General features: G+C 71.0%; 285 protein-coding genes, 1 tRNA gene, 3 pseudogenes and 1 riboswitch. Of the genes and pseudogenes, 108 read left to right on the top strand and 181 right to left on the bottom strand.

Annotation, left to right across the window (positions count from 1 at the left end; genetic code table 11):
• Positions 1 to 155 precede the first annotated feature (155 nt).
• The 4 genes from ACFRKB_RS01440 to ACFRKB_RS01425 form a co-directional block, all read right to left on the bottom strand.
• Positions 156 to 695 carry an RICIN domain-containing protein gene (locus ACFRKB_RS01440; RefSeq protein ID WP_383102287.1) on the bottom strand — a complete coding sequence of 180 codons (540 nt, stop codon included), beginning with the start codon at positions 693 to 695 and terminating at the stop codon, positions 156 to 158.
• Positions 696 to 841: 146 nt separating this feature from the next.
• Positions 842 to 1,810, bottom strand: a complete 969-nt coding sequence (locus ACFRKB_RS01435) for a pyridoxal-phosphate dependent enzyme (protein ID WP_383102285.1) — start codon at positions 1,808 to 1,810, stop codon at positions 842 to 844.
• Between the two features lie 102 nt (positions 1,811 to 1,912).
• Positions 1,913 to 3,055 (bottom strand): DSD1 family PLP-dependent enzyme, encoded by a 1,143-nt coding sequence (locus ACFRKB_RS01430; protein WP_383102558.1) that lies wholly within the window; start codon positions 3,053 to 3,055, stop codon positions 1,913 to 1,915.
• Positions 3,056 to 3,129: 74 nt separating this feature from the next.
• Complete coding sequence (locus ACFRKB_RS01425; RefSeq protein WP_383102283.1) at positions 3,130 to 3,825, bottom strand: helix-turn-helix transcriptional regulator; 696 nt, start codon at positions 3,823 to 3,825, stop codon at positions 3,130 to 3,132.
• 206 nt (positions 3,826 to 4,031) lie between these two features.
• Between ACFRKB_RS01425 and ACFRKB_RS01420 the strand changes: the two genes are divergently transcribed.
• The gene (locus ACFRKB_RS01420; RefSeq protein WP_383102281.1) at positions 4,032 to 5,165 is read left to right on the top strand and encodes a PP2C family protein-serine/threonine phosphatase; all 1,134 of its coding nucleotides are present in this window, start codon (positions 4,032 to 4,034) and stop codon (positions 5,163 to 5,165) included.
• Between the two features lie 15 nt (positions 5,166 to 5,180).
• On the opposite strand, the gene ACFRKB_RS01415 is transcribed toward ACFRKB_RS01420, so the two are convergent.
• Positions 5,181 to 6,428: an MFS transporter gene (locus ACFRKB_RS01415; protein ID WP_383102279.1), complete on the bottom strand. Its 1,248-nt coding sequence runs from the start codon at positions 6,426 to 6,428 to the stop codon at positions 5,181 to 5,183.
• A gap of 89 nt (positions 6,429 to 6,517) precedes the next feature.
• Here ACFRKB_RS01415 and ACFRKB_RS01410 point away from each other — a divergent pair, with 89 nt between their 5' ends.
• Positions 6,518 to 7,276: a DeoR/GlpR family DNA-binding transcription regulator gene (locus ACFRKB_RS01410; protein WP_383102277.1), complete on the top strand. Its 759-nt coding sequence runs from the start codon at positions 6,518 to 6,520 to the stop codon at positions 7,274 to 7,276.
• A 64-nt stretch (positions 7,277 to 7,340) separates the two neighbouring features.
• Here the strand turns inward: ACFRKB_RS01410 and ACFRKB_RS01405 are convergent, their stop codons facing one another.
• Positions 7,341 to 8,243, bottom strand: a complete 903-nt coding sequence (locus ACFRKB_RS01405) for a serine hydrolase (RefSeq protein ID WP_383102275.1) — start codon at positions 8,241 to 8,243, stop codon at positions 7,341 to 7,343.
• Positions 8,240 to 9,169 carry a LysR family transcriptional regulator gene (locus ACFRKB_RS01400; RefSeq protein WP_383102273.1) on the bottom strand — a complete coding sequence of 310 codons (930 nt, stop codon included), beginning with the start codon at positions 9,167 to 9,169 and terminating at the stop codon, positions 8,240 to 8,242. Before ACFRKB_RS01400 ends, ACFRKB_RS01405 begins: the two co-directional genes overlap by 4 nt.
• Before the next feature lie 149 nt (positions 9,170 to 9,318).
• On the opposite strand from ACFRKB_RS01400, the gene bla reads away from it, so the two are divergent.
• The 5 genes from bla to ACFRKB_RS01375 all read left to right on the top strand — a co-directional run bounded on the left by bla (position 9,319) and on the right by ACFRKB_RS01375 (position 15,160).
• On the top strand, positions 9,319 to 10,263 hold the full coding sequence (gene bla / locus ACFRKB_RS01395) for a class A beta-lactamase (RefSeq protein ID WP_383102271.1): 945 nt from the start codon (positions 9,319 to 9,321) through the stop codon (positions 10,261 to 10,263).
• Positions 10,264 to 10,390: 127 nt separating this feature from the next.
• The gene (locus ACFRKB_RS01390; RefSeq protein WP_383102269.1) at positions 10,391 to 11,050 is read left to right on the top strand and encodes a hypothetical protein; all 660 of its coding nucleotides are present in this window, start codon (positions 10,391 to 10,393) and stop codon (positions 11,048 to 11,050) included.
• Entirely contained in the window at positions 11,047 to 11,709 is a 663-nt protein-coding gene (locus ACFRKB_RS01385; RefSeq protein ID WP_383102557.1) for an ABC transporter ATP-binding protein, read from the top strand. The genes ACFRKB_RS01390 and ACFRKB_RS01385 overlap by 4 nt, the downstream gene beginning before the upstream one ends.
• On the top strand, positions 11,706 to 12,521 hold the full coding sequence (locus ACFRKB_RS01380) for an ABC transporter ATP-binding protein (RefSeq protein ID WP_383102267.1): 816 nt from the start codon (positions 11,706 to 11,708) through the stop codon (positions 12,519 to 12,521). Before ACFRKB_RS01385 ends, ACFRKB_RS01380 begins: the two co-directional genes overlap by 4 nt.
• Positions 12,518 to 15,160 (top strand): FtsX-like permease family protein, encoded by a 2,643-nt coding sequence (locus ACFRKB_RS01375; protein ID WP_383102265.1) that lies wholly within the window; start codon positions 12,518 to 12,520, stop codon positions 15,158 to 15,160. Before ACFRKB_RS01380 ends, ACFRKB_RS01375 begins: the two co-directional genes overlap by 4 nt.
• Positions 15,161 to 15,410: 250 nt before the next feature.
• Here the strand turns inward: ACFRKB_RS01375 and ACFRKB_RS01370 are convergent, their stop codons facing one another.
• Both ACFRKB_RS01370 and ACFRKB_RS01365 read right to left on the bottom strand, forming a co-directional pair.
• Positions 15,411 to 16,712 (bottom strand): sensor histidine kinase, encoded by a 1,302-nt coding sequence (locus ACFRKB_RS01370; RefSeq protein ID WP_383102263.1) that lies wholly within the window; start codon positions 16,710 to 16,712, stop codon positions 15,411 to 15,413.
• Between the two features lie 39 nt (positions 16,713 to 16,751).
• On the bottom strand, positions 16,752 to 17,450 hold the full coding sequence (locus ACFRKB_RS01365) for a response regulator transcription factor (RefSeq protein WP_383102262.1): 699 nt from the start codon (positions 17,448 to 17,450) through the stop codon (positions 16,752 to 16,754).
• 154 nt (positions 17,451 to 17,604) lie between these two features.
• Between ACFRKB_RS01365 and ACFRKB_RS01360 the strand changes: the two genes are divergently transcribed.
• The gene (locus ACFRKB_RS01360; protein ID WP_383102260.1) at positions 17,605 to 18,282 is read left to right on the top strand and encodes a response regulator transcription factor; all 678 of its coding nucleotides are present in this window, start codon (positions 17,605 to 17,607) and stop codon (positions 18,280 to 18,282) included.
• Between the two features lie 19 nt (positions 18,283 to 18,301).
• Entirely contained in the window at positions 18,302 to 19,783 is a 1,482-nt protein-coding gene (locus ACFRKB_RS01355) for an ATP-binding protein (protein WP_383102258.1), read from the top strand.
• On the opposite strand, the gene ACFRKB_RS01350 is transcribed toward ACFRKB_RS01355, so the two are convergent.
• Positions 19,758 to 20,618: a COG4705 family protein gene (locus ACFRKB_RS01350; protein WP_383102257.1), complete on the bottom strand. Its 861-nt coding sequence runs from the start codon at positions 20,616 to 20,618 to the stop codon at positions 19,758 to 19,760. The two genes, ACFRKB_RS01355 and ACFRKB_RS01350, sit on opposite strands and share 26 nt — an antisense overlap.
• 168 nt (positions 20,619 to 20,786) lie before the next feature.
• On the opposite strand from ACFRKB_RS01350, the gene ACFRKB_RS01345 reads away from it, so the two are divergent.
• Positions 20,787 to 21,830 carry a zinc-dependent alcohol dehydrogenase family protein gene (locus tag ACFRKB_RS01345; RefSeq protein ID WP_383102255.1) on the top strand — a complete coding sequence of 348 codons (1,044 nt, stop codon included), beginning with the start codon at positions 20,787 to 20,789 and terminating at the stop codon, positions 21,828 to 21,830.
• 44 nt (positions 21,831 to 21,874) lie between these two features.
• On the opposite strand, the gene ACFRKB_RS01340 is transcribed toward ACFRKB_RS01345, so the two are convergent.
• From ACFRKB_RS01340 to ACFRKB_RS01330, 3 genes are read right to left on the bottom strand one after another with little or no spacing between them, the layout of a single operon-like run.
• Positions 21,875 to 24,283 carry a glycoside hydrolase family 65 protein gene (locus tag ACFRKB_RS01340; RefSeq protein WP_383102253.1) on the bottom strand — a complete coding sequence of 803 codons (2,409 nt, stop codon included), beginning with the start codon at positions 24,281 to 24,283 and terminating at the stop codon, positions 21,875 to 21,877.
• Positions 24,280 to 25,143: an HAD family hydrolase gene (locus ACFRKB_RS01335; RefSeq protein WP_383102251.1), complete on the bottom strand. Its 864-nt coding sequence runs from the start codon at positions 25,141 to 25,143 to the stop codon at positions 24,280 to 24,282. Before ACFRKB_RS01335 ends, ACFRKB_RS01340 begins: the two co-directional genes overlap by 4 nt.
• 34 nt (positions 25,144 to 25,177) lie before the next feature.
• On the bottom strand, positions 25,178 to 26,053 hold the full coding sequence (locus tag ACFRKB_RS01330; RefSeq protein WP_383102250.1) for an oxidoreductase: 876 nt from the start codon (positions 26,051 to 26,053) through the stop codon (positions 25,178 to 25,180).
• A gap of 199 nt (positions 26,054 to 26,252) precedes the next feature.
• Between ACFRKB_RS01330 and ACFRKB_RS01325 the strand changes: the two genes are divergently transcribed.
• Entirely contained in the window at positions 26,253 to 27,059 is an 807-nt protein-coding gene (locus ACFRKB_RS01325; RefSeq protein WP_383102248.1) for an ATP nucleotide 3'-pyrophosphokinase, read from the top strand.
• Positions 27,060 to 27,098: 39 nt separating this feature from the next.
• Here ACFRKB_RS01325 and ACFRKB_RS01320 read toward each other — a convergent pair whose 3' ends face one another.
• Positions 27,099 to 27,554 carry a DNA-binding protein gene (locus ACFRKB_RS01320; RefSeq protein ID WP_383102246.1) on the bottom strand — a complete coding sequence of 152 codons (456 nt, stop codon included), beginning with the start codon at positions 27,552 to 27,554 and terminating at the stop codon, positions 27,099 to 27,101.
• Positions 27,555 to 27,728: 174 nt separating this feature from the next.
• Here ACFRKB_RS01320 and ACFRKB_RS01315 point away from each other — a divergent pair, with 174 nt between their 5' ends.
• Entirely contained in the window at positions 27,729 to 28,469 is a 741-nt protein-coding gene (locus ACFRKB_RS01315) for an SDR family oxidoreductase (protein ID WP_383102244.1), read from the top strand.
• A 91-nt stretch (positions 28,470 to 28,560) separates the two neighbouring features.
• Here ACFRKB_RS01315 and ACFRKB_RS01310 read toward each other — a convergent pair whose 3' ends face one another.
• Positions 28,561 to 29,010, bottom strand: a complete 450-nt coding sequence (locus ACFRKB_RS01310) for an ArsR/SmtB family transcription factor (RefSeq protein WP_383102242.1) — start codon at positions 29,008 to 29,010, stop codon at positions 28,561 to 28,563.
• Between the two features lie 66 nt (positions 29,011 to 29,076).
• Positions 29,077 to 29,586: a hypothetical protein gene (locus tag ACFRKB_RS01305; RefSeq protein WP_383102240.1), complete on the bottom strand. Its 510-nt coding sequence runs from the start codon at positions 29,584 to 29,586 to the stop codon at positions 29,077 to 29,079.
• A 304-nt stretch (positions 29,587 to 29,890) separates the two neighbouring features.
• Between ACFRKB_RS01305 and ACFRKB_RS01300 the strand changes: the two genes are divergently transcribed.
• Complete coding sequence (locus tag ACFRKB_RS01300; protein WP_383102238.1) at positions 29,891 to 31,522, top strand: translation initiation factor 2; 1,632 nt, start codon at positions 29,891 to 29,893, stop codon at positions 31,520 to 31,522.
• Here the strand turns inward: ACFRKB_RS01300 and ACFRKB_RS01295 are convergent.
• The gene (locus ACFRKB_RS01295; RefSeq protein ID WP_383102236.1) at positions 31,519 to 33,588 is read right to left on the bottom strand and encodes a hypothetical protein; all 2,070 of its coding nucleotides are present in this window, start codon (positions 33,586 to 33,588) and stop codon (positions 31,519 to 31,521) included. The genes ACFRKB_RS01300 and ACFRKB_RS01295 overlap by 4 nt on opposite strands.
• Positions 33,589 to 33,719: 131 nt before the next feature.
• Between ACFRKB_RS01295 and ACFRKB_RS01290 the strand changes: the two genes are divergently transcribed.
• A complete protein-coding gene (locus ACFRKB_RS01290; RefSeq protein ID WP_383102234.1) occupies positions 33,720 to 34,985 on the top strand; it encodes an APC family permease in 1,266 nt (421 codons plus the stop codon).
• Between the two features lie 172 nt (positions 34,986 to 35,157).
• The gene (locus ACFRKB_RS01285) at positions 35,158 to 35,832 is read left to right on the top strand and encodes a CBS domain-containing protein (protein WP_383102232.1); all 675 of its coding nucleotides are present in this window, start codon (positions 35,158 to 35,160) and stop codon (positions 35,830 to 35,832) included.
• Positions 35,833 to 35,891: 59 nt separating this feature from the next.
• Here the strand turns inward: ACFRKB_RS01285 and ACFRKB_RS01280 are convergent, their stop codons facing one another.
• The 3 genes from ACFRKB_RS01280 to ACFRKB_RS01270 all read right to left on the bottom strand — a co-directional run bounded on the left by ACFRKB_RS01280 (position 35,892) and on the right by ACFRKB_RS01270 (position 38,574).
• Positions 35,892 to 36,644 (bottom strand): FAD:protein FMN transferase, encoded by a 753-nt coding sequence (locus ACFRKB_RS01280; RefSeq protein ID WP_383102555.1) that lies wholly within the window; start codon positions 36,642 to 36,644, stop codon positions 35,892 to 35,894.
• Between the two features lie 107 nt (positions 36,645 to 36,751).
• Complete coding sequence (locus tag ACFRKB_RS01275; protein WP_383102230.1) at positions 36,752 to 37,201, bottom strand: FMN-binding protein; 450 nt, start codon at positions 37,199 to 37,201, stop codon at positions 36,752 to 36,754.
• An 11-nt stretch (positions 37,202 to 37,212) separates the two neighbouring features.
• Positions 37,213 to 38,574: a ferredoxin reductase family protein gene (locus tag ACFRKB_RS01270; protein ID WP_383102228.1), complete on the bottom strand. Its 1,362-nt coding sequence runs from the start codon at positions 38,572 to 38,574 to the stop codon at positions 37,213 to 37,215.
• Positions 38,575 to 38,729: 155 nt separating this feature from the next.
• Between ACFRKB_RS01270 and ACFRKB_RS01265 the strand changes: the two genes are divergently transcribed.
• The 3 genes from ACFRKB_RS01265 (at position 38,730) to ACFRKB_RS01255 (ending at position 41,912) form a co-directional block, all read left to right on the top strand.
• The gene (locus ACFRKB_RS01265; protein ID WP_383102226.1) at positions 38,730 to 39,473 is read left to right on the top strand and encodes a response regulator transcription factor; all 744 of its coding nucleotides are present in this window, start codon (positions 38,730 to 38,732) and stop codon (positions 39,471 to 39,473) included.
• On the top strand, positions 39,473 to 40,975 hold the full coding sequence (locus tag ACFRKB_RS01260) for a sensor histidine kinase (RefSeq protein WP_383102224.1): 1,503 nt from the start codon (positions 39,473 to 39,475) through the stop codon (positions 40,973 to 40,975). Before ACFRKB_RS01265 ends, ACFRKB_RS01260 begins: the two co-directional genes overlap by 1 nt.
• A 220-nt stretch (positions 40,976 to 41,195) precedes the next feature.
• Complete coding sequence (locus ACFRKB_RS01255; protein WP_383102223.1) at positions 41,196 to 41,912, top strand: response regulator; 717 nt, start codon at positions 41,196 to 41,198, stop codon at positions 41,910 to 41,912.
• A gap of 19 nt (positions 41,913 to 41,931) precedes the next feature.
• Here the strand turns inward: ACFRKB_RS01255 and ACFRKB_RS01250 are convergent, their stop codons facing one another.
• The 4 genes from ACFRKB_RS01250 to ACFRKB_RS01235 all read right to left on the bottom strand — a co-directional run bounded on the left by ACFRKB_RS01250 (position 41,932) and on the right by ACFRKB_RS01235 (position 46,617).
• Complete coding sequence (locus ACFRKB_RS01250; RefSeq protein ID WP_383102221.1) at positions 41,932 to 43,668, bottom strand: sensor histidine kinase; 1,737 nt, start codon at positions 43,666 to 43,668, stop codon at positions 41,932 to 41,934.
• Between the two features lie 84 nt (positions 43,669 to 43,752).
• On the bottom strand, positions 43,753 to 44,508 hold the full coding sequence (locus ACFRKB_RS01245; RefSeq protein ID WP_383102219.1) for a helix-turn-helix domain-containing protein: 756 nt from the start codon (positions 44,506 to 44,508) through the stop codon (positions 43,753 to 43,755).
• A gap of 76 nt (positions 44,509 to 44,584) precedes the next feature.
• Complete coding sequence (locus ACFRKB_RS01240) at positions 44,585 to 45,208, bottom strand: Rv1733c family protein (protein WP_383102217.1); 624 nt, start codon at positions 45,206 to 45,208, stop codon at positions 44,585 to 44,587.
• A 26-nt stretch (positions 45,209 to 45,234) separates the two neighbouring features.
• Complete coding sequence (locus tag ACFRKB_RS01235; protein WP_383102216.1) at positions 45,235 to 46,617, bottom strand: alpha/beta family hydrolase; 1,383 nt, start codon at positions 46,615 to 46,617, stop codon at positions 45,235 to 45,237.
• Positions 46,618 to 46,878: 261 nt separating this feature from the next.
• Between ACFRKB_RS01235 and ligD the strand changes: the two genes are divergently transcribed.
• Positions 46,879 to 47,886 (top strand): non-homologous end-joining DNA ligase, encoded by a 1,008-nt coding sequence (gene ligD / locus ACFRKB_RS01230; RefSeq protein ID WP_383102214.1) that lies wholly within the window; start codon positions 46,879 to 46,881, stop codon positions 47,884 to 47,886.
• A 79-nt stretch (positions 47,887 to 47,965) separates the two neighbouring features.
• Here the strand turns inward: ligD and ACFRKB_RS01225 are convergent, their stop codons facing one another.
• The 9 genes from ACFRKB_RS01225 to ACFRKB_RS01185 all read right to left on the bottom strand — a co-directional run bounded on the left by ACFRKB_RS01225 (position 47,966) and on the right by ACFRKB_RS01185 (position 56,499).
• Positions 47,966 to 49,420 (bottom strand): MFS transporter, encoded by a 1,455-nt coding sequence (locus tag ACFRKB_RS01225; protein WP_383102213.1) that lies wholly within the window; start codon positions 49,418 to 49,420, stop codon positions 47,966 to 47,968.
• A gap of 116 nt (positions 49,421 to 49,536) precedes the next feature.
• On the bottom strand, positions 49,537 to 50,544 hold the full coding sequence (locus ACFRKB_RS01220) for a phosphotransferase family protein (RefSeq protein ID WP_383102211.1): 1,008 nt from the start codon (positions 50,542 to 50,544) through the stop codon (positions 49,537 to 49,539).
• A gap of 61 nt (positions 50,545 to 50,605) precedes the next feature.
• On the bottom strand, positions 50,606 to 51,751 hold the full coding sequence (locus ACFRKB_RS01215) for a YVTN family beta-propeller repeat protein (RefSeq protein ID WP_383102210.1): 1,146 nt from the start codon (positions 51,749 to 51,751) through the stop codon (positions 50,606 to 50,608).
• Positions 51,752 to 51,791: 40 nt separating this feature from the next.
• Positions 51,792 to 53,099, bottom strand: coding sequence for a Dyp-type peroxidase (locus tag ACFRKB_RS01210; RefSeq protein ID WP_383102208.1), 1,308 nt, complete (start codon positions 53,097 to 53,099; stop codon positions 51,792 to 51,794).
• A gap of 286 nt (positions 53,100 to 53,385) precedes the next feature.
• A complete protein-coding gene (locus ACFRKB_RS01205; protein WP_383102206.1) occupies positions 53,386 to 53,556 on the bottom strand; it encodes a hypothetical protein in 171 nt (56 codons plus the stop codon).
• An 11-nt stretch (positions 53,557 to 53,567) separates the two neighbouring features.
• Complete coding sequence (locus tag ACFRKB_RS01200; RefSeq protein ID WP_383102204.1) at positions 53,568 to 54,386, bottom strand: methyltransferase domain-containing protein; 819 nt, start codon at positions 54,384 to 54,386, stop codon at positions 53,568 to 53,570.
• Positions 54,387 to 54,431: 45 nt separating this feature from the next.
• Positions 54,432 to 55,445, bottom strand: coding sequence for an MASE1 domain-containing protein (locus tag ACFRKB_RS01195; RefSeq protein WP_383102202.1), 1,014 nt, complete (start codon positions 55,443 to 55,445; stop codon positions 54,432 to 54,434).
• A gap of 75 nt (positions 55,446 to 55,520) precedes the next feature.
• Positions 55,521 to 55,940, bottom strand: coding sequence for a hypothetical protein (locus tag ACFRKB_RS01190; protein ID WP_383102200.1), 420 nt, complete (start codon positions 55,938 to 55,940; stop codon positions 55,521 to 55,523).
• A 31-nt stretch (positions 55,941 to 55,971) separates the two neighbouring features.
• Complete coding sequence (locus ACFRKB_RS01185; protein ID WP_383102198.1) at positions 55,972 to 56,499, bottom strand: ATP-binding protein; 528 nt, start codon at positions 56,497 to 56,499, stop codon at positions 55,972 to 55,974.
• A 208-nt stretch (positions 56,500 to 56,707) separates the two neighbouring features.
• Between ACFRKB_RS01185 and ACFRKB_RS01180 the strand changes: the two genes are divergently transcribed.
• The 3 genes from ACFRKB_RS01180 to ACFRKB_RS01170 all read left to right on the top strand — a co-directional run bounded on the left by ACFRKB_RS01180 (position 56,708) and on the right by ACFRKB_RS01170 (position 59,962).
• On the top strand, positions 56,708 to 57,556 hold the full coding sequence (locus ACFRKB_RS01180) for a helix-turn-helix domain-containing protein (protein ID WP_383102196.1): 849 nt from the start codon (positions 56,708 to 56,710) through the stop codon (positions 57,554 to 57,556).
• Between the two features lie 113 nt (positions 57,557 to 57,669).
• Complete coding sequence (locus ACFRKB_RS01175) at positions 57,670 to 58,461, top strand: SAM-dependent methyltransferase (protein ID WP_383102194.1); 792 nt, start codon at positions 57,670 to 57,672, stop codon at positions 58,459 to 58,461.
• A 64-nt stretch (positions 58,462 to 58,525) separates the two neighbouring features.
• Positions 58,526 to 59,962, top strand: a complete 1,437-nt coding sequence (locus ACFRKB_RS01170) for a helix-turn-helix domain-containing protein (protein ID WP_383102192.1) — start codon at positions 58,526 to 58,528, stop codon at positions 59,960 to 59,962.
• Between the two features lie 52 nt (positions 59,963 to 60,014).
• Here ACFRKB_RS01170 and ACFRKB_RS01165 read toward each other — a convergent pair whose 3' ends face one another.
• From ACFRKB_RS01165 to ACFRKB_RS01140, 6 genes and pseudogenes are all read right to left on the bottom strand, one after another.
• Positions 60,015 to 62,117 (bottom strand): tetratricopeptide repeat protein, encoded by a 2,103-nt coding sequence (locus tag ACFRKB_RS01165; protein ID WP_383102191.1) that lies wholly within the window; start codon positions 62,115 to 62,117, stop codon positions 60,015 to 60,017.
• A complete protein-coding gene (locus ACFRKB_RS01160; protein WP_383102189.1) occupies positions 62,114 to 62,518 on the bottom strand; it encodes a hypothetical protein in 405 nt (134 codons plus the stop codon). Before ACFRKB_RS01160 ends, ACFRKB_RS01165 begins: the two co-directional genes overlap by 4 nt.
• Before the next feature lie 142 nt (positions 62,519 to 62,660).
• Complete coding sequence (locus ACFRKB_RS01155) at positions 62,661 to 63,821, bottom strand: TDT family transporter (protein ID WP_383102187.1); 1,161 nt, start codon at positions 63,819 to 63,821, stop codon at positions 62,661 to 62,663.
• Positions 63,822 to 63,889: 68 nt separating this feature from the next.
• On the bottom strand, positions 63,890 to 65,638 hold the full coding sequence (locus tag ACFRKB_RS01150; RefSeq protein WP_383102185.1) for an enoyl-CoA hydratase-related protein: 1,749 nt from the start codon (positions 65,636 to 65,638) through the stop codon (positions 63,890 to 63,892).
• Between the two features lie 141 nt (positions 65,639 to 65,779).
• Positions 65,780 to 65,941, bottom strand: a pseudogene (locus ACFRKB_RS01145) (DUF488 family protein); the annotation flags it as partial.
• Positions 65,942 to 65,953: 12 nt separating this feature from the next.
• Complete coding sequence (locus ACFRKB_RS01140) at positions 65,954 to 66,646, bottom strand: SDR family oxidoreductase (RefSeq protein ID WP_383102183.1); 693 nt, start codon at positions 66,644 to 66,646, stop codon at positions 65,954 to 65,956.
• A 400-nt stretch (positions 66,647 to 67,046) separates the two neighbouring features.
• Here ACFRKB_RS01140 and ACFRKB_RS01135 point away from each other — a divergent pair, with 400 nt between their 5' ends.
• Positions 67,047 to 67,562, top strand: a complete 516-nt coding sequence (locus tag ACFRKB_RS01135; protein WP_383102181.1) for a GNAT family N-acetyltransferase — start codon at positions 67,047 to 67,049, stop codon at positions 67,560 to 67,562.
• Here ACFRKB_RS01135 and ACFRKB_RS01130 read toward each other — a convergent pair.
• The 4 genes from ACFRKB_RS01130 to ACFRKB_RS01115 all read right to left on the bottom strand — a co-directional run bounded on the left by ACFRKB_RS01130 (position 67,538) and on the right by ACFRKB_RS01115 (position 71,735).
• Positions 67,538 to 68,356, bottom strand: a complete 819-nt coding sequence (locus tag ACFRKB_RS01130; protein ID WP_383102179.1) for an ABC transporter permease — start codon at positions 68,354 to 68,356, stop codon at positions 67,538 to 67,540. The two genes, ACFRKB_RS01135 and ACFRKB_RS01130, sit on opposite strands and share 25 nt — an antisense overlap.
• 1 nt (position 68,357) lies before the next feature.
• The gene (locus ACFRKB_RS01125) at positions 68,358 to 68,984 is read right to left on the bottom strand and encodes an ABC transporter ATP-binding protein (protein WP_383102177.1); all 627 of its coding nucleotides are present in this window, start codon (positions 68,982 to 68,984) and stop codon (positions 68,358 to 68,360) included.
• A 97-nt stretch (positions 68,985 to 69,081) separates the two neighbouring features.
• Positions 69,082 to 71,268, bottom strand: a complete 2,187-nt coding sequence (locus ACFRKB_RS01120; RefSeq protein ID WP_383102175.1) for a polyprenyl synthetase family protein — start codon at positions 71,266 to 71,268, stop codon at positions 69,082 to 69,084.
• Between the two features lie 290 nt (positions 71,269 to 71,558).
• Positions 71,559 to 71,735, bottom strand: coding sequence for a hypothetical protein (locus tag ACFRKB_RS01115; protein ID WP_383102173.1), 177 nt, complete (start codon positions 71,733 to 71,735; stop codon positions 71,559 to 71,561).
• Between the two features lie 150 nt (positions 71,736 to 71,885).
• Here ACFRKB_RS01115 and ACFRKB_RS01110 point away from each other — a divergent pair, with 150 nt between their 5' ends.
• From ACFRKB_RS01110 to ACFRKB_RS01085, 6 genes and pseudogenes are all read left to right on the top strand, one after another.
• Positions 71,886 to 73,661, top strand: a complete 1,776-nt coding sequence (locus ACFRKB_RS01110) for an MOSC domain-containing protein (protein WP_383102171.1) — start codon at positions 71,886 to 71,888, stop codon at positions 73,659 to 73,661.
• Between the two features lie 26 nt (positions 73,662 to 73,687).
• Positions 73,688 to 74,557: an alpha/beta fold hydrolase gene (locus ACFRKB_RS01105; protein ID WP_383102169.1), complete on the top strand. Its 870-nt coding sequence runs from the start codon at positions 73,688 to 73,690 to the stop codon at positions 74,555 to 74,557.
• Positions 74,558 to 74,693: 136 nt separating this feature from the next.
• A riboswitch (Fluoride riboswitch) is annotated at positions 74,694 to 74,759 on the top strand.
• 138 nt (positions 74,760 to 74,897) lie between these two features.
• Positions 74,898 to 75,272 carry an inorganic diphosphatase gene (locus ACFRKB_RS01100; RefSeq protein ID WP_383102167.1) on the top strand — a complete coding sequence of 125 codons (375 nt, stop codon included), beginning with the start codon at positions 74,898 to 74,900 and terminating at the stop codon, positions 75,270 to 75,272.
• 29 nt (positions 75,273 to 75,301) lie between these two features.
• Positions 75,302 to 75,829, top strand: a complete 528-nt coding sequence (locus tag ACFRKB_RS01095; RefSeq protein WP_383102166.1) for a SixA phosphatase family protein — start codon at positions 75,302 to 75,304, stop codon at positions 75,827 to 75,829.
• Positions 75,830 to 75,986: 157 nt separating this feature from the next.
• A pseudogene (locus ACFRKB_RS01090) lies at positions 75,987 to 76,521 on the top strand (DUF4232 domain-containing protein).
• Between the two features lie 228 nt (positions 76,522 to 76,749).
• A complete protein-coding gene (locus ACFRKB_RS01085) occupies positions 76,750 to 78,258 on the top strand; it encodes an FAD-binding oxidoreductase (protein ID WP_383102164.1) in 1,509 nt (502 codons plus the stop codon).
• Positions 78,259 to 78,646: 388 nt separating this feature from the next.
• Here ACFRKB_RS01085 and ACFRKB_RS01080 read toward each other — a convergent pair whose 3' ends face one another.
• The 6 genes from ACFRKB_RS01080 to ACFRKB_RS01055 all read right to left on the bottom strand — a co-directional run bounded on the left by ACFRKB_RS01080 (position 78,647) and on the right by ACFRKB_RS01055 (position 88,430).
• On the bottom strand, positions 78,647 to 79,852 hold the full coding sequence (locus ACFRKB_RS01080) for a response regulator (RefSeq protein WP_383102162.1): 1,206 nt from the start codon (positions 79,850 to 79,852) through the stop codon (positions 78,647 to 78,649).
• The gene (locus tag ACFRKB_RS01075; protein ID WP_383102160.1) at positions 79,849 to 82,830 is read right to left on the bottom strand and encodes an ATP-binding protein; all 2,982 of its coding nucleotides are present in this window, start codon (positions 82,828 to 82,830) and stop codon (positions 79,849 to 79,851) included. Before ACFRKB_RS01075 ends, ACFRKB_RS01080 begins: the two co-directional genes overlap by 4 nt.
• Before the next feature lie 407 nt (positions 82,831 to 83,237).
• Positions 83,238 to 83,849 carry a hypothetical protein gene (locus ACFRKB_RS01070; protein ID WP_383102158.1) on the bottom strand — a complete coding sequence of 204 codons (612 nt, stop codon included), beginning with the start codon at positions 83,847 to 83,849 and terminating at the stop codon, positions 83,238 to 83,240.
• A 27-nt stretch (positions 83,850 to 83,876) separates the two neighbouring features.
• On the bottom strand, positions 83,877 to 84,680 hold the full coding sequence (locus tag ACFRKB_RS01065; protein WP_383102156.1) for a restriction endonuclease: 804 nt from the start codon (positions 84,678 to 84,680) through the stop codon (positions 83,877 to 83,879).
• A gap of 643 nt (positions 84,681 to 85,323) precedes the next feature.
• A complete protein-coding gene (locus tag ACFRKB_RS01060) occupies positions 85,324 to 86,724 on the bottom strand; it encodes an AbiJ-related protein (protein WP_383102154.1) in 1,401 nt (466 codons plus the stop codon).
• Positions 86,725 to 87,017: 293 nt separating this feature from the next.
• Entirely contained in the window at positions 87,018 to 88,430 is a 1,413-nt protein-coding gene (locus ACFRKB_RS01055; protein WP_383102151.1) for a helix-turn-helix domain-containing protein, read from the bottom strand.
• A 202-nt stretch (positions 88,431 to 88,632) separates the two neighbouring features.
• Here ACFRKB_RS01055 and ACFRKB_RS01050 point away from each other — a divergent pair, with 202 nt between their 5' ends.
• The 6 genes from ACFRKB_RS01050 (at position 88,633) to ACFRKB_RS01025 (ending at position 94,019) form a co-directional block, all read left to right on the top strand.
• A complete protein-coding gene (locus ACFRKB_RS01050; RefSeq protein WP_383102149.1) occupies positions 88,633 to 89,802 on the top strand; it encodes a glycosyltransferase in 1,170 nt (389 codons plus the stop codon).
• Positions 89,799 to 90,506, top strand: a complete 708-nt coding sequence (locus ACFRKB_RS01045) for a hypothetical protein (protein ID WP_383102147.1) — start codon at positions 89,799 to 89,801, stop codon at positions 90,504 to 90,506. Before ACFRKB_RS01050 ends, ACFRKB_RS01045 begins: the two co-directional genes overlap by 4 nt.
• On the top strand, positions 90,503 to 91,756 hold the full coding sequence (locus ACFRKB_RS01040) for a hypothetical protein (RefSeq protein ID WP_383102146.1): 1,254 nt from the start codon (positions 90,503 to 90,505) through the stop codon (positions 91,754 to 91,756). The genes ACFRKB_RS01045 and ACFRKB_RS01040 overlap by 4 nt, the downstream gene beginning before the upstream one ends.
• Positions 91,750 to 92,619, top strand: a complete 870-nt coding sequence (locus tag ACFRKB_RS01035) for a glycosyltransferase family 2 protein (RefSeq protein ID WP_383102144.1) — start codon at positions 91,750 to 91,752, stop codon at positions 92,617 to 92,619. Before ACFRKB_RS01040 ends, ACFRKB_RS01035 begins: the two co-directional genes overlap by 7 nt.
• A gap of 40 nt (positions 92,620 to 92,659) precedes the next feature.
• Complete coding sequence (locus ACFRKB_RS01030; RefSeq protein WP_383102142.1) at positions 92,660 to 93,202, top strand: P-loop nucleotide/nucleoside kinase family protein; 543 nt, start codon at positions 92,660 to 92,662, stop codon at positions 93,200 to 93,202.
• A 289-nt stretch (positions 93,203 to 93,491) separates the two neighbouring features.
• A complete protein-coding gene (locus tag ACFRKB_RS01025) occupies positions 93,492 to 94,019 on the top strand; it encodes a hypothetical protein (RefSeq protein WP_383102141.1) in 528 nt (175 codons plus the stop codon).
• A gap of 203 nt (positions 94,020 to 94,222) precedes the next feature.
• Here ACFRKB_RS01025 and ACFRKB_RS01020 read toward each other — a convergent pair whose 3' ends face one another.
• Complete coding sequence (locus ACFRKB_RS01020; RefSeq protein ID WP_383102139.1) at positions 94,223 to 94,543, bottom strand: helix-turn-helix domain-containing protein; 321 nt, start codon at positions 94,541 to 94,543, stop codon at positions 94,223 to 94,225.
• 116 nt (positions 94,544 to 94,659) lie between these two features.
• Between ACFRKB_RS01020 and ACFRKB_RS01015 the strand changes: the two genes are divergently transcribed.
• Both ACFRKB_RS01015 and ACFRKB_RS01010 read left to right on the top strand, forming a co-directional pair.
• Positions 94,660 to 95,634, top strand: coding sequence for a hypothetical protein (locus ACFRKB_RS01015; protein WP_383102137.1), 975 nt, complete (start codon positions 94,660 to 94,662; stop codon positions 95,632 to 95,634).
• A complete protein-coding gene (locus ACFRKB_RS01010; RefSeq protein WP_383102135.1) occupies positions 95,631 to 97,412 on the top strand; it encodes a hypothetical protein in 1,782 nt (593 codons plus the stop codon). The genes ACFRKB_RS01015 and ACFRKB_RS01010 overlap by 4 nt, the downstream gene beginning before the upstream one ends.
• Before the next feature lie 267 nt (positions 97,413 to 97,679).
• Here the strand turns inward: ACFRKB_RS01010 and ACFRKB_RS01005 are convergent.
• The 4 genes from ACFRKB_RS01005 to sucC all read right to left on the bottom strand — a co-directional run bounded on the left by ACFRKB_RS01005 (position 97,680) and on the right by sucC (position 101,707).
• Positions 97,680 to 97,764 (bottom strand) — tRNA-Leu (locus ACFRKB_RS01005).
• A 232-nt stretch (positions 97,765 to 97,996) separates the two neighbouring features.
• A complete protein-coding gene (locus ACFRKB_RS01000) occupies positions 97,997 to 99,553 on the bottom strand; it encodes an aldehyde dehydrogenase family protein (RefSeq protein WP_383102133.1) in 1,557 nt (518 codons plus the stop codon).
• Positions 99,554 to 99,645: 92 nt separating this feature from the next.
• On the bottom strand, positions 99,646 to 100,548 hold the full coding sequence (gene sucD, locus ACFRKB_RS00995; RefSeq protein WP_383102131.1) for a succinate--CoA ligase subunit alpha: 903 nt from the start codon (positions 100,546 to 100,548) through the stop codon (positions 99,646 to 99,648).
• 25 nt (positions 100,549 to 100,573) lie between these two features.
• Positions 100,574 to 101,707 (bottom strand): ADP-forming succinate--CoA ligase subunit beta, encoded by a 1,134-nt coding sequence (gene sucC, locus ACFRKB_RS00990; protein ID WP_383102130.1) that lies wholly within the window; start codon positions 101,705 to 101,707, stop codon positions 100,574 to 100,576.
• A gap of 151 nt (positions 101,708 to 101,858) precedes the next feature.
• On the opposite strand from sucC, the gene frc reads away from it, so the two are divergent.
• The 4 genes from frc (at position 101,859) to ACFRKB_RS00970 (ending at position 108,285) form a co-directional block, all read left to right on the top strand.
• A complete protein-coding gene (frc, locus tag ACFRKB_RS00985) occupies positions 101,859 to 103,115 on the top strand; it encodes a formyl-CoA transferase (RefSeq protein WP_383102128.1) in 1,257 nt (418 codons plus the stop codon).
• Between the two features lie 2 nt (positions 103,116 to 103,117).
• On the top strand, positions 103,118 to 105,256 hold the full coding sequence (locus tag ACFRKB_RS00980; protein ID WP_383102127.1) for an acetate--CoA ligase family protein: 2,139 nt from the start codon (positions 103,118 to 103,120) through the stop codon (positions 105,254 to 105,256).
• Positions 105,257 to 105,496: 240 nt separating this feature from the next.
• Positions 105,497 to 106,885 carry an OFA family MFS transporter gene (locus ACFRKB_RS00975; protein WP_383102126.1) on the top strand — a complete coding sequence of 463 codons (1,389 nt, stop codon included), beginning with the start codon at positions 105,497 to 105,499 and terminating at the stop codon, positions 106,883 to 106,885.
• The gene (locus tag ACFRKB_RS00970) at positions 106,885 to 108,285 is read left to right on the top strand and encodes an OFA family MFS transporter (protein WP_383102124.1); all 1,401 of its coding nucleotides are present in this window, start codon (positions 106,885 to 106,887) and stop codon (positions 108,283 to 108,285) included. The genes ACFRKB_RS00975 and ACFRKB_RS00970 overlap by 1 nt, the downstream gene beginning before the upstream one ends.
• A 91-nt stretch (positions 108,286 to 108,376) precedes the next feature.
• On the opposite strand, the gene ACFRKB_RS00965 is transcribed toward ACFRKB_RS00970, so the two are convergent.
• From ACFRKB_RS00965 to ACFRKB_RS00880, 19 genes are all read right to left on the bottom strand, one after another.
• Positions 108,377 to 109,426, bottom strand: coding sequence for a sugar phosphate isomerase/epimerase family protein (locus ACFRKB_RS00965; protein ID WP_383102123.1), 1,050 nt, complete (start codon positions 109,424 to 109,426; stop codon positions 108,377 to 108,379).
• A gap of 16 nt (positions 109,427 to 109,442) precedes the next feature.
• Positions 109,443 to 110,843, bottom strand: a complete 1,401-nt coding sequence (locus tag ACFRKB_RS00960; RefSeq protein WP_383102121.1) for a nucleotide pyrophosphatase/phosphodiesterase family protein — start codon at positions 110,841 to 110,843, stop codon at positions 109,443 to 109,445.
• Positions 110,840 to 112,009 carry a metabolite traffic protein EboE gene (gene eboE / locus ACFRKB_RS00955; protein ID WP_383102120.1) on the bottom strand — a complete coding sequence of 390 codons (1,170 nt, stop codon included), beginning with the start codon at positions 112,007 to 112,009 and terminating at the stop codon, positions 110,840 to 110,842. The genes ACFRKB_RS00960 and eboE overlap by 4 nt, the downstream gene beginning before the upstream one ends.
• Before the next feature lie 4 nt (positions 112,010 to 112,013).
• Positions 112,014 to 112,862: a TatD family hydrolase gene (locus ACFRKB_RS00950; RefSeq protein ID WP_383102119.1), complete on the bottom strand. Its 849-nt coding sequence runs from the start codon at positions 112,860 to 112,862 to the stop codon at positions 112,014 to 112,016.
• Positions 112,862 to 113,461: an EboA domain-containing protein gene (locus ACFRKB_RS00945; RefSeq protein WP_383102117.1), complete on the bottom strand. Its 600-nt coding sequence runs from the start codon at positions 113,459 to 113,461 to the stop codon at positions 112,862 to 112,864. The genes ACFRKB_RS00950 and ACFRKB_RS00945 overlap by 1 nt, the downstream gene beginning before the upstream one ends.
• Positions 113,461 to 114,303 (bottom strand): sugar phosphate isomerase/epimerase family protein, encoded by an 843-nt coding sequence (locus ACFRKB_RS00940; protein ID WP_383102115.1) that lies wholly within the window; start codon positions 114,301 to 114,303, stop codon positions 113,461 to 113,463. Before ACFRKB_RS00940 ends, ACFRKB_RS00945 begins: the two co-directional genes overlap by 1 nt.
• Complete coding sequence (locus ACFRKB_RS00935; RefSeq protein WP_383102553.1) at positions 114,300 to 115,550, bottom strand: UbiA family prenyltransferase; 1,251 nt, start codon at positions 115,548 to 115,550, stop codon at positions 114,300 to 114,302. Before ACFRKB_RS00935 ends, ACFRKB_RS00940 begins: the two co-directional genes overlap by 4 nt.
• Before the next feature lie 14 nt (positions 115,551 to 115,564).
• Positions 115,565 to 116,716, bottom strand: a complete 1,152-nt coding sequence (locus ACFRKB_RS00930) for an inositol-3-phosphate synthase (protein ID WP_383102113.1) — start codon at positions 116,714 to 116,716, stop codon at positions 115,565 to 115,567.
• Positions 116,717 to 116,839: 123 nt separating this feature from the next.
• Entirely contained in the window at positions 116,840 to 120,520 is a 3,681-nt protein-coding gene (locus tag ACFRKB_RS00925) for a ThuA domain-containing protein (protein WP_383102112.1), read from the bottom strand.
• Between the two features lie 365 nt (positions 120,521 to 120,885).
• Positions 120,886 to 121,890, bottom strand: coding sequence for a sugar phosphate isomerase/epimerase family protein (locus ACFRKB_RS00920; protein WP_365972047.1), 1,005 nt, complete (start codon positions 121,888 to 121,890; stop codon positions 120,886 to 120,888).
• A gap of 26 nt (positions 121,891 to 121,916) precedes the next feature.
• Positions 121,917 to 123,128, bottom strand: coding sequence for a Gfo/Idh/MocA family protein (locus ACFRKB_RS00915; RefSeq protein ID WP_383102110.1), 1,212 nt, complete (start codon positions 123,126 to 123,128; stop codon positions 121,917 to 121,919).
• A 50-nt stretch (positions 123,129 to 123,178) separates the two neighbouring features.
• Positions 123,179 to 124,216, bottom strand: a complete 1,038-nt coding sequence (locus ACFRKB_RS00910) for a substrate-binding domain-containing protein (protein ID WP_383102109.1) — start codon at positions 124,214 to 124,216, stop codon at positions 123,179 to 123,181.
• A 57-nt stretch (positions 124,217 to 124,273) separates the two neighbouring features.
• Entirely contained in the window at positions 124,274 to 125,350 is a 1,077-nt protein-coding gene (locus ACFRKB_RS00905) for an ABC transporter permease (RefSeq protein WP_383102107.1), read from the bottom strand.
• Positions 125,347 to 126,891: a sugar ABC transporter ATP-binding protein gene (locus ACFRKB_RS00900; protein WP_383102105.1), complete on the bottom strand. Its 1,545-nt coding sequence runs from the start codon at positions 126,889 to 126,891 to the stop codon at positions 125,347 to 125,349. The genes ACFRKB_RS00905 and ACFRKB_RS00900 overlap by 4 nt, the downstream gene beginning before the upstream one ends.
• 337 nt (positions 126,892 to 127,228) lie before the next feature.
• Positions 127,229 to 128,410 (bottom strand): ROK family transcriptional regulator, encoded by a 1,182-nt coding sequence (locus ACFRKB_RS00895; RefSeq protein WP_365741202.1) that lies wholly within the window; start codon positions 128,408 to 128,410, stop codon positions 127,229 to 127,231.
• A 207-nt stretch (positions 128,411 to 128,617) separates the two neighbouring features.
• Positions 128,618 to 129,295, bottom strand: coding sequence for a GntR family transcriptional regulator (locus ACFRKB_RS00890; protein ID WP_030350461.1), 678 nt, complete (start codon positions 129,293 to 129,295; stop codon positions 128,618 to 128,620).
• A gap of 115 nt (positions 129,296 to 129,410) precedes the next feature.
• A complete protein-coding gene (locus ACFRKB_RS00885; RefSeq protein WP_383102103.1) occupies positions 129,411 to 130,358 on the bottom strand; it encodes a beta-ketoacyl-ACP synthase III in 948 nt (315 codons plus the stop codon).
• Positions 130,359 to 130,471: 113 nt separating this feature from the next.
• A complete protein-coding gene (locus tag ACFRKB_RS38920) occupies positions 130,472 to 130,618 on the bottom strand; it encodes an MFS transporter small subunit (protein WP_463291719.1) in 147 nt (48 codons plus the stop codon).
• Positions 130,581 to 131,960, bottom strand: coding sequence for an OFA family MFS transporter (locus ACFRKB_RS00880; RefSeq protein ID WP_383102101.1), 1,380 nt, complete (start codon positions 131,958 to 131,960; stop codon positions 130,581 to 130,583). Before ACFRKB_RS00880 ends, ACFRKB_RS38920 begins: the two co-directional genes overlap by 38 nt.
• Before the next feature lie 207 nt (positions 131,961 to 132,167).
• Between ACFRKB_RS00880 and ACFRKB_RS00875 the strand changes: the two genes are divergently transcribed.
• The 5 genes from ACFRKB_RS00875 to fdhD all read left to right on the top strand — a co-directional run bounded on the left by ACFRKB_RS00875 (position 132,168) and on the right by fdhD (position 138,885).
• Positions 132,168 to 133,145, top strand: coding sequence for a 2-dehydropantoate 2-reductase (locus tag ACFRKB_RS00875; protein ID WP_030350464.1), 978 nt, complete (start codon positions 132,168 to 132,170; stop codon positions 133,143 to 133,145).
• Positions 133,146 to 133,315: 170 nt separating this feature from the next.
• On the top strand, positions 133,316 to 135,241 hold the full coding sequence (locus ACFRKB_RS00870) for a molybdopterin oxidoreductase family protein (RefSeq protein WP_383102099.1): 1,926 nt from the start codon (positions 133,316 to 133,318) through the stop codon (positions 135,239 to 135,241).
• Positions 135,242 to 135,247: 6 nt separating this feature from the next.
• The gene (locus tag ACFRKB_RS00865) at positions 135,248 to 137,137 is read left to right on the top strand and encodes an NAD(P)H-dependent oxidoreductase subunit E (protein ID WP_383102098.1); all 1,890 of its coding nucleotides are present in this window, start codon (positions 135,248 to 135,250) and stop codon (positions 137,135 to 137,137) included.
• A complete protein-coding gene (locus ACFRKB_RS00860; protein ID WP_365972057.1) occupies positions 137,134 to 137,991 on the top strand; it encodes a 2Fe-2S iron-sulfur cluster-binding protein in 858 nt (285 codons plus the stop codon). The genes ACFRKB_RS00865 and ACFRKB_RS00860 overlap by 4 nt, the downstream gene beginning before the upstream one ends.
• A gap of 54 nt (positions 137,992 to 138,045) precedes the next feature.
• The gene (gene fdhD, locus ACFRKB_RS00855; protein ID WP_383102096.1) at positions 138,046 to 138,885 is read left to right on the top strand and encodes a formate dehydrogenase accessory sulfurtransferase FdhD; all 840 of its coding nucleotides are present in this window, start codon (positions 138,046 to 138,048) and stop codon (positions 138,883 to 138,885) included.
• Between the two features lie 84 nt (positions 138,886 to 138,969).
• Here the strand turns inward: fdhD and ACFRKB_RS00850 are convergent, their stop codons facing one another.
• Positions 138,970 to 140,037, bottom strand: coding sequence for a bile acid:sodium symporter family protein (locus tag ACFRKB_RS00850; RefSeq protein WP_383102094.1), 1,068 nt, complete (start codon positions 140,035 to 140,037; stop codon positions 138,970 to 138,972).
• Positions 140,038 to 140,182: 145 nt separating this feature from the next.
• Here ACFRKB_RS00850 and ACFRKB_RS00845 point away from each other — a divergent pair, with 145 nt between their 5' ends.
• From ACFRKB_RS00845 to ACFRKB_RS00835, 3 genes are all read left to right on the top strand, one after another.
• On the top strand, positions 140,183 to 141,064 hold the full coding sequence (locus ACFRKB_RS00845) for a LysR substrate-binding domain-containing protein (RefSeq protein ID WP_383102092.1): 882 nt from the start codon (positions 140,183 to 140,185) through the stop codon (positions 141,062 to 141,064).
• A gap of 325 nt (positions 141,065 to 141,389) precedes the next feature.
• The gene (locus ACFRKB_RS00840; protein ID WP_383102090.1) at positions 141,390 to 143,213 is read left to right on the top strand and encodes an AMP-dependent synthetase/ligase; all 1,824 of its coding nucleotides are present in this window, start codon (positions 141,390 to 141,392) and stop codon (positions 143,211 to 143,213) included.
• Between the two features lie 93 nt (positions 143,214 to 143,306).
• The gene (locus ACFRKB_RS00835; RefSeq protein ID WP_383102088.1) at positions 143,307 to 144,137 is read left to right on the top strand and encodes an aldo/keto reductase; all 831 of its coding nucleotides are present in this window, start codon (positions 143,307 to 143,309) and stop codon (positions 144,135 to 144,137) included.
• Positions 144,138 to 144,217: 80 nt separating this feature from the next.
• On the opposite strand, the gene ACFRKB_RS00830 is transcribed toward ACFRKB_RS00835, so the two are convergent.
• Positions 144,218 to 145,168 carry an AraC family transcriptional regulator gene (locus ACFRKB_RS00830; protein ID WP_383102086.1) on the bottom strand — a complete coding sequence of 317 codons (951 nt, stop codon included), beginning with the start codon at positions 145,166 to 145,168 and terminating at the stop codon, positions 144,218 to 144,220.
• Positions 145,169 to 145,202: 34 nt separating this feature from the next.
• Positions 145,203 to 145,508 (bottom strand): 4a-hydroxytetrahydrobiopterin dehydratase, encoded by a 306-nt coding sequence (locus ACFRKB_RS00825; RefSeq protein ID WP_383102085.1) that lies wholly within the window; start codon positions 145,506 to 145,508, stop codon positions 145,203 to 145,205.
• Between the two features lie 143 nt (positions 145,509 to 145,651).
• Between ACFRKB_RS00825 and ACFRKB_RS00820 the strand changes: the two genes are divergently transcribed.
• Positions 145,652 to 146,524: a helix-turn-helix domain-containing protein gene (locus ACFRKB_RS00820; protein WP_383102551.1), complete on the top strand. Its 873-nt coding sequence runs from the start codon at positions 145,652 to 145,654 to the stop codon at positions 146,522 to 146,524.
• A 107-nt stretch (positions 146,525 to 146,631) separates the two neighbouring features.
• The gene (locus tag ACFRKB_RS00815) at positions 146,632 to 147,780 is read left to right on the top strand and encodes a serine hydrolase domain-containing protein (protein WP_383102084.1); all 1,149 of its coding nucleotides are present in this window, start codon (positions 146,632 to 146,634) and stop codon (positions 147,778 to 147,780) included.
• A 46-nt stretch (positions 147,781 to 147,826) separates the two neighbouring features.
• Here ACFRKB_RS00815 and ACFRKB_RS00810 read toward each other — a convergent pair whose 3' ends face one another.
• Positions 147,827 to 149,155: a hypothetical protein gene (locus tag ACFRKB_RS00810; RefSeq protein ID WP_383102549.1), complete on the bottom strand. Its 1,329-nt coding sequence runs from the start codon at positions 149,153 to 149,155 to the stop codon at positions 147,827 to 147,829.
• Between the two features lie 343 nt (positions 149,156 to 149,498).
• Here ACFRKB_RS00810 and ACFRKB_RS00805 point away from each other — a divergent pair, with 343 nt between their 5' ends.
• The 3 genes from ACFRKB_RS00805 to ACFRKB_RS00795 are packed head-to-tail and all read left to right on the top strand — an operon-like array spanning position 149,499 to position 151,639.
• Positions 149,499 to 150,776: a molybdopterin-dependent oxidoreductase gene (locus tag ACFRKB_RS00805; RefSeq protein ID WP_383102083.1), complete on the top strand. Its 1,278-nt coding sequence runs from the start codon at positions 149,499 to 149,501 to the stop codon at positions 150,774 to 150,776.
• Positions 150,764 to 151,342 carry a hypothetical protein gene (locus ACFRKB_RS00800; RefSeq protein ID WP_383102082.1) on the top strand — a complete coding sequence of 193 codons (579 nt, stop codon included), beginning with the start codon at positions 150,764 to 150,766 and terminating at the stop codon, positions 151,340 to 151,342. Before ACFRKB_RS00805 ends, ACFRKB_RS00800 begins: the two co-directional genes overlap by 13 nt.
• A 45-nt stretch (positions 151,343 to 151,387) precedes the next feature.
• Positions 151,388 to 151,639 (top strand): hypothetical protein, encoded by a 252-nt coding sequence (locus ACFRKB_RS00795; protein WP_383102080.1) that lies wholly within the window; start codon positions 151,388 to 151,390, stop codon positions 151,637 to 151,639.
• A 98-nt stretch (positions 151,640 to 151,737) separates the two neighbouring features.
• On the opposite strand, the gene ACFRKB_RS00790 is transcribed toward ACFRKB_RS00795, so the two are convergent.
• The 5 genes from ACFRKB_RS00790 to ACFRKB_RS00770 form a co-directional block, all read right to left on the bottom strand.
• A complete protein-coding gene (locus ACFRKB_RS00790) occupies positions 151,738 to 154,794 on the bottom strand; it encodes an alpha-mannosidase (protein WP_383102078.1) in 3,057 nt (1,018 codons plus the stop codon).
• A 159-nt stretch (positions 154,795 to 154,953) separates the two neighbouring features.
• Entirely contained in the window at positions 154,954 to 156,297 is a 1,344-nt protein-coding gene (locus tag ACFRKB_RS00785) for a glycoside hydrolase 5 family protein (protein WP_383102076.1), read from the bottom strand.
• A 76-nt stretch (positions 156,298 to 156,373) separates the two neighbouring features.
• Positions 156,374 to 157,234, bottom strand: a complete 861-nt coding sequence (locus tag ACFRKB_RS00780; protein ID WP_383102074.1) for a carbohydrate ABC transporter permease — start codon at positions 157,232 to 157,234, stop codon at positions 156,374 to 156,376.
• Positions 157,231 to 158,211: a carbohydrate ABC transporter permease gene (locus ACFRKB_RS00775; protein ID WP_383102072.1), complete on the bottom strand. Its 981-nt coding sequence runs from the start codon at positions 158,209 to 158,211 to the stop codon at positions 157,231 to 157,233. Before ACFRKB_RS00775 ends, ACFRKB_RS00780 begins: the two co-directional genes overlap by 4 nt.
• A 17-nt stretch (positions 158,212 to 158,228) precedes the next feature.
• On the bottom strand, positions 158,229 to 159,521 hold the full coding sequence (locus tag ACFRKB_RS00770; protein WP_383102071.1) for an ABC transporter substrate-binding protein: 1,293 nt from the start codon (positions 159,519 to 159,521) through the stop codon (positions 158,229 to 158,231).
• A gap of 392 nt (positions 159,522 to 159,913) precedes the next feature.
• On the opposite strand from ACFRKB_RS00770, the gene ACFRKB_RS00765 reads away from it, so the two are divergent.
• The 5 genes from ACFRKB_RS00765 to ACFRKB_RS00745 all read left to right on the top strand — a co-directional run bounded on the left by ACFRKB_RS00765 (position 159,914) and on the right by ACFRKB_RS00745 (position 165,430).
• A complete protein-coding gene (locus ACFRKB_RS00765; RefSeq protein WP_383102547.1) occupies positions 159,914 to 160,930 on the top strand; it encodes a LacI family DNA-binding transcriptional regulator in 1,017 nt (338 codons plus the stop codon).
• A 65-nt stretch (positions 160,931 to 160,995) separates the two neighbouring features.
• Positions 160,996 to 161,742, top strand: a complete 747-nt coding sequence (locus tag ACFRKB_RS00760; protein ID WP_383102069.1) for a FadR/GntR family transcriptional regulator — start codon at positions 160,996 to 160,998, stop codon at positions 161,740 to 161,742.
• Entirely contained in the window at positions 161,739 to 162,512 is a 774-nt protein-coding gene (locus tag ACFRKB_RS00755) for a creatininase family protein (RefSeq protein ID WP_383102067.1), read from the top strand. Before ACFRKB_RS00760 ends, ACFRKB_RS00755 begins: the two co-directional genes overlap by 4 nt.
• 276 nt (positions 162,513 to 162,788) lie before the next feature.
• Entirely contained in the window at positions 162,789 to 163,775 is a 987-nt protein-coding gene (locus ACFRKB_RS00750; protein WP_383102065.1) for a CE1 family esterase, read from the top strand.
• A gap of 47 nt (positions 163,776 to 163,822) precedes the next feature.
• Positions 163,823 to 165,430, top strand: coding sequence for an AbgT family transporter (locus tag ACFRKB_RS00745; RefSeq protein WP_383102063.1), 1,608 nt, complete (start codon positions 163,823 to 163,825; stop codon positions 165,428 to 165,430).
• A gap of 96 nt (positions 165,431 to 165,526) precedes the next feature.
• On the opposite strand, the gene ACFRKB_RS00740 is transcribed toward ACFRKB_RS00745, so the two are convergent.
• Positions 165,527 to 165,727: a hypothetical protein gene (locus ACFRKB_RS00740; protein WP_383102545.1), complete on the bottom strand. Its 201-nt coding sequence runs from the start codon at positions 165,725 to 165,727 to the stop codon at positions 165,527 to 165,529.
• Between the two features lie 215 nt (positions 165,728 to 165,942).
• Here ACFRKB_RS00740 and ACFRKB_RS00735 point away from each other — a divergent pair, with 215 nt between their 5' ends.
• Entirely contained in the window at positions 165,943 to 167,277 is a 1,335-nt protein-coding gene (locus ACFRKB_RS00735) for a sulfite oxidase (RefSeq protein ID WP_383102544.1), read from the top strand.
• Positions 167,278 to 167,350: 73 nt separating this feature from the next.
• On the opposite strand, the gene ACFRKB_RS00730 is transcribed toward ACFRKB_RS00735, so the two are convergent.
• The 4 genes from ACFRKB_RS00730 to ACFRKB_RS00715 all read right to left on the bottom strand — a co-directional run bounded on the left by ACFRKB_RS00730 (position 167,351) and on the right by ACFRKB_RS00715 (position 170,933).
• Positions 167,351 to 167,593 carry a hypothetical protein gene (locus ACFRKB_RS00730; protein ID WP_383102061.1) on the bottom strand — a complete coding sequence of 81 codons (243 nt, stop codon included), beginning with the start codon at positions 167,591 to 167,593 and terminating at the stop codon, positions 167,351 to 167,353.
• Positions 167,594 to 167,690: 97 nt separating this feature from the next.
• Positions 167,691 to 168,071 (bottom strand): hypothetical protein, encoded by a 381-nt coding sequence (locus ACFRKB_RS00725; protein WP_383102059.1) that lies wholly within the window; start codon positions 168,069 to 168,071, stop codon positions 167,691 to 167,693.
• 91 nt (positions 168,072 to 168,162) lie between these two features.
• A complete protein-coding gene (locus tag ACFRKB_RS00720) occupies positions 168,163 to 170,379 on the bottom strand; it encodes a phage holin family protein (RefSeq protein ID WP_383102058.1) in 2,217 nt (738 codons plus the stop codon).
• A gap of 149 nt (positions 170,380 to 170,528) precedes the next feature.
• Positions 170,529 to 170,933: a hypothetical protein gene (locus tag ACFRKB_RS00715; RefSeq protein WP_383102056.1), complete on the bottom strand. Its 405-nt coding sequence runs from the start codon at positions 170,931 to 170,933 to the stop codon at positions 170,529 to 170,531.
• Positions 170,934 to 171,136: 203 nt separating this feature from the next.
• Here ACFRKB_RS00715 and ACFRKB_RS00710 point away from each other — a divergent pair, with 203 nt between their 5' ends.
• Positions 171,137 to 171,928, top strand: coding sequence for an MBL fold metallo-hydrolase (locus ACFRKB_RS00710; protein ID WP_383102054.1), 792 nt, complete (start codon positions 171,137 to 171,139; stop codon positions 171,926 to 171,928).
• A gap of 11 nt (positions 171,929 to 171,939) precedes the next feature.
• Complete coding sequence (locus ACFRKB_RS00705; protein WP_383102053.1) at positions 171,940 to 172,584, top strand: DedA family protein; 645 nt, start codon at positions 171,940 to 171,942, stop codon at positions 172,582 to 172,584.
• Positions 172,585 to 172,723: 139 nt separating this feature from the next.
• On the opposite strand, the gene ACFRKB_RS00700 is transcribed toward ACFRKB_RS00705, so the two are convergent.
• Positions 172,724 to 173,941 (bottom strand): aminotransferase class I/II-fold pyridoxal phosphate-dependent enzyme, encoded by a 1,218-nt coding sequence (locus tag ACFRKB_RS00700; RefSeq protein ID WP_383102051.1) that lies wholly within the window; start codon positions 173,939 to 173,941, stop codon positions 172,724 to 172,726.
• Between the two features lie 217 nt (positions 173,942 to 174,158).
• Between ACFRKB_RS00700 and ACFRKB_RS00695 the strand changes: the two genes are divergently transcribed.
• From ACFRKB_RS00695 to ACFRKB_RS00680, 4 genes are all read left to right on the top strand, one after another.
• On the top strand, positions 174,159 to 175,667 hold the full coding sequence (locus ACFRKB_RS00695) for a bifunctional phosphatase PAP2/diacylglycerol kinase family protein (RefSeq protein WP_383102049.1): 1,509 nt from the start codon (positions 174,159 to 174,161) through the stop codon (positions 175,665 to 175,667).
• Positions 175,668 to 175,779: 112 nt separating this feature from the next.
• Complete coding sequence (locus ACFRKB_RS00690) at positions 175,780 to 176,346, top strand: GNAT family N-acetyltransferase (RefSeq protein ID WP_383102047.1); 567 nt, start codon at positions 175,780 to 175,782, stop codon at positions 176,344 to 176,346.
• Between the two features lie 119 nt (positions 176,347 to 176,465).
• On the top strand, positions 176,466 to 177,275 hold the full coding sequence (locus ACFRKB_RS00685) for a methyltransferase domain-containing protein (protein ID WP_383102045.1): 810 nt from the start codon (positions 176,466 to 176,468) through the stop codon (positions 177,273 to 177,275).
• A gap of 109 nt (positions 177,276 to 177,384) precedes the next feature.
• Positions 177,385 to 177,747, top strand: coding sequence for a VOC family protein (locus ACFRKB_RS00680; RefSeq protein ID WP_383102043.1), 363 nt, complete (start codon positions 177,385 to 177,387; stop codon positions 177,745 to 177,747).
• Between the two features lie 39 nt (positions 177,748 to 177,786).
• Here the strand turns inward: ACFRKB_RS00680 and ACFRKB_RS00675 are convergent, their stop codons facing one another.
• The gene (locus ACFRKB_RS00675) at positions 177,787 to 178,713 is read right to left on the bottom strand and encodes an arginase family protein (RefSeq protein WP_383102042.1); all 927 of its coding nucleotides are present in this window, start codon (positions 178,711 to 178,713) and stop codon (positions 177,787 to 177,789) included.
• An 80-nt stretch (positions 178,714 to 178,793) separates the two neighbouring features.
• Between ACFRKB_RS00675 and ACFRKB_RS00670 the strand changes: the two genes are divergently transcribed.
• On the top strand, positions 178,794 to 179,129 hold the full coding sequence (locus tag ACFRKB_RS00670; RefSeq protein ID WP_383102040.1) for a DUF6204 family protein: 336 nt from the start codon (positions 178,794 to 178,796) through the stop codon (positions 179,127 to 179,129).
• A gap of 30 nt (positions 179,130 to 179,159) precedes the next feature.
• Here ACFRKB_RS00670 and ACFRKB_RS00665 read toward each other — a convergent pair whose 3' ends face one another.
• Positions 179,160 to 179,723, bottom strand: coding sequence for a GNAT family N-acetyltransferase (locus ACFRKB_RS00665; protein ID WP_383102038.1), 564 nt, complete (start codon positions 179,721 to 179,723; stop codon positions 179,160 to 179,162).
• Positions 179,724 to 179,865: 142 nt separating this feature from the next.
• Between ACFRKB_RS00665 and ACFRKB_RS00660 the strand changes: the two genes are divergently transcribed.
• Positions 179,866 to 181,698, top strand: a complete 1,833-nt coding sequence (locus tag ACFRKB_RS00660) for an acyl-CoA dehydrogenase family protein (RefSeq protein WP_383102543.1) — start codon at positions 179,866 to 179,868, stop codon at positions 181,696 to 181,698.
• Between the two features lie 51 nt (positions 181,699 to 181,749).
• Here ACFRKB_RS00660 and ACFRKB_RS00655 read toward each other — a convergent pair whose 3' ends face one another.
• From ACFRKB_RS00655 to ACFRKB_RS00615, 9 genes are all read right to left on the bottom strand, one after another.
• Complete coding sequence (locus tag ACFRKB_RS00655) at positions 181,750 to 182,682, bottom strand: S66 peptidase family protein (RefSeq protein ID WP_383102036.1); 933 nt, start codon at positions 182,680 to 182,682, stop codon at positions 181,750 to 181,752.
• Positions 182,679 to 184,691 (bottom strand): S9 family peptidase, encoded by a 2,013-nt coding sequence (locus tag ACFRKB_RS00650; RefSeq protein WP_383102035.1) that lies wholly within the window; start codon positions 184,689 to 184,691, stop codon positions 182,679 to 182,681. Before ACFRKB_RS00650 ends, ACFRKB_RS00655 begins: the two co-directional genes overlap by 4 nt.
• An 11-nt stretch (positions 184,692 to 184,702) precedes the next feature.
• The gene (locus ACFRKB_RS00645) at positions 184,703 to 186,052 is read right to left on the bottom strand and encodes a M20/M25/M40 family metallo-hydrolase (RefSeq protein ID WP_383102034.1); all 1,350 of its coding nucleotides are present in this window, start codon (positions 186,050 to 186,052) and stop codon (positions 184,703 to 184,705) included.
• Positions 186,045 to 186,878: a M55 family metallopeptidase gene (locus ACFRKB_RS00640; protein ID WP_383102033.1), complete on the bottom strand. Its 834-nt coding sequence runs from the start codon at positions 186,876 to 186,878 to the stop codon at positions 186,045 to 186,047. The genes ACFRKB_RS00645 and ACFRKB_RS00640 overlap by 8 nt, the downstream gene beginning before the upstream one ends.
• Positions 186,879 to 186,922: 44 nt before the next feature.
• Entirely contained in the window at positions 186,923 to 188,956 is a 2,034-nt protein-coding gene (locus tag ACFRKB_RS00635; protein WP_383102031.1) for a GTP-binding protein, read from the bottom strand.
• 157 nt (positions 188,957 to 189,113) lie between these two features.
• On the bottom strand, positions 189,114 to 189,833 hold the full coding sequence (locus tag ACFRKB_RS00630) for a class I SAM-dependent methyltransferase (protein ID WP_383102029.1): 720 nt from the start codon (positions 189,831 to 189,833) through the stop codon (positions 189,114 to 189,116).
• A gap of 95 nt (positions 189,834 to 189,928) precedes the next feature.
• Positions 189,929 to 192,388, bottom strand: a complete 2,460-nt coding sequence (locus tag ACFRKB_RS00625; protein ID WP_383102027.1) for an ATP-binding SpoIIE family protein phosphatase — start codon at positions 192,386 to 192,388, stop codon at positions 189,929 to 189,931.
• Positions 192,389 to 192,523: 135 nt separating this feature from the next.
• Positions 192,524 to 195,010, bottom strand: a complete 2,487-nt coding sequence (locus ACFRKB_RS00620) for an MFS transporter (protein WP_383102025.1) — start codon at positions 195,008 to 195,010, stop codon at positions 192,524 to 192,526.
• A gap of 274 nt (positions 195,011 to 195,284) precedes the next feature.
• Complete coding sequence (locus tag ACFRKB_RS00615; RefSeq protein ID WP_326609846.1) at positions 195,285 to 195,740, bottom strand: SRPBCC family protein; 456 nt, start codon at positions 195,738 to 195,740, stop codon at positions 195,285 to 195,287.
• 137 nt (positions 195,741 to 195,877) lie between these two features.
• Here ACFRKB_RS00615 and ACFRKB_RS00610 point away from each other — a divergent pair, with 137 nt between their 5' ends.
• Together ACFRKB_RS00610 and ACFRKB_RS00605 are read left to right on the top strand one after the other, a co-directional pair.
• Positions 195,878 to 196,972 carry an Rv2578c family radical SAM protein gene (locus ACFRKB_RS00610; RefSeq protein WP_383102024.1) on the top strand — a complete coding sequence of 365 codons (1,095 nt, stop codon included), beginning with the start codon at positions 195,878 to 195,880 and terminating at the stop codon, positions 196,970 to 196,972.
• Positions 196,973 to 197,031: 59 nt separating this feature from the next.
• Entirely contained in the window at positions 197,032 to 197,433 is a 402-nt protein-coding gene (locus tag ACFRKB_RS00605; RefSeq protein WP_383102023.1) for a RidA family protein, read from the top strand.
• 48 nt (positions 197,434 to 197,481) lie between these two features.
• Here ACFRKB_RS00605 and ACFRKB_RS00600 read toward each other — a convergent pair whose 3' ends face one another.
• Positions 197,482 to 198,048 carry an adenylosuccinate lyase gene (locus tag ACFRKB_RS00600; protein ID WP_383102022.1) on the bottom strand — a complete coding sequence of 189 codons (567 nt, stop codon included), beginning with the start codon at positions 198,046 to 198,048 and terminating at the stop codon, positions 197,482 to 197,484.
• Between the two features lie 412 nt (positions 198,049 to 198,460).
• Between ACFRKB_RS00600 and ACFRKB_RS00595 the strand changes: the two genes are divergently transcribed.
• The 9 genes from ACFRKB_RS00595 to pssA all read left to right on the top strand — a co-directional run bounded on the left by ACFRKB_RS00595 (position 198,461) and on the right by pssA (position 209,418).
• A complete protein-coding gene (locus ACFRKB_RS00595) occupies positions 198,461 to 200,242 on the top strand; it encodes a 3-hydroxyacyl-CoA dehydrogenase family protein (protein ID WP_383102020.1) in 1,782 nt (593 codons plus the stop codon).
• Between the two features lie 61 nt (positions 200,243 to 200,303).
• Entirely contained in the window at positions 200,304 to 201,116 is an 813-nt protein-coding gene (locus ACFRKB_RS00590) for a TetR family transcriptional regulator (protein WP_383102019.1), read from the top strand.
• A 464-nt stretch (positions 201,117 to 201,580) separates the two neighbouring features.
• A complete protein-coding gene (gene ccrA, locus ACFRKB_RS00585; RefSeq protein WP_383102017.1) occupies positions 201,581 to 202,954 on the top strand; it encodes a crotonyl-CoA carboxylase/reductase in 1,374 nt (457 codons plus the stop codon).
• A gap of 28 nt (positions 202,955 to 202,982) precedes the next feature.
• A complete protein-coding gene (locus ACFRKB_RS00580; RefSeq protein WP_383102015.1) occupies positions 202,983 to 205,019 on the top strand; it encodes a protein meaA in 2,037 nt (678 codons plus the stop codon).
• On the top strand, positions 205,016 to 206,017 hold the full coding sequence (locus ACFRKB_RS00575; protein WP_365972109.1) for an HpcH/HpaI aldolase/citrate lyase family protein: 1,002 nt from the start codon (positions 205,016 to 205,018) through the stop codon (positions 206,015 to 206,017). Before ACFRKB_RS00580 ends, ACFRKB_RS00575 begins: the two co-directional genes overlap by 4 nt.
• A gap of 2 nt (positions 206,018 to 206,019) precedes the next feature.
• Complete coding sequence (locus ACFRKB_RS00570; protein WP_383102014.1) at positions 206,020 to 206,526, top strand: MaoC family dehydratase; 507 nt, start codon at positions 206,020 to 206,022, stop codon at positions 206,524 to 206,526.
• A 7-nt stretch (positions 206,527 to 206,533) separates the two neighbouring features.
• Positions 206,534 to 207,739, top strand: coding sequence for an acyl-CoA dehydrogenase family protein (locus ACFRKB_RS00565; protein WP_383102012.1), 1,206 nt, complete (start codon positions 206,534 to 206,536; stop codon positions 207,737 to 207,739).
• Positions 207,740 to 207,923: 184 nt separating this feature from the next.
• On the top strand, positions 207,924 to 208,571 hold the full coding sequence (locus tag ACFRKB_RS00560; RefSeq protein ID WP_030350527.1) for a phosphatidylserine decarboxylase: 648 nt from the start codon (positions 207,924 to 207,926) through the stop codon (positions 208,569 to 208,571).
• Positions 208,564 to 209,418, top strand: a complete 855-nt coding sequence (gene pssA, locus ACFRKB_RS00555; RefSeq protein ID WP_030350528.1) for a CDP-diacylglycerol--serine O-phosphatidyltransferase — start codon at positions 208,564 to 208,566, stop codon at positions 209,416 to 209,418. The genes ACFRKB_RS00560 and pssA overlap by 8 nt, the downstream gene beginning before the upstream one ends.
• Positions 209,419 to 209,691: 273 nt before the next feature.
• Here the strand turns inward: pssA and ACFRKB_RS00550 are convergent, their stop codons facing one another.
• The 3 genes from ACFRKB_RS00550 to ACFRKB_RS00540 are packed head-to-tail and all read right to left on the bottom strand — an operon-like array spanning position 209,692 to position 211,255.
• On the bottom strand, positions 209,692 to 209,820 hold the full coding sequence (locus tag ACFRKB_RS00550) for a hypothetical protein (RefSeq protein WP_383102010.1): 129 nt from the start codon (positions 209,818 to 209,820) through the stop codon (positions 209,692 to 209,694).
• Positions 209,817 to 210,059: a hypothetical protein gene (locus tag ACFRKB_RS00545; RefSeq protein ID WP_383102008.1), complete on the bottom strand. Its 243-nt coding sequence runs from the start codon at positions 210,057 to 210,059 to the stop codon at positions 209,817 to 209,819. The genes ACFRKB_RS00550 and ACFRKB_RS00545 overlap by 4 nt, the downstream gene beginning before the upstream one ends.
• 38 nt (positions 210,060 to 210,097) lie before the next feature.
• A complete protein-coding gene (locus tag ACFRKB_RS00540; protein WP_383102006.1) occupies positions 210,098 to 211,255 on the bottom strand; it encodes a glycerate kinase in 1,158 nt (385 codons plus the stop codon).
• 192 nt (positions 211,256 to 211,447) lie between these two features.
• On the opposite strand from ACFRKB_RS00540, the gene ACFRKB_RS00535 reads away from it, so the two are divergent.
• The 3 genes from ACFRKB_RS00535 (at position 211,448) to ACFRKB_RS00525 (ending at position 214,155) form a co-directional block, all read left to right on the top strand.
• Positions 211,448 to 211,951 carry an NUDIX domain-containing protein gene (locus tag ACFRKB_RS00535; protein WP_383102005.1) on the top strand — a complete coding sequence of 168 codons (504 nt, stop codon included), beginning with the start codon at positions 211,448 to 211,450 and terminating at the stop codon, positions 211,949 to 211,951.
• Positions 211,952 to 212,097: 146 nt separating this feature from the next.
• Entirely contained in the window at positions 212,098 to 213,321 is a 1,224-nt protein-coding gene (locus ACFRKB_RS00530) for a hypothetical protein (RefSeq protein WP_383102003.1), read from the top strand.
• 111 nt (positions 213,322 to 213,432) lie between these two features.
• A complete protein-coding gene (locus tag ACFRKB_RS00525; RefSeq protein ID WP_383102001.1) occupies positions 213,433 to 214,155 on the top strand; it encodes an SIR2 family NAD-dependent protein deacylase in 723 nt (240 codons plus the stop codon).
• A gap of 109 nt (positions 214,156 to 214,264) precedes the next feature.
• Here ACFRKB_RS00525 and ACFRKB_RS00520 read toward each other — a convergent pair whose 3' ends face one another.
• The 4 genes from ACFRKB_RS00520 to ACFRKB_RS00505 all read right to left on the bottom strand — a co-directional run bounded on the left by ACFRKB_RS00520 (position 214,265) and on the right by ACFRKB_RS00505 (position 218,413).
• Complete coding sequence (locus ACFRKB_RS00520) at positions 214,265 to 214,789, bottom strand: methylated-DNA--[protein]-cysteine S-methyltransferase (protein WP_383101999.1); 525 nt, start codon at positions 214,787 to 214,789, stop codon at positions 214,265 to 214,267.
• A gap of 11 nt (positions 214,790 to 214,800) precedes the next feature.
• On the bottom strand, positions 214,801 to 216,297 hold the full coding sequence (locus ACFRKB_RS00515) for an AlkA N-terminal domain-containing protein (protein ID WP_383101997.1): 1,497 nt from the start codon (positions 216,295 to 216,297) through the stop codon (positions 214,801 to 214,803).
• Positions 216,298 to 216,362: 65 nt separating this feature from the next.
• Positions 216,363 to 216,935: an O-acetyl-ADP-ribose deacetylase gene (locus ACFRKB_RS00510; protein WP_383101996.1), complete on the bottom strand. Its 573-nt coding sequence runs from the start codon at positions 216,933 to 216,935 to the stop codon at positions 216,363 to 216,365.
• 59 nt (positions 216,936 to 216,994) lie between these two features.
• Entirely contained in the window at positions 216,995 to 218,413 is a 1,419-nt protein-coding gene (locus ACFRKB_RS00505) for a phytoene desaturase family protein (RefSeq protein ID WP_383101995.1), read from the bottom strand.
• An 86-nt stretch (positions 218,414 to 218,499) separates the two neighbouring features.
• Here ACFRKB_RS00505 and ACFRKB_RS00500 point away from each other — a divergent pair, with 86 nt between their 5' ends.
• Positions 218,500 to 219,384, top strand: coding sequence for a nucleotidyltransferase domain-containing protein (locus ACFRKB_RS00500; protein ID WP_383101993.1), 885 nt, complete (start codon positions 218,500 to 218,502; stop codon positions 219,382 to 219,384).
• A gap of 130 nt (positions 219,385 to 219,514) precedes the next feature.
• Here the strand turns inward: ACFRKB_RS00500 and ACFRKB_RS00495 are convergent, their stop codons facing one another.
• The gene (locus ACFRKB_RS00495) at positions 219,515 to 220,375 is read right to left on the bottom strand and encodes an inositol monophosphatase family protein (protein ID WP_383101992.1); all 861 of its coding nucleotides are present in this window, start codon (positions 220,373 to 220,375) and stop codon (positions 219,515 to 219,517) included.
• Between the two features lie 146 nt (positions 220,376 to 220,521).
• Positions 220,522 to 222,336, bottom strand: a complete 1,815-nt coding sequence (locus ACFRKB_RS00490; protein WP_383101991.1) for a gamma-glutamyltransferase family protein — start codon at positions 222,334 to 222,336, stop codon at positions 220,522 to 220,524.
• A gap of 141 nt (positions 222,337 to 222,477) precedes the next feature.
• Here ACFRKB_RS00490 and ACFRKB_RS00485 point away from each other — a divergent pair, with 141 nt between their 5' ends.
• Positions 222,478 to 222,888: a cytidine deaminase family protein gene (locus ACFRKB_RS00485; protein WP_383101989.1), complete on the top strand. Its 411-nt coding sequence runs from the start codon at positions 222,478 to 222,480 to the stop codon at positions 222,886 to 222,888.
• A gap of 173 nt (positions 222,889 to 223,061) precedes the next feature.
• Here ACFRKB_RS00485 and ACFRKB_RS00480 read toward each other — a convergent pair whose 3' ends face one another.
• Entirely contained in the window at positions 223,062 to 242,447 is a 19,386-nt protein-coding gene (locus tag ACFRKB_RS00480; protein ID WP_383101988.1) for a type I polyketide synthase, read from the bottom strand.
• 236 nt (positions 242,448 to 242,683) lie between these two features.
• The gene (locus ACFRKB_RS00475) at positions 242,684 to 243,460 is read right to left on the bottom strand and encodes an AfsR/SARP family transcriptional regulator (RefSeq protein ID WP_365977794.1); all 777 of its coding nucleotides are present in this window, start codon (positions 243,458 to 243,460) and stop codon (positions 242,684 to 242,686) included.
• Positions 243,461 to 243,993: 533 nt separating this feature from the next.
• On the opposite strand from ACFRKB_RS00475, the gene ACFRKB_RS00470 reads away from it, so the two are divergent.
• The gene (locus tag ACFRKB_RS00470) at positions 243,994 to 246,825 is read left to right on the top strand and encodes a helix-turn-helix transcriptional regulator (protein ID WP_383101987.1); all 2,832 of its coding nucleotides are present in this window, start codon (positions 243,994 to 243,996) and stop codon (positions 246,823 to 246,825) included.
• A 169-nt stretch (positions 246,826 to 246,994) separates the two neighbouring features.
• On the opposite strand, the gene ACFRKB_RS00465 is transcribed toward ACFRKB_RS00470, so the two are convergent.
• The 8 genes from ACFRKB_RS00465 to ACFRKB_RS00430 form a co-directional block, all read right to left on the bottom strand.
• Positions 246,995 to 248,512, bottom strand: coding sequence for an FAD-dependent monooxygenase (locus tag ACFRKB_RS00465; protein WP_383101986.1), 1,518 nt, complete (start codon positions 248,510 to 248,512; stop codon positions 246,995 to 246,997).
• A complete protein-coding gene (locus ACFRKB_RS00460; protein WP_383102542.1) occupies positions 248,509 to 251,787 on the bottom strand; it encodes a type I polyketide synthase in 3,279 nt (1,092 codons plus the stop codon). The genes ACFRKB_RS00465 and ACFRKB_RS00460 overlap by 4 nt, the downstream gene beginning before the upstream one ends.
• 68 nt (positions 251,788 to 251,855) lie before the next feature.
• On the bottom strand, positions 251,856 to 262,991 hold the full coding sequence (locus tag ACFRKB_RS00455) for a type I polyketide synthase (RefSeq protein WP_383101984.1): 11,136 nt from the start codon (positions 262,989 to 262,991) through the stop codon (positions 251,856 to 251,858).
• 65 nt (positions 262,992 to 263,056) lie between these two features.
• Entirely contained in the window at positions 263,057 to 274,000 is a 10,944-nt protein-coding gene (locus tag ACFRKB_RS00450; protein ID WP_463291720.1) for a type I polyketide synthase, read from the bottom strand.
• A gap of 118 nt (positions 274,001 to 274,118) precedes the next feature.
• Complete coding sequence (locus tag ACFRKB_RS00445) at positions 274,119 to 275,624, bottom strand: FAD-dependent monooxygenase (protein WP_383101981.1); 1,506 nt, start codon at positions 275,622 to 275,624, stop codon at positions 274,119 to 274,121.
• 75 nt (positions 275,625 to 275,699) lie between these two features.
• A complete protein-coding gene (locus tag ACFRKB_RS00440) occupies positions 275,700 to 276,935 on the bottom strand; it encodes a cytochrome P450 (protein WP_383101980.1) in 1,236 nt (411 codons plus the stop codon).
• Between the two features lie 81 nt (positions 276,936 to 277,016).
• Positions 277,017 to 278,201, bottom strand: coding sequence for an acyltransferase family protein (locus ACFRKB_RS00435; RefSeq protein ID WP_383101979.1), 1,185 nt, complete (start codon positions 278,199 to 278,201; stop codon positions 277,017 to 277,019).
• 118 nt (positions 278,202 to 278,319) lie between these two features.
• Positions 278,320 to 279,813: an MFS transporter gene (locus tag ACFRKB_RS00430; RefSeq protein WP_383101977.1), complete on the bottom strand. Its 1,494-nt coding sequence runs from the start codon at positions 279,811 to 279,813 to the stop codon at positions 278,320 to 278,322.
• 228 nt (positions 279,814 to 280,041) lie between these two features.
• On the opposite strand from ACFRKB_RS00430, the gene ACFRKB_RS00425 reads away from it, so the two are divergent.
• Positions 280,042 to 280,641, top strand: coding sequence for a TetR/AcrR family transcriptional regulator (locus ACFRKB_RS00425; protein ID WP_383101976.1), 600 nt, complete (start codon positions 280,042 to 280,044; stop codon positions 280,639 to 280,641).
• A 108-nt stretch (positions 280,642 to 280,749) separates the two neighbouring features.
• Here ACFRKB_RS00425 and ACFRKB_RS00420 read toward each other — a convergent pair whose 3' ends face one another.
• The 15 genes from ACFRKB_RS00420 to ACFRKB_RS00350 form a co-directional block, all read right to left on the bottom strand.
• Positions 280,750 to 281,799 (bottom strand): LLM class flavin-dependent oxidoreductase, encoded by a 1,050-nt coding sequence (locus tag ACFRKB_RS00420; RefSeq protein ID WP_383101974.1) that lies wholly within the window; start codon positions 281,797 to 281,799, stop codon positions 280,750 to 280,752.
• Positions 281,800 to 281,984: 185 nt separating this feature from the next.
• Complete coding sequence (locus ACFRKB_RS00415; RefSeq protein WP_383101973.1) at positions 281,985 to 282,458, bottom strand: nuclear transport factor 2 family protein; 474 nt, start codon at positions 282,456 to 282,458, stop codon at positions 281,985 to 281,987.
• A 115-nt stretch (positions 282,459 to 282,573) separates the two neighbouring features.
• The gene (locus ACFRKB_RS00410) at positions 282,574 to 282,870 is read right to left on the bottom strand and encodes a DUF6059 family protein (protein ID WP_383101971.1); all 297 of its coding nucleotides are present in this window, start codon (positions 282,868 to 282,870) and stop codon (positions 282,574 to 282,576) included.
• A gap of 9 nt (positions 282,871 to 282,879) precedes the next feature.
• The gene (locus ACFRKB_RS00405) at positions 282,880 to 284,766 is read right to left on the bottom strand and encodes an ABC transporter ATP-binding protein (protein WP_383101970.1); all 1,887 of its coding nucleotides are present in this window, start codon (positions 284,764 to 284,766) and stop codon (positions 282,880 to 282,882) included.
• Positions 284,759 to 285,616 carry an ABC transporter permease gene (locus ACFRKB_RS00400; RefSeq protein WP_383101969.1) on the bottom strand — a complete coding sequence of 286 codons (858 nt, stop codon included), beginning with the start codon at positions 285,614 to 285,616 and terminating at the stop codon, positions 284,759 to 284,761. Before ACFRKB_RS00400 ends, ACFRKB_RS00405 begins: the two co-directional genes overlap by 8 nt.
• Entirely contained in the window at positions 285,613 to 286,548 is a 936-nt protein-coding gene (locus tag ACFRKB_RS00395) for an ABC transporter permease (protein ID WP_383101967.1), read from the bottom strand. Before ACFRKB_RS00395 ends, ACFRKB_RS00400 begins: the two co-directional genes overlap by 4 nt.
• Positions 286,549 to 286,580: 32 nt before the next feature.
• Positions 286,581 to 288,224, bottom strand: coding sequence for an ABC transporter substrate-binding protein (locus tag ACFRKB_RS00390; protein WP_383101966.1), 1,644 nt, complete (start codon positions 288,222 to 288,224; stop codon positions 286,581 to 286,583).
• Between the two features lie 44 nt (positions 288,225 to 288,268).
• On the bottom strand, positions 288,269 to 288,487 hold the full coding sequence (locus ACFRKB_RS00385; protein ID WP_365977102.1) for a DUF5988 family protein: 219 nt from the start codon (positions 288,485 to 288,487) through the stop codon (positions 288,269 to 288,271).
• 166 nt (positions 288,488 to 288,653) lie between these two features.
• A complete protein-coding gene (locus ACFRKB_RS00380) occupies positions 288,654 to 289,187 on the bottom strand; it encodes a flavin reductase family protein (RefSeq protein ID WP_383101965.1) in 534 nt (177 codons plus the stop codon).
• Positions 289,188 to 289,323: 136 nt separating this feature from the next.
• Positions 289,324 to 290,136: a thioesterase II family protein gene (locus tag ACFRKB_RS00375; RefSeq protein ID WP_383101964.1), complete on the bottom strand. Its 813-nt coding sequence runs from the start codon at positions 290,134 to 290,136 to the stop codon at positions 289,324 to 289,326.
• Positions 290,133 to 291,227: an alpha/beta hydrolase gene (locus tag ACFRKB_RS00370; protein WP_383101963.1), complete on the bottom strand. Its 1,095-nt coding sequence runs from the start codon at positions 291,225 to 291,227 to the stop codon at positions 290,133 to 290,135. Before ACFRKB_RS00370 ends, ACFRKB_RS00375 begins: the two co-directional genes overlap by 4 nt.
• Positions 291,224 to 292,024 (bottom strand): 2-oxo acid dehydrogenase subunit E2, encoded by an 801-nt coding sequence (locus ACFRKB_RS00365; protein ID WP_383101961.1) that lies wholly within the window; start codon positions 292,022 to 292,024, stop codon positions 291,224 to 291,226. Before ACFRKB_RS00365 ends, ACFRKB_RS00370 begins: the two co-directional genes overlap by 4 nt.
• Positions 292,021 to 292,248, bottom strand: a complete 228-nt coding sequence (locus ACFRKB_RS00360) for an acyl carrier protein (RefSeq protein ID WP_383101960.1) — start codon at positions 292,246 to 292,248, stop codon at positions 292,021 to 292,023. The genes ACFRKB_RS00365 and ACFRKB_RS00360 overlap by 4 nt, the downstream gene beginning before the upstream one ends.
• Positions 292,245 to 294,188, bottom strand: coding sequence for an HAD-IIIC family phosphatase (locus ACFRKB_RS00355; protein WP_383101959.1), 1,944 nt, complete (start codon positions 294,186 to 294,188; stop codon positions 292,245 to 292,247). Before ACFRKB_RS00355 ends, ACFRKB_RS00360 begins: the two co-directional genes overlap by 4 nt.
• 2 nt (positions 294,189 to 294,190) lie before the next feature.
• Positions 294,191 to 295,225: a 3-oxoacyl-ACP synthase III family protein gene (locus tag ACFRKB_RS00350; RefSeq protein ID WP_383101957.1), complete on the bottom strand. Its 1,035-nt coding sequence runs from the start codon at positions 295,223 to 295,225 to the stop codon at positions 294,191 to 294,193.
• Between the two features lie 204 nt (positions 295,226 to 295,429).
• Between ACFRKB_RS00350 and ACFRKB_RS00345 the strand changes: the two genes are divergently transcribed.
• Together ACFRKB_RS00345 and ACFRKB_RS00340 are read left to right on the top strand one after the other, a co-directional pair.
• Complete coding sequence (locus tag ACFRKB_RS00345; protein WP_383101956.1) at positions 295,430 to 296,485, top strand: lipoyl protein ligase domain-containing protein; 1,056 nt, start codon at positions 295,430 to 295,432, stop codon at positions 296,483 to 296,485.
• A 42-nt stretch (positions 296,486 to 296,527) separates the two neighbouring features.
• A complete protein-coding gene (locus ACFRKB_RS00340; protein ID WP_383101955.1) occupies positions 296,528 to 297,355 on the top strand; it encodes a M55 family metallopeptidase in 828 nt (275 codons plus the stop codon).
• Between the two features lie 13 nt (positions 297,356 to 297,368).
• Here ACFRKB_RS00340 and ACFRKB_RS00335 read toward each other — a convergent pair whose 3' ends face one another.
• From ACFRKB_RS00335 to ACFRKB_RS00300, 8 genes are all read right to left on the bottom strand, one after another.
• A complete protein-coding gene (locus ACFRKB_RS00335) occupies positions 297,369 to 298,913 on the bottom strand; it encodes an NCS1 family nucleobase:cation symporter-1 (protein ID WP_383101954.1) in 1,545 nt (514 codons plus the stop codon).
• Positions 298,914 to 299,039: 126 nt separating this feature from the next.
• Positions 299,040 to 300,041, bottom strand: a complete 1,002-nt coding sequence (locus tag ACFRKB_RS00330; RefSeq protein ID WP_383101953.1) for a TIGR03842 family LLM class F420-dependent oxidoreductase — start codon at positions 300,039 to 300,041, stop codon at positions 299,040 to 299,042.
• A gap of 20 nt (positions 300,042 to 300,061) precedes the next feature.
• The gene (hydA, locus tag ACFRKB_RS00325; RefSeq protein WP_383101951.1) at positions 300,062 to 301,468 is read right to left on the bottom strand and encodes a dihydropyrimidinase; all 1,407 of its coding nucleotides are present in this window, start codon (positions 301,466 to 301,468) and stop codon (positions 300,062 to 300,064) included.
• A gap of 54 nt (positions 301,469 to 301,522) precedes the next feature.
• Positions 301,523 to 302,815, bottom strand: coding sequence for an aspartate aminotransferase family protein (locus ACFRKB_RS00320; RefSeq protein ID WP_383101950.1), 1,293 nt, complete (start codon positions 302,813 to 302,815; stop codon positions 301,523 to 301,525).
• Positions 302,815 to 303,657: a nitrilase-related carbon-nitrogen hydrolase gene (locus tag ACFRKB_RS00315; protein ID WP_383101948.1), complete on the bottom strand. Its 843-nt coding sequence runs from the start codon at positions 303,655 to 303,657 to the stop codon at positions 302,815 to 302,817. Before ACFRKB_RS00315 ends, ACFRKB_RS00320 begins: the two co-directional genes overlap by 1 nt.
• A 250-nt stretch (positions 303,658 to 303,907) precedes the next feature.
• Entirely contained in the window at positions 303,908 to 305,314 is a 1,407-nt protein-coding gene (locus ACFRKB_RS00310; RefSeq protein ID WP_383101947.1) for a hypothetical protein, read from the bottom strand.
• A 192-nt stretch (positions 305,315 to 305,506) separates the two neighbouring features.
• Complete coding sequence (locus ACFRKB_RS00305; protein WP_383101946.1) at positions 305,507 to 305,893, bottom strand: PPOX class F420-dependent oxidoreductase; 387 nt, start codon at positions 305,891 to 305,893, stop codon at positions 305,507 to 305,509.
• A 118-nt stretch (positions 305,894 to 306,011) separates the two neighbouring features.
• Positions 306,012 to 306,263: a helix-turn-helix domain-containing protein gene (locus tag ACFRKB_RS00300; RefSeq protein WP_383101944.1), complete on the bottom strand. Its 252-nt coding sequence runs from the start codon at positions 306,261 to 306,263 to the stop codon at positions 306,012 to 306,014.
• Between the two features lie 64 nt (positions 306,264 to 306,327).
• Here ACFRKB_RS00300 and map point away from each other — a divergent pair, with 64 nt between their 5' ends.
• From map to ACFRKB_RS00285, 3 genes are all read left to right on the top strand, one after another.
• A complete protein-coding gene (gene map, locus ACFRKB_RS00295) occupies positions 306,328 to 307,095 on the top strand; it encodes a type I methionyl aminopeptidase (RefSeq protein WP_383101942.1) in 768 nt (255 codons plus the stop codon).
• A 573-nt stretch (positions 307,096 to 307,668) separates the two neighbouring features.
• Complete coding sequence (locus ACFRKB_RS00290; RefSeq protein ID WP_383101941.1) at positions 307,669 to 308,640, top strand: protein NO VEIN domain-containing protein; 972 nt, start codon at positions 307,669 to 307,671, stop codon at positions 308,638 to 308,640.
• Positions 308,641 to 308,685: 45 nt separating this feature from the next.
• Positions 308,686 to 310,557 carry a DUF2075 domain-containing protein gene (locus tag ACFRKB_RS00285; protein ID WP_383101939.1) on the top strand — a complete coding sequence of 624 codons (1,872 nt, stop codon included), beginning with the start codon at positions 308,686 to 308,688 and terminating at the stop codon, positions 310,555 to 310,557.
• A 166-nt stretch (positions 310,558 to 310,723) separates the two neighbouring features.
• On the opposite strand, the gene ggt is transcribed toward ACFRKB_RS00285, so the two are convergent.
• Positions 310,724 to 312,544, bottom strand: coding sequence for a gamma-glutamyltransferase (ggt, locus tag ACFRKB_RS00280; protein ID WP_383101938.1), 1,821 nt, complete (start codon positions 312,542 to 312,544; stop codon positions 310,724 to 310,726).
• Positions 312,545 to 312,649: 105 nt separating this feature from the next.
• Here ggt and ACFRKB_RS00275 point away from each other — a divergent pair, with 105 nt between their 5' ends.
• Complete coding sequence (locus ACFRKB_RS00275; protein ID WP_383101936.1) at positions 312,650 to 313,372, top strand: hypothetical protein; 723 nt, start codon at positions 312,650 to 312,652, stop codon at positions 313,370 to 313,372.
• A gap of 191 nt (positions 313,373 to 313,563) precedes the next feature.
• Here ACFRKB_RS00275 and ACFRKB_RS00270 read toward each other — a convergent pair whose 3' ends face one another.
• From ACFRKB_RS00270 to pcaDC, 8 genes are all read right to left on the bottom strand, one after another.
• Entirely contained in the window at positions 313,564 to 314,475 is a 912-nt protein-coding gene (locus ACFRKB_RS00270; protein WP_383101935.1) for an amino acid ABC transporter permease, read from the bottom strand.
• Positions 314,472 to 315,116, bottom strand: a complete 645-nt coding sequence (locus tag ACFRKB_RS00265; protein WP_383101933.1) for an amino acid ABC transporter permease — start codon at positions 315,114 to 315,116, stop codon at positions 314,472 to 314,474. Before ACFRKB_RS00265 ends, ACFRKB_RS00270 begins: the two co-directional genes overlap by 4 nt.
• 10 nt (positions 315,117 to 315,126) lie before the next feature.
• Entirely contained in the window at positions 315,127 to 316,065 is a 939-nt protein-coding gene (locus ACFRKB_RS00260) for a glutamate ABC transporter substrate-binding protein (RefSeq protein WP_383101932.1), read from the bottom strand.
• Positions 316,066 to 316,078: 13 nt separating this feature from the next.
• On the bottom strand, positions 316,079 to 316,822 hold the full coding sequence (locus ACFRKB_RS00255) for an amino acid ABC transporter ATP-binding protein (RefSeq protein ID WP_365977128.1): 744 nt from the start codon (positions 316,820 to 316,822) through the stop codon (positions 316,079 to 316,081).
• A gap of 123 nt (positions 316,823 to 316,945) precedes the next feature.
• On the bottom strand, positions 316,946 to 317,386 hold the full coding sequence (locus tag ACFRKB_RS00250) for a DUF6278 family protein (RefSeq protein WP_383101930.1): 441 nt from the start codon (positions 317,384 to 317,386) through the stop codon (positions 316,946 to 316,948).
• 66 nt (positions 317,387 to 317,452) lie between these two features.
• Positions 317,453 to 318,232 carry an exodeoxyribonuclease III gene (locus ACFRKB_RS00245; RefSeq protein ID WP_383101928.1) on the bottom strand — a complete coding sequence of 260 codons (780 nt, stop codon included), beginning with the start codon at positions 318,230 to 318,232 and terminating at the stop codon, positions 317,453 to 317,455.
• A gap of 45 nt (positions 318,233 to 318,277) precedes the next feature.
• A complete protein-coding gene (locus ACFRKB_RS00240) occupies positions 318,278 to 318,910 on the bottom strand; it encodes an MBL fold metallo-hydrolase (protein WP_383101926.1) in 633 nt (210 codons plus the stop codon).
• A 57-nt stretch (positions 318,911 to 318,967) separates the two neighbouring features.
• Positions 318,968 to 320,260, bottom strand: coding sequence for a bifunctional 3-oxoadipate enol-lactonase/4-carboxymuconolactone decarboxylase PcaDC (gene pcaDC, locus ACFRKB_RS00235; RefSeq protein ID WP_383101924.1), 1,293 nt, complete (start codon positions 320,258 to 320,260; stop codon positions 318,968 to 318,970).
• 167 nt (positions 320,261 to 320,427) lie between these two features.
• Here pcaDC and ACFRKB_RS00230 point away from each other — a divergent pair, with 167 nt between their 5' ends.
• Entirely contained in the window at positions 320,428 to 321,705 is a 1,278-nt protein-coding gene (locus ACFRKB_RS00230; RefSeq protein ID WP_383101922.1) for an alpha-L-fucosidase, read from the top strand.
• Positions 321,706 to 321,733: 28 nt separating this feature from the next.
• Here ACFRKB_RS00230 and ACFRKB_RS00225 read toward each other — a convergent pair whose 3' ends face one another.
• From ACFRKB_RS00225 to ACFRKB_RS00195, 7 genes are all read right to left on the bottom strand, one after another.
• Positions 321,734 to 322,531, bottom strand: a complete 798-nt coding sequence (locus ACFRKB_RS00225; RefSeq protein WP_383101921.1) for an AraC family transcriptional regulator — start codon at positions 322,529 to 322,531, stop codon at positions 321,734 to 321,736.
• 64 nt (positions 322,532 to 322,595) lie between these two features.
• On the bottom strand, positions 322,596 to 323,174 hold the full coding sequence (locus tag ACFRKB_RS00220; protein ID WP_383101919.1) for a hypothetical protein: 579 nt from the start codon (positions 323,172 to 323,174) through the stop codon (positions 322,596 to 322,598).
• On the bottom strand, positions 323,171 to 324,346 hold the full coding sequence (locus ACFRKB_RS00215; protein WP_383101917.1) for an ROK family glucokinase: 1,176 nt from the start codon (positions 324,344 to 324,346) through the stop codon (positions 323,171 to 323,173). Before ACFRKB_RS00215 ends, ACFRKB_RS00220 begins: the two co-directional genes overlap by 4 nt.
• A gap of 231 nt (positions 324,347 to 324,577) precedes the next feature.
• Positions 324,578 to 325,465 (bottom strand): ATP-binding cassette domain-containing protein, encoded by an 888-nt coding sequence (locus ACFRKB_RS00210; protein ID WP_383101915.1) that lies wholly within the window; start codon positions 325,463 to 325,465, stop codon positions 324,578 to 324,580.
• Positions 325,462 to 326,529, bottom strand: coding sequence for an ABC transporter permease (locus tag ACFRKB_RS00205; protein ID WP_383101913.1), 1,068 nt, complete (start codon positions 326,527 to 326,529; stop codon positions 325,462 to 325,464). The genes ACFRKB_RS00210 and ACFRKB_RS00205 overlap by 4 nt, the downstream gene beginning before the upstream one ends.
• Entirely contained in the window at positions 326,526 to 327,542 is a 1,017-nt protein-coding gene (locus ACFRKB_RS00200; RefSeq protein WP_383101911.1) for a sugar ABC transporter substrate-binding protein, read from the bottom strand. The genes ACFRKB_RS00205 and ACFRKB_RS00200 overlap by 4 nt, the downstream gene beginning before the upstream one ends.
• A 310-nt stretch (positions 327,543 to 327,852) precedes the next feature.
• Positions 327,853 to 328,656 carry a GntR family transcriptional regulator gene (locus ACFRKB_RS00195; RefSeq protein ID WP_383101910.1) on the bottom strand — a complete coding sequence of 268 codons (804 nt, stop codon included), beginning with the start codon at positions 328,654 to 328,656 and terminating at the stop codon, positions 327,853 to 327,855.
• Positions 328,657 to 328,757: 101 nt separating this feature from the next.
• On the opposite strand from ACFRKB_RS00195, the gene ACFRKB_RS00190 reads away from it, so the two are divergent.
• The gene (locus tag ACFRKB_RS00190) at positions 328,758 to 329,768 is read left to right on the top strand and encodes a Gfo/Idh/MocA family protein (RefSeq protein WP_383101908.1); all 1,011 of its coding nucleotides are present in this window, start codon (positions 328,758 to 328,760) and stop codon (positions 329,766 to 329,768) included.
• Positions 329,769 to 329,787: 19 nt separating this feature from the next.
• Here the strand turns inward: ACFRKB_RS00190 and ACFRKB_RS00185 are convergent, their stop codons facing one another.
• The 5 genes from ACFRKB_RS00185 to allB all read right to left on the bottom strand — a co-directional run bounded on the left by ACFRKB_RS00185 (position 329,788) and on the right by allB (position 336,290).
• Entirely contained in the window at positions 329,788 to 330,981 is a 1,194-nt protein-coding gene (locus tag ACFRKB_RS00185) for a cytochrome P450 family protein (RefSeq protein WP_383101906.1), read from the bottom strand.
• A gap of 4 nt (positions 330,982 to 330,985) precedes the next feature.
• Positions 330,986 to 331,675, bottom strand: coding sequence for a response regulator transcription factor (locus tag ACFRKB_RS00180; protein WP_383101904.1), 690 nt, complete (start codon positions 331,673 to 331,675; stop codon positions 330,986 to 330,988).
• Complete coding sequence (locus tag ACFRKB_RS00175; protein ID WP_383101902.1) at positions 331,672 to 332,895, bottom strand: sensor histidine kinase; 1,224 nt, start codon at positions 332,893 to 332,895, stop codon at positions 331,672 to 331,674. Before ACFRKB_RS00175 ends, ACFRKB_RS00180 begins: the two co-directional genes overlap by 4 nt.
• A gap of 936 nt (positions 332,896 to 333,831) precedes the next feature.
• Complete coding sequence (alc, locus tag ACFRKB_RS00170) at positions 333,832 to 334,956, bottom strand: allantoicase (protein ID WP_383102541.1); 1,125 nt, start codon at positions 334,954 to 334,956, stop codon at positions 333,832 to 333,834.
• Positions 334,953 to 336,290: an allantoinase AllB gene (allB, locus tag ACFRKB_RS00165; protein ID WP_383101900.1), complete on the bottom strand. Its 1,338-nt coding sequence runs from the start codon at positions 336,288 to 336,290 to the stop codon at positions 334,953 to 334,955. Before allB ends, alc begins: the two co-directional genes overlap by 4 nt.
• 271 nt (positions 336,291 to 336,561) lie before the next feature.
• On the opposite strand from allB, the gene ACFRKB_RS00160 reads away from it, so the two are divergent.
• On the top strand, positions 336,562 to 337,374 hold the full coding sequence (locus ACFRKB_RS00160; RefSeq protein ID WP_383101898.1) for an IclR family transcriptional regulator: 813 nt from the start codon (positions 336,562 to 336,564) through the stop codon (positions 337,372 to 337,374).
• Between the two features lie 14 nt (positions 337,375 to 337,388).
• Here the strand turns inward: ACFRKB_RS00160 and ACFRKB_RS00155 are convergent, their stop codons facing one another.
• On the bottom strand, positions 337,389 to 337,706 hold the full coding sequence (locus ACFRKB_RS00155; RefSeq protein ID WP_383101896.1) for a DUF5955 family protein: 318 nt from the start codon (positions 337,704 to 337,706) through the stop codon (positions 337,389 to 337,391).
• 187 nt (positions 337,707 to 337,893) lie between these two features.
• Here ACFRKB_RS00155 and ACFRKB_RS00150 point away from each other — a divergent pair, with 187 nt between their 5' ends.
• Together ACFRKB_RS00150 and aceB are read left to right on the top strand one after the other, a co-directional pair.
• Positions 337,894 to 338,514 carry a nucleotidyltransferase family protein gene (locus ACFRKB_RS00150; RefSeq protein ID WP_383101894.1) on the top strand — a complete coding sequence of 207 codons (621 nt, stop codon included), beginning with the start codon at positions 337,894 to 337,896 and terminating at the stop codon, positions 338,512 to 338,514.
• Between the two features lie 212 nt (positions 338,515 to 338,726).
• Positions 338,727 to 340,358 (top strand): malate synthase A, encoded by a 1,632-nt coding sequence (gene aceB / locus ACFRKB_RS00145; protein WP_383101893.1) that lies wholly within the window; start codon positions 338,727 to 338,729, stop codon positions 340,356 to 340,358.
• A 111-nt stretch (positions 340,359 to 340,469) separates the two neighbouring features.
• On the opposite strand, the gene ACFRKB_RS00140 is transcribed toward aceB, so the two are convergent.
• The 6 genes from ACFRKB_RS00140 to ACFRKB_RS00115 form a co-directional block, all read right to left on the bottom strand.
• Positions 340,470 to 341,300, bottom strand: coding sequence for an ABC transporter ATP-binding protein (locus ACFRKB_RS00140; RefSeq protein WP_383101891.1), 831 nt, complete (start codon positions 341,298 to 341,300; stop codon positions 340,470 to 340,472).
• Complete coding sequence (locus ACFRKB_RS00135) at positions 341,297 to 342,127, bottom strand: ATP-binding cassette domain-containing protein (RefSeq protein ID WP_383101890.1); 831 nt, start codon at positions 342,125 to 342,127, stop codon at positions 341,297 to 341,299. The genes ACFRKB_RS00140 and ACFRKB_RS00135 overlap by 4 nt, the downstream gene beginning before the upstream one ends.
• Positions 342,124 to 343,038, bottom strand: coding sequence for an ABC transporter permease (locus ACFRKB_RS00130; RefSeq protein WP_383101889.1), 915 nt, complete (start codon positions 343,036 to 343,038; stop codon positions 342,124 to 342,126). Before ACFRKB_RS00130 ends, ACFRKB_RS00135 begins: the two co-directional genes overlap by 4 nt.
• Positions 343,035 to 344,000: an ABC transporter permease gene (locus ACFRKB_RS00125; protein ID WP_326609916.1), complete on the bottom strand. Its 966-nt coding sequence runs from the start codon at positions 343,998 to 344,000 to the stop codon at positions 343,035 to 343,037. Before ACFRKB_RS00125 ends, ACFRKB_RS00130 begins: the two co-directional genes overlap by 4 nt.
• Before the next feature lie 176 nt (positions 344,001 to 344,176).
• Positions 344,177 to 345,694: an ABC transporter substrate-binding protein gene (locus ACFRKB_RS00120; protein WP_383101887.1), complete on the bottom strand. Its 1,518-nt coding sequence runs from the start codon at positions 345,692 to 345,694 to the stop codon at positions 344,177 to 344,179.
• Positions 345,695 to 345,772: 78 nt separating this feature from the next.
• A complete protein-coding gene (locus ACFRKB_RS00115) occupies positions 345,773 to 346,495 on the bottom strand; it encodes a DUF1684 domain-containing protein (protein ID WP_383101885.1) in 723 nt (240 codons plus the stop codon).
• A gap of 236 nt (positions 346,496 to 346,731) precedes the next feature.
• On the opposite strand from ACFRKB_RS00115, the gene ACFRKB_RS00110 reads away from it, so the two are divergent.
• Positions 346,732 to 347,352, top strand: a complete 621-nt coding sequence (locus ACFRKB_RS00110) for a TIGR03086 family metal-binding protein (protein WP_383101884.1) — start codon at positions 346,732 to 346,734, stop codon at positions 347,350 to 347,352.
• Between the two features lie 68 nt (positions 347,353 to 347,420).
• On the opposite strand, the gene ACFRKB_RS00105 is transcribed toward ACFRKB_RS00110, so the two are convergent.
• The gene (locus ACFRKB_RS00105) at positions 347,421 to 349,550 is read right to left on the bottom strand and encodes a hypothetical protein (RefSeq protein WP_383101883.1); all 2,130 of its coding nucleotides are present in this window, start codon (positions 349,548 to 349,550) and stop codon (positions 347,421 to 347,423) included.
• Between the two features lie 249 nt (positions 349,551 to 349,799).
• Between ACFRKB_RS00105 and ACFRKB_RS00100 the strand changes: the two genes are divergently transcribed.
• Positions 349,800 to 350,588: a chitosanase gene (locus tag ACFRKB_RS00100; RefSeq protein ID WP_383102539.1), complete on the top strand. Its 789-nt coding sequence runs from the start codon at positions 349,800 to 349,802 to the stop codon at positions 350,586 to 350,588.
• 72 nt (positions 350,589 to 350,660) lie between these two features.
• On the opposite strand, the gene ACFRKB_RS00095 is transcribed toward ACFRKB_RS00100, so the two are convergent.
• The 7 genes and pseudogenes from ACFRKB_RS00095 to ACFRKB_RS00065 all read right to left on the bottom strand — a co-directional run.
• Positions 350,661 to 352,070, bottom strand: coding sequence for a nucleobase:cation symporter-2 family protein (locus tag ACFRKB_RS00095; protein WP_383102537.1), 1,410 nt, complete (start codon positions 352,068 to 352,070; stop codon positions 350,661 to 350,663).
• Positions 352,071 to 352,348: 278 nt separating this feature from the next.
• A complete protein-coding gene (locus ACFRKB_RS00090; protein WP_383101881.1) occupies positions 352,349 to 353,725 on the bottom strand; it encodes an 8-oxoguanine deaminase in 1,377 nt (458 codons plus the stop codon).
• Positions 353,726 to 353,760: 35 nt separating this feature from the next.
• Positions 353,761 to 354,708 (bottom strand): factor-independent urate hydroxylase, encoded by a 948-nt coding sequence (pucL, locus tag ACFRKB_RS00085; protein WP_383101880.1) that lies wholly within the window; start codon positions 354,706 to 354,708, stop codon positions 353,761 to 353,763.
• A 5-nt stretch (positions 354,709 to 354,713) separates the two neighbouring features.
• A complete protein-coding gene (locus ACFRKB_RS00080) occupies positions 354,714 to 355,142 on the bottom strand; it encodes a hydroxyisourate hydrolase (RefSeq protein WP_383101879.1) in 429 nt (142 codons plus the stop codon).
• Positions 355,139 to 355,654 (bottom strand): 2-oxo-4-hydroxy-4-carboxy-5-ureidoimidazoline decarboxylase, encoded by a 516-nt coding sequence (gene uraD / locus ACFRKB_RS00075; RefSeq protein ID WP_383101877.1) that lies wholly within the window; start codon positions 355,652 to 355,654, stop codon positions 355,139 to 355,141. The genes ACFRKB_RS00080 and uraD overlap by 4 nt, the downstream gene beginning before the upstream one ends.
• 130 nt (positions 355,655 to 355,784) lie before the next feature.
• Positions 355,785 to 356,174 carry a helix-turn-helix domain-containing protein gene (locus tag ACFRKB_RS00070; protein WP_383011179.1) on the bottom strand — a complete coding sequence of 130 codons (390 nt, stop codon included), beginning with the start codon at positions 356,172 to 356,174 and terminating at the stop codon, positions 355,785 to 355,787.
• 83 nt (positions 356,175 to 356,257) lie between these two features.
• Positions 356,258 to 356,500: pseudogene (locus tag ACFRKB_RS00065) on the bottom strand (YkoF family thiamine-binding protein); the annotation flags it as partial.
• Between the two features lie 292 nt (positions 356,501 to 356,792).
• Between ACFRKB_RS00065 and ACFRKB_RS00060 the strand changes: the two are divergent.
• The 3 genes from ACFRKB_RS00060 to ACFRKB_RS00050 all read left to right on the top strand — a co-directional run bounded on the left by ACFRKB_RS00060 (position 356,793) and on the right by ACFRKB_RS00050 (position 359,884).
• A complete protein-coding gene (locus ACFRKB_RS00060) occupies positions 356,793 to 357,920 on the top strand; it encodes a PP2C family protein-serine/threonine phosphatase (RefSeq protein ID WP_383101876.1) in 1,128 nt (375 codons plus the stop codon).
• A gap of 127 nt (positions 357,921 to 358,047) precedes the next feature.
• Positions 358,048 to 358,896 carry a TIM barrel protein gene (locus ACFRKB_RS00055; protein WP_383101875.1) on the top strand — a complete coding sequence of 283 codons (849 nt, stop codon included), beginning with the start codon at positions 358,048 to 358,050 and terminating at the stop codon, positions 358,894 to 358,896.
• A gap of 97 nt (positions 358,897 to 358,993) precedes the next feature.
• Positions 358,994 to 359,884 (top strand): 2-hydroxy-3-oxopropionate reductase, encoded by an 891-nt coding sequence (locus ACFRKB_RS00050; protein ID WP_383101873.1) that lies wholly within the window; start codon positions 358,994 to 358,996, stop codon positions 359,882 to 359,884.
• A gap of 423 nt (positions 359,885 to 360,307) precedes the next feature.
• On the opposite strand, the gene gcl is transcribed toward ACFRKB_RS00050, so the two are convergent.
• A complete protein-coding gene (gene gcl, locus ACFRKB_RS00045; RefSeq protein WP_383101872.1) occupies positions 360,308 to 362,077 on the bottom strand; it encodes a glyoxylate carboligase in 1,770 nt (589 codons plus the stop codon).
• Positions 362,078 to 362,274: 197 nt separating this feature from the next.
• On the opposite strand from gcl, the gene ACFRKB_RS00040 reads away from it, so the two are divergent.
• Positions 362,275 to 363,111 carry a hypothetical protein gene (locus ACFRKB_RS00040; protein WP_383101870.1) on the top strand — a complete coding sequence of 279 codons (837 nt, stop codon included), beginning with the start codon at positions 362,275 to 362,277 and terminating at the stop codon, positions 363,109 to 363,111.
• Positions 363,112 to 363,148: 37 nt separating this feature from the next.
• On the opposite strand, the gene ACFRKB_RS00035 is transcribed toward ACFRKB_RS00040, so the two are convergent.
• Complete coding sequence (locus ACFRKB_RS00035) at positions 363,149 to 364,786, bottom strand: AMP-binding protein (protein WP_383101868.1); 1,638 nt, start codon at positions 364,784 to 364,786, stop codon at positions 363,149 to 363,151.
• Positions 364,783 to 366,513 carry an AMP-binding protein gene (locus tag ACFRKB_RS00030; protein WP_383101866.1) on the bottom strand — a complete coding sequence of 577 codons (1,731 nt, stop codon included), beginning with the start codon at positions 366,511 to 366,513 and terminating at the stop codon, positions 364,783 to 364,785. The genes ACFRKB_RS00035 and ACFRKB_RS00030 overlap by 4 nt, the downstream gene beginning before the upstream one ends.
• 106 nt (positions 366,514 to 366,619) lie before the next feature.
• Here ACFRKB_RS00030 and ACFRKB_RS00025 point away from each other — a divergent pair, with 106 nt between their 5' ends.
• The 5 genes from ACFRKB_RS00025 (at position 366,620) to ACFRKB_RS00005 (ending at position 370,742) form a co-directional block, all read left to right on the top strand.
• Positions 366,620 to 367,474, top strand: coding sequence for a helix-turn-helix transcriptional regulator (locus ACFRKB_RS00025; protein ID WP_383101864.1), 855 nt, complete (start codon positions 366,620 to 366,622; stop codon positions 367,472 to 367,474).
• A 156-nt stretch (positions 367,475 to 367,630) separates the two neighbouring features.
• Positions 367,631 to 368,275, top strand: coding sequence for a LysE family translocator (locus tag ACFRKB_RS00020; protein ID WP_383101861.1), 645 nt, complete (start codon positions 367,631 to 367,633; stop codon positions 368,273 to 368,275).
• 117 nt (positions 368,276 to 368,392) lie between these two features.
• The gene (locus ACFRKB_RS00015) at positions 368,393 to 368,833 is read left to right on the top strand and encodes an SAV_915 family protein (protein ID WP_383101859.1); all 441 of its coding nucleotides are present in this window, start codon (positions 368,393 to 368,395) and stop codon (positions 368,831 to 368,833) included.
• Complete coding sequence (gene lysA, locus ACFRKB_RS00010) at positions 368,830 to 370,161, top strand: diaminopimelate decarboxylase (protein WP_383101858.1); 1,332 nt, start codon at positions 368,830 to 368,832, stop codon at positions 370,159 to 370,161. The genes ACFRKB_RS00015 and lysA overlap by 4 nt, the downstream gene beginning before the upstream one ends.
• Before the next feature lie 68 nt (positions 370,162 to 370,229).
• The gene (locus tag ACFRKB_RS00005) at positions 370,230 to 370,742 is read left to right on the top strand and encodes an FBP domain-containing protein (RefSeq protein WP_383101856.1); all 513 of its coding nucleotides are present in this window, start codon (positions 370,230 to 370,232) and stop codon (positions 370,740 to 370,742) included.
• Positions 370,743 to 370,808 lie beyond the last annotated feature (66 nt).

Raw genomic sequence — 370,808 nt, 5'->3', positions numbered from 1 at the left:
GGCCGCGGGGGGTGGGCGGGGCCGCCCCGGGGGCCCGCCGGGGTCGCCCCGGCCCGGGCGGTGCGGTTTGCCCCGCCGGGTGTTGTGGGGGCCGGGGTAGGGGCCGCGGGGGGGGCGGGCGCCCCTCCTGGATGGCTGTCAGTCCTGGATGACTGTCAGTGTTCCCAGACGGGCAGCCAGATGTCGTTGGCGGCGCCGACGCAGGTGTACTGGATCAGGGCGTGCCCCTTGCCGACACCGCCCTTGACGTTCAGACACTTCTGGCTGGACTTGACGACCAGCTCGTAGCCGATGCCCTTGCGTACGAACTTCCACAGCTCGTTGGCGCTATTGCCGCAGGGCCACTGGATGACCTCGGCGCCATTGGCGTTCCCACCGCCCTTGACGTTCAGGCACTTTCCGCTTTCCCGCGAGGCGAACTGGTAGTAGCCACCCCCCTTGGCCGTGGCCTCCCAGCGCTCGTTCGCGGCGCCGGACCAGGGCCACTGGATGACCGGCGTACCGTTCGCGCTGCCGCCGCCCTTGACGTTGGCGACCTGGCCGGGATCGGAGGCCAGGCGCAGGCTGAGCTGCCGCACGGTGACCGCTCTGTCCGTATCGGGCTGCGCCGAAGCGGTGGGCGTCATCGACGCGACAAGCATCGTTCCCGCGAGGGCGGTGGCCGCGACTGCCCAGTTCCGCTTGTTTACCGACATTGCTTCTCCTGACACGATTCGGGCCGGACTGTCCGGCACGGGAGGAGACTGCCGGATGCCGTCGCCGCGGCAGAGGGGCGGCAACGTCAAACCACCTCTTCGGGTGCCGGGTGTGGGCCGGACGGGTGAATTGACCGTGTTGGGTGTCAGCCGTTGATGATGTCGGTGAATCGCCGGGTGTCGATGTTTCCGCCGGAGGCGATGACCCCGATCCGCCGGGGGCGGTGGCCGATGTGTCCGGCGAGGAGTGCGGCCAGGGCGGTCGCGCCGCTGGGTTCGAGGACGATTTTGAGTCGTTCGAAGGCGAAGCGCATGGCGTCGCGGATCTCGTCGTCGCCGACGAGAGCGATGCCGTCCAGGAACCGCTGGTTGACGGCGAAGGTGAGCCGGCCGGGGGTGGCCAGTGCCTGTCCGTCGGCGAGGGTCCGGGGGACGGGGACGGTGACGCGTTCGCCGGCTTCCAGGGAGCGTTTGGTGTCGTCGCCGCCGACGGGTTCGACACCGACGGTGTGGATGCGAGGGTGCAGGGTCTTGGCGGTAATGGCGCTGCCGGCCATCAGGCCCCCGCCCCCGACGGGTGCGATGAGCATGTCCAGTTCCCCGGTCTCCTCGCAGAGTTCGAGGGCCGCGGTGCCCTGGCCCGCGATGACGTGCGGGTGGTCGTAGGGAGGGATGAGGGCGAGGCCGCGTTCGGCGGCGAGTGCCTCGCCGAGCGCGGTGCGGTCCTGGGTGTAGCGGTCGTAGGTGACGATGTCCGCGCCGTATCCGGCGGTGGCCGCCCTCTTCGACTCGGGGGCGTCCTCGGGCATCAGGATGACGGCGCTGGTGCCCAGTTCCCGGGCGGCCAGTGCGGCGGCCTGGGCGTGGTTGCCGGAGGAGTAGGCGGCGATGCCTCTGGCCAGCTGCGCGGGGGACAGTTGCGCGGCGGCGTTGTAGGCGCCGCGCAACTTGAACGCGCCGACGCGCTGGAAGTTCTCGCACTTGATGAACACCTCCGCGCCGACGCGGGCGTTGAGGGTGCGGGAGGTCAGCACGGGGGTGCGGTGGGCGATGCCGTCGAGGCGTACGGCGGCTTCGCGGACGTCGTCGAAGGTCACGGGCAAGGTGGCGGTCATGGCGGTTTCCTCGCGTCGGTCGGGGATGAGCGGGCGCGTCGGGCGGCGGCGGTGAGGGCGGCGGCGGTGAGGGCGGCGCTGTTGCCGCGGGTCACCGGCGGCTCACCAGCCGGTGACGCGTGCCCAGTTGGCCTGGATGGCGGGCGCGGATCGCGTGGGCCGGGCGCTGTCGATGATGTGGTAGCCGCGGTGCTGGGCGGCGGTGGCGCACGCGTGGTTGGGCAGGATGCGCAGCCGGGTGCCGAGGGGCAGGTCGGGCAGTGGGGCGCCGTCGCGGGCGGTGAGGGTGCCGTGCTCCTGGCTCGCCGCGCTCATGACCAGGTTCGGGACCGGGTTTCCCGCCAGGTCGAGGACGAGGCCGTAGCCCTGGTCCTGGGTCTGGACGGCGGTGCCGCGGTCCCGGGACATGGCCATCCATCCGCCGTCGGTGATGATCCAGCCGTACTCGGGGCGGTGGCCGATGACGGTCACCACCACCGACAGGGCGAGGTCCTCCACGCGGCAGACGCCCAGACCCGCCATGACCAGGTCGAAGAAGACGTAATTTCCGGCCCGCAGTTCGGTGACACCGGTGAGGTCCTCGGCCGCGTGGGCGGTCGGCGTGGAGCCGACGCTGACCGTGCCGACGGGCAGCCCGGCGGCGCGCAGCCGCTCCGCCGCCGCGACCGCGGTGGCGCGTTCGTTCTCGGCCGCCAGCCGCTGGTCCTCGCGGGTGTGGGCGAAGTAGGACTCGCCCGCGTGGGTCAGGACGCCGTCGAGGCATCCGGCCCCGTGCAGGACGCGGCCGATGCCGACGAGTCCGGGGGCGTCGGCCCCGATGCCGCCGCGGTGGCCGTCGCAGTCGATCTCGATCTGCGCGGGGATGGCGAGGCCGGCCTCGCGGGCGGCGTCGGCGACGAAGGCGGCCTGTTCGCGGCTGTCGAGCAGGACGCGCAGGGTGACGCCACGGCGCAGGAGGGCGATGACGCGCGGCAGTTTGCGCGGGTCGATGCCGACGGCGTAGGTGAGGTCCGTGTAGCCGCCGTCGGCGAACGCCTCGGCTTCGGCGAGGGTGGAGACGGTGACGGGACACGGGGCGCCGCCGTGCATGAGGGCGGCGACCTCAAGGCTCTTGGCCGTTTTGATGTGCGGGCGCAGGGTGACGCCGAGACGGTCGGCCCGCTCGGCCAGTCGTTCGATGTTGCGCAGGGCCTTGTGCACGTCGACGGCGGCGAAGGGGGTGTCGGGGTCGGCCAGCGTCGTCACGGTGGTGACCGAGGCGGTGCCGCCCGTGAGGGGGCGGTCGTCCCCCGTGGTGATCTCGCTGGTGGTCATCGGTCTCACTTCGTGTAGGCGTAGACGCTGGCTCGGGAGATGCCGAGGAGGTCGGCGATGGTCTGAGCGGCGTTGCGGGTGTCGAAGTAGCCGTCCTCGCTCAGGCGCCGCACCAGTTCCCTCTTCGCTTCGCGGGGCAGGGCCCGCGGCGTCGTGGAGCGCTCGGCGGCGGCTGTCTCGATGACCTCGCGCAGTTCCCGGCGGCTTCGGTCGCGCAGTGACTCGAGCTGGACGTCCCGGCTTTCGGGGTCGGTCGCGACCAGGTTCGAGAGCGTCAGCGTGAGGGGCGAGAGCGTCGAGATGTCCAGGTTCAGACAGAGGGCGGCGATGTACTGCCCGGCGGCGTTCTTGATCCCGATCGAGGTGCTCTTGGCGGGGCGTCCGTCGGGGAACCGGTTGGCGTAGTTCTGGATGACTCCGGGGTAGTGCGGGTCCCTGATACGGGCGAGGCCCAGCTCTGTGGCGGACTCCCCCACCTGGCGTCCCGACAGGTTGTTCCCGATGAAGCGGATGGCGTGGTCCGGATCGCGCAGGTCGTGCAGCACGACCTCGCAGATGCCGGGGAACATACGGCCCAGTGCCTGGGCGATCTTCTCGGCCTCGGCCAGGAGGTGCTCGTCCTCCGGCGCGCCGGACGCCGCCGGCCCGGGCACCCGCCCGTCCTGGTGCCACGTGTCATTCCGGCCGCTCGTTTGGCTCATGCCGTCCGCGGTCATCGCCCGTCCCCGTTCCGAGAAGTGCCTTGATTGTCTGTCCAGCTCTGCACAGACAATCTATCCACCTTTGGAGTTTCCGTCCAGATCCTGTCCGGCGACTGACCCGCTCACACGTGTGCTCCTCGCCGCTCGCGCGCCCGGGGGCGCGGGCCGAAGGTGGGACGAGAGCCCGACGGTGAAGGGAGCGCGGTGTGGCCACCAGGGCCGACGAGCCGGTGGATCCGGACCACCCCCGGGCACGCCGGCCGTCGACCGGAGCCGTACTCCTGTGGGTCGTGGGGCTGACCGCGCTGATTCTCGTGCTCGGCCTGCTGACCGGCACCGGCGTACGCCTGATCGGTCTGGTCGTCTTCCTCCCCGCGTTCGCCGCCGCCTTCACCACTGTCCGGCAGACCGTGTTCACCGCGTGCTGGTCCGCCGCCGTCGTGGCTCTGTCCCTCCTCTACCGTCCCGCGCCGAACCGGAGCGACGACATCGTCGCGCTGACGCTCACCGTGATCTTCGGCACGCTGAGCGTGCTCGGCTGCCGGTACCGGATCCGGCACGAGAACGAGATGCTGCGGCTGCGGTCAACCGCCACCGCCATGCAGCGGAGCATCCTCCGGCCGCTTCCGCTGCTCACCGACCAGGTGCTGATGGACGGTGTGTACGAGCCGCTCCAGGAGGACAAACTCGTCGGCGGCGACATCTACGACCTGGCGGCCTCGCCCTATGGCACCCGCGTGCTGATCGGTGACGTCCAGGGCAAGGGGCTGCCCGCCATAGGCACGGCCTTCGCCGTGATCGGCGCGTTCCGCGAGGCGGCGTACCGCGAGAGCACGCTCGCCGGTCTCGTGGACGTCCTGGAGGAGGCCGTCGTACGGCACAACGCCATCGCCGCCGAGGCCGATGAGCCGGAACGGTTCGTCACCGCGCTGGTCCTCTGTATCGATGACAGCCCGACGGTGCAGGCCATCAGCTGCGGCCACCCCCGGCCGTATCTCGTCGGACCCGGCGCGACCGTCTCCGTGCTCCTCGAAGAGGCCGATCTGCCGCTCGGCCTGGGCTCGTTGACGCCGACACCCCGCACCGTGGGCCGGTTCGACTTCCCCTTCGGCACCACGCTGCTGCTCTGCACGGACGGTCTGACCGAGGCGCGCGCGCCCGACGGCACGTTCTTCCCGCTGGAGAAGCGTCTCGCCGAGGAGTCGGGGCTGCCCCCGACCCGGCTCGCGCGCTCCCTCCACACGGATTCCCGCGCCTTCTCCGCCGGGCACCAGCAGGACGACATAGCCGTGCTCGCGCTGCGCCGCGCCCCCGCCGCGGGTGGGGCTCCGGCCGTGTGAAGGCGCCCGGCGCCGTCAGGCCGGCTGGTTGCCCACCCGCTCGTGCACGGGGCCGGCCGAGGCGACCGTCCCCGCGGATTCCGTACGCAGGATCCGGGCCGCGCACGCGGCGATCACGCAGAAGGCCACGGGCAGGAAGAAGGTGAGGTTCAGCGGGAGGAAGTGGGTCATGGGCCCGATGATCGCGGGCCCGGCGAGCATGCCGAGGTAGCCGAGACCGGCGACGCGGGAGACATTGACCCCGGCGCTCTCCTGGTCCGCGTGGCCCGCGGCGCTGAAGAGCTGGGGTACGGAGCCGGACAGCCCGATGCCGAAGACCGTCCAGCCGGCCAGGGCGAGGGGAATCCAGGGGGAGAGCGCGACGGTCGTCAGCCCGAGCGCCGCCAGGGACGTGCCGTAACGGACGATCGCGACCGGGCCGAAGCGCGCGGCCACCCGGTCGGTGAGCAGCCGTCCGATCGTCATGGCGGTGGAGAACGCGCCGTAGGCGAGGGCGGCGGTGGCGGCGGGCGCGTCGAGGACTTCCCGCAGACCGAGCACGCTCCAGTCGTTGGCGACGCCCTCACAGAGCATCAGCATGAAGGCGAGCACGGCCAGCGCCCAGATACGCGAGGGCGTCTTCCCGCGCGGAGCCTTCTGGCCCGCCGGGGCCGTCCGCTGCCCGGCGCCGGTCTCCTCGGACGTGGCCTCCGGGGCAGCCGCGGGCTCGGGCCGCAGCAGGGCGGGGGTGAAGAGTACGGCGACGGCCAGCCCGAAGACGCTCACCGAGGTGAGGGTCAGCGGCGCGCTCCAGTCCCAGCTGAGGGTCCGGGCGCCGACCAGCGCGGCCAGCACCCCGCCGACCGAGAAGAAGGCGTGGAAGGCCGACATGACGGGCCGTCGGTAGCCGCGTTCGACCTGGACGGCATGGGTGTTCATGCTGACGTCCAGACAGCCGTTGCCGAAGCCGAACACCAGCAGGGCCACGGCCAGCGTCCATGCCTCGGTGGCGAGTCCTGGCAGGATCAGCGCGGCGCTGCACAGCGCCGCGCTCGCGGGCACCACCTTGCGCGCGCCGAGGCGGTCGGTGAGCGGCCCGACCAGCTGCATTCCGGCGAACGCGCCGCCGCCGAGCAGCAGCAGGAGCCAGCCGAGCACGGCATGGCTGATCCCCGCGCGGTGCTCCACCGTCGGGATGTGGACGACCCACATGCCCATCACGAACCCGTTGAGGGTGAAGAAGCCGAAGGTGGCGATCCGGGCGGCGCGCAGTGATCTTTCCATGCGTGATCTCTCCATGCGAGCGAACATAGCAAACACAAATCGCGTTCGAAAGATTGCCCAACGATCGTCGAACGTGTTCAATGTGCGGTATGGCGAGCACAGAGCGACTGAGGCGGATCACCGATGCCGTGCGCGAGGCGGGGCAGCTGAGCGTGACCGAACTGGCGGAGCTCACCGGAGCGTCGGAGATGACCATCCGCCGCGACCTGGAGGCCCTGGGCGCCCAGGGGGTGCTGGAGCGCTACCGCGGCGGCGCCAGAAGCCTGCTGCTGCGCGGCGAGGAGCCGCCCTTCGCGCTCCGGGCGCGGGAGGAGACGGAGACGAAGCGGCGCATCGCCGCCGCGGTCGCCGGACTGATCGCCGACGGGGAGTCGGTGCTCGTCGACAGCGGCACGACCTGTCTGGAGGTCGCCCGCGCCCTGGAGCACCGCAGGCTGACGGTCATGCCGCTCTCGCTGCACGCCGCGAACGCGCTGACCGGCGCCCCCCAGCTGAAACTGCTGCTGCCGGGCGGTGAACCGCGTCCGGGCGAGCTGGCGTTGACCGGCCCGCTGACCGAGGCGTCACTCGCCGCGCTGCGCTTCGACACCGCCGTCATCGGCTGCTGCGGGCTCACCTCCAAGGACGGTCTGACCGCGTACGACCTGGCCGACGCCGCGGTCAAGCGCGCCGCGATCGCCTCGGCCCGCCGGGTGATCGCCGTGGCGGAGGCCGCCAAGTTCTCCCGTACGGCGCTCGCCTTCGTCGCTCCGGTCTCCGCGCTCGACGCCGTCGTGACGGACGAGGGGGCGCCGGAGGAGGAGACCGGCGCGCTGGCCGCGGCCGGTGTGGTCGTACAGACGGTTTGACTGCCCGGGTACGGCATGAGCGCCCGGTGGTGAGGGCCCGCCGCCGGATCCCGGCCCGGCTCGCCTACAACTGCCTGAGGTGGTCGCGCAGGGTGCGGGCGACGTGCGCCATGAGGGCGTCGGCGCCGGGCTGCGTACTGGCCGGGACCAGAGACTCGGTGAGGGCGGCGACGGCGAAGGCCTGACCGTCGGAGTGCTCGACGACCCCGATCTCGTGGCGGAGGTTGAGCAGGGTACCGGTCTTGGAGGACCAGGTGGTGGCGTCGGAGCTGAAGTCCGGGGTCAGCCGGTGCCGTAGCACGTTGTGGGCCATGAGATCCCGCACCCGCCCGGCCACTTCGGGGTGGATCGCCGAGGGGGTCCACAGGGCCTGGAGCAGTTCGACATAGGCGCGTGCGCTGCCGGTGTTGGCGCGGGTGGTGTCGAGCTGCGGCACCCGGTGTCCCCGGCCGCCGGTGCCGGCGTCGATGGCGAGGGCGTGGGCGAGATGGGCCTCGGTCGCGTCGAAGCGTTCCGCGGGGGTGTCGGACAGTTCGAGCATGCCGTGCCGGACGCTGAGGCCGCGGAGGCCGAGTTCGTGCAGGATGTCGGCGACCCGGGCGGGCGGGGTGAGGCCGAACAGCGCGTCGGCGGCCGTTCCGTCACTCACGCAGGTGCTCAGATACAGCAGGTCGTCGATCGCGATCCGGGTGGGGTGGCGGAATCGGCTCAGCCCGGTGGGGCCGGGTGTGGTGATCCGTCCGGGCTGTACGTCGAGCATCGTCGCCCCGTCGAGCTCGCCCCGCCGGATGCGCTCCGCCGTCGCCAGCGCGAGCGGGACCTTGACCAGGGAAGCGGCGGGCAGTTGTGTGTCCGGGTCGATGCCCAGCTCTTCTCCCGTACGCAGATCCCGCACGAGCAGGCAGCCGTGCAGGCCGCCGTCGCGCAGCTGCCCGCGCATGTCGCTGAGCAGTGCCTCGGTGTTCATGCCGCCGCCCCTCCGGAGGTGCCCGCCCGGGTGTCCGCGCCGAGGAGCCTGGCGAGGGCGTCGCCCAGGCGCGCTTCGATGTGCTGTGGATTGCCGTCCGCGGCGGCGGCGAGCGCGAACCCCCGGCTGAGGGTGATCTCCCCGATGGGCCGCCAGTTCAGGGCGAGTTCCCCGGCCTGCGCCGGGGAGCACAGCAACAGGTCGCGGGTGCAGAGGACTTCCGCCGTCGCGGTCGTCAGATCGGCCGCGGCGACGAGCTGGGCGGGCCGCAGACCCACCGCGTCGCGCAGCCGCGTCAACGGGTCACGGATGTGCGGCACATCGTCCTCCGGCTGGATCCAGATACGGCGGGCCGGTCCCGGAGAGGCCCGTCCCAGCCGCAGCGTCTCGACGTACAGGCGCTTGATGCCGGGATCCTGGGCACCGGCGAGCCCGAGCGGTACGGACCACGTCGCCTCGTCGGCGGGCACCGCGAGCACGGCGGCACGCACCTGCTGGGCATGGATGAGCTCCCTGCGCTCCCCCGGCGCGGCCACGCGGAGATCGAGCGTGACACCCTGCCCCCGCGCCTCGGCGACAAGGCGGGCGAGACCGGCCGTGGAGCAGATGCCGGGCACCGCGAGCCGCCAGGGTTTGCGTTTGACGGCCGCTGCCTCGTTCAGCAGTACCTCGGCGCTCTGAACGAGCTGTCTGGCCGCCGGGAGCATGTCCCGGCCGAACGGGGTCAGGACGGCCCGCCGCGATGTGCGCTCGAACAGCTGCTCACCGAAGCGTTCCTCCAGGGCGGCGACGCGACGGCTGGCCACCGACTGCGACATCCGGGCAGCGGACGCGCCGTCGGTGAAACTCCCGTGCTCACTGACGCTGACAAACGCGCGACACGCTCCGACCAGATCCACAGCCGACACTCTATGCCGGATCGGCATGGAACCGCGCATGAGCGTATTGGACCGCATGGCAGCCGGGAGGTGAGGGTGGTCCCGGCACTGATGACCACCACCACGTACCGGGATGGGGCCGTGTCACTCCATCCCCTATGCGCCCCGCGCCCGGGGCGCCCCCGGAGGTTTGGACCATGCACCACAGCCGTGCCCGGCGCGCCGTTCTCGGTGCGCTCGCCACGCTCTTCCTCGTCCCGCTCGTGGCCTGCGGCCAAGGCGATTCCGCCGCCTCGTCGTTGCCGTCCGCCGCGTTGTCCGCGTCGGCCACGACGGCACAGCCCAGTCCGGCCGCGAAGCCCTTCGCCGGCGAGTTGCGTGAACTTGAGCGCACCTTCGACGCGCGCCTGGGTGTGTACGCCATCGACACCGGCACCGGGCGCGAGGTCGCGTACAACGACGGCGAGCGGTTCCCCTACGCCTCCACCTTCAAGGCGCTGGCCGCCGGCGCCGTGCTGCGGAAGAACTCCATGGCCGGGATGGACCGGGTGATCAGGTACACCAAGGACGATCTGGTCGCCCACTCCCCCGTGACCGAGAAGAACGTCGCGACGGGCATGACCCTGAAGGAGCTGTGTGACGCCACCGTCCGCTTCAGTGACAACACCGCGGCGAACCTGCTGTTCGACGAACTCGGCGGGCCCAAGGGACTCGAAGCCGTACTGAGGGGAATCGGCGACGACATCACCCGGATGGACCGCCGGGAGCCGGAGCTGAGCCGATGGGTCCCGGGCGAGAAGCGGGACACGAGCACGCCGCGGGCGCTGACCGAGGATCTGCGCGCGTTCGTTCTCGGAGACGTCCTCGGCAAGGCCGAACGCGGCCAGCTCACGCAGTGGCTGAAGACCAACACCACCGGGGACGCGCTCATCAGGGCCGGGGTGCCCAAGGGCTGGGTGGTCGGCGACAAGACCGGTACCGGCAGTTACCACGGCGCCCGCAACGACATCGCCGTGGTGTGGCCCCCCGACAGCGCCCCCATCGTCATGGCGATCATGTCGAACCGCCCTGCCAAGGACGCCCAGCACGACGACAAACTGATCGCGGAAGCGGCCTCCGTGGTCACCGGCGCGCTGTCGTAGAACGCGGCCCGGACGTTAACCGCGCGCTAACCGGCTGAGGGGCGGGCGCTGGGCGCGGCGTTTCTAGCGTCGGGGAGGAGACGGCATTCCGGCCGGCTCGTTCCGATCCCTGCGCAGAGGTGTCACCATGCGTCGTACCTTGTCCGCCGCGCTGACCGGTCTCGTGGTCCTGACCGGAGCCGTGGCGTGTTCCTCCTCCGGCTCCGGTTCTGGTTCCGGAGCCGGGGCCGGTTCCGGTTCTGGTTCCGGAGCCGGGGCCGGTTCCGGTTCTGGTTCGTCATCCTCCTCGTCGGCGGCGGCCCCGGCGCCCGAGTCGAATCCGGCGGGCGACATCCCCGACAACCAGGTGTATGTGGCCTGGTCGCCGCCCGGCGGCGGGTTCTCCGTGAAGGTGCCCGAGGGCTGGGCGCGCCAGGCCGCCGGGCCGGCCACGGTCTTCAGCGACAAGTTCAACAGCGTCCGCGTCGAGCCGTCGCCGGCCGCCCAGGCGCCGACCGACCGGTCCGTGCGCTCGGTCGACCTCCCCGCCGTGGAACGGTCCGCGAAGAACGTGCGGGTGGGCAAGGTCAGCACGGTGAAGCGGCAGGGCGGCGACGCCGTACTGGCCACGTACCGCGCGGACTCGGCCCCCGACGGAGTGACCGGCAAGAGCGTTCAGCAGGACGTGGAGCGGTATGCCTTCTGGAAGAACGGCACCCAGGTCGTACTGACCCTGTCCGGCGCCGTGGGCGCGGACAACGTGGACCCCTGGCGCACCGTCACGGACTCTTTCCGGTGGACGCGATGACCGCCTCGCTCAGCGCGGACTCCCTGTACCGGTTCTTCCGGGCGGGCGAGGAGGAGACGTTCGCGCTCCAGGGCGTCGGACTGGAGGTGGCGAAGGGCGAGATCGTCGCGGTGACCGGGCCTTCCGGCTCGGGCAAGACGACGCTGCTGAGCTGTCTGGCGGGGCTGGACGAGCCGGACGGCGGCATGGTGCGCGTCGCCGGCCGTCCGCTGTCGCACCAGCGGGAACACCTGCGCGGCCGGCTCCGGGCACAGCACATCGGAGTGCTGTTCCAGTCCGGCAATCTGCTGGACCATCTCACCGTCGCCGACAATGTGCGGCTCGTCCAGCGGCTCGCGCACGTACCGGACCGTGGCCGGGGACAGGACCTGCTGCGGCAGATGGGGATCGACGGGCGTGCGGGCGCGCTGCCGCGGCAGTTGTCCGGCGGGGAGGCCGCGCGCGCCGGTCTGGCCGTGGCTCTGGCCAATGATCCGGCCGTCGTTCTCGCGGACGAGCCCACCGGAGAGGTCGACGCGGAGACCGAGCGGCGGATTCTCACGCTGCTGCGCGAACGCGCCGCCACGGGGACAGCCATGGTGGTCGTCACCCACTCGCGGGAGGTGGCCGCCGTCGCCGACCGGGTGCTGCGGCTGCGGGACGGACGGTGGGTGTCATGACCGCGAACGGGACAGGGGCGGTGACGCCCGGCGGAGAGCCGCTGGTCGTCTGCACGGACGCGGCGCGTACGTACGGCAAGGGCGCCGGCGCGGTGGTCGCCGTGCACGGCGCGAGTTGCGCGGTCGCCGCGGGTGCCGGAATCGCCGTGGTCGGTCCCTCCGGCTCGGGCAAGTCGACGCTGCTGCATCTGATGGCGGGTCTGGACCGCCCGACCGCCGGCCGGGTCGGGCACCCCGGGCTGCCCGAGGGCTCACTCCCCCGGCATATCGGTGTCGTCTTCCAGGGCCCGAGTCTGCTGCCGCCGCTCACAGCGGTGGAGAACGTCGCACTGCCGCTGCGCATCGACGGTGTGGCGGAGGCCGAGGCGGACGCGCGCGCCGTCGCGGCGTTGGCGGAGCTGGGGCTCGAAGCGCTGGCGTCGAAACTGCCGGACGAACTGTCGGCGGGCCAGGCCCAACGCGTCGCGGTGGCCCGGGTGCTGGCCCGCCGGCCCCGGCTGATCCTCGCGGACGAGCCGACCGGGCAGCTGGACCGGGAGAGCGCCGGGCACGTGATGGGGGTGCTGCTCACAGCCGCCGCCATGCTCGGCGCGGCCATGGTGGTCAGCACACACGACCCGCGGGTGGCCGACGCGCTGCCCACCCGCTGGTCCATGGCCGACGGGCGCCTGGTGCTGCCCGACGGCACGGCCGGGGACGACCGGGCCGAGGCAGCACGGGCCGGGAGTCGCCGAGCGGGGAAACGCCAGGCCGGAGAACGCCCGGCCGGGGAACGTCAGGCCGGGGAACGTCAGGAGCGTGAGGCGCGATGATCGGAATGTGGCTCTCCGGGCTGCTGCGGGTACGCGGCGGCCGGCTCCTCGCCACCGCGTCGGGCGTCATGGTGGCCGTCGCGCTGCTGTCCCTCCTCGGCGGTTTCCTCTCCCAGACCCGTGCCACCATGACCTCCCAGTCGGTACGGACGGTGTCCGTGGACTGGCAGGTGCAGGTGGCGGACGGCGCCGATCCGGACGCGGTGCTGTCCACCGTGCGCGCACTTGACGGTACGAAGGCCGCGCTGCCGGTCGGCTACGCGGGCACGAGCGGCCTCGAAGCACGGACGGGTGGCACGCTCCAGACCACCGGTCCCGGGTCCGTGCTCGGTCTGCCCGACGGCTACGCCCGTACCTTCCCCGGCGAGATCCGCGTCCTCGCGGGACACGGCCGAGGCGTGCTGCTCGCCCAGCAGACCGCCGCCAATCTGCACGCGGCTCCCGGCGACACCATCGCGGTCGGGCGGGCCGGGCTGCCCGCCGTACGACTGCGGGTGGACGGTGTCGTGGAACTCCCGCTCGCCGACTCCCTGTTCCAGAAGGTGGGCGCTCCGCCGCAGTCCCAGCCGTCGGCCCCGCCGGACAACATCGTGCTGCTCCCCCAGCGGACCTGGCACACCGTCTTCGATCCGCTCGCGGCCTCCCGGCCCGACCTGGTACGGACTCAGATCCATACCCTGCGCGGCCACGGTCTGCCGCCCGATCCGGCCGCCGCGTACACCAGGGCGACCGGCAGCGCGCACCACGCGGAGGTACGGCTCGCCGGGGCCGGGCTGGTCGGTGACAATCTGGGTGCCGTCCTGGACGCCGCCCGCGCCGACGCCCTGTACGCGCAGCTGCTCTTCCTCTTCCTCGGCGTACCGGGGTCGGTGCTGGCCGCGGCCCTGACCTGGGCGGTCGCCCAGGCGGGCGCGGGCAGGCGGCGCAAGGAGCAGGCGCTGCTGCGGACCAGGGGCGCGACCGTACGGCAGCTCGTCGGGCTCGCGGCGGTGGAGGCCGTCGTCGTCGCCGTGGCGGGGACGGCGGGCGGGCTGGCACTGGCCGCGCTGGTGGGCCGCGTGGCGTTCCACACCGCCGGGGTGCCCCTGTCGTGGGCCCTCGCGGCGTCGGCCGTGGGGTTCGGGGTGGCGGGCGCGACCGTACTGCTGCCCGCGCGCTATGACGCCCGGCGCGCGACCGTCGCGTCCGGACGTACGGCGGTCGCGCGCCGCCCGGCGCCGCACCCCGCGTGGTGGGCGCTGGCCGCCGTCCTCCTGGCCGGCTCGCTGGCGGTCTTCCGCGCGACGAGCACGACCGCGTACGCCCTGGTCCTCGCTCCCGAGGGCACCGCGTCCCTCTCCGTGGACTACTGGGCCTTCGCGGGACCGGCCCTGCTGTGGGCGGCCGGCGCGGTACTGGCCTGGCTGCTGGCCGATCTGCTGCTGCGGCGCGGAAGGCCGCTGCTCCAGTGGCTGTTCCGGCCCGCGGCGGGGGCGCTGGCGGGGACGGTCGCGGCCGGTGTCTCACGGCAGCGCGGCGCCGTGCTGCGCTCCGTCGTCCTGCTGGCCCTGGCCTGCGCGTTCGCCGCGTCGACCGCCGTGTTCAACTCCACCTATCGCCAACAGGCCGAGGTGGACGCCGTGTTGACCAATGGCGCCGATGTCACGGTCACCACCTCGACGAGCGGCGCCACGGGGACGGCGGACGCGGCGAAGCTGGCCGGGGTGCCCGGCGTACGGCATGTGGAACCGGTCCAGCACCGGTTCGCGTACGTCGGCGCCGATCTCCAGGACCTGTACGGGGTCCGGCCGAAGAGCATCGTGCCGGCCGGGCGCCTGCAGGACGCCTACTTCTCCGGAGGCACCGCGAGCGGCTTGATGGACCGGCTCGCGCGGCGGCCCGACGCGCTGCTGGTGAGCGCGGAGACCGCGCACGATTTCCAGCTCCATCCCGGGGATCAGGTCCGGCTGCGGCTGACGGACGCGCGAACGGGCGGGCTCCGGACGATCTCCTTCCATTTCGCCGGTGTCGTCAAGGAGTTCCCGACCGCGCCCAAGGACAGCTTCCTGGTCGCCAACTCCTCGTACATCGCCCGTACGACGGGCAGCGCGGCCGTCGGAACGCTGCTGGTCGACACGGGCGGCACGGCCCAGCGGTCCGTCGCGGCGCGGGCCAGGACCCTGCTCGGCCCGACCGCGCGCGTCACGGATCTGCCGTCGTCGCGTACGGTCATCGGCTCCAGCCTGACGGCCGTCGATCTCGCCGGGCTGACCCGGGTCGAGCTGGGCTTCGCGCTGGTGATCGCGGCGGCGGCGGGCGGACTGGTCCTGGCGCTCGGGCTGGCCGAGCGGCGGCGCACGCTGGCGCTGGCGTCGGTGCTGGGGGCCAGGGGCCGTCAGCTGTCGGGGTTCGTCTGGAGTGAGGCGGCCCTGGTCGCCGTGGCGGGCGGCGCCTGTGGCGCGGTCCTGGGGTGGTCGCTGTCGCACATGCTGGTGAAGGTGCTCTCCGGGGTCTTCGATCCACCGCCGTCGCATGTCGCCGTTCCCTGGGCGTATCTGCTGGCGACGGCCGGTGTCACGGTGGCCGCGCTGGCGGCGGCGGCCTGGGCGGCCGCACGTCACGCGCGGCGCCCTCCGCTCACCGAGCTACGGGAGTTGTGAGGGCTAGACGAGTAAGTCCGAAGTCCCGTCTGCCCGGGAACGCCTGGCACGCACGCTCGCCGCGTTGCCGACATGCCCTAGTAGCTCCGCTACGAGGACATCCCGGCGCCTTGCGATCGCACGCACCAGACGCCCCCGGGCCCGCCCTCCGGGCGGACGACGCCACTTCGGACTTACTCGTCTAGTGCCCCGGGGGCCGCGGGCGGCGACGCGCCGTCCGCGGCCCCCGGCCATGCCGTCCCCTCAGGGCTCACGCGCCATCGCCCGGAAGCGCGGCGATCAGCCAGGTGAAGCGGGGGTGCGGGCGCGGGCGGGAGACGAAGAGTCTGCCGCCCTCCGCCTCGGCCAGCGAACGGGCGAGCGCGAGGCCGATGCCATGGCCCGTGGCGTCCTCCGGGCGGCGCTCGAAGAGCGGCCGGTCGTCGGCGATCCCCGGTCCCTCGTCCTCCACATCGAGGGCGAGCACACCGCCCGTGTCCCGGACGCGTACGGTCACGGTCCCCCGGCCGTGGCCGCACGCGTTGGCCAGCAGGACGTCCAGGATCTGCCGGGCCGCGCGGCCCGACCCGGCGCCCTCGGGCAGATCGTCCTCCGCCAGGACCCGCAGCCGCCGGCCCTGTGCGGCCAGCTCGCCGTGCCAGCGGCGCGCGACATGGCCGAGGAGCGGCGCGAGGTCCAGGGTGGCCCGCTCGGGGGCGTCACGCGCCAGGACGAGCAGATCGGCCAGGGTCGTCTCCATCGATCCGAGCCGCTCCAGCGCGGAGGTCATCGCCTCGCGCGGGTCGCCGCTGGCACCCGCCGCCAACGACGTCTCGAGGTCGAGACGTACCCCCGTCAGCGCCGTGCGCAGCTGGTGCGACACATCGGCGCTGAAGGACCGCTCCCGCTGGAGGAGTTGGTCGACCCGTCCCGCCGTGCGGGCCAGCGCGCTCGCGACCGCGTCGGTCTCCGGTATCCCGGACGGCGCGGCCCGCGCCCCCAGATCTCCGCCCTCCATCCGGCGCGCCGTACCGGCCAGCGCCTCCAGCGGACGCGCCAGGCGTCTGCTGGAGCGGAGCGCGAGAACGACTCCCGTACCGACCGCGAGACCGGCGAGCGCCAGCATGCCGCTCCAGGTCAGGGCGGTCCTGCGGAGCGGCTGCGAGGCGGGCGCGCTGACCCGGACCGTGGCCCGTACGCGCTCCGCGCCTCCTACGGGGACCGCCACCACCAGGCTGTCGTTCACGCGCCGCGAGGAGGCCCGGCCGCGTGCGGCCTCGCGCACCGGCCCGTCGCCCGCCCGGGGACCGTCGCCGAGGACGCGCCGCGCCCCCGGGTCGTAGACCGCGATCCGCGTGCCGCGCTCGGTGCGAGGCAGCTCGACCGGGTCGGAACCAGGCGGCTGTACGGGCCGCGCGGGCAGGCTCACCGCGATCTGCTCGCCGAGCTGCTGCAACTCGCGCACCTCGTCCTGCTGGTAGAGCCGCGGCACCACGATGCCCAGCGGTACGGCGAACAGCAGCACCGCGCACACCACCGCCAGCACGGTCGCTCTCAGGATGCGACGCCGCACGGCCGGCTCCTTCCCGCTACGGCGGGCCGTCCCGGACCGTCACGGACCGACCGGGGGACCGGGTGGTTCGAGCCGGTAGCCGAACTGCCGCAGTGTCGTGATCCGTACGAGGCCGCCCAGCTTCCGGCGCAGCGCGGCGACATGCACGTCGAGGGTCTTCGTGGGGCCGAACCAGTTCTCGTCCCATACATCGCTCATCAGCTCCTCGCGGCTCACCGCCTGCCCCGCGCCGAGCGCGAGGCGTACCAGCAGGTCGAACTCCCGTGGCCTGAGCGGCACTTCGCCCTGTGCGGCGGTGGTACAGCGCCGGGCCGGCCGGTCGATCACCAGCGGCCCCAGCCCGATCCGCGCCGGCCCCTCGTGTCCGCCGGGCGCGGCGCGGCGCAGATGGGCCGACACGCGCGCCTGGAGTTCGGCGAGCCGGAACGGCTTGGTGAGGTAGTCGTCGGCGCCGCACTCCAGGGCCTGGATGACGTCCATCTCTGCGGTACGGGCGGTCAGCACGACGAGGACGGCGTCCGGCACGCGCTCGCGCAGCCGACGACAGAGTGCGAATCCGTCGATGTCGGGCAGACCGAGATCGATGAGGAGCAGTTCGGCGGGCCGCCGCGCGACGCTCTCCAGCGCGGATCCGCCGTCGCGGCACCACCGGGTGTCATGGCCCAGTACGCGCAGCGTGCCGATCAGCCCGGTACCGATGGCCGGGTCGTCCTCGACGACCACGATGCGTGCCGCCATGCCACCCACCGCCTCGTGTCCGGGGGTGCCCCGTGCGCCCGGCCACGATGGTGGACCCGCGAACCTGAACGCCACCTGAACGCGTGGCCCGGGGCCGGAGCTGTGCCGAGGCCGGCCTACGCCCGCCCGTCGGCGTCCGCGTAATACTGGCCGGGTGACCACTCACCGTGTCCTGATCGTCGAGGACGACCACGGCCTGCGCGATGTACTCGCCCGAGGTCTGCGCGACGAGGACTTCGAGGTCGTGACCGCGGCCGACGGCGCCGGCGCGCTGCGCGGCGTCGATGCCCGGGTGGACGCCGTGGTGCTGGACATCGGTCTGCCCGACTCCGACGGCCGCGATGTCTGCCAGGCCATGCGCGCCGCCGGAATCACCGCGCCGGTGGTGTTCCTGACCGCGCGCGACCAGCTCACCGACCGGCTGTCCGGGTTCTCCTCCGGCGGGGACGACTATCTCGCCAAGCCCTTTCACCTGGCCGAACTGGCGGCGCGGATCCGTGCGGCCCTGCGCCGGGCCGGACGGGACCCGTCGATCGACACGGGCGGGCTGCGGCTGGATCCGGTACGGCACGAGCTGAGCGCGGGCGACGCCGCCGTGTCCCTGACACCGACCGAGTTCCGGCTGCTGGCCTGTCTGATGGCCGCTCCCGGCACGGCGGTGCGCCGCCGGACCCTGCTCCGGGCCGGCTGGCCGGAGGGCGCCCAGGTCAGCGAGAACACCCTCGACCAGTATCTGACCCGGCTGCGGCGCAAGCTGCGCGAGACCGGTGCCTCGCACGGCATCAGCACCGTACGGGGCATCGGCTACCGCTTCACGGAGAGCACCGCATGAGAAGGCCCGGCGGACGCGGATGAGCGTACGGACGACCGCGCGGCGACTGCGCGCATTCCTGCGGGGTTTCCTGCGGGGTTTCCTGCGGGGATCCCCGCAGGGTTTCCGGCGTGGATTCGCACGTGGGTTTCTGTCGCCCCCCACCCTGCGGGGCCGCCTCGCCCTGGTCGCCCTGATCACCAGCGCGCTGTGGGTCGCCGTCCTGACCGCCGCGTTCAACCTGGCCCTGAACGGCAGACTGCACGCGCAGGCGGACGATGTCCTGCGGACCCGGGCCGAGGCGGTCGCCGCCACGATCGAGCCCCGGCCCGACGGCCGTTTCGTCATCCACGAACCGTCGGAGGACCAGGCCCTCGACGCCGGGGTGTGGATCTATCAGGGGCATCGCGCGATCGAGAAGCCGCCCGGCGCACCGGCGGCCCTGCGACAGCGCGCCGACGGGCTGGCCGGACAGGCCGGCACGTTCGCCGAGGTCGGCGACCCGAGCGACGCCCGGCTGTTCGCCCTGCCGGTCAAGGACGCCGACGGCCACAAGCAGGTGGGCACGGTCGTCACCTCCGTCGGCCTCGATCCGTACCGCAGTACGGCGGACTCGGCCCTGACGGCGTCGGTGGTGCTCGCGGTGCTGCTGCTGGGCACGGTCTATCTGCTGACGCGGCTGGCCGTACGCCGGGCGCTGCGGCCCGTGGGCCGGATGAGCGCGCAGGCCGCCCTGTGGAGCGAGGAGGGCACGGCCCAGCGCTTCGGCACCGAGGGCCGCCCGGCGGAGCTCGCCTCGTTCGCCGCCAGTCTCGACGAGCTGCTCGACCGGCTCGCGGCTGTCCTGCGCCATGAGCAGCAGCAGAGCGCCGAGCTGTCCCATGAGCTGCGCACCCCGCTGGCGCGGATCACGGCGGAGACGGAGTGGCTGGTCAAACGCCCGCGTGACGCCGGGGAGCAGCGCGTCTCGCACGAGGCGATCGCGAGCGCCGCGGCCACCATGCGGCAGATCTGCGAAAGCCTGCTCTCCGAGGCCCGCACCCGGGGCTCGGAGGTCCCGGGCCGCTGCCGGCCGCTCGATCTCGCGCGGGCGCTCGCGGAGCGTACGGCCACGGATCACCCGGGCTCGCCGCCGGTGGGGGTCCATGGCGCCCCCGCGACGGCCGGCGTCTCGGAGGCCGTCGCGGAGCGCATCCTGATGCCGCTCCTGGACAACGCCCGGCGCTATGCCGTGCGCTCCGTCGTGATCGAGTGCGCGGCGGTGCCGGGGGCGGTCGAGGTGCGTGTCGTCGACGACGGACCGGGGGTGCCGGAGACGTTCGTACCCTCGCTCTTCGAACCGGGCCGCCGCGCCGCCCCCGGCGACGGACACGACGGCGCCGGTCTGGGCCTGGCGCTCGCCCGCCGGCTGGCCCGCGCCGCGGGCGGCGACATCACGCTGGACACCGCCGGGGCCGAGGCCGGCTCCACGCCCGGAACCGGCCCCGGAGCGGGGTTTACCGTACGTCTTCCGGCAGGCTGAACCGGTCGCGTGCGTGCTCCCCGGAACCGCCGCCGCCCGTTCCGCCGCCGAGCGGCGTCACATCCCTCTTGCTCCGGGTGAGATACACGACCAGCCCGAGGATGACGGCGAGGAAGAGCAGGCTCGTACCGACCGTGCCGAGACCCAGCCCGCCGTCCGCGCGCGCCTGGGAGAGATAGTCGCCGAGCGAGGCGCCGAGCGGCCGGGTGAGGACGTACGCGATCCAGAACGACCAGACGGCGTGGAAGTCGAGCGTGAAGCGGGCGAAGGCCACCGCGGCGATCAGCACCGCGAACAGGACGGCGGACACCCAGTAGCCCAGACCGAGACGCTCGGCCGCGAGATCGCCCGCCGAGGTGCCGAGCGCGAAGGTGAAGAGGATCGCCAGCCAGTAGAAGGCTTCCCTCCGCCGGGTGTGGATGGTGTGGATGGACAGCGACCGCTCGCTCGCGTACCAGGCGACGAACGTCACGGCCAGCGCCAGGGCGAACATCCAGGTGGTCGTCTCCAGCGGGACGCCGAGATTGTCGGTGAGGTTGTCGCTGACCAGCGTGCCGACGACGCTGATCAGGACGACGGACAGCCAGTACAGGGACGGCACGTAGGCGCGCGCCCGGAACTGGAAGAAGAGCGCGACGGCCAGCAGCGCCCCCATCACATACGAGGTGTTGGTCAGGCCCAGGCCCAGATTGGCGTTGAGCAGGTCGGCCGCGGTCTCGCCCACGGTGGTGCAGAGGATCTTGATGACCCAGAAGTACAGGGTGACCTCGGGGACTTTGTTCCACATCCCGCGGCTTCGCGGCGCCGCTCCCGCCGCGTGCGTGTTGGTTGTCATGCCCGGGAGGCTGGCAGTCCGTACCTGAACGCTTCCTGACCACTTCCCGCCTCGATTCCGGCGGACGTCCCCGCGGCGATTCCGGCGCATGCCCCCGGAGCGATTCCGGCGCACGCCCCCGGGCGGTGCCCGCTTGCCGCGGGTCGGCGCCCGACGCAGGCTGGGGTTATGGCTGTTCCCGCGTCCGCCGCGCCCGCCACGGAGACCTACGACGGCTGGGCCGTCGAGACCCCGGGACCGATCAGCACGGGACGACCGCTGGTCCGGGTCAGCCGCCGCGTGCCCGTCCCCGGCCCCGGCGAACTGCTGCTGCGGGTGGAGGCGTGCGGAGTCTGCCGTACGGATCTGCATCTGACCGAGGGCGATCTCACCCCGCACCGCCCGGCGAGCATCCCGGGCCACGAGATCGTCGGCCGGGTCACCGCCGCCGGTACGGGCGTGACGCGGTTCCGTACCGGCGACCGGGCCGGCGGGGCCTGGCTGCGCGGCACCTGCGGGACCTGCCGCTACTGCCTGGCGGGGAAGGAGAATCTCTGCCCCCGCTCCCGCTACACGGGCTGGGACGCGGACGGCGGCTTCGCCGAACTGGCCCTTGTCCCCGAGGCGTTCGCCTACCCGCTGCCGGAGAACCAGGACCCCGCGCTGCTCGCGCCGCTCCTGTGCGCGGGGATCATCGGCTACCGCTCCCTGCGCCGGAGCGCGCTGCCGCGCGGCGGGCGCCTGGGGATCTACGGTTTCGGCGCCTCCGCCCATCTGGCCGCGCAGGTGGCGCTGGCCGAGGGCGCCACGGTCCATGTGCTGACCCGGTCGGTGCGGGCACGTGAACTCGCCATGGAACTGGGCGCCTCCTCGGCCGCCGACGACCACGACCGGCCGCCGGAGCCGCTGGACTCGGCGATCCTGTTCGCTCCGGTGGGTGATCTGGTGCCGGTGGCGCTGGAGGCCCTGGACCGGTCGGGCACGCTCTCGATCGCCGGAATCCATCTCTCCGACATTCCCGTGCTGAACTACCAGCGCCATCTCTTCCAGGAACGGAATCTGCGCAGCGTCACCTCCAACACCCGCCAGGACGGCTACGACTTCCTCGACCTGGCCGAGCGCATCGGCATCCGCGTCACCGTCAGCCGCTATCCGCTGAGCCAGGCCGACCGGGCGCTCGCCGACCTCGCCGCCGACCGGGTGAACGGCGCCGCGGTGCTCGTACCCGACTGACGCGCACCGCCGTCACACCGTCGTCGCACCGCTGCCGCACCGGCTCACACACCGGGCAGTTCGAGCCGGCGTGTGGTGCCCGGGGGGATGACGGACTCGACGCCGCCGAGCACCACACGTACCGGACCGTCGGTCCCGTCCGGTACGGCGATCCGTACCCGCTCGGCGCGGATGCGCAGATCCACGTCCCAGTGGCTGCGGTAGCGGATGCCGACCCCGAACTTCGACAGCTGGGGCAGCGGCGCCGGATCCAGCCACAGCGCGTTGTCCCGCGTCTCCAGACCGGTCAGCCCGCGCTGTACGAAGTCCAGGGTGCCCGCCATCGCGCCGAGGTGGATGCCCTCCGCCGTGGTGCCGCCCTGGACGTCGGCCACGTCCCCGGCGAGCGCCTCCTCGGCGAAGGCCCACGCGTCCTCACGGCGGACCCGGGCCAGCACCCAGGCGTGGACGAGGGAGCTGAGCGTGGACCCGTGGCTGGTGCGGGCGAGGTAGTAGTCGACGGTGGCCCGCCAGGAGTCGTCGTCGAGCCGGTGGCCGAGCTGCCGGAAGAGCCCGGCGAGTTCGCGGGGCGAGAAGAGATAGCCGAGCATCAGCACATCGGCCTGTTTGGACGCCTGGTAGCGGTTGGCGGTGTCGCCCTCCGCCTCCAGGATCCGGTCCAGCCGCCGGATGTCGCCGTACCGCTTCCGGTACCCGTCCCAGTCGAGTTCGGCGAGGTCCCCGTATCCGGCGAACTGGCTGATGATCCCCGCGTGGTACGGCACATGGAGCCGGTGGGCGATGTCGTCCCAGCCGTCCTGTTCCGACGGCGCGAGCCGGATACGGTCGAAGAGCTGGTGGCGGTGCGAGAGGGGCAGGGTCCGGCAGAGTTCGAGGGCCCGGCTCAGCACCCACGCGGCGGTGACGTTCGTATAGGCGTTGTCGTCCAGTCCCGGGACCGTGGCGTCCGGGTAGCCGTCGTGGTACTCGTCGGGACCGACGACACCGCGGATGCGGTACCGCTCGAGCGCCGGGTCCCAGACCGCGCTGCTCGCCCAGAACCGCGCGATCTGGAGCAGCGTCTCGGCGCCGTCGGTGTGCAGGAACTCCGTGTCGCCGCTGGCCTGGCAGTACTGCCAGACGTTGTACGCGACCGCCGAGCCGACATGGTGCTGCAGCCGGGAGTGGTCGGGCAGCCAGCGGCCGGAGCGCGGGTTGAGATGCAGTTCCTGGGTCTCCTCGCGTCCGTCGCTGCCGCTCTGCCAGGGGTACATCGCGCCCCGCCGGCCCACGCTCCGCGCCGCGTGGATGGCCGCGGGCAGCCGCCGGTGACGGTAACCGAGCAGGGAGCGGGAGACCTCCGGGAAGTGCAGGTTGAGAAAGGGCAGGACGAACAGCTCGTCCCAGAAGACATGGCCGCGGTACGCCTCGCCGTGCAGCCCTCTGGCCGGTACGCCGGCGTCCAGCCCCGCCGTGTGCGGGGAGAGCGTCTGGAGTACGTGGAAGAGGTGCAGCCGCAGGATCCGGCCCGCCTCACCGGGCACGTCCAGCGCCGCCTCCCGCCAGATGCGCTCCCAGGCGCGCTGGTGCGAGGCCAGCAGCCGGGGGAAGTCGGCGGCCCGCCGCACCTCCTGGACGGCGGTGCTCCGCGGGCCGCTGATCGCCGGGTCGCGGGACGTGTACAGCGCGACCGTCTTGTCGACGGCCACCGTCTCGTCGCGCCCGACGGGGATCGTGAGGCTCTGGACGGCCTGTCCGGCGGTGAGCCGCGCACGGGGCGCGAGGGCACGGTGGTCGGTGACGCGGGTACGCGCGGCCAGCGCGATCCGGATGTCGGAGTTGACGGTGCGGCACCGCAGCCACACCACGGTGTCGTCGCGCTCGGCGCCGGTGCGCAGATGGGTCAGATGCCGGTTGGCGAGATCGGCGTACCGCTCCACTCCCGCGTTGCGCACATCGCCGTCGAGACCGGACTCCACCTCCACCGTCCCGGCCCAGCCCTCGGCGGTGAACGAGGTGCGCTGCGCGGCGAGATGCGGCTCGCCCATGTGCACCAGCCGGCACTGCTCCACGCGCAGCCGCCGCCCGGCCTCGTCCTCGTACACCGACCAGCGGGTCAGGGTGCCGTGCCGCAGGTCCAGGCTCTGCCGGTGGGTGAGGAGATGGGGGCCGTCGGGTGAGAGCCACGGTCCCGGTGCGGCTCCTTCGGGGCGTGCGCGGTAGCGCAGCGGAAGCCAGTTGGGCAGATTGACCATGTCCTCGTTCTCGACCTGGCGGCCCCCCACGGTGGAGATCAGCCGGTTGTAGCAGCCGGCCGCGTAGGTGCCGGGGTAGTGCGCCGGTCCCTCGGACGTCTCCGACGCGGCGCCACGGGTGCCGAAGTAGCCGTTGCCGAGCGTGCAGAGCGCCTCGCGCAGCCGCTCCGCCTCGGGGTCGTACCCCTCGTAGGTCCAGGTCCAGGCGCGTGTGGTCACCCGCTTCTCCTGTCCACGCTTCTCCCGGTCGCGCTTCCGCCGTTCACGTCTCCACTGTTCACGTCTCCGCTGCTCACGTCTCCGCTGTTCACGCTGGTGCGGCCGTCTTCTGTGACCAGCAGTTCTCCGGGGTCGGCGACGACCACATCGGCGCCGTGCTCGCGCAGTTCGGCCGCGCTCGTCGGGCCGGCCGTCCGGTCGACGCCGATCACCGGGCCGAACCCGCCGCGCCGGCCGGCCTCGACACCGGGCAGCGCGTCTTCCACGACGGCCGTGTCCCGGGGCGGGAACCCGAGACGGCGCGCGGCCTCCAGGAAGAGCGCCGGGTCGGGCTTGCCCGGCAGCCGCAGCCGGCGCGCCTCATTGCCGTCCACCACGGTCCGCAGCAGACCGAGCACACCGGCCACCGTCAGCAGCTCGGTCGCGTGCCGGGACGCCGAGACGGCGGCGCACGGCACGTGCTCGGCGGCCAGCACGTGGAGCAGGCGTACGGTCCCCGGCCAGACGTCGACGCCGTGCTCGCGCACGTGCTCGTCGAACAACTGCCCCTTGCGTGCCGCGACGGCCCGGACCGTGGCCGTCCCCGGCCCGTCCCCGGGATCGCCGAGCGGCAGATCGAGTCCGCGCGCGTTCAGGAACGCCACCACCCCGTCCTCGCGGGACTTGCCGTCGACATAGCGGCGGAAGTCTTCGACGGCGTCGAAGGGCGGCCGCATGCCCGCGGCGGACAGACACGCGTCGAACGCGCCCTTCCAGGCCGCGGCGTGCACTCCGGCGGAGTCGATGATGACCCCGTCGGTGTCGAGGACCACGGCGCGTACGGAGCGCAGACACGGCGCCAGAACCGGTGCGGCGGTCATGGCCCGGTCCGTTCGCGCATGGTCGGTACTTGCCCTATCCGTTCGTGCCCGGTCCGTTCGTGCCCGGTCCGTTCGTGACGTCGTCGTGGTCCGTACTCGTGGCCACCTTCCGCCACGTCTCCAACTCGTCCAGGGCGAAGCGGAGTTTCTCCTCCACCCGCGCCACGCTGTCCGCGCCCAGCTGGATGCGCAGCGGGGCCCGTTCACTGCCGCCGAGGTCGACGATGACGCGGGCGGCCTTGGCCGGGTCGCCGGGCTGGGCGTGGTTGCGGTCCACCGCGCCGGTGCGGGTGCCGCCCGCGGTGGCGGCGTAGTCGTGGATCACGTTCGGCTCGGTGTGAAGGCTGGAGCCGTCGAGGAAGTCCGTACGGAACAGGCCCGGTTCGACCACGGTCACCGTGATGCCGAGCGGCGCGACCTCGGCCGCCAGCGCCTCGGACAGACCCTCGACGGCGAACTTCGTGGAGGCGTAGACCCCCCAGCCCGCCGAGGCGGTGAAGCCGCCGACCGAGCTGATGTTGACGATGTGCCCCGACCGGCGCTCGCGCATCCCGGGCAGCACCGCGCGCAGCACATTGAGTGTGCCGAACACATTGGTGTCGTACACCGCCCTGGCCGCCGCGTCCGAGACCTCCTCGACCGCGCCGAGCAGTCCGCGGCCGGCGTTGTTGACCACCACGTCGATACCGCCGAACCGCTCCGTCGCCGCGGCGACCGCCGCGTGGGCCTGGCCCTCGTCGGTGACGTCCAGGGGAAGCGCGAGCAGGGCGTCGCCCGCGTCCGGGAAGCGGGCCTCCACGGTCCGCGGATCACGCGCGGTGGCCACGACGTCGTACCCGGACGCCAGGGCGGTACGGACGATCTCCGCGCCGAATCCGCGCGAGGCACCGGTGATCATCCAGACGCTCATGGCTGTGGCTCCTTATCCGCGACCGGGGCCCGGCGGCCGGCGGCCATCGACAAATGGAGCGTATGAGGCGCCGGAACAGCCGACAACCGGACGCCTCCGGCCGAGCGGGCGGCCGTGACCTGTCGGGCCGCGCGGGGGTTGAACCGGGCCCCGGTGACCGCAGGTCACCCTCATGCGCCGAACAGGTGGATCCATCCCGATGACCATGATGCGCAGGGCCGCCGCGGCGGCCCTCGGTACGGCACTCGCCGCCGCCCTGAACCTCACCGCCGCCCATGCGGTGACTCCGGCGGACGGCGGCACGGCGGTCAAGAACGCCCCGCTCGCCGCCCCTGTCCCCGTACCCGTTCCCGCCCCCGCTCCGGCACCGGCTCCGGCACCCGGGCTCGATGAGGGCTGGCAGGGTGACGGGCTGAGCCTGAGCCCGGCGGAGAACAACGCCGTCGAGGAGTTCCTGAGCAAGGCCCGCAGGACCGAGGCGGTCATCAGCCCCCGGCTGCGGAACATCGCCCGGCTCAGCAACGCCGAACTGGCCGGCTTCGACCAGCGGCTGAAGTCCCCCGACTCCCTCAAGCGGAAGGTGGCCACGAGCCTGGTCGACCACCCCGGCCAGAACATCGACCAGGCGCTCGCGGGTATCGGTGACTCCCTGCGCTACACCTTCCAGTGGCCCACGGACCGGTACACCGACGGCGTCACCCTCGCCGCCAGGTTCGTCTCCGCCTGGCAGGGGCCGGCGGTGCGGTGGAAGAACACCTGGGGCAGCAAGACCGGCTACAAGGGCATCAATACCAACTGGGACGAGTCGTCCACCCCGCACCGGTTCGAGATCCAGTTCCACACCCCGGAGAGCCGGGACGCCGCCCTGTCCACCCACCGGCTCTACGAGGAGCAGCGGCTGCCCAGCACCTCCCCGGAGCGGGCCCGTGAACTCCAGCGGCGGATGGACGAGATCTTCGGCGCCGTCCCCGTACCCGCCGGGGCGGCCCAACTCACCGCGCCCTGAGGCATTGAGGTCTTGATGACCTGATGCCTTGACGCGGGGCTAAGCCTCCTCCGCCCCGTCAGGGTCGGCAGCGGTGCGATCGGCCAGCCGTTCGTACCGCTGCCTCGCCGCCTGCGGAGTGCCGAGGCCGAGACCGAAGGCGATCTCCTGCCATGTCATCTCGCGGCCCCGGGCCATCTTGAGGAGCCCGGCCTCCAGTTCGTCCATCTCACCGCGCGCCAGTGGGATGAGGCTCAGAGCGGCGGTGATGTCGGCGTGATCCACCGCCGGCTCGCCCTCGCCGGGCTGCGCCGCGCCACTGAGCAGGAACGACACCAGCCTGATGGCCTCGTGCGGCGCGATGACGGAGGGATGGACCTGTCGGCGGCGCTGCTCGTCGGTGGCCGCGTGCCGCTCGGCGATACGGAACAGGGACGCGTGGACGCGGTGCGCGCGCGCCTGCTCCGGATGCGGGGGTGTGAAGGGGTCGGTGGGCCGACCGGACGTCGATGACATACGACCAGGATCGGGGACACACAAGTCGATGTCAATGGATCGTTGTGAACAATCCGTTCAACACCCCGGATGTGTTCGTGCGGTGAGGCTGAGATACGACTTACTGCCGGGCCGGTGAATCCCACGGAAGCACTGCGGCTCCCGGCGTATCCGTCGCTCAGCAGGAGGCAGCTCGTGTCACGTCCGGTAACCATCGTCACGGGCGGCAGCCGGGGTATCGGCGCCGCGACATGCGTCCGGCTGGCGGCCGACGGGCATGATCTGGCCCTTGGGTACGTCAGCAACGACGCGGCGGCCGAGGAGACGGCGGCGGCCGTCCGCGCGGCGGGGGCGCGCTGTGTCACCGTACGGGTCGACACCGCCGAAGAGGCGGACGTGGAGCGGCTGTTCGACACCGTCGCGAGCGAACTCGGGCCGGTGACAGGGCTGGTCAACAACGCCGGTGTGACGGGCCCGCTCACCAGACTCACCGACGCGAGGACCGCCGACCTGCGGCGGGTGATCGAGGTGAACCTGCTGGGCTATCTGCTCTGCTGCCGCCGCGCCGCCCGGGACATGGCGGCGCGCGGCTCCGGCGCCATCGTCAATGTCTCCTCGGCGGCGGCCACGCTCGGCGCCCCCGGCGAATATGTCCACTACGCGGCGACCAAGGCGGCCACCGACGCCCTGACCGTCGGTCTGTCCAAGGAGCTGGGCCCCGACGGCATCAGGGTCAACGCGGTCGCGCCCGGCGTCATCAACACGGAGATGCACGCCGCCATGGGGGATCCCGACCGTCCGGCGAAGGCCGCCGCCACGATCCCGCTCGGCAGGCCCGGGGAGCCCCACGAGATCGCCGCGGCCGTCGCCTGGCTCCTGTCGGACGACGCCTCGTACACGACGGGGACGGTGCTGAGAGTCTCCGGGGGCCGGTAACTTGCCCCGGCGGGTACCGCCACGGCCTCTTCCTGACCCGACTCGGGCTGTCAGCCCGTCTTCCTGTCCAGCCGGATCGCGTAGATGTCCGTCAGCTCTCGGCAGAGGCAGAGGCGGAGGCGGACGCGGACCGGGCCGGAGCCGCGGCGGTCGCCGGTTCGGCCTTCTGTGGGGCGCCGTCGGCGAGGGCGAGGTCGCGCAGCCCGAGGCGCAGGTGCTCGACGTGGAACAGCGCCTGGTCGAGGAGTTCGGCGACGTGGTGGTCGTACAGGGCGTAGATGATGGAGCGCCCCCGGCGCTCGCCGGTGACCAGGCCGAGATTGCGCAGCAGGCGGAGCTGGTGGGAGCAGGCGGACTGCTCCATCCCGACCGCTTCGGCCAGCTCGCCGACCGCGCAGGGGCCTTCCTGGAGACGGGCGAGGATATACAGCCGCGAGGGGGTCGCCAGCGCCTGGAGGGTGGAGGCGACGTCGGCGGGGCCCGCGGCGTCGAGGCGCTCGCGAGTGCTGGCGTCGTTCCTGCTCTCTGTCCCATGGCCCATGCGGGCCAGTCTACCGACGACGGGCTGTCGACGACCGGCGCGGAGACGCCGGCCCGGGTGGCGGGCCTACGGGGTGGCACCGGACGGCGGGGCGGCGGCGCGGGCGCGCGGGAGCTGTCCGCTCGGCGGGCTCAGCGTCCCCCGCGCGGCGTCGATGAACTCGGACCGCGCCTGGTCGAGGTCATCGGGCGACGGACTGCCGCGCAGGCTGTCGACCAGCCGCCGCGCCGCTCCGGAGACCTCCTCCGGCCCCTCCAAGAGGACGGCGACGAAAGCCCGTTGCAGGGCGGGACCGTCGCCGGGCTGACCGTGGCCGGTCCGCCGGGACAGACTGACCACCTCCGCGCATTCGAGGAACCGCACATACGTCTGGCGGCGCAGGTCGAGCACCCGTACCGCCCGCTGCTCTTCGAGCGTCGCCCGTACGGTGTCCAGCACCGCGTCCGCCTGCCGGTCCCCGGCGTGCCGTGCGGCCTCCGCCTGTCTGCCGCCCGCGGTGCGGGTGAACCACCCGGTGATGAGGCTTCCGACGAGGGCCGAGCCCGCCGCGATCAATGCGATTCCCCACTCACTCATGGGGCCGCATTCTCCCGCACCGGCTCCACTGGCGCCGCAGCCGGTCCGCGTGCCGGCGGGTACGATCGCCGCATGCCGCCGGACGCCCCTGACCAACCTCGTTCATCTGCGGAAACGGCCCGCGCGGCGGTAACTCCCGCTCTAGAATTGGATAATCCATGCGACGGGCGACGGGCGACGGGCGACGGGCGACGGGCGACGGGCGACGGGCGACGGGCGACGGGCGACGGGCGACGGGCGACGGGCGACGGGCGACGTACTCTTCGCCGTCCGGTCGGCGAACGCCCTGCACCGGCTCCTCGACGTGCTCCCCGTCTTCGCCGGTGACGACCGGATCCGCCGGCTCTTCACCCTCGTCCCCGGCTCCGATTTCGATGTGGACGCCCTGGCCGCCATCGAGCGGGTCCACGCGCGCACGATCCCGTGGGACGAGGCGTGCCGGCGCTCGTTCGATCTGATCCTCGCCGCCAGCCCGAAGGGCGATCTCGGCCTGCTGCGCGGTGACCGCGTGCTGCTCCCGCACGGAGCGGGGTTCAACAAGACCATCCGCGGCGAGGGCTCGGGCGACTCCGCCTCCGGTCTCGATCCGGCCTATGTCCTGCCGGGCGGCCGGCCCGTGTCCACGCTCTACGCGCTGGCCCACCCCAGCCAGGTCGCACGTCTGGCCGCTGTCAGCCCGTCGGCCGCACGGCAGAGCGCGGTGGTCGGTGACCCCACGCTGGAACGGTTGCTCGCGTCCCGCTCCCACCGCGATCAGTATCGCGCGGCCCTGGGAACCGGCGGGCGCGAGCTGATCGTCCTCACCTCCACCTGGGGCCCCGAATCGCTGCTCGCACGGCGCCCGGCGCTGCCCGCGGAGCTCGCCGTCCGGCTGCCCCACGACCGCTACCAGCTCGCCCTGATCGTGCATCCCAACGAGCGCAGCCGGACCGGCGTCCTCGATCTCGCGGAACGTCTCGCTCCCGCCCTGGACGCCGGTCTGGTTCTCGCCGGTCCGTACGAGGAGTGGGCCGCGGTGCTCGTCGCCGCCGACGCGGTCGTCACCGATCACGGCTCGACGGCTCTGTACGCGGCGGCCCTGGACCGTACGGTGATCGCCGCCTACGACGGGGGCGACGAACTGATCCCCGGCAGCCCGATGGCCGAACTGCTCGCCCACAGCGTGCGGTTGGAGCGATCGGACCGCCCGGAAAGCTCACTCGAAGCCGCGATCGAGACCGCACTCGACGCGCACCGCCCCGGCGTCACCCGCGCGTTCGCGGATGCCGCCTTCGCCGAGCGGGGCCACGCGCTGGAGCGGCTGCGCGAGGAGGTCTACGGGCTGCTCGGACTCGACCCTCTGGCCGACCCGGCGACCGCCCGTGTCCTTCCGCCGCCCGCCCCGTCCGCCCGCGTACCGGCGGCCTTCGCGGTACGCGTCCACATCGGCGGCGCCGAAGTACGGGTCGAGCGGTATCCCGCCCACAGCGACGCGCCCGCGCACCACCTCGCCGCGGAACACGGCACCGCGAGTGAGCGGCACGCGCAGAGTGCGGGGCTGCTCTACCGCCGGGCCGAACGGTCCACGGCCTCCCCGCAGCGGTCCATCGCCTCCCCGCACCGCGAGGTCCGGACGGCGGCCGGATGGACGGCCGGCATTCTGGACAGCTACCCGGGGTGCCGCACCGCCGCCGTCGTCCTGTCACCGTCGCTCTGTGTGCTGCGCACCCGTTCCGGGGCATTGCTCACGGTCCGTGTCTCCCCCTGCCGGGAGACCGATCGGATCGTGGAGGCCGATCCGGCTGCCGTACTCAGCGCCGTCCACGCGTGGCTGGGCGCGCGTCCCGGACAGTCCGTCGCCGCCACCGCCGACGCCATCACCTGCCGCACCGGGCAGTGGCGCTTCCCGGTCCGGCTCTCCCCCGCCACTCCGGACGAGGCCGAACTCACGCTCTAGGCAAGGCCGTTCCGTACCCGGATGACGCGCGCGTCCTCGCGGTGTCGCCGCGCCTCGGCCGTATGTCCCTCCTCCTCGGCCAGCACCGCGAGCGCGTCCAGAATCCGCGCCTCTTCGTGGTCGGCGCCGCGCTCCCGCGCGCTGTCCAGCGCCGCGACGTACAGCTCGTGTGCCGCACTCCCCCGGCCGAGACGGTGGAGCACACCCCCCAGCGCGAATCCGGTCCGCGCGGTCAGGCGTTCGCGCCCCAGCCGGCGCGCCTCCGTATGCGCCTCTTCCAACAGCCCGGCGGCCCGCTCCAGTTGACCGAGTTCGGCGACGGCCTCCCCCAGCCGGTAGGTCTGGAGCATGGCGCCGTACTCATTGCCGATCCCCCGGTGGACCTCGCGCGATGTCTCGAAATCGGCCGCCGCCGCTGCCCAGTCACCGCGCGCCGACCGCAGCATGCCCTGGAACTCGAGCACTGACGCGCCCAGTTTGCGGTACCGGTCGGACTCGCCCAGGGACCGTGACGCGCCGAGCGCCTGTGCGAGCTCACGCTCCGCCTCCGCGAACTCCCCCTGTTTCCACAGCGGACGTGCCAGTTGACAGCGCATCCGCACGATCAACGGAATGTGTCCCGCCCGTTGCGCCGCGGCCAGTGCGGTACGGAAAGCCTCGATGCCGTCGGTGTCGTGCGGGTGATCGAGGTAGTGGGTCCACAGGGGTTCGCCGAAGGCCGCGGCCTCGGTGTCGCACCCGTGCGCGTAGGCGAGATCCACGGAAGCGTAGAGCGCATGGCGCTCGCTCTCCAGCCAGCGAAACGCCCGTTCCTTCCGGGCCGCCGCGTTGGCTGTTACGTCCCCGCCGACCTCACCGTCCCCGCCGTCCCCGCCGTCCTCGAACGGGACATCAGGGGCGCCGGGGAGGGGATCGACCAGGTCCGCGAAGGTCATGCGCGTACCCGCCGCGTACCAATCGGCGCGCTGCGCCTGGCGCAGATACCAGCGCACGATGCGCGGCTGCCACGCTGACCGCTCTTCCTCGGTGCCGTCGCCTGCCTGGCGTCCCGCGTGGGCGCGCAGCAGTTCGGGCAGACGTTTACGGTCGTCCCCGGTGCCTGACACATCCCTGGTGTCGAGTAAGCCGGCCGACTCCAGCTCCTCCAGCGCCCGGTCGGCGGCGTCCCGTCCCCGGCCCAGGATCGCCGTGGCCGCCTCGGGGGTGAAGGACGTCCCGGGGATGCCCGGCAGCATCCGGTAGAGCAGTGCCGCCTCGGGGCCGAGCCCGCGATAGGCCGCGTCCCACAGCACTTCCACCATGGGGATCCCCTTCCCGTGCAGCTCGGCGGTGAGCTCGTCGATCAGCCGCGGCAGGGGAGTGCGCCGGTGCCTGCGGATCCACCGGCCGGCGACATGGAGGGCCGCGGGCAGACCGCAGCAGAGGCCGACCAGTCTGTCGGCGGCCTCCGGCTCGGCGGCCAGCCGCGCGTCCCCGGCGATGCTCCGCAGCAGCGCCAGGGCATCGGGCGGATCCAGTGGAGGCAGGGCGAGATCGATCGCCGCCGCGTCCTCAAGGTCGTACAGCGGCCCCTGACTTGTGGCGATCACCACGCTGTCGCCGGACGCGGGGAGCAGCGGTACGACCTCGGCCGCGGAGCGCGCGTTGTCGACGACGATGACAAGGCTCGTGCCGTCCGTCTTCGTCCAGTACTGCTTGCACCGGGCCTTGAACGACGGCTTCAGCCACTCCGGTTCCACCCCGAGTGAACCGAGCAGATCCCCGAGAGCGTCCCCGACCTCCACCACGCCGCCGCGCCGGAGATCATCGAGATCGACATAGAGAACGCCGTCGGGGTGGCGGGACCGCAGCGTACGGGCCAGCTGGAACGCCAGCTCCGTCTTCCCCGTACCGCCCAGCGCGCTCAGCGCGAACAGCAGCGGGCGGGACTCCCCGGCCCGCTCCCGCTCTCCCTCGCGCCCGCCGTCCCGCTCGCCGTCGCGCTCCGCGACAGCCGTGGCGGCCAGGGCCTGTTCGCGCTGCCGACCGATGAAGTACGGCACCGGCGGGGGGATCTGATACGTCATGGTCCATGTCTACCAGCCGCCTCGACCCCGCCACGGCCCGATCGCGAACACCCGGGCGGATATCGTGCGTGCGCCGACAACCGGTGGAGGAACCGTTGTCCGGCCAGGGGATCAGCGTCAAGGAGCGAGCGATGGGTACGTCGGCGGGGCCCGCAGGAGCGGGCGGGCTGAAGCGGCATCTGGGCGTGTTCGACGCCGTGGTGATCGGGCTCGGGGCGATGATCGGCGCGGGGATCTTCGCCGCGCTCGCGCCGGCCGCGTCGGCGGCCGGGTCCGGGCTGCTGCTGGGCCTGGCGGTGGCCGCGGTGGTGGCGTACTGCAACGCCACCTCATCCGCGCGGCTGGCCGCCCGCTATCCGCGGTCCGGCGGCACGTACGTCTACGGCCGCGAGCGCCTCGGTGACTTCTGGGGCTATCTGGCCGGCTGGGGCTTCGTGGTCGGCAAGACCGCCTCCTGCGCGGCGATGGCGCTGACGGTGGGCGCGTACGTCTGGCCCGGCCGGGCGCACGCGGTGGCGGTGGCGGCCGTGGTGGCCCTGACGGCGGTGAACTACGCGGGCGTACGGAAGTCCGCGTGGCTGACGCGGGGCATCGTCGCGGTCGTGCTGGCGGTCCTGGCCGCCGTGGTCACGGCCTGTCTGACCGGTGGCACGGCCGCGTCGGCGCGGCTGGACATCGGGGCGGACACCACCTTCGGCGGGGTGCTGCGGGCGGCGGGGCTGCTGTTCTTCGCGTTCGCGGGCTACGCGCGGATCGCCACCCTCGGCGAGGAGGTACGCGACCCGGCCCGGACGATCCCCCGCGCGATCCCGCTCGCCCTGGGCATCACGCTGGCCGTCTACGCGGGCGTCGCCGTCGCGGTCCTTTCGGTGCTCGGCCCCGACGGCCTGGCCGGGGCCACCGCGCCGCTGGACGCGGCGGTCCGGGCCGCCGGGGTTCCGGGGCTGGTGCCGGTGGTACGGGCCGGGGCCGCGGTGGCGGCGCTCGGCTCGCTGCTCGCGCTGATCCTCGGTGTCTCCCGTACCACGCTGGCCATGGCCCGGGACCGGCATCTGCCGTACGCCCTGGCCGCCGTCCACCCGCGCTTCCACGTGCCGCACCGCGCCGAACTCGCGATCGGCGCGGTGGTCGCCGTCCTGGCGGCGACCGTCGATGTGCGCGGCGCGATCGGGTTCTCGTCCTTCGGCGTGCTGGCCTACTACGCCATCGCCAATGCCTCCGCCTGGACGCTGACCCCGGCCGAGGGCCGCCCCGCCAGGATCGTGCCTGTCCTGGGCATGGCCGGCTGCCTGGCCCTCGCCTTCGCCCTGCCGGCGGCCTCGGTCCTCTGGGGAGCGGCGGTGCTGGCGCTCGGCGCCGCCGCGTACGGCCTGCGCGGGGCCGCCGCCCGAGGCTGAGACCGGGGCTGAGACCGGTGGCTCACGCGGGCGGGCTCCGGGCCGGGGCGGGCTCCGGGCCGCTCGGACGGGAGTCAGGGCCGGTCAGCCCCTGTGGCGTCGCCTCCGGCGGGCTCACGCTTGGACGTGAGGAAACACCACGCGCCCGGAGCGCGGGAGGGAGCGGAGGGACATGCACGAGACGCCGCACACCGTGAGCGAGGTGATGACGCGCCCCGTCGTCGCCGTGAGCCCGCGGGCCGGTTTCAAGGAGATCGTCGCGACCATGGCGCGGTGGAAAGTGAGCGCCGTGCCCGTGCTGGCGGGCGACGGCCGCGTGGTCGGGGTGGTCTCGGAAGCCGATCTGCTGCCCAAGGAGGAGTTCCGGGACGCGGACCCGAGCCGGCTGGAGCAGCAGCGCCGTCTCGACGATCTGCGCAAGGCCGGGGCGCTGACCGCCGAGGAGCTGATGAGCGTCCCTGCGGTCACGGTCCGGGAGGACGCCTCTCTGGCCCGTGCGGCGCGGACCATGGTCCGGGGGCGGCTGAAGCGGCTGCCGGTGGTCGACGGCGAGGGCATGCTGCGGGGCATCGTCAGCCGGTGTGACCTGCTGAAGGTGTTCCTGCGGTCCGACGAGGATCTCGCTCAGGAGGTACGTACGGAGGTGGTCGACCGCCTGTTCCTGGTGGCCGGCGAGGATGTGCGGGTCAGCGTGGCCGACGGCGTCGTCACGCTCAGGGGCCGGGTCGGCGACACCGCGCTGGTGCCGGTGGCGGCCAGGATGGTGCGGGCCGTCGAGGGGGTCGTCGACGTCGAATGCGAGCTGGTGGGGCCGGGTGCCCCGGCGACGGCATCGCCCCAGGCGTGAGCCGCGCTCCGAACCGCGGAAGACATTGCAGAGGTACAGCCTGTGCCCGGCGGCTGCCTTCAGGGCCCGGACACCTCCGCCGGCGTACCCGGCGGTGTTTCGCCCGGGAACCCGCTGGTGCGCCACGACCCGCCGTCCGGTGTCACCGCGAACCCTTCGTAGCCGTCGAGGGATTCCAGCCAGTCCCGTGCCGCCTCCCCCATGGCGAAGGCCGCGGTCGCGTACGCGTCGGTCATGGTGAGCCGCTTGCCGACCACCGTGATGGACGCCGGGCCGTGCGCCGGTGTGCCGTGGTGGGGGTTGAGGATATGGGCTCCGCGTTCCGTCTCGCCCGACGTGGCGATGGCCAGGTCGCGGCCGGTGACGACCGTACAGAGCTCGCCGGGACGCAGGGGGTCCGAGATCCCGATGCGCCACGGGGCGCCCGGCGCCGCCTCGCCCCCGAGTTGCAGGTCCCCGCCGCCGTTGACACAGGTGTTGCGGGCGCCCGCCTCGCGCAGGATCCGCGAGGCGCGCTCGACGGACCACCCCTTGACCAGCCCGGACGGATCGAGGACGCCGCCCGCGAGATGGCTGAACCAGCCGCCGGTGTGCCGTACGGCCCGCTTGCAGAGGTTGAGGACCTCGCGTACCTCAGGGGAGCACTCCTCGAATGCGATCTCGCCGCGCGAGAGACGGCAGATGATGCTCTCGGGCCGGTACGTGGAGTACACCTCGTCGACGTGGTGCAGCCAGCGCACCGCCTCGCGCAGCGCGGCCTCGATGGCGGGTGTGCGCGGGTCGCGTATGTCGAACGAGAAGACGGTGCCCATCGCGTGCTCGACATGGCGCCAGGCGCCATGCCCCGGCCGCGTACCCCTGCCCGTACCCGTACCCGTCCTCGTACCCGTACCTGGTTCCCTGCCCGTGTCGGACACCATCAGACACCGGCCTTGTCGAGCGCGCTCTGCAGGGACTGGATATAGCCCTGGCTGGTGTAACTGGCGCCCGAGACCGCGTCGATGTGCGCGCTGTGGGCACTGAGCGCCTCTTGCGTCAGCCGTGGCACGGCGTAGGCGGTGATCTGCTGGTCACGGCCGGATCCGGACGGCACCTGGAGGACCTTGACCGCCGTGAGCCTCCCGTTCTGGACGGTCGCGGCGACCTGCACCGTCCCGTACTGGGTGTCGACGGGGTCACCGGTGTACGTGCCGCTGACCGGTTGCCCGCCGCTCGCCGGGGGCGCGGACGGTGTCGGCGGCGGGACCGTCCCGGCAGGCGGCGTGCCGCCCCCGAGCGCGGAGGTCGCGGCGGTGTGGTGCGGCTTGAGCGCGAGCAGCACGACGACCAGGGAGCAGGTCGACGCCGCGGTCAGGACGGCTCGTCGCACGGGTGGTCTCCTCAGAACTCGAATGACTCGTGATGGATATGCCGGCGCGGCACCCCGGCGCCCCGCAGGGCGCGGGTGGCGGCCTCGGTCATGCCGGGCGGGCCGCACAGATACACCTCGTGCGCGGCCAGTCCGGGCACCAGCTGACTCAGCGCGCGGGCCGTCAGCGGCGAGGAGTACGCGGCCGGTTCGTCGACGACGTAGTGCACGACGGCGCCGCGGGCCGCCGCTATCGCGTCGAGTTCGGCGCGCAGGGCGAGGTCCTCGGGGCGGCGGGCCCGGTAGATGAGCGTCACCTCGCCGGGAAGCGTCTCGAACAGCGCTCTCAGCGGTGTGATCCCGACACCGCCCGCCAGCAGCAGCACCTTCCGCGACGCGCTCCGGTCCGCGGTGAAGGAACCGTACGGCCCCTCGGCCCACACCCGCGTCCCCGGCCGCAGCCGGGCCAGCGCCGCGCTGTGCCCGCCGGCCTCCTTCACGGTGATCCGCAGCCGGCGGGCGAGCGGCGGCGCGGAGAGTGAGTACGGGTTGGCGGTCCACCACAGGCCCGGTGCCAGGAAGCGCCAGCGGAAGAACTGCCCCGGCCGCGCGCCGAGTTCGTCCAGGTGCTCGCCGGTGAGATGGACGGATACGATGCCGGGCGCCTCGTACCGGAGGCCGGCGACGCGCAGCCGGTGGCGCAGCGCCCGCCGTACCGGGACCAGGAAGCGGTACCAGCCGATGAGCGCGGCGACTCCCGCGTACAGCGTGTACCAGGCCGCCTGGGCCGGCCGGTTGGCGACGAAGTCGGCGCCGTTGCTGAGCTGGTGGAAGAAGGCGAGGAAGACGGCCAGGTATGTGGCGAAGTGCAGGTAGTGCCAGGTCTCGTAGCGCATCCTGCGCCGCGCGGCCCGTGCCGAGACGATCGCGGTGCCCACCAGCAGCAGGAAGGCGACGGTGGCCTTGAGCATGTCCGGGTAGGCGCGCAGGAGTGTGGTCGTCTGGTCCACCACGCCGGTGTGCGCGGTGAGGGAGTAGCCCCAGATGATCAGCAGGGTGTGGGCGAGCACCAGCGAGATGGTGTACCGGCCGCCCATCGCGTGCCAGCGCGCGAGCCGGTCGCTGCCGATGCTGTGGTCGAGAAACGGTGTCCGCGCCATCAGGGCGACCAGCACGGCGCAGGCGTACCCCGCCAGGAGTCCGGTGATCCGGGCCGCGCCGGTCAGCCACTCGCCCGTGCCCACGACGGACGGCGTATCGCTCCACCACAGGGCGAGGACACCGGCGGCACCTGCCCAGATCGCTCCCAGCGTCACCGCGGGGACGGCCGAGCGCGGCCGCCGCGGCAGCAGCGCGCGGTCCGTGGTGCGGCGCGCGTGGGTCGCGCTGGTCATGGGAGCTTCCTTCCGCCTGGTGACTCATGGCCGCCCAGCCTGGCAACCCAACCTCTGAGGATCTTCTGAGCGCCGTCGCTCCGGGCGTATTCAGAGGAAACTCAGAGCGAGCCCTGAACCACACGCCCCGGGTCGCGGGGGATGCTGTAGGGACCATGGACAATCACAGCCCCCCGGGCCCCCCGCCCCGTCTGTACGGCAGTGACGGCGCTCCGGTGCGGGTCCTCGTCGTCGATGACGAGCCGGATCTCACCGAGGTCCTCTCCGGCGTGCTGTCGGCCGAGGGCTGGGAGGTGCGCACCGCGTCCGACGGCGCGTCGGCCGTCGCCACCGCCCGCTCGTTCCGTCCGCACGCCGTCGTCCTGGACTGGATGCTGCCCGACATGGACGGTCTGGGGGTGCTGCACGGGCTGCGCGGGGAGCTGGAACACGTGTGTGTGCTGTTTCTGACCGCGCGCGACTCCGTCGAGGACCGGATCGCCGGGATCACCGCGGGCGGCGACGACTATGTGACCAAGCCGTTCAGCCTGGAGGAGCTGCTGGCCCGGCTGCGCGGGCTGCTGCGGCGGGCCGGCATGGCGCGCGAGACGAACGGTGACCGGCTGCTGGTCGTGGGAGACCTGGTGATGGACGAGGAGGCCAGGGAGGTCACCCGTGGCGGTGATCTCGTCGAGCTGTCGCGCACGGAGTTCGAACTGCTCAGGTTCCTGATGCGCAACCCCCGCCGGGTGCTGTCGAAGGCGCAGATCCTGGACCGGGTCTGGTCCTACGACTTCGGTGGCCGCGCGCATGTCGTGGAGCTGTACATCAGCTATCTGCGGAAGAAGATCGACACGGGGCGTCCCGGGATGATCCACACCGTGCGCGGCGTGGGCTACGTACTCAAGCCGGAGTCCTGATGGCGGTCGCGCCGCGTGGTCTTTCGCCGCGCTCCCTGTGGCCACGCACGCTGCGCGGCCAGCTGACCGCCGGGCTCGTCGTGCTCCTCGCCCTCGCCTGCCTGGCGGTGGGCGTCACCACGGCCGTCGCGCTCGAAGGCTTTCTCGTCCGCCGTATCGACCAGCAGCTTTCCGCCTCCGAGGGGAAGTTCGCGGCCAGCCTGGAACACGAGGCCACTCCGGACGGCGACAACCGCCCCGACACCCGTGGCCAGTCGAAGGGCACATTCGGAGCCCGGCTGCTGCGGGGTACGACCACCCAGGCGGCCGTCGTCACGAAAGAGGGCGACTCGCAGGTACGGCTCTCGGCGGAGGACCGGCGGGAGCTCGCCGCGCTGCCGGTCGACGGGAAGGGGCATACGCTCCGGCTGTCCGCGCTGGGGGCCTACCGGCTGGCGGCCGTCAAGGGCGACGACGGCGATGTGCTGGTCACCGGGCTGCCGCTGCGCCCCGTCGAGGAGACCGTGCACCGGCTGGAGTGGGTGGAGTCGGCGGTCTTCGGCGTGGCCCTGATCGGCACCGGGATCCTGGCCGCGTTGTGGGTGCGGCTGTCGCTGGGCCCGCTGCGCAGGGTGACGAGTACCGCGGCGAACGTGGCCGAGCGTCCTCTCGCCAGTGGCGAGGTCGCCATGCCGGACCCGGTACCGGTCACGGACCCGCGTACGGAGGTGGGCCAGGTCGGGACCGCGCTCAACCGCTTGCTCGGCCATGTCGGCAACGCCCTGGAGCGACGGCAGGCCAGTGAGGAACGTCTGCGCCACTTCGCCGCGGACGCCAGCCATGAACTGCGTACGCCCGTGGCCAACATCCGGGGGCACGCGGAGCTCGCGCTCCGGCACAAGGGCCCCGTACCGGGCGAGGTCAGGCGGGCGCTGGACCGTATCCAGTCCGAGTCGGAGCGTATGAGCCGCCTGGTGGACGATCTGCTTCTGCTCGCCCGTATCGACGCGGGCCGCGCCCTGGAACGCGGGCCCGTGGACCTCACGCGGCTGGTGCTCGACGCCACGGACGACGCGCGGGCCGCCGGGCCCGGCCACCGGTGGCTGCTCGATCTGCCGGAGGAGGCCGTGACCATGACGGGCGACGAGCACCGTCTGCACCAGGCCGTCGGCAATCTCCTCGCCAACGCCCGCTCGCACACTCCGGTCGGTACGCGGGTCACCGTACGGCTGACGGCCGGCGAGGACGGCATCCGGCTGAGCGTGGCGGACGACGGTCCCGGCATCCCCGAGGAGCTCCAGCCCGAGATCTTCGGCCGTTTCGTACGCGCGGACATCAGCCGCTCGCGCGCGGCGGGCAACACGGGGCTGGGGCTCGCCATCGTGTACGCGGTGGTCGCCGCGCACGGCGGCACGGTCGGCGTGGAGAGCGCACCCGGGCGCACCGTGTTCACGATGACGCTCCCCGCGTCGCTCCGCGAAGAGGACCGCGATCCGGAAGGCCGACATCCGGAAAGCACATGATCCGGAAGGCCGTGACGCCGGCGCCCGACGGTCGAGCGCGATGCCCGGACTCACGCGTCCAGGGCCGGCCGGGGTCCGGGCTGTGGCGCTCCGGGGGACCTGGACGGCCCATGCGCGGGCCCCGTTCGGCCCTGGTACGCCCACCGGAGCCCGCGCCACGATGGGGAAGTGGCGCCACGATGAAGGGGACGCGGGCCCCACGACGGCGCGGAGGACTGGCATGGACGAGGCACGGGACTTCTCGGCGCGGAAGCCGATCCGGGTGTTCCTGCTGGACGATCACGAGGTCGTGCGGCGCGGGGTGCAGGATCTGCTCGACGCGGAGCCGGACATCGAGGTGGTCGGCGACGCGGCCTCGATCGACCACGCCCTGGCCAGGGGCCCGGCGCTCCGGCCGGATGTCGCCGTTCTCGACGTACGCCTGCCGGACGGTGACGGGATCAGGGTCTGCCGGGAGCTTCGGTCGCGGATGCCCGGTCTGGCCTGTCTGATGCTCACGTCGTTCGATGACGACGACGCGCTGCTCGACGCGATCATGGCCGGGGCGGCGGGCTATGTGCTGAAGGAGATCAAGGGGTCGGATCTGGTGGACGCCGTACGTACGGTCGCCTCGGGCCGGTCCATGCTCGACCCGGCCACGACGACCCGGCTGATGAGCAGTCTGCGCGGTGAGGACGCGGAGGAGGAGCGGCGGGAGCCCGACGCGCTGTCCGGGCTGTCCCCTCGCGAGCGCGAGATCCTGGGGCTGATCGGCGAAGGGCTGACCAACCGGCAGATCGGCGAGCGGCTCTATCTCTCCGAGAAGACGGTCAAGAACCATATCTCGCGGCTGCTGGCCAAGCTCGGTGTCGAACGGCGTATTCAGGCGGCCGTCCTCGCCACTCAGGCGGCCCCGCACTCCGCAGGTCCGGGCCACGGCCACGGCCCGGCCACATGAGCCGCTGACCGCCGCCCGCTCAGCAGGGGGCGACCGGCACGGTCCACACGAGGCGCGTACCGCCGCGACCGCGCGTACCACCACGACCAGTGGCTTCGACCGTCATCCGGCCGCCCAGGGACTCCGCTCTCCCGGCGAGGTTGTCCAGGCCGCTTCGGGGGCTGTCCGGCGCGATACCGACCCCGTTGTCCGAGACGGTCAGGGTCAGCCGGTGATCGCGGACGACGAGGGACACCTCCGCGCCCGTGGCACGCGCGTGACGTGCGACATTGCTCAGCGCCTCGCCCAGGACGGCGACGACGTGGTCGGCGACCGCTGACGGCACATCCGTGTCGATGAGCCCTTCCATGCGCAGCGACGGCGTGAAGCGGAGGGAGCGTACGGCCTCTTCGACCGCCACGGTGGCGCGGACCCGCAGCCCCTGCCGGGTACGTCCCGTGTCATGGGCACGCAGGCCGAAGATCGTCGAGCGGATGATCTTGATGGTCTCGTCGAGATCGTCCACGGCACGCAGCAGCCGCTCGCGCGCCGCCGGGTGGTCCACGAACCGCAGCGTGCTCTGCAGGGTCATGCCGGTGGCGAAGAGCCGCTGGATGGCCAGATCGTGAAGGTCACGGGCGATCCGGTCGCGGTCCTCCAGCAGGGTCAGCTGCTCGGCGGAGCGCCGTCGCCCGGCGAGTTCCATGGCGAGCGCGGCCTGTCCGGCGAAGGCCAGCAGCGGTGCCGTCTCGGCCTCGGTGAACGGGACCTTCCCGCGGAGCCGGGCCAGCAGCAGTACGCCGCGCACATCGTCGCGGGCGACCATCGGCACCGCGACGGCGGGCCCCAGACCGCCCCACCCGGCAGGGCCCTCGGTGCTCCTCGGATCGGTCTCGACGTCCAGGCTGATCAGCGGCTTTCCCGCGTGCAGGGCGGCTCCGACGAACGAGCCCTTCCGTGGCAGCACCAGACCGTTGTGCGCCTCGGCGTCGACCCCGGTGGCGAACGCGATCCGCAGTACGTCCTCGCCCTCCTCGGGCAGCGCCAGCGCTCCCAGGTCGACGGCGAGGATCCGGCGCGCGTGGTCGACGACCAGGGGAAGCACCTGCGTCTCGTCCGCCCCGGAGAGCAGGCCCGCGACGATCTCCGCGTTGGCCTCCAGCCAGTGCTGCCGGTCCCGGGCCTTCTCGTACAGCCGCGCGTTCTCGATGGCCACCCCGGCGGCCACGGCGAGGGTGGACAGGACGGTCTCGTCCTCGTCGTCGAAGTCCTTGCCGCCCCTCTTCTCGGTGAGATAGAGGTTGCCGAACACGGTGTCCCGCACCCTGATCGGCACGCCGAGGAACGAGTGCATGGGCGGATGGCTGGGCGGAAACCCGTACGACTCGGGATGGTCCGAGATCTCGGAGAGCCGCAGGGAATCGGGGTGACGGATCAGCTCGCCCAGGATTCCATGGCCCTCGGGCAGCCGGCCGATGGCGTCCATCTCGTCCGGGGTGAGGCCGACGGGCAGGAAGCGGGAGAGCGTCATGCCCTCGCCGATGACGCCGAGCGCGCCGTACTCCGCGTCCACGAGGACCACCGCGGCCTCCACGATGTGCCGCAGCACCTGGGACAGATCCAGCTCGCGCCCGACCGAGAGCACGGCTTCGAGCAGGCTCTGCATCGATCGCGGCGTCCCCTGCCGGACAGCGTCCAGCTGCGCCTGCAACTCCTCCGGGAGGACGTCCAGCCGTCTCGGGGCACCCTCGGCCCATCTGTTCCCGTCGTCGCCCACGGTCCCTCCGTCGCGGCCGGGCTTCGGACCGCTGACCAGTGACCAGCCGCACTTCCCACCGTAAGGGCTCCGGGGAAGGATGGCTCAGACGGAGGGCCGGTGGCCGTGGTGCACCTCGATCCGGCGCCCGGTGACCTGCGTGGGTGTGATGACGATCCACAGGCCGCGGTCGCCGCCGGCCCAGGCGGTGGTGTGGGCCAGTTCCTCCAGCCGCATCACCCGGTCGGAGGAGGTCACCGACTGTGCCGCGCCGACGACGAGAACGCTCCAGCCCTGGCTGAACGCCTCGTCGATATGGTCCACCTCGAAGGCGACCTCATGGCCCGCGGCCGCGGCAGGCTCGGCGTCCGGAGCGGTCCTGTACGCCACCAGCTCACCGTCGACCGTGTAGTTCACGGGAAAGATCGCGGGCTCGCCGCCCCGCGTCACGGCCACTCTCCCCACCCCGTGGGTGGACAGCAGCGTCCGGGACTCCTCGGAGCTGAGCGTGATCAGCTCGGGCCGGTATCCGGCCGCGCCGATTCCGGGCGGGAGATCCGTCGTGGCGCCCGTCAGCTCAGGGACGGTGGTCTCCAGCGCGTCGGCGAGGCGCAGCAGGAAGCCGATTCCCGGCGCCGCGGGGTGCTCCTCCAGATACTGGATGTAACCGGGTGCCGAGCCCGCCCGTACGGCCACGTCCTCGCGTGTGAGCCCCAGTTCCTGCCGCCGTGCCAGGACCCGTCGGCCCAGGTCCGCGCGGTGCGGGGCCGGGTTCCCGGGGCGGAAACCGTCGTCCGGCGCCCTGCCCGCCGTGGCGTCCGTCGTCGCGTCCGTCGTCCTGCCGGTGGTCCTGTCCGTCATGGTGGCTCTCCCGCGGGTCGGTGGTGTTCCTCGTACGCCCCGGCCTCCGGCACCGGGGGCTGCGCGCGCCTGCGTCTCAACGGTCGCTCCTGTGCGACCACTTGGGTTCCACCTGGGCCCATTCCTTGTCCCACTGGGCGTCGAGCCGGCGGTCGAGCGAGCGGTGGAACCCCACCCGCGCGCCGGTCACCAGGACGGCCGTCGTGCTCGCGGCCACGATCCCGGCGGTCACTCCGGTGATGAGGCCCACGGTCGAGTTCTCCGGGGGCAGGGTGATCCGGTCCGACCGGTCCACCCAGATACGGATGGACGATCCCTTCTTCTGGCCCTCGATGACGACGGTCCTGCCGGTGTGTGTCCCGCTCGCGTCGGTCCAGGTGACCGGCGCGCTGCCCACCGCGCCGCCCGGGACTGCGCCCGGTACGAGATGGCTCGCGTTCGCCGTCAGATGGGCCGTGACCTGGTGCTTCCCCACGTTCCGGGAGTGAGTGATCCCCTGGTAATGGTCATAGGTAAAGCTGCCGGCCGCCCATCCCGCGAGCGGCAGGCCGATGATCAGTACGACGATCAGGAGCACGTTGACGAAGACCCGCAGCCGGTCGGCCGGCCTGCGCAGCGGATTGTCCTTCCCGGCGGCTCGCCGATGTCCCGGCCGGTGCTTCCGGTGGTTCCTGGGGTCCCGTGGATCCGGCGTCCGCATGGTCCGGCCTCCTGAACTCGACGGGCTCAATGCCGCGCACGCTGCGCGCTCGGGGACAGATGTTCCGTGAGCCATTCACGGGCCAGATCCGCCACGGCTTCGAGAGCGCCCGGCTCCTCGAAGAGATGGGTCGCCCCGGGCACCACGTCGAGACGCTGCTCGCAGTGCATACGCTCGGCCGCCAGCCGGTTCAGGTCGAGCACCTGCGTATCGGCGCCGCCCACGATGAGGAGAGTGGGTGCCCGTACGTCGGCGAGCGCGTCGCCGGCCAGGTCGGGACGGCCGCCGCGGCAGACCACGGCCTTGATGTCCGCGTGCGGCTCGGCGGCGGACAGGAGCGCGGCCGCCGCGCCCGTGCTGGCCCCGAAGTAGCAGACCGGCAGGGCGTGTTCGGCCCCCAGCCATGCGGTGACCAGGGTGAGCCGCCGGGCCAGCAGGGGGATGTCGAAGACATTGGCCCTGTCGCGTTCCTCCTCGGGGGTGAGCAGGTCGAACAGCAGGGTGCCGAGGCCCGCCCGGTTGAGCCGCGCGGCCACCGACCGGTTGCGGGGGCTGTGCCGGCTGCTGCCACTGCCGTGGGCGAAGACCACCACGCCCGGCGCGCCGTCCGGCAGGGTCAGATTTCCGGGCAGCCCGCGGCCGTCGATGGTCATCTCGACCTCACGCTCGACGACCGGTCCGGCAACCGGGCCGACGGGCTGGGCGTCATCCGCGCCGCCGCCGGGGCCGCCGGCCTCCGTACCCTCCGTGGCGCTTCTCGTGGCGCCCCCGGAGGTGGCCAGGCGGTCATGGAGCAGCTCGACGACCTCGGCGTCGGTGGTCTGGGAGAAGTCCGTGTACCACTGGCCGACGGAACCGAAGTAGTCCGGCGAGTACAGGCACACCACCTCGTCTGCCTCCCCGCTCAGTTCCGCCACCGCTCCGGGCGGAGCCACGGGTACGGCGAGCACCACCCGGGCCGCACCGCGTGCCCGCGCCACCTCGCAGGCGGCGGCAGCGGTCGATCCGGTGGCGATGCCGTCGTCGACGATCACCACCGTCCGCCCGGTGAGGGCGGTGGGCGGTCGATCCGCCCGGTAGGCGCGAAGGCGCCCTTCCAGCGCGTTCCGCTCGGTCAGCTCCACCGCGGCGCGCTCACGCGGCCCGAGCCGGGCGGCCCGCACCACATCGTCGTTCAGGATGCGTACCCCGCCCTCGCCGATGGCGCCGAACCCGAGCTCGGGCCTGGAGGGCACTCCGAGCTTGCGGACGGCGATGACATCGAGCGGCGCGTCGAGCACCCGCGCGACCTGGTACGCCACGGGGATCCCGCCACGCGGCAGCCCCAGCACCAGAGGGTCGTCGAGGTCCAGCCGCGCCACTTCCCCGGCGAGCTGTATCCCGGCGGTCGTTCGGTCGGCGAAACGCATGCCCGCCTCCTCTCCCGAAGCCCGCTTCCACCGCACCACGCGGACCATCCGCCCCGACAGGGGCCAAGAGACCCATGCCAGTGCCGTCCGGCCCTATCCCTTGGTACGGGTGGTACGGGCTGGTACGGGCGAACCCCGGTACGGGCGCCTCGCGGCCCCCGGGGCCGGGAGGCGCGGTTGCCGACGGGGAACCGCTCACCGATGCTCGGACTCAGGGGCCCGCGCGTCGTACAGGGCCGGGCCCGGAGGAGGCGAGCGGTGATGACCGGTCTCCTGGAGACGCTGCCGGCCGCCGAACGCCGACGGCTGACCGACGCGCGTCCGGGCGTCGAGCTGGCGTCCCGGCCGATGCTGGCCACCCTGAGCGACCGCCGTGAGTTCGACGACGCGTGGATCTTCGAGCGCAAGCTCGACGGGGTCCGGGTGCTCGCGGTGCGGGACGCGCGCGGCGTACGGCTGCTGTCGCGCAACGGCGTACGGCTGAACAGCACCTACCCGGAGATCCTGGACGCCCTCGCCGCGCAGGATTGCGCCGACTTCACCGTGGACGGCGAGATCGTCGCCTTCGCGGACGGCCGTACCGACTTCGCCCTGCTCCAGAAGCGGATGGGGATCTCCGACGCCCGCCGGGCCCGCGCCACCGGCGTCGCCGTCACCTACTGTCTCTTCGACCTCCTGCGGCTCGACGGCGCCGATGTCACCGCGCTCCCCCTGCGCTCACGTAAATCCCTGCTCCGCAGGGCCCTGGTCCACCGGCCCCCGCTGCGGTTCATCTCCCACCGCAACCACGGCGGCCAGGAGTTGCTGGACGAGGCGTGCGCCCGGGGCTGGGAGGGGCTGATCGCCAAACGGGCCGCCGGCCGCTACCAGCCCCGCCGGTCCCCCGACTGGCTGAAGCTCAAGTGCCTGCGCGCGCAGGAGTTCGTCATCGGCGGCTTCACGGAACCGTCCGGCTCGCGCATCGGCTTCGGAGCGCTGCTCCTCGGGTACTACGAGGGCGGCCGGCTGCGCTACGTGGGCAAGGCCGGTACGGGGTACGACCAGCGAACCCTGCGGGATCTGCGCCACCGGCTCGACGAACTGGCCCTGGAACACTCGCCGTTCGCCACCCCGGTCCGTGAGCGCGCCCCGCACTGGGCGCGCCCCCGGCTCGTCGCCGAGATCGAGTTCACGGAATGGACGCGGGACGGGATGCTGCGCCACCCCCGGTTCCGCGGACTGCGCGACGACAAGGATCCGGCCGAGGTGGTACGGGAGCGGGCCGCGTGACCGGCGACGCCCCCACGCGCGCCCCCGCCCCGCCGCTCGTTCCCAGCCCGACTCGCCTCGCCCGGCCCCGCCTCGCCGGTCATCTCGCCGTCGACAGGGGCGTCGCGATGTCCTCCAGCGACCGGCGCTCGGCCCGTACCGCGAGGAACGCCGCCACCAGCCCCGCCGCGCACATGAGTGCGGCGCCGATCCGGAAGGCGAGCGCCGTGTCCCCGACCACCCCGGAGGCCGTGAGGTCCGCGAAGACCAGCGGGCCGCTGATGCCGCCCGCCGCCGTACCGAGCGCGTAGAAGAACGCGATCGCCATGGCGCGGGTCTCCATCGGGAAGATCTCGGAGACCGTGAGATACGCGCTGCTCGCGCCCGCCGACGCGAAGAACAGCACCACGCACCAGCACGCGGTGAGTGTGGTGGCCGTCAGTGAGCCGCGGTCGAAGAGCCAGGCGGTGACGAAGAGCAGCACGCCCGACAGCAGATAGGTGCCGGAGATCATGATTCGACGGCCGACCGTGTCGAAGAGCCTGCCGAGCAGCAGCGGGCCGACGAAGTTCCCGGCGGCGATGACCGCGAAGTAGTAGCCCGTGTGTCCGGTGCCGACGCCGAAGAACGTCGTCAGGATGGTGCCGAACCCGAACGTGATCGCGTTGTAGAGGAACGCCTGCCCGATGAAGAGCGACAGGCTCAGCACCGCCCGCCTGGGGTACCGGCGGAAGACCGTCCTGGCGATGAGGCCGAAGCCGATGCTCTTGCGCTCATGGATCGTGATCTCACCGGCCGGCGGAGGGAGCTTCCCGTGTTTCTCCGCCTCGATGCTCCGTTCGACGGAATCGACCAGCTTCTCCGCCTCCTCGCCGTACCCGTGGATGAGCTGCCAGCGGGGGCTCTCCGGTACGTGCCGTCGTACGAGGAGGATGACCAGGCCGAGGACGAAGCCGAGCGCGAAGGCGAGGCGCCACCCCAGGTCCTCGGGGAGGAGTTCGGTGTTCAGCAACAGGATGGACAGCAGCGAACCGCCCACGGCGCCCAGCCAGTAGCTGCCGTTGATGATCAGGTCGACACGTCCCCGGTACGCGGACGGGATCAGCTCGTCGATGGCCGAGTTGATGGCCGCGTACTCACCGCCGATGCCGAATCCGGTGAGGAAGCGGAAGAGGAAGAACCACCAGGCGTCGAAGGACAGCGCGGTCATCGCGGTGGCGCCGAGATAGACCGCGAGGGTCACCATGAACAGCCTCTTGCGGCCGTAACGGTCGGTGAGCCGGCCGAAGAACAGCGCGCCCGTGCACGCCCCCGCCACGTACAGAGCGGCGGCGACGCCCGTGACCTGAGCCGATGTGATCGCCAGACCGCTGCCCGGCTCGGACAGACGCCCGGCGATATTGCCGACGATCGTGACTTCGAGACCGTCGAGGATCCAGACCGTACCCAGGCCGATCACGATCATCCAGTGCCAGCGCGACCAGGGCAGCCGGTCGAGCCGTGCCGGCACGGCCGTGGTGAGGGTGCCCGGCTCCGATGCGGCGGGCGGCGTCATCGATTCCCTCCTGCCGTCGCGTACGTCGCACTGAACCACTATCCGACGGCTGTCCCCGCCACGCCGGTTGTCTCCGCGCCGGTTCTCTCCGCGCCGGTTCTCCACACACCGGTTCTCTACCGCTCTACGCGCCGGGCCTGTCCGCGCCGGTTCCCTCCGCGTGCGGACAGCCAGCGCAGGGACGCCAGTCCGAGCCCGGTCATCATGCCCTCCAGCCTCGGGTCCCCCGTGGAGTCCATGGAGCAGGCCGCGGCCAGGAGGAACCCCGCCTGCGCCGAGATGAGCACGTCGACCGCCTCGGGGTCGACACCGGCCAGCAACGGATGGCGCGCCGCGTACGGTTCCGGATCGATCCCGGAGAGCGCCACGCTGCCGAGCAGCATCACCACATCGGCGTGCGCAGGCCCGACCCAGGCGTGCGGCCAGTCCACGACGACGACACGGTCATCGGTGAGCAGGATGTTGAACGGGTACAGGTCTCCGTGCGTGAGGGTGTCTCCGGCGGTCGCCTCACCGAGCCGTGCCTCCAGCGACAGATGCAGGTCCAGTTCGCGGGCGGCCCGGGGCGCGATCGCGGTCAGTTTCGCCAGCGCGCGGGGATGGTTCGTCAGTCGCTCCCAGCCGCCCAGCCGTGGCGCCGGGAGGGCCACCGGGAGACGGGGCGCCGGGGTGAGCCGTTCGGCCAGATCGGTGAGGGCGTCGAGGACCCGTTCCAGTTCGCTCTCGCGCCACGGCTGCGCGGGAAGCGTTCCGTCGATGTCCTCGTAGACGAGCGCCACCCAGTCGCCGTCGTCGTAGGTGCCCAGCAGCCGGGGCACGGGCACCCCGGGCGGCAGCGCGGCGGCCACCGCGCCCTCCCGGCGGTGGAACGCGCCCACGGCGGTCGCGGCGACCGTGTCGACGGCCTTGGCGAACGCCCTGCGGCCGTCGGACAGTTCCAGCCGGACCGCGAGGCCGTCGGAGAAACCGCCCTGCTGGCCGGTGGCCTCGGTCACCGTGCCCTGGAGTACGTTCTCGATCCCGGCCTTCACCGGTCGGGGCAGGCTCTCCCAGGGAACGCGCCGGCTGCCGGTATGAGCGGGAAGAGGCACGGGCGTACCCCAGGAATCGTGGTTGGCTGGCATGGACTGAGCTTACGGGGGCGGCCGGACGCGTCGGTGCGCTTGCGGCCGGGCCCGGCCGCCGCTACCGGCCGCCCCTCCGGGTCAGGGAGACCGGTCCGCCCTCGGGCCCGGCGCCCGTCGCGGAGCCGGACGAGGCCACCGCCACGCCGTACGGGCTGTTGCCGAGCGCCAGGGTGGCCGTGACCTTGAGGGTCTGGGGGTCGATCACCGTGAGCGTGCCCGCTCCCTGGTCCGTGACATAGACCGCGTGCGAGGTGACCGCGATGTTGAACGGGTCCGTGCCCGGCGGGCCCACGTTGACGGTCCCCGCGACACGGTGGCTGCCGGTGTCGATGACTTTGACGTTGCCCGGACCGAGGACGGCGACGTACGCCTTCTTTCCGTCCGGTGCGAGCGTCACACCGAAGACTCCCTCGCCGACCGGCACGGTGGCCGTGACCTTGCCGGTACGGGTCGAGATGACCGAGACACGGGCGGTCGTCTCGTTGGCGACATAGACGGACTCACCGTCCGGGGTGACGGCGACACTCACGGGTGAGCGGCCCGCCGGGAGGGTCCCTACGACCCGGTGGGTACGGGTGTCGATACGCGAGACGTCGGCGGAACCGGAGTTGGCGACATAGGCCGTCCCGCCGTCGTGGCTGACGGCCACGGCCACCGGGGAGACACCGACCGGGACGGTCGCGGTCACCCGGTTGGTCCGGGTGTCCAGTACGGAGACGTTGTTCGAGCCGCCGTTGGTGACGTAGAGGGTGGAGCCGTCCGGGCTCAGCGCGACCCCGGTGGGCTTCTTCCCGACGGGGACGGTCGCGACGATCTTCCTGGTCCGGGTGTCGAGCGCCGAGACCGTGGCCGATTCACTGCCGGCGATATAGGCGCGCTTGCCGTCCGGGGTGACGGCGATGCCTTCGGGGCCGGTCCCGGCGGGCACGGTCGCCACGACCTTGTGGGTGCTGACATCGATCACCGAGACGGTGTTGTCGAGTTGGTTGGTCACATACACGTGGTGCCCGGCGCCCGGTTGTCCGGTGGCGGAGACCGCCGCGGCCGGGCCGCCCCCCGACGTTCCGGCCGCCGGGGAACAGGACATCAACAGGAGCGCCGTGCCCGCGCCCAGGACCGGCCGGAGCATCCTCGTGTACGGCGGGCCGATGTACGTCCGGCCGACGCCGACGGGATGGGCTCGGGTGTGGCGGGCGGAACGCATGGCGCCTCCAGGGGTCAGTTCGTGGGCCGGAGTCCGGGGCTCAGGCGAGCAGTTCGCGGGCGTAGTAGTCCTTGTCGTCCCGCACACCGGGGACGGCGAAGAAGTAACCCCCGCCTCGCGGGCTGATGTAGGGCACCAGCGCCTCACCCTCCAGGCGGGTCTGCATGGCGATATAGGTGTTGAGTTCACGTTGGAAGCAGCAGAAGGCGTGTCCCAGATCGAGCCCGCCGCGGACGTCCGGGCTGCGGTCGTAGTCGTAACTGCGCCGCAGAATGGTGCTGGTGGCCGCGGTCTGCGGAGTCTGGGGATTGGCGAGCCGGACATGGCTGTTCAGTGGTGTGATCAGGCCCTGCGGGTCGTTGGTGTAGATGGGATCGAAGAGGTCCGAGGCTTGGGGGTCCTGGGCGTACATGGGGGCGCCGCTGACCTTGCGGCGGCCGAAGATCCGCTCCTGTTCGGCGACGGGCACCCGCTGCCACTTCTCGATACGGAAGTGGACGATGCGCACCACCTGATAGGTGCCGCCCGCGGCCCACGCCGGCTCGTCGGTGCGCGGCTGCACCCAGACCTCCTGGTTCAGCTGCGCGGCGTTGGTGACGTCCGGGTTGGAGATCCCGTCCTTGAAGCCGAACCAGTCACGCGGGACGCCTACGGGGCGCGGCGGATTGCGCGTGCCGTTGATACGCCAACGCGGTGTCATCGCGCCGCTGGTGTGGGCCAGGAGGTCGAGCAGCGCGTGCACCGTGGTGTCGCGGTTGGTGGCGCACACCTGGAGCAGCAGATCGCCCTGGGAGATGGCGGGATCGAGGTCGTCGTGGGCGAACGGCGTCATGGTGACCAGCTGTACGGGCTTGCGCGCGGCCAGTCCGAAGCGGTCGTCGAAGAAGCTCGCACCGAGGGCCAGGGTGACGGTGAGATCGCCCGGTACGACCTCGGGCCCCAGGATGCCGGTGTCGGACGGCGGTGAATCCGGCGATGTCTTCGGCGGTGTGCCGCCCTGGGTGAGGAAGCGGGCCCGCGTGGTGAGCGTACGGAACAGATCGGTGAGCGCCTTACGGCCGGACGCGGTCACGTCGAACGACACGAAGACCGCGTCCCGTTGCGGGAGGGTGGCGATACCGGCCTGGTGCTCGCCGTGGAACGCAATCGGCTTGGCGCGCTCCGCCGCCCTCCCGGCGCCGGACTCGGCTCCCTGGGCCGTGGCACCGTCCAGCAGGCCGACACCCGCCGCTCCGGAGAGGCCGGCCACGACGGTGGTCCGCAGGAAGGAGCGCCGCGCGAAGAACCCCACCGGACACTCCTCGCCGGACGAGGCGCTGTCCGGGCCGGGCGGTGTGTTGTCGGTCATGCGCTTCCCTTCTGGAACGGGACACTGACCGCACACACTGACCGCGCGCTGGCAGCACACCGAACACAACACACAGCACACCGATGACCAAGTGTCGGATATGCCCGTTTTCGGTTTATCCTCTGCGCCGAAATTACCCGACCGTCCGCTCCCCCGCCATTGAGCAGTGTGTCGTGGGCGGTTGGGTGTTGGGTGGTTCTGCCGTACCCAGGTTCAATCCGACCTGGCGCCGTCCTCCGGACCGTCCTAGAACTGGACCATGACCAACAGCACCGTCCACAACGCTTCACCGCGTGCTCCCGCCTCCCGCCTCGCGGGACGTACCGCGATCGTCGCGGGGCAGCGGAGTGATCGTCACCATCGGCTCCTGGACGGCCCAGGTCGGCAGCCCCTTCGCGGCGATGTACACCGCAATGAAGGCCACCGACTCGCCTCCGACGATGCCGCGATGGTGCATGGCATCACGCTCTACGTCGACGGCGGAATCTCCGCCACCCGGCTCGACTGAGCGCGGCCACGTCGGCAGACCACACTGATCAGAGTGAAGGACGCGAAGAACGGCCCCTCGGAGAGGCCGGCGAACCAGCGGTGGCCGCGCGTCGCGTCGATGTGGCCTTCCTTGATCGCCCGCTGCGTATTGCGGCCCAGCCCCAGAGTGTGATCGGCGTCCTGGAAGTCACGGAAGACCGGGGTCGTGGCGAGCACGGTCTCCACGGTGAATCCCGCTCGCACGGCGAGGCGGGCGAGGCCGCGGCCGATCGTGGCGTTCCGGACCGCCCGCGAGGTGGTGTAGCGCGTGAAGGCGCGGCTTGTGGCGAGATCCTCCGCGTCGACGATCAGGGTGTCCCAGTCGGGTTCGACCAGACCGATCAGAGCGCCCGGCCTGGTGGCGAGACGGAGCTGGGCGAGGACTTCGGCGGGCTCGGCGACATGCATCAGGACCCGGTCGATCTTGGCCCGGTCCACTGTGCCCGGTTCGACGGGGAGGGCGTGGACGTCACCCTCGCGGATCTCGACGGCGGGGAGTGCGTCCGTACGCAGCCGGGCCTCGGCCAGCATGGCCGGGTCACGGTCCACGCCGATGACCGCCCCACTCGGGCCGACGCGTTCCGCCAGCGCCGGCAGGTCGGTGCCCGGACCGCATCCCACGTCCAGCGCGGTCTGGCCCGGCTGTACGTCCAGCAGATCGATCAGCTCCCGCTTGTACGCACGGCCCGCGTCGTCGGCCGCGGTCCGCAGCATGTAGGCAGCCTGGTCAGGTCGGGACACACCAAGAGTCGTGGACATGGGAGGAGTCAAACACTCCGGGCCTGCGCATGGGGGCCGATCGGGTCATCCGCTCTCCTCCTCTCCCTCCAGTGCCTCCACTCCCTCCAGTGGTCTGAATCTCGCCATCTCCGCCGGCGCCAGCCGCTCCACCACCTCCGCCAGCGCCTCGCACGCCTGCTCGATCTTCAGCCGGATGTTCTTCTGTTCGGTGACGACCGCCGACACCAGCAGCGAGGTCAGCGCCACGGACCCGTTGAGCACCTGAAGGCTGATCAGCCGCTCCGTGAGGCTGTGGTGGGCGAAGGCGCCATCGCTCTTGGACGCCTCCAGGATCGCCATGACGGAGACGAACAGCGCGTACGGCGCGCTCCCGGCGAGCTGGAAGCGCAGCGCCGACCAGATCAGTACCGGAAAGAACAGGAAGATCAAGGTGAGGGACATCTGAATGGCCAGCGGGGTGATGATGACGGCGGCCACCACCACGGCCGTCCCCTCCGCCCAGCGGTCGGTCGGCAGGGGACGCCGGATACGGCAGACGAGGAGCAGGAAGGGCGTGACCAGCAGCACCCCTATGGCGTCGCCCGCCCACCACGCCAGCCAGGTCGGCCAGAAGCCCACCGGGAGCCTGCCGTTGAGCACCAGCATGCCCGTACCCATCGTCGCGCTGATCAGCATCCCGGCCAGGGCGCCCAGGAACACCAGTGCCACCCCGTCCCGCAGCCGGTCCAGCTCGATACGGAAGCCCACCCGCCGCAGCAGCCAGTAGGAGCAGAGCGGTGCGAGGGTGCAGCCCGCCAGCACCCCGGGCGAGACGGCGGTCAACGGGTCGAGCGTCACGAGATGGAAGAGGGCGCCCAGCGTGATCCCCGGCCAGATCCCGGCACCCATCAGGAACAGGCAGGTCACGGCGATGCCGGTGGACGGCCAGAGCGGTGAGACGTCCGCGCCCTGGACCCGCACCACGCCCTCCATGGTGCCGATGCGCGCGCCCACGTAATAGGCGACAGCGACGCCGAGAATCCGGAGAAAAGCCACGGACAGACCCCGGATCTTCTCGCTGCGCGCCACAACAGCCATCAGACAATGCCCGTCGCCCGCTCCGGCCAAGACACGCACCGTCGGGACGCAGACGTCACCCTCGTCGGGTCAGCCCTATTCGAAGATCTGCTCGTCCTCGTAGACGAGGCTGTCCGAGTCGGCGCAGGTCGCCACCGTGGCGGCGGATACCACGCGCAGGCCCATCTGCTCGGCGCGCTCGCCCAGTTCGGCGCCGCCGCAGTCCGCGAGCACCAGCGTGAACGCCTGCCTCTCGTCCATGATGTACGGCTCTCCGTAGCCCAGTCCCGCCGCGGCCTCGGGATCGCTCCGCGCGATCTGCCACGCGCGGTGCATCAGCAGTCCGGGGTCCTCGATCACGAACCGGCGGGTCTCGGCGACGGTGATGGCCGACCGGCCCGCGCCGGAAGCGAGGGTACGGACAGGGCGGCAGGCGGCGCGGGCCGGGTCGACGGCGTGGGCGGGGCCGGGGAGACTCGCGCCGGCGCCGGATACCGAGCGGGACAGAGCGGACATGGGTGGCTCCTGTCGGGGGCAGTCGAGGGGGTCAGCGGTCGCCCCCGGTGAGGGTGGCCCAGGACCGGGCGCGGTACGGGCAGGGGAGAGCGGTGGTCCGCCCGTGGTCGGCCGCCAGCGCGGCGATGACGTCGAGGCCCCTGCCGTACTCACCGGCCAGGTCGTGCGGACGGCTGCTCGCGGCCGGCCCGCCGTCGTCCACGGCGAGATGTACGGTGCCGTCCGGACGCCGTTCCAGATGAACGCGGATGGGGCCACAGGCGTGCAGTACGGCGTTGGTGACCAGTTCCGACATGACCAGCAGGACGTCATCGACGATCTCGTCGCCGGCCGGATGCGACCAGTCGGCGAGCGCGGCGCCGGCCCACTGGCGGGCCTGCCGGCAGGAGTGATCACTGCGGTCGAGGGGCAGCGAGGCCCGACGGATCTCGTTCCGCGCGGACTTCTCGTTCCGCCAGGACTTCTCGTCCTGTGAGGACTTCTCGTCCCGCGTGGGCTGATGGGCGACACACGCGGTCCGGTGGGCGGAGACGCCGTCGAGAAGCCGGAGACGGCTCATGCGGGCACCGCGAGCACCGCGGGCACCAAGCCCGCCCCGGGCTTCGATCGGTCCTTTCCCGGAGGATGCGACTGGGGCAGATATGGACATACTCCTCACTGTCGGAGCACAGTGCTCGATATGCAATGTGCGGAGTGTGCACGGTGAGCAAGGTGCGCACGGTGTCGTACACCCGCGAGGCCCGGAGCACCCGGAGAGGGGGCAGATCATGCGACCGAGGTCCGGCCCCACGGTGCAGCACGCGGTCCTGGCCGCCCGGCTCCTGGCGCTGCGCGTGGGTGCCGGTCTGTCGCTGACCCAGGCGGCGGCCGCGCTGGGCGCGCACCGGACGACGGTCATGAGAATCGAACGGGCCGAGACGGCGCTCGACGCGGGCCAGGTCCGGACGCTGCTGGAGCGCTACGGGGCCGGCCAGGAGGAGATCAGGCGGTTCCTCGGCGAACTGGCCACCGCCAATCTGCCGGGCTGGTGGCATCCGTGGCGGGACGTGATGGACCCATGGGCCCTGGACCTGATGAACGTGGAATCCGCGGCCCGCATGGTCCGTGTCTGGCACCCGGCGCTGGTGCCCCCGCTGCTGCGTACGCCCGCGTACGCCCTGGCGGTCGAGGACGCGCTCGGCACGGACCGCTCACCGGCCGACCGTGCCAGGCGCGTCGAGTTGCTGACCGAGCGCCGGGCGCGGCTGACGGCGCGGGGGGCGCGGATCTGGTCGCTGATGACGGAGGCGGCGCTGCGTACGCGCGTGGGCGACGGGAGCGTCATGGAGGAGCAACTCGCCGCGCTGCGTGAGGCCGCCGCCCGCCCGGACGTCATCCTTCAGGTCGCACGGCTGACCGATCCACCGCATCCGCTGACCGGCGTGGCCGAGCTGACCCTGTACCGGGTGGATGTGCCCGAGATTCCCGACCATGTGGTCCGGGAGAGCCCTGTCGGACCGGCCGATGTGTGGAGCGACACCAGGACGGTGACGGCGTACCGGACGCTCATCGACCAGGCGTGCGCCGCCGCCCCGCATCCGTCGGCACCGCTTCCGTATCCCGTGCCCCTTACCTGACCTGAAACGACCTGTTACCCGAACCGAACCGGCCTGCCCGACCTGACCGGCCTGACCGGCCTGACCGACCTGAACCGACCACCTGTTCTGACCAGTGACCGAAGGGATCCACCGTGCCGGATGAGACTCCGCGTCGTATCGACACCTCCGTTCCGCACTCCGCGCGCATCTGGAACTACTGGCTGGGCGGCAAGGATCATTTCGCGGCCGACCAGGAGGCCGGGGACGCCTACCGCGAGGTCTTTCCCCTGATCGAGGCGTTCGCGCGGGAGTCGCGCGGCTTCCTGCGACGCTCCGTCACCTATCTCGCGGCGGAGGCGGGGATGACACAGTTCCTCGATCTCGGCGCCGGGCTGCCGACCGTGAACAACACGCACGAGGTCGCGCAGCGCATCGCCCCCGGCGCGCGCGTCGTGTACGTGGACCACGACCCGCTGGTCCTGCTGCATGTGCACGCGCTGCTGACCTCCACCGCCGAGGGCGCCACCGCCTATATCGAGGCGGACATGCGGGACACGGACGCGGTGCTCGACGGCGCGGCGGAGACCCTTGACATGTCGCGGCCGGTCGCGCTGGTCATCTCGGACGTGCTCGGCCACATCGTCGATTTCGACGAGGCCCTCGCCCTGGTGAAGCGGCTCGTGGACCGGCTGCCGTCCGGCAGCTATCTGGCCCTGAGCCACGCGGCGGCGGCGGACGAGGGACACGCGGCGGCGCAGGAGACGTACAACGCGTCCGGGGCCGTCCCGTACATCCTCCGCACGCCCGAGCAGATCGCGAGGTTCTTCGACGGGCTGGAGCTGGTCGAACCGGGGGTGGTGTCCTGGCCGCACTGGCACCCCGACGCCACCACCACCTCGGCCGCCGAGCGGGGCGGCTGGGGAGGCGTCGCCCGTATCCCCTGATCACGGCGCCCCGCCCCTCCCCCGTCGGCATGCGCGCCGCCGGCATCTCGCCGAAGCTGTACGGATGGACAACGACGGGCTGGTGGCGCGCCGGCTGATCGAGGCGGCGGCGCGCTCGGGCGCCTCGCTGATCGCGGAGACCGCCGCCGCCGTCTCCGGATGGGCGGTCCTGGTGGACCCGAACACGGGCCCCGTCTACAGCTCACCGGACCGCGCGGCCGGGTGGGGAACCAGCGCGGCGGCGCGGGCCGACGGTACGGCGGCACGGTCCGGTGACGCCGGTGGCGGCTCCGATACGACGGTCCGCCAGGTGGTGGGAGCGACGCTCGTCGTCCACGCGGGCCCGGAGGTCTCCGCCCGCCGGGTCGAGTTGGTGACCCGTACCACGGCCGGGCTGCTGGAAGTACGTGCCCGCCGCGCCGAAGAGCTCACGAGCGCGGAGATGCGGCTGCACGCCGTGGTGACGCGCCTCCTGTTGCGGGGGCAGACCGGGCTCGCGGCGGAGGTCCTCGGTGGTCCGGCCTCACACGCCACCGTCTACCGGCTCTCCGGCGGGACGGATCCGCAGGCCGCGTACCAGGCGGTGTGGCGCGCGCTGCTGCCCACCGGTGCCCGGCAGGACACCCCCACGCTCATCACCCTCCTGGACGGTGAACTGATCGTCGTCGCCCTCCATGACGCCGCCCGGGACGACGGACGGATCCTGCGGCTGATCGCCCGCTCGGCGGAGCGGCACGGGCTGCTCGGCGGGGTGGCGGATCCCGCGCCGCTCGACATGCTGGCCGCGGCCTTCACCGAGGCCGGGCAGGCACGCGCCGGGGCGGCGGTGGGCCACCGGCTGGTCCCCGCGGCCGGGCTCGGCGACCGTGCGCTGCTGCGGATCATCCCGCCCGACCGGCTCGCCGCGTGGGCGTCGTCCCTGCTGGGCCCGCTCAGCCCGCCCCAGCGCCAGGCGCTGGAGGGATGGCTGCGCACCGGATCCGTCGGGGCCACGGCCGGGATGCTGGGGATCTCCCGCGGCACCGCGCGCTCACGGCTGCGGACGGCGGGCGAGCGGCTGGGAGGTCTGGACACACCCCTCGCCCTGGCGCGGCTCTCCCTCGCACTGCGCGCCCCGGCCACCGGGCCGACGGAGTCCGCCACGTCCGCCGACACGGGCCCCTCCGCCGCCCTCCCCACGGAACTCGTGGACACCGGGGAGGCGCGCCGTTGGGCCGCCGGACTGACCGAACCACTCGACACACCACAGCGGATCGCCCTGCGGGTCTGGCTCAACCACCTCGGCAGCGTCGCTCCGGCCGCCGAGGAACTCGGCCTGCACCGTACGACGCTCCGGCGGTGGCTGGAGGAGATCGGCCGGCTCCTGGACGTCGACCTGTCGTCCGCCACCGTACGCGCCGACCTCTGTCTGGCGCTGGAAACCCTCGCCGGTCCGGGCGACTCGCCCGGCGCGCTGCCACGCCGGGGAGGCCGTACGTACCAGCGGTCCTGGCCGCTGTGAGGACGGCCGAACTCCCGCCCCCGGCAACGCCGTCGCTCTCCGGCCGGGAGTGTCAGTCCGCCTCCGGGCCGGAACGCGCCCGCCGGGCTTCCTGGGCCCCCGTGAGCAACTGGCGGGCGAGTTCGGTGTGGGGATGGCCGGGTCCGAACACGCGCTCCCGCTCGGCGAGAACGCGCTCGTGGAGTGCCGTGGCGCGGTCGGACTCGCCCGCCAGTTGCAGGGCGTAGGCGAGGTTGCTGCGGGCGGTGAGGGTTTCCGGATGCGTGGGGCCGAGGACCCGTTCGTGATCGGTCAACGCCTGTTCGTGCAGCTCGACGGCCCGCGCCAGTTCACCGGCCGACCGATATGAACTGGCCAGGTTCGCCCGTGCGTTGAGGGTGTGCGGGTGGTCGGGGCCGAGCGTGCGCTCGTAGTCGGCGAGGTTGCGCCGGTGCAGCTCAAGTGCCTCGCGTACGTCACCCGTCAGGGCGTACAGATAGGCGAGGTTGCCACGGGCCACCAGGGTGTCCGGGTGGTCCGGGCCCAGGACGCGCTCGCAGTCGGCGAGGTTGCGCAGATGCAGGGGTACGGCCCGCTCCAGGTCACCGGCGGCGCGAAGGGCGCTGGCGAGAAAACTGCGGGCGGCGAAGGTGACGGGATCGTCGGGGCCCCTGAGATCGGCGAAGGCGGTCACGGCTCGCTGGGCGTAGCCGACGGCCTGGTCGGGGTGGCCCTCGCGCTGGAGGAAGAGCGATGCCTGGAGACAGATGGCGGCCGTGTCCTCGGTGTCCCGCTCGGGGCTGACCAGGCCGGTCAACGCGTGGATGTGCGGCAGCACGTGCCGCCAGCGGGCCCAGCCGTCGACGTTGGACAGCGGGTCCTCGGGGAGGGACCGCCGCAACAGCTGCTCGGCCTGCTGTTGAGCGCGGTTGATCGCGTCGGCCGCGCGGTGGGGATCGGCCGGGTCCGGGGTGCGAGTGACGGCCCGCACCAGGCGGTGGATCGTGAACGTCCGCCGGGTGAGCGTGATCATGCTGTACGTGTGCAGCAGCGCGAGGGCTTCGTCGACCATGAGGGGGTCCGCGTGCAGAGCGAGGGCCAGATCCCGCGGTACCGGTTCGGAGGAGAACCACGCGAAGGTACGCAGGATCTCGCCCGCGAGGGGTGCCTCCGCGGTGATGGCGCCCAGGGAGAGCTGCCACATGCGGGCGATCGTACGGTGGTTGTCGCTCTCCCCCGCCGCTCCCGGGGGCGCGGCAGCGGCGAACATCCGGGCGGGGTAACGGCGTAGACGTTCGAGATACGCGTCCGGGGCGAGAGCGGTGTACTGGATGTAGGCGGCGGCCTGCTCCATGGCCAGTGGCAGGTGGCCCAGTTCGGCGGCGATCCGCTCCAGGACGGACGCGGAGGACGCACCCGAGCGTTCGGTGTCCCCGATCTCCCCGATCCCCTCGTCTTCCTCGATGTCGTCCGCCTCGGTGTCGCCCGCCTCGATAATGCGTGTGAGCATGTCCACGGCGGCCTCGGAAGGCAGCGTGCGCAGAGCCCGTGGCTTCGCCAGCCGGTGCCAGCCGGTCGAACGGCGGCTGGTGATCAGATGCCGGCCGGTGGTGAGCGGGCCGATGACGGGCTCCAGGTCGCCGGGCGACTCGGCGTTGTCGAAGACCAGCAGCCAGCCCTCGTGTGTCTGGAGCCAGCCGAGCGCCCAGGCCGCGCTCTCGGCGCTGTTGGCCGTGGTGAGGTGCGCGTAGGGGTTGAGCCGCGCGGCGAGATCGGCGAGCGCGTGGGTGATGCTGCTGGGTGACTCCGCCGGGATCCACCAGATGGGGTTGTAGTGGGAACGGTGGTGATGGGCGAAGTGGAGGGCGAGCGTGCTCTTTCCCATACCGCCCAGGCCGTGCACGACGGACGGGGTCATCGGGGGCCCGTCGCTCATCGCCGCGGAGAGTCCGGCCAGGTCCGCCCGGCGACCGACGAAGACAGGGCTGCGGGGCGCGGGGAGGTTGGTCAGTCCCCCGGCCGCCGCCACCTCGGCGGGCGCCGTGAAAGCCTCCGCGGGCAGATGCACCGTACGACTGTCGATCGTGGCGCCGTCGCCGGTGCTGATGATGCCGTAGTTGGTGCCGGCCGCTGCCGCGCGGGCCCCGGAGGCCGCGACACCGGGCGTCTCGGTCATCGCTGGATGTCAGCCCCGCCGCCCGTGCTGATGATTCCGGAGTTGTGCTGCACCGCCACGGCCCCCGTACCGGAGGCGGTGAAGGACACACCGGCAGCGGGGAGGAGGCGCGCGATCTCCGTGGCAAGGGCGGGATCATCGAGCAGAGCACGCTTGATGTGCGCGCGCAGCAGAGCCTGGAAGTCCTCGTCGTCCGGGACTTGGGCCAGATCGGAGACCGCGCCCTCGATGGCCTCGCGGCTCTCCTCACGGCTCCACAGACGCTGCGCGATCCGGCGTCCCAGCGACACCGTCGCGTCGGCGGCCGTGTCGGTTGTTCTGGTCAGCACGGCCGTACCGTAGGCGGCAACCGCCGCCGTGATGTAGGGCGTTACCTCGGTGGCCACTGCCAGAGCATCCACGGCGCTCCCCCTCGTGCATCGTCGATCACTCCGGTCATAGTACGGAAGCGACCCGCCCCCAACCAGGCGGAATCGCTTCCGTCCAGGTCCGGGGGCCGCCCGCCCGGTCCGGGGGCCGCCCGCTCGTCTCGTCCGGGTCCATTCACCCGGTACGGACGGCCTCCGGCCCACGCGCCCCGGCCCCCGCCGGCAGCGCACCGCTGAGCACCCCGCGCAGCGTGCCCGCCCACACGACCGCCCACACCAGGACGAGCAGGACGAACAAGCCCGCCGCCAGCCACTGGAAGACCGTCAGACCGGTGTGGCGCGCCAGCCCTTCCGTGGCCGTGACGCACGTACCGATCGGGAAGGTGAAGGCCCACCACGTCATCGAGAACGGCATCCCGTGCCGCAGTGCCCGTACGACCAGGGCCGTCGACAGCGCCAGCCACAACAGCGCGAACCCCATCACCGGCACGCCGTACACCACGGCGAAGGCACGCAGCGCGTGCGCGTACGAGCCGTCGACCGCCGTGGGCGCGACATCGGCGAGTTGACCGACCGCCGTGGTCGACTGGCCCAGCGGGCCGAGCACGATGAAGACCGTCGGTGTCAGCGTCGACGGCAGCAGATTGTGCAGCATCAGCCGGCCGAAGATCAGCGGCAGCAGGGTGAGCGTGGCGAACAGGCTCAGCCCGAACATCGCGTAGCACCCGAACAGCAACACCTCCCTGGCCTGCCCCGCGGGCAGATGCGGCACCAGCGCCGGGCCGACGGCCGAGGCGACCATGAGCGGAATGACCGTCAGCACCCAGGCCGGTGACGCGTCCGCCGGCCCCAACCGGTGCTGTACGAGCATCAGATACAGGATCGACACGGTCACCACGAACCCGATCAGCGTCCCCGTACCGAACAGCACCGCGTCCACGATCACGGCGCTCCGCTCGCCCACCACATCGCGCCCCACCGCGAGAGTCGCACCGCCGACGGACAGCAGCGCCATCGGAAGACACCCGTAGAACGGCGCCACGGCCGGGTCGAGGAGATGGGCACGCGCCTGGTCACGGTGGCGGACCAGGTGCGCGGCACGCGCGGTGACCACCACGGCGAGCATCACCGCCGAGAGCGCCCACACCACCGTGCAGCCCGCCCGCAGCCCAGGTATGCGCTGCGGAAGGGCGGCCCCCGCGCTCGCCACGATCGCCGTCCCCATGACCGCCGCGTACCAGTTCGGGCCCAGCTGCCGCAGGCGGGGCGAGCGGCCGGAGACAACGGGTGGGGCGCTTACCAAGCGGCGTTCGGCGGGGCGAGTGAGGCTGTCCATCCCTCCACTCTGGATGCTGTATACAATCTTCAACAGTCCCTTTGTCTCTATCGGTTGATAACGCGCGTCTATGAACGGAGCGTCGCCGCTCCCGGCAGGGCGCCGAACTGCTCGGGGTTGGCGGTCGGCCGCGACTTGCGTACGAAGGCCCGGCGCAGCGCGTGGTACGGCGCCTCCGGGTCGAAGAAGATGTCGCGCATCCGGGCGAGTTCCGCCTCGCGGTAGGCGGACAGCGGCGTGAGGGACCGGTCGTTCGCCGGCCGGGTCCGCCACTGGGCTGTCGGCGACCGCGCCACCCCGGCCGCCACCCCGGCCGCCATCTGAGCCGCCAGCGTCCGTACCCGTCCGGCGAAGTCCTGGGGCCCGCAGGGGACGATCCGGTCCACCAGCCCCAGCGTCCGCGCGGTTGTCGCGCTCACCGGCAGCGCGTCCTGGGTCAGCCGTCGGGCGGCGTCCTCCCCCACCCTGCGCGGCAGCGTGTACGTCCAGTACTCCGAGCCGTACAGGCCCATCAGCCGGTAGTGCGGGTTGAGCACCACGCCCGAGCGGCACCACACCTCGCCGGCGGCCAGCGCCAGCATCACGCCCCCGGCCGCGGCGTTGCCGCCGAGCGCCGCGACGGTGATCCGGTCCGTGGTCGTCAGGACCGCCTCGACCAGGTCGTCCATCGCCTGGATATTGGCCCAGGATTCCTCGGCCGGGTCGGGAGCGGCCTCGATCACATGGAGGTGGATGCCGTTCGAGAAGAACTCCCGGCCGCCGCCGAGCACCAGCACCGAGGTGGGGCGCGCACAGGCGGCGCGGTAGGCGGCGAGCAGGCGCCGGCAGTGGTCGGTGCTCATCGCGCCACCGGGAAAGGCGAAGTCGAGCACGCCGACCGACCCGTCCTCGCGGTAGCGGATGCCCGTCCAGGAGCCCCCGTCCACCGCCGTGCCACCCTCCGGCAGATCCGGCATACCCGTCAGCTCTGGCAGTTCCGGTAGTTCCGGCAGCAGCGCGCCGAGGGCGAGTACGGCGGGGAGCTTGATGCCGGCCTGCCCTCCGGGGCGCTTACGGGCGCGCAGTTCGGAAATCCACACCGCGCCGTCGGCGGTCGCCCGGCAGACGGCCCCGGCGCGGGTGGCGAGCAGCTCGCCGGGGCGTCCGCGCAGCCGGTACTCGGGGGTGCCGCCATGCAGGAACCACTCGGCGCCGCGGAGTTCGTCGGCGACCCCGGGCTGCGAGTCGGCGGCGCGCAACGCCCGCAGCACCGCTGCCGTACCGTCCCGTCGCCAGTCGATGCGCCGCAGGCTCTGCCCGAAGTACGGCCGTGTGCGCCCGGCGGCCGGGAGATCCGCCTGTCGCCGCGGTACGTAGTCGCCGCGAGCGACCCGGTCGACCGCGAGCAGCACGGCCTCCAGCGCGGCGTCGGAGATCTCGCCCCGGTAGAGGCCGCTCTTGGTGACGCCCGCGGGCACCGCGCAGGGCACGGTGGCCCAGACATCGCCGCCGTCCATCACCGCGTCGGCCTGGAGGACGGTCACACCCCACCGGCGCGCGCCTTCGTGGAGGGCCCAGTCCAGCGAGGAGGGTCCGCGGTCGCCGACCGGCCCCGGGTGGACGATGAGACAGGTGTGCGCGGACCACACATCGACAGGGATCGCGCTCGTCAGCATGGGAGCCAGGATCAGTTCGGGCGCGTGCCGTCGCACGGCCTCCCGTAACGCGTCGTCATCCAGGGCCAGTTGGACGCCGACCAGGTGGCCGCGGTCGCGCAGTTCGACGAAGACCCGCTGGGTCAGGCTGTTGAACGCGCTTGAGACAAGCAGGATCCGCACGGTTGCCTCCCGTCCGCCCGGCGCACGGGGACGCGACGGGCCGGACCGTCAGCGATCATCGCGCCGCGTCGGCCGGCCGAGTCAGACGCGCGGCCGGAAGCCACCCGATCGGCGCAACTCCGACGTACGGCCGATGTCCGGACCGGCGTAACCGCGGAACGAGGCGTTGCGCCAAATGGTGTCGGGCGAGTCGGGCCGTACGGGTCGGAAACCGCCGAGCGGGCGATCCCAGCGGTAGGCGATTCCGGCGGCGGGCAGCCACCGCTGAAGGCATTCGCGGCGGGCGTCGGGGTTGTGGCGGCTCCGCCGCCGGTGTCACCAGGGCAGAGAGCCCTTCACGTCGAAGTAGCCACCGGTCGGGCCGTCGGGGCCCAGTTGCGCCATACGGACGATGATCTCGGCGCCCTCCTCGACGGTCTGCGTGCCACGGTGCGCGTTCAGGTCCGTCGCGGTGTAACCGGGCTCCACCGCGTTGATCCGCATCTCCGGGAGCGCCTTCGCGTACTGCACGGTGACCATGTTGAGCGCGGCCTTCGACGCCGGGTAGGCGACCCCCGGGTACGCGTACGTCGGCGTGCCCACCGCGGAGACCAGGGTCTTCGAGGCCAGGCCGCTGCTGACGTTCACCACGACCGGCGCGGCCGACCGCCGCAGCAGCGGCAGGAACGCGTGGGTGACACGCACCACGCCGAAGACGTTCGTGTCGAACAGCGGCCGGAGCATGTCCGCGGTCACCTCCACGGCGCCGACCGCGTTCCCCTCGATGCCGGCGTTGTTGACCAGTACGTCCAGTCCGCCGTCTGCCTCGATGGTGCGCGCCGCGGCGGCGACGGACGCGTCGTCGGTGACATCGATGACGACCATCCGCGCGCCCAGTTGCCCGGCGGCGCGGCGCCCTCGCTCCGGGTCCCGGCTGCCCACGTAGACGGTGTGGCCCGCCGCGACGAGCCGACGGGCGGTCTCGAATCCGAGACCCTTGTTCGCTCCGGTGATCAGTGTGGTTGTCATGACTCCAGGTTCCGGCCGGACGGTGTGGTCGGCCAGTGGTCCTGTCCTCCGCCGACATGCGTATCCGGCAGGTCCGGGTTTCGCTGGAGGTGCTGTCCGGCCGCGTACATCCAACAGCCACCCCCGTGTCCGGGGCCGGACAGCTCGACTCATCGCACGCACGGGATGCGACAGCGCGTCATAACGGTCAGACTGACGGCACGGGAGACGACGGTCCAATGAGGCAGCCGACTGCCCTCACTGGACCGTCCCCCGTCCAGTCGACGACGCGCACAACGGGCCCGTGAGCGGGCGCCCCCGGCCCGTGCGCACTGTCGGATGTTCCGGGCAGCGTGGTACGTTCCCTCGCTCGCGAGGCGATCCTCCACGAACCCACCATGGAACGGACCTTCATCCCGTCATGCGTACCGACCATCACTGGATCACGCGCGCCGAGACCGGCGCGGACATCCCCACCATCCGTGACATCAGCCTCGCGGCCTTCGAGACGCCGCTGGAGGCCGATCTCATCGACGCCCTGCGCGCCGACCCCTCCTGGATCGACGGCCTGTCCCTCGTCAGCACCGACGAGGACGGCGAGGTCATCGGCCACGCGCTGCTGACCCGCTGCCACATCGACGACACCCCGGCCCTGTGCCTGGGCCCCGTGGCCGTACGGCCCGAGAGCCAGGGGACCGGCGCCGGCTCGGCCGCCATCCGCGCCGCCCTCAAGGCGGCCAAGGACATGGGCGAGTACTACGTCACCGTCCTCGGACACCCCACCTACTACCCGCGGTTCGGCTTCACCCGTGCCTCCACGCACCACATCGGCCTGACCATCGATGTCCCGGAGGAGGCCCTGATGGCGATGACCCTGGACGAGACCCACCCGCTGCCGGGCGGCACCGTCCACTACGCGGCGCCCTTCGGGATCTGACGGCCCGATGGTGACCGTGGCAGGAGCGGAAAGTGGTATCTGCGGTCACGGGTGCGCAGCCGGAAGGTGATGCCCGCGACGGTGACGGTGGCGAGGAACCAGAGCGGGCCCAGGAGCAGGTGGAGGGCGGGGGTGGTGTGGAGGAAACCGGCGGTGACACCGGACTGCATCGTGCCGTACGAGGGCAGGAAGCGGACGATGCCGTTGTCGGAGGCGGGGTTGGCCACGGGATTCTGCAGACCCATGTCGATGATGCTGAGCATGATGATCAGGAACATGCCCTCCAGCTCGCCGCGCAGCAGTGCGCCGAGCATGACGCCGATGCCACCGAAGGCCAGCGCCGCGCCGAAGAGGGCCAGCCACAGCAGCGCGGGCCGGGCGGGCACCCAGTAACAGCAGATGATGGCGGTGGCGTAGGCGCAGATGAGCGCCGCCGCGATGATCAGTGAGGTGAGTTTCGCGGCGAGGAGGTGGCCGCGGGGATAGCCGGCCATGGCCAGTCGCTCGTCGAACTCGGCGGAGCGGTAGGTGACGATGAACATCATGAAGCCGACGATCAGTGTGACGGCGTTGATGGCACCGGAGATCTTGGTGACATCGTTTCCGTCCACCGTGATGTTCCGGTCGGACGCGCGCAGGAAGAACGTCACATCGGCGTCGTTGATCACCAGGTAGACCAGGGTGATCCAGATGGGGACGAAGAACACGACGAGCACCAACGCCAGTCGGTTCCGCAGATGTTCGAGGAGCGCGTAGCCGGTGGCGGTCGAGTAGCGGGTCCAGGCACGTCGCATATCAGTCCGCCGTCCGCACGCCGGCCGCCAGGAGCCCGTCGTCCAGTCGCCACAGCTGGTCGAAGCGGGCGGCGTCGAAGGCGATATGGGAGATGACGAGGACGGAGCGCCCCTGATCGCGCAGGGCGGCGGCCAGGTCCCAGAAACGTTCGTAGGTGTCCCAGTCGAAGCCTTGATAGGGCTCGTCCAGCAGGAGCAGGGGCGGGTCGTGCATGAGGGCGAGGGTGAGATTGAGTTTCTGCCGGGTGCCACCGCTGAGGGTGGCGACGCGGTGGCGGCGGTACGCGGCGAAGTTCAGGATGTCCAGCAGCTCATGCGCTCGTTCCAGGTCCTGCAGTCCGTACGCCACCTGGAAGAACCGCAGATGCTGGTCGACGGTGAAAGCGGGGTTGAGCACGGTGTGCTGGGGACAGTAGCCCAGACTGCCGGGAAAGCTGACGGTCCCGCGATCGGGGGTGAGCCGGCCGGCGAGGATACGCAGCAGAGTGCTCTTGCCGGAGCCGTTCTCACCCACGACGCCGACCAAACACCCTGGCGGGACGTCGAGTTCGACGCCGCGCAGGACATGGTGGTCGCCATAGGACTTGTGCACATCGCCGACATGCAGCGTGGGGGCGGAGGAAGGCATTTTCGGTCACGGTTCCTGAGCGTGGGGGTGTCGGTGTGGATCGGACGCGCGGGGGATGGGACGCGTGGCGGGATGGGACGCGGCGATGCGGGCGGGGTCATTCGCGTTCGCGGCGGGCCGCGTAGGCGCCCAGAGCACCGAACATGACGGAGTGGTACGTGCAGGGCACCACTTCCCGGAGCGGCTTCCACGCCCGGTCGACCACCTGGCGCGCCTCGTCCACGCACGCCTGGACCGCACCGTACTCCTCCAGCATCCGTGCGATCTCGACCACCGTCCCGCTGTCGGCCGAACCATCGCGCACGGCGTGCCACACCTCGCGCATGCGTGAGCCGGGCAGCAGTCCCACGGCGTGGGCCAGTGGCATGGTGACCTTGCCGGCGCGCAGATCCTCGGCGGTGTGCTTGGTCACCACACGCCCGCCGGAGGCGGCGGGGGCGGTGACGCCTCGCAGGTCCATCACATCGTCGCTGATCTGGTACGCCAGGCCGATCGCCTCGCAGTAGTCGCCCAGGGCGCCGATCTGTTCCTCGGTGGCTCGTGCGATCAGCGCGCCCATCTGTCCCAGGCCGCGTACGGGTACCCCTGTCTTGAGCCGGTGCGCGGTACGGACGCGGCGCAGTACCGGTGCGGGGTCCCCCGTCGCGACGGCGGTGTCCATGGCGGCGCGGTGGCCGGCGATGTCGATGCCCTGGCCCGCGTGTCCGGCCCGCAGGACCCGCAAGTAGACCTGGTAGACGCGCAGTCGGAGCCGGTCGTCGTCGGGCAGGATCTCCCGCAGGACCCGGTCGAAGACGAAGTAGGCGGCGGTTCCGGCGTTGATGGCCGCCGCCTCGCCGAACACCGCGTGGGCGGCGGGCCGGCCTCGCCGCACCGGGGACCTGTCCTCCACGTCGTCGATGATCAGGTTTCCGGTGTGAAGGACTTCCGTAGCGCCCAGCAGCGGCCGGTAGGGCTCGCTGCTGACCCCGAACAGCTCGATGGCCGCGGCCGCGACGTAGGCACGCCAGCTCTTCCCCAGGCCCGCCGCCGCGTGGCGCAGCGGACGTACCAGCGAGGAGTGCAGGTCGGCGGCGACCAGTTCGTCCAGCCGCTCGGGGCAGTCCTCGGATCCCGCCACCCCGAGCAGTTCTGCGCGCCGGGGCTCGCCGGGGTAGAGGCGGTCGAGTTCCTGGCGGGTGATGTCGCGGGTACGGGTGATGTACCGCTCGAAGTCACCGATCCGGTTGGATGTGAACACCTCCACGATCCCGTGGCCGTTCACCGCGCGCCCGCCCATGGTGCCCTCGACGCTCACATGGGCCTCCAGGATCCCCGTGGTGAAGATCAGCGACCGGATCTCCTGCTCGGGGAACCACGCCCGCACCCGCAGGCAGGCGTCGTGCTCGGGGATCAGCAGGTCGTACACGGTGTCGTAGGTGTTCAGGGTGGCGAGCGACGTCCAGGGCCGCCCGCCGCACAGTTCGAACGCGGCCTCGACGCGTCCACCCTCCGGCGGGCACAGCACCGCGCCGTCTCCGGCCGCGGTGGCCTGCCCGGTGGTGATGTCGGTCCGCGTCATGGAAATGGTGGCGATGTCCCACCCGTTGTCGAGCCGCAGCCCGCAATAGGTCCAGCCGAGATCGGTGGCGTCCTGGGCTTCCGTGGGGCGGTACCACGCGTCCCCGAGGGCGTGCTCGTACCAGCCCTGCCCACTGACGGTGGTGGTGAGCGCGCCCTGGCGGTATGTCCCCACGACGTCCAGACGCGGGACGATGAAGGAGTACAGCCCTCCGAGCTTCGCACCGCCGGCGGACTGTTGTGCGGCCGGCTTCAGTGCCGACATTCGCAGGGAGAATCCGCTGTGTTCGCCGTCGGCCTCGACGGCATACGTGCCGTCCGCGTCCTTGCGCAGCGTGCCGACGCCTCCGAAGTCGAGGTCGAGTCCGTGCTCGCCGACGCGCACGGGTCGTGGCAACAGCCGGTCGGGGCCGGGCAGTTGGCGTGCCAGCGCCTCGCTCCACGCCGCGCGTACCCGCGGATCCATGAAATCATCCGAAAGAGTGAGCAGTTGACCCAGCTCTCTCGATGTGTCGTCCAGCCAGATCTCGCCGTCGTGGGTGCGCGTCGTCGCGTCACTGCGGAACCAGAAGAGCGAATGAGACCTCAGCACGCCGCCGTCCGCGTTCGGCGCCTGATGGCGCATGAACTGGAAGGAGAGCCCGAACTCCCGCTGTCCATCGTGCAGTTGGGAGTGGAACCACCACCACTCCGTACCGCTGCCGGCGTGCGGCAGGTCATGCACGGCAAGGTCGGGCACCTCGCCTTGGAGCGGCCAGTCTTCGTGCCACCGTAACCCCGATGTGCCCCGCAAGATCATTACCCCCTCGACCACGCCTGCTGCGTTAGTCCTATATGCAGACGCGGAGCGTAGCACCGCGATGGCATACGGTGATGACCCGACGAGCGGCCTCGCACTGGCCGGCAGCCCCGGCCGACCTACCGCCCGCCCGCGAGCGCACCCCACCAGGGGCCGCGGCGACATCGCCGCGACCAAAGGCGGACGGGCCGCACAAGCCAGGCGGGCCGGGCGGGCTATTCCTCGCGTTCCAGCTCGGCCCGAGCGCGTTCGGCGTCGAGGTCCTCCTGCGCGGCACGGTAGATGTCACCCGCCAGCTTGCGGGCGGCCTGGGGGTCGTCCGCCGAGGAGACCTTCCGGATCCGGTCGGCCCATTCGTCCACGTTACGAGGGATTTCGGAATTCTTACTCACATAATCTTTGTACCTTTTATGGGGTTTCCCTGCCTCTCGTGGCGGGGTACGGACCCGGTCAGAGGGTCGGCGCGGAGGCCCGGGACGGCTCCGGGGCCGCGTCAGGCGACCAGCTTCACCGTGCGGCGGCGCCCGCACCGGGAGGATGAGATGGCGACCCTGCTGTCGGTCAACGTGGGACTGCCGAAGGACGTGCCCTGGCAGGGCAGGACGGTACACACCGGAGCGTGGAAGTATCCCGTCGACGGCCCCCGGATGGTGCGCCGCCTCAACATCGAAGGAGACGGCCAGGGCGACCTCCAGGGCCACGGCGGGGAGCAGCGGGCCGTCCTCGTCTACCAGTCGCAGTCCTACGCGTACTGGCGCGAGGTTCTGAAGCGTGACGATCTCGACTTCGGCCAGTTCGGCGAGAACTTCACCGTCGACGGGCTGTCGGACGACGAGGTGTGTATCGGCGACCGGTACGTGATCGGCGAAGCCGAATTCGAGGTCACCCAGCCGCGCGTCACCTGTTACCGGGTCGGCATGCGGCTGAACGAACCGCGCATGGCCTCCCTGCTGGTCGCCCACCACCGGCCCGGCTTCTACCTCCGCGTCATCACCGAGGGCCGGGTCAGGGCAGGAGACCGGATCACCCGGACCCGCACCGGCACGGGGTCGCTCAGCGTCGCCGACACCGACGCTCTTCTTTATCTCCCGGGGGCCGATCCGGCCAAGCTGCGGGCCGCCTTGAACATCGACGCGCTCAGCCCCGGATGGCAGCAGTCCTTCCGGGACATGAGCCGCCGGCTCGATCAGCCGCCCGGCCCCGCGCCCGCCGCGCCGGGGTGGAAGGGCTTCAGGCGACTGCGCGTGAGCCAGGTCGTCCACGAGACCCCGGTGGTGTCGTCGTTCTACCTGCGGCCCGCGGACTCCGAGCCGCTGCCCGCCGCCACGCCCGGCCAGTACCTGAGCGTACGGATCCCCGGAGACGGCCGGCCCGGCCTGGTGCGTTCGTACTCACTGTCCGCTGCCCCCAGCGCGGCCGAGTACCGGATCAGTGTCAAACGCGAGGACCACGGCGAGGTCAGCACCTACCTCCACACTCATCTGCACCAAGGCGACGTCATCGAAGCGGCAGCTCCGCGCGGGGTGTTCGTGCTGGCCGAGGACCGTACGCCCGTAGCACTGCTCTCGGCGGGCATCGGTGTCACCCCCGTTCTGGCGATGCTGCACCAACTGGCCCGCGAGCACAGCTCCCGCGCGGTGTGGTGGGTGCACACCGCGCGCGATCCCGGGCAGCACGCCTTCGCGGAGGAAGCCCGGCAGTCGCTCGCGCGGCTGGCCCACGCCCACGCGTTCGTCTACTACACAGCGCCGGACCACACAGTCCCGGACCACACCGCACCGGACCACACCGCACCGGTTCCCGGGGCCAACGGCGGGCCGTGTGTCAGCCACGGACGTATGACCGGCGAAGACATCCGGAAGCTCGGCATTCCCGCCGACGCACACGCCTACCTGTGCGGCCCGGCGGGCTTCATGTCGGACATGACATCCGCTCTCCGGCTGGCGGGGCTGAGCGGCGCGAACATCCACACCGAAGTCTTCGGGGCGCTGGCGGCCATCAACCCCGGCATCACATCGCCGGGCACCGGACGCCCCCACCAGCCGCCCGGCTCCCAGGGCACGGGGCCCTCCGTCACCTTCGCCCGCAGCGGGGTGTCCACCCGCTGGTCGGACCAGTACGCCACGCTGCTGGAGCTGGCGGAGGCATGCGACATCCCCACCCGCTGGTCCTGCCGTACCGGGGTGTGCCACACCTGCACCACACCTCTGCTCGCGGGCCGGGTGCGGTACACCACACCGCCCCTGGAGGATCCCGCCTCGGGTGAAGCGCTGCCGTGCTGCAGCGTCCCCACCACCGACGTCCTTCTCGACTCGTAACCGTCAAAGCGATCACGGAGGTTGGCATGAGCAGCGTTGTGCATCACCGCACCGCCACCGTCAACGGAAGGGATGTCTTCTACCGGGAAGCCGGGGACGCGCGGTCACCGGCGCTCGTGCTGCTGCACGGCTTCCCGACAAGCTCCCACATGTTCCGCAACCTGATTCCGGCTCTCGCCGACACCCACCACGTCATCGCACCCGACATGATCGGATTCGGGCAGTCGGCCATGCCTGCGGTCGACGAGTTCGACTACACCTTCGACACCCTGACCGACGTGACCGCGGGCCTGCTGGAGCGGCTCGGTGTCGACCGGTTCGCGGTGTACGTGCACGACTACGGAGCACCCATCGCCTGGCGGCTCGCCATGCGCTCTCCGCGGCGCGTCACCGCGATCATCACGCAGAACGGCAATGCCTACACCGAGGGATTCGTCAAGACGTTCTGGGACGGGCTGTTCGCCTACGCCGAGAACCCGACACCCGCGAACGAAGCCCCTCTCCGCGGAGCCCTGACCCTCGAACTGACCCGCTGGCAGTACCTGAACGGAGTCGCGGATCCGAGCCTCGTCAGCCCGGACACCTGGACCATCGACCAGTCGCTCCTCGACCGCGCGGGCAACGACGCCATCCAGCTCGCGCTGTTCCGCGACTATCCGGCCAATGTCGCTCAATACCCCCAACTCCAGCAGTACTTCCGCGACAGCCAGGTGCCACTGCTGGCCGTGTGGGGGGCCAACGACGAGATCTTCGGCCCCGACGGAGCCCACGCCTTCCAGCGCGACCTGCCGGACGCGGAGATCCATCTCCTGGAGTCCGGGCACTTCGCCCTGGAGAGCCACCTGGAGGAGATCACCGGCTACATCCGCGCCTTCCTCGCCCGCGTCACGTCCTGACACCTGACACGTTCGGCGGGTTCGGCCAAGCGGCCGGGGTGCGGCACATCCCCGGCCTGTTCGGCGTGGGTGACACCTGACAGGCCCGGGGCCAGCGGGGCGCCGGTTGTCGTCCACCTGGGGGTGCGGGACACTGGAAGGGCCCGGCGATGGGGCTCGCCGTAACCGCACCGAGTGGGGTGCTGATGGCCTCTACCTGATGTAGCCGTCCGGCATCACGGGAGGTAGAGCGATGCCTCGTATTACCGTCACAGTCGAATCGACCACGGGGTCCGCGATCGGGAGCCGGGGTACGGCACATGCTCTGCCCGAGCCGCCGGGGCGTCTCGGTGGCTGGCCTGTGGGCAAGGGCACTGTCCCGGACACGCTCGGTGCGGACGGCCGGCCCGTCGAGGCCCTGGTCCTGATGCAGGAGCCGGCCCTGCCCGGGGACGAGGTCGCGGCGCGGCCGGTGGCCCTGCTCCAGCTCAGCGAGGCGGATCGGGACCGGGACGAGCTGGTGTGCGTAGCCGAAGCCGAGCCCTTCGCCGACCTGGTGGACGTCCCGGACCTCGGGCGCCGGCACGCCGGCCCCAGCGCCTGGGCGGGAGTGCTGGCCCGGTTGTCGCACGGCTCCGCCCCCCGGGTGACCGGCTACGGGAGGCGCGCGGAGGCAGACCGGCTGGTTGAGCGGGCGCGACACAGCTATCTGCAGCTCACCGGATATCTGGAATGAGCCGTGCGGTGGGTGGTGAGGAGGTGCAGATGCCGAACTCCGCCCCTGCCCGGCTGATCGTCCTGCGTCACGCCAAGTCCGCCTGGCCGGACGTGCCCGATCACGAGCGTCCCCTCGCGGCCCGGGGCCGCCGGGACGCCCCGGCGGCCGGCCGGTGGCTGCGCGCGGCGGGGTACCTGCCCGACCTCGTCATCTGCTCCACCGCCCGCCGTACGCGCGAGACTTGGGCGCTGGTCGCGCCGGAACTCGACGCCTGGCCCATGGTCTTCTACGACCCGCGTGTGTACGGGGCGAGCGCGGCCGATCTGCTCGGGGTGCTGCGCGACGTCCCCGAGGGGCAGCGGACCGTGCTGCTGATCGGCCACCAGCCCGGGGTACAGGACGTCGTACTGTCGCTGGCCGGGCACGGGGACGACGAGGCGATGGCTCGGGCGCGGGGGAAGTTCTCGACGTCCGCCGTCGCGGTCTTGACTCTGCCGGGCGGCTGGGCCGAACTCGCGCCGGACACCACGGCCCTCACCGACTTCGCCGTTCCCCGCGGTCTCGCCGAGCATTGAGCACCCCGCGGGCCGATCCCGGGGGCGCGCGAGCGGCTGCCTCCGGGGCGCCGACGGTGCGGGTCGCGGAGGCCATGACAGCGGCTGGGGTCAAGATCCGCCGGGTAACGGGTCTGTCCCAGCGGCCGGCACCCCGATCGACACTGAGGAAGAAACGATGCGCGTTCGCAAGCTGACCTTCGCCGCCCTGGCCGTTGTCGCGAGTCTCCCGCTCACGGCCTGCAACGAGGAGGACCTCACGGGACAGGGCGACCCGTCCACCGCGTCTTCCTCGGCCGACGGGTCGAATCAGGGCGGTACGGATCAGGGCGGCGATTCGGCTCAGGGTGGTACGGAGGACTCCGCCGGGAAGAGCTCCGGCGGGCAGGGCACGGTCGCCGGGGGCGGCTCCGACGCGAACGGCAAGATCGCCAAGTGCCGCACCGACGATCTGGACATCACGGCGACGGACAGCACCATCGACGGCGACACCGAAGGACGGCGAGTCGACGTTCTTCGGCGTCACCTACCCGATCAACGAGTCGGGCGGCTCCGGCGTCCGCGTCACGGCGCTCGTGGTGACCCCGCCGGACGAGACGAAGTCGTTCTCGATCGCGTGGCCGAGTTCCGCGACGCTGCCCGTCTCGGACGGGTCGGGCTCCACGGTGAAGGTCGGTCCGACCGGTGGCGCAGGCCAGGGCGGTCAGAGCTGACCGCACGGCGCTGCTGGTGGCGGGCGATGACTCCGGCAGGCCGGGGCGCCGGCCGGTGCTGCCGACCGGCCCCCTGGGCTCTCCGCCGCGAGCGGGATGTTGCGTACTCAAGTCCGGCTTCATGTGTGTCGGGACAGCCCTCGACAGCCATTCTTGCTACCGTCCGCTTCGCATAAATCGCCCATAAGGAGCGATTCGACTCAGGTGGCAGCCGAGAGGACACGGACCATGAACGACTTTTCCCGTCGCAGAATGCTCAAGGCGACGGCGGCCGTCGGCGCCGGCGCTGTTGTCGTCTCCGGCGTCGAACCCGCCGAAGTCTCGGCCGCGAGCGCCGTAAAGGCCGGGGCTGAGGGCGTCAAAGATGAGGGTGCGACGTGTGCGCCGGCGAAGCTGACCGGGCGTATCGTCCGCCCGAACGACCCGAACTACCCGGACGCCAGCCAGGGCTGGGACGAGCTGTTCGTGCACTATCCGCTGGTCATCGTCTTCGCCCGGAACACCGAGGACGTCGTCAACGCCCTCACGTGGGCGCGGCAGCACAACGTCGCGCTGCGGGTGCGCAGTGGCCGCCACAGTCTCGAGGGCTGGTCGAATGTCGACAACGGCATCGTGATCGACATCAGTGAGCTGAAGTCGGCGCACATCAACGCCCAGGCGCGTACGGCCACTGTGGGCGCCGGACTGAACCAGCTGGAAGCGGTAACGACGCTCGCGAAGCAGAACTTCGCGGTGACGACAGGCACGGAGGGCAGCGTGGGCCTCGCCGGTGCCACCCTCGGCGGCGGCCTGGGCTTCCTCACCCGCTACCTCGGCATGGCCTGCGACAGCCTGATCTGCGCCGAGGTCGTCGTACCGGAGGGCGCCGAGTGCGCCAAGGTGATCAAGGCGGATCTGGACCACAACTCCGACCTGCTGTGGGCGCTTCGCGGCGCGGGCAACGGTAACTACGGGATCGTCACCTCACTCACCTACAAGGTGGCCCCTCTCAAGAGCGTCACCTATCTGACGGCGACGTGGAACGGGCTCGGAGACCTGCACAGGGTGTTCGACGCCTGGCAGCACACGGCCCCGGTCACCGACGACCGCCTGGGCACCCAGCTGGAGGTCCACCGGAACCAGATCCTGCTGTTCGCGGTCCTGGCGGAGGGAACGCCCGCGGAGGCGGAGAAGCTGCTGGCGCCGATCCTCTCGATCGGCCGTCCCGAGGTCACCACGCAGGTCGGCAACTGGGGCGATGTGTACTCGGGTTTCCAGGTCCCGACGGAGGACGAGCCGGCGAACTGGAAGTTCTTCTCCCAGTTCACGAAGAAGCCGTTCCCGGACGAGGCGATCAGAGTGATCGCCTCGTTCATGCGGGACGCGCCGACGGACGAGAGCAACTTCTTCGCCCAGGCGTTCGGCGGTGCGGTCAGGAAGGCTCCGCGTGGCGGCACGTCGTTCCCGCACCGTGACGCGCTGTTCTACTCCGAGCCGGGCGCGGGCTGGGGCAAGCGCGGTGTGCCAGGCAGCGGCGATGAACTGACCACGCAGGCCCAGGCGTGGATCGCGGAGTTCAGCCAGGCGCTGCGGCCTTACGTGGACGGTGCTTACGTCAACGTCCCCAACATCGGCATGCAGGAGTGGGAAACCGCCTACTGGGACGGCAACTTCGACCGCCTGCGCCAGATCAAGCAGAAGTACGATCCGCGCAACGTCTTCCAGTACGAGCAGAGCGTCCCGCCGGCCTCCTGCTGAACGGCAACGCCGAAGCCCCCTCCCGGACGGTGAGGGGGCTTCGTCGCCTACCGCGGCCTCGGCGTACAGGACACCTACAGCCCCGGAAAACACCAGGTCCGGATAGGGGCGAACCCCTATCCGGACCTGGTCACTGCTGCCACATCACCCCGTGGGGCGATGGTTCGTGGGTTGTTGACACAACTCGCTGGCCTGTATCGATGAGCTGGCTCGCGAGGGGGCTGCACAGGCTAAGACCCCGGGCCGGCACAGGCGTTTGTCTGATTCGGGCGAGGCCGTTGATCCTGGCGGACACATGGCACTTGCCCCCATCCTTGAGGACATCGTCCTTGGGAAGGATGACCTGACAGCGGATTTTGAGCTGCTGCTTACGGCAGGATGAGCACGTTCATTTGAACCACGGTGCTAGCGCCTGCCACGTACCGCCGGGATGTCCAGCCGTTGTTGTGTCTTCGGCGTCGTCGGCCTTGGCGTACTTCAACGGGGTGGTGGAGTCGGGGCCGCTCTTCGTGCGCTGCAGGCCGTCGAACTGTAGGCAGCGCGACGTTCCGGACCGGTGCGTTGCCTGTGCGACAAGCCAGGGGGAGAGGCGGAGGGGCGGGGCATGGCCGGTGAGGAGCAGCATTCGGCCGGTCACTTGGGGGTGATCGGTGCGAACGGTGGCGGGGCTTGGTTTTCCGGCTCCGGTGAAGGTAACGACGTCGAGGGTGTAGGCCGAGCCGTCATAGGTCATGGAGGTGGGCACGGCCAGTGTGGCGCGCCAGGATGACGCGGCGCGGTGGGCGAAGCGGCGGAGCAGGAGGTCCAGGCTGTCGCGGTGAGCGGGGGTGGCCGTGGCCCTGCCGTGGGCGATGTCGTTGCGGAGTTTGATGAAGTCTTGCACCGGCTGTCGGTCGGCGCGGTCGGGCATGAGCCAGGAGAGAATCTCAGTGAAGGGCGTACAGCATCCTGGGATTTGAGCGAGGGCGGTGCACAGGGTGAACCATGTGCCCATGCTGGGCTGTGCGAGGCGTTCTGGGCCGATGCCTTGGAGGGGTGCCGGAGCGGGGTTGCTCAGGCCGAGCGCGGCTGCGAAACGGAGTACGGCTTCCAGCGTGTGGAGACCTTCGGTGACCTGTTTGTCTGGGTCGGTGGTTCGCGCGTATCGGGCTAAGCGGAACGCGAGGGGGGTGGGCAGGTGCGTGCTGGCGAGTTCCAGCGACTGTTCCAGCCTGTCGCGCAGGATATGAGTGCACCGGCCGAGGAGTTCCTCGCCGGCGGCGTCCTTGTCGATCCAGTCTGCTGATCCCAGCCGCAGGGCTTCGATGACCTGCTGCTTCGATCCTTCGCCGGAGAGCACCAGGGTGGGGATGCGCCATCCGTCGAGGCTGAGGCGGCGCAGGAGCCACAGGCCGCCCCATTCCTCGGGGGGCATCTTCATATCCACGATGATGAGGTCGAAGGGGCGGGTGGCGATCTCTGCCAGGGCGGTGTGGCCGTCGGGGACGAAGCGTAGTTGTGCTCCCGCTTTGCGAAGCGGGCTGCAAAGAGTTCGGGCGACGTCGGTCTGGTCGTCCGCCACGAGGATGCGTGCCCCGGTCACCTGGTCGGTCACAGGTCCTCCGTTGTTGTGGTGGGGGCGATCGGCAGTGTGATGAGCCAGGCGGTGCCGGTGCCCGAGGGTGCCGGGACGGTCGTGAGTTCGCCGTCGGCGCGGTTCAGGAGTGATTGGACGCCCAGCAGACCGAGGCCGTTGCCGCCGGGTTTGGTACTGCGCACGCGGTCGCCGGCTTCCAGGGCCGCGATGACTTCGGGTGGCAGGCCCGGGCCGTCATCGGTGATCTCGATGACGGCTTCGTCGTCATCGGCGGTCCATTCGAGGGTGATCGATCCGCCGTCACGGAGTGCCTCGATAGCGTTGCCGACGAGGTTGTTCAGGACGGCGGTGAGTCCGCCTTCATCCAGGGCGACGCGGACGCTGCGGGGTGCGTCGGGTATGGACAGGGAGATTGAGCCGGGGAGCCGGGTGAGTACGCCGGAGGCGTAGTGGCGCAGGAAGGATCCGATGTCCACGCTCTCGGTGCCGGTGGGCCCCAGCAGAGAGGTGGTGGAGCGGAGACGGGCGGTCAGGGCGTGGGCCTGGTCCAGGTGGCGGCTGGCGGCGAGCTGCTGCTGGAGGCGTGCGGTGCGGGTGTCGGCCGGGGAGGAGTCGGCCAGCCTGGCGGCCACGAGCTGGTTCTTGAGATCGTGCAGCAGGTCGGCCACTGCGGCCTGGTAGGGCCGGGCCGCAGGCTGCAGTGCGGCTCGTGCCGCACGAGTGATGGGTCCTGCCGAGGTGGGGTCCGCTGTGGTGAGGATGGTGGCGTCGATGCCGCGCTCGTTCAACGTCAGCATGGCCGTCCTGCTCACGCTCGACCACAGGGTGCACATCCGCTTGCCGGCGGCCGGGTCGAGCGGAGCGCCTGGCAGGAAGCGCAGGCGCAACGGGCTTGAGCTAAGGACCTCGACCGATGCCGACGTGTCGGGGGCGAGGACGGCAGAGGCTCCGGCGTCCAGGATGGCCCGTTCCCTGCCGGACAACCGCACGCTGGGCAGGAGGCGCGGGACGAGGAGTCTGCCGCGGTGCAGGAGGCGCCAGTCGTCTGCGAGTTCACGCAGGTCGACGCCGAGGTCGTCGCTCCCCAGGCATCGGCAGAGGTCCGCCAGTTGTACGAGGCGCTGGAGCTGGTCGGCGGTCAGCGCATCGGGTGTATGCAGCCTTTCCAAGATGTCCAGGACGGCAGCCAGTTCCGGCTCGATGGCCTCCTGTGGGCCGGCGGCGAGGTCGCTCGCCGCGCGGAAGGCGTGCTCGAAGTGGCTGATACTGGGCCGGAAGTCAACAGTGCCGCTGATGAGTTCATCGGCCCCCTGGGCCCATGACAGGAGGTCTGCGGGGGAAGCCGCCCAGTGCAGGCCGAACAACCGTGCGTCCACCCAGCGCCGCACCGGTACACGGTGTACGGCCAGCACCGCGGCCTGATGGCACAGGAGAAACCGGCCCACCGACCGGGCGGGCCGGTCTTCGCTCCCGAGATCGTGTGCGGGGCGGCACGCTGCGAGCTGGTCGAGAACGGTCAGCACCGCCTGGGATGCCTGGTGCTTGGCCTTCGGTCTGGCGCCGATCCACGAGCCCTCGATATGTGTCTCGGTACCCAGCTCCGTGCTGCTCAAGGTGGCGGTGGCGTGCTGCTCTATCGCATGACCGGGGCCCGACATGCGGTAGGTGAAACCGATCTGCAGTTTCATGGCGGAGGCCGCCTGTTGCAGCAGTGTGGTCGGGTCCTGCTCCCGTGGAATTTCCGGGGCTACCATCCGCCACACGGGCTCCCACTGGCTTGGCCACGTGGGACGCAGTGAATCCGGGAATCCTCTGGCCACGAAGATGGCACCGATCACGGCCTGGAAGGTGTTGGCGCCCGTCTCAGCCGGGATACCCAGCGAGGCCTGGCCCGCGCCCAGCAGCAGACCCGCCTCCAGGCCGGTGTGCCGGAACGCGCCGTCGTGGACCTCGTTCGGCAGGGTCAGTAAGGACAGTTCCTCGGGAGGGTCGGGCAGCACGCGGCGCACGCTGTCGAGGGTATGTTCGTAGTTCAGCACCTGAGAACCGATGAATCCCAGGACCTGGTTGTCCTGCTGGCGGCAGGCAGCCAGCATCTCCCGGTGCTCGTACGCCCATGAGGAATGGATCAGAGCCTGGGACAGCAGCGGGCGAGCCTCGGGTGTCAGCGAGAACAGCTCCTGCAGGTGTCGAACTACCCTTGCGTGGGACTGCTGTCCTGGGATCTGTGCAGGCACAGGTCGTGGGGCAGTGGCGTTGCGGGTGCCGACGGCCTCCGGCACATACCGTCGGAGGAAGTCCAGCGCGGCCTGCCGTGACGCGCGCTTCTTGCTGGGTCCTGCACCGGTGCCGCGGCGCCCGCGGCTGTCAGTGACGACAGCGCGGAATGTCAACGCGTGTTCAGGACCTTCGCGTTGGTACTCGTAGACGGCCGAGCCGTTGTTGAGGCTTCTCTGGAGTCTTTCCTGGAGTTCCGTCTTGGGATCCGCGATGCTCCCGCCCTCATCAGCGGCAGCGATCATGCGGTCCACCAACGCTGCGGCGGCAGTTTTCTCGCCGGCGAGGCAAAGCAGCCCGACAACCTGATAGCACAGTTCAGCGGCTGACCGGGCCGGAAGCGGGCCACCTGTGAGGCTGCCCCCGACCGCACACGACTGGCCTATCCACTCCTGCCGCGTCGACCAGGACTGCACGACAGGCGGAACCAGACCGACCCCCTTGCTTAACGAGCCCGCCGTCTGCACCCCACCGCGCCGGAAGATCTCGACCGTCGCCTGCTTCCTCAGATAGTCCATGCCGAGCCGCTGGAGCACGTTCAGGAGGCTGCGGGTAACCCCGGGGAACAGGTCGCGGTGCTCATGGAGGTACGAACTGTGGGTCAGCGCCACTCGCAGCGCTCTGCGGAGTTCGGGCGCGGGCTCCGGCAACCCCAGCCTGCGCAACGTGTCAACCGCAACGTCGATTTCGCGCGATCCGACCGTCTTGGGGTGTGCCAACACCCCTAAGCTCTGCTGGTCTGTTGACTGAACCGAGCCGTCCGTATCTGTCCCCACGCGATGAAGCCCCCTCTGCCCACATCGTCACGTCGCCACAAGGGACTGTAGCCGTGCTGGCCCGGCCACCCCCAGAGATCATCATGCCCGGGTGCGGCGTTCTCGACCCGCTGTCGCTGTCTCTGTGCCATGAACTCGACGAGGATGGTCAAAAGGCCGTCAGAAGGGTTGCGTTGGCTGCCGTCTTGAGGTTGAGGAGTGCGGCCCGGGTGTCAGGTGAGTGCGCCGACGCGGTGGGCGAAGGACCGTACGCCGGGCAGGGTGCGGTCGTGGCGCATGAGTTCGGCCGTCAAGGTGTGCACGGCGGTGCGGCGGATTCCTGGGGGGTGCGAAGGGCCCATCCCCTGAGACTACGAAGTCGGCAGCCGTCCGCACAGCGGCGGGATCACGTCGGTCTCCAGGGCAGCGGTTACGAGGCGCACCATGCCCTGGGGGACCTTCGACCCGAACGGCCTGCCCTTCCGGCGCTTCATGAGGGAGATGCCGAAGACCTGGATCGTGCCGCGCAGCAGGCCGGTTGGCACCGGATGGCCGAGACGCTGCGCGACTCCGGCTTGAAGATCGGCCAGCTCCCTCGCCTCCGGCAGGACCTCGGCGATCGTATCGACGATCAGGTCATATCTGGTCATGATCAGATCGACCTGCCTAGGGTGGACCTCCAGCGATATTCCGTACTCGTCGCTACGCTCCGTCACCGTGAACCTGTCCATCTCCAGGGCCTCGCGCAGCCGGTCGCGCGGCTCCGGGTCGTCCATGGCGTAGACCACGACCAGGCCGGACCATTTCTCCGTCCGCAGACAGAACTCGCTTAGGCGCAGCTGCTCTACGAAGTGGCTGACCCTTGCGAGGACCCCGTTGAGGTCCCCGATGTTCACCGGATCGAGTGACCCGTCGCCGCGGAACGTGTGCCGGGGATAGCGGGAAGGGGCCTTCAAGTAGTCGATGAGCTCCTTGCCATCCATGCCAACCTCCAGTGGTCAAAGTGCGGTTCATCGTGCGCGGCCGGGCAGACGCCGGGGCCGCCGGACATTGCCCAGCACCTCCCACAGCGGGCGCCGCTCGTCGGCCCACTCTCGGAGCGCATGCCGGTCCACCAACCGGATCCCGTACCGCGCGCCCCACGCCACGGCGGGCTTGCTGAATCGACCATTGGTAACGATCACCGCGAACCGGGCACCGTGAACCGGCTCGGCGGTGCCATTGACCTGCTGCAGCACCTCGACGCCCGTGGCCTTACCCGTCCAGCCGTCGCGCCGATGCTTGCACTGGACGGCCCAGATCCGCCCATCGGAGTCCACTCCGCGTACATCGCACGCATCGTCCCCGCCACGCCCAACACGCTCAGCGGTGAACCCGTCTCGCCGCATCAGGTCGCGAACAATGGACTCGAACTCCCGGTGATCCACCGAATCCAGCCGCGACAGCGGCATGCGCAGGCCGCGCGAGCGTCGCTCTTCCCACCTCCGGCGTCGCTCGACCGCCGCCCCGCATACGACCGCAAGCATCAGCACGGCCTGTGGCACGACGGCGTAGATGCCCCAGTGGTCGTTCATCCATGCCCCGAGCCACACGACGAACCCGATGAACCCGCCAGCCCCGGCAACCAGCCCGATCGGCAGCGCGGCGAGTTTCGCCTTCTCAGCTGCTGGCCGCCGTCCGACGCCGTCCACGTTCCACAGCGGACGCTCGGGCAGTCCCAGCGACTCCCAGAGGTATTCGAGGTCGTCCCATAACGCGAAGGGGGTGTCCTCAGACGGTTCTCCCTCACCGGCTGATGCGAGATCTCCAACCATGCTGCCTCCCCTAAGACTTACTGCCTGGACAGCCCAGTGCACCACGCGGCACTGACACCTCGCCATGGCCTTCCTCGACCCCGGGAGGGGGCGAGGTTCGTCGACGCGGCTACCAGGCAACGGCTGAAGTCCGCAGCTCTCGGTGAGCTCCAGGTCGATGCCCTCCGGTCAGGAGCCTCCGGCTCCAGTCCGCGCTGCTCAGCCACATCGGAGGTATCCCACAACTCACGCGGCGCGTCCTGGAGATGGGACACCTCGGGTGAGTCCGTGAATACGCCATCAGCTCGAAGACGCTGTCGGGGCACAGGACGCACCGCAACCAGATCCTCGGCCCTTCCCTCCGCGGACCCGGTCCTCCTGCCTGAGGCATGGCTCCACTGGGACCACAGAACCGTTCAGCAGTACGGCCCCGAGGCATTGCTGCGCTCCCGCATGGGCTTTCTCACTCGTGCGCCCGGCAACTGCTTCTGCACCCACCTTTCGCGGGAACGCCAGCTCCTTCGCTCGGCGTACGGCGGTTCGAGCAAGCTCCGATACACGAGAAGATCACCGGTCGGGGACTCACCGCCCCTGCCTGCCTGAAAGCAGCCGGTCAACGTACGTCGGACGACGGAGACCTCCGCGAGCTCCTGCTTCGGCGGTGTCAACTGCTGTTCACCCTGAAGCGGCGAAACAGATCCGGCAGGAACTGCTGCAGCAGGGTCCGGGCGTCATCGATCAGCTTGAGTTCATCGTGGCCGAAGCGGAATACCTCGTACTCCCGCAGCTTGAGATCTCGGTCGGCGGCGACCATTGCCGCGTACTTGGCGGTATCAGGGGTACGGCCGCGGTCGCGGGTGAAGTGCTGTGATCCGTCGACCTCCAGAACGACCCTCTGTCCGTGGGGCAGCAGCAGGAGGAAGTCCATGCGGGAGCGCAACAACGCCCCAGGGCCACGCTGCTGAACGGTTTTGTGGTCCCAGTGAAGCCATACCTCGGGCAGCAGGGCCGGCACCTCGACTGAGGGAGCGAGGATCTCGTGGTAGGCGAGGAAGAGATTCCTCTGGCCGTCCGAGTTCTCCGGGAGGCTCTTCAGGAGTCGTTGGTACAGATCCTTCCTGGCCTCGATCTCGCTGTCGAACCTGCGGGTGTCCTGCCACCAGGCGTGCAGATCACGCCAGCGCAGGCCGTCGGTGGGGATCTCCCGGTCGTAGACGAGGATGTCGTCGGGGTCGCTTGCCACGATCTCGATGTCGTTGTCGACCGAGGACAGGAACCGGATGTCCGGCTTGGTGCGGGTGGCGAAGATGATGTTCTTCGGGCGCCGGTTGCCGTGCAGTCGCGTCGGCACCAGGGTGAACAGCGGGTAGCCGCCGTCATCGCCGGTCTGCCGCAACTCGACGCCGACAGGGCGGAGATGGATGTTGATCGTGCCGGCCGTCAGTCTCTGGAGGTCCTCATCGAGGAGGACATCCGCCGTTACGAGACCTTCCAGGAAGCGGGCGAACCGGGCGTCGCCGGCTTCGAACGCCCCGAGTTTGTCGAAGAGATCCTCCGCCGACCAGTCCCCCGGGTTTCGGAAGACGTGCCGTTCGACGAGGTCGCCCAGCGTCACCTGGCGCATGCCATTCAGCAGATCACCGAGCGACGGCTCCGGCCCCTCGGTGATCCAGAAGCGGCCGAGGAGCCGCATGAAGCGGTCACGGTGCTGAGTCAGCTCGGGCAGGTCAAGGGCGCGCGCCAGCTCACGGCGGGACTTCTTGGGTATCTCCGGCGGTGCGTCCCGCGCCCACAGTAGATCCTCGATCCGATGGCGTGTCGACGGACTCACCGGGAGGTCTTCGCGCTGAAGGACGCGTCGGGTGACCTGCGGCAGCTCAGCCTCGGGCACCTGCCCGACGCTCTCCTCGATGCGTGTGCGCTTGCTTCCGGCCTCCTCAGGAACCGTCGGCATGCCCAACTGCTCGAAGGCCGGGCCCAGCTCGCGGTGCGTCAGGCCGCCGAGACCCGCGACGACCTCGCCGACCAGTGTGCGCAGCGCCGAACCACCCCTGCTGTCCGCCATGGGCAGATGGTCCCAGAAACCGGGGAATTTCGGCAGAGGAACCGGAAACAGGGGTTGGAGGCGAATCCGGCCGACGCCGGGCATCGCACCACATCCGACAGGACTTCACCTCCGTGAAGGCAGAGCGGACCAAGGTCTCCCCGCACTGTGGGCCCGGACGCTGCCACAGCGGCTGTCCCACGCCGAGGGGCTATTCCACTGCGACCAGGCAGGGCGCCCCGGCGGCCTGCGCCTTCGTGAACCCGCGGCTCCGGGCGGTCGGCCTGCGGTCCGCATGCCCGGGGGGGCGAAGGTCAGGTGAGTGCGCCGACACGGTGGGCGAAGGACCGTACGCCGGGCAGGGTGCGGTCATGACGCATGAGAGAGGCCGTCATCGACTTGACGGCGCCGCGGCGGACTTCCTGCGGGGCGGCTTCTTCGGCGGCGAGAAGGGCCCGGTAGCAGTTGCCGGGCTTGTTCCACTGGTCGAAGGAGCGGGCGACGTCGATCCAGTACCGGGCCCGGCGCTCCGCCGTCGGCAACTGGACCGTGTTCACCTGGCGAGCGTGGTCGATCGCCGTTCCGGCGTCGCCGAGGAGGTGACTGATGCTGATCTGGTGCAGCAGCACCTGGGAGGGGCCGAAGAACGCTGTCCCGGCCGGCGACTGGTCCGCACCCAGCCGCTTCGCGGTGGCCTCCGCTTCGGCGATCAGGGTGTGGGCGGTGTGCCGGTCGCCCTGTTTGGCGGCGGTGTATGCGGCGGTCGCGTACAGGTTCCCCTGCACGGACAGGCGCTGGGGCTCGGGAGTGGTGCGGTCGGCGGCCAAGTGCTGCGCTGCGGTGACGGCGACGTCGGTGGCGCGGGCGTAGTGGCCCTGGCGGCGCCAGGAGCTGGACACCATGCGGTGGGCTTCGGCGACGGTGAGAGCGCCGGCCCCTGCGAGGGCGGCGGTCAGGGCGCGGTCGGCGGTGACGGCGGCCAGTCCGTCCTCGCCGAGTTTGATGCACAGCCGGGTCGCGATGCTGTAGAGCTCGGCGACCGCCGTCGCCGACTGCCCCTGACCGTCGACGTGTTCACGGCCGAGTGCCTGGGCGAGGGCGATACGGGAGGGCAGGGCGCGGGCGAGGGTGTCGTAGCGGCAGGTCCCGAAGTCCCGGCGGGAGGCGTCCACCGCGGCGGTGACCGAGGCCCGCGTGGGTTCGCCGACGGGTGTGCCGCCGCGGTGCAGGAGGAGGTCCTCAAGCCCGGTCAGCGTCGGCCGGGCCCCCGCAGAGGCGGCGGATGCTCCGCCGAGGACGGTTCCGGTCGCGGTGCCCGCAATGCCTGCCAGGAGGTTGCGCCGTCGCACCGGGTCCTCACCCTCTCCCTGATCGCCGAACACGTCTCGTACGTCTCGTCCGGCCACCCTAGTCCCACCCGTGCCTGGCCGGGGCACGCCACCAAGAGCGGGCGGGGCCGTGTGTCGGGGCGCGAGACCGAGGAGTTGGGGCGGGATGTTCAGGACCTCGGCGATTCGCGTCAGGAGGACCATGTCGCGCATGGGCTGCTTGCCGCGTTCCATGCGGGAGATGGACGCGGCGGTGTAACCGGTGGCGGTACCGAGCTGGGTCTGGGTGAGGTCGGCGGCGCGGCGGGCCAGGCGCACGATGGCCCCCGGGTTGCCGGCCGCTATGGCGTCACGCATCTCGGGGGTCGTCCAGATGGGGTGGGTGTCGTGTAGGGCCACGGCCCGCTGCCTTCCGCCGGTCCTGCGGAGAATTGTCGCGCCAACACCGTTCACAGTACGGGTTCTTGCACACCGCTTACACCCCGCGCAAACCGCGTACACGCCCCGTCGCTGCCCCTGACCACACGAAGCCGGTGCCGGTTGTCTGCCTCACCAGGCGCCCCGAATCCCGGGGCCGCCGCACACGGGAGGCAGGGACATCATGCGCGTGCTGTATCTGCTCAACATCTCCAACCCCGACCGGCTGTCGGCCGACTCCGGATGGATCTTCGCCGACCTCCTCGCCCCGGCGCTCGCCGACGCTGGCGTGGAGGTGACGGTCGCCGCCCCGGCCCCGGCCGGTGACACCCGCACCGGCTTCCACCGCACACCGGTGCCGGGCACCAAGTACCAGGCCCGGTTCTCCAACGACGTGGGTGAGCTGGTGTCGATGATCCGGGCCGCGCGGCCGGATGTGGTGGTGGCCAACCAGGTCGAGGAGGCGCCTGCGGTCCGCGCGGCTCTGCTGGAAGCAGGCTCCGGCGCGCTGCTGGCCGGGTACTGCCACTACCTGCCCTTCTCCCTCACCGGCGACGGACAGGTACTGCTGGATCCGGCCCTGGACGATGCGGGACTGGGACGCAGTGTGCTGCTGGCGTTCGCCGCAGGCTTGTCGGGCTGTGACCGGGTGATGGTCCACTCTGCCACCGCCGCGTCCTGGGTATCGGCCGCCGCCACCCAGGTGGGCGTCGATCTCACCGGGCGGATGCGGGTGGTGCCCCCGCCGCGCGACGGCCGCCTCGTCCGTAACCCGGCCACCACCATCGGGGCGGATCGGGATCGGGCGGGTGGGGAGGCGATCGGGGTCTACAACCACCGGCTCTACGCGCACTACGGCACGGAGGAGTTCGTGGACCTGGCCAGGGAACTGACCGCCTCCGGTGTGGTGCGGGTGCGGGTGATGGACCTCTTCGGTACCCGGCGGGCCGAGCGCACGGGTCTGGACGACAGTCCGGAGCGGATGCGCAACGTGCTGGCCGCGCTGCCGCATGTGCAGGTGGTGTCCGACCGGGGTGACCGGATCCGCTACCGGGATCTGCTGGCCGGCGCCCGCTTCGGTATCGCCCCGTTCCGGCCGGGCTGCCCGTGGTCGATGAGCGTGGTCGACTGCCAGGGCATGGGCCTGCCGGTGATCGCCCCGCGCATGGGCTGGCTCGCCGAACACATCGATCCCGCCCTGTGCTTCACCACGGCGGCCGAAGCCGTCGCCCTGGCCGAACGGCTCGCCACCGACGACGCCTTCCACGCCGAGCACGCCCAGCGCGCCTACGCCTCCACCACCGGCCTCACCCCGGCGGCCGTGGCGGCCCGCTACCTGGAGGCGATCGTATGAGCGGCGGTTTCGACGCGGTCTTCCTCTCCTACGACGAGCCCTTCGCCCACCGGCTCCACACCCGCCTGGAACGGGCGCTCGGTGGTCCGGTGAAGCGTCTGCACGGCGTGCGGGGGATGCGGCGCGCGTACCGGTTGTGCGCGGAGGTGGTGGACGGGGAGCAGTTCTTTATCGCGGACGGGGACTTCGATGTCCACCCCGCATTCGACCTGGCCGCTGTCAGGCCACTGGGTGAGGGGGTGTCGATGCGGGTGTGGAAGGCGGTCAACCCCGTCACCGGCCGCGCCTACGGGTACGGCGGGCTGAAGCTGGTCCGGCGCACCGCGCTGCGGCAGATCGGCCAGGCGGTCGATGTGCTGGCCGCCCTGCCCGGCCGGACCGAGTTCGCGAAGGAGACGGCGGGGGTGACGCGGTTCAACCAGAGCCCGTTCCACGCCTGGAGGGCCGCCTTCCGCGAGTGCGCGATGCTCACCCGCGGCAGCGAATACGGCATGAGCGCCGCGCACACCGCCGAACAGATCCGCGCCTGGACGGCCAGCCGCGACGGCGAGTACGCACCCTATGCCGCCTCCGGCGCCCGCCACGGCATCACCTTCGCCCGCCAAGCAGCCACCACCCCACGGGAGTTCGAGAGGCTGAACGACCCGCTCTGGCTGCGCGCGCGGTTCACCGCCGTCCACGGCACCGGGGAAGGATCCGCATGAGCGGCGCCCAAGGCTCTGCGGGTTCTCTGGTGCTGATCGAACCGTATGCGTACCGACTGGGCGGGCATCATCAGCGCACCCTCCTCGCCCTCGCTCAGGCCCGCCCGGGCACCCTCGTGATCGCCCCGAACGGCATCGCCCGGCAGACGGCCGCCGGGCTACGCGAAGCCGCAGCACAGGTTGTCACTGGTGCGACGGGTTACCGTGCGGGTCTTCTGCTGCGGGTCTCCGGCCTACTGGCTCGGCTCTCCTGGGCCGGGCAGCGGATGTTCCGTTCCGGCCGCTGGCCTCGTGCTGTGCGCCGGATCCCGCACCAGATCAACCTCGTCGCACGGTGTCTGGTGGAGGCGGCCGCTCTGCGGACCGCCCGGCTCCAGGGCACGGGTGCGGGGGCGGTGGTGATCCTGACGGCGAGCGAAGCCCTGCACGGCGTTGCCGCCGTCCTGGGCCGGCTGGCACATCTGCGGTTCGTCCACGAGGTGGTGACCACCGAGGACGCACCGCTGCGTGTGCTGGGAAGGCTCGCCCGCCGCGGTGAGAAGCGGGTGATCGCCCTGTGTCCGACCGCCGCGGTCCACGACCAGGTCATCCAGCGTTGCCCCGGCATGGCATCGCAGATTCGGGCGTTCGCGGTCGACGACGGTCTGCGTCTGACCCCGGGCGAACGGGAGGGCGGCCGGGCCGCGTTCGCCATTCCCGCGGCGGAGGCGGCGGTGTGTCTGGTCGGCGGCTGGTGGCCGCACAAGGACATCACCGTCGTCGACCAGGCGCTGGCCCGGCTGCGGGAGCCGCTGCATCTGATCGTCACCGGCCATCCACTGGATGACAGCGTCCTCGCCCGCTGGCGGGCCCTGCCGAACGTGCGGCTCCACACCGAGCCCGGACCGCTCAGCGAGCCGATACTGCGCCTGGTCTACGCCGCCGCGGACGCGGCTCTGGTCGCCCGGCACCCCGGTGTAGGGAAGGAGTCCGGGCTCGTGATGGACGCGGCCCGCTACAGGGTGCCGCTGATCGTCTCCGACCATGATCCGGATCTCAGCGCACGGCTGCGGGACCAGCCCTGGGCCCGCACCTTCACCGCAGGAGACGCCATCTCTCTCGCCAGGGTTCTGGAAGACCTGGTGCGGTGTCCCTTCGACCTGCCGGGCCCCGGCGCGCCGAAGGTACTGGACATGTGGAGTGCCGCCGAGCAGGTCACCTTCCTGGCCCACACCACACGCGGCCTGCATTCGAAGGAGGCGGGATGCTGACGCCAACACTGATCGCCGTGGTCGGGCCCGTCGAGCCGGCGTTGCTCACAGCGTGGATCGGGCACTACCGGTGGCTGGGCGTCGAACGGTTCCTTCTCGCCTTCCACTTCCCCGAGCACGTCCCCGACCAACTGCGGCACGAACTGCAAGGCGTGTGCCGTCAGGCGGGCGTCATGCCCGCCGGGACCAGCAGCGGACCGTGGCACGAGCACACCAACGCCCGGATCCGTGACGCGCTGCGCCACCAGGCCGGGGACGGCTGGCATCTGTTCGCCGACGCGGACGAGTTCCAGCAGTACCCCGCGCCGCTGCGCGAAGTCGTCGCCCAGGCCGACCGCGGCCACCATCCGGTGGTGGGCGGCCTGCTCCTGGACCGCGTCTCGGCGAGCGGGCGCCTGACCGGCTGGAACCCGCGCGGCGGCCTGGATCTCGCCTATCCCCTCGGCGGGCACCTCACGCACCGTCTCCTGCATGGCGACCCGCGCAAGATCGTCCTCGCCCGCCACGACATCCCCCTCTCCTCCGGGAACCACCGTGCGCCCGGCCACCGGCCCGACCCGGACCGTCTGTGCGCGGTCCACCACTTCAAATGGCGTGCGGGGATCCTGGACGATCTGCGGCGCCGGGTCCATCACTTCTCCACCGGCCTGTGGCGGGAACAGAGCCCGGCCGTAAGGGAAGAGGCCGGGCGGCTGCTCGCCCATGCCGGACGGCACGGCGGCTCGGTGAACGTGTCGGACCCGCGTTTCGCGTTCCGCCGGGTCAGCCTGGACCGGATGCCCCACAGCTGGCCCGCCGAAGCCCGTGCCATCCACACGGCCTGGCGTCCTCACACCATGGGCGGCCGGCAAGAGCGACAATGACCGAGCCCGCCGACCGCCCCTTCGGGAAGGACTGAAGACCGTGCCACCCCTCGCGGTTCTCCTCGCCGGCCTCACCGGATCCGGGAAGACCACCCTCGCCCGGGCCCTGGCCGCACGCGGCTTCACCCGGCTGTCCGTGGACGAAGAAGTCCACCGCCTGCACGGCCGCTACGGCGTCGATTACCCCGAGGACACCTACTTCGCCCGCGAACGCCCCGCCCTGGCCACCGTCCGCGCCCAGTTCACCGCGGAACTGGAAGCCGGGCATGACGTGGTCCTGGACCACGGCCTGTGGCAGCGCACGGACCGCGACGCCTGGAAGGAGGCCGCCCGCACCGCGGGCGGCCTCCCCGTCCTGGTCCATCTCCCCGCCGGCCGCGAGGAGTTGCTGCGCCGCCTCAGCGAACGCAACCTGCGGGCCGACGCCAACGCCCTCGCCGTCACACCCCAGGCCCTGGACGACTTCCTCGCCCGCTTCGAGGCCCCGACCGCGGACGAGAACGCCCTCGCGTACCCCGGCGATGTCGAGAAACTGTCCGTGCTGCTGGAACAGGCACGGCACTCAGGCCACCCGCAGAAGTAGAAGGGCACGGCCCGCCGCCAAACCACCTCACCCGCCGCCTGCCGGGGGCCCAACCGTGAGGCGCGGACCGGCAGCCGGGGAACAGCAGTCGAATTCTCCCGTTCGGCGGTAACATCTGCCCATTGACAGGGCAGGGATGCGGCCCGGCCTGATTAACCCGGGTGGGTGATCATTCCCGGGTGCATTGGATGAATGCACCCCCGGGCCTCTAGGGTCTGCCTTTGTGGCTTCACTGAATTCCTGGGCCGATGCCCTGCAGCACCATTCTCCGGGACAACTCCTCATTCTCATGCGCGAGAAGATGGATGAGGCGAACGAGACCGTGAGTGCTCTCGCGCACATCATTGCCACGCTGGAAGGCATCGTGGCCAGCAACGCACTGTGGGAGAAGGTGGCCGTTCCCGAGCCCCGTGCCGCAGGGGAGCAGGAGTCCGGCGCACGAGCCTCAGCGGCGCCGGGCGAAACCTCCACCGGTGAGGCGGAAGACCTGGCCTCCCACGCCGAGGACAGCCTCGGCGCCCGGCAGCAGGCTGGACAGGCTGCCGCCCCGCAACCCGGCAAGCACGGCCGTAGGGAGCACCCCCCATGGCGGGTCCAGATCCTCACCGCCCTGGCGGCCGACCCGTCACGATGGTGGCCCGCCCAGGAACTCAGCGAGGCCGTCGGGGTGACCCATCACCGCCGGCTCCGCGGCATCCTCAGCGAAATGGTCCGCGAGGGCTACCTGGAGCGGCACAAGGAATCCGCGGGAACTCCCGCGTCCTACCGTCCGGCACCCCAACCCGCACCACAGGAGGAGACCGTCATGAGCGGGTAGCCCCTTAAGCCGGCACCTCCGGGATTGCCGCCCGGAGGTGCCGTCAAATCCACGACATCTCTCCTGAATCCACAATTCTTCGGATCACGTCGCGTGCTGGGGAGCTTAACAGCCCCGCAGACACGCAATTCCAGCATGCCGTGATCCGTCACCCGATCGTGTGCTCCTTTTCCGGAGTGTGGGGCGGTTGAAGGCAGTTGCTGTCATTCCCCAGTGTACTTTTTGCCGTGCTCGCGGCCCGGCCACAGATCCACCCCGAGTTCGGTTTCCAGACGTGCCACCGCGCCGAAGTCGGGCAACACCCGGCCTTTCAGGGTGCGTTCGACGGTGCGGCGGCTGACCCCGGTGATCCGCTCGACCGCGAACGGGTTCAGACCCCTCTCGCCGATCACCGTACGAAGACGGCGGGCGAACGCCTGCGCGTACACGGCGCTGACCGGCGCGTCCTCACGCAACCGGCCATCAGGCCACACTCCGTCGGCGAGGTAGCTGGCAGGGGCGTCGTCTCCATGGCTGCGCGGCACGACCCCACGGTAGCGGGAGGTTCCCGGCACACCGCTTTCTCGAATGTCTGTACGAATCACGTTCCCGCCTGGGAGACTGGTCTTGTAAGACCAGTCTTGTCCGGGGGGAGTCTGCTGTGCCGCGTGAGCTGGTCATGGGTGGTGCCGTCGTGACCGACGTGCCGACCGCCGTCGCCCTCTACGCCCCGAAGCAGGTGCCGCCCGCCACTTGGACGCTGATCGCGCCGTTCGTTCGCGCGTGCGTCACGGGCTCGCAGCCGGTGTCACCCTGGGCAGCGGTCCAAAGGATGTCCACGGTCACCCGGTTCTGCGACTGGGCACTGGATGAGTATCTGCCGCTGGACCGTGAAGTCCTCTTCACCCCCGACACCGTCGAGCGCTACGCGCTGACCGGCATGGGCGATCTCCAGGAATCCTCGCGGCGTACGCAGCGCTCACAGCTCTCCACCATCGGCCGGGTCATCACCCGCCGCGCCCCGTGGCCGCCGCGGAAGGCATCCCTGGCCCGCAACCGCCTCGCCATCCCTTACACGCCCGGGCAGGTCGCCGGATACCTCCAAGCCGCCGGACAGCAGTCCACCCCGCTGCGCACGAGGATCGCGTTCGGTCTCCTCACCGGCGGGCTCGGCGCCGGGCTGATGCCCGGCGAGCACCTGATCATCACCGGCCGGGCCGTCACCCGCACCGGCGACGGCACCACCGTGCTGACCGTCACCGGCGGGACCAAGCCGCGCCCCATCCCGGTTCTGGCCGCGTACGCGCCCCTGATGCGCACCCTCGCCGGACGGCACCCCGACGAGCCGCTGATCGGCGTATCCAACGACGCCGGCAAGAACCGCCTCAGCCAGCTGCTCTCGAACGTCGAGATCCCCCGCCCGCTGCCGCCGCTGAACGCCTCCTCATTGCGCACCACCTGGCTGGTCACCCTCCTCGCCGCCGGTGTGCCGCTGCCGGAAGTCCTCGCCGCGGCCGGACTGGCCAGCACCGGCACCCTGATCGACCTCCTTCCGCACCTGCCCCGCCTGCCCGAGGCCGACGCGCACCGCGCCATCGCCCAAGCGCTCACCGCGCCACCGAGGGCGGCCGGGTGAGCAAGGGCGGGGTGGGCGAAGCGGCCCGTGCCCTTCTCCCGCTGCACCTGACCAAGCTCGCCCGGCGCCTGTCCCGGGAACAGGCCCTGCGCCGCGCGGAGCTGCTGATCGAGCGCAGCGGCCTGTTCCCCGCGGTCGAGGCCGTTCTCCACCACCAGGTCGGCAAACCGAGGGAGTTCACCGCCCGTGCGCTGCTGACCGGTCTGGCCGTGCACGCGCTGCTGCTGGAGGAGATGCACCTCACCCGGGTCCTCGACACGCTGGCCGAGCTGCCCCTCGCCGCCCGCCGCAAGCTCGGCCTCACCAGCAGGGCCTCCTACCGGATGCTCTGGCACGCCTACACCCTCCTCATCCGCGCCCTGGACACCGACACCCTCATCACCCCGCACAACCACCCCAGCCAACAAGCCCGTTCGCCCGGTCTCAACGAGCGGGTGCCGCCGTGTCCGGACGGCTGCCCATACGAGCCCATCAGTCTGAGCGAGTTCGTGGGGCGGCTGCTGGACGCCTCCCTTCCCGGGGGCTTCCCGCTCACCGGGGTGATCGCGATCGACTCCACCGACTACGAGACATGGGCGCGGCGCCGCGCCTGGTCCCCCGAGCCCGACATCGCACCGGACCATGTGCCGGTACCGGTGCCGGCCGAAGACACACCGCTGCCGAGACGCAAGCGCCCACCGAACGAGCCCGGCTGGCCGTGCACCGGCGCCGACGGCCGACTCATGCACACCGTCGACCCCGATTCCCGCGAGGGCTACCGCTCCGGCACCAACGCCTCACCCGGCAACGTCTTCTGCGGCTTCGATCTCCACCTCGCAGTCAACGCCCGTACCCTCGGCGCCCGCGCACCCGAGGTGCCGTTCGTGTTCACCGCCATGCACCTCGCCGCAGCCGGATCCCACAAAGGCGACGCCGGCATCACGCTGATCGATCAGCACCTCGCCCGCCACCCGCACACCAGCGAGGTCATCGCCGACCGCGGCTACTCCTACTGCACCCCCGCCCAATGGGCCCATCCCGTCCGCGCCCGCGGCCTGGAGCCGGTCATCGACCTCCACCCGAAGCAGCGCGGCATCCACCCCGGGCCCCTGGCCGGGACGGTCATCATCGACGGCACCCTGTTCACCGACGCCCTCCCGCACCCGCTGCGGGACCTGCCCGGCTTCCCCATCGGCATGCGCAGCGCGGAGAAGGCCAAGCTCCGTACATGCTACGACCAGCGCGCCGCCTACGCGTTCACTCCGCACAGCCGCCCCGACACCGACGGCTACCAGCGCTTCAAAGGCCCCGCCCTCGCCGGACACCTCCGCTGCCCCAACCACCCCGCCTCCCTGCGCCTCCCGCACACCCGCCCCACCAGCACCTGCCGCCCCGGCACCCCATGCGCGTGCGGGAAGACGGTCACCCTGAGCCCGGACGTCATGGCCTGGACCCGCCAGCGCACCATCTGGGGCACCACCGCCTGGGCCGCCGACTACGGACGCCGCGCCGCAGCCGAATCAGGCAACGCCGAGATCAAGACCCACCGCCTCCACATGGACCGCGGCTTCACCCGCGTCTTCGGCACCACCAAAAACAGCGTCCTCATCGCCTTCGCCCTCGCCGGCCTCAACCACACCCTCCTGCGCGCCTGGCACACCAAACGCCAACTCCCCGACCCCTGGGCCACGTTCACAGGCGAAGAGACGATCGAGCCGGCCGCACCCGGACCGCGCACACGCGCCCGCCGCCGCGCAACCAGCCTCACCGCACTCATCGACGGCGCCCCACCCGGCTGAAGCTCCCCAACCGGACACCACCTCCACCCGCACCCCAAGCCGGCTCCGCCCTGCCTCCGCACATACGGACCGGGCACCAGCGGCTCGAGGCAAACCGACCATTCGGCCAACGTCAGTGAAATGAACAGGTAGAAGGTGGCCGTCGGGGCTCGTCAGCTCACCTCTGCCAAACAAGACCCCGAACGCCAAAAAGAACTCCCAGCCCGGACGAGTCCGCACTGGGAGTTCTGTGAAGCCAACCAGGGCACTTCTGTGAAATACCCTTCGTGTCCGAGGGGGGACTTGAACCCCCACGCCCGATAAAGGGCACTAGCACCTCAAGCTAGCGCGTCTGCCATTCCGCCACCCGGACGAGTGGTCGAACCGCGGTGTGCACCCGCGGCGACAGAGACAACGATACCAGGGGTACGAGGTGCCTCTCACCCGTATATCCGGTGGTCAGGGGTCCGTGGCCGGTCGCCTGCGAGGGTCCGGGGCCCATGGACGAGGTGCCTGATACGGAACGTCGCGCGCCCGGCACAGACCGTGCCGGGCGCTCCCCGAGGGTGGCGGGGAGCGCCCGGCGGTGGAAGGGGATGGAGGGGCTAGGGCATCAGGTGGTAGTCCGGGAAGTTGCCCGGCGGGCGCTCTCCCGGGGGGCCGTCCGTCACGGCTCGTACGAGCAGTTCACCGCCGACGAACGCGCCGCGCCAGGAGTGGCCGAAGCCGCCGAAGAGCTCGTCGCGGTCCCCGCGCGACCGGGGTTTGCCGTGGCCGGTCTTGAAGGCGCGGATCTGGGGGGAGAGCCGGGCGTACGTGTCCGGGTCGTCGGTGGAGAGGGTCGCGACGAGGGCGCCGTTCGAGGCGTTCATCGCGGCCAGCAGTTCCGCCTCCGTATCGACCAGGACGATCGTGTCGACCGGGCCGAAGGGTTCCGCGTGGTGCAGCGGGGAGGACGGGGGCGGGTTGAGCAGGGTGACGGGCGGGAGGTAGGCGCTGGTGTCCTGGCCGGGCAGGAACCGCCCCTCTTCCCGCGCTCCCTGGTACAGCGGGACAGCGCCACGGCTGATCGCCTCGGATACCTGGTCGTTCAGTTCCTTGGCCTTGGCCGCGTTGATGAGCGGCCCGAAGTCCAGTTCCGGCAGCGGGTCGCCGGGGTGCTCGACCGCGAGGGGGTGACCCAGGCGGATGGAGCGTACGGCGGGGAGATAGGCGGCCAGGAAGTCCGCGAAGAGCGAGCGCTGGACCACGAAGCGTGGGTAGGCCGTGCAGCGCTGCTTGCCGTAGTCGAAGAGTTTCGGGATGACCGCGGTCAGTGAGGGCCAGTCGCTGAAGTTCCAGATGCCCCAGGTGTTCAGGCCCTCCTGTTCGAGGATATGCCGTTTGCCCAGGTCAGCGACTGCCGTGGCGATTCTGGCGCCGGTGTCGCGGCCTCCGACGAAGGAGACGCAGCCGATCTCGGGCGCGCGCACGAGCGCCTCGGAGAGTTCGCCGCCGCTGCCGCTGACCAGGGTGAGGGGGATGCCCTCACGGACGGCGAGCGCGCAGGCCAGGGTCAGACAGGCCACTCCCCCGTCGGTCGGCGCCTTGGCGATCACCGCGTTGCCGGCCAGTGCCTGCACCAGCATCGCGTGGATCAGGACGGACATCGGATAGTTCCAGCTGGCGATGTTGGAGACGGGGCCCGTCAGCGGGGTCCGGTCCGCCAGCATCGGTTCGACACCGTCCACGTACCAGCGCACGCCGTCGATCGCACGGTCGACGTCGGCCTGGGCGAGCCGCCACGGCTTGCCGATCTCCCAGACGAGGAGGAGGGCGAGCAGTTCACGGTGTTCGGTGAGCGCGTCGAGCGTGGCCGCGACGCGGGCCTTGCGCTCGGGCAGTGGGACATCGCGCCAGGCGCGGTGTGCGTCCAGGCAGGCGCGCACCGCCTGCTGGGCGGTCGCGGAGTCCAGCCGGGGCGGACCGGCGATGGGGCTCCCGTCGACCGGGCTGGTGGCGGGCACCGCGCGGCCGTCGGACTGCCAGGAGGCGGCCCAGAGGTTACGTACACGGTCGTCCTGGAACGCCTCGGGCGCCACGGCGAGGCAGCGGTCCCAGGCGTCCGACCAGGCTGTGCCCGGCTTGAGTATCAGTTGGGGAGTTGTGAGGGTGGGTGCCATTGAGGGTCTCCGCTCTAGAGGGGCGGGAGTTGCATGGCTCGGCTCTCGTCCGTAGTGAATCGTGAACCGGATGGGGGAGGCACACACTCCCTTCAATTATGAGTGACGTCACCTGACGCCGCGAGGCGGTCGAGTACCAGCCGCGCGGTCTCCGAGGGGGTTGAGCCGACCCGCACGCCGACCGCCTCCAGGGCTTTCTTCTTGGCCTCCGCGGTGCCGGAGGAACCGGAGACGATCGCGCCGGCATGCCCCATCGTCTTGCCTTCGGGCGCGGTGAATCCGGCGATGTAGCCGATGACCGGCTTGGTGACACGCTCGGCTATGTAGGCCGCCGCGCGTTCCTCCGCGTCGCCGCCGATCTCCCCGATGAGAACGATCAGTTCGGTGTCCGGGTCGTTCTCGAAGGCGGCGAGGCAGTCGATATGGGTGGTGCCCACGACGGGATCGCCGCCGATGCCGACGGCCGAGGAGAAGCCCGTCTCCCGCAGCTCGTACATGAGTTGGTAGGTCAGGGTGCCGGACTTGGAGACGAGTCCTATCCGGCCGGGCTTGGCGGCGATGTCCGCCGGGATGATGCCGGCGTTGGACTGCCCGGGGCTGATCAGTCCGGGACAGTTGGGGCCGACGATCCGGGTGCCCCGCCCTCTGGCGTACGCCTGGAAGGCGACGGCGTCATGGACGGGGATGCCCTCGGTGATCACGACGGCGAGCCCGATCCCCGCGTCCACGGCCTCGATGACCGCGGCCTTGGCGAACGGTGGTGGTACGAAGACGACGGTGACGTCCGCGCCCGTCGCCGCCATGCCCTCGCTCACCGAGCCGAAGACGGGGACGGCTCGCTCGTCGAAGTCGACGGTACGGCCCGCCTTGCGCGGGTTGACGCCGCCGACGACGTCGGTCCCGGCGGCGAGCATCCGCCGGGTGTGTTTCATGCCCTCGGCGCCGGTCATGCCCTGGACGAGGACCTTGCTCTCCTTGGTGAGGAAGATCGCCATGGTCTGTCGCTCCCCTTGTCCGACGTCATCCGACGTTCGCGAGTACGGCGGCCTGCCTGGCCGCGCCGTCCATGGTGGTGACCTGTTCCACGAGTGGATGCGCGCGGTCCGCGAGGATCGTGCGGCCACGTGCCGCGTTGTTGCCGTCGAGGCGCACGACGAGAGGTTTGGTCAGCCGCACCGACTCCAGGGCCTGGACGATGCCCTCCGCGACGGCGTCGCAGGCCGTGATGCCGCCGAAGACGTTCACGAACACGGACTTGACCGCCGGGTCGGAGAGGATGACGGTCAGTCCGTCCGCCATCACCTGGGCGGAGGCCCCTCCCCCGATGTCGAGGAAGTTGGCGGGGCGGGCACCGCAGCCGGCGACCACGTCGAGAGTGGACATGACGAGGCCCGCGCCGTTGCCGATGATGCCGACCTCGCCGTCGAGCTTGACGTAGTTGAGCTTCTTGGCCGCCGCGGCCGCTTCCAGCGGGTCGCCGTGCTCCTCGCTCTCACGGTCGCCCCAACGCGCTTGTCGGAAGCGCGCGTTGTCGTCAAGAGTGATTTTGCCGTCGAGGGCGAGAATCAGCCCTTCTTCGGTACGGACCAATGGGTTGACTTCGACCAGAAGGGCGTCCTCCCGGACCACCACCTGCCAGAGCGCCTGGAGTACGGGGACGGTCTCGGGCGGCAGTTGGGCGGCCTCGGCGATCTGCGCCGCCTTCGCTTCCGTGACCCCTTCCGCGGGGTCGACGGGGACGCGCGCCACCGCCTCCGGGCGGCTCGCCGCGATCTCCTCGATCTCCATGCCGCCCTCGACGGAGGCGATCGCGAGGAAGGTTCCCGCGGCCCGGTCGAGAACGTAGGAGACATAGAACTCCGATTCGATATCCACTGGTTGAGCGAGCATCACCTTCCTGACGGTGTGGCCCTTGATATCCATGCCGAGAATCTGACGTGCTGTCAGTTCGGCTGCCGCCGGGTCGACCGCGAGCTTCACCCCGCCCGCCTTGCCCCGGCCTCCGGTCTTCACCTGTGCCTTGACGACCACCCGGCCACCGAGCCGGTCGGCGGCGAACCGGGCCTCCCGCGCCAGCTCCACCACCTCGGCCTCGGGCACCGCGATGCCATGGTCCGCGAACAGTTCCCTCGCTTGGTGCTCGTACAGATCCATGCCGGCTCCCTTTTTGACGAAAGTGCCGCACGCCCCCTGGACACCATCCACTGGATGCGGGATAACAAGCTTCATACAGTATTCGTCGACTGTATGCAATGTACCGCGAGGGCGACAGCCCTCCCCCATGCGAAGGGACAGGGGCCTCCTCATGCCTGAGAACTCCCAGACGACCGCGTCCGCCAAGGCGCTGTCCGGCGTACGGGTACTGGACATGACACACGTTCAGTCCGGCCCCTCCGCGACCCAGTTGCTCGGCTGGCTCGGCGCGGACGTGCTGAAGCTGGAGGCTCCGGCCGGCGACATCACCCGTAAGCAGCTGCGCGACATCCCCGATGTCGACTCGCTGTACTTCACGATGCTCAACTGCAACAAGCGGTCCATCACCCTCAACACCAAGACCGAGCGCGGCAAGGAGATCCTCACCGAGCTGATCCGCCGCTCCGATGTCATGGTCGAGAACTTCGGCCCCGGCGCCGTGGACCGGATGGGGTTCACCTGGGAGCGCATCCAGGAGATCAACCCGCGGATCGTCTACGCCTCCATCAAGGGCTTCGGCGAGGGCCCGTACACCAACTTCAAGGCGTACGAGGTCGTCGCGCAGGCCATGGGCGGATCGATGTCCACCACCGGCTTCGAGGACGGGCCCCCGCTCGCCACCGGCGCGCAGATCGGCGACTCCGGCACCGGCGTCCACGCCGTCGCCGGCATACTCGCCGCGCTCTTCCAGCGCGAGCACACCGGCCGCGGCCAGCGGGTCAATGTCGCGATGCAGCACGCCGTGCTCAACCTCTGCCGGGTCAAGCTCCGTGACCAGCAGCGGCTGGCGCACGGGCCGCTCGCCGAATACCCCAACGAGGACTTCGGCGACGACGTGCCGCGCAGCGGCAACGCGAGCGGCGGCGGACAGCCCGGCTGGGCCGTCAGATGCGCGCCGGGCGGCCCCAACGACTATGTGTATGTGATCATCCAGCCGGTCGGCTGGCGGCCCGTCACCGAGCTGATGGGCCGGCCCGAGCTGGCGGACGACCCCGAGTGGTCGACCCCGGAGGCCCGGCTGCCCAAGCTCGGCAAGATGTTCCAGCTCATCGAGGAGTGGACGAGCACACTGCCCAAGTGGGAGGTGCTGGAGAAGCTCAACGCCCGCAACATCCCGTGCGGCCCGATCCTCTCCACCAAGGAGATCATCGAGGACGCCTCCCTGGCGGCCAACGAGATGGTCGTCGAGGTCCCGCACCCTCAGCGCGGCTCGTTCACCACGGTCGGCAACCCGCTGAAACTCTCCGACTCTCCGGTTGACGTGGTCACCTCACCCCTGCTCGGTGAGCACAACGCGGAGGTCTACGTCGGCGAACTCGGTCTCGACGACGAGGAACTGCGACTGCTCAAAACGAACGGAGTCATCTAGCGGTGGACACCAACGAGGAGTATCAGAAGGCCGTACGCGCCGTCCTGGACGCCGCGCTGGCCGAGGGACGTACGGCCCTGACCGCGCCCGAGGGCAAGACCATCACCGACGCGTACGCCATCCCCACCCCGGCGGAGGGTCTCGCCGAGTGCGCCGACGAGGCCGTGGCCCTCGCCGACCGGATCGGTTTCCCGGTCGCGCTGAAGATCGTCTCGCCGCAGATCACGCACAAGACGGAGGCCGGCGGCGTACGGACCGGTCTGCGCTCGACCGCGGAGGTGCGCGGGGCGTTCACCGGGATCGTCTCCAACGCGCGGGCGTACGACCCGCAGGCGCGGATCCTCGGCGTACAGGTGCAGCAGATGGTGCCGTCCGGCACCGAGGTGCTCGTCGGCACGGTCACCGACCCGACGTTCGGCCCGATCGTGGCGTTCGGTCTCGGCGGCGTCCTGGTCGAGGTCCTCAAGGACGTCACGTTCCGGCTCGCGCCGGCGTCCAGGGACGACGCGCTGTCGATGCTCGACGGGATCCGCGCGGCGGAGATCCTGCGCGGGGTGCGCGGCGGCGCGGCCGTCGACCGGGACGCGCTCGCCGATCTGGTGGTCAAGGTGTCGCGGCTCGCGGCCGACTTCCCGGAGATCGCCGAGGTCGACCTCAATCCGGTGTTCGCCTCGGCGAGCGGGGTGATGGCCGCGGACGTGCGGATCCTGCTCGCCACGGAGCGGCCGGCCAGGCGTCGTACGTACACCCGCGAGGAGATCCTCGTCTCGATGCGGCGGCTGATGAAGCCGGCCTCGGTGGTGGTGATCGGGGCCTCCGGCGAGCCGGGCAAGATCGGCAACTCGGTCATGCGGAACCTGATCGACGGGGGCTTTCCGGGAGAGATCCATCCGGTGAACCCCAAGGCCGGTGACATACTCGGCCGTAAGGCGTACAAGAGCGTGATGGACGTTCCGGGCCAGCCCGATGTGGCGGTCTTCGCGATTCCCGCGGCCCTCGTCCCCGCAGCGCTCGAAGAGGCCGGCCGCCGGGGCATCCCGAACGCCGTCCTGATCCCCTCCGGCTTCGCCGAGACCGGCGAACACGCGCTCCAGGCGCGGATCGTGGCGATCGGCGAGGAGTACGGCGTACGGCTGCTGGGACCGAACATCTACGGTTACTACTCCACCTGGCAGGACCTCTGCGCCACCTTCTGCACCCCGTACGACGTCCGCGGCGGTGTGGCGCTGACCTCGCAGTCCGGCGGCATCGGGATGGCGATCCTCGGCTTCGCCAGAAGCACCGGGACGGGTGTCTCGGCGATCGTCGGCCTCGGCAACAAGGCGGACCTCGACGAGGACGATCTGCTGACCTGGTTCGGCGAGGACCCGAACACCGAGTGTGTCGCCATGCATCTGGAGGACCTGAAGGACGGCCGGGCCTTTGTGGCGGCGGCGCGCGCGACCGTACCGAAGAAGCCGGTCGTGGTCCTCAAGGCCGGGCGTACGGCGGCCGGTGCCAGGGCGGCGGGCTCGCACACCGGCGCGCTCGCCGGTGACGACGCCGTGTACGACGATGTGCTGCGGCAGGCGGGCGTCATCCGGGCGCCGGGCCTCAACGAGATGCTGGAGTACGCGCGGGCGCTGCCCGTGCTCCCCGCTCCGCGGGGCGACAACGTCGTCATCATCACGGGGGCGGGCGGCTCGGGCGTGCTGCTCTCCGACGCCGTCGTCGACAACGGCATGTCGCTGATGGAGATGCCGCCGGACCTGGACAAGGCGTTCCGCGCGTTCATCCCGCCCTTCGGCGCGGCGGGCAATCCGGTGGACATCACCGGGGGCGAGCCACCCGCCACGTACGAGGCGGCGATCAGGCTCGGCCTGGAGGACCCGCGGATCCACGCGCTGGTGCTGGGCTACTGGCACACGATCGTCACCCCGCCGATGGCCTTCGCGGAACTGACGGCCCGGGTCGTCGCGGAGTTCCGGGCGAAGGGCATACAGAAGCCGGTGGTGGCGTCCCTCGCGGGTGACACCGAGGTCGAGGAGGCGTGTCAGTACCTCTTCGAGCGCGGGGTGGTGGCCTATCCGTACACCACCGAGAAGCCGGTCGCGGCGCTCGGCGCGAAGTACACCTGGGCACGGGCGGCGGGGCTGCTGTGACCCACTCACCTGACTTCCACCGGCCGGTCCGGGGGCTGTGCCCCGGAAGCGACCCGGCCGTGTGGACACGAGCGGCGGGGCTGCTGACCGCCACTCGGCGAAAGTTAATGACGCACCGTCAGAAAGATGCGGCCTTAACCCCGTTGGGAGGATGTCGATGACCTGACCAAGTCGGGTGGCACGAAAGTTCGGACAGGGGGCGCTGGCCAGTTCTTTCGATGCAAGGGGTGTCTACACCGCATGACTACCACTCAGCTCTCCAGCACCGTCCCCTTCAAGGAGGTGACGGATGGCAACGGCCGTGTGTACCGGATCGGCGAGACCGACCGGGACATCATGGGCCGTCCCCGCTGGACGATGGTGCTCTTCCCGTGGATCGGGATGATGGGCATCAGTTCGTCGGAGTACGCGTTCACCTCGGCGGAGGACACTCTGCACGAGGCCCATCTATGGAGCAGCGGGCACATATTCTGGCTGATGGGCGTCTGGATATTCTTCCAGGCGGCCGTGGCCTTCCCCGCTGGGCAGCTCCGTGAGAGCGGCAAGCTGCCCGCCCGGTACGCCATGATGCTCGGCGCGCTGGGTACTCTCCTCGGCTATCTCTCACTGGCCTACGCGCCACATGTGATCGTGGCGTACATCGGCTTCGGCATGTTCAGCGGCATCGGCGCCGGTCTGGTCTATGCCACCTGTGTGAACATGGTCGGCAAGTGGTATCCGGAGCGCAAGGGAGGCAAGACCGGCCTCGTCAACGGCGGTTTCGCCTATGGCTCCGTGCCCTTCGTCTTCCTCTTCACCTCGTACATGGACCTGAGCAACTACCAGACGGTGCTGGTGATCGTCGGTGTCATCTGCTGTGCCGTGGTCGCGGTCTCCGGCTGGTTCTTCAAGGACCCGCCGAAGTACTGGTGGCCCACCGGTGCCGACCCGCTGAAGGCGTCGGACGACCCGAGGATCCGGCGCGCGCTGGAGAAGAACCCGCCGGCGGTGAAGCAGTACACACCGAAGGAAGCGGCACGCACACCCGTGCTGTGGATGATGTGGTTCTGTCTGCTCTGCACGGCCGGCATCAATATCTTCGGAATCGCGTTCCAGGTGCCCTTCGGCAAGGACATGGGGTTCGCGGGCGGGATCGTGGCCACCGCGATGTCGCTCAAGGCGATCGTGAACGGTACGGGACGCGGTGTCATCGGCTGGATCTCCGACCGGTACGGACGCCGTAACACCCTGATCTTCGTCTGTCTGGTCCTGGGCAGCGCGCAGTTCGGTGTGCTCGTCTCCGGATCCATGGGCAGCATGCCGTTCTTCCTCTTCTGCTCGATGGTCTCCGGCTTCGGCGGCGGCGCGATCTTCCCGCTGTTCGCGGCGATGACGGCGGACTACTTCGGAGAGAACAACAACGCTTCCAACTACGGAATGGTCTACAGCTCCAAGCTCATATCCGGCCTGGTCGGCTCCGGTATGGGAGCCGTCGTGGTGGCCGCCTGGGATTACGAGGGCGCGTTCATCATCGCCGGAAGCATCGGACTCGCCTCGGCCGTACTGGCGCTGTTCCTCAAGGCGCCGGGACGGCCGGACAGGAAGAAAATCGAACCAAACCCGAACCCGATTGGCCGTGAAATCGCTTAATGTCAGCAGAACCTCTTTCCGGTAGGTCCGCGTCGGCTTCGGCCGGCGCGGGCTACCGCGAAATCACAGACGAACGTGGCCGTATCTACCGCATCGGCGAGACCGACCGGCAGATACTGGGTCACTCCCGAAAGTTCATGGTGTATCTGCCATGGGCCGCCATGATGGCCATCAGCGTCTTCGAGTACGCCTTCGGATCAGCCGAAAGCGTCCTCTCGGCCGCGCATGGCTGGTCCCAGAGCAACACCTTCTGGATCCTCAGTATCTGGGTGTTCTTCCAGGCGGGTGTCGCTTTCCCGGCAGGGTGGCTGCGGGAGAAGGGGATTCTGACGGCTCGCGCCGCCACTTTGATCGGCGCCGCTCTCTCCTTCGTGGGGTTCCTCTCCATCTCGCACTTCAACAACGTGTCGGCCGCGGTCCTCGGATTCGGTCTGCTCGGAGGAGTCGGCGCCGGTCTCGTCTACGCCACCTGTATCAATATGGTGGGCAAGTGGTTCCCGGAACGCCGTGGTGGAAAGACGGGATTCGTCAACGGCGGATTCGCCTATGGCGCGGTGCCGTTCATCTTCATCTTCAACTACGCGTTCGACATCGGTAACTACCGGACGGTGCTGGACCTGATCGGGGTCTATGTCCTGGTGATCGTCGCCGTCTGCGCCCTGTTCTTCAGGGATCCCCCGCAGAACTGGTGGCCGGCGGATGTCGACCCGCTGAAGACCGCGGCGACCGGCAAGAGCGCCACGGCCCTGGCCAAGAACCCCCCGGCGGCCAGGCAGTACCGGCCCATGGAGGCCATCAGGACGGGCATGCTCCCGCTGATCTGGGTGCTGCTGGTGATCACCGCCGGTGTGTCCATCTTCGGCATCTCCTTCCAGGTACCGTTCGCCAAGGACGTCGGGTTCGGACCACTCGTCGCCGCCTCGTCGGCCGGTGTGCTGTCCGTCGTCAACGGTGTCGGCAGAGGAGTCGTCGGCTGGCTGTCGGACCTCTGGGGCCGCAAGGTCACACTGATCTTCGTGATCACGGTGCTGGGGCTGGCGCAGTTCGGCGTCCTGTGGGCGGGCAACACGAGGAACGAGATCCTGTTCCTGGTGTTCGCCTTCATCTCCGGCTTCGGCGGCGGGGCGTTCTTCCCGCTGTTCGCGGCGCTCACGCCGGACTACTTCGGGGAGAACTACAACGCCACCAACTACGGTCTCGCCTACAGCGGCAAGCTGATCAGCGGGCTGTTCGGAGGCGGGCTCGGGGCGATGGCGGTCAACTCCTGGGGCTACGACGGGGCGTACATCCTCGCCGGTGGACTCTCCCTCGTAGCGGCGGCCATGGCCATGCTGCTGCGCAATCCCGGGCAGTCGCGGGACACGAGCGCACCCCCCGTTCCACAACCGGCCGGCGGCTGACCGGTCACAGCCAGGAGGCCCGCCCCGCGGCTCGGTCCGAGCCGCGGGGCGGGCCTCCGCTGTGTGCGCCGTACGTTGTGTTCCGTACGGGCTACCGGCGTTCGCGCAGCGAGTGCAGATGCGCGGAGGACTTCTCGGCGAAGAGGATCGAGTCCACCGGCTGGTCGTGCTCCACCTGCCAGTGGTGGTCACGCCGGCCGCCGTGGGTCTTGTTCACCGCCGATATGAAGCGCCTGTAGTCGATGTCACCGTCACCGACGTCCACCATGCGGTAGCCGTCACGGGCGGCGATGTCCTCGACGCCGTCCTTCACATGGAAGAGCGGGTAACGGTGGGGCTGCTTGAGCACATAGCGCAGCGGGTCGAAGGGCGCGGGCTTGCCCTCCGGGGTCTTGCTGAAGCGGAACTGCCCCGCGAACGCCCAGTAGATGTCCATCTCCAGATAGACCAGGCTGGGGTCGGTCTCGGCCAGCAGGACATCGTAGAGCCGGACGTTCGGCTGGTCGGTGGCGAAGGAGAACTCCTCCGCGTGGTTGTGCTGGTAGAACTTCATGCCGCGCCGCTTGGCCGCGGCGCCATACGCGTTGAAGTCCGCGGCGGCCCGCTTCCAGGCGTCCACGGTCGATCCGTAACGGAACGGGCCCGAGGCCGTGCCGATGTGGTCCAGGCCCAGTTCCTGGGCGTCGTCCAGGACCTTGGTGAGGTTCTGGGCGAAGCTGTAGGCGTTGGGGTTGTTGTTGTCGTAGTAATTGACATGGCTGCCGATGCCCTTGAGACCGTGGTCCCTGGCCAGCCGCTTGAGCTGGGGCAGCGTGATCGGGCCCGCGGACCCCTGGGTGTATCCGGCGAACTCGACCTCGTCGTAGCCGAAGCGCTCCAGCTCCTCGAAGACCTTGGCGAAGCCGATCGTGGAGACCTTGTCACGCAGTGAGTAGAGCTGGATGCCGAGCCGGCCGGGGGGCAGGACGGGCTGGCCGTGTCCATGGCCGTGGCCGTTCCCGTTCCCCGTGCCCTGGGCGGCGGCGGGGGTCGCCGAGGCGCCGAGGACGGCGGCGGCGGTCGCGCCCGCGGCGACGCCGAGCATATTGCGTCTGCTCAGCTTCTGCGCGAGCTCTGGGTCGGCTGACTTCTTGCGGCTCATTGCGGAACTCCTTCTTTCAGTGCAGTCCGGCAAGCTGGAGGAGCAGGGATTTGACGTCGGTGGCCGCGACCCGGTCACCGACGGCGCGGGGGGTGGAGCACAGGATGAGCGGACCTTCGTCGTCGCTCCGCGGCAGCCGGCCGTGGCTGCCGCGGATGGGCGAGGCGTCCAGCGGGACGACCGCGAGGCGGTAGCGCATGCCGAGCTTCTTGCGGGCGATCGCCTTGGCCGCCTTGAGGCGTACGTACGGATCGAGGGGGTCCATGAACAGCTCGACGGGGTCATAGCCCGGTTTGCGGTGGATCTCGACCAGCTGGGCGAAGTCGGGGGCCCGGTCGTCGTCGAGCCAGTAGTAGTACGTGAACCACGCGTCGGGCTCGGCGACGGCCACCAGCTCACCCGAGCGGGGGTGGTCCAGACCGTGTGCCTTCTTGCCCTCGTCGTCCAGGAGTTCGTCGATCCCGGGGAGATCTTTCAGTGCCTCGCGCGTGGCGTCAAGGTCCTCGGGGCGGCGGACGTAGACATGGGCGAGCTGGTGGTCCGAGACGGCGAAGGCACGGGAGGCCATCGGGTCGAGATACTCCATGCCGTCCTGGGTGTGCACCTCAAGCAGTCCGGCCCTGCGCAGCGCCCGGTTGATGTCGACGGGCCGCGAGACGCGGGTGATGCCGTACTCGGAGAGCGCGACGACCGTACGGCCCTCCGACCTGGCGTCGTCCAGCAGCGGGGCCATGGCGGCGTCGAGCTCGGTGGCCGCCCGGTGCGAGCGCGGGTCGTCGGGGCCGTAGCGCTGGAGGTCGTAGTCGAGATGCGGCAGATAGCAGAGCGCCAGATCGGGCCGCCGGGTACGGACGATATGGCGGGTGGCGTCCACGATCCACTGCGAGGAGACGAGGTCGGCGCCGGGACCCCAGAAGTGGAAGAGGGGGAACGTGCCGAGTTTCTCGGTGAGTTCGTCGTGCAGCGCGGGCGGACGGGTGTAACAGTCGGGTTCCTTGCGGCCGTCCGCGTAGTAGACGGGGCGTGGGGTGACCGTGTAGTCGGTGTCCGCGCCCATCGCGTACCACCAGCAGATGTTGGCGACCGTATAGCCGGGGTGCGCGCGGCGGGCGGCGTCCCAGAGCTTGTCGCCGGAGACGAGGCCGTTGTGCTGGCGCCACAGCAGCACATCGCCGAGCTCCCGGAAATACCAGCCGTTGCCGACGATGCCGTGCTCGGCGGGGAGCGTACCGGTGAGGAAGGTGGACTGCGCGCTACAGGTGACGGCGGGCAGCACCGTGGAGAGCGGGGCCTGCGAACCGGACGCCGCCAGCTTCCGCAGATTCGGCATATGGGCGAGCAGCTGGGGTGTGAGCCCGACGACATCGAGCACCAGCAGCGGGGTAGGCGCCGGGGTCCCGGCCGGGGTCTCGGTCATGGCAGCTCCTTCAGCCCGAGGTCGGTCAACAGGTCGCGCGCCAGGGCGAGTTCGGCGGCGATCCCGTCGGCGAGCTGGCCGCGCGAGCGGGGGCGCAGCTCCGGCGGGAGCGCCTGCCAGGTGTAGGTCTCGACCTCCAGATGGCGGGTGCGCGGGTGCGGTCCGCCGACGAGCCGGGCCAGGGTGTCCCGGAGCACCGGGAGGGTGGAGGTGAGCGGCGGGGCGGGCGGCGCGTGCAGCGGGACATGGAAGTGCGAGCGCCAGGGGGCTCCGTCGGGCAGCACATCGCCGGCCAGCGCCTCGTCCAGATCGTCCGTGCCACGCAGCCCGGCAGCGGTGCGGGTACGGGTCTGGTGCAGGAAGCGGGGCTCGGCGAAGGAGGCGAGCGCGTCCCGTACCTCCGGCAGATGCGGGTGCTCGGCGTGCAGGGCGGCGGAGAGCTGGGCCTTGGGGATGGAGATGTGCGCGGCCTCCAGGGCACCGAGCGCGCCGGCCGGGTCCTCGAAGGAGGTGGCGAGATGGCAGGTGTCGATACAGATGCCGATCCGCTCACTGGCGATGTCGGTGAGCGGGCCGATCGCGTCGGCGGTGGTCTCGACGGTGCAGCCGGGCTCCGGTTCCAGCGCGATCCTGATGGACTTGCCGGTCAGCTCCTCCAGTGCGTCCAGCCGCTCGGCGAGCGAGGACAGCGCCTGGTGCGCGGTGCGGGCCGCGGCGGTGTCCCAGGGGGTGCGCCAGGCGAGCGGGAGGGTGGAGACGGAGCCCTCGGTGACATCGTCGGGCAGCAGCGCGGCCAGCAGCCGGGCCAGATCGCTGGTGTGGGCGAGCCGTTCGGGGTCGGTCCAGTCCGGCTTGTAGACACGGTACTTGACCTCTTCGGCGCCGAAGCCCTCGTACGGGAAGCCGTTGAGCGTGACGACCTCCAGACCGCGCCGGTCCAGCTCCGCGCGCAGCCCGCGCAGTACCGCCGGGTCGTTGATCAGGGCCTGGGCGGCGTCCTTGGCGAGCCAGAGGCCGATGCCGAGGCGGTCCCGGCCGAGGCGTCTGCGTACCGGCTCGCAGTGGTCGCGCAGTTGGGCCAGTACGCCGTCGAGGTTCTCGGCGGGGTGGACGTTGGTGCAGTACGAGAGGTGGACGGTGGAGCCGTCGGGGTGGCGGAAGCGCATGGACTCACTCCCCTCCGCGCAGAACGGAGTTGCCCTCGTGCAGGGCCTCCGGCGTGGGGACGTCCAGCTGGAGCCGGCCGCTGAGCCCGTAGAAGGCGACCGGGTTGCGCCACAGGACCTGATCGACGTCGTCCGCGCTGAACCCGGCGGCGAGCATCGCGTCACCGACCTTGCGGGTCTTGAGCGGGTCGCTGTTGCCCCAGTCCGCCGCCGAGTTGACGAGGACCTTCTCGGTGCCGTGCTCCTTGAGGACGGCGACCATCCGGTCCTCGTCCATCTTGGTGTCCGGATAGATCGAGAAGCCGAGCCAGCTTCCGCTCCGTGCCGCGTCCTTGACCGTCGTCTCGTTGAGGTGGTCGAGCAGCACCCGGTCCGGGGCGAGCGCGGACTCCCGTACGACGTCGATGGTGCGGCGCAGCCCGGACAGCTTGTCGCGGTGCGGGGTGTGCACGAGCGCGGGCAGCCCGTGGTCGGCGGCGAGTTGCAGCTGCGCCGCCAGGGCGGTGTCCTCGGCCGGGGTCATCGAGTCGTAACCGATCTCGCCGACGGCGACGACACCGTCCTTGACCAGATAGCGCGGCAGTTCACCGAGGACGGGGGTGCAGCGCGGGTCGTTCGCCTCCTTGGGGTTGAGGGCGAGCGTGCAGTGGTGGGCGATGCCGTACTGGGCGGCGCGGAACGGCTCCCAGCCGAGGAGCGCGTCGAAGTAGTCGAAGAAGCTCTCGGGTGAGGTGCGGGGCTGGCCGAGCCAGAAGGACGGCTCGACCAGGGCGCGGACGCCGGAGTCGTACATCGCCCGGTAGTCGTCCGTGGTGCGGGAGGTCATATGGATGTGGGGGTCGAAGATGCGCATCAGGACTCCTCGCCGGTCAGGGTCAACGCACGGTGCAGGTCGGCGGGTACGGGACGGCCGGCGGCGGTGCGCTCTGCCGCGAAGTCGGCGAGCATCCTGGCCAGTTCGGTGTCTCCGTGGGCACGCCTCTCCAGGCCGTCGACGGCGTCGACCGGCACACCGGTGAAGAGGCACTTGAGGACGGCGTGCCGCCAGGCGTGGGGGTCGAGATGGGCGGCGGCGTACGGACCGACGGCGGCGGCGACCAGCCGGGTGTCGTTGGTCCGCAGGGCGTCCTCGACCAGCGGCAGCGCGCCCGGTCCCGTGACGCGGTGGGGCAGGGCGAGCAGGACGGCGCGCCGCTCGGCGGCGGTGCCCCGCTGGTAGAGCCGGGTCAGGGTGGCGAGCCCGGCGCCGGCCTGCTGGAGCAGGAGGGTACGTACGGCGTCGGCGTGCTCCTGGCCGCAGTGCCGGCCGACGGCGGCGAACCGCAACTCCCATGGGGAGGCGGCAACGTTGTCGTCGTCATGGGCGGCGGTGGCCTCGGCGAGGGCGTCGTCGAGCCAGGCTCCGGCGGGCGCGTCGAGTCCGCGGAGCAGTTCCTCGCGGGTCGGGGTCATCACGACACCCCCTGGGCGCGGAGGAAGTCCAGTGAGGTACGGGCCAGTTCGGGCCCGGCGTGCGAGTGGCGGGGCAGCTCCACGACGGTCAGGCCCTCGTACCCGGTCGCGGCCAGTGCGGCGAGCACGGGCGGGAAGTCGATCTCGCCGTCCCCGAACGGGAGGTGTTCATGGACACCGCGCCGCATGTCCTCGATCTGCACATGTCGCAGCCAGGGAGCGGCGTCCCGGACGCAGTCGGCGGGCGACTCGGGCTCCAGGCACTGGCAGTGGCCGATGTCGAGGGTGAGCCCGAGCTGATCCGGGTCGCCGAGGAGATGTCTGAGCCGGTGGAAGCCGGCGATGTCCGAGACCAGATGGCCGGGCTCGGGCTCGACGGCGAGGGGGATGTCGGCGGCCTCCGCCGCGTCGAGGACCGGGCCCATCGACTCTTCGAGCCGCTTCCAGGCGGTGTCGGTGTCCGTGAGTCCCGGGACGATGCCGCTGAAGCAGTGGACGGCGTGCGCCCCGAGGTCGGCGGCGACCCGAACGGCCTTGACCAGCAGCCGGGTTCGGGCGGCGCGGTCGTCGGGGTCCGGGTCGAGCAGCGTGGGTCCGTGTTTGCGGCGCGGGTCGAGTACGTAACGGGCACCGGTCTCGACGGTGACTCCGAGGCCCAGTTCCGCCAGCCGCCGGGCGACCCGCTGGGTACGGGCGGTGAGATCGGCGGCCATGGGGTCGAGATGCATATGGTCGAGGGTGAGCCCGACGCCGTCGTAGCCGAGATCGGCGAGCAGCCCGAGAGCGTCGTCGAGGCGCAGATCGGTGAGCCCGTTGGTGCCGTAACCGAATCGCAGACTCATGTGGGGCTCACTTTCCGTGCGAACGTACGGGCCAGCGGTACGAGCCCCATGACACCGAGCGCGACCCCGACGGCGCCGCCGCGCGCGGCCAGCGCGGCCTGGAGCGGGATCATCGCCCGGATACCACCACCGACGGCGCGCTGGGTGAGCGGCGGCGACGGATTGAGGGCGGCGTGCAGCAGGGGCCGCCCGGCGGTCCCCGCGTAGACGAGAGCGAGCGCCCCGGCGAGGGCGGGGCCGGCCTGTTGGGCTGTCCGCCGCCCCCCGCCGGTGGCACGACGCGGGGCGTCGCTCACACCACCGCGCGACACGCCCCCGGCCGCGGCTCCCAGCACGCCGGTGGCCACGAGCGCGGCGAGCGGCGCGGCCGTCGAACCGCCCTGCGCCTCGCGGCGCGAGACGGTGGTGACGGCGACGGTATGCGCGCCGAGGAGCGTGGCCGAGGGCAGCGCGGCACGCAGACCGGCCCAGGGGCCGGTACCGCGCACGGCGCCCTTGCCCGCGGCCGGCGAGTATCCGCCGGTGCGGGGCGACGCGGGCAGGCGACCGCCAGGCGTCGCCGACGACGGGGTGTACGCGGGCCCCCGGCCCGGCCCCGTCGCACGGCCGCCCGTACCGGGAGACGTGCGCCCCGTGACGCCGTCGGCGGAGCCCAGAGGCACGGGATTCGCGGCATGGGGCTTCGGCAGCCCGGGGGTACGCGGCGTCCCGGACGCGGCGCGATCGCCCGCGCCAAGGGTCGGCGAACGCCCCTCCGTACGAGGCGACGTGTGCCCGGCGGCACCGCGGCCCCCGCCGTCGCTGCCGCCCGCCGTCGCCGTCGCGCCCAGCAGCAGGTCCAGCGCCCTGGCCGCGCCCATCGCCGCCGGGCCCGCCGCCGTGTGTTTCAGGCGGAGGTCGTACGACCAGACGGTGGCCGCCAGGGCCGTGCCCACCGCCAGGGCCGGCCGGCCCGCGCGGGCCGCGAGGGCGAGGCCGGCGGCCGTCAGGGCGCCCGCCGCCGCGAGGGCGGCAGGCGGGGAGATCCGGCCCGACGGGATCGGACGGTGCGGGCGGTCGATCGCGTCCTCCTCACGGTCCGCCCAGTCGTTGAGCGCCATGCCCGCCTCGTACAGGCAGAGCGAGGCGCCCACGGCGAGCGCGGTCCTGCGGTTGGGGCGCACACCGAGGGCCGCGGCCCCGGCCAGCGCGTCGCCGGGGACCGTGAACAGGGCCGAGACACGGAGCAGTTCGGCCCAGGCCCGCATCCGTCCGCGCAGGCTCACCTGGTCTCCTTCAGCCGCTCGGCGAAGGCGAGCAACTCGTCGAACTGTTCGGCGAGCGCGGCGGGGCCGCCGTCCGGATCCTTGAAGTAGAAGCCGAGTCCGGGCAGGGGCCCGCTCAGCCCGGCCTCGTGCGCGCGGGCCACCAGCCGGGCCAGGTCGAGTACGAGCGGCGCGGCCAGCGCCGAGTCGCACCCCTGCCAGATGGTCTGGAGGATCATCCGCGAGCCGAGGAAACCGTCGAACGCGATGTGGTCCCAGGCGGTCTTCCAGTCGCCGAGCGCCGGGACGTCGTCGATATGCACCTCGCCCTCGGGGGCCGTGCCGAGGGTGTCGGCCAGTACGCGTTCCTTGCCCGCGTTCTTGGCCGCCGCCGCGGCCGGGTCGGCCAGCGCCGCTCCGTCCCCGCCGCCCAGCAGGTTCGTGCCGGACCAGGCCCGTACGGTCAGGGCGCGCTGGACGAACATGGGGGCGAGCACGGAACGGAGCAGCGTCTGGCCTGTCTTGCCGTCGCGGCCGGCGTGGGGAAGTCCGCCGGCCTCGGCGGCCGCCGTGAGGGCTTCGGTGCGCAGCCCGGTGGAGGGCGTGAAGTTGACGTACGAGCAGCCGGCCCGGATCGCGGCCGCCGCGTAGAGCGAGCTGGCGGGGAGCCGTGGATCGTCCGGTGCGGGCTGGGGTTCGGTGGAGGAGACATTGACGACGACGGTGCGGGCGACGCCGGTGCGGCGCGCGAAGTCCCCGAGGTCGTCGGCGAACGAGGCGATGAGCTCCTCGTCGCTCCTGGTGTCGCCCGGCTGCGGGCCGCCGGCCCGTATCTCCCGGTCGGCGGCGGTCAGTTCGGCGTGGATCGCGGCGGGCAGTCCGTGCGGCAGCACACCCGCCGCGGTCAGCGCCTCGGCGCGTTTGGGCAGCGGACAGCTCGCCGTGTCGTGTCCGCCGAAGACGAGCGAGGAGAGTGCGGGGAGGCCCGTGTCCGCGAAGGGCGGGGTCTCGGTGACCATGCCCGTCGCGGGATGGAGCCCGGCGGTGACCGCCGCGCATCCCGCGACGGCCGTCGTCGCGACGGAGCCGCGCGCTCCGACGAACCAGACTCCGGTGCGTCCTGCAGTCGATTCCGTACGGGTCGTCGTCGCGGAACTGGTCGTCGTCACGGGGCTGCCTCCCTGCCGGTGGTGTGGTGGTTGGTGGACGGCGGGCGGGGGGTACGGCGCCTCCCCGCCCGCCGCCGGCTGACGGGCCGCCCCGTCCCAGAGGCCTCGGGCTACGAGAGGTCTCTAGGCGGAGGGCAGCTCCTTGAGCTGGATGTCCCGGAAGGACACCTGGTCGTCGGCCCCGTGGTTCTGGAGGCCGATGTAGCCGTTCTTGAGACTGCGCTCCGGATCGGTGTTGGTGAAGTCGTTGATCTTCACGCCGTTGAGGAAGATCTGCAGACGCTCACCCTGGACCTTGATCTCGTAGTTGTTCCACTGGCCCGGGGGTCGCAGGACCTGGTCCCTGGCCTTGATGTCGGCCGACTTGAAGCCGTAGACGGCTCCGGTGGTGCGGTCGGCCGCGTCCGTGGCGTCGATCTGGATCTCGTACCCCTTGTTGACCGCGGACCACGGGTCGTCGGAGGCCGGGAAGCCCACGAAGACACCGGAGTTGTCGTCCCCGTCCATCTTCCAGTCCAGCTTCAGGGAGTAGGACTTCAGCTCCTTGGCCTGGTACCACAGCAGACCCATGCCGCCCTCGGTGCGCAGTTCGCCGTCCACGACGTTGAACTTGCCCGGTCCGGCCTGCTTCCAGCCCTCCAGCGTCTTGCCGTTGAAGAGATCCCGGTAGCCGGTCTTCGGCTTGCAGTCCGCCGTCACCTGGCCGGCCGCGTACCGCAGTCCGCCGAGCAGGTGCTGCTTGAAGGCGTCGTCCGCGTACGACTCCTTGGTGTGGCCGCCGCCGGTGTAGAAGGAACGGCCGCCCTCGTACGTCTGGCACCAGGCGATCGGGTGATCGCCCTTCATGTTGCCGCCCTGGTAGGTGGTCTCGTCCAGGGTGGCGAGGACGCGGGCCTGATCCCGGGGGTTGGTGCGGTAGTTGTACCACTCGTCGGTGCGCTGCCACTCGTCGCCCAGGTGGGCGGTCGACGGGTGGTCGTGGTCCTCGACACGTACGGTGGCCGGCTGGATCTGCGGGTGGGAGTCGAAGTAGGCCCCCACCAGGCCGCCGTAGAAGCCCCAGTCGTACTCGGTGTCGGCCGCGGCGTGCACGCCCATGTAGCCGCCGCCGGTGGCGACATAGTTCTCGAACGCCTTCTGCTGGTCGGCGTTGAGGACGTCACCGGTGGTGGAGAGGAAGACCACCGCGTCGTAGCGGGCCAGGTTGTTGGTGGTGAACTGGCCGGCCTCCTCGGTGGCGTCGACGGTGATCCCGGTGGTCTTGCCCAGCTCCTTGAGCGCGGCGATGCCCGCGGGGATCGAGTCGTGGCGGAAGCCGCCGGTCTTGGAGAAGACCAGGACCCGCTTCTCGGTCCTGCCGGGCACGGCCGTGGAGAGCTGGAAGTCGTCCAGGTCGAACAGCGCTCCGGCGCCGCCCTTGAAGACCAGGAACAGTTCGGTGGTCTGCTTCGGTACGGAACGCAGCGGTACGTCGATGTCCTGGAAGGTCTCCCAGCCGCCGGTGACCGGGATCGGCGCGGAGCCGAGCAGGTTGCCGTTGGCCGAGCCCGTACGTACCTCCAGGAATCCGCCGGCGCCGCCGGAGGAGATCCGGGCGGTGAGCGTCTTGGACCCGGTCAGGTTGTACGGCTTGAAGGAGATCCAGTCGCCGTTGTCGATGTCGCCGACGGTCTTGCCGCCGTTGGCCGGTGCCTTGTCGTAGATCTTGATGCCGGAGGAGTCGCTGAAGTGCTCGGCCTGCCGGTGGCGCGGCTGGAGCTGCGCCTGGGCGTGCGTGGTGAGCGCCGCCTGGCCGCCGCCTCCGCCGTCGGTGTACTCGGCGTCGATCACACCGAAGATATTGGCGTTGGGGTCGTGCTCGGTGTCGGCGGGCGCGGTGATGGTGCCCTCACAGCCGTTGGCCGAGGTGATCGGGTGGCCATGGCTGTCGTGGCCGAGGATATAGCGGACGGTGATCTTGGAGCAGTCGATCGTCCCGTCCTCCGGGTCGGTGACCTTCACCTTGAAGGGGATGGTGTCCCCGAAGTTGAAGAGGTGCCCGTCGTTGGGGAGTTCGAGCGTCACCTTGGGCGCGGTGTTGCCGACGACGATCCGTACGGACGCGGTCGCGGTGCGCTCGGTCGGGTCGGTGACGGTGAGCCGCGCGGTGTACGTGCCGTTCTTCTTGTACGTGTACGAGGGGTTGGTCTCGGTCGAGGTGCCGCCGTCGCCGAAGTCCCACGCGTAGGTGAGGGCGTCGCCGTCGGGGTCCTGGGTGCCCGCGGAGGAGAAGGAGACCTTCAGCGGGGACTTGCCGGACGTCTTGGTGGCGGCGGCCTCGGCGATCGGTGACTTGCCGTCGGTGGAGTTCTCGATGCGGTAGAGCGCGGAGTGCTCGTCACCGCCGAACCAGGACAGGCCGTAGTCGAGTACGTAGAGCGCGCCGTCGGGGCCGAACTCCATGTCCATGGGCTGGGTGCCGGACCACGGGAACGGGTTGATCTTGTTGACGGTGCCGTCCTCGCCCTGCTCGATCCGCTTGATCCACTGGCGGCCGAACTCACCGGCGAAGAAGTCCCCGTCGTACTCCTCGGGGAACTTGACCGGGGAGTCGAGCTCGGCGTCGTAGCGGTAGACCGGTCCCGCCATCGGGGACTCGGAGCCGCTGCCGAACTCGGGCACGCTGCCGCCGTCGTACGGGATCCAGGCCGGCTGGGCCGGCGGGAGGTCCGTCAGACCCGTGTTGTGCGGCGAGGTGTTCTTGGGAGCGTCGCAGTCGAAGGCCGCGCCGGACGCCTTGGTGGCGAAGTCGTAGTCGATGAACGGGTCGTTGTCACCCGTGCAGTACGGCCAGCCGAAGTTGCCCGCCTCGGTGACCCGGGCGAATTCGACCGTACCGGACGGACCGCGGGTCGGGGACGCGGCGCCGGCGTCGGGGCCGTAGTCACCGACGTAGACGATGCCCGTCTTCTTGTCGACGGAGATACGGAAGGGGTTGCGGAACCCCATGGCGTAGATCTCGGGCCGGGTCTTCTCGGTGCCCGGGGCGAAGAGGTTGCCCTCGGGGATGGTGTACGAGCCGTCCTCGGCGACCTTGATACGCAGCACCTTGCCGCGCAGGTCATTGGTGTTGCCGGAGGAACGCTGGGCGTCGAACGCCGGGTTGCGGTCGGGCCGCTCGTCGATCGGCGTGTAGCCGTCGGAGGCGAACGGGTTGGTGTCGTCGCCGGTCGACAGATACAGGTTGCCGTCGCCGTCGAAGGCGATGTCGCCGCCCACGTGGCAGCAGAGACCGCGCGAGGCGGTGACGTCGAGGACCTTCTTCTCGCTCGCCTTGTCGAGCGTGCCGTCCTCGTTCAGGGTGAAGCGCGAGAGCCGGTTGATGCCGTCGAAGGGGGCGAAGTCGGCGGCCGTGCCGTTCTCCGGGGCGTCGCCCGCGGGGGTGTCCAGCTTGGGCGCGTAATAGAGGTAGATGGCCCGGTTCTCGGCGAAGTTCGGGTCGACGCCGACGCCCTGGAGACCCTCCTCGTCATGGCTGTAGACATCCAGCGTGCCGGAGACCATGGTGTCGCCGCCGGCGTCGGTGATGCGCAGCGTGCCGTCACGCGAGGTGTGCAGCACCCGCCGGTCGGGCAGCACGGCGAGCGACATGGGCTCGCCGACCGCGTCGGCGCCCTTCGCGAGGGTCACCTGCTGAAAGCTCTCCTCCGCGGCCGGATGGTCCGGGTGGGCGGCGGCGGGTACGGCGCTGAGGCTCGACCCTGCGAGCAGAGCGCCCGTCAGAAGTGCGAGGAAGGTTCTGGCTCGGGGGCGTTTTCTGTGCACGAAAGTCCTCCACAATGGGCTGTTCGTACGTGCGGGTTGCCAAGGGAGCGCGGAGGAGCGCTCTCACCTCCCGGGGGCGGTGCTCGTCCCGCACCGGATCCCCGGGAGAGGTGGCTGCGTCCCCGACGTGCGCCGTCACATCGGAGACCACCTGTGTCCTGTACTTATGCGGTGTACCTATGTCCTGTACATCTCAGTGGACCGTAGCTGTGTTCGTCCGGGACCGAAAGACCTTGCGCAGAGGAGAAGTTGCCTTTTTCCTCGCTCAGGACAAAGCTCTTTCCGGGCAGGCCGGACCGCCCGGCGGCGCTTTCCGCCACCGGGCTGTCCGTCCTCCCCCCGGAGCCCGATCCGGGGAAAGGCCGCTACTCGCCGCCGCCGAAGGCCGCGTCGAAGGACGCGGTCGGCGGGTCGAAGTCGAAGCGCTTCAGGTCCGCGAGGGCCTCGGGGGCGCCGGCCAGCCGGTCCATGCCCGCGTCCTCCCACTCGACCGAGATGGGGCCCTCGTACTGGATCGACCGCAGCATCCGGAAGACGTCCTCCCACGGGACATCGCCATGGCCCGCCGAGACGAAGTCCCAGCCGCGCCGCGGATCGCCCCAGGGCAGATGCGAGCCGAGCCGGCCATTGCGGCCGTCGAGGCGCTTACGGGCCTCCTTGCAGTCGACGTGGTAGATCCGGTCCCGGAAGTCATAGAGGAAGTTGACCGGGTCCAGGTCCTGCCAGACGAAGTGGCTCGGGTCGAAGTTCAGCCCGAAGGCGGGCCGGTGGCCGACCGCCTCCAGCGCCTGGTGCGTGGTCCAGTAGTCGTACGCGATCTCGCCGGGGTGCACCTCGTGGGCGTAGCGCACGCCCTCGGCGTCGAAGACGTCGAGGATCGGGTTCCAGCGCTCCGCGAAGTCCTCGTACCCCCGCTCGATCATGCCGGGCGGCACCGGCGGGAACATCGCCAGCAGATGCCAGATGGACGAGCCGGTGAAGCCGATGACCGTATTGACCCCGAAGGCCGCGGCGGCCCGCGCGGTGTCCTTGATCTCGGCGGCGGCGCGCTGCCTGACGCCCTCGGGGTCGCCGTCGCCGAAGATCCGGGACGGCAGGATGCCCTGGTGGCGTTCGTCGATGATGCTGTCGCAGACGGCCTGGCTCACCAGGTGGTTGGAGATGGCCCAGCACTTGAGCCCGTACTTGTCGAGCAGCTGGTGGCGGCCGTCCAGATAGCCCGGATCCGCGAGTGCTTTGTCGACTTCGAAGTGATCTCCCCAGCAGGCGAGTTCCAGCCCGTCGTAACCGAAGTCACGGGCGAGCCGGCACACCTCCTCCAGCGGCAGATCGGCCCACTGGCCGGTGAACAGTGTGAACGGACGTGGCATTCGGACCTCCTCCTCGATGTGATGTCCTAAGGCTGCGGCACGGGCGTGTACACGGCGTTCTTCGCCGCGCTGTCCTCCACCGCGGCGAGCACCCGCTGCACCTGGAGTCCGTCCGCGAAGGACGGCACCGGATCGGTCCCGGCGGCGACCGCCTCGACCAGATCACGGGCCTGGTGGACGAAGGTGTGCTCGTAGCCGAGCGCGTGGCCGGGCGGCCACCACGCCTCCAGATAGGGATGCTCCTGCTCCGTGACCAGGATCCGGCGGAAGCCGGAGGAGGGAGCGGGTTCGGTGTGGTCGTGGAACGACAGCTCGTTGAGGCGCTCCAGATCGAAGGCGAGCGAGCCGCGCTCCCCGTTGATCTCCAGCTGGAGCGCGTTCTTGCGCCCCGAGGCCATCCGGGTGGCCTCGAAGGAGGCCAGCGCGCCCGAGGCGAGCCGTCCGGTGAACAGCGCCGCGTCGTCCACCGTCACCGGGCCCGTCTCGCTGCCCGCCGTCCCCGAGAGACCGGCGCTCGCCCCGCTGAGTACGGGCCGTTCCTTGACGAAGGTCTCCGCGAGCGCCGAGACGCCGACCAGCCGCTCCCCCGTCAGGAACTGCGCCAGGTCGACGATGTGCGCTCCCAGGTCGCCGAGCGCCCCTGACCCGGCGCGCTCGCGCTTGAGCCGCCAGGTGAGCGGGGCCGCCGGATCGGCCAGCCAGTCCTGGAGATAGGTGACCCGGACATGGCGCAGGGTGCCGAGCCTGCCCTCCGCGATCAGCTGCCGGGCGTACGAGATGGCGGGCACCCTGCGGTAGTTGAAGCCGACCATGGCCAGCTGACCGCGCGACCTGGCGTCTGCCGCGGCCCTGACCATGGCCTCGGCCTCGGCCACCGAGTTGGCGAGGGGCTTCTCGCACAGGACGTGTTTGCCCGCCTCCAGCGCGGCGATGGCGATCTCAGCGTGGCTGTCCCCGGGGGTGCAGATATCCACCACCTGCACGTCGTCGCGCGCGATGAGCCGCCGCCAGTCGGTCTCCGCCGCGGCCCAGCCGTGTCTGTCCGCCGCCGCGCGGACCGCGTCCGCGTCACGGCCGCAGACCGCGGCGAGCACGGGGCGCATCGGCAGGTCGAAGACGTGTCCCGCCGTGCGCCACCCCTGTGAGTGCGCGGCGCCCATGAACGCGTATCCGACCATGCCGATGCCGAGTGTCGGTGGTGCACCGGCTTCCTTCTCCGACGCTTCCCTGGGGGTCATACGGAGTACTCCTCATCTCTCGCTGGTGGGGGCGGCCGTGCCAGGACCGGTCAGCTGAAGCCCTGAGGCAGGTAGTCGTCGACGTTCGTCTTGTCGACCACGGCCGAGAACAGCGTGACCTGCGCCGGGATCTCCAGCCCGGACAAACCGCTGACGCCCTTGCTCTGTCCGAGGGCGCGGGCCAGGTCGATGGCGGACGCGGCCATGATCGGCGGGTAGAGAACGGTGGCCTTGAGCACCCCGTTGTCCGCCTTGATCGCGTCCATCGCGGCCTTGGCGCCGGCCCCGCCGACCATCAGGAAGCCGTCGCGGCCCGCCTGGTCGATGGCGCGCAGGGCGCCCACGCCCTGGTCGTCGTCGTGGTTCCAGAGGGCGTCGAAGCTGGACTGCGCCTGGAGCAGCTGGGCCATCTTGGCCTGGCCGGACTCGACGGTGAAGTCGGCGGCCTGGCGCGCGACCTTCTTGATGTTCGGGTAGTTCTTGAGGGCGTCGTCGAAGCCCTTGGTGCGCTGCTGGGTCAGCTCCAGGCTGTCGGGCCCGGACAGCTCGATGACCTTCGCGTCGGGCTTGTCCTTGAGCTTCTCGCCGATGTAGTTGCCGGCGTTGAGGCCCATGCCGTAGTTGTCGCCGCCGATCCAGCAGCGGTACGCCTGCGGGGAGGCGAAGATCCGGTCCAGGTTGATGACCGGGATCCCGGCGCGCATGGCCTTCAGCCCGACCTGGGTGAGCGCCTTGCCGTCAGCCGGCAGGATGACCAGGACATCGACCTTCTTGTTGATGAGGGTCTCGACCTGGCCGATCTGGGCGGCGGTGTCGTTGGAGCCCTCGGTGATGTCCAGCGTCACGTCGGAGTAGGTCTCCGCCCGCGACTTGGCGTTCTCGTTGATGGCGTTGAGCCAGCCGTGGTCGGCCTGGGGGCCGGCGAAGCCGATGGTGACGGGCTTGCCCGGCTTGTCGGCGGAGGCGGCCTGTTCGTTGGCCGCGGGCTCCTTCTTCGGCGGCTCGTTGCTGGTGCAGGCGGTGAGGAAAGCACCCGCGCCGATGGCTGCGGTGCCGAAGAGCATTCCTCTGCGGCTGGTTTCTGGCATGACGGTTCAACCCTTCAGATAGGGCGGTACGACAGGAAGCGGGTGCGAGACCGGAAGTCAGGACTCGCCGTTGCGCACGGTGCGGCGCTGGACCAGTACGGCGGCGACGATGATCGCGCCCTTGGCGATCTGCTGGACGTCGCTCTGCAGGTTGTTGAGGGCGAAGATGTTGGTGATCGTGGTGAAGACCAGAACACCGAGTACGGAGCCGACGATCGTGCCGCGGCCGCCGCTGAGGAGGGTGCCGCCGATGATCGCCGCGGCGATGGCGTCCAGCTCGTACAGATTCCCGTTGGTGTTCTGTCCCGAGCCGGCCAGGATGATCAGCAGGAACGCCGCGATACCGCAGCAGAGTCCGGAGAGCAGATACAGGTAGAGCCGCTGCCTGCGTACGTCGATACCGGCGAGCCGCGCGGCTTCCGCGTTGCCGCCGACGGCGACGGTGCGCCGGCCGAAGGTCGTACGGTTGAGGATCAGCCAGCCGATGACCGTGACGGCCGCGAAGACCAGCACGAGCGGCGGGATGCCCAGGATGTACGAGTCACGGACCCCGAGATCGAGGACCGAGTCGACGGTGACGATCTGGGTCTTGCCGTCGGTGATCTGGAGGGCCAGACCACGGGCGGAGGCGAGCATCGCGAGGGTGGCGATGAACGGCACCATCCCGCCGTAGGCGATCAGCAGTCCATTGACCAGTCCGCAGGCCAGGCCCACGATCACCGCGGTGAAGAGGATGCCGGCGAAGCCGTATTCCTGGGTGGCCAGGGTGGTCGCCCAGACCGACGCCAGCGCCACTATCGCGCCGACCGACAGATCGATCCCGCCGCTGGTGATCACGAACGTCATACCGACGGTGACGACACCGATGACGGACGCCTGGGTGAGCACCAGCTGGAGGTTGTTGGTGTCCAGGAACTGGTCGGGCTTGGTGATACCGCCGACGATGACCAGTGCGGCGAGCACCCCGAGCAGGGAGAGGTTACGGACATCGAGACGCAGCCCGAGGGCGCGCCAACCGCCCTTCTCCTCTGCGGACTTGGCGGACGTGCGGGTCGTGGCGTGCGGCGTGGGCGGCTCGGGCGTGGCCGCCGCGTCGGGCCCGCCCTGCTGCGCCTCGGAGGCAGGCTGTTTCATGACGTCGGGCTCCCTTCCATCACAAGGTCGAGTACACGGTGCTCGTCGAGCTCCTGGGCGGGCGCCCGGTGGACGACCTGGCCCTCGCGGAGCACCAGCACCCGGTCGGCGAGGCCCAGGACTTCGGGGACCTCGCTGGAGACGAGCAGTACGGCGAGGCCCTCATCGGCCAGCCGGCGGATCACGGCGTACAGCTCGGCGCGGGCGCCGACATCGACTCCGCGCGTCGGCTCGTCGAGCAGCAGCACCCGGCAGCCGCGCAGCAGCCAGCGGGCGAGGACCGCCTTCTGCTGGTTGCCGCCGGAGAGGGTGCGGATGCGGGCGTCCGGGTTGTCGGGACGCAGGGAGAGTTCCCTGGTGGCCGCCCTCGCCGCGGTCCGCTCCGCCGCGTGGTCGAGCCAGCCGCCCCGGGAGAAGCGGGACAGCGAGGACACCGACACATTGCGGGTGACGGATTCGAGCATCAGCAGGCCCTGGGCCTTGCGCTCCTCGGGGGCGAGGCCGAGCCCCGCGCGGACGGCGGCGCGTACGCTGCCGGGCCGCAGCGGGGTGCCGTCGACGAGGACCCGGCCCGCGGTGGCCTTGCGCGCCCCGTAGATCGTCTCCAGGATCTCGGAGCGTCCCGAGCCGACGAGCCCCGCGAGTCCGACGATCTCGCCGGGCCGCAGTTCGAGGTCGACGGGGGCGAACTCGCCTTCCCTGGCCAGCCCTTCGACCTTCAGTACGGGCTCGGGCCGCGCCGCTCCCGCCGTGGCCGGCGCGGGCCGCTCGGGGAAGACGTACTCGACGTTGCGGCCGGTCATCAGCGCGACGACCTCGCGGGTCGGCGTCTCCTTCGCGGGCAGGGCGACGGCCACGGTCCGGCCGTCCTTGATGACGGTGACCCGGTCGCCGATGCGCCGGATCTCCTCCAGCCGGTGGGAGATGTAGATGACGGCCACGCCGTCGGCGGTGAGGGTGGCGACGATACGGAAGAGGTTGTCGACCTCGTCGGGGTCGAGGGCCGCGGACGGCTCGTCCATCACGATGAGCCGTACGTCGTGCGAGAGGGCGCGGGCCATCGACACGATCTGCTGCTGGGCGGCGGAGAGCGAGCCGACGGTCCGGTGCGCCTGGATCTCGGGGTGGCCGAGCCGCTTGAGCAGCGCGGTCGCGCGGGTCCTCGCCTCCCGGCCCCTGACCACGAATCCCGCGGTGGTGGGCTCGTGGCCGAGGAAGATGTTCTCGGCGACCGTCAGCCCCTCGACCAGGTCGAGTTCCTGGTAAATGGTCGCGATACCGAGCCGCATGGCGGCGATGGGCGATTTCAGTGTGACGGCCTCGCCGCGCCAGGTGATCACACCGCCGTCGGGCTGGTGTGCCCCTGCGAGCACCTTGATGAGGGTGGACTTGCCGGCGCCGTTCTGGCCGAGCAGGCAGTGGACCTCGCCCGCCTCGACCTCCAGGTCCACACCGTCGAGGGCGCGGACACCGGGGAACAGCTTGGTGATGCCGGACATGGTGAGCAGAAGTTCTTCGGGTGGTGCGGGTGTGGGTGCCATGGCGTATCCCCTCGGCGGATGCGGCCGTAGAGCGGGCAGGGCGGAACCAGGTGCGGCGGAGCGGTGCTGGTACGTGGTACGGATACGGCTCGTGCGGCTGACGCGGCTCGTGCGTACTGCTGTGATGACGGGTGGTGCGGCTCGTGCGATGCGCGGTGTGACGGTGTGCGGTGTGCGTGGTGCGGTGTAACAGTGTGCGTGTGACAGTGCGTGATGTGACGGTGTGCGAGGTGCGAGGTGCGGTGTGCGTGGTGCGGTGTGACGGTGTGCTGTTGTCGCGGATGGAGCGGTGGTGTCGCGTTGGTGTCCGGTGGTGCGCTGCCGGCCCGGACGGGCGTCAGGCCGGCGAGAACAGGTGGTCGCTGATGAGCCGGGCCGCGCCGGTGACTCCGGCGGTCGGGCCCAACTCTCCCAGGACTATGGGGAGATTGCCGGTGGCCAGCGGCAGGGACTGCCGGTAGACCTGGGTACGTACGCTGGCCAGCAGCGTGTGACCGAGTCCGGTCACCCCGCCGCCGATCACCACGAGGCCCGGGTTAAAGAAGCTGACGAGCCCGGCGATGACCTGGCCGACGCGGTTGCCGCCGGCCCGGATGAGATCGAGTGCGGCGGGGTCACCGGCGGCAGCGGCGGCGGCGACGTCCACGGCGGAGAGCCGGTCCGCGGCCTCCAGCCGGGCGGCCAGCTCGGGCGAGCGGCCGGAGCGCGCGGCTTCCTCGGCGTCCCGGGCGAGGGCGGCGCCGCTGAAGTAGGCCTCCAGACAACCCTTGTTGCCGCAGGCGCAGGCGCGGCCGTCCGACTCGACCTGGATATGGCCGATGTCGCCGGCGCTGCCGGTCGTACCGCGGTAGACCTCACCGCCGACGACGATCCCGCAGCCGATACCGGTACCGATCTTGACGCAGAGGAAGTCACCGACCGAGCGTGCGACGCCCGCGTGCTGCTCCCCCATCGCCATCAGGTTCACATCGTTGTCGACCATGACCGGACAGCCGAGTTCCTGGCTCAGCGCCTCCCGTACGGGGAAGCCGTCCCAGCCCGGCATGATCGGCGGCGCGACCGGGACGCCCTCGGGGAAACGGACGGGTCCCGGTACGCCGATCCCGGCGCCGTCGAACTCGTCGGCGAGCCCGGAGACCTTGAGCTTCGCCGCCATGACGAGCACCTGCTCGAAGACGGCGACGGGGCCCTCGCGGACGTCCATGGGGTGGTTGAGATGTCCCAGCACCTCCAGCTCCGCGTTGGTCACCGCGACATCGATGGAGGTGGCGCCTATATCGACACCGAGGAAGCGCAGCGCGGGCGCCAGCCGGATGTTGTGGGAGCGCCGGCCGCCGCGCGAGGCGGCGAGTCCGTCGGCGACCACCAGGCCGGTCTCCAGCAGCCGGTCCACCTCGACGGCGAGCTTGGAGCGCGAGAGATCGACCTGGTCACCCAGTTGCGCACGGGAGTTGGGACCACCGTCGCGCAACAGCCTGAGCAGTCGCGCCTGATGCGCGTTCGCGGGTCGTGCGGTCATACGTCTCACGCGCCCCTCCCCGCCTTCTCGGCCTATGCGTCGGGCTTTCGAGGGAACGTAGCAGCGCTTGCCCGCAGGGGGAAGAAGTTGAGCGTGAATCAGTCCCAACTTTCTCCACACCGAGGACAAAGCCGTTTCGAGGCGTCGTTTTCGCGGCCCTTCGCACCTGCTTTTCGCTTGAGCGGGGAATGCCCGGAAAGAGGAGGTTCAGGACTCCTGGCGGTGGTGGTACGTGTTGCGCGTGTGCTCCGTGTGCGCCTTCATCACTTCCGTCGCGCGCCGTTCGTCGCGCGTAGAAATCGCGGCGATGAGTTCACGGTGCTCGATCCAGGACTGCTTGCCGCGCTGCCGGGCGACCGGCGTGTAGTACCAGCGCACCCGGCGGTCCACCTGCGCGGCCAGCTCGGCCAGTACGACATTGCCCGCCAGCTCCATGACCTTGGCATGGAAGGCGGCATTGGTGGCGACGGTCAGATCCCTGTCGTCGTCGGCCACGGACTGCTCACCCTTGGCGCACAGTGCCTCCAGCTCGGCGATCCCCGCCGCGCCGGAGTTGGCCGCGGCCAGCCGGGCGGCCTCCGCCTCCAGGAGCGTACGGACCGACAGCAGCTGGTCCGCCTCGTCCTCCGTCGGCTCATGGACGAAGGCGCCCTGCGCCGGGCGCAGATCGACCCAGCCCTCGGTGTTGAGGCGCTGGAGGGCCTCACGCACCGGCTGCCTGGACACCCCCAGATGACGCGCGAGTTCGCTCTCGACGAGGTGCTGACCGGGCTGGAGCGCCCGGGTCGTGATCAGTTCGAGCAGAGCCTCGTACACACGTTCACGCAGTGGTCCCGGTCGTTCGAGTTTAGGCACGGCACCTTGCGCCAACTTCGCGGACAACATCGTGTCCCCCTCCTGGCCGGCAGTGTCATTGACTGTAGCGATGGACCGATGTCACCAGGGGTGATGAACATCAAGACATTGGCTATCGTCTACAGTCTACCGAGAACAGCGGGATTCATGGGCAACGGATGACCTGACCCGCGTAGGAGAGGTTCCCCCCGAAGCCGAAGAGCAGCGCCGGCGCACCCGACGGAATCTCTCCGCGGTCCACGAGTTTGGACAGCGCCATCGGAATGGACGCCGCGGACGTATTACCGGAATCCACCACATCACGGGCGATGACCGCGTTGACCGCGCCGATCTTCTGGGCAACGGGCTCGATGATCCGCAGATTCGCCTGGTGCAGCACGACCGCGGCCAGTTCCTCGGGGGTGACACCCGCCCGTTCACAGACCTTGCGGGCGATCGGCGGCAGCTGGGTGGTCGCCCAGCGGTAGACGGACTGCCCCTCCTGGGCGAAGACCGGCGGACTGCCCTCGATCCGTACCGCGTGGCCCATCTCCGGCACCGAGCCCCAGAGCACCGGACCGATCCCCGGCTCCTCGTCGGCGCCGGCCGCCACGACGACCGCCGCGCCCGCGCCGTCCCCGACCAGTACGCAGGTCGAGCGATCGGTCCAGTCGGTGATCGCGGTCATCTTGTCCGCCCCGATCACCAGGACACGGGACGCGGAGCCCGCCCGTACGGCGTGGTCGGCGGTGGCGAGGGCGTGGGTGAAGCCCGCGCAGACGACATTGAGGTCCATGACGGCGGGCGAGCCCATGGAGAGCCGGGCGGCGACCCTGGCCGCGGTGTTCGGGGAGCGGTCGATCGCGGTGGAGGTGGCGACCAGCACCAGATCGATGTCCGCCGGGGTGAGCCCGGCGGACGCCAGGGCCTTGGCGCCCGCGTGCGCCGCCAGCTCGTCCACCGGCTCGTCGGGCCCCGCCATATGACGGGTTTTGATCCCCACCCGGCTGCTGATCCACGCGTCATTGGTGTCGACCATGGCCGCCAGGTCGTGATTGGTGAGCACCTTGGCGGGCTGGTAGTGCCCGAGCGCGGCGATACGAGTGCCGGTCATGCCCGGGACCCCCTCTGGTTCGACGTCAGGAGTGCTCCAGTCTTGTCAGCGACTCACCGGTAGGGGTGCAGGTGAACCAACAGGATTCAGCCGCGCCGCTTGGAGACTCCATATCATCCGGTGAAAAGCTGGGCCGCCTTCAGTACCAGCTCGTACACACCGTACGCGAGGGGGATCCCGACCCAAAGCCAGGCGAAAATGATCAGACCGGTACGCCGGGACTCAGCCGGTGCGGTGCTGTTCGCTGGTGACGCGGTCATCGGCGGCCTCCCTGGGGGCGGGGACGTGGTGGCGGGGGTGGACGGGCCTGACGAGTTCATTGGCGACGAAGCCGATGACCAGCAGCCCGATCATGATGGTGAACGAGAGACCGTACAGTCCCGAGCCGCTCCGGCCCGCCTCTTCCTGGCTGTCCGCGACCCAGTTGACGATCAGCGGGCCGAGCACACCGGCGGTGGACCAGGCGGTGAGCAGCCGGCCGTGGATGGCACCCACCTGGTAGGTGCCGAAGAGATCCTTGAGATAGGCGGGGACCGTGGCGAAGCCGCCTCCGTAGAAGGAGAGGATCACCAGCGCGCAGAGGACGAACAGCGGCTTGGAGGAGTCGCCGAACTGTGAGATCAGCAGATACATCAGCGCACCGACGCCGAGATAGACGCGGTACATGTTCTTGCGGCCGATCAGGTCCGAGGTGGAGGACCAGCCGATCCGGCCCGCCATGTTGGCGGCGGAGAGCAGCGCCACGAAGCCGGCCGCGGCCGAGACGCTGACGGGCGCGTCGGTCTCCGCGAAGAAGTCGGTGATCATCGGGGCGGCCTTCTCCAGGATCCCGATCCCCGCGGTGACATTCATGCACAGGACGACCCACAGGCACCAGAACTGCGGCGTGCGCACGGCGGACTTGGCGGACACCTGCGCGGTGGAGATCAGCGCGCCCGCCGCCGGCTTCGCGGCACCGGAGGCCGGCCCCGGCCCGTCGTCCCCGCCCTGCCGGTAGCCGGCCGGGGGTACGCGGACGAGCAGGACCCCGAGGGTCATGAACGCCGCGTACACCAGCCCGTGCACCAGGAAGGCGAGCGCGATCCCCTCACTCCCCGTGCCGAACGAGTCCAGCATCTGCGCGGACCACGGCGAGGCGATGAGCGCGCCGCCGCCGAAGCCCATGATGGCGATGCCGGTGGCCATGCCGGGCCGGTCGGGGAACCACTTGATCAGGGTGGAGACGGGCGAGATGTAGCCGATGCCCAGGCCGATACCGCCGACGAAGCCATAGCCGAAGACGATCAGCCAGTACTGCTCGGTGGCGGCGCCGAGAGCGGCGAGCAGGAACCCCGAGGAGAAACAGCAGAGGGCGACCGTCATCGCCCAGCGTGGGCCCTTGCGTTCGACGAGGGTGCCGCCGAAGGCCGCGGACAGGCCGAGCATGACGATGCCCAGCTGGAAGGGGAGGGCGCTGGCGGTGCCGGAGAGACCGAGTGCCGATTCGAGCGGCGGTTTGAACACGCTCCAGGCATAGGCCTGGCCGATCGACAGATGCACCGACAGCGCGGCGGGGGGCACCAGCCAGCGGCTCCAGCCGGCGGGCGCGAGTGGTGGCGTCATGGTCGCGACTCTAAGAAGCGATCAACCGGCTTGGGAAGATCCTTAGCCGAGTTTGCCGACTGCATACCTTTCCGGAGCCTTGCCGACCAGAACTCCATACTGTAGACAATATATTGCCAATACGGAGCGTGATCAACAGCATCACGAACAGAAAGCGGAGTGTGACCCTTCCCTCGGTCTCCCTCAAACCGAATGGAGAGCCCCACAGTGAAAGTCGCAGTTGTCGGCGCCGGAGCGATCGGCGCCTACGTCGGAGCCGCTCTCGACCGAGCGGGCGCCGACGTCCATCTCATCGCCCGCGGACCGCACTTGGCGGCCATGCGGGAGCACGGAGTCCGGGTGCTCAGCCCGCGCGGTGATTTCACCGCCCGGGTGCACGCCACCGACCGGCCGGAGGACATCGGTCCGGTCGACTATGTCTTCCTCGGGCTGAAGGCCAACTCCTACGCGGCGTGCGGGCCGCTGGTGACGCCTCTGCTCAAGGACAGCACGGCGGTCATCGCCGCCCAGAACGGCATTCCCTGGTGGTACTTCCACGGCCACGGCGGTCCGTACGACGGCCGGCGGGTCGAGAGCGTCGACCCGGGCGGCTCGGTCAGCGCCGTACTCCCACCCGAACGTGCGATCGGGTGTGTGGTGTACGCGGCGACGGAGCTGGAGGGACCGGGCGTCGTCCGGCATCTCGAAGGCACCCGGTTCTCGATCGGCGAACCCGACCGCTCCATCTCCCCGCGGTGTCTGGAATTCAGCGATGCCATGCGGACCGGCGGTCTCAAATGCCCTGTCGAGGCCGAGTTGCGCGAGGACATCTGGATCAAGCTCCTCGGCAATATCTCGTTCAATCCGATCAGCGCGCTCACCCGGGCCACCATGCGGGAGATGTGCCTGCACCGCTCCACCCGCGAGGTCATCGAACTGATGATGTCGGAGGCCCTGCGGGTCGCCGAGGCGCTGGGCTGCCGTCCCGACATATCCGTGGAACGGCGGCTGGCGGGGGCGGAACGGGTCGGTGACCACCGGACCTCCACGCTCCAGGACCTGGAGAAGGGCAAACCCCTGGAACTGGACGTCCTGCTCGCCGCTGTCGTGGAACTCGCCGCGATCAGCGATGTCCCGGTGCCGACGCTCCGCACGGTGGACGCGATCTCGGACCTGCTGGCCCGCGGGGTGACCGCGGCCGCCTGACCACCCGTCACCGATTCCCGGAGAGGCGGGTACGCGCCGGACAGCGGCGGGTACGCGCCGGAGAGAAGCGGGTACGCGTCAAATCCCCGTACCGGGGGTTCCCTCGCGTACCCGCTACCGGGATACTGTATGCAATGGGCGCGGCCATCACTCCCAAAGGAGAGCGCAGCGTGAAGAACCGAGACCGCACGCCGAAAACGTACGCCCGCATCACCCACCCCCTGGTGCGGGACGAGAAGGGCGGCCCCTTCCGCAGGGCGACCTGGGACGAGGCGCTGGACCGCGCGGCCGAGGGCCTGCGCGCCGCACGCGGTGCGTTCGGGATGTTCTCCTGCGCCCGTGCCACCAATGAAATGAACTATGTGGCCCAGAAGTTCGCCCGTGTGGTGATGGGCACCAACAACGTGGACTCCTGCAACAGGACCTGTCACGCGCCGAGTGTGGCCGGGCTCTCCGCCGTCTTCGGATCCGGCGGCGGCACCTCCTCGTACGGGGAGGTGGACCACACGGATCTGATCGTGATGTGGGGCTCCAACGCCCGCTTCGCCCATCCGATCTTCTTCCAGCATGTGCTGCGGGGCATCAGGAACGGCGCGCGGATGTACGCCGTCGACCCCCGCCGTACCTCCACCGCCGAATGGGCCGAGAGCTGGCTCGGACTGAACGTCGGTACGGACATCCCGCTGGCCCACGCGGTGGGCCGCGAGATCATCCACGCGGGCCTGCACAACCGCTCGTTCATCGAGCGCGCCACCACCGGGTTCGAGGAGTACGCCGCCGAGGTCGAGCCATGGACGCTCACGGTGGCCGAGCAGGTGACCGGTGTACCGGCCGAGGCGATCCGTGAGCTGGCACACGCCTACGCCCGCGCCGAACGGGCCCAGTTGTGCTGGACGCTGGGCATCACCGAGCACCACAACGGCACCGACAACGTACGGGCGCTGATCAATCTCTCCCTGCTCACCGGGCATGTCGGCCGGTACGGCTCGGGTGTGCAGCCGCTGCGCGGCCAGAACAATGTGCAGGGCGGCGGCGACATGGGCGCCATCCCCAACCGGCTGCCCGGCTTCCAGGACATCCTGGAGCCCGATGTCCGGCGGAAGTTCGAGACCGCGTGGGACACCGTCATCCAGCCGCACTACGGGCTGAACCTGACGGACATGTTCGAGGCGATGGAGACCGGCGGGCTCAGGGCCGTCTACTGCATCGGCGAGAACCCCGCCCAGTCCGAGGCCGACAGCGAGCAGGCCGTGGAACGGATGAAGCGGCTCGACTGTCTCGTGGTGCAGGACATCTTCCTCACCAAGACCGCCGAACTCGCCGATGTGGTGCTGCCCGCCACCGCCGCCTGGGCCGAGACGGACGGCACCACCACCAACAGCGAGCGCCGGGTGCAGCGGGTGCGCAAGGCCGTCGAGCCGCCGGGCGAGGCGCGCGAGGACATCGACATCATCTGCGAGCTGGCCGGCCGGCTCGGGCACGCCTGGAAGTACGCGGACGCGGAGTCGGTGTGGAACGAGCTGCGTTCGGTCTCCCCCGACCACTACGGCATGACCTATGAGCGGCTGGCGGAGCACCAGGGCATCCAGTGGCCGTGCCCGGACACGGAGCGGCTCGAACCGACCTATCTGCACGGCAGGCTGTGGGAGGCGGACCCGGCCAAGCGCGGCCGGCTCGCGCCGTTCGGCATCGTCAAGCACGACCCCCCGGTCGATCTGACGGATGATCAGTATCCGATCAGGCTCACCACGGGCCGCCGGCTCGACTCGTACAACACCGGCGTGCAGAGCGGGAGTTTCGCCTCTCCGCTGCGGCGCGGCGAGTACGTCGAGCTGTGCCCGGAGGACGCCGAGCGGTACGGGGTGTCGGTGGGCGAGGAGGTCCGCGTCTCGTCGCGGCGCGGCACCGTACAGGCACCGGTCTGGGTCGACCCGGGGCTCCGTCCCGGACTGGCCTTCATGACCATGCACTTCCCCGACGAGGTGGACACCAACCAGCTGACCATCGAGGCCAATTGCCCGATCGCGGGCACCGCCGAGTTCAAGGCGTCGGCGATCCGGATCGAGAAGCTGCCCGCAGCGGCGTCAAGGAGCTGAGACCCAGTGGATCTGCACTTCGGTGACAGCAAGCCGACCGACGAGGAACGGGCGGCGGTCGACGCGCTGCTCGGCCCGCCGGCCTCGGCCTGGGAAGGCGCGGACGACCGTACGGACACGGATCTGCGCTGGGCACGGGGCGGTCGCGAGGCGCGGGCGCGACGAGACCTGCTGTTGCCGGGGCTGCACGCGGTCAACGACCGCGTCGGCTGGATCAGCGAGGGCGCGCTGGACTACCTCTGCCGACGGCTCACGGTGCCGCCGGCGGAGGCGTACGGCGTCGCCACGTTCTACGCGATGTTCGCGGTCAGGCCCCGCCCCGCGAAGGTGCTGCACGTCTGCACCGACCTGGCCTGCGCCGCCCATGGCTCCCAGGCGCTCTGCGCGAGCCTGGAAGAGCGGCTGGGCGCGGCGGGCGCGCCGGTGGCCGGCGCCGTCTGGCAGCCGAGCCCCTGTCTCGGCCTCTGCGAACGGGCCCCGGCGGCGCTGCTCATCCAGGCGGGCGCGGCGCGGGACGCCGAGGAGACGGAGCCGCCGTCCCGGCCGTACGCCACGGCCGTCATCGCCCCCGCCACCGCCGAGGCGCTCGTCCTGGCCACGGCCGCGCCCGAGGAGGCGCCCGCCGAGCCCGGCGCGGCGATGGCCGTACCGCAGGCCGGGCAGCCGGGGCTGACACTGCTCGGCCGCGTCGGCGTCGTCGACCCGTACAGCCTCGACGACTACCGGGCGCACGGCGGCTACGCGGCGCTGCGCCGGGCCTTCGACCTCGGGGCCGCCGGTGTCATCAGGGAGGTCACCGACGCCGGTCTGGTCGGCCGCGGCGGCGCGGCCTTCCCCACCGGCCGCAAGTGGCAGGCCACCGCCTCGCAGCCGGCCCACCCGCACTATGTGGTCTGCAACGCCGACGAGTCGGAGCCCGGCACCTTCAAGGACCGCGTGGTCATGGAGGGCGATCCGTACTCCCTGATCGAGTCGATGACCATCGCCGGGTACGCGGTCGGCGCGCACCACGGCTATCTCTATCTGCGCGGTGAGTATCCACGCGCGCTGCGCCTCCTCCAGAACGCGATCGACCGGGCGCGCGCCCGCGGACTGCTCGGGGACGACATCCTCGGCCAGGGCTACGCCTTCGACATCGAGATCCGGCGCGGTGCGGGCGCGTACATCTGCGGCGAGGAGACCGCGCTGTTCAACTCCATCGAGGGCTACCGGGGCGAGCCGCGCTCCAAGCCGCCCTTCCCGGTGGAGCAGGGCCTGTTCGGCAAGCCCACCGCCGAGAACAACGTCGAGACCCTGATCAATGTGCTGCCGATCCTGACCGGCGGCGCCCAGGCGTACGCGGCGATCGGCACGGAGCGGTCCACCGGGCCCAAGCTGTTCTGTGTCTCCGGCAATGTGTCACGGCCCGGTATCTACGAACTGCCCTTCGGCGCCACGCTCGGCGAGCTGCTCGATCTGGCGGGCACACCGGGCGAGGTGCGGGCGATCCTGCTCGGCGGCGCCGCGGGCGGGTTCGTACGGCCCGACGAGCGGGACATCCCGCTGACCTTCGAGGGGACCAGGGCGGCCGGCACCACACTCGGATCCGGGGTGGTGCTGGTGATGGACGACACCGTACAACTGCCGCGGATGCTGCTCCGTATCGCCGAGTTCTTCCGCGACGAGTCGTGCGGGCAGTGTGTGCCCTGCCGGGTCGGCACGGTACGGCAGGAGGAGGCCCTGCACCGGATCCTGGACCGTACGGGCGCCGAGGCCGCGGGGGACATCGCGCTGCTGCGCGAGGTCGGCCGGGCCATGAAGGACGCCTCGATCTGCGGTCTGGGACAGACCGCGTGGAGCGCCGTCGAGTCCGCCATCGACCGTCTGGACGTCTTCGAGTCAAGGGGTGCCAAGTGACCGCGATACCGCTTCAGCCGCCGCGCCGGCTGGTCGAGTTCACACTGGACGGCCAGGAGACGCGGGTACCGGAGGGGTCCACGCTCCTGGACGCCTGCCGTGCGGCCGGCAAGGACATCCCGACGCTCTGCGAGGGCGACACACTCACCCCGAAGAACGCGTGCCGGGTGTGTGTCGTCGAGGTCGAGGGCGCCCGTACGCTGGCGCCCGCCTGCTCGCGCCGGGCGGAGGCGGGCATGGACGTCCGTACGGACACCGAGCGCGCCCGGCACAGCCGGAAGATCGTCCTCGAACTCCTCGCCTCGTCGACCGATCTCTCGACCACCCCGAGAGCCGCCGAGTGGATCAAGGAGTACGACGCGAAGCCCGCGCGCTTCGGTCCCGACGCGGCCCGGCTGAACGAAGAGCCGAAGATCGACAACGATCTGTACGTCCGCGATTACGACAAGTGCATCCAGTGCTACAAGTGCGTCGACGCGTGCGGTGAGCAGTGGCAGAACTCCTTCGCGATCTCCGTCGCGGGCCGCGGTTTCGACGCCCGTATCTCCACCGAGCACGACACACCGCTGACCGATTCGGCCTGTGTCTACTGCGGCAACTGCATCGAGGTCTGCCCGACCGGGGCACTCAGCTTCAAGTCGGAGTTCGACATGCGGGAGGCCGGTACCTGGAACGAGTCGGCCCAGACGGAGACCACCACGATCTGCGCCTACTGCGGCGTCGGCTGCAATCTGACACTGCACGTGCAGGACAATGAGATCGTGAAGGTGACCTCGCCGCACGACAATCCGGTGACGCATGGAAACCTCTGCATCAAGGGACGGTTCGGCTACCAGCACGTACAACAGCGCTGACAGCGGCACCGACAGCGGCATTGCCGGCAGCACCGACGAGTAGGACTGGATCACATGGGACGGGTCACCGAGCGCCGCCGCACCATCCGTATCCGGGACGGAGCCATCTCGACCCGCCCCGACACCCTGGTGGCGGAAGAGCCACTGGAAATCCGGCTGAACGGCAAACCGCTCGCCATCACCATGCGCACGCCGGGCGACGACTTCGCGCTCGCGGCGGGCTTCCTCGTCAGCGAAGGCGTGCTGGCGGCCGGGGCCGACGTCCAGTCCATCGCGTACTGCGCGGGAGCGAAGGACGACGGCTCGAACACGTACAACGTCGTCGATGTACGGCTGGCGCCGGGGGTGCCCGTGCCGGACATCACGCTGGAGCGCAACGTCTACACGACCTCGTCGTGCGGACTGTGCGGCAAGGCCAGCCTGGACGCCGTACGGACCACGGCCCGGTTCCCGATCAACGACACTCCCCCGGTCCGTATCGAGCCCGCGCTGCTCTCCGGCCTCCCCGACCGGCTGCGGGCGGCACAACGGGTCTTCGACCGGACCGGGGGCCTCCACGCGGCCGCGCTGTTCTCCGAGGACGGCGAGATGCTCGACATCCGGGAGGACGTCGGCCGGCACAACGCGGTCGACAAGCTCGTCGGCCGGGCACTGCGGCAGGACCTGCTGCCGCTGTCCCGGGCGATCCTGCTCGTCTCCGGCCGCGCGTCCTTCGAACTGGCGCAGAAAGCCGTGATGGCGGGCATTCCTGTGCTGGCGGCGGTGTCGGCGCCTTCGTCGCTCGCCGTCGATCTCGCCGCGGAGACCGGGCTGACGCTGGTCGGCTTCCTCCGCGGCACCTCCATGAACGTGTACGCGGGGGACGAGAGGATCGCCCTGCATACCGGGGTCTGACCACCCCCGCTGCACGGAACAGGGCCCGGCCGGCGGGGAGCGCCCCCTGCGTCGGCCGGGCTCCTTCCTTCTTCGAGCTTCGGCTCACTCGCCGGCGGGCGTGGAGACGGGCGTACGGATCGAGGCGGGGCGGTCAACGGTGGTGCGGGCGTACGGGATGTCCGGCGGCCGGGGATCCTTCGCGCGGCGCTTCGCGATGACCGCGCACACCATCAACTGCATCTGGTGGAACAGCATCAGCGGCAGCACGGCCAGGCTCGCCTGCGCGCCGAACAGCACGCTCGCCATGGGCAGCCCCGCCGCCAGGCTCTTCTTCGAACCGGCGAACTGGATCGCGATCCGGTCCGCGCGGCCGAAGCCGAGGCGCTTGCCGCCGTACCAGCTCAGCGAGAGCATCGCGGCGAGCAGCACCGCCTCGACACCCAGCAGCACCGCCAGCCTCGCGGGGGTCACCTGGTGCCAGATGCCCGCGGCCATGCCCTGGCTGAACGCCGTGTAGACGACCAGCAGGACCGAGCCGCGGTCGACCAGGCCGAGCAGTTTGCGGTGGCGCGTGAGGAAGCCGACGATCCAGCGGCGCAGCAACTGGCCCGCGAGGAACGGCAGCAGCAGTTGCGCGACGATCTTGAACAGCGAGTCGGCGGAGAAGCCGGCCGTCCCGCCGCCGATCAGCAGCGCCGCGAGCAGGGGTGTGATCACGATGCCGACGAGGCTGGAGAACGATCCCGCGCAGATCGCGGCGGCCACATTGCCGCGCGCGATGGAGGTGAAGGCGATGGACGACTGGACCGTGGACGGCACCAGACAGAGGAAGAGCAGTCCGCTGTAGAGCTGGGGAGTCAGGACGAACGGTACGAGCCCCTTCGCGGCCAGCCCCAGCAGCGGGAAGAGCAGGAACGTACAGGCGAGGACGGTCAGATGGAGCCGCCAGTGCTTCAGCCCGTCGACCATCTCCCGGGTGGAGAGCCGCGCTCCGTAGAGGAAGAACAGCAGCGCCACCGCCCCCGTCGAGGCCCCGCCCGCGACATCGGCGGCCGTGCCGGAGGCCGGCAGCAGCGCGGCGAGGGCGACGGTTCCGATGAGCGCCAGGATGTAGGGGTCGACAGGAAGCCAGGACGGGATCCGGATGCGCGGGGGAAGACGGCGGTTCATGTGCTCCACTACTGGCTGTCGGTGCGGTGTCCGGCTGTCGGTACAGCGCGTGCCTCCCCATGCTCCCCCCGTTCTCCATGATCGGGAATCCCGCATACCACTCTGACTGTCATCGTGCTTCGCGATAACGCTCTAACCTGGTGGTATGTACGACCCACGACAGCTGCGCACCTTCCTGGCCGTGGCCCAGACCCTGAGTTTCACGCAGGCCGCGCACCGGCTCGGACTGCGCCAGTCCACGGTGAGCCAGCACATCCGCCGTCTTGAGGAGGCGACGGGGCGGCTCCTGTTCACCCGGGACACCCACAGCGTGGAGCTGACCGAGGACGGCGAGGCCATGCTCGGCTTCGCCCGGACCATCCTGGCGGCCCATGACCGGGCGGCGGCCTACTTCACCGGGACCCGGCTGCGCGGCCGGCTCAGATTCGGCGCCTCGGAGGACTTCGTCCTCACCCGGCTCCCCGAGATTCTGGAGACGTTCCGGCTCGACCATCCCGAGGTCGATCTGGAGCTGACTGTGGAGCTCTCCGGCATCCTGCACGAACAGCTGGCCGACGGCCGGCTCGATCTGGTGCTGGCCAAACGCCGCACGGGCGACCGCCATGGCGAGCTGGTCTGGCAGTCCACCCTGGCCTGGATCGGGGCGCCGCAGCTGCGCCTCGACCCGGAGCGTCCCGTCCCGCTGATCGCCTTTCCGCCGCCCGCGCTCACCCGCGCCCGCGCGCTGGAGGTGCTGGAGGCGCACGACCGGCGCTGGCGTATCGCGTGTACGAGCGCCAGCCTGAGCGGACTGATCGCGGCGGCCCGTGCGGGGCTCGGCGTCATGGCGCACACCCGGGGGCTGATACCGCCGGGCCTGGTGCCGGTGCCGGCGAAGGCGGGGCTGCCGGACCTGGGCGGGGTGGACTTCGTCCTGCTGCACGGCCGGCGCCGGGGCCGCCCGGAGGCCCAGGAGGCCGCGGACGCGCTGGCGGCGGCGATCCTGGCGGGCGGCGACCGGCTGCACCGCCCGGCGGCGGACACCTGAGAGCGCACCGCTGAGAGCGCACGGCTGAAAGCACACGGCTCAGCGCGGCCGGCTCAGCGCGGCAACTGACGGGGCACAGGTACGGACCAAAGGTCTTGGCCCGGTAGAGCGTGCGTGACAGCGGCGTACGGATTCGGTGGAGATTCCCCCGCCCGCCACTCGCCCGATGGCCGGATGTGCGTCATGAGCCCCGGAACACGGGCTCGAATCGGGCGCTGACCTGTGGTGATACGGCTTCGTGCCGGTTCCGTGGACGCTCTCCCCCCGGAGCGGCCGTTGGGGTACCGTCACCCGCGCTGTGCGGAGCGCCACAAGGAGCAAGTCATTGCGCGAGTTCACCGTCCCCCCTCTGCCGGCCGCCCCCCACGTGGGTGGGCTCGCGGACGCCGTGTTCGATCATGCCGTCGACGATCCGCGACGAGTCGCGCTCGGCCGCAAGGACGAACAGGGCCTGTGGTGGGACATGACCTCGGCCGCGTTCCGTGACGAGGTGCTGGCGCTGGCCAAGGGGCTGCTCGCGCACGGCGTACGGTTCGGCGACCGGGTCGCGATCATGTCCCGTACCCGCTACGAGTGGACACTCTTCGACTTCGCGCTCTGGGCGGTCGGCGCGCAGTCCGTGCCGGTCTATCCCACGTCCTCGGCCGAGCAGGTCTACTGGATGCTGTACGACGCCGAGGTCTCGGCCTGCATGGTCGAGCACGAGGACCACGCCATGACTATCGGTTCGGTCATCGACCGGCTGCCCCGGCTGAAACGGCTCTGGCAGCTGGACGCCGACGCGGTGGGCGAACTGTTCGCCGCGGGCGCCGGCATCGACGACGAGGTGGTGCACCGGCACCGCAGGGCGGTGACACCGGACTCCGTGGCCACGGTGATCTACACCTCGGGCACCACGGGACGCCCCAAGGGATGTGTGATCACCCACGCCTGCTTCATGTTCGAGGCGGACACGGTCCTCAACCGCTGGGAGCCGGTCTTCCGTTCCAAGGCCGGTGAGGAACCGTCGACCCTGCTCTTCCTGCCGCTCGCGCATGTCTTCGGGCGGATGATCGAGATCGCGGCGATCCGCGGCCGGGTGAAGCTGGGCCATCAGCCCGTCCTCCAGGCGAGCGCGCTGCTGCCGGATCTCGTGGCGTTCCGGCCGTCGTTCATCCTGGCCGTGCCGTACATCTTCGAGAAGGTCTTCCACGCGGCGCGCCGCAAGGCGGAGAGGGACGGCAGGGCCGGGCCCTTCGACAAGGCCGTGGAGGTGGCGGTGCGGTACGCGGAGGCGCTGGAGCACCGCGCCTTCGGCCTCGGCCCCGGGCCGTCCGCGACGCTGCGGGTACAGCACCAGTTCTTCGAGAAGGCCGTCTACAGCAAGGTCCGTGACGCGATGGGCGGCCGGGTACGGCACGCCATGTCGGGAGGTTCGGCGATGGACCGGCGGCTCGGGCTGTTCTTCGCGGGCGCGGGCGTCACCGTCTACGAGGGGTACGGGCTCACCGAGTCCTGCGCGGCGGCCACCGCCAACCCGCCGGAACGCACCCGCTACGGCACGGTCGGCCAGCCGATCCCCGGCACCTCGGTGCATATCGCCGCGGACGGCGAGGTGTGGCTGAGCGGCGGCCAGATCTTCTCCGGCTATCTCAACGACCCCAAGTCCACCGACGCGGTTCTGCACGACGGCTGGCTGGCCACCGGCGATCTCGGGGCGCTGGACGAGGACGGCTATCTGACCATCACCGGACGGAAGAAGGAAATTCTGGTCACCTCGGGCGGCAAGAGCGTCTCGCCCGGCGGCCTGGAGGACCGGGTACGGGCCCATCCGCTGGTGTCCCAGTGCATCGTGGTCGGCAACGACCGGCCGTATATCGCCGCGCTGGTGACGGTGGACCGGGAGGCCGTCGACCACTGGCTGTCCCTTCAGGGGCGGCCACCGCTCAAACCCACCGATCTGGTGCGGGACAAGGATCTGGAGATGGAGGTCCGGCGTGCCGTGGTGGCCGCGAACACCGCGGTGTCCCAGGCCGAGTCGATCCGTACGTTCCGGATCCTCGCGCATCCGTTCAGCGAGGAACTGGGGCTGCTGACACCGTCACTGAAGCTGAAGCGCAAGGCGATCGAGGCCGCCTACGCGGTCGAGGTGGACGCGCTCTACCGTTGAGGCGCCACTTTCGACCACGACCGCGGGAATCCGCCCGCCGCCGTGACCGTTGTATTCCGGAGCAGCAACCGACGACGTTAGGATCGACCGCTCGTGAGCAAGGTCCCCACCCTCACTCTCAACAACGGCATCGAGATGCCCCAGCTCGGCTTCGGCGTCTGGCAGGTCCCGGACGACGAGGCGACACGGGCCGTCGGCACCGCCCTGGAGGCCGGCTACCGCAGCATCGACACCGCCGCCCTCTACCGCAACGAAGAGGGCACGGGCAGGGCCATCGCGGCCTCCGGGATCGCCCGTGAGGAACTGTTCGTCACCACCAAGCTGTTGAACGGCGACCAGGGCTACGACACGGCGCTGCGTGCCTTCGACACCTCGCTGGGGAAGCTCGGCCTGGAGTATGTCGACCTCTATCTGATCCACTGGCCGATGCCGGCCCGCGACACCTATGTCGACAGCTACAAGGCGTTCGAGAAGATTCTGAGCGAGGGCCGCGCCAAGGCCATCGGCGTCTCGAACTTCCTTCCCGAGCACCTGGAGCGGCTGATGGGCGAGACCTCCGTGGTCCCCGCCGTCAACCAGATCGAGCTGCACCCGCAGCTCCAGCAGTCGGCGTCCCGGGCCTTCCACGCGGAGCACTCCATCGTCACCGAGGCATGGTCGCCGCTCGGCCAGGGCAAGGGGCTGCTCGACGTCCCGACGGTGGTCGCCATCGCGCGCAAGCACGACAGGACCCCGGCGCAGGTGGTGCTCCGCTGGCATCTCCAGCTGGGGAACGTGGTGATCCCCAAGTCCGTGACGCCGTCCCGGATCCAGGAGAACATCGACGTCTTCGGCTTCGAGCTGGACGCCGACGATCTGGCGGCGTTCGCCGCGCTGGACGAGGGCAGGCGCCTCGGTCCCGACCCGGCGCAGCTCAACGGCTGACCCCGAACACCTTGGCGCCGTCGGCCGGTTACGGCCGGCGGCGCTGTCGTCCCGGCCGCGCTACGAGCCGATTGGCAGTGCTAGGAGCCGACCGGCAGCGCGCCCGACCGGTACTCCTGCGGGCTGACGCCGCGTACCCGCTTGAAGGCCGCGCTCAGCGCGAACGAACCGCTGTAGCCGACCTTTCTGGCCACCGACTCGACCGTCGCGTCCGAACCGCGCAGCAGATCCCCGGCCAGCGCGAGCCGCCAGCCGGTGAGATACGCCATCGGAGGCTCCCCGACCAGCTCGGTGAAGCGGCGGGCGAGCCCGGCCCGTGAGACACCGCACGCGGTGGCGAGGGAGGCGACCGTCCAGGGCCGGGCCGGTTCGTTCTGAAGCAGCCGCAGGGCGTTGCCGACCGCCGGATCGGCCATGGCGCGGTACCACCCGGGGGCCTCCGCGCCCGGCCGGGCGAACCACGCTCTGAGCACGGCGATCAGCATCAGATCCAGCACCCGGTCGAGCACCACGCTCTGACCCGGCTCGTCCCGGGAGATCTCGTCGTCGAGCACGGGCATCAGCGGGCAGTTCCAGACATCGGCCGGCAGATACAGCAGCGGCGGCAGCGCGTCCAGCAGCCGTCGGCTGACCTCGCCGTCCATCTGGTACGTACCGATGAGGACGGTCGTCCCGCCGTCCGGGGCGTTGCCCCAGGTCCGTACGCCCAGGTGCATGGACTGGGCGAGCGGCTCGCCCTCCAGGGTGCGGCAGACGCCGCCGGGGCCGATCAGCGCGCGCGGTGCGGTGCCGGGACTGTCGGCCGTGAGATACGGCTCGGGGCCGCGGGCGATCGCCACATCCCCGGGGCGCAGCAGCACCGGGTCACCGCCGCCGTCCGGGACGATCCACGCCTCACCGCGGGTGACACACATCAGACAGAGCGGGGCCCGGTCCTCGATCCGGACGGACCACGGCGGCTCCATCACCATGCGCAGCAGAAAGGCCCCGCGCGCCCGCGGTCCGTCGAGGAGTCCCGCCAGTACGTCCATGGTCACCAGCGTAAATGGCCCCTCGGTGACACCCTCAGGCGGCGCCGTGCGCGGGGGCGAACGCCTCGACGCGCCGGGCCAGTTCGAAGTCCCGGACGGTGAGGGCGCCGCCCGCGTCATGCGTACTCACCGCGAGGGAGACGGTGTGGTAACCCAGGGTCAGCGCGGAGTGGTGGTTCAACTCCTCCTGCGTCTGGGCGATATGGACGACCATGGCGGTCGCGGCGAAGTGCGTGCCCAGCCGGTAGGTACGGCTCAGCAGACCGTTCTCCACGGACCAGCCGGGAAGCTCCCGCAGCCGGTCCTCGATCTCGTTCTGCGACAGCGGTTCGGTGGCCATGGCCTGGGCTCCTTACGGGAACGGGCAGCGACGCGGCCGACGATACGTCGTCTCTCCGCGCCGTCGGGGCCGCCGTGCCGCGCGCACCCCGTACGCCCCTCCCCTGACCGGTGCATTACGGTCCTCGTATGGCAGCTCACGGTATGACGGCTCCACTCGCGTCGGCCGGCTCGACGGCGGCGCGTGCCGCCGAGCCGGCCGTCGGTCCCCTGCTGCGCGACTGGCGCAAGCGGCGCCGGGTCAGCCAGCTGGAGCTGGCGATCCGGGCGGATTCGTCCGCCCGGCACATCAGTTTCATCGAGACGGGCCGGGCGCGCCCCAGCGAGGAGATGGTGCTGCGGCTCGCCGAGCGGCTCGACGTTCCCGTACGGGAACGCAACACCCTGCTGCTGGCGGCGGGTTACGCGCCCCTGTTCACCGAGACGGCGCTGGACGACCCGGCCATGGACGCCGTACGCGAGGGCCTGGAGCAGCTGCTCCGCGGGTACGAGCCGTATCCGGCGGTCGTCGTGGACGCGGCGTACACGGTGGTGGCCGCCAACCGGGGCATCGCCATGCTGATGGAGGGGCTGCCCGCGAAGCTCCTCGCGCCACCGCTCAACGCGATGCGGCTCACCCTCCATCCGGAGGGGCTTGCTCCGCGCATCCGCAATCTGCGGGAGTGGCGCGGGCATCTGCTCGACCAGATGGAGCGCCAGCTCGCGCTGGACCGCTCCCCGGCGCTGCGCGCGGTGTACGAGGAGGTCGCGGCGTATCCGCTGCCGGAGTCCGGGGCGGAGGAGAAGGGGGCGGGCGAGGACAGGGCGGGCGACGGGACGGAAACGCTCCGTTCCGTCGCGCGGCCGAGCTTCGCACTGCCGATGGTCATCGAGCACGACGGGCGGGTGCTCTCCTTCCTGTCGTCCATCTCCACCTTCAACACCCCGATGGACGTGACCGTCGCGGAGCTGGCCATCGAGACGTTCCTCCCGGCGGATCCGGCGACGGTCGCCTATCTGACCTCGCTCGCTCCGTAACCCGTCGCGCCACGTCGGAGCCGTGTCGGAGCCGTGCGTACCGGTTCGATGAGTTCGGGTGGCGGCGGGAGTCTTTCCTCTGACCGCACACTCGGGAAGGTGGACCGATGACCACGCTGCACAGCACCCTGGAGAAATACGTCGGCAACGGCTCGATGCCGGGAGCCGTGGCCCTGGTGGCCCACGACGACCGGGTCGAGGTGGCGGCCGTCGGCTTCACCGATATCGAGCGCACGTCCCCGATGGCCAGGGACTCGATCTTCCGCATCGCCTCGATGACCAAGCCCGTCACCGCCGCCGCGGTCATGATGCTGGTCGATGACGGTCTGATCGCGCTGGACGACCCGGTGGCGCCCTGGCTCCCGGAGCTGGCGGCGCCGATGGTCGTCCGTACACCGGCCAGTCCGGCCGATGACGTGGTCCCGGCCTCCCGGGCGATCACGCTGGCCGATCTGCTCACCTTCCGCGCCGGGTACGGGTTCCCGGCCGACTTCTCGCTGCCCGCGGTCGGGCCGCTGTTCAGCGAGTTGGGCCAGGGTTCACCGCTGCCGCGGCGGGTGGCGGCGCCCGACGCGTGGATGGCGGCGCTGGCCCGTATCCCGATGCTGCACCAGCCCGGCGACGCCTGGCTGTACAACACCTGCTCCGACATCCTGGGCGTGCTGATCGCCCGGATCGCGGACCGTCCGCTGCCCGAGTTCCTGGCGGAGCGGCTGTTCGAGCCGCTCTCCATGACGGACACGGGATTCGAGGTACCGGCCGGCAAGCTCGACCGGTTCACCAGCTATTACGGGACCGGTCCGACGGGCGGTCCCGAGCTGATCGACGCACCCGGCGGCGAGTGGAGCGGCCCTCCGGCGTTCCCGTCCGGTGGCGGCGGGCTGGTCTCGACCGCCGACGACTGGTACGCCTTCGCCCGGATGCTGCTCGCCGAGGGGACGGCCGGCGGCCACCGGCTGCTGTCGCCCGCGTCGGTCCGGCGGATGACCACCGACCAGCTGACCCCGTCCCAGCGCGAGGCGAGTCCGCTGTTCCTGGAGGGTCAGGGATGGGGTTTCGGCGGCTCGGTCGATGTCGCGGAGATCAATCCCTGGAATGTGCGGGGACGGTACGGCTGGGTCGGCGGTACGGGCACGGCGGGGTATCTCGTCCCGTCCACCGGGATGGTCTCGATCCTGCTCAGCCAGCTGGCGATGACCGGCCCGACCCCGCCCCCGCTGATGCGGGACTTCTGGCGGTACGCGGCCGGCGCCTGAGCCCCCGCCGCCGCGCCGGACGGGGCCCGCGCGGCGGTCACCCGTGTCACCAGACCGTCAGCAGCAGATGGTTGACGAGAAGAGCCAGGCCGGCCTGGGCCGCGAGCCAGCCCCGGTGGTCACGGGCGGGGAGCAGCGCGGCGGCGGCCGGCAGCCAGAGCGTGAACGGCAGCCAGATGCGCTCCGTCTCGGCCTTGCTCATCCCCGACAGATCCGCGACCAGCAGCGCCAGGAGTACGGCGGCCATCAGCAGGGCGACGGTCCGGCCGGGGCTCCTGACGCCTCGGGCCCCTCGGACGGCGGCCCCTCGGACGGCGGCCGGCAGGCGCCGGATCCCGGCGACGGCCGCGAGTCCCGCCGCGATCACCACGCCGGCTCCGTTGGCCCATACCCAGTAGCCGTACGGGCGCTCCCTGGCCACGCCCTGGTAGTAGCGCTCCACCAGCAGTCCGTACGCCTCCCACCACCGGAACCCGGCCAGCAGGAACGCCACCGCGACCGCCGCGAACCCCAGGACCGCGCATCCCGCGAGCGGCAGCGGCCGTGCCCGGCGGGCCAGGACGAGCACCGCCACGGCCGGGACGACCAGCAGCGTCAGCCCGTACGACAGATGGACCGTCACCCCGAACAGCAGACCGGAGGCGAGCGCCACCGCCCGGGGCGCGCGGACGGTACGGGTGGCCGCGAGCGCCAGCAGGGCGAGCGCCCAGGCGGCGACGGCCGCGAAGTAGCCGTCGGCGGAGGCGCCGACCCAGACGGCGCCCGGGGCCAGGACGAGGAAGGGAGCCGCCGCGCGAGCCGCGCTCCCGGCGCCCAGCGCGCGCAGGGTGACGAGGACGGCGGCGGCCGTCGAGGCACCGGTGATCACACAGAACGCGCCGGCCCACCCGCCGCCGTCGAGCCCGATCCGGTCGAGTCCGACGAAGGTCAGGACGGCGCCCGGCGGATGGCCCGCGATATGGGTCGGCCAGTTGTCCGGCGGGCCGATCAGGATGTGCCGGGTGAAGTCGCGCAGGGTGGCGGGGATGTCGTCGAACCGGTCGACACCGCTCAGATACTCGTGCGGCGTGGTCAGCCGGCCGGCCACGCCGCGCTGCCAGCCGTCCACCAGCGCCAGCGACCAGGTCCAGGCCAGCGCGGCGGCCCAGCTCGCCCAGATCAGCCCGCGCCAGGACAGCCGGGCGGCGAGGGACGGTCCGTACGCGATCACCGCGACGGCGGTCAGCAGCGCCGGGAGCGTGCCGGGACCGATGTGCGGCATCCACTGGGCCAGCAGGGGCGGCCAGTTGACGTGGAGGGTCCCGTCGTAGTGCTCGATCAGGGTGCCGGCCACGGCGGCGACGGCGAAGAGCAGCGCGCCCGCGCCGGCCGCCATCAGGTCGAGTCGGCGGCCGGACTCCTCCGCGAGCGCTTGGGCGGGCGCGGCTCCTGGAGCCTCCGGGGTGGCCTGGGTTGCCGGGACGGCCGAGGTTGCCGGGACGGCCGAGCTTTCTGTGGTGGCCGGGGTTTCGGAGCCCGCGCCGGGGCGGGGTAGCAGGGTCACGCCGTCACGTTAGGCGCGCGGTCCCCCGTACCGGGGCGAGCGACAGGCCGCGTCACCGAACCGTCAGATCTCCCGCCGCCGGATCCCCCGCCGTCCGAGGGGTGATGACCGACGTCAGCGTTTGGTCATGAGTCGAAACCGCTTCCGGCGCCTTCCGCGCCCTACGGTCGCCGGTATGAAAGTCCCCGCCCGCCTCGCCCCGCCGTGGCGCAGCCCGCTGCGCGGTCCCTGGCTGACCTCCGTCTTCGCCGTGGTGCTGCTGACCGGCATCCCCGTCCTCTTTCTGACGGGGCTGGTGTCCTATGCCGCGTACAACCCCGATCTGTCCCCGGTCAATGACAAGACGCCGCACAAGGGGCTGCTCGGCTTCTATCTCTTCGCCTGGCCGACCGACCCCTACTGGCTCTACCGCGTCACGCAGGGCGTGCATGTGACGCTCGGGATCGTGCTCGTACCGGTGCTGCTCGCGAAGCTGTGGTCGGTCGCGCCGAAGCTGTTCGTGATGCCGCCGGTGCGCTCGCCCGGCCACGCCCTGGACCGGCTGTCGCTGCTGCTCCTCGTCGGGGGCGGGCTGTTCGAGTTCGCGACCGGCGTGCTCAACGTCCAGTTGGAGTACATCTTCCCGGGCTCCTTCTATCCGCTGCACTTCTACGGGGCGTGGGTGTTCCTCGGGGCGTTCCTCGCCCATGCCGCCCTGCGGCTGCCGCGTACGGTGCGGGCGCTGCGCGGCCGGGATCTCCGCGCCGAGCTGCGGACTCCGGTGGCGCGGACCGTACCCGAGCCGCTGGACGAGACCGGTCTGGTCTCCCGCGATCCGGCGCCGCCCACCCTCTCGCGGCGCGGCGCGCTCGGGATGGTGGGGCTCGGCTCGCTGGCGCTGCTCGTGGTGACGGCCGGTCAGAGCATCGGCGGCTCGCTGCGCGGTACGGCGCTGCTCGCCCCGCACGGCCGCGAACCCGGCTCCGGTCCGAACGGCTTCCAGATCAACAAGGGGGTGGCGGCGGTGGGGATCCGGGCGCGGGACATCGGTCCCGGCTGGCGGCTGACCGTACGGGGCGGCGGCCGGGAGACCGTACTGACCCGGGCCGAGCTGGAACGGCTGCCCCAGCACGTCTCCGCGCTGCCGATCGCCTGTGTGGAGGGCTGGTCCACCTCCGACCAGCGCTGGGAGGGGGTCCGGCTGACCGATCTCGCCGCCCTGGTGGGGCTGGGGGACGCGCCGCCGAGCGTGTACGTGGAGTCGGTGCAGTCGCACGGCTCCTTCCGCGAGGTGGCGCTGCGGGACAATCAGGTACGCGATCCGCGCTCGCTGCTCGCCCTCCGGGTCAACGGCGCCGAGCTGTCGGCGGATCACGGCTATCCGGCGCGGATCATGGTGCCGGGGGCGCCGGGTGTGATGAACACCAAGTGGGTCGGCCGGCTGAGTTTCGGGGAGTCGTCATGGCCCGTATGAGATGGCCTCGGCCGGACTGGCGGGAGCTGCGCCGCCGGCTGGGCGTGCGTCGGCGCTTCCGCCGGCTGTACGGGGAGTCGCCGGTCCAACTCCTCGTGCTGCTGGCCTCGTTCGCGCTCTGCGGATACGCCGGGATCCGGCTGCTGGCGGGCGACTGGCCGCTGATCCTGCTCTGGTTCGTGGGGCTGGCGATCCTCCACGATCTCGTGCTGGTGCCGCTGTACACGCTGGGCGACCGGACGATCGGGGCCGCCCTGGCGCGGCGTCGGCGGGCGGTGCCGCGTGCGGGCGTCAACTACGTACGTGTTCCGGCCTTTCTCTCGTCGCTGTTGCTGCTGGTGTACTGGCCGCTGGTGCTGCGGACCCCGGAGCCGTACGAGCCGGCCACGCGGCTCGATATCGATGTCTTCCTGGGCCGTTGGCTGCTGATCAGCGCCGCGCTGTTCGCGCTGTCCGCGTGCTGGCTGCTGGTCCGGAACTGGCCGGATCTGTGGTCCCGCCGCCCGAGGGCGCCATGGCGGCGGCCGTGGACGGGCCGCGCTTCGGGCCGGTTGTCAGACCCATGACCCAGACTTGAGGGTCCGACAGATCCATCGAGAGGAACCCCCGGGATGACCACCACCACGTCCCTCACGTCGAGCACGTCGGACGCGTGCACCGCGGCGCGGGCCTATCTGCGCCTCCTGGCGGCCGTACGCGCCGTACTGGACGACCCGTTGCAGGCGTCCCTGGCGGCGCCGCTGCTCGCCGCCCCGATCGCCGAGGCGGACGAGGCGCTCAACGCGGCGGGCCTGGCGGGCAACGAACGGGAGTTCCTCCATCTGGTGGCCGCGCAGGCACTGGACCGGCGGCCCCACACATGACGGCGGACGGCGGACGCCCTGTCTGTCCCGGGCGCCCGCCGTGTGTGCCGGACAGGGCCTGGACGAGCAAGTCCGGGCCCCTGTCGGTCAGTCGTGCCTCAGCCGCGCGTCAGCCGCAGTGTGACGAGCTCGAACGGGCGCAGCGCCAGCTGGACCGCTCCGTCGGCCACCTCCGGCGGCTCCACATCCGCCAGCGGGCGCTCCAGCAGATCGGTCACGGCCAGTCCGGTGGTCTCGAAGCCGACGCCGACCCGTACCTTGGCCCGTCCGCCGGTCGACTCGTAGAGCCGTACGACCAGGTCACCGCTCTCGTCGTCGGCGAGCTTGACGGCGCTGACGACGACGGCGTCGTTGTCGACGCTCACCAGCGGGGCCACCTCGGCGTCTCCCGGAATCCGGCGCTCCGGCAGGTTCACGCGGTAGCCCTCGCGGACCGCGTCACCGATCGACGCACCGGGCGCCAGGGCGTGCCGGAAGCGGTGGACGCCCTGGTCGGTCTCGGGGTCGGGGAAGCGCGGGGCGCGCAGCAGCGAGACCCGGACGGTCGTGGTCGTACCGGCGTCCGAGGCGCGGACCGTACGGGTCACGTCATGTCCGTACGTCGAGTCGTTGACCAGCGCGACGCCCCACCCCGGCTCCTCCAGGTGCACGAAGCGGTGGTTGCACGCCTCGAACTTGGCCGCCTCCCAGCTGGTGTTGGTGTGGGTGGCCCGGTAGACATGGCCGAACTGGGTCTCCGACGCGTACCGCTCGGCGTGGACGTCCAGCGGGAAGGCCGCCTTCAGGAACTTCTCGGTCTCGTGCCAGTCGACCTCGGTGTCGATGTCGAGCCGCTTGACCCCGGGGGCGAGCGTCAGCAGCTGGGTGACCTTCGAGGAGCCGAAGCCGCGTGCGACGCGGACTCCGACCGCGCCGGCCGGCAGCGCCTCGGCCTGGGCGTCGCCGTCCTCGACCGGGGTGAGCGCGTCGAGGTCCGTCAGATCGGTGACGGTGTTCCGGTAGAACTCGTCCACGTCCCACGCGTCCCACTGGTTCGGGAAGTCGGGGTGGATCTGGAGGAGGTTGGCCGCCTCGCCGGGGGCGACGGTCTCGCGCTCCGCGCTGATGTCGTAGACGGAGACGACCAGACCGCGGCCGTCGATCTCCACTTCGAGCAGCCCGTTGCTGAGGACATAGCCGCCGCCCTCGCGCGTCGACAGCTGCGCGCTGCCGCTCCCGCCGACCGGTCCCGCCGCGCCCGCGCGGACGCCACCGCGCGCGTGCGGCGCGGAGTTGAAGAGCAGGGTCGTCCCGCCGGACGCGTCCCCGGCGAGCGCGCGCTGCGCCGTGTCCACGATCGCGTTCAGCTCGGCCGCGACGGCCGCGTAGGTCTTCTCCGCCTCGCGGTGCACCCAGGCGATCGACGAGCCGGGCAGGATGTCATGGAACTGGTGCAGCAGCACGGTCTTCCAGATCCGGTCCAGCCGCTCGTACGGGTACGGCGCGCCGGTGCGTACGGCGGCGGTCGCGGCCCACAGCTCGGCCTCCCGCAGCAGATGCTCGCTGCGCCGGTTGCCCTGCTTGGTCCTGGCCTGGCTGGTGAGGGTGGCGCGGTGCAGCTCCAGATACAGCTCGCCCACCCAGACCGGCGGATTCGGATACTCCGCCTCGGCCTTGGCGAAGAACTCACCGGGCGTCTCCCACTCGACCGTCGCGGAGCCTTCGAGACCGCGCAGCCGGGCCGCCTTGGCGATCATCTCGCGGGTCGTGCCGCCGCCTCCGTCGCCCCAGCCGGTCGGCGCGAGGGAGCGCCTGGCGACGCCCTTCTCCTTGAAGTTCCTGGCGGCGTGGGCGATCTGCTCGCCCGTCATCGAGCAGTTGTAGGTGTCGACGGGCGGGAAGTGCGTGAAGACGCGGGTGCCGTCGATGCCCTCCCAGCGGAAGGTGTGGTGCGGGAACTTGTTGACCGCGGACCAGCTGATCTTCTGGGTCAGCAGCCACTTGGACCCGGCGGCCTTGATGATCTGCGGCAGCCCCGCCGCGAAGCCGAAGGTGTCCGGCAGCCACGCCTCCTCGTTCTCGATGCCGAACTCGTCGAGGAAGAAGCGCTTGCCGTGGACGAACTGCCGGGCCATCGCCTCGGAGCCGGGCATATTGGTGTCGGACTCCACCCACATACCGCCGGCCGGTACGAACCGGCCGTCGGCCACGGCCCGCTTGACCTTGGCGTAGACCTCGGGCCGGTGCTCCTTGATCCAGGCGAACTGCTGCGCCTGCGACATCGCGAAGACGAACTCGGGCTCGTCCTCCAGCAGCGCGGTCATATTGGCGGTCGTACGGGCGACCTTGCGTACCGTCTCGCGCAGCGGCCACAGCCAGGCGGAGTCGATATGGGCGTGGCCGACCGCGCTGATGCGGTGGACCGTCGGCGGCGCGGGGGTCGCCAGGACCTCGGCGAGCCGTTCCCTGGCCGCCGCCGCGGTGCCGTTCACGTCCTGGAGGTCGACCGCGTCGAGCGCGCGGCTGATCGCGCGCAGGATCTCCCAGCGGCGGGCGCCGTCGACGGGCAGCTCGGCCATCAGCTCACCCAGCACCTCCAGGTCCTGGATCAGCTGCCAGACGGTCTCGTCGAAGACCGCGAGATCCATCCGGGCCAGGGTGTACTGCGGCTCGCTGCCCGCGGTCTCCTTGTCACCGAGCCGGGTCGGCAGGAAGGGGTGGTAGTCGAGGATCACCGGGTTGGAGGCGGCCTCGACATGGAGGAGCACCTCTTCACCGCCCGCGACGGGCGCGCCGATCCGTACCCACTGGTTGCGCGGGTTGAGGCCCTTCACCGGGGTGCCGTCGGGCCGGTAGACCAGGCCCTCGCACTGGAAGCCGGGCATGTTCTCGTCGAAGCCGAGGTCGAGGATCGCCTCGACCGTACGGCCCGCCCAGTTCTCGGGGACGGTCCCGGAGACCCGGAACCAGCTGGTGCCCCAGGGCGCGCCCCACCGGTCGCCGGCCTTGACCGGCTCGGCCGGGCCGGCCAGGCCCTCTTCGACGGGTACGGGTTCGCCCGGCGCGTTCCAGACAGCGACGTCCAGCGGTATCGATTCGGGGTATACGGCGGGCCGGATGCGCTCGTCGAGGACGCGCTTGAGACGGGCCTCCACCAGGCTGCGGTCGTCGTGCATGAGGGGCTGCTCCTGAGGTGCGTGTGGGTGCGGGTTACCGGGAAGATCAGGGACGTCACGTACACGGGATACGAGTGGGCGGGATACGGGCCGGCGGGATGCCGGTCGGCGGGAGACGGGTCATGGGGCAGGTACTACCCGCTTCCCCGGTCACCGGACTCATCGGACCTGGTCCGGGTGGACGACCTCGGTGATCCGGCGGGCCGCCAGATGCTCCCTGTCCTCGGCGCGGCTCGCGAGGACGGCGGTGGGGCGGACGCCCGCCTCGGTGAGCCGCGCGAAGGCCTCGAAGAACGCCCCGCCGGGACGGCAGGTGCTCCGGGCGGACGCCCGCCCACTGTCCGGCTCACCGCCCCGCCCACCGCCCCGCTCGCCGTCCCGCTCGCCGTCCCGCTCGCCGTCCCCCACCGGACAGTCCGCGGTCTCGTCGTCCCCGATGTCGACCACGAGCGCGGTGGTGCGGGGCGCCGGGCGGTACGTTCTGCCGCGCCACTCCTCGACGATCCGGGCGATGGACCGCCCGGCCGGCTTGACCTTCCGGTCGTTGGTCAACAGGCCGAGGCTGTACTCCAGTTCGGGGAAGTCGGCGAGCGAGCGCGACACATCGTGCGAGCACCACCAGGTGATGCCCCAGACATCGGGGCAGTCCAGCGCGTTGGCCACGGTCGCCTCGGTGAACGCGGCGGCGTGCCCGGCCGGGATCAGCGGCGCCGGGGCGCCGACCTCCTGGAGCCAGACCGGCCGGTGCGGATCCAGTGCCCACGCCTTGGACAGCTCGATCAGATAGGCGGCGTGGTGCTCGGTGGCGGTGCCGGTACGGCCGTGCCGCTGGGCTGTGCCGTTGAAGACCCAGGAGTGTACGGCCGTGACGGCGCCGATCCTGGCCGCGTGCGCGGGGGTGAAGGCGTGCTGGTCCTGGTACCAGGCGGCGTCGTACTCGGCGTGCAGATGGAGCTTGCCGGGCGCCCCCTCCTCGCACGCGTCCAGCAGCCGCCGGAGCCAGTCGGCGGCCTGCGCGGGGGTGATGGGGTCGGGATCGGGGTGCGGCGGCCCGGAGAACTGGTTGATCTCGTTGCCGATGGTCATGCCGATGAAGTTGGGGCGGTCGGCGAGGGCGGCGGCGAGCGTACGGAGATATTCCGCCTGCCCCGCGACGACATCGTTGTCAGTGAAGATGTTCCGCCGGTGCCAGGTCTGGGTCCAGGCGGGCAGGAAGTCGAAGCTCGACAAGTGGCCCTGGAGTCCGTCGACATTGACGTCCAGACCGCGTTCGGCCGCGGCGTCGGCGAGCTGGACGAGCTGTTCGACGGCGCGGGGCCTGATCAGCGTGCGGTTGGGCTGGAAGAGCGGCCAGAGCGGGAAGACCCGGATATGGTCCAGGCCGAGTCCCGCGATCGAGTCCAGGTCGGCGCGTACCTCGTCGAGATCGAAGTCCAGCCAGTGGTGGAACCAGCCCTGGCTGGGCGTGTAGTTGGCGCCGAAGCGCGGCGCGGGAGTACTCATACTGGCAACGTTGTCCCGGTTCTGTGGTGCGTCGGACAGCGGTCGGGTGTACGGGATCCACGGCGAGGGCCGGTGGTCAGCCCTTCACGGCGCCTTCGCCGACGCCCCGGAAGAAGTAACGCTGGAGACAGGCGAAGAGCACGATGAGCGGCACGACAGCGATGACCGTACCCGCCGCGACCAGCCGTGGATCCTGGGCGAAGGTGCCGTGCAGATAGTTCAGCCCGATCGTCAGGGTGAAGTTCTCCGGGTCGCTGAGGACGATCAGCGGCCAGAGGAAGTCGTCCCAGGCGCCCATGAAGGCGAAGATCGCCACCACCGCGAGGGTGCCCTTCACCGACGGCAGCGCGATCCGCAGGAATCGCTGCCAGGTGTTGGCCCCGTCGACGAAGGCCGCTTCCTCCACCTCCTGCGGCAGGTTGAGGAAGGCATTGCGCATCAGCAGGACGTTCATCGCGCCGATGGATCCGGGCAGCAGCACCCCGAGCAGGGTGTTGTTCAGACCGAGATCACGCATGGTGGTGAACTGGGCGATGATGATGCCCTCGACGGGCACGAGCATGGCGAGGATGAACGCGAGGGTCGCGGCACGGCGGCCCCGGTAGCGCATCCGGGCCAGCGCGTAACCGGCCAGCGCGGCGCCGGCGCAGTTGGTGATCACATTGGCGGAGGCGACCTTCAGGGAGTTGAACGCGTAGTCCCAGACGGGGATGATCTCGGCGACCCGGCCGAAGTTGTCCAGCGTCGGCTCGCTCGGGAGGAACTTCGGCGGGGAACTGTAGATGTCCTCGTGCATGCCCTTGAGCGCGGTGGACAGCTGCCACACGAACGGCCCGATCAGCACGAGCAGCATCATGAGCAGCAGGACGTAGCGCAGCGCGAGCTGCCAGGGCGCGATGCGCCGGCCGTCGGCGTCGATGGTCTTCGGGAAGCTCACGCGTCCTCCTTGCGGTCGGCGCGGAGCACCAGCAGCATCAGGGCGACCGTGACGACGAAGACCACCACGGAGATGGCGGAGGCGTAGCCGACCCGGCCGCTCAACCCGGTCCCGACGCGCTGGACGAGCATCACCAGCGTGGTGTCCTCGCCGGCGGGGCCGCCGCTGGGCCCGGCCATCAGATAGACCTCGGAGAACACCTTGAAGGCGGCGACCGAGGACAGCGCCCCGACGAGGACCATGGTGGAACGGACCGCCGGTACGGTGACGGTGACGAAGCGGCGGATGGCGCCCGCCCCGTCCACGGCGGCGGCCTCGTGCAGCTCGCGCGGTACGTTGGCCAGCGCGGCCAGATAAATGATCATGTAGTAGCCGAGGCCCTTCCAGACCGTGACGGCCATCGCGCTGAACAGCAGCAGCCACTGGTCGCTGAGGAAGCCGATCCTGCCGACGCCCACCGCCTCCAGCACCGCGTTGACCAGCCCCCGGTCGTCCAGCATCCACACCCAGATCAGCCCGACCACCACGATCGAGGCGACCACGGGGGTGTAGAAGGCGGAGCGGAAGAAGGTGATGCCGGGGATGTTGCGCTGCACGAGCAGGGCGAGCAGCAGGGGCAGGATGATCAGGGCCGGGACGACCCCGACGACGTACAGCGCGCTGTTGCGCAGGCCGATCCAGAACATCTCGTCATGGATCAGTTCCCGGAAGTTGGCCAGCCCCACGAACTCGCCGGGGACCAGGGTCCGCCGGTCGGTGAAGGAGTTGACCAGCGTGCTGAGGAACGGATAGAGGCTGAAGGCGCCGACGATCAGCAGTCCCGGCGCGGCGAACAGCCAGGGGCTGAAAGGCAGTTGGCGTCTGATACGGGTCGCGGGGCCGCGGCGGGGCCCACGGCCGGAGCCGGAGCTCCGGTGCGTGGGCCCCACCGCGGCGGCGTCCGGGGGGAGCGCCCGGGGGGCGGTGGTGCTCTTCATGGTGCGGGGCTCGGCTCTCAGCTCTGCTTGAGCAGGGTGTCGCAGGCCTCGACCGCGCGGTCGAGCGCCTCCTGGGGGCTCTGCTTGCCCTGGAGCGCCTTGGCGACCTGGTTGCGCAGCTCGGTCTTCATCTGCTCGCTGAACAGGACGGGCGTGTAATTGACGGCCGTCTTCAGGGACTTGGCGGCGGCGACGCGTACGCGCGTCTCGTCGGTGCCGTCCTCCTTGGTGAAGTACGGGTCGTCCAGGGAGCCCTTGGTGCTCGGGAAGATCGCGACCTGCTGGGCGAACGACATCTGGCGGGTCGCGTCGGTCACGAAGTGGGCGAACGCCACGGCGGCGGGCTTCTCCTTGGTCCTCGCGTTCACCATGACGCCCATGACGTACATGTTGACCTTGCCGGTGCTGGTGACCTGGTCGGTGATCCCGATGTTCTTGTAGAGCGTCGGGGCCTTGGTCTTGAAGTTCTCCAGGTCCAGCGCGCTGCCCGGGTTCATGGCCACGGACTCGGTGAGGAACTTGGTACCGGAGGACTCGGGCGTGGCGGTGAGTGCCTGCGGGTCGAGCGCCTTCTTGTCGAACAACTCCTTGTAGCGGGTGAGCATTTCCACCCCCTTGGCGTCGTTGAAGGCGAAGCCGGTGCCTTCCTTGTTCATCAGCTGGACGCCGTAGCGGCCGAAGTCCTCGATGGTGGGCACCTGCGCGAGCGTGGCGATCTCGCCGTCGCTCTGCTCGGCCAGCTTCAGCCCCTGGTCGAAGACCTCGTCATAGGTCGTCGGCGGCTTCTCGGGGTCGAGTCCGGCCTCCTCGAAGAGCCGCTTGTTGTAGAACATCGGGCCGGTGTTGAGGTACCAGGGGAAGCCGTACGTGCCGTCCATGCCCGGGATCTGGTGGCTCTGCCACGCGCCCGGCAGATACTCGTCGCGGAACGACGCCGCCGTCTCGTCCTGGTCGAGGTCGAGTGCGAGCCCGGCCTTCGCCAGCGGGGCCACCAGGTCGGGCGAGACATTGACGACGTCCGGCAGTGTGCCCCCGGCGGCGTCGGCGCTCAGCTTGTCGGCATAACCCTCGGCCGGCCGGTCGACCCACTTCACCTCGGTGTCGGGGTACTTCTTCTCGAAGTCCTTGATGACTCCGTTGAAGTAGTCCTTGAAGTTGGCCTGGAGGTTCCAGGTCTGGAAAGTGATCTTGCCCTTGACCGGGCCCGAGGCGTCGGAGGACTCGTCGCCGGAACCTCCACTGCAGGCGCTGAGTGGCAGAACGGTGGCGAGAACAGCGGCGACAGCGACTGCTCTTCGGGAGATGCGCACGGAGAACGGCTCCTTTGCTCGGACCAGGCGTGCGTACGGCCAGCCGGAGCCGTACGCCACGGCTGCATATGTCCAGCAGACCTTGCAATGCGTTCGGGTGAAAGTCAACACATTCGTGCGACAAAGGACCATCGCCCTGGTATCACAGCAGGTCAGAGCTGCTCTTTTGCCTTCCTTGCGGTATGACACTAATGCGCTTTAGGATGCTCGGACTCAAGCGCATTAGTACGGGGTCCACATGGCTCGTCCGGTACGGCCGGAAGGCCCTGCGATGCCCCCGTTGCGGAGAACGGCACCGGGGACGCGAGAAAAGAGGCACACGGGTGGCAGCGAACCCGCCGTCGGACAAGGGCACGCCCACGGCCAGACGTACTCCCCCGCGCCGTCCGACCATGAAGGACATCGCCAAGCGCGCCGGGGTCTCGGAGAGCGCGGTCTCCTTCGCGCTCAATGACCGCCCCGGGGTCTCCGAGGTGACCCGCGACCGGGTGCGCCGGGTCGCCGAACAGCTGGGCTGGCGGCCCAGCACCGCCGCCCGCGCGCTGTCGGGCGAGGGCTCGGCGACGGTCGGCCTGGTGCTGGCCCGTCCGGCGGCGACCCTCGGGGTCGACTCGTTCTTCCTCCAGCTGATCTCCGGCATCCAGGAGATCCTGTCAGAACGTCAACTCGGCCTGCTTTTCCAGGTGGTGGAGGATGTGCACGCCGAGTGCGCGGTCTACCGGCGCTGGTGGGCGGAGCACCGCGTCGACGGCGTACTGGTCGTGGACCCCAGGACCGACGACCCCCGCCCCGACCTCCTGGACGAACTGGGGCTTCCCGGTGTCGTCATCGGCGCGCTGCCCGCCGGCGATACGGGCCGCCACCCCGGCCTGTCGCAGGTACGGGCCGACGACGCGGGCGCGATGGCCGCCATCGTGGGCCGGCTCCACGAGTTGGGGCACCGCCGCATCGTCCATATCGCGGGGCTGCCCTCGCTCGCCCACACGGAGCGGCGTATCCGCTCGCTGCGGATCGAGGCCGACCGGCGCGGACTGCCCGAGGCCCGCTCGCTGACCACGGACTACTCCGACACCCAGGGCGCGGCGGTGACCCGCCGGGTGCTGGAGGAGGACCGCCCGCCGACCGCCCTGATCTACGACAACGATGTGATGGCCGCGGCCGGGGCGGCCGTGACGACGGGGCTCGGCCTCTCCGTGCCCGGCGATGTCTCGGTCATCTCCTGGGAGGACTCGGCCCTGTGCCGGCTGGTGCGCCCGTGGCTCACCGCGCTCTCCCGTGACTCGGTCGCCTTCGGCCGGATCGCCGCGACGGAGCTGGCCGCGCTGCTGGACGGCGGCGCGGCCCGCACCGTACAAGTGCCGCTGCCCCGGCTGATCGAGCGGGAGAGCCTGGCTCAGGCGCGGGCGTAACGCGTCGGAAATACATCGCCGCACGACCATTGACACCCGAAGAGATCAAGTGATCTATTCACTTCATGAGTCGCAGTGAACTGTCACTGTCCGAGCATCTGGCGGACAGCATCGTCGAGATCATCCGTACCGAACGGCTGGTCCCCGGGGACGCGTTGGCGTCCTCGCGTGACCTCGCCCGCCGGTTCGACGTCACCACGCCCACGGTCCGCGAGGCCCTGCGCAGGCTTGAGGCCACCGGTGTGGTGGAGTTCCGGCACGGCTCGGGGACGTATGTGGGACCGGGAAGTGAGCGACGGCTGCTGGCCAATCCCCATCTGCCGCGCGGCAGCCGGGAGTCGGTGCTCGAACTCGTCGAGGCGCGGCTGGTGCTGGAACCGGCCGTGGCCGCCGCCGCGGCGCGTACCCGCGTACCGGAAGCGGTGGAACGGTTGCGGACGGCGGCGGCCAACGCGCTGCATCCGCCGCGTGAGTCGCTGCGGGCGTCGGTGCACTTCCATGTGGTGCTGGCCGCCGCGAGCGGCAACGCGCTGCTGCGCGAGACCGTCGAGGCGCTGCTCCAGGTCAGGGCCCGGGAGCAGGTCGAGATCCGGCACCGCTACAACGACCGCGCCCGGGACCACGCGGAGCATGTGGAGATCTTCGAGGCGGTACGGGACGGGGACGCGGACGCGGCCGAGCGGCTGACCCGGGAACACCTGGGCTTCATCCGCGAGGCGGTCCTCGCCGCCGACTTCCCGGACACCGACACGACGACGGCGACGGCGCCTGCGCGGGACGGCGCCGGAGCGGATCCGGAGATCCGCCGGTGAACGCCGCGCCGCCCCTGCGGCTCGCCGAGATGACCACCGAGGAGGCGGCCACCGCCGTCACGGCCGCTCCCGTGGTGATCGTCCCGGCCGGCGCCTTCGAACAGCACGGTCCCGCGATGCCCCTGGCCACGGACACGATCCGGGCCGAGGGCGTGGCCGAACGCGTGGCCGCCGCGCTGTCCGGCCGCGCGGTGATCGGCCCCTCGCTGCCGGTCGGGGTCTCCCCGCACCATCTCGCCTTCGCCGGTACGGTCACGCTCACCACCACCACACTGGCCGCGGTGGTCCGTGAGTACGTGGAGAGCCTGTACCGGCACGGCTGGCGGAAGATACTCGTCATCACCGGCCACGGCGGCAACAACGCCACACTCTCCACCGTGGCGCAGGATCTGCTCACCACCCACCCCGATCTCCAGTTCGCCTGGACCCCCGTCACCCCGCTCGCGGCCGAGGTCGTGTCCGGGATGGGGGTCAGCGAGGTGCACGGTCACAGCGGCGAGGCCGAGACCGCGCAGCTGCTCCATCTCGCACCCGGACTGGTGCACACCGACCGGCTCACCGCCGGTACGACCTCCATCGCCCAACTCGACCCGCTCTCCCGGCTCTCGCGCCATGGCGCACACCCCGCGCTCGTGGTGCGTTACGACCGGCTCAGCCCCAATGGCATCCTCGGTGACCCGCGCCGGGCGACCGCCGAGGACGGACAGGCGGTCGTCGACGCCGTTGTGGTCCGTGTGGTCGCCTTCGTCAAGGAGTGGCTGGACGCCTGAACCGGGCGCCCACGCCCGCCACTTCCCCGCAGACGGCACCGCGCCGCCCGCGCCCCCGCATGGGCGCGCGTGGTGCCGCAGGCAGCACCTGCCCGCACCGCCGGGTCCGTATCTCTCCCCTCGCGCACCACCCCGCGCGCGTGAGCGTTCCTCGTCAGCCCTCATGCGGCCCGTATCGCGCGCGTCCGAGCCGCGATCCCCGCCCCGCCTCCCGGGGCACCCCTGCCGAAATCCAGTCAGCCGTCCGCCCCAGGCGTCCGGCAGAAGGAGCCTGCCATGAACTCCCTCCAACGGATGGCGACCGCCGCCGTGGGACTCGTCCTGTGCCTCGCGGCGACCGGAGCGACCACCGGGACCGCGACCGCCGGGACCGCGACATCCGCTCCCGTACCGCAGGGCGCCTCGAAGGCCGCGTGCCGGCTGCCCGCCCCGCAACCGCCGGGCACCAGCGCCCCGCACACGATCAGCAGCGGCGGCCGGGACCGTACGTATCAGCTCCATCTCCCGGCCGGCTACACCGGGAAGCGTGACTGGCCGGTGATCCTCGCCTTCCATGGCCGGGGCAACACCGGTGCCGGGACCGAGGAGTTCTCCAAGCTCTCCACCCTGCCGGCCGTCGTCGTCTACCCCGACGGGGTCATCGGCACCGGTGACGGGGACCGCCAGGCGTGGCAGGGCGCTCCGTACGCGGCGGCCGGGGTGGACGACGTCCGGTTCACCGAAGACCTCCTGGACCGGCTGGAGTCCACCCTCTGCGTGGACGAGCGGCGGGTGTACGCCACCGGGAAGTCCAACGGGGCGGGGTTCGTCTCCACCCTGCTCGCCTGCCGCATGGCGGACCGGATCGCCGCCATCGCGCCCGTGGCCGCCGCGCTCTATCCCACCGGTGAGCCGTGCGAGCCGTCCCGCCCGGTGCCCGTCATCGATTTCCACGGCACCGGCGATGTCACCATCCCGTACGCCGGGGACGCCGACCGCGGACTCCCCGCCCTCCAGGACTGGTTGGCGGAGTGGGCCGAGCGGAACGGCTGCGCCTCCCGCGCCCGTGACCGGGTGACCGAGCCCGACATCACCGTCTCCCGCTGGCGGGGCTGCGACCGAGGGGCCGAGGTACGGCATGTCGCGGTCACCGACGGCGGACACACCTGGCCCGGCGCCGACAGCTACAGCGGGGGCGGCTACACCACGCAGACCATCGAGGCGCACGAGGTCATGTGGCAGTTCCTGCGCCCGTTCCGCACCCCCGCGTCCCCCCGTCACTGAGACCCACCCCCGGCCGCCCGCAGGAACCGAGCAAGGAGTCCGCTCCCATGACCACGCCGCCACCCGCACCACCCGGCAGACCCTCCCCACCACCCGACGGATCCGGGTCCGGGTCCGTGACCCTGTCCGCCGACGACGGGACCCGGCTCCCGCGCGTCGTCCGTGCGATGGCCGTCATCGAGCGGGCGGGCAACGCGCTGCCCCACCCGTTCTGGCTGTTCTGGATCCTCTCCGCGCTGCTCGCGGTCATCAGCGCGATACTGGCCGCCGCCGATGTCTCCGTCGTCTCCCCGAGCGACCACAAGACCGTCGCCGTGCGGAATCTGCTCAGCGGTGACGGGCTCGCCATGGCCGTCTCGACGATGATCGAGAACTTCGCCACCTTCCCGCCGATGGCCACCATCGTCGTGGTGATCATGGGTGTCGCGGTGGCCGAGCGCACCGGCTTCCTCGCGGCGCTGATGCGGGTCGGCGTCTCGCGGGTACCGGCCTCGTGGGTGGTGTTCGCCGTCGCCTTCGCCGGCACCGTCTCCCATGTCGCCTCGGCGGCCGCGTACATCATCCTCGTACCGCTGGGCGGGCTGGCGTTCCGGGCCGTGGGGCGCTCCCCGATCCTCGGTGTCGTCGTCGCGTACACCTCCATCGCCTCGGGGTACGACGCGAGCCCGGTCCCCACGCCCAACGACGCCATCTTCGCCGGGATCACCACCGCGGCGGCGCGGATCGTGGGCGGCGACGACGCGTATGTGTCGCCGCTGAGCAACTGGTTCTTCAATATCGCCTCGTCGCTGCTGCTGGCCCTGGTCATCACGCTGGTGACGAAGTTCGTTCTGAGCAAGCGGCCGGATCTCGACGCGGATCCCGACGCCGATCTGGAGGACCTCGGCACGCTCACCCTCAGCGCGCGGGAACGCTCGGCGCTGCGCGCGGCCGTACTCGCCCTGCTGGCGGCGCTCGTGGTGCTCGTCGCGGTCATGGTCCCCCCGTCGTCCCCGCTGCGCGGTGCGGGCGGCAGCATCGTGGAGTCGCCGTTCCTGGACGGCATCGCGGCGGTCGTCGCGCTGGTCTTCGGGCTGGTGGGCATCGTGTACGGATACCGCTCGGGCTCCGTCACGTCGGCCGCTGACATACCGAAGCTGATGGGCCGGGGCATCATGCAGATGGCGCCGGTGCTGGTGCTGTTCTTCGCGATCGCCCAGTTCCTGGCGTACTTCGACTGGACGCATATCGGTGATGTGCTCGCGGTCCGGGCGGCGGAGGCACTGGAGCAGAGCGGGATGCCGATCGTCCTGGTGTTCCTGCTGATCCTCGTCCTGCTGACGCTGGTCAATGTCATGGTGACCAGCGGGTCGGCGATGTGGGCGATGTGCGCGCCCGTGCTGGTGCCGATGCTGATGCTGGTGAGCGTGCCCGCCGAGACGACCCAGGCGCTGTTCCGGATCGCCGACTCGGGGTCGACCGCGATCACTCCGATGAGTCCGTACTTCGTGATGGCGCTGGGCTTCCTCCAGCGCTACCGGAAGAGTGCCGGGATCGGCACGCTGGCCTCGTACACCCTGCCGCTGGCCCTGACGATGACGCTCGCGTGGACCGCGCTGTTCCTCGTCTGGTGGGCGGTGGGGATTCCGCTCGGCCCGGGGGCTCCGGTGCGCTGAGCCGGCAGCCGGAAGGAGGGGAGGGCTCCCGCGGCCCTCCCCTCCCCTCTGTCCCGCTGTCCCTCCGTGCGACCGTCAACGCGGCCACGCTGTGGGTCAGTCCCAGGCGTAGCCGTCCCCGAACAGGAGCGTGTGCTCCAGGACATCCTCCATCGGGTCGTCGATCTGGCCGGTGTTGATCAGCGTGAACCTCGACCCGTTGTGCGAGTCGCGGTGTGTCTCGTCCGCGCTCGCCACGCCGGCCGGCAGCCCCGTCACCACGGCCGTCGCCGCGATCCCGACCGCCCACCGGGAGATGGTCCTTGTCGTACCGTTCACCGTTGGCTCCTCACCCTCGTGTCCCTCGAACAGCGGTACTTTCCACCCCGTTCATCTGTTGAGCGGGTCAAAAGGTCACGCAGATCATCGGAGAATCTCCGGGCCCCGTAGCGCGGGGTTATTTCGACGGTATGAAATACCCCGCCCGGCGGTTGACCGGGCAATCGAGCCGCTGCGACTCTCCCGGCATGTCCGTGGCTCCCCTTCCTCCGACCGAATCCGCCGAATCAGCCGAATCTGCTGAATCTGCTGAATCCGTGTACGACCGGATCCGGCTGCGCCAGTGGCGGCGCGGCCAGGCACGCTCCGCCGGGGTCCAACGCCGTGATCTGCTGCGGCTGTTCGCGACGGCCGCCGCCGCCGGACCGCTCGCCGCAGCGACGCCGGGCATCGCGCGGGCCGCCGCACCGGCGCCCGCGAGCCCCGCGGCACCGGCCGCCCCCGCCGCGGCCCCCGGCATTGTGAAGCCGCTGCCGTCCGAGGTGTTCACCATCCGTGGCACCAACGCCGAGACCAACTTCGCGGCGCTGCGCACCACCGGCCCGCACACCCCCGCCGGCCACTTCTTCGTCCGCAACCACACCGTCACCCCCCGGATCGACGCCGCCGCCTGGAGATTGACGATCTGGGGCAGCGGACTGCGCGGCGGCCCCGTGGACTTCGGTTACGACGAGCTGCGCGCGCTCCCGTCCGTGACCCGTACCGCGTTCATCGAGTGCGCCGGGAACGGCCGCAGTTACTACGCGACCCAGCAGAACCAGCAGGTGTCCGGTACGGCCTGGACGCTCGGCGCCATCGGCGTCGGACGGTGGCGCGGGGTGCGGCTCGCCGAAGTGCTGCGCCGCGCGGGCCTGAGCCCCGACGCCGTCGACATCCTGCCGCGCGGCCTGGACGACGAGGTCATCAGCGAGGGGACGAATCTGGGCCGGGTGCGCCGGCCGCTGCCGGTGGCGAAGGCGCTGGACGACGTACTGCTCGCGTACGAGCTGAACGGCGAGCCGCTGCCACCCGACCATGGCTATCCGGTCCGGCTGATCGTCCCGTCCTGGGTGGGCATCGCGAACATCAAGTGGCTCGGCGACATCGAGGTGAGCGCCGAGCCGCTGTACAGCCCCTGGAACACCACGCTCTACCGGCTGTTCGGCACCGGGTATCCGCCCGAGGGCAGTGCGCCGCTGACCCGGCAGACCCTCAAGAGCGCCTTCGAGCTGGCGGACGGCGCCACCGTCGCCGCCCATCGGCCGCTGGTGCTGACCGGCCGCTCCTGGTCGGGCGGGGCGCCCGTACGGTCGGTGGAGATCAGCACCGACGGCGGGACGCGCTGGCGACGCGCGCGGCTGCGGGACGCGCCCCGGCGCGGCAGTTGGGTCCGCTGGTCCGCCGACTGGACACCGGGCGGTCCGGGCCCCGCCGTACTGCTGGCGCGCGCGACGGACAGCGCGGGCCGCGTCCAGCCCGAAGTGGCCGTCCACAACACGCAGGGCTATCTGTTCGACGCCGTGGTGCGCCACCGGGTGACCGTCGTCTGACCGGTGGCGCCGGACGGCCGGCCGTGCGGACACGGCCGGCCGTCGTCAACAGCGCCCTGGGGCACGGGAGATGTTACTGAACGGTTCCGCGCTCCCCCCGTCCCTCGTCCTTGGCCCGTCGGTCGACGGAGTGCCGGTCGAGGGAACGCCGCTCGGCGAGACGCCGGTCGGCGGCGGCGATGGGTTCGGAGTCCCATCCGGAGTCGTCCGAGCCACCGCCCGGACTCGGCGCCCGACGACGGAGGTTCGAGGCGTCGGAGCGCGCGGCCTCGGCGCGGATCATGGCGTTGAGCGCGGCGAAGGGGTCAATGGGCATGGCTGTGTCCTCACGGTGAGAAGGTGCGGAAGAAACGCGACTGCTGTGGTCCTGAAGGCACTTCAGAGCCGTGCGAGGCACTGAAGGGCGGGACCTGTCAGCAGCGCAGCACCACACAGCGCGGCGTGACCGGCGCGCGCGGCGGCCACGTCGGCACACACCGTCCGACGTACGGAGCCCGTGCCCGCTCGCCGAACAGTCCGGTCTGGGTCAGGGGCTGTTGGGGCTCCCTGCCCGTCCGCTCGGTCCTGGCCGGCGCGGACTGCTCGGTCTCGGCGGTGTCCTGGTGTCCCTCGCCCGCCGGGTCGCGGGAACCGGACGCGGGCGGCAGGGACTCGGCGTCCCGCATCGCCGCCGAGGACGGCGCGATCGACATGCCCAGGAAGGCGATCAGCACCAGGGCCACCAGGGCGGCCCGGCGCGCGGCGGCGGCGCGGGCAGCCGCGGCGCGGGTGGGAATGGACGTGGCACGCTTCATGGGCACGACCTCCTGGACAACGCACCTCTGCCCAGAAACACACCCGCGCCGTCCTGCTACCGGCGGAAACCGCTCACACGGGGTACGCGACCTACGCCGAGTCCCGCTCCTCGTCGGCGGTTCGTGCCTCGTCGGAGCGCGCTTTCGCCACGGGAACGGACACGGTTCCCAGCGGCACCTGCGGTCCGACGCCCTCCCTCAGCCACCGTCTCAGCACCTCGTGCACCCGCTCCGCGCCCACGAGTTCGCCGCTGTCGGGGACCGGCGCGGAGAGCACCAGCGGGGACAGCAGGAAGGCCCGTGACTGTTCACCGCCGAGCCCGCCGTGCGAGCCGATCTGTTCCTCGAAGGCGTGCACGCGGCCCGTCGCCGGGTCGTACATCGAGTTGACCATGATGTCCGCGACATGCGGGAAGGAGTCCGTGCGCCGTACGGCGTCGGCCGCGCCGGGGCCCATACCGGCGAGCGGACCGCTGTCGTCGAGCGCGTCGACCGGCACCTCCGCCCCGCCGGGGCCGAGCACCACCGAGCCGTGTTCCTCGCTCCGCACCAGCAGGAAGCCGATCCCCGGATGGCTGGCGAGGGTTCGCAGCAGCGCGGGATGGCGCCGGTCAATCTGCTCGCGGCTCATCCGCTCCGGCACATCGGGGAAGGAGATCAGGGCGAGATTCCCGGAAGCGAGCACGACCGGATCGGAGCCGTGCGCGGGCTGCTCGTCGGCGCTCTCGGGCTCCGGCCGGTGCAGCGCGCCGAGGACGGCGTGCCGGGCCGCCTCGCGCGCCTCCGCGCCGCTCTTCGTACGCTCGGCCCGGCGCGACACGGGCAGCCCGCAGCCGGCCCTCACCAGATCCCTGAGGGTGAGTCCGTACGCGCTCTCGAAGGTCTCGCCGGGACTCTGCCCGTGGTCGGAGAGCAGCACGATCCGGTACGTACGGGGCGCGTGCTCGGCGGCCCTGGCGATCAGTCCGACCGAGCGGTCGAGCCGGGCGAGGACCCGCTCGGCGTCCCGGCTGTGCGGTCCCGAGTGGTGGGCCACCTCGTCGTACGCGACGAGGTCCGCGTAGACGGCGGTGCGTCCGGCCAGCATGTCGCCGATCACGGCCGCGACCACCACATCGCGTTCGACGACGGTCGCGAAGGCCCGGATGAACGGATAGAGCCCGCCCCGGCCGACCCGCGGCCGGTCGCCGCGTATCCGCGCCCGGGTCGATTCACCGATCTCGCGGCCGACGTCGGCGACGAACGAGACCACCGTACGGACGGCGTTGGCGGGGTCGGAGAAGTAGGCGAAGTAGCCGGCCCGGGAGCGGTTGGCCCTGCCGCGCCGCGCGGCGATCGACAGCACCAGCGCGAGCTGGTCGGCGCCGCCGCTGAAGAGATTGCCGCGGCTGGCGCCGTCGAGGGTGAGCAGGCCCCCGTCGCCGGTGCGGGCGATGGCGCGGCGCTGGAGTTCGGCCGCGCTGGCGGGGCGGTTGCTGACCATGATCCGGCCGGTGTCCTTCTCGTACCAGCGGAAGGCGGGGACATCGTGGTTGGAGCCGTGCAGGATGCCGAGCTGGCTCGCGCCCGTCTGGCTGGACCAGTCGGTGCGCCAGGGCGTGAGCCGGTGGGTCGGCCGCGGGCCGCCGGGCGCGCTGTCCGCCAGGCCGCCCGGAGGGACGCGCACCGCGTCGTCCGCCGTACCGCGTCCGCCGTCCGGGTCCGGCGGGAGCACGCCGAGCCAGTCGGCGACATGCGGCATCACCCCGGCGGCGACCGCGTCGAGCAGCACCTCGTGCCCGACCCCGTCGAGTTGCAGGAAGACCGTCCCGGGCGGTCCGCCGCGCCCGCCGTCCTCGCCGCTCCTGCGCCGCCGCCGGTCCGCGAGGCGGGAGAGCCGGCGCCGGTAGGCGTCGTCGTCACCGACCGCGAGCCCCGTCGAGGTCGCGGAGGCGACGGCGGACATCACGGCCGCGACCACCACGGCGGTCTCCGGATTGGCCGCCCCGCGCCCGTTGGGGATGAGCCAGAGCGCGATCAGGAGCAGCGAGCCGTTCAGGAAGAACACCAGCAGTCCGAGGACCAGTGCGGGGACGAGCAGCAGCGCGCGCACGAGCAGGGGCCAGACCAGCGCACTGAGCAGACCGAAGGCCCCCGCGCCCCAGGCCGCGGTGATCGCGGTCCTGGTGATGCTGTCCTGGTTGTCCGACTGAAGCTTGAAGTCCGGCAGGATCCCGGCCAGCGCCAGCATCGTCAGCGTGGACACCGCCCATACGACGATCACCCGCAGCAGGGACCCGCCCGTCGTTCGCCACCGCCCCTTGAACACGTCGCTCCGTCACCTCACGTCCGGGCCCGTACGCACTCACGGGCTCGGCCCAGCCTCGCACAGCGCGCCACGGACTCCCCCGGGGTACCGGGGCCACGGCGGGTCAGCAGCCGCCGTATCCCGCGGTCGGCAGCCGCCGTACCCCGCGCTCAGCAGCCGTCGTACCCCGCCGTCGGCATCGAGAGCCTGCGGTGGACGTCGGCCTTCATGGCGGCGTCGTACAGCGGTTCGTCCAGTCCGACGGTCTCCAGCGGTACGCCTCTGCGCGCGCACTCCGCGGTGAAGACGGACACCGAACTGAACGCCCGTTCGAGAACGCGCTCGTTCGCCGCGACGAAGAGATCCACCAGCCCCGCTTCGACATCGGCCCACAGCCCGCAGTGGTCGGGGCGCAGCCCGTACAGGAGCAGCTGCCGGGTGACGAGGTAGCCCTTGTCCTCGGCCCAGCGCGCGCACATCGTGTGCTGGCCCCGGGTGTCCACGAGAAAGGGGTCGCTGTCCAGCTCCTCCAGCGGCGTCAGGCTGGCGATCACGGCCACTCGTACCTCACGCATGCCTGCCCCCAGCTCCCCGGCACTCGCCTCCGTCCGCCGACCCTACTGGGCGCACGCCCCCGCGGGGCAGGCGCGTGCCCGGCGGTCGACGGCGCGCGACCAGCGCATCCGGACCCGCCCGCGCGGGCATCCGCCGTACGCTGAGTGCGGAGAGGGGGCCGGGGCGGGAGCGCGGTCCACGGTCGGACGGAGCTGAGGTCGCGTTGGGAACTGTCATCACCTGGTGGGGCCATGCCACCTGCACCGTGGAGGACTCCGGGGTACGGGTGCTCACGGACCCGGTCTTCGTCCGCCGGCTGGCCCATCTGCGCCGCCGGCGCGGTCAGGTGCCGCCGCCCGAGGCGTCCGTCGCCGATGCCGTGCTCGTCTCACATCTGCACTCCGACCATCTCCATCTGCGGTCGCTGACCCGGCTCGCGCCCGGCACCCGGCTGATCGTGCCGCGCGGCGCCGAGCGGTCGGTGCCGGGGCTGCGCAGGCTGGACGCCCGCAGAAACCCCTCGGGGCTGCGGATCACCGAGGTCGAGGCGGGCGACGAGGTGGAGATCGGGGCGCTACGGGTACGGGCCGTGCCCGCGCGCCACGACGGACGGCGGCTGCCGGTCGGACCGCACCGCTCCCCCGCCCTGGGCTTTGTGATCAGCGGCGCGTCCCGGACGTACTTCGCCGGGGACACCGGACTCTTCGACGGGATGGCCGACGCCGTGGGGCCGGTGGATGTGGCGCTGCTGCCGGTGGGCGGCTGGGGGCCGCATCTGGGGGCCGGGCATCTGGACGCCGGGCGGGCGGCGCGGGCGCTGGCCGATCTGGCGCCGAGCGCGGCGGTACCGGTGCATTTCGGTACGTACTGGCCGATCGGCCTGGACGGGATCCGCCCCCATGAGTTCTACGCGCCGGGCGACGAGTTCGTACGGCACGCGGCGCGGCTCGCGCCGAAGGTCGCCGTCCATCTGCTACGGCACGGCGAGAGCGTGCGGCCGGAGGCCGGCCTGTGATCGACCGGCTCATGGCGCAACTCTCGGAGCTGCCACCCGAGTCGACGCAGCAGGCCGTCGGCTATCCGTCCGTCTTTCTGCTGGTGGCGCTGGGCGCGCTGGTGCCGGTGGTGCCGACGGGGGCGGTGGTGAGTTCGGCGGCGGTGGTGGCCTTTCATCAGACCGCGCCACTCTCGCTGCTCTATGTCTTCCTGGTGGCGTCGTTCGCGGCCTTCCTCGGCGACATATCCCTCTACTGGCTGGGACGGCGCGGGGTCGGCTCCAGGAACGGATCGCGCTGGCTGGAGGCGATACGCCGGCATGCTCCGCCCGACCGGCTTGAGCAGGCGCAGACGAAGCTGCGCGAGCACGGGGTGACGGTGCTGGTGCTCTCCCGGCTGGTGCCCGCCGGGCGGATTCCCGTGATGCTGGCCTGTCTGCTCGGGGACTGGCCGCTGCGCCGGTTCGCCCGGGGCGATGTGCCGGCCTGTCTGGCCTGGGCGGCGACGTACCAGCTGATCGGGGTGCTCGGCGGCTCGCTCTTCGACGAGGCGTGGGAGGGGGTGCTCGCCGCGGTGGTGCTGACGCTGGTGCTGAGCGCCGCCCCGGCGCTCTGGCGCAGACTGCGGCGGCCGGGCGGGGACGAGAGTCCGGACTCGGCGGGCAGGCCGACGTAGTTCCCGATCCGGCCGGGTCCGATCCGGCCGGGTCCGATGCGGCCGGGTCCGATCCGGCCGGGGTCCGCACTGTACGGATCCGCTCCGTATGGGGCCGCACTGTCCGGGGCCGCTCTGTACGGGGCCTCTCCGGGGCCGCTCACCTCAGTTCGTCGAAGACCGCTCCGAAATGGCCGAGCGCCCGCGCGACATGCGGCAGTTCCAGCGGCGCGCTCGCGGTGAGGGACTTCAGCCGCTGCTCCGGCGTCGCCCCGAGCAGCGGTCCTGTCGACAGCCGTACGCGCAGCGCGCCCAGTTCGTCCCCGAACCGGTGGCCGCCCGGTACGGGCACCTCCAGGCGCCGGCTCAGATGGTTCTCCAGCTCCATGGAGTCGGTGACGCCCAGCCGGGCCAGCTGTCCGCGCAGCGGCCCGAGGTCGGCGTAGAGATGACGGCCGGCCTGCGGCACCCCGGCGAGGGCGCCGGAGGCGAGCACCAGTTGGTGGGCGGCGGCGGCCAGTTGCCCGTGCAGCGCGGCGGTGGCCCGCGCCCTGGCCGTGACGGCGTCCGGCTCGTCGAGCGCGTGGGCGGCGGCAGCGGCGACGGGGCCCGCGACCATCGCCCCGAGCGCGGTGAGGATGTCGAGCGTCCTGGCCCGCAGCGCGGTTCCGGCGTCGGTGGCCGGGTAGCGGGCGACGGCCATCGGCCAGGCGGCCGGGAGCAGCGCGCCCGCCAGATCGGCGAGGACGACGACCTCGTCGGGCCACATCTCGGCCGGGCTGAGCAGCACCGTCTCGTGCGGCCGGTGCAGAGTGTCGCGCCAGGTCTCGTCGCTGACGATGTGCAGTCCTTCGCCGACCGCGGCCTCACATGCCTCACGGACCAGTTCCGGCGGGGCGACCGCGGCGGTCGGGTCGTCGGCGACGGAGAGCAGCAGCGCCCGTGGCCGGCCGCCCTCGGCCCGTACCCGCCGTACCGTCTCCAGCAGGGCGAACGGATCCGGCACGCCGCCCGCGTCCGCCGGGGCCGGCACATGGTAGGCGGGCCTGCCGAGCAGCCGGGCCTGTGGGGTCCAGGAAGCGGGGCACGGCCGGGGCATCAGGACCTCCCCGTCGTACGCGGCGAGCAGGGCGAACAGCAGCGGCTGCGCGCCGGGCGCGGCGGCCACGGCGTCGGGGCCGGTGCGCAGGCCGCGCCGCGACCAGTAGCCGGAAGCAGCTTCCCGCAGAACCGCGTCACCGCCGGGCGGCTGCGGCGAGGTGTGCCCGGCCGCCCCCGCGCACTCGCCGACCAGCTCGGGCAGCGCGGGCAGCCCGGCGTCGGGGGCGGCCGGGCCGAACCGTACGGGGCCCCGGCCCTCGGGAGCCGTCCGCCGCATACCGCCACCTCCCGCAGTCGCCATCCGCCACGGCCTCTCGTTCGGGCCCTCTGTCCGGACCCTTTATAGGGAGTTATACGGAGGTTTGACGCACCCTGCTCCCCGGGCGCCGCCCGGCCGCGTCCCCCGGCGCCGCCCCTCCGCGTCCCCGGCTCCGTCCGGCCCGCTCCCCCGTACGGTCTGCTTGGACCGGCCGCTCGCGGGGTACCCGCGTTCCATGTCGGAGACCACTGGGACCTACGGACAGGCGGCCCCGGGCACCCGTGCCCGGATCGCGGCGCTGCTCGACGGCTGGGACGAGCGGGCCTTCCGCTCCGTCGCCGGACGGCACTGGCCAGGCGCGGGGCCCGTACTGCCCCGGCTGAGCCGGTCCGCCAACCACGGACTGCTCTGGTTCGGCGCCGCCGCGGGCATCGCCGTGCTGGGACGCGGGGCGCGCTCACGCCGGGCCGCCCTGCGGGGCGCGGTGTCGCTGGGGCTCGCCTCGGCCGCCATCAATACCGTGGGCAAGCGGGCGGTACGCCGACAGCGGCCCCTGCTCGACGCCGTACCGGTGATACGACGGCTGAAGCACCAGCCGCTCACGACGTCCTTCCCGTCCGGGCACGCGGCCTCGGCCGCCGCCTTCGCGACCGGGGTCGCGCTGGAGTCGAAGGGGTGGGGCGCCGCCGTGGCGCCGGTGGCCGCCGCCGTGGCCCTCTCCCGGATCTATACGGGGGTGCACTATCCGAGCGATGTGCTGGTGGGCGCCGCGCTCGGGGTGGGGGCGGCCTTCGCGGTGCGCGGGATCGTACCGACCCGTTCCCAACTGCCCTCACCGGGACGTCCGTACGCCGAGGCCCCCGCGCTGCCCGACGGCCACGGGCTGGTGGTCGTGGCCAACCTGGCCTCCGGATCGTCGGACGCCGCCGCGCTGGTACGGGACGCGCTGCCGGCCGCGGAGGTCGTGGAGTGCCCGCCCGAGGAGGTGGAGACCGAGCTGGCGAAGGCGGCGGGCCGCTGTCTGGCCCTCGGTGTCCTCGGCGGCGACGGAACGGTCAACCGGGCCGCGTCTACGGCCGTACGGCACGGTCTGCCGCTGGCCGTCTTCCCCGGCGGCACGCTCAACCACTTCGCGTACGACCTGGGCATCGAGAGCGTCCAGGACACCTGCCGCGCGCTGACGGCGGGTGACGCCGTACGGGTCGACCTGGGGCGCTTCACCCCCGGTCCGCGCGGCGCGGCGACGGGGCACTTCCTCAACACCTTCAGCCTGGGCGTCTATCCGGAACTGGTACGGGTGCGGGAGCACTGGGCGCCGCGCATCGGCGGCTGGCCCGCCGGGATCCTGGCCGCGCTGAAGGTGCTGCGCGGTGAACACCAGCTGGAGGCCGAGTTCGAGGGCCGGCACCGGTCGCTGTGGCTGCTGTTCGCGGGGAACGGCATCTACCAGCCGATGGGGCCGACCCCGGGCCACCGGCTCGATCTGGCCGACGGCCTGCTGGACGTACGGATCGTGCACGGCGGCCGGGCCCCTGGGCCTCGGCTGCTCGCCGCCGCGCTCGCCGGACCGCTGAGCCGTTCACCGGTGCACGCGGCGGAGCGGATGCGCCGGGTACGGATCGCCCGGATCGCGCCCGGTACGCCGCTCGCGTTCGACGGTGAAGTGGCCGAGGCGCCCGGGGAATTGATACTGGACAAGGTGGAGGAGGCGCTGACCGTCTACCGGCCGAAGGCGCTGCTGTAGGGCGGGCGCGGGAGTCCCGGCCGTCCGGCGCCGCGCGTGACCGACCGGGCCGTCCGGCGCCGTGCCGGAATCCCGGTGGACAGGCGCGAACGGCGCGGCCGAGGATCACGCCATGGACACGCGCTACTTCCTGGAGACCCCGCGACTGCGGCTGCGTTCGCTCGCCGAGGACGACCTCGACCGGGTGGTCGCCCTCGACAACGACCCCGGCGTACGGCGGTTCATCGACGGCGGCCGGCCGGTCTCGCGCGAGACGGCACGGACCGAGACGCTCCCCCGCCTGCTCGGGCGCGGCTTCTGGGCCGCCGAGGAGAGCGCCACGGGTGCGTGGCTGGGGTGGTTCTGTCTGGAGCCGGAGAGCGAGCAGGACTGGCGGGTCGTCGAGTTGGGCTACCGGCTGCACCGGTCGGCGTGGGGGCATGGGTACGCCACCGAGGGCGCCCGCGCCCTGGTCCGCGCGGCGTTCACCGGCCTCGGCACGGAACGGGTGACGGCGCAGACCATGACGGTCAACACCGCCTCGCGGCGCGTGCTGGAGAAGGCGGGGCTGAGCTACGTCCGTACGTTCTTCGAGGAGTGGCCCGAGACGATCGAGGGATCGGAACAGGGCGATGTGGCCTATGAGCTCACCCGGGAGGAATGGAGAGGCCAGGCTCGCCCCACCGACTGGCCCGGATAGCGACTGGCCCGGACAGCGACTGGTCCCGATAGCGCTGTTCCGGATAGCGAGACACAGGTCTCATCATGCGACATGGCGGCGTACCGTGGCCGGACCACGTCACGAGAGGGAGTCCCGCCATGCCGAAGGAGACCGCGGTCTACACCCACGGGCACCACGAGTCGGTGCTGCGCTCGCACCGCTGGCGCACCGCCGCCAACTCCGCGGCGTACCTCCTCGCCGAACTGCGTCCCGGCCAGGACCTGCTGGATGTCGGCTGCGGCCCCGGGACCATCACCGCCGATCTGGCCGCGCTCGTCGCCCCGGGCACGGTCACGGCCGTCGACGCCGCCGAGGACGTCCTCGACAGGGCACGGGAGGCGGCGGCCTCCGCCGGCGTGGACAATGTCCGCTTCGCGGTCGCCGATGTCCACGCGCTGGACTTCCCCGACGACTCCTTCGACATCGTCCACGCCCATCAGGTCCTCCAGCATGTGGGCGATCCCGTACAGGCCCTGCGCGAGCTGCGCCGGGTGTGCCGGCCCGGCGGGGTCGTGGCGGCGCGCGACGCGGACTACGGCGCCTTCGCCTGGTTCCCCGACGTACCGGCGCTGGACGGCTGGCAGGAGCTGTACCGCCGGGTGGCGCGCGCCAACGGCGGGGAGCCGGACGCCGGGCGGCGGCTGCTGTCCTGGGCGCGGCGGGCCGGCTTCACCGACATCACCTCGACCGCCGCCACCTGGTGCTTCGCCACGCCCGGCGAGCGCGCCTGGTGGAGCGGCCTGTGGGCGGAGCGCACGACCGCCTCGGGCTATGCCGGTCTGGCGGTCGGCGGCGGCCATGCGACACCGGAGCGGCTGGACGGGATCGCCGGGGCGTGGCGGGAGTGGGGCGCCGCCGAGGACGGCTGGTTCATGGTCCCGCACGGCGAGATCCTCTGCCGGGTGTGAACCGGTCACGTACGAGCGTACGAGCCCGGGTCGCGGAAGCCTCCACGTACCCGGTCCCGGCCGCCCGAATCGATCACGCGTCCCGGCACGGCCAACTACCCTGGTGCGCATGGAAATCCTGGGAACCACGTTGCGCATCTGCGTCGACGACCTGGAGACCTCGGTGGTGTTCTACGAACGCCTCACCGGTAGCCCCGCGCTCCGCTTCGAGCGCGGTGGGGTCTCCGTCGCCGCCGTCGGCTGCTTCCTCCTCATGAGCGGCCCCGCGTCGGAAATCGATGTCCTGCGCAAGGTCACGGCCACGATCGCCGTCAAGGACGTCGACGAGGCGATCACCGTCCTCACCGGCGTCGGGGCGCATATCGTCGCGGGCCCGGTGCCGACGCCGGTGGGGCGCAATGTGATCGCCCTGCACCCCGACGGTTCGGTCTTCGAGTACGTCGACCGCAGAGCCGACCCGACACCGGGCTGATCAACGGGGCCGAGCGACGGGCTGAATCAACCGGGCCGGTCAGCGGGGCCGGTCAGCGGTGGCCGGGGGCCCTTCGTCGGTGAAGGCCCCCACCACCAGATCCGCGAGCAGCGCCCCCGCCGTCCCGTCCGGGTCGAGGTCCGGATCGTAGATGGTCACGTTCAGCCCGACGCAGCGCTCGGAGCGCACCAACGCCCGCAGCAGTACGGCGAGTTCGTCCGGCATCAGGCCGCCCGCGTCCGGGCTGTCGACCGCGGGCATCACCTCGGGGTCGAGCACATCCGCGTCGAGATGGACCCAGAACCCGTCGGTGACCGGCGTCTCCAGCGTCTGGAGCACGGCTCCGGCCAGCTCCGCCGCGCCCCACTCGCGCAGCTCGCCGACCGTCACGGTCGGGATCCTCAGCCGGGCGAGCTCCGCGCGGTCCTCGTCGTAGTCCCGGATCCCGAAGAGCCGTACGTCCTCGTCCCGCAGATACGGACGCAGTCCCTCCAGGTCACTCAGATCCCGCTGGCCCCGGCCGGTGCCGATCGCCAGCTCCTCACCGCCCGCCGCGCCGATGTTCTCGGAGTTGCCCGCGTGCCGGAAGTCGGCCGAGCCGTCGATGGCGGCCAGCCCGTACCGTCCCATGCGGCGCAGCGCGAGCGAGGCACCGAGCTGGATGGAGCAGTCGCCGCCCAGCACGAGCGGGAAGTCCCCTGCCCTGACATGGTGCTCGATCCGGTCGGCGAGCCGGGGCGTGTACGCGGCGATCGCCGCCGCGTTGAAGACGCCGTCGCCCTCCCGCCAGTCGCCGCGGTCATAGCGCGGCGGGACGACCACCCCGCCCTCGAACGCGCCGAGCCGCTGGACGATCCGCTGCTCGCGCAGGGCACCGGCGAGCTTGTAGCACCCGGGCACGGCACCGGGGGCGGGGGGCCGGAGCCCCAGATTGGAGGGCGCGTCGATCACCACGATATTCCGCATGCGAACCATCCTCACCACCGTAGGCTTCGGCCACAAACGACTTCACGGAACAGCGGGAACGGAAGAGGGCGGGCAGCGGGATGACCACTCAGCACACCTACCGGGTGATCGTGCGCGGCACATGGGACGGACTGACGGACGAGGACCGCGCCCGGCTGCTCGCGGAGGTCGACGAGCACGGTCTGACGCAGATGCGGTTCACCCCGGAGGGCTCGCTCACGTACGACAGGGCGCTGCGGCACTTCAGTTACCGCTACGTGGTGGTCTCGGACGCGGCGGACGGCGAGGAGATGGCCGGCGCGCTCGCCGAGGACCGCGCGGAGGCGGCGCTGAAGGCCCTGGGCTGCGGCCATGGCGAACTGCGGTCCACGGTGACCGACATGGACACCATGAAGATCAACCGCAAGGGCCGCTGAGCGGCGGGCGGTCGCGGAGGCTCATGGGCGTCAGCTCTCCTGGTCCATCATCTCCACCGTGATCGCCCAGCGCTCGTGGTCGCGCCACGCGCCATCGATATGGAGGAAGTCCGGCGAGTAGCCCTCCAGTCGGAAGCCCACGCGCCGGACCAGCGCGAGGGACGCGATGTTCGCAGGCTGCACATTGGCCTCCAGCCGGTGCAGTCCCAGCGGGCCGAACGCGTGCCGCACGACCAGCCCGAGCCCTTCCGTCATCAGGCCCCGGCCCGCGGCGTGCGCGAAGGCGCCGTATCCGAGCGCGCCGCACCGGAAGGCGCCGTGGACGATGTTGTTGATATGGACGAATCCCGCGATCCCGCCGCCCTCGCGGGCACAGACGAGATAGCCCTCCCTGCTGGGATCCTCGGTGAACCGGCGCGCGTGGTCGGCGTACGCCTCCGTGTCGGCGGGCGGGAACAGCCAGGGCCTGTGCAGCTCCTGGCTCTCGCGGACACGCGACGTGAACTCGTGGGCGTCCTCGGGGCGGTAGGCGCGTACGAACGTGCGGGGGCCTTCGGCGATGGCGAGGACTCGCCGTTCGGGAAGCTCGGGCACCGCGCCAGCCTACGTGATCTCCGGACGGCCGATCCTGTGGCTCGGAAGCCGGTCGGCCAAACGTTTCCGGCTTTCCCGTCATGCGTGTTGATCATCACACCGGGCGTGACTGCCAGCTGGGTTAGCGTTCCGCCCTGTGACTATGGTGAATTCCGCTTCCCCGCTTCCTCGTGTTCAGGACTCCCCGGCCGCCGAGGCGCTGACCCGTGCCCTCTTTGGCGAACGGTTCGAAGACATCCACCAGCCCTGGCGGAAACTCTTCAGCACCGGGCCATTCCGCTACCGCGAGGGGCTGACACCGCGGGAGCGTGCCGCGCTGTCCTACGAGCGGCTGCGGCTCGTCAATGACGCGATCGACAGCCCCGAGGATCTCGTCGTCGACGTGGAGCGGCTCGGCGCGCTCCATGAGTGGGCGGGCCCGGTGGACGCGGGATTAACGACAGTCGCGAGCATTCACTACAACCTCTTCCTCGGCAGTCTTCTCGATCACAGAGCCGACGGAGAGCGTGATCTGCGCGCCTTCACCGAACTGCGGCGTACCGGTACGTTCCTGTGTACCGAGGCCGGACACGGCAACAGCGCCTCCCAGTTGGAGACGACCGCCACCTTCGACCCGGCGACCGGCGGCTTCGTCCTGCACACGCCGTCACCGGCCGCGGCCAAGTTCATGCCGAACACCAGCTCCACCGGCGGCCCCAAGACCGGTGTCGTGGCGGCCCGGCTGATCACGGACGGCAAGGACCGGGGCGTCTTCCTCTTCCTGACGCCGCTCAGCGACGACACCGGGGGTCCGCTGCCGGGGGTGGAGATACGCAGGCTGCCGCAGACGGCCACCAGCCCGGTGGACCACTGCGTCACCTCCTTCGAGCACGTCCGGCTGCCCCATGAGGCGCTTCTCCAGTCCGGCCACGGCCGGCTCACCCGGGACGGCGTCTTCAGCAGCGAGATCGGCAGCCCCCGTAAGCGCTTCCTGCACTCCATAGGCCGGGTCACCGCCGGCAAGCTCTGCATGAGCGCCTACAGCCTCGGGGTCACCCGCCACGCGCTGGCCGTCGCCGTACGCCATGCCCACACCCGGCACACCTCCGGTGTCACCGCCGGGGGGTCCGTGCCGCTGTTCGCCCATCGCAGCCACCACACCCCGCTGCTCGACGCCCTCGCCACGACCTACGCCGCGACGCTGCTGCACCGCACGGCCGTGCGGCAGTGGACCGAGGCGACGGAGGCGGAGCGTGAGGACGGTGAGCGTCTGGCGGCCGTCGCCAAGGGCTGGATCACCTGGCGGGCCCGCGCCGTCATGACGGAGTGCCGCGAACGGTGCGGCGCCCAGGGGCTGTTCCTCGCCAATGGCATCGCCGGCCAGCTGACGGCCAATGAGGGCACCATCACGGCGGAAGGTGACAACCTTGTCATCTGGGTCAAGGCGGCCGGGGAGATGCTTCTCGGACACTTCACCCCGAAGCAGCCGAGCGCCCTCGCGCCCGGGGACCGGGATCTCAGGGATCCGGCCTTCCTCCAGGACCTCCTGGCGGACATCGAGAGCGTCTGGCACCAGCGGGCCCGGACCAAGCTGCGCGGCGCCAAGGCGGGCAACCCGCTCAACCGGTGGAACGCGACGGTCACACCCGCCCTCGAACTGGTCGACGCGCACGCCCACCGCCGGGCGGCCGAGTCGCTGCTGACCGCCGCCGAGGAGGCCGGCGAGCCGGGGGCGCGGCATCTCCTGCACGCGTTGCACCGGCTCTTCGCGCTGCGCCGTATCGCCGCCCACAGCGGGGACCTGCTGGCCGAAGGGCGGCTGACGGCCGACCAGGTGAGACACCTCCCCGACCTGGCGGAGGACGCGGTCATCGAGCTGGCTCCCCACGCCCGGACGCTCACCCACGGCTTCGCCATCGCCGACGAGGTCCTGCTCGACCACCCGATCAGCCATCCGGAGGCCATGGGCCGCGTTCCGGAAGGCCACACGGACTGAGCGGCCCCCCCGCCACCCTCATCCTGGACGAGTAAGTCCGGCCCTCCCGGTTCAGACAAGGGCGGGCACGTCCAGGGTGAGGGTGGCGCTCTCCGCGTCCAGTACGGCGGGCACGCCCAGCGGCACGGTCAGGTTCGACTCGCCGTGCCCGAAGCCCAGTTCCTCCACGACCGGTACACCCAGCCCGCCGAGCCGGTCGAGGAGCAGCGTCCTGACGTCCTCGTACGGTCCGCACTCCGCCCAGGAGCCGAGTCCGATCCCCGCGACGCCGTCCAGCCAGCCGGAGCGCAGCAGTTGGGTGAGGATACGGTCGAGTCGGTACGGCTCCTCGCCGACGTCCTCGATCATCAGCAGCCCGCCCGCCGCCGAGGGGCGCGCGTACGGGGTGCCGAGTTCGGCGGCGAGCAGGCTGACGCAGCCGCCGAGGGTGACGCCCGCTGCCCGGCCGGGCACCAGCCCCCGGGCGCTGTCCTGGCCGAGAGTGCGCACCGACTCGGGCTCGAAGAGCGTGGCGCGCAGCGACTCCTGTGTCCCGGGGTCCTTGAGGAAGGTCATCGCGGCGGTCATCGGACCGTGCAGCGTGACCAGGCCGAGGCGCCGGGCGAACGCCTCGTGCAGCGCGGTGATGTCGCTGTAGCCGACGAAGACCTTGGGGCCCGCCGCCCGCATCGCCGTCCAGTCGAGCAGATCGGCCATGCGCTGGACTCCGTAGCCGCCCCGGGCGCAGAGGACGGCGGAGACGGCCGGGTCGCACCAGGCGTCCTGGAGGTCGCGGGCGCGGTCCTCGTCCCGCCCGGCGAGATAGCCGAGCCGGGGATGAACGTCGAGGACATGCGGCGCGACGACGGGATCGAGGTCCCAGCCGCGCAGGATGTCCAGCCCGGCTTCGAGCCGCTCGGCGGGCACGGGGCCGCTGGGCGCCACGACGGCGACGCGGGCCCCGGCCCGCAGTCGCGCGGGCCGGGTCAGGGGGGTGAGCGTCATCCGCGGAACTCCAGCCGGGGGATGTCGGTACGCTCGACGCCGAACGTCTGGGCGTACAGGGACAGTTCGGCCTCCAGCGCGCTGACCATCGTGTCGGCCCGGCGGAAGCCGTGCCCCTCGCCCTCGAAGGCGAGATACGCGTGCGGTACGCCGCGTCCGGCCATCCGCTCCAGGAACCGTTCGCACTGCGCGGGCGGGCAGATCACATCGTCGAGCCCCTGCAACAGCAGGAACGGCGCGCTGACGCGGTCCGCGTGGTGCAGCGGTGAGCGGTCCCGGTAGCGGCCGGGGACCTCGGCGAGCGGGCCGACCAGCGATTCGAGGTACTGGGACTCGAAGTCATGGGTCTCGTCGGTGGCCCAGCCCAGCAGATCGAGGATCGGATAGCTGATGGTGCCGCAGGCGTAGACATCGGTGGAGGTGAGGGAGGCGGCGGTGGTCCAGCCGCCCGCGCTGCCGCCACGTACGGCGAGTCTGGCCGGATCGGCGGTGCCTTCGGCGGCGAGCGCGGAGGCGACGGCCGCGCAGTCCTCCACATCGACCACGCCCCACTGCTCGCGCAGCCGGTCGCGGTAGGCCCGCCCGTAGCCGGTGGAGCCGCCGTAGTTGACCTCGGCGACGCCGATGCCGCGCGAGGTGAAGTAGGCGATCTCCAGATCGAGGACGAGCGGGGCGTGGCCGGTGGGTCCGCCATGGGCCCACACCACATAGGGCGGTAGCTCTTCGTGGGGCGCGCTGTGGTCGGGGCTGTGCGGCGGATAGATATGGGCGTGGATCTCGCGGTTGTCGGGCCCGGTGAAGGTACGGATCCGGGGCTCGGGGTAGTAGGCGGGGTCCACCGGGTCCCGGTGCGCCGCGCCGATCACCCGGGCGTGTCCCGTACCGGTGTCCAGCTCCACGATCTCGTACCCGCTGCGCGGGCTGGCCGCGACGCCGATCACGCGGTCGCCCTGGACGGCGAGGGTGGCGGCCCATTCGGTCCAGGGCCCGGCGGCGTCCACCACTTCGCCGGTCGCGGGGTCGAGTACGCCGAGCGCGGTGGAACCCTTGCCGTGGATGACGGCGATCAGCCCGTTCTCCATGGGGTGGAACCACTGGAGGCCGATCTTCCAGAGCGGTCCGCCGAACTCCTCCCCGCGACCGGGGCAGAGGCTGGTGCCCGGAATGACACCGGAGGCTCCCCTCCGCCCCAGGGCCTCGGGACGGATGCGCTGGATCTCCCACCAGCCGCTGAGATCGGAGACGAGGAGCAGCGAGCCGTCCGGCGCCCAGTCGACCTGCGCGACCGATTCGTCGGTGCCCCCGGCAACGGCCCTGACGCCGGTGAAGGGCCCGCTCTCCGGCACCTCGCCGAGTATCACCTCCGTGCCGTCCCAGGGCATCCGCGGGTGGTCCCAGGCGATCCAGGCGGCCTGCCGCCCGTCGGGCGAGAGCCGGGGCCCGGTGACGAAGCGGTGCCGGTCGTCGGAGAGCTCGCGTACGGCCGTGCGGTCCTCGGCGGCCGAGCCGTCGAGCGGAACGGCCGCGATCACCCGCCGTACGTCGGTGGGCGCCTCGCCGGTGAACTCCTCCAGTACGCACCAGACTTCGCCGCGGCCGAGGAGGAGCCGCGGATCGGCCCAGCGCAGTCCCCCGCCGGTCGCGGACACCGGGGTGAGCGGCCGGGGTTCACCGCCGCCGTCCGGCTCGTACGCGTACAGCCGCTGGTCGGGGAAGTGGACGAAGACGATGAGCGGGCCGCCGTCCGGGCGGGTGGCGCCCGCCCAGGGGACCCCGCCGTACTCGATGACGCGGCTGCGGACGTTCCACGGGGCCGGCAGCGGCGACTCCTCGCGGCCGTCCGCCCGCCGCCGTACGAGCGCGCGCCGGCCGGCCTCGGCGGGACGCGGCTCCGTCCACCACACCTCGTCACCGACCACCCCCACGTACTCGGGGCGCCCGTCGTGCGAGGCGGCCAGCGCCGCGTCGATCGGTGACGGCCACGTTCCGTAGGCCCCCATGGACAGCATCAGCCAGGCTCCTAAGCGGACTTGAGATAGTGGTCGAGGACACGGACGCCGAAGTGCAGCGCCGAGACGGGCACCCGCTCGTCCACGCCGTGGAACAGCGCCTGGTAGTCGAAGCCGGGGGGCAGCTTGAGCGGCGAGAAGCCGTAGCCGGTGATACCGAGCCGCGAGAACTGCTTCGCGTCCGTCCCGCCCGACATGCAGTACGGCACCACATGGCCGGCCGGGTCGAAGCGTTCGACGGCGGCGCGCAGCTTGGCGAACGTGGGCGAGTCGACCGGCGCCTGGAGGGCCACCTCCCGGTGGTGGAACTCCCATTCCACATCCGGTCCGGTGAGCTGGTCCAGGGTGGTGCGGAACTCCTCCTCGCCGCCGGGCACCATGCGCCCGTCGACATAGGCGATGGCCTGGCCCGGGATCACATTGACCTTGTAACCGGCTTCCAGGACGGTCGGGTTGGCGCTGTTCCTTATCGTCGCCTCGACCAGCGCGGCGGCCGGGCCGAGCTTGCCGAGCAGTCCCTCCGTGTCGAAGTGCTCGGCGTAGGGATCCGCGTCGATGCCGTGGAGCGCGGCGAGTTCGGCGAGGGCGGCCCGTACGGTCGGGGTGAGCCTGACCGGCCAGAGGTGGTTGCCGATCCTGGCGACGGCGGCGGCGAGCCTGCTGACCGCGTTGGCGTGGTTCACCTTGGAGCCGTGCCCGGCCCGGCCGCGGGCGGTGAGCTTCAGCCAGCCCGTGCCGCGCTCTCCGGCGGCGATCGGGTAGAGCGCCATACCGTGCCCGGCGTGGAAGGTGAAGGCCCCCGATTCGCTGATGCCCTCCGTACACCCCTCGAACAGCTCCGGGTGCTGGTCGGCGAGGAATCCGGAGCCGTCCTCGGCGCTGGCCTCCTCGTCGGCGGTGTAGGCGAGCACGATGTCCCGGCGTGGCCGGATCCCGTCCCTGGCCCAGGCGCGGACGACCGACAGCACCATCGCGTCCATGTTCTTCATGTCGACCGCGCCGCGCCCCCACACCACCCCGTCGCTGACCTCGCCCGAGAAGGGGTGCACGGTCCAGTCGGCGGGCTCGGCGGGCACCACGTCCAGATGGCCGTGGACGAGGAGCGCGTCGGCCGAGGGGTCGGTGCCCTCGATCCTGGCCACCACGTTGGTGCGTCCGGGGGTCCGCTCCAGCAGCGTCGGTTCGATCCCCGCGTCCGCGAGCCGCTCCGCGACATATTCGGCCGCCGGCCGCTCGCGGCAGTCGCCGCCGCCCCGGTTGGTGGTGTCGATACGGATGAGGTCCGAGGTGAACGCGACCACCTCGTCGAGGGCGGCCGTACCGGGAGCGCCACTGCTGTCGGTGGGTGTCATGTCAGCCATACTGCTCCTCCATGGCGGACGAAACGATCGTCGTGACCGCTTTGAAGGTACGAATGGCCTCATACATCGTCCCGCAGGTGTACGCGGCCCGGCGCTCCCCGCTGGGGGCCACGCCCGGTACGACCGTGGCGACGTCGGACAGATGCGCGGCGTCGAACTCCATCTCCACGGTGAACGGGCCGCCCGCGACCGGTTCGTACCGTCCGGCGAGGGCCGTGGCCTCCTTGGCGGCGGCGTGGATGTCGGCGGCGGTACGGGCCGGGGTCCGGCAGACGGCCGCGTACCGCGAGACATGGTCCTTGACGGCGACCTTGCGGGCGCGCGGCGCGTAACCCTCCGCGTCCACGCAGGTCAGATCGTCGCCGGTGACCAGCACCACCGGGACCCCGTACTCCGCGACCACATGCGCGTTCAGCAGCCCCTCGCTGGCCCGGGTGCCGTTCAGCCACACGCCGGTCAGGGAGTTGGCGAGATAGGTGTGCGCGAGCACGCCCTCCGTACCGGCGCCGGTGTGGTAGCCGACGAAGGCGATGCCGTCGACGTCCCCGTGCTGGACGCCCTCGACCATGGACAGCGTCTTATGACGGCCGGTCAGCATCTCGGCGCGGTCGTCGAGCCGTTCCAGCAGCAGATTGCGCATGGACCAGTGCGCCTCGTTGATCAGCACCTCATCGGCGCCGCCGTCGAGAAACCCGAGCACGGCGGCGTTGACATCGGAGGTGAACAGGGCGCGGCAGCGCTCCCACTGCGGCGTGCCGGGCAGGACGTCGCCCGGCCAGGTCACCCCCGTGGCGCCCTCCATGTCGGCGCTGATGAGGATCTTCACAGGTACTCCGTTCTGCGTGGGGAGGGGCGGTCGTCGGCGGGACGTTACACCCGTCGTACGACATGCAGCAGATACTCCTTGCGGTTGAGCGGGTTGTGGTCCGTTCTGGGCCGGGCCGGGATGGTGTCGCGTACCGCTTCATAGTGGTCGAAGGATGCTTCGAGCACACCTTCACCACTGGTCAGCGTGGGCAGCCGCTGCTCCAGTTCATGAACCCGGGCCGCCGGAATCTCGCCTTCCAGCAGATACGCGGAGCCGTTCGCGGCCGAGGTGCGCGGGACGGCGCGCAGCCGTCCCAGGACGGGCAGTACGGCGCCGAGCGCGTCAGCCGGGAGGTCGAGCCGGAAGCGGTGCATCGGCTCGTACACCGTGGTGCCCGCCCGCTCCAGCGCGCTCATCAGCACCAGCGGGGTGAGATGGCGGAAGTCGCCGCCGGTGCTCGACATGCTCTTGTCGAAGACGCCGTGGGAGTGGCTCTGCCGGGGCGCGTAGCCGGAGTGCGTCATGGTGACCACGCAGTCGATGACCTGCCAGCCGTGGATCCCCTGCTCCAGCGACTCCCTCACGGTGTCCTCCACGGCCTTCATGAACGCGTACGGCATCGACCCCAGCTCGACCTCCAGCCGGAATTCCACGCCCGCGCCGACGGGGGCGGGATCGACGCGCAGCCCCACGGTCGCGAGAAAGGGATTGGGGTCCTTTCCCATGATCTCCACGGCCGCTCCGCTGCCGGCGGGCCGTTCCACACAGATCGTCGTGGTCTCGCGGAAAGTGACATCGACCCCGAATTCGTCCAGCAGTGTTGCCTGGATGACCTCTTTCTGCACTTCTCCATAGAGCGAGACGGAGATTTCCCGTCGAATCCGGTCCTGCCGCAGATTGATCAGCGGGTCCTGTTCGGCGAGTTGGGTGAGCGCGGCGTGCAGCGTTCCCTTGTCGGCGGCGCGGCGGGGAACGACGACTGTTTCGAGTGTCGGCGGGGAGAAGAAGCGGCGCTCCGCGGGAGTGGCGGGCGGAATTCCGATCTCGTCGCCGATCCGGATATCGCTCAGGCCCCAGAGCTTTCCGATCCGCCCGGCGTGGACCGACGCGCGCCGGACGGCCGATCCCCGCTCGAACACACTGATCGCGGTGACCTTGTCCTCCTCGTCCCGTACCTCGTTCGCTGAATCGCCCGCCGTATCGCTCCCGGTATCGCGATGGAATCGCAGCAGGTCGCGCGTTCTTACCGTGCCCGAGAACATCCGTACGTATGCGATCTTCTCCCCGGCCGGGCCTCGTTCCACCTTGAAGACGGTGCCGGAGACGGGCCCTTCGGGATCGCCCACTGCCCTGGGCAGCAGCTCCCTGATCCCGTCGGTGAGCGCGTCCACGCCCGCGCCGGTGATCGCCGAGCCGAAGTAGACCGGGTGGACGAGCGCCCGTCCGGTCTGGACGGCCAGCTCTTCACGGAGCCGGTGGTACGGGAGCGCCGTCGCGTCGTCCACGTACGCGGCCAGCAGGGCGTCGTCGTGGTCGGCGACCAGTTCGGCGAGAGCCGAGGTGAACGCGGCGTCGCCGGAGCCGTACGGCACGGGCCGGGCGTCGCGCGTGCCCAGACCGGTGGCCGCCCCCATCGCGATCACCGAGGGGGAGAGCTTCTCGGAAATACCACGCAGGACCCGCTCGGTGTGCGCGCCGGTGCGGTCGATCTTATTGACGAAGATCAGGGTGGGAATGCGCAGCCGCCGCAGCGTCCGCATGAGCACCCGGGTCTGGGCCTGAACTCCCTCGACGGCGGAGATGACCAGCACGGCGCCGTCGAGCACGCCGAGGACCCGTTCCACTTCGGCGATGAAGTCCGGGTGGCCGGGGGTATCGATCAGATTGACCGTGGTGTCGCCGACGACGAAGGAGACGACCGCGGATTTGATGGTGATGCCACGCTGTCGTTCCAGCGACAGGGAATCCGTCTGGGTGCTGCCGTCATCGACACTTCCGATCTCGTCGATGACACCGGCGGTGAAGAGCAGCCGCTCGGTCAGACTTGTCTTACCGGCGTCGACATGCGCCAGAATTCCCAGGTTCAACGTATTCATCAAGCGTCATGTCCTCTAGATAGGCGGGGGTGACCTTCTGGATGGGCATGGACGCTCGGCGCATGGTGCTCTCCTTGATCGTTCGGCTGTCGCGGGGATTCCAGCAGAAGCCGCCCCGGACGGCAACCTGTTTCCGGGGCGGCTCGGGCCTCGCTGTTCAGTCGCGGGCGAGGATGTACCAGCGGGCCGGCAGATCGATACGGGTGCCGTCCGGCAGCCGTTCCGTCTGGACCAGCGCGGTGTCCCCGTCCGCCAGGATCCGCAGCCCCGCCGCGCGCAGCAGGTCGGGCACCTCCTCGCTCCCCGCGTCGGCGGGCCTGAGCCCGTGGTCGAAGACCCGCCGCAGCTTCGCGGGCGGGCCGCCCGGCCCCGCCGCGGCCTGCCGCAGCACCGCCTTGGAGGCGGGGGTCAGCTCGGCGACGAACGCCCGGCCCCGCTCCCCCAGCAGCTCCGCGACCGCGTCCGCCACGGCCGCCCGGTCCTGGGGTTCGCTCTGGTGGATGACCGCGCGCATATAGACATTGGTGTCGCCCGTGCGCACCCGCAGCGCGCGCACCGCGTCCTGGTCCACCAGGTTCAGCTGCTCGAACTCCACGGTCTTCGCGGTGTCGGCGCGCCGCGCGTGCTCTATCGCCGCGTGCGACAGGTCCACCCCGATCGCGCGGGCGAAGCGGGTGGCCAGATAACGGGTCTGGGTGCCGTTGCCACAGCCGAGGTCGACCACGGGCAGGGTGACGTCGGCGTACGGCAGCAGCAGTTCGCTGTCCGGTACGGAGGTGAACGACGGATCCGAGTCCCAGATCGCCTCGCCCGGCGTATCGGAGGTCTCCGCCCAGAATCCTTCCCATGCCTCGCGGTAACGCTGCGACACATCCATTTACGGCCTCCCCTGTTCCGGCCCGCCGATGGCGGGCAGTGCACGTCCGGACTACCGTCTTCGCAGGTCGACGTACAAGGGGGCGGATGCTTCTGTCAGCTTCCGTTCGGCCGCGACCGTACCTTTCGCGCCAGGGACTGTTCGAACCAGACCGTCTTGCCGCCCGCCGAGCCGCTGCTGCCCCACTCCCGGGCCAGCGTGCTCACCACCCGCAGTCCGCGGCCGAACTCGTCGTCCGTGCCCGCGTTCAGGAGGGCCGCGGGGGCCGGTTCGTCGTCGATGACCTCGCACAGCAGCGCGTCCGTACGGACCAGTCGCAGTCCGACCCGCCGGGACCGCGCGTGCTTCACGGCGTTGGTGACCAGTTCGCTGACCAGCAGCTGGGCCGTCTCCACCGCGGCCGGCAGCTCCCAGTCGAGCAGCTGCCCGCGTACCAGCCGTCTGGCCCTGGCCACCTCGCGCGGGTCCAGGGCGAGGTGGAACTCCGCGACGTCCTTGTCCGGGATGCCGTTCAGCCTGGCCATCAGGAGCGCCACATCGTCCTTGCGCCCCTCACGGGTGTTGAGCGCGCGGATGATGGTGTCGCAGGCGTGGTCCATCGAGGCGGCGGGGTGCGCGGCCGAGGCGCAGAGCGCGGCCAGACCGTCCCCGATGTCCGCCCCGCGCACCTCGACCAGACCGTCGGTGCAGAGCACCAGCCGGTCACCGGGCCCCACCTTCACGGTCGCGGTCTCGAAGGCCACCCCGCCCACCCCTATGGGGGCGCCCGTGGGCAGATCGAGCACCTCGGCCCTGCCGTCCTCCGCGTGGACGAGGACCGGCGGGATATGCCCGGCGTTGGCGATCTGTAGCTCGGACCTGATCGGGTCGTACACCGCGTACAGACAGGTCGCCAGATACAGTTCGCCGAGCCGCTGCGCCAAGTCGTCCAGATTGCGGAGCAGTTGGGCGGGCGGCATCTCCATGGTCGCCATGGTCTGTACGGCGGTGCGCAACTGGCCCATCATCGCGGCTGAGTTGAGCCCATGGCCCATCACATCGCCGACGACCAGCGCGGTGCGCGATCCGGGCAGTTTGACGGAGTCGAACCAGTCGCCGCCGATCCGGCCGAGCCGGGCGCCGGGCAGATAGCGGGTGGCGATGTCGCACCCCGCCATGTGCCGCGGGACCTGCGGCAGCATGCTGTCCTGGAGCGTCTCGGCGACATTCTCCTGGTACGTGTACATCCGGGCGTTGTCGAGTACGAGCCCGGCGCGGGCGGCGAGTTCCGCGCCGGTCGTACGGTCCATGTCGTCGAACGGCTGCCGGTCGGGCCGCCGCATCAGCACCATGAAGCCGAGCACCACGTCACGTGCCTTCAGCGGGACGAGCAGCATCGACCGGTGGGTGATGAGGGGGCGCAGATCGCGCTTCTCGAACTCGGCGGAGATCCGGTCGCCCGCCTCCTCGCTGAGCCGCGGGATGAGCACCGGCTCACCGGTGACCATGCACTGGAAGAACGGGGTGTGTTCGGGGAAGGCGATGGCCTCGCCGACGGGCACGGTGTCGTCCCAGCGGCCCGGTTCGTCGTTGTGCTCGACCCAGACCCGGTGCCAGACCGTGGTCACATCGGGCGGTCCGTCCGGGAACCCCTCACCGGCGAGTACGGCGGCGCGCAGATGCGTACCGGCGAAGTCCGTGAAGCGGGGCACGGCCGCGCTGGTGACCTCGCGGATGGTACGGGCGAGATCGAGGGACGAGCCGATCCGGCCGCTGACCTCGTTCAGGAACTCCAGCCGCTCGCGCACCGCCGCGTATTCGAGGTCCAGCTCGGGACGGGGCGCCGCCCGGCTCCGGGCACTCCCGTCCTCCTCCGCCGGATCCGTCAGGCCGCCGCGACCCGCGGGCCGCCTCGGCACACCCCAGTCCGGAGTGACGGGCACCCGGTCGTGGTGACTGAACTCCAGGACCGGATAGCCGAGTTCGAGGACCTGTGCGACGATGCGATTGGATTCGGCCGGGCCCATGTTCGGCAGGATGTCCGGCAGCCGCCGGGCCAGCGCCTCGGCGTCCGGGAACTCGGTGTGCAGGGCGAAGGCCGGGGAGATCCGCCGGGTGTCGGCCCGGCCGTCCGCGCCGTCACCCGTGAACTGGGCCGCGTCCGCGGCGAGTACGAGATGACGTCCCGGTCCCGGGCCGATCAGCGGATACGCCCACCACACCACGTCGAGCCGGTCACGCCCCCGCTCGCGGAGCGCCGCGCACCCCGCGGTCGCGTAGGAGCCCCGGCCGTGCAGCTCCGGGCCGCCCTCGATCTCGCCGTCCGTGTCGTACACACCGTGCGCCACGCCGCGTTCCTCCGCGGCGAGAGCACCGGCGACCGGCATCAGGTCGGCGGCCGGCTGACCGACCGCCTCGTCCTTCGAATGGCCGAAAAGTCTCCGTGCGCCGGTCGACCAGTGCGAGACCAGGCCGTCGCCGTCCACGACGACCACGGCGAGCGGAATCCGGCCCGCCGCGGCGAGGCGCTGCCGCGACGGTCCCGGCGGAACACCGGGCGGAACACCACTGTCCATGGGTGGGAGGCTCCTTCCCTGCCGCCAGGATCCGCGGCTCCGCCCTCCACGGTACGGCCCGGCGAGGGGGATGCGCCGGGCAATGAACTAATCAGTAGTGCGCCCGCGCACAACCCCCTGTTGACTGAAATTCAGTCAGTCCTCATGGCCGAGTTGGAGATCGCGTTCGGTGCGTCCACCGCCCGCCACCTGGAGCACCGTGGCCACCGGCGGATAGCCGGCGGCGATCACGGTGTACTCACCCGACGAGAGATCCACGAACCGGAACGTGCCGTCGGCGTGGGTGGTGAGGGTGTCCACCACATTGCCCGCCGCGTCGAGCAGGGTGACCCGCGCGTCCTCGACGGGACGGCCGCCCCCGGCGCGTACGGTGCCGCGCAGCACCGCCCCGCCGGCCAGTTCGATGTCCTGCCGGGTCTCCCGGGACGCCTGCACACTGACCGGCAGCGCGGCGGGCCGGAAGGCGGGGGCGCTCGCGGCCAGCGTGTACTCGCCCGCCACCAGCTCCGAGATCACATACGCGCCCTCGCGCCCGCTGCGGGTGCTCGCCACCACCTCGCCCCGTACGTCCGTGAGGGTCACGGCAGCGTCCCGTACGGGCGTGCCGTCCGCGGTGAGCACGGCCCCGGCGAGCCGCCCGGCACCGCCGAGGACCACGTCCAGTTCGACGGGGCGTTCGCCCACGGTGACCGTGACGGCCTGGGGCTGGTGCCCGCCGGCCGCCGCGATCATCACATACGAACCGGAGCCCGGCACACTCAGCGCGTACCGTCCGTCCTCGCCGCTCGCGCCGCGCCCGATCTGCTTGCCGTGGACGTCGATGAGAGTGAGGGCGGCGCGCGGCACGGTGGAGCCGTCGTAGTGCTGCACGGTGCCGCAGACGGCGACGCCCGAGATGTACGGCGCCGGTGCCGGCGCGGCGGGGATACCGGGGGCGGAGGCGCTGCGCGCGGCGGGGACGGTGCCGGACTCGGCGGTCGGGACGTTCTGGGACACCAGTGGTTTCTCCTTGAGGAAGAAGGCGATCAACAGGCCGAGGACGAGCACCGGCACGAGATAGAGGAAGATCCGCGGCATGGCGTCCGCGTACGCCTGGATATAGCCGTCGCGCAGCGCGGGCGGCAGCGCGTGGACCGCCTGCGGGGTGATGGACTCGACGTCGGGGAGACCCGTACCCGCGGGGACCCGGTCGGCGAGGGCGTCGGCGAGCCGGTTGGCGAAGAGCGTGCCGAAGATGGCGGCGCCGACGCTGCCGCCGATCTGCCGGAAGTAGTTGTTGGCGCTGGTGGCGGTGCCGAGGTCGGCGGGCGGTACGGAGTTCTGCACGGCGAGGATCAGTACGGGCATCACCAGCCCCATCCCGAGGCCGAGGACCGCCTGCGCGATACCGCACTCCAGCTGGGACGTGCCGGTGTCCAGCCGGGACAGCAGCCACATCCCGGCCACCGAGAGCGCACCGCCCAGCACCGGATAGATCTTGTAGCGGCCGGTACGGCTGATGAGCTGTCCGGAGACGATGGAGGCGATGACGACGCCGCCCATCATGGGCAGCATCAGCAGACCGGACTCGGTGGCGCTGGCCCCGTCGACCATCTGGAGATAGGTCGGCAGATAGCTGGCGGCGCCGAACAGCGCCACACCGACCACCGCCCCGACGAGGCTGGTGATATTGAAGACGGAGTCGCGGAACAGCCGCAGCGGGATGATCGGTTCGGCGGCGAAGCGCTCAACGACCAGGAAGAGCAGGGCCGTTCCGACGGCGCCCGCGGTCAGTCCGAGGATGACGCGTGAGCCCCAGGCGTACTCCGTACCGCCCCAACTGGTCAGCAGGACAAGGCAGGTGGACGAGACGGCCAGCAGCAGCGCGCCCAGGACGTCGAGCCGGGCGCGGGCGGTGGGCCTCGGGAGCTTGAGCACGACGGTGACGACCGCGAGCGTGATCAGCCCGAAGGGCACGTTGATGTAGAAGCACCAGCGCCAGGAGACATGGTCGGTGAAGAATCCGCCGAGCAGCGGGCCGGCCACGGACGCGAGACCGAAGGCCGCGCCGATCAGCCCCATGAAGCGCCCGCGCTCCCGGGGCGGCACGATATCCGCGATGATCGCCTGGACGCCGATCATCAGCCCGCCCGCGCCGATGCCCTGGATGGCGCGGAAGGCGATGAGTTCGTCCATGGTGCGCGACCAGCCGGCCAGCGCGGAGCCGATGACGAAGACGACGATGGCGAACTGGAAGACGCCCTTGCGGCCGAAGAGGTCGCCGAGCTTGCCGTAGATCGGCAGTCCGACCGTGGCGGTGAGCAGATACGCGGTGATCGCCCAGGACATCCGGTCCAGGCCCTGGAGTTCGCCGACGATCTTCGGCAGCGCGGTGGCCACGATCATCTGTTCCAGCGCGGCCAGCAGCAGGGCGAGCATCAGCCCGATGAAGACCAGCCGCACCCGGCGGGGGCTGAGGGCCTCGGCGGAGGCCGTGCCGCCGGCGGGCGGGGGCGGCGGGCCGGCCGCGGCGGATGAGGGAAGCGACGCGGCCTGTGCGGCCTCCTCGGCATCGCTCCCGACGCCGCCGGCGCCGCTTCCGACACCGTTCCCGATGTCCTTCACCAGAGTGGTCCCGCCCACGTACTGCTCCCCTCGTCACACCTGCGCGGCGCCATTGTTCGCATTGCGCGCCAAGCAGGAGCAAGCGGGCCGCTCTCCCCTGAACGGGGTTGTGACGAGGGCGGGTTGACCGGTTGAGCTGACGCCGAGGCGCCCATCAGGGGCTTTCCCGCGACGCGTGGTGCGGGGGCGCGCTACGGCGCCGCGGGGAAAACCACTCGAAACGGTGACCCCGGCAACTATCCGCCGGGAGGCGGTCTCAACGTGCCCGAAGTCGGGCGGACTCGGACGCGTGTCAGGCGGTGGCGCCCTTCTCGGTCTCCTTGGCGAGCCGCGCGAGTACCTCGTCGTAGATACGGCCCAGGCCCTTGGGGGCGAAGGTCCGCTCGAAGAAGCCGCCGATGCCGCCCGCGCCGTCCCAGACGGTGGTGACGACGGCCTTCGAGCTGCCCTCACCGGCCGGGGTGACGGTCCAGGTCGTGACCATGGAGGAGTTGCGGTCCTTCTCCACGAGCCGGCCGTCGCTGGGCTCGGTCACCTCCAGCAGACAGTCGCGGACGCGCTTGCTGGTGGCCTGGAGCCTCCAGTGGACCAGGGTGCCCTCGCCGTCGCCGCCCTCCCGCACCTCGTACTCGCTGAAGTGTCCGGGCAGAAGCTTCGCGCGGGTGTTCTCGTAGTCGGCCAGAGCATCGAACACCGTCTCCGGGTCCGCCGCGATGATTCGCTCCGTCGTGGCCTCGACCTGCGCCATTTCTCTTCCTCCAGCACTCGTTTTCCGGTGGGGTGCGGCCAGCCAACCACCCTCCGGTACGCCCGCCCAAATCCGGGTTGCGGCGATCAAGGGAACACGTGTTCTATTCTGTGGTCAGTGCTACCGAGGAGGCACCCATGCGCTGGGACAATCTGGTCGAGAACGCCTCGACGACCGGGCAGACCGGGCCGACCGGGGACATCGCGCTCTTCGGTACGGACGCCGTGACCACCCGTACCTTCGACACGCCCGAATTCCGCGGCATCACCTTCCATGAGATCCGGGCCCGTTCGATCGTGAACCGGGTGCCGGGCGCGTCCCGCATGCCGTTCGAATGGACGGTGAACCCGTACCGGGGCTGCACACACGCCTGCGTCTACTGCTTCGCGCGCAAGACCCACAGCTATCTGGATCTCGACACGGGGCTCGGCTTCGACTCCCAGATCGTGGTGAAGATCAACGCGCCGGAGCTGGTACGCCGCCAGCTGGGCTCCCGTCAGTGGCAGGGAGCCCATATCGCGATGGGTACGAATGTCGACTGCTACCAGCGGGCGGAGGGGCGTTACCGGCTGATGCCGGGCATCATCACCGCGCTGCGCGACCACGCGAACCCGTTCTCCATCCTCACCAAGGGCACGCTGATCCTGCGCGATCTGGAACTGCTGCGGGAGGCCGCGGCCGTCACGGAGGTGGGTGTCTCGGTCTCCGTCGGCTTTGTCGACCAGGAGCTGTGGCGCACGGTCGAACCGGGCACGCCCTCGCCCGAGCGCCGCCTCGACGTCGTACGGGCGATGAGCGACAACGGCATCGGCTGCGGGGTGCTGATGGCGCCCGTGATCCCCTTCCTGGGCGACGGTCCCGACCAACTTCGGGCGACGGTACGCGCGATCGCCGCGGCCGGCGCCACCTCCGTGACCCCGCTCGTGCTGCATCTGCGGCCGGGCGCGCGCGAGTGGTTCATGGCCTGGCTGACACGGCACCATCCGCATCTGGTGGCGCGGTACGAGCGGCTGTACGCGGAGGGGGCGTACGCGCCCAAGTGGTACCAGCGCCGGATCACCCGGCAGGTGCACGAACTGGCCGACGAGTTCGGCATCGGCCCCGCGAGCCGGGGCGAGGCCCGGCGGATCACCGTGCCACGGGACCCGGCCCTCCCGGGCCTGCCGATCCGGCCGGTCCGGCCGGCGGCGGCGGACCCGGGACCGGACGCCACGCAGCTCACGCTGCTGTAGCGGCGCCGGTCAGGACACCCTCGTGGCCCGTTGTCAGTGGCGTCGGCGAGGATGGCCCCATGACGGAACTCACCCATCTGCGCGCCCCCGCCGGTGTCGCCCCGGGCAACGGCTACAGCCATGTCGTCTGGGGCACGGGCCGGTTCGTCGCGGTCTCCGGCCAGTGCGCGTTCGACGAGGACGGCGCGATCGTGGGCACCGGCGATCCGGCCGCCCAGGCACGCCAGGTCTTCGAGAACCTGCGCCGCTGCCTCACCGCGGCCGGCGCCTCGTTCGACGATGTGGTCAAGCTGACGTACTTCGTCACCGATGTCGCCCATCTCCCGGCGATACGGGAGGCGCGGGACGAGATGATCGACACGACGCGCCCGCCGGCGAGCTCGGCGGTCCAGGTGGCCGCGCTGTTCCGGCCGGAACTGCTGCTGGAGATCGAGGCGTTCGCGATCATCCCGCTTTCTTGAGCGCCCGCCCGCACCCCGGGTGGGTGGGGGCTTCGTGCCGGAGGTGCGTTACGCGAGACGGTTGAGCGCTTCGGCCGCGGCGGTGGTCAGTTTGGGGTGACGCCGGGCGGCTTCCAGGGTCGGGCGCGCTCGGTCGTCGCCGAGGCGGCCCAGGCCCTCGACGCAGGCGAGCGCCACCCGCCAGTACGGTTCATCGGGCGCCAGCAGCCGTTCCAGCGTACTGATCAGCGCCGGTACGGACTCGGGCGCGCGCAGTTCGGTGAGCAGCCGGACGGGATGGAGCGCGTAGGCCGTGCGCAGTCCGTTGGTGGCGAGCGCGGCGGCGGCTCTCGGGGTGCGCGGGTCGCCGAGCCGTGCCAGCGCGTACGAGGCGGAGACACAGCGCTCCGGATCCCGGTGGTTGAGCAGCAGCACCAGCGTCTCGAAGGCCCGCCGGTCCCCCGCGCAGCCGAGCCGGAACGCCGCGATCTCCCGTGCCCACAGGGGCTGTTCCGGTGCGACGAGGACGCCGGCCAGGGTCTCGGAATCCTCGGTGGCGATCAGCCGCTCGCAGGTGCCGGAGCCCCGGGACTCGTCCCGCACCCGGTCCGCGAGCGAGCGGAAGTCCTCGTCCATCCCCCCAGCGTATCGACCCGGCGGAGCGCTGTCGGCACCAAGTGACGTGCCCCACCGGCCACTTCACGCCTGAGCGAGCGATTCCGGCCGTCCGTGACACAGCGCACAGCGCCCCAGCTATGGCGCGCTCGTTACCCGTCGGTTAGCCTCAGATGAGCGGATTACCTCCGCGAGTTTCGACGGCCTGGTGACGCAGCCGTCGTGAGTGCTGTCGGTTCAGCACGGCCCGCGTACAGCCTGTACGGCGTTGTACAGCCTGTACGGCTCTGTACGGCTGTGTACGGCGCGACTCCGGAACAGAGTCCGCCGCCACACCCCCGCCGCACCCCCGCGACCGCACGCCTTCGCGCGCCCCGCGCCCGGCACTCGCCGCGCGCCCCCAGTCGTCACTCTCATCCCCTGGAGTCCCGTGATGGACATCCCTCTCTCCACCATCGCCGTCGTCGGCCTCGGCACCATGGGCACCGGTATCGCCGAGGTCCTCACCCGGGCCGGCCACGAGGTCATCGGCATCGACATCAGCGACGCCGCCGCCATCCGGGCCGCCGGGGCGCTCGACGCGTCCACCGCGCGGGCCGTGGAGCGGGGGCGGCTCAGCGAGGAGGAGCGGCGGACCGCGCTCGCGCGGTTCCGTACCTTCTCCGACCTGCGCGCCGCCGCCGACGCCGAGCTGGTGATCGAGGTAGTGCCGGAGTCGTACGAGACGAAGCAGCGCGTCTTCCACGCTCTGGACACGATCGTCAGCCCCACCACGATCCTGGCGACCGGCACCAACGCCCTGTCGGTGACCCGGCTGGCCGCCGACTCCGCGCACCCCGAGCGCGTACTCGGCCTGCACTTCTTCAACCCCGCGCCGGCGATGAAGCTGGTCGAGGTGGTCTCGTCGGTCCTCACCTCGCCGCAGGCGGTCGCGGCCGTCACCGCGCTCGCCCGGGAGCTGGGCAAGGAGCCGGTCGCGGTGGGCGACCGGCCCGGTTTCGTGGCGGACGGGCTGCTCTTCGGCTATCTCAACCAGGCCGCCGCGATGTTCGAGGCGAAGTACGCCTCCCGCGAGGACATCGACGCCGCGATGCGGCTGGGCTGCGGGCTGCCGATGGGGCCGCTCGCCCTGCTCGATCTGATCGGGGTCGACACCGCCCGTACCGTGCTGGAGGCGATGTACGCGGCGTCGCACGACCGGCTGCACGCCCCCGCGCCGGTCCTCGGCCAGCTCAGCGACGCCGGGCTGACCGGCCGCAAGTCCGGGCGCGGTTTCTATACGTACGAGGCGCCCGGCAGCGGCACGGTCGTGCCGGACGCGCTCACCCCGCCGGCCGACCGGGAGGGCGCCGCCGGGCGGCCCGTCCGCGAGGTGGGGGTGGCGGGCTCCGGCACGATGGCGAGCGGTATCGCGGAGGTCTTCGCCAAGGCGGGATACGACGTCGTGCTCGCCGCCCGTACCCCGGAGAAGGCCGCGGGCGCCGTCTCCCGTATCGCCGCGTCCCTGGCCCGCTCGGTCGACAAGGGGCGGATGACGGCCGAGACGCGTGCCGAGGCACTGGCGCGGATCACCCCGGCCGGCTCGCTCGACGCGCTGTCCGAGGTGGATCTCGCCGTCGAGGCGGTGGCGGAGGATCTGGAGGTCAAGCAGCGGCTGTTCGCCACGCTCGACAAGGTCTGCCGGCCGGGCGCGGTGCTGGCCACCACGACCTCGTCCCTCCCGGTGATCGCCTGCGCCCGCGCGACCTCGCGGCCGGGGGATGTCGTCGGGATGCACTTCTTCAATCCGGCCCCGGCGATGAAGCTGGTCGAGGTGGTCCGTACGGTCCTCACCTCCGACGAGACCGTGGCCACCGTCCACGCCGTGTCCACGGCCGTCCGCAAGCACCCCGTGCACTGCGGCGACCGCGCCGGTTTCATCGTGAACGCGCTGCTCTTCCCGTATCTGAACAACGCGATCAAGATGGTCGAGGAGCACTACGCGACGCTGGACGACATCGACGCCGCGATGCGGCTGGGCGGCGGCTATCCGATGGGGCCCTTCGAACTCCTCGATGTGGTCGGCCTCGATGTCTCGCTGGCCATCGAGCGGGTCCTGCACCGCGCGTTCCGGGACCCGGGTCTGGCCCCGGCGCCGCTGCTCGAACATCTGGTGGCCGCGGGCTGCCTCGGCCGCAAGACGGGCCGCGGCTTCAGGGAATATGCCCGGCGCTGACTCCGGGGGCGGCCCGCCCCCGCAGGCGCGCTCTCCTGCACCGATGCAGTACGTTCACCTCATGTCCCAGCCCGCCAAGTCCTCCCGTACACACTCCAGGACCGACGTTCCGGAGAGTGCCGCCGGTACCCGCGCCGCCGCCCAGCGGCTCAAGATGCGCCGCGAACTGGCGGCCGCGGCCATGGAGCTGTTCGCGACCAAGGGGTACGAGGCGACGACCGTCGACGAGATCGCCGCGGCGGCGGGGGTGGCCCGCCGCACCTTCTTCCGGCACTTCCGCTCCAAGGAAGAGGCGATCTTCCCCGACCACGACGACACGCTCGTACGGGCGGAGGCGGTCCTCAACGCCGCCCCCGCCCACGAGCACCCGCTCGACACGGTCTGCCGGGGCATCAAGGAGGTCATGCGGATGTACGCGGCCTCCCCCGCGGTCTCCGTGGAGCGCTATCGGCTGACCCGTGAGGTCCCCACGCTGCGGGAGCGCGAGATCGCCTCGGTGGCCCGCTACGAGCGGCTGTTCACCCGCTATCTGCTGGGCCACTTCGACGAGCGCGACCACACCGACGGCAATGACGACCCGCTGCTGGCCGAGGTCGCCGCGTCCGCCGTCGTCACCGCGCACAACCATGTGCTGCGCCGCTGGCTGCGGGCCGGCGGCCAGGGCGATGTGGAGGCGCAGCTCGACCACGCCTTCTCGATCGTGCGCGACACGTTCGGTACGGGCATCGGCGCGGGCCGGACCATCGGCGGCAAGCCGGAGCATGTGGCGGCCTCGGCGCGTACCACCGGGGACGTCCTGGTGGCGGTGGCGCACACCGACGCCCCGCTGGACGAGGTCATGCGCACCATCAGGCAGGCGCTCAGGGACGCGTGAGCGCTCCCCGGTAACGCGCCCGGCGCATCGGACCCGCGTGGTCCGGTGCGCTTTCCTCTGCCGCCCCGGCTGCCCGCCCCCGGTTCCCCGCCCCGGGCTGCCCGCCCCCGGCTACGCCATGCGCTCGCTTGATCTCGCGTGGTGATATGTGGTGGCGAATGAGCGGTAGACATTGCTCATGCGTGCCGTGCGGGTGACAAACGAGAGAAATTGTTGGCACCGAGTGCCTTGTCAGCTGTCACAGGGTGCCATACCGTGAAGGTGTCCGGCTGTTCCCGCAAGCCCTCTCCCGCTTGTGCGCCAGGACGCCTGCGTCACAGGCACCTCCGCGCCCACCGGCGCCGCCGATCAGCACCACGCACGCTCGATCAGCCAGCCGCACCCGCCGAACCGACGGCACACCTCCACCGCACCAGCAAGCAGCCCCCGCATCTCGCACCCTCAGCTTCGCCGGAGGCAACACCGTGAAGGAAATCCTGGACGCGATCCTGTCGCCGGACACCACGTCCGCCGACTTCGCCGCACTGCCGCTGCCCGGCTCGTACCGCGCGGTGACCGTGCACAAGGACGAGACGGAGATGTTCGCCGACCTCCCCACCCGGGAGAAGGACCCCCGCAAGTCGCTCCACGTCGATGAGGTGCCGGTGCCCGAACTCGGCCCCGGCGAGGCCCTGGTGGCCGTCATGGCCAGCTCGGTGAATTACAACTCCGTCTGGACCTCGATCTTCGAGCCGCTGCCGACCTTCGGCTTCCTTGAGCGGTACGGCAAGGTCAGCGAACTCGCCCGGCGGCACGATCTGCCGTACCACATCATCGGCTCCGACCTGTCCGGCGTGGTGCTGCGCACCGGGCCCGGGGTCAACGCCTGGCAGCCGGGTGACGAGGTCGTCGCGCACTGCCTCTCCGTGGAACTGGAATCGTCCGACGGCCACAACGACACGATGCTCGACCCCGAACAGCGGATCTGGGGCTTCGAGACCAACTTCGGCGGTCTGGCGGAGCTGGCGCTGGTGAAGTCCAACCAGCTGATGCCCAAGCCCCGGCACCTCAGCTGGGAGGAGGCCGCGGCCCCCGGTCTGGTCAACTCCACCGCGTACCGCCAGCTGGTGTCCCGCAACGGCGCCGGGATGAAGCAGGGCGACAACGTGCTGATCTGGGGCGCGAGCGGCGGGCTGGGCTCGTACGCCACGCAGTTCGCGCTGGCCGGCGGCGCGAACCCGGTCTGTGTGGTCTCCAGCGACCGCAAGGCGGAGCTGTGCCGGCGGATGGGCGCCGAGGCGATCATCGACCGCGGCGCCGAGAACTACCGGTTCTGGAAGGACGAGCACCACCAGGATCCGCGCGAGTGGAAGCGCTTCGGCAAGCACATCCGCGAACTGACCGGCGGCGAGGACGTCGACATCGTCTTCGAGCACCCGGGCCGCGAGACCTTCGGCGCGAGCGTGTATGTGACCCGCAAGGGCGGCACGGTCGTGACCTGCGCCTCCACCTCCGGCTACACCCATGAGTACGACAACCGCTATCTGTGGATGTCGCTGAAGCGGATCATCGGCTCGCACTTCGCCAACTACCGTGAGGCGTGGGAGGCCAACCGGCTGATCGCCAAGGGGAAGATCCATCCCACCCTGTCGAAGGTGTACGCGCTGGAGGACACCGGACAGGCCGCCCATGACGTGCACCGCAACCGCCACCAGGGCAAGGTCGGCGTGCTGGCACTGGCGCCGCGCGAGGGACTCGGGGTCCGCGACGAGGAGCTGCGCGCACGCCATCTCGACGCCATCAACCTGTTCCGCGACGCTTCGGTGGAGCGGACCACCCCCCACACTCGCGACAGCTGAGGGTTCCTCCATGCCTGATCGTCAGTCCATGCCTGATCGTCGGAAGGACCGGCCCTGGCTCATGCGGACGTACGCCGGCCACTCCACCGCCGAGGCGTCCAACGAGCTGTTCCGGCGCAATCTCGCCAAGGGGCAGACGGGCCTGTCCGTCGCGTTCGATCTCCCGACGCAGACGGGTTACGACCCCGACCACGTCCTCGCCCGCGGCGAGGTCGGCCGGGTCGGGGTCCCGGTCTCGCACCTCGGCGACATGCGCCGGCTGTTCCAGGACATCCCGCTGGAGCGTACGAACACCTCGATGACCATCAACGCCACCGCCATGTGGCTGCTGGCGCTCTACCAGGTGGTCGCGGAGGAGCAGGGCGCGGACATCAGCCGGCTCCAGGGGACGACACAGAACGACATCGTCAAGGAGTACCTCTCGCGCGGGACGCATGTCTTCCCGCCGGCGCCGAGCCTGCGGCTGACCACGGACATGATCACGTACACGGTGAACCACATCCCCAAGTGGAATCCGATCAACATCTGCAGCTACCACCTCCAGGAGGCGGGGGCCACCCCGGTCCAGGAGATCGCGTACGCGATGTCCACCGCGACCGCCGTACTGGACGCGGTGTTCGCGTCCGGTCAGATCCCCGAGGAGCGCAAGGGGGAGGTGGTCGGCCGGATCTCGTTCTTCGTCAACGCGGGTGTCCGGTTCATCGAGGAGATGTGCAAGATGCGGGCCTTCTCCCGTATCTGGGACCGGATCACCCGGGAGCGGTACGGCATCGAGGACGCCAGGCAGCGCCGCTTCCGCTATGGCGTCCAGGTCAACTCCCTGGGGCTGACCGAGGCGCAGCCGGAGAACAACGTCCAGCGGATCGTGCTGGAAATGCTCGCCGTGACGCTCTCCAAGGACGCCCGCGCCCGCGCCGTACAGCTGCCCGCCTGGAACGAGGCGCTGGGGCTGCCCCGCCCCTGGGACCAGCAGTGGTCGCTCCGTATCCAGCAGGTGCTGGCGCACGAGAGCGATCTGCTGGAGTACGCGGACATCTTCGAGGGCTCGCATGTCATCGAGGCCAAGGTGGCGGACCTGGTCGCCGAGTCCTTCGCGGAGATCGACCGGATCGAGGCGATGGGCGGGGTGATGGCCGCCGTCGAGTCCGGCTATCTCAAGTCGCGGCTCGTCTCCTCGCACGCCGAGCGGCGGGCGCGGATCGAGTCGGGCGAGGAGAAGATCGTCGGCGTCAACTGCTACGAGTCCACCGAGCCCAGCCCGCTCACCGCCGATCTCGACACCGCCATCATGACGGTCGATCCGGCGAACGAGGCCGGGGTGGTGGCGGCTCTCCAGAGCTGGCGGGTCAACCGCGAGGAGGCCAGGGCAACCGAGGCGCTGACCGCGCTGAAGAAGGCCGCCGCGGGCACCGGCAATCTGATGGCCACCACCCTGGAGTGCGCGCGGGCCGGGGTGACGACCGGCGAGTGGGCCTGGGCGCTGCGGGATGTCTTCGGCGAGTTCCGCGCGCCCACGGGCGTCAGCGGCGCCCCGGTCGCGGTGTCCGCGGAGACGGGCAGCGCGCTCGCGGCCGTACGGGAGAAGGTGGCCCGTACCGCCGGGGAGCTGACCTCGGCGCGCGGCGCCCCGGGCGGCACCGGGCGGCTGCGGCTGCTGGTCGGCAAGCCAGGACTGGACGGGCACTCCAACGGCGCCGAGCAGATCGCGGTGCGCGCCCGCGACGCCGGCTTCGAGGTGGTCTACCAGGGCATCAGGCTCACGCCCGAACAGATCGTGAGTGCCGCGCTCGCCGAGGACGTGCACTGCGTGGGCCTGTCGATCCTGTCGGGCTCGCACGCCGCGCTGGTGCCCGAGATCCTGGGACGGCTGCGCGAGGCGGGCGCGGGCGACATCCCGGTGATCGTCGGCGGGATCATCCCGAACGGCGACGCCGAGGACCTGCGGGCGGCCGGGGTGGCCGCCGTCTTCACCCCGAAGGACTTCGGGATCACGGAGATCATCGGCCGTATCGTCGACGAGATCCGCACAGCGAACAAGCTCGACCCATGGGAGGTCCCCGCATGACCGCGCCTGCTGCCACCGACGCCACCGAGACGCCCGGAACCGCCGCGAACCGGCTGCGGCCCCGCCGCTCGTGTCTCGCCGTACCGGGGTCGAACCCGCGCTTCCTGGAGAAGGCCCAGGGGCTGCCGGCCGACCAGGTGTTCCTGGATCTGGAGGACGCCTGCGCGCCGCTGGCCAAGGAGGGCGCCCGGCACACCATCGTCGACGCGCTCAACAAGGGCGACTGGACGGGCAAGATCCGGGTCGTGCGGGTCAACGACTGGACGACGCACTGGACCTACCGCGATGTGATCACGGTGGTGGAGGGCGCGGGACACAATCTCGACTGCGTCATGCTGCCGAAGGTCCAGGACGCCCAGCAGATCATCGCCCTCGATCTGCTGCTCACCCAGATCGAGAAGACGATGGGCTTCGAGGTCGGCAGGATCGGGATCGAGGCGCAGATCGAGAACGCCAGGGGCCTGGTGAACGTCGACGAGATCGCCGCCGCCTCGCCGCGCCTGGAGACGATCGTCTTCGGTCCCGCCGACTTCATGGCCTCCATCAATATGAAGTCCCTCGTCGTCGGCCAGCAGCCGCCCGGCTATGGCGCGGACGCCTATCACTACATTCTGATGCGCATTCTGATGGCGGCCCGTACCCACGATCTCCAGGCGATCGACGGCCCCTACCTCCAGATCCGCGATGTGGACGGCTATCGCGAGGTGGCACGCCGGGCGGCGGCGCTGGGGTACGACGGCAAGTGGGTGCTGCACCCGGGCCAGATCGAGGCGTCGAACGAGATCTTCTCGCCCTCCCAGGAGGACTACGACCACGCCGAGCTGATCCTCGACGCGTACGAGTACTACACGTCGGAGGCGGGCGGCAAGAAGGGCTCCGCGATGCTCGGCGACGAGATGATCGACGAGGCGAGCCGCAAGATGGCGCTGGTCATCTCGGGCAAGGGCCGGGCCGCGGGGATGCGGCGCACCACCTCGTTCGAAGCCCCGGAGGCATGACGATGAGGTTCGGACGCACCTTCGAGGAGTTCGAGGTCGGCGCGGTCTACAAGCACTGGCCGGGCAAGACGGTCACGGAGTACGACGACCATCTGTTCTGTCTGCTCACCATGAACCACCATCCGCTGCATCTGGACAGCAACTACGCCGAGAAGACGACGGACTTCGGGAAGAACGTCGTCGTGGGCAACTACGTCTACTCGCTGCTGCTGGGCATGTCGGTGCCGGATGTCTCCGGGAAGGCCATCGCCAATCTGGAGGTGGAGTCGCTCCGGCACGTCGCGCCGACCTTCCACGGGGACACGCTGTACGGCGAGACGGTCGTGCTGGACAAGACACCGTCGCGTTCGAAGAGCGACCGCGGAATCGTCTCCGTGGAGACCAGGGGCTACACGCAGGACGGGACGCTGGTCTGCGTGTTCAGACGCAAGGTGATGGTCCCGACCGAGGCGTACATCAAGGAACGCGGCGGCGAGCAGCCCGGCCGCCCCGAGCTGCGGGAGAAGTGACAGAGATATGAGCCGACTCGCCCAGACAGCCGGGCTGACCGACATCCAGCGGGAGATCCTGGCGACCGTAAGGGACTTTGTCGACAAGGAGATCATCCCGGTCGCCACCGAGCTGGAGCACCGCGACGAGTACCCGGACCGGATCGTCGAGGGGCTCAAGGAGCTCGGCCTGTTCGGGCTGATGATCCCCGAGGAGTACGGCGGCCTGGGCGAGTCCCTGCTCACCTACGCGCTCTGCGTGGAGGAGATCGCCCGGGGCTGGATGTCCGTCTCCGGCATCATCAACACCCACTTCATCGTGGCGTACATGCTCAAGCAGCACGGCACGGAGGAGCAGCGGGCGGCCTTCCTGCCGCGGATGGCGGCCGGCGAGGTGCGTGGCGCGTTCTCGATGTCGGAGCCCGGTCTCGGCTCGGACGTCGCGGCCATCACGTCCAAGGGGATCAGGGACGGCGACTCGTACGTACTGAACGGCCAGAAGATGTGGCTGACCAACGGCGGCACATCGAGTCTCGTCGCCGTGCTGTGCCGCAGCGACGAGGGACACCCGGAGGGCACGGCCCCGCACAGGTCGATGACCACGTTCCTGGTCGAGAAGGAGCCCGGTTTCGGTGAGGTGCGGCCAGGCCTGACCATCCCGGGGAAGATCGACAAGATGGGCTACAAGGGGGTCGACACCACCGAGCTGATCATGGACGGACTACGCATTCCGGCCAATCGGGTGCTCGGCGGGACCACCGGCCGAGGGTTTTACCAAATGATGGACGGAGTCGAGGTGGGCCGGGTGAATGTCGCCGCGCGTGGCTGCGGCGTCGCACAGCGCGCCTTCGAGCTCGGAGTCGCGTATGCCCAGCAACGTCACACTTTCGGCAAACCCATCGCGCAGCACCAGGCGATCCAGTTCAAGCTGGCGGAGATGGCCACCAAAGTCGAGGCCGCCCATGCCATGATGGTCAACGCGGCACGCAAAAAGGACTCCGGGGAACGAAACGACCTGGAGGCAGGGATGGCGAAGTACCTCGCCTCCGAGTACTGCAAGGAAGTCGTCGAGGACGCCTTCCGTATCCACGGCGGCTACGGCTTCTCCAAGGAGTACGAGATCGAGCGCCTCTACCGCGAGGCCCCGATGCTGCTGATCGGCGAAGGTACCGCCGAGATCCAGAAAATGATCATCGGCCGCCGACTGCTGGAGGAGTACCGATCCCAGGGTTAATTTTCACTTTTGTCAGGGTTTAATGGCGAAGAAGATCACACCCTGTCGCCCTCTGGCACTGGCTTCAAGCCGCTCGACTCGGGTCCTGGCTTGCTCAGTTGCGGCTCGAAACCAGTACCATCGCTGGAAAGCCGCCGCCGTCCCCCCGTTGCCAGCGCGGCATCATCCGCTACGAAGGTCATCCATGCCCCACAGCCAAACCTCTGCACCACGCGGCCGTGTCCGCCTCGCGCGCGGAGCATCGCCGTGGCTCCTGCCCACCGTCGCCACCGCCGCGATCGGTCTTGTCCGCGCACGTCACTCGAAGCGCGCAGCGGTCCTCGCTGTGCCCGCCACCGCGCTCGCGGCGGGCATGCTGTGGTTCTTCCGCGACCCCGAGCGCGAGATCACTCAGGGCCGGGTCATCTCCCCGGCCGACGGTGTGGTGCAGAGCATCATGCCGTGGAAGGACGGGCGCACCCGGGTCGCCATCTTCATGAGCCCGCTGAACGTCCATGTCAACCGCGCACCCCTCGCGGGAACCGTGACGTCCGTGGAGCACATCCCCGGCGGATTCGTTCCGGCGTTCAACAAGGAGAGCGAGAACAACGAGCGCGTTGTCTGGCACTTCGACACCGAACTGGGCGACATCGAGATGGTGCAGATCGCCGGGGCGGTAGCCCGGCGCATCGTCCCGTATCTGCCCCAGGGGACCAAGGTGGAACAGGGCGAGCGCATCGGCCTGATCCGGTTCGGCTCGCGTGTCGACATCTACCTTCCGGAAGGTGTCGATGTCGCTGTCGAGGTCGGTCAGACCACGACCGCAGGGGTGACTCGAATTGACCGTGATTGATCCCGATACGCAAGCCGGCTGGGCCGCGGAGGCCGAGGCCGAGGAGGAGGACGACGCGGAAGACATGCCGCTCTCACTGCGGCTGTCGATAGCGGACACCCTCACACTCGGCAACGCCACCTGCGGCTTCATGGCCGTTTACTTCACCACCACCGGCATCCTCATCCCGCATCTCACGGGCAGTGACGAGAGCGGCATGGCGCGGCACTCCGCCGCGACCGCCGTGATCCTGATGCTGGCGGCGGCGATCTTCGACCTCTTCGACGGGCTCGTGGCGCGCAAGCTGCGCAGTTCGCCGATGGGCGCGGAGCTGGACAACCTCTCCGACCTGATCAGCTTCGGCCTCGCCCCGGCGTATTTCGTACTGGTGTACGGGATGGTCGCGGACGACGCGCACCAACGGGTCTCCGCGCTGGCGGCGGTCGTGGTGCTGCTGGCCGTCGTGCTGCGACTGGCGAGATTCTCCTGCGTGACGATGAAGGACGGCATGTTCCAGGGGATGCCGAGCCCCTTCGGCGCCCTGACGGTCATCTCGATCGTGCTGCTGGAGCTTCCCTTCGTACCGACGCTGCTCGCGATCATCGGGGTGGCCTGGCTGATGGTGAGCCGGGTCGAGTACCCCAAGCCGCGGGGCATTCTCGCGGTGGCGATGCTCAGCTGGATCGTGGCCGCGATGGGGCTGCTGGCGGCCTGGGCGTTCGACGCGCCGGGTGGTCAGCTGCTGCTCCAGACCGGCTGTGCGCTCCAGGTGGTGACGGGAGCGGTGATCCCGCTCTTCGCCACGGCCCGGCGCGTGAACACGTTCCGCGGCAACCGCCGCGAGGCACGGGCGGCGCAGCTGCCGTAGGCAGGGCTGTCGCCGTACGGCGAATGATCGTGAAGGGCCCGGGCGCGTGTGTGCGTCCGGGCCCTTTCCCTTGCGCCCGCGCCCTTTCTCTTGCGCCCGCGCCGTCCCGTGCGCTCTCCCCCACCGGTGGTGCATATCCAGGACGTGGTCGTCACCGGGGACCGGGGCCGTACGGGCAGCCGTCTGATCGCGTTCGTGGTGCCGAGCGCCGGGGCGCCGTTCGGCGCCCCGCCGGAGGCCGCCTCGCCGGTCCCGGGGGCCGTGCGCGCGGGGTCAGCGCACCGAACCGCGCCTGGAACTCCCCGGCATTGCCCAGCTGTACGGTACGCAGACCGCGCGTAACTCCCGTGCCCGGTCCAGGACATGGGCGTACAGGGCGCGGCCGATGCCCAGGCCGATCACGCGGGGTTCGACGAAGAGCAGACCGAGCGCGCCGTCGGGGCCCGGCCCTCCAGCGAGGCGACGCCCAGGGCTTCCCCGGATGTCTTGTCCTCCGCGACCACGAGCCGACGGGCCGTCATCTCGTCGGCAGAGATGGGCAGTTCGTCACGGCAGGCGGCCAGGAACGCTTCGTCGTAACCCCAGTGGGCCTTCGAGCGCAGCGCCGGCGCCTCGTCGGGGCGCGCCTCCCGTATGCGCACGCCCCGACTCCGGACTGTGTCTCTTCGAAGTCCCGCTCTCAGAGCAGGAAGTCCCGTGCGATCTCCGTCGCCAGGCGTTCCAGCAGCGGGCCCGCCTGTGCCATGGAGACGGCCGGGTCCGGTTCCAGCCTGCTGAGGGCGTAGGCGCGGCGGATGCCCGCCCTGCCCAGGGCCTCGGGCGGGAGGGTCAGCCGGCCGCAGACCGCGACGACCTCGATGTGCTGTGCGCGGGCCGCCGCCGCGACGCCCGCGGGGGCCTTGCCGTGCAGGGTCTGCTCGTCAAGCGAACCTTCGCCCGTGATGACGAGGGTCGCCCGGGACAGGGCGTCGGCGAAGCCCAGCACGTCGAGCATGACCTCGATCCCGGGCCGGAAGCCCGCGCCGAGGCCGACCAGCGCGCCGTAGCCGATACCGCCGGCGGCGCCCGCGCCGGGTGAGAGCGCGAGTGCGGCGGCGCGGGAGCCGATGGCCGTCCCCAGGACCGTGGCGTAGTGGGCGAGGGCCGCGTCGAGGGTGGCGACGTCCTCGGGGCTCGCGCCCTTCTGCGGCCCGTAGACGGCGGGGGCGCCCTTGGGGCCGGTCAGCGGATTGTCGACATCGCTGGCGAGAATGATCTCCGTCCGGACGAGCCGTTCGTCCAGACCGGAGAGGTCGGCGGTGGCGAGGTCGCGCAGCCCGCCGCCGCCCGGTCCGACCGGCCGCCCCGCCGCGTCCAGGAAGCGGGCGCCGAGCGCCGCGAGCATCCCGGCGCCGCCGTCGGTCGTGGCGCTGCCGCCGACACCGAAGACGATGGTGCGCGCGCCCGCGTCCAGTGCGGCGCGCAGCAGTTCGCCTGAGCCGTAGGTGGTCGCCGTCAGTGGCGCGAAGACCCCGTCCGGCAGACACTGGAGGCCCGAGGCCTCCGCCATCTCGACGACGGCCTTACCGTCCCGCAGCGCGTAGGCCGCGGTCACTTCGTCGCCGAGCGGGCCGGTGACCCGTACCTCGCGTCGTTCGAAACCGGCCGCCACGGCCGCCGCGACCGTACCGTCGCCGCCGTCCGCGACGGGCAGGGTCTCCACCGCCACCTCGGGGACGATCTGCCGCAGCCCCGCCGTCACACGCTCCGCGACCTGCACGGCCGTGAGCGAGCCCTTGAACTTGTCCGCCGCGACGAGCACGCGTGCGGCCTTCGTCACTGCTCCGTCCGTCACCATGAATCCCTTTGCTCTTCGAACAGGCAGTCGCGCCGTCCCCGACCCTATCCGGACGGCGGCTCCGTGCCCATAGGCCGCCCTTGTGCGGCTCCGGGCCCGCGTGCGATGCCGCTCCGCGCCACGCGGCGAGCGTGCGTGCCAGGCGTTCCCGGGCAGACGGGACTTCGGACTTACTCGTCTAGGCTTTCCCGTGTGACAGACACCGATACGGACACCGACTACGCCACGTACATCGCGGGCCTCCCCCGCGTGCTCGCAGGGGCTGCCGTGCTGCTCACGGACAGTGCGGGACGCGTACTGATCGTCGAGCCCAATTACCGGGACGGCTGGGCGCTGCCCGGCGGGACCATCGAGTCCGACGACGGTGAGACCCCGCGCCAGGGCGCTCGGCGGGAGACCCTGGAGGAGATCGGCCTGGACATCGAGCCGGGGCGGCTGCTGGCGGTCGACTGGGTACAGGGGCAGGCCCGGCCGCCGATCGCCGCGTATCTGTACGACGGCGGGGTGCTGGACGACGAGCGGCTGGCGGCGATCCGGCTCCAGGAGGAGGAGCTGCTGTCGTGGCGGCTGCTGGACCGCGCCGAGGTCCCGGCGTATCTGCCGGGCTCGCTCGGGCTGCGGGTCCTGGCCGCGCTCGACGTGCTGGACTCCGGCGGGGGCGCGGTGGAGCTGGAGAACGGGCACCGGGTCGGCTGAGCCGCGGCGCTCCGTCCCAAACCCTTCGTCGCGAAGGTGATTGACGCTCCGTCAGCGCGCCTGTGGTTGCCCCACGTTCATTCCGCGTTCGTCCTTCATGCACGGCCGCCCGGCATCATCCTGGAACCCCAGGACTCGGAGGCATCATGCGAAGGCACCCACGCGGCCGGTTAGCGGCCCTGCTCATGTCCGTGGTCGTCGTGTCGGCCGTCGTCGCCGGCGCCGGGGCGGCGCAGGCCCTGACCTCCGCCGAGGCCGCGGCGCCCGCCCGCCCCGCCACCCTGCCCAGCCGTCCCGCCGCGCTGCCCGCCCGTATCGACGGCGGTACATGGCAGTCCGGCCATCTCCAGGGCATGGCCATCGACCGCCGCAAGGGCCATATGTACTTCTCCTTCACCAACCTCCTGGTGAAGACGGATCTGGCCGGCAAGCCCCTCGGCTCCGTCACCGGCTTCACCGGTCACCTCGGTGACCTGGACTTCAACGACGAGGACGGACGGGTCTACGGCTCGCTGGAGTACAAGGCCGCGAAGGCGTTCTACATCGCGGTCTTCGACGGGGCCCGCATCACCCGGATGAACATGGACGCCGCGTCCGCCGGCGTCGTCACCACCGTCCATCTCCAGGAGGTCGTGAAGGACTACACGGCCGACATGAACGGCGACGGCGTCTTCGACGGCGACACCGCCAAGACCCCCGACCACCGGTACGGGTGCAGCGGCATCGACGGCGTCGCGTTCGGGCCCTCCTTCGACCGCGAGGGCGGTACGAGACTGACCGTCGCGTACGGGGTGTACGCCCACACCGGCCGCCAGGACAACGACAATCAGGTCCTGCTCCAGTACGACGTCCGGCAGTGGAAGCGGTACGAGCGTCCGCTGACGGAGGACGCCCCGCACACGAGCGGTCCTTCCTCCCCCGACGGCAAGTACTTCGCGTACACCGGGAACACCACGTACGGCGTGCAGAACCTGGAGTACGACGCGGAGAGCGGCAATTGGCTGATGGCCGTGTACAAGGGCACCAAGCCGGGCTTCCCGAACTACTCGCTCTTCGTCCTCGACGGCTCGAAGCGGCCCGTGTGGGGCACCGTCCCCGGCCAGCAGCCTTCGGAGCAGGGGCAGTTGCTCTCGCTCCTGCCGCGCGGGCTGCATGACCCGGCGTCCGGGGTGTACGGCTGGGAGTCGGCCGGACAGTACGGGCTGATCTCGCTGGGCGGCGGGCGCCACTACGTCGCCGAGGCCGGTACGGTCCAGGTCGACGGCGCCACCCGGCAGACCGGCCGCGCGGTCCTGCACCGCTGGACGGGGCTGACCCCGAACCCCTTCGCGCCCGTGTCGCCGATGCCGCCGGTGAAGCCCGTACCGTAGGCGGGATCCGTAGCGCGGACGGGGGCCCGCGTCGACCGAGCGGCCGTGGGACGGCCCTGGCCGGTGGGTAATCGGTTCGCCGCCCCCGGCGTCGATGCGTACCCTCGCGGCATGACTCTCGTCGCGATCCTCAGCGGCGCCGGGATCTCCACGGACTCCGGCATCCCCGACTACCGGGGGCCCAATGGCCTGTGGCGGCGCGATCCCGGCGCCGAGAAGCTCGTCACGTACGACGCGTACATGACGGACCCGGAGATCCGCCGCCGTTCCTGGCGGATGCGGAGCGAGAGCCCCACGCTGCGCGCCGAGCCCAACGCCGCGCACCGGGCGGTGGCCGAGCTGGCACGGGCGGGGACGGCGGTCCGGGTGATCACCCAGAATGTGGACGGGCTGCATCAACTGGCCGGTCTCCCGGCCCGTAAAGTGCTCGAACTCCATGGCACGGCACGGTCGGTGAGCTGTACGGGATGCCACGCGCGCTCGTCGATGGAGGAGGCGCTCGCGCGGGTGGCGGCGGGTGAGGCGGACCCGCCGTGTCTGGAGTGCGGCGGGGTCCTCAAGTCGGCGACGGTGATGTTCGGCGAGCGGCTCGACCCCGAGGTGCTGGCTCAGTCGATGGCGATCGCCAAGGCGTGCGAGGTGTTCCTCGCGGTCGGTACGACCCTTCAGGTGCAGCCGGCCGCCTCGCTCGCGGGGATCGCCGCCGACCATGGGGCCCGGCTGATCGTGGTCAACGCCGAGCCGACGCCGTACGACGACCGCGCCGACGAGATCGTTCGCGAGCCGATCGGTACGGCGCTGCCCGCGCTGCTGAAGAGGTTCCACCCCGGCTGACCCGCTAGGGCCTGTCTTCAAAGTCCCGCCTGCCCGGCGGGCGGACGGCGCTACTTTGAGGACAGGCCCTAGGGGCGCCGGGGGGCGCGCGTTCAGCCGGGGGGCGCGTTCAGAAGAGCGTGGCGGTGGCCGGGGACTCGGCCGCCGCGCCTTCGAAGACCAGCAGGCGCTGCTTGCGGTCGAGCCCGCCGCCGTAGCCGGTCAGGCTGCCGGTCGAACCGATCACGCGGTGGCAGGGCACGATGATGCCGACCGGGTTCTTGCCGTTGGCCAGCCCGACCGCGCGCGAGGCGCCCGGCTTGCCGAGGAACTCGGCCAGTTCGCCGTACGAACGCGTCTCGCCGTACGGGATCCGCTGGAGCTGGCCCCAGACCTCGCGCTGGAACGGGGTGCCGTTCAGCCGCAGGGGCAGATCGAACTCGGTCAGCTCTCCGGCGAAGTACGCGCCGAGCTGGCGCACCACCTCGGGGAAGGGCCGCGGGTCCGGTTCCCCGAAGCTCTCCTCCGGCGGGCGATGCCGCTGCGCGACCATGTAGAGGCCGCTCAGCGTGCCGTCGGTGGCGACCAGGGTCAGTGGTCCGTAGGGGCTGTCGATCACGGTGTGGACGATGTGCCGCCCACGTTCTGCAGTCATGACGAAATTCCTTACACGGGAAGGTGGTTGATGGCGTGGTCCTCGGTGGCCCACAGATATTGCACGGCATACGCCCGCCAGGGCCGCCATGCGGCGGCGCGCGCGGTGAGCGCGGCGGGGGTGGAGGGCAGTCCGAGGCTCGCCGCGGCCCGGCGCATCCCGAGATCCGTCGGCAGGAACGCGTCGGGGTCGCCGAGCGCGCGCATGGCGATCACCTCGACCGTCCAGGGCCCGAACCCGGGCAGGGCGGTGAGCTGTTCCCGTGCCCGGTCCCAGTCGCTGTCGGGGCCGAGCCGGAGCGAGCCGTCGGCGAGGGCCGCGACCAGCGTGGTGAGGGTGGTGCGTCTGCTGCGCGGCAGGGCCAGCGCCTCGGGATCGAGCGCGGCCAGCGCCCGCGGGGCCGGGAAGAGGTGGGTGAGCCCGCCCTCGGGGTCGTCAACCGGCACGCCGTGCGCCGTGACCAGCCGGGCCGCGTGGGTGCGGGCGGCGGCGGTGGAGACCTGCTGGCCGAGCACGGCGCGCACGGCGAACTCGGCGGCGTCCACGGTACGGGGCACGCGCCGCCCCGGCGCCTTGTCGACCAGCGGGGTCAGCTGCGGGTCGGCGCGCAGCTGCTCGTCCACGGCCACCGGGTCGGCGTCCAGGTCGAGCATCCGGCGGCAGCTGCTGATGGCGAGGGTGAGATCGCGCGGATCGGTGAGCGAGAGCCGGCACGCGATGTGGTCGGGGCGCGGGGTGAGGGCGACGATGCCGTGTCCGTACGGCAGCGAGAGCGTGCGGCGGTACGCGCCGTCCCGCCACTCCTCGACGCCCGGTACCGCGGTCGCGGCGAGATGTCCGAAGAGGTTGTCCGGGTTGAGGGGCGCGCGGAACGGCAGCCGCAGCGAGATCACCCCGGGCGTGGCCGTCGGCTCCGTACCGCGCGTACCGGCCCGCTCCGTACCGCGTGCGCCGCGTGCGCGCAGTTCGCTCGGTGACAGCGCGAAGACCTCGCGGACGGTGTCGTTGAAGGCCCGGATCGACGAGAAGCCGGCCGCGAAGGCGACGTCCGCCATGGGGAGGCCGGTCGTCTCGATCAGCAGCCGGGCGGTCTGGGCGCGCTGGGCGCGGGCCAGGGCGAGCGGTCCCGCGCCCAGTTCGGCGAGGAGCTGCCGCTCGATCTGGCGCGCCGAGTAGCCGAGCCGGCCGGCCAGGCCGGGGACGCCCTCGCGGTCGACCACGCCGTCCTGGATGAGCCGTACGGCGCGGGCGACGGTGTCGGCGCGGGCGTTCCACTCCGGGGAACCGGGGCTGGTGTCGGGCCTGCACCGCTTGCAGGCGCGGAACCCGGCCTGCTGGCAGGCGGCGGCGCTGGGGTAGAAGGTCATGTTCTCGGCCTTGGGCGGGACGACGGGGCAGCTGGGCCGGCAGTAGATCCCCGTGGTCAGGACCGCGGTGAAGAACCAGCCGTCGAACCGCGCGTCCTTGGACCTGACGGCCCGCACACAGCGCTCGGTATCGGTGTACATGGCTCCAGCATCCGTGACGCGGGGGCTCTCGGCTGGCAGGAATCCGACATCAGCCTTCGGACGGCTCATCCGTCCAGGGCCGCCATCGCGGTCTCGAACGCCGTGTACGCCCGCTGGGTGAAGAGGACGAACCGTACCTCCTCGATGGTCCCCTCTCCGGCTTCTCGTTGCCCCGGCGCCTTCCGCGACTTCTCCCACGAGGCAAGCGTCTCCCTGACCGTGCGCACGGCGATCCGGGCGGCGTCGTCCATCGGCCACCGGTGGGTGCCGGTGGAGATCGCGGGCAGCGCGACCGTACGCGCCCCCAGCTCGGCCGCCACCTCCAGTGAGGTGCGGTAGCAGGAGGCGAGCAGGCTCGACCGGTTGTCGTGCCGGTCCCAGCGTGGTCCTACGGTGTGGATCACCCAGAGAGCGTGGAGGCGGCCCGCGGTGGTGGCGACGGACTGTCCGGTGGCCAGCCCGCGGCCGTACTGGGACGCGCGCAGCTCACGGCACGCCTCCGTGAGGGCACGCCCGGCGCGGGCGTGGATCGCGCCGTCGACACCGCCGCCGCTCAGCAGCCAGGAGTTCGCGGCGTTGACGAGCGCGTCGGCGTGCTGGTCGGCGATGTCTCCGAGGACGAGGGTCAGGTGCGTCATGCGCTTGGCCTCCTCGGGCCCGGCACGGGCCCTGCTCAGCGGCGGCTCGGGGGGTCGGCTCATCGGACCGCGCGGAGCTTTCGCCACACCGCCTTCGCCGCGTTGTGCCCGGACATCCCGTGCACCCCGGGCCCCGGCGGGGTCGCGGACGAGCAGAGGAAGACGGCGGGGTGCGGGGTGGCGTACGGGAAGAAGGAGATCTTCGGGCGCAGCAGCAGCTGGAGCCCGGAGGCGGCGCCGCACGCGATGTCCCCGCCCACGTAGTTGACGTTACGGGCGGCCAGCTCGGGCGGGCCCGCGGTGGCGCGGGCCAGGACGCGGTCGCGGAAGCCGGGCGCGAAGCGTTCTATCTGCCGTTCGACCGCGTCCGTGAGGTCGCCCCGCCAGCCGTTCGGGACATGGCCGTACGCCCAGAAGACCTGCTTGCCCTCGGGCGCGCGGGACGGGTCGACGAGGCTGGGCTGCGCGGTGATCAGGAACGGTGCCGACGGCGCCTGTCCGCCCGCGGCCTGGCGCAGCGCGGTGCCGATCTCCGCGCTGGTGGGTCCGATCTGGACCGTGCCGGCCCGTCTGGGCTCCTCGGCCGTCCAGGGCACGGGTCCGTCCAGCGCGTAATCGATCTTGAAGACGCTCGCGCCGTACCGGTAGCCGTCGTACGCCCTGCCGAGGCCCGCGATCCGGGCCAGTGCGGTGGGTGAGGTGTCGAAGACATACGCGCGGGCCGGCGGCAGCTCGTCCAGCCGCTTGACCTCGTATCCGGTGTGGACCGTGCCTCCCAGGTCCCGGAGGTACGCCGTGAGCGCGTCCGCGATCGACTGGGAGCCGCCGCGCGGCATCGGCCAGCCGCCCGCGTGCGCGGCGAGCGCGAAGACCAGACCGACGGCGCCGGTCGCGATGCCGTTCAGCGGGGCGATGACATGGGCGACGAGCCCCGCGAACAGGCCCTTCGCCTTCTCGTCGTGGAACCGGCGGGTCAGCCAGGTGGAGGGCGGCAGTCCGGTGAGACCGAACCGCGCCAGGGTGATGGGGTCGCGCGGCAGCGCGGTCAGCGGCAGGGACATGAAGTCCCGGGCGAGAGTGTCCCACTTGCCGCGGAACGGGGCGACGAGCCGCCGGTACGCACCGGCGTCGCGCGGCCCGAACGACGCGGCCGTCTCGGCGACGGAGCGGGACAGGACGGCCGCCGTCCCGTCGTCGAAGGGATGCGCCATCGGCAGCTCGGGGTGGAGCCAGTCGAGGCCGTACCGGGCGAGCGGCATCGTCTTGAAGACGGGCGATCCCGCCCCCAGCGGATGGACGGCGGAACAGGGGTCGTGGCGGAATCCGGGGAGCGTCAGCTCTTCCGTCCTGGCACCGCCCCCGACCGTGTCCTTGGCCTCGAACACGGCCACGGAGAATCCACGCCTGGCCAGCTCGACCGCGGCGGTCAGCCCGTTGGGTCCCGCCCCCACGACGACGGCATCGAGCATCGAGGTCACCTTCGGACTCCTTTGTCAGCCGATGGCAAGGAGCCCCAGGATATTCCCGGGCACTGACAGCCCGAACCCCGGTACTGTCCGCGACGATGAACGCGACGATCGAAGCGATGGCAACGGGTCTGATGTCCGTACGCGGCGTACGCGCCGTGGCCCTCGGCGGCAGCCGGGCCCGGGGTACGCACCGCCCGGACTCCGACTGGGACCTGGGCGTCTACTACCGCGGCGAGCCGGATGTCGCCGCGCTGGCGGCGCTGGCCGCCGGGATCACCGGCTCCCCGGTGGAGGTCGCGGGCCCCGGCGGCTGGGGCCCATGGGTCAACGGGGGCGCCTGGCTCTCCGTCGACGGGGTCGCGGTGGACTGGATCCTGCGGGATCTGGACCGGGTGGAGCGGGTCTGGGCGGAGTGTGTGGAGGGCCGGTTCGAGATCGGCACGCAGCCGGGCCATCCGCTCGGCTTCTGGTCGCCCGCGTACGCCGGGGAGGTCGCGCTGTGCCGCGTACTGGCGGACACGGACGGCGAGTTGACGGCGCTGCGGGCGGCGGCACGCGGCTATCCGGAGGCGCTGCGGACCGCGCTCGCCGAGGCGGTCTGGGAGGCGGACTTCTCGGTGGCGGCGGCCCGCAAGGCGGCGGGCCCGGCCGGGGAGCGGGCCGGGGCCAGGAACGGGAGCGGGAGCGGGGCTGGTCCCGGGGATGGGACGGGAGCTGGGTTGGGCGGCGGCGACGTGCTGTATGTGTCGCTCTGTCTGTCCCGGGCCTTCGGGATCCTCGCTCAGGCCCTCCTCGCCCACCACCGGGTCTGGTGCCTCAACGAGAAGGGCGCGCTCGCGACGGCGGCCACGCTGCCGCACACCCCGCCGGACTTCGCACCGCGGGTCGCGGCGGCGCTCCAGGGCCTGGACGCGGCGGCGGTGGAGGCGGCGGGCGTGCTGGTGCGGGACGTACGCGCGGTGCTGGCCGGTGCCGCCTGACGGCATACGGATGCGACGGCGTACGGGTACGACGAGGCACGGGTACGACGGGGCACGGGCGTGACGACGCACGAGCGAGGCGGCGTACCCGTAACTCCACACCGGTACCGGCGCTCCGCCCGCCGCGTGCTCAGCCCCCGGCGAGCAGCTTCTCCCGTACCCGCTGGGCCGTCGCCATGTTCCTGGCCGCCGTGAAGGGCAGCGCGTTGTCGCCGGCGATACGGAACCGCTCGCCCGTGAGCGTCAGCTGGGCGCCGCCCGCCTCCTCGACCAGCAGGAGGCCCGCCGCGTGGTCCCAGGCCAGCTCCCAGTTGAAGGCCACCGCGTCGAGCGCGCCGCGCGCCACTCCCAGGTATTCGAGCCCCGCCGAGCCGCACGGGCGGGCCTCGATGCCCTCGGTGCGCAGCCCCAGGAGCGCGTGCTTCTGTTCGTCCGTGGTGTAGTCGGGGTGGGACATCGCGACATGGAGCACCGCGCCGGGCGCGGGCGCTCCGGAGTGCAGGCGGACGCCGTCGAGGGTGGCGCCCCGGCCGCGTACGGCGATCGCCATCGTGTCCAGCGCCGCCGCGTACGTCCAGGACGCCAGCACCTCGCCGCCCTGCGCGAGGGCGATGAGGGTGCAGAAGCCCCGCTCGCCGCGGACGAACGGGCGGGTGCCGTCGACCGGGTCGACGATCCATACGGGCGCGTCACCGCGCAGCGCGTCGTACACCGACGGGTCCGCGTGCACCGCCTCCTCACCGACCACGACGGAGCCCGGGAGCAGGGCGGTGAGGGAGGCGGTGAGATGCTCCTCCGCGCCCCGGTCCGCGACGGTCACCAGATCGTGCGGGCCGTGCTTCTCGATGATCTCGTGCGCGGCGAGCTGCCGGAAGCGGGGCATGATCTCCGCGGCGGCGGCTGCGCGCAGCGCCTCCTCGACGGCGGACACCCGGGGTCCGCGGGCCGCCCCCGGGAGGGGGACCGTTCCGTACACAGAGTCATCGATCATGCCTCCAGCCAACCACGCCCGGGGGCCCGGCCGCGTGCCAGGTCATATGACGGGACGGCGGACGGCCGGGACCGGCGACGGTGATGCGGCGACGATCGCGGCGCTCCCCGGGGGGCGGCCATCGCGGCGGTCGCAGGGGGTGGCGCTCAGCGGCCCACGGCGTACCCCTGCATGCCACGGGGGTTGGCCGCGGCCGAGAGGATGCCGGTCTCCGGGTCCCTGGCGACCGCGCAGAGCCGTCCCTCCGACCAGGGATCGCCGACGGTCACCTCATGGCCCCGGCGGCGCAGTTCCTCGATGACCTCGGGGTCCATCCGGGACTCCACGGTCACGCTGCCGGGGCACATTCCGCGCGGGTAGAAGGAGCCGGGGAAGCTGTCGTTGTGCCAGTTCGGCGCGTCGATGGCGCCCTGGAGATCGAGTCCGCCGCGTACGGGCGGGCGCAGCGCGAGTGCCAGGAAGAAGTGGAGCTGCCACTGGTCCTGCTGGTCGCCGCCCGGTGTGCCGAAGGCCAGCACCGGTACGCCGTCGCGCAGCGCGAGTGACGGAGTGAGGGTGGTACGGGGCCTGCGCCCCGGCGTGAGGGAGTTCGGCAGACCCGGGTCCAGCCAGGCCATCTGGAGCCGCGTACCGAGCGGGAAGCCCAGTTCGGGCACGACCGGGTTGGACTGGAGCCAGCCGCCGCTGGGGGTGGCGGCGATCATGTTGCCCCAGCGGTCGACGATGTCGAGGTGGCAGGTGTCGCCCCGGGTGGCGCCGTCCCTGGCCACGGTCGGCTCCCCCGCGCCGGGGATCCCGAGCGGGTCGAAGCCGGGCGCGCCCGCGGCGACGGCGGTGGCATGGCCGCTGAGCGCGGGCGCGCGTCCCCCGGGGCTGCCGGGGCGCAGCTCGTACGAGGCGCGCTCACCGACGAGGGCGCGGCGCGCGGTGTTGTACGGCTCCGACAGCAGCGCGGCGAGCGGGATGCCCTCGGGCTCGGCGTCGCCGTACCACGCCTCCCGGTCCGCCATGGCGAGCTTGCAGCCCTCGATGAGGAGATGGACATACTCCGCCGACCCGTAACGGGGCAGTTCGGCCGCGCGGGCGGGCAGCAGGGCGAGCTGCTGGAGGAGGGCGGGGCCCTGGCTCCAGCCGCCCGCCTTGCACAGGGTCCAGCCGTTCCAGTCGTAGGTGGCGGGCGCCTCGTACGTCGCGGACCAGCCCGCCAGATCGGCGGCGGTGAGGGTGCCGGTGTGGCGGGCGCCGCTGGTGTCCATGGTGGGGCGGGCGGAGTGCGCGACCAGGGCCTCGGCGATGAACCCCGTACGCCAGACCACTCTGGCGGCCTCGATCTGGGCCACCCGGTCGGCGCCGCCGGTCTCCTCGGCCTCCGCGATCAGCCGGCGCCAGGTCGCGGCGAGCACGGGGTTGCGGAACAGTTCCCCGGGCGCGGGGGCCTTGCCCCCGGGGAGATAGACATCGGCGGACGAGGTCCACTCCGTCTCGAAGAGTTCACGGACGCTCTCGACGGTCTCGCCGACCCGTTCGACGGGGGCGTGGCCGTCCTCCGCGTAGCCGATGGCGTAACGCAGCACCTGGGAGAGGGACTTGGTGCCGTGGTCGCGCAGCAGCACCATCCAGGCATCGAAGGCGCCCGGCACAGCGGCGGCCAACGGGCCGGTGCCCGGGACGAGTTCCAGGCCGAGCGAACGGTAGTGGCCGATGGTCGCCCCCGCGGGCGCGGGGCCCTGGCCGCAGAGGACGCGTACCTCGCCACCGGCGGGAGCGAGGATGATCGGCACCTCACCGGCGGGCCCGTTGAGATGGGGTTCGACGACATGCAGCACGAAGCCGGCGGCGACGGCGGCGTCATAGGCGTTGCCGCCGTCCTCCAGGACGGCCATCGCGGACTGCGAGGCGAGCCAGTGGGTTGAGGAGACCATGCCGAAGGTGCCCTGGAGGGTGGGTCGAGTCGTGAACATTGCTGCGTCACCTCGCGGTTGAAGGGGACCCGTCGTTCGCCCGGTCACGCAGCAGCGTATCGACCGCCCGGCGCCGCGACCGCGCCGGACGCGTGCCAATCCGGTGGCCGGGGGCGCGAGCGGGCCGGTAGTTTCCGCCGTGTGATCACTCCGTCCAACGATGAACTCATCGAGGCCGCGCAGGCCGTACTGCATCCGCACACGGTCGGTGACCGGCTGTTCGGAGATGTGGCGTCCACGCTGGTCACCGACGCGGGCAACCTCTACTCGGGCGTGTGCGTCGACACCGGCTCGGGCACGGGATTCTGCGCGGAGCACGCGGCCATCGCCGCCATGGTCACGGCCCGGGAGTACCGGATCGTGAAGGTCGTGGCCGTCTGGCGCAACGAGGAGGGGGCCTTGCACGTGCTGCCGCCGTGCGGGCGCTGCCGGGAGTTCATCCGCCAGATCGACCCGGCGAATCTCGACACCGAGGTGGTCCTCGGCCGTCATGTCTCGGCGGGACTACGGGAGTTGCTGCCCGCCCACGAGTGGCCGAGCCCGCTCGGTTAGGAGCTGCCCGTCCGGACAGGGCCTGGGCGAGTCAGTCCGGCCGGGAGCCCGTCGCGGGACCGCGACGGGCTCCCTCACGGCCGGTCCGCGACCATGCCGCGCCGACCGCGAACACGGGCGACTCGTCACGCCGTGCCGGTCAGTCCGGGCCGTGGCACGCGGTCACCGTCGGCTCAGGCCAGCTCGCTGTCGATGAAGTCGAAGATCTCATCGTCCGTCGCGCCGTCCAGCCGCCCCGTCAGGTCCCTCTCCTCACCCTGTCCTCCCTCGCTCTCCAGTCCGATCACCCTCTCCAGCGCGGCCTCCAGCCGGAGCCGGAGGTGGGTCCGCAGCGCTTCGTCCGCCGAGATTGCCGAGATCTCTGCCTCCAAGGTGTCGAGCGCGGAGAGGTCACCGGATCCGCGCGAAGGAGCGCCGTCGGCACCGGCCAGCTCCGAGCGGAGCAGTTCGGCGATCGCCGACGGGGTCGGGTGGTCGAAGACCAAGGTCGTGGGCAGCCGGAGTCCGGTGGCCGACCCCAGCCGGTTACGAAGCTCGACCGCGGTCAGCGAGTCGAAGCCCATGTCGAGCAGCCCGCGGCCGGACTCCACCGCGTTCGGCGACGAGTGGCCCAGGATGGCGGCTGCCTCGGCCCGTACGAGATCCAGCAGGAGCCGCGTCCGCTCCGGTTCCTCTCCGACGGCGGCGAGCTTCTTGCGCAGCGCCTCGGCCTCGTCGACGTCGGCCCGCACGGCCGCGCGCCTCAGCGGTTGCCTGACCAATGACCTGTACAGATGGTGGAGTTCACCCGTCTCCGCCCGGGCCCGCAGCGCGGCCGGATCGAGTCGTACGGGCACCAGCAACGGCCGGTCCGAGGCGAGAGCGGTGTCGAAGAGCTCCAGGCCCTCGGCGGCCGAAAGTGTCCCGATGCCGCTGCGCACGAGTCGGGCCCGGTCCGTGGCGCCGAGGGTCGCGGTGACGCCGCTGACCGCCGCCGGCTCCGTCCCGGCCGGCTGCTCCGCCTCATCGGCCCACAGGCCCCAGGCCAGCGAGACGGCGCTGAGTCCCTGGCCCCGGCGGTGGGCGGCGAGCGCGTCCAGGAACGCGTTGCCCGCCGCGTAGTTGGCCTGTCCGGCGTTGCCGATGGTCGCCGCGTAGGACGAGTAGAGAACAAAAGCCGCCAACTCATGGTCCCGCGTGGCCAGATGGAGATTCCAGGCCGCGTCTGCCTTCGGCCGCAGCACGGCGGCCAGCCGGTCCGGGGTCAGCGACTCCACCACACCGTCGTCCGTCACACCCGCGACGTGGATCACAGCGCCGAGCGGATGCTCGTACGGGATTGCGGCCAGCACCTCCGCAAGGGCTCCCCGGTCGGCCGCATCGCAGCCGGCCACGGTCACCGCCGCCCCCAGCGCGACCAGTTCGTCACGGAAGGAGCCGGCGCCGGGGGCATCGAGGCCCCGGCGGCTGGTGAGCAGCAGATGGCGCACCCCGTGCTCGGTGACGAGATGCCGGGCCACCTGCCTGCCGAGCGCACCCGTACCGCCGGTGACGAGGACCGTGGCATCAGGGTCCAGCCCCACCGTGGCATCAGAATCGAGCCGCGGAGCTTCCGCAGGCGCCTCCTCCGTGGCCCGCACCAGACGAGGAATCAGCAACGCACCATCACGAAGGGCGAGTTGCGGCTCCCCGGTGGCGAGAACCGCTTGCATCACATCGGTGGTCACGGCGTCCTGCCGCTCCGCCTCGTCCGGCGCCGGGCCGCCTTGCCGACCGGTCTCACCCGCTTGTTCGACATCCAGCAGGATGAAGCGACCAGGGTGTTCGGACTGAGCACTGCGCAGCAGGCCCCAGACCGTTGCCCCGGCCAGGTCGGCCACCCCGTCGTCCGGTCGCGCGGCCACCGCGCCGCGTGTCACGACGAGCAGCCGCTCGGCGGGCGCCGGCTCCGTGCCGAGCCACCGCTGTACGAGTTCCAGCGCGTGCCGCGCGGCTTGGTGGGCGGCGGCCACCACGTCCTCATCGGCGACGGGGCCGGGCGTGGCCACGACGACATGTGCGGAACGCGCCTCGGCCCCGTCGCCGCCACCGCCGGGCGCCGCCGGCACCCACTCCACACCGAACAGCGTGTCGCGCCGCCGCGCCTGGGAGCCGAGCAGTTGCGCCGGATCGAACGGCCGCAGTGTCAGGGACTCGACGCTCAGCACCGGCGCCCCCTCACCGTCGGCCAGGGAGAGCGCGGCGGTGTCCTGGCCCGTGGGCGCCAGTCTCACCCGCAAAGTGGTGGCGCCCACGGAGTGCAGCCGTACCCCCGCCCATGCGAAGGGCAACCGCAGCGGCCCCACTTCCACACCCGACGTGCCCATATCGAGGCCCAGCGGATGCAGTACGGAGTCCAGCAGAGCCGGGTGCACACAGGACCGCGCGGCCTCCTCTGCCAACTCCTCCGGCAGGCTCACTTCCGCGAAGAGCGCGTCCTTGGCACGCCATACGTTCCGCAGCCCGCGGAAGGCCGCCCCGTAGACGTAGCCCCGCGCGGCGAGTTGGGCGTAGAGCTCCTCGACCGGCACCTCGGTGGCACCGGCGGGAGGCCAGGAAGCCGCTCCGAGATACTCTCCCGGGGCCTCGTCCGAGCCCGCAAGATAGCCCACGGCGTGCCGGGTCCAGGACACCTCGGCCGTACCCCCCGCGTCCGCCGCGGGCCCCGGGGCCGAGTGGACGGTGACCCGGTGCCGCCCGAACTCGTCGCCGTCTCCGACGGCCACCTGGATCTGGACGGTGCCGTGTTCGGGGATGATCAGGGGCGCCTCCAGGGTGATCTCCTCGACCTGATCGCAGTCGACATGACTGCCCGCGTACAGGGCCAGTTCCACGAAGGCCGCACCCGGCAGGAGGGCCGTCTCCGAGATCGCGTGGTCGGCGAGCCAGGGGTGACCGGCCGACGAGAGCCGCCCGGTGAAGACGTGCCCCTGCCCGTCCGCGAGTGCGAGGGCGGCCCCGAGCAGCGGATGGCCGGCGGCCCCCAGACCCAGGTCGACGGCCTCGGCGGACGAAACGGGGGTGTCGAGCCAGTAGCGGCGGCGCTGGAAAGCGTACGTCGGCAGGTCGACGGCGCGGCGGGCGGCTACGGGGCCGAAGACCGCCTCCCAGTCGAGAGCGAGATCGGTATGGACATGCAGCCTGCCCAGCGCGGAGATCGCCGCATGCGCCTCGGAACCATCCTTACGGAGGGACGGTACGAAGACCGCGTCCTCGCCCTCGACACCCGTCTGAGCCAGAGCGGTGAGAGTGGTATCCGGGCCGATCTCGATGAACGTGCCCACGCCCTCGCTTTCGAGGGTCCGGACCGCCTGGTGGAAGAGCACCGCGTTTCGGGCGTGCGCCGACCAGTAGTCGACGGAGGACAGCTCCTCGACGGTCGCCAGCTCACCCGTCAGTGTCGAAACGATCGGAATGGCTGGTGCGGAGAACTCCAACTCACTGATCACAGAGCGGAATTCATCGAGCATGGCGTCCATCAAGGGGGAATGGAAGGCGTGGCTGACGGTCAGACGACGCGTCTTGTGACCCGCCTCCGACAGCAGACCCGACACCTCCAGCACCGCGCGCTCATCACCCGAAATCACCGTCGATGAGGGACTGTTGACCGCAGCCAGGGCGACATCAGTGCGTCCCTCCAGGTACGGGGCGACGACCGGCTCTCCCGCCCGTACCGCCACCATCGCGCCCCCGGCCGGCAACGCCTGCATCAGACGACCACGCGCCGCCACCAACCGCGCCGCATCGTCCAACGACAGGACCCCGGCCACATGCGCGGCCGCCAGCTCACCGATCGAATGACCGGCGAGGAAGTCGGGCACCACACCCCACGACTCCCACAACCGGAACAACGCCACCTCCACCGCAAACAAACCCGGCTGCGTGAAGGCAGTCTCATGCACCACGGAATCGTCCACCGCCTCACCCAACGGCAGCTCCAACAACCCCTCGAACGCCGCACTCACCGCGTCAAACGCCTCCGCGAACACCGGAAACGCCCCATACAACCCACCCCCCATCCCCACCCGCTGACTCCCCTGACCAGCGAACAAGAACGCCGTCCCACCCCCAGGACCCACAACCCCCGAGACCACATCCGCCGCATCCTCACCACGCGACAAAGCCTCCACACCCGCCAGCAAACCCGCCCGATCCTCCCCCACAATCACCGCACGATGACCAAAACGCGCACGCGAAACCGCCAGCGACACCCCCACCTCCACCGCACTCAAACCCACATCCCCAGACACCCACTCCACCAACCGACCCGCCTGCGCACGCAACGCAGCCGCACTACGCCCCGACACCACCCACGGCACCACACCACCCGAAACCACCCCCACACCAACAGCCGGCTCAGGAGCCTCCTCCACGATCACATGAGCGTTGGTACCGCTGATACCGAAGGACGACACGGCCGCCCGACGCGGACGATCCGGACCACCCTCCGGCCACTCCCGCGTCTCCGTCAGCAGCTCAACAGCCCCCGCAGACCAGTCCACATGGGGCGACGGCTCATCGACGTGCAGGGTCCGGGGAAGCACACCGTGCCGCATCGCCAGCACCATCTTGATGATCCCCGCCACGCCCGCCGCCGCCTGCGTATGACCGATGTTCGACTTCACCGAACCCAGCCACAACGGCCGCTCGGGCGCACGTCCCTGCCCGTACGTCGCCAGCAGCGCCTGCGCCTCGATCGGGTCGCCCAGCTTCGTGCCCGTACCGTGCGCCTCCACCGCGTCCACATCGGCCGCCGACAGACGCGCACTCGCCAGAGCCTGACGGATCACCCTCTCCTGCGAAGGACCGTTCGGCGCCGTCAGACCATTACTCGCACCGTCCTGGTTCATGGCCGAGCCACGCACCACCGCCAGCACCTGGTGCCCGTTCCGTTCCGCGTCCGACAGCTTCTCCAGCAACAGCAGCCCGACACCCTCGCCCCAGCCGGTGCCGTCCGCCGAGGACGAGAAGGCCTTGCAGCGGCCGTCGGGGGCGAGGCCGCGCTGGCGGCTGAACTCGATGAAGGTGTTCGGCGTCGCCATGACCGTCACACCGCCCGCCAACGCCAGCGAGCACTCACCGTTACGCAGCGCCTGCGCCGCCAGATGCAACGCCACCAACGACGACGAACACGCGGTGTCGATCGTGACCGCCGGTCCTTCGAGACCGAAGGTGTACGAGACCCGGCCCGACGCGACACTGCCCGCGCTGCCGTTGGTGAGGTAGCCCTCGAACTCCTCGGGCGTGCGGTGGAGGCGCGAGGCGTAGTCGTTGTACATGACGCCGGTGAAGACACCGGTACGGCTCCCCCGTACCGCCGCCGGATCCATCCCCGCCCGCTCGAACGCCTGCCACGCCGTCTCCAGCAGCAACCGCTGCTGCGGATCCGTCGCCAGCACCTCACGCGGACTCAGACCGAAGAACTCCGCGTCGAAATCAGCCGCGTCATAAAGAAACCCACCATCACGCGCATACGACGACCCCGACCGCGAAGGATCCGGATCGTACAACCGCTCCAGATCCCACCCCCGATCCTCCGGAAAACCACCCACCGCATCCCCACCCGAAGCCACCAACCGCCACAAATCCTCCGGCGAACCCACCCCACCCGGAAAACGGCACGCCATCGACACAATCGCGATCGGCTCATCGGAAGCCGACACCACGGCGGACGCGGCGAGTGCGTCCGCCCCCTCGGTGGCGATGTCCCGTGTCCGGCCGGTCAGTTGCTCGCGCAGTTGGGTGGCCAGCGCGGCGGGCGTCGGGTAGTCGAAGACGAGCGTAGTGGGCAGCCTGAGTCCCGTGACAGCGTTGATGCGGTTACGGAGTTCCACGGCGGTGAGCGAGTCGAAGCCGAGCTGGTTGAAGTCCCGCTCCACGTCGACTTCGGTGGTTGCCGCGTATCCGAGCACCGCGGCGATCTCGGTCCGTACGACCTCCAGGACCGCCGCGTACTGCTTCGGTTCCGGCAGCCCGGCCAGCCTCTGGACGAGGGAGGAGGGGACCGCGCCTGTTCGCGTGCGCCGGTTCACGGGGGTCTTGACGAGCCCGCGCAGCACGGCGGGCACGGCGTCGCCCTGTGTCCGCAGCGCGGCATGGTCCAGTCGCGCGGCGACGTACCCGGGGCGGCCCGCGGTGAGCGCCAGGTCGAAGAGCGCCAGTCCTTCGGCGCTGTCGATCGGGGCGATGCCGGTGCGGCGCAGGCGGGCGAGGTTCGTATTGCCCAGCCGCTCCGTCATTCCGGTGGCATCACTCCACAGCCCCCAGGCGAGAGACGTCGCGGGCAGTCCCCCGGCACGACGGTGCGCGGCAAGGGCGTCCAAGAAGGCGTTCGCGGCGGCGTAGTTCGCCTGTCCGGCGGTCCCGAGCGTGCCGGCGACGGATGAGTAGAGGACGAACGCGGACAGGTCCCGGGTGAGCTGGTGGAGGTTCCAGGCCGCGTCCGCCTTGGGGCGCAGCACGGTGTCCAGTCGATCCGGGGAGAGGGAGTCGACTGTGCCGTCGTCGAGGACGCCGGCCGTGTGGACGACCCCGGTCAACGGATACTCCGCCGGAACAGAGGCAAGCAGCGCCGCCAAAGCCTCCCGGTCCGCCGCGTCACAGACCTCCACCCTCACCTCCGCACCCAACAGACCCAACTCATCACGCAACTCCACAGCCCCCGGCGCCCCCATCCCCCGCCGACTGATCAACAACAACCGACGCACCCCATGCACCACCACCAAATGACGCGCGACAAGAGCACCCAACGACCCCGTACCACCCGTCACCAGCACCGTGCCCTCACCGAGGCCAGGACCGGCCGCCGCATCGCCGGCCTCCTCGTCCGTCTCCGTTTCGGCGCGGACCAGCCTCGGCACGACCACATGTCCGTCACGCAGGGCGAGTTGGGGCTCCCCCGTCGCGAGAGCGGACGGAATCGCCTCCGCCGACGCCGCACTCCCATCGACATCGAGCAGCACGAACCGACCCGGATGCTCGGACTGCGCGGCACGCAACAGCCCCCAGACCGCCGACTGTCCGAGATCCGTGAGGTCATCGCCGCCCGATCCGGTGGCGAGGGCGCCCTCGGTGATGACGGCGAGGCGCGGCCGGGACTCGGCGGGATCGGCTGCCAGCTGATCCCGGATGGCGCGCAGTGCGTGTTCGAGCGCCGAACGGGCCGCGTCCGGTGCGGATGAGCCGACCGATGCCGGGATCCGCAGCAGCACCAGGTCATCCGCCGGAGCTTGCGCCGCGGCGGCTTGTTCACCGGACGGCGACGGTGCCTCAAGGGGCGTCCACACCAGTTGGAACAGCGCTTCATGGCGCCCGCCGCCACGCGCGAGCCGACCGGGATCCGCCGCTCGTACGACCAAGCCCGAGACCGACGCCACCGGTTCTGCGGAGCTGTCGGTCAGCTCCAGCGCGACGGTGTCCTCCCCGGTCCTGGTGAGACATGCACGCAGTTCCCGTGGCCCGCGACGGCGCACGTCAACGCCGCGCCAAGTAAAGGGAAGACGGATGGGCGACGGTGCCTCGCCCGCTCGCTCGATGTCGTCGAGGACCAGCAGATGCAGTACGGAATCGAGCAGCGCGGGGTGCAGTACGTACCGATCGGCGTCGGCGGTCTCGTCGTCGAGGCGCAGCTCCGCATAGATCTGGTCGCCGAGCCGCCAGGCCGACCGCAGGCCCTGGAACGTCGGCCCGTACTCATACCCGCGGTCCGCGAGCCTGACGTACGCGTCGTCGGTCGCGATCGGGACGGCTCCGGTGGGCGGCCATGTCGTGCCGGCTTCGGCCGCAGCCGCGTCGGCCGGCTTCTCCGGGCCGAGCCGGCCCGTCGCATGCCGGGTCCACTCGTCGTCGCCGTCGACCCGCGAGTGGAGACGGACCTCGCGGCGGCCCGACTCGTCCTCCGCGTCCACCGCGACCTGGAGGGTCACCTCACCCCGTTCGCGCAGCAACAGAGGTGCTTCCAGGGTCAGTTCGTCTATCGAAGGCATGCCGAGCTCGCGCCCGGCAAGCAGTACGAGGTCAAGGAAGGCCGTGCCCGGGAGCAGCACGGTGCCGACCACGGCATGGTCGCCCAGCCAGGGCTGAGTGTCCCGCGAGAACCGCCCGGTGAAGAGGTGTCCCGCCCCTCCTGCGAGTTCAACCGCGGCTCCGAGCAGCGGATGCTCAGCAGTGGTGAGCCCGACGGAGCCAAGGTCTCCGGTGGTCGCGGGGGTGTCGAGCCAGTAGCGGCGGCGCTGGAAGGCGTACGTGGGCAGGTCGACGGCGTGGCGGGCGGCTACGGGGCCGAAGACCGCCTCCCAGTCGAGAGCGAGATCGGTATGGACATGCAGCCTGCCCAGCGCGGAGATCGCCGCATGCGCCTCGGAACCGTCCTTACGCAGGGACGGCACAAAGACCGCGCCCTCACCCTCGACACCCGCCTGGGCCAGAGCGGTCAGCGTGGCATCCGGACCGATCTCGATGAACGTGCCCACACCCTCGCCTTCGAGGGTCAGGACCGCCTGGTGGAAGAGCACCGCGTTACGGGCATGCGCCGCCCAGTAGTCGACGGATGACAACTCCTCGGCCGTCACCAGCCCACCCGTCAGTGTCGAGACGATTGGAATGACGGGCGCCGAGAACTCCAACTCGCCTGCTATGGAGCGGAATTCATCGAGCATGGCGTCCATCAGAGGGGAATGGAAGGCGTGGCTGACGGTCAGACGGCGCGTCTTGTGACCCGCCTCCGACAGCAGACCCGCCACCTCCAGCACCGTGCTTTCGTCACCCGAAATCACCGTTGAAGAGGGGCTGTTGACGGCCGCCAGGGCGACATCGGTACGTCCCTCCAGGTACGGGGCGACGACCGGCTCTCCCGCCCGTACGGCCACCATCGCGCCCCCGGCCGGCAACGCCTGCATCAGACGACCACGCGCCGCCACCAACCGCGCCGCGTCCCCCAACGACAGGACCCCCGCCACATGCGCAGCCGCCAGCTCACCGATCGAATGACCGGCGAGGAAGTCGGGCACCACACCCCACGACTCCCACAACCGGAACAACGCCACCTCCACCGCGAACAAACCCGGCTGCGTAAACGCCGTCTCATGCACCACGGAATCGTCCACGGCCTCGCTCAACGGCAGCTCCAGCAACCCCTCGAACGCCGCACTCACCGCGTCAAACGCCTCCGCGAACACCGGGAACGCCCCATACAACCCACGCCCCATCCCCACCCGCTGACTCCCCTGACCAGCGAACAAGAACGCCGTCCCGCCATGTCGGCCCACGTTGCCCCGCAGTACCGAAGCCGTCGGCTCATCGCGCTCCAGAGACCGCAGCCCGGCCAGCAGCTCCTCGCGGCCCGCTCCGACCACGACGGCGCGGTGGTCGAACCGGCCGCGCGACACCATCAGCGAGAGGCCGACGTCCTGGGGGTGTGGTCCACGGTGTGGTCCACCCTCAGCGGCGACGAACTCATACAGTCGGCGTGCCTGGTCCGCAATGGCCTCCGTCTTCGGGGCGGAGAGCGCCCAAAGGGTCGGAGCGTCGCCGTGCGGGGGCTCCTCGTGTGTGGTGTCCTCGGTGACCTCTTCCGTCGTCGCCTGTTCGAGGATGACGTGGGCGTTGGTGCCGCTGATACCGAAGGACGACACGGCCGCCCGACGCGGACGATCCGGACCACCCTCCGGCCACTCCCGCGCCTCCCTCAACAGCTCAACAGCCCCCGCCGACCAGTCCACATGGGGCGACGGCTCATCCACATGCAACGTCCTCGGCAACACCCCATGCCGCATCGCCAACACCATCTTGATCACACCAGCCACACCCGCAGCCGCCTGCGTATGACCGATGTTCGACTTCACCGACCCCAGCCACAACGGCCGCTCGGGCGCACGCCCCTGCCCATACGTCGCCAGCAACGCCTGCGCCTCGATCGGATCACCCAACCGCGTCCCCGTACCATGCGCCTCCACCGCATCCACATCACCGGCCGACAGACGCGCACTCGCCAGAGCCTGACGGATCACCCTCTCCTGCGACGGCCCGTTCGGCGCCGTCAGACCATTACTCGCACCGTCCTGGTTCGTGGCGGAACCACGCACCACCGCCAGGACCCGGTGCCCGTTCCGTTCCGCGTCCGACAGCTTCTCCAGCAGCAGCAGACCCACGCCTTCGGAGAAGCCGGTGCCGTCCGCCGACGACGAGAAGGACTTGCAACGGCCGTCCACCGACAGGCCGCGCTGGCGGCTGAACTCGACGAAGGTGTTCGGCGTCGCCATGACCGTCACACCGCCCGCCAACGCCAGCGAGCACTCACCGTTACGCAGCGCCTGCGCCGCCAGATGCAACGCCACCAACGACGACGAACACGCGGTGTCCACCGACACGGCCGGTCCTTCCAGACCGAACGTGTACGAGATGCGGCCGGAGGCGACGCTTCCGTAGCTGCCGTTGCGGAGATACCCCTCCAGCTCTTCGGGGACGTGCTGGAGCCGTGATCCGTAGTCGTTGTACATGACGCCGGTGAAGACACCGGTACGGCTCCCCCGCACCGCCGCCGGATCCATCCCCGCCCGCTCGAACGCCTGCCACGCCGTCTCCAACAGCAACCGCTGCTGCGGATCCGTCGCCAGCACCTCACGCGGACTCAGACCGAAGAACTCCGCGTCGAAATCAGCCGCGTCATAAAGAAACCCACCATCACGCGCATACGACGACCCCGACCGCGAAGGATCCGGATCGTACAACCGCTCCAGATCCCACCCCCGATCCTCCGGAAAACCACCCACCGCATCCCCACCCGAAGCCACCAACCGCCACAAATCCTCCGGCGAACCCACCCCACCCGGAAAACGGCACGCCATCGACACAATCGCGATCGGCTCATCGGAAGCCGACACCACGGGGGCGGAAGAGGTGAGCCGCGCGGAGGACTCGTCGGCCGTCCCGGCCCCGGTCACCTGGCCACGCAGGTGGTCGGCGAGGGCCGCCGGGCTGGGGTGGTCGAAGACGAGCGTGGTCGGGAGGCGGAGGCCGGTGGCGGCGATCAGCCGGTTGCGGAGTTCCACCGCCGTCAGGGAGTCGAAGCCGAGCGCCTTGAACGCCTGGTTGACGGCCACGCCGTCGTCGTCGGAGTGGCCGAGCACGGTGGCGATCTGCCTGCGTACGAGATCGAGCACCGCCGTCTCGCGTTCGGACGCGGGCAGCGCCGCCATCCGCCGGACCCAGGAATCCGCCGTGCCTCCGTCGCCGCCCGCCTGGGCCACCCGCCGTACAGGGGTCCTGACGAGACCGCGGAAGAGCGGCGGGATCGCGGTGTCGGCGCCCTGTGCGCGGTGGGAGGCCAGGTCGAGCCGGGCCGGGACGAGCAGCGCGTCGTCGCGGGTGAGCGCGGAGTCGAAGAGCGCGAGCGCCTGGTCCGAGGGGAGCTGGGCGACTCCGGCACGAGCCATGCGGGCCACGTCCGCGCCGTCGAGGTGGCCGGTCATTCCGCTGGCGTCGGCCCACAGTCCCCAGGCGAGAGACGTCGCGGGCAGTCCCCCGGCCCGACGGTGCGCGGCAAGGGCGTCCAAGTAGGCGTTCGCGGCAGCGTAGTTGGCCTGTCCCGCGTTGCCGATGGTGGCGACGACGGAGGAGAAGAGGACGAAGGCCGAGAGGTCCGCGTCCTGGGTGAGCTCATGCAGATTCCATGCGGCATCGGCCTTGGGACGCAGCACCGTGTTCAGGCTCTCGGGGGTGAGGGCCGGAAGGGTGCCGTCGTCGAGGACGCCGGCCGTGTGGACGACCCCGGTCAGCGGATGCTCCGCCGGAACAGAGGCAAGCAGCGCCGCCAAAGCCTCCCGGTCCGCCGCGTCACAGACCTCCACCCTCACCTCCGCACCCAACAGACCCAACTCATCCCGCAACTCCACAGCCCCCGGCGCCCCCATCCCCCGCCGACTGATCAACAACAACCGACGCACCCCATGCACCACCACCAAATGACGCGCGACAAGAGCACCCAACGACCCCGTACCACCCGTCACCAGCACCGTGCCGCCGGCACCGAAGACCTCTCCGCTCGGCGTGCCGGACTCCGCGCCGGTCGCGGTCACGGCGCGGGTCAGCCTGGGGACGAGTATGTCCCCCTCACGCAAGGCGAGTTGGGGCTCGCCCGTCACGAGAGCGGACGGAATCGCCTCCGCCGACGCCGCACTCCCATCGACATCGAGCAGCACGAACCGACCCGGATGCTCGGACTGCGCGGCACGCAACAGCCCCCAGACCGCCGCCGCGGCCAGGTCGGCGGCATCCTCGCCGTGGCGGGTGGCCATCGCGTGGTGGGTGACGACGACCAGACGTGTTTCACCGGTCCGCTCGTCCGTCAGCCATGCCTGCACGGTGGCGAGTACCTCTTCGAGGACGGTGTGCGGCCGCGCCTCCGGGGTGGTACGGGGGCAGGGCAGCAGCACCGTACGCGGGGGCGTTTCCTCCGTGTCCACCGTGCCGAGGGTGTTCAGCAGAGCCGGCAGATCCGGGTGTACGGAGGCGGCGAGCGCTTCCGGTACGGCAAGTGTCCCGTCGAGAGAGCCGAGGAGGGCCACGGCCGGTGAGCCTTCGGCCGTCTCCGGTGCGGTGTGAAGTGCACGGTGAGGTGCGGTGGGCGGCGCGGCCCGCGGTGCGTCCAGCGGTACCCAGTCCACGCGGTGGAGATCGCGATCCGCTGCCGTGCGGCCCGCCGCGGCCAGTTGTTCGGCGGCGACCGGGCGCAGGACCAGCGATTCCACCGTGGCGACTGGGGCTCCGGCGGCGTCGGCGGCCAGTATGCGCACGCCGTCCCGGCCGGCCGGGGAGAACCTCACCCGCAGGCTGCGCGCGCCGGTGGCCAGCAGCCGTACGCCGTCCCAGGCGAAGGGCAGCAGCGGGCCGGGTGTCTCCGTATCCGCCCGCGCGCCGTCCTCCCGCACCACGATGGCGTGCAGCGCGGCGTCCAGCAGCGCGGGGTGGAGCCCGAACCGCTCGGCGGTGTCCTGTTGTTCCTCGGCGAGCCGCACCTCGGCGAAGACCTCGTCCCCGCTGCGCCAGAGCGCGGTGAGGCCCTGGAAGACCGGGCCGTACTCGTAGCCGTGGGCGGCGAGTTGCGGGTAGCGGCCGTCGAGGGCGACGGCCTGTGCTCCCTCGGGCGGCCAGGTGGCCAGATCGCCGTGGGTGTGCGCGGTCTCCTCCGCCGGTGTTCCGTCCGACGCCGCGCCGGATGTCAGGAGGGCCGTCGCGTGTCGCGTCCAGCGGTGCTCGTCCTCGCCGCCCGCTGCGGCAGCCATCGGCCGGGCGTAGACCCGCAGTCCGCGCCGGCCGCTGTCGTCCGGTCCGTCCACCACGAGTTGCAGCTGGATGTCGCCCTGTTCCGGCAGGACCAGCGGCGCCTCCAGAGTGAGGTCGTCCACCCGGTCGCTGCCGCACTCGTCCGCGGCGCGCAGCGCCATCTCGACGAAAGCGGTGCCCGGGAGCAGTACGGTGCCGTACACCGCGTGGTCGGCGAGCCAGGGGTGGCTGCGCAGGGAGAGCCTGCCGGTGAGCAGCAGTCCGCCGTCGTCGGCGCCGTCGGCGAGCGCGACCAGTGCGGTGAGCAGGGGGTGGTCGGCGGCGCCGAGCCCGGCGCCGGCCACATCGCCGGTGCGGGCGGGGGTACGCAGCCAGTAGCGGTCGCGCTGGAAGGCGTAGGTGGGCAGGTCCACGGGCTCGGCCGGACCCGCGGTACCGGGGATCCGCGACCAGTCCACCGGCACGCCCGCGGTGTGCGCGGTGGCGACGCTCGTCAGGAAGCGCCGCCAGTTGCCCTCGTCGCGACGCAGTGAGCCGACGACCACGGCTGCCGGCGGTCCGTCGGACTCGCCGTCCTGGACCGTGCCGGATCCGAGGGCGTCGTCGATCGTCTCCTGAATGCCCATGGTGAGCACCGGGTGCGGGCTTGACTCGATGAAGGCGGTGTAGCCGTCGGCGGCGAGCGCCCGTACCGCCTTCTCCAGCTGGACCGTGTTGCGGAGGTTCCGGTACCAGTAGTCGGCGTCGAGCACCGCCGTGTCGATCGGCTCTCCTTCGAGCGTCGAGTAGAACGCGACGGACGAGGAGCGCGGCGCGAGCCCGGCGAGCGTCTCCAGAAGTTCCTCACGGATCTCTTCCACGTGGGCCGAGTGCGAGGCGTAGTCCACGGCGATGGTGCGCGCTCGTACGCCCTCGTCACGGCAGGTCCGCACCAGCTCCGCGAGCGCCGCCGGGTCCCCGGACACCACGGTCGCCGTCGGACCGTTGACCGCGGCCACCGACAGCCGGTCACCCCACCGCGTGAGCCGTTCGGCCACGTCGGCCTGCGGCAGCGGGATGGAGCCCATCCCTCCCTTGCCCGCCAGCGCGCCGATGGCCCGGCTCCGCAGCGCCACCACCTTCGCGGCGTCGTCGAGGCTCAGCGCACCGGCGACACAGGCGGCCGCGATCTCGCCCTGCGAGTGGCCGACGACCGCCGCCGGCCGTACGCCGACCGACTGCCAGACGGCGGCCAGCGACACCATCACCGCGAACAGCGCCGGCTGGACCACATCCACCCGGTCGAGGCCGGGCGCGCCGGGCGACCCGCGCAGGACATCGGTCAACGACCAGTCCACATAAGGGGAGAGCGCCTGCTCGCAGGCTTCGAGGCGCTGCCGGAACACCGCGTTGGTGTCCAGCAGCTCCACGGCCATCCCGTCCCACTGCGACCCCTGACCGGGGAAGACGAAAACGGTCCTGCCGGCAGTGGACGCCTGTCCCTCGATACCGCCGGCGGACTCCGCGGCGGCGAGTTCGCCGAGCCCTTCGAGGAGGGCGGCGCGGTCCCCGCCGATGACGACGGCGCGGTGGTCGAACGGCGCGCGGGTGGTGGCGAGCGCGTGGGCCACATCAGCCGGACGCAGTTCCGGGGCGTCCTCCAGGTGCTCCTTGAGGCGCTGCGCCTGGGCGCGCAACGCGGAACGGCTCTTGGCCGAAAGGAGCCAGGGGAGAGGGCTGCCGTCAGAAGCGTCACCGACGGCAGACGGCTGGGCGGGGGCCTGCTCGGTCTCCGACGCGAGTGACGGTACGGGGGCCGGTACGAGTGACGGTGCGGGGATCGGTGCGGGGATCGGTGCGGGGATCGGTACGGGAGCCGGCCCGGCCGGGTCCGCGGGCGCCTGCTCCAGAATGACGTGCGCGTTGGTCCCGCTGATACCGAACGAGGACACCGCGGCCCTCCGCGGCCGGTCCGGGGCGCCCTCCGGCCACGCCACCGCCTCCGTCAGCAGTTCGACCGCACCCGCCGACCAGTCCACGTGGGGCGACGGCTCGTCGACGTGCAGCGTCCTGGGCAGAACGCCGTGCCGCATCGCGAGCACCATCTTGATGACGCCGCCGACCCCCGCCGCCGCTTGCGCGTGCCCGATGTTGGACTTCAACGACCCGAGGAACAAGGGATGTTCGGCATCGCGCCGCTGTCCGTACGTGGCCAGCAGCGCCTGTGCCTCGATCGGGTCACCCAGTCGCGTGCCGGTTCCGTGGGCCTCCACCGCGTCCACGTCCGACGACGACAGCCGGGCATTGGCCAGGGCCTGACGGATCACCCGCTCCTGCGACGGCCCGTTGGGCGCGGTCAGACCATTGCTCGCGCCGTCCTGGTTGATCGCACTGCCCCGTACGACGGCGAGCACCCGGTGGCCGTTGCGCCGCGCGTCCGACAGGCGCTCCAGGGCGAGCATGCCCACGCCCTCCGCCCACGCCGTACCGTCGGCACCGGCCGCGAAGGCTTTGGCGCGCCCGTCGGCCGCCAGCCCCCGCTGCCTGCTGAACTCGATGAACATCCCGGGCGTCGCCATGACGGCGGCGCCACCTGCCAGGGCTATGCCGCACTCCCCCTGGCGCAGTGCCTGCGCCGCGAGGTGCAGGGCGACCAGGGACGATGAGCAAGCGGTGTCGACCGTCACCGCGGGCCCCTCCAGGCCGAGGGTGTAGGAGATACGGCCGGAGGCGACGCTCGCGGTGCTGCCGGTGAGCAGGTACCCCTCGTACCCCTCGGCGGTTTCGTGCAGCCGCGGCCCATAGTCCTGGGACATCGCGCCGACGAAGACGCCCGCGGCGACTCCGCGCAGCGCGGAGGGGTCGATTCCGGACCGTTCCAGGGCCTCCCAGGAGGTCTCCAGCAGCAGCCGCTGCTGGGGGTCCATGGCCGCCGCCTCGCGGGGCGAGATCCCGAAGAACGCGGGGTCGAACTCGTCGGCCTGGTGCAGAAACCCACCGTGCCGCGCATAGGTCTTGCCCGGACGCCCCGGCACCGGATCGTAGAGACCGTCGATGTCCCAGCCACGGTTGCCGGGAAGCTCGGAGATCGCATCCTGCTCGTCGGCGACGAGACGCCACAGGCCCTCAGGAGAGGCCACCCCTCCGGGGTAGCGGCAGGCCATCCCGATGATCGCTATGAGATCGTCCGAGGTGTTCGGCGTGCCGCCGACCGGCAGCCGTACGGCGGCGTCGCCGCTGCCGAGAAGCTCGCGACGCATGTGCCGGGCGAGTGCGCCGGGGCTCGGGTGATCGTAGATGAGCGTCACGGAGAGTCGTAGCCCGGAAGCCGCGTTGACACGGTTGGTGAACTCGACGGCGCTCAACGAGTCGAAGCCCAGTTCCTTGAACGACTGCTCCGCATCGACGGCGTTCGACAGATGTCCGAGAACGATGGCCACATTGGTGCGCACCAACTCCAGCAGGAGGCGCTCCTGCTCAGCCTCGCTCTCCCCGGCGAGCCGCTGGGCGAGCACGTCGGCGGCGGACGGCATCTGCTCATCGATGTCGCCCTCGGCCTCTCCCGTGGCGACGGCCGCCGAGGGGAGGGAGAGCGGTGCGGGAGCGTGGGCGGTGTCGAGCCAGTAGCGGCGGCGCTGGAAGGCGTACGTGGGCAGGTCGACGGCGCGGCGGGCGGCCACGGGGCCGAAGACCGCCTCCCAGTCGAGAGCGAGATCGGTATGGACATGCAGCCTGCCCAGCGCGGAGATCGCCGCATGCGCCTCGGAACCATCCTTACGCAAGGACGGCACAAAGACCGCACCCTCGCCCTCGACACCGGCCTGAGCCAGAGCGGTCAGCGTGGCATCCGGACCGATCTCGATGAACGTGCCCACGCCCTCACCTTCGAGAGTCCGGACCGCCTGGTGGAAAAGCACCGCCTTCCGGGCATGCGCCGCCCAGTAGTCGACGGAGGACAGCTCCTCGGCCGTCACCAGCTCACCCGTCAACGTGGACACAATCGGAATGACGGGCGCCGAGAACTCCAACTCGTCTGCTATGGCACGGAATTCATCGAGCATGCCGTCCATCAACGGCGAATGGAAGGCGTGGCTGACGGTCAGACGGCGCGTCTTGTGACCCGCCTCCGACAGCAGGCCCGCTACCTCCAGTACAGCGATCTCATCGCCCGAAATCACCGTTGAGGAGGGGCTGTTGACGGCCGCCAGGGCGACATCGGTACGTCCCTCCAGGTACGGGGCGACGACTGGTTCTCCCGCCCGAACCGCCACCATCGCCCCACCAGCCGGCAACGCCTGCATCAGACGGCCACGCGCCGCCACCAACCGCGCCGCATCCCCCAACGACAGGACCCCGGCCACATGCGCGGCCGCCAGCTCACCGATCGAATGACCGGCGAGGAAGTCGGGCACCACACCCCACGACTCCCACAACCGGAACAACGCCACCTCCACCGCAAACAAACCCGGCTGCGTAAACGCCGTCTCATGCACCACGGAATCGTCCACGGCCTCGCTCAACGGCAGCTCCAGCAACCCCTCGAACGCCGCACTCACCGCATCAAACGCCTCCGCGAACACCGGAAACGCCCCATACAACCCACCCCCCATCCCCACCCGCTGACTCCCCTGACCAGCGAACAAGAACGCCGTCCCACCCACAGGACCCACAACCCCCGAGACCACATCCGCCGCATCCTCACCACGCGACAAAGCCTCCACACCCGCCAGCAAACCCGCCCGGTCCTCCCCCACAATCACCGCACGATGACCAAAACGCGCACGCGAAACCGCCAGCGACACCCCCACCTCCACCGCACTCAAACCCACATCCCCAGACACCCACTCCACCAACCGACCCGCCTGCGCACGCAACGCAGCCGCACTACGCCCCGACACCACCCACGGCACCACACCACCCGAAACCACCCCCACACCAACAGCCGGCTCAGGAGCCTCCTCCACGATCACATGAGCGTTGGTACCGCCCATGCCGAAGGAGCTGACGCCGGCGATCAGCGGGCGGTCAGGCCGTGGCCACCCGCTGAGGCCGGTCTGTACCCGAAGGTTCAGTTCGTCAAGCGGGATGGCGGGGTTGGGGGTCTCGAAGTTGAGGCTGGGCGGCAGTTCTCGATGCTTGATGCTGAGGATGGCTTTGAGGAGGCCGGCGATACCGGCGGCGCCTTCCAGATGGCCGATATTGGTCTTGGCGGAGCCGACGACGAGGGGGTGGCCGTCGGGGTGTGCCGAGCCAATGGCGGCGCCGAGGGCGGCGGCCTCGATCGGGTCTCCCAACGGGGTCCCGGTGCCGTGCAGTTCCACGTACTGGACCTCTTCGGCGGTCACGCCCGACCGCTGGAGGGCCTGCCGGATCACGGCCTCCTGCGTCGCGCGGCCGGGCACGGTGAGACCGTCCGTCGTACCGTCGTTGTTCATGGCGCTGCCGCGGATGACGCAGTGGACACGGTCGCCGTCGGCGAGGGCTTGCCGCAGGGGCTTGAGGACCACGAGGCCGGCGCCTTCGCCGCGGGCGTAGCCGTTGGCCCGTGCGTCGAAGGTGTGGCTGCGGCCGTCCGGGGACAGTCCGCCGAATTTCGCCGCGCCGACCGTGCTTTCGGGGACGATATTGAGGTTGACGCCGCCCGCGAGGGCAAGCGCGGACTCGCCGCGGCGCAGGCTCTCGTACGCCAGGTGGACCGACACCAGCGAGGACGACTGTGCGGCGTCGACGGCCAGGCTCGGCCCGTGGAATCCCAGGGTGTAGGAGACCCGGTTGGCGATGATGCTGCGGTGCAGGCCGGTGACGGTATGCCGGCCGATGGACTGGGGGCCGTGCCGGTGGAGCAGGGTCGCGTAGTCGTCCCAGATGGCGCCGATGAAGACGCCGGTCCGGCTGCCCCGCAGCGTGGCGGGAACGATCCGGCTGTCTTCCAGGGACTCCCAGCTCAGTTCGAGGATGAGACGCTGCTGTGGATCCATGGCGGCGGCTTCGCGCGGTGAGATCCCGAAAAAGGCCGGGTCGAAACGGTCGATGTGGTCGAGGTATCCGCCGCGACGGGCGTTGGTCTTGCCCGGTGCGTTCCGGTCGGCGTCGTAGAACTCGTCGACGTCCCAGCGGTCGGTCGGGGGTTCGGTGAGGGATTCCGTGCCCCGACTGAGATTCCGCCAGAAGGTCGCGGGGTCGGGCGCCCCTGGCAGACGGCACGCGATGCCGATCACGGCGACCGCGAATCCGTCGGAGGCCGGGCTACCAGGAGCAGTGGTATCGAATTCGCTCACCATCGCGCGTGACGTCCTCTTTCCGGGAAGGAATCCGCCGTATCGCCCGTGGAGAACTCCACGGACCCTGGGACATCGACCAGCATCTCCGGAGGGACTAACGGACCCCTTGCCACGTTCTAAAGCGACGGTTGCGTGGGGTCGAGAGCGCGCGTGCGGGGGCGCGTTGAGCCCGGAGCGCGCGCGGGCATGCGTCGGGGCGGGGAGCCGGCGTGGTCCCCCGCCCCTCGCTTGCCCGGTCAGGCGGCGGCGGGGCGCAGCTCCAGTTCGTCGTCGGCCACAAGAATGGCCTGGTAGAGGTCGCGCAGGGCGCGTGCGGGTTCCACGCCCAGTTCACGGTCGAGGATGTCGCGCGCATGGTGGAAGACCATGAGAGCGTCGCCCTGTCGCTCGGCCCGGTACAGCGCCAGCATCAACTGGCGGTGGAAGGCCTCGCGCAGGGGGTACTCGGCCACCAGGCTGTAGAGCGAGGCGATGAGTTCGCGGTGCCGGCCGAGGGTCAGATCGACATCGTTCTTCATCTCGATGCACTCAAGGCGGTCCTCGTCGGCCCAGGCGACGAAATCGTCTACGATCGGGCCACCGCGGAGATTGCCGAGTACCGGCCCGCGGAACATTCCCAGGGCGGTGCCGAACGCCTCGGACGCCATCTCGTGCTGGCCGCGGCGCATCGCGCCCCGGCCCAGGGTGACGAACCGCTGGAATGCCACGACGTCCAGTTCATCGCCCGGTTCGAGCAGCATCACGTAGCCGGGAGAGCGAGTGACGACGGGATTCGATCCGCCGGTTACCTCGCGCAGGAATTTACGGAGCTGAGATATGTGGACGTGCAGTGCGGCCATGGCCCGGCGCGGTGGCGCGTCGCCCCATATCTCATTGCTCAGCTGATCGATCGAGACGATCTGATCGGCGCGAATCAGCAGGCTGGCCAGCAGTAGTTCTATCTTCCGCGCACTGATGAATGACGTCCGCGTGCAGTCGGCGACGCGCAGACTGCCCAAAAGTTCGTACTTCATCGATTCCCCTCGTTGGCCCATCGGGCCTGCGCGGCCCGAGGCCGACGCAGACGGTGCGAGCCCGACGTCGCGTCTCCCGACGCGGGCTGTGGGGCAGCACTTCGTTGGGCTGCGTCCTGTGTGCTCGCACACGCCAGGATGTCAACGCGGCCGGTTCGTCACATCGGTGAATGTACGTAAGTATTCTCTAATCCCAGGGGCTCTTTTCGGCCACCCCACTCAAGGGTGCCGAGCACGAAATGATCAACCGAGCGGGCTCGACGCCGACCCAATATTCCCGTACCGGATCACTGGCTAACGTGAGATGCGCCTCACAACCCCAAACCGCACGGCCGGTACTATGGGCTAGAACATCAATTCGGGGGAGTTGATTGAGCCAGGGGTACGGTTCGGCCTAAACCGCCGCCTCGTCTTGCGAAACGCTGTACCAGTCGATTCGTCAGCTCCTCAACCACGAGTTCTTCGCTATACCACTCCTTCGATTCGCAGGCCACGTCGGGCGAAGGGGGCAAGTCCTTTTTCAGACACTGTGCATGAAGGGGGAACGTACGGTGATCCGTGACAGTGATTCCGGCGGGAACAGCCGACCCGCCGTCCGGTCCGGGGAAGCACAGCGCCTATGGAGCGCTCTGGATGACCTGGGCCGCGGCCGGGGGCGCATCATCGAGGTGGTCGGCGAGCCCGGTATGGGCAAGACGCATCTGCTGTCCTGTCTCGCCGATGAGGCCGCCCGCCGCTCTTTCACCGTCGCCTCCAGCAGATGCACCGAGTTCGAGCGCAACCTTCCCTGCCAGGTGTTCGTCCAACTCCTGGGCACCATCACGGGCTTGCGCAGCGTGCGCGAGGAATCGCGACGCGAGGCCACCCGTTTCCGGGTGTACGACGCGGTGCGCACGATGCTCCGCGACCGCGCCGAACAGGGGCTCGTACTCATCCTCGACGACTTCCACTGGGCTGACACCACGTCTCAGGAGACCGTCGAGTATCTGCTGAGGATCCCCGTCGACGCCCCTCTTCTCCTGGTTGTCTCCCAGCGCACCCGTCAGGCGTCGACGCGGTTGCGCAGTGCGCTGGCCCATGCCATCGACTTCGGGAACGCCGAACGCATCGAACTGGCTCCGCTCACCGTCGCGCAATCAGCGGATCTGCTGGGTCAGCCGGTGTCCAGCGGCACCTTACGCAGCCTGCACGCGGCCTCCGGCGGCAATCCCTCCCGGCTGGAACTCGCCTTCGCCGATAAATGGCACGAATCGCAGCGACCGCCCGCCGTGGACCAGCCCCTGCCGGAGCGGTTCGCCGCCGTGCTGGCCGGCGAGATCGATGCCCTGGCCCCGCACTTTCTCGCCGTCGCGCGAGCGGCCGCGGTGATCGGCTCCCGCTTCACTCTCGACGCCATCGCCGAGGTCTCCGGGATCCGCCGGGACGAGGTCTGCCCCGCCGTCTCCGAGCTCATCCGCCGCGATCTGCTCCGCCCCGTCTCCCGTACCGCGGCTTTCACCTTCCGCTACCCGGAGCTGCGGCGGCAGATCCACGCCACCTTCGACCCGTGTTCCCGCGCGTCGCTGCACCGCCGCGCGCTGGCCATGCTCGCGCGCCAGGGCGCCCCCGCCACCGAACAGGCGGTCCATATCGAGCAGTCACTGTCCGAGCTGACCGAACAGGACCTGCGCACACTGATCCTGGCCGCCCGCGAGGAGCTCCAGACCTCGCCTCACCAGGCCGCGCGCTGGCTCCGGGTGGCGCTGCGGGTGCCGGTCTCCCAACTGCGGGACGAGAACGAGCAGCGGGACCTGCTCGGCCTGCTCACCCTGGTCCTCGGTACGGGCGGCAGGCTGGGCGACAAGAGCGATCTGGTGCTCGGCCTGCGCCGGCTCGCACCCGCCGAGCCCGGTCAGGCCCGGTCCCGGGTGATCGCGTTCTGTTCGCTTCTTCAGGGCTACCTGGGCCACCGCGCGGCGGCCCAGGCCCTGCTCAACCAGGAGTTGGAGTCCTTCCCCGGCCGTGACGTGCCCGCCGCCGCGGTACCGCTCCTGGTGCAGCGCGAGGTCACCAAGATCTTCAACGAGCAGATGCCCGAACTGGAGCAGGTCCAGCTGATCCTGCGGGCCGCGCGCAAGCACGGCGACCGGATCAACGAGGCGGGCGCGCTGGCGCTCCGTGCGCTCACCCAGGCCCTCACCTCCGACCCCGAGGACGCCAGGATCAGCGCCGAGGAGTGCGCGTCCGTGGTCGACAGTCTCACCGACGAAGTGCTGTGCGACCACCCCGAGTTCGTGGCCATGCTCGGCTGGGCGGAGGGGTTCCTCGGCTTCCGCACCGAGGCCGCCGGGCATTTCAAACGCGGCGCCTCGCTCCTCCCGCGCTGCGGCCGCACCTTCCTCAGGCCCATCTTCCTGAACGGCATCGCCTTCTGCTACGTACAGAGCAACCGCGTCTCCGAGGCGCGCGCCATGGCGGCCAAGGCCAAGCAAGCGGCGCTGGAGGAGGGCGGGGCGGACCTCCCCATCCTGGCGCTGGCCCTGGAGTCGTGGCTGCTGCTGCTCACCGAGATCCGCGGCGAACGCCGGGCCCTGCTCACCGCCGAGCAGGCGGTGAACACCGTCGATGCGAGCAACCGCCCGTTGAGCGTGCTGACCACCATCTCGCTGGCCATCGCGGCACGGGTTCAGGGCGACCATCCGCGCGCCACGGCACTGCTGCTCACGGTCGGCGGCGGCCCGGACCTGCGGGACATCCCGCCCGTGATGCGCCCCGCGCTCTACGAGATGCTCACCGCCACCGCCGCGGACAACTCCTCGCCGTCACCCGCGGAGTGGGCCTGGCTCGCCGCGTCCGCGGCCCAGGACGTCACCCTGCCCATGCCCCGGGCGTTCGCGCTGATGGCCCGAGCCCATGTGCTGCACGAGAGCCCGGCCGTGGCGGCCGACCTCTATCAGGAGGCGTCCTGCCTGTTCTCCTCGATCGGAGCCAACTGGGCCCAGGCCTGGGCGATGACGTACGCGGCCTCCTGCATCGCGGCCGACGGACGGACACCGGAAGCCATCACGGTCCTCGGTTACGCCGAGGAACTGGCGCTGCGCGCCGGGGCGTCACGGCTGTTCGAGAACGCCCGTCAGCTGCGCAGGGAACTGGCGGCGTTCAACGAGGAGGACGAGAAGGAGGAGTCCGCGGGCGTGCTGTCGATGCTGACCGTGCGCGAGCGGGAGGTCGCCGGCATCGTCGGCACGGGGAAGAAGACGCGGGAGATAGCTCAGGAGCTGAGCGTCAGCCCGCGTACGGTCGACGCGCATCTGACGCGTATCTACCGCAAGCTCAACATCAGTTCGCGGGCGGCGCTGGCACGGCTGATGGCACAGGCCAGCTGAGCGCCCCGCGGCGGGCCGCCGGAGTACGGGCGCGGGCCGCTGGTGGACGGACGCGCCGGCCGCCGGAATACGGGCGCGGGCCGCTGGTGGACGGACGCGCCGGCCGCCGGAATACGGGCGCGCCGGGCCGGCTTCGGGCCGGGCCCGGCGCGCGCCGCGTCCGTCGTCGCTAGGACGCGGAGGGCTCCCCGAACCACGTGGTCAGCGCCGCGCGCAGGCCGCCGTCGGCGGCGTCGGCCGCGTCGGCCGGGCCCGCCCAGGCTACATACCCGTCCGGCCGGATCAACAGCACGGACTCCGCGACCTGGCCGGCCGCCACGGCGCTGACCACATCGACCCGGTCCGCCCAGCCGCGCCACTCGCCCGGCCGCGCCGCCCCCTGGGACAGATCGAGCAGCACGCCCCGGCCCGCGTGCAGGGTACGGGCCACGCCGATCCGCTCCCCGTCGGCCGTCGTCAGCTTCAGATCAGGCACCCGGCGACCCAGCAGAGGGGACACCGGGATGGCCGGATCCTCGCCCCCGGTCGTCCGCTGCCCCGCGTACTCCATGGGGTAGACGGTGTTGATGCCGGTCACCATGTCGTTGAGGTGCCGGGTGACGCTGGTGAACCCGACGAGTCCGCCGAAGAGTTCCCGCAGCGGCGCCACCCGGTCCAGCGGATACATCAGGGCGACCTGGGCCTCGGCGTTCAGACAGGCCCGGTGGCCCACCGGGTGCCGCTCGTCGTGGTACGTGTCGAGCAGCCCGGCCGGGGCCCCTCCGCGGAGATGGGCGGCCAGCTTCCAACCAAGGTTGAGCGCGTCCTGAATGCCGGTGTTGAGTCCCTGCGCACCCGAGGGGAAGTGCGCGTGGGCAGCGTCTCCCGCCAGCAGTACCCGGCCCAGCCGGTACCGCTCTGCCTGCTTCGTGGCGTTGTCGAAGCGGTGCAGCCGGCCTCGCACCTCACCGAGCTTGACCTCCTTACCGGTGATCTTGCGGATCGACGCCCGAAGCTCCTCCAGCGTCGCGGGCTCCTCGTCGGGCACACTCGGCCGGTCGAACTCGGTCGTCATGATCCGTACCAGTCCGGGACCGATCGGTATGGCGCCGAACAGGCCGGTGGGGTGCAGGCCCGCGTCGAACTGCTCGCCGTCGGGCACCTCCACATCGCCCCACAGGCCGTAATACGTCTTGCCGTCCCCGCGGAAGTCGAACCCCGCCAGCCGGGCCACCGCGCTGTTCCCGCCGTCGCAGCCCACCAGAAAGTCGGCGCGGACGGTCTCCTCGCCCGTGGCGGACCGCACGGTCACCGTCACACCGGAATCGTCCTGCTCGACACCGACGACCTCCTGGCCACGGCGGATGTCGGCCCCGAGTCCGACGGCGTGCTCCGCGAGCACCTGCTCGGTCCGCGCTTGCGGCACCACGACGATGTACTCGCGCTCGTCCAGCTTCGCCACATCCAGCCAGTGGAAGGCGAAGTGGGTGCGCGGCCACGGCATCGGGTCACCCGCACGGATCGTGTCACCCGGACCGCGCAGGTCCAGCGCCTCCAGCGCCCGCGCGTGCAGCCCCAGGGCCCGCGACTGGCCGTCACGCTCGGCGGCCCGCTCGACGACGATCGTCTCGATCCCCGCAAGCCCCAGCTCCCCGGCCAGCATCAGGCCGACCGGGCCGGCCCCCGCGACAACTACGGTGCCACTCATGACGAACTCCTCTGATCTGTAAGGGTGTTCAGCTCGGAATGGATGAAGGCCACCAGCGCGCGGGGAGTGGCGTGGTCGAAGAGCACGACGGGCGGCAGATCCAGGCCCGTCGCCTCACACAGCAGATTGCGCACTTCCAGGGCGGTGAAGGAAGTGAACCCGATGTCGAGGAAGAGGTCCTCGGCCTCGATCGTCTCCGTCGCCCCGTGTCCGAGGACGGCCCCCGCGTGTACACGTACGAGGTCGAGCAGGATCCGCTCCGCCTCGTCCTCCGTGGCAGCCCTCAGCCGGCGCCGCAGCTCTTCGGCGCCGTACGCCGCCACGGCCGGGGCATCCGCCGCCGACTCCGCGGCCCTCGCACGGGCGGCCGCTGCCGCCGCGCCGGCCTTGCGGTGCCAGGACGCCAGCACGGGCAGCAGCGCGGCCAGTGGCTCCCGCTGCTCCGTACCGCTCTCCAGCGTCCTGAGCAGTTCGTCGACGTCCTCGTTGGCGACGGCCTCCCAGAAGCGTGTCTCATGCGGCAGCGCCGGATCCGACGACGGCTCGACGGGCGCTTCGAGCCAGAGCCGCTGTCGCTGGAAGGCGTACGTGGGCAGCGCCACGCGGCGTGCGCCGCCGCCCTCCAGCAGGGCGTTCCACTGGACGGGAAGCCCGTGGACGAACGCTGTGGCCAGGGCGGCAGCAGCGGCGTGGGTTTCCGGACGATCGTTACGGAGGGACGGTACGAAGACCGCACCCTCGCCCTCGACACCGGCCTGGGCCAGAGCGGTCAGCGTGGCATCCGGGCCGATCTCGATGAACGTGCCCACGCCCTCGCCTTCGAGGGTCTGGACCGCCTGGTGGAAGAGCACCGCGTTCCGCGCATGCGCCGCCCAATAGTCGACCGAGGACAACTCCTCGGCCGTCACCAGCCCACCCGTCAGTGTCGACATAATCGGAATGGCCGGAGCGGAGAACTCCAACTCGCTGGCCACCGCACGGAATTCATCGAGCATGCCGTCCATCAGAGGGGAATGGAAGGCGTGGCTGACGGTCAGACGACGCGTCTTGTGACCCGCCTCCGACAGCAGACCCGACACCTCCAGCACCGCGCGCTCATCACCCGAAATCACCGTCGATGAGGGACTGTTGACCGCAGCCAGGGCGACATCAGTGCGTCCCTCCAGGTACGGGGCGACGACCGGCTCTCCCGCCCGTACGGCCACCATCGCGCCCCCGGCCGGCAGCGCCTGCATCAGACGGCCACGCGCCGCCACCAACCGCGCCGCGTCCTCCAACGACAGGACCCCGGCCACATGCGCAGCCGCCAGCTCACCGATCGAATGACCGGCGAGGAAGTCGGGCACCACACCCCACGACTCCCACAACCGGAACAACGCCACCTCCACCGCGAACAAACCCGGCTGCGTAAACGCCGTCTCATGCACCACGGAATCGTCCACCGCCTCACCCAACGGCAGCTCCAGCAACCCCTCGAACGCCGCACTCACCGCGTCAAACGCCTCCGCGAACACCGGAAACGCCCCATACAACCCACCCCCCATCCCCACCCGCTGACTCCCCTGACCAGCGAAGAGGAAAGCGGTCTTCCCGAGCCTGCCGGCCGTGCCCCGTACCACCGAAGCCGACGGTTCACCGCGCTCCAGGGACTTCAGTCCGGCCAGGAATCCCTCGCGGTCCCCGGCCAGGACGACAGCGCGATGGGCGAAGGCAGCACGCGTGGTCGCGAGCGACAGGGCGATGTCGGACGGACGCAGTTCAGCGTCCCCGGTCACGTGCTCACGGAGCCGTTCGGCCTGTCCGGCCAGGGCCGGACCGCTCCTGGCGGTCAGCACCCACGGCAGCACTCCGCTTGGAGCGATCGCGTCGGACCCCTCGTTCTCCGATGTCGATTCTTCGGTCAGCGGCTGTTCGGCCGGCGCCTGTTCGAGGATGACGTGCGCGTTGGTGCCGCTGATGCCGAAGGACGACACGGCCGCCCGACGCGGACGATCCGGACCACCCTCCGGCCACTCCCGCGCCTCCCTCAACAGCTCAACAGCCCCCGCCGACCAGTCCACATGCGGCGACGGCTCATCCACATGCAACGTCCGCGGCAACACCCCATGCCGCATCGCCAACACCATCTTGATCACACCAGCCACACCCGCAGCCGCCTGCGTATGACCAATATTCGACTTCACCGACCCCAACCACAACGGCCGCTCCGACGAACGACCCTGCCCATACGTCGCCAGCAACGCCTGCGCCTCGATCGGATCACCCAACCGCGTCCCCGTACCATGCGCCTCCACCGCATCCACATCACCGGCAGACAACCCCGCACCGGAAAGGGCCTGGCGGATCATGCGCTCCTGGGAAGGGCCGTTGGGGGCGGTCAGCCCGTTGCTCGCGCCGTCCTGGTTGACGGCGCTGCCACGGACGACGGCGAGTACGGGGTGGCCGTTGCGGCGTGCGTCCGCGAGGCGTTCGACGAGGAGGAGTCCGATGCCCTCGCCCCAGCCGGTGCCGTCCGCCGCGGCGGCGAAGGACTTGCAGCGGCCGTCGGGGGCGAGGCCGCGCTGCCGGCTGAACTCGACGAAGGTGCCCGGTGTCGCCAGCACCGTCACCCCGCCGGCCAGGGCGAGTTCACACTCACCGTTGCGCAGTGCCTGGACGGCGAGGTGCAGGGCGACGAGGGAGGAGGAACACGCGGTGTCGACCGTGACGGCCGGTCCCTCGAAGCCGAAGGTGTACGAGACGCGGCCGGAGGCGACGCTTCCGGCGCTGCCGTTGCCGAGGAAGCCCTCCAGGTCTTCGGGTGCCTTGCGCAGCCGGGTGGCGTAGTCGCCGTACATCACGCCGGCGAAGACGCCGGTCCTGCTGCCTCTGAGCGTGGCCGGGTCGATACCGGCCCGTTCGACCGCTTCCCAGGATGCCTCCAGGAGCAGCCGCTGCTGGGGGTCCATGGCGAGCGCCTCGCGCGGGCTGATGCCGAAGAACCCGGGGTCGAAGCGGTCGGCGTCGTGCAGGAACGCGCCCTCGCGGGCGTACATCTTGCCGATGCTGTCCGGGTCGGGGTCGTAGAGCTCGGCCACGTTCCAGCCGCGCCCCTCGGGGAATCCGGACACCGCGTCGGTGCCGTCGGCGACCAGCTGCCACAGCTCGTCCGGTGAGGTCACTCCGCCGGGGTAGCGGCAGCTCATCCCGACGATGGCGATGGGCTCCCGCCGCTCGGACTCGACCTCTTGGAGCCGGCGTCGGGTCTGGTGCAGATCGGCCGTGACCCATTTCAGGTAGTCGACGAGCTTCTCTTCGTTCGGCATTCGGGGGTTCATCTCCTCAAGCCCGTGTCAAACCAGGGTCAGCGCGCATTGCCGCGGCCGAGTTCGTTGTCGATGAAGTCCAGGATCTCGGCGGTGGACGCCGATTCGATCTGGTCGGCCACGCCGTCCGCCTCGCCGGGGGCGCCGCCGTGGGCCGCGGTGAGAGTCGCCGTCAGCGCTTGCAGACGCTGGACGACCCGGGTGCGTACGTCAGGTCCTTCGGCGGCGGACGCGGCGTCGGCCGGGGCGTTGGTGATGGCGGTCAGCGAGGCCAACGAGGTTTCCAGAGCGTCGAGTTCCGCCAGTACGGAGTCGGCGGGGGTGGTCGGTGCCGGGGCGATGCCGGCGAGGAGGCGGGCGGCGAGCGCGGTCGGGGTCGGATAGTCGAAGACGAGCGTGGCGGGCAGTCGCAATCCGCTGAGCGCGTTGAGTCGGTTGCGGAGTTCGACGGCCATGAGGGAGTCGAAGCCGAGTTCCTTGAAGGCCAGGTCGATGTCGACGAGCCCGGCCGAGGCATGCCCCAGGATGGTGGCGACCTCACCGCGTACCCACTCCACCACCATCGGCTGCCGCTCGGCCTCGGGGGTCGCTGCCAGTCGCTGAGCCAGCGTCCTGGCACCGGACGCCCCGCTGGCGGTGCGCCGGGCCGTGGTGCGGATCAGGCCGCGGAACAGCGCCGGGGGCACGGGCTGGGAGCGGAGCGCTGCCCTGTCGAGTTCGGCGGCGAGGGTGACCGGACGGTCGGCGGCGAGCGCCACGTCGAGGAGTTCCAGACCTCGTTCGGACGTCATGGAGGTGAAGCCGGAGCGCGAGATGCGGGCCAGGTCCTCGGTGCGCAGATGGCCGGTCATTCCGCTGGCCTGCCCCCACTGCCCCCACGCGATGGCGGTCGCCGGCAGCTGTCGGGCACGCCGGTGCTGGGCCAGGGCGTCGAGGAAGGTGTTGGCAGCGGCGTAGTTGGCCTGTCCGGGGCTGCCGAGGGTGCCGGCGGCCGAGGAGAAGAGCACGAAGGCGGCCAGGTCCAGGTCCTCTGTCAGCTCGTGCAGATGCCAGGCACCGTCGACCTTCGGACGCAGCACACCATCCAGACGATCAGGCGTCAGCCCCGCGAACACACCATCGTCCAGCACACCCGCCGTATGCACCACCGCCGCCAACGGGTGCTCCACCGGAACCGACGCCAGCAGACTGGTCACCGCACTCCGATCGGACACATCACACGCCGCGAACACCACGTCCGCTGCGAGTCCGGCCAACTCGGCCCGCAACTCCTCAGCTCCCGGCGCCGCCGCACCACGACGGCTCACCAACAGCAGACGCCGCACACCGTGTTCCACCACCAGATGCCGCGCCACCAGACCACCCAGCGTCCCCGACGCACCCGTGACCAGCACCGTCCCCTCCCCACCGGCGAGGCCGGCGGTGGCCGCCTTCGTCGGTGGCGCCACCCGCGCCACCCGCGCCAGGCGGGGCACCAGCACCGTGCCGTCGCGTACCGCGACCTGCCCGTCATCACCGGCCACGGCCGTCGGCAGTGCGGTCAGCGACGCCGCGGACCCGTCCACATCGACCACGACGAGGCGGCCGGGGTGTTCGGACTGGGCCGAGCGCAGCAGGCCCCACACGGGCGCGAGCGCGAGGTCATCGACCGGTTCCTCCGTCCCGGCGGCGACCGCGCCGCGTGTGACGACCACCAGTCGCGACTGCTCGAACCGCGTGTCCGCGAGCCAGGTCTGTACCGTCTCCAGCACCTCGCCGAGCACCGCGCGCACCCGCTCGGGGACTTCGGCGGCGTGTGCCTCGGGCCCGCCTCCCGCGGCGGACACCCAGGGCGCGAGCACCAGATCGGGTGCCGGCGCGCCCGACTCGACGGCCTCGCCGAGCGCCGCCAGGGAGTCGTACGAGAGCACCGGCAGGCTCGGGGACAGCGTCGCGGCCAGGTCCAGGGGGCTGTCCTGGCCACCGAGTACGGCCCAGACGCCCGCCCCCGCCGACTCGGCGGAAGGCACCAGCGCGGCGGAGGGGTCGGCCGCCTGCGGTGCCGGGACCCAGTCGACCTGGAAGAGCGCGTCGTCGCGGCGGGTACGGGCGTCGCGCTCTGCAGCCAGTTGCGCGGCCGGGATGGCGCGGGAGACCAGTGAGGCGACGGTGGCGACCGGGGCGCCGTCGGCATCGGCGATCCGCAGCGCGACGGCGTCGTCACCGGCGGGGGTCAGCCGGACCCGGAGCACGGAGGCGCCGGTGGCGTGCAGGGACACCCCGGTCCAGGCGAACGGGAGCCGCACGCCGTCGTCGGCCGACGCGTCGTCCCGCGTGGACCGTGCCACTGCCAGCACATGGAGCGCCGAGTCCAGCAGCGCGGGGTGGATGCCGAAGGCCCCGGCCTCGCCTACCGCTTCCTCGGGCAATGTCACCTCGGCGTAGGTCTCCTCTCCCAACCGCCAGGCGGCCCGCAGCCCTTGGAACAGCGGACCGTAGCCGTAGCCGCCGGCCTCCAGCCGCTCGTACCAGCCCTGCACCGGGAGCGCCTCGGCGCCGGCCGGAGGCCAGACCTCCAGACCGGACGGTGCCTCGGCGGCCCGGCCGGCCGCAGCGTCGGCGACCAGGAAACCGGAGGCATGGCGGATCCATTCGCCGGACCCGGTGTCGTCCTGCGGGCAGGAGTGCACGGAGAACGCGCGCCGGCCCGCGCTGTCGGGGCTCTCCACCTCCAACTGGAGCCGAATCGCTCCGGTTTCGGGGATCAGCAGGGGCGCGTGCAGGGTGAGTTCCTCCACGTCCGGGCAGCCGACCCGGTCTCCGGCGTGCAGCGCCAGTTCGATGAACGCGGTGCCCGGCAGGAGCACGGTGTCCAGCACGGCGTGGTCGGCCAGCCAGGGGTGCGTGCGCAGGGACAGCCGCCCCGTGAGCGTCAGACCGTCGCGGCCCGCCGGGGTGAGCGCGGCGCCCAGCAGCGGGTGGTGCACCGGGGCGAGCCCCAGGTCGCCCGCGTCGCCCGGGGCTCCGTCGTCCGTCAGCCAGAAGCTCTGGTGCTGGAACGGGTACGTGGGCAGCTCGACGGGTCGTACGGGCCGTCGCGCGAGCGAGGCGAGGTACGCCGTCCAGTCCACGGCCACGCCGTGGACGGCCAGTTGGGCCGCCGAGACCAGGAACCGTCCGATCCCGCCTTCGTCGCGCCGCAGCGAGCCGGTCACCACCGCGGCCGACTCCGCGGCCTCCACGGTCTCCTGGACGCCTACGGTCAGTACGGGGTGTGCGCTGGACTCGACGAAGGTGCCGAACCCCTCCGCCACCAGCGTCCGTACCGCCCTCTCGAACTCAACCGTCCGCCGCAGATTGCGGTACCAGTAACCCCCGTCGAGATCGTTCGAACCAATCCACTCACCCGTCACCGACGACAGGAACGGCACCCGCGGCGCCCTCGGCTCCACCGACGCCAACACCCGCGCCAACTCCGCCTCGACACGCTCCACATGAGCCGAATGCGACGCATAGTCCACCGGAATCCGACGAGCCCGCACACCCTCCCCCTCATACCCGGCCACCAAGGCCGTCACCGCCGTCGCATCACCGGACACCACCGTCGACCCCGGTCCATTGACAGCGGCGATACTCAACTCGTCCTTCTCGGCAATGCGTTGGCGTACGACATCGACGGGCAGCGGGATCGACGCCATACCCCCCAGCCCCGCCAGCTCCCGGGCGATCACCTGCGAACGCAACGCCACCACCCGCGCAGCGTCCTCCAACGACAACGCACCCGACACCGCGGCAGCCGCGATCTCCCCCTGCGAATGCCCCACCACCGCATCCGGCACCACACCCACCGACCGCCACAACCCCGCCAACGACACCATCACCGCCCACGAAACCGGCTGAATCACCTCCACCCGCTCCAACGCACCACCACGCAGCACCTCGCTCAACGACCAGTCCACGTAAGGCTTCAGTGCTGCCTCGCAGCGCTCGATGGACGCGGCGAAGGCGGGTGCGGAGTCGAGCAGCCCGGCGCCCATGCCCACCCACTGCGAGCCCTGGCCGGGGAACACGAAGGCGGTACGCCCCCGGGTGTCCGTCACACTTCCGGTGATCAGGCCGGGAGCGGACATACCGAGGCCCAGCGCTTCGAGGCCGGCCAGCGCTTCCGTGCGGTCCGCGGCGACGAGCACGGCCCGGTGATCGAGGTGTGAGCGTCGGGTCACCAGCGTATGTCCGGCATCCCTGAGCGCGATCGCCCCGTCACCGGCGAGGAGTGTGCGCAGGCGGCCGGCCTGGGCGCGCAGGGCGTCGTCGGTCTTCGCGGAGAGCAGCAACGGTACGGGGCCGTGATCCTCCCCGACAGCAGCGGCCTCGTCGACGACCTCTGCCGCCGGCGCCTGCTCCAGAATGATGTGCGCGTTGGTACCGCTGATACCGAACGACGAGACCGCCGCCCGACGCGGCCGGTCCTCCGCCGTCTCCGGCCACTCCAGCGCCTCGGACAACACCGAGACCGCGCCCGCCGACCAGTCCACATGCGGCGACGGCTCATCCACATGCAACGTCCTCGGCAGCACACCGCGCTGCATCGCCAGCACCATCTTGATCACACCGGCCACACCCGCGGCCGCCTGCGTATGACCAATGTTCGACTTCACCGAGCCCAGCCACAAAGGACGTTCGGGCGCACGCCCCTGCCCGTACGTCGCCAGCAACGCCTGCGCCTCGATCGGGTCGCCCAGCTTCGTGCCCGTACCGTGCGCCTCCACCGCGTCCACATCCGCCGCCGACAACCCCGCACCCGCCAATGCCTGGCGGATCACCCGCTGCTGCGACGGGCCGTTCGGCGCCGTCAGACCATTACTCGCACCGTCCTGATTGACCGCACTGCCCCGCACCACCGCCACCACGTCATGCCCCCGCCGCCGGGCATCCGACAACCGCTCGACCAGCAACAACCCCACACCCTCACCCCACCCCGTCCCATCCGCCCCACCCGCGAACGGCTTGCACCGCCCATCCACCGCCAACCCCCGCTGACGGCTGAACTCCACGAAAGTCGCCGGGTCGGCGAGTACGGTGACGCCGCCGGCGAGCGCCAGATCACACTCACCGTTACGCAGTGCCTGCACCGCCAGATGCAACGCCACCAACGACGACGAACACGCCGTATCCACGGTGACCGCAGGACCTTCCAGACCGAAGGTGTACGAGACCCGGCCGGAGACCACGCTGCTGGTGTTGCCGGTGACGAGGTAGCCCTCCACACCCTCCGGTGCGGCGCCCAGCCGCTGTGCGTAGTTCTGGGCGATGGCGCCGACAAAGACTCCGGTCGGGCTGCCCGCGAGCGTGTCGGGGTCGATCCCCGCCCGCTCGAAGGCTTCCCAGGACGCCTCCAGAAGCAGCCGCTGCTGCGGGTCCATGGCCAGCGCCTCGCGGGGGCTGATCCCGAAGAAGGCGGCGTCGAAGCCGTCGGCGTCATGCAGGAAGGCGCCTTCGCGGACGTATGACGTGCCCGGATTCCCGGGGTCGGGATCAAAGAGCGCCTCAACATCCCACCCACGACCCGACGGGAACTCCGAGACCGCGTCCACCTCCCCCTCCAGCAACCCCCAGAACTCCTCCGGCGAACCCACCCCACCCGGGAACCGGCAACTCATCCCCACGATCACGACCGGATCGTCATCAACGCCAACAACCGCCGAAAGACCCGCCGACCGACCCGCCGACCGACCCTCCGCCTCGGCGAACCGCCCAGCGCCAAGCAGCTCGGTGCTCAGATAACCGGCCAGCGCACGGGGGTTGGGGTAGTCGAAGACCACCGTGCTGGGCAACCGCAGGCCGCTGAGCGCGTTGAGGCGATTGCGCAGTTCGACGGCGGTCAGCGAGTCGAAACCCAGCTCGTGGAAGGCCCGGCCGGCATCGATGAGACCCGGGGCACGGTGGCCGAGTACGGTCGCCACCTGCGTCCGGACGATGTCCAGCAGTGCCTTCTCACGGTCCGCCGCGGGCAGCGCGGCCAGCTGATGGGCCGACGCGGTGCCGTCAGGACCGGCGTCGGCCGTGGCGGTACGGCGCGCCGTACGCACCAGTGCGCGCAGCACGGCCGGAACGGGCAGTTGCTCACGACGGGCCGCGCCGAGGTCGAACTTCGCGGGTACCACCTGCGGTTCGCCGGTGGCCAGTGCCGCGTCGAAGAGCGCCAGGCCCTCGTCGGCGGCGAGCGGAAGCAGTCCGGACCGGCCGATACGGGCCCGGTCGCTCTGGTCGAGGGTGCCGGTCATGGCGCTGGTGTCGTCCCACAGACCCCAGGCGAGCGAGACAGCCGGCAGACCACAAACCCGCCGCAGCCGCGCGAGCGCGTCCAGGAACGTGTTCGCCGCCGCGTAATTCGCCTGCCCCGGACTCCCCAAAACCCCCGCCACCGACGAAAACAGAACAAACGCCGACAACCCCAGATCCCGCGTCAACTCATGCAGATACCACGCCCCATCCACCTTCGGACGCAACACACCATCCACACGATCAGACGTCAGACCCCCGAACACACCGTCATCCACCACACCCGCCGTATGCACCACCGCAGACAACCGATACCCGGCGAGCAGCCGTGCCATCGCCTCCCGCTCACCCACATCACACGCCTCGAACACCACCTCAGCACCCAACCCCACAAGCTCATCACGCAAACCCACAGCACCCTCAGCAGCCAAACCACGACGACTCACCAACAAAAGCCGACGCACCCCACACACAGCCACCAAATGCCGCGCCACAAGCCCACCCAACGTTCCCGTAGCACCCGTCACCAACGTCCAGCCATCACCGACATCGCCCTCCGGGGCGAACGGGAGTTCCTGGACGGGTGGTTCGGGCAGTCGGGCCAGCCGGGGTACGTGCACGATGCCGGCGCGGAGGGCGAGTTGGGGTTCGCCCGTCGCCACCGCACGGGCGAGGAGGGTGTGCGCGCTGTCGTCGTCGGTGTCGACGTCGGTATCGACGTCCGCGAGGACGATGCGGCCGGGGTGCTCGGACTGCGCCGAGCGCAGCAGGCCCCACACCGGCGCGGCCGAGAGCTCGGCGACCGAGTCCTCCGGTCCCACCGCGACTGCGCCTCGCGTGACCACGACGAGCCGGGACTCCTCGAAGCGCGGGTCGTCCAGCCACGTTCGCACCGCGTCGAGCACGCCCGTCAGCGTCTGCCGCACCCGCGCCGGCACGTCCTCACCTTCGGGCGCCGTCACCGGCAGCACCACCACGTCGGGCACCTCGATGAGATCCGCTGCCTCGGGGAGCCGTGGCCAGCCGGTGTCCGAAGTGGTCGCGGCGGTGCCGGTGGGCAGCGCGAGCGGGGTCCAGTCGAGGTGGAACAGCCGGTCGCGGTGGCGGGCGGTGGCACCGGCGACGAACTGGGCGGTGGGGATCTCCCGCAGACGCAGCGCCTCGACCGTGGCGACGGGTGTGCCGGCCGGGTCGCTGAACGCGAGGGAGACCGCCGGCCCGGCGTTCCCGTCATGCCCGATGTCGCCGGCATCCCCTGCGTTCTCCGCGTTCCCGACGGGCGCGACGCGCACCCGCAGGGTCCGGGCCCCGGTCGCGTGGAGCGTGACGCCGGTCCACGAGAACGGCAGCGGCAAGGTGTCGTCCGTGGCGCCGTCGCCCTCGGCCCGGCCGAGCAGCAGCGCGTGCAGTGACGCGTCCAGCAGCGCCGGGTGCATACCGAAACCGTCCACCTCCTCGACGGCCTCCTCCGCCAACGCCACCTCCGCGAACGTCTCCTCACCCCGCCGCCACACCGCCCGCAAACCCTGGAACACCGGGCCATACCCGTACCCCTCCGCGGCCAGCCGCTCGTAGGCACCGGCCACCGGCACCGGTACCGCTCCCGGCGGCGGCCAGGCGCCGCTCTCCGTTTCCGGCGGTGTGGTGCGGCCGGCCGGTGCGAGGAGGCCGGAGGCGTGCCGGGTCCACTCGCCCCGTTCGGTCTCGTCCCCCGGCGCGGCCGGGGACGGTTCCTCGGCGCGGGAGTGGATGCGCAGCGTCCGACGGCCGGCGTCGTCGGCCGGGCCGACCGCGAGCTGGATCTCCACGGCGCCCTGCTCCGGGAGCGCCAGCGGGGTGGTGATGTCGAGTGTTTCGATGCCGTCGCAGCCCACCAGATCGGCTGCCCTGAGACCGAGTTCGACGAAGGCGGCGCCGGGGAGGACGGTGATATCGGCGGCGGTGTGGTCGGCGAGCCAGGGATGGGTCCGCGGGGAGAGCCGCCCGGTGATGACGAGACCGTCGCCGTCGGCCAGGGACACCGCGGCGCCGAGCAGCGGATGTCCGGCCGAGGTCAGGCCCGCGGCGGTGAGGTCGCCGGCCGGGGCGGTGGCGTCGATCCAGTGCCGCACGCCCTGGAAGGCGTAGGTCGGCAGTTCCACCTGCCGGGTGGCGCGCCCCGCGTGGAGCGCGGGCCAGTCGACCCGTACACCGTGGGCGAAGGCCTGGGCGATGCCGGTGAGCACGGTCTCCGGCTCCGGACGGTCGCGGCGCTGAAGGGCGACGGTGTGGACGACATGGTGCTCGCCGGTCTCCGGGGTATCCGTGGCGAGGCAGTCGGCCGCCATCGCGGTGAGCACGGCGTCGGGGCCGATCTCGACGAAGGCGGTGGCGCCCTCGGCGCGCAGCGCGGCCACGCCGTCGCGGAAGCGCACCGCGTCACGGACATGCCGCACCCAGTAGTCCGCCGTGCCGAGTTCACCGGGGAGCGCCGGGCTTCCGGTGACGTTGGAGATGACCGGGACGCGAGGCTCGGCGTAGGCCAACTCGGCTGCGACGGACCGGAATTCGTCCAGCATCGCGTCCATGTGCGAGGAGTGGAAGGCATGGCTGACGCGGAGCCGGCGTGTGCGTCGGCCCTTCGCGGCGAAGTCCGCGCCCACGGCGAGAACGGCTTCCTCGTCACCGGAGATCACCGTGGCCGAAGGCCCGTTGACCGCCGCCACATCAGCACGCCCCGCCCAGGGGCGGAGGCGGTCGCGCACCTCGTCCTCGGTCGCTTCCACCGCCGTCATGGCGCCGCCCTCCGGCAGCGCCTGCATCAGCCTTCCGCGTGCGGCGACGAGCCGGGCGGCGTCCGGCAGGGTCAGCACTCCGGCGAGGTGGGCCGCGACCAGCTCGCCGATCGAGTGGCCGATCATCAGGTCGGGCACCACGCCCCAGGACTCGACCAGCCGGTACAGCGCCACTTCCAGCGCGAACAGCGCGGGCTGCGTGTAAGCGGTGTGGTGCACCAGTTCGGTGTCGATCGCCTCGCGCAGCGGACGCTCCAGGTGGGCGTCCAGTGCCGCGCACACCTCGTCGAAGGACTCCGCGAACACCGGGAAGGCGGCGTGGAGTTCGCGGCCCATGCCGGGGCGCTGGCTGCCCTGTCCGGTGAAGAGGAAGGCCGTTCGCCCCGCCTGGTCGGGGACCTGGCCACGGACGAGCCCGGCCGTGGAGGCGGCCCCGTCGCGCAGCTCCTCCAGCCCGCGCACGAACCCGTCGCGGTCCTCGGCCAGGACCACCGCGCGGTGGTCGAAGCGGGCGCGCGAGGTGGCCAGGGAGAACCCGATGTCGGCGCTGTCGGCGGCGGGCTCGGCGGCCAGCTGCTCCAGGAGGCGTTCGGCCTGGCCGGAGAGCGCGGCCGGGGTCTTCGCGGACAGGACCCAGGGCAGCAGCGGCGTACGCGCGGCAGGGACAGTCCCGGCCGGTGCCTGGCGGGCGTCTTCCGCGGCATTCGCGGGGGCGTCCACCGGGACATTCGCCGGGGCGTCCGCGGGGGCCTGTTCCAGGATGACATGGGCGTTGGTGCCGCTGATACCGAAGGACGACACCCCCGCGCGGCGCGGACGGTCCGCGGACCCAGGCCACGGCACCGGCTCGGTGAGCAGCGACACCGCGCCCGACGACCAGTCGACATGCGGTGTCGGCCGGTCCACATGCAGGGTCCTGGGCAGCACTCCGTGCCGCAGGGCCATCACCATCTTGATGACCCCGGCCGCACCCGCCGCCGCCTGGGTGTGCCCGATGTTGGACTTGACGGCGCCGAGCCACAACGGCGCGCCCCCGGGCCGGTCCTGTCCATAGGTCGCCAGCAGGGCCTGCGCCTCGATCGGGTCGCCAAGCCCGGTGCCGGTGCCGTGTGCCTCCACCGCGTCCACGTCCGCCGGCGCCAGCCGCGCGCTCCGCAGCGCCTGCCGGATGACGCGCTCCTGGGAGGGCCCGTTGGGCGCGGTCAGGCCGTGGCTGGCACCGTCCTGGTTGACGGCGCTGCCACGGACGACGGCGAGTACGGGGTGCCCGTTGCGCCGGGCGTCCGAGAGGCGTTCGACCAGCAGCAGCCCGACGCCTTCGGCGAATCCCGTGCCGTCCGCCGCTGCGGCGAAGGACCGGCAGCGGCCGTCCTCGGAGAGCCCCCGCTGCCGGCTGAACTCCGTGAAGATGCCCGGGGCGGTGATGACGGTGACTCCGCCGGCGAGGGCGAGCGCGCATTCGCCGTTGCGCAGCGACTGGATGGCCAGATGCAGCGCGACCAGCGAGGACGAGCAGGCGGTGTCGACGGTGACGGCCGGCCCTTCGAGACCGAAGGTGTAGGCGACCCGGCCGGAGGCGACGCTGGTGGTGCTGCCGGTCAGCAGATAGCCCTCGTAGCCGTCGGGGACTTCCTGGGGGCGGCGGGCGTAGTCCTGGGCGATGGTGCCGACGAAGACACCGGCCCGGCTGCCCTTCAGCGTGGCCGGGTCGATGCCGGCGCGTTCGATCGCCTCCCAGGATGTCTCCAGGAGCAGCCGCTGCTGCGGGTCCATGGCCTCGGCCTCGCGCGGGCTGATGCCGAAGAAGTCGGCGTCGAAGCGGTCCGCGCCGGTCACGAACCCGCCGGCGCGGGCGTAGGTGGTGCCGGGCTTGTCCGGGTCGGGGTCGTAGAGCCCGGCCAGGTCCCAGCCACGGTCGGTGGGGAAGTCGCCGATGGCGTCGCCGTCGGCGGCGATGAACCGCCACAGGTCCTCGGGGGAGCGCACCCCGCCGGGGAACCGGCAGCTCATCCCGACGATGGCGATCGGCTCCTGGTCCTTGTCCTCGACGTCCCGCAGCCGCCTTCTGACCTGCTTCAGTTCCGTCGTCGCCCGCTTGAGGTAGTCGCGGAGCTTTTCCTCTTGTGCCGATTGAGCCATGGCGGCAAACCCCTTCAAGGTGGCCAGGTCTTTGTCAGGTCCGACTGCTTCAGGAGATGACTGCTTCAGGAGATGCCGAGCTCGTCGTCGAGGGCGTCGAACAGTTCGTCGTCGGTCGCCGCGGTCAGGTCCTCGTCCGGGGCGGTGTCACCGGGTGTCACCAGCAGGTCGTTCCACTTCCACAGCAGAGCCTGTAGCCGGGCGCCGATCTTTTCGTGGGTGGCGTCGTCGACACCCGTGCCGTCGGGCCCGGAGGGTGCCGGGGCGGCGGACGCGGCGGATACGGCGGACCGGTCGAGCAGGGCCCGCTCCAGTCGTTCGATCTCCGCCATCAGTGAGGTGTCGGGGTCCTGGCCGTCGGGGGCGAGTTCGCCGCGCAGGCGCTCGGCGAGCGCTTCGAGGGTCGGGTGGTCGAAGACCAGGGTCGTCGGCAGCCGCAGCCCGGAGGCCGTCGCGAGCCGGTTGCGCAGCTCCACGGACGTCAGTGAGGTGAAGCCGAGGTCCTTGAACCCGCGGTCGGTGTCCACCTTCTTCGGGTTGCTGTGTCCCAGTACCGCGGCCACCTCGCCGCGCACCAACTCCAGCACCCTCGCACGCTGTTGGGGCACATCGAGGCCGACGAGTCCCCGTGCCCAGGCCGAGCCGGCGGTTCCTGGGCGGCCGCCCTGGTCGCGTACGATCCGGCGGGACGAGGCACGGACCAAGCCGCGGAACACGGCGGGCGTCGGCCCGGACGTGGCGGCTGCCCGCAGGGCCGCGGTGTCGACCCGCGCCGCGAGCAGGAACGCCAGGTCCCCCGACAACGACGCGTCGAAGAGCGCGAGTCCGGCGTCCGCGGCCATCGGCGCCACGCCGGAACGGGCCATCCTGGCCACATCGGCGCTGCCCATGGCACTGGTCATGCCGCTGTCGTCCGCCCACAGCCCCCAGCCCAGCGAAAGCGCCCGCAGACCGGTGGCCCGCCGGTGGTGGGCCAGGCCGTCGAGGAAGGCATTGGCTGCCGCGTAGTTGGCCTGCCCCGGGCTGCCGAGGGTGCCGGCGGCCGAGGAGAACAGCACAAAGGCGGCCAGGTCCAACTCCCGTGTCAGTTCGTGCAGATGCCAGGCCGCCGCCACCTTCGGCCGCAGCACCGAAGCCACCTGCTCATGGGTCAGCCCCGCGACGATGCCGTCGTCCAGCACTCCAGCGGTGTGCACCACGGCCGTCAGCGGATGCTCGGCCGGTACGGACGCCAGCAGCGCGGCCACCGCCTCCCGCTCCGCCATGTCGCAGGCCACCACCCGTACGCGCGCCCCCAGACCGGTCAGCTCCGCCCTCAGCTCGGAGGCGCCCTCGGCGGCGGGACCCCGACGGCTGGTCAGCAGCAGCTGCCGCACGCCGTGCTCGGTCACCAGATGCCTGGCCACCAGGGCACCGAGGGTGCCCATGGCGCCGGTCACCAGGACCGTGCCGGTGCCGAAGGGCGCGCCCCCGGCGGCCGGCGGAGCCGTGATCCGGGCCAGTCGCGGCACGTACAGCCGGCCGGAGCGCACCGCGAGCTGGGGCTCATCCGCGTGCAGGGCCGCGGTGACCGCTTCGGCGAGGGAGCCGTGCTCGCCGGGATGGGCGTCGAGGAGGAGGAAGCGGTCGGGATTCTCCGTCTGTGCCGAGCGCAGCAGCCCCCATACCGCCGCGGCGGCCGGATCCGTGATCCGCTCTCCTGGCACTCCGGCCACCGCGCCCCGGGTGACGACCACCAGCCGGGACCGCTCGAACTTCTCGTCCGCGAGCCACATCTGAAGGGTGTCGAGCACCTCGAAGAGCACCGTATGTGTCCGCGCGGCGAGGTCCTCGCCGCCGTCGCCGCCGTCCAGCGCGGCGTCACCGCAGGGCGCCGGGCTCGCCACCGGCAGCAGTACGGCCGTTGGCACCTCGTCCCCGATGTCGTGCGGCGTGTCGTACTCCACCACGTCCAGCCCGTCCGCCTTGAGCTGTGGCGCGATCGCGCACGCCGCCGCCTCGCCGAGCACCGCCCACCGGCCCTCGGACCCGGACGGCACGGCCTGCGCCGCGGGCAGCGGCACCCAGCCCAGGTCGAACAGCGCGTCGCCGTTCCGGCCGTCCGCCCCGTTCCGGGCGAGCCGTACGAGCTGTTCCCGCGGCACCGAACGCAGTGTCAGCGACGCGAGCGAGGCCACCGGGGCGCCGGTGAGGTCGTACGCCTCCAGGGACACCGTGTCCGCCGCGGCGGCCGGCGCGATCCTGACCCTGAGTGCGGTGGCGCCGGACGCCCGCAGGGTCGCCCCCGTCCAGCTGAACGGCACCACGGGTCCGTCCGCCTGCCCCGGCGTGAGGCGTTCTGCGGCCGGCAGTTGCAGGGCGTGCAGGGCGGTCTGCAGCAGCGCCGGGTGGAGGCCGAAGCCCGCGACACCGTCCGTCGCCTCCTCGGGCAGTGCGACCTCCGCGTAGATCTCCTCGCCGAGCCGCCAGGCGGCCCGCAGCCCCTGGAACGCCGGGCCGTACCCGTAACCCTCGGCCGCCCGCTCCGGGTAGAAGCCGTCGACGGACAGCGGCTGTGCGGCACGCGGCGGCCATTCCGCGGCGTCCGTGGCAGCATGCGGGGCGGCGGCCGGAGCTGTCGGCGTGACGGGACCGAGCAGTCCCTCGGCATGGTGGGTCCACTCCTGTGCGCCGTCATCGGCCCGTCCGCCCTCCGGGCGTGCGTGCACCCCCAGGGGACGCCTGCCCTTGTCGTCCGGCTCACCGACGGTGACCTGAAGTTGAACGCCAGCGTGTTCGGGAAGAACGAGCGGCGCGTGCAGGGTCAGTTCCTCGACGCGCTCGCAGCCGGTCCGCTCCCCCGCGTGCAGCGCGAGTTCCAGGAACAGCGATCCGGGGACGAGAGAGGTGCCCAGCACCTCGTGGTCGGCGAGCCAGGGGTGGGCGTCGAGCGACAGCCGGCCGGTGAACACCACTCCATCGCCGTCGGCGCGTTCGAGGGCGGCGGACAGCAGCGGGTGGCCGGCGTCGACCAGTCCGGCTGTGGTCCAATCACCCGCGTGGGACGTGGCGTGCAGCCAGTAGCTCTGCCGTTGGAAGGGGTAGGTGGGCAGGTCGGCAGGGCGCCCGGCGGCCGGCGGCAGCACGGCCGGCCAGTCCACCGCCACGCCTCGGGCCCACGCCTGCCCGACGGAGATCAGGAAACGTCCCCAGCCGCCTTCGTCCCGCCGCAGCGTACCGACGACGACGCCCCGGGCCCCGGTGTCCTCGATGGTCTCCTCCAGCCCCATCGAGAGCACGGGGTGTGCGCTGGACTCGACGAAGGTGCCGAACCCCTCCGCCACCAGCGTCCGTACCGCCCTCTCGAACTCGACCGTCTGCCGCAGATTGCGGTACCAGTACGCCCCGTCGAGATCCGTCGAACCGATCCACTCACCCGTCACCGACGACAGGAACGGCACCCGCGGCGCCCTCGGCTCCACCGACGCCAACACCCGCGCCAACTCCGCCTCGACACGCTCCACATGAGCCGAATGCGACGCATAGTCCACCGGAATCCGACGAGCCCGCACACCCTCCCCCTCATACCCGGCCACCAAGGCCGTCACCGCCGTCGCATCACCGGACACCACCGTGGAACCAGGCCCGTTGACGGCGGCCACACTGATCGCGGGTTCATCGGCGATGCGTTGGCGTACGACATCGACGGGCAACGGGATCGAGGCCATACCCCCCAGCCCCGCCAGCTCCCGGGCGATCACCTGCGAACGCAACACCACCACCCGCGCAGCGTCCTCCAACGACAACGCACCCGACACCGCGGCAGCCGCGATCTCCCCCTGCGAATGCCCCACCACCGCATCCGGCACCACACCCACCGACCGCCACAACCCCGCCAACGACACCATCACCGCCCACGAAACCGGCTGAATCACCTCCACCCGCTCCAACGCACCACCACCCCGCACCACTTCGGACAGCGACCAGTCGACATAAGGGCTCAACGCCGCCTCGCAGCGCTCCATCCACTCCCCGAACACCGGGGAGGCCGCCCACAACTCCGCGCCCATGCCCACCCACTGCGAACCCTGACCGGGAAACACGAAGGCGGTACGCCCCGGGCCGCTGCCGGACGATCCCCGCACCGTGTGTCCCGTGGCCTCGCCCTCGGCCAGCGCCCGGAGCCCGCTTCGCAGATCCTCGCCGGACGCGGCCACGATCAGCGCACGCTCGTCGAGGGCGGCACGCCGGGTCGCCAGGGCATGCCCCAGTTCGGGCAGGCCCCCCTTCTCGTCCTGGCCGATGAAGGCGGACAGCCGACGGGCCTGGGCGCGCAGGGCGTCGGCGGTCTTCGCGGAGAGCAGCAACGGTACGGGGCCGTGATCCTCCCCGACAGCAGCGGCGTCGTCGACGACCTCGGCCGCCGGCGCCTGTTCCAGAATGATGTGCGCGTTGGTACCGCTGATACCGAAGGACGACACGGCCGCCCGACGCGGACGATCCGGACCACCCTCCGGCCACTCCCGCGCCTCCGTCAACAGCTCAACAGCCCCCGCAGACCAATCCACATGCGGCGACGGCTCATCCACATGCAACGTCCTCGGCAGCACACCGCGCTGCATCGCCAACACCATCTTGATCACACCGGCCACACCCGCGGCCGCCTGCGTATGACCGATGTTCGACTTCACCGACCCCAACCACAAAGGCCGCTCCGACGAACGCCCCTGCCCATACGTCGCCAGCAACGCCTGCGCCTCGATCGGATCACCCAACCGCGTCCCCGTACCGTGCGCCTCCACCGCGTCCACATCCGCCGCCGACAACCCCGCACCCGCCAATGCCTGGCGGATCACCCGCTGCTGCGACGGACCGTTCGGCGCCGTCAGACCATTACTCGCACCGTCCTGATTGACCGCACTGCCCCGTACCACGGCCACCACGTCATGCCCCCGCCGACGCGCGTCTGACAACCGCTCGACCAGCAACAACCCCACACCCTCACCCCACCCCGTCCCATCCGCCCCACCCGCGAACGGCTTGCACCGCCCATCCACCGCCAACCCCCGCTGACGGCTGAACTCCACGAAAGTCACCGGGCTCGCCATCACGGTGACGCCGCCGGCGAGCGCCAAGTCACACTCACCGTTACGCAGCGCCTGCACCGCCAGATGCAACGCCACCAACGACGACGAACACGCCGTATCCACAGTGACCGCAGGACCTTCCAGACCGAAGTTGTACGAGACCCGGCCCGAGGCGACACTGCCCGCGCTGTTGTAGCCGAGGAAGCCCTCCAGCTCCTCCGGTACGTCGTGCAGCAGCCGCGAGGCGTAGTCGTTGTACATGACGCCCGCGAAGACGCCGGTCCTGCTGCCCTTCAGTGTCGTCGGGTCGATCCCCGCCCGCTCGAAGGCTTCCCAGGACGCCTCCAGAAGCAGCCGCTGCTGCGGGTCGATCGCCAGCGCCTCGCGGGGGCTCAGACCGAAGAATTCGGGGTCGAAGCCGTCCGCCTCGTGCAGGAATCCGCCCTCGCGGACGTATGACGTGCCCGGATTCCCGGGGTCGGGATCATAGAGCGCCTCAACATCCCACCCACGACCCGACGGGAACTCCGAGACCGCGTCCACTCCCCCCTCCAGCAACCCCCAGAACTCCTCCGGCGAACCCACCCCACCCGGGAACCGGCAACTCATCCCCACGATCACGACCGGATCGTCATCAACGCCAACAACCGCCGACAGACCCGCCGACCGACCCGCCGCCTCGGCGAACCGCCCAGCGCCAAGCAGCTCGGTGGCGAGGAAATCGGCGAGTTCCGCCGGGGACGGGTAGTCGAAGACGGCGGTGGCCGGGAGCCGCAGGCCGGTCGCCGTGCCGAGCCGGTTGCGCAGTTCGACGGCGGTCAGCGAGTCGAAGCCCAGCTCGTGGAAGGCCCGGCCGGCATCGACCGCCGCCCCGGAGGCATGGCCCAGGACCTGCGCCACCTGTGTCCGCACCAATTCGAGGACCTGTCGGGCCTGTTCGTCCGGGGTGAGCCCGGCGAGTCGCCGCGACCACGAGGCGTCACCGGTCGTGGTCGCGGCGGCGGCGCGGCGGGGCGCCGCCGGCACCAGGTCGCGCAGCAGTGCCGGGACCTCCTCCGGGCTCCCGGCCGCGCGCGGAGCGCTCAGGTCCAGGCGTGCCGGAACCAGCGCCGGAAGCTCGGTCTGCAGCGCGGCATCGAGAAGGTCCAGCCCCTGGTCGGCGGTCATGGGAGCCACGCCGGTGCGCGCCATCCGTGCCCGGTCGGCGGCTGCGAGTTCCTTCGTCATGGCGCTGGTGTCGTCCCACAGGCCCCAGGCGAGCGAGACAGCCGGCAGACCACAAACCCGCCGCAGCCGCGCGAGCGCGTCCAGGAACGTGTTCGCCGCCGCGTAATTCGCCTGCCCCGGACTCCCCAAAACCCCCGCCACCGACGAAAACAGAACAAACGCCGACAACCCCAGATCCCGCGTCAACTCATGCAGATACCACGCCCCATCCACCTTCGGACGCAACACACCATCCACACGATCAGACGTCAGACCCCCGAACACACCGTCATCCACCACACCCGCCGTATGCACCACCGCAGACAACCGATACCCGCCAAGCAGCCGTGCCACCGCCTCCCGCTCACCCACATCACACGCCTCGAACACCACCTCAGCACCCAACCCCACAAGCTCATCACGCAAACCCACAGCACCCTCAGCAGCCAAACCACGACGACTCACCAACAAAAGCCGACGCACCCCACACACAGCCACCAAATGCCGCGCCACAAGCCCACCCAACGTTCCCGTAGCACCCGTCACCAACGTCCAGCCATCACCGACGTCGAAGGGTGTCGGTGTCCCCGTGGGAGCGGGGACGCGCTGAAGTCGCGGCACTCTCAACTCGTCGTCATACAGCGACATCTGGCTTTCACCGCAGCCCACAGCACGCGTCAGCGCTTCGTCCAGGGCGGCCTCGGGCGGCAGGTCGAGCAGGACGATGCGCCCGGGGTGTTCGGACTGCGCCGAGCGCAGCAGGCCCCACACCGATGCGGCTGCCAGGTCCATATCGTCCGCGCCGCGCACACCGCTCGTCGCCCCCCGCGTCACCACGACGAGCCGGGCTTCCTCGTACCTCGCGTCGTCCAGCCACGCCTGAACCGACCCGAGTACGTCGGTCAGCACCTGGCGCACTCCCGAAGGAACGTTCTCCGCATCGGGCGCCGCGACCGGCAACACCACGACACCCGGGACCACTTCGCCGTCCGGCACTTCGGACAGCAGCCGCCACGGCGTATCGGTCACGGCATCCGGCGGAACAGGGATCCACTCCTCGGCGAAGAGTGAGTCCTGCGGCGTACGGGCCGCCCCGGCGAGGTCCCCGGCCGAGACCGGCCGCAGCGCGAGGGATTCGACCACGGCGACGGTCGCGCCCTCGGTGTCAGCGACGACCAGGGACAGCGCGGTCTCGCCCTTCTTGACCAGCCGCACCCGGACGGACCTGGCTCCGGTCCGGTGAAGTTCCGTTCCCGCCCAGGAGAAGGGCAGCCGCAGGGGCTCGCCCGTGGGAGCGCCGACCTCACCGGAAGCACCGAGCAGCAGCGCGTGCAGTGACGCGTCCAGCAGCGCCGGGTGGATACCGAAACCGTCCACCTCCTCGACGGCCTCCTCCGCCAACGCCACCTCCGCGAACGTCTCCTCACCCCGCCGCCACACCGCCCGCAGACCCTGGAACACCGGGCCATACCCGTACCCCTCCGCGGCCAGCCGCTCGTAGGCACCGGCCACCGGCACCGGTACGGCGCCCTCGGGGGGCCACACCGACGGCTCGGACGCCGTGGTGCCGGCCGAGGCGGTACGGCCCAAGAGACCCGTGGCATGACGCGTCCACCGCTGCTCCGACGCCGGACGGGAGTAGATGTCGACGGACCGCCGCCCCTCCTCGTCCGGAGCACCCAGCAGCAGCTGAAGGTCGGTCTCGCCCTCCTCGGTCAATGTCAGGGGCGCTGCGAGGGTGAGTTCCTCGACCCGGCCGCAACCGACGTCGTCACCGGCACGGATCGCCATCTCGACGAGGGCGGTGCCCGGCACCAGGACGGTGCCGTGAATGCTGTGGTCACGGATCCACGGCCGGCTCCGAAGGGAGACCCGGCCGGTGAACAGCACACCCTCACTGTCGGCCGACCGCACCGACGCGCTCAGCAGTGGGTGTCCGACGGATTGCATGCCCAGCCCGGCGGCGTCCGATGGGGCGGCGGGCGCGTCGAGCCAGAGCCGCTGCCGCTGGAAGGCGTACGTGGGCAGCGCGACCGGTCGCGTACCTCTCTCCCCGAGCAGTGCTTCCCATCGCACGGGAAGCCCCTGCGCGAAGGCCGAGGCCAGTGCGGCGGTGACGCTGCGGGCTTCCGGGCCGTCCTTGCGCAGGGACGGTACGAAGACCGCGCCCTCGCCCTCGACACCCGCCTGGGCCAGAGCGGTCAGCGTGGCATCCGGACCGATCTCGACATACGTCCCCACGCCTGCACCTTCGAGAGTGCGCACCGCCTGGTGGAAGAGCACCGCCTGCCGGGCATGCGCCGCCCAGTAATCCACCGAGGACAGCTCCTCGGCCGTCACCAGCCCACCCGTCAACGTCGACACAATCGGAATGGCCGGAGCGGAGAACTCCAACTCGCCGGCCACCGCACGGAATTCATCGAGCATGCCGTCCATCAACGGCGAATGAAAAGCGTGGCTGACAGTCAGACGACGCGTCTTGTGACCCGCCTCCGACAGCAGACCCGACACCTCCAGCACCGCACCCTCTTCACCCGAAATCACTGTCGAAGAGGGGCTGTTGACCGCCGCCAGGGCAACATCGGTACGTCCCTCCAGGAACGGGGCGACGACCGGCTCCCCCGCCCGCACCGCCACCATCGCCCCACCAGCCGGCAACGCCTGCATCAGACGGCCACGCGCCGCCACCAACCGCGCCGCATCCCCCAACGACAGGACCCCGGCCACATGCGCGGCAGCCAGCTCACCCACCGAATGACCCGCGAGGAAGTCGGGCACCACACCCCACGACTCCCACAACCGGAACAACGCCACCTCCACCGCGAACAAACCCGGCTGCGTAAACGCCGTCTCATGCACCACGGAGTCATCCACCGCCTCGCTCAACGGCAGCTCCAGCAACCCCTCGAACGCCGCACTCACCGCGTCAAACGCCTCCGCGAACACCGGAAACGCCCCATACAACCCACCCCCCATCCCCACCCGCTGACTCCCCTGACCAGCGAACAGAAACGCCGTCCCACCCGATCCGATGGCTCCCCGTACCACCGAGCGGTTCTGGCTCCGCTCGCCGGCGGCGACCTCGGCCAGTCCGTCGAGCAACTCCCGCTGGGTGGCCCCGAGGACCACGGCGCGCTCGGCGAAGAGTGTCCGGGTGGCCAGCAGCGAGTGCGCGACGGCGACCGGCTCCGGTGCGGCCTCGGCCAGCTGTTGGTGGAGGCGCTGGGCTTGGCCCGCCAGCGCGGCCTCGTTCCTGGCCGACAGCACCCACGGCACCACGCCGCCAACAGGCAGCGTCGCGGAGCCGCCAGCGGCTGCTGGTGCCTCGTCAGTCGGCGCGTCCTCAGCCGGCGCGTCCTCAGCCGGTACCTCCTCGACCGGCGCCTGTTCCACGATCACATGCGCGTTGGTGCCGCTGATGCCGAAGGACGACACGGCCGCCCGACGCGGCCGGTCCGGACCACCCTCCGGCCACTCCCGCGCCTCCCTCAACAGCTCAACAGCCCCCGCCGACCAATCCACATGCGGCGACGGCTCATCCACATGCAACGTCCTCGGCAACACACCATGCCGCATCGCCAACACCATCTTGATCACACCAGCCACACCCGCAGCCGCCTGCGTATGACCAATATTCGACTTCACCGACCCCAACCACAACGGCCGCTCCGACGAACGACCCTGCCCATACGTCGCCAGCAACGCCTGCGCCTCGATCGGATCACCCAACCGCGTCCCCGTACCATGCGCCTCCACCGCATCCACATCACCGGCCGACAGACGCGCACTCGCCAATGCCTGACGGATCACCCGCTGCTGGGACGGGCCGTTGGGAGCTGTGAGCTGGCTGCTGGTGCCGTCCTGGTTGGTGGCCGAGCCACGGACGACGGCCAGGATCTCGTGGTCATGGCGACGGGCGTCCGAGAGCCGCTCGACCAGCAGCAGGCCGACGCCCTCGCCCCAGCCCGTGCCGTCGGCGCCCGCCGCGAACGGCTTGCAGCGGCCGTCGGGGGCCAGGCCGCGCTGGCGGCTGAACTCGATGAAGGTCGAGGGGGTGGACATGACGGTGACGCCGCCCGCCAGCGCGAGGTCGCACTCGCCGTTGCGCAGGGCCTGGCCGGCCAGATGCAGGGAGACCAGGGAGGACGAGCAGGCCGTGTCGACGGTGACGGCCGGCCCCTCGAAGCCCAGAACGTAGGCCACCCGGCCCGAGGCGATACTGCCGGCGCTGCCGTTGCCGAGGTAGCCCTCCAGCCCTGGCGGCATCTCCTGGAGCCGTGAGGCGTAGTCGTTGTACATGACGCCGGCGAACACACCGGTCCGGCTGCCGCGCAGGGTGGCCGGGTCGATACCGGCCCGCTCGACGGCCTCCCAGGACGCTTCCAGGAGCAGCCGCTGCTGCGGGTCGGTGGCCAGTGCCTCGCGGGGGCTCAGGCCGAAGAACTCGGGGTCGAAGTCGGCGGCGTTGTAGAGGAAGCCGCCTTCCCGGGCGTACGAGGTGCCGGTGTGGGCCGGGTCCGGGTCGTAGAGCCGGTCCAGGTCCCAGCCGCGGTCCTCGGGGAAGTCGCCGATCGCGTCGCCGCCGGATGCCACCAGGCGCCAGAGGTCCTCCGGTGAGGCGATGCCCCCGGGGTAGCGGCAGGCCATGCCGATGATGGCCAGGGGTTCCGCTCGTTCCGACTCGACCTCGCGCAGGCGCTTGCGGGTCTGCGCGAGGTCTGCTGTGACGCGCTTCAGATAGTCGCGAAGCTTGTCCTCGTTCGCCATGGGGCATCCATCCGCTTCAAGTTCACGTGGTACGGCTTCAAGTTCACGTGGTACGGGGACGTGATTCGGGCGTGTGGCCCGGGACGTGCTACCGGCCGCGGGCGGCCGTGGACGGCCCGAACCAGGCGGTCAGCGCCAGGTGCAGGCCCTCGGTGTCGGCGCCGGTGCGGTCGGCCCAGGCGACATGGCCGTCGGGGCGGATGACCAGGACCGCCGCCCCGATCGTGGGTGTGGGGGCGGCGGTCACCACCTCGACGCGGTCGGACCAGGCGCTGAGGTCGCCGAGCTCCGCCGTGCCGCCGCTGAGGTCGAGCACCACGGGACGGCCGGCGTGCTGTGTCCGCGACACGGTGGCCGGGCCGTCGCCCGCGGTCTCCAGCGGGGCGTCGGGGACGCGGCGGCCGAGCAGCGGATGGGCCTCGGGGCCGTCGCCCGGCCGGTCGGCGTAGTCCATGGCGTAGCGGCTGCTGAGGCCGGTGACCATGTTGACGAGGTACCGCTTGACCTCGTCGAACTTGACCAGCTCGCCGAAGAGTTCGCGCAGCGGGCCGATGCGGTCGAGGGGGTGCATCAGGGCCATCTGGGCCTGGGTGTTCATACAGACCTCGCGACCGACGGGGTGCCGTTCGCTGTGGTAGGTGTCCAGCAGGCCGTCGGGTGCCCAGCCGTTGATCTCGGCGGCGAGTTTCCAGCCGAGGTTCATGGCGTCCTGCATGCCCACGTTGAGGCCCTGGCCGGTCGCGGGGAAATGCACATGCGCGGAGTCGCCGGCGAGGAAGACCCGGCCGGCGCGGTACCGCGCGGCGAGGCGGGTGGTGTTGACGAAGCGGGAGAGCCAGTGCACCTTGTCGATCTTCGGTTCGTCGCCGATGACCCGTCGGATGGCGCCCCGCAGTTCGTCGAGGGTGACCGGTGTCCCCTTGGGCGGCGGGTTGCCGTCGAACTCGATGGCGGTCAGGCGGTGTTGGCCGGGCGAGGTGACGGTGATGCCGAAGGTTCCGGCCGGGTAGAGGCCGGGGGCGACATGGTCGCTGCCGCCGTCGGGGATCTCGACATCGCCGACGACGCCGTAGTAGGTGTGTCCGCTGGCCGGGAAGTCGATGCCGGCCAGTTTGCGTACGGTGCTGCCGCCGCCGTCACAGCCCACGAGGTAGCTGCCGCGCAGTTCCTCTTCGCCGGAGCCGGTGGCCACGCGTACGGTGACGCCGTCCTCGTCCTGCTCGAAACCGAGCACCTCGTGGCCGCGGCGGATGTCGACGCCGAGTTCGAGGGCGCGCTGTTCCAGGAAGCGTTCGGTGCGCCACTGCGGCAGCAGCAGGGTGTACTCGTGCTCTCCGAGGTCGTCCAGGTCGAGCCAGAAGAGGGAGAAGTGGACGCGGTGCCATTCGGGGATGTCTTCCTTGGGGAAGCGGTCCCACAGGCCGCGCTGCTGGAGTGTTTCGATGGCGCGCGCGTGCAGGGTCATGCCGCGCGACTCCTGTGGGGGTGTGGCCAGCTTCTCCAGCACCACGCTCCGCACGCCGGCCAGCGCCAGCTCACCGGCGAGCATCAGGCCGGTGGGACCGCCGCCGGCGATCAGGACAGGGCTGCTCATTGCTTACTCCTCGGTGATTCGGATCAGGTCCGGCTCTGGGCGGCGCGGCGGGTTGTACGGGGCCGGTCGGGGCCGTCAGCCGAAGCTGATGTCGAGGCTGCCGAGACGGCGCAGCCCGCTGTAGAAGTGGGTGGGCGAGGTGCCTTCGGTGACGCGGTACGCGGGGATCCTGGAGTGCCATTCGCGCAGCGCGATGGCGAAGATGCGGCGGGCCAGGTTCTCGCCCAGGCATCGGTGGGCGCCGATGCCGAAGGAGGGAACGCGTTCCTGGGGGCGGTCGAAGTCGATCTCGTCGGGGTTCTCGAACACTTCGGGGTCCAGGCCGGCCATGCCCCAGGAGAGGAAGACCCGCTCGCCCTTGTGGAGGGTGATGCCGTGCCGTTCGACGTCCTGGGTCAGGACGCGGGCGGTGGACATGACGGGTTCGTGGCGGGCGAGTTCGCCGACGATGGCGGGGAGCTTGTCGGGGGTGGCGCCCGCGACGCGCGCCTGGAGTTCGGGGCGCTCGGCGAGCTGGAGGAAGGCCAGGCCCAGCATGGCGTTGGTGATGTCGAGGCTGGCCATCATGGAGTCGACGAGTGCGTTGACGAGTTCGTCGTCCGTGGGGGTGCGGCCGTCGTAGGTGGACTCCAGCAGCCGGCTGATGACGTCCTCGCGTCCTGCGGTGCCCTCCGCTCGGCGGCGCTCGACGGAGGCGCGAATGAAGTCGTGCAGGGGGGCGGCGGCGTCGAACAGTTCCTCGTCCGAGGTGGCGTTGAGCCAGTTGCGCTGCACCCAGTCGCGGCGTTCCAGCAGTTCGGGCAGTTTTTCGCGGCCGACGCCGAAGGTGATCAGGAAGGATTCGGCGGGGAGTTTGAAGGCGTACTCGTCGATCAGCTCGGTGCGGCCCCGGGCCACGATCGCGTCGACCAGACCGGCCGCCGCCTCGGTGATCTGCGGGGTGAAGTGGTCGACGAAGGAGGTGCTGAAGACGGCGTCGAGGGTGCGGCGCCATTCGGTGTGCTCGGTGCCGTCGAGTTCGATGGGGATGCGCTTGTGCCGGAACATCGTGCGGTAGGGGATGGTGGGCTCGTCGCTGGAGAAGATGTCGGGGTGGTGGGCGGCCCATTCGATGTCGTCGAGGCGGGTGAAGATCCAGAAGCCGCCGAACTCCTCGGACCGTACGACCGGCCCGTGCTCGCGCAGCTCCTTCCAGAAGGGGATGGGATCCTCCTGGAGCCATGGCTGGAAGACGCTCCATCGACGGATCCGTTCCTCCAGCTCCTTCGGCGCCTGGGCCGCTGCCTCGTCCTTCTGCACCGCTTCCGGCATCTCAGCTCCTTGTGATGTACGTGCCGTTCATCCGCGTGGTTCCACCCTGTGCGGCGCGGCTAAGCAGCGCCTTCACGGGCGCTAAGGGACTTCTTGGCGCGGCCTAAAGCCGGGTTCGGCGGGCGCCGGCGCGGGGGCGCGGCGCGGGGAGCTGAAGCGGCGCATCATGGGGCGCTCGACGAACGCGTGCAGGGCGGCGGCGGCCAGCACGGTCGCGGCGAGGGCGAGCAGCAGCAGTCCGATGCCGGCGGGCAGGCCGTAGACGTTCTCGGTGCCCAACCGCTGTCGGCCCCAGATCAGCAGCATGCCGTGCATCAGGTAGAAGGCGTAGGAGATCTCGCCGAGCCAGACGGCCGGGCGGCTGCCCATCAGACCGGTGCGGCCCTCCCGGTCGGCGGTGGCGGCCGCGGCGACCAGGAGCGCCAGCGGGACGATGGTCAGCGCGTTGAGGCCGTAGATGTACGGCAGTCGCATGCCGGCGAGGTAGGCGACGAGGACCAGCGCGGCGGCGGGGAGCGTACCGAGCCGGATCCACCGGCCGGTCAGCACGATCCGGGCGAGCAGCATGCCCAGGAGGAAGTCCAGGGCGCGCACCGGCGGGAAGGTGTAGATCAGCCAGAACTGGACCAGGCCCATGGGCTGGCCGTCGGGCATCGCGGGCGTGGCGGGTACCGCGAGGGCCACGATCAGGGTGACGCCGACGATGGCGGTCATGGTGCCGATGGCCCACCACCACAGCCGTTCGGGGCGGATCCGCCGGATTCCGCGCAGCAGCAGCGGGAAGGCGAGGTAGAAGAAGACCTCGCACGCGAGCGACCAGCTGAGCGGGTTGCCGCTGAAGAGGTTCTCGTACCGCGGCCACCAGGTCTGCACGAGCAGCAGATTGGGAACCACTTCGGTCCAGTGCAGCGCCGGGACGATGAGGACGGCGGCGAGCAGGAACGTGACGACGTGGTTGGGGTAGATCTTCACCAGTCGGCGGCGCAGGAAGCGGCGTGTGGTGTCGCCCGGCCGCACGGCGATGGTCAGGACGAATCCGCTGAGGACGAAGAAGAAGGCCACGCCCATCTGTCCGGTGTTGATGAACAGATCGTGGAAGACGCGCACCACGTCGGGGTCGGCGAAGACATTGGTGTAGATGGCGTGGTGGAGGAAGACCAGAGCGGCGGCGACGAAGCGCAGTCCGGTCAGGGAGGGCAGCCGGCTGACGGGGGCCGGTCCGGCCGGCCGCTCGCCGTCCCGTTCGGTGGATTGCTGCACGGACATGCTGCTCCGCCCCTCCCTGTCGCTGCCGGTCTGCTGTCGGCACCCACAGTGGAGGGGCGGGCTAAGCCCGGCCTTCGCTCACGCCAAAGCCGGGCTTGCGCACGGGGTCGCGGGTGGATCAGACGGCGGCGCCGGCCGCTTCGTCGTGAGCGGCCTGCTGCTTCTTGGTGCTGATGGCGAGCAGGGCCACGAGGAGGACGGCGGCGCTGAAGATGACGCCGGCGGTGAAGGCCGTGGAGATCGCGTCGGAGAGCACGAACTTCTTCGCCTCCTCCACGGTGGAGCCCGCCGGGACGTTCTCGGCGGAGTTGCGGGTGGCGGTACCGAAGACGGTGACGAGGATCGCCAGGCCCAGCGAGCCGCCGATCTGCTGCATGACGTTGACCAGGCCGGAGGCCGCGCCGTTGTCCTCGGGGGCGACGGCGGACATGGCCGTGGCGGTCGCGGGGACGAAGAGCAGGCCGAGTCCGACGCCGAGCAGCAGCATCGGGCCGAGTACGCCGGAGAGATAGGTGCTGTCGGCGGAGATCCGGGTGAACCAGGTCATGCCGACGAGCATGATGGCGGCGCCGGTGGCGATCAGCGCCTTGGGGGTGTAGCGGGCGATCAGCTTGGTGGAGGCCTGGGTGAAGCCGAGGATCGCGACGGTCAGCGGGAGGAAGGCGATGCCGGCCTTGATCGGGCTGAAGCCCAGGACCTCCTGAAGGAACTGGGTCAGGAAGAACCACATGCCGAGCATGCTGGCCACCAGCAGCAGCATGATCAGGTACGAGCTGGCGCGGTTGCGGTTGGCGAACAGCCGCAGCGGTGTGATCGGCTGACGGGCCTTCTGTTCGATGGCGACGAAGACCGCGAGGAGCACCACACCCAGCGCGATGGCGCCGAGGGCCAGTCCGTCGCTCCAGCCCTCCTCGGAGATACGGATGAACCCGTAGACCAGGGCGGTGACACCCGCGGTGGAGGCGAGCGCCCCACTCAGGTCGAAGCGGCCGGCGATGCGCTCGGAGTTGCGGATGGACAGGGCGCCGAGCAGCACCAGGGCGCCGATGGGGACGTTGATGAACAGCACCCAGCGCCAGGAGACGAGTTCGGTGAGCAGACCGCCCAGGATCAGGCCGATCGCCGTACCGGCGCCGGAGACCGCTGCGTAGAGGCCGAAGGCACGGTTGCGCGGCGCGCCCTCCTCGAAGTTGGTGGCGATCAGCGCGAGCGCGGTGGGTGAGGCCAGGGCGGAGCCGAGGCCCTGGAGCGCGCGGCAGGCCAGCAGCCAGCCCGCGTTCTGGGCGAAGCCGCCGAGCAGTGAGGCGGCGGTGAAGATGGCGATGCCCGCGATGAAGACCTGCCTTCTGCCCAGGATGTCGCCGGCCCGGCCGCCGAGGAGCAGGAGTCCGCCGAAGGCGAGGGTGTAGGCGTTGATGAGCCAGGAGCCGCTGGTGGCGGAGAGGTCCAGGCTCTCCTGGATGTCGGGCAGGGCGATGGTCACCACGGTGGTGTCGAGGATGATCATCAGCTGCGAGATGACGATGACAGCGAGCACGAGGCCGGTGCGCTGCTTGACATCGGGTGAGCCACCGGCGGCCGGTGACACCTTGGATGTCGGGGTGGTCGACATCGAATTACCTCCAACGGACAACACGTAACGGAGAAGCGGGAAGTGCGGCGCGGGGGGCGTGCCCGGCACTGACGTCATCGGCAGCGCGGCGGCGCTGCGCCGCAGGGCAGACCTGAGGAGCGCGATGCGGGTGGAGGGGCTGGACGCTGCGCAATAATCTGAGGAACCCTCCGGTTAGGTAGCATACGGAGGCAGCCTCCGATTCGCAACCGGCTCAGGAGAGTTCCGATGACCCCATCCCCCGCACCGGACACCCCGTCCCGCCCCCAGCGGGCCGACGCCCGCCGAAACGGCGAACGACTGCTGACCACCGCCAGGGACGCCTTCGCCGAGTACGGCACCGATGCCCCTCTGGAAGAGATCGCACGCCGGGCCGGTGTCGGCATCGGCACCCTCTACCGCCACTTCCCCACCCGGCAGGCGCTGCTCCAGGCCGTCCTGCACGACCGCCTCGAAGCGCTGCACAGCGAGGCGGTCCCGCTGCTGGACAACCCCGCCCCCGCCGACGCGCTGCTGGGCTGGCTCCGGTCGGTGGCGCTGCACGCGACGAGATACCGGGGGCTGGCGGCGGCGCTGCTCCTCGGTGTACGTGACGAGGACTCACCGCTCTCCCCGTCCTGCGGCGCGGTGCTCACCGCCGGAGCCGAACTCCTCCACCGGGCACAGCGGGCGGGCCAGATCCGGCCGGACGTCACCGCGGCCGACCTCTACACCCTGGCCAACTCCGTGGCCTGGGCGGCGGAGGAGACCAGCACGTCCAGGAGCGAGAGCGGACCACTGGCCGCACGGCTGCTCACCCTGACCATGGAGGGGCTGCGCACGCACTGAGCGCCGAAGGGCCAGGACCCTCCGGACAGCACAGGGCCCCTGCCCGAAGGGGGAGACGGGCAGGGGCACTGCGTACAGGGGGTGGCCTACGGCCAGTTCGCCGGCGTTCTACCCGATCTGCGCCTCGGCGTCCGCCTGCGGGCCGCCGCCGATACCCTCCGGGGCCAGCGTCTCGGCGAGCAGTTGATAGGAGCGCACCCGTGCGCTGTGGTCGTGGACCGAGGTCGCGATCATCAACTCGTCGGCCCCGGTGCGGGCCAGCAGTTCGACGGTCTGTTTGCGCACGGTCTCCGGCGAGCCGATCAGCTGCGGGCCGAACAGCTCCCGGATCAGCGCGTTCTCCGCGCTGGAGTACGTGTACGCGGCCGCCTCCTCGGGGCGCGGAAAGAGCCCGTGGGGGTTCTGTCGGCCACGCGCCGTGAACAGTTTCACCGGCCCGGCCAGCCACTCGGCCTCGTCGTCGCTCTCCGCCACGATCCCGAATCCCGCGAGGATCGCGTGCGGACGGTCGACATGCGCCGAGGGACGGAAGGCGTCGCGGTAGGCGGCGAGCGCGGCCTCGGCCGCGTGCGGGCTGAAGTGGAAGGCGAACGCGAACGGCAGTCCCAACACCCCCGCGAAACGCGCGCTGTTGGGGCTGGAGCCGAGCATCCAGATGGGCGGCTGGTTCTCCTGGGCGGGGATGGCCGCGATACCGGAGGCGGGACGGCCGGGGCCGGAGGAGGTGAAGTACTCGACCAGCTCGGCGATCTGCTGGGGAAAGTCGAAGGCCGCGTCCCTGCGCAGCGCCCTGGCGGTGACCGGGTCGGTACCCGGCGCCCGCCCGATGCCCAGGTCGATCCGCCCCGGGTGCATGGCCTCCAGGGTGCCGAACTGCTCGGCCACCACCAGCGGCGGGTGGTTGGGCAGCATGACGCCGCCGGAGCCGACGCGCAGGGTGCTGGTCAGGCTCGCGACACGGCTGATGAGAACGGCCGGCGAGGAGGTGGCCAGGCTGGGAGTGTTGTGATGTTCGGCGAACCAATACCGCGTATAGCCCAGCCGCTCCACCTCCGGGGCGAGGGCGAGGGAGCCGCGCAGGGCCTGCGTAGGAGTGGACCCTTCGAACACCGGGGCGGTGTCGAGCACGGACAGCGGTATTCGCCGCGATTCGCTCATATCAGTGTCTCCGTCAGTACGGCATGCGGTCGGGGTGCTTGGCGAGGTGCGCGTCCGCCCGGGCCGGGGCATGGAACGGGCTACCGGGGAAGCTCGTCCCATAAGCCGGGGAACGCGACTTCGAGCCTTCCCGAAGGACTATACGGAGGCATCCTCCGCTTGACAATGGTGGTGGCGCCCCGCAATCAGGAGAGCGTGGGGACATTCCCGCTGTGCGCCCCCCACGCACCACTGGGCAGCCCCGCCGACGGGGCCACGACCAGCGGCTTGCGATGGAAGGCCCGGCGGTAGCTGATCCGCCAGCCCTCGGGGGTACGGCGCAGCACATCGCGGTACTCGCCGTTGCTCACCGAGCCGTCGGGCCCCACCGCCAGAAAGCGGCTGCGCGCCCGTACCGTGCCGTCCTCGTCGACCAGCACGACCGGATCGAGCGTGTGATGGTCGGCCGCCGCCCCGGTGCGCAGGGCCACCAGACCACGGAAGGTCTCCCGCCCATGGATGGGCTCGGGGTCGGACTCGCCCTCCCCCACGGGGTCGATGACCACGTCCTCGGTGACCACCAGATGCAGCGCGTCCAGTTCCATGTTGTCCATCACATGGGTGAACAGGCCCAGCACCTGATGGATCTCGACGACATCGGCCGCGGATATCTTCGGCACAGGGGTCCTCCTTGAGAAGTCATGGCTGACGGGTTGCCGACGTAACGGTGGGACGCCGTGGGTCATTTCTGCCGCATCCGCTGCCGGCGCGTGACCAAAGGGCGGAAATGATCGGTCATTTGCCCAGAATCCCTTCCCACAGCACCAGTTCGTCCGCCGTCAGCGGCTGGTCGCCGCAGAGCCGCTCGGGGTGCCCGTCCGGGGGCCGCGCCAGTCTCGGCGCCGGTCCGCGCGCGGCACCGCCCGGGCAGTCCGGCTCCCCGCATCCCGGCGTACCGCACGTGCCCGGACAGGTCTCCAGCGGAGGCAGGCCGAAACCCGTCCACCAGTAGCCGCCGAGGCCGATCAGCCCACGGCCCGTCGCCGCCGCGAACGAATCCCACCAGGCGCGCAGGCGACCGAAGTTCCTCATCGGCTCCCCCTACGCCCGCGCCCGGCCGGCGGCGAACGGGGTCTCCGGCTGGGGCAGGGCCGACAACAGCTCCTTGGTGTACGGCTCCTGGGGCGCGCGGAACACCTCCTCGACGGCCCCGTGCTCCACCACCCGGCCCGCCCGGGTGACGATCACCCGGTCGCTGGTGTGGTAAATCACCCCGAGGTCATGGGAGATGAACACCAGCGAGACACCGAGGTCGGCACGCAGACCGTTGAAGAGATCGAGGATCTGTGCCTGGACCGACACATCGAGGGCCGAGACCGGCTCGTCGCAGACGATGACCTCGGGCTCCGGTGCCAGCGCGCGGGCTATCGCGACCCGCTGGCGCTGACCGCCGGAGAGCTGCCGGGGGCGCCGGCCGAGCAGCCCCGCGTCCAGGCCGACCCGGTCGAGCAGTTCGGCGGCACGGTCACGGCTCGCGCGTGCCGACCGGCGCCCCGGGGCGCCCAGCGCCTCCCCGAGGATCCGCTCGACGGTATGGCGTGGGTCGAACGAACTCAGCGGATCCTGCTGGACGAGCTGAATGCGGCGGCGCAGCGCGCGACGCTCGGACTCGGGCCGCCCCGACCACGGGCGCCCCAGCAGCCGCACGGTTCCGGCGTCCGGCTCCAACAGCCCCATGACCAGCTGCGCGAGCGTCGACTTGCCCGACCCCGACTCCCCCAGTACGCCCAGGGACTCGCCCGCGCGCAGGACGAACGAGACCTCCCGCACGGCGGTCCGCACCGTCCGGCCGGGTCCGCGGTATCGCTTGGTGACTCCGTCGACCTCCAGGACCGGCGCCCGCTCACCGGCCGGGGTGACGGCCCGGAGGGGCAGCGCCCGGTCGGCCTCCGGCACCGGCAGCACACGGCCGAGGTGCAGGCACCGTGCGAGCCGGCCGGGCCCGGCCGGCCGCGGGGGCGGCTCGGCCTCCCGGCACTCGTCGGTGACCAGCGGGCACCCGGCGGCATAGCGGCAGCCGCCGGACCGTGCCGTCCCGTCGGCCGCCGCGTGGCCGCGGAGCACCGACAGCCGTGCGCCCTTGGGCCGCCGGGCGGGCACCGAGGCCAGCAGTTCCCTGGTGTACGGGTGGGCCGGCGCCCCGAGCACCTCTTCGGCCGGGCCCTCCTCGACGAAGACGCCCTGGTACATCACGGCGATCCGGTCGGCCAGTTTCGCCACCACCGCGAGGTCATGGCTGATCAGCAGCACGCCCGTACCCGCCGTCTTCTGCTCCGCGAGCAGCTCCAGGATCCTGGCCTGCACCGTCACGTCCAGCGCCGTGGTCGGCTCGTCCGCCACCAGCACGGCCGGCGCGGCGGCCATCGCGGACGCGATCAGGGCGCGCTGCCGCAGCCCGCCGGACAGCTCATGCGGATACTGCCGGGCGCGCAGCTCGGGCTCGGGCACACCGGCCCGCGTGAGCAAGCGGGCCACCTCCCGCCCGCGCGCGGCGCCCCGCAAGGCGGTGTGGTTCCCCAGCGCCTCGCCGACCTCCGCGCCGACCCGCCGCAGCGGGTCGAGGGAGACCAGGGCGTCCTGGAGCACCAGCCCGATGCCACGACCGCGCACCGCGCGCCAGTCACGCGCGGACAGGGCGGTGATGTCCCATGGCGCGGCCCCCGCCTCGGGACGGGCCAACTCCAGGCGGTCCGCCCGTACATGGGAGCCGGGCCCGGTCAGTCCGACCAGCGTGCGGGCGGTGACGCTCTTGCCGGATCCCGATTCCCCGACGATCGCCAGGCACTCCCCGGCGTGCAACGTGAAGCCGATACCGCGCACCGCGTCCGTACGAACGCCCCGGGCCTCGAACGACACCCGCAGCCCTTCGACGGTGAGCAGCGCGGCAGGTCCTCGGCCCGCCGCCGGCCGCTCGCTCTGGCTAGACATCGGTGAGTCTCCCCTCGAAACGGTGCTGCAGCCGGCGGCCGACGACATTGAGGGCCATCACCGAGACGGCCAGCGCCGCTCCGGGGAAGAACGCCGCGAACCAGGCGCTGTCCAGGAAGTCCCGGCCCTCCGAGAGCATCACGCCCCACTCCGGCGCCGGTGGCTTGGGCCCCATGCCCAGGAAGCTGAGCGAGGAGCCGGCGACGATGGCGGTGCCGACGTTGACCAGCGAGAGCACCATCAGTGGCGGCAGCGCGTTGGGCAGCAGATGCCGCAGTGCGATGTCCCAGCCGGGCCTGCCCAGCGTCACCGCGGCCCGTACGAAGTCGGAGCGGCGTACCACCAGCGCCTGGCCCCGGGCGAGCCGGACGTAGCCCGGCAGCACCGAACAGCCGATCGCCAGCGTGGCGTTGAAGGAACTGGGCCCCAGCACCGCCACCATCAGCAGCGCGAGCAACAGCCCGGGGAAGGCGATGAGGACGTCGGTGACCCGCATGACGCACTCGTCGACGACCCGGCCGCCGGTGGCCGCGAGAACCCCGAGCAGCCCTCCGGCCACCACCGCGAACACGGTGGCTCCGACCCCGATGGAGAGCGAGGGACCGGCTCCGTACACCACCCGGCTGAAGACGTCGCGGCCGAGCTGGTCGGTGCCGAAGAGATGGTCGCCGCTCATCGGCGCGAGGGCGTTCGCCGGGTCGACCGCCTCGGGGTCGTAGCCCGCGAGCAGGCCGGGCGCGAACGCGGCGACGACCAGCAGGACGAGAAGGGCCGAGGCGAGTACGGTGCCCGGCCGGATCCGGCGGGTGCGCGGCCGGGGCAGCGCGGATACGCGTGGCAGGGCCGTCATGCCGTCACCTCCCGTACGCGCGGGTCGAGGACGCGGTAGAGGCCGTCGACGGCCAGGTTGATCAGTGCGAAGACCAGCGCGGAGACCACCACGGTGCCGGTCACCACGGGCAGGTCCCGGTTCTCGATGGCGGTGGCCAGGATCCGGCCGACGCCCTGGCGGCTGAAGACCGTCTCGATGATCACCGCGCCCGTGAGCAGGGACCCCACCGACCAGCCCGCCAGGGTCACCATCTGCACCATCGTGTGCCGCAGGGCGTGCCGGACGCGGATACGGGTCTCCCCGGTACCGCGGGCGCGCGCGCTCAGCACGAAGGGTTCCTCCAGGGCGCGTTCCATGCCGTCGCGCATCACCTGGGCGAAGACGCCGACCATGCCGAGGGCCAGCGTGACCGCGGGCAGCACCAGCGCTCCGGGTCCCCCCTCGCCCGCGATCGGGAAGATCCGCAGCCGGAAGGAGAACAGGCTCAGCAGCAGGACGCCGACCCAGAAGCTCGGACTGGAGGTGGCGGCCAGTTCCAGCAGCGAGGACAGCCTGCGTACGGCGGGGCGGCGGCCCGCCGTGGCGATGGCCAGGGCCAGCGCCGCCACGAAGGCGAGGCCGAATCCGGCCAGCGCGAGTTCGACGGTGGAGCCGAGCTGAGTCGTCAGCAACTCCGATACAGGGCTCTGGTGTTGGTAGGAGGTGCCGAGGTCGCCCTGGAGCAGCCGGCCCAGGAACATCCCGTACTGGACCACCAGTGGCCGGTCGAACCCGAGGTCGTGGCGGACCTGGGCGACCAGCTCCGGGCTGGACATCGTCGGTCCCAGCATGGTGCGGACCGGGTCGCCGGGCACGAGATGCAGTGCGAAGAAGGCGAGAGTGGAGGCGCCGAACACGACCAGCACGGACAGTGCCAGCCGTCGCACGAACCAGCGTGCGGGTCCGCTCACGCGCGCCGCTCTCCCTCCTTCGGTCCCGCCTTTCATCGCTCCTCCAAGGTGACGTCGTAGAACCGCGGGTATGCCTGGCCGTCGGCGGTGATGCCGCGGACCCGGCCGGAGCTGCCCACGAGGTGGGCGGGCACATACATCGGGATGACGAAGGCCCGGTCGACGAGGTAGCGCTGTGCCGCCCGGTATTCGGCGGCCCGGGACTCCGGGTCGAGGGCGGTGAGCCCGCCGTTGAGCCAGCGGTCCAGCTGCCGGTCGGCGGCGTGGAAGATATTGCCGCCGCCCTCCAGCGGCTTCTGGTCCGAGGCGAAGTTGGTGCGCAGGATGTCGGCGTCGGCGCGGATGTTGCTGCTGGCGTAGATGTCCAGCCGGCGTTCGAGGACTTCGGTCGTGTACGTGCCGACGTCCTTCGTCGCATAGTCGATCTTGATGCCGGCCTCCTTGGCCTGCGCCTGGATGCCCTGGGCCAGGCTGTTGCGCTGGGCGGCCTGGAGGGTGGCGGTGGCGGGCCAGCGCAGGGTGAGCGTCCGGCCGTCCTTGGTGCGGTAGCCGTCCTCGTCCCGCCCCGTCCAGCCGGCCTCGTCCAGCAGCCGGCCGGCCCGCCCGGGGTCGTACGCCCAGGAGTCACGGGTCTTCGGTTCGTATCCCGGCGTCGACGGGCTCAGCGGACTCCAGGCCCGCCGGTACTGGTTGAAGTGGACCGCCCGCACCAGCGCGCCGACATCCACCGAGCTGCGCAGCGCCTGCCGCACCCGTTCGTCGGCGAGCGGTCCGCCCTCGGTGTTGAGGAAGAGCGCGTAGACCCCACCGGGTGCTTCGAAGCGCTGGTAGCGCAGGTCTTCGTCGCTCTTGAGGGACTTGACCCGCTCCGGTGGCACCGCGTCGATCACATCGGCCTGCCCGCTGGCCAGCGCGCCGTAGCGCACACTGTTCTCGGCGATGAAGGCGACGGTGATGCCGTCGATCCGGGCCGGCCCGGTGTGCCGGGCGGAGGCCGGGCCCCACTGGTACCCCGGGAACTTCCGCAGCGTGATCTCGCGTCCCTTGGTCCAGCCCGTGAACCGGAACGGTCCTGATCCGACCGGGGTGGTGCAGAGCCGGCCCTTGTTCTCGCGGATCGAGCGCGGCGACTGGATGCCGAGGTAGGCGGTGCTCAGCGCCTGCAGGAACGCGGCGTTGGGCCGGCTGAGCGTGATCCGCACGGTGTGCTCGTCGACCGCTCTGGCACCGGTGTAGCCCTTGATCAGCCCCGCCGCGTAGTTGGACTTGGTCTCCGGGTCGACCGCGTGGTCGAGGGTGGCCTTGACCGCCGCCGCGTTCACCGGTGTGCCGTCGTGGAAGGTGACGCCTGCCCGGAGGTGGAAGGTGTAGGTCAGGCCGTCCCCCGAGCTGGTCCATCGCTCGGCCAGCCATGGGTGGACCGTCCCGTCGGGCGTGATGTCCACCAGCGAGTCGAAGATGTTCCGGTCCACCAGCGCGGTGACATCCATGGGGCTCACCTGTGGGTCGAGACACTCCGGTTCGGCCTCCACCGCGACCCTCAGCCCCGTCCCCGCCGTCCGTCCGCTTTCCGTGCCGCAGCCGGTGCCCAGCGCACCGGCGAGCAGTGCGAGCGCGAGCAGGGTGCCGGCCCGTCTGCCGCCGGCCGGCGAGCGCCCCAAGGTCCATTTCCTCATCTGCCTGATGGTGGGCAGCGCTTCTAAAGCCGGTCTAAGGGCGGTTATTCGGCCACGAAGGTGCGGTGGCTCCAGAGGAAGACCGGCACTTCCTGACCACTGACCACACGGGACTCCGCGGACGGCAGGAAGTGCTCGTAGCGGTTTCCCTTGAAGAGCTTGAAGGTCTGCCGCGGGTCGCTGACCCGGACCAGTCGCTCGGGCTCCGGGACGCCTTCCAGGGGGCCTCCGCACAGCAGGACACTGACCTCGTTCACGGACATCCGAATGCTCCTTCCCGCGCGGCCTCACCGCGGCGGCTGGACCTGTGAGGACGAGGAACAGCGTGCCCAAGAGACCTAAAGCGGTTCTTACCGTCCTTTTGCCGCCCATAGCGTGTGCGCAGGGGCAGTTGACCGAGACGGCCCACGCACCCGCGGCCGCACCGCGTCAGCCGCGGAATCCGCCGTAGCCGCCGCGGTAGAAGAGCAGCGGTCCGTCGTCACCGACCGGTCCCGCCTCCATCGCATGGACCTGGGCCACGACGATGACGTGATCGCCCGCGGGATGTTCGGCCCTCACCGAGCATTCGAGGCGGGCCAGCGCGCCGGTCAGTACGGGCAGGCCGCCGGGCGTGACCGTCCAGTCCAGACCGCGGAATTTGTCGCCCCCGCTGCGCGCGAGCTGGGCGCAGGCGGCCCGCTGACGCTCCGCCAGTACGTTGACGCAGAAGCGGCCACCTCGGCGTATGCGCGGCCAGGTCGTGCTGGTGTGCGCCACACACAGGGAGACCAGAGCCGGCGAGAGCGAGACCGAGGTGAAGGAGTTGGCCGCCAGGCCCACCGGCTCACCACCGAGCGGATCGCGTGCGGTCACGGCGACGACGCCGGTCGCGAAGTGCCCCATCACCCGCCGGAAGTCGGCCGGGTCCACGGAGGCGTCCGCCTCGGGTACGCGCAGCGCTGAGGATCGATGGTTCGGCATGCGGGTCCGCCCTTCGTCATCGCCGGACGCATGGCGCGCCCACTCTTGACATCGCATGGCCCCACAATACGGAGGCTGCCTCCGTTTTTCAATGGGCCGGTGCCCCGGCTGTCGGCACCGGCCCCGCGCGGGCCGCTCAACGCGCCACCGTGGCCATGCGGGCCACGGCGCCGCGCAGCGCGCGGAAGAACTCCTCGGGCGCCTCGGGCGACTCGGGCGACTCGCGGAAGAAGAAGTGCCCACCGGGGACCCTGTGCAGCCGGAAGCCGGCGAGGGCATGCGACTCCCAGGCCGCGGCGTCCCCGGCCGGCAGCAGCGGATCGTCCACCCCCGAGAACACCTCGACCGGGCAGGCGAGTGGCGGCAGCTCCGTACGGTCGTAGCCGGTGCAGACCCGCAGGTCGTCACGGACCTGATCGGTCGCCGCCGTCAGCCAGTCCGGGTAACGCAGCATCATCTCGGACATCCCGCCGATACGGACGAGCACCCGCGCCATCTCCTCGTCCGACATCGCCTCCGTGGAAGCCAGGACGGCGGGCAGATGCGGCGCCGGACAAGCGCCCACCAGCAGCCGTTCGGGGAGGCGTTCACCGCGCCGCTGACGCGCCAGCGTCAGGTTGTAGGCGACCGCGCCCCCCATGCTGTGGCCGTAGAACGCGAACGGTGCGCGCAGCGCCGGGCCCAGTACCCGGTTCAGTACGCCGGTCAGCTCGGCCATGTCCGTGATCCGCGGTTCCCTGGCCCTGGTCTCGCGGCCCGGGAGCTGAACCGGCAGCACCACCACATCGGGGCCCAGTTCCCGCTGCCAGGAGGCATAGGCCGTGGCGCCGCCGCCCGCGTGATGGAAGCAGAACAGCCGGAGCCTGCCGTCGTCCGGCGGCGACGCGGCGAGATAGTTCTCGAATCCGGCGCCGACCGGGGCGGCTCCCCCGCGGCCCGCCCCGGTCATGCGCCCGCTCCGGCCGGCCGGCGCCGGGCGCTCCGCAGCCTCAGCAGGGCGGCGAGGGCCACCCGCTGGAGGTTGCGTACCCGGCGCATGCGCAGCACCGACAGAACCGTCCACAGCCGCGCCTCGACGGCGTAGTGGGGTGATCCGTGCACGTCGTCGTTCTCCAGGAGGTCGAGATGGCGCAGCTGCCGGCGCAGCCGGACGGTCTCCCCCGGCGGGATGATCTCGTCCCGCCGGCTGGCCAGATAGGCCACCGGGATGTCCAGCGAGGCCAGTTCGGAATCCGTCAGGGCCCAGTCGGTCATCCGGGCCAGGGCCTCTTCTCCCTTGGTCCCGGCGAGCCGGCCGAGGGTGTCGACGGTGACCCGGGGCAGCGTCCGGTGCCACCGCGTGTCGGTGAAGAAGTCGCTGACCGGGGCGCCCGAGGTGACGATGCCACGGATCCGGCGGTCGTCCAGGGCGTGGCGCAGCGCCAGATGACCGCTGAAGCTGAGCGCGACGGCGTAGGTGTGCCGGACATCGGCGCGGTCGGCCAGCGCGTCCAGCACGGCGCCGAGCATCCGCGGGCTGTCCGCGTCATAGCGCAGGGTGTTCTCGCCGACGCCGGGCATCTCGGTGACGACCATGGCCATACCGAGCCGGCGGGCCTGCACCAGGACCGGTGCCCACTGCTCCTTGATGGTGACGATGCCGCCCATGAACAGCAGCAACGGCCGCGGCGCGGACCGCGACAGACCGGACGTCCAGCAGCGCACCCGCTCGCCGTCCAGTTCCACGTCCAGCCGCCGGATGTCGGGATGGTCCTGCCGCCACCGGTCGAAGACACGTACGCAGTTGTCCAGGGCCGCGCCGCGAGCGGCGCCGTCCACGTACGGGAAGCGGGCCATGTTGTAGTAGCGGCAGGCCTCCAGGAGATCGCCGCCCCGCTCCAGCTCGGCGGCGTCCCGGCTCCACTCCGCGGCCCATGAACCGGTCGCGCCGTCATGGTCGTTGTCGATCCGGCGGAGCAGCGCCCGGCAGCGTTCCGGGTCGAGGTTCTGCGCCCGGGTGTGCACGATCACGAACTCCTTGAGCTCGTCGATGTCGTTCACCTTTCGCCTCCCTTCCCGGCCGCCACGGCCGGCGCCGGCGCGGCGGGCGTGGCGTCCTCCTGGAAGCCCTCCAGCGCCGTCTTGATCTCGCCGAGGATGTCGGCGGCCTCCGCGCCGTCGATCACCCGGTGGTCGAAGGCGAGGTTGAGCCGCATGACCGGGGCGATCCGCACGGCGTCGCGGCGTACGACGGGCCGGTCGGTGACCCGGCCGAGGCCCAGTGTGAGGGTGGTGCCGCCGACCGAGTGGAACCCGTCCACCGGCCGGTGACCGAGCGAACTGACGGCGAGCGTCCCGAACTTCCCGGCACGCCGGGACAGCGGCCGTACCGTACGGGCGTAGGCCAGCCGCGCCACCGGCCAGGGCAGCCGGTGCAACGTGCGGACCCCGGCGAACTCGGGTTGCGTCGCGGGGTCGCCGTCGCGGTAGTGCTCCACCTGTCGCTGGATCTCGTGGAGAGCGGTCTCCTCCAGCCGCGGCAGCACAGCGGCCAGCACCACCCGCCGGCCGCCGACACGCTTGTCCAGCGCGATCTTTCCGCTCACCGACGAGTAGCGGGCGATCCTCGGCAGCAGCCTGCCGTGGATGGCCGCGTTGGCCTCGGGGTGCGCGGCGAGCACCCGGGACGCCACGTACAGCACATAGCTGAGCGTGGAGACCCGGCGGCCGGCGGTGCGGTGCTCCTCGATCCGGGTCATATCGACCTCGGTGTCCAGGAACACCGGCTTGTGGCCGCGTATCTCGTCCAGGAAGTAGAGGGTGTGACGGCGCTGCCGGGCGACGGGCGCGGTACTCATACGGCCACCGCCAGCCGGTACACCGCCGCGAGGCTGCCGGCCTCCAGCACATCGGGGATGGAGATCGCGCGGCCGGTCCGCTTCTCCAGAGAAGTGATCAGCCACAGCAGATGCAGCGAGTCCCAGCCCGGCAGTTCGTCCAGGCTCCGCGTGGCGTCCTCGGGGCCGATCGGCAGCCCCAACTCGTCACGCAGCAGCGCGATGAGCTCCTCGATACTGTTCACCAGGCGTCCCTTTCGAAGCTCTCGGTCAAACTGATGTGGTCCGGCACGGCCGGTGGACCGACGAGGCGGTGTACGAAGAACTCCGTCGCATCGTCGTCGTCCATGGCCCCGGCGGGCTCGCCCGGCTCGGCGAGCGCGGCGCGGTCGACGGGGGTGAACCCATGACGCGGATAGAAGTCCTTGACCACGCCGTTCTTCAGCGTTTTGCGGTACGTGCCGACGACGGCGCGGGCCCCGGAGCGGGCGGCCTGCCGCAGTACGGCCGCCAGGCACGCCTGCTCGATGCCCCGGGAGAAGACCCGGCAGCTGAGCAGGAAGTTGTCGATGTGCACCCGCTCGCCGACGGTCCGCGTGAAGACCACGCCCACCAGCCCGTTGTCGCCGAACCGGTCGGCTGAGTGGATGGCCAGCACCCGGGTGTCCGGGCCCTGGGCCAGTTGCCGTACCTCCGCCTGCTGCAACCGGCGGGTGGTCAGATTGAACTGGTTGGTGCGCAGGGTGATCTGGGAGACGCGCGGCAGCTCCCGCTCGGCCACGGCCGCGAGCCGTACCGTCACCCCCAGTTCGCGCAGATAGTCGTCGAGGGAGGAGAAGGTGTGCAGAAAGTCCGCGCGCACCAGCTCTTCGCGGTACTTCTCGGTGCGTCCGCGGTCCGCCTCGGTGACCTCGCGGGTGTCGAACCAGCCGTCGGCCAGCAGCCGAGCGGCGTGCAGCGCCGGCTCGCCGTCCACCGCGACCACCGCGACCTCCGGCAACTCCCTCGACACCAGGCCGCGTTCGTAGGGGCTGTCGTCGATGAACACGAAGCTGTCGGCGTTCAGGTTGAGCGCCTGGGCCAGCTCCCTGATGTTCTCCGACTTGGGCCGCCAGTTGGCGACGACGCGTACGAAGTCGTCCTCGCACAGCACCATGTCCGGGTGGTCGCGCAGTACCTGGCGCACCGTCTCGGCCTCGTTCTTGCTCACCGCGGCCAGCAGCACGCCCTGGTGGGTGAGCTGTTTGACGACACGCTGGAAGGACCGGAATGCCTCGCCCCGGTAGCTGCCGGCCACCTCGATGCCGTCCGGCCCCTCCTCGCCGAGAATCCCGCCCCACAGCGTCTCGTCCAAGTCCACGACCAGGACCTTCTTGGTACGGCCGAGCAGCCCGCGGGCCAGGTGCGCGGCCTCGCGGGCGTAGCGGGCCAGCAGTTCCGTGGACAGATGAGCCTTGGCGTAGACGCTCATCCGGGGGTCGCTGACCGGCACGCCTTCGGCGATCAGTGGATCGAGGTCGAATACCACGACGGCCTGGTTGCGCTCGGCCAGCCTCAGCAGCCGGGCGTTGGCCTCGCGCCAGACGGCACCGAGCACCGCGCGCGAGCGGTGGTCGACGAGCTGGGCGGCGAAGGAACGCGGCAGCGGCAGGGTGTTGAGCAGCAACGTGCCGCGGCCGTCCGCCTCGAAACGGGCGGCCAGCTGCTCGATGAGGTGCACCTTGTCGTCCAGGGCCCGAGCCACGTCCGCCGGGGTCCACGGCAGTGGCACCTCGTCGAAGACGACCTTCGCGTCGAGTACGCAGGCGACCAGGTCCGGCGTGGCCGCGTACAGCGCGCTGCCGGGGTCCGCGAGATCGAAGACATAGGAGTCGAAGTCGCCGACGAACGGCCGCAGCAGCACCCCGTGCCGGGCGAGTTCCACGGTCAGCGCGGGGACGAAGGACGAGAGTGTGCCGTGGCCGGTGACCGCGATCGTGATCGTCGGCTGGCCGGGGTGCGCCCGCAGTACCTCGTCGGCGTCGATTCTGCTCAGAAGCTGTCCGGCGGGCAGCAGTTGGTCCTCGGACAGTTCCTTCAGCAGTCGGGGCAGCTCACGGTAGGCGGCGGCGAGACGGCCCGAGCGGGACAGGGAACGCAGCTCCTCCGCCGCCTCGGCGGGCCCGGTGATCGCGGTGGTGGACACGCTCAGACCCCTTCCAGGGCGAAGCCGGACTTGATCCACTTGCTGGACTCGACGGCGATGCCGATGGCACGCTCGCCCGGCTCCAGCGCCCCGACGAGGCGTTCGAGCTGGAGGAACGGCAGCGCGTTGCCCGTGTTGGCGGTGTCCGCGACACAGGTGATCTCCCGGGCCCCCGGCAGGTCCAGTCCCTGGACGATCTTCCCGGTCATCCGGCCGGAGAGCTGTGGCGGCAGCAGATAGCCGATGTCGTCCGGCTTCCAGTCCAGCGACTCCAGCAGCTCCGCCAGGATCTCCGCGGCCATCACCGGCACCCGCTCCTCGATCGCCTTGTAGTCCTCGGCGACCCCGGCCCCCTCGGGGGGCTTGCCCTGAGCCGGTCCGTACCACCGCAGCACCTGTCCCGGCTGCTGCCCGAGCCCGGTGAGCCGGTTGAGCACCCGGCGGATGGCGGGGCGCCCCGGGGCGCGCTCGGTGGTGAGCACGGCCGCCCCGGCCCCGTCCCCGAAGAGCACCGCGTTCACCAGCTCCTCCGGCCGCAGACTCATCAGGTCGGCGCCCAGGTCGAAGAACTGGGCACACACGTCGCCGCCGAGCACCAGCGCGTTGGTGTGCCCGGCCGACTGGAGCATCCGACGGCCGACATCCAGTGCCTGCACGGCGCCACAGCAGCCGGACTGCAGCTGATAGGTGGGTACGTCGTTGATGCCGAGGCGGTCGGCGACGAGATTGACGGTGGCCGGCATCAGCTGGTCGGGGGTGGCGGTGCCCATGACCAGCACATCGATCTCGCCCGGCGCCAGCCCGGCCGAGGCCAGCGCGCGGCTGCCCGCCTCCGCTGCCAGCTCCGCGAGGGAGACGGTGAGTTCACCGGAGTCCAGGTCGATCGCCAGATGCCGGGTGCGGGTACCGATGAACGCGTCCACCCACTGCTCCCACAGCGTGTCCATGCCGAAGCGGCGGGCCAGGGCGGAGTTGTCGATGGGCGGGCCGGGAAGAGCGCTTCCGACCGAACGTAGATGGATGTCCGGGATGTCCATTGCGGTCCTTCCTCAGGGTTCATCGGCTCCCGGCGTCATCGTGCGGAGCGCGTCTAAAGGCCGACTTACGGTGGGCTTAGGCGGGCGGCGCCGCTCGGGGCGGAGGGATGTCCGGCCGCGCGGAATGAACCGCTTCGGCTCCGGCGTTCCCCCTGTGCGGAGCCGGCGCATCGGTCATCCGGCACTGGAGCGGGAGGCAAGGCTGTGCACGGTGAGTACAAGGTCCCCGGCGGCAAGCTCGTCGTGGTCGATCTCGACACGGAGGACGGGCTGCTGCGCCGTGTGCGGGTCGCCGGGGACTTCTTCCTGGAGCCCGACGACGCGATCGAGGCGATCGACCACGCGCTGGAGGGCGCCCCGGCCGACACCGACGCCGCCGGTCTCGCCGCCCGTATCGAGGCGGCGCTGCCGCCCGGCACCGTGATGTACGGGCTCAGCGCCGAGGGCGTCGCCATCGCCGTACGCCGCGCGCTGGCGCGTGCCACCGACTGGACGGACTACGACTGGCAGCTGATCCACTCGGCCCCGGAGTCCCCCGCCCTCCATATGGCGCTGGACGAGGTCATCACCACCGAGGTCGCCGCCGGACTGCGCCCGCCCACCCTTCGGGTCTGGGAGTGGGCCGCGCCCGCCGTGGTGATCGGCAGCTTCCAGTCACTGCGCAACGAGGTGGACCCCGAGGGCGCGGACCGCCATGGCATCACCGTGGTCCGCCGGATCTCCGGCGGCGGCGCGATGTTCATCGAACCGGGCAACACCATCACGTACTCCCTCTCCGTGCCCGACTCCCTCGTCAAGGGCCTCACCTTCGCCGACAGTTACGCCTATCTGGACGACTGGGTGCTCGGCGCGCTCGGCGACATGGGCATCACCGCCTGGTACCAGCCCCTCAACGACATCGCGACGGACGCCGGCAAGATCGCGGGCGCGGCCCAGAAGCGGATCGTGAGCGGTACGGGCGCCGTGCTGCACCACGTGACCATGGCGTACGACATCGACGCCGACAAGATGCTGGACGTGCTCCGCATCGGCCGCGAGAAGCTCTCCGACAAGGGCACGCGAAGCGCGAAGAAGCGCGTCGATCCGCTGCGCCGCCAGACCGGACTGCCACGCGAGACCGTCATCGAGCGCATGATCGACTCCTTCCGGGGCCGGTACGGACTGACCACGGGCAAGGTCACCGACGAGGAGATGGCCCGGGCCAGGGAGTTGGCCAGGACGAAGTTCTCCACCCCGGAGTGGACGGCCCGCGTGCCGTAGCGGCGGCTCCCGCGTACCGGGGGCACGTAGACTCCCTCGGTCATGAAGGTATTCATCTCCGTTGACATGGAGGGCATCTCGGGGGTCGTGCATCCCGCCGAGGCGAATCCGGACCGCTATGACTACGAGCGTGGCCGGGCGTTGATGACGGCCGAGGCGAACGCAGTGATCGCCGGTGTGCTGGAGGCCGAACCCACCGCGGAGGTTCTGGTCGCCGACTCACACGGGCCCTACCGCAACCTGCTGCCGGAGGAACTCGACCGGCGGGCCCGTCTCGTACGCGGCAAACCGCGCCCGCTGGGCATGCTCGGCGGGCTCGACGAACACACCGACGCCGCCGTGTTCGTCGGTTACCACGCCCGCGCCGGTGCCGGACCCGCCGTGCTGGCGCACACCATGAGCGGCGACATCCTCGACGTGCGCGTGGCCGGGCGTTCCCTCGGCGAGATCGGTCTCAACGCGGCCATGGCCGGGCACTTGGGCGTGCCGGTGGTGCTGCTCAGTGGCGATGACACAGCCTGCGCCGAACTGCTGGACCTCGTCCCCTCCGCGGGCACGGTCGCGGTCAAACAGGCCCTCGGCCAGGCCGCCGCCGTCGCTCTGCACCCCGAGGAGGCCCGGGATCGCCTGCGCCGGGCGGCGGCCGAGGCCATGACGCGGCGGGCCCTGGTTCCGCCACTGACCCTGGCCGGGCCGCTCGATGTCGAAGTCGACCTGAGCGGCCCGTACATGGTCGATCTGGCGACCCTCGTGCCCGGTGTGTCGCGTACCGAGGGCGGCCGCACGGTCAGCTTCACCGCCGCCGACTTCGCCGAGGCGTACAGGCTGGTCGTACTCCTCGTACAGCTCTCCGGCGTCAAACCCGGCTAGCCCGTCCTCGACGTCACTCCCGCGCCGCCGAGCGTGGCGGTGTCAGCGCGACGTACAGCACCAGCGACACCACCAGTCCCACCGCCCACCCGTAGTCCGCGAGCGGCTTCAGGAAGGGGATCAGTCCGCCCTCGGGGAACGGGCCCTTTCCGGGGGCCGAGTGGGAGCCGCCCACCGCCAGTACGCCGCCGACGACGAAGGCCAGGACCGCCCGCGGGTTCCAGCCGTTGCGGTACCAGTAACGGCCGCCGGGGCGGTACAGGTCGGCCAGGTCGAGGACGGTGCGGCGGACGATCCAGTAGTCCGCGATCAGGATGCCCGCGACCGTACCGAGCAGACCGCCCACCAGTCCGAGCCAGGTGAAGATGTACAGCTCGGGGGTGGCGGTGAGCTTCCACGGCATGATGACGACCCCGACCACACCCGTGATCAGCGCGCCCGTACGGAAGTTGATGAGCTTCGGCGCGAGATTGGCGAGGTCGTACGCGGGCGAGACGACATTGGCGGCGATGTTCACGGAGATCGTCGCGATCAGTACGGTCACCAGCGCGAAGAGCAGGCCGAAGACGTTGTCGGTCTTCGCGGCCAGTTCGACCGGGTCCCAGACGGCCGCCCCGTACACCGCCTGTGAGCCGGAGGTGACGAAGACCGAGAGCAGCGCGAAGAGGGTCATGGTCGTGGGCAGGCCGAGCGACTGGCCCCAGATCTGGGCGCGTTGGCCCGCGCCGAAGCGGGTGAAGTCGGGGATGTTCAGGGACAGCGTGGCCCAGAAGGCGATCATCCCCATCAGCGACGGGAAGAAGACCGGCCAGAAGTCCGCGCCCCAGCCGAGCCGGGACGGCTGGTCGAGCAGTGGTCCGAGGCCGCCCGCCTTGACGGTGATCCAGACCAGCAGCACCAGCGCGCCGACGATCACGAAGGGCGCCGCCCAGTTCTCGAAGCGCCGCAGGGTGTCCATCCCCCGGTAGATGATGGCGAGTTCGAGCGCCCAGAAGAGGACGAAGCAGAGCCAGAGGGTCCATGGCTGGCCGCCGATCCTCGACGCCTCCGCCCAGCCGCCGAAGATCTTGCCGAGCAGGACGAAGATGCCCTGGCCGCCGATCCAGGTCTGGATCCCGAACCACGCGCAGGCGACCGCCGCCCTGATCAGCGCGGGCAGATTCGCGCCGCGCAGCCCGAACGAGGCGCGGGCGAGCACCGGAAAGGGGATGCCGTACTTCGGCCCCGCGTGCCCGGTCAGCAGCATCGGGAACAGCACGATCACATTGGCCAGCGCGATCGTGAAGACCGCCTGCTTCCAGTCCATGCCCAGGGTGACCAGCCCGGAGGCGAGCAGCCAGGACGGAATGTTGTGCGCCATCCCGACCCAGAGGGCGGCGAAGTTGTATGTCGTCCAGCGGCGGCGGGCCACCGGTACGGGCAGCAGATCCGCGTTGGCGAAACGGCTGTCGTCGGGCACCACGCCGGGCGGGAGCTCGACGCGGCCCTGGGGGTCGGTCCTGGCGGTGGCTATCGGTTCTCCTGGGTCGGGGGCGGCGGGCGGTACGGTCGCGGTCATGGCGGTGGGACCCTTCGTTCGAGGAGCGGACTTCGGGGACGTCGAACGAGGCCGTGCGGGCGCTGGTGGGACGGGAGGGCGCGGTCGTGCGGGCGCTGGTGGGACGGGACGGCGCGGTCGTGCGGGTCAGTCCCGGAGCGCGGGGATGATCTCGGCTCCGTACGCGTCGATCGTCGCTTCCTTCGCGTCATGCATGTCGTAGACGGCGAACTGGTCGACCCCCAGGTCGCGCAGCGCCCTCAGCTTCTCGATATGCGCCTCGGCCGGCCCCAGCAGACAGAACCGGTCCACGATCTCGTCGGGCACGAAGTCCGTGGAGGGGTTCCCGGCCCGGCCGTGGTGGCTGTAGTCGTACCCCTCACGCCGCTTGATGTAGTCGGTCAGCGCGTCGGGCACCAGCCCGGAGTGCTCTCCGTACCGGGTCACCAGATCGGCCACATGGTTGCCGACCATCCCGCCGAACCACCGGCACTGCTCGCGCGCGTGCGCGAGGTCATCGCTGACATAGGCGGGCGCGGCGACACAGATGGTGACGGAGTCCGGGTCGCGTCCGGCGTCGGACGCCGCCGTGCGGACGGCCTTGATCATCCACTCGGTGAGGAAGGGATCGGCGAGCTGGAGGATGAAGCCGTCGGCCTGCTCCCCCGCCATGGCCAGCGCCTTGGGACCGTACGCGGCCATCCACACCGGCAGCTTCCCGTCGCGCACCCAGGGCAGTCGCAGCGGCCGGCCGTCGACCACGGCCTCGCGCCCCTCCCCCAGATCGCGGATGACCTCGATGGCCTCGCCCAGCCGGGCCAGTGTGTTGGGTTTGCGGCCCGCGACCCGCATCGCGGAATCGCCGCGCCCGATGCCGCACACGGTGCGGTTGCCGTACATCTCGTTGAGCGTGGCGAACGTGGAGGCGGTCACCTCCCAGGTCCTGGTGCCCGGGTTGGTCACCATCGGGCCCACGGTCAGTGTGGTGGTGTGCTCCAGGATGCGGCTGTAGATGACGAAGGGCTCCTGCCAGAGCACGGCCGAGTCGAAGGTCCAGCCGTACGTGAAGCCGTTGCGTTCCGCGCGCCGCATGAGGCCGACGACCGCCGACGCGGGCGGGTCGGTCTGGAGGACGAGTCCGAAGTCCATGGCCTGGTCACTCCTTGGTCTCAGGTGAGGTACTGGCAGAGGGAGCGGGGGGTGTACTGCCCGTGTCCCGCCCGTCCGGTGAACTGCCGCTGGTCGATGACGAGTTCACCGCGTGAGAGGACGGTCTCCACCTGTCCGGTGATCCGCTTGCCCTCGTACGCGGAGTAGTCCACGTCCATGTGATGGGTCTCGGCGGAGACGGTCTGCTCGGTGTGCGGGTCGTAGATGACGACATCGGCATCGGCGCCCGGCGCGATGGTGCCCTTGCGCGGATAGAGGCCGAACATCTTGGCCGGGGAGGCGCAGGCGATCTCGATCCAGCGGCGGCGGGTCAGCTTCCCCTCGACGACGGCCTGGTGGAGCAGATCCATCCGGTTCTCCACCCCCGGCAGCCCGTTGGGGATCTTCGAGAAGTCGCCGCGGCCCATCTCCTTCTGGCCCACGAAGCAGAACGGGCAGTGGTCGGTGGAGACCACCTGGAGATCGTTGGTGCGCAGTCCCCTCCAGAGCGCGGCCTGGTGCTCCTTGGGCCGCAGCGGGGTGGAGCAGACGTACTTGGCGCCCTCGAAGTCCGGCTCGGCGAGATTGTCGGTGGAGAGGAAGAGGTACTGCGGACAGGTCTCGCCGAAGACGGGAAGCCCCTTGTCGCGGGCGGCGGCGAGTTCGGCGACGGCCTCCTCGGCCGAGACGTGCACCACGTACAGCGGCGCCTCGGCGACCCGTGCGAGCTGGATCGCCCGGTGCGTGGCCTCGGCCTCCAGCAGCGCCTTCCGTACCTCGCCGTGGTAGCGCGGATCGGTGTGCCCGGCGGCCAGGGCCTGTTCGACGAGGACGTCGATCGCGATGCCGTTCTCGGCGTGCATCATGACCAGCCCGCCGTTGTGCGCGGCGCGCTGCATGGCCCGCAGGATCTGGCCGTCGTCGCTGTAGAAGACGCCGGGGTAGGCCATGAAGAGCTTGAAGGAGGTGACACCCTCCTGGACGAGGAGGTCCATCTCCTTCAGGGAGCTCTCATTGACATCGGCCATGATCATGTGGAACCCGTAGTCGATGGCGCAGTTGCCGTCGGCCTTGGCGTACCAGGCGTCGAGTCCGGTGCGCAGCGCCTGTCCCGGGGACTGGATGGCGAAGTCCACGATGGTGGTGGTGCCGCCCCAGGCCGCCGCGCGGGTACCGGTCTCGAAGGTGTCGGCGGCGAACGTGCCGCCGAACGGCATCTCCATGTGCGTATGGGCGTCGACCCCGCCCGGGATGACGTACTTGCCGGTGGCGTCGATCGTCCGGCCGGCGGTCCAGCCCTCGGCCACATCGGACCCGTGGGCGGCGAGGGCGACGATCCGGCCTTCCTCGATCAGGACATCGGCGTGGATCTCGTCGGCGGCGGTGATGACGAGTCCGCCGCGGATGAGGGTGCGGGTACTGCTCATGCGGGTGGCGCTCCCATTCGTACGGTCGGCTTGGTGCGGTCCTGGACGGCCCGACTACGCCCCGCGCAGGGCCTGTTCGAGGATCGCGGCGCCCTCTTCGGCCTCGGCGACGGTCAGCGAGAGCGGCGGGGCGATCCGCAGCACGCTCGTGTTGTGGCCACCGCCCTTGCCGATCAGCAGCCCGCCCTCGCGCGCCGCTTCGAGCACGGCCGACGCCGTCTCGGGAGCGGCCTGGCCGGTGCTCGGCTTGATCAGCTCGATGCCGATCATCAGTCCGCGCCCGCGTACCTCGCGTACGGAGTCGACCGCCGCGCCGATGGCCCGCAGCCGCTCGATGAGCAGTCCGCCGACACGGCGGGCGTTGCCCTGGAGGTCGTGCTCCAGCAGATACGAGAGATTGGCGAGTCCGGCGGCCATGGTGACCGGGCTGCCGCCGAAGGTCGAAATCGAGTTGGCGTCAAGGCAGTTCATGATGTCGGCACGGGCGACGACACCGCCGATGGACATACCGTTGCCGATGCCCTTGGCGAAGGTGAGGAGGTCCGGCGGACCGTTCTCGCCGTGCGCCTGCCAGCCCCAGAAGTGCTCGCCGGTACGGCCCCAGCCGGTCTGCACCTCGTCGCTGATCCACAGGATGCCGTGCCGGTCGAGGACTTCACGGAACGCGGCGTACAGCCCGTCCGGCGGGGCGGTGAACCCGCCGACGCCCTGCACCGGTTCGGCGATCAGCGCGGCGGGCGTGCGGATGTGGCCGAGCAGATCCTCCAGATCGGCGACGCATGCCTCGATGAACCGCTCGTCGGTGAGTCCGGCGTACGGGCCGCGGTTGCGGACGCCGCCGTGCACGTACAGCGTCTGGAGCGGCGAGAGACCGGTGGGCGACCAGCCGCGGTTGCCGGTGATGGAGACCGTGGAGAAGGACCGGCCGTGGTAGCTGTTGCGCATCGCCAGGATCTGGTTCGACCCGCGGTACGCGGTCGCCAGCATCAGCGCCGTGTCATTGGCCTCGGTGCCCGAGGTGGTGAAGAAGACCCGGGCGTCCGGGATGCCGGACAGGGCGGCGATCCGTTCGGCGAGTTCGACCATCTGACGGTTGAGATAGAGCGTGGAGGAGTGGATGATCCGCCCGGCCTGCTCGCTCACCGCCTTGGTGACCTCGGGGAGCGCGTGGGCGGTCATGGTGGTGAGGATGCCGCCGAAGAAGTCGAGATAGCGGTTGCCCGCCGCGTCCCAGACATGGCGGCCCTCGCCATGGGTGATCTCGATGGGCTCGTCGTAGTAGAGCGCGAGCCAGTCGGGGAGTACGGCGCGGTGGCGGCCGTACAGATCGTTCGCGAGCGGTCGCATCACGGCTGCACCAGCCCCTCGTACGCGTCGGGGCGGCGGTCCCGGTAGAACGCCCACTGCTGCCGCACCTCGTCGATCAGGCCGAAGTCCAGGTCCCGTACGACCAGTTCCTCGCCCTTGTCGCTGGCGGTCTCACCGACGAACTGACCGCGCGGGTCGACGAAGTAGCTCGTCCCGTAGAAGTCGTTGTCGCCGTACTCCTCCTGTCCGACGCGGTTGATCGCGGCGACGAAGTACTCGTTGGCGACGGCGGCGGCCGGCTGCTCCAGCTGCCAGAGGTAGCTGGAGAGTCCGCGGGAGGTGGCGGAGGGGTTGTAGACGAGCTGCGCGCCGTTCAGCCCCAGCTGGCGCCAGCCCTCGGGGAAGTGGCGGTCGTAGCAGATATAGACACCGACCTTGCCGACCGCCGTGTCGAAGACGGGCCAGCCGACATTGCCGGGCTTGAAGTAGTACTTCTCCCAGAACCCCTTGACCTGCGGGATGTGGTGCTTGCGGTACTTGCCGAGGTACGAGCCGTCAGAGTCGATGACGGCCGCGGTGTTGTAGTAGAACCCGGACTGCTCGACCTCGAAGACCGGGACGACGATCACCATGCCGGTCTCGCGGGCGAGCTCCCGCATCCTGGTGACGGTCGGACCGTCGGGGACGGGCTCGGCCCACCGGTAGTGCTCAGGCTCCTGCACCTGGCAGAAGTAGGGCGCGTTGAAGACTTCCTGGAACCCGATGACCTGCGCGCCCTGCAGGGCCGCCTCGCGGGCGTGCTCCTCATGTTTGGCGATCATGGATTCGGTATCGCCCGTCCAGGTCGCCTGGACGAGTGCGGCGCGTACGACTCTGGCCACGAGCTGCTCCTTCGGCGGGTGCGTCGATGAGCTCTACGCACGTAGATTCGATGCGTAGGAGGAGAACGTAAGCCCCGTCCCACACTGGGGCAAGACCATCGCCGTTAACCCGCAGAGTCGATCAAGTTTCACACCCGAGCGGTCGACATTGGGCAAGATGCATCAAACCGATCACGTCCGGGGCCGTCCCGATCACGTCCGGGGCCGTCCCGATCACGTCCGGGGCCGTCCCGATCACGTCCGGGGCCGGTCAGGTGCTGACGATCCCCGCCACCCGCAGGGCGTGTACGAGATCGCGTTCACGGGACACCGAGACCGCACGGGCGGCGTCGATCAGCTGCGGGACCAGCCGGCGCGGATCGGACGCGGCGATGAGCACCGCGTCCTCGGGCGTACGGGCCTGGACGAAGGCGCTGAGCAACGCGCGTGCCTCGTGCGCGCGGCCCGCCTCCCCCAGCGCGAGCACGGCGTCGCTGATCTCCCCGGCGGGACGGGAGACGCCCTGGCGCAGCAGCTGACCGCAGTCACCGTCCCGGCCCGCCGCTGCGAGCGCCCCGGCCGCGGCGGCGAGCCGCTCGGGCGGCAGGGAGGCCGCTTCCCACAACAGCTCGGCCCAGTCGGCGCCGAGCCCGGCACGGTGCAGTTCGGCGGCGAGCAGCGGGAGCTGTCCGGGGGGCCGGCCCGCCGCCTCGCAGAGCACGACATGGGCCTCGCCGGTCCGGCCGTCTGCGCGCAGCCGGATCAGCGTGGCGACCATCTCGGCGGCGGCCCGCAGATCCTCGGCGGAGTGCCGGGGCGCGGCGGGCTCGACGGGCGCGGCGGGCGCGCCGCCGAAGCGGGCGCCGCGCGGGGAGCCGGGGGCGGACGGCGGCGGTACGGGGAGCGCGGGCGCGGGCGGCGCCGTCTCGTCGAGGTCCTCGACCTCCAGCCCGGCGAAGCGGGCGCCACGAGGCCTGCGCCGGGGCGCGGGCGGGCGTTTCCTCTTCGCCTCGGGCTCGGGCCCGGGGGTGGGTTCCTGGTCGGCCGGGCGCGGAAGCGCCGTATCCCTGGGCGTAGTTGACGCAGCGTCAGGCAATGCGCCCGGCAGCTGACCGGACATCCCGCCGGACGGCTCCTCCGGGTCCGGCCGGTCGAAGACCGAGGGCTCCTCCGCGCGGAACCAGCCTTCCGGGGCCGGCGGGCGCGCGGGCCTGGCGGTGCGGGCCGGGGCCGGCAACGACACCAGCCGGGAGCGGAGTTCGTCGCAGCGCGCGGAGGCGCGGGCGTGGTCGTCGCGTATCCAGGCGAGATCGTGGGCGAGCTGTTCCGCCCGGGGCGAGCGCTCCGGGGTGGTGCTGAGCAGCCGTACCAACTCCTCGGCCCGGCCCGCCGCGTGCGCCTGCTCGCGCACCATCAGCCGCAGCCGGTCGGACAGCGCCTCCGAGCCACCGGGCAGCCGGTCGTGCGCGGCCGCGGACGCCGTGTGGAGCTGACCGGCCCGTGCGGTCTCGGCCGCCACCACCCGGTCCTCACGCCCGGCGGCGAAGTCCTGGAGCAGCGATTCCACCACGTCCCAGGGCGGCACCTCGGTGCCGTCGAAGCAGGCGCGCAGACCATCGGGGTCACGGTGGCGGAAGACTCCGTACCAGCCGCCTTCCGGATCGAGGAGGGACGTCAAGTCCCTTAAGTACCGCGCGAAGGCCCCGATCTCCGCTGGAAGTTGACGCACCGTCATCGCCGGCCCCGTTCCTGCCCCGCCGCGCTCCGCCGAAGGGAACCCTCCGGCCCGCTGGCATTCGACCTCAGTCGTGTTACAGGGCCGCTACGGGCGGTTTTCCGGCACGGTTCGGTGTCCTGCCGGACCCTGGAGTCAGAGCGTGATGGCGATCCCGGTGTGCGGACGCTTGCCGCGCCGTACGACCCTGGCCGGCCAGTCGACCAGCCAGAACTGCCAGCTGTACTTACGGGCGAGCAGCTTACGGACGGGCTCCAGCGACGCCGGCTCCTCAAGCAGCCGCGCCGTACCCTCGGCGCTCGGCGCGCCCGGCGCGATCCGCCCGCGCACGTCGCACGCCGTCACCATGACCCGGCTGTTGTTGCGGATCCGCTTGACCTTCCAGGCGTCGGACCTGGTCCAGATGAGCAGTTCGCCGTCCGCCACCGCGTGCCAGACGGGGGTGGCGACCGCCGTACCGTCCTTGCGATAGGTGGTGAGGCTGACATAGCGGCTACGGCCGAGTTCGTCGAGGGTGGTCACGGGCGGGAGACTACGCGGTCCCCGCCGTCCCCGACAGCCCCGGCCTCCCCGCGACCGCGCACGGGACTTCCGGCTTACCCGGGACTTCCGGCTTGCCCGGGACTTCGGGCTTACTCGTCTAGACCGGCACCAGCGCGCACCGCGCGGCGACCTCGTCCATCGACAGCCCCAGCGCGCCGGCCAGCGCCGCCACGGTGAAGAAGGCGGGCGTCGGCGCCCGGCCGGTCTCGATCTTGCGCAAGGTCTCGGCGGAGAGCCCGGCGACCGCGGCGACCTCCACCATGCTGCGCGCGCCACGCGCCTCACGGAGCAGCCGGCCGAGCCGCTCGCCGCGCTCGCGCTCTTCGGGGGTGAGAGGAGTACGTACCATCCCGTCATTCTAATACCGCCGCACAAGGGTGCCCGGATCTTTCGCGACCGGTATAGTTATTGGAATGGTGGAGATCAAAACCGATGCGTCCCTGGACGCCATGCGCGCCGCGGGCCGGGTCGTCGCCCAGGCCCTGACAGCGGTACGGGAAGCGGCGGCCGTGGGCGGCACCCTGCGCTCCCTCGACGAGACCGCCCGCGCCGTCCTGCGCGAGGCGGGGGCCGGTTCGCCCTTCCTCGACTATCACCCCGACTGGGCGCCCACACCCTTCCCCGCCGCCATCTGCGCCTCCGTCAACGACGCGATCGTGCACGGCATCCCCGACGGCTACCGGCTGCACGACGGCGATCTCGTCAGCATCGACTGCGGCGCGGTGCTCGACGGATGGGTCGGCGACGCGGCGATCAGTTTCACGGTCGGCCGTGCGCGCCCGGACGACGTACGGCTGATCGACACGGCCGACGAGGCGCTGGAGGCCGGTATCGCGGCGGCCGTCGTCGGCAATCGCATCGGTGACATCGCCCATGCGATCGGCCGCGTCTGCCGCAGAGCGGGCTATGGCATCCCCGACGGCTTCGGCGGCCACGGAGTGGGCCGGACGATGCACGAGGACCCGGGCGTCCCCAACGAGGGACGCCCGGGACGCGGCATGCCGCTGCGGCACGGCATGGTGCTGGCGATCGAGCCGATGCTGATCGCGAGCGGCACCGACCGGCACTTCACGGCCCACGACGGCTGGACGATCCGCACCCTGGACTCCAGCCGCGCGTCCCACGCGGAACACACCGTCGCGATCACCGACGAGGGCCCGCGGATCCTGACGGCGCTCTGAGCCCCCGAGCGCGGGGCGTTCTGGACCGCGTTCGCAGTCCTTCATATCCTCTGCCACACCCCACCAGGTCAGGAGCTAACCGCTCCTGACCGGTGTGAGGAACTTCTGCCGCCTCGGGCTGCTGCGGCGGCATCCCGGGGGTGGGTACCTGCACGCCATTTGGTGCTACCGGGTGTACGGGAAAGGAGTTCACGACGGCGAGCGCGCCGCAGGCGGCAGGGCCGACGGGCTGGCGGTTGCGACGCAGGCCGACCTACGGCTCCGCGCACCACCTCGACCGCTCCGCCGGCTTCACGCCCTCGTCCTGAGCTACGAGCGGCACGCACGGACGTTCAAGTCTACCGGCACGTAAGTCAGTTGCTGAGTGCTGCTGTGCGTTGCCGGCAGCACTTCGCTGCTTCACAGCAACATCCGGCCAGCGCCGACGACACAGGTCGGGAGCCGGGCCGGAAGGAGCCCCTGAGCGCTTCTGCATGGCGCGAGGCACGAAACGTCCCTGCGGCGACACGGGTACCGCCCGCCGACCTCGGATCTCCTAATCCCTCTTGAGCCACTCATATTTACTCTCTTATGATGAGCTGCATGAAGCAAGAACCTTTCGTCATGGTCCACGTAGGTCAAAGCACCGAGTCGCAGCGCAACCTGCAGTACGGGATCGAGACCCGTTCCTGGGGGTTTCCGCTCTGGAAGCCCGAATACCGGTCGGTCCGTCCGCGTTTCGCCCTTCTGGCCACTGGGGTGGCTCCACGAGTGCCACTCGACGTGTGGCTCACACAGAAGATCACCCTGTACTTCTTCGAGGTCCGCGAGAACTTCTACGAGGGAGAGGCTCCTCACTGGCCCGACGAAGAGGCCGAGAACGCGATCAAGTACCCCGTGCGCTTCGGTGTCGAGCCACTCGCCGTGATCCGTGACGTTGCCCTGAATGAGCACGGGCCGCTGGGCCTGGCCGGCAGCGACGCCATCCGCCGCTCCGGGATCGAGCGCGGCATCGGCAAACTGTGCGACCTGGCCCCCCAGCCCCTGCTCGACGCGGCGGGCATCCCGGCCAACTGGGCACAACGACAGCAGGTTCCCCTGAACCGCACCCCTGGATTCACCGCGGAACACGTCGAGGCACCCAAGACGCCCAAGCGCCGGCGCCGCGGGTCAGGCTTCATCTCCGATCCCAAGAAGCGCAAGGCCATCGAGCTGCACGCGGAGGACATGGCCGTCGCCCACTACGAGCAGTTGGGATGGACCGTCGAACGCCTCGGCAAGCCCTATGACCTCCACTGCACACGTGCCGGGGAGGAAAGGCGCGTCGAGGTCAAGGGCACGACAGGCGCGGCCACGAGCGTGGACCTGACGATCAATGAAGTCGAGCACGCCCGTATTCCGGAGCACACCGTGGACCTGTATGTGGTGAGCGATATCAAGGTGGACGTGCGAAGCGCTGACTACGCCACGAGCGAGGGCAGGGTGCTGCACCTTCGGGACTGGTCCCCGGCCGAGGAGGACCTGAGGCCGAGGAGCTTCGAGTACCGCCTGCCGCTCGAAGACTGATCTGGCCCGTCCCACCGTCGTCGACCGATCGTACGGAGATCACTCGTGGCCCTTTTGCGCATGTCCGCACGCGCTCTGGAACGCACCAGCGAAGCAACTCTCTCGGAACAGCTCACGGAGCGGTCCCGCTCCGAGCTATTTCAAGAACCATCGGCCGGCGAGAACCGCGCCTGGCAGAACAGCCTCCCGGCTCTGGCGCAAGTGCTGTGCGACGCCGGACTAGACGAGGTGCAGGTCCTCATCGAGTACCAGATGCCTCTGAGCAGCCTTCGCGCGGATGCCATATTGGCCGGTACGCATCCCGAGACGGGGAGACCCTCGTATGTCGTCGTCGAACTCAAACAGTGGAGCGAGGCCCGCCTGGTACCCGACACGAAAGATCTGTGCCTGATCAGTGGATCCGGCTACCGCTCTTTCCTACACCCGGTCGCGCAGGTGCGTCGCTACTGCGACTACCTGGAGGACTTCACCGCAGTGCTGAACGACGCACAGCATCACGTCGCCGGTCTGGCCTACCTGCACAACGCCCAGGACCGGAACGTCAGTGACCTTCTCCAGCTCAACGATGGCAGAGTGCACCTCTTCACCAGAACGTCCCGCGGCGAACTCATACGGCATCTGCAGAATCAGCTTTCGCCGCTCGACGGGGCGCTTGACGCAGACGCCCTCCTGGACAGCCCCACCACACCCGCACAGCAACTCATGCGAGCGGCCGCCGACGAGATCCTCTACGGCGGCAAGTTCCATCTGATGGATGAACAACAGGTCGCGGCGTCGCTGGTCAAGCGCGCTGTTGCGATCTCACGGCGGTCGGACACCAAAGAAGTGATCGTAGTCTCCGGAGGACCTGGCTCCGGAAAGAGCCTGATCGCCCTTCACCTGATGAGCTACCTCGGCAGGAACAGACGCAACGTCTTCCACGCCACCGGGTCCAAGTCCTTCACCAGCACTCTGCGCCACGTCGTCGGTCAAAAGAATGCGCGCATCGCCAACCTTTTCCGCTACTTCCTCAACTTCCGCACCGCGGAAAAGAACGAACTCGATGTTCTCATCTGCGATGAAGCCCACCGCATCCGCCGCCGCTCGGGAAACCAGGACTCCTTGAACATCCACCGCAGCGGACGAAGCCAGGTGGAAGAACTCATCGACGCCGCCAGGGTTCCGGTCTTCTTGCTCGACGAGCACCAAGTAGTGCGCCCGGACGAGATGGGGAGCGTCAAGGAGATCGATGAGGCCGCGAAAGCGCGCGGCTGCGTCGTCCGTCATGTCAACCTCGACGAGCAGTTCCGCTGCGGCGGAAGTCGCGCCTACGAACACTGGGTCAGGCGCCTCCTGGGGCTGGAACCCGGAGGTCCGGTGCCATGGGAGCCCGAACCCAACTTCGAACTGCTGGTCGCCGACACCCCGCAGCAGATGGAAACGTATCTCCACTCCAGGCAAGCAGCCGGATCCACCGCACGTATGACCGCTGGCTTCTGCTGGCCGTGGAGCGACCCGCGAAAAGACGGCAGCCTGGTCGATGACGTGGTCATCGGTGACTGGCGTCGGCCATGGAACGTCAAAGGAGAGAGCGACGTACCCGGCGGCCCACGATCCTCGCTCTGGGCCACCGAACCGGCGGGCATCGGCCAGATCGGCTGCATCTACACGGCTCAGGGTTTTGAGTACGCCTGGAACGGCACAATCCTGGGCCAGGACCTGGTCTGGGCAGGCGACAGATGGCGCGCTGACCCGAGCGTGTGCAAGGACAGCAGCCTGCGCCATGCGGAACCCCACGACTTCGTCCGTCTCACCCGGAACCGGTACAAGGTACTGCTGACAAGGGGCCTGACCGGCACCGTTCTGTACTCCACCGACAACGAAACGCAAACCATGCTGCGCACCCTTGTACCGGGCAGGGCCGCACCGCAGCAGTGACGGTAAGCGCGTGCGACGCTGATCAGCAGCGAGAGGGGGGAAGGGCTGGGGCGGAAGCGGCACGGTCAGCGGCGCGACGACCTAAGCCTGAGCCCCCGGGTCCCGGCCCGGCCGGTGAGATCGGCGGGACGGGACCCGGGGGTCGTCAGTCGTTCCGTACGGCCTTCTACTTGCCGTCCGGGCTCACCACCATCGCCGAGCCGCCGCCCCTGCGGACCTTCTCGGCCGCGGCCTGCCAGCGGCCGTCCGCCAGCCGCTGTACGCCCGTCGCCGCGCCGATCTCCGGGTTCTGGCTGAACACATGCCCCAGCGCCTCCAGTTGCTGACGCACGGGGCTGTTCCAGAGGCCCGGCTCCAGCTCCGTGGTCGCGCCGTTGCGCTGGCTGGCCCGGGGTGCCGCGATCGCGTCGACGAGCGGCAGGCCGCGGTCCAGCCGGCCGGTCAGCGTCTGGAGCACGGTGGTGATGATCGTCGCGCCGCCCGGCGAGCCGACCGCGAGGACCGGCCGGTCCTGGGAGTCCAGCACGATCGTCGGGGAGATGGACGAGCGCGGGCGCTTGCCGGGGCCCGGCAGGTTCGGGTCGTGGACGGCCGGGTTCGCCGGGGCGAAGGAGAAGTCCGTCAGCTCGTTGTTGAGCAGGAAGCCCCGTCCGGGCACGGTGATCGCGCTGCCGCCCGTCGACTCGATGGTCAGCGTGTAGGCGACGACATTGCCCCACTTGTCGGCCGCCGTGAGATGCGTGGTGTTCTCGCCCTCGAAGGTGGTCGGCGCCGCCGTCCCGCCGGGCGCGCACGGCGTGGGATCGCTCGGATCGCCAGGCGCGAGCGGGCTCTTGAGGACCGCGTCGTCCTTGATCAGGCAGCCGCGCGCGTCCGCGAAGCGCTGGGACAGCAGCCCCTTGGTCGGAACGTTCTCGAAGGCCGGGTCACCGACCCAGCGGCCGCGGTCCGCGAAGGCGATCCGGCTCGCCTCGATGAACCGGTGCAGGTACTGCGCCTGGGTCGCCTTCGAAAGGTCCGTGCGCTCAAGGATGTTGAGCGCCTCGCCGACGCTCGTACCGCCCGAGGACGACGGCGCCATGCCGTACACGTCGAGTCCCCGGTACGAGACCTTGGTCGGCGCCTGCTTCTTCGTGCGGTAGGCGGAGAGATCGCGCTCGGTCAGATCGCCGGGGCGCGCGTTGCGGCCGGAATCCGCGGCCACGGGAGGCTTGCGTACGGTACGGACGATGTCGCGGGCCAGCTCGCCCTCGTACAGCGAGCGGGTGCCGGTGCGCCCCAACTCCTTGTATGTACGGGCCAGATCGGGGTTCTTGAAGGTGGAGCCGACGACCGGGAGCTGTCCCCCGGGCAGGAAGAGCCGGGCGCTGTCCGGGAAGTCCGCGAACCGCGCCTGGTTCGACTGGGTCTGCGCGCGGAAGGTGTCGTCGACGACGAAGCCGTCCTTCGCCAGCCGTTCCGCGGGCTTGAGGAGTTGGGAGAGCGAGCGGCTGCCCCAGGCGTCGAGCGCGGTGTTCCAGGTGGCGGCGGTCCCCGGCGTGCCGACGCTCAGCCCGCTGGTCACGGCGTCCGCGAACGGGAGCGGCTTGCCGTTCTCCAGGAAGAGCGAGCTGTCCGCCGACTTCGGCGCGGTCTCGCGGCCGTCGATGGTCTGCACCGTACGGGACTTGGCGTCGTAGTAGACGAAGTAGCCGCCACCGCCGATACCGGCGGAGTACGGCTCGGTGACGCCGAGCGCGGCGGCCGTGGCCACCGCCGCGTCCACGGCGTTGCCGCCGTTCCTGAGCACCTCGATCCCGGCGGCCGAGGCATCGGGGTCGACGCTCGCGACCGCGCCCCCGTACCCCGTCGCCACCGGTGTCTTGGCCGGCGGAGGTGGTGCCGGGGTGCCCGCCTCGGAAACCGAGGCGGGCGCGCACGCGCCCACCGAGAGCAGGGCCGCGGCAACGGCCGCCAACGACACATTCCGCGCAGCGGAGCGACGCATCCGTACCTCCAGTCGAGAACCGTTCGCGCAGCGTAGCGCCGCGGCCCCCGCTCCGTCAGGACCGTCTCGGACTCCGTTCGTCTCGCCCCGCTACGATGCGCGCCCATGAGTGACGACATACGCAACATCGTGCTCGGCGTGGTCGCCGCCGGGATCAGCGCTTCCCTGGGCTGGCTCGCCCGTACCTACCTCTGGCGCCGCAGGCTCCGCCGCAAGCAGGCGTTCTTCGGTCTGCCGGGAAACTCCGAATGTCTGCTGGTCGTCAATCGTGAGGCGGGCGGCGACGGAGCGGTCCACCGTTACGACGTCTCCGCCCTGCTGGAGCTGGCCGCGCTGATCAAGGACTGCGGCGCGCACGCCGAGATCGTCCAGCACGACACCGCGCGCCAGGGCTTCGGGGAGCGTACGGAGTTCTGCCTCGGCGGCCCGTACTCGAACCGCCGGATGGCCGCGCACCTGAACTCGCTGCTGCCCGGTGTGAAAGTCGACACGAGTACCGAATCCGGGCCGGACCGGGGCTCGTTCCAGATCGGCTCCGAGCGCTATCGCGCGGAGGCGGGCGTCACCGAGTACGTCCTGCTGGCGCGGCTCACCGTCGGAGAGGGGGAGCGGCCGGTCTTCCTCTTCTGCGGACAGCGGGCCATCACCAACCAGGCGGCCACGCGCTATCTGTTCCGCCACCACGAGAAGCTGGCGCGCAAGCACGGCCGGAACTCGTTCTGTCTGCTGCTGAAGGTGGTCAACTCGGCGGCGTACGGCCCGGATGTGGTGGAGCTGGTCGCGGATGTGACCCGGGCGGCCCACGAGCCCGTCCCGGCCCCCGCGTAACAGAGATCACGAGAGAGGCATCACCTGAGAGACGCCATGTGCGGCACGGCGCGTCCCAAGTGGCCCGCCCGCCGGGCGCGCTCCCGGTGGAGCACAACCCGGCCGGCGTACAGCTGACCTTCTTCCCGTCCGTACGAGATCCGTACGAGAAGTGATCTCCGGCTGCCGCCGGACGGGCCACTGCCCCTGAGCTACTGCCCGCCCGGCAGCAGCGTCCCTGGGGAGGCCGGGGCGACACCCACGGCCTCTGTTCTCGGGTTGCGCCGCTGCCGCCCGGCCAGCCAGTGGGCGAACCAGGAGAGCAGCATGCACATCCCGATGTAGATCGGTGAGATCACCATCACCACAGGGATGAACGGCAAATCGTAGTCGAGATTCGAGGCGATGAGCTTTCCGGCATGGAGGAACTCCTCATAGGTGATCAGATAGCCGAGTGATGTGTCCTTGAGAGCGACCACCAGCTGGCTGATGATCGTGGGCAGCATGGCGCGGACCGCCTGCGGCACCAGCACGTACGTCATGACCTGCGTTTTGCGCATGCCGAGCGCGTACGCCGCCTCCCGCTGACCGCGCTCCACCGAGTTGACTCCGGTACGGAACACCTCGGCGAGCACGGAGCCGTTGTAGAGCGTCAGTCCCGCCACCAGCGCGGGCAGCGCGTGCACCTTCAGCGCCACGAAGATGAAGAAGATCATCACCAGTACGGGCATGGCGCGGAAGAACTCGACCAGCGCGGTGGCCAGCCAGCGCAGCGGCCGGTGCTCGGAGAGCCGGCCGCAGGCGAGGACCGCGCCGAGTGCGAGCGAGAGCACCGCGGCGTACGCGAAGGCCTTGAGGGTGTTGCCGAGGCCGCGCAGCAGCAGTTCCTGGATGCCCTGGTACTCGAAGGGTGACCACTTGGTGGCGGTGAACTGGTCGGTGGCGAAGAGGAGATAGAGCAGCCAGCCGAACAGCGCGGCGACCGCGGCCGTCGCCAGCACGCCGTACCAGCGGTGCCGCCGCTCCGTCCGGGGCCCCGGAAAGTCGTACAGCGCGGTCGAGTCGCTCCGGGACGTCTTCGTGGTCCGCGGGGGCTTCGGCGATGTCGAGGCCGTCGAGGTCATCGGGCGACTCCCCAGCGCTTCTCCATGAAGTGGAACAGCGCACTGATGGACAGGGTGATGATCAGATAGCCGACCGCGATCCAGACGAAGGTCCAGATGATGCTGTAGCCCATCTCGCTCAGGCTCTTGTACGTGCCGAGCAGCTCGGTGACGCTGAACGCCCCCGCGATCGCCGAGTTCTTGGCGAGGGCGATCAGGGTGGAGCCGATGGGCGGGATGACCGAACGGAACGCCTGCGGCAGGACGACTCCGCCCAGGGTCTGCCCGAAGGTCATCCCGAGGCTGCGGGCCGCCTCGCCCTGCCCCTTGGGCACGGTGTTGATGCCGGAGCGCAGCACCTCACAGATGAACGCGGAGGTGTAGCAGCCGAGCGCGAGGACGGCGAAGAGCTGGAAGGGGAGGACGAGACCGAAGCGCGGCAGCCCGAGCACGACCGCGAAGAAGAGCAGCGTCAGCGGGGTGTTGCGCAGGACGGTCACCCATACGGTGCCCAGCGCCCGCAGGGCGCGGACCGGCGCGACCCGGAAGGAGGCCATCACGAACCCGAGGGCCAGCGCGAGCAGCGAGGCGTAGACCGTCAGCTCGACCGTGCCGAGGAAGCCCCGGCCGTAGAGGGAGAGGTTGTCGGTGAGGACGTCCATGGCTCCTGCCTCAGCTCGCCGGGTAGCGGTCGATCGGCGGAGGCGGGGTGGCCCGGCGTCCGGAGAGTCCGAGGGTCGCGTCGTAGGCCTTCTGCCAGTTGCCGTTCCTCTCGTTGACCGCGAGGGCGTCGTCGAGCGCGAGACGCAGCGCGTTGTCACTCCGCGGTACGCCGATGCCGTAGGGCTCCTTCGAGAAGGGTTTGCCGACCACCTTGAGTTCGCCGGGCACCTTGGCGGCGTAGCCCTGGAGGATCGTGTCGTCGGTGGTGACGGCGTCGACCTGGTAGGTCAGCAGATTGTCCACACAGACGGAGTACGTGTCGTAGCCGACGAGCTGGACGTGCGGGTAGTCCCGCTGGATCCGCTGGTACGGCGTGGAGCCGGAGGCCGAGCAGACGCGTCTGCCGTTGAGGTCCTGCGGTCCGTGGATGTCGTTCTCGTCGGTCCGCACCAGCAGCGACTGGCCGGCCATGTAGTAGGGGCCGGCGAATCCGACGAGCTTCTTGCGGTTCTCGTTGATGGTGTACGTGCCGACGTAGTAGTCGATCTGCCCGTTCTGCAGGGCGGTTTCCCGGTTCGCGGAGGCGATCGTACGGAAGCGGATGGTCTTCGGATCGAAGCCCAGGGAAGCCGCCATCATCTTGGCGATCTCGATGTCGAAGCCGGAGTAGACGCCGGTGGCCGGGTCCTTCTCCCCCATGTACGGCTGGTCCTCCTTGGCGCCGACGATCAGATAGCCGCGCCGCTTCGCCTTGGTCCAGGTCGGTGAGTCCGGCAGCCGGAAGGCCGTGTCCACGCGGTAGTGGGGCAGCGCGTCGGCCCGCGGGCCCTTCACGGGCGGGCTGCCCGGCTTCCCGCAGCCGGCGGCGAGGGGGGCCAGCAGGGCGAGCAGGAGGGGCAGGAGCGCCGTAAGGGTTCTCCTCGTGCGCGGTGCGCGACCGGAGCTCATGGGCCGCATCCCCTCAGTGCTTGAGGATCTTGGAGAGGAAGTCCTTCGCCCGGTCGCTCTCCGGGGCGGTGAAGAAGTCCTCCGGGGTGCGGTCCTCGACGATGCGGCCGTCGGACATGAAGACCACACGGTTGGCGGCGGAGCGGGCGAAGCCCATCTCATGGGTGACGACGACCATCGTCATGCCCTCGCGGGCGAGCTGCCGCATGACTTCGAGCACCTCGTTGATCATCTCCGGGTCGAGCGCCGAGGTGGGTTCGTCGAAGAGGAGGGCCTTGGGGTCCATGGCGAGCGCGCGGGCGATGGCGACGCGCTGCTGCTGGCCGCCCGAGAGCTGCGCGGGCAGCTTGTCGGCCTGCGAGAGAAGTCCCACGCGGTCGAGCAGCTCCCGGGAACGCCGGTCGGCGTCCTCCTTCTTGCGCTTGCGGACCTTGATCTGCGCGAGCGAGACATTGTCCAGCACGGTCCGGTGCGCGAAGAGGTTGAACGACTGGAAGACCATGCCCACTTCGGCGCGGAGCCGGGCGAGTCCGCGGCCCTCGGCCGGCAGCGGCGTTCCCTCGATGGTGATCAGGCCCGACTCGATCGTCTCCAGCCGGTTCATGGTCCGGCAGAGCGTGGACTTCCCGGAGCCGGAGGGGCCGATGACCACGACCACTTCCCCGCGGGCGACCGTCAGATCGATGTTCTGGAGGACATGCAACGGCCCGTAGTACTTGTTGACGCCGCGCAGTTCGATCAATGAATCGACGGCCATACGCTGCCCCACCCACTCCCGGCTGTGTCGAAGTCAGCGCAAACTATCCAGCCGGACAAGGGACTTCGCGGTCGACACGCACATGTGGGGCATAAGCCGTATTTACTGCACAGGAGGCCGGGGTCAGACCTCGGCGGCCTCCGCGTAGACCTGGGACAGCTCCGGCGCTCCGGTCGCCGCCCAGTCGAGACCGGACTCGACGACCTGGATCTCGCGTCCGGAGGAGAGCCGCACCACGGGGTGCCCGCCGGGCCAGATGTGCCAGGCCGCGCCGGGCACCGTACGGACGATCACCGTACCCAGATAGAGGCCCGCGTCGTTGCCCAGCCAGGGCAGCTCCTCGGGGTCGTCGCGCCAGCGCGGCGGCAGCTGGTCGAGGGCCTCCAACGAGGCCGGGGAATCGTCCAGTTCAAGGCCGTTCTGCCCCGCCCGGACCCGCAGCAGCTCGCACTCGGAGAGCAACTCGGCCACGCCCTCCGGGTCGCCGTCGCCGACGGAGGCGAGCGAGGCCGCGTCCTCGCCACCGTGCCGCTTGCGCCAGTTGTCCAAGAAAGGGATGTTCATACCACTCACCCTGCCACTCCCCTCGCCGGGGCACCATAGGGCGCGCGCAACGGCCGGAGGGCGTCCTCAGACGTCGAGATCCACCACCACGGGGGCGTGGTCCGAGGCGCCCTTGCCCTTGCGCTCCTCGCGGTCGACATAGCTGTCCTTGACCGCGCCCTCGAACGCCGCGTTGCCGTAGACCAGGTCGATCCGCATGCCCTTGTTCTTCGGGAAGCCCAGCTCGCGGTAGTCCCAGTAGGTGTACGGGCGGTCGTACTTGAGCGGGCGGGGCATCACATCGGAGAGCCCCTCCGCACGCAGCGCGGCGAGCGCCGCCCGCTCCGCGGGGGTGACATGCGTGGCCCCCTCGAAGCGGGACAGATCCCATACGTCCTCGTCGGCCGGGGCCACATTGAAGTCACCGAGGACCGCGAACGGCCGCGCGCCCGCCGCGTCACCGGCCACCGCCTCGCGCAGCGCCTCCAGCCAGCGCAGCTTGTACGCGTAGTGGTCATGGCCGACCTCGCGGCCATTGGGCACATAGACCGACCAGAGCCGGACCGGGCCGCATGTCGCGGCGATCGCGCGCGGCTCCGTCACGCCCTCGTACTCCGGACCGCCGGGCAGCCCCCTGACGATGTCCGTCAGGCCGGCCCGGGAGATCAGCGCCACCCCGTTCCACCGTCCGGTGGCGTTGACCGCCGACTCGTAGCCCAGCTCACGGAGCTGTTCGGCGGGGAACTGCTCCTCCGTGCACTTGGTCTCCTGGACGCACAGCACGTCCGTACCGGAGCTCTCCAGCCAGGCCAGCAGCCGGGGCAGCCGAGCGGTGATCGAATTGACGTTCCAGGTGGCGATGCGCATGCGGGACAGCCTATCGGCGGGGTCTGACAGCCACGGTCCGGACGGTCACAGCTCGACGGAGCGGCCCGGCGCGAGCCTGCCGTGCTCCGCGCCGCCCAGGCTGCCGATCTGGGTGTCGTAGATGGGTCGGGCCAGCTCGGTGAGCAGCGCGTCGTGGACGTCGAAGGAGCGCCGCGGCTTGACCTCGCGTACGTACTCGATCACCTCGGAGATCTTGTTCCAGGGCGCCTGTACGGGCAGCAGCAGCGTCTCGACGGGGTGGCCGGGGACGGTCAGCGCGTCGCCGGGGTGGAAGACCGAGCCGTCCACGAGATAGCCGACATTGGTGATCCGCGGGATGTCCGGGTGGATCACCGCGTGCAGCTCGCCGTGGACCTGGACGTCGAAACCGGCGGCGGAGAACGTGTCGCCGTGGCCGACCGTGTGAACACGCCCGGGGAAAGCGGCGGACATCCGCTCGGCGACGCTGCGCAGCGTCCACAGCTCGGCCGCCGGGTTGGCCTCAAGACCGGCCCGCAGATGCGCCTCGTCGAAGTGGTCGGGGTGCTCATGGGTGACGAGGAGGACGTCCGCGCCGTCCGTGGCGTCGTCCTCCGTGTAACCGCCGGGGTCCATGACGAGCGTACGGCCGTCCTTCTCCAGCCGGACGCACGCGTGTGACTTCTTGGTGAGCTTCACCGCTGACCGCCTTCGTCGCTGTGGGTGCCGAGTGCGCGGGTGCGCGGTGCCATCCTGCTACGCCTCGGGCGTGGTCTCCTCCTGGATCACGGTCCGCGCCACCCGGAACGCCGTGTTCGCGGCCGGGACTCCGCAGTACACGGCGGTCTGGATCAGCACTTCCTTGATCTCGGCGGGCGTGAGGCCATTGCGCAGCGCGGCCCTCGTATGGAAGGCCAGCTCCTCCAGATGGCCGCCCGCGACCAGCGCCGTCAGCGTCACGGCACTGCGGGTGCGGCGGTCCAGGCCCTCCCTGGTCCATACCTCGCCCCAGGCGTAGCGGGTGATCAGCTCCTGGAATTCGCCGGTGAAATCGTCGGCGGCCGCCATGGCGCTGTCCACATGGGCATCGCCCAGGACCTGTCTGCGCACCCGCATGCCCGCTTCGTACGGATCGGGCCGCCCCACGGTCACGGCCTCGGGCTGCTCGGCGGGGGCGATCTCCGCGACCGGGCCGATCGTCGCCGAGAGCGAGGGGACGGGGCCCCGGTCGGGCAGCACGGTCAGGCCGGTGGAGGTGTCGGACGGGTTGTACCAGGCGGTGGAGAAGTGGTGGACGAGCAGATCCGTGACGGCGGCGGGCTGCTCGACGGGCGCCAGATGGGAGGCTCCGGGCACCAGCGCGAGCCGCGCGTCCCGTATCCCCGCGACCAGCGTGCGTGCCTCGGCGGGCCCCGTGACATGGTCCTCGGCGCCGACCAGCACCAGGGTCGGTACGGCGATACGGCCCAGCTCCGCCCGGATGTCGAAGGCGGCCAGCGCCTCGCAGGAGGCGATGTAGCAGCCGGGGTCGGTCGTACGGACCATCTGGACGGCCCATTCGACGATGGCCGGCTGGGCGGCGGCGAAGCCCGGGGTGAACCAGCGCTCGGGCGCGCTGCGGGCCATCGGATCCAGCCCGTTGGCGCGGACGATCACCCCGCGCTGCCGGAACTCGTCGGCCGTGCCGAACCGGGGCGAGGCGGCCACCAGCGCGAGCGAGGCGATCCGGTCGGGGCGGCGCAGCGCCAGCTCGGCCCCGATCGCGCCGGCGATGGAGCAGCCCACATACCCGAACCGCTGCACCCCGATTCCGTCGAGCGTGGCCAGCAGCCGTTCCGCCAGCTCGGGGACGCTCGTCGCGGGGTGCGCGGGGGCGCCGCCGTGGCCGGGCAGGTCGAAGCGGAGCACCCGCCACTGGCGGGCCAGCTCGGGCACCTGACGGTCCCACATGTGCCAGGTCGTCCCGAGGGAGGGGCCCAGGATCAGGATGGGCGCGTCTTCCGGCCCGTCCATGCGGTATTGCAGGGTCTTAGTCATCGTCTCACTCACCCGCTCACGCTCCCATATCCCGCGTTTTCTCTCGGGAGAGGGTCGGCCCCGGGAGGACGTCCACCAACCTGATTCCTGGCCGACCGGCCGACGAAGGGTGAGAATCGACCAGTAATGGTGGCTGCGGACAACGCGCGGGGCAGCCGGTCCGCTCTAGCGTCGTGCGCATGCCGATGCAACCGTGGTTCTCCGACGCGAAGCTGGGCATCTTCCTCCATTACGGCATCTACGCCGTGGACGGAGTGCCCGAGTCCTGGTCGTTCTATACGGGGCAGGTGCCCCACGAGCGCTATATGCGACAGCTCGACGGCTTCACCGCCTCCCGCTACGACCCGGGGTCCTGGGCGGAGCTGTTCGTACGGGCGGGTGCGAGGTACGCCGTGCTGACCGCTCGCCACCATGACGGCGTGGCCCTCTGGGACACCGACCGGTCCGGGCTGAGTGTGCCCGCGCGCACCCCCGCGGGGCGGGATCTCGTCGCCGGCTATGCCGATGCCCTGCGGGAGCACGGTCTCAAGGTCGGGCTGTACTACTCGCACTCGGACTGGAATCACCCCGACTACGCGAGCGTGCTGCACCCGGACCCGGACCCGCGCATGGCGGATCTGCGCACGAACCGGTTCGTGGCTCCGGCCGACGGGGTCGAGGACCTGGACGCGTGGGCGCGCTTCCTCGCGTACCGGGACGCCCAGGTCGGTGAACTCGTCGGCCGCTACCGGCCCGACCTGCTGTGGTTCGACGGGGAATGGGAGCGCGACGAGGCGCAGTGGGGGATGCGGGAGCTCTCCGAGCTGATCCTCTCGCTCGCGCCCGAGACGGTGCTCAACGCCCGGATGCTCAGTTACGGGGACTACGCGACCCCCGAGCAGGGCATTCCCGTCGTCCCGCCGGACGGGCCGTGGGAGCTGTGTCTGACGGTCAACGACTCCTGGGGCTTCCAGCACGACGACCACCGCCACAAATCGGTGCGGCAGTTGGTGCGCTACTTCACCGAGACGATCGGCATGGGCGGGAATCTGCTGCTCGGGGTCGGTCCACGGGAGGACGGCACGATTCCGGCGGAGCAGGTGGACCGGCTCGAAGGGCTCGGTGCCTGGATCGGCCGGCACTCCCCGGCGGTGTACGGGACGGTGGCGGGACTCCCGGCCGGCCACCACTACGGTCCCAGCACGCTGTCGGCGGACCGCCGGACCCTCTATCTCGTCTGCTTCGACACCCCCCGTGAGTCGGTGGCGGTGCGGGGGGTGCGCAACGCCGTGCGCGGCGTCCGTGTCCTCGGTACGGGTGCGGAGCTGGACCACCGTGTCGTCGGCGGGCTGCACGAAGTGCCCGGGGTGCTGTGGATCGACGCGCCGCGCGCCGGTGACGTGGACGAGCACGCCACCGTCCTGGCAGTGGAGTTGGACGGCGAGCTGGACCTCTACCAGGGCTCCGGCCGTAGCTGACCACGTCCGTGCCGGTGCGGGGGGGGCGTTACGCCGCACCGGCACGGACGGCTCGCGGCGAGGCGCGCAGCTCACGCCGGCACGCCTTGTTGAAGGCCTGGAGGTCCGGCATCCCCACGGCGGCAGCGATGGCCGCAATCGACAGCGTCGACTCCGTCAGCAGATGCCGTGCCCGGTCCATTCTGCGCCGCCGGACATACGCGACCACCGTGCTGCCCAGGTCCGCCCGGAACAGCCGGATCAGATGGTTGTGCGAGATGTTCGCGGCACGCGCCACCTCCGGGACGGTCAGCGGCTCATGGAGCCGGGACTCGATGTACGTGACAGCGGCGGCGACCGACGCGTGCGGCTGATCCGTACCGGGCCGCCGCCCGAACATGGCGACCTGCCACAGCGCCGACCACAGCTCCGACACCGCGCGGACCGGGCTGTGCGCCGCCGCGGCGACGGCCTGGGTCAGCCGGCTGTTGAGCGCGGGGGCCCCGGCCCCGGCGTCCTGCATGACCGGAACGCTCAACCGCTCGCCGGCGTCGCCGAGTTCGAAGTGCGCGTAGAGATGCTCCGAGCGTCCCCGGTAGCGGTACTCGACGACTGAGCCGGGTGGTACGAGGCTCACCCGGCCCGGCCGTACGGCGTACGGCTCTCCGTCGACGGTGAGATCGGCCGCGTACCGGTACAGATGCAGCTGCCACAGACCGGGCAGGACGAACACATCCCGGTCCGCGCTGACGCCATGGATGCCGACACCGAGGTTCACCAGGCGCGGGGGCGAGTCCAGGCAGAGCGTGACCTGCCTGCCCGGACTCCCCTGACCGTACGCGCTCATGGGGAAAACGTACCAGTGGTCATCCCCCCTCGGTCAGCCGCGACCGCGGCGGCTCCGGCGGCCGTCAGGGGGTCGTGGTGGAGACCACGTACACCCGGGGGAAGCCGGGGTCCGTCAGATCCACCACCACGTCCCGGCTGGGCCGCGGGCTCTTCTGGTGGTGGCTGGTACCCGCCCAGTGGTGGCCGGGGAGGTCGAAGTTCCAGCCGACGGTACGGCGGTCGCGCGGCGTGATCGTGATGGCGTCGTCCTTGAGCGCGGAGCGGCTGGTGCCCATCTCGGTCAGGAAGGTGTCGAGCCGTCCCGAGGTGACGTCGAACTGGACGTACAGCCGGGAGGTCTTCCAGTTGCTCGTCTCGAAGTAGCGCACCCCGGTGGCGCCCAGCGGTATCGGCACCTCGAAGATGCGGCGCTTCATCTTGGAGGGGCGCAGCTGCTGGAGACCGGTGGCCGAGGACTCGGCCTCCTTGTTGCGGCCGCTGTCGCGGCTCTGGCCGGCCGAGATCACCAGATAGCCGGCCGGGATGCCGATGAGCAGCACGATGACGACGGCCGTCAGCCAGCGGCGGCGATTGCGGTGCCTGCGGTCCTCGGGCGGCTTGCCGCCCTCGTCGCGCACCGGCACGGGGAGCTCCACGGTCATGAGGGCGGTTCCTGGGTCGTACGGGGTTCCTGCGTCGGACGGGCGGTGCGGATGGCCTGGGCGTATCTCTCGTACCGCTCATGGCGCTCCACCCGGCGGCGGTTGGCGCGGCGGAAGCGCCGGGCCACCAGCCGGGCGAGATCGGCGGCGCCGACCATGCCGGCCTCCGGGCCGAGCTGCGCCTTGGCGATCCGTGCCTCGGGACGGTAGCCGCGGCCGGTGAGATGGCGGCGGAAGGCGTCGCGGGCGGGACCGATCAGCAGATCGTCGGCGGCGCTCACCCCGCCGCCGATGACGAAGCAGGACGGGTCGAGCGCGGCGGCGAGATTGGCGATGCCGACGCCGAGCCACTGGCCGATGTCCTGGAACAGCTCGATGCACATGGCGTCGCCCTCGCGGGCGAGTTCGGTGATCAGCGGTCCGGTGATGTCGTGGACGTTGCCCTTGACGCGGTCGATGATGTTGTACGCGACCGGGGAGTCGGCGGCGGCCAGCTCCCTGGCCTCCCGTACGAGGGCGTTGCCGGAGCTGTACTGCTCCCAGCAGCCCCGGTTGCCGCACGGGCAGCGGTGGCCGCCGGGCACGACCTGCATATGGCCGAACTCGCCGGCGACGCCGAACTTGCCGCGCTTGACCCGGCCGTCCTCCAGGATGGCGCCGCCGATGCCGGTGCCGAGCGTGATCATGACGAGATGGTCCTCGCCGCGTCCGGCGCCGAAGCGCCACTCCGCCCAGGCCGCCGTGTTGGCGTCGTTGTCGACCATCACCGGCACGGCCAGCCGGGAGGAGATCGCGTCCCTGAGGGGTTCGTCGCGCCAGGCGAGATGCGGCGCGAACAGCACCCTGGAACGGTCCGCGTCGACCCAGCCGGCCGCGCCGATGCCGACGGCGTGCACATCGTGGCGGTCGGAGAGGTCGAGGACCAGCTCGACGATGGTGTCCTCGACGACGCGGGGGCTCTTGGACTTGTCCGGCGTCTCGGTCCTGAGCTTCTCCAGGATGTTGCCGTCCGGATCGACGACGCCGGCCATCACCTTCGTACCGCCGATGTCGATGCCGACGGTCGGGACGCGGGGCGCGGTGAGGAGGGAGCGGCGCTCGCGGGTGCCGACGGTCCGCAGGACGGTGGCGCGGGCGGTGCCTCGGTGTGCGAAGTCGCGGTAGGTGCTCATAGGCCCGGCCTGGTCTCGTCCGTCGGCGCGAGCGGCTCCGGCTCGCCGTGCCGGGTGAGTGGGCGGCTGCGTACGCGCACGAGTCGTGTCGTCCCTGCGGGGTCGGGGGCCGCCGGGCCCGGACGGGCGGCGGCGGCGGACGGTGTCCGCCGTGCCAGATTGTGCCATCCGGGGCGGCCGGGTCCGCTGTGCGGCCCGGCGGCGGCCGTACGGTGACGGCCGCGCCGGGGGTCAGTTCGTGCCGGCCGGGCCGCCACCGGGGTGGCCGCCGAGACGCGTGGGCGCGGGGGCCCGCTCCAGTTCATGGCTCAGCTCCTCCAGCTCGGAACCGCCCGCCATCTGCCGCGTCAGCTCATCCAGGGTGATCGAGTCCTTGGTATGGCTGCCCGACATGACGCCTCGCTTGAGCAGGACGAAACGGTCACCGACCAGATACGCGTGGTGCGGGTTGTGGGTGATGAGTACCACTCCGAGTCCGGCGTCACGTGCGGCGGCCACGTACTTGAGCACCACCCCGGACTGCTTCACCCCGAGCGCCGCGGTCGGCTCGTCCAGGACGAGGACCTTCGCTCCGAAGTAGACGGCGCGGGCGATGGCCACACACTGGCGCTCCCCGCCGGAGAGCGTGCCGATCGGCTGGTCGACATCGCGCAGATCGATGCCCATCCGCAGCAGCTCGGCGCGGGTCGTCTCGCGCATCAGGGCGACATCGAGCCGTTTGAAGGGGCCACTGCCCCTGGTCGGCTCGGAGCCGAGGAAGAAGTTCCGCCAGACCGGCATCAGCGGGACGACGGCGAGGTCCTGGTAGACCGTGGCGATCCCGCGGTCCAGGGCCTCGCGCGGGGAGGCGAGGCTGGTCTTCTCGCCCTCGATCAGGAAGTCGCCCGCGTCGTGCCGGTGCAGCCCGGCGATGATCTTGATCAGGGTGGACTTGCCCGCGCCGTTGTCGCCCAGCACACAGCTGATCCCGCCCGCGTGGACCTCCAGCGAGACGCCTTCCAGGGCGCGGATATTGCCGTAGTACTTACTGACGTTGTCGAGTTCGACCAGCGCGCCGCTCGTGGCGCCCGCCGCCGCGCCGTCCGCCGCCGCGCCGTCCACTGTCGTGTCGCCCGTCATCGTGTCGCCTCCGCACGCTTGCGCACCCACGCGTTGAGCAGGGTCGCCAGAAGGAGCATCGCTCCGAGGAAGAACTTGAACCAGTCCGGGTTCCACTCCGCGTAGACGATGCCCTTGCTGGTCATGCCGAAGATGAACGCGCCGACCGCGGAGCCGATCGCGGAGCCGTAGCCGCCGGTGATCAGACAGCCGCCGATGACGGCCGCGATGATGTAGATCAGCTCATTGCCGACGCCCTCGCCGGACTGCACGACATCGAACGAGAACAGCAGATGCTGGCCCGCGATCCAGGCGCAGAAGGCCACCCCCATGTACAGCGCGATCTTCGTCTTCAGGACCGGGACACCGACCGCGCGGGCGGCGTCGGCGTTGCCGCCCACCGCGAAGATCCAGTTCCCGAAGCGGGTACGCAGCAGGATCCAGGTGGCGACCGCGACCAGCCCGGCCCACCACAGGATGGTGACCTTCAGTTCCACGCCGCCGAGGGTGAGCTGGGAGGCGAAGAGCTTCCTGGCGGAGGGGAAGCCCTCCATGTCGCCGATGCTCTTGGTCGAGACCGTGCCGCTGATCAGCTTCGTCAGCCCGAGGTTGAGCCCGGTGAGCATCAGGAACGTGCCCAGCGTGATGATGAAGCTCGGCAGCTTCGTACGGGTCAGCATGATCCCGTTGAAGACCCCGAAGGCCAGCGTGACCAGCAGCGACACCAGAACGCCGACCCAGACGTTCGCGGTCATCTGGAAGCTGAACATCGAGGAGATGAGCGCGGAGCTGGTCACCATCACACCGGCGGAGAGGTCGAACTCGCCGCCGATCATCAGCAGCGCCACCGGAACGGCCATGATCCCGATCGTGGAGGCCGCGTACAGGACGGTGCCGAAGCTGGACAGCTGGAGGAACGAGTCCGCCACGAACGCGAAGAAGAGGAAGACGGCGAGCGCGCCGACGACCGAGCCCAGCTCGGGGCGGCCGAGGAGCTTGCGCAGCGGGGAGGCGTGCAGCAGCCGCTCGTCGCCGCCCGCGGGCCGGCCGGGGCGGTCCTTGACCGGCGGGGCGGTCGTGGTCATCGGGTGCCCCGCTTCGTGTACGCGGCGAGCGCGCCGGCGTCCTTCTCCGTGATGATCTGCGGCCCGGTCAGGACGGGGCGCCCGCCGCCGAGGACATCGGCGTTGTACCGGTAGAGCCAGAGCAGGTCCACGGCCTCGTACCCCTGGAGGTAGGGCTGCTGGTCGACGGCGAAGCCGAGCGCGCCGGAGGTGAGGGAGGAGGCGACCTTGGCGTTGAGGTCGAAGGTGTCGATCTCGGCCTCGCTGCCCGCGGACTCCTTGGCCTTGACGGCGGCGTCCGCGAAGGGGGCGCCGAGGGTGACGACGGCGTCGATGCTCTTGTCGCTCTGGAGCTTGGCCTCGATGGACGCCTGGACGTCGGGCATGTTCGTACCGTCGACGTAGAGGTTCTGGAGCTGTCCGTCGAAGGTCTTCTTCGTTCCGTCGCAGCGCTGCTCGTGGCCGACGTTTCCCTGCTCGTGGATGACGCAGAGGGCCTTCTTCTTGCCGCGCTTGTCGAGTTCGTCGCCGACGGCCTCGCCCGCGATGGTCTCGTCCTGGCCGATATGGCTGAGCGCGCCGAAGGACGCGGACTCCGCGGCGCCGGAGTTGACGGTGATCACCGGTATTCCGGCCTTGACCGCCTTCTCCACGACGGCCTTCATGGCGTCGGGCTTGGCCAGCGTGACGATCAGTCCGTCGACCTTCTTGTCGATATAGGACTGCACGAGCTGGGCCTGCTGCTGGCCCTCGTCACTGTTGGCGTAGAGGAATTTGATGTTGTCCTTGACGGCCGCCTGCTTGGCGCCGCTCTGGACGATGTCCCAGAAGGTGTCGCCGCTGCCCGAGTGGGTGACCATGGCCACGGTCCACTCGGGGGTGTCCACGGCGGCCCGCCCCTGGGCGGCCGCCTGCTTGGCGCGATCCTCCGCGCGCTTGCCGCCGGTGCTGCTGCATCCCGCGAGAACCGAGGCCGCGAGCACCGCCGCCAGCACGGCGCTCGTCGCGCGTACCCCTGTCCGAACCCTTGCCACGACGCCGCGCCCTTCCTGCCGTACTCCTCGGTGCGGCCGGGGCCCGCTCGGTCCCGGCGCCGCCCAAGTATCGGTCATGCCCGTCCGGCGGCCCGTCAGCGGGTACCGGGGCGGGTGGCCGGCCGGGCGGGCCGGGCCCGCTTCCCGCCCCCCGGCTCCGGTCGTTCGCGTCCTGCGAGGGGTTCGCGCCATGGATCCGCCTTCTCTCCCGGCCGCCCCGTTGCGGCTGGGGGAGTTCTAGCCGGGCCCGCACGGACGCGTCAATACTTTGTCCGTACATTCTTACGAAGAGACGGGAGCGTCGTGGCCGTTACGGGCGGACGAGGAGCTGGAACTCGAAGGAGTACCGCGAGGCGCGGTAGATGTGCGAGCCGAACTCCACGGCCCGGCCGGTGTCGTCGAACGTGGTCCGCTCCATCGTGAGCAGCGGGGCCCCGGTGGGCTCGGTGAGCCGCTCGGCCTCCTCCGCGGTGGCGGCCCGTGCCCCGACGGTCTGCCGGGCGCTGTGGAGCGTGATCCCGGCGGAGCGCATCATCCGGTAGAGACCGGTCGTCTCCAGGCGCGCGGTGTCGCAGTCGAACAGCCCCACGGGCAGATGGTTACGGAGATACGCCATCGGTTCGTCGTGCGCGTACCGCAGCCGTTCGACGAGCCGCACCTCCGCGCCCTCCGCTACCCCCAGCGCGGCGGCGACCTCGGCCGTGGCCGGCTGGACGGTGTTGCGCAGTACGCGGGTGGCGGGGCGCTGGCCGGCCGCCTCCAGATCGTCGTAGAGACTGCTCAGCTCCAGCGGGCGCTTGACCTGGCTGTGGACGACCTGGGTACCGACGCCCCTGCGGCGCACCAGCAGTCCCTTGTCGACCAGGGACTGGATGGCCTGCCGGACGGTGGGCCGGGACAGCCCGAGCCGGCCCGCCAGCTCGATCTCATTGCCGAGCAGGCTGCCCGGCGCCAGTCCGCCCCGCTCGATGGCCGCCTCCAGCTGCTGCGCGAGCTGGAAGTAGAGCGGCACCGGGCTGGTGCGGTCGACACTGAGCTGGAGCGGCGTGGCGCGATCCGCCTCCGGTCCGGGCGTCGCCTGTCCGGGTTGGGCTGATCTCGGCTGATGGGGCACGGGGCGAGCGTAACCGCACGCCATGTTGACGGGAAGTCGGTACGTTCGATTGTCAGGACAAACACTTGACATGGTGCGCGGCCCCCGGCCACCTTGGGGCCATGCGCATCGGACTTATCGGTACCGGCCGGATCGGCACCTTCCACGCGGACGTGCTCAGCCGCCATCGCGAGGTCGGCTCGCTGGTCGTCGCCGACACCGACGCGGCCCGCGCGGCGCGGGTCGCCGACCGTACGGGATCGACCGCCGCCCCCTCCGTCGACGAGATCTTCTCCTGGGGCGTGGACGCCGTGGTGATCGCCTCGGCCACCTCCTCCCACGCCGATCTCCTCAGCCGCGCCGCCCGCGCCGGGCTCCCCGCCTTCTGCGAGAAGCCGATCGCCCTGGACCTGCCGGGGACGCTGGGCGCGCTGCGCGAGGTGGAGTCGGCGGGCACGGTGCTCCAGCTGGGCTTCATGCGCCGCTTCGACGCGGGGTACGGCGCGGCGCGCGAGCTCGTACGGTCGGGCCGGCTCGGCCGGCTGCACACCGTACGGGCGGTCACCTCCGACCCGGCGCCGCCGCCCGCCGCGTATCTGCCGCTCTCCGGCGGCCTGTACCGCGACTGTCTGGTGCATGACTTCGACATCATGCGCTGGGTGACCGGACGCGAGGTGGTGGAGGTGTACGCGACGGGCTCGGACGCGGGTCCCGCGATGTTCCGCGAGGCCGGCGACGTGGACACCGCCGCCGCGGTCCTCACCCTGGACGACGGGACGCTCGCGACCGCCACGGCCACCCGCTGCAACGGCGCGGGCTATGACGTACGGATGGAACTGGCGGGCGAGCTGGACCAGTTCGCGGTCGGACTGGACGACCGTACGCCGATCACCTCGACCGAACCGACGGGCCCGCCGGCCCCCGACAAGCCGTGGCCCGGCTTCCTGGAGCGGTTCGCCCCGGCGTACGAGGCCGAGCTGAACGCCTTCCTCCGGGTCGTCTCCGGTGAGCTGGAGAATCCGTGCGACGGCCGGGAGGCGCTGCACGCGCTGCGGATCGCGGAGGCGTGCGAGCGGTCCCGGCGCGAACGGCGCCCGGTGGAGCTGTCCGAGATCCCCGCCCAGGAGGACTGAGCGGGGAGCCCGGAGGCGCCTACCAGCGCACCGGCAGCCCGCGCACCCCGCGGATCAGCAGTCCGGGCAGCCACTCGTACGGGCCCGCCGCCGGGTCGAACGCCAGGTCCGGGCAGCGCTCCAGCAGCGTACGGATGGCGATCCTGCCCTCCAGCCGGGCGAGCGGCGCGCCCAGGCAGAAGTGGATGCCATGGCCGAAGGCGAGATGGCCGGAGCCGCGCCCCGCCGTGGCGGAGCGGCGGATGTCGAAGGTGTCCGGATCGGGGAAGCGGACCGGGTCGCGGTCCGCGGAGGCCAGGGAGACCAGAACCGTCTCGCGGGCCGGTATCACCGTGCCGCCCAAGGCGACCGGCTCGCTGGTGAACCGTACGGTGCTGGTCTCCACCGGCCCCTCGAACCGCAGCGTCTCCTCGATCGCGCCGTCGAGCAGCCCGAAGTCGGCCCGCAGGGCGGCCAGTTGACCGGGGTTGCCGAGCAGCGTACGCACCGCGTTCGCGATCAGATTGACGGTCGTCTCATGACCGGCGATCAGCAGCACGTAGGCCCAGGCGCGCAGTTCGGCCGCGGACAGCCGGTCGCCGTCCTCCGCGCGGGTGCGCAGCAGGGTGGAGAGCAGATCGTCGCGGGGCGCCGAGGCGCGCTTGTCCTCGATGAGCGCGTCGAGATACGCACAGAGTTCGATGGTGTTGTCCCGCGCGCCGGTGGGTGTGGTCGGCGCGACGATCTCGTTCGTCCAGGCCCGGAAGGTGTCGCGGTCCGCGTGCGGCACACCGAGCAGTTCGGAGATGACGGTGATGGGCAGCGGGAAGGCGAGCGCGTCGACCAGATCGCCCTGCCCGGCCGGAATCATGGCGTCCAGCAGATCGTCGGTGATCTGCTGGACGCGCGGGCGCAGCTTCTCCACCCGGCGCGGGGTGAATTCGGGGGCGACCAGCTTCCGCAGCCGGGTGTGGTCCGGCGGGTCGAGGGTCAGTACGTGCGGACCCATGATCGCCTCGTCCGCCGACTCGTAGCCCATGGCGTCGAGCGACTTCGACAGCCGCGGATCGGCGAGCGCGAGGCGCCCCTCCTCGTATCCCACGACCAGCCAGAAACGGTTGCCGTCCGGGGTCCGGATCTCGTGGACGGGGCCGCTCTCGCGCATCTTCTCGTAGTACGGATAGGGATCGACGTTGAAGTCCGGTCCGTAATCTGCCAGTTCGATAGCCGCCATCGGATCAGCGTACGTCGCCGCCGCGGGCACCGTCCTCCCTCATGGCCGGATCGGCGTCATGCACCAACAGGGCGATCTGGACCCGGTTGTTGAGGCCGAGTTTGGCCAGGATGCGGGAGACATGGGCCTTGACGGTGGGGACGCTCATATAGAGCCCGGCGGCGATCTCGGCGTTGGACTGACCGCGGCCCACGGCGAGCGCGACCTCCCGCTCGCGCTCGGCGAGGGAGTCGAGCCGGCCCGCCGCGGTGTCCCTCCGGGTTCCGGTGTCCGCCCCCGCCACATGCGTCATCAGCTGGCGGGTAACGGCAGGTGAGAGCACCGGATCCCCGGCCGCCACGCGCCGTACGGCGGTGACGATCTCGGCGGGCGGGGTGTCCTTGAGCACGAATCCGGCCGCTCCGGCGCGCAGCGCCCGCAGCACCTGTTCGTCGGCGTGGAAGGTGGTCAGAACGAGCACCTCCGGCGCGTCCTGGCGGCGGCGCAGCGTCTCCGTGGCCGTCAGACCGTCCACCCTGGGCATCCGGATGTCCATCAGCACCACATCGGGCGCGGTCCGCTCGATCAGCGCCGGGACCTCGGCGCCGTCCGCGGCCTCTCCCACGATCTCGATGTCGTCGGCGCCGCCGAGCATGAACGTCAGTCCCGCGCGGACAAGGGGGTCGTCGTCGACGACGATCAGCCGGATACTCATGAGGCCCACGGTAGCCAAGCGCGGACGGCGAATCCGCCGTCTCCGGTGGCTCCGTGCTCGAACCGGCCGCCGGCCAGCAGCGCGCGCTCGGTCAGCCCGATCAGCCCCTGGCCGGAACCCGGCACCCTCGGGACCTCGCCCAGCGGCGCGGCGTTGCGTACTTCCACGGTGAGGCCGTCCCCCGGCCCTCCGCTCACCTCGACGGTGGCCTCGGTGCCCGGCGCGTGCTTACGGGCGTTGGTCAGGCCCTCCTGGGCGATGCGGTAGGCGGTACGGCCCGTGGCGGCCGGCACCGCCGCCGGGTCGTCGATCCGGCTGTCCAGGGTCACCTTCATCCCGGCCTCCCGCGACTCGGCGACCAGGGCGTCCAGGGTGACCAGGGTGGGCTGCGGCCGGTCGCCCTCGTCGCCGGGCGCCCGCAGCACCCCGATGATCATGCGCAGATCCTGGAGCGCCTCGTGCGCGCTGTCCCGGATCACCCCGGCGGCCCTGGCGACCTCGGGCGCCGGCGCGTCCGGCCGGAACTCCAGCGCGCCCGCGTGGACGCTGAGGAGCGTCAGCCGGTGCGCGAGCACGTCGTGCATCTCCCGCGCGATGGCCTCGCGCGCCAGCCGCTGCGCCTGCTCGGCCCGTAGCTCGGCCTCGGCCTCCGCCCGCGTGGCCCGCTCGCGCAGCGCGACGACCAACTGGCGCCGGGCCCGTACGAGCATGCCCCAGCCGGTGACCAACAGCATCAGCACGACGGTCCCGACGAGCCCGGCCGTCAGGGACATGCCCGGATCCGGCCGGAGCACGGTCTGGAGGCACCCGGTGACCAGCGACAGCCCGCCGACGGCCGCGACGACCCGGAACGGCCGGTGCACGGCCACGCAGAAGATCGCCACGAGCGCGGCCCCGCCGGCAACCGGCGCCACCGCGCTGACCGCGCCGACCACGATCGCGAGCGCCACGGGCCAGCGGCGCCGCGTCCACAGCGCGCAGCAGGCCAGCATGCCGACGATCATGTCGACGAGGACGACGTTCTCCGAATTGCCGGCCTTCTCGCTGGCCTCCAGAGCGATCAGCCCGATACCGGCGGCGAGCAGAAACATCAGCGTATCGATGACCCAGTCCCGCACGGTCCGCCGCGGCCGGGCCCGCCCGCGGTCGCCGGGCAGCTCGGGGCCTCGCGGGTCGATCATCTCCGAGGGGAGCAGCCAGGGGTAGTCCGTGCGAGTCATATGGGCCAATTTACGCAGGCGGAACGGGGCCGACCGCGTCGGCGAGACCGGAAGCTACCAAAGTCACGCGAGAGCCGACGATGGTCGTTGCGGTGCGTTGCGCCTCCGGCGGGGGGCGATGTCCGGGGTGCGTTTCGGCTCCGGCCGATGGTCGTGTGCGGGTTGTCGCCGGGGTGCGCTCCGGGGCGGTACGCCTCCGGCGAGGGGCGATGTCCGGGGTGCGTTTCGGCTCCGGCCGGTGGTCGTGTGCGGGTTGTCGCCGGGGTGCGCTCCGGGGCGGTACGCCTCCGGCGAGGGGCGATGTCCGGGGTGCGTTTCGGCTCCGGCCGATGGTCGTGTGCGGGTTGTCGCCGGGGTGCGCTCCGGGGCGGTACGCCTCCGGCGGGGGGCGATGTCCGGGGTGTGTTTCGGCTCGGGCCGGTGGTGCGGTGCGGGTTGTCGCCGGGGTGCGCTCCGGAGCGGTGCGCCTCCGGCGGGGGGCGTTGTCCCGGTGCGTTTCAGCTCGGGCCGGTGGGTGTGTGCGGGTTGTCGCCGGGGTGCGCTCCGGGGCTCGCGCCCGGGACGGCATGATTTACGGCGCAACTGGCCACAGTTGGAAGACGGGCGGTCGCGCGCCACAAATCACGCTTTAGTGTCCCGGACACGACCCCTGCGCGCCCCCCTTCACCGCCCGTCACGGACCGGCCCGGCCGTGCGCGGGGGCGAGCGGACCCATGGGCGGGAGGGGGTCGGGGTCGGAGGAGGTGCGCGTCCGGAGCGTAAAGCGTCGCAGCTCGCGCGAAGCGCGGTGACCACGCGACGGAGTCGCACATCGATCGCAGCGCAGTCCGGATACGCACCTCCGGAGGCCCCGGCCCCCGGCACCACAACGGCGCACCCCGCACCACGACCACCGGCCCCAGCCGAAACGCACCCCGCGACCACGGCACCCGCCGGCTACGCCGGCCCCCCGCCCAGCTCCCGATACCGCGTCGCCACCCCCGCCGCCCCCTCCCCCGTCAACCCCCCGAACACCCGCACCCGCGAAACCCCGCCATCCGGGAAAACGTCCATCCGGACCTCCCTCGCCACCACCACCGCCCCCAGCACGAACCGATGGTTCGTATCCGGCTGCAGCCTCGTCCGGGGCAGGATCTCCGTCCACTCCCCCGTCCCGTCCCGCACCGACAGCGCCGCCCACCCCGCCGCGTTGCCCTTCAGATACGCCGTGTCGATCTCGACCGCGCGGATCTCGGCCTGCTCCACCAGCCGGTAGTGGATCCAGTCGTTCCCCTTGTCCCGGCGGCGGCGGGTCTCCCAGCCGTCGTCCATCCTGCGGGAGCGGCCCGGCTGGATGGTGTTCGTGGCGGGCGAGTAGAAGCGGTCGGAGGCGTCCTCCACCCGGCCGCCGTTCTCCAGCGCGACGAGGTCGAACGTACCGAGGACGCCGAGCCACGCCGGGTCGGGTGCGACCTCGCCGTGGACCCGGAGCCGGGCGATCCCGCCGTCGGGATGCTGGTTCACCCGGAGATGGGTGAAGCGCTGTTCCACGTCGACCGCGAAGCCGTTCGCGGCGTGGCCGCCGATGGCCGTACGGGGCACCAGGACCGTCCACTTCACGCCGTCGCCGAGCAGTTCCTCCGGTGACGGGGAGCCCGGCAGCGCGGTGGCCTCGACCGAGACCGCCCGCGGGTAGTTGCCGCGGAAGTGGGCGGTGTCGACGACGATCCCCCGGATCACTCCCGGCGCGCCGAGCCGGACCAGTGCCCAGTCGTGGTCCTCGTCGGTGGGGTGCGGTTGGCCGGCGTCGGTGCCGCGGCGGCGGCGGGTCTCCCAGCCGTCCATGATCTTGCCCTTGTGGCCGAAGCGCTCCGGGTCGAACTCCGCCGCTCCCGGCTTCAGCAGGTTCTCGCGTTCGGCGAAGAACTCGTCGTTGGCGGCGATGACCCCGGCCCCGAGGCGGCGGTCGGCGAGATCGGGGAGGTGGGCGAAGGGGAAGTCGGTGGTGCGGTAGTCGGCGTACGGGTCGCCGCCCGGGTACGGGCGGGCGTCACCGGTGAACAAGGCTTCGGGCACGGTCAGTTGGTCCTTTCGAGCAGTCGGCCGGCGGGCTCCGAGAGCGCGCCGTCGTGGACGATCCGGGTGCCGCGCAGCCAGGTCGATCTGACGACGCCGTACAGCGTCCTGCCCGCGTACGCCGTGACCTGATTGCGGTGGTGGAGCCGGGCCGGGTCGACGGTGAAGGTCTCGTCGGGCGCGAGGACCGCGAAGTCGGCGTCGCGGCCGGCTTCGATGGCGCCCTTGCGGGCCAGTCCGGCGAGCGCGGCGGGGGCCGTCGACATCCAGCGGACGACGTCCTCCAGCGGCCGGCCGCGGCGGCGGGCCTCGGTCCAGATCGCCGGCAGGCCGAGCTGGAGCGAGGAGATACCGCCCCAGGCGGACGCGAAGTCGGGGGTCTTGAGATCGGTGGTGCAGGGCGAGTGGTCGGAGACGACGCAGTCGATGGTGCCGTCGATGAGGCCCTGCCAGAGCGCGTCCTGGTTCGCGGCCTCGCGGATCGGCGGGCAGCACTTGAACTCCGTCGCCCCGTCCGGGACTTCCTCGGCGGTGAGGGTCAGGAAGTGCGGACATGACTCGACGGTGATGCGTACGCCGTCCCGCTTGGCGTCGGCGATCAGGGGCAGCGCGTCGGACGAGGAGAGATGCAGTACGTGGACCCGGGCGTCGAGCCGCCGGGCCTGGGCGATCAGGTCCGTGATCGCCGCGTTCTCGGCGCCGCGCGGCCGGGATGCCAGGAAGTCGGCGTAGGCGGGGCCGCCGCGCCGGGGCGCCGCCGCCAGTTCGCGCGGATCCTCGGCGTGCACGATCAGCAGTCCGCCGAAGCCGGTGATCTCGGCGAGCGAGCGGCCGAGCTGTTCCTGGTCCAGCGCGGGGAATTCGTCGACTCCGGAGGGCGACAGGAAGCTCTTGAAGCCGAAGACCCCGGCGTCGTACAGCGGGCGCAGCTCCTTGACGTTGTCCGGGACGGCGCCGCCCCAGAAGCCGACGTCGATATGGGCCTTCGGCCGGGCCACCTCGCGCTTGGTGCGCAGATGGGCGGCCGTGGTGGTGGGCGGCAGGGAGTTCAGCGGCATGTCGAGGAGCGTGGTGATCCCGCCGGCCGCCGCCGCGCGGGTCGCGGTCCAGAAGCCTTCCCACTCGGTGCGTCCCGGGTCGTTCACATGGACGTGTGTGTCGACGAGGCCGGGGAGTACGACATCGTCCCCGGCGTCCGCCAGCCGGGCGCCGGGCGGCACCCGCGCGTCGTACGGCAGGACGGCCGCGATCCGTTCGCCGGCGACGGCGATCGAGGCCGCCCGCGTCCCCTCCGGGGTGATGACGCGCGTCGAACGCAGTACCAGGCTCACATCGGACACCGGTGCCCCTCACTGAGCGAGAATTCAACGAACTGTTGAAGGAGTCTTCCCCTCGGATCCGGTCCGGTCAAGACCGAGCCGGGCCCGATTGTTTCCACAGAGTGAAACCTTGATTTCGCGACGTAGAATGAATGAATCGCACACCATTGACCGCGGGCACCGGACGCAACCCGTCCTGACCGGCAGATACGCTCCGCCATTGATCAGGTACCCGGTCGCACGGCCCGGTAGGCTGCTTGCTTGCCCCGCCCGCCCCGAAAGGACCGTTGACGTGCCGTCGTCCAGCGCCAGCACCACCGACGCCACCAAATCCGCCCCCGCCAGCGGCGGCGTCCAGTCCCTTGAGCGCGCCTTCGATCTGCTCGAACGCATGGCGGACGCGGGTGGCGAGGTCGGGCTCAGCGAGCTGTCGGCGAGCAGCGGGCTGCCGCTGCCGACCATCCACCGGCTGATGCGCACGCTGGTGGCCTGCGGCTATGTGCGGCAGCAGGCCAATCGCCGGTACGCGCTGGGCCCCCGGCTGATCCGGCTCGGCGAGTCGGCGTCCCGGCTGCTGGGCACCTGGGCGAGGCCCTATCTGGCGCGGCTGGTCGAGGAGACCGGCGAGACGGCGAACATGGCGCTGCTCGACGGCGACGAGGTCGTGTATGTCGCGCAGGTCCCGTCGAAGCACTCGATGCGGATGTTCACCGAGGTCGGCCGGCGGGTGCTGCCGCACTCCACGGGCGTGGGCAAGGCGCTGCTCGCGCACACCTCACCGGAGGAGGTCCGCGCCCTGCTGTCCCGTACGGGGATGCCGGCCGCCACCGAGAAGACGATCACGACACCCGACGGCTTCCTGGACGCCCTGGAGCTGGTGCGCCGGGCGGGGTACGCGGTCGACGACAACGAGCAGGAGATCGGCGTCCGCTGCCTGGCGGTTCCGGTGCCCGACTCCCCCACGGCCGCGGCCATCTCGATCTCGGGTCCGGCGGGCCGGGTGACGGAGGAGGCCACCGCACGGATCGTGCCGGTACTCCAGGAAGTCGCGCGGGATCTCTCCGAGGCGCTGGCGAACACGGCACAGGCGCAGGCCCACGCCTGAGCGGGCGGCACCCGTCAGGTCCTGCGGGGCGCGTCCCCGAAGAGGTCGACCGCGGCCCGTACCCCCATCAGCGCCTGGCCCAGCGCACTGACCGAACCGATCGAGCCCACGATCAGCAGCAGCGAACGGCGCATCCGGGACGCCTCGGGGGCGCCGCTCGCCACCATCGCGGCAAGGGCGGCCAGCTCATCCTCCGCGATGGCGCGATCCCTGAACTCGGCCTGATACCCGGCCAGTTCACGTCTGAGCCGGGACACCGCGGCATGCAGCTCCGCGACTCTCGGGTCCGCACTCTTCTCTGCCACCGGCGTCTGCTCCACGCTCCGCAACAAAGCTCTCCCCCTGCCCCTCGCCCGCACACACCGTTGTGCCGGGCACATCCCTGTACCGGTATATGCCAAAAGGCCGACTCCTCGGACGGTGGTCAAGCGCCAAGGTTCGCGGGCAAGTTAACGCCATTACGCGCGGTACGCGCCACTCCACGGACCGAAGTAGGACGGAATGAGGTACGCAGTACCCATGCCAGACACATCGGACGACAGAATCCCGCCCCCTCCCGTGATCGCCGGGCTGCTGCTGGCCGCCGGTGGCGGGCGCAGGCTCGGGGGGCGACCCAAGGCGTTGCTGACGCACCGGGGGCGGCCACTGGTCGAGCATGGCGCGCGGGCGCTGCGCGAGGGGGGCTGCGGGCCGGTGCATGTGGTGCTGGGGGCGGCGGCCTGGGAGGTGCGGAGCCGGGCCGAACTGCCGGGCTGCGTACTGGTCGACAATCCGCGGTGGACCGACGGGATGGGGTCCTCGCTGCGCGCGGGGCTGACCTCGCTGGCGGGGACGGCCGCGGAGGCCGTGGTGGTGCTGCTGGTGGACCAGCCGGGGATCGGCGCGGCGGCGGTGGCCCGGGTGGTGGCCGCGTACCGCGCGACGGATTCGCTCGTGGCGGCCTCGTACGACGGGAGCCGCGGCCACCCCGTGCTGTTCGGCGCCCGCCGGTGGGCGGAGATCGCGGCGGACGCGGAGGGCGATCGCGGGGCGCGCGCGTACCTGCGCGCGCATGAGAGCGAGATCGCGCGGGTGGAGTGCGGGGATGTCGCGCGGGCGTATGACATCGATACGGAGGAGGATCTGTCGCACCTTGAGTGAGGGCGGTGGCACTCGGCGCCACGGTCTGTCGACCCGGAGAATCTCGATGTCAACAAACCATTGAACTTCCACCATAAGGAAACTACTATCCACAGGTCAGAAGCGCACAGCCCCCCGAACGGCGCCCGCGACCGTACCTCGTGCCACGGCACTCCGTGCCGCCCCGGGCCGGCCGGCGGTCCCGGGCACCGCCCGTGAAGGAGTGACAGCTCATGTCCGCACCAGCGCCCTCCCCGCTGGCCGTCGTCGACGCCGAACCGCTGCCCCGGCAGGACGAAGTGCTCACCGAGGCGGCCCTCACCTTCGTGGCGGAGCTGCACCGGCGGTTCACCCCGCGCCGTGACGAACTGCTCGCCCGCCGCGCCGAGCGCCGCGCCGAGATCGCCCGTACCTCCAGCCTGGACTTCCTGCCGGAGACCGCGGCGATCCGCGAGGACGACAGCTGGCGGGTCGCGCCGTCGCCGGCCGCGCTGGAGGACCGCAGGGTGGAGATCACCGGTCCGACCGACCGGAAGATGACCATCAACGCGCTCAACTCCGGGGCGCGGATCTGGCTCGCCGACTTCGAGGACGCCTCCGCCCCCACCTGGGAGAACGTGATCCTCGGCCAGCTCAGTCTGAGCGACGCCTACCAGCGCCGTATCGACTTCACCGACCCGCGCTCCGGCAAGTCGTACGCCCTCAAGGACGCCGATGAGCTCGCGACCGTCGTGATGCGCCCGCGCGGCTGGCATCTGGCGGAGCGTCACCTCCAGTTGAACGGCGAGCAGGTGCCGGGCGCGCTGGTCGACTTCGGGCTGTACTTCTTCCACAACGCCAAGCGCCTGATCGAGCTGGGCAAGGGCCCGTACTTCTATCTCCCGAAGACGGAATCGCATCTGGAGGCCCGCCTCTGGAACGATGTCTTCGTCTTCGCCCAGGACTACATGGGCATTCCGCGGGGCACCGTCCGCGCGACCGTGCTGATCGAGACGATCACCGCCGCGTACGAGATGGAGGAGATCCTCTACGAGCTGCGCGACCACGCCTCCGGGCTGAACGCGGGCCGCTGGGACTATCTGTTCTCGATCGTCAAGAACTTCCGTGACGGCGGTGCCACATTCGTCCTGCCGGATCGCAACGCGGTGACGATGACAGCCCCGTTCATGCGCGCGTACACCGAACTCCTCGTCCGCACCTGCCACAAGCGCGGCGCCCACGCGATCGGCGGCATGGCGGCCTTCATCCCGTCCCGGCACGACGCCGAGGTCAACAAGGTCGCCTTCGAGAAGGTCAAGGCCGACAAGGACCGCGAGGCGCACGACGGTTTCGACGGCTCCTGGGTCGCCCACCCCGACCTGGTCCCGATCGCGATGGCCTCCTTCGACGCGGTCCTCGGCGACCGCCCGAACCAGAAGGACCGGCTGCGCGAGGACGTCTCCGTCGCCGCGGGTGATCTGATCGCCATCGACTCGCTCGACGCGCGGCCCACGTACGAGGGCCTGCGCAACGCCGTCCAGGTCGGCATCCGCTACATCGAGGCGTGGCTGCGGGGCATGGGCGCGGTGGCGATCTTCAATCTGATGGAGGACGCGGCGACCGCGGAGATCTCGCGTTCGCAGATCTGGCAGTGGATCAACGCGGGCGTCGAGTTCGAGCACGACGGCCGCACCGTACGCGCCACCCCGGAACTGGCCCGCGAGCTCGCTGACGGTGAACTCGCCGCGATCCGCGCCGAGATCGGCGAGGAGGCGTTCAGCGCCGGCCGCTGGCAGCAGGCGCACGATCTGCTGCTGACGGTCGCGCTCGACGACGACTACGCGGACTTCCTCACGCTCCCGGCGTACGAGCAACTGCGCGGCTGACGCCTAGACGAGTACGGACCGCCCCCGGTGCCCCGCACGGCGCCGGGGGTTTCCGCGCTGCCGGGGGTTTCCGCGCTGCCGGCCGGCGGTTGCGCGCTTACGGCCGTGGTCTCAGGGGGACGTGGGCGACGGGAGTCTCGGTACGCTCGCGATCAGCCGGCGCGAGTAGGGGTGCGAGGGCGAGCCCAGGACCGAGGCGGTGTCGCCCTGCTCCACGACCCGTCCGTGTTCCAGCACCGCCGTCCGCTCGCAGAGCGCGGCCACCACCGACAGGTCGTGCGAGACCATCGCGATGGTCAGCCCCCGTGTCTCCTTCAGCTCGATGAGCAGGTCGACGATCCTGACGCGCGTGGTGACATCGAGCGCGCTGACCGGTTCGTCGGCGAGCAGCACCCGGGGCTCGCACACCGTGGCTCTCGCGATGGCGACGCGCTGGCGCTGGCCGCCGGAGAACTCGTGCGGATAGCGGCGCGCGGCGTCGGCGGGCAGGCCGACGGCCTCCAGCGCGGCGGCGACCCGGGGGTCCGCTTCTCCCCGGGCCACCGGCCGGCTCAGCCCGAGCGAGCGCAATGGCTCCGCGACGATGGCGCCGACCCGCTGCCGGGGGTCGAGCGAGGAGTACGGGTCCTGGAACACGCTCTGCACGCCCCGCCGGAAGCGGCGCATCTGTTCGCGGTCGCGGAGTCCGAGCTCGTCCCCGTCGAAGAGGATCCGCCCGCTCGTGGGGCGGGTGAGGCCGAGCAGCAGCCGCAGCACCGTGGTCTTGCCGGCCCCGGACTCGCCGACCAGCCCGAGGCTGCGGCCCGCGGTGATGTCGAGGGAGACGCCGTGCAGGACGGGGGGCGCGCCCCGGTAGGCGAACCCCGCGTCCCGCGCGGCCAGGATCGCGGAGTCGGCGGCCCGGGGGCCCGGGGCCGGGGAGGCCGGGATCGGAGTGGTCATCGGACGATCCGTTCCAGTGCGCTTTCGAGGTGCCGGGCGCTGTCCACCAGGTCCCGGGTGTAAGGGTGCTGGGGGCTCCGCACGATGTCGTCCACGCTGCCGGACTCGACGGCCGACCCGTCCTTGAGCACCAGGACGTGATCGGTCACGGACGAGACCACCGCCAGGTCGTGGCTGACGAACAGCAGCGCCATGTCCCGCTGGGCGACCAGCCCGTCCAGCAGTGCCAGCACCTCCGACTGCACGGTGACATCGAGGGCGGTGGTGGGCTCGTCCGCGATCAGCAGGGCCGGGTCGCAGGCCAGCGCCATGGCGAGGGCGACCCGCTGGCGCTGTCCGCCGGAGATCTCGTGCGGATAGGCGCGGGTGATCCGCTCGGGGTCGGGGATGCGTACCTGTTCGAGGGCTTCCGTCACCGCGCGGCGCAGCGCCGGTCCGCGCAGCCCGCGCCACCGGCGCAGTGGTTCGGCGAGCTGGCCGCCGATCCGCATCAACGGGTCGAGCGCGGTGAGGGGTTCCTGGAAGACGACGGTGGCGGCCCGGCCGCGCAGCCCGGTCAGCCGCTGCTCGGTCGCGCCGATGACTTCGGTGCCCGGTGCGTCCGGGGCACTCCTCAGCACGATGCTGCCCGAGGCGTTCATCCCGGGAGGCAGCAGGCCCAGCACGGCGAGCGCGGTGAGGGACTTGCCGGAGCCGGACTCGCCGACCAGCCCGAGCCGGGAGCCCGCGCCGATCGAGAACGACAGGCCGGAGACCAGCGTCCGGCCCTGGTCGGTGCGGATCGTCAGCCCGTTGACGTCGAGCACCCACGGATCACGTGCGTTCATCGGGTCCTCCGCCGGGTGGGATCGAGGGTGTCACGCAGCCCGTCGGCGATCAGATTGACGCCCACGACCAGCATGACCAGCAGGACGCCGGGGGCGATGACACCGGTGGGGGCGGTGAAGACGGTCGCCTGTGCCTCCTGGAGCATCCGTCCCCAGGACGCGTTGGGCGGTGGGGCGCCGAGCCCGAGGAACGACAGGCTCGCCTCGGCCATGACCGCGAGGCCGAACTGCTGGGCGAGGTTGACGACCAGGGTGGGCCAGATATTGGGCAGTACGTGGCCGGTGATGACGCGGGGCCAGGAGGTGCCCGAGGTGCGGGCCGCCGTGATGTAGTCCTGCGCCAGCACCCGTTTGACCAGGATCCGGGTCAGCCGGGCCACCACGGCCGTCATCGCGAGCCCGATGGCGAGGATCGCGGAGCTGAGCGAGGCGGAGCGGGCCGCCACCATCAGCATCGCCAGCAGCAGGGTGGGGAAGGCGATCAGGACATCCAGCAGGGTGGAGAGGGTGTCGTCGAGCCACCGGGTGGCGAAGCCCGCGGCGAGGCCGAAGCAGATACCGAGCACCGCACCGATCGCGATCGCGCCGAGGCCGGCCTCCAGCGCGATGCGCGCGCCGGTCATCAGCTGGGTCAGCAGATCGCGGCCGAGCTTGTCGGTGCCGAGCAGATGCGAGAGTCCGGGTGGGGTGAGCCGGCCGCCCGTGGTGTCCTCGGGGGCGTACGGGACCCAGAACAGCGAGACCAGCGCGGTGGCGACGATCAGTCCGAGCAGGACACAGCCGCTCACCAGCGCCGGGGAGCGGCGGGTACGGGTGGCCCCGGGCCGCTTCGCGCTCTCCACGACGGGGGTGGGCTCCACGGCCGCGGCGGCCTCACCCGGGCCGGGGTTCAGGTCGGTCCGTTCGCTCATCGTGTGCCTCCTGACAGCCGGCCGCGCAGCCGGGGATCGATCAGCCGCTGCGCGAGGTCGCTGAGGAACCCGATGACCAGCACCGCGAAGGTACTCACGAAGAGGACCCCCTGAACCGTGGGGTAGTCGTGCTGGGCGACGGCCTGGGCGAGCAGACTGCCCAGGCCGGGCAGCGCGAACACCGTCTCGACGACGACCGCGCCGAGCAGGGTGGTGGCGAGTTCGATCCCGAGGACGGAGACGACCGGCACGGCGCCGTTGCGCATGCCGTGCCGCCACATCGCCCGGTTGAACGACGAGCCCAGGGCCCTGGCGGTACGGAGATAGTCGCTGCCGAGGACATCCAGCGCGGCGGAGCGCACGTACCGGATGAGCGAGGCCGACATCACCAGCGCGACGGTGATCACCGGCAGCGCCAGCGAGGTGAGCGCCTCCCCCGGCCGCGCCCAGCCGTCCTGCGGGAAGCCGCCGGCGGGCAGCACGCCGAGGCGCAGCGCGAAGACGGTGATGAGGATCATCCCGATCCAGAAGACCGGTACGGCGATGCCCAGTTGGGAGATGCCGCTGATCAGCGTCCCGTACCAGGTGGCCGACCGGTGGGCCGCGATGAAGCCGACGGGGACGGCGATCACCACGGCCAGCAGGAAGGAGAGCAGCGTCAGCGGGACGGTCACATCGAGCCGGGAGGTGATCTCCGGGCCGACCGGGAGCGTGCTGACGAAGGAGTTCCCCAGATCGAAGGTGGCCAGCTGGTGGAGCCAGTGGACGAACTGTTCCGGTACGGGGCGGTCCGAGCCGATCTCATGGCGGGCGGCGGCGATCTGCTCCGGGCTCGCGCCGACCGAGAGCAGGGAGTTCGCCGGGTCGCCGGGGAGCAGCCGCAGCAGCAGGAAGAGCACCACGCTGGCCAGGAACAGCGAGCCGGCCAGGAAGGCCAGCCGTCGCAGCAGGTAGGAGATCATCAGGCAGGGGGACCGATCGACGGAAGCGGGGATTCCCGCCGTACGGGCCCGGGGTGAGGCGGCCGGGCCCGTACGGCGGGGGCTGAGCGTCAGCTCGGGCGGGAGCTTCGGCTCGGGTGGAGCTTCGGCTCGGGTGGAGCTTCGGCTCGGGTGGAGCTTCGGCTCGGGCGGGAGCGTCAGCTCTTCTTGATGCCGTAGGCGTGGAACTGCGAGTTGAGACCGTTGAGCGGGTAGCCCGACAGCTTGGTGTTGGCCACCACGATCTGCGGGTACAGGTAGAGCCAGTCGCTCGCCGCGTCCTCGGCGATCTGCCGGTTGACCTTCTTCAGCAGGGCGGTCTGCTGGTCGGTGGTGTCCGACTGCTCCGCCTGCTTCACCCACTCGGTGACCTGCTTGTTGTCATAGCCCCAGTAGAAGTCCGGGTCGCCGTACCAGACGATGTCGCGGTCGTTGACATGCTCCTGGAGCGTCGCGCTGAAGTCGTGGTTCTTGTAGACCTTGGTGTACCACTCGTCCGGCGTGATGACGTTGATGTCGACCTTGATACCGACCTTGGCCAGCTCCGACTTGATGAAGGTGGCGGCCGTCGGGTGCGGGTCGTAGTTGGGGGTGTCGAGCGTGAAGCTGAAGCCCTTGGGGAAGCCGGCCTCGGCGAGCTGCTTCTTGGCGAGCGTCACATCGTACGGATTGACCTTGGTGAGGTCCTCGTACCAGGGGTCGGTGGGCGGGACCATCGAGCCGATCAGCGTGCCGTGGTCGCCCCAGACCGACTGGAGCAGCTTCTTGTTGTCGATCGCGGAGCTGACGGCCTTGCGCACCTTGACGTTGTCGAACGGCTTGACCCGGTCGTTGAAGGCCAGCAGCAGCTTGGTGGTCGAGTTCCCGTCGTTGACCTTGTAGTTCGGGTTGTTCTTGAACTGGTCGAGGGCGTCCGGGCTCTGCTCGCTGGTCACCACGTCCACGGCGTTGGTGAGCAGCGCGTTGTTGAGGGCGGTCGCGTCCTTGTAGTAGTGGAAGACGACCTTGGCGTTGGTCGCGGCCGTACCCCAGTACTCCTTGAAGCGGTCCAGGCTGAGCGCGGAGCCCCGGGTCCACTTGTCCAGCGTGTAGGGGCCGGTGCCGTCCTCCGAGGTCTTGAGGTCCTTGGCCGCGGAGTTGACCACCCACACATAGCTGAGGTTGTAGACGAACGAGATCGACTTGGAGGACAGCGTCACCTTCACGGTGGCCGGGTCCGGGGTCGTGATCGACTCGACCATGTCGAAGCTGCTCTTGCGCGCCGACTGGGAGTTCTCGGCGCGGACCTTCTCGATGCTGTACTTCACATCGGCGGAGGTGAGCGCCTTGCCCGAGTGGAACGTCACGCCGTCGCGCAGGGTGAAGGTGTACGTGAGGCCGTCCGGGCTGACGGTGTAGTCCCTGGCGAGCTGCTTCTCGACCTTGCCGCTGTCGGTGAGCTTGAACAGCCCTTCGTAGACATTGCCGTTGAGGGCCTCGGTCACGCCCTGGCCGCCGCCTCCGGTGTTGTCCAGATTCTGCGGTTCGTAGAGCGAGCCGATCCCGACGGTCGCGTTCTTGTCGTACGAGCCGGAGGGTGAATCACTCGTGGTGTCGGCCCCGGCGCCGCAGGCGGTGAGGGCGAGGGACAGGGTGACCACCAGGCTGCCGCCGAGCAGCGGTACGGACTTTCTCATCACTTCTACTCCTGATCGACTGCCGGACGGGGTCCCGGGGAGGGATGGTGGAATCCGGCTGTGGTGCCTTGGGTGTGCTCAGTTGACCGTGTAGCCGTCGCGGAAGACCGGGAGCTTCTCGCCCGCCTCGACGGGCAGGTGCAGCCGGTTCTGCCGCGGCGGCAGTGGACAGTTGTACTGAGCGGAGAATCCGCACGGCGGCACGAAGGCGCGGTTGAAGTCCAGTACGACCGTTTCGCTGCCGGCCTCGCGCGGGACGAACAGGAAGCGGCCGGCGCCGTAGGTGTCGCCGCCGTTGGTCGGGTCACCGAAGACCAGGAGGAGTGTCCCGTCGTCGTCGAAGGCCGACAGTGTGTAGTCCACACCGTCCAGTGTGACGTGAATATCGCCGGGGACAACCAGTTCGCGGCTGCCTCCGCTGTCGCGAATGTGCTCGAACGGCACCCGGCGGTCGGTGGATACCGGGGTGAAGGTGGCCTCGATCACCCAGTCCGGATGGAACGGATATGAGGCGATATGCGAGAAATGCTGGATGGCCGGAGCGTCCGCGTCCCAGAAGCGCAGCGCCTCTTCCGGCTCGCCCGTATGGAGGTTGGTGCGCCGCACGGTGGTGAGGGTCACACCCTCCGGGACCTCGGTCCTGGCCCGCTCCTCGGCGGCGTCCACCCCGGGATCCAGCCACCGGGTCTCTATCAGCGCCAAGTTGCCGACGGGGCCGGTCACGGCGGCCTGCCGCGCGGCGTGCCAGGCCTCCTGCGCGGCGGCCTCGGTCGGCTCGGAAGATCGCGTATGCACGGACATGCGGGACTCGCTCCGGTCTGAGGGAATGGTTCGATCCCGCGCGGCATCGCTCTGGGGTCTGGAACGACTGGATCGTACATACATAGGGTTATTTCCAGCCATGATTGACCATCCTTCGAGACAGGTTGTCTCTCGCCCGGGACGCGGGGTGTAACAGCGGGGCCGGCCGAAGTGTTCCGGAGCGATGAGTTTCGGCGGCGGGGCCGGTCTACGTTCACATGGACACACAGACAGAGATGACCCCCTTCGACCTGGGCCCCGCCTGTGGCGAGGTGGCGCGGTTGCTGGGCGGTATCAAGGATGATCAGCTCGCCGGCCCGACGCCGTGTCCCGAGTACGCGGTACGGGAGGTGCTGGCGCATCTCGTCGGGCTGACAGTGGCGTTCCGCGACGCCGCCGCGAAGAAGTCCGGGCCGACGACGGACACTCCGCCGGACGCGGCCCTTCCCGTGCTGCCGGACGACTGGCGTGAGGTGCTGCCCCGGCAGCTGGACGAGCTGGCCGAATCCTGGCGTTCGCCCGCCGCCTGGGAGGGCGGCACCCGGGTCGGCGGTGTCGATCTGCCGGGCGCGGTGGCCGGGCTGGTGGCCCTGAACGAAGTACAGATCCACGGCTGGGACCTGGCGCGGAGTACGGGTCAGCCGTACGCCCCCGCCGAGGCGTCGCTCCAGGCGTCGTTCGCACTGCTGGCCCCGCCACCGGCGGCCGGGTCCGGCGACGCGGGAGGTGCCGACGAACCGGGCCCGGCCGCGGACAGCGTGTTCGGGCCGCCGGTCGACGTCGCCGAGGACGCCCCGCTGCTGGACCGGGTGATCGGCCTGAGCGGTCGCCGCCCCGACTGGCGGCCCGGCGAGTAGGCCAGGGTCCGGGCCGGCCGCCCGAGGGTCCGGGGGGCTCTGCGGTCGGCCGGCCCACCCTCGTTCGGTCAGGCCGTGGCCGTGGCCGTGCGCAGCAGTACGCGGGCCGTCTCCTGGAAGCGCGCGTCCGAGGAGACGGCATCGAAGGCCAGGCCCGTACCCCAGATGCGGTGGTCCCGTTCTGCCAGCCTGGCCAGCCGGTGGAGTTCGGACTCCGTCAGAGACTCGGGGCCGAGCGCCGCGAGCGCTTCCAGGGCGCCCATCGGGTCCGCGTTCCCTTCCGCGCAGCGCAGGAGCGTGTCCGCGAGACGCGCGCGGTGCCGCGTGGCCGCTCCGGTGGCGAGCAGCGCCAGGGCCATCGACGGAGCCCGTTCGGAATCGGCCAGTCCCCGTTCCAGGGCCGGACTCAGCGCCACGGCGGCCGGCCCGAGCCGGGCGGCGGCGCGGGCGGCGTTGATGGCCGTCCAGCGCATCCACTCGGTGTCCGCCGCCTCCAGGACGGCGGCGATCACCGGCAGCGCTTCCCCGGGATCACCGGTCAGCCGCCACAGGGCGAGGGCGATGTCCAGGTCGGCGTCCAGCCGTGGCGTCGTCACGCGATCCTCGTCCGTGCCGAGCGCCGCCCGCAGACGCGGGACCAGTACCGCGGCGTCCTCGCCGAGACCGGCCGTGGCGCGGGCGGCCTGCCGGATGCGATGGGTGTCGTCGGCGGCGAGCTCCACGGCGAGGGCGGTCAGCAGCGGTTCGAGGTCGCCGGTGAGGGAGTGCAGCGCCCGCGCGGCGGGAAACCGGCCCTGCTCGGGCCCCGAGACGGCGGCCTCCGCCAGCGGTACGGCGGCCCGCCCCGGGGCGACGGCGGCCAGCGCGGCGGGCACGAACGTGGGGAACCTGCCGAGCAGCGCGGCCAGTTCGGGGAAGGCGGGCGCGGCCCGCTCGCCCCAGGAGGCGAGCAGCCGGGTGAGATGGATCGGCTCGTTCCCGTCGAGCTCCGGCACGGTCAGCCTGGCTCTGGCGGCGGCCAGCAGCTCCGGGTGGTACGGAAACGGCCCGTCGAGCCGGTCATGGAGGAAGCCGCAGGCCGCGCCGAGAGCCGCCGGGCGCTCGGGCAGATCACGCGCGAGCAGCGGGGCCGCCCGCTCCGGGTCCACGACGACGAGGGCCTTGAGCGCGCGGTCCGCGAGGTCGCCGCCCTCGGCGGCGAGCACGGCCAGCGCGGGCGCCGCCGTGGCGGCGTACGGTCCGAGCTTGTCCAGGGCACTCAGCGCGGGCCGCGCCGACGCCGGATCGTCCAGCAGCGCGATCAGTGGGTTCGCGAGCCGGGCGGGGGCGCTCCGCGAGGACACGCACGCCTGTTCCGTCGCCCACAGGGCCTCCGCGCGGACCTCGTCGTCGGGGACGCGCAGCGCGAAGTCGAGCAGCGCGAAGGCCGCCTCACGGTCCGCGGGGGTGTCGCGGTCCAGCAGCGCTTCGACGATGCGGTGCAGCGGTTCCGTACGCTCCAGATCGAAGCGGTCGGCGACCAGCGGGTCGGCCGGCAGCAGGGACAGCACCGCCTGATGGTGCGTCCCGGTCCAGGGCAGCCCGAGGTCCAGCGAGCCGAGTACGGCGGCGATCCGCAGCTCCCCGGGCTGTCTCGCCTCCAGCGCGGCCGTGACCATGCCCGCCGCCGCGCCCGCCGGGTCGAGCAGTACCGCCCCGGTCAGCAACTCGGCCCGTACGAGCGGCTCTTCCTCCCGCTCCCAGCGGCGCAGCAGCACCGGAAGAACCGGCTCCACGGTCCCCGTACGCGCCGCCGCCCAGACCGCCGCCTGCCGCACCGCCGCATCCTCGGCACCGACCAGCGGCAGCATCAGGGGCAGTTGGCCGGTCACGGCGGCCTGGCACGCGCCGGGCGGCGTGCCGTCGTAGACGGCCTCGCTCTCGGCTATCCCCCCGAGGAGCGCCAGCAGATCACCGGCACGTACCCCCGCGGCGGCCAGCCCGGCGAGATACGGCACGGCCCGCGCGGACGCCTCGTACACCGATCCCTGGTGGAGGATGCGGCTGTACAGCTCCTCCAGGGCCTCCCCCGCCTCCTCCTCGTCGTCACTCGCCAGCGCCCTCAGCAGTTCGGGCACGTCTTCGGCGCTGCCGTACGCATGCTCAAGTGCCGCCCACGGCTGGGCATCGAGACCGGCGAATACCTGTACGAGATCCATGGCCGGAATGCTGCCACGGGGGTCTGACAACGCCGTCCCGGCCGAAGAAAAGCGGCCGTATCGCCACAAGTGACCGGCCCACACGTGTTCTTCACGGACGGGCGGGTATACGGCACCCCCCTCCTTTGGTAGGAAAGCTTCCTAACAGATACCGCAGCATGAACTCCCCACCCTGGAGGTCAGGTGCCCACCCCCCGCATCCGCACCGTTCTGCTCGCGCTGACGCTGGTCGCGGTCCCCGCCGCGTCCATGGCCCACGCGGCGGCGGAGCCCCCCGCCGCCTCACCCGCCGCCGCCTCATCCGCCACCGGCCCGGCCGTGGCGGCGGCCACCGGACTCGACGACCCGGCGAAGAAGGACATCGCCATGCAGCTCGTCTCCAGCGCGGAGAACTCCTCGCTGGACTGGAAGGCGCAGTACGGCTACATCGAGGACATCGGCGACGGCCGCGGCTACACCGCGGGCATCATCGGGTTCTGTTCCGGCACCGGCGACATGCTGGATCTCGTCGAGCTGTACACCCAGCGCAAGCCCGGCAACCCGCTCGCCACGTATCTGCCCGCTCTGCGGGCGGTCGACAGCACGGACTCGCACGAGGGTCTCGACCCGGGGTTCACCGCCGCCTGGAAGCAGGCCGCCAAGGACTCCGCGTTCAAGACCGCGCAGAACGACGAACGCGACCGGGTCTACTTCAACCCGGCCGTGAGCCGCGGTAAGCAGGACGGCCTGGGCACGCTCGGGCAGTTCGCGTACTACGACGCCATCGTGATGCACGGGGACGGCGGCGACAGCACCAGCTTCAGCAATATCCGCAAGCGCGCGCTGGCCAAGGCGAAGCCCCCGGCCCAGGGCGGCAACGAGACGACGTATCTGCACGCCTTCCTCGACGCCCGGGTCTGGGCGATGAAGCAGGAGGAGGCGCACGAGGACACCAGCCGCGTGGACACCGCGCAGCGGGTGTTCCTCAACAAGGGCAATCTGAACCTGGATCCGCCGCTCGACTGGAAGGTGTACGGCGACAGCTTCCACATCGGCTGACGGGCTGGACGACTGCGTCCGAGGCGGCGGGTACGGAACCGGGTCCACCGGCTCCGTACCCGCCGTTCCCGTTCACCTCACGCTCTGCGCCACCGGCACGGGTTCCGGTGCCGGTCCAGGTGCCTCCCCCGCCGGTTCCTCCTCCGAACTCCTCCTCGCACCCAGGTGGTTGAAGGCCAGATTGAGAACGATCGCCACCACACACCCCGTGCTTATGCCCGAGTCGAGCACCACCAGCAGGTCCTTGGGGAAGGCGTGGTAGAAGTCCGGCGCGGCGATCGGTATCAGCCCTATGCCCACGGCCGCCGCGACGATCAGCGCGTTCTCGCCCTTCTCCAGCGCGGCCGTGGCCAGGGTCTGGATCCCGCTCGCGGCGACGGAGCCGAACAGGACGATCCCCGCGCCGCCGAGAACCGGCAGCGGGACGAGCGCGATCACGGACGCCAGCACCGGACAGAGCCCGAGCAGCACCAGAATCCCGCCGCCCGCCGCGACGACGAAGCGGCTGCGGACCTTGGTCATCGCGACGAGCCCGATGTTCTGCGCGAAGGCGCTGCACATGAAGCCGTTGAAGAGCGGGCTGATGGCGCTGCCGAGAGTGTCGGCGCGCAGCCCGCCCTCGATGGTCCGCTCGTCCGCCGGCCGCCCCACGATCCTGCCCAGGGCGAGCATGTCGGCGGTGGACTCCGTCATGCAGACGAGCATCACGATGCACAGGGAGATGATGGCCGCGATCTCGAACTGCGGGGCGCCGAAGTGGAACGGGGCCGGGAAGCCGATGAGTCCGGCGTCCTTGATCGCGTCGAAGCCGGTCATTCCCATGGGGACGGCGATGACCGTACCGATGACCAGACCGATGAGGATCGCGATCTGCTGGAGGAAGCCGCGCAGCAGTTTCCGCAGCACCAGCACGATGACCAGTGTGAGGGCGGCCATTCCGATGTTCCGCGTCGAACCGTAGTCGCCGGCCGTGGCGTTGCCGCCCTGGGACCAGTTGAAGGCGACCGGCAGCAGCGAGACACCGATCAGGGTGATGACGGTGCCGGTGACGACGGGCGGGAAGAAGCGGACGAGCTTCGAGAAGTACGGGGTGAGCAGAAAGCCCAGCACACTGGCGACGATGATCGCGCCGAAGATCACGGGGAGTCCGTCGGCGCCCCGGTCCTTGCCGATGGCGATCATCGGGGTCACACCGGCGAAGGAGACGCCGTTGACGAACGGGAGCCGGGCACCGATCTTCCAGAAGCCGAGGGTCTGGAGCAGGGTGGCGATTCCGGCGGTGAAGAGGCTCGCGCCCATCAGGAAGGCGGTCTCTTTGGTGTCGAGGCCCAGCGCGGGCCCCACGATCATGGGCGGGGCCACCACCCCCGCGTACATCGCGGCCACATGCTGGAGGCCGCTGGTGAACATCCTGGCGGGCGGGAGTCTTTCGTCGACCGGGTGCTTCCGGTGGGGAGCGACGTCGACTTCCGTGGCCGTTATGGACTGTGGCGGGGATTGCGGCTGTGTTCCGGGTTCGGTCGGCACGGCGGTTCCTCCGGTCGGTGACGCGCCGGCGGCGGCGCGGGTGTCAGGGAGGTGCTACGAGGTGGCTGCACACCTGTCTGCGCGTGCGGGCACAAACACATGTCACCGTCCCGGGAGGTGAGGTACCGGCAGCGTGCGGTACGACACCTCCCGGTCACGGCTGCCATGGACCCCGCTCGGGTCCATGGCCTCCGGTCGTGGGCCGTCCCCCGCGACCGGATGTCCTGGCGGGATCAGCCCTGTGCGGCGATCCGCGCGAGACGCTGGGCCTCGCTCCGCGTGTCGCGGGCGATGGCGTCCTCGTCCACCGTGGTCAGACGGCTGTCCTCGACCACGGTTCGCCCGTTGACGAGGGAGAGGGTGACAGGGGCGGCGGCGCCGAAGACCAGTGCGGTCACCGGGTCCGCGATGGAGGCATGGGCGAGGGTGTCCAGCTTCCAGAGAACGAGGTCGGCGAGCTTCCCCGGCTCGATCGAGCCGATCTGGCCGGCCCGGCCGAGGACTTGCGCGCCGCCGTACGTACCGAGGCGCAGCGCCTGGCGGGCGTTGAGCGCGGACTCGCCGCGGGTGCCGAGGCGGTTGATGAGCAGCGCGTTGCGCAGCTCGGTGTGGAGTTCGCCCGACTCGTTGGAGGCGGTGCCGTCCACACCGAGGCCGACCGGTACGCCGCCCCCGAGCATGTCGGGGACCCGCGCGATCCCGGCGGCGAGCCGGGCGTTGGACGAGGGGCAGTGGGCGACGCCCGTACCGGTGCGGCCGAAGGCGGCGATGTCGGCGTCGTTCATATGGACGCAGTGGGCCATCCACACATCGGAGCCGAGCCAGCCGGTCGACTCGAAGTAGTCGGTGGGCCCCATCCCGAACAGCTCCTTGCAGAACTGCTCCTCCTCCACCGTCTCGCTGCCGTGGGTATGCAGTCTGACGCCCTTGCGGCGCGCCAACTCGGCGCCCTGCTTGAGCAGTTCGGTGGATACGGAGAAGGGCGAGCACGGCGCCACGGCGATCTGGGTCATCGCGTCGAAGGAGGCGTCGTGGTGGATGTCCACGGTCTTCTCGGTGGCGGCGAGCGCGTCGTCCAGGGACTCGACGGCGAAGTCCGGGGGCAGCCCGCCGTCCGACGTACCGCGGTCCATGGAGCCGCGGGCGAGGGTGAACCGTACGCCCATCTCCGCCGCGGCGCCGATGATCGCGCCGGACAGGTCTCCGGTGCCGCGCGGATAGACGTAGTGGTGGTCCATCGCGGTGGTGACACCGCCCCGGACCATCATCGCCAGGGAGCCCTGCGCGGCGGTGCGGACCATCGGTTCGTCGAGCCGTGCCCAGATCGGGTAGAGCGCGACCAGCCAGTTGAACAGGTTGTGGTCGGTGGCGAGTCCGCGGGTGAGCCACTGGTAGAAGTGGTGGTGTGTGTTGACCAGGCCCGGGGTGACGAGATGGCCGGTGCCGTCGATGCGGCGGACCACGTTCTCCAGGCGGGCCGGGGCCGGGCCCGCGCCGACCGACTCGATCCGGTTGTCCGCGACGACAACATGTCCCGAGGCGTACTCGGTGTCGTGTGCGTCCACCGTCGCGATGGCGCAGTTCTCGATGACGATACGCGAAGCCGCCATGGCGGTTCCTCTTCCTGAGTTCGGGCCGGAAACGGTCAGAGGTTGGTCAGATCGACCGGGATCTGCGGCTCGGTTCCGTCCCGCAGGACGGTCGCCTCGATCAGCCCGTACGGGCGGTCCGCCGCGAAGTAGACCTCGTTGTCGTTCTTCAGTCCGAACGGCTCCAGATCCACCAGGAAATGGTGCTTGTTCGGCAGCGAGAACCGGATCTCGTCGATCTCGCTGCGGCTGTCGATGATCCTCGAACCCATCTGGTAAAGGGTCTGCTGGAGGGAGAGCGAGTAGGTCTCGGCGAAGGCCCGGAGCATATGCTTCCTGGCCTGCCCGTAGGACTTCTCCCAGTCCGGCATGGGCGCCTCGTCACTCGACCAGTTGTAACGCCACCTGGCCGACACCTCGGTCGCGAGAATACGGTCGTGCGCTTCTTTGAGCGTGGTGTATTTGTCCCTGACGTAACCCCAGAATTCGGAGTTCGTCGAGTTCATCACGGTCAGATCCTTCAGTCCCGAGATGACCTGCCAGCGCTCGCCGTCGAAGGTGATCTGGGTGAGCCGCGTCTCCTGGCCCGTGCGGACGAAGGAGTGCCTGACCTCGTCGGCGCCGACGAGTGCGGAATCGCCGTCCGAGGTCTCGATTCGTTCCCAGGCGTACTCCTCGATCCGGATCCGCGCCTGCCGGATCGGCTCCTGGCTGTTGACGAAATGCCGGGCGAGATGGATTCCGAACTGCTCGGCCGATGCGATGCCGTGTTCCTTGGCGAACGCGTAGACCGTGTTCTTGGTGGTGTCGGTCGGCAGCACATGGGCGTTGGAACCGGAGTAGTGGACCTCCTCCATCTCGCCGGAGAGCGCGACGGAGACATTCAGGTCCTTGATGTGGTGGGTGTCGCCGTCCCGCGTGATCCTGACGACGCGGTTCTCCGCCTTGCCGTACTGGTTCTGTCCGAGAATCACAGGGCGGCTCGGGCGGGACTGATCGGTCATGTCTGCTAGCTCCCTCGGTATACGGAGTAGCCGAACGGGTTGAGCAGCAGCGGTACGTGATAGTGCTCGCCGGGGATGACGGCGAAGGTGATCGCCACTTCCGGGAAGAACACACCGCTGTCCCTTGCGCGGGGGGCGTCCTGCTGCGCCTCGGCTTCTTCTCCGCCGGCGGCCTCCTGCCTGCCGGCGGTTTCCTGCCTGTTCATGAAGTACGCCTCGGTCTCGAAGTCGAGACGTACGTGTGTGGTGCCCTCCGGCAGCGCCGGCAGGTCCTCGCAGCGCCCGTCGCCGTCGGTACGCGAACCGCCGCGCGCCTCCCACCGCGCGCCGGGGCCGCCGCGGGCCGCGAGCGAGACGGTGACGCCCTCGGCGGGGCGCCCGATGCTGGTGTCCAGGATGTGTGTGGACACCGAGGCGGTGGTGGCGGTGCTCATGAGTCGTCGTCCTCCGCTACGAGACGGGTCAGCCGGATCCGGTTGATCTTGCCGAGTTCGGTGCGCACGATCGCACGCTCCCGTTCCGGCGTGTGGCCGATCCGGGTCTTCAGCGCGTCGCGCATCCGCTCGCCGGTGGCTCCGGTGGCGCAGATCAGGAAGACATGTCCGAACCGCTCCTGGTAGGCCAGGTTCAGTCCGAGCATCTCGGCCTTCAGCTCCTCCGGAGCGTCGGCCATCCCCCGCTGTTCACGGGCGGAGGCCGGGTCTCCCGGCTTCGGCCGGCCGATCGGCGGGTGTCCCGCCAGCGCCTCGGCCAGATCCGCGCCGTCCAGCCCACCCGTCGCGGTGTCACTGGCGGCGAGGAGAGCGTTCAGGCCGGAGTACGGGCGCCCGGCGAGGAGTTCGGTCCCCCACGCCCGGCTGGCGCACACCCCGTGCAGTGCGGCCAGGGCCACGCTGTCGGGTGAGGTGTTGAACCGGGCGAGGCCCGGTTGCGATGTCGACGTCACGGGAGCCTCCGTGGCTGTGCTGGGCGGGCTTGGCATAGCTAACGCCCTCGACAACACCGCGTCAACACTTTGTTGAAATCTCGTATACGAAACCCGCGCCAGGCCCTGTCCGGCAGTCAGGCCCCGGGGCCTACTCGCCCTTGGCCGCGCTTTCCCGCGCGTTCTCGCGGTTCAGGTAGTTGTAGACGGTGAAGCGGCTGACACCGAGGGCGCTCGCCACCGTCTCGACGCCGTGCCGTACGGAGAAGGCGCCGCGCGCCTCCAGTATCCGGACGACCGACTGCTTGGACTTGCGGTCCAGCTCGGCGAGCGGCATGCCGTGCTTGCGTTCCAGCGCCGCCAGGATGTGGTCCAGGGAATCGGACAGCTGGGGCAGCCGTACGGCGAGCAGTTCCTCGCCCTCCCAGGCGAGCACGACATCGTCGGGCTGAGCCTCGCCGGGGGCCATCAGCTCGCCGCCCATGGCGTCGACCAGCGGCTTGACCGCCGCGACGAAGGGGTGGTCCAGCGGCTCGGCCATCAGCCGTTCTCCCCGCTCCTGGTCACACGACCACCCTCGCCCGGGCGGCCGTCCTCGGCCACGCGGCCATCCTCGACCGGGCGGCCGTCCGCGATCACATTGATCTGGAGGGAGACCCGGGTCGCCCCGGCGGTCAGCGACCGGCGCAGCAGTGTGTCCACCGCGCTCAGCACCGCGTCCGCGCCGCCTTCCGCCGTATTGCCGAACGGACCGACGTCCACGGCGTCCAGTCCGGCACCCTGGACGACCTCGCGGGCCACCAGCGCGTGGGCGGGCGCCTCGTCCAGGTCGAAGGGCTCGGTCGTGAACTCGACTCTCAATCGCACTGCGCCCCCATGGCGTCGGCACCGAACGCCTGGTCCACCGCCGGCCTGATCGCGGCGCTGGTGTGCCCCAGTCGCTCCGACATGACCTTAACGGACTCCCCCGCGGCGATCAGCGGCCGCGACTTCCCATCGGCACCCGGCGGGCCGCCCACCAGGCCTGTCCCTCCGGTGCGGTATACGTTGGCATGGCCCCGGGAACCGCAGGATCGCTGACCTGGAGTGCGGCCCTTCTCCTGAATTCGTAGCGGCATGAACACATGGTTCGCGTGATGTGGTGGCTGAACGGAGAGACGTGGTTCGGCGGACAAGGACCGGTGACGACCAGCGGCATTCCCGCATCCAGGAGTACCCCTGGCTGTCCCCCGTGCTTCTCGCCGGGGCGGTCGTCCTCGAACTGCTGACACCCTCGATCGTGATCGGGTCCGCGCTCGTCGCGGTCGCCGGCATGGTGGCCGCCATCACCGCCACGTTCCGCTACACCCTTCTGGTCGTGACCCTCGGAGTCGGGATCATCTTCGTCGCCGCACTGCTGAGTCAGTTCAGCGACTTCGCCAAGGGTGTACAGATCGTCGAGGTGGTGATCGCCGGCGCTCTCGCGCTGGCCATCCGGCGCATGCTCGACAGTCAGAGCGCGAGGTTCTCCCTGGTCAGATCCACGGTCGAGACGCTTCAGCGGGCCGTGCTGCCGCCGCTGCCCACGATTGTCGGGCCCATGGTCGTAGCCTGCCGGTACGAGGCGGCGTCCGCCGAGGCGCGGATCGGTGGCGACCTCTACGCCGTGCAGGAGACGCCCTTCGGCCTCCGGCTGCTCATCGCCGACGTACGCGGCAGGGGTCTCGGTGCGGTCTCCGCCGTCTCCATCATCATCGGCGCGTTCCGTGAGCGCGCCGAGTCGGAGCCCGACCTGGCAGGACTCGCCGAACGCCTCGACCGGGCCGTCACCCGGTCCCTCCAGCAGGGCGCCGACCCTTTCGCCGCCGAAGCCGCCGATGCGGCCGAGGCATTCGCTACGGCGCTCCTGGTCGAGATCGACCGGCGCGGCACCACCCTGCGGCTGCTGAGCTGTGGCCACCCCGCGCCCTATCTCGTACGGGACGGCGAGCTGTGCCGACTGGACACCGGCGAGGCGACGCCGCCGCTGGGGATGCGGGACCTGGCGCCCGGCACCGGTGGCCCCCAATCGTGTGACTTTCCCACCGGCACCACCCTGCTGTGCGTCACGGACGGAGTGACGGAGGCCCGGAACACGGCCGGGGCCTTCTACGACCCCTGCCGTGAGCTGCGGCCGGCTCCGGACGGGGACCCGGAGCGGCTGATCGACGCCCTCTTCGCTTCGATCAGCCGGTGGGCGGGGGGCGAGCGCGACGACGACATGGCGGTGCTCGCCGTCGCACGCGTCGGCGAGCACGGGCGGGCGTGACCGGCCGTTCAACCTGCCGCGGGCGGCGAATTGCGGGAGCGCCCCTTGACAGCCCCCGAGCCAGCCAGGCACGCTTCCATCAAGCAAAATATTACTTCCGCGATACGGAAGGAGCGCCTGACTCCTCATGGCCCCTCACTTCACGAACGGGCGCGGCACCGAGCAGCGCTTCGATGTGAACCTGTCCATCCTCTTCACCGAGCTCCCGCTGCTGGAGCGGCCCGCCGCCGCGGCGGCGGCCGGTTTCGACGCGGTGGAGCTGTGGTGGCCCTGGACCGACACGCCCACCCCGCCGCGGGCCGAGCTCGACGCGCTGAGGAAGGCGCTCGACGACGCGGGCACGCGGCTGGTGGGGCTGAACTTCTACGCCGGACAGCTGCCGGGGCCGGACCGCGGGGCGCTCTCGGTGCCTGGCGAGGAGTCCGACCGGTTCCGCGCCAATATCGAGGTCGCGGCCGAATTCGCCTCGGCCACCGGGTGCGGGGCGCTGAACGCGCTGTACGGCAACCGCGTCGAGGGCGTCGATCCGCGGGCGCAGGACGAACTGGCCCTGGAGAATCTCGTACGGGCGGCCCACGCGGCCGACCGGGCCGGGGCGAGCCTGCTGATCGAGGCGCTCAACCAGCCGGAGTCCCCTCTCTACCCACTGGTGAGCGCGCCCTCCGCGGTCGAGGTCGTGGACAAGGTCAACGCCGCCACCGGTCTCGGCAACGCCGCGTTCCTGCTCGATCTCTACCACCTGTCGATGAATGGCGAGGACCTGACCGAGGTCATCGATCGTTACACCGGCAAAACCGGCCATGTACAGATCGCCGACAACCCGGGCCGTGGCGCGCCGGGCACCGGATCGCTTCCGCTGGAGGACCTCCTCGGCCGGCTGCGGAAGGCCGGCTACACCGGCTGGGTCGGTCTGGAGTACAAGCCGGGCGACCGGCCGAGCACCGAGTCCTTCGACTGGCTCGCCACGGGGGCCTGACCGGCCCGACAGGGCCTGGTCCCCGACCGTCGGCCCGCCAACTGACCGTATTCACACGCGTGTTGTGATGTGCGCGGGTATCGAAAGAGGCACCCTGATGAGTAATCTCCCCACGGTCGCGTGGATCGGTCTCGGCATCATGGGCTCCCCCATGTCCGAGAATCTGATCAAGGCCGGCTACTCCGTCACCGGCTTCACGCTGGAGCGGGACAAGCTGGACCGGCTGGCCGCGGCCGGTGGTACGGCCGCGGGCTCGATCGCCGAGGCGGTACGGGACGCCGATGTGATCGTCACGATGGTGCCCGCCTCCCCGCAGGTCGAGGCCATCGCGTACGGAGAGGACGGCATCCTCGCGAACGCCCGGTCCGGCGCGCTGCTGATCGACATGTCGTCCATCACGCCGCGGACATCGGTGGATCTGGCGAAGAGCGCGGCGGAGAAGGGCATCCGTGTCCTGGACGCCCCGGTCTCCGGCGGCGAGGCCGGCGCCATCGAGGCGGTCCTCTCCATCATGGTCGGCGGCGAACAGGCCGACTTCGACGAGGCCAAGCCGCTGCTGGAAGCGCTCGGCAGGACCATCGTCCGGTGCGGGCCGCACGGCTCGGGGCAGACGGTGAAGGCCGCCAACCAGCTGATCGTGGCGGTGAACATCCAGGCGTGCGCCGAGGCCGTGGTCTTCCTGGAGAAGTCCGGCGTGGACCTCGCCGCGGCGCTGGACGTCCTCAACGGCGGGCTGGCCGGGTCGACCGTACTGACCCGTAAGAAGGACAACTTCCTCAACCGGGACTTCAAGCCCGGCTTCCGGATCGATCTGCACCACAAGGACATGGGCATCGTCACCGACGCCGCCCGCGCTGTGGGCGCCGCGCTCCCCGTGGGCGCCGTCGTGGCCCAACTCGTCGCCTCCCTGCGCGCGCAGGGCGACGGCGGGCTCGACCACTCCGCGCTGCTGCGCTCGGTCGAGCGGCTCTCCGGCACCGAGATCTGAGCCCGGCTCCCCCTGAACTCCGGGCGGCGGTGGCGCTGACACCTGTCCTGTCGCGCCCAGGCGCCGCCGCGGCCCGGAACCCCCTCCTGATGCGAGGGTCCTGGTGAAGCGGAACCAGCAAGCCACGCACGGGAGATGACGGGAAGTCAGCTCCCCTGCGTTCCGTCCCGTACCACCGGCCCCGTATGAAGGGTGGCCGGCGGTACGGGGCAGCGAGAGGACCGCGGCGGCGAGCGAGCCAGTGCGGTGGTGAAGGGAACGGCAGTCCTTCTCGACCTGAGAGAAGGGCCGTGCGGCTCCCGTCGCCGCCGCCGCGGTCCCACTTTCGTGTGCCCGGTACCCGACGCACGTGTGGCCGGACACGGCAGAGGGCCCCGCACCGGAGCGGTCCGGTGCGGGGCCCTCGCTGCCGCCGGGTCAGGGTCAGGTCAGCGGCAGGATCTCGGTGGGCGCGTGCCACGGCTCGGTGGCGAGGTCCTCGAACTCGTTCACGCTCGCGATGTCGCTGCCGCTCATCGCGATATTGGTGACGCGTTCGAGGATCGCCTCGACGATCACGGGGACACGGAACTCGGCGGCCAGCTTCTTGGCCTGTTCGAAGGCCGGCAGCAGCTGGTCGGGCTCGGTGACCCGGATCGCCTTGCAGCCCAGGCCCTCGGCGACCTTCACATGGTCGACGCCGTAGACGCCCAGCTCGGGGGAGTTGAGGTTCTCGAACTCCAGGTTGACCTGGAAGTCGATGTCGAAGTTTCGCTGCGCCTGGCGGATCAGGCCCAGATACGAGTTGTTCACCAGCACATGCACATACGGGACGCGGTGCTGCGCGCCGACCGCCAGCTCCTCCAGCATGAACTGGAAGTCGTAGTCGCCGGAGAGCGCGACGACCATCGCCTCGGGGTCGGCGGTGGCCACCCCCAGCGCTGCGGGGATGGTCCAGCCGAGCGGGCCCGCCTGGCCGCAGTTGATCCAGTGGCGCGGTTTGTAGACGTGCAGCATCTGCGCGCCGGCGATCTGGGAGAGGCCGATGGTGGTGACGTACCGGGTCTCGGGACCGAAGGCGCGGTTCATCTCCTCGTACACACGCTGCGGCTTGAGCGGCACATTGTCGAAGTGGGTACGCCGGTGCAGCGTGGCCTTGCGCTCCTGTGCCGAGGCGGCCCAGGCGGCGCGGTCGGGCAGTTCGCCCGCGGCCTTCAGCTCCTTCGCCACCTCGACGAAGAGCGTGAGCGCGGCCTTGGCGTCCGAGGCGATGCCGTAGTCCGGGGCGAAGATCTTGCCGATCTGGGTGGGTTCGATGTCGACATGGACGAAGGTGCGGCCGCGCGTGTAGACATCGAGCCTGCCGGTGTGGCGGTTGGCCCAGCGGTTGCCGATGCCGAGGATGAAGTCGGACTCCAGGAACGTGGCGTTGCCGTAGCGGTGCGAGGTCTGGAGACCCACCATGCCGGCGTTCAGCTCATGGTCGTCGGCGATGACGCCCCAGCCCATCAGGGTCGGCACGACAGGGGTGCCGGTGAGTTCGGCGAACTCGACCAGCAGATCGGAGGCGTCGGCGTTGATGATGCCGCCGCCGGCGACGATCAGCGGGCGCTCGGACGCGTTCAGCATCCTGACGGCCTTCTCGGCCTGCGCACGCGTGGCGGCCGGACGGTAGACCGGCAGCGGCTCGTAGGTCTCCGGGTCGAACTCGATCTCGGTGAGCTGGACATCGATCGGCAGGTCGATGAGGACCGGCCCCGGGCGTCCCGAGCGCATGAGGTGGAACGCCTGCTGGAAGACGCCGGGGACCTGCGCGGCCTCCAGGACGGTCGTCGCGGCCTTGGTGACCGGTCGCGCGATCGAGGCGATGTCGACGGCCTGGAAGTCCTCCTTGTGGATCACCGCGGTCGGCGCCTGGCCGGTGATGCAGAGGATCGGGATGGAGTCACCGATCGCGGAGTACAGACCGGTGATCATGTCCGTGCCAGCGGGCCCGGACGTACCGACACAGACACCGATGTTGCCCGGGTGCGTGCGTGTGTAGCCCTCGGCCATGTGCGAGGCGCCCTCGACATGGCGGGCGAGCGTGTGATGCACCCCGCCGGCGGCCTTGAGGGCGGCATAGAAGGGGTTGATCGCGGCGCCCGGCACACCGAACGCGTTGCTGACGCCTTCGCGCTTGAGGATCTCAACTGCCGCTCGGGCAGCGGTCATTCGAGGCATGAAGTGCTCCTGCTTCGGCCGGCGGATCAGGGCTCTGTCGCGCCACCTGAGAGCACCAATTCCGTGATGCGAAAGTTTTGTTCTGCTATACGGAATCCAATCTAAGGTCCTCGCGGTGCGGCGTCAAGGGATGGCCGAAGTCCCTCCCCGCGGCCCGCCCTTGGTGGACGATGAGCGGGGAGGTCGTGATGGGAGAGGGCGTTTCGGTGTGCTGCCCGTCGTGCGGCAGCCGCCATACGGTGACGGCGTCGGTCTATCCGTGCGTGTGCGGGGCGCCGGTGGCACCGACGCTGGCCGGCGGCGGCCGGGTGGAGACGGTCACCCGGCGCGCCTGGGCGGACGAGTGGGTGACCGTCCGCTGTACGGCCTGCGCGCGCGAGGACCAGTGGCCGCGGCCGGAGCTGGGCTGCCCGTGCGGAGCGATGCTGCGGATCGCGGTGGAGCAGGCAACATCCGAGCCGGTGGCATCCGAGCCGGTGACATCTGATCCGGTGGCACCCGGTGCAGCCGCACCCGATACGGCGACGGCCGCTACGGATACGGCCGGGCGACCGGCTCCCGGGCTGCCCGCACCCATCCCGCCGCCCCCTGCCGCCCCCTCGCCGCGCCCCGGTTTCCGCCCGGTGACGATCCGTACGGCCCAGGACGCGGTGACCACGGCCGCGCTCTATCTGCGCTGGCTCGGCTTCAAGAGCGTCGTCGAGTCCGGCGGGTCAGGGGAGCCATCGGCGCCCGGGATCAGCACACGGCGTACCGGCGTGCCCGGCACCGGTCTGCGCGGACCCGACGTGGTCGCCCAGGTCGACCCGACCACCGACCCGGCGTCGCTCCGGTCCGTCGAGTGCCTCTGGCTCAACGGCATGAACGCGTCGGCGACGAGCGTCTACTTCTCCCTCGCGGGGTACACGGACGACGCCCGCGCCCGCGCGGACGACCTGGGTCTCCCGCTCTTCGTCCTGGATCTCACGGGCGCGCCGCAGCCCGTCAACGGCCCGGCGGACGAACTGGTCTCGTCCGGGGCGTGATACGGGGAAGAGCGCCGAGGGGGGACGCCCGGGACCCTCAGACCTCCGAAGGCCCCGAGAACCGCTCGCGCAGCTCGATCTTCCGCACCTTCCCGCTCACCGTCATCGGGAACTCGGCCACGATCTCCACCCGGCGCGGGATCTTGTAGCGCGCGAGCCGCTCCCGGCAGTACGACACGATGTCCTCCAGGGCCGGCGGATCGGCCGGGTCGCGCGGGATCACACAGGCCAGGATCTCTTCCCCGTACTTCTCGTCGGGGACACCGACCACCTGCACGTCCGCGACCTTCGGGTGGCCGTACAGGAACTCCTCGATCTCCCGGGGCGAGACGTTCTCGCCGCCCCGGATGATCATGTCCTTGATCCGGCCGACGATCTGGACGTAGCCGTCGTCCCGTATCACCGCCAGATCGCCGGTGTGCATCCAGCGGCCCGTGTCGATGACCTCGGCCGTGCGCTCCGGCTCGTTCCAGTAGCCGAGCATCACGCTGTAGCCCCGGGTGCACAGCTCGCCCGCCGTACCGCGCGGCAGTGTCACCCCGCTGACCGGGTCGATCACCTTGACCTCGATATGCGGCAGGGCCCGGCCGACCGTGCCCGTACGGCGTTCCAGATCGTCGTCGCGCCGGGTCTGGGTGGAGACCGGGGAGGTCTCGGTCATGCCGTAACAGATGGAGACCTCGGCCATGTTCATCTCGGCGACGACGCGCTTCATCACCTCCACCGGGCAGGGCGAGCCCGCCATGATCCCGGTACGCAGCGAGGAGAGATCGTACGAGGCGAAGTCGGGGAGGTTCAGCTCCGCGATGAACATCGTCGGGACCCCGTACAGCGAGGTGCAGCGCTCCCGTTCGACGGCGCGCAGTGTCGCCCCGGCCTCGAACGACGGCGCCGGGATGACCACGCACGCGCCGTGGGAGGTGGCGCCGAGATTTCCCATGACCATGCCGAAGCAGTGGTAGAAGGGCACCGGCAGACAGACGCGGTCCTGTTCCGTGTAGCCGACCGTCTCGCCCACGAAATAGCCGTTGTTGAGGATGTTGTGGTGGGAGAGGGTGGCGCCCTTGGGGAAGCCGGTGGTCCCCGAGGTGTACTGGATATTGACCGGGTCGTCGCAGGACAGCTCGGCCTCCCGCCGGGTGAGCTGATCCCCCGTCACCTCACGTGCGTAAGCGAGCAGTTCGTGCCAGCTCGGATCATCGATGTAGTGCACGGAGCGCAGTTCGGGACAGCGCGCGCGGACCTCCTCGACGAGGGCGCGGTAGTCGCTGGTCCGGTGGGCGAGGGAGGCGACGAGCACGGAGATCCCCGACTGGCGGAGCACGAACTCCACCTCGTGCGCGCGATACGCCGGGTTGATGTTCACCATGATCGCGCCGATCCGGGCGGTGGCGTACTGCGTGAGCAGCCACTCGGGGCAGTTGACCGCCCAGATCCCGACCCGGTCGCCCTTCGCCACACCGCGCCCGAGCAGCGCCCGCGCCAGCTCGCCGACCGCCGCGCCGAACTCCGCGTAGGTCCAGCGCCGCCCGGACGGTACGTCGACCAGCGCCTCCCGGTCGGGGAAGGCGGCGACCGCCCGGTCGAGGCCGGCGCCGATCGTGTCGCCGAGCAGCGGGGTCGTGCCGGTGCCGTGTGTGTACGAGTTCACCGCCGCGGCGGTCCCCGTCGTCATCGCAGGTCCCCCTCGTCGTACTCGGCGACGGATCCCTCGGCCGTGCGCTCCCGCAGCTCGATCCGGCGGATCTTCCCGGACACGGTCTTGGGCAGCTCGGCGAACTCCAGCCGGCGCACCCGTTTGTACGGCGCGAGGACCGCCCGCGAGTGGGCGAAGATGACCTTCGCCGTGTCGGGGCCCGGCTCCCAGCCCTCGGCGAGGACGACATACGCCTTCGGTACGGCGAGCCGTACCGGATCGGGCGCGGGCACGACCGCGGCCTCGGCGACCGCCTCGTGCTCCAGCAGCGCGCTCTCCAGCTCGAACGGCGAGATCTTGTAATCGCTCGCCTTGAACACATCGTCACCGCGGCCGATGTAGGTGATGTAGCCGTCGTCGTCGCGCGCGCCGATGTCGCCGGTCCGGTAGTAACCGCCCGCCATCGCCTCGGCCGTACGTTCCGGGTCGCCGTGGTACCCCGTCATCAGACCGACCGGACGGGCGGAGAGATCGAGCGCGATCTCTCCCTCCCGCGCGCCGGGCGCGCCGGTGACCGGGTCGAGCAGTTCGACCTTGAAGCCGGGCGTCGGCCGTCCCATGGATCCGGACTTGAGCGGCTGGCCCGGCGAATTGGCGACCTGCACGGCCGTCTCGGTCTGGCCGAACCCGTCCCTGATCGTCACACCCCACGCGCGCCGGACGGTCTCGATGACCTCCGGGTTGAGCGGCTCGCCCGCCGCGACGGCCTCGCGCGGCGGTGTGCGCAGCTGGGACAGATCGGCCTGGATCAGCATCCGCCAGACCGTGGGCGGGGCGCAGAAGCTGGTGACGCCCGCGCGGTCCATCTCCGCCATCAGCCTGGCCGGGTCGAAGCGCGTGTAGTTGTGGAGGAAGACGGTCGCCTCGGCGTTCCACGGGGCGAAGAGATTGGACCAGGCGTGCTTGGCCCAGCCGGGTGAGGCGATGTTCAGATGGACATCGCCCGGTGTGAGCCCGATCCAGTACATCGTCGCGAGATGGCCGACCGGATACGAGACATGGGTGTGCTCGACCAGCTTGGGGCGGGCGGTCGTGCCGGAGGTGAAGTACAGCATCAGCGGATCGTCCGCGTGGGTGGGCCCGTCCGGCTCGAAGGCGGGGGACCGGCCGTACGCGTCCTCGTACGGCAGCCAGCCCTCGGGCGCGCCCTCCGGGCCGGCGCCCACCACGATCCGGGTGAAGCCGCCCGGGATCGTGTCGAACTTCCCGGTGTCCTCGGCGCGGACGATCACATGCGCGGCCCGGCCGCGTTCGATACGGTCCCGCAGATCGGCGGGGCCGAGGAGCGGGGTCGCGGGGATGACGACGGCCCGCAGCTTCATCGCGGCGAGGGCGGTCTCCCACAGCTCGACCTGGTTGCCGAGCATGACGACGACACGGTCCTCGGCCCGTACGCCCTGCTCACGGAGCCAGTTGGCGGCGCGGTTGGAGCGGGCGGACATCTCGGCGAAGGTGACGCGGAGCCGGCGGCCGTCCTCCTCGACGATATGCAGGGCGATCCGGTCGTCGCCCCGCCCGTCCGGGCCTTCGGCGATCCGGTCGAACCAGTCCAGCGCCCAGTTGAAGCGCTCGGGACGCGGCCAGTCGAAGCCCGCGTACGCCGTCGCGTAATCCTCCCGGTGCGCCAGGAGGAAGTCCCGCGCCGCCCGGAACCGCTCGGCCGGATCGGCCGGACCGTCGGCCGCCCTCGGCTGCCTTGCCGTCATGTGTCCTCCTCATTGCCGGACCGCTCTCTGACATCGTGTAATCAGTGACGTGGGTCTCACCACCCCCGGATGGGGGTGCGGGACGGTGGCGACGGGAGGAGGAGGCGTGGCCGAACCGGTCGAGGCGGTCGAGATGCGGGCCGCGCTGCTGCGGCTGCGCAGGACGACCGGGCTGCCGGTGGCGTTCGGCGGGCTGCTGCACGAGGCGGGACGGATGGACATCGCCGAGCTGAACGGCGCGTCGACGGGCGCGCTGCGCGGTCTGGCGATCTCCGCCGGCAACGGCCTGGGCGGCAAGTCCATCGCGCTGTCCCGGCCGTGCGCGGTGACCGACTACCGGGTGGCACGGCACATCAGCCATGAGTACGACGCCGCGGTGGCGGCGGAGGGCCTGCGCTCGGTGCTCGCGGTGCCGGTGGTCGTACGGCGCACGGTGCGCGGGGTGCTGTACGGAGCCCTGCGCAGCGCCCTGCCGATCGGCGAACGCGCCTTCGACGCGGCGGTCGCCGCCGCGCGGGACGTGGAACAGGCGCTGGTCGTACGGGACGAGGTACGGCGGCTGCTCAGCGTGAGCCGTGAGCCCACGCCCGGCCCCGCGGCCTGGGAGGAGGTCCGCGCGGCCCACAGCGAACTGCGGGCGCTGGCGCCGCGCGTCGTCGACGCGGAGCTGCGCGCCGAACTGCTCGCCGTCTGCGGGCGGCTGGCGGGCGCGTCGGACCCGATGGACGCGTCCGGCCCGGCGGGCGGCGCGCCCCGCCGGGCCCCGGTCGCGCTGGCGCCGCGCGAGGTGGACGTGCTGACCTGCGTCGCGTCGGGGTCGACCAACGCGACGGCGGCCGAACTGCTCGGCCTGCGGCCGGAGACGGTGAAGGGGTATCTGCGCTCGGCGATGCGCAAGCTGGGCACGCACACCCGGCTGGAGGCGGTGGTGGCGGCGCGCCGCGCGGGCCTGCTGCCGTGACACTCCTCCGGCGCGGATACTCGCCGCACGGGCCAAGGCGTGCCAGGCGCCACGGGCCGGGCGGGGTGTGCCGGGCGGGATGTGTCCGACAGGGCCTGGCGCCGTCTCCGGCGCTCGCGTCAGACTGTGCCCGCACAGGTGAGTGGAGGTACGGACATGGTGTCCACAGACCGTTTTCTGGCATTCGCCGCGATGTCCCTGCTGGTGATCGTGATCCCGGGGCCGAGCGTGCTGTTCGTGATCGGTCGTGCGCTGGCGCACGGCCGGCGCACGGCGATGGCGACGGTGCTGGGCAATGTGATCGGCTCGTACGCCCTGGTGGTGGCGGTCGCGCTGGGGATCGGCGCGCTCGTCGCACAGTCGGTGACGGTCTTCCTCGTGGTGAAGCTGGGGGGCGCGGCCTATCTGGTGTTCCTGGGCGTGCAGGCGTTCCGGCACCGCAAGGACATGCGCGCCTCGGCCATGGCGGCGCCCGCGGGCCCGGCGCGCGGTGATCTCCGTACCGCCGGGGACGGCTTCATCGTGGGGATCACCAATCCGAAGGGCGTGGTGTTCTTCGCGGCCGTGCTGCCGCAGTTCGTGGACCACTCGGCGGGCCATCTGCCCGCGCAGATGCTGCTGCTCGGGCTGGTGCCGATCGGCATCGGTCTGGTCACGGACACGCTGTGGGGGCTGGGCGCGGCGGCGGCGCGCACCTGGTTCGCCCGCTCGGAGCGACGGCTGTCGATGGTGGGCGGTGCGGGCGGCTGCGCGATGATCGGGCTCGGTGTCACGGTCGCGGTGACGGGCCGCGCGGACTGAGCGGGTCCCTCCCGTGCGGCACGGCGTGCCGCCAGGACCGCGTCAAAATGAGGTCTCCCCAGGTCAACGCCGCGTTATGGCCGGGCCCTGTCGCCCTGTTCCGGGCATAGCTTCCAGGTGTCAGAAAAGCTCGACAGTCTCCCCTGGGAGGACACCATGGAGCGCCTCGTACCCGAGGGCGCGGACGGCGGTTCGGACCCCGCCCCGGCCACGGACCCCGACGCCGACCCCGACGAACCCCGGACGGCGGGGCCGCTGTACGTACCCGTACGGCTCGGCTCCGCGGGCGGCCACCAGCTGCGGTTCGCACGCACGCCGCTCGGCGCGCGGACCGCGATCGGTTTCACCAGCAGCCTGCGGCTGACGGCCGTCCTCGGTGAGGGGCAGGCGTGGATCAGGCTCGCGGAGCCCGCGCTGCGCGCGCTCGCCGAACCTCTGGGCGCGGTCATCGTCACCGTGGACCCGCAGCTGACCGCTCCCGCCATCGGCGGGCGGCCCGCGCCGGCCAGGCCCTGTGCCCGGCGCGCCCTGGAACTGCCGGAGGCGATGGCCGCATGACCGCCGAACCTCTGCTGCTGGTCAGCGAGTTGAACACGCCGACGGTCTGGCCCGCGTCCGCCGCCCTCGCCCCCGGCGGTGATATCGCGGTGGCCGGAGTCCGTCTCGCGGAGCTGGCCGAGCGCTATGGCACCCCCGCCTACGTCCTGGACGAGGACGAGGTACGGGCCCGTGCGCGGGCCTGGCGACAGGCGCTGCCCGACGCCGAGATCGTCTACGCCGCCAAGGCGTTCCTCTGCCGGGCCGTCGTCGACTGGATGGAGCAGGAGGGCCTCGGTCTCGATGTCTGCTCGGCCGGCGAACTGGAGCTGGCCGCCACGCGCGGCTTCCCGCCCGAGCGGATCGTGCTGCACGGCAACGCCAAATCCCCGCGGGACCTGCGCACCGCGCTGCGCCTCGGCGTCGGCCGCGTCGTGATCGACTCGTCCTGCGAGACGGCCCGGCTGGCGGCGCGGGTCCAGGGGCCGGACGCGCAGCAGGTGATGGTCCGCGTGCTGCCCGGCATCGAGGCGGGCGCGCACCCCAAGATCCGTACGGGGGCCGACGGCCAGAAGTTCGGGCTGTCCCTCGCGGACGGGAGCGCGGAGGACACGATCGCCCGGATCCTGGGTCAGCCGCGGCTCGAACTCGTGGGCCTGCACTGCCATCTGGGCTCACAGATCACCGAGCCGGGCCCGTACGCCGAGGCCGTACGGCGGCTGGTGGCGTTCCTGGCGGCCCTCCGCGACCGGTACGGCGTGACGCTGCCCGAACTGGACCTGGGCGGCGGTTTCGCGGTGGCGTATCTGCCGGGCGATCCGGCCCCGGCGCCCGCGGAGTACGGCCGGCTGATCACCGGCACGCTGGCGAGTGCCTGCGCCGAACACGGCCTGCCGGTCCCCCGCCTGACCGTGGAACCGGGCCGCTCGATCATCGCCCCTGCCGGGATCGCCCTCTACCGGGTGCTGTCGGTGAAACGCACCGCCGGGCGGGTCTTCGTCGCCGTCGACGGCGGAATGAGCGACAACCCGCGCCCCGCGCTGTACGGGGCGCGCTACACGGTCCGCCGGGTGGGCCGCGCGTCCGACGCTCCGATGCGCACGGCGACGGTCGTCGGACGGCACTGCGAGGCGGGCGATGTGCTCGCGGAGTCGGTGGAGCTGCCGGGGGACGTCCGGCCCGGCGACATCCTGGCGGTGCCCGCCGCCGGGGCGTACCAGGTGTCGATGGCATCGGGCTACAACATGACGGGCCGCCCGCCGGTGGTGGCGGTCTCCGGGGGGAGGTCGCGGCTGCTGGTGCGCCGGGAGAGCTTCGAGGATCTGCGCGCCCGGGACGTCGGCCTCTGACACGCTGCCCTCCGTACGGGTGGAAATTCCCGCGACACGCCGGCGCCCGGTTTGTTAGCTTCCGGACCATGAAGCCGCTCACCGAGGACGAGATCCGCGGATCGTTCGTCAACTGTTCCAAGGGCGAGGCCCGCAGAATGAACCTCCCCCGGGAGCTGTCCGAGCTGCCGTGGGCCGATCTCGACTTTCTGGGCTGGCGCGATCCCGGCGCGCCGGACCGCGGCTATCTCGTGGCGGAGCGCGCGGGCGCGTGGGTGGGATTCACGTTGCGTGGCGCGTCGTCCGGGCAGAAGAGCTTCCTCAAGTCGAGCATCTGCTCGATCTGTGTCACCCCGCACGCCGCCTCCGGGATTGATCTGATGACCGCGCCCAAGGTCGGCGCGGCGGGCCGGCAGGGCAACTCCGTCGGCATGTACATGTGCGCGGACCTGGCGTGTCCCCTGTATGTCCGGGGCAAGAGGAAGTCCCTCGGCCGGCGGCTTGAGGAGTCCCTCACGCTGGAGGAGCAGCTGGTCAGGGCGCGGACGAATCTGGACCGTTTCCTGGACAAGCTGTACGAGGGCACGACCGCGGGGGTCTGACACGCCGGGGCCCGTGGTGCCGGTACGCGGACGGGGGGCCCGGGGGGGCCCCGCCCCCCCGCCCCC

Source organism: Streptomyces scopuliridis (genome assembly GCF_042790125.1).
Classification (GTDB): Bacteria; Actinomycetota; Actinomycetes; order Streptomycetales; family Streptomycetaceae; genus Streptomyces; species Streptomyces scopuliridis_A.
Note: the sequence above shows the minus strand (reverse complement) of the source record. Positions and strands in the feature narration are given on the sequence as shown.

What these genes read in the sequence shown, in the direction of transcription:
- ACFRKB_RS00470 (WP_383101987.1), top strand. Translation starts at nt 243,994, where the DNA reads ATGAAGGGGGAACGTACGGTGATCCGTGACAGTGATTCCGGCGGGAAC.
- ACFRKB_RS01390 (WP_383102269.1), top strand. Translation starts at nt 10,391, where the DNA reads ATGCGTCGTACCTTGTCCGCCGCGCTGACCGGTCTCGTGGTCCTGACC.
- ACFRKB_RS00385 (WP_365977102.1), bottom strand. Translation starts at nt 288,487, where the DNA reads ATGTCCGTGAACGAGGTCAGTGTCCTGCTGTGCGGAGGCCCCCTGGAA.
- ACFRKB_RS00425 (WP_383101976.1), top strand. Translation starts at nt 280,042, where the DNA reads ATGACCCCATCCCCCGCACCGGACACCCCGTCCCGCCCCCAGCGGGCC.
- ACFRKB_RS01350 (WP_383102257.1), bottom strand. Translation starts at nt 20,618, where the DNA reads ATGACAACCAACACGCACGCGGCGGGAGCGGCGCCGCGAAGCCGCGGG.
- ACFRKB_RS00600 (WP_383102022.1), bottom strand. Translation starts at nt 198,048, where the DNA reads ATGGACGAGGACTTCCGCTCGCTCGCGGACCGGGTGCGGGACGAGTCC.
- ACFRKB_RS01365 (WP_383102262.1), bottom strand. Translation starts at nt 17,450, where the DNA reads ATGGCGGCACGCATCGTGGTCGTCGAGGACGACCCGGCCATCGGTACC.
- ACFRKB_RS01440 (WP_383102287.1), bottom strand. Translation starts at nt 695, where the DNA reads ATGTCGGTAAACAAGCGGAACTGGGCAGTCGCGGCCACCGCCCTCGCG.
- ACFRKB_RS00880 (WP_383102101.1), bottom strand. Translation starts at nt 131,960, where the DNA reads ATGACGCCACCACTCGCGCCCGCCGGCTGGAGCCGCTGGCTGGTGCCC.
- ACFRKB_RS00570 (WP_383102014.1), top strand. Translation starts at nt 206,020, where the DNA reads ATGAGGTTCGGACGCACCTTCGAGGAGTTCGAGGTCGGCGCGGTCTAC.
- ACFRKB_RS00745 (WP_383102063.1), top strand. Translation starts at nt 163,823, where the DNA reads ATGACCACGCCGCCACCCGCACCACCCGGCAGACCCTCCCCACCACCC.
- ACFRKB_RS01295 (WP_383102236.1), bottom strand. Translation starts at nt 33,588, where the DNA reads ATGACGTATCAGATCCCCCCGCCGGTGCCGTACTTCATCGGTCGGCAG.
- ACFRKB_RS01060 (WP_383102154.1), bottom strand. Translation starts at nt 86,724, where the DNA reads ATGGCGGACAGCAGGGGTGGTTCGGCGCTGCGCACACTGGTCGGCGAG.
- ACFRKB_RS01410 (WP_383102277.1), top strand. Translation starts at nt 6,518, where the DNA reads ATGGCGAGCACAGAGCGACTGAGGCGGATCACCGATGCCGTGCGCGAG.
- ACFRKB_RS00140 (WP_383101891.1), bottom strand. Translation starts at nt 341,300, where the DNA reads ATGACCACTCCGATCCCGGCCTCCCCGGCCCCGGGCCCCCGGGCCGCC.
- ACFRKB_RS00185 (WP_383101906.1), bottom strand. Translation starts at nt 330,981, where the DNA reads ATGGCGGCTATCGAACTGGCAGATTACGGACCGGACTTCAACGTCGAT.
- ACFRKB_RS38920 (WP_463291719.1), bottom strand. Translation starts at nt 130,618, where the DNA reads ATGACCGCGTCACCAGCGAACAGCACCGCACCGGCTGAGTCCCGGCGT.
- ACFRKB_RS00150 (WP_383101894.1), top strand. Translation starts at nt 337,894, where the DNA reads ATGCCAGACACATCGGACGACAGAATCCCGCCCCCTCCCGTGATCGCC.
- hydA (WP_383101951.1), bottom strand. Translation starts at nt 301,468, where the DNA reads ATGAGCAGTACCCGCACCCTCATCCGCGGCGGACTCGTCATCACCGCC.
- ACFRKB_RS00515 (WP_383101997.1), bottom strand. Translation starts at nt 216,297, where the DNA reads ATGTACACCGATACCGAGCGCTGTGTGCGGGCCGTCAGGTCCAAGGAC.
- ACFRKB_RS00380 (WP_383101965.1), bottom strand. Translation starts at nt 289,187, where the DNA reads ATGCCGAACCATCGATCCTCAGCGCTGCGCGTACCCGAGGCGGACGCC.
- ggt (WP_383101938.1), bottom strand. Translation starts at nt 312,544, where the DNA reads ATGCGTCGCTCCGCTGCGCGGAATGTGTCGTTGGCGGCCGTTGCCGCG.
- ACFRKB_RS01095 (WP_383102166.1), top strand. Translation starts at nt 75,302, where the DNA reads ATGCCGAACTCCGCCCCTGCCCGGCTGATCGTCCTGCGTCACGCCAAG.
- ACFRKB_RS00115 (WP_383101885.1), bottom strand. Translation starts at nt 346,495, where the DNA reads ATGTCCGTGCATACGCGATCTTCCGAGCCGACCGAGGCCGCCGCGCAG.
- ACFRKB_RS01380 (WP_383102267.1), top strand. Translation starts at nt 11,706, where the DNA reads ATGACCGCGAACGGGACAGGGGCGGTGACGCCCGGCGGAGAGCCGCTG.
- ACFRKB_RS00230 (WP_383101922.1), top strand. Translation starts at nt 320,428, where the DNA reads ATGCCGATGCAACCGTGGTTCTCCGACGCGAAGCTGGGCATCTTCCTC.
- ACFRKB_RS00430 (WP_383101977.1), bottom strand. Translation starts at nt 279,813, where the DNA reads ATGTCGACCACCCCGACATCCAAGGTGTCACCGGCCGCCGGTGGCTCA.
- ACFRKB_RS00790 (WP_383102078.1), bottom strand. Translation starts at nt 154,794, where the DNA reads ATGCACGACGACCGCAGCCTGGTGGAGGCCCGTCTCAAGCGCGTCCTC.
- ACFRKB_RS01255 (WP_383102223.1), top strand. Translation starts at nt 41,196, where the DNA reads ATGGACGAGGCACGGGACTTCTCGGCGCGGAAGCCGATCCGGGTGTTC.
- ACFRKB_RS00350 (WP_383101957.1), bottom strand. Translation starts at nt 295,225, where the DNA reads ATGGACATCCCGGACATCCATCTACGTTCGGTCGGAAGCGCTCTTCCC.
- ACFRKB_RS01025 (WP_383102141.1), top strand. Translation starts at nt 93,492, where the DNA reads ATGCGCGAGAAGATGGATGAGGCGAACGAGACCGTGAGTGCTCTCGCG.
- ACFRKB_RS00040 (WP_383101870.1), top strand. Translation starts at nt 362,275, where the DNA reads ATGGGAGAGGGCGTTTCGGTGTGCTGCCCGTCGTGCGGCAGCCGCCAT.
- fdhD (WP_383102096.1), top strand. Translation starts at nt 138,046, where the DNA reads ATGGGACGGGTCACCGAGCGCCGCCGCACCATCCGTATCCGGGACGGA.
- ACFRKB_RS01125 (WP_383102177.1), bottom strand. Translation starts at nt 68,984, where the DNA reads ATGCCTTCCTCCGCCCCCACGCTGCATGTCGGCGATGTGCACAAGTCC.
- ACFRKB_RS00645 (WP_383102034.1), bottom strand. Translation starts at nt 186,052, where the DNA reads ATGGCTGACATGACACCCACCGACAGCAGTGGCGCTCCCGGTACGGCC.
- ACFRKB_RS00410 (WP_383101971.1), bottom strand. Translation starts at nt 282,870, where the DNA reads ATGAGGAACTTCGGTCGCCTGCGCGCCTGGTGGGATTCGTTCGCGGCG.
- ACFRKB_RS00105 (WP_383101883.1), bottom strand. Translation starts at nt 349,550, where the DNA reads ATGGATCTCGTACAGGTATTCGCCGGTCTCGATGCCCAGCCGTGGGCG.
- ACFRKB_RS00100 (WP_383102539.1), top strand. Translation starts at nt 349,800, where the DNA reads ATGGCCCACGCGGCGGCGGAGCCCCCCGCCGCCTCACCCGCCGCCGCC.
- ACFRKB_RS01180 (WP_383102196.1), top strand. Translation starts at nt 56,708, where the DNA reads ATGCGACCGAGGTCCGGCCCCACGGTGCAGCACGCGGTCCTGGCCGCC.
- ACFRKB_RS00050 (WP_383101873.1), top strand. Translation starts at nt 358,994, where the DNA reads ATGAGTAATCTCCCCACGGTCGCGTGGATCGGTCTCGGCATCATGGGC.
- ACFRKB_RS00390 (WP_383101966.1), bottom strand. Translation starts at nt 288,224, where the DNA reads ATGAGGAAATGGACCTTGGGGCGCTCGCCGGCCGGCGGCAGACGGGCC.
- sucD (WP_383102131.1), bottom strand. Translation starts at nt 100,548, where the DNA reads ATGGCGATCTTCCTCACCAAGGAGAGCAAGGTCCTCGTCCAGGGCATG.
- ACFRKB_RS00125 (WP_326609916.1), bottom strand. Translation starts at nt 344,000, where the DNA reads ATGATCTCCTACCTGCTGCGACGGCTGGCCTTCCTGGCCGGCTCGCTG.
- ACFRKB_RS00615 (WP_326609846.1), bottom strand. Translation starts at nt 195,740, where the DNA reads ATGGCGCAGGTCGAGGCCACGACGGAGCGAATCATCGCGGCGGACCCG.
- frc (WP_383102128.1), top strand. Translation starts at nt 101,859, where the DNA reads ATGCCTGAGAACTCCCAGACGACCGCGTCCGCCAAGGCGCTGTCCGGC.
- ACFRKB_RS01425 (WP_383102283.1), bottom strand. Translation starts at nt 3,825, where the DNA reads ATGAGCCAAACGAGCGGCCGGAATGACACGTGGCACCAGGACGGGCGG.
- ACFRKB_RS00650 (WP_383102035.1), bottom strand. Translation starts at nt 184,691, where the DNA reads ATGCTGTCCATGGGGGCCTACGGAACGTGGCCGTCACCGATCGACGCG.
- ACFRKB_RS01105 (WP_383102169.1), top strand. Translation starts at nt 73,688, where the DNA reads ATGAGCAGCGTTGTGCATCACCGCACCGCCACCGTCAACGGAAGGGAT.
- ACFRKB_RS00625 (WP_383102027.1), bottom strand. Translation starts at nt 192,388, where the DNA reads ATGGACAGTGGTGTTCCGCCCGGTGTTCCGCCGGGACCGTCGCGGCAG.
- ACFRKB_RS00960 (WP_383102121.1), bottom strand. Translation starts at nt 110,843, where the DNA reads ATGACCGAGACCCCGGCCGGGACCCCGGCGCCTACCCCGCTGCTGGTG.
- ACFRKB_RS01375 (WP_383102265.1), top strand. Translation starts at nt 12,518, where the DNA reads ATGATCGGAATGTGGCTCTCCGGGCTGCTGCGGGTACGCGGCGGCCGG.
- eboE (WP_383102120.1), bottom strand. Translation starts at nt 112,009, where the DNA reads ATGCGCTTCCGCCACCCCGACGGCTCCACCGTCCACCTCTCGTACTGC.
- ACFRKB_RS01205 (WP_383102206.1), bottom strand. Translation starts at nt 53,556, where the DNA reads ATGCACCATCGCGGCATCGTCGGAGGCGAGTCGGTGGCCTTCATTGCG.
- ACFRKB_RS01435 (WP_383102285.1), bottom strand. Translation starts at nt 1,810, where the DNA reads ATGACCGCCACCTTGCCCGTGACCTTCGACGACGTCCGCGAAGCCGCC.
- ACFRKB_RS00845 (WP_383102092.1), top strand. Translation starts at nt 140,183, where the DNA reads ATGTACGACCCACGACAGCTGCGCACCTTCCTGGCCGTGGCCCAGACC.
- ACFRKB_RS00435 (WP_383101979.1), bottom strand. Translation starts at nt 278,201, where the DNA reads ATGTCCGTGCAGCAATCCACCGAACGGGACGGCGAGCGGCCGGCCGGA.
- ACFRKB_RS01190 (WP_383102200.1), bottom strand. Translation starts at nt 55,940, where the DNA reads ATGTCCGCTCTGTCCCGCTCGGTATCCGGCGCCGGCGCGAGTCTCCCC.
- ACFRKB_RS00965 (WP_383102123.1), bottom strand. Translation starts at nt 109,426, where the DNA reads ATGAGCCGCAAGAAGTCAGCCGACCCAGAGCTCGCGCAGAAGCTGAGC.
- ACFRKB_RS00730 (WP_383102061.1), bottom strand. Translation starts at nt 167,593, where the DNA reads ATGCCCATTGACCCCTTCGCCGCGCTCAACGCCATGATCCGCGCCGAG.
- ACFRKB_RS01385 (WP_383102557.1), top strand. Translation starts at nt 11,047, where the DNA reads ATGACCGCCTCGCTCAGCGCGGACTCCCTGTACCGGTTCTTCCGGGCG.
- lysA (WP_383101858.1), top strand. Translation starts at nt 368,830, where the DNA reads ATGACCGCCGAACCTCTGCTGCTGGTCAGCGAGTTGAACACGCCGACG.
- ACFRKB_RS01045 (WP_383102147.1), top strand. Translation starts at nt 89,799, where the DNA reads ATGAGCGGCGGTTTCGACGCGGTCTTCCTCTCCTACGACGAGCCCTTC.
- ACFRKB_RS00945 (WP_383102117.1), bottom strand. Translation starts at nt 113,461, where the DNA reads ATGACCCCGACCCGCGAGGAACTGCTCCGCGGACTCGACGCGCCCGCC.
- ACFRKB_RS00680 (WP_383102043.1), top strand. Translation starts at nt 177,385, where the DNA reads ATGGAAATCCTGGGAACCACGTTGCGCATCTGCGTCGACGACCTGGAG.
- ACFRKB_RS00030 (WP_383101866.1), bottom strand. Translation starts at nt 366,513, where the DNA reads ATGACGGCAAGGCAGCCGAGGGCGGCCGACGGTCCGGCCGATCCGGCC.
- ACFRKB_RS01310 (WP_383102242.1), bottom strand. Translation starts at nt 29,010, where the DNA reads ATGGGCCATGGGACAGAGAGCAGGAACGACGCCAGCACTCGCGAGCGC.
- ACFRKB_RS00830 (WP_383102086.1), bottom strand. Translation starts at nt 145,168, where the DNA reads ATGGACGTACTGGCGGGACTCCTCGACGGACCGCGGGCGCGCGGGGCC.
- ACFRKB_RS00825 (WP_383102085.1), bottom strand. Translation starts at nt 145,508, where the DNA reads ATGGCCACCGAACCGCTGTCGCAGAACGAGATCGAGGACCGGCTGCGG.
- ACFRKB_RS00635 (WP_383102031.1), bottom strand. Translation starts at nt 188,956, where the DNA reads ATGAATACGTTGAACCTGGGAATTCTGGCGCATGTCGACGCCGGTAAG.
- ACFRKB_RS00035 (WP_383101868.1), bottom strand. Translation starts at nt 364,786, where the DNA reads ATGACGACGGGGACCGCCGCGGCGGTGAACTCGTACACACACGGCACC.
- ACFRKB_RS00180 (WP_383101904.1), bottom strand. Translation starts at nt 331,675, where the DNA reads ATGAGTATCCGGCTGATCGTCGTCGACGACGACCCCCTTGTCCGCGCG.
- ACFRKB_RS00520 (WP_383101999.1), bottom strand. Translation starts at nt 214,789, where the DNA reads ATGACTGCAGAACGTGGGCGGCACATCGTCCACACCGTGATCGACAGC.
- ACFRKB_RS00630 (WP_383102029.1), bottom strand. Translation starts at nt 189,833, where the DNA reads ATGGATGTGTCGCAGCGTTACCGCGAGGCATGGGAAGGATTCTGGGCG.
- ACFRKB_RS00805 (WP_383102083.1), top strand. Translation starts at nt 149,499, where the DNA reads ATGAAAGTCCCCGCCCGCCTCGCCCCGCCGTGGCGCAGCCCGCTGCGC.
- ACFRKB_RS00225 (WP_383101921.1), bottom strand. Translation starts at nt 322,531, where the DNA reads ATGAGCGCGTACGGTCAGGGGAGTCCGGGCAGGCAGGTCACGCTCTGC.
- ACFRKB_RS00540 (WP_383102006.1), bottom strand. Translation starts at nt 211,255, where the DNA reads ATGGTGACGGACGGAGCAGTGACGAAGGCCGCACGCGTGCTCGTCGCG.
- ACFRKB_RS01290 (WP_383102234.1), top strand. Translation starts at nt 33,720, where the DNA reads ATGGGTACGTCGGCGGGGCCCGCAGGAGCGGGCGGGCTGAAGCGGCAT.
- ACFRKB_RS00210 (WP_383101915.1), bottom strand. Translation starts at nt 325,465, where the DNA reads ATGACGGGCGACACGACAGTGGACGGCGCGGCGGCGGACGGCGCGGCG.
- ACFRKB_RS00375 (WP_383101964.1), bottom strand. Translation starts at nt 290,136, where the DNA reads ATGACCGGGGCGGGCCGCGGGGGAGCCGCCCCGGTCGGCGCCGGATTC.
- ACFRKB_RS00340 (WP_383101955.1), top strand. Translation starts at nt 296,528, where the DNA reads ATGAAGGTATTCATCTCCGTTGACATGGAGGGCATCTCGGGGGTCGTG.
- ACFRKB_RS00655 (WP_383102036.1), bottom strand. Translation starts at nt 182,682, where the DNA reads ATGACGCTCACCCCCCTGACCCGGCCCGCGCGACTGCGGGCCGGGGCC.
- ACFRKB_RS01270 (WP_383102228.1), bottom strand. Translation starts at nt 38,574, where the DNA reads ATGACCAGCGCGACCCACGCGCGCCGCACCACGGACCGCGCGCTGCTG.
- ACFRKB_RS00445 (WP_383101981.1), bottom strand. Translation starts at nt 275,624, where the DNA reads ATGAGCAGCCCTGTCCTGATCGCCGGCGGCGGTCCCACCGGCCTGATG.
- ACFRKB_RS00885 (WP_383102103.1), bottom strand. Translation starts at nt 130,358, where the DNA reads ATGACCGGCACTCGTATCGCCGCGCTCGGGCACTACCAGCCCGCCAAG.
- ACFRKB_RS01070 (WP_383102158.1), bottom strand. Translation starts at nt 83,849, where the DNA reads ATGGATGGCAAGGAGCTCATCGACTACTTGAAGGCCCCTTCCCGCTAT.
- ACFRKB_RS01140 (WP_383102183.1), bottom strand. Translation starts at nt 66,646, where the DNA reads ATGACAACCACACTGATCACCGGAGCGAACAAGGGTCTCGGATTCGAG.
- ACFRKB_RS01130 (WP_383102179.1), bottom strand. Translation starts at nt 68,356, where the DNA reads ATGCGACGTGCCTGGACCCGCTACTCGACCGCCACCGGCTACGCGCTC.
- ACFRKB_RS00090 (WP_383101881.1), bottom strand. Translation starts at nt 353,725, where the DNA reads ATGGCGGCTTCGCGTATCGTCATCGAGAACTGCGCCATCGCGACGGTG.
- ACFRKB_RS00330 (WP_383101953.1), bottom strand. Translation starts at nt 300,041, where the DNA reads ATGGACTTCGGACTCGTCCTCCAGACCGACCCGCCCGCGTCGGCGGTC.
- ACFRKB_RS01415 (WP_383102279.1), bottom strand. Translation starts at nt 6,428, where the DNA reads ATGGAAAGATCACTGCGCGCCGCCCGGATCGCCACCTTCGGCTTCTTC.
- ACFRKB_RS00675 (WP_383102042.1), bottom strand. Translation starts at nt 178,713, where the DNA reads ATGCGGAATATCGTGGTGATCGACGCGCCCTCCAATCTGGGGCTCCGG.
- ACFRKB_RS00775 (WP_383102072.1), bottom strand. Translation starts at nt 158,211, where the DNA reads ATGAAGAGCACCACCGCCCCCCGGGCGCTCCCCCCGGACGCCGCCGCG.
- ACFRKB_RS00895 (WP_365741202.1), bottom strand. Translation starts at nt 128,410, where the DNA reads ATGACCGCACGACCCGCGAACGCGCATCAGGCGCGACTGCTCAGGCTG.
- ACFRKB_RS00245 (WP_383101928.1), bottom strand. Translation starts at nt 318,232, where the DNA reads ATGCGCATCGCCACCTGGAACGTCAATTCGATCACCGCTCGGCTGCCC.
- ACFRKB_RS00215 (WP_383101917.1), bottom strand. Translation starts at nt 324,346, where the DNA reads ATGAGCACCTACCGCGACTTCGCACACCGAGGCACCGCCCGCGCCACC.
- ACFRKB_RS00365 (WP_383101961.1), bottom strand. Translation starts at nt 292,024, where the DNA reads ATGAGTACCGCGCCCGTCGCCCGGCAGCGCCGTCACACCCTCTACTTC.
- ACFRKB_RS00580 (WP_383102015.1), top strand. Translation starts at nt 202,983, where the DNA reads ATGCCTGATCGTCGGAAGGACCGGCCCTGGCTCATGCGGACGTACGCC.
- bla (WP_383102271.1), top strand. Translation starts at nt 9,319, where the DNA reads ATGCACCACAGCCGTGCCCGGCGCGCCGTTCTCGGTGCGCTCGCCACG.
- ACFRKB_RS00565 (WP_383102012.1), top strand. Translation starts at nt 206,534, where the DNA reads ATGAGCCGACTCGCCCAGACAGCCGGGCTGACCGACATCCAGCGGGAG.
- ACFRKB_RS01325 (WP_383102248.1), top strand. Translation starts at nt 26,253, where the DNA reads ATGACCATGATGCGCAGGGCCGCCGCGGCGGCCCTCGGTACGGCACTC.
- ACFRKB_RS00510 (WP_383101996.1), bottom strand. Translation starts at nt 216,935, where the DNA reads ATGACGCACCTGACCCTCGTCCTCGGAGACATCGCCGACCAGCACGCC.
- ACFRKB_RS00590 (WP_383102019.1), top strand. Translation starts at nt 200,304, where the DNA reads ATGTCCCAGCCCGCCAAGTCCTCCCGTACACACTCCAGGACCGACGTT.
- ACFRKB_RS01170 (WP_383102192.1), top strand. Translation starts at nt 58,526, where the DNA reads ATGGACAACGACGGGCTGGTGGCGCGCCGGCTGATCGAGGCGGCGGCG.
- ACFRKB_RS01305 (WP_383102240.1), bottom strand. Translation starts at nt 29,586, where the DNA reads ATGAGTGAGTGGGGAATCGCATTGATCGCGGCGGGCTCGGCCCTCGTC.
- aceB (WP_383101893.1), top strand. Translation starts at nt 338,727, where the DNA reads ATGTCCGCACCAGCGCCCTCCCCGCTGGCCGTCGTCGACGCCGAACCG.
- ACFRKB_RS01320 (WP_383102246.1), bottom strand. Translation starts at nt 27,554, where the DNA reads ATGTCATCGACGTCCGGTCGGCCCACCGACCCCTTCACACCCCCGCAT.
- ACFRKB_RS00055 (WP_383101875.1), top strand. Translation starts at nt 358,048, where the DNA reads ATGGCCCCTCACTTCACGAACGGGCGCGGCACCGAGCAGCGCTTCGAT.
- ACFRKB_RS00725 (WP_383102059.1), bottom strand. Translation starts at nt 168,071, where the DNA reads ATGAAGCGTGCCACGTCCATTCCCACCCGCGCCGCGGCTGCCCGCGCC.
- ACFRKB_RS00950 (WP_383102119.1), bottom strand. Translation starts at nt 112,862, where the DNA reads ATGCGCATCTTCGACCCCCACATCCATATGACCTCCCGCACCACGGAC.
- ACFRKB_RS00440 (WP_383101980.1), bottom strand. Translation starts at nt 276,935, where the DNA reads ATGCCGGAAGCGGTGCAGAAGGACGAGGCAGCGGCCCAGGCGCCGAAG.
- ACFRKB_RS00480 (WP_383101988.1), bottom strand. Translation starts at nt 242,447, where the DNA reads ATGGTGAGCGAATTCGATACCACTGCTCCTGGTAGCCCGGCCTCCGAC.
- ACFRKB_RS00190 (WP_383101908.1), top strand. Translation starts at nt 328,758, where the DNA reads ATGCGCATCGGACTTATCGGTACCGGCCGGATCGGCACCTTCCACGCG.
- ACFRKB_RS00070 (WP_383011179.1), bottom strand. Translation starts at nt 356,174, where the DNA reads ATGGCCGAGCCGCTGGACCACCCCTTCGTCGCGGCGGTCAAGCCGCTG.
- ACFRKB_RS00695 (WP_383102049.1), top strand. Translation starts at nt 174,159, where the DNA reads ATGTCGGAGACCACTGGGACCTACGGACAGGCGGCCCCGGGCACCCGT.
- ACFRKB_RS01050 (WP_383102149.1), top strand. Translation starts at nt 88,633, where the DNA reads ATGCGCGTGCTGTATCTGCTCAACATCTCCAACCCCGACCGGCTGTCG.
- ACFRKB_RS00670 (WP_383102040.1), top strand. Translation starts at nt 178,794, where the DNA reads ATGACCACTCAGCACACCTACCGGGTGATCGTGCGCGGCACATGGGAC.
- ACFRKB_RS00250 (WP_383101930.1), bottom strand. Translation starts at nt 317,386, where the DNA reads ATGAACATCCCTTTCTTGGACAACTGGCGCAAGCGGCACGGTGGCGAG.
- ACFRKB_RS00715 (WP_383102056.1), bottom strand. Translation starts at nt 170,933, where the DNA reads ATGCGTGAGGTACGAGTGGCCGTGATCGCCAGCCTGACGCCGCTGGAG.
- ACFRKB_RS00005 (WP_383101856.1), top strand. Translation starts at nt 370,230, where the DNA reads ATGAAGCCGCTCACCGAGGACGAGATCCGCGGATCGTTCGTCAACTGT.
- ACFRKB_RS00690 (WP_383102047.1), top strand. Translation starts at nt 175,780, where the DNA reads ATGGACACGCGCTACTTCCTGGAGACCCCGCGACTGCGGCTGCGTTCG.
- ACFRKB_RS00685 (WP_383102045.1), top strand. Translation starts at nt 176,466, where the DNA reads ATGCCGAAGGAGACCGCGGTCTACACCCACGGGCACCACGAGTCGGTG.
- ACFRKB_RS00270 (WP_383101935.1), bottom strand. Translation starts at nt 314,475, where the DNA reads ATGACCTCGACGGCCTCGACATCGCCGAAGCCCCCGCGGACCACGAAG.
- ACFRKB_RS01110 (WP_383102171.1), top strand. Translation starts at nt 71,886, where the DNA reads ATGGCGACCCTGCTGTCGGTCAACGTGGGACTGCCGAAGGACGTGCCC.
- ACFRKB_RS00500 (WP_383101993.1), top strand. Translation starts at nt 218,500, where the DNA reads ATGAACGCGACGATCGAAGCGATGGCAACGGGTCTGATGTCCGTACGC.
- ACFRKB_RS01280 (WP_383102555.1), bottom strand. Translation starts at nt 36,644, where the DNA reads ATGGGCACCGTCTTCTCGTTCGACATACGCGACCCGCGCACACCCGCC.
- ACFRKB_RS00265 (WP_383101933.1), bottom strand. Translation starts at nt 315,116, where the DNA reads ATGGACGTCCTCACCGACAACCTCTCCCTCTACGGCCGGGGCTTCCTC.
- ACFRKB_RS00275 (WP_383101936.1), top strand. Translation starts at nt 312,650, where the DNA reads ATGAGTGACGACATACGCAACATCGTGCTCGGCGTGGTCGCCGCCGGG.
- ACFRKB_RS00575 (WP_365972109.1), top strand. Translation starts at nt 205,016, where the DNA reads ATGACCGCGCCTGCTGCCACCGACGCCACCGAGACGCCCGGAACCGCC.
- ACFRKB_RS01135 (WP_383102181.1), top strand. Translation starts at nt 67,047, where the DNA reads ATGCGTACCGACCATCACTGGATCACGCGCGCCGAGACCGGCGCGGAC.
- ACFRKB_RS00900 (WP_383102105.1), bottom strand. Translation starts at nt 126,891, where the DNA reads ATGGCACCCACACCCGCACCACCCGAAGAACTTCTGCTCACCATGTCC.
- ACFRKB_RS00785 (WP_383102076.1), bottom strand. Translation starts at nt 156,297, where the DNA reads ATGAGTACTCCCGCGCCGCGCTTCGGCGCCAACTACACGCCCAGCCAG.
- ACFRKB_RS00810 (WP_383102549.1), bottom strand. Translation starts at nt 149,155, where the DNA reads ATGGCGGCCGGCGCGGGCGCGCTGCTCTTCGCCGTCGCCGCCGTGGCC.
- ACFRKB_RS01245 (WP_383102219.1), bottom strand. Translation starts at nt 44,508, where the DNA reads ATGACGGACAGGACCACCGGCAGGACGACGGACGCGACGACGGACGCC.
- ACFRKB_RS01065 (WP_383102156.1), bottom strand. Translation starts at nt 84,680, where the DNA reads ATGGTTGGAGATCTCGCATCAGCCGGTGAGGGAGAACCGTCTGAGGAC.
- ACFRKB_RS00970 (WP_383102124.1), top strand. Translation starts at nt 106,885, where the DNA reads ATGTCAGCAGAACCTCTTTCCGGTAGGTCCGCGTCGGCTTCGGCCGGC.
- ACFRKB_RS00530 (WP_383102003.1), top strand. Translation starts at nt 212,098, where the DNA reads ATGCGAAGGCACCCACGCGGCCGGTTAGCGGCCCTGCTCATGTCCGTG.
- ACFRKB_RS00700 (WP_383102051.1), bottom strand. Translation starts at nt 173,941, where the DNA reads ATGCGGCGGACGGCTCCCGAGGGCCGGGGCCCCGTACGGTTCGGCCCG.
- ACFRKB_RS00110 (WP_383101884.1), top strand. Translation starts at nt 346,732, where the DNA reads ATGACCCCCTTCGACCTGGGCCCCGCCTGTGGCGAGGTGGCGCGGTTG.
- ACFRKB_RS00890 (WP_030350461.1), bottom strand. Translation starts at nt 129,295, where the DNA reads ATGTTGTCCGCGAAGTTGGCGCAAGGTGCCGTGCCTAAACTCGAACGA.
- ACFRKB_RS00800 (WP_383102082.1), top strand. Translation starts at nt 150,764, where the DNA reads ATGGCCCGTATGAGATGGCCTCGGCCGGACTGGCGGGAGCTGCGCCGC.
- ACFRKB_RS01000 (WP_383102133.1), bottom strand. Translation starts at nt 99,553, where the DNA reads ATGGCACCCACCCTCACAACTCCCCAACTGATACTCAAGCCGGGCACA.
- ACFRKB_RS00610 (WP_383102024.1), top strand. Translation starts at nt 195,878, where the DNA reads ATGCGCTGGGACAATCTGGTCGAGAACGCCTCGACGACCGGGCAGACC.
- ACFRKB_RS00405 (WP_383101970.1), bottom strand. Translation starts at nt 284,766, where the DNA reads ATGTCTAGCCAGAGCGAGCGGCCGGCGGCGGGCCGAGGACCTGCCGCG.
- ACFRKB_RS00320 (WP_383101950.1), bottom strand. Translation starts at nt 302,815, where the DNA reads ATGCGACCGCTCGCGAACGATCTGTACGGCCGCCACCGCGCCGTACTC.
- ACFRKB_RS00560 (WP_030350527.1), top strand. Translation starts at nt 207,924, where the DNA reads ATGCCCCACAGCCAAACCTCTGCACCACGCGGCCGTGTCCGCCTCGCG.
- ACFRKB_RS00940 (WP_383102115.1), bottom strand. Translation starts at nt 114,303, where the DNA reads ATGAGTCTGCGATTCGGTTACGGCACCAACGGGCTCACCGATCTGCGC.
- ACFRKB_RS00205 (WP_383101913.1), bottom strand. Translation starts at nt 326,529, where the DNA reads ATGACCACGACCGCCCCGCCGGTCAAGGACCGCCCCGGCCGGCCCGCG.
- ACFRKB_RS01330 (WP_383102250.1), bottom strand. Translation starts at nt 26,053, where the DNA reads ATGAGCGTCTGGATGATCACCGGTGCCTCGCGCGGATTCGGCGCGGAG.
- ligD (WP_383102214.1), top strand. Translation starts at nt 46,879, where the DNA reads ATGACCGGTCTCCTGGAGACGCTGCCGGCCGCCGAACGCCGACGGCTG.
- ACFRKB_RS01285 (WP_383102232.1), top strand. Translation starts at nt 35,158, where the DNA reads ATGCACGAGACGCCGCACACCGTGAGCGAGGTGATGACGCGCCCCGTC.
- ACFRKB_RS00935 (WP_383102553.1), bottom strand. Translation starts at nt 115,550, where the DNA reads ATGCGGGCCTGGGCCGAACTGCTCCGTGTCTCGGCCCTGTTCACGGTC.
- ACFRKB_RS01165 (WP_383102191.1), bottom strand. Translation starts at nt 62,117, where the DNA reads ATGACCGAGACGCCCGGTGTCGCGGCCTCCGGGGCCCGCGCGGCAGCG.
- ACFRKB_RS00490 (WP_383101991.1), bottom strand. Translation starts at nt 222,336, where the DNA reads ATGTTCACGACTCGACCCACCCTCCAGGGCACCTTCGGCATGGTCTCC.
- ACFRKB_RS00135 (WP_383101890.1), bottom strand. Translation starts at nt 342,127, where the DNA reads ATGAACGCACGTGATCCGTGGGTGCTCGACGTCAACGGGCTGACGATC.
- ACFRKB_RS01405 (WP_383102275.1), bottom strand. Translation starts at nt 8,243, where the DNA reads ATGAACACCGAGGCACTGCTCAGCGACATGCGCGGGCAGCTGCGCGAC.
- ACFRKB_RS00975 (WP_383102126.1), top strand. Translation starts at nt 105,497, where the DNA reads ATGACTACCACTCAGCTCTCCAGCACCGTCCCCTTCAAGGAGGTGACG.
- ACFRKB_RS00495 (WP_383101992.1), bottom strand. Translation starts at nt 220,375, where the DNA reads ATGATCGATGACTCTGTGTACGGAACGGTCCCCCTCCCGGGGGCGGCC.
- ACFRKB_RS00455 (WP_383101984.1), bottom strand. Translation starts at nt 262,991, where the DNA reads ATGGCTCAATCGGCACAAGAGGAAAAGCTCCGCGACTACCTCAAGCGG.
- ACFRKB_RS00080 (WP_383101879.1), bottom strand. Translation starts at nt 355,142, where the DNA reads ATGAGCACCGCCACCACCGCCTCGGTGTCCACACACATCCTGGACACC.
- ACFRKB_RS01355 (WP_383102258.1), top strand. Translation starts at nt 18,302, where the DNA reads ATGAGCGTACGGACGACCGCGCGGCGACTGCGCGCATTCCTGCGGGGT.
- ACFRKB_RS00120 (WP_383101887.1), bottom strand. Translation starts at nt 345,694, where the DNA reads ATGAGAAAGTCCGTACCGCTGCTCGGCGGCAGCCTGGTGGTCACCCTG.
- ACFRKB_RS01040 (WP_383102146.1), top strand. Translation starts at nt 90,503, where the DNA reads ATGAGCGGCGCCCAAGGCTCTGCGGGTTCTCTGGTGCTGATCGAACCG.
- ACFRKB_RS01155 (WP_383102187.1), bottom strand. Translation starts at nt 63,821, where the DNA reads ATGGACAGCCTCACTCGCCCCGCCGAACGCCGCTTGGTAAGCGCCCCA.
- ACFRKB_RS00290 (WP_383101941.1), top strand. Translation starts at nt 307,669, where the DNA reads ATGAGCTGCATGAAGCAAGAACCTTTCGTCATGGTCCACGTAGGTCAA.
- ACFRKB_RS00905 (WP_383102107.1), bottom strand. Translation starts at nt 125,350, where the DNA reads ATGAAACAGCCTGCCTCCGAGGCGCAGCAGGGCGGGCCCGACGCGGCG.
- ACFRKB_RS00130 (WP_383101889.1), bottom strand. Translation starts at nt 343,038, where the DNA reads ATGAGCGAACGGACCGACCTGAACCCCGGCCCGGGTGAGGCCGCCGCG.
- ACFRKB_RS00475 (WP_365977794.1), bottom strand. Translation starts at nt 243,460, where the DNA reads ATGAAGTACGAACTTTTGGGCAGTCTGCGCGTCGCCGACTGCACGCGG.
- ACFRKB_RS00400 (WP_383101969.1), bottom strand. Translation starts at nt 285,616, where the DNA reads ATGACGGCCCTGCCACGCGTATCCGCGCTGCCCCGGCCGCGCACCCGC.
- ACFRKB_RS00910 (WP_383102109.1), bottom strand. Translation starts at nt 124,216, where the DNA reads ATGCCAGAAACCAGCCGCAGAGGAATGCTCTTCGGCACCGCAGCCATC.
- map (WP_383101942.1), top strand. Translation starts at nt 306,328, where the DNA reads ATGGTGGAGATCAAAACCGATGCGTCCCTGGACGCCATGCGCGCCGCG.
- ACFRKB_RS00915 (WP_383102110.1), bottom strand. Translation starts at nt 123,128, where the DNA reads ATGACCCCCAGGGAAGCGTCGGAGAAGGAAGCCGGTGCACCACCGACA.
- ACFRKB_RS00260 (WP_383101932.1), bottom strand. Translation starts at nt 316,065, where the DNA reads ATGAGCTCCGGTCGCGCACCGCGCACGAGGAGAACCCTTACGGCGCTC.
- ACFRKB_RS01400 (WP_383102273.1), bottom strand. Translation starts at nt 9,169, where the DNA reads ATGCCGATCCGGCATAGAGTGTCGGCTGTGGATCTGGTCGGAGCGTGT.
- ACFRKB_RS00335 (WP_383101954.1), bottom strand. Translation starts at nt 298,913, where the DNA reads ATGACCGCGACCGTACCGCCCGCCGCCCCCGACCCAGGAGAACCGATA.
- ACFRKB_RS01335 (WP_383102251.1), bottom strand. Translation starts at nt 25,143, where the DNA reads ATGACCGCCGCACCGGTTCTGGCGCCGTGTCTGCGCTCCGTACGCGCC.
- ACFRKB_RS01240 (WP_383102217.1), bottom strand. Translation starts at nt 45,208, where the DNA reads ATGCGGACGCCGGATCCACGGGACCCCAGGAACCACCGGAAGCACCGG.
- ACFRKB_RS00820 (WP_383102551.1), top strand. Translation starts at nt 145,652, where the DNA reads ATGACGGCTCCACTCGCGTCGGCCGGCTCGACGGCGGCGCGTGCCGCC.
- ACFRKB_RS01225 (WP_383102213.1), bottom strand. Translation starts at nt 49,420, where the DNA reads ATGACGCCGCCCGCCGCATCGGAGCCGGGCACCCTCACCACGGCCGTG.
- ACFRKB_RS00020 (WP_383101861.1), top strand. Translation starts at nt 367,631, where the DNA reads ATGGTGTCCACAGACCGTTTTCTGGCATTCGCCGCGATGTCCCTGCTG.
- ACFRKB_RS00795 (WP_383102080.1), top strand. Translation starts at nt 151,388, where the DNA reads ATGACCACCACCACGTCCCTCACGTCGAGCACGTCGGACGCGTGCACC.
- ACFRKB_RS00605 (WP_383102023.1), top strand. Translation starts at nt 197,032, where the DNA reads ATGACGGAACTCACCCATCTGCGCGCCCCCGCCGGTGTCGCCCCGGGC.
- ACFRKB_RS00765 (WP_383102547.1), top strand. Translation starts at nt 159,914, where the DNA reads ATGAAGGACATCGCCAAGCGCGCCGGGGTCTCGGAGAGCGCGGTCTCC.
- ACFRKB_RS00920 (WP_365972047.1), bottom strand. Translation starts at nt 121,890, where the DNA reads ATGCCACGTCCGTTCACACTGTTCACCGGCCAGTGGGCCGATCTGCCG.
- ACFRKB_RS00850 (WP_383102094.1), bottom strand. Translation starts at nt 140,037, where the DNA reads ATGAACCGCCGTCTTCCCCCGCGCATCCGGATCCCGTCCTGGCTTCCT.
- ACFRKB_RS00420 (WP_383101974.1), bottom strand. Translation starts at nt 281,799, where the DNA reads ATGAGCGAATCGCGGCGAATACCGCTGTCCGTGCTCGACACCGCCCCG.
- ACFRKB_RS01185 (WP_383102198.1), bottom strand. Translation starts at nt 56,499, where the DNA reads ATGAGCCGTCTCCGGCTTCTCGACGGCGTCTCCGCCCACCGGACCGCG.
- ACFRKB_RS00255 (WP_365977128.1), bottom strand. Translation starts at nt 316,822, where the DNA reads ATGGCCGTCGATTCATTGATCGAACTGCGCGGCGTCAACAAGTACTAC.
- ACFRKB_RS01210 (WP_383102208.1), bottom strand. Translation starts at nt 53,099, where the DNA reads ATGACCGACAACACACCGCCCGGCCCGGACAGCGCCTCGTCCGGCGAG.
- ACFRKB_RS01215 (WP_383102210.1), bottom strand. Translation starts at nt 51,751, where the DNA reads ATGCGTTCCGCCCGCCACACCCGAGCCCATCCCGTCGGCGTCGGCCGG.
- ACFRKB_RS01195 (WP_383102202.1), bottom strand. Translation starts at nt 55,445, where the DNA reads ATGGCTGTTGTGGCGCGCAGCGAGAAGATCCGGGGTCTGTCCGTGGCT.
- ACFRKB_RS00525 (WP_383102001.1), top strand. Translation starts at nt 213,433, where the DNA reads ATGACTCTCGTCGCGATCCTCAGCGGCGCCGGGATCTCCACGGACTCC.
- ACFRKB_RS01035 (WP_383102144.1), top strand. Translation starts at nt 91,750, where the DNA reads ATGCTGACGCCAACACTGATCGCCGTGGTCGGGCCCGTCGAGCCGGCG.
- gcl (WP_383101872.1), bottom strand. Translation starts at nt 362,077, where the DNA reads ATGACCGCTGCCCGAGCGGCAGTTGAGATCCTCAAGCGCGAAGGCGTC.
- ACFRKB_RS01235 (WP_383102216.1), bottom strand. Translation starts at nt 46,617, where the DNA reads ATGCGTTTCGCCGACCGAACGACCGCCGGGATACAGCTCGCCGGGGAA.
- ACFRKB_RS01085 (WP_383102164.1), top strand. Translation starts at nt 76,750, where the DNA reads ATGAACGACTTTTCCCGTCGCAGAATGCTCAAGGCGACGGCGGCCGTC.
- ACFRKB_RS01265 (WP_383102226.1), top strand. Translation starts at nt 38,730, where the DNA reads ATGGACAATCACAGCCCCCCGGGCCCCCCGCCCCGTCTGTACGGCAGT.
- ACFRKB_RS00175 (WP_383101902.1), bottom strand. Translation starts at nt 332,895, where the DNA reads ATGACTCGCACGGACTACCCCTGGCTGCTCCCCTCGGAGATGATCGAC.
- ACFRKB_RS00300 (WP_383101944.1), bottom strand. Translation starts at nt 306,263, where the DNA reads ATGGTACGTACTCCTCTCACCCCCGAAGAGCGCGAGCGCGGCGAGCGG.
- ACFRKB_RS00595 (WP_383102020.1), top strand. Translation starts at nt 198,461, where the DNA reads ATGGACATCCCTCTCTCCACCATCGCCGTCGTCGGCCTCGGCACCATG.
- ACFRKB_RS00220 (WP_383101919.1), bottom strand. Translation starts at nt 323,174, where the DNA reads ATGACCGTGGAGCTCCCCGTGCCGGTGCGCGACGAGGGCGGCAAGCCG.
- ACFRKB_RS01220 (WP_383102211.1), bottom strand. Translation starts at nt 50,544, where the DNA reads ATGCCAGCCAACCACGATTCCTGGGGTACGCCCGTGCCTCTTCCCGCT.
- ACFRKB_RS00465 (WP_383101986.1), bottom strand. Translation starts at nt 248,512, where the DNA reads ATGAGTGGCACCGTAGTTGTCGCGGGGGCCGGCCCGGTCGGCCTGATG.
- ACFRKB_RS00705 (WP_383102053.1), top strand. Translation starts at nt 171,940, where the DNA reads ATGGCGCAACTCTCGGAGCTGCCACCCGAGTCGACGCAGCAGGCCGTC.
- sucC (WP_383102130.1), bottom strand. Translation starts at nt 101,707, where the DNA reads ATGGATCTGTACGAGCACCAAGCGAGGGAACTGTTCGCGGACCATGGC.
- pucL (WP_383101880.1), bottom strand. Translation starts at nt 354,708, where the DNA reads ATGACCGATCAGTCCCGCCCGAGCCGCCCTGTGATTCTCGGACAGAAC.
- ACFRKB_RS01260 (WP_383102224.1), top strand. Translation starts at nt 39,473, where the DNA reads ATGGCGGTCGCGCCGCGTGGTCTTTCGCCGCGCTCCCTGTGGCCACGC.
- ACFRKB_RS00760 (WP_383102069.1), top strand. Translation starts at nt 160,996, where the DNA reads ATGAGTCGCAGTGAACTGTCACTGTCCGAGCATCTGGCGGACAGCATC.
- ACFRKB_RS01200 (WP_383102204.1), bottom strand. Translation starts at nt 54,386, where the DNA reads ATGTCCACGACTCTTGGTGTGTCCCGACCTGACCAGGCTGCCTACATG.
- ACFRKB_RS00750 (WP_383102065.1), top strand. Translation starts at nt 162,789, where the DNA reads ATGAACTCCCTCCAACGGATGGCGACCGCCGCCGTGGGACTCGTCCTG.
- ACFRKB_RS01345 (WP_383102255.1), top strand. Translation starts at nt 20,787, where the DNA reads ATGGCTGTTCCCGCGTCCGCCGCGCCCGCCACGGAGACCTACGACGGC.
- ACFRKB_RS00815 (WP_383102084.1), top strand. Translation starts at nt 146,632, where the DNA reads ATGACCACGCTGCACAGCACCCTGGAGAAATACGTCGGCAACGGCTCG.
- ACFRKB_RS00660 (WP_383102543.1), top strand. Translation starts at nt 179,866, where the DNA reads ATGGTGAATTCCGCTTCCCCGCTTCCTCGTGTTCAGGACTCCCCGGCC.